306 protein-coding genes, 1 tRNA gene, 1 pseudogene and 1 riboswitch (1 of these 309 cut by a window edge) are annotated in these 350,899 nt (G+C 55.8%); of the genes and pseudogenes, 148 read left to right on the forward strand and 160 right to left on the reverse strand.

What is annotated here, in order from left to right:
* Together C3Z11_RS15165 and C3Z11_RS15170 are read left to right on the forward strand one after the other, a co-directional pair.
* A protein-coding gene (locus tag C3Z11_RS15165; RefSeq protein ID WP_106478784.1) for an FtsX-like permease family protein crosses the window boundary here: on the forward strand, window positions 1–1,816 show its 3' portion. 683 nt of this gene lie to the left of the window's left edge; 1,816 of the gene's 2,499 nt are visible here — the last part of the coding sequence; its start codon lies beyond the left edge, outside the window; the stop codon is at window positions 1,814–1,816.
* On the forward strand, window positions 1,813–2,904 hold the full coding sequence (locus C3Z11_RS15170; RefSeq protein WP_106478785.1) for a lipocalin-like domain-containing protein: 1,092 nt from the start codon (window positions 1,813–1,815) through the stop codon (window positions 2,902–2,904). Before C3Z11_RS15165 ends, C3Z11_RS15170 begins: the two co-directional genes overlap by 4 nt.
* Window positions 2,905–2,960: 56 nt before the next feature.
* Here the strand turns inward: C3Z11_RS15170 and C3Z11_RS17335 are convergent, their stop codons facing one another.
* From C3Z11_RS17335 to C3Z11_RS15185, 3 genes are all read right to left on the reverse strand, one after another.
* On the reverse strand, window positions 2,961–4,106 hold the full coding sequence (locus C3Z11_RS17335) for an NAD(P)-dependent oxidoreductase (RefSeq protein ID WP_106478786.1): 1,146 nt from the start codon (window positions 4,104–4,106) through the stop codon (window positions 2,961–2,963).
* Window positions 4,107–4,197: 91 nt separating this feature from the next.
* The gene (locus C3Z11_RS15180) at window positions 4,198–5,058 is read right to left on the reverse strand and encodes a pirin family protein (protein ID WP_106478787.1); all 861 of its coding nucleotides are present in this window, start codon (window positions 5,056–5,058) and stop codon (window positions 4,198–4,200) included.
* Window positions 5,059–5,124: 66 nt separating this feature from the next.
* On the reverse strand, window positions 5,125–6,033 hold the full coding sequence (locus tag C3Z11_RS15185) for a LysR family transcriptional regulator (RefSeq protein WP_106478788.1): 909 nt from the start codon (window positions 6,031–6,033) through the stop codon (window positions 5,125–5,127).
* Between the two features lie 121 nt (window positions 6,034–6,154).
* On the opposite strand from C3Z11_RS15185, the gene C3Z11_RS15190 reads away from it, so the two are divergent.
* Together C3Z11_RS15190 and thiC are read left to right on the forward strand one after the other, a co-directional pair.
* The gene (locus C3Z11_RS15190) at window positions 6,155–6,580 is read left to right on the forward strand and encodes a VOC family protein (RefSeq protein WP_106478789.1); all 426 of its coding nucleotides are present in this window, start codon (window positions 6,155–6,157) and stop codon (window positions 6,578–6,580) included.
* Window positions 6,581–6,676: 96 nt separating this feature from the next.
* A riboswitch (TPP riboswitch) is annotated at window positions 6,677–6,804 on the forward strand.
* Between the two features lie 88 nt (window positions 6,805–6,892).
* Window positions 6,893–8,794 (forward strand): phosphomethylpyrimidine synthase ThiC, encoded by a 1,902-nt coding sequence (gene thiC / locus C3Z11_RS15195; RefSeq protein ID WP_106478790.1) that lies wholly within the window; start codon window positions 6,893–6,895, stop codon window positions 8,792–8,794.
* A gap of 62 nt (window positions 8,795–8,856) precedes the next feature.
* Here the strand turns inward: thiC and C3Z11_RS15200 are convergent, their stop codons facing one another.
* From C3Z11_RS15200 to C3Z11_RS15220, 5 genes are all read right to left on the reverse strand, one after another.
* Window positions 8,857–9,255: a glutaredoxin family protein gene (locus C3Z11_RS15200; protein WP_106478791.1), complete on the reverse strand. Its 399-nt coding sequence runs from the start codon at window positions 9,253–9,255 to the stop codon at window positions 8,857–8,859.
* Between the two features lie 222 nt (window positions 9,256–9,477).
* Window positions 9,478–10,395, reverse strand: a complete 918-nt coding sequence (locus C3Z11_RS15205) for an MBL fold metallo-hydrolase (RefSeq protein WP_106478792.1) — start codon at window positions 10,393–10,395, stop codon at window positions 9,478–9,480.
* Window positions 10,396–10,645: 250 nt separating this feature from the next.
* Window positions 10,646–10,924 carry a peptidylprolyl isomerase gene (locus C3Z11_RS15210; RefSeq protein ID WP_106478793.1) on the reverse strand — a complete coding sequence of 93 codons (279 nt, stop codon included), beginning with the start codon at window positions 10,922–10,924 and terminating at the stop codon, window positions 10,646–10,648.
* Window positions 10,925–11,075: 151 nt separating this feature from the next.
* Window positions 11,076–11,261: a CsbD family protein gene (locus C3Z11_RS15215; RefSeq protein ID WP_106479074.1), complete on the reverse strand. Its 186-nt coding sequence runs from the start codon at window positions 11,259–11,261 to the stop codon at window positions 11,076–11,078.
* Window positions 11,262–11,417: 156 nt separating this feature from the next.
* Window positions 11,418–11,696, reverse strand: coding sequence for a peptidylprolyl isomerase (locus C3Z11_RS15220; protein WP_106478794.1), 279 nt, complete (start codon window positions 11,694–11,696; stop codon window positions 11,418–11,420).
* A gap of 314 nt (window positions 11,697–12,010) precedes the next feature.
* Between C3Z11_RS15220 and C3Z11_RS15225 the strand changes: the two genes are divergently transcribed.
* From C3Z11_RS15225 to C3Z11_RS15235, 3 genes are all read left to right on the forward strand, one after another.
* A complete protein-coding gene (locus tag C3Z11_RS15225) occupies window positions 12,011–12,967 on the forward strand; it encodes an AEC family transporter (RefSeq protein ID WP_106478795.1) in 957 nt (318 codons plus the stop codon).
* Between the two features lie 125 nt (window positions 12,968–13,092).
* Window positions 13,093–13,701 (forward strand): class I SAM-dependent methyltransferase, encoded by a 609-nt coding sequence (locus C3Z11_RS15230; protein WP_106478796.1) that lies wholly within the window; start codon window positions 13,093–13,095, stop codon window positions 13,699–13,701.
* Window positions 13,702–14,170: 469 nt separating this feature from the next.
* Complete coding sequence (locus tag C3Z11_RS15235) at window positions 14,171–14,512, forward strand: hypothetical protein (RefSeq protein WP_106478797.1); 342 nt, start codon at window positions 14,171–14,173, stop codon at window positions 14,510–14,512.
* Between the two features lie 103 nt (window positions 14,513–14,615).
* Here C3Z11_RS15235 and C3Z11_RS15240 read toward each other — a convergent pair whose 3' ends face one another.
* Complete coding sequence (locus tag C3Z11_RS15240; protein WP_106478798.1) at window positions 14,616–15,389, reverse strand: DeoR family transcriptional regulator; 774 nt, start codon at window positions 15,387–15,389, stop codon at window positions 14,616–14,618.
* 313 nt (window positions 15,390–15,702) lie between these two features.
* Between C3Z11_RS15240 and deoC the strand changes: the two genes are divergently transcribed.
* Genes deoC through cdd form a run of 5 tightly spaced genes read left to right on the forward strand, consistent with a single transcriptional unit; the run spans window position 15,703 to window position 20,256 of the window.
* Window positions 15,703–16,476: a deoxyribose-phosphate aldolase gene (gene deoC, locus C3Z11_RS15245; protein ID WP_106479075.1), complete on the forward strand. Its 774-nt coding sequence runs from the start codon at window positions 15,703–15,705 to the stop codon at window positions 16,474–16,476.
* Window positions 16,476–17,804, forward strand: coding sequence for a thymidine phosphorylase (gene deoA / locus C3Z11_RS15250; protein ID WP_106478799.1), 1,329 nt, complete (start codon window positions 16,476–16,478; stop codon window positions 17,802–17,804). Before deoC ends, deoA begins: the two co-directional genes overlap by 1 nt.
* Window positions 17,801–19,021, forward strand: a complete 1,221-nt coding sequence (locus C3Z11_RS15255; RefSeq protein ID WP_106478800.1) for a phosphopentomutase — start codon at window positions 17,801–17,803, stop codon at window positions 19,019–19,021. The genes deoA and C3Z11_RS15255 overlap by 4 nt, the downstream gene beginning before the upstream one ends.
* Window positions 19,022–19,081: 60 nt before the next feature.
* Entirely contained in the window at window positions 19,082–19,807 is a 726-nt protein-coding gene (gene deoD / locus C3Z11_RS15260) for a purine-nucleoside phosphorylase (protein WP_106478801.1), read from the forward strand.
* A 5-nt stretch (window positions 19,808–19,812) separates the two neighbouring features.
* Complete coding sequence (gene cdd, locus C3Z11_RS15265; RefSeq protein ID WP_262927434.1) at window positions 19,813–20,256, forward strand: cytidine deaminase; 444 nt, start codon at window positions 19,813–19,815, stop codon at window positions 20,254–20,256.
* 10 nt (window positions 20,257–20,266) lie between these two features.
* On the opposite strand, the gene C3Z11_RS15270 is transcribed toward cdd, so the two are convergent.
* The 3 genes from C3Z11_RS15270 to C3Z11_RS15280 form a co-directional block, all read right to left on the reverse strand.
* The gene (locus tag C3Z11_RS15270; protein WP_106478802.1) at window positions 20,267–20,584 is read right to left on the reverse strand and encodes a glutaredoxin family protein; all 318 of its coding nucleotides are present in this window, start codon (window positions 20,582–20,584) and stop codon (window positions 20,267–20,269) included.
* A gap of 159 nt (window positions 20,585–20,743) precedes the next feature.
* Entirely contained in the window at window positions 20,744–20,941 is a 198-nt protein-coding gene (locus tag C3Z11_RS15275) for a CsbD family protein (protein ID WP_106478803.1), read from the reverse strand.
* 155 nt (window positions 20,942–21,096) lie between these two features.
* Complete coding sequence (locus C3Z11_RS15280; RefSeq protein WP_106478804.1) at window positions 21,097–22,440, reverse strand: hypothetical protein; 1,344 nt, start codon at window positions 22,438–22,440, stop codon at window positions 21,097–21,099.
* Between the two features lie 329 nt (window positions 22,441–22,769).
* Here C3Z11_RS15280 and C3Z11_RS15285 point away from each other — a divergent pair, with 329 nt between their 5' ends.
* The 4 genes from C3Z11_RS15285 (at window position 22,770) to C3Z11_RS15300 (ending at window position 27,009) form a co-directional block, all read left to right on the forward strand.
* Window positions 22,770–23,735 carry a YihY/virulence factor BrkB family protein gene (locus tag C3Z11_RS15285; protein WP_106478805.1) on the forward strand — a complete coding sequence of 322 codons (966 nt, stop codon included), beginning with the start codon at window positions 22,770–22,772 and terminating at the stop codon, window positions 23,733–23,735.
* 91 nt (window positions 23,736–23,826) lie between these two features.
* Window positions 23,827–24,792 carry a YihY/virulence factor BrkB family protein gene (locus C3Z11_RS15290; RefSeq protein ID WP_106478806.1) on the forward strand — a complete coding sequence of 322 codons (966 nt, stop codon included), beginning with the start codon at window positions 23,827–23,829 and terminating at the stop codon, window positions 24,790–24,792.
* 263 nt (window positions 24,793–25,055) lie between these two features.
* Entirely contained in the window at window positions 25,056–26,000 is a 945-nt protein-coding gene (locus tag C3Z11_RS15295; protein WP_106478807.1) for an FRG domain-containing protein, read from the forward strand.
* 475 nt (window positions 26,001–26,475) lie between these two features.
* Window positions 26,476–27,009, forward strand: coding sequence for a PRC-barrel domain-containing protein (locus tag C3Z11_RS15300; protein WP_106478808.1), 534 nt, complete (start codon window positions 26,476–26,478; stop codon window positions 27,007–27,009).
* A gap of 189 nt (window positions 27,010–27,198) precedes the next feature.
* On the opposite strand, the gene C3Z11_RS15305 is transcribed toward C3Z11_RS15300, so the two are convergent.
* The 14 genes from C3Z11_RS15305 to C3Z11_RS15375 form a co-directional block, all read right to left on the reverse strand.
* Window positions 27,199–27,396 carry a hypothetical protein gene (locus C3Z11_RS15305; protein WP_106478809.1) on the reverse strand — a complete coding sequence of 66 codons (198 nt, stop codon included), beginning with the start codon at window positions 27,394–27,396 and terminating at the stop codon, window positions 27,199–27,201.
* A gap of 286 nt (window positions 27,397–27,682) precedes the next feature.
* Window positions 27,683–28,762, reverse strand: a complete 1,080-nt coding sequence (locus C3Z11_RS15310) for a type I phosphomannose isomerase catalytic subunit (protein WP_106478810.1) — start codon at window positions 28,760–28,762, stop codon at window positions 27,683–27,685.
* Between the two features lie 210 nt (window positions 28,763–28,972).
* Complete coding sequence (locus C3Z11_RS15315; protein WP_106478811.1) at window positions 28,973–29,872, reverse strand: sugar phosphate isomerase/epimerase family protein; 900 nt, start codon at window positions 29,870–29,872, stop codon at window positions 28,973–28,975.
* An 88-nt stretch (window positions 29,873–29,960) separates the two neighbouring features.
* Window positions 29,961–32,186: a 1,4-alpha-glucan branching protein GlgB gene (gene glgB / locus C3Z11_RS15320; RefSeq protein WP_106478812.1), complete on the reverse strand. Its 2,226-nt coding sequence runs from the start codon at window positions 32,184–32,186 to the stop codon at window positions 29,961–29,963.
* Entirely contained in the window at window positions 32,179–35,571 is a 3,393-nt protein-coding gene (gene treS, locus C3Z11_RS15325) for a maltose alpha-D-glucosyltransferase (RefSeq protein ID WP_262927435.1), read from the reverse strand. The genes glgB (C3Z11_RS15320) and treS overlap by 8 nt, the downstream gene beginning before the upstream one ends.
* Before the next feature lie 76 nt (window positions 35,572–35,647).
* Window positions 35,648–37,678, reverse strand: coding sequence for an alpha-1,4-glucan--maltose-1-phosphate maltosyltransferase (locus tag C3Z11_RS15330; protein ID WP_262927436.1), 2,031 nt, complete (start codon window positions 37,676–37,678; stop codon window positions 35,648–35,650).
* A gap of 76 nt (window positions 37,679–37,754) precedes the next feature.
* Entirely contained in the window at window positions 37,755–40,103 is a 2,349-nt protein-coding gene (gene glgX, locus C3Z11_RS15335) for a glycogen debranching protein GlgX (RefSeq protein WP_262927437.1), read from the reverse strand.
* Between the two features lie 198 nt (window positions 40,104–40,301).
* Window positions 40,302–40,898 carry a DUF2934 domain-containing protein gene (locus C3Z11_RS15340; RefSeq protein WP_106478813.1) on the reverse strand — a complete coding sequence of 199 codons (597 nt, stop codon included), beginning with the start codon at window positions 40,896–40,898 and terminating at the stop codon, window positions 40,302–40,304.
* A gap of 3 nt (window positions 40,899–40,901) precedes the next feature.
* The gene (gene treY, locus C3Z11_RS15345; RefSeq protein WP_106478814.1) at window positions 40,902–43,715 is read right to left on the reverse strand and encodes a malto-oligosyltrehalose synthase; all 2,814 of its coding nucleotides are present in this window, start codon (window positions 43,713–43,715) and stop codon (window positions 40,902–40,904) included.
* A 55-nt stretch (window positions 43,716–43,770) separates the two neighbouring features.
* Window positions 43,771–45,852 (reverse strand): 4-alpha-glucanotransferase, encoded by a 2,082-nt coding sequence (gene malQ / locus C3Z11_RS15350; protein ID WP_106478815.1) that lies wholly within the window; start codon window positions 45,850–45,852, stop codon window positions 43,771–43,773.
* Window positions 45,852–47,675, reverse strand: coding sequence for a malto-oligosyltrehalose trehalohydrolase (treZ, locus tag C3Z11_RS15355; protein WP_106478816.1), 1,824 nt, complete (start codon window positions 47,673–47,675; stop codon window positions 45,852–45,854). The genes malQ and treZ overlap by 1 nt, the downstream gene beginning before the upstream one ends.
* Window positions 47,672–49,903, reverse strand: a complete 2,232-nt coding sequence (gene glgB / locus C3Z11_RS15360) for a 1,4-alpha-glucan branching protein GlgB (RefSeq protein WP_394810217.1) — start codon at window positions 49,901–49,903, stop codon at window positions 47,672–47,674. The genes treZ and glgB (C3Z11_RS15360) overlap by 4 nt, the downstream gene beginning before the upstream one ends.
* Window positions 49,904–49,918: 15 nt before the next feature.
* The gene (gene glgA / locus C3Z11_RS15365) at window positions 49,919–51,514 is read right to left on the reverse strand and encodes a glycogen synthase GlgA (protein WP_262927438.1); all 1,596 of its coding nucleotides are present in this window, start codon (window positions 51,512–51,514) and stop codon (window positions 49,919–49,921) included.
* Window positions 51,515–52,679: 1,165 nt separating this feature from the next.
* Window positions 52,680–53,156: a fasciclin domain-containing protein gene (locus C3Z11_RS15375; protein ID WP_158701061.1), complete on the reverse strand. Its 477-nt coding sequence runs from the start codon at window positions 53,154–53,156 to the stop codon at window positions 52,680–52,682.
* A 251-nt stretch (window positions 53,157–53,407) separates the two neighbouring features.
* Between C3Z11_RS15375 and C3Z11_RS15380 the strand changes: the two genes are divergently transcribed.
* From C3Z11_RS15380 to C3Z11_RS15395, 4 genes are read left to right on the forward strand one after another with little or no spacing between them, the layout of a single operon-like run.
* Complete coding sequence (locus C3Z11_RS15380) at window positions 53,408–54,871, forward strand: circularly permuted type 2 ATP-grasp protein (RefSeq protein WP_106478819.1); 1,464 nt, start codon at window positions 53,408–53,410, stop codon at window positions 54,869–54,871.
* On the forward strand, window positions 54,871–55,815 hold the full coding sequence (locus C3Z11_RS15385; RefSeq protein WP_106478820.1) for an alpha-E domain-containing protein: 945 nt from the start codon (window positions 54,871–54,873) through the stop codon (window positions 55,813–55,815). Before C3Z11_RS15380 ends, C3Z11_RS15385 begins: the two co-directional genes overlap by 1 nt.
* Window positions 55,815–56,609 (forward strand): transglutaminase family protein, encoded by a 795-nt coding sequence (locus C3Z11_RS15390; RefSeq protein WP_106478821.1) that lies wholly within the window; start codon window positions 55,815–55,817, stop codon window positions 56,607–56,609. The genes C3Z11_RS15385 and C3Z11_RS15390 overlap by 1 nt, the downstream gene beginning before the upstream one ends.
* 54 nt (window positions 56,610–56,663) lie before the next feature.
* The gene (locus tag C3Z11_RS15395; RefSeq protein WP_106478822.1) at window positions 56,664–57,410 is read left to right on the forward strand and encodes a peptidase; all 747 of its coding nucleotides are present in this window, start codon (window positions 56,664–56,666) and stop codon (window positions 57,408–57,410) included.
* A gap of 64 nt (window positions 57,411–57,474) precedes the next feature.
* Here C3Z11_RS15395 and C3Z11_RS15400 read toward each other — a convergent pair whose 3' ends face one another.
* The 6 genes from C3Z11_RS15400 to C3Z11_RS15425 form a co-directional block, all read right to left on the reverse strand.
* Window positions 57,475–58,344 (reverse strand): metal ABC transporter permease, encoded by an 870-nt coding sequence (locus C3Z11_RS15400; RefSeq protein ID WP_262927440.1) that lies wholly within the window; start codon window positions 58,342–58,344, stop codon window positions 57,475–57,477.
* A complete protein-coding gene (locus tag C3Z11_RS15405) occupies window positions 58,341–59,195 on the reverse strand; it encodes a metal ABC transporter permease (protein ID WP_106478823.1) in 855 nt (284 codons plus the stop codon). The genes C3Z11_RS15400 and C3Z11_RS15405 overlap by 4 nt, the downstream gene beginning before the upstream one ends.
* Window positions 59,192–60,004: a metal ABC transporter ATP-binding protein gene (locus C3Z11_RS15410; protein ID WP_106478824.1), complete on the reverse strand. Its 813-nt coding sequence runs from the start codon at window positions 60,002–60,004 to the stop codon at window positions 59,192–59,194. The genes C3Z11_RS15405 and C3Z11_RS15410 overlap by 4 nt, the downstream gene beginning before the upstream one ends.
* A complete protein-coding gene (locus C3Z11_RS15415; RefSeq protein WP_317450684.1) occupies window positions 59,991–60,941 on the reverse strand; it encodes a metal ABC transporter substrate-binding protein in 951 nt (316 codons plus the stop codon). The genes C3Z11_RS15410 and C3Z11_RS15415 overlap by 14 nt, the downstream gene beginning before the upstream one ends.
* 282 nt (window positions 60,942–61,223) lie before the next feature.
* Window positions 61,224–61,751 (reverse strand): fasciclin domain-containing protein, encoded by a 528-nt coding sequence (locus tag C3Z11_RS15420; RefSeq protein ID WP_106478825.1) that lies wholly within the window; start codon window positions 61,749–61,751, stop codon window positions 61,224–61,226.
* Window positions 61,752–61,862: 111 nt separating this feature from the next.
* Window positions 61,863–62,999, reverse strand: a complete 1,137-nt coding sequence (locus C3Z11_RS15425; protein WP_106478826.1) for a GNAT family N-acetyltransferase — start codon at window positions 62,997–62,999, stop codon at window positions 61,863–61,865.
* A 122-nt stretch (window positions 63,000–63,121) separates the two neighbouring features.
* Here C3Z11_RS15425 and C3Z11_RS15430 point away from each other — a divergent pair, with 122 nt between their 5' ends.
* Entirely contained in the window at window positions 63,122–63,364 is a 243-nt protein-coding gene (locus tag C3Z11_RS15430; protein WP_106479084.1) for a DUF4190 domain-containing protein, read from the forward strand.
* Window positions 63,365–63,482: 118 nt separating this feature from the next.
* Window positions 63,483–64,649, forward strand: coding sequence for a nicotinate phosphoribosyltransferase (pncB, locus tag C3Z11_RS15435; protein WP_106478827.1), 1,167 nt, complete (start codon window positions 63,483–63,485; stop codon window positions 64,647–64,649).
* Window positions 64,650–64,740: 91 nt separating this feature from the next.
* On the opposite strand, the gene C3Z11_RS15440 is transcribed toward pncB, so the two are convergent.
* The 3 genes from C3Z11_RS15440 to gap form a co-directional block, all read right to left on the reverse strand.
* A complete protein-coding gene (locus C3Z11_RS15440; RefSeq protein ID WP_106478828.1) occupies window positions 64,741–65,559 on the reverse strand; it encodes a dienelactone hydrolase family protein in 819 nt (272 codons plus the stop codon).
* A 115-nt stretch (window positions 65,560–65,674) separates the two neighbouring features.
* Window positions 65,675–65,977, reverse strand: a complete 303-nt coding sequence (locus C3Z11_RS15445) for a hypothetical protein (protein ID WP_158701062.1) — start codon at window positions 65,975–65,977, stop codon at window positions 65,675–65,677.
* Between the two features lie 499 nt (window positions 65,978–66,476).
* Window positions 66,477–67,478: a type I glyceraldehyde-3-phosphate dehydrogenase gene (gene gap / locus C3Z11_RS15450; RefSeq protein WP_106478830.1), complete on the reverse strand. Its 1,002-nt coding sequence runs from the start codon at window positions 67,476–67,478 to the stop codon at window positions 66,477–66,479.
* Between the two features lie 184 nt (window positions 67,479–67,662).
* On the opposite strand from gap, the gene edd reads away from it, so the two are divergent.
* The 4 genes from edd to C3Z11_RS15470 are packed head-to-tail and all read left to right on the forward strand — an operon-like array spanning window position 67,663 to window position 72,205.
* Window positions 67,663–69,492 (forward strand): phosphogluconate dehydratase, encoded by a 1,830-nt coding sequence (edd, locus tag C3Z11_RS15455; RefSeq protein WP_262927441.1) that lies wholly within the window; start codon window positions 67,663–67,665, stop codon window positions 69,490–69,492.
* Between the two features lie 30 nt (window positions 69,493–69,522).
* Window positions 69,523–70,482, forward strand: a complete 960-nt coding sequence (gene glk, locus C3Z11_RS15460; RefSeq protein ID WP_106478832.1) for a glucokinase — start codon at window positions 69,523–69,525, stop codon at window positions 70,480–70,482.
* The gene (locus C3Z11_RS15465) at window positions 70,479–71,333 is read left to right on the forward strand and encodes a D-hexose-6-phosphate mutarotase (protein WP_106478833.1); all 855 of its coding nucleotides are present in this window, start codon (window positions 70,479–70,481) and stop codon (window positions 71,331–71,333) included. The genes glk and C3Z11_RS15465 overlap by 4 nt, the downstream gene beginning before the upstream one ends.
* A gap of 2 nt (window positions 71,334–71,335) precedes the next feature.
* Window positions 71,336–72,205, forward strand: coding sequence for an aldo/keto reductase (locus C3Z11_RS15470; protein WP_262927442.1), 870 nt, complete (start codon window positions 71,336–71,338; stop codon window positions 72,203–72,205).
* Between the two features lie 383 nt (window positions 72,206–72,588).
* On the opposite strand, the gene C3Z11_RS15475 is transcribed toward C3Z11_RS15470, so the two are convergent.
* From C3Z11_RS15475 to zwf, 3 genes are read right to left on the reverse strand one after another with little or no spacing between them, the layout of a single operon-like run.
* Window positions 72,589–73,251 carry a bifunctional 4-hydroxy-2-oxoglutarate aldolase/2-dehydro-3-deoxy-phosphogluconate aldolase gene (locus C3Z11_RS15475; RefSeq protein WP_106478834.1) on the reverse strand — a complete coding sequence of 221 codons (663 nt, stop codon included), beginning with the start codon at window positions 73,249–73,251 and terminating at the stop codon, window positions 72,589–72,591.
* Between the two features lie 46 nt (window positions 73,252–73,297).
* A complete protein-coding gene (gene pgl / locus C3Z11_RS15480; RefSeq protein WP_106478835.1) occupies window positions 73,298–73,987 on the reverse strand; it encodes a 6-phosphogluconolactonase in 690 nt (229 codons plus the stop codon).
* Window positions 73,974–75,455 (reverse strand): glucose-6-phosphate dehydrogenase, encoded by a 1,482-nt coding sequence (zwf, locus tag C3Z11_RS15485; RefSeq protein ID WP_106478836.1) that lies wholly within the window; start codon window positions 75,453–75,455, stop codon window positions 73,974–73,976. Before zwf ends, pgl begins: the two co-directional genes overlap by 14 nt.
* 213 nt (window positions 75,456–75,668) lie before the next feature.
* Here zwf and C3Z11_RS15490 point away from each other — a divergent pair, with 213 nt between their 5' ends.
* The 5 genes from C3Z11_RS15490 (at window position 75,669) to C3Z11_RS15510 (ending at window position 81,553) form a co-directional block, all read left to right on the forward strand.
* The gene (locus C3Z11_RS15490) at window positions 75,669–76,529 is read left to right on the forward strand and encodes a MurR/RpiR family transcriptional regulator (RefSeq protein ID WP_106478837.1); all 861 of its coding nucleotides are present in this window, start codon (window positions 75,669–75,671) and stop codon (window positions 76,527–76,529) included.
* 327 nt (window positions 76,530–76,856) lie between these two features.
* Entirely contained in the window at window positions 76,857–78,275 is a 1,419-nt protein-coding gene (locus tag C3Z11_RS15495; protein ID WP_106478838.1) for a sugar porter family MFS transporter, read from the forward strand.
* A gap of 223 nt (window positions 78,276–78,498) precedes the next feature.
* The gene (locus C3Z11_RS15500; protein WP_106478839.1) at window positions 78,499–79,350 is read left to right on the forward strand and encodes a putative selenate ABC transporter substrate-binding protein; all 852 of its coding nucleotides are present in this window, start codon (window positions 78,499–78,501) and stop codon (window positions 79,348–79,350) included.
* A 33-nt stretch (window positions 79,351–79,383) separates the two neighbouring features.
* A complete protein-coding gene (locus tag C3Z11_RS15505; protein WP_106478840.1) occupies window positions 79,384–80,043 on the forward strand; it encodes an ATP-binding cassette domain-containing protein in 660 nt (219 codons plus the stop codon).
* Window positions 80,021–81,553: a PhnE/PtxC family ABC transporter permease gene (locus tag C3Z11_RS15510; RefSeq protein ID WP_317450685.1), complete on the forward strand. Its 1,533-nt coding sequence runs from the start codon at window positions 80,021–80,023 to the stop codon at window positions 81,551–81,553. The genes C3Z11_RS15505 and C3Z11_RS15510 overlap by 23 nt, the downstream gene beginning before the upstream one ends.
* A 15-nt stretch (window positions 81,554–81,568) precedes the next feature.
* Here the strand turns inward: C3Z11_RS15510 and C3Z11_RS15515 are convergent, their stop codons facing one another.
* Window positions 81,569–83,215: a right-handed parallel beta-helix repeat-containing protein gene (locus C3Z11_RS15515; RefSeq protein WP_106478841.1), complete on the reverse strand. Its 1,647-nt coding sequence runs from the start codon at window positions 83,213–83,215 to the stop codon at window positions 81,569–81,571.
* A 199-nt stretch (window positions 83,216–83,414) separates the two neighbouring features.
* Here C3Z11_RS15515 and C3Z11_RS15520 point away from each other — a divergent pair, with 199 nt between their 5' ends.
* From C3Z11_RS15520 to C3Z11_RS15595, 16 genes are all read left to right on the forward strand, one after another.
* A complete protein-coding gene (locus C3Z11_RS15520; protein ID WP_158701063.1) occupies window positions 83,415–84,218 on the forward strand; it encodes a beta-ketoacyl synthase chain length factor in 804 nt (267 codons plus the stop codon).
* A gap of 93 nt (window positions 84,219–84,311) precedes the next feature.
* Entirely contained in the window at window positions 84,312–84,587 is a 276-nt protein-coding gene (locus tag C3Z11_RS15525) for a phosphopantetheine-binding protein (RefSeq protein ID WP_106478843.1), read from the forward strand.
* A 132-nt stretch (window positions 84,588–84,719) separates the two neighbouring features.
* On the forward strand, window positions 84,720–85,319 hold the full coding sequence (locus C3Z11_RS15530; RefSeq protein ID WP_262927443.1) for a COG4648 family protein: 600 nt from the start codon (window positions 84,720–84,722) through the stop codon (window positions 85,317–85,319).
* Between the two features lie 2 nt (window positions 85,320–85,321).
* The gene (locus C3Z11_RS15535) at window positions 85,322–87,055 is read left to right on the forward strand and encodes an AMP-binding protein (RefSeq protein ID WP_262927444.1); all 1,734 of its coding nucleotides are present in this window, start codon (window positions 85,322–85,324) and stop codon (window positions 87,053–87,055) included.
* The gene (locus C3Z11_RS15540; protein ID WP_106478845.1) at window positions 87,048–87,797 is read left to right on the forward strand and encodes a glycosyltransferase family 2 protein; all 750 of its coding nucleotides are present in this window, start codon (window positions 87,048–87,050) and stop codon (window positions 87,795–87,797) included. The genes C3Z11_RS15535 and C3Z11_RS15540 overlap by 8 nt, the downstream gene beginning before the upstream one ends.
* Window positions 87,794–88,780: an LpxL/LpxP family acyltransferase gene (locus C3Z11_RS15545; protein WP_158701064.1), complete on the forward strand. Its 987-nt coding sequence runs from the start codon at window positions 87,794–87,796 to the stop codon at window positions 88,778–88,780. Before C3Z11_RS15540 ends, C3Z11_RS15545 begins: the two co-directional genes overlap by 4 nt.
* Entirely contained in the window at window positions 88,773–89,237 is a 465-nt protein-coding gene (locus tag C3Z11_RS15550) for an acyl-CoA thioesterase (protein ID WP_106478846.1), read from the forward strand. The genes C3Z11_RS15545 and C3Z11_RS15550 overlap by 8 nt, the downstream gene beginning before the upstream one ends.
* On the forward strand, window positions 89,234–89,818 hold the full coding sequence (locus C3Z11_RS15555; RefSeq protein ID WP_106478847.1) for an outer membrane lipoprotein carrier protein LolA: 585 nt from the start codon (window positions 89,234–89,236) through the stop codon (window positions 89,816–89,818). Before C3Z11_RS15550 ends, C3Z11_RS15555 begins: the two co-directional genes overlap by 4 nt.
* The gene (locus C3Z11_RS15560; RefSeq protein WP_262927445.1) at window positions 89,808–92,132 is read left to right on the forward strand and encodes an MMPL family transporter; all 2,325 of its coding nucleotides are present in this window, start codon (window positions 89,808–89,810) and stop codon (window positions 92,130–92,132) included. The genes C3Z11_RS15555 and C3Z11_RS15560 overlap by 11 nt, the downstream gene beginning before the upstream one ends.
* 9 nt (window positions 92,133–92,141) lie before the next feature.
* Window positions 92,142–93,413 (forward strand): NAD(P)/FAD-dependent oxidoreductase, encoded by a 1,272-nt coding sequence (locus C3Z11_RS15565; protein ID WP_262927446.1) that lies wholly within the window; start codon window positions 92,142–92,144, stop codon window positions 93,411–93,413.
* Window positions 93,414–93,450: 37 nt separating this feature from the next.
* Window positions 93,451–94,023, forward strand: coding sequence for a DUF3261 domain-containing protein (locus C3Z11_RS15570; protein ID WP_106478849.1), 573 nt, complete (start codon window positions 93,451–93,453; stop codon window positions 94,021–94,023).
* Window positions 94,024–94,033: 10 nt separating this feature from the next.
* The gene (locus C3Z11_RS15575) at window positions 94,034–95,209 is read left to right on the forward strand and encodes a beta-ketoacyl-ACP synthase (RefSeq protein WP_106478850.1); all 1,176 of its coding nucleotides are present in this window, start codon (window positions 94,034–94,036) and stop codon (window positions 95,207–95,209) included.
* The gene (locus C3Z11_RS15580; protein WP_106478851.1) at window positions 95,206–95,658 is read left to right on the forward strand and encodes an ApeP family dehydratase; all 453 of its coding nucleotides are present in this window, start codon (window positions 95,206–95,208) and stop codon (window positions 95,656–95,658) included. The genes C3Z11_RS15575 and C3Z11_RS15580 overlap by 4 nt, the downstream gene beginning before the upstream one ends.
* On the forward strand, window positions 95,655–96,380 hold the full coding sequence (gene fabG, locus C3Z11_RS15585; RefSeq protein WP_106478852.1) for a 3-oxoacyl-ACP reductase FabG: 726 nt from the start codon (window positions 95,655–95,657) through the stop codon (window positions 96,378–96,380). Before C3Z11_RS15580 ends, fabG begins: the two co-directional genes overlap by 4 nt.
* 300 nt (window positions 96,381–96,680) lie before the next feature.
* Window positions 96,681–97,133, forward strand: coding sequence for an excinuclease ATPase subunit (locus C3Z11_RS15590; RefSeq protein WP_262927447.1), 453 nt, complete (start codon window positions 96,681–96,683; stop codon window positions 97,131–97,133).
* Window positions 97,134–97,346: 213 nt separating this feature from the next.
* Window positions 97,347–98,588: a dicarboxylate/amino acid:cation symporter gene (locus tag C3Z11_RS15595; RefSeq protein ID WP_106478853.1), complete on the forward strand. Its 1,242-nt coding sequence runs from the start codon at window positions 97,347–97,349 to the stop codon at window positions 98,586–98,588.
* A gap of 95 nt (window positions 98,589–98,683) precedes the next feature.
* On the opposite strand, the gene C3Z11_RS15600 is transcribed toward C3Z11_RS15595, so the two are convergent.
* The 15 genes and pseudogenes from C3Z11_RS15600 to manD all read right to left on the reverse strand — a co-directional run bounded on the left by C3Z11_RS15600 (window position 98,684) and on the right by manD (window position 115,493).
* A complete protein-coding gene (locus C3Z11_RS15600) occupies window positions 98,684–99,538 on the reverse strand; it encodes a universal stress protein (RefSeq protein WP_106478854.1) in 855 nt (284 codons plus the stop codon).
* Window positions 99,539–99,553: 15 nt separating this feature from the next.
* Complete coding sequence (locus C3Z11_RS15605) at window positions 99,554–101,038, reverse strand: SulP family inorganic anion transporter (RefSeq protein WP_106478855.1); 1,485 nt, start codon at window positions 101,036–101,038, stop codon at window positions 99,554–99,556.
* A 444-nt stretch (window positions 101,039–101,482) separates the two neighbouring features.
* On the reverse strand, window positions 101,483–102,634 hold the full coding sequence (gene cfa / locus C3Z11_RS15610; RefSeq protein WP_106479090.1) for a cyclopropane fatty acyl phospholipid synthase: 1,152 nt from the start codon (window positions 102,632–102,634) through the stop codon (window positions 101,483–101,485).
* A gap of 205 nt (window positions 102,635–102,839) precedes the next feature.
* Window positions 102,840–103,685, reverse strand: a complete 846-nt coding sequence (locus C3Z11_RS15615) for a universal stress protein (protein ID WP_106478856.1) — start codon at window positions 103,683–103,685, stop codon at window positions 102,840–102,842.
* A 33-nt stretch (window positions 103,686–103,718) separates the two neighbouring features.
* Window positions 103,719–103,802, reverse strand: a pseudogene (locus C3Z11_RS17340) (sulfate transporter); the annotation flags it as partial.
* 239 nt (window positions 103,803–104,041) lie between these two features.
* Window positions 104,042–104,833, reverse strand: coding sequence for a slipin family protein (locus C3Z11_RS15620; RefSeq protein WP_106478857.1), 792 nt, complete (start codon window positions 104,831–104,833; stop codon window positions 104,042–104,044).
* Window positions 104,830–106,269: an NfeD family protein gene (locus tag C3Z11_RS15625; RefSeq protein WP_106478858.1), complete on the reverse strand. Its 1,440-nt coding sequence runs from the start codon at window positions 106,267–106,269 to the stop codon at window positions 104,830–104,832. Before C3Z11_RS15625 ends, C3Z11_RS15620 begins: the two co-directional genes overlap by 4 nt.
* Window positions 106,270–106,444: 175 nt before the next feature.
* Entirely contained in the window at window positions 106,445–107,623 is a 1,179-nt protein-coding gene (uxuA, locus tag C3Z11_RS15630; protein WP_106478859.1) for a mannonate dehydratase, read from the reverse strand.
* A gap of 34 nt (window positions 107,624–107,657) precedes the next feature.
* Complete coding sequence (locus C3Z11_RS15635) at window positions 107,658–109,172, reverse strand: mannitol dehydrogenase family protein (protein WP_106478860.1); 1,515 nt, start codon at window positions 109,170–109,172, stop codon at window positions 107,658–107,660.
* Entirely contained in the window at window positions 109,173–110,288 is a 1,116-nt protein-coding gene (locus C3Z11_RS15640; protein WP_106478861.1) for an Ldh family oxidoreductase, read from the reverse strand.
* 3 nt (window positions 110,289–110,291) lie between these two features.
* The gene (locus C3Z11_RS15645) at window positions 110,292–111,575 is read right to left on the reverse strand and encodes a TRAP transporter large permease (protein ID WP_106478862.1); all 1,284 of its coding nucleotides are present in this window, start codon (window positions 111,573–111,575) and stop codon (window positions 110,292–110,294) included.
* On the reverse strand, window positions 111,575–112,153 hold the full coding sequence (locus C3Z11_RS15650; protein ID WP_262927448.1) for a TRAP transporter small permease: 579 nt from the start codon (window positions 112,151–112,153) through the stop codon (window positions 111,575–111,577). Before C3Z11_RS15650 ends, C3Z11_RS15645 begins: the two co-directional genes overlap by 1 nt.
* A 53-nt stretch (window positions 112,154–112,206) precedes the next feature.
* Entirely contained in the window at window positions 112,207–113,175 is a 969-nt protein-coding gene (locus C3Z11_RS15655; protein ID WP_106478863.1) for a TRAP transporter substrate-binding protein, read from the reverse strand.
* A gap of 45 nt (window positions 113,176–113,220) precedes the next feature.
* On the reverse strand, window positions 113,221–114,243 hold the full coding sequence (locus C3Z11_RS15660) for a Zn-dependent oxidoreductase (RefSeq protein ID WP_106478864.1): 1,023 nt from the start codon (window positions 114,241–114,243) through the stop codon (window positions 113,221–113,223).
* Window positions 114,244–114,281: 38 nt separating this feature from the next.
* Window positions 114,282–115,493, reverse strand: coding sequence for a D-mannonate dehydratase ManD (gene manD / locus C3Z11_RS15665; RefSeq protein WP_106478865.1), 1,212 nt, complete (start codon window positions 115,491–115,493; stop codon window positions 114,282–114,284).
* A gap of 332 nt (window positions 115,494–115,825) precedes the next feature.
* Here manD and C3Z11_RS15670 point away from each other — a divergent pair, with 332 nt between their 5' ends.
* The 3 genes from C3Z11_RS15670 to kduD all read left to right on the forward strand — a co-directional run bounded on the left by C3Z11_RS15670 (window position 115,826) and on the right by kduD (window position 118,413).
* Entirely contained in the window at window positions 115,826–116,608 is a 783-nt protein-coding gene (locus C3Z11_RS15670) for an FCD domain-containing protein (RefSeq protein WP_106478866.1), read from the forward strand.
* A 178-nt stretch (window positions 116,609–116,786) separates the two neighbouring features.
* The gene (gene kduI, locus C3Z11_RS15675; RefSeq protein ID WP_106478867.1) at window positions 116,787–117,623 is read left to right on the forward strand and encodes a 5-dehydro-4-deoxy-D-glucuronate isomerase; all 837 of its coding nucleotides are present in this window, start codon (window positions 116,787–116,789) and stop codon (window positions 117,621–117,623) included.
* A 28-nt stretch (window positions 117,624–117,651) separates the two neighbouring features.
* Complete coding sequence (kduD, locus tag C3Z11_RS15680) at window positions 117,652–118,413, forward strand: 2-dehydro-3-deoxy-D-gluconate 5-dehydrogenase KduD (RefSeq protein ID WP_106478868.1); 762 nt, start codon at window positions 117,652–117,654, stop codon at window positions 118,411–118,413.
* Between the two features lie 70 nt (window positions 118,414–118,483).
* Here the strand turns inward: kduD and kdgR are convergent, their stop codons facing one another.
* Window positions 118,484–119,272 (reverse strand): DNA-binding transcriptional regulator KdgR, encoded by a 789-nt coding sequence (kdgR, locus tag C3Z11_RS15685; protein WP_106478869.1) that lies wholly within the window; start codon window positions 119,270–119,272, stop codon window positions 118,484–118,486.
* A 314-nt stretch (window positions 119,273–119,586) separates the two neighbouring features.
* Between kdgR and kdgT the strand changes: the two genes are divergently transcribed.
* On the forward strand, window positions 119,587–120,639 hold the full coding sequence (gene kdgT, locus C3Z11_RS15690) for a 2-keto-3-deoxygluconate transporter (RefSeq protein ID WP_106478870.1): 1,053 nt from the start codon (window positions 119,587–119,589) through the stop codon (window positions 120,637–120,639).
* 89 nt (window positions 120,640–120,728) lie between these two features.
* Window positions 120,729–121,079 carry a cupin domain-containing protein gene (locus tag C3Z11_RS15695; RefSeq protein WP_106478871.1) on the forward strand — a complete coding sequence of 117 codons (351 nt, stop codon included), beginning with the start codon at window positions 120,729–120,731 and terminating at the stop codon, window positions 121,077–121,079.
* 43 nt (window positions 121,080–121,122) lie between these two features.
* Here the strand turns inward: C3Z11_RS15695 and C3Z11_RS15700 are convergent, their stop codons facing one another.
* Window positions 121,123–122,064, reverse strand: coding sequence for a 2-dehydro-3-deoxygluconokinase (locus C3Z11_RS15700; RefSeq protein ID WP_262927449.1), 942 nt, complete (start codon window positions 122,062–122,064; stop codon window positions 121,123–121,125).
* Window positions 122,065–122,338: 274 nt separating this feature from the next.
* On the opposite strand from C3Z11_RS15700, the gene C3Z11_RS15710 reads away from it, so the two are divergent.
* Window positions 122,339–123,001, forward strand: coding sequence for an HAD family hydrolase (locus C3Z11_RS15710; RefSeq protein ID WP_106478874.1), 663 nt, complete (start codon window positions 122,339–122,341; stop codon window positions 122,999–123,001).
* Between the two features lie 136 nt (window positions 123,002–123,137).
* On the forward strand, window positions 123,138–123,890 hold the full coding sequence (locus C3Z11_RS15715) for a DUF2076 domain-containing protein (protein ID WP_106478875.1): 753 nt from the start codon (window positions 123,138–123,140) through the stop codon (window positions 123,888–123,890).
* Window positions 123,891–123,969: 79 nt separating this feature from the next.
* Here the strand turns inward: C3Z11_RS15715 and C3Z11_RS15720 are convergent, their stop codons facing one another.
* From C3Z11_RS15720 to C3Z11_RS15730, 3 genes are all read right to left on the reverse strand, one after another.
* Window positions 123,970–126,219: a molybdopterin-dependent oxidoreductase gene (locus C3Z11_RS15720; protein WP_106478876.1), complete on the reverse strand. Its 2,250-nt coding sequence runs from the start codon at window positions 126,217–126,219 to the stop codon at window positions 123,970–123,972.
* Between the two features lie 194 nt (window positions 126,220–126,413).
* The gene (locus C3Z11_RS15725) at window positions 126,414–126,722 is read right to left on the reverse strand and encodes a hypothetical protein (protein ID WP_106478877.1); all 309 of its coding nucleotides are present in this window, start codon (window positions 126,720–126,722) and stop codon (window positions 126,414–126,416) included.
* A 276-nt stretch (window positions 126,723–126,998) separates the two neighbouring features.
* On the reverse strand, window positions 126,999–127,466 hold the full coding sequence (locus tag C3Z11_RS15730; RefSeq protein ID WP_158701065.1) for a copper resistance protein NlpE N-terminal domain-containing protein: 468 nt from the start codon (window positions 127,464–127,466) through the stop codon (window positions 126,999–127,001).
* A 391-nt stretch (window positions 127,467–127,857) separates the two neighbouring features.
* On the opposite strand from C3Z11_RS15730, the gene C3Z11_RS15735 reads away from it, so the two are divergent.
* From C3Z11_RS15735 to C3Z11_RS15745, 3 genes are all read left to right on the forward strand, one after another.
* The gene (locus C3Z11_RS15735; RefSeq protein ID WP_106478879.1) at window positions 127,858–128,946 is read left to right on the forward strand and encodes a glycosyltransferase family 4 protein; all 1,089 of its coding nucleotides are present in this window, start codon (window positions 127,858–127,860) and stop codon (window positions 128,944–128,946) included.
* Between the two features lie 11 nt (window positions 128,947–128,957).
* A complete protein-coding gene (locus C3Z11_RS15740) occupies window positions 128,958–131,120 on the forward strand; it encodes an amylo-alpha-1,6-glucosidase (protein WP_106478880.1) in 2,163 nt (720 codons plus the stop codon).
* Between the two features lie 117 nt (window positions 131,121–131,237).
* Window positions 131,238–132,194 (forward strand): D-2-hydroxyacid dehydrogenase family protein, encoded by a 957-nt coding sequence (locus C3Z11_RS15745; protein ID WP_106478881.1) that lies wholly within the window; start codon window positions 131,238–131,240, stop codon window positions 132,192–132,194.
* A gap of 23 nt (window positions 132,195–132,217) precedes the next feature.
* Here C3Z11_RS15745 and C3Z11_RS15750 read toward each other — a convergent pair whose 3' ends face one another.
* Window positions 132,218–132,625: a GFA family protein gene (locus C3Z11_RS15750; RefSeq protein ID WP_106478882.1), complete on the reverse strand. Its 408-nt coding sequence runs from the start codon at window positions 132,623–132,625 to the stop codon at window positions 132,218–132,220.
* Between the two features lie 171 nt (window positions 132,626–132,796).
* Between C3Z11_RS15750 and C3Z11_RS15755 the strand changes: the two genes are divergently transcribed.
* Window positions 132,797–133,195 carry an MAPEG family protein gene (locus tag C3Z11_RS15755; protein ID WP_106478883.1) on the forward strand — a complete coding sequence of 133 codons (399 nt, stop codon included), beginning with the start codon at window positions 132,797–132,799 and terminating at the stop codon, window positions 133,193–133,195.
* 24 nt (window positions 133,196–133,219) lie between these two features.
* Here the strand turns inward: C3Z11_RS15755 and C3Z11_RS15760 are convergent, their stop codons facing one another.
* Window positions 133,220–134,116 (reverse strand): LysR family transcriptional regulator, encoded by an 897-nt coding sequence (locus C3Z11_RS15760; RefSeq protein ID WP_106478884.1) that lies wholly within the window; start codon window positions 134,114–134,116, stop codon window positions 133,220–133,222.
* Between the two features lie 113 nt (window positions 134,117–134,229).
* On the opposite strand from C3Z11_RS15760, the gene C3Z11_RS15765 reads away from it, so the two are divergent.
* The gene (locus C3Z11_RS15765) at window positions 134,230–135,072 is read left to right on the forward strand and encodes an SDR family oxidoreductase (protein WP_106478885.1); all 843 of its coding nucleotides are present in this window, start codon (window positions 134,230–134,232) and stop codon (window positions 135,070–135,072) included.
* A 235-nt stretch (window positions 135,073–135,307) separates the two neighbouring features.
* Here the strand turns inward: C3Z11_RS15765 and C3Z11_RS15770 are convergent, their stop codons facing one another.
* Window positions 135,308–136,054, reverse strand: coding sequence for an SDR family oxidoreductase (locus tag C3Z11_RS15770; protein WP_106478886.1), 747 nt, complete (start codon window positions 136,052–136,054; stop codon window positions 135,308–135,310).
* 138 nt (window positions 136,055–136,192) lie between these two features.
* Entirely contained in the window at window positions 136,193–137,089 is an 897-nt protein-coding gene (locus tag C3Z11_RS15775) for a LysR family transcriptional regulator (RefSeq protein ID WP_106478887.1), read from the reverse strand.
* 152 nt (window positions 137,090–137,241) lie between these two features.
* On the opposite strand from C3Z11_RS15775, the gene C3Z11_RS15780 reads away from it, so the two are divergent.
* Both C3Z11_RS15780 and C3Z11_RS15785 read left to right on the forward strand, forming a co-directional pair.
* The gene (locus C3Z11_RS15780) at window positions 137,242–137,505 is read left to right on the forward strand and encodes a hypothetical protein (protein WP_106478888.1); all 264 of its coding nucleotides are present in this window, start codon (window positions 137,242–137,244) and stop codon (window positions 137,503–137,505) included.
* A 49-nt stretch (window positions 137,506–137,554) separates the two neighbouring features.
* Window positions 137,555–138,652: an Lnb N-terminal periplasmic domain-containing protein gene (locus C3Z11_RS15785; protein ID WP_106478889.1), complete on the forward strand. Its 1,098-nt coding sequence runs from the start codon at window positions 137,555–137,557 to the stop codon at window positions 138,650–138,652.
* Between the two features lie 52 nt (window positions 138,653–138,704).
* Here C3Z11_RS15785 and C3Z11_RS15790 read toward each other — a convergent pair whose 3' ends face one another.
* On the reverse strand, window positions 138,705–139,916 hold the full coding sequence (locus tag C3Z11_RS15790; RefSeq protein ID WP_106478890.1) for a zinc-dependent alcohol dehydrogenase: 1,212 nt from the start codon (window positions 139,914–139,916) through the stop codon (window positions 138,705–138,707).
* 347 nt (window positions 139,917–140,263) lie between these two features.
* Between C3Z11_RS15790 and coaA the strand changes: the two genes are divergently transcribed.
* Complete coding sequence (coaA, locus tag C3Z11_RS15795) at window positions 140,264–141,211, forward strand: type I pantothenate kinase (RefSeq protein ID WP_106478891.1); 948 nt, start codon at window positions 140,264–140,266, stop codon at window positions 141,209–141,211.
* Between the two features lie 30 nt (window positions 141,212–141,241).
* On the opposite strand, the gene C3Z11_RS15800 is transcribed toward coaA, so the two are convergent.
* The 3 genes from C3Z11_RS15800 to C3Z11_RS15810 all read right to left on the reverse strand — a co-directional run bounded on the left by C3Z11_RS15800 (window position 141,242) and on the right by C3Z11_RS15810 (window position 143,605).
* Complete coding sequence (locus C3Z11_RS15800; protein WP_106478892.1) at window positions 141,242–141,814, reverse strand: cysteine hydrolase family protein; 573 nt, start codon at window positions 141,812–141,814, stop codon at window positions 141,242–141,244.
* Window positions 141,815–141,861: 47 nt separating this feature from the next.
* A complete protein-coding gene (locus C3Z11_RS15805; RefSeq protein ID WP_106478893.1) occupies window positions 141,862–142,860 on the reverse strand; it encodes an aldo/keto reductase in 999 nt (332 codons plus the stop codon).
* A gap of 85 nt (window positions 142,861–142,945) precedes the next feature.
* Window positions 142,946–143,605 (reverse strand): carboxylesterase family protein, encoded by a 660-nt coding sequence (locus C3Z11_RS15810; protein ID WP_106478894.1) that lies wholly within the window; start codon window positions 143,603–143,605, stop codon window positions 142,946–142,948.
* 244 nt (window positions 143,606–143,849) lie between these two features.
* On the opposite strand from C3Z11_RS15810, the gene C3Z11_RS15815 reads away from it, so the two are divergent.
* A complete protein-coding gene (locus C3Z11_RS15815) occupies window positions 143,850–145,151 on the forward strand; it encodes a sensor domain-containing diguanylate cyclase (protein WP_262927450.1) in 1,302 nt (433 codons plus the stop codon).
* A gap of 147 nt (window positions 145,152–145,298) precedes the next feature.
* Window positions 145,299–146,312: an isocitrate dehydrogenase gene (locus tag C3Z11_RS15820; RefSeq protein WP_106478895.1), complete on the forward strand. Its 1,014-nt coding sequence runs from the start codon at window positions 145,299–145,301 to the stop codon at window positions 146,310–146,312.
* Between the two features lie 16 nt (window positions 146,313–146,328).
* On the opposite strand, the gene C3Z11_RS15825 is transcribed toward C3Z11_RS15820, so the two are convergent.
* Window positions 146,329–147,276 carry a cyclodeaminase gene (locus C3Z11_RS15825; protein WP_106478896.1) on the reverse strand — a complete coding sequence of 316 codons (948 nt, stop codon included), beginning with the start codon at window positions 147,274–147,276 and terminating at the stop codon, window positions 146,329–146,331.
* A gap of 39 nt (window positions 147,277–147,315) precedes the next feature.
* Window positions 147,316–148,308: a hydroxyectoine utilization dehydratase EutB gene (eutB, locus tag C3Z11_RS15830; RefSeq protein ID WP_106478897.1), complete on the reverse strand. Its 993-nt coding sequence runs from the start codon at window positions 148,306–148,308 to the stop codon at window positions 147,316–147,318.
* Here eutB and C3Z11_RS16935 point away from each other — a divergent pair.
* Window positions 148,307–148,465, forward strand: coding sequence for a hypothetical protein (locus tag C3Z11_RS16935; protein ID WP_158701066.1), 159 nt, complete (start codon window positions 148,307–148,309; stop codon window positions 148,463–148,465). The genes eutB and C3Z11_RS16935 overlap by 2 nt on opposite strands.
* On the opposite strand, the gene C3Z11_RS15835 is transcribed toward C3Z11_RS16935, so the two are convergent.
* Window positions 148,426–149,892, reverse strand: a complete 1,467-nt coding sequence (locus C3Z11_RS15835; RefSeq protein ID WP_106478898.1) for an NAD-dependent succinate-semialdehyde dehydrogenase — start codon at window positions 149,890–149,892, stop codon at window positions 148,426–148,428. The genes C3Z11_RS16935 and C3Z11_RS15835 overlap by 40 nt on opposite strands.
* A gap of 240 nt (window positions 149,893–150,132) precedes the next feature.
* Between C3Z11_RS15835 and C3Z11_RS15840 the strand changes: the two genes are divergently transcribed.
* The gene (locus tag C3Z11_RS15840) at window positions 150,133–151,380 is read left to right on the forward strand and encodes a lactonase family protein (protein ID WP_106478899.1); all 1,248 of its coding nucleotides are present in this window, start codon (window positions 150,133–150,135) and stop codon (window positions 151,378–151,380) included.
* 31 nt (window positions 151,381–151,411) lie between these two features.
* Here the strand turns inward: C3Z11_RS15840 and C3Z11_RS15845 are convergent, their stop codons facing one another.
* The gene (locus C3Z11_RS15845; protein WP_262927451.1) at window positions 151,412–151,981 is read right to left on the reverse strand and encodes a cupin domain-containing protein; all 570 of its coding nucleotides are present in this window, start codon (window positions 151,979–151,981) and stop codon (window positions 151,412–151,414) included.
* Between the two features lie 365 nt (window positions 151,982–152,346).
* On the opposite strand from C3Z11_RS15845, the gene C3Z11_RS15850 reads away from it, so the two are divergent.
* The 6 genes from C3Z11_RS15850 to C3Z11_RS15875 all read left to right on the forward strand — a co-directional run bounded on the left by C3Z11_RS15850 (window position 152,347) and on the right by C3Z11_RS15875 (window position 159,798).
* The gene (locus C3Z11_RS15850; RefSeq protein ID WP_262927452.1) at window positions 152,347–153,447 is read left to right on the forward strand and encodes an arabinose ABC transporter substrate-binding protein; all 1,101 of its coding nucleotides are present in this window, start codon (window positions 152,347–152,349) and stop codon (window positions 153,445–153,447) included.
* Window positions 153,448–153,459: 12 nt separating this feature from the next.
* The gene (gene araG / locus C3Z11_RS15855) at window positions 153,460–154,953 is read left to right on the forward strand and encodes an L-arabinose ABC transporter ATP-binding protein AraG (RefSeq protein WP_106478900.1); all 1,494 of its coding nucleotides are present in this window, start codon (window positions 153,460–153,462) and stop codon (window positions 154,951–154,953) included.
* 58 nt (window positions 154,954–155,011) lie between these two features.
* On the forward strand, window positions 155,012–156,052 hold the full coding sequence (araH, locus tag C3Z11_RS15860; protein ID WP_106478901.1) for an L-arabinose ABC transporter permease AraH: 1,041 nt from the start codon (window positions 155,012–155,014) through the stop codon (window positions 156,050–156,052).
* Window positions 156,053–156,091: 39 nt separating this feature from the next.
* Window positions 156,092–157,828: an IlvD/Edd family dehydratase gene (locus tag C3Z11_RS15865; protein ID WP_106478902.1), complete on the forward strand. Its 1,737-nt coding sequence runs from the start codon at window positions 156,092–156,094 to the stop codon at window positions 157,826–157,828.
* A 92-nt stretch (window positions 157,829–157,920) separates the two neighbouring features.
* Complete coding sequence (gene araD1 / locus C3Z11_RS15870) at window positions 157,921–158,919, forward strand: AraD1 family protein (protein ID WP_106478903.1); 999 nt, start codon at window positions 157,921–157,923, stop codon at window positions 158,917–158,919.
* Between the two features lie 129 nt (window positions 158,920–159,048).
* Window positions 159,049–159,798: a FadR/GntR family transcriptional regulator gene (locus C3Z11_RS15875; protein WP_106479095.1), complete on the forward strand. Its 750-nt coding sequence runs from the start codon at window positions 159,049–159,051 to the stop codon at window positions 159,796–159,798.
* 196 nt (window positions 159,799–159,994) lie between these two features.
* On the opposite strand, the gene C3Z11_RS15880 is transcribed toward C3Z11_RS15875, so the two are convergent.
* The 12 genes from C3Z11_RS15880 to pilM all read right to left on the reverse strand — a co-directional run bounded on the left by C3Z11_RS15880 (window position 159,995) and on the right by pilM (window position 178,382).
* Complete coding sequence (locus C3Z11_RS15880) at window positions 159,995–161,293, reverse strand: solute carrier family 23 protein (protein ID WP_106479096.1); 1,299 nt, start codon at window positions 161,291–161,293, stop codon at window positions 159,995–159,997.
* 253 nt (window positions 161,294–161,546) lie between these two features.
* Complete coding sequence (locus tag C3Z11_RS15885) at window positions 161,547–162,509, reverse strand: acyltransferase family protein (protein WP_106478904.1); 963 nt, start codon at window positions 162,507–162,509, stop codon at window positions 161,547–161,549.
* A 376-nt stretch (window positions 162,510–162,885) separates the two neighbouring features.
* Entirely contained in the window at window positions 162,886–164,580 is a 1,695-nt protein-coding gene (locus C3Z11_RS15890) for a 6-pyruvoyl-tetrahydropterin synthase-related protein (RefSeq protein WP_106478905.1), read from the reverse strand.
* A 722-nt stretch (window positions 164,581–165,302) separates the two neighbouring features.
* Window positions 165,303–166,736: an FAD-dependent oxidoreductase gene (locus tag C3Z11_RS15895; RefSeq protein ID WP_106479097.1), complete on the reverse strand. Its 1,434-nt coding sequence runs from the start codon at window positions 166,734–166,736 to the stop codon at window positions 165,303–165,305.
* Window positions 166,737–166,746: 10 nt separating this feature from the next.
* Window positions 166,747–171,201: a glutamate synthase large subunit gene (gene gltB, locus C3Z11_RS15900; RefSeq protein ID WP_106478906.1), complete on the reverse strand. Its 4,455-nt coding sequence runs from the start codon at window positions 171,199–171,201 to the stop codon at window positions 166,747–166,749.
* A gap of 522 nt (window positions 171,202–171,723) precedes the next feature.
* Window positions 171,724–172,809: a 3-dehydroquinate synthase gene (gene aroB / locus C3Z11_RS15905; protein ID WP_106478907.1), complete on the reverse strand. Its 1,086-nt coding sequence runs from the start codon at window positions 172,807–172,809 to the stop codon at window positions 171,724–171,726.
* 3 nt (window positions 172,810–172,812) lie between these two features.
* On the reverse strand, window positions 172,813–173,355 hold the full coding sequence (aroK, locus tag C3Z11_RS15910; RefSeq protein WP_106478908.1) for a shikimate kinase AroK: 543 nt from the start codon (window positions 173,353–173,355) through the stop codon (window positions 172,813–172,815).
* Window positions 173,355–175,412, reverse strand: coding sequence for a type IV pilus secretin PilQ (gene pilQ, locus C3Z11_RS15915; protein WP_106478909.1), 2,058 nt, complete (start codon window positions 175,410–175,412; stop codon window positions 173,355–173,357). Before pilQ ends, aroK begins: the two co-directional genes overlap by 1 nt.
* A 63-nt stretch (window positions 175,413–175,475) precedes the next feature.
* Complete coding sequence (locus C3Z11_RS15920; protein ID WP_106478910.1) at window positions 175,476–176,045, reverse strand: pilus assembly protein PilP; 570 nt, start codon at window positions 176,043–176,045, stop codon at window positions 175,476–175,478.
* Window positions 176,042–176,728, reverse strand: a complete 687-nt coding sequence (gene pilO / locus C3Z11_RS15925) for a type IV pilus inner membrane component PilO (RefSeq protein WP_106478911.1) — start codon at window positions 176,726–176,728, stop codon at window positions 176,042–176,044. Before pilO ends, C3Z11_RS15920 begins: the two co-directional genes overlap by 4 nt.
* On the reverse strand, window positions 176,725–177,327 hold the full coding sequence (locus C3Z11_RS15930) for a PilN domain-containing protein (RefSeq protein WP_262927453.1): 603 nt from the start codon (window positions 177,325–177,327) through the stop codon (window positions 176,725–176,727). The genes pilO and C3Z11_RS15930 overlap by 4 nt, the downstream gene beginning before the upstream one ends.
* The gene (gene pilM, locus C3Z11_RS15935) at window positions 177,324–178,382 is read right to left on the reverse strand and encodes a type IV pilus assembly protein PilM (protein WP_106478912.1); all 1,059 of its coding nucleotides are present in this window, start codon (window positions 178,380–178,382) and stop codon (window positions 177,324–177,326) included. Before pilM ends, C3Z11_RS15930 begins: the two co-directional genes overlap by 4 nt.
* Window positions 178,383–178,560: 178 nt before the next feature.
* Here pilM and C3Z11_RS15940 point away from each other — a divergent pair, with 178 nt between their 5' ends.
* From C3Z11_RS15940 to C3Z11_RS15950, 3 genes are all read left to right on the forward strand, one after another.
* Window positions 178,561–181,083, forward strand: a complete 2,523-nt coding sequence (locus C3Z11_RS15940; protein ID WP_106478913.1) for a penicillin-binding protein 1A — start codon at window positions 178,561–178,563, stop codon at window positions 181,081–181,083.
* 80 nt (window positions 181,084–181,163) lie between these two features.
* Complete coding sequence (locus tag C3Z11_RS15945) at window positions 181,164–181,958, forward strand: DUF481 domain-containing protein (protein ID WP_262927454.1); 795 nt, start codon at window positions 181,164–181,166, stop codon at window positions 181,956–181,958.
* A 181-nt stretch (window positions 181,959–182,139) separates the two neighbouring features.
* Window positions 182,140–182,913, forward strand: a complete 774-nt coding sequence (locus tag C3Z11_RS15950) for a DUF481 domain-containing protein (protein ID WP_158701067.1) — start codon at window positions 182,140–182,142, stop codon at window positions 182,911–182,913.
* A 93-nt stretch (window positions 182,914–183,006) separates the two neighbouring features.
* Here the strand turns inward: C3Z11_RS15950 and C3Z11_RS15955 are convergent, their stop codons facing one another.
* Window positions 183,007–184,281 (reverse strand): malic enzyme-like NAD(P)-binding protein, encoded by a 1,275-nt coding sequence (locus C3Z11_RS15955; RefSeq protein WP_106478915.1) that lies wholly within the window; start codon window positions 184,279–184,281, stop codon window positions 183,007–183,009.
* 256 nt (window positions 184,282–184,537) lie between these two features.
* The gene (rpmE, locus tag C3Z11_RS15960; protein ID WP_106478916.1) at window positions 184,538–184,750 is read right to left on the reverse strand and encodes a 50S ribosomal protein L31; all 213 of its coding nucleotides are present in this window, start codon (window positions 184,748–184,750) and stop codon (window positions 184,538–184,540) included.
* Between the two features lie 130 nt (window positions 184,751–184,880).
* On the opposite strand from rpmE, the gene C3Z11_RS15965 reads away from it, so the two are divergent.
* The 13 genes from C3Z11_RS15965 (at window position 184,881) to tatC (ending at window position 197,830) form a co-directional block, all read left to right on the forward strand.
* Window positions 184,881–187,151: a primosomal protein N' gene (locus C3Z11_RS15965; RefSeq protein WP_394810219.1), complete on the forward strand. Its 2,271-nt coding sequence runs from the start codon at window positions 184,881–184,883 to the stop codon at window positions 187,149–187,151.
* A gap of 239 nt (window positions 187,152–187,390) precedes the next feature.
* Complete coding sequence (argS, locus tag C3Z11_RS15970) at window positions 187,391–189,076, forward strand: arginine--tRNA ligase (RefSeq protein WP_106479100.1); 1,686 nt, start codon at window positions 187,391–187,393, stop codon at window positions 189,074–189,076.
* Window positions 189,077–189,865: an SPOR domain-containing protein gene (locus C3Z11_RS15975; protein ID WP_106478917.1), complete on the forward strand. Its 789-nt coding sequence runs from the start codon at window positions 189,077–189,079 to the stop codon at window positions 189,863–189,865.
* A 320-nt stretch (window positions 189,866–190,185) separates the two neighbouring features.
* Window positions 190,186–190,707 carry an ATP-dependent protease subunit HslV gene (gene hslV / locus C3Z11_RS15980; protein WP_106478918.1) on the forward strand — a complete coding sequence of 174 codons (522 nt, stop codon included), beginning with the start codon at window positions 190,186–190,188 and terminating at the stop codon, window positions 190,705–190,707.
* A 4-nt stretch (window positions 190,708–190,711) separates the two neighbouring features.
* Window positions 190,712–192,037: an ATP-dependent protease ATPase subunit HslU gene (hslU, locus tag C3Z11_RS15985; RefSeq protein ID WP_106478919.1), complete on the forward strand. Its 1,326-nt coding sequence runs from the start codon at window positions 190,712–190,714 to the stop codon at window positions 192,035–192,037.
* Window positions 192,038–192,192: 155 nt separating this feature from the next.
* Complete coding sequence (locus tag C3Z11_RS15990) at window positions 192,193–192,576, forward strand: gamma-butyrobetaine hydroxylase-like domain-containing protein (RefSeq protein ID WP_106478920.1); 384 nt, start codon at window positions 192,193–192,195, stop codon at window positions 192,574–192,576.
* Between the two features lie 171 nt (window positions 192,577–192,747).
* The gene (ubiE, locus tag C3Z11_RS15995; protein WP_106478921.1) at window positions 192,748–193,494 is read left to right on the forward strand and encodes a bifunctional demethylmenaquinone methyltransferase/2-methoxy-6-polyprenyl-1,4-benzoquinol methylase UbiE; all 747 of its coding nucleotides are present in this window, start codon (window positions 192,748–192,750) and stop codon (window positions 193,492–193,494) included.
* Window positions 193,495–194,133 carry a ubiquinone biosynthesis accessory factor UbiJ gene (locus tag C3Z11_RS16000; RefSeq protein ID WP_106478922.1) on the forward strand — a complete coding sequence of 213 codons (639 nt, stop codon included), beginning with the start codon at window positions 193,495–193,497 and terminating at the stop codon, window positions 194,131–194,133. It abuts the gene before it with no gap.
* A gap of 14 nt (window positions 194,134–194,147) precedes the next feature.
* Window positions 194,148–195,758, forward strand: coding sequence for a ubiquinone biosynthesis regulatory protein kinase UbiB (gene ubiB / locus C3Z11_RS16005; protein WP_106479101.1), 1,611 nt, complete (start codon window positions 194,148–194,150; stop codon window positions 195,756–195,758).
* Between the two features lie 125 nt (window positions 195,759–195,883).
* The gene (locus tag C3Z11_RS16010) at window positions 195,884–196,222 is read left to right on the forward strand and encodes a phosphoribosyl-ATP diphosphatase (RefSeq protein ID WP_106478923.1); all 339 of its coding nucleotides are present in this window, start codon (window positions 195,884–195,886) and stop codon (window positions 196,220–196,222) included.
* A gap of 59 nt (window positions 196,223–196,281) precedes the next feature.
* The gene (gene tatA, locus C3Z11_RS16015; RefSeq protein ID WP_106478924.1) at window positions 196,282–196,542 is read left to right on the forward strand and encodes a Sec-independent protein translocase subunit TatA; all 261 of its coding nucleotides are present in this window, start codon (window positions 196,282–196,284) and stop codon (window positions 196,540–196,542) included.
* 8 nt (window positions 196,543–196,550) lie between these two features.
* The gene (gene tatB, locus C3Z11_RS16020) at window positions 196,551–197,057 is read left to right on the forward strand and encodes a Sec-independent protein translocase protein TatB (protein ID WP_106478925.1); all 507 of its coding nucleotides are present in this window, start codon (window positions 196,551–196,553) and stop codon (window positions 197,055–197,057) included.
* Window positions 197,054–197,830, forward strand: coding sequence for a twin-arginine translocase subunit TatC (tatC, locus tag C3Z11_RS16025; protein WP_106478926.1), 777 nt, complete (start codon window positions 197,054–197,056; stop codon window positions 197,828–197,830). The genes tatB and tatC overlap by 4 nt, the downstream gene beginning before the upstream one ends.
* A gap of 9 nt (window positions 197,831–197,839) precedes the next feature.
* Here the strand turns inward: tatC and elbB are convergent, their stop codons facing one another.
* Entirely contained in the window at window positions 197,840–198,502 is a 663-nt protein-coding gene (gene elbB / locus C3Z11_RS16030) for an isoprenoid biosynthesis glyoxalase ElbB (RefSeq protein ID WP_106478927.1), read from the reverse strand.
* A gap of 262 nt (window positions 198,503–198,764) precedes the next feature.
* On the opposite strand from elbB, the gene hemB reads away from it, so the two are divergent.
* Window positions 198,765–199,778, forward strand: coding sequence for a porphobilinogen synthase (hemB, locus tag C3Z11_RS16035; RefSeq protein WP_106478928.1), 1,014 nt, complete (start codon window positions 198,765–198,767; stop codon window positions 199,776–199,778).
* Between the two features lie 176 nt (window positions 199,779–199,954).
* Window positions 199,955–202,234, forward strand: coding sequence for a polyphosphate kinase 1 (ppk1, locus tag C3Z11_RS16040; RefSeq protein WP_106478929.1), 2,280 nt, complete (start codon window positions 199,955–199,957; stop codon window positions 202,232–202,234).
* A 92-nt stretch (window positions 202,235–202,326) separates the two neighbouring features.
* Here the strand turns inward: ppk1 and C3Z11_RS16045 are convergent, their stop codons facing one another.
* The 5 genes from C3Z11_RS16045 to ubiD form a co-directional block, all read right to left on the reverse strand.
* Complete coding sequence (locus tag C3Z11_RS16045; RefSeq protein WP_106478930.1) at window positions 202,327–204,471, reverse strand: PhoX family protein; 2,145 nt, start codon at window positions 204,469–204,471, stop codon at window positions 202,327–202,329.
* A 145-nt stretch (window positions 204,472–204,616) separates the two neighbouring features.
* Complete coding sequence (locus C3Z11_RS16050; protein ID WP_106478931.1) at window positions 204,617–205,672, reverse strand: 3-deoxy-7-phosphoheptulonate synthase; 1,056 nt, start codon at window positions 205,670–205,672, stop codon at window positions 204,617–204,619.
* Window positions 205,673–206,474: 802 nt separating this feature from the next.
* The gene (gene folM, locus C3Z11_RS16055) at window positions 206,475–207,188 is read right to left on the reverse strand and encodes a dihydromonapterin reductase (RefSeq protein ID WP_106478932.1); all 714 of its coding nucleotides are present in this window, start codon (window positions 207,186–207,188) and stop codon (window positions 206,475–206,477) included.
* Entirely contained in the window at window positions 207,185–207,928 is a 744-nt protein-coding gene (locus C3Z11_RS16060) for an FAD-binding oxidoreductase (protein WP_106478933.1), read from the reverse strand. The genes folM and C3Z11_RS16060 overlap by 4 nt, the downstream gene beginning before the upstream one ends.
* Before the next feature lie 58 nt (window positions 207,929–207,986).
* Entirely contained in the window at window positions 207,987–209,477 is a 1,491-nt protein-coding gene (gene ubiD / locus C3Z11_RS16065; RefSeq protein WP_106478934.1) for a 4-hydroxy-3-polyprenylbenzoate decarboxylase, read from the reverse strand.
* Window positions 209,478–209,610: 133 nt separating this feature from the next.
* Between ubiD and C3Z11_RS16070 the strand changes: the two genes are divergently transcribed.
* Window positions 209,611–211,362, forward strand: coding sequence for an alkaline phosphatase D family protein (locus C3Z11_RS16070; protein ID WP_106478935.1), 1,752 nt, complete (start codon window positions 209,611–209,613; stop codon window positions 211,360–211,362).
* A gap of 80 nt (window positions 211,363–211,442) precedes the next feature.
* On the opposite strand, the gene rho is transcribed toward C3Z11_RS16070, so the two are convergent.
* Window positions 211,443–212,702, reverse strand: a complete 1,260-nt coding sequence (gene rho, locus C3Z11_RS16075) for a transcription termination factor Rho (protein WP_106478936.1) — start codon at window positions 212,700–212,702, stop codon at window positions 211,443–211,445.
* Between the two features lie 402 nt (window positions 212,703–213,104).
* Complete coding sequence (gene trxA / locus C3Z11_RS16080; protein ID WP_106478937.1) at window positions 213,105–213,431, reverse strand: thioredoxin; 327 nt, start codon at window positions 213,429–213,431, stop codon at window positions 213,105–213,107.
* 144 nt (window positions 213,432–213,575) lie between these two features.
* Between trxA and C3Z11_RS16085 the strand changes: the two genes are divergently transcribed.
* A complete protein-coding gene (locus tag C3Z11_RS16085; RefSeq protein ID WP_106478938.1) occupies window positions 213,576–215,081 on the forward strand; it encodes a Ppx/GppA phosphatase family protein in 1,506 nt (501 codons plus the stop codon).
* Here C3Z11_RS16085 and tilS read toward each other — a convergent pair.
* From tilS to rpsB, 18 genes are all read right to left on the reverse strand, one after another.
* Window positions 215,064–216,368 (reverse strand): tRNA lysidine(34) synthetase TilS, encoded by a 1,305-nt coding sequence (gene tilS / locus C3Z11_RS16090; RefSeq protein WP_106478939.1) that lies wholly within the window; start codon window positions 216,366–216,368, stop codon window positions 215,064–215,066. The two genes, C3Z11_RS16085 and tilS, sit on opposite strands and share 18 nt — an antisense overlap.
* 168 nt (window positions 216,369–216,536) lie before the next feature.
* Window positions 216,537–217,487: an acetyl-CoA carboxylase carboxyl transferase subunit alpha gene (gene accA, locus C3Z11_RS16095; RefSeq protein WP_106478940.1), complete on the reverse strand. Its 951-nt coding sequence runs from the start codon at window positions 217,485–217,487 to the stop codon at window positions 216,537–216,539.
* A 188-nt stretch (window positions 217,488–217,675) separates the two neighbouring features.
* Window positions 217,676–221,188, reverse strand: a complete 3,513-nt coding sequence (gene dnaE, locus C3Z11_RS16100; protein ID WP_106478941.1) for a DNA polymerase III subunit alpha — start codon at window positions 221,186–221,188, stop codon at window positions 217,676–217,678.
* Between the two features lie 48 nt (window positions 221,189–221,236).
* Window positions 221,237–221,842, reverse strand: coding sequence for a ribonuclease HII (gene rnhB, locus C3Z11_RS16105; RefSeq protein WP_106478942.1), 606 nt, complete (start codon window positions 221,840–221,842; stop codon window positions 221,237–221,239).
* Complete coding sequence (lpxB, locus tag C3Z11_RS16110) at window positions 221,839–222,984, reverse strand: lipid-A-disaccharide synthase (RefSeq protein ID WP_106478943.1); 1,146 nt, start codon at window positions 222,982–222,984, stop codon at window positions 221,839–221,841. Before lpxB ends, rnhB begins: the two co-directional genes overlap by 4 nt.
* Before the next feature lie 10 nt (window positions 222,985–222,994).
* Window positions 222,995–223,762 carry an acyl-ACP--UDP-N-acetylglucosamine O-acyltransferase gene (gene lpxA, locus C3Z11_RS16115; RefSeq protein ID WP_106478944.1) on the reverse strand — a complete coding sequence of 256 codons (768 nt, stop codon included), beginning with the start codon at window positions 223,760–223,762 and terminating at the stop codon, window positions 222,995–222,997.
* Window positions 223,759–224,202, reverse strand: coding sequence for a 3-hydroxyacyl-ACP dehydratase FabZ (gene fabZ / locus C3Z11_RS16120; RefSeq protein ID WP_106478945.1), 444 nt, complete (start codon window positions 224,200–224,202; stop codon window positions 223,759–223,761). Before fabZ ends, lpxA begins: the two co-directional genes overlap by 4 nt.
* Before the next feature lie 105 nt (window positions 224,203–224,307).
* Window positions 224,308–225,369 carry a UDP-3-O-(3-hydroxymyristoyl)glucosamine N-acyltransferase gene (gene lpxD / locus C3Z11_RS16125; RefSeq protein ID WP_106478946.1) on the reverse strand — a complete coding sequence of 354 codons (1,062 nt, stop codon included), beginning with the start codon at window positions 225,367–225,369 and terminating at the stop codon, window positions 224,308–224,310.
* A gap of 24 nt (window positions 225,370–225,393) precedes the next feature.
* Complete coding sequence (locus C3Z11_RS16130) at window positions 225,394–225,900, reverse strand: OmpH family outer membrane protein (RefSeq protein WP_106478947.1); 507 nt, start codon at window positions 225,898–225,900, stop codon at window positions 225,394–225,396.
* A gap of 32 nt (window positions 225,901–225,932) precedes the next feature.
* A complete protein-coding gene (gene bamA / locus C3Z11_RS16135) occupies window positions 225,933–228,269 on the reverse strand; it encodes an outer membrane protein assembly factor BamA (RefSeq protein ID WP_262927456.1) in 2,337 nt (778 codons plus the stop codon).
* A gap of 352 nt (window positions 228,270–228,621) precedes the next feature.
* Entirely contained in the window at window positions 228,622–229,974 is a 1,353-nt protein-coding gene (gene rseP, locus C3Z11_RS16140) for a sigma E protease regulator RseP (protein ID WP_106478948.1), read from the reverse strand.
* A gap of 15 nt (window positions 229,975–229,989) precedes the next feature.
* Window positions 229,990–231,171, reverse strand: coding sequence for a 1-deoxy-D-xylulose-5-phosphate reductoisomerase (gene ispC, locus C3Z11_RS16145; RefSeq protein ID WP_106478949.1), 1,182 nt, complete (start codon window positions 231,169–231,171; stop codon window positions 229,990–229,992).
* Window positions 231,172–231,181: 10 nt separating this feature from the next.
* The gene (locus tag C3Z11_RS16150) at window positions 231,182–231,979 is read right to left on the reverse strand and encodes a phosphatidate cytidylyltransferase (protein WP_106478950.1); all 798 of its coding nucleotides are present in this window, start codon (window positions 231,977–231,979) and stop codon (window positions 231,182–231,184) included.
* A complete protein-coding gene (gene uppS / locus C3Z11_RS16155; protein WP_106478951.1) occupies window positions 231,972–232,715 on the reverse strand; it encodes a polyprenyl diphosphate synthase in 744 nt (247 codons plus the stop codon). The genes C3Z11_RS16150 and uppS overlap by 8 nt, the downstream gene beginning before the upstream one ends.
* A gap of 45 nt (window positions 232,716–232,760) precedes the next feature.
* Window positions 232,761–233,318, reverse strand: coding sequence for a ribosome recycling factor (frr, locus tag C3Z11_RS16160; protein ID WP_106478952.1), 558 nt, complete (start codon window positions 233,316–233,318; stop codon window positions 232,761–232,763).
* A 4-nt stretch (window positions 233,319–233,322) separates the two neighbouring features.
* Window positions 233,323–234,057 carry a UMP kinase gene (gene pyrH, locus C3Z11_RS16165; RefSeq protein ID WP_106478953.1) on the reverse strand — a complete coding sequence of 245 codons (735 nt, stop codon included), beginning with the start codon at window positions 234,055–234,057 and terminating at the stop codon, window positions 233,323–233,325.
* Between the two features lie 220 nt (window positions 234,058–234,277).
* Entirely contained in the window at window positions 234,278–235,147 is an 870-nt protein-coding gene (tsf, locus tag C3Z11_RS16170) for a translation elongation factor Ts (protein WP_106478954.1), read from the reverse strand.
* 238 nt (window positions 235,148–235,385) lie between these two features.
* On the reverse strand, window positions 235,386–236,114 hold the full coding sequence (gene rpsB, locus C3Z11_RS16175) for a 30S ribosomal protein S2 (RefSeq protein ID WP_106478955.1): 729 nt from the start codon (window positions 236,112–236,114) through the stop codon (window positions 235,386–235,388).
* Window positions 236,115–236,428: 314 nt separating this feature from the next.
* Between rpsB and map the strand changes: the two genes are divergently transcribed.
* From map to C3Z11_RS16205, 6 genes are all read left to right on the forward strand, one after another.
* Window positions 236,429–237,217, forward strand: coding sequence for a type I methionyl aminopeptidase (gene map, locus C3Z11_RS16180; protein WP_106478956.1), 789 nt, complete (start codon window positions 236,429–236,431; stop codon window positions 237,215–237,217).
* 135 nt (window positions 237,218–237,352) lie between these two features.
* On the forward strand, window positions 237,353–240,040 hold the full coding sequence (locus C3Z11_RS16185) for a [protein-PII] uridylyltransferase (protein ID WP_106478957.1): 2,688 nt from the start codon (window positions 237,353–237,355) through the stop codon (window positions 240,038–240,040).
* Window positions 240,041–240,120: 80 nt separating this feature from the next.
* Window positions 240,121–240,483, forward strand: coding sequence for an ArsC family reductase (locus C3Z11_RS16190; protein ID WP_106479103.1), 363 nt, complete (start codon window positions 240,121–240,123; stop codon window positions 240,481–240,483).
* Between the two features lie 51 nt (window positions 240,484–240,534).
* Entirely contained in the window at window positions 240,535–241,560 is a 1,026-nt protein-coding gene (gene dapD / locus C3Z11_RS16195; protein ID WP_106478958.1) for a 2,3,4,5-tetrahydropyridine-2,6-dicarboxylate N-succinyltransferase, read from the forward strand.
* A 58-nt stretch (window positions 241,561–241,618) separates the two neighbouring features.
* On the forward strand, window positions 241,619–242,761 hold the full coding sequence (dapE, locus tag C3Z11_RS16200; RefSeq protein WP_106478959.1) for a succinyl-diaminopimelate desuccinylase: 1,143 nt from the start codon (window positions 241,619–241,621) through the stop codon (window positions 242,759–242,761).
* Window positions 242,762–242,769: 8 nt separating this feature from the next.
* Window positions 242,770–243,159, forward strand: coding sequence for a hypothetical protein (locus C3Z11_RS16205; RefSeq protein WP_262927457.1), 390 nt, complete (start codon window positions 242,770–242,772; stop codon window positions 243,157–243,159).
* 98 nt (window positions 243,160–243,257) lie between these two features.
* Here C3Z11_RS16205 and C3Z11_RS17225 read toward each other — a convergent pair whose 3' ends face one another.
* Complete coding sequence (locus C3Z11_RS17225) at window positions 243,258–243,728, reverse strand: cold-shock protein (RefSeq protein WP_106478960.1); 471 nt, start codon at window positions 243,726–243,728, stop codon at window positions 243,258–243,260.
* Window positions 243,729–243,827: 99 nt separating this feature from the next.
* Here C3Z11_RS17225 and C3Z11_RS16215 point away from each other — a divergent pair, with 99 nt between their 5' ends.
* Complete coding sequence (locus C3Z11_RS16215) at window positions 243,828–244,106, forward strand: SlyX family protein (protein WP_262927458.1); 279 nt, start codon at window positions 243,828–243,830, stop codon at window positions 244,104–244,106.
* Between the two features lie 119 nt (window positions 244,107–244,225).
* Here C3Z11_RS16215 and trxB read toward each other — a convergent pair whose 3' ends face one another.
* Both trxB and C3Z11_RS16225 read right to left on the reverse strand, forming a co-directional pair.
* The gene (gene trxB, locus C3Z11_RS16220) at window positions 244,226–245,197 is read right to left on the reverse strand and encodes a thioredoxin-disulfide reductase (RefSeq protein ID WP_106478961.1); all 972 of its coding nucleotides are present in this window, start codon (window positions 245,195–245,197) and stop codon (window positions 244,226–244,228) included.
* Window positions 245,198–245,425: 228 nt separating this feature from the next.
* Entirely contained in the window at window positions 245,426–245,644 is a 219-nt protein-coding gene (locus tag C3Z11_RS16225) for a CPXCG motif-containing cysteine-rich protein (protein WP_106478962.1), read from the reverse strand.
* Window positions 245,645–245,868: 224 nt separating this feature from the next.
* Here C3Z11_RS16225 and acnA point away from each other — a divergent pair, with 224 nt between their 5' ends.
* A complete protein-coding gene (acnA, locus tag C3Z11_RS16230; RefSeq protein ID WP_106478963.1) occupies window positions 245,869–248,613 on the forward strand; it encodes an aconitate hydratase AcnA in 2,745 nt (914 codons plus the stop codon).
* A gap of 404 nt (window positions 248,614–249,017) precedes the next feature.
* On the opposite strand, the gene trpS is transcribed toward acnA, so the two are convergent.
* From trpS to radC, 6 genes are all read right to left on the reverse strand, one after another.
* Entirely contained in the window at window positions 249,018–250,031 is a 1,014-nt protein-coding gene (gene trpS, locus C3Z11_RS16235; protein WP_106478964.1) for a tryptophan--tRNA ligase, read from the reverse strand.
* Window positions 250,032–250,448: 417 nt separating this feature from the next.
* Window positions 250,449–251,639, reverse strand: coding sequence for a class I SAM-dependent rRNA methyltransferase (locus tag C3Z11_RS16240; protein WP_106478965.1), 1,191 nt, complete (start codon window positions 251,637–251,639; stop codon window positions 250,449–250,451).
* A 118-nt stretch (window positions 251,640–251,757) separates the two neighbouring features.
* Window positions 251,758–252,573, reverse strand: a complete 816-nt coding sequence (gene mutM / locus C3Z11_RS16245) for a bifunctional DNA-formamidopyrimidine glycosylase/DNA-(apurinic or apyrimidinic site) lyase (protein ID WP_106478966.1) — start codon at window positions 252,571–252,573, stop codon at window positions 251,758–251,760.
* 81 nt (window positions 252,574–252,654) lie between these two features.
* The gene (gene rpmG, locus C3Z11_RS16250) at window positions 252,655–252,810 is read right to left on the reverse strand and encodes a 50S ribosomal protein L33 (protein ID WP_027704854.1); all 156 of its coding nucleotides are present in this window, start codon (window positions 252,808–252,810) and stop codon (window positions 252,655–252,657) included.
* Between the two features lie 32 nt (window positions 252,811–252,842).
* Entirely contained in the window at window positions 252,843–253,079 is a 237-nt protein-coding gene (rpmB, locus tag C3Z11_RS16255; protein WP_106478967.1) for a 50S ribosomal protein L28, read from the reverse strand.
* Window positions 253,080–253,252: 173 nt separating this feature from the next.
* Complete coding sequence (radC, locus tag C3Z11_RS16260) at window positions 253,253–253,927, reverse strand: RadC family protein (protein WP_106478968.1); 675 nt, start codon at window positions 253,925–253,927, stop codon at window positions 253,253–253,255.
* 251 nt (window positions 253,928–254,178) lie between these two features.
* Between radC and C3Z11_RS16265 the strand changes: the two genes are divergently transcribed.
* Together C3Z11_RS16265 and C3Z11_RS16270 are read left to right on the forward strand one after the other, a co-directional pair.
* The gene (locus C3Z11_RS16265; RefSeq protein WP_106478969.1) at window positions 254,179–255,027 is read left to right on the forward strand and encodes an oxidoreductase; all 849 of its coding nucleotides are present in this window, start codon (window positions 254,179–254,181) and stop codon (window positions 255,025–255,027) included.
* Between the two features lie 41 nt (window positions 255,028–255,068).
* Entirely contained in the window at window positions 255,069–256,082 is a 1,014-nt protein-coding gene (locus tag C3Z11_RS16270; RefSeq protein ID WP_106478970.1) for a zinc-dependent alcohol dehydrogenase family protein, read from the forward strand.
* A gap of 74 nt (window positions 256,083–256,156) precedes the next feature.
* Here the strand turns inward: C3Z11_RS16270 and C3Z11_RS16275 are convergent, their stop codons facing one another.
* Window positions 256,157–257,026, reverse strand: a complete 870-nt coding sequence (locus C3Z11_RS16275; protein ID WP_262927459.1) for a 5'-nucleotidase, lipoprotein e(P4) family — start codon at window positions 257,024–257,026, stop codon at window positions 256,157–256,159.
* Between the two features lie 170 nt (window positions 257,027–257,196).
* On the opposite strand from C3Z11_RS16275, the gene coaBC reads away from it, so the two are divergent.
* The 5 genes from coaBC (at window position 257,197) to slmA (ending at window position 262,114) form a co-directional block, all read left to right on the forward strand.
* Window positions 257,197–258,546, forward strand: a complete 1,350-nt coding sequence (gene coaBC, locus C3Z11_RS16280; RefSeq protein ID WP_106478971.1) for a bifunctional phosphopantothenoylcysteine decarboxylase/phosphopantothenate--cysteine ligase CoaBC — start codon at window positions 257,197–257,199, stop codon at window positions 258,544–258,546.
* On the forward strand, window positions 258,512–258,970 hold the full coding sequence (dut, locus tag C3Z11_RS16285; RefSeq protein WP_106478972.1) for a dUTP diphosphatase: 459 nt from the start codon (window positions 258,512–258,514) through the stop codon (window positions 258,968–258,970). The genes coaBC and dut overlap by 35 nt, the downstream gene beginning before the upstream one ends.
* Before the next feature lie 53 nt (window positions 258,971–259,023).
* Complete coding sequence (locus C3Z11_RS16290) at window positions 259,024–260,406, forward strand: phosphomannomutase/phosphoglucomutase (protein ID WP_106478973.1); 1,383 nt, start codon at window positions 259,024–259,026, stop codon at window positions 260,404–260,406.
* 120 nt (window positions 260,407–260,526) lie between these two features.
* On the forward strand, window positions 260,527–261,432 hold the full coding sequence (argB, locus tag C3Z11_RS16295) for an acetylglutamate kinase (protein WP_106478974.1): 906 nt from the start codon (window positions 260,527–260,529) through the stop codon (window positions 261,430–261,432).
* Between the two features lie 64 nt (window positions 261,433–261,496).
* Window positions 261,497–262,114, forward strand: a complete 618-nt coding sequence (gene slmA, locus C3Z11_RS16300) for a nucleoid occlusion factor SlmA (RefSeq protein ID WP_106478975.1) — start codon at window positions 261,497–261,499, stop codon at window positions 262,112–262,114.
* Window positions 262,115–262,241: 127 nt separating this feature from the next.
* Here the strand turns inward: slmA and rpoH are convergent, their stop codons facing one another.
* The 4 genes from rpoH to ftsY form a co-directional block, all read right to left on the reverse strand.
* A complete protein-coding gene (rpoH, locus tag C3Z11_RS16305; protein ID WP_106478976.1) occupies window positions 262,242–263,102 on the reverse strand; it encodes an RNA polymerase sigma factor RpoH in 861 nt (286 codons plus the stop codon).
* Window positions 263,103–263,207: 105 nt separating this feature from the next.
* The gene (gene ftsX, locus C3Z11_RS16310; RefSeq protein WP_106478977.1) at window positions 263,208–264,257 is read right to left on the reverse strand and encodes a permease-like cell division protein FtsX; all 1,050 of its coding nucleotides are present in this window, start codon (window positions 264,255–264,257) and stop codon (window positions 263,208–263,210) included.
* Entirely contained in the window at window positions 264,254–264,922 is a 669-nt protein-coding gene (ftsE, locus tag C3Z11_RS16315) for a cell division ATP-binding protein FtsE (RefSeq protein ID WP_106478978.1), read from the reverse strand. The genes ftsX and ftsE overlap by 4 nt, the downstream gene beginning before the upstream one ends.
* 6 nt (window positions 264,923–264,928) lie before the next feature.
* Entirely contained in the window at window positions 264,929–266,455 is a 1,527-nt protein-coding gene (gene ftsY / locus C3Z11_RS16320) for a signal recognition particle-docking protein FtsY (protein ID WP_106478979.1), read from the reverse strand.
* A gap of 204 nt (window positions 266,456–266,659) precedes the next feature.
* On the opposite strand from ftsY, the gene rsmD reads away from it, so the two are divergent.
* A complete protein-coding gene (rsmD, locus tag C3Z11_RS16325) occupies window positions 266,660–267,340 on the forward strand; it encodes a 16S rRNA (guanine(966)-N(2))-methyltransferase RsmD (RefSeq protein ID WP_106478980.1) in 681 nt (226 codons plus the stop codon).
* 50 nt (window positions 267,341–267,390) lie between these two features.
* Window positions 267,391–267,585 carry a cell division protein ZapB gene (locus tag C3Z11_RS16330; protein WP_106478981.1) on the forward strand — a complete coding sequence of 65 codons (195 nt, stop codon included), beginning with the start codon at window positions 267,391–267,393 and terminating at the stop codon, window positions 267,583–267,585.
* A 9-nt stretch (window positions 267,586–267,594) separates the two neighbouring features.
* On the opposite strand, the gene rimI is transcribed toward C3Z11_RS16330, so the two are convergent.
* From rimI to prfB, 7 genes are all read right to left on the reverse strand, one after another.
* Window positions 267,595–268,047, reverse strand: coding sequence for a ribosomal protein S18-alanine N-acetyltransferase (gene rimI, locus C3Z11_RS16335; RefSeq protein ID WP_106478982.1), 453 nt, complete (start codon window positions 268,045–268,047; stop codon window positions 267,595–267,597).
* Window positions 268,037–268,915, reverse strand: coding sequence for a hypothetical protein (locus C3Z11_RS16340; RefSeq protein ID WP_106478983.1), 879 nt, complete (start codon window positions 268,913–268,915; stop codon window positions 268,037–268,039). Before C3Z11_RS16340 ends, rimI begins: the two co-directional genes overlap by 11 nt.
* Before the next feature lie 55 nt (window positions 268,916–268,970).
* The gene (locus C3Z11_RS16345) at window positions 268,971–269,282 is read right to left on the reverse strand and encodes a BolA family protein (RefSeq protein WP_106478984.1); all 312 of its coding nucleotides are present in this window, start codon (window positions 269,280–269,282) and stop codon (window positions 268,971–268,973) included.
* Between the two features lie 104 nt (window positions 269,283–269,386).
* Window positions 269,387–270,793 carry a DHA2 family efflux MFS transporter permease subunit gene (locus C3Z11_RS16350; RefSeq protein ID WP_106478985.1) on the reverse strand — a complete coding sequence of 469 codons (1,407 nt, stop codon included), beginning with the start codon at window positions 270,791–270,793 and terminating at the stop codon, window positions 269,387–269,389.
* 38 nt (window positions 270,794–270,831) lie between these two features.
* The gene (locus C3Z11_RS16355; protein ID WP_106478986.1) at window positions 270,832–271,221 is read right to left on the reverse strand and encodes a hypothetical protein; all 390 of its coding nucleotides are present in this window, start codon (window positions 271,219–271,221) and stop codon (window positions 270,832–270,834) included.
* A 248-nt stretch (window positions 271,222–271,469) separates the two neighbouring features.
* On the reverse strand, window positions 271,470–272,978 hold the full coding sequence (lysS, locus tag C3Z11_RS16360; protein ID WP_106478987.1) for a lysine--tRNA ligase: 1,509 nt from the start codon (window positions 272,976–272,978) through the stop codon (window positions 271,470–271,472).
* Window positions 272,979–273,168: 190 nt separating this feature from the next.
* A protein-coding gene (prfB, locus tag C3Z11_RS16365; RefSeq protein ID WP_106478988.1) for a peptide chain release factor 2 occupies window positions 273,169–274,267 on the reverse strand; the annotation gives its coding sequence in 2 pieces (ribosomal slippage) (window positions 273,169–274,191 and window positions 274,193–274,267; 1,098 coding nt in all).
* 312 nt (window positions 274,268–274,579) lie between these two features.
* On the opposite strand from prfB, the gene C3Z11_RS16375 reads away from it, so the two are divergent.
* The 17 genes from C3Z11_RS16375 (at window position 274,580) to C3Z11_RS16455 (ending at window position 300,045) form a co-directional block, all read left to right on the forward strand.
* Entirely contained in the window at window positions 274,580–276,184 is a 1,605-nt protein-coding gene (locus tag C3Z11_RS16375) for a peptide ABC transporter substrate-binding protein (RefSeq protein ID WP_262927461.1), read from the forward strand.
* A gap of 195 nt (window positions 276,185–276,379) precedes the next feature.
* Window positions 276,380–277,963, forward strand: coding sequence for a peptide ABC transporter substrate-binding protein (locus C3Z11_RS16380; RefSeq protein WP_106478990.1), 1,584 nt, complete (start codon window positions 276,380–276,382; stop codon window positions 277,961–277,963).
* A 76-nt stretch (window positions 277,964–278,039) separates the two neighbouring features.
* On the forward strand, window positions 278,040–279,059 hold the full coding sequence (locus tag C3Z11_RS16385) for a C40 family peptidase (protein ID WP_106478991.1): 1,020 nt from the start codon (window positions 278,040–278,042) through the stop codon (window positions 279,057–279,059).
* A complete protein-coding gene (locus C3Z11_RS16390) occupies window positions 279,056–280,639 on the forward strand; it encodes a peptide ABC transporter substrate-binding protein (protein WP_106478992.1) in 1,584 nt (527 codons plus the stop codon). Before C3Z11_RS16385 ends, C3Z11_RS16390 begins: the two co-directional genes overlap by 4 nt.
* Window positions 280,640–280,723: 84 nt before the next feature.
* Window positions 280,724–282,310, forward strand: a complete 1,587-nt coding sequence (locus C3Z11_RS16395) for a peptide ABC transporter substrate-binding protein (RefSeq protein WP_262927462.1) — start codon at window positions 280,724–280,726, stop codon at window positions 282,308–282,310.
* A gap of 41 nt (window positions 282,311–282,351) precedes the next feature.
* Window positions 282,352–283,278, forward strand: coding sequence for an oligopeptide ABC transporter permease OppB (gene oppB / locus C3Z11_RS16400; RefSeq protein ID WP_106478993.1), 927 nt, complete (start codon window positions 282,352–282,354; stop codon window positions 283,276–283,278).
* Window positions 283,279–283,287: 9 nt separating this feature from the next.
* On the forward strand, window positions 283,288–284,229 hold the full coding sequence (locus C3Z11_RS16405; protein ID WP_106478994.1) for an ABC transporter permease: 942 nt from the start codon (window positions 283,288–283,290) through the stop codon (window positions 284,227–284,229).
* A 12-nt stretch (window positions 284,230–284,241) separates the two neighbouring features.
* Entirely contained in the window at window positions 284,242–285,849 is a 1,608-nt protein-coding gene (locus C3Z11_RS16410; RefSeq protein ID WP_106478995.1) for an ABC transporter ATP-binding protein, read from the forward strand.
* Between the two features lie 69 nt (window positions 285,850–285,918).
* Window positions 285,919–287,829: an oligoendopeptidase F gene (pepF, locus tag C3Z11_RS16415; RefSeq protein WP_106478996.1), complete on the forward strand. Its 1,911-nt coding sequence runs from the start codon at window positions 285,919–285,921 to the stop codon at window positions 287,827–287,829.
* A 717-nt stretch (window positions 287,830–288,546) separates the two neighbouring features.
* A complete protein-coding gene (locus C3Z11_RS16420; RefSeq protein ID WP_106478997.1) occupies window positions 288,547–289,365 on the forward strand; it encodes an energy transducer TonB in 819 nt (272 codons plus the stop codon).
* A 45-nt stretch (window positions 289,366–289,410) separates the two neighbouring features.
* Window positions 289,411–290,127, forward strand: coding sequence for a MotA/TolQ/ExbB proton channel family protein (locus tag C3Z11_RS16425; protein WP_106478998.1), 717 nt, complete (start codon window positions 289,411–289,413; stop codon window positions 290,125–290,127).
* A gap of 41 nt (window positions 290,128–290,168) precedes the next feature.
* Entirely contained in the window at window positions 290,169–290,570 is a 402-nt protein-coding gene (locus C3Z11_RS16430; RefSeq protein WP_106478999.1) for an ExbD/TolR family protein, read from the forward strand.
* 141 nt (window positions 290,571–290,711) lie between these two features.
* Complete coding sequence (locus C3Z11_RS16435; protein ID WP_106479000.1) at window positions 290,712–293,588, forward strand: TonB-dependent receptor; 2,877 nt, start codon at window positions 290,712–290,714, stop codon at window positions 293,586–293,588.
* A 135-nt stretch (window positions 293,589–293,723) separates the two neighbouring features.
* A complete protein-coding gene (locus C3Z11_RS16440) occupies window positions 293,724–295,811 on the forward strand; it encodes a M13 family metallopeptidase (protein ID WP_106479001.1) in 2,088 nt (695 codons plus the stop codon).
* Window positions 295,812–296,045: 234 nt separating this feature from the next.
* Window positions 296,046–296,504: a MerR family transcriptional regulator gene (locus C3Z11_RS16445; RefSeq protein ID WP_106479109.1), complete on the forward strand. Its 459-nt coding sequence runs from the start codon at window positions 296,046–296,048 to the stop codon at window positions 296,502–296,504.
* 8 nt (window positions 296,505–296,512) lie between these two features.
* Window positions 296,513–299,464 (forward strand): heavy metal translocating P-type ATPase, encoded by a 2,952-nt coding sequence (locus C3Z11_RS16450; RefSeq protein WP_106479002.1) that lies wholly within the window; start codon window positions 296,513–296,515, stop codon window positions 299,462–299,464.
* Between the two features lie 164 nt (window positions 299,465–299,628).
* Window positions 299,629–300,045 (forward strand): VOC family protein, encoded by a 417-nt coding sequence (locus C3Z11_RS16455; protein WP_106479003.1) that lies wholly within the window; start codon window positions 299,629–299,631, stop codon window positions 300,043–300,045.
* A gap of 18 nt (window positions 300,046–300,063) precedes the next feature.
* On the opposite strand, the gene C3Z11_RS16460 is transcribed toward C3Z11_RS16455, so the two are convergent.
* The 12 genes from C3Z11_RS16460 to ffh all read right to left on the reverse strand — a co-directional run bounded on the left by C3Z11_RS16460 (window position 300,064) and on the right by ffh (window position 311,941).
* Complete coding sequence (locus tag C3Z11_RS16460) at window positions 300,064–300,672, reverse strand: YitT family protein (RefSeq protein WP_262927463.1); 609 nt, start codon at window positions 300,670–300,672, stop codon at window positions 300,064–300,066.
* A 151-nt stretch (window positions 300,673–300,823) separates the two neighbouring features.
* On the reverse strand, window positions 300,824–302,608 hold the full coding sequence (recJ, locus tag C3Z11_RS16465) for a single-stranded-DNA-specific exonuclease RecJ (RefSeq protein ID WP_262927464.1): 1,785 nt from the start codon (window positions 302,606–302,608) through the stop codon (window positions 300,824–300,826).
* Window positions 302,609–302,700: 92 nt separating this feature from the next.
* Window positions 302,701–303,321, reverse strand: coding sequence for a glutathione S-transferase family protein (locus C3Z11_RS16470; protein WP_106479006.1), 621 nt, complete (start codon window positions 303,319–303,321; stop codon window positions 302,701–302,703).
* Window positions 303,322–303,377: 56 nt separating this feature from the next.
* The gene (gene thrC / locus C3Z11_RS16475) at window positions 303,378–304,772 is read right to left on the reverse strand and encodes a threonine synthase (protein WP_106479007.1); all 1,395 of its coding nucleotides are present in this window, start codon (window positions 304,770–304,772) and stop codon (window positions 303,378–303,380) included.
* 46 nt (window positions 304,773–304,818) lie between these two features.
* Complete coding sequence (locus C3Z11_RS16480; RefSeq protein ID WP_106479110.1) at window positions 304,819–306,135, reverse strand: homoserine dehydrogenase; 1,317 nt, start codon at window positions 306,133–306,135, stop codon at window positions 304,819–304,821.
* A gap of 165 nt (window positions 306,136–306,300) precedes the next feature.
* Window positions 306,301–306,993, reverse strand: a complete 693-nt coding sequence (locus C3Z11_RS16485) for a DsbC family protein (protein WP_262927465.1) — start codon at window positions 306,991–306,993, stop codon at window positions 306,301–306,303.
* 106 nt (window positions 306,994–307,099) lie between these two features.
* Complete coding sequence (gene xerD, locus C3Z11_RS16490; RefSeq protein WP_262927466.1) at window positions 307,100–307,990, reverse strand: site-specific tyrosine recombinase XerD; 891 nt, start codon at window positions 307,988–307,990, stop codon at window positions 307,100–307,102.
* A 132-nt stretch (window positions 307,991–308,122) separates the two neighbouring features.
* On the reverse strand, window positions 308,123–308,479 hold the full coding sequence (gene rplS, locus C3Z11_RS16495) for a 50S ribosomal protein L19 (RefSeq protein WP_106479010.1): 357 nt from the start codon (window positions 308,477–308,479) through the stop codon (window positions 308,123–308,125).
* Window positions 308,480–308,579: 100 nt separating this feature from the next.
* Complete coding sequence (gene trmD, locus C3Z11_RS16500; RefSeq protein ID WP_106479011.1) at window positions 308,580–309,416, reverse strand: tRNA (guanosine(37)-N1)-methyltransferase TrmD; 837 nt, start codon at window positions 309,414–309,416, stop codon at window positions 308,580–308,582.
* A 61-nt stretch (window positions 309,417–309,477) separates the two neighbouring features.
* Window positions 309,478–310,026 carry a ribosome maturation factor RimM gene (gene rimM / locus C3Z11_RS16505; RefSeq protein ID WP_106479012.1) on the reverse strand — a complete coding sequence of 183 codons (549 nt, stop codon included), beginning with the start codon at window positions 310,024–310,026 and terminating at the stop codon, window positions 309,478–309,480.
* A gap of 32 nt (window positions 310,027–310,058) precedes the next feature.
* Complete coding sequence (gene rpsP, locus C3Z11_RS16510) at window positions 310,059–310,307, reverse strand: 30S ribosomal protein S16 (protein ID WP_106479013.1); 249 nt, start codon at window positions 310,305–310,307, stop codon at window positions 310,059–310,061.
* A gap of 206 nt (window positions 310,308–310,513) precedes the next feature.
* The gene (ffh, locus tag C3Z11_RS16515) at window positions 310,514–311,941 is read right to left on the reverse strand and encodes a signal recognition particle protein (protein ID WP_106479014.1); all 1,428 of its coding nucleotides are present in this window, start codon (window positions 311,939–311,941) and stop codon (window positions 310,514–310,516) included.
* Window positions 311,942–312,278: 337 nt separating this feature from the next.
* On the opposite strand from ffh, the gene C3Z11_RS16520 reads away from it, so the two are divergent.
* The 5 genes from C3Z11_RS16520 to C3Z11_RS16540 all read left to right on the forward strand — a co-directional run bounded on the left by C3Z11_RS16520 (window position 312,279) and on the right by C3Z11_RS16540 (window position 316,977).
* Window positions 312,279–313,082, forward strand: coding sequence for a cytochrome C assembly family protein (locus tag C3Z11_RS16520; RefSeq protein ID WP_106479015.1), 804 nt, complete (start codon window positions 312,279–312,281; stop codon window positions 313,080–313,082).
* A gap of 123 nt (window positions 313,083–313,205) precedes the next feature.
* Window positions 313,206–314,492 (forward strand): HlyC/CorC family transporter, encoded by a 1,287-nt coding sequence (locus tag C3Z11_RS16525; RefSeq protein WP_106479016.1) that lies wholly within the window; start codon window positions 313,206–313,208, stop codon window positions 314,490–314,492.
* 194 nt (window positions 314,493–314,686) lie between these two features.
* Window positions 314,687–314,980, forward strand: a complete 294-nt coding sequence (locus C3Z11_RS16530) for a PepSY domain-containing protein (RefSeq protein WP_158701068.1) — start codon at window positions 314,687–314,689, stop codon at window positions 314,978–314,980.
* Window positions 314,981–314,983: 3 nt separating this feature from the next.
* Complete coding sequence (locus C3Z11_RS16535; protein WP_106479018.1) at window positions 314,984–315,655, forward strand: response regulator transcription factor; 672 nt, start codon at window positions 314,984–314,986, stop codon at window positions 315,653–315,655.
* Window positions 315,656–315,708: 53 nt separating this feature from the next.
* Window positions 315,709–316,977 carry a sensor histidine kinase gene (locus C3Z11_RS16540; protein WP_158701069.1) on the forward strand — a complete coding sequence of 423 codons (1,269 nt, stop codon included), beginning with the start codon at window positions 315,709–315,711 and terminating at the stop codon, window positions 316,975–316,977.
* A 104-nt stretch (window positions 316,978–317,081) separates the two neighbouring features.
* Here C3Z11_RS16540 and C3Z11_RS16545 read toward each other — a convergent pair whose 3' ends face one another.
* Together C3Z11_RS16545 and C3Z11_RS16550 are read right to left on the reverse strand one after the other, a co-directional pair.
* Window positions 317,082–318,959: an MFS transporter gene (locus tag C3Z11_RS16545; RefSeq protein ID WP_106479020.1), complete on the reverse strand. Its 1,878-nt coding sequence runs from the start codon at window positions 318,957–318,959 to the stop codon at window positions 317,082–317,084.
* Window positions 318,960–318,970: 11 nt separating this feature from the next.
* Window positions 318,971–319,585 carry a TetR/AcrR family transcriptional regulator gene (locus C3Z11_RS16550; RefSeq protein ID WP_106479021.1) on the reverse strand — a complete coding sequence of 205 codons (615 nt, stop codon included), beginning with the start codon at window positions 319,583–319,585 and terminating at the stop codon, window positions 318,971–318,973.
* 165 nt (window positions 319,586–319,750) lie between these two features.
* On the opposite strand from C3Z11_RS16550, the gene C3Z11_RS16555 reads away from it, so the two are divergent.
* Window positions 319,751–320,455 carry an SOS response-associated peptidase gene (locus C3Z11_RS16555; protein ID WP_106479022.1) on the forward strand — a complete coding sequence of 235 codons (705 nt, stop codon included), beginning with the start codon at window positions 319,751–319,753 and terminating at the stop codon, window positions 320,453–320,455.
* A gap of 11 nt (window positions 320,456–320,466) precedes the next feature.
* A complete protein-coding gene (locus tag C3Z11_RS16560) occupies window positions 320,467–323,325 on the forward strand; it encodes an insulinase family protein (protein WP_106479023.1) in 2,859 nt (952 codons plus the stop codon).
* Between the two features lie 106 nt (window positions 323,326–323,431).
* Here C3Z11_RS16560 and sbcB read toward each other — a convergent pair whose 3' ends face one another.
* The 4 genes from sbcB to minC form a co-directional block, all read right to left on the reverse strand.
* The gene (gene sbcB / locus C3Z11_RS16565; protein WP_106479024.1) at window positions 323,432–324,889 is read right to left on the reverse strand and encodes an exodeoxyribonuclease I; all 1,458 of its coding nucleotides are present in this window, start codon (window positions 324,887–324,889) and stop codon (window positions 323,432–323,434) included.
* A gap of 149 nt (window positions 324,890–325,038) precedes the next feature.
* Window positions 325,039–325,293, reverse strand: coding sequence for a cell division topological specificity factor MinE (gene minE / locus C3Z11_RS16570; protein WP_106479025.1), 255 nt, complete (start codon window positions 325,291–325,293; stop codon window positions 325,039–325,041).
* Window positions 325,290–326,108, reverse strand: coding sequence for a septum site-determining protein MinD (minD, locus tag C3Z11_RS16575; protein WP_106479026.1), 819 nt, complete (start codon window positions 326,106–326,108; stop codon window positions 325,290–325,292). The genes minE and minD overlap by 4 nt, the downstream gene beginning before the upstream one ends.
* 38 nt (window positions 326,109–326,146) lie before the next feature.
* Entirely contained in the window at window positions 326,147–326,881 is a 735-nt protein-coding gene (gene minC / locus C3Z11_RS16580) for a septum site-determining protein MinC (protein WP_106479027.1), read from the reverse strand.
* 194 nt (window positions 326,882–327,075) lie between these two features.
* Here minC and C3Z11_RS16585 point away from each other — a divergent pair, with 194 nt between their 5' ends.
* Window positions 327,076–329,847 carry a DUF349 domain-containing protein gene (locus C3Z11_RS16585; RefSeq protein WP_106479028.1) on the forward strand — a complete coding sequence of 924 codons (2,772 nt, stop codon included), beginning with the start codon at window positions 327,076–327,078 and terminating at the stop codon, window positions 329,845–329,847.
* A gap of 64 nt (window positions 329,848–329,911) precedes the next feature.
* Window positions 329,912–329,988 (forward strand) — tRNA-Met (locus C3Z11_RS16590).
* Window positions 329,989–330,345: 357 nt separating this feature from the next.
* On the opposite strand, the gene C3Z11_RS16595 is transcribed toward C3Z11_RS16590, so the two are convergent.
* Window positions 330,346–331,206 carry a LysR substrate-binding domain-containing protein gene (locus C3Z11_RS16595; protein WP_106479029.1) on the reverse strand — a complete coding sequence of 287 codons (861 nt, stop codon included), beginning with the start codon at window positions 331,204–331,206 and terminating at the stop codon, window positions 330,346–330,348.
* A gap of 150 nt (window positions 331,207–331,356) precedes the next feature.
* Here C3Z11_RS16595 and C3Z11_RS16600 point away from each other — a divergent pair, with 150 nt between their 5' ends.
* The gene (locus C3Z11_RS16600) at window positions 331,357–332,355 is read left to right on the forward strand and encodes a bile acid:sodium symporter family protein (RefSeq protein ID WP_106479111.1); all 999 of its coding nucleotides are present in this window, start codon (window positions 331,357–331,359) and stop codon (window positions 332,353–332,355) included.
* Window positions 332,356–332,383: 28 nt separating this feature from the next.
* Here C3Z11_RS16600 and C3Z11_RS16605 read toward each other — a convergent pair whose 3' ends face one another.
* From C3Z11_RS16605 to C3Z11_RS16615, 3 genes are all read right to left on the reverse strand, one after another.
* Window positions 332,384–333,418: an oxidoreductase gene (locus tag C3Z11_RS16605; protein WP_106479030.1), complete on the reverse strand. Its 1,035-nt coding sequence runs from the start codon at window positions 333,416–333,418 to the stop codon at window positions 332,384–332,386.
* Window positions 333,419–333,439: 21 nt separating this feature from the next.
* Window positions 333,440–334,237 (reverse strand): DUF3750 domain-containing protein, encoded by a 798-nt coding sequence (locus C3Z11_RS16610; protein ID WP_262927467.1) that lies wholly within the window; start codon window positions 334,235–334,237, stop codon window positions 333,440–333,442.
* A gap of 147 nt (window positions 334,238–334,384) precedes the next feature.
* A complete protein-coding gene (locus tag C3Z11_RS16615) occupies window positions 334,385–335,119 on the reverse strand; it encodes an SDR family oxidoreductase (protein WP_106479031.1) in 735 nt (244 codons plus the stop codon).
* A gap of 259 nt (window positions 335,120–335,378) precedes the next feature.
* On the opposite strand from C3Z11_RS16615, the gene C3Z11_RS16620 reads away from it, so the two are divergent.
* A complete protein-coding gene (locus C3Z11_RS16620) occupies window positions 335,379–336,329 on the forward strand; it encodes a thioredoxin family protein (RefSeq protein WP_106479032.1) in 951 nt (316 codons plus the stop codon).
* A 102-nt stretch (window positions 336,330–336,431) separates the two neighbouring features.
* Here C3Z11_RS16620 and C3Z11_RS16625 read toward each other — a convergent pair whose 3' ends face one another.
* Window positions 336,432–337,610: a MalY/PatB family protein gene (locus C3Z11_RS16625; RefSeq protein WP_106479033.1), complete on the reverse strand. Its 1,179-nt coding sequence runs from the start codon at window positions 337,608–337,610 to the stop codon at window positions 336,432–336,434.
* A 41-nt stretch (window positions 337,611–337,651) separates the two neighbouring features.
* On the opposite strand from C3Z11_RS16625, the gene C3Z11_RS16630 reads away from it, so the two are divergent.
* Window positions 337,652–338,077 (forward strand): hypothetical protein, encoded by a 426-nt coding sequence (locus tag C3Z11_RS16630; protein ID WP_106479113.1) that lies wholly within the window; start codon window positions 337,652–337,654, stop codon window positions 338,075–338,077.
* Between the two features lie 23 nt (window positions 338,078–338,100).
* Here C3Z11_RS16630 and C3Z11_RS16635 read toward each other — a convergent pair whose 3' ends face one another.
* A complete protein-coding gene (locus tag C3Z11_RS16635; RefSeq protein ID WP_106479034.1) occupies window positions 338,101–338,442 on the reverse strand; it encodes a hypothetical protein in 342 nt (113 codons plus the stop codon).
* A 216-nt stretch (window positions 338,443–338,658) separates the two neighbouring features.
* Between C3Z11_RS16635 and ybaK the strand changes: the two genes are divergently transcribed.
* From ybaK to C3Z11_RS16660, 5 genes are all read left to right on the forward strand, one after another.
* Entirely contained in the window at window positions 338,659–339,129 is a 471-nt protein-coding gene (ybaK, locus tag C3Z11_RS16640; RefSeq protein WP_106479035.1) for a Cys-tRNA(Pro) deacylase, read from the forward strand.
* Between the two features lie 33 nt (window positions 339,130–339,162).
* Window positions 339,163–339,495: a hypothetical protein gene (locus tag C3Z11_RS16645; protein ID WP_106479036.1), complete on the forward strand. Its 333-nt coding sequence runs from the start codon at window positions 339,163–339,165 to the stop codon at window positions 339,493–339,495.
* Window positions 339,467–339,991, forward strand: coding sequence for a DUF501 domain-containing protein (locus C3Z11_RS16650; RefSeq protein WP_106479037.1), 525 nt, complete (start codon window positions 339,467–339,469; stop codon window positions 339,989–339,991). Before C3Z11_RS16645 ends, C3Z11_RS16650 begins: the two co-directional genes overlap by 29 nt.
* Window positions 339,992–340,107: 116 nt before the next feature.
* The gene (locus C3Z11_RS16655) at window positions 340,108–340,644 is read left to right on the forward strand and encodes an LOG family protein (protein WP_106479038.1); all 537 of its coding nucleotides are present in this window, start codon (window positions 340,108–340,110) and stop codon (window positions 340,642–340,644) included.
* A gap of 92 nt (window positions 340,645–340,736) precedes the next feature.
* Window positions 340,737–341,702, forward strand: coding sequence for an NAD(P)H-quinone oxidoreductase (locus C3Z11_RS16660; RefSeq protein WP_106479039.1), 966 nt, complete (start codon window positions 340,737–340,739; stop codon window positions 341,700–341,702).
* A 9-nt stretch (window positions 341,703–341,711) separates the two neighbouring features.
* Here C3Z11_RS16660 and C3Z11_RS16665 read toward each other — a convergent pair whose 3' ends face one another.
* Both C3Z11_RS16665 and C3Z11_RS16670 read right to left on the reverse strand, forming a co-directional pair.
* Entirely contained in the window at window positions 341,712–342,197 is a 486-nt protein-coding gene (locus tag C3Z11_RS16665) for a hypothetical protein (protein WP_106479040.1), read from the reverse strand.
* 143 nt (window positions 342,198–342,340) lie between these two features.
* Window positions 342,341–342,835: a tetratricopeptide repeat protein gene (locus tag C3Z11_RS16670; protein ID WP_262927468.1), complete on the reverse strand. Its 495-nt coding sequence runs from the start codon at window positions 342,833–342,835 to the stop codon at window positions 342,341–342,343.
* A gap of 289 nt (window positions 342,836–343,124) precedes the next feature.
* On the opposite strand from C3Z11_RS16670, the gene C3Z11_RS16675 reads away from it, so the two are divergent.
* From C3Z11_RS16675 to C3Z11_RS16690, 4 genes are all read left to right on the forward strand, one after another.
* Window positions 343,125–344,162 carry an NADP(H)-dependent aldo-keto reductase gene (locus tag C3Z11_RS16675; RefSeq protein ID WP_106479041.1) on the forward strand — a complete coding sequence of 346 codons (1,038 nt, stop codon included), beginning with the start codon at window positions 343,125–343,127 and terminating at the stop codon, window positions 344,160–344,162.
* Window positions 344,159–344,611, forward strand: coding sequence for a DMT family transporter (locus C3Z11_RS16680; RefSeq protein ID WP_106479042.1), 453 nt, complete (start codon window positions 344,159–344,161; stop codon window positions 344,609–344,611). The genes C3Z11_RS16675 and C3Z11_RS16680 overlap by 4 nt, the downstream gene beginning before the upstream one ends.
* A 102-nt stretch (window positions 344,612–344,713) precedes the next feature.
* The gene (gene yaaA, locus C3Z11_RS16685) at window positions 344,714–345,487 is read left to right on the forward strand and encodes a peroxide stress protein YaaA (RefSeq protein WP_106479043.1); all 774 of its coding nucleotides are present in this window, start codon (window positions 344,714–344,716) and stop codon (window positions 345,485–345,487) included.
* 77 nt (window positions 345,488–345,564) lie between these two features.
* Window positions 345,565–346,398 (forward strand): Tim44 domain-containing protein, encoded by an 834-nt coding sequence (locus C3Z11_RS16690; protein WP_106479044.1) that lies wholly within the window; start codon window positions 345,565–345,567, stop codon window positions 346,396–346,398.
* Between the two features lie 77 nt (window positions 346,399–346,475).
* Here C3Z11_RS16690 and C3Z11_RS16695 read toward each other — a convergent pair whose 3' ends face one another.
* The gene (locus C3Z11_RS16695) at window positions 346,476–346,841 is read right to left on the reverse strand and encodes a hypothetical protein (protein ID WP_106479045.1); all 366 of its coding nucleotides are present in this window, start codon (window positions 346,839–346,841) and stop codon (window positions 346,476–346,478) included.
* A 456-nt stretch (window positions 346,842–347,297) separates the two neighbouring features.
* Window positions 347,298–348,128: a posphoenolpyruvate synthetase regulatory kinase/phosphorylase PpsR gene (ppsR, locus tag C3Z11_RS16700; protein ID WP_106479046.1), complete on the reverse strand. Its 831-nt coding sequence runs from the start codon at window positions 348,126–348,128 to the stop codon at window positions 347,298–347,300.
* 157 nt (window positions 348,129–348,285) lie between these two features.
* Between ppsR and ppsA the strand changes: the two genes are divergently transcribed.
* Window positions 348,286–350,670 carry a phosphoenolpyruvate synthase gene (gene ppsA, locus C3Z11_RS16705; RefSeq protein WP_106479047.1) on the forward strand — a complete coding sequence of 795 codons (2,385 nt, stop codon included), beginning with the start codon at window positions 348,286–348,288 and terminating at the stop codon, window positions 350,668–350,670.
* The last annotated feature ends 229 nt before the right edge of the window (window positions 350,671–350,899 follow it).

Here is a 350,899-nt window from a genome sequence, read left to right on the forward strand (position 1 = left end):
ACCGATCTCACCGGGTCAGCTGTCGGAAAGTTTTCGCCTCAATCTGACTGCGATGGGCATGCTGGCGTTACTTGTGGGTCTGTTCATCGTTCATAGCGCACTGGGGCTGGCACTGGCTCAGCGCATGCCCACCTTCGCGATACTGCGTGCCCTCGGCGTGTCGCGGCGCGCGCTAGTCACGGCACTGGCTCTGGAACTGCTGACGCTCGGCCTGATCGGCGCCCTGCTCGGGCTGGCCGGCGGCGTTGTACTTGCCACCATCCTAATGCCTGGCGTCGCCGCGACGTTATCTTCACTCTACGACGAGCGCGTTGCCGGTGCGCTGACGCTCACGCCCAGTGGCATTGCCGCTGGGCTGGCTATGACCCTGGCGGGCACCGTTACCGCCGGACTGTCGCTGCTGCGGCGCGCGGCGCGGGTCAACGTACTTGCCCCCGCACATGCTGGCAGCGAGGCGCGTAGCGGCATGCGACAACGCCGACGGCTGGCAACCAGCGGCGGTGTTCTGTGGCTGATCGCGGGCGCGCTGTGGCTCTATCTGAGTCGCTTCGCCAGTGCCGATAGTGGCCACGGCTTGCTGCTGGGCTTTGTATTAATTGCTGCGCTGCTGCTCGGTGCCGCGCTATTGCTACCGGCGCTTCTCGATGCCGTACTCGTCACGCTGACGAGGTTATTACGTGGGCGCGCCGTGATCATTGAATGGGCGCTGGCCGATACGCGCCTGCAACTGCCTCGTCTGGGGCTGGCGCTAGCCGCGCTGCTGCTGGCATTGACCGCCAATCTCGGCGTATCGAGCATGGTGGGCGGTTTCCGGCTAACCTTCCTTGATTGGCTCGATCAGCGGCTTTCCGCCGAGCTTTACGTCCATCCCGGCAATGTCGATACGATTACCGTGACCGATTGGTTGCGCACCCAGCCTGAGGTCAACGGCGTGCTGACCATGCATCGGTCAGAGGCGCGCACCGCTGACGGGTTGCCGCTCGACCTGCGCGCCATCGACGTTTCCCCGCTGCGCCAGCGCTACTGGCCACTGCTTGAAAGCACTGATGCGCCGTGGCAGAACGTCAATGAAGGAGGCGCACTGATCAATGAACAGCTTGCTCATCGTCGTGGCCTCACCCCGGGCGACAGCGTCACGCTGAAGACGCCTTCTGGAACGCTCTCACTGCAGGTAGCCGGTATCTACGCCGATTACGGCAATCCCAGAGGAGAAGTGGCGCTTTCGCTTGCCACCTTTGCACATCACTGGTACACCAGCGGCGGGGAAAGTTCACTAGCGGTTTATGTTAACAGCGAGGCTGCAGCAGAGGTCTCCGCGCGTCTGCGTCAACACTTTGATCTCGATGACCAGGCGGTAATTGATCAGCAATCGATCAAGGGCGAGTCGCAGCGTATTTTCGAGCGCACCTTCGCGATCACCCGCGCACTCAATACGCTCACGTTGGCGGTTGCCGCGCTGGCACTGACCAGTGCACTGCTGGCGCTGGGGCGCTGGCGCCGTGCCCAGCTCGCGCCCTTGTGGGCAATGGGCCTGTCACGTGCCCGATTAGCGTGGATCAGCATTATTCAGGTCGTGACGTTGGCCACACTCACCGCGCTGCTGGCGCTGCCGCTGGGCGTGGCGCTGACCGAAGCTCTGGTCGGCATCATCAATGTCGAGGCGTTCGGCTGGCGCCTGCCGCTGCACATTTTCCCTGTCCAGATGGTCTGGGCGGTGCTCCTTGCCGCGCTGGTCGCCGGTGCCGGTGCAGGCATTGCCAGCCTGCGACTGTGGCGCACCCCACCACGGGTGTTGCTTGAGGAGTTCAGGTCATGAGCCGCACTCTGCTCGGACTGTTAGTACTCGCCACGCTAATGCTGAGTGGCTGCGGTGATGATGACGCGCCTGCCGCGGGCGGCCACGGCTACGCTGATCTTGGCAATGAAGCGGCCGGCTATGCCCAGGCCACGCCGGGGGCAACGCTTGCCTTTCCCGTCGATCACGGCACCCATCCCGACTATCGCATCGAGTGGTGGTACCTGACCGCCAATCTTGAAGACGACGCCGGCCATACCTATGGCCTGCAGTGGACACTGTTTCGTCAAGCCATGTCGCCGCCGGGAAGGGAACAGGACACGAAAGCGCCCTGGGCCAGCCGCCAACTGTGGATGGCCCACGCCGCCGTGACCACGCCCAACGGTCATCGCGCGAGCGAGCGCTTTGCCCGTGGCGGCAGCGGCCAGGCCGGCGTTACTGCCGCCCCCTTCGCCGCCTGGCTGGATGACTGGGAATTGAAAAGCACAGGCGAAGCTTTCACGCCGCTGACAGTCGCTGCCGCCACCGACGATTTTTCCTACCGTCTGGAGCTCACCGCTGACGGGCCGCTGGTACTGCAGGGCAACAACGGTTTCAGCCAGAAATCTGCCGACGGTCAGGGCTCCTATTATTACAGTCAGCCGTTTCTACATGCTTCCGGGACGCTGAACCTCGACGGCCAGCCGGTCGAGGTCCACGGTCAGGCCTGGCTCGACCGTGAATGGAGCAGCCAACTGCTCGGCGGCGATCAGGCCGGCTGGGACTGGTTCTCGCTGCATCTTGATGATGGCTACAAGCTGATGGCATTCCGCCTGCGCGGCAGCGACGCGTTCATTTCCGGCAGCTGGATTGCACCGGACGGCATGGTCACGCCACTCGCTGGCGACGACATCACACTAGAGCCGCTGGAACAGCGTGACGTGCAGGGCCATCGCCTGCCGCTGCGCTGGCGTTTGCAGCTAGCCCGGCCGGGGCGCGATATCACACTGGACGTAACCGCCACCATCGATGATCAATGGATGAATACGACTTTCGCCTACTGGGAAGGCGCGGTGCAGGTCAACGGCGACCATAAAGGGGTGGGCTATCTCGAAATGACCGGTTACTGAACGAACGCGACAGCTTGCCATGCGCCACATGAAAAGCCGCCGCGTTGAAGCACCGATTAATCGTCGCTTTTCTTGCGACTGCGCCGTCCCCCTTTTTCCTTTCTTGGCTCCTTGACCGGCTCCTCGCGAGTATCGACCTGCTCGGCGGTGTCATTGATGTCGTTCATGTCGGGCTTGTCACCAGCATCTCCCTTGCGGCCCTTGGCCGAGCGGCGCAGCCAGGAGGTACGCTCCGACTTTTCCATCTCATCACTTTCCACGGCTAGCTCAGCATCGCCGCTCTGCAATGTATTGCCAGCATTGGATGTCGACTCACCAGTGCCGCGCTTGTCGAGGTGGGCCTGACGCGCCGCCACCGTAGCAAGACCCGCCCAATCCTTGTCACCGTCGCCGTTGGCGATTGCGTCGAGCATGCGATCACGTACCACACCAGCCAGCGGTAGGGGCACCCGCTCGTCTCCGGCCGCACTCAGCGCCAGACCGACGTCCTTGTAGCCGAGGGTCATCTTGAACCCGGCCGGCTCGAACTTCTCCTCGGCAATCGCCTTGCCATAGCCCTGGTAAGCCGGCGAGGCAAATAGCGTGTTGGTAACGATGTCGAGAAAGTCGTGCGCCGAAACACCGTAGGCACGCGTCAGTGTCGAAGCCTCGGCCATTGCCTCGATCGCGCTCGCCAGCATGAAGTTGGCGCCGATCTTGACCACATTGGCGCGCTCGGGCGCCTCGCCGACCGGCCACACCTTCTGGCCCATCGCTTCAAGCAGCGGCTGCGCCTTGTCGAGCCAACGCTGCTCGCCAGCGGCGATGATGTTGAGCTTGCCGGCTGCGGCAACATCAGGACGGCCCAGCACCGGCGCGGCAACGTAGCCCAGCCCCATACGTGCATGTAGCTGTGCCATGGCGCGACCGAAGGCGACCGATACCGAAGCCATGTTGACGTGAACCGTTCCCTTCCTCATCGCGTCGATCACGCCACCATCAAGCAGCACCTTATGGGCAGTCGCATCTTCGGCCAGCATGCTGATCAGCACATCGACCTTGGCCGCATCCGAAGGTTTTTTCGCCTGGCGGGCACCGGCCTCGACCAGCGCCTTAACCGGTTCCTCGGAACGATTCCAGACGGTGACACTGAAGCCCGCCTTGACCAGATTGAGCGCCATGCCCTTGCCCATTGCGCCAAGACCGATAAATCCTACTTTCATGGAACGACTCTCCTTGTGTTACCCCAATACGTGACGACAGAATGCCTCTCTCACGGCGCATCAAGCGCCGCGGCATTTCAAGCGATACGCGCTACAGGCGCAGCCCACCAAATCTGCCGGCCTGATAGTCCTCGAATGCCTGCCTGATTTCCTCGCGGCTGTTCATCACAAACGGGCCGTGGGCCACCATCGGTTCTTCAAACGGTGCGGCATGGCCGTAGAGGATGACGGCGTCACTGACCGCCTGCACCAAGACGCTGTCAGCATCGTCGTTGAGCTCAATGAGATGATGCGGTGCCACCGACTCGCCGCCGACGCTGAGCTGGCCGCTCACCACATAGAGAAATACCGTGCGCCCCTGCGGCGCAGGTAGATTGACGTTACCTGACGGCGTAAAGCTAACAGTTGACATAAACGTATCCGTCAACGGCGCTATAGGTCCGTGCGTGCCATTCAGCTCCCCCGCAATCAACTTGACCATCACTCGCTCTTCATCGAGCGCAATGGCCGGAATCTGGTCAAACTGCAGCCCGGTGTAAGCCGGTTCGACCATCTTCAGCCTCGCCGGCAAGTTGACCCATAGCTGCAGAATTTCGAGCGGCCCGCCGTCGCGCTTGAACTGTTCGGGTGATATTTCGGCGTGAACCAGCCCGCGCCCAGCGGTCATCCACTGCACGCCGCCCGCCTCGATCACGCTGGTATGATCGCCGCTGTCGGCATGGGCCAGCGAGCCCTGGAGAATAAAGGTAACGGTTTCAAAGCCGCGATGCGGATGTGGCCCAAACGGCAGTCCTTGATTGTCAGGCGCGTAAACCTGTGGGCCGTGATGGCTGAGAAACAGGAACGGGTCGAGCTGGTCGAGGTTTGGCCCCGGCAGCGGCCGACGCGTGACGAGATCGCCGATATCGTCACGCTGGGCAGCGTGCTGCGTGCGCACGGTTCTGGTTTTCATAAAAGCTTCCGCGGTTAGCTATTGATGGATAACTCACGTCTTGTCATTACTGACAGCATAACCACGCTATTTTATCCCTGCGCAAAAATCGGCCGGCAGGTTTTCTCTAGGACCAGGCGCCGCATGCAGACACTCGGTCAGCAGAGAGACCGGCACCGTTGACGAGTAGCGGGCTTGGGTCACGATCATTAGCTCGCGGTAGAAGGTATGCGCGCCCAGCGAGAGCATGCGCACATCGTCGCTGCGTTCAGGCCACAGCCCGCCCAGCGGCACCAGCGCCACGCCGAGCCCGACCGCGACCATGCGCACGAGCGCCTCAATCTCATCGATTTCCAGCACCGGCGCCGGTGACAGACGCTGGCGCTCGAGAAATGCCGCCACCTGACGACCGCCGAAGGAGCCGCGCTCATATTGAATGAAGGGCTGCGTTTTCAACAACGTCAACGGATCGTCACCGTCAAGCTCAGCCGGTGTCACCAGCACGAAAGGCTCGCGTCGAAACACCTCGCCGCGCAGCGACTCCGGCAGCGCAAAGGGCGGCCGAATCATCAGGGCAAGATCGAGCTCGCCCCTATCGACGCGATCGAGCAGCTCCAGCGACACCCCCGGCACCAGCTGCACGGTGAGCGCGGGTGCGCGGGTACGTAACGCGCGCAGGACCGGCGGCAGCAGACCGCACTGCACACTGGCAATCGCACCCAAGCGCAGATGGCCACACACCGGAGTCTCCGTGACGCCCCCTTTCATCCGCTCGGCCAGTGCCAGCATTTCCTCGGCCATTGCCACAATACGTTGCCCGTCAGGTGCCAGTCGCAGCGCGCGCCCAGTACGTTCGAAAAGTGGCGTACCGAGTCGCGCTTCAAGCTGGCGTATTCTTGCGCTCACGGCCGACTGAGATAGCCCGATGCGTTCACCGGCAGCCGCGAACGTGCCGTGACGGACCACCGCCAGCAGAGTTTTCAACTCATCAAGCATCGCATGAATCCAAAAATATGGTTTTCTGAGGCCAATACTATCCGTTTTGCAGCCTTAAAAGTCGTATTCACAATAGCGATCACCCTATTACTTCATACGCTAATGCAATGAGGACTCCCCCATGGCGCTTTCTCCCTTCCACCTGGCCATTCCCGTTCACGATCTGCCTGCCGCCCGCCATTTCTATGGCGATACCTTTGGGCTGAGCGAAGGGCGCTCCAGCGATCAGTGGGTCGACTTCGACTTCTATGGTCATCAGTTGGTGATCCATGAGCATCCGCCTACGCCCTCGCAGCAATCTGCCCATACCAATCCGGTCGACGGTCACGACGTGCCAGTGCCACATTTCGGCATCGTCCTTGAGTGGGAGCAGTGGGAGGCGCTGGCCGAGCGGCTGCGCCAGCGCGATACTAAATTCGTGATCGAGCCTTACGTGCGCTTCCAGGGCCAGCCGGGTGAACAGGCTACCATGTTCCTGCTCGACCCCTGCGGCAATGCGCTGGAGTTCAAGGCCTTCAAGGACATCGGTCAGCTGTTTGCCAAATAAGCGCTGCAATTGCCGGCCCGACGCTTGACCCAATACCGCCCACCGGCTCAGACTGCGCGATAGATGGCTTGTTTTCGTAGTAAATCACGAGTCATCGCTTGCTTGACGGGGTGCCGGTGGAACCGGCTGAGATTGCTCATGTATTCGGTAGCACCGATACCAGGGCAGGTCCCGATGAACCTGATCCGGCTCGTACCGGCGTAGGGATCAAGCGAAGGCTCTGCCTGCTGTGCCTTTATTCCATTCTCAGGCTCCCTTCTCTCCTTACGCTGTGCGCCGGCATGACCTTGTCATTGCTCTGGAGCACATCACATGAACCACACGCTGACCTTTCTCGCCGAAAGCGCCCGAGTCGACGCGGCCGCTATCGCCCCGCTGCCCGCCTCATGCAAGATTTATGTCGAGGGCTCGCGCCCCGATATCCGCGTGCCGATGCGCGAGATCGCACTATCCCCCACCCAGACCCGCGACGGTGAGGAAGCCAACCCGCCGCTCACCGTCTACGATACCTCCGGCCCCTACACCGATCCGGCTGCACACATCGATATTCGCCGTGGCTTGCCCGAGTTGCGCCGCCCTTGGCTCGATGCACGTAGCGATACCGAATGGCTGGATGGCTTGAGTTCTGAATACGGCCAGCGCCGTGCTGCCGATCCACGCCTCGCTCAGCTGCGCTTCGAGCTGAAACGTACTCCGCGCCGTGCCAAGCCTGGACATAATGTCACCCATCTGCACTACGCCCGTCAGGGCATTATCACGCCGGAGATGGAGTTCATCGCCATTCGTGAAAACCAGCGCCGCCAAGCGTTGGGAACGGCGGAAGTCGAACGCATCCTCGCTCATCAGCATCCCGGCCATAGCTTCGGCGCCAACCTGCCTGGCGAAATCACGCCCGAGTTCGTGCGCCAAGAGGTCGCCGCCGGGCACGCGATCATTCCCGCCAACATCAATCATCCCGAACTCGAGCCGATGATCATCGGCCGCAATTTCCTGGTGAAGATCAACGGCAACCTCGGCAACTCGGCGGTGACATCCTCGATCGAAGAGGAGGTTGACAAGATGACCTGGGGCATCCGCTGGGGCGCGGACACGATCATGGATCTCTCCACCGGCCAGAATATCCATGAGACGCGCGAGTGGATCATCCGCAATTCGCCGGTGCCCATCGGTACAGTGCCGATCTACCAAGCGCTGGAAAAGGTAAACGGCGTCGCCGAAGATCTCACTTGGGAAATATTTCGTGACACCCTGATCGAGCAGGCCGAACAGGGGGTGGATTATTTCACCATTCACGCCGGCGTGCGGCTGCATCATGTACCGCTGACCGCCAAGCGCGTCACCGGCATCGTCTCGCGTGGCGGCTCGATCATGGCCAAGTGGTGTCTCGCCCATCATCAGGAGAGCTTCCTCTACACCCATTTCGAAGACATCTGCCAGATCATGAAGGCCTACGACGTCTCGTTTTCGCTCGGTGACGGGCTGCGCCCCGGCTCGATTGCCGACGCCAACGACGAGGCGCAGTTTGCCGAACTCAAAACGCTGGGTGAGCTGACTAAAATCGCCTGGCAGCATGACGTACAGGTGATGATTGAAGGGCCCGGCCACGTGCCGATGCATCTGATCAAGGAGAACATGGACAAGCAGCTTGAGTACTGCGATGAAGCGCCGTTTTATACCCTCGGGCCACTGGTTACCGACATCGCTCCGGGCTATGACCACATCACGTCCGGCATCGGTGCTGCGCAGATCGGCTGGTATGGCTGCGCGATGCTCTGCTACGTCACGCCCAAGGAGCATCTGGGGCTGCCCAACAAGGACGACGTCAAGATAGGCATCATCACCTACAAGATTGCCGCGCATGCGGCGGATCTCGCTAAAGGTCATCCCGGCGCTCAGCGCCGCGACAATGCACTATCCAAGGCGCGCTTCGAATTTCGTTGGGAGGATCAGTTCAACTTAGGCCTCGACCCGGACACGGCTCGCGCCTATCACGACGAGACGTTGCCCAAGGATTCGGCCAAGGTCGCGCACTTTTGCTCGATGTGCGGGCCGAAGTTCTGCTCGATGAAGATCACTCAGGAGGTGCGTGAGCGTTTCGGCACCGGCGCTGAATCGCATGGCCTGGAAACGCTGGATAGCGAAGCAAAGAAAGGCATGCAGGAGCAGGCCGAGCGCTTCAAGGAGGAAGGCAGCGCCTTGTACAAGGAGATATAGGCTCCGCCACCCACAAAAACGCCGGCACATTAGCCGGCGTTTTTGCAAGGGCTTCGAACCTGTCAGACCATGGCCTGGCCGAAGCGCTGATCGAGATAGCGATTGATCGCATCGGACTCATACATCCACTCCACTTTACCGCTGTCATCCGTGATCTGCAGACATGGCACCTTGACCCGACCGCCGCCCTGCTCCAGCTCGGTACGACGGGCCTGGTCATGCTGGGTATCGCGCAGCTCAATTGGCAGCGCCAGGCGATGCATCTCACGCCTCACCTTGATACAAAACGGACAGGTCTTGAACTGATAAAGCGCCAGCGAGCGACACTGGGCATCAACCTCGGCCTGGGCCTCGGGCGAGCGCTCAATACTCTCGGGTTTATTGAGTTTTTCGCTCAGTATCATTACGGGGGCGAGCACAAGGCGAACGGTTCTGAAGAAATAGCGAAACAGGAACTTCATGGGCGGCTCGGTTCGGTAATAAACGATAGTGAAAACACTTGATACGCCATGGCGACGTTTACAAGCAGCGTCGGGAGCTAACAGCATACGCGCTTGATGCCGCGCTGTCGGCCCGAGAGCTCAACGCTGCCTGAACGCACCGATAAGCCAACGCGTCTTCGAAGCATAAAAAAACCGCCGCGAGAAAGGTCGCGGCGGTTTTCCAGTTTCTGTCCTGCCTGGCTACTCAAAGACATCCAGATCATCAGCAAGTACGACATTGCCGTCATAGCGTGCCTTGACCTCGTCAAGCACCGATGTAACAGGCGCGCTGTAATGCAAGACGTGATACAGCACCAACAGCTGTGGCTGAGCATCATTTGCTAGATCGGCCAGCTCGTTGGTCAAGGTATGCGCATATTGATGGTACGCTTGCCAATCGCTCGAAAGCTTCTCCCAGCCGGTGTGACTGATAGCCTCATGAACAAGGATATCTGCGCCCTTGGCCTGCTTGCGCACCTCGTCATTTAACGAGGTATCTCCCGAGATGACGATGGTCTTGTCTGGCGTGGTGACTTTATAACCATACGCTTTATCCCAGTCGCCGTGTGTAACCGGAAAGGCCTCGACCCTCACCCCATTGTCTTCGAAAACCACACCGGGCGCGTCAAACTCTTGAACGATAGCCCGATGGGCATTTCTGTTAGTGACGGGGCTCTTGTCCTTGAGCCGTGTTTCAGTGTCATCGGCTAACATGGTGTAGACACCTTCACTCATCGCCTGCGTGCCAACAGGGCCAAAGACGTTGAGCTGATCGGCACGCCGCCACCAGTAGGTTCCCAACAGCTCCGGATAGTCGAGGATGTGGTCGCTGTGCAGGTGGGTAAAGAAGAGATACTTGATATGGGTCGGATAGAGCGGCTCGATCCCCAGGCGCTGCGCCGCCTGAATGGCTCTTTTATTAGCGCCCGCCCCCATGTCGAACACGTAGGCTTCGCCATCATGAACAACGGCGACACTTGCACCCGCGCGGTCGCTATCAGGCACTGGCGTGCCAGTCCCCAGCATAACGACCTTGGTCTCTGCATGGGCAGCCATTGGCAGGCTGGCCGCCAGGCCAAGCAGTGCAGCAAGGAAAAAGGGTGCTTTTTTGCTTTTCATCGTGCCACTCCATGTGTGTAAGCCCATGTGTGTAAGCACAGGCGTACGCAGCCATCCGCGCCTAAACGTTCATTTGGCGAATTTATGTTCGCTAAATAACAATCTGCTGTTTATTTTGCCAAGTGGCAATGCGACGAAAGCGGCACCAATATGAGTCTATGGTTCCCAGGAAAGATCACTTTTCTTGAGGGCATAAAAATACCGCCGCGAAATTCGCGGCGGTATTTTTATCTAATAGCCAGCCTGTCGATCAGGTGCGGCTGGTAATTTCCAACAGGTGATAGCCGAACTGGGTCTTCACCGGGCCGTGGACCTTGTTCAGATCTTCGTTGAACACGACCTCGTCGAATTCACGGACCATCTGGCCACGGCCGAAAGAGCCGAGATCTCCGCCCTGACGGCCGGACGGGCAGGTGGAATTCTGGCGTGCGACTTCAGCGAAATCCTTACCGCCTTCAATTTCGGCCTTGAGAGCTTCAGCTTTTTCCTTGCTATCTACCAGAATGTGGCGTGCAGTTGCCTGAGGCATGAGTCACCTTGCGTTATGGATTAAAAAGTAGCGCCGATTATACGCTGCATGAATAAGACAAAATAGATCAATCAGATATGCCCTTTAATGAAAAGGGAACCCGAAGGCTCCCTTTTGCTTGTTCATGTTTTGAATGCTTACCGCTTATGCCTCATTTTTTGAATCTGGCCGGCTCACGTGTTTCACCCGGCGTGCTTTTGGCGGCACCCTTTTCTTCGTCCTTGCGGCCCTTCTCTATCTCATCGGCGTCACCAGTCAGCTTGCCGGTGGCCTCTTGAATCTTGCCGCTTACCTTATCGAGCGCGCCTTCTGCTTTCTTCGACTTTGAATCTGCCATAACGATCACCTCGCTTGCGATAAGAAAACTGTAGTGCCAGACCAACACTGGCCATGAAACGGCGATTGACGCCCGATCATGAGTCTTATCTACAGCATAGACGTTATAAAAGTCGTTGCGAAGTCGTTCATGGCCGACCGGGTGACACGGATAACTTCAGGCGCGTTTGGTGATTTCCAGAAGATGATAACCGAACTGGGTTTTCACCGGGCCTTGCACCTTGTGAAGGTCTGCACTGAATACAATTTCATCAAACTCTCTGACCATCTGCCCACGGCCGAAGGAGCCCAGATTTCCGCCCTGGCGTCCGGAAGGACATGTTGAGTAGTGCCGAGCGGATTCAGCAAAATCCTTACCCGCTTCAATTTCAGCCTTGAGCGCTTCGGCCTTTTCCCTGGTGCTGACCAAGATATGACGTGCAGTTGCCTTCAGCATTGTGTAGTTACCTGATCGAAAGAATTAAATGCGCTGGCGCTGACTCTACGCGGCGACTGACGCAGCGACTGAATAGCCCGCGAGTCACGACATACCCGCTATAGGCGATTGGCAGCTCTGGTCTGGGGATAACGGCAATAGTGGCGTTGTGCTTTATCTTTTTTGTTCGCAAAATCGAGCGAGACATACCAAAAATGTAATAACTACATCGTGACCGAGAGACTAGCCCTGCGATAAGGGCCGGGCCATGTTCGGCTCTTCCTGTGCAGCGCGGGAAAGCCGGAGCAGACACTCGATCGCTAAGGAGCCAGGGAGTGCTTGGAATTCTTTCGATCACCGCGCCGATCTTCATACTGATCGCGCTGGGGTATCTAGCTGTCCTCGCCCGGATCGTGACAAAAGTACAGATACAAGGTCTCGGCGCTTTCGTAATCAACTTTGCGCTACCGGCACTGATCATCAAATCTCTCACCGAGCATCCGCTTACCGAAGTGCTCAATGCGCATTACCTGCTCGCCTACGGTCTAGGCTCGATGACGATCTACTGCCTGGCGGTGTGTTATGCGAAGTTCGTGCAACGCAAGCCACTCGACAAGAGCGCCCTCTATGCCCTGGGCATGTCGACGTCCAACAGCGGTTTCATTGGCTACCCGATCGCGGTCATGGTGGTCGGCTCACCGGCGGGCGTTGCGTTGGCGCTGTGCATGCTGGTCGAGAACATGATGATGATTCCAACAGGGCTGGCCCTGGCAGAAGCAGGTGCACAAAGCGGAGCATCGATTAAAAATGTGTTGCGCATGTCAGCGGCGCGCCTCATCCGTAATCCAATCATTCTTTCCATTGTTGCCGGCGCGGTACTTTCTCTGTCCAGCGCTGAACTCCCCGCGCCGCTGTTCAAGGCGATCGATATGCTGGCTACGGCTTCGGCACCTACGGCGCTATTCGTCATAGGAGGGAGCCTTTTCGGGATCAAGGTGCAGGGCATGGTCAGCGATGTCAGTCAGATTGTACTTGGCAAGCTGGTGCTTCACCCGGTTGCCGTCTGTCTTGCCTTCCTGATTTTTCCTGCAGTCGACCCCGCACTGAAAGTAGCCGCCATCGTCATTGCCAGTTCCCCGATGCTGAGCGTCTATCCCATTTTTGGGCAGCGTTTCAATCTCGAAGGGCTGTGCGCCGCAGCGCTCATGATGTCGGCAGTGGCCTCGTTTATCACTATCAGTACGCTGATCTGGATCATCGACAGGAGTACGCTGTTTGCCATAGGCGGATAGTGGCAAATGGTATCAATGCATTTTGTAAGCTCATTTGGCTATCTTGGGTGGGGAGTTCTTTTCCTCTCCGACCCGGTAGTCTAAGGTGAGTGAACAGATCATCCAGGCAGGAAGGAGCCGCTCGAATGGAAGCCAACAAATCTACAAAAGGCACGTCGCAACATTTACCGTCCATGTGTCAGCAAGTGTCGTTATTTGCTAGAAACTTTTTCAAGCATCCCAAGATGCTGGGCTCGATCATTCCCAGCTCCCCTTTTCTCGTCAAGAGCATGCTCGATCAAGTTAATTGGGAGCAGGCCAGGGTTCTGGTGGAATATGGCCCTGGGGTGGGTACCTTCACTCAAGAGATTCTGCGGCGGATGCATCCCGAGGCAACATTGATCGTGCTGGAAACAAACGAGGATTTCGTCGAATTCCTCAATCAGGCATTTACTGACCCGCGCATGGAGGTCATTCATGATTCAGCGGAAAACATCCAGAGCATACTGACACAGCGCGAACTCAGTGACGCCGATTATGTCATCTCCGGCATTCCCTTCAGCACGCTGCCTGGCGATATCAAGGAGAATATTCTGCGCGCCACGCAAAAGGCCCTAAAGGCAGACGGGGCGTTTCTGCTTTATCAATTCTCACCGACTATTCTGCCTGACTTGCATAGAACCTTTTCAAGCGTGGACCGTAGTTTCCAGCCGTTGAATCTCCTGCCGGCTCACTATTACTACTGCGCACCGTAGAGCCCGCATCCTGTGCTAGCCTGGCGTTATGGGATCATTTCACGCCTGAACGGGCATTCTTCTGGCATTCCATTACCTGCCCTCTTCGTCGTATAAGACCGCCAAGCCCTTTCAGGTGGCGGTCGCTAGCGTGGTATATCCACGCTAGTACTTGACCTTATCTCCTGCATTTCGCTGCTGAAACATCATTGTTGGTGCCTCATGAGCGCAGCTACCTGCCGCCCTGCATGAGTACTATGCCAAAGCGGCTATTCATCCTTTCGCCATACATAACGGCACAGCCTCGATTTACATTATTTGACATAGTTCGCCTCGAATCACCCGCTTAGTATTAATCACTCCAACTTAGTAAAGAACGCACTGGCCATCGATTCGATACCTGACAGCGCGTTTCATCGGTGTCTTGTGATTACTGATCTGCGGGCGAGAGTTAATTCGACGAATTGTAAAACGCGTAGGAGAGTGGGATATGCGCCCATCAGAACATCCAGAGCGGAATGACAAGCGCGCCTCTATCGTGTTGGTCGACGAGCAGGTGGCGCCGAAACATCTAGCAGTGCCAGCTTATGGCCGTGCAGGATATTCCGATCGTCTTGATTACATCGCCAAGGTCATTTTATTCAAGACAGGCAAGCGGCTACGCTGGGTACGGGATGGTCAGATCGTTTCGGAAAAGGTCGCTACCTTCGCCGATCTAAAACGCCGCGAGCAGCGTGTCGAATGGCGCCGCCGTCAGGAATATTACGAGCAGCATGGTCGTGCTCCCGGCCCGACCATTATAAAATTGAAGGGCCTGCGCGCAAAACGCTGATCCTTGCGATCGCCCGGATACGATATCCGATAGCCGCTGTCTGACACGGGCGCTCCTGCCAAAGCAGACAGCGGTGTCTTCTTTCATCAGCGAATGATTAGACTCACGCGAGCAGTATCTGCGGCCCTGCCGCCACACCCTGGTGGCTTTCTTGCAAAGCAAGCCCGGCCTCACCGTTGGTGATGATGATATCGAAACTGTCGAGGCTGGCGAAAAAAGCAGGGCGGATGACGTCCAACTTGCTGTCATCAATCACCAGAATACGCTGCATGGCACTTGCGATTGCAGCCTGCTTGGGCGCGACTTCATGAAAGTGAAAGCAACTGGCGCCTCTGCCCGCATGCAGGCCTGCCGCTGAGATAAAGGCCTTGTTAATGCCCAACCGTCTGATCGCTGCATCCATCTCGTCGCCGCCAAACGACATCGATGAACTGTAGTAAAGCCCCCCAAGCAATAGCAGGCGCACATTCGGCAACCGACTGACCGCATTACCGACATTCAATGCATAGGTCACCACCGTCAGCGTCATGTCACGATCGAGCGCCTCGATCAAAGGCATCAGTGTCGTGCCGCAATCGATAAACAGTGTATCGCCATCCTCGATCAGCGCCGCAGCACGCTGGCACAGGCACTGTTTGACTAGCGCATGGCTGCCCTGCTCTTCATCCAGATTGTAGACGGGACGATAGAGCGGATCTTCAGCCATGATCAGATGTCCGCCAAGAAACTTTACGCTGCCATCACTGGCGGCCACGTCACGGCGAATAGTCATTTCAGACACGTTACATAGCTTGGCAGCCTCCGTCAGCGGGAGCGTACCGCCACGACTTAGTGCCTCCTGCAAGCGCGCCAGACGTTGCCCACTACGAGCGTTCATGTGTCGTTACTCTCCTCGCTGACACCCTTAACATCAGTGCATTCTCATCGCACCTGGCGAAGTAAACCACCTTCTTAAGCATACGTATTTGGCATATAAGCCATGACTATCCGCGCAGGACTGTTAAACCGCAAACAAATAATGTTATATATTTCACAAAATATATAATTCTGGACACTACTATAACACTCGAGAAGAAACCTCATTTTAGTGCAGCTACGCCGAGCGTCTTTCTTCTGCTATTCACTGCATGCCCATGACTCACCGTCTGGTTGAAGCACCTGAACCTATTTCCATTCTCAATGGTGACACAATGACAATGTTACAGCAGGCCGCCGCCGAAGCCCTCACGCTGATGGATCTGACCACGCTCAACGCCGATGACACTGATGAGAGCGTCGCTGCGTTATGCCGCCAGGCGCAGACGCTAGTCGGTCACCCCGCCGCCGTGTGCATTTACCCGCAGTTCATCCCCGCGGCGCGTGAAGAGCTCAAACGGCTAGGCCTGCTCGGTCAGGTCAGAATCGCTACGGTGACCAACTTCCCCGCTGGCAGCGATGATATCGAACGCGCAGTGACGGAAACGCGTGACGCTGTGACTCAAGGCGCTGATGAAGTCGATGTCGTCTTTCCCTACCGCGCACTGATCTCCGGCGACGAAAGCGTAGGACAACGGCTGGTCGAGCAGTGCAAGGCTGCCTGTGGTGAGATCACGCTCAAGGTGATCATCGAAAGCGGTGAGCTCAAGGACGCCACACTGATCCGCCGCGCCAGCGAGCTGGCAATCGCCGGCGGTGCCGATTTCATCAAGACCTCAACCGGCAAGGTCGCGGTCAACGCTACGCTGGAAGCCGCCAAAATCATGCTCGAAGCGATCCGCGCCAGCGGCCGCGACGTCGGTTTCAAGGCCGCCGGCGGGGTGCGCACCGCTACCGAAGCCAAAGCCTATCTTGATCTGGCACGGCGCATCATGGGCGACAACTGGCCAACGCCGGCACACTTCCGTTTCGGCGCATCCAGTCTGCTCGGAGACCTGCTCAAGACACTGGACGTCGACGTTCAGGGGCCAGCCGGGAGTGGCTACTGATGCTACCGCAGGAGATCATTCGTCATAAGCGTGACGGGTTGGCGCTCAGCACCGAGGATATCCGTTTTTTTATCAACGGCATCGCCTCGGACACCATTGGCAATGAGCAGATCGGCGCCTTCGCCATGGCGGTCTATCTCAATGGCATGAATCACGCCGAACGCGTCGCGTTGACCACCGCTATCCGTGATTCCGGTGAAGTGATCGACTGGAGCGACATGAACCTCGCCGGGCCGGTACTCGACAAACACTCCACCGGTGGCGTGGGCGACGTGGTCTCGCTGGTACTGGGGCCTTGGGTGGCGGCCTGCGGTGCCCATGTGCCAATGGTTTCCGGCCGCGGACTAGGCCACACCGGCGGCACGCTGGATAAGCTCGAATCGATCCCTGGCTACAACATTTATCCTGATAACGACACGTTTCGGCGCCTGGTCAGAGACTGTGGAGTCGCCATCATTGGCCAGACTGCTCGGCTGGCTGCCGCCGATAAACGTCTTTATGCCGTACGCGACGTGACGGCAACAGTGGAGTCCATCCCGCTGATTGTCGCTTCGATTCTCGGCAAGAAGCTGGCCTGTGGCCTGCAAGGATTGGTAATGGACGTCAAGGTCGGCAGCGGTGCCTTCATGCCAACACCGGAAGCCTCACGCGAGCTAGCCCAGGCGATTGTCGATATCGCCAATGCTGCCGGCATGCCGACCGCAGCGCTTTTGACCGACATGAATCAAGTACTGGCGACCAGTGCCGGCAACGCGGTGGAAGTCGCCGAGGCGGTCGCACTGCTCAACGGTGAACTTCACGGCGGACGACTGCTGGAAGTCACGCGCGCGTTGGCCATTGAAATGCTGCTGCAGGGCGGGCTGGTCAACGACGCCGAGCAAGCCGGCCACCGACTCGACAAAGCGCTGAGCTCTGGCGCGGCGGCTGAGCGCTTCGAGCACATGATTGCCGGTCTCGGTGGCCCGCATGACTTCATCACTCGCAGTGATCACTACCTGCCCAAGGCACCTCTGGTTCGCCCGATACTTGCCAAGACAGAGGGCTATGTAAATCACATCGATATCCGAGCCCTCGGCATGAGCGTGGTTGAGTTAGGCGGTGGACGCATGACTGCAGGTGCAACCATCGATCACAGCGTAGGCTTGAGTCAGATTGTCTCACTGGGTGATTACATGGTACCGGGCCAGCCGCTGGCCATTATTCATGCACGTGATGAGGCCGAGTTCGCACGTGCGGCACACCGGGTCCAGACGGCCGTCACGTTGGGCGCAGCGCCGTCTATTCATCCCCTTATTCACGATGTGATTCGTCATCGGGAGGTGTCATGAAACGCGCTGTTGTCTTGATCCTCGACTCCTTCGGTATTGGTGGCGCACCGGATGCGGCACGCTTTGGCGACGAAGGTGCCGATACCCTCGGCCATATCGCTCGCGCCTGCGCAGATGGCAAAGCCAATCAGGACCGACAGGGCCTACTCACACTGCCAAACATGGCCCGCCTGGGGCTTTTTCATGCCCACCGCGATAGCAGCGGTGCATGGGCCGAAGGCATCGAGGTGCCCGTTGAGGGCGAGATCGTCGGCAGCTACGCCTGTGCCCGTGAAATATCTTCTGGCAAGGACACGCCTTCCGGGCATTGGGAAATTGCTGGCGTGCCGGTGCTGTTCGATTGGGGTTACTTCGCAGAAAAGGAAAACAGTTTTCCTGCGGATCTACTCGAGGCGCTGGTACGCGAGGCCGGGCTGCCAGGCTATCTCGGTAATTGCCACTCATCGGGCACGACGATCATCGAAGCGCTTGGTGAAGAACATGTCCGCAGTGGCAAGCCCATCTTCTATACCTCGGCCGACTCGGTATTCCAAATAGCTTGTCATGAAGAGCACTTCGGCCTCGGGCGGCTCTATACGCTGTGCGAACTCGCTCGCCGCCTGCTTGAACCCTACAACATTGGCCGGGTTATCGCGCGCCCCTTCGTTGGCAGTCACATTGGAGACTTCACACGTACCGCCAACCGTCGCGACTATGCTGTTGAGCCACCCTCTCCCACTGTGCTGCAAAAACTGGCCGAGCATGGCGGAGAAGTGGTATCGATCGGCAAGATCGCCGATATCTACGCGCACTGCGGCATTACTCGCAAGCTTAAAGCAAGTGGTCATGAAGCTCTGTTCGATGCCACTCTGAACGAGCTTGAGCGAGCCGGTGATAACACTCTGGTGATGACCAACTTCGTCGACTTCGACATGATTTACGGGCATCGCCGCGACGTGGCCGGGTATGCGGCGGCGCTTGAGGCCTTCGATCGCCGTCTACCCGAATTGCTGGCGCGCTTACAGCCGAATGATGTACTGATCATTACCGCCGATCATGGCTGCGATCCGACTTGGCGCGGCACTGATCATACCCGTGAACAGGTGCCGGTACTGGCGTTAGGGGGACCTCTCACCCCTGGCCCACTCGGTGCGCGCGAGAGCTACGCCGATATCGGCCAGTCGCTGGCGCGCTACTTCGGGCTGGACGCAATGGATTATGGCCGCGCCTTTCTATGACACCGTTCATCATCGTCGATTGACGTATAACGCTAACAACATCTTTCCACGAGGCTTTACATGGCAACTCCCCATATCCAGGCAGAACGCGGTGATTTTGCCGACACCGTACTGATGCCCGGCGACCCGCTCAGGGCACAATACATCGCCGAGACGTTTCTGACCGAGGTGCGTGAGGTCAACCGCGTGCGCAATATGCTGGGCTATACCGGCCTCTACAAGGGCCGGCGCATCTCAACGATGGGGACGGGGATGGGCATTCCCTCGACCTCGATTTACGCCAAGGAATTGATTACTGAGTACGATGTGAAATCGCTGGTCCGGGTTGGCTCCTGCGGTGCAGTGCGTGATGACGTCGGCCTGCGGGATATCGTGATCGGCATCGGTGCTTGCACCGATTCTAAAGTTAACCGCACGCGCTTCATGGATCACGATTTCGCCGCAATCGCCGATTTCACTCTGGCCAGCCATGCGGTTGCCGCTGCGCGGGCGAAGAATGTAGCCGTAAAGGTAGGCAATCTATTTTCCGCTGACCTTTTCTATTCACCGCAGAACGAGCTGTTTTCACGCATGAAGCAGTACGGCATTCTCGGCGTCGAGATGGAAGCCGCCGGCTTGTACGGCGTTGCGGCGGAATTCAATGCCCGGGCTCTGACAATCTGTACCGTGTCGGATCATATCCTGCGTGGCGAATCGCTCAGCGCACTGGAGCGGCAGACGAGCTTCAATGAAATGATGGAAGTGGCCCTCGATGCGGTCCTTCTCGACGATCATGACAAGGAGTAGTCCCGATGGCGCTTACTGAAGACACAGCCATGACCGTCTCACCCCAACTCAGGAGCCAGCTGCTTGCGGTGCGTGACAATGCTTACGCGCCGTATTCCGACCATCCGGTCGGTGCCGTGCTGGAGACAGCAGAAGGCCATGTTTATACCGGATGCAACGTGGAAATCGCCAATTACAAGGGGCTATGTGCAGAAGCCAGTGCCATTGCCGCAATGGCTTCGGCGGGAGACAGGCTGATCAGGACGATTTATGTCATCGGGCCCGGCGCGCATCTGTGCACGCCGTGTGGCGACTGTCGTCAACGTATCCGTGAGTTTGCCTCATTAAATACACAAATCCACGTGCTCAATGGCGACGGTCAGCTGCTTAAGTCCTACACCATGGATGAATTATTGCCGGACTCTTTTGGCCCCGAAAATATGGGCCGACCGTCAGCCATGAATCGATAAAAATCGATGCTCAATTACTAAAACGTTCACGCAGATAGCGGTTGATGTCGTCAGATTCATACATCCATTGCACCTTGCCATTATCATGGGTGATTTGCAGACATGGCACTGTAGTACGACCGCCGCCCTGCATAAGCGCTTGGCGATGTTCGGGGTTTTTCATTACGTCACGCATTTCGATGGGAAGTGCAAGGCGTTCGATCTCACCGCGCACCTTTCTGCAGAAAGGGCAACTATTGTATTGATAAAGCGCAAGATTCTGACACTGAAGGTCAATTTCGGACTGACGCTGTGATGAACGTTCGATAGGTGCCGGTTTGTTGAACATTTCGCTCTCCTGTACTCCTAGATTAAGACAATACCCGCAATATCGATTGTCACGAGATGTGATGAATTAAAACAGGGACCCATTGGGTCCCTGTTTTATATTGCCGTGTAATAGCTGATCAGATATGAACTACCAGTTACTACCCGGTCGTCAATCGACTTAACGGTTAGGATCAACCGCATCCTTGATGGTATCTTTCATGTCGCCCTTGGTCTTCTTGGCGTCACCCTTGGTATTCTGAGCCTTGCCTTTGGCTTCGGTATCTTGATCGTCAGTGGCCTTGCCTAAGGTTTCCTTAGCCTTGCCCGATGCCTTATCGATAAAGCCTTCAGATTTATCAGTCTTTGAATCTTTCATGGTCACCTCCAATGTGTACAGCGTATCGCGTTTCTTTTCACATTATCATCGAGTGAAATATTACTGAAACAGCGGCTGCGATCCATCACGCAGATACATTAAGCGTAGCAGCTATGCGCCAGAATGCCATGATCGGCAATGCAGCAACCCGATACTCAGCTTACCTCCTCGACATCGATGACCTTGGAGCGATTCATGACGATCTTCCAGCGCTGAATGACCGCCTGATCGTTCCCCTTCACCTCTTTAGTAACCAGATTGATCTGATAGCGTTTTTCTACCGCCTCCCGAGCTACCTGTTCATCTTTGAGCCGATAGACGTGACGGGATTCTTTGTCCATCAATTTGGAGAGGATATGCAGGTCGAGGTTCATCACTTCACGCGTCTCGTTGTATCCACTCATGAAGCGGGTCGGCGACATGCGCGAACTGCTGCGGTAATGCAAAATCACTTCTTCGCGATGTGTAAGGTTGCCTTTCCTGGCGGCTCGGATATCCTCGCCCAGCTTGTGAAAACGCGTGTAGTCCACCCATTCAAGCAGGCGTCCGACGGTCTCATCACTGTGTGCGTCGTAATACTGACGTCGCCACTTGGGCCGGCCCTTGCGCAGCCATCGCCATAATGTATTGCGTAAATCCTCTTTGAAGACTTCGCGCAAGGCATAAAGACCCGCCAGAACAAGCACGAAACGTAGCGTGAAATCACCCAGAGCATCACGCGCTTCAAGCATGATCATCGACACAACAATCATTACCACTGCGGTGGCTAATGCCTTTACTGCGCGCTGCTCACCGCCTCCCAGTTCTTTCGTTTTTTCTTTCAGCGTCACCGGCCACTCAATCAAGCGGCGTAGCAAACGCATCTTGTTGGACATTCGCGATGGATCATCTTCTGCGCGACTGGAGTTGTACTGCCTGTCGCCGCGATAGCCATGCTCCGTCTTGCAGATATCCAGTAACAGGGCCCTGATTGCCGTGTAGTGTTCATCGCGAGGCAAATGCGCCACCAGGGACAATAGCTGCTGCTCGGTGAGCCATGACAGGTAGTTATCAATATTGGCGTAGTATTTGAGCCGGCTGTCATCATCAGGCACATTTCGTCGCATCCGGCTGAGAATTCCTTGCGTATGCTGGACAAGTTCCTCGACCTGCTCGCAGGTCGTGCTCTCCTTGTCATCGAGCAGTTGACGAGTCGACTGCTCCAGCGCAACAACGTACTGATAAGCATATAAGCTCAAGCTAAGTCGGTAGCGCTCGGAAGATAACTTGCCACGGTCAGCCAGGCGGCTATGGATCAGGGGGAGATTACGCGTATTACTGTAATAGGTACGCTTGAGATGAATGGCGTTGTGATAGAACGCTTCTTCCGATACGACGTGAGTATTGAGATCGAGCTCGCCCGGCACGAAAAGATAGAGATCCAGTGTGTGATAGGTCTCCTCCCGCAGTACTCGCGTTATCTTGACCGTAAATCCTTCCTTTTTTTCTACACTGATCACGCGTCGGCTGCCCTGCTAGGAAAGTGACTATGCTTGAAGCTTATATCACAGCGTTTACGAATTTAAGCCGAGAGACAGACGGTACACTCAGCCGCACTCGCGCCTTTGTTTCATCAGTAGCCGATAGTGTTCCTACGCTCAGCCGTGTCCTATCTGCCATAGCCACCGCGCCTTCTGCGCAACCAAGCTAATTAAACTAAGCTTGTCGATAAACCAAGGTGGCGATGCTGGCGCTCCGTCATGTTTGCTTTCGCATAATGAGATGACCCATCAGCATAAAGTATGCTTAACATACTGGATAATTATCACAGCCTCGATTAAGGATGATCATGGCAACACAAACACAGCATGGAAATAATCGCGGCCGCGACGCTAAAAAACCCACTCAAATCCCCGCTGCGGGATGGCGAGACACGTTACTGCGTGTCAAAAACGAACTGGATGGTGATCATGTTTCACTGGTCGCGGCAGGCATTGCCTTTTATGGCCTTTTGGCGATATTCCCCGCCATCGCTGCGCTTATTTCACTGTGGGGATTACTGTTTGACCCCCAACAGGTCGAGCAGCAAATAGCAGCGCTAAGCGAAGTGCTTCCTCAGGAGGCTGCAGGCATCATCGAGGGGCAAGCACGCCAGGTGAGCGCCAACACTGGTACAGGCATGAGCCTGGCAGCGATTGGTGGGCTGCTGTTCACGATTTACAGTGCGTCCAAAGGGGTAAAAAGCTTTGTAGCGGGTCTGAACATCATTTACGACGAAGGGGAAAGCCGCGGCTTTATCAAGCGTACAGTGCTGGTGATGGCGCTAACGCTGGGCATGATCATCATCACAGTGCTTACGCTCGCCACGATTGCCATTCTTCCCATTGCGATCAGCTTCCTACCTTTGGGTGACACCATCAGTAGCCTACTGCTTTATGTACGCTGGCCTATTCTGTTACTTGTTGTCATGACGGCTATTTCAATCCTTTATCGCTACGCACCCAACCGCCGTGCAGCGCGCTGGGAGTGGGTCAGTGTGGGCTCCGTTGCCGCTACCATCCTATGGATTATTGGCTCGATCGGCTTTTCGATTTATGTACGCAACTTTGCAAGCTATAACGAGACCTATGGCTCGCTAGGCGCTGTGGTCATTCTTCTGATGTGGTTTTGGCTTTCCGCCTACATCGTCTTGCTGGGGGCTGAATTAAACAGCGAGATGGAGCGCCAAACCCGACAGGACACCACCGTAGAGCCGGAAAAACCGATGGGCAAACGTGGTGCTTATGCCGCTGATACAGTCGGTGATAAGCCCTAAAGTATTGAAATGGGAAACATGGCAATAGTTGTCACGATGGCATGGCATTACTTTAACTAACCTGCCATGCCATTCGCGTTGGGGAATGTTCATGGCAAGGCATGACAAGCAACACGATTACCGCGGTCGCCATGCTGAGCGGCCAACCGAAATCACAACGTCGGGGTGGCGTGATACATTTTTGCGGGTCAAGGAACAGCTCGACCGGGACCATGTCACGTTAATTGCCGCCGGCGTGGCTTTTTACGGGCTGCTCGCTATTTTCCCCGCCATTGCCGCGCTTATTTCACTGTGGGGGCTATTACTAGACCCTCAGCAGATCGAACAGCAGATTACTTCATTAGGCAGCATCCTGCCGCCGGAAGCGGCCAGTTTGCTTGAGCAGCAGGCACGCAAAGTAGTAAAAAACACGGGGTCAGGCATCAACTTAACGGCGATAGGCGGTATTTTATTTGCAGTCTTTAGCGCCTCTAGAGGCGTAAAAGGACTGATTGAAGGGATGAACGTCGTTTACGATGAGGATGAAAGCCGCAGCCTGATCAAGCGCACGCTGATGACACTGGCACTTACTTCCGGCCTTATCATCACGACTATTGTCACGCTTGCTGCGCTTATCTTCATACCTGCAGTGGCAGGACATCTACCGCTCGGTGACACGGTCAGCACGTTGATTCTCTATTCCCGCTGGCCCCTGTTAATTGTGTTGGCAATGCTTTCAATTGCCGTGCTCTATCGCTATGGCCCTCACCGAGCTAAACCGCGTTGGGAATGGGTCAGCATTGGTACGGTAAGTGCCACGCTGCTATGGATCCTCGGCTCAATCGGCTTTTCCCTTTACGTTCGAAACTTCTCTAGCTTCGACGAGATCTATGGCTCATTGGGAGCTGTTGTCATTCTTCTCATGTGGTTTTGGCTCTCTGCCTTCATTGTTCTTCTAGGGGGAGAGCTAAATAATGAAATGGAGCGGCAAACCAAACGGGATACTACAGAACGTCCCGAGCAATCAATAGGACATCGCAACGCTCACGCCGCCGATACAGTAGGTAAAAAGCCTTGATATTATCAAAATAACATTGTTGCGATCATTGCCGGTTGGGCCGTTATTCTCTGTTTTTTCTAAAGTCCATAATGCAACTATTACCATAACTTTCCCAGCCGGCTGTCTCAACTAATTTAATTTAATAACAAACACTTCATGTAGATTAACTACTCGGCCACCACTCGCTATAAGTTATGATTTATGGATCACATAAGCGCTATTATGAATAACAGATGCAGCAGGACATGTTTGGATTAATGTTTTCAAGGAAGACCGACTAAATGGACCAGCCAGACATACCAAAGAAAGTTAAAGAAATAAAATTTACTGACCCTAAAGAATTTATCCAGGCATTAATCTCTCCTCACAACCTAGGTCAGCAATTTTTATATCGTGGCCAAGGTGAAGCAGGCTGGACATTAAGACCGAGCATAGCCAGAGAACATACCATTAATTTAGCGGATACCTTTTTTAAGAAGAGGGAAACACCTGCCTCTCTCAAGATATCCTATTATGAATATTCATTGCTTAGAGATTATGCCATCAGCTGTGATACTGCTGGGCTAACTATCCCAGGCGACAGCCCGGAATTAAGAGAAATTCTCAAGATATATAGCCGTAAAAGTGACATCTGCTACGAAATAGCGTTTGAAGAAAACAATGAGGCCATCGTAAGTCCTCCCGATGACTGGTTCTCCGATCAAGTGCTGCCTCTGCTGGCCAAGGCACAGCATCATGGGCTACCGACTCGCTTATTAGACTGGACCATGCTACCCATCGTAGCCGTCTATTTTGCCGTATCCTCAGTGCTTAAATACTGGGGGAACTACGGAAAAACCACCGACACTCAACAATATAATGGCGATATGGGTGTGTGGAAACTCGATGCCAGACAACTGAATCAGGATACGTCGAGCTTTGTCGCTATTGCAGCACCTGGCGCAGCCAGTGTAAATATCGCGGCGCAGCGGGGCTGTTTTACTTACAGCAAGTCAGGGATTGATTCCCGTTTACATGATTTAGAAATAGACAATGATAAAGCCGCTGCAAGCTGCCTAGAGAAGTACACCATCCCTGCTATTCATGCCGAAGAAGTCTATTTCCTATGTACACAGTATGGCATCACGGGGGCCACGCTTTTTCCCGGCCCTGATGGCGCAGCAAGAGAGGCCGTTGAGAAAGCGAATGCTCGCTTATTTAAAACACGATATGATACTTATAACTGAGCAGTTAATGCTTAACCTTGCAATATTTATAGATGTTTATTCTGTTGATACCTAAAATAAATCTCTTTAATTTATGACTGCTTATTTCGTCAGCATTCCCAGACTCAAAAATGTTTTCAACGGATTCAACTCAACAATATACACAACTCACCCATCCTGATTTTATTGCCCTATCCGCAATTTATACTCATTTGATAATAAGCCTTGGCCAAGACATCAAATAATTTATTTATCTTCATCTGTATTTCACTGCGTTTTTACTCAAGACCACATTTTTTAAGATCAATAATAATGATGCTATCAGCCTATGCCGAACTAATAGCCACAGATAATGTCTTACACCATAGGCTCGAAAGAGAGCAATTGAAAAAATGTCGATATCTATTACTTTGACAAGTGAGACTGTATTAAACCATACGGTGCAGGATGTACCGTGATCTCGATGCCACTATTCACAGCAAGGAGCACATTTATCATGCGCCAATCATTTAATCGCTTACTGGGTACCGCTCTTTTATCCAGTGGCATTGCCTTGAGCACAGGCGCCTTTGCGGCAACGCAGGGCCTTTATTCCGCTGATGAGCTGATGGCTGCGCAGGTTTATGCCAAAGGCAATGATCAATCCATCGGCGAAGTCGAAGATATCCTGCTCGGTGATGATATGAGCGTACAGGCACTAGCGATTGATACTGGCAACCTGCTCGATATGGGTGAGAAGGAATATATTATCCAGAAGGGTAAGTTCACGGTACAAACCATTAACGGCGACAATCTCGATGACCTCGAGTATCGAGTAAATCTCGATATGAGTGCCCAACAGATAACTCAACAACCTGAGTACACCAACGACTGGTGGACCAAAACCAAGACCAATGCTTCTAAAATTTGGCAGAACACCAAACAGAATGCATCAAGCGCTTGGGAAGATACTAAATCTGCTACATCCAACTTGCTGGAAAATGCCAGTGATGCCATCGATAACAATACTGATCAGAGCCAGAATCAGTAAGTCTCCTTTCTGCGCCGTCTGTGTTCAGACGGCGCTACCACTACCCGACAGAAAAGTAGTTAGATAAAAGCAAAATGCTTACGAGGATATTTATCTAACACTATTTGCATCGTGTTACTTCGACCTTCCATAGAAAAGCAATACTGGCGCTCTCTTCTATAAAGATTGAACACATTGAAGATGAACACATCACATGCCTCTTAGCGACTCGAAACCGCCCAATGGCAACAGGCAACTAGCAGGATGCTCGAAGCACTGCATGTAGTTTTCGACGCTTTCAGTATCAGTATTGTGCTCTCTGCCAAGGTTCATCCCGAACACCAGCGCTCCCATGATCACCAGAATCGTAGCGAGGCTGAACCACAACGGTTTTTTAAAGGTTTGCATGACACGCCCTCCTTCGATCGCCCGTCTCGATGCACAAACCTAACCGCTAAAGCTATTGTCGTTATAGAGGGCCTACTTTACCGATCAGCATCGTGAATATCATTTTTGTACTTACTTTTACTTTAGCTGACCTTGGCTTAAACACCCGTAGACTTTGTGTCTAGCTAGCGCCTTGTCGAGAGAGCCAATATCTGGGTTCTCCCTGCGGCATCCAAGCAGAAACGGCGCTGCAGTTACGCAGCGCCGTTTCATATTCATGACATTGAACTCTGGTTTTAATGCAGCATTAGCGCTCGCTGCTGTATTTTGCTTCAACATCACCAAGACGGCGAATTTCTCGTTCGGAGTATCCCGCGCTCTTTAGCGGTTGCCAGATGTCCTGTTCAAGCTTCGGTACGTAATTGATGATGACCTCGCTTGCACCATGCAGCTCCACCTCACCTAGCGCCGCAGGCAAAAGCAGTGTTTCGGCCCGACCAAGCGTCTCTTCCCAACCGTGCCCACTGAGCGTGACGGGAGCACCGAGATTGGTCAGTAGCGTGGCGCGATCGATACGCCGGCGATAGCCTTCAACAATGCGCAGCCGCTCCAATGCAAAATAGGGCCCCGCGCAGCAGATACGTCGCTCGACGCCTTCAGACTCATGCAGTACCAGCCCAGGCTGCGGCCCGGATTGGAGATCAAGATTGATCTCTTCAAGCAGCGCATCAATGTTTTGTTCCCACTCCTGGCGACTCAGCTCGCTGCCATCTTCCATTTGCCATGGCATCGCCTGCTGCTGAATATCGGCGGTCTGCTGAATCTCACAAAGCAGCGTTCCCGGCCCAAAGGAGTGAAGGGTACCGGCAGGCACGTAAAACGTATCGCCGGCACGCACTTCATAGCGGTGCATCACTTCATCGTAGGCCTGACGCAACAGCGCATCGCGCAGCTGTGGCTTATCGACGCCCTGCTTCACGCCCAATAGCAGCGTCGCCTCCGGTGCAGCCCAGAGGATATGCCAGGATTCAGTCTTGCCATGAGGCCACTGCCCCGTTCGACGGGCCGTTTCGTCATCGGCATGAAGATGAACAGGCAACATGCCCGTCGCATCGATGAACTTGAATAACAGCGGAAAATGAGGGCCTTGCCAGCCGGGCTCGACCAGCTCGTTTGGGAACTGTTCGACCAGCTCATGTAACGAGCGCCCTTTGAAAGCGCCATTGAGAATCTCGGCGCTTTTGCCCTCCACGTCACTGACTTCCCAGCTTTCGGCCACTGGCTTGTCATCGGGCAGCCCCTTCTTGCCTAATTGCTCGGCGATGCGCTGTCCACCAAAGACATGATGGGCCAACGGCGTGCTTAATCGTAGCGGATACCATTCCATGGTCTCGGCTCCATAAAGATGAATATGGGAAAGTGCTGCTATCTGCGCCTGGAACCGGTTTCTAACCGAGGCGCATACCATCGAATCTACTTATATAAAAGTGGCAATCACGCCGTACAAGCGCAAGCAAAAGCGGACATAACTATCGCTATACGATAACCATCTTTACTTACTTAAAGATGGATAATCCTGAGCGGGCTTGCGCTTTCTTTAAAACGGGTTTGGCGTGTAGCTACCCCGGCAGCGCTTGAGGTGTCTTAGCGCTTCGACTTGCCCGGTCATTTCAAGTTCATCGCAGTAGACAGGATCATGCCAGCCTTCGATATCGATCGTACCGCGATAGCCATTCAGCCACAGCGCTTCGATGATGCGCCGCCAATCACTATCGCCAAGACCAGGAAAGCGGTGGAAGGCGAACGTCTCACGGCCGTGGATGCCATGGCTGCGGATCACATCCCAGTTAACCTGGGCATCCTTGCCATGCACGTGAAAGATTCTGGGTGTCCACTGTCTGAGTTGAGCGACCGGATCGATCAGGTAATAGCGCTGATGCGCCGGCTCCCATTCCAGCCCTAGATTGTCATCGGGCAGTTCATTGAACATCAGCTCCCACGCCGCCGGGTTATGGGCAATATTCCAGTCGCCGCGTTGCCAACTGCCATGCATCGGGCAATTCTCGAAAGCAATCCTCACGCTCTTGTCCGCAGCACGTCGAGCCAGCTCACCCCATATCTCACGAAAACGCGGCAGGCTTGCCTCAATCGGTTGGTTGCGTATGCGTCCTGTAAACGCGGCAATAGTATCTGTGCCGAACAAATGGGCATGATCAATCAACGCTTCCAGCCCGGCCAGGCTCTGGCGACTATCCTCCCCTGCTTCGAGCGGATTGCCATAAAGCCCCAACGCGCTGACACGCATGCCCGAGGTACCGATAGCCTCATGAAGCGTATCGGCCAGACGAGGCAGGTCAATACCGGCCAGCGTGGGGCTAAAAAATGGCTGAATGCTTTCGAAACCGTGGTCGATGAGTGAATGAATGTATCCCTCAAGGTCGTCCGTATCGGCCTTGACCATCGTGCCGATACGTAGATCGAGCGCCGGCGAGTTCATCTCCCCTCCCTGAACATGAATGCCCCGAACAGTTTCCTGTCCAGGGCAAGGATTAAGCGCCTACTAATGATCTTTCGCAGACAATGCCTCAGGATACGTCCGGCTTGAATACCATGAGTCCCAGAGGTGGCAAACGCAGGTCAAGCGAATGCGGCTGGCCATGACTCTCCTGCTCGTCAGCATTGACAGCTCCACTGTTGCCCACGTTGGAGCCTCCATAGCCCTCCGCATCGCTATTGAATATTTCTCGCCAGCAGCCACCGCTCGGCACACCGATTCGATAGTGGTCATGAACCATCGGCGTCATGTTGAGTACCACCAAGAGCGGCGTACGATCAGCACTCCAGCGCGTATAGGCAAATACGCTGTTGGTTGCATCATCTCCGATGACCCACTCAAAGCCAGCCGGCTGACAATCCTGCTCGTACAGCGCTGGCTCTGCCTGGTAAAGCCGGTTCAGATCACGTACCAGATGCTGCATGCCGCTATGCGATGACTCGGCCAGCAGAAACCAGTCAAGCTCGCGGTCATGGCTCCACTCGCGCCACTGCGCGAATTCACAGCCCATGAACAGAAGCTTCTTGCCGGGATGCGTCCACATGAATGATAGATAAGCGCGCAAGTTAGCGAACTTCTGCCAGTGATCGCCGGGCATCTTGTTGATCATCGAGCCCTTGCCATGCACTACTTCATCATGCGAGATCGGCAGCATGAACTTCTCGGAGAAGGCATACACCAGCCCGAAAGTCATGGTGTGATGGTTATAGCTGCGATAGATCGGATCGAGCGCGGCATAGGTAAGCGAATCATGCATCCAGCCCATGTTCCACTTATAGGCGAACCCCAACCCGCCTTCCGAGACCGGCTGGGTCACGCCCGGCCAAGCAGTCGACTCCTCGGCGATCACTACCGCACCCGGCGCAACCTCAGCGACAACCTCATTGAGGTGCTGCAGAAATTCGATCGCTTCCAGATTCTCCTGGCCGCCATATTTATTGGGAATCCACTCACCTTCGTTGCGCGAGTAGTTGCGATAGAGCATTGAGGCAACGGCATCGACGCGCAGCGAATCGATGTGAAAATGCTTGAGCCAATGCAGCGCCGAAGCGAGCATGAAGCCATGCACCTCATGACGGCCAAGATTGTAGATATAGGTGTTCCAGTCCTGATGGAACCCTTCATACGGATGCTCATACTCATACAGCGCCGTGCCATCAAAGCGCGCCAGTCCGTGCTCGTCGGTAGGAAAGTGCGCCGGTACCCAGTCGAGGATCACGCCAATTCCCGCGCGGTGACAAGCATCGACGAAGTAGGCGAATTCCAGCGGCGTGCCGAAGCGTCCACTCGGCGCGAACTGTGACAAGGGCTGATACCCCCACGAACCACCAAACGGGTGCTCCATGATCGGCAGCAGTTCGATATGGGTAAAGCCCATCTCCAGAATATAGGGAATGAGCGAGTCAGCCATATCGCGCCAGCTGTAAACTTCGCCGTCGTCACCGCCATGCTTGCGCCATGAAGCGGCGTGCAACTCATAGACCGAGATAGGCGCATTTTCAGCATGGCGCGCCGCACGCCCCGCCATCCATTCGTGATCCTGCCACTCAAATTCGGTTGGGTCAGCAATCACCGAGGCCGTCATCGGCGGCGCTTCAGTCGAGAGCGCTACCGGGTCAGCCTTCAACGGCAGAACGTTGCCTTGCGGCCCGAGGATCTCGTACTTATAGGACTCACCCGGCTTTAGACGTGGAATAAACAGCTCCCACACGCCCGTAGGCTGACGCAGACGCATCGGATAGCGCCGCCCGTCCCAACCGTTGAAGTTACCCACCACTGAAACGCGCCGCGCATTGGGTGCCCATACCGCAAACCGCACACCTTCTACGCCGTCGATAGTCATGACCTGCGCGCCAAGACAGCGGCCCAGATCGCGATGGTTACCTTCGCCAATCAAATAAAGATCAACATCACCGAGCAAAAGTCCGAAGGAGTAAGGGTCTTCAATTTCCTGCTCGCCCCACGGCCAGCGAATACGTAGCCGGTACGGTGCGGCATAGTCGAGCTTGCAAGCGAACAGGCCGGGAATCTGTACCCGTTCAAGTTGCCCCAGAACACGCCCGGAGTCACGATCCAGTACATCGGCCCCTATCGCATTGGGTAGGTAAGCACGGATAACCGTCCCCCCTTCAACCGGATGCGGGCCAAGCACGGAGAACGGATCCCCATGCGTACCATTAGCCAGCGATTCCGCTGCTCCGGGATGAATGTACAGGTCGCTATCGGGCTTGCGCATAGCCGTGTTCGAATCAGTCATGTTGGCCTCCAGCGGTAAGCTTGTCCGTAATGGTCGCTAATCCACGCAGCGGTACGCCCAGCCAGCTTGGGCGGTTGGCCGCTTCGTAGGCGACTTCATAGGCGGCCTTTTCAAGCGTGAACAGATCGAGTGCGGCAAGTTCGCCATCATCATGCTGCCAGCGATGCGCCAAGTCAGCCGTCGCACTGCGATAAGCATCAAGGAAAATATTGGTGACGTTAGCGCGATACTCGTCAACAATCTGATGACTTATCCGGTCGGTCTCTTCCGTCGCATCGGCACTTTTGGCATTGTCGAGCGCCATGGCCGCAGCATAATCGAACGAGCGCACCAGGCCGGCGACATCCTTGAGCGGACTGTGCTTGGCGCGGCGTTCGGCCAACGGTCTAGCCGGCTCGCCTTCGAAGTCGATCAGATAGGCATCATCATGCGAGACCAGCACCTGCCCAAGGTGAAGATCACCATGAATACGGGTGCACAGACTACCTGTGATGCGTGAGGCAAAGCCCTCTGCGCTCGCCAATAGCTCGTCATGCCGCAGCAGCAGCGCCTCGGCCAACGCCTGGTCTTCCTGTGAGGCACTTTCCTTATGGGTAGCGAGAATATCGAGCGCCTCCTCGATACGTGCACGCACCATGCCTGCCCAATGGGTAACCGTGTCGCCGTCGGCTACTTCCGGTGCGAACGCTGGATCATCGCTCGGTGCCGCCAGGGCGAGATGCATTTCACCGAGCCGTTGCCCGAGGATAGCGGCAAAGGCGTTGAGTGATTTCATCGCGCTATGCTCATTTTCCATGTCGGACATGCCGCCGGTACTGGCATCGCGAATTGCTCGCTCAAGCGTGTTGAGCGTCCACTGCCAAGCATCGCCCTGGTTGTCGACGTACCCTTGGGCGACCATCAACACATGCGGTGTGCCCTCTTCGTCGAAACGCGTAACTTCACCCAGCAAGGGCGCAATATTTTGAAAACCACGCTCGGTCAGATAGCGGCCGATTTCCGCCTCAGGATGAACACCCGCCTCTACCTTACGGATGATCTTGAGAACGACCTCATCACCGACAATCACTGAGCTGTTCGATTGCTCAGCACTCAAATAGCGCACCTCGTCATCGCGTGACAGCTCCAGCGCTTCCATCTTTGAGGTCGGAATAAAGCGGATTGCACCGCCGTCAATCGGTAGCGCGCAGGAAGTCTTCATCGACTCGATGATCAAAAACACGAACTCGCACACTGCAAAGGCATCGGTCAGGTGGCCCACCTGACGGCCGCGCCGCATGCGTGTCATTGAAAGCTGCTGCGCCAGCGCTGAGTGATTTTCCTCACCGATATAGCCCAGCGGCAGCACATAGCGCTCGACACCACGGGCGTTGTGTACTTCAACTTCACTTAACAGCATCGGCGCATGGGTTGCCGTAACGGGATCGCCCGCCAGACGTACCGCATAGGCCAGATGGGTGCGTGTGATCTTTTCATCCTTGGAGCCGAACCAGCGCCGCTTGGGCAAATAAAGCGGCAATGCTTCATTTTCAAGCAGGGCTCGTGAGGGCTCATTGAGAATCTCTTCGATTCTGCGCTTGATGACCAGCGTGACCATATCGGGCATGGGCTCCGGAGCTGGCGTGTGCCAGCTCGGCATATGGGCTTCGCTGGCGAGCATGAACCAGTAAAAACCATACGGAGGCAGGGTCAGCAGGTAAGTGAGCTGACCAATCGGCGGGAAGGTACTACCCCCGATCATTTCAACCGGTACCCGGCCGGCGTAGGCAGAAAGATCAAGCTCTACCGCCTGGGCCGAACGCGAAACGTTGGCCACACACATGATCGTTTCAAGTTCACCGGCTTCATTGGTGTACTCGCGCAGGTAAGCCAGAATGCGGCGATTGGTCGGGTAAAGTAGCTTCAGCGCACCACGGCCAAAGGCTTTTTGCTGTTTGCGCACCGTCAGCATGCGGCGCATCCAGTTAAGCTGCGAATGGGGATCGCGGGCCTGCGCCTCGACGTTGATGGTCTGGAAACCGTAGAGCGGGTCCATAATCGGCGGCAACACCAGGCTGGCTGGGTCGGCGCGCGAGAAACCACCGTTGCGGTCCATCGACCACTGCATCGGCGTACGCACCCCGTCACGATCGCCGAGGTGAATGTTATCGCCCATCCCGATTTCATCACCGTAATAAACCACCGGGGTGCCCGGCATCGACAACAGCAAACTGTTAAGCAACTCGACGCGCCGACGATCACGCTCCATCAGCGGCGCCAGACGGCGACGAATCCCTAAGTTGATGCGTGCGCGCTTATCGGAGGCGTAATGCTCCCAGAGATAGTCACGCTCCTTGTCGGTGACCATTTCCAGCGTCAGCTCATCGTGGTTGCGCAAAAATATCGCCCACTGGCAATCGGCAGGGATTTCCGGCGTCTGACGTAGAATATCGGTAATCGGGAAGCGGTCTTCCTGCGCCAGCGACATGTACATACGTGGCATCAGCGGGAAGTGAAAAGCCATCTGGCATTCATCACCATCGCCGAAATAGGGCCGCGTATCCTCCGGCCACTGATTGGCCTCGGCGAGCAGCATCCGGTCGGGATATTGTTCATCGATGACGGCGCGAATTTTCTTGAGCACCACGTGGGTTTCATCAAGGTTTTCGTTATTGGTGCCCTCGCGCTCGACCAGATAGGGAATCGCATCGAGACGCAGACCATCGACACCGAGATCCAGCCAGTAGCGCATCACATTCAGCACTTCTTCCAGCACGGCAGGATTGTCGAAGTTCAGGTCCGGCTGGTGCGAATAGAAGCGGTGCCAGAAGTACTGCCCAGCAACCGGATCCCAAGTCCAGTTCGATGTTTCGGTATCTAGAAAGATGATCCGCGTACCATCGTATTTCTGATCGGTGTCGGACCACACATAGAAATCACGTTCAGGCGAGCCGATCGGCGCGTTGCGCGCACGCTGGAACCATTCATGCTGGTCAGACGTATGGTTGATGACCAGCTCGGTAATTACCCTCAGCCCACGTTTATGCGCTTCGCTGAAAAAGCGCTGAGCATCTTCCATCGTGCCGTAGTCAGGGCTGACCCCGTAATATTCGGAAATATCGTATCCATCATCGCGTCGCGGCGAGGGATAAAACGGCAAGATCCAGATGGTATTGACGCCAAGACTGGAGATGTAATCGAGTTTCTCGATCAGGCCAGCAAAATCGCCGATACCGTCATTGTCGGCATCGAAATACGATTTCACATGGACTTGGTAAATGACTGCATCTTTGTACCACAACGGGTCTTCAATAAAGGCAGTCGGGGCATTCTCGCGTTCCAGGCTTCCATCAGCCTGTTCAGTTACAGTACCAGGCACTTTGCTGGTATCACCGGCATTCATCATTACGCTACCCTCCCAAATCGCTTCTCCAAGCGATTGATAGATTCATCGGATGTAGCAGTGGCGGTCTGTCTCCTTATTAGCTGACAGGAGACAAGCGCCATATACCGAACGGCTGCAGCGACGGTTCGATGCGCATCCATTGCGTTTTGCCGTGCCACACCCAGCGATGTCCGGTCATAAGATCTTCACCTTGCATATCGGCATCATCACCCAACCCGAACTCCCACAGGGGTAGCTCGAAATGGCCTTCCTGCGCGTGATGGGGGTCAAGACTGATCGCTACGAGAATAAAGTTTGCAAGGTCTGGCGTACGCTTGCCGAAATAGAGAATCCGATCGTTATCAACACTATAGAGCTTGAAACCCAGGTGTGTTTGCAGTGCCGGATTCTGACGCCTTATCCAGTTAAGCTGCGCAATTTCGGCATTGATATTGCCCGGCGCGGTGTAGTCACGCGGCTTGATCTCGTATTTTTCCGAGTCGAGATACTCTTCCTTATTGGGTACCGGCGCGGCCTCACACAGCTCGAAGCCTGAATACATGCCCCACAATCCTGAACCCATCGTCGCCAGTGCGGCGCGGATCAGAAAGCCGGGGCGTCCCGATGCCTGCAGGAAGTACGGATTGATGTCCGGCGTATTGACGAAGAAGTTCGGACGGTAACATTCGCGCAACGGCGACTCGTTCAACTGCGTCAGATACTCACCCAGCTCTTCCTTGGTATTGCGCCAAGTGAAGTAAGTGTAGCTCATGGTGAAGCCGACCTTGCCAAGGCGCGCCATAATAGCCGGGCGCGTAAAGGCTTCGGCAAAGAACATCACGTCGGGGTCACGCGAGCGAATATCGGCAATCAACCATTCCCAGAAAGGAAACGGCTTGGTATGTGGGTTGTCGACGCGGAAAATCTTGACGCCTTCATCGACCCAGCCCTGCACGACATCACGCAGCGCCACCCACAGTTCGGGGACGGCATCGTCGGTATAGAAGTCGACGTTGACGATATCCTCGTACTTTTTAGGCGGGTTTTCGGCATAGCGGATCGTGCCGTCCGGGCGCCAGTCAAACCAGCCCGGATGTTCCTTGAGCCAAGGGTGGTCCGGCGAGCACTGGATGGCAAAATCGAGTGCAATCTCCAACCCATGGTCATGTGCCGCCGCGACCAGGCGACGGAAATCTTCAAGTGAGCCTAGCTGGGGATGAATAGCATCGTGTCCCCCCTCGGGGCTACCAATCGCATAAGGGCTGCCCGGATCATCAGGACCAGGCGTGAGCGTATTGTTGCGTCCCTTGCGATGGGTAGTGCCAATCGGATGGATCGGGGGGAAATAGAGCACGTCAAAGCCCATGTCGCGGATCATCGGCAGACGCTTGTGCACATCATTGAACGTACCGTGACGCTGAGGGTCGTCAGTTTCCGAACGAGGGAACAGCTCATACCAGCTGGCGAACATGGCGCGTTCACGCTCAACATCAAGCGGAAATTCCTGCGCCGTACGTACGAGATGGCGGTACTCGTCGGCGGCATTCATCGCTTCCAGGGTGTCATGCCCCAGAAGAATGCCGACGCGAGCAGATTCATCATCGCTCTCCTTCAGTTGCTGAAGAATAGCCTCGAGTCGGTGTTTATTAGCCCCTTCGGCCCGCTCAATGGCACGCTCGACATGCAGACTTCCCTCTTCAAGCTCAAGCGAAATGGATATACCCGCGGCATGCTTCTTGGTCAGTTCGTTGCGATAGGTGCCGAAAATATCCCACCACGCCTCGATGGCAAAGACATGCGCCCCCACCTGCTGTGGCGTAAATTCCACCTCCCAGCGGTCCGTACCGAGCGGTTTGACCAGCGTCATCGGCTGACGATGTTCCTGCGCAGTATCACTCCCCACCGGCCGCCAGCACAATGCTGCGGCCAGCGTGTCATGACCGTCTGCAAAGATTACTGCGTTAACCGTCACGGGCTGATTGACGGTGGCCTTGGCGGCATACAATCCACTTTCGACTGTCGGCGTAACCGACTCGATGACGATTCGGGGCGATTGCGCCGCTTCCATGGCAGCGTGCTGGTCCGAAGCGGATGGTGATTGGGGATTAAAGCGCTGATCTAATTGCATTGTTCGTGCTCCTCGTGCGCTCAGTAGCGTCACAGAACAAGCCGCCGTATAACGGCCTGCCCTGTGGATGGAGAACTTACTCGTAGGAACTGTCTCGTATCAGCTCGAACAACAGCAAAGAGCGTCCTTCCACTTCATGCTCCATGCCGAAGCGAAACAGCCGGGACGAGGTTAGCTCAGGCTTGTTGGTATCGACCCGACACACCCATCCCGCTCCATAAGGCACTTCAGGCAGGGTAAACGGCAGTGCCTCATGATGTGCGTTGATGAACAAAAGCAGCGTACTGGAAGAGCCAAGGCGACGAATCCCGCTAGGCTGTGCGCGGCCGTCAAGCACGATTTCGATGGCGCGGGCATTAGGGTCTTCCCACTGATCGACATCCATTTCCACGGCTTCTGGCGTCAGCCATGTCACTTCCTTGACGCCCAGCTCCTCATTGTAGGCACCGGACAAGAAGCGGCTGCGTCGCAGCATCGGGTAGCTCTTGCGCATGGAGATCAGGCGGCGCGTAAATTCCAGCAGCGCTTGTCCTTCACCGCTGAAATTCCAATCTATCCAGCCAATTTCGTTATCTTGGCAATAAGCATTATTGTTCCCTCCTTGCGTACGGCCGAATTCATCGCCGGCCAGTAGCATGGGCGTACCCTGCGAGAACATCAGCGTGGACAGGAAATTGCGCATCTGACGCATGCGCAGCGCAGTGATTTCAGGATCGTCCGTTTCACCTTCTACCCCGTGATTCCAGGACAGATTGTCGGAGTGGCCGTCGTTGTTGTCTTCACCGTTGGCTTCGTTGTGCTTATCGTCGTAAGAGACCAGATCACGCAACGTGAAGCCATCATGAGCGGTAATGAAGTTCACGGAAGCATACGGCTTGCGTCCACGATGATTGAACAGATCGTTCGAGGCCGTAAAACGATTGGCCAATTCCGGCAGGAGACCTTCGTCACCTTTCCAGAAGGCTCTCATGTTGTCTCGAAAACGGTCGTTCCATTCCGCCCAGCCCGGCGGGAAGCCGCCCACCTGATACCCACCGGGGCCACAGTCCCACGGCTCGGCAATCAGCTTACACTGCGACAGCAGCGGGTCCTGACGGCAGGAGTCGAGAAAACCGCCGCCCTCGTCGAAACCGTGCGGCTCGCGACCGAGAATGGTCGCCAGATCGAAGCGGAAGCCATCAACACGCATTTCGCTTGCCCAGTAGCGCAGCGAATCGGTGACCATCTGCAACACACGCGGATGGGAGAGATTGACCGTGTTGCCAGTGCCGGTGTCATTGATGTAATAGCGCGGCTCTTCGGGCATCAAGCGATAATAGCTGGCGTTATCGATGCCTTTCAGTGATAGCGTTGGGCCGAGTTCATTGCCTTCAGCGGTGTGGTTGTAGACCACATCGAGAATAACCTCGAGTCCGGCTGCGTGCAGGCACGCCACCATCTGCTTGAACTCATTGACCGTCTCGGTCGCCATGTAATTGGGATGCGGCGCAAAGAAGGCTAGCGTGTTGTAGCCCCAGTAATTGTGCAGCCCCTTTTCCTGCAGATGACGATCGTCGGCAAAGGCATGAATTGGCATCAACTCAACCGAGGTCACGCCCAACGAGCGAATGTGCTCGACCACTTCGGGTATCGCAAGGCCCGAAAACGTGCCGCGCATCGGATCGGGCACCGAAGGGTGACGCATGGTGTAACCGCGCACATGGGTTTCGTAGAAGATCGTACGATCCCAAGGGACAAGAATTTCCTGTGAACGGCCCCAGGTGAAGGCAGGGTCGATCACACGGCACTTGGGCATGAAGGGCGCGCTGTCGCGCTCATCGAAGCTCAGATCACCGTCTTCATGGCCGATGGTGTAGCCATAGAGCGCATCGTCCCACTGGATTTTCCCGGCAATTTGCTTGGCATACGGGTCGATCAGTAACTTGTTGGGGTTGAAACGATGGCCCTGCTCAGGCTCATACGGGCCATATACGCGGTAACCGTAAAGCTGGCCAGGTCGGGCATCAGGCAAATAGCCGTGCCATACCTCATCGGTATATTCCGGCAGCTCTATGCGCTCAAGCTCGATCTCTCCCGTCTCGTCGAAAAGACACAGCTCAACCTTGGTCGCGTGAGCCGAAAACAGCGCAAAGTTGACCCCCAGCCCATCCCAGTTAGCTCCCAAGGGATAGGGCAGCCCTTCACGCACACGTGATTGCTGCTGAAATTTCGGCGGGTGATCAGCCATTTTGCTCTGACGCTTGGTGCCTTGGTTTTCCTTGCTGCTCTTCTGCTCCGACTTGCCTGCAGGTCGCTCCTTCTGGGACTTATCCGTGCTGGCTTGTGACCCTGATTCAGCAGCAGAAGATGCAGCGACATTACGCGCAGCGGGAACGTTCTTTTCCTCGTTACCATCTGTCGCGTCAGTATGCGTGTCATTATTCATAAGAACATCCATGTCTTCACTGCAGCGGAATGCCGTGATAACAACGTTCCGCCGGAAATTTGAAATAAGGCCTACACACCAGGACCTTTACCTACACCTACACAGTTTCATGTCAAACATGTCGGCTGGCGCGTGCTTAACTCGTAACCTAACTCACCATGCAGCATTCTTTACTGGTGCATCCTGGCATCAGCACGCTTATTCCTTAGGAGTACGCGTACGCGGTTTGGCTCCACCAGACTTGGTCGTCTTTTCGGCTTTCGGCTTGGCCGGCTTTTTGGCGGCAGTACTCTTGCCTGCCGCGCTTTTACTAGCTGTGCTTTTACTGGCTGTGCTCTTACCGGCTGTGCTTTTAGTGCTACGCTTGGCAGCTTGCTTTGGCTGCTCGATCAGTGTTTCTTCGGGCGGAGCAGCAGGCATCGGCTCATCTGTCAGTTGATCGCTTCCACTGCCGGTCACCGGTGGCTCCTGGTAAGGGGGCTCTTCTACCGGCGGCTCCGTCGGTGGTACTTCAGGCGGCGACACCGGTGGTTCCTCAACCGGGGGCTCTGTCGGTGGCGCTTCAGGCGGCGATACCGGGGGCTCCTCGACCGGAGGCTCAACGGGCGGCTGTTCAGGCGGAGTCATTGGCGGCTCTTCAGATGGCGGTTGTATCGGCGGCTCACTGGCCACACGCTCAGCCGCCACCATCTTGCACGCCATTTCCCAATGTCGTTCTGACTGCCCTTCCGGATACCCTTCAGATTCCCATATGCGATACGCCAGCTGGCGTATACGCAGTTCATCGTTGGCCATTAGTCATACCCTCGCCTCGTTCGAGGCATCGATGTTATCGGAGGCAAGTAAGGCAATGGGAAGCGACACGAGTATGTCTCCCACTGCCATCGAGTCCGGCGTACCCTTGAAGGAAACGCCGTCCAGCATGTTGGTCCAGCCAGCACTGGCAGGTAGATGAATGCGTGTATCTGCCCACTGGTCGGAGGAAATGCGCGGCAGAGTGGCTGACGTCATCAACGCAGCGGGCAGACGTGGTGCCACAACGACAACCGTACGGCCCTCCAGCTCACGAGCGAAGGCAACAACACGTTCAGCATACGCCCCCTCGACCATGAGCGGAGCGTAATCGCCTTTGGCAAAAAGCTCCGGCAACTGTTTGCGCAATGCTAGAGTGCGTGCGATCACCGCCTGCTTGATGCGTCCGTCATGCCAGCTTTCCAGTAGCTCGGCTGGTGTTGCAGTGTCGGCCAGCGCGGCACGACGAGCGTCAAAATCGACCGGGCGCCGATTATCAGGATCAACCAGACTGAAATCCCAGTACTCGCACCCCTGATAGAGATCGGGAACGCCGGGCGAGGTCATTTTAAGCAAAGTCTGGGCCAGGCCATTGACTGCCCCGGCCGGTGCAACGGCCTGTACCGCCGCGGCAATATCGTTGCGCAAATCCTGCGCTTCAGGCGATTCAAGCAGGGTAAAGATCATGTCACGGCATGCACGCTCATAGCCTTCATTGGGATGCCACCAGTGACTTTCGAGCTTCGCTTCGCGCAGCGCCTTTTTTTGCCAAGCAGCCAAACGCTCAGCGAATTCGTGCATGCCATCATGATCATCAACCGCGAGCCCCAGCGGCCAGGCGCCTACCATGATCTGATAGAGCATCATTTCATCGCCTGGCGTTGGCGCGACGCCATCTTCCAGCGCGGCACGAAATGACGTTGCCGTCGTCATCCAGCAGCGCACACGATCGGCAAACCATTCGGCATGTTCAGATAACACCGCCAGACGCGCCCTGACATCCTCGCCCCGCTTGTGATCATGAGTGGCCGTAGTGAGCAAATTGCGAGGAAAGTTTTCCAGGCGATTCTGATTCGCCGTATGAAACTCCGCACTCGATGCGCTGAAATGCTGCGGATCAAATCCCACATCGTTACGTGAGATCAGTACTGCGCTGCGATAGCCCGCCGTATCTTCGACGGCCTTGGCGGCAACGGGTGAAGTAAGCTGTTGAAACTTGGTAATCGCCTTGAGACGCAACTCACGTTCATGAGCGGCAAACTTCTGTGGCGCTTCCCCGCCCAGCCAGCGCTCCAGATAATCGAGTGCATTGCGCTCGACCGGATCAAGATTGGGCTTCGCTGCCTCCAGCGCCTGACGAAAGACGGCTTCGTCTACCTCCGGGCGGCCCTGCTCGTCAGCATAGGTACGATAAACGCCAAACTGAGCCACCAGTTCACGCAGTGCACGACGAATCATGCCGAGCGTGACGTCACGTGTTGCAGGCATACTACGCGCGACGGCTAACAGGCTACGCGCTGCGGATTCAAACTCACTGGCCAACGCAGTCTTGAGCATTAGCCGGCGCGCACGCTTGACCTCGACTAGAAAATCACCGGGGCGGCCAGAGAGCGATGTCCAGAGTTCACGCAGCGCGGCTTCACCATCGCCGTCATGCTGTAACGCCGAGACATCGTTCATGAATTCATAACCGGTCGTGCCGTCGATATTCCAATCGACGTGCATCGTCTCGCCTTCGGCCAGAATCTTTTCGGCAAAGATGGGGATGTGCTGCCCAGCCAACCCTTCAGGACGCCGTGTGCTTATATCATCGAGCCGTTGGCGCAGTCGCAGGCAATATCCCTTGGGGTCGGATAGCCCATCGATATGATCGATACGCAACCCATCAACCAGTCCCTCCTCGACAAGCCGGAATATCAGCGCATGACTGGCTTCGAATACGTCGGGTACTTCCACCCGGACGGCGCCCAACTCGGTAATATCAAAAAAGCGCCGCCAGTTGATGTCATCCGATGCTGTCCGCCACCACGCCAAGCGATAATGCTGACGCTCAAGTAACCCATGCAACTGCTCGAAGCCCGCATCGGTTGTGGCATCAAAGGCAAGCAATGCCCGCGACATCACATCGCGAAGCTGTGGCGAGGCGACTGCATCACGCAGCCACACATGCGCCTGATTGGCCGCCGAGTGAATGTTGCTTGGCCCACTATAGTGGGTGAGCGCCTCGAACACCTCGGCCGTTCCCTTGAGAGAACTCTCATCGGAATGACGAAGAATATCGCCGTAATGACGGGGGTCAATCGGGAAACGGTGCTCGAAATATTCAACAAAGAACTCGCCACGATCATAATCGCAGCATAATTTGACATCGCCCGAACGCAGCGCCTCATCGTAGGGCGTACCCAGAAACGGGGCCAGAAGCTTACCGTTCAAGGTGGGGTCGGGAGAGTTCCAGTCAATATCAAAATAGTGGGCATGCAGGCTTTCCTGCCCCCATTTCAGCACGTCCTGCCACCAAGGATTTTCCCGACCGCCCACGGCAAGATGGTTAGGCACGATATCGAGTATCAGGCCCATCCCTCGGGCACGCAGCGCCTCGACCAGACGCCGCAATCCACTCTCACCGCCCAGCTCCGGATTGATCCGTGTCGGATCAACGCCATCATAACCATGCGTTGAGCCTGACCGCGCCTTCAGCAGCGGAGAAGCATAGACATGGCTGATACCTAGCGCCTCAAAATAACCGACAAGGCCTACAGCATCATCAAGGGTGAAATCGTGATGGAACTGCAAGCGAGCGGTTGCACGTAGTCCTGTCATAACGGCTTGCTCATGTGGTGTCCTTACCTCATTACAGAAGCCAACCCCCTAAGTGTCACGGCGTATCGTCCAGCCGTGCACGATTCAGCACGTTAAGACGTGCCGATACATCGGGTTGGTCGAGTAGCGTCTCGGCCGTTCCTGGCCAGCGACGACGCCAATTAGGGTGTTCATTGATGGTGCCAGGTAGATTGGCTTGCTCCACCAGGCCAAGCGCATCCTCGACCGGCAAAATAGCCAGCATTGAGGGTGTCCTGCCAATATGGCGTGCAGCGGCTATAAGAACGTCATCGACATTCTCGGTCGCTGCGACATGTAAGAGTTCTGCTAACTGCTCACGCTCGTCCTGACGAGCCTGATACAGCGCTGCTTCGCTTTCATTCTCATCAATCATATCAAGCCGAGCGCGCCACGCGATGTCTCGGCCTGTCCACCAGCCAGCAACGGTAGGCAGATCATGGGTACTGGTCATGGCCATCGCTTCGGCTGCGTACTCTTCGGCCGGCGTGAACTCATCCTCTTCACGCTCGAACCACATCACCCGCATGCCGAGCACGCCACGTGCATCCAGCTTGTCACGAAAGCCAGGTTCAACGGTGCCCAGATCCTCACCGATAACAATCGCCCGATGGCGATGGGATTCCAGCGCCACCAACCTTAGCAGGTCATCGAGCGGATAACGCACATAGGCCCCTTCGGTGGCCTTGGCGCCATTGGGCACCAACCACAGCCGCGACAGGCCCATGGCGTGGTCGATTCTCATCCCGCCAGCGCCTTGAAAGCCTGCCCTCAGCATCTCGATAAAGGCACGGAAACCATGGCGCTTGAGGCCTTGCGGTGAAAACCCGGCCACACCCCACAACTGACCACGAGCATTGAAAGCGTCGGGCGGCGCACCCACTGACAGCTCGGACAACATCTCGCTTTTCCGACTCCAGGCTTGGCTACCGGCAGCATCTGCACCGACGGCAAGATCGTTGACCAGACCGACCGCCATGCCTGCCTCACGTGCGCCGCGCTGTGCCAGCTCAAGGCCACGAGCAATCAGCCACTGCAGAAAGGCATGAAACCCGACGTCGTAGGCGTGTTCAAGCGCGAACCGATTGACCTCTTCACTGCGGGGGTCCTGCAAAGCCTGCGGCCACTGGCGCCAGTCGGTCGTTCCTTGCACGGCACACAGCGTCTCGAAACGGCAGTGATCTTCCAGGGCTTCGCCGCCGTGATGTCGAAACTCGGCAAAATCGGCCATCGCCTCACTGTCGGACTGGCTGCCATTGGACCCGTAGAAATCTTCATAGAGGGCACGGAGCAACGTAAGCTTGTTGCGCGCCGCTTGTGGCCAGTCAATCAAATCAAGCGTTTCCAGCCGTTTCCGCTCATCGCCAAGCCCTAGCCGGGTAATCGCCTTATCGACCGCCGACTCCCCCAATATTTGCTCAGGTGCGGCGTGTAAACCATTGCGCCACAGGCGACTCGAGGGCGAATAAGGACTGAAGCGCTCGACATCGGATGTAAACATGGCATGAACAGGGCTGATCGTCAGGGCATGAGCACCGTGACGGGCGGCCGCACGAACAAATGTTTCCAAGGCTGCCGTATCGCCGATGCCACCATCACCAGGACGATGTAACGCATAAATCTGTGCGGCTAGTCCCCACACCCGCGCCGTGTCGCGCTCACGCTTATCACTCGTTAGCGCCTCGGCAATGGAAAAGCAGCGCTCTGGTGCAACAGCCAGGGTAAGCGTCGTCTCGGCAACCGTGAGCTGATGATAGCCAGGCGTGTCGATCGCCGGCAGTTTGCCATTCGTGTCAATATGCCCCTCAACACGACGGCCATCCTCGCGTATCAACGTAAAGGGCGTGCGTTGTTCCAGACGGCAAGGCAAGAGCAGAGGCACATTGATGTCAGCTGTCAGCAACGGCGGCAGATCAGCAATGCTGGCGGGCGCATTCAACCGCTCTAGGCGCGCTATGCTCTCCTCGATCTGTTCGTCCGTCGCAGCCGGATAGCCCAATGCATCGAGAACATCGCGCATGGCTTGCGGCGGCACGTGCTGATCGTCACCATTGGCGTCCTGCCAATCGATCATGATGCCGGCCATTTCGGCGAGCTGCGTCAGCCGATCGTCGCTCATCACACGGCTCCTTCAGATGCAGTGTCGTTCAGCCATGCTACTGCTCGGGCTGGCGGAAGTTCTTGATTGGCTAACGGGGTCGACTCATCGCTATCAAATAGCCGCCGCCCATTGGGCTCCGGCAATGAGACGGGCTGAGAGCCGATGTTAACCGCTATCGTCAATACGCTATCGTCACCCATCGTCCAGCAGGCAATGACCGCACCGTCCCCCAGCGCCTTGGCTTCACCGAAACTTGCCCCTTCCAGGCGAGGAACAATCTCTTCATGTCGCAGGGCCAACAACGTGCGGTAAAACGCCCGCCACTCCCCATGCTCTTCACTCTCGGCAAGGGTGAAGTCGGGCATTGAGGCGCTGAATGTTGACTCGGCATTGGGATCAGGAATCGCCTTGCGAGCTTCCTCATCGTTGAAGGCGGCGAAATCGGCGAATTCAGCGCGACGGCCTTCTCGCACGGCATCGGCCAGTTCAGGCTTGTGATCGGTAAAGAACAGAAACGGCTGCTTCGAGCCCCACTCGTCCCCCATGAAAATCATGGGAATCATCGGTGAGAGTAGCAGCAGTACCGTCGCCGCTCTCAGCGCATTGACATCGGCCAGTTGGGTGAGACGATCACCCATGGCGCGGTTGCCAATCTGATCGTGATTTTGAAGGAAAAGGATAAAGGCACTAGGGGGCAAGTGACCGCTAGGCTCGCCACGTGAGTGACCATGACGGGTATTCTGACCCTGAAAAATGAACCCTTCACTCAGACAGCGTACCAGCTTGTTGGTCGCATCTTCAAAGTAGTCGGAGTAATACGCCTCGTTCTCACCGGTGAGCAAAACGTGCAATACGTTATGGCCGTCATCGTTCCACTGAGCGTCATAGGCACTTTCAAGCAGCGTTGCCGAGTTGTGTTCGTTCTCAAGCATGAGATGAACCTGACGACCGGCTGATATCGTCTGATTGATTACCGCTGACATTTCAATCAGAAAATCCTGCTCGGTTATGGCATGCACGGCATCAAAGCGCAGCCCGTCGAAGCGATATTCCTTCAACCACATCAGCGCATTGTCGATGAAGAATGTGCGCACTTCAGGACGACGAAAATCGATTGCCGGGCCCCAAGGTGTGTTGATGTCTTCGCGGAAGAACCCCTTGGCATACTGAAAGAGATAGTTACCATCCGGCCCGAAGTGGTTATAAACGACATCGAGAAACACCATCATCTGATGTTCATGAGCGGCATCAATCAGCTCCTTGAGTTCCTCAGGCGACCCATAGGCTGACGCCACGGCATAGGGCAACACACCGTCATAGCCCCAGTTGCGCTGGCCAGGGAAATCATTGAGCGGCATCAGCTCAATGGCCGTAACCCCCAAGGCGGCAAGCTCTGGCAAACGCTCCATGACTCCCACAAAACCGCCCATTGCGCCGACATGCAGCTCATAAATGACGGTTTCATTCCAGGGACGTCCGCGCCAGTCAGGACACATCCATTCATAGTTATAGGGATCAACAACGACGCTATAGCCGTCGACATCCTCGGCCTGCATGCGTGCAGCCGGGTCCGGCACAGGCGTCTCGTCGTTAATCAGATAACGATAGCGTGCCCCCGCCAAACATGGGGTATCGAGCGTAAAATGACCATTATCGAGAGCATCCATCGGCACTGTGCCCTGGCCTTCGATCTCGACGCTGACCAACTCAGCATCCGGCGCCCATATTGAAAAATGCACCGTTTCTTCATCGATGATATTGGCACCGAAGGTGGTCTCGAATTCGAAATGCCAGGCGAGCGCACCTGACGAACTTGCATTATAAAGTGCCCGACGAGTCATGAAGGCCAATCTCCCTGGCGAAGATAAAGAGTCGAAAGCGGAGGCAGCGTCAGCGTAAGCGAGGCTGAGTAACCGTGTGAGGGCTCTTCCTGAGCCTGCACGCCGCTCGCATTACCTACATTAGAACCACCATAGAACACGCTATCGCTATTGAAAATCTCTCGCCACGTGCCCAGCCCCGGAACGCCGATGCGATAGTCATTGCGCGTTACCGGCGTTAAGTTCGTCACCGCGAGCATCGGTGCCGTGCCCTCGGCGCCCATCCGTATGAATGCGAATACACTATTGTTAGAATCATCGCCAACGACCCATTCAAACCCTGCAGGCTCAATGTCACGCGCATGTAGCGCCTGCTCAGCGACATAGATTCGATTAAGGTCGGCAACAGCACGCGAAATACCAATATGGCGCGGGTCTTCAAGTAGCTGCCAGTCCAGCTCGCTGTCATGATCCCACTCCTGCTGCTGGGCGATTTCGCCTCCCATGAATAACAGCTTCTTGCCCGGATGGGCCCACATGAAGGCCAAATAAGCACGCAGGTTGGCTAGTCGCTGCCAATCATCGCCCGGCATCTTGCTCAGTAGTGAGCCTTTGCCATGAACCACCTCATCATGAGACAGCGGCAAAATGAACCGTTCGGAAAAGGCATATACCATGCCGAAGGTCATGTCATGGTGGTGGTGACACCGATAGATAGGATCACGAGACATGTAATTGAGCGTGTCATGCATCCAGCCCATATTCCATTTAAAGGTAAACCCTAGCCCACCCACCGCCACTGGCGCGGTCACGCCGGGCCAGGCCGTGGATTCCTCGGCAATCATCATTGCCCCAGGGCAACGCTCGGCAACGATAGTGTTGAGCTCACGCAAGAACGCGACGACTTCCAGATTCTCGCGGCCACCATGCACATTAGGCAGCCATTCGCCATCCTTGCGGCTGTAGTCACGATAGAGCATCGAAGCAACCGCATCGACACGTAATCCATCGATATGAAAACGCTCCAGCCACTCAAGCGCACTGGCGACCAGAAAGCCGCGCACCTCATGACGGCCAACATTGTAAATCAGCGTATCCCAGTCCTGATGCACGCCCTCGCGCGGGTCGGCATACTCGTAGAGTGCCGTACCGTCGAACTGCGCCAATCCATGGGCATCGTTGGGGAAGTGCGCTGGCACCCAATCAACAATAATACCGATACCCGCTTCATGACAGGCATTGACGAAGCGTGCAAAAGCCTCAGGGGTTCCAAAGCGTGACGAGGGCGCGAACATGCCCAGGGGCTGGTACCCCCACGAACCGGAAAAAGGATGCTCACTGATCGGTAATAGCTCGATATGGGTGAAACCCAGATCGGCAACATAGGGGATCAGCTCGATGATCAATGCATCCCAATCGAGGAAATCGTCATTTTCATCACGCCGCCAGGACCCGACGTGCATTTCATAAATCGATAGCGGCGATACGGCAGCATCGAAGCCCGCCCGGCGTGTCATCCAGACATCATCAAACCAGCGCAGCGCGTCCGGCGCGGGTATGCGGGAAGCCGTTCCTGGCGCCAGTTCACTCTGACGAGCGACGGGGTCAGCCTTTTGGGGCAATAATTCACCGTGCTGGCCAATCAGCTCGTATTTGTAGTGCTCGCCAGCGCCGAGCCTGGGGATGAATAGCTCCCATACGCCAATGCCACCGCGTAAGCGCATCGGGTGACGCCGCCCATCCCAATTATTGAAGTCTCCCACTACCGACACACGCCGCGCATTAGGTGCCCACACGGCAAAGCGAACGCCCTTGACGCCTGCACAACTCATCACATGCGCGCCAAGCGCCTCTGCCAGCTTGAAATGACGCCCTTCACTGATCAGATGAAGATCAAGCTCGCCCAGCAAGGGGCCAAAGGCATAAGGATCTTCCGTTTCATGGATACCGCTGGGCCAGTGAACACGCAGCAGATAAGGCACCCGCTCCGAGATAGAGCCGCTGAAAACGCCTTCCGGATGCTCGCATGAAAGTTCGCCGAGCAAGCCCCCGCCGTTTCGTGCCACCACCTCGACATGCTGTGCCCCAGGCATGAATGTCCTGACCATGACACCAGAAGGCGAGTCATGCAGGCCCAACACGGCAAAAGGGTCAGGATGCGTGCCTTTCACCAAGGCTTCGCAGGCTCCTCCGTCCACTAGGCAATCGATAGGACGTGCTCCATCAGGCACATAGTTTTGTAGCATCATCGCATGCCCTCCGCATTAGCTGACGAGGGCCGTTCGCTCGCCGATTTCGCTTTCGTAAAGGCGCACGTAAGGAAGTACCGAACCGCGCCACTGATAATGAATGGCCATAGCTGTACGCCGCATGGCATAGAAAAGATCGGTTGCGCCGAACACGATAAAGGCACGGCGAATAGCGGTCATAAAGCTTTCCTGCGTCATCTCATCAAACAGAAATCCCGTCACGCCATCTTCGATGGTATCGGCCAACCCGCCGGTACGGTGAGCAATCGGCAACGAGCCAAAACGCTGAGCGTACATCTGGGAGAGCCCACAAGGTTCAAAGCGTGACGGCATCAATAGAAAATCGCTACCGGCATAAATGCAGCGCGCCTCATGTTCGCTGAAACCGATGCGTACACCGATCGCGCCGGGAAAGCGTGCCGCGAGATTAGTCAGTGCCGCTTCAACCTTTGGTTCACCCCGGCCAATCACCACAATCTGACCGCCAGCCCGTACAATCGATTCGGCAACACCTATCGTAAGATCAAGCCCCTTTTGATGTACTAGGCGGGAAACCACAGCAAACAGTGGGCCATGGCAGACAGCCAAACCGAAAGAGCGTCGCACAAATTCGGTATTGGCCCGCTTTCCACTCCAGTCATTGGTTGCGAAGGAGCGTGCCAGATGGGTATCGGTCCGAGGATCCCAGCTGTCATCAATGCCATTGGGAATGCCGGTCAGTTCTCCTCGCAGAGAACGCTCTAACAACAGGCCATCCAATCCGCAGCCGAACTCGGGCGTGGTAATTTCCCGGGCATAGGTCGCGCTTACGGTCGTGATGTGAGACGAGTAATAAACACCGGCCTTCATGAACGACAAATTGCCGTAAAATTCGACGCCCTCTGGTGAAAAAGCCGATTCAGGAATACCAAGCGACGCCATACGCTCCGGCGAAAACAACCCTTGATAGGCCAGGTTATGAATAGTGAAGATGCTAGGCGTATGTACTCCTCGCCAGTGCAGATAACCAGCGGCCAATGCCGAGGGCCAATCGTTGAGATGCAAAAGATCAGGGCGCCAGCTGTACTCCTCTTCGAGCCACTGAACGCCGGAAACCAGATCAGCCGCCGCCAGAGACAACCTGGCAAAACGAATATCGTTGTCTTCCCAATCGACACCGTAAGGATTCAGATAAGGCGTTCCATCGCGATAGAACAGTTCTGGACAAAGTATGATGTAGACGACAAGACCGTCAGGCAGCTCGATACGCCCCAAGTCACAGGCGGGGATGTCAGCAAGCGCAGGCAGATGGGCAACATGCTGGATGTCATAACAGGCTTCCACAACTTCACGATAGCCCGGGATGAGTACACGCACATCAGCATGTTCGGCCATAGCACGAGGCAGAGCCGCCGAAACATCACCAAGCCCTCCCACCTTGACAAAATCTGCCATCTCTGACGTTACGAACAGTATTTTACGAGCCTGCCCAAACGCTATATTGGCGGCATCGCGCATACGTCGCGGAGAGATTCCGACACGGCCAGGGGAGTTGTTGGAAAAAGGCTGCGCTGGCGATTTAGCCTCACTGCGACGCACTACTACATCATCTTTGAACGCTGAACGCCCCATGGTCGATCTCCGTATCTGAAACTGGTAACCGCATTGCCTGCGGCTGGAACGCCTTACGCGACACAGTAATGGACTGTGCCATTTATGTTTAACGCATTGTTTTTATTAAGGGCACTTTACAACTGGAACTCATTAACCATAGCCATTCCTAGCTTATCCTGCGTTAATGTCCAGTCATATAAGACAAATTTTATCTACGCTCCCTTTTTATAAAAATGCCATGGGTTAATCATTCTCACTCAGCCCAATGCTGAACTGTATCTATATGTAAACAATAAAATTGTCAAAGCACGGACAATAAAGCCTACAATACGCCTATCATATACAAGATGACGACCTTTAATTCACATATAGACTTTGCCGAGATGGGCGTCAAAAGAGGTTCTTAGAAGAAAACACTGTTTTAATATTTTGTTAATGTATTATTTTTGTAAGTTTAACTAGATTGTTACCTACAAAAAGCGCTTTAAACTGACATGGCTTTTCAAATACCGACTAGAGCTTGCCATGTGATTTCGCAACATTCTCATCTTGGTCATACCAAGCATCGCCTGCAGAATAATCATTAGCAGCACAAGGATCCGTTGGGCTAGCGCAAGAAAGTCAGCTCCAAGTTTGGTTGCGTCCCACTGACGCTTAAGCATCCTAGAGATTGTAGACTTTTTTAAAAGATTCCATGCGTGATATAGATCGTCACTACTGCCACTTTAATTATACTATTGCACCAGATTGTTAATGCAGTTTGAACATTTACTCACCGCGGAATGATATTTAGTACGCAGTTACTGATAGCATTAACTTCCAACTTTAATACCTTCTGATGATGCCAACCTTGCTTACGTTCTCATACTCGGGAATCAAAATAACTTGTGTTATCCAATAACTATATCTTCATTATTCAATATCATTTAATAACTACAAACTTGGCCCACCCATATTTAGACAAACGTTTAATTAAGCGACGCTAAATAAACGTAAGATTCAACCCAACAAAATCCACACTTTTTGATAGCAACAAACAAGTAGGCAAGCGACACCCTTTATTTAATTGATTGTAAATAGACCGAGACAAATATTAATACTTTTGTGAAGCACTGATTCTTAACTCGGTAGAAAGAATTATTTTTCACAACCGTGAAAGCTTAGGATAGTTTATGGGCATCAATTATTGACGTGGCATCAAAACGTGATTGATACCATAAAGCCGGCCATTAGACGCACTGATACCGTCATTCAGAATACGCGCATCATTGACCATTGTTTGCTCTTCCGAGCGTGTGAATTTCAATGCCTGCCCTTGCTCAGAAGTCACACTGATACGCTGCAAGGCTTTTTCAAGCGTGTAGTCGCCTTCTACAACATGTAAATCCAAAATATCATTCAGGCGATCCCGGCTAGCGGGTGAAAACAGCTTATCGCGGACCCCAGGTTCAAGTGCTTCAAATGCCTGATCGGTTGGCGCAAAAACGGTATAACTAGCATTATTTTCCTGCAGCAATTTATCAAGCCCCGTCGTTTTCGCAGCGGCTATAAAATGCGTGTAATGGCCATTCTTCTCCGCTACCGCAAACAAGTTGTCTTGAGTCTCATTGTCAGCTCTGACCAGACCTCCTGCCCACCCGCTACTCAGCAGGGTCATCATCACACTCAGGCTTAACCAACGCGTTAATCGAGTCATTTTCTCTCCTCTCTCTATTGCTATTGATTCGCTTTGGCCAATGTCAGTTCCCGAGCCATCTGGTAATTCTGCACAACCGCTTTGAGCGAGGCTGCACTATAGTCGTTATATGAACCTACTCATGCTGACTTAGCTACAGTCAAGCAAACAACAAATATTCAGGACTTGAAGCCTATGTTTCATTACATACGATGCGACGTGTAGGTGCCTGAGGCATGCTTCACCTAGCAGGAGGGTTTACCTTGAAAACAATACACAATGAAATGGTAACGACCGAAGGCCAATGTCGAGCTCACTACAGAACCTACCAGCGCTGGCTAGACGATACACCGGCTGAACTATTAAACCGCAAGCGCCGTGAAGCGGACCTGCTTTTTCACCGTGCAGGTATTACGTTCACTGTTTATGGTGACGATTCCGGTACTGAGCGATTAATTCCCTTTGATACCATCCCCCGCATCATACCCGCTAGTGAGTGGAGCATGCTGGAGGCGGGTTGTCGTCAGCGTGTACAAGCACTGAACGCCTTCCTGAACGATATTTACCATGATCAGCGCATTTTGACTGAAAATATCGTACCTGCTGATCAGGTGCTCACCAACCCGCAGTATCAGATGGCGATGCGTGGCGTGACACTGCCTCACGGAATCTACAGCCATATCAGCGGTATCGATCTGATTCGTGATGGTGACGGCAGCTACTACGTGCTTGAGGATAACCTGCGTATTCCTAGCGGCGTGTCCTACATGCTTGAAAACCGGCGCATGATGATGCGTCTATTTCCCGAACTTTTCGCGACTAACCATATTGCGCCGGTTGATCATTACCCAACACTACTGCTTGAGACCCTACGTTCGAGCACGCCTATCGATGCTCCCTGTGTCGTGGTACTCACTCCCGGACGCTATAACAGCGCCTACTTTGAACACGCCTTCCTAGCGCAGCAAATGGGCGTTGAGCTGGTCGAGGGGCAGGATCTTTATGTTCGCAACGGGCGTGTCTATATGCGCACAACGAGTGGCGACCAAATTGTCGATGTAATCTACCGGCGTGTCGATGAGGCCTTCATCGACCCCCTCGCGCTCGACCCCGATTCACTGCTAGGCGTGCCTGGGCTGATGTCGGTTTACCGTGAAGGCGGCGTAGTGCTGGCAAACGCATTGGGTACTGGTGTGGCCGACGATAAATCGATCTACCCCTACGTACCCGACATGATCCGTTTCTACCTTGATGAGACGCCCATCCTCAATAACGTGCCCACCTGGCAGTGCCGTGACCCGCTACAGCTCTCACATGTACTGGCCAATCTGGAGGACATGGTCGTCAAGGAAACTAACGGCTCTGGCGGCTATGGCATGCTTGTCGGGCCTATGGCTAGTAAAGAGCAGCTCGATACATTTCGTGCAAAACTCACCGCTCAGCCGAGCGCTTATATTGCTCAACCAACTTTGGCGCTGTCAGCATGCCCGACCTTTGTCGAGTCAGGTGTTGCACCTCGTCATATTGATCTGCGTCCCTATGTGCTATGCAGCCCCAACGGCATTCGTCTGGTACCGGGCGGGCTGACCCGCGTGGCGCTTACTGAAGGCTCGCTAGTGGTCAATTCTTCTCAGGGCGGCGGGACCAAGGATACCTGGGTATTGGAAGACGATACCCTTCCTCAGCAGGAGGGACCGTGATGCTAAGTCGTACTGCCTCGCATCTTTACTGGCTTGCCCGCTATATGGAGCGCGCCGACAACCTGGCCAGACTTCTGGATGTCAGCGCACGGTTAACCCTGCTGCCGCGCTCCGCCGCCCATGAAGGGTTAACGGCCATTCTCGGGGTTAGTGGCGCCTCATCCGCCTACTGGAGCACGCGCTCGACACTTAATGCCGATGCGCTGCTGAATTTCATGATTGGCGATGTCACCAATTCATCGAGTATTTATCACTGCCTGCAATCCGCACGTCAGAATGCCCATGCCGTCCGCGGTCATATTACCTCTGAAACTTGGGAAGCGATTAATACCACGTGGCTTGAGCTGCAAAACTGGACTGATTCAGGCGTCACCATGCGCAATGCGCCGGAATTTTTCGACTGGATCAAGCAACGCACGCATATCTACCGTGGAGCCCTGTACGGTACGGTGCTGCGTGATGACGGCTTTCGCTTCATGCGTATCGGTACCTGTCTGGAACTCGCCGACAACACGCTGCGCCTGCTCGACACCAAATATCAGATGATCGATCTGGCGCCCGACGCGCCCAAGGATGACGCCACGATACGTGCCGATTATCTATGGCAAACACTGCTGCAAGCGCTTGGCGCGCGCGAGGCCTATACGCAGATTTACAGCTATATCCTCGAGGCAAGTAATGTCATTGACTTGCTGGTGCTACGCGATGATGTACCGCGTTCACTGCTGGCCTGTCTGGACGAACTGGTACAAGCGCTCGCGGAACTTGAGGGCCCTAACGGCAAACCGGCCAAGCGTCTGGCCGGTGAGTTTTATTCACGGGTGCGTTACGGCGATCTTGACGAGATATTCACTCAAGGGCCACATACCTGGCTGACCGAAGCTATCGATGATGTTGCCACCCTCGCCAGCCGTGTACAGACCGCTTATCTGGAGGTGGCCTGATGAAGCTCAAGATCGAACACTCTACGCGTTATAACTACTCTCTGCCGCTGAGATCGAGCATCCAGTACTTGCGCCTGGTGCCCCGCAACGACGCCTCGCAGCACGTGATTGATTGGTGGCTATCCTTACCCGGCAATCCGCCACCACTGACCGATGGCTACGGTAACGTCATGCATGTCCTGACACTTGACCGGCCCCATCAACAGATTCTTGTCGAAGCGCGCGGTATCGTAGAACTCAACCCTAACCATGATGGACGTGTACATGACGATCTCGACCCACGCCCCTTCCTGCGCCCGACGTCTTTAACCACTGCTGACGAACCACTTATTGCTCTGACCGAGACGTATCTTAGTCAATCGCAGGATGTCACTGCGCTAGGAAAACTGCAGCAAGCCATTCTAGAAAAGATGCCTTACATTCCCGGCTCAACGGAAGTATGGCATAGCGCTCAGGAAGCATTTGCCCTGGGCTCTGGCGTCTGTCAGGACCATACGCATGTCATGCTGGCATGCGCGCGCTATAAAGGGCTTCCGGCCCGCTATGTCAGCGGCTATATTCATGTTGCCGACGAGGGGCATCTTGCTTCGCACGCTTGGGCAGAAATCTGGCTGGACGGTGCGTGGCAAACCTTTGACGTTACCAACCAGCTATTGCGGCCCAATCAACATATCAAGCTCGCGGTCGGCATGGATTACCTCGAAGCCTGCCCTATAAGAGGCATGCGAAGCGGTGGCGGCGAAGAAACCCTGCACGTACACGTGAATGTCAGGGCGAACTTCGATAGCCAATGACTGGCAACCATCACGCATCAGCGATTAACGCTCCGACGAGCAGGAAAGCGACCCATGACGTATTGCGTGGCAATGGCATTAAAAGACGGCATCGTCTGCATTTCCGATACACGGACCAACGCAGGTATCGATCAGATCGCCAGTGTTCGTAAACTAAGCGTGTACGGCACACCGGGTGAGCGTGCCATCATCATTCAGACAGCAGGGAACCTCTCTACATCACAGGCTGTGCTGACGCGGCTTGAGCAACAATTCGGCACCGAGTTCGAAACGATCCTCAATACGCCTAGCATGTTCGACGTTGCCAAACTGATCGGTGACACCATGCGTAATATTGTTGCCGATTACGACAATGGCCCTAGCATGCAGAATATCGACATGACGTCATCGTTTCTGGTTGCAGGGCAGATAGGCAAGGCGCCAACCGAGAGCTTCAATATTTATCCTCAGGGAAACTTTATTTCCGCCACGCCGGATACGCCCTATTTTCAGATTGGTGAAAGCAAATACGGCAAACCGGTGCTTGATCGTATACTTGCCTATGACACTTCACTCGGTGAAGCCCTGCGCTGTGGCCTGGTGTCGTTTGATTCAACGCTGCGCAGCAATCTATCGGTGGGCTTGCCGCTCGACATCGCCGTGTACCCAGCGGATAGCCTCGAACCGCCGTTGATCAGGCGCATCGACGAAGATGATGCTTATTTCCAGCAGCTACGTAGTAGCTGGTCGACTGGAATGAGGACCTTGATGGAAAGTATTGACCCTCCACCTTCCGATTATTGGCAACATCATTTGAAATGATTAACCGAAAGCCCGCCAAAGATGGCGGGCTTTCAATTCAGACGCTATCGATAAAGCACGACGCTTAATGGGATAAAGCCGCCACGCTGCGTCTTGACCTGAGCCGGGCAACCAGTACGCCTTTACTGGGAGAGCAGCAGAACGCCAGAATAAAGATCGCCGCCTGGACGAGGACGATACATCCTGCCGTTGTGCCGTTGATATAGAAGCTTATGAGTACGCCGGCATAGGTGGAAAACATCGCCGCGCCCACAGCAATAAGCATCATCACGGCAAAGCGCTCAGAGAGTAGAAATCCAATACATCCCGGCGTGACGAGCATCGCAACCACCAGAATAAGCCCCACTGCCTGAAGCGAGGCAACGGTTGTCAGCGCTAACAGGACCATCAACAGGAGATGCAACCAAGCTACGTTAAGGCCAATGATTCGCGCATGCTGGGCATCGAAGCAGTAAAGCTTGAGATCCTTGTATTGGAGCGCTAACAGAATCAGCGCGATGGCACCGGAAATAAGCAACTGCCGCAGCGCGCTCGCTTCGATACCCAGCAGGTTACCGAGCAGGACATGCATGAAGTGAATATCGCTGGGTACCGCCACGAGCAACATCAGTCCCAGCGCTAGAAAACCGGTAAAGGCGATACCGAGTACGGCATCTTTCTTGACCCGGCTATGGGCGCCTATGGCCCCAGCACTCAGCACACAGAGCAACGCGCTGACCAAAGCGCCTATAGCCATCGGTATACCGATGATATACGCCACGACGATCCCTGGCAGCACAGCGTGTGACACGGCATCCCCCACCAATGCCCAGCCCTTCATGACGATAAAACATGACAGCGTGGCACAGACGATACTGACGAATATTCCTACCAGCAGCGCCTTGAGCATAAAATCATGCTGCAGCGGTCCCCATAGCGGTTCAAGCAGCATCATGACGACGCCTCCTGCTGCCAGCGACGACGATGCGCTAACAGGCCATGTCGCGGCGCCAGCATGAATGCGATTAAAAATACCAGTGTCTGCAATACGACGATCAAACCGCCCACTGACGTATCAAAGAAGAAACTCAGATAAGCCCCGGTCATTGCCGTGAGGCCACCAACGAGCGGCGCAATCCAGAGCATATGTCCAAACCGGTCGGTAAGCAGATAAGCGGTGGCCCCTGGGGTAATCAGCATCGCAATGACCAAGATGGCACCCACCGTCTGCAGCGCAGCAACGGCAGTCAATGACATCATCGCCAACAGCAGTATGTTGAGATAGCGCACATTGAAACCGAGGGCGCGGGCATGTTGCTCATCGAAACAGTAAAGCAGCAGATCCTTCCAGCGCAGCGCAATAATAACGATACAGCCCCCAGCAATGGCTACCAGCTGCCAGGCATCGCCGGAGCTGATGCCCAGCAGATTACCAAACAGGATAGTCGTCAACGATATGGTGCTGGGATTGAGAGAAATCAGTAAGAAGCCGAGTGCAAAAAAAGCGGTAAAGACCACACCGATCACGGCATCACCCTTGAGTGCGGAGTTGCCACGCACCACACCGATGCCGAGCACTGCCAGCAGCCCGGAAACAAAAGCACCGAGTACAAAAGGCAGCCCTAACCAGTAAGCGATCGCCACCCCTGGCACTACCGCATGGGACAGGGCATCACCAAGCAATGACCACCCCTTGAGGATAATGAAGCATGACAGCAGCGCACAAACCACACCGACCGACCCTCCCACCCAGATGGAGCGCGCCATGAATCCGTAGCTGAATGGCATCAGAAGTGTGTCGATCACGGTAAGTGCTCCTGTACCGGTTCGCGCTCCTGTGCCAGCAAGTCAAGAGGGAACTGGCGCAATACGCCTCCGAAGGCTTGGGCCAGGTTAGCCGGTGTAAACACATGCTCGGTCTTGCCAAAGGCGATCAAATTGCGGTTGATCATTGCTACCGTATCGCAATATTCAGGCACAACGCTGAGGTTGTGCGTTACGACCAGAATGGTCATTCCCTCATCGCGAAGCTGCTTGAGTATGTCAATAATTGCATTTTCAGTGGTCGCATCGACGCCAGTGAATGGCTCATCGAGCACCATAATGCGGCTTTCCTGCGCCAGCGCACGCGCGAGAAACACGCGTTTTTTTTGGCCACCAGACAGTGCGCCAATCTGGCGCTTGGCCAAATCAGCAATCCCGACCCGCGCCAGACTTGTTTCCACGGCCACGCGATCCGCGCGGGCGGGAATACGCAAGAATCCCATCCGCCCCTGCCGCCCCATCATCACCACATCGTATACGGAGACGGGAAAGTCCCAGTCGATCTCTTCGACCTGAGGCACATAGGCCATGATATTGCGGCGCTGTGCATGACGGACAGCATGTTTAAAGATAGCTACGCGACCGCTGGCGGGCGGCAAAAATCCCATGATCGCTTTGCACAGCGTCGATTTGCCGCTGCCATTAATCCCCAATAATGCGCAGATACTGCTGCTTTCCAGCGTAAGGCTGACATTCTCAAGCGCCCATTGACCGCTGGCATAGCGCACTGACACCTTATCGACAACAATAGCAGGCCCGCTATCCGAAGGCCGTTCGTTATGGCGAGACATGGAAACCTCGCACTATCAGTTCTGCATTGTACTTGAGCATCTGCTCATAGGTGGGTGCCGGGCCATCTTCACGGGTCAATGAGTCGACATACAGTATCCCTGCGAAGCGAGCGCCACTTTCTGCACTAACCTGCTGCATGGCCTTGGGATTGACCGTACTTTCACAAAACGTGACCGGCACATCATATTTACGTGTCTGATCAATCACCTTGCGAATCTGCTGAGGCGTTCCCTCCTGTTCTGAATTGACCGCCCACAAATAGAGCTCCTTGAAGCCATAATGTTGTGCCAGATATGAAAAAGCGCCCTCACAGGTCACTAAAAAACGCTGCTGTTCAGGCACCTTGTTCAATTTTTCCTTGATTGGGAAATCAAGTGCCGCGAGCCGAGCGCTGTATGCTTGAGCATTTTCATCGTAGCTCTCGGCATTGGCGGGATCGATGGCGACTAGCGCCTGACGAATGTTTTCAACATAGATCGCCGCATTGGCCGGTGACATCCAGCTATGCGGATTGGGCTTGCCTTCATACGGCCCCTCATTCAGCCCTATCGGTGCAATCCCTTTAGTCAGCACGGCGACAGGGACATCATCGAGTCCCGAGTAGAACTTCTCGAACCAGCGCTCCAGCCCGAAACCGTTCCAGAGAATCAGATCCGCCTGGCGCGCCTTGAGAATATCCCGTGGGGTTGGCTCATATTCATGCACTTCAGCGCCGGGGGGAATGATCGATACCACATCTGCTTTGTCTCCGGCTACGTTTTGCGCCATATCCTCCAGCACGGAAAAAGTAGTCACAACAGTTTTACGCTCGGCCCTGCTATCGACGCTCTCCAGCAGAGCCGTAACTGCGACAAGCATCACAAGACAACGCATGAAGCAGCAGCGTCTCGATAGGTACTGGTGCCAATACTCGGCCTTTCCTGTTAGCGCGGCCATGCTATCTCCTCATTACCACGATGTTGACGCCTTCGCCTGGCTAAACATCTTTCGCATTGCGACGACAAGCAAATAGATTAACACCCATACATTTAGTTAACCTTGGTTGATTTTAACTGTAGCCTTTCGTGCACCGCTTGCCAACGGGTCGTGCTGAACGGAAGCTTAAGTGAAGGGGGAATAAATAAGGTTCGTCGCGCCAGGCCACAACCGGGCTGACAAAAAAGGCGACCGGATCAGGTCGCCTGCGTAAAGCGCGGAAGTTAGCATTCGAAGCGCGGATTACTCAAAGAAAGGCTCTATCACCTTGTCGATACCATGAATGATGCCATTGTTGGCCTTGATATCAGGCTCAACGATATTGGCATCATTGACCTTGATACCATCGCCTTTCTTGGTAATCGATATCTGCTGGTATAGGGCTTGAAGATGCTGGGTGTCGCTCATCTCATTGGTCGGTACAAGCCCGCCTACGATCTGATAATTCATGAATCGCTTCAGCGATTCATCAGGAAGATTGAACAACCGATCATGATCCTTCTGGGATAACTGTGAAAATGCCTCATCGGTCGGCATGAACACCGTGTAAGGCCCATCGGCATGCAGCTTGTCGGTCATACCCGCCTTTTCAAGCAGATTCAGAAATGTAGTATAGCGTCCCGACTGCTTCGCCACGGTCACGATGTCGGCGGAAGCACTCCCTCCGTCAGGGCCGCCCTGATCCGTCTCACCATACGCTGACCCCATGGCTAGCGTGAGCAACAATCCAAACGTGGCCAGATAGGAAAAAAAGGTTCGTATCGAAATCATGCTCTCTCCTTGAGCGCAGGCATGAGTGAAAAATTACCGAGCGTGTCCCATTGGACTCGACATCAGCCAACTTCTGTTAATGTAGTCTCGCTAGCGGCGAAACGCATAACTTCATGACTGGCGATGAAACGGCAACAGCGTGCGTGCAGCAACAAGATGCTCAGCCATTGCCGGCCGCTCCCGCCCAAGAAAGTCATCAACGGCGTCACGGAATCGGTCATCCGCCAGCCAGTGCAGAGAGCGCGTCAACACCGGTTCGAAGCCACGTGGAATCTTGTGCTCTCCTTGAGTCCCCGGATCAAAGCGCTTGAGACCACGTTCGAGGCAGTAGGCAATCCCTTGGTAATAGCAGGTTTCAAAGTGCAGGCAATCCGCTGCCACCTCACTTCCCCAGTAACGGCCATACAGGGTATCGATACCTTCAAAGCACAGCGCCGCAGCTACAGGCCTGTGACCTTCGCATGCCTGAATGAGCAGGAGCGCGTCCGGCATGCTTACCAGAAGACGTGCGAAAAATTCGAAATTGAGATAACCCTGTTGCCCACGCTCCAGGTAGGTGATCTGATAGCAGCGATAAAAGTGCTCCAGATCTTCCCGGTTGATCTCAGCGCCGCGCAGGCGCCGCATGCTCAGGCCCTGATCGGCGACCTTACGTCGCTCACGTTTAAGCTCCTTGCGCCGCTTTGAGGTAAAATGAGCGAGGAAGCCCTCGAAATCGCCATAATCGCGATCCTGCCAGTGATACTGGACGCCATGGCGCTCAAGCAGCTGCGGCCAGCTCTGTTTCCACGCGTTCGCCTCATCTGCGGTCGGGAAAAGAAGATGCCAGCTCTGCTCAGGCTGGCTGCGACAATACATGCTCACAGCAGCCATTGCTGTTAGTTGGTCGACGCCATCAGTCAGCGCCAGGCGTGGGCCATAAGCAGGCGTGAACGGAATGGCGGTCAGCCCCTTGGGATAATATTCCCCTCCGGCTCGCTCCCATGCATCGGCCCACTGCCAATCAAACACGTACTCGCCATAGGAATGCTCCTTACGATAGCGTGGCATTAACCCGACCAAGGTTCCCTTTTGCCAGAGCGTCAGATGACAGGGCTCCCATCCCGCTGCAGAAGATACACTGCCCGACGCTTCAAGCGCGTCGAGGAACTCATGACGGAGGAAGGGATAGTGCATACCGCTTACGGCATTCCATTTTTCACGCGCAATATTCGCTACCGCATCAAGCGTTTGAATCTCGAATGACATATCACTCTCGTTTAGGCTATGGCGTGAGGTTTCGCGCATTGCAGGCTTGTTTCCAAGAGTATCGATCTATGAATGAAGTCATACCCAAAAGGAATGAGCATCAAGACACCAAGCTCAACCTCATGGCTATCGTATCCTTCGCACTTGCCGTGCTGGGCTGTTTCGTGACACCCGCTGCGCTCGGTGGTGTCATCTGTGGTCATATTGCCCGTAGCCAACTAAAGCGATGCGATGACAAAGGTGCAAGCTGGGCGCTGGCTGGGCTTATACTAAGCTACACACTCATCGTGCTGGCGTTGGCCGGTATTTTGATATTTGGAGGTGCGGTTGCCGTCATGTTCAGTTTTATGGCATTGACGTCCTGAGCACGCACTAATCTCGTTTCAGTAAACAAAGCATAGCCTTTAAGTACGGATGGAGTCCCCTTAACGGCTACGCTATGCTGAACGCTCACGCATGCCAAGCATTCCATTCAGGGTCACTATGCTGCGCTCGATTCTTGATAACGACTTTTACAAGTTCACCATGCAAAACGCAGTGGTGAAGCTTTTCCCCAACGCCTATACCCGCTACGCCTTCATCAACCGTGGCAAGCATCGCTTTCCGCCAGGATTCGCGGTACGTCTGAGAGAAGCCGTCGATGCCATGGCAGGCCTGCAGCTGACTTCGGATGAGCGTTTGTTCCTCGAGGAAATGTGTCCTTATCTTGATCCGACCTACCATGATTTCCTACAGGGCTTTCGTTACAACCCGCTTGAGGTTCAGATCGAGCAAGACGGCGAAGATCTGAGCGTTACCATCGAGGGGCTCTGGTATCGCACGATCTTGTGGGAAGTACCACTGATGACCCTGATCAGCCAGATATGGTATGAGATGGCCGATGAAAAACGTGATGACGATGACACCGTTGTTGCAAGGACACGTCAGAAAATCGAGCACTACGGCCATCTAGGAGTACGCATTGCCGAATTCGGTACGCGGCGGCGACATTCATACGAGGTCCATGATCTCGTGGTCGGTGCGCTCAAGCGTTACGGAGGAAGTACTTTTACCGGTACCAGCAACGTACACATGGCACACCGCCATAACGTCAAGCCGTTGGGTACCCATGCGCACGAATGGTTCATGTTCCACGCCGCGCGGTTTGGCTTCAAGATGGCCAATACGCTTGCGCTCGAACACTGGGTTGAAGTTTACCGCGGTGATCTGGGCATCGCACTTTCGGATACGTTCACTACTCAGATATTTTTCGACAGCTTCGACAAGATGTTTGCCAAGCTATTCGACGGCATTCGGCATGACAGCGGAGATGCGATCGATTTCGCCAGGACAACGATTGAACACTATCAGCGCCTCGGTATCGACCCGCGCAGCAAGACGATCATTTTCTCCGATGCCCTTGATACCGAAAAGGTCGAGAACATCACACGCTTTTGTGAAGGCCGCATCGGTATGTCCTTCGGCATCGGTACCAATTTCACCAACGATGTTGGGCTGAAACCGATGAACATGGTGATCAAGATGACCGAAACCCGTCCTGAAGGCCGTCAATGGCTGCCCGTAGTTAAACTTTCCGATATTCGAGAAAAGAATACCGGCGACCCCGAAATGATTACGCTGGCACGACGCATCCTGTCATTGCCTAGCTGATCGTTGGGCACAAAAAACCGGTGCTGGATAACATCCAGCACCGGTTTTTTTTTACGTCTTTATCACTGCATTAGCGTGTAATGCGCGGCAATTACTTCTCTGCAAAGACTTTATTAAACACATTGAGCATAACCTGCCAGCTAGCCGCATCGGCGGCAGCATTATAGGCAAGCGGCAACTCGAACTGTTCTGCCTTGGCATTGACTAACGGATTAGTGAAAGCATGCTTGGCATGCGGATACTGCACGACCGTCACTTCCGTATTCACGGAGTCATAGGCATCGACCAGAGATTGCAGCGCCTCCTGCTTGACCATCTGATCATCCAAGCCGTTTTGAATCACAACGCGCCCATCGAAATGCTGCGGTGTTTCGACAACCTGAGCAGGGCTTCCATGGAAACTGACTACAGCCTTGAGAGGCATACCGGCTAGTGCCGCATTGAGTGCAACCCCACCGCCGAAACAATAACCGATGGCTGCAAGCCGCGTACCGTCAACGCCTTCCTGCTTGGTGAGCACATCGATCGCTGTTTCAAGATTACGCTGCGCTGCGGGCCAATCGCTCATGACGTCTGAGGAAAAAGTACCAGCATCGTCCGGATGATCGGCTATCTTTCCATTGCCATAAAGGTCAACAGCAAAAGCCACATAACCGAGTGCCGCTAGCTGCTCGGTACGTCGCTTGATGTATTCACTCTGCCCCCACCACTCGTGAAGGACCAAAATACCTGGACGCTTGCCTTCAGCAGAAACATCCTGCGCTAAATATCCCTGATACTGCTGACCATCGACACTATAGGTAATCGTTTCAGTCTGGACATCGGGGCCAACGCGACCCAGCGTTCCTTCGGCTCCGTAGGTATTGACACTGGCCATCAGCATACCGAGTCCAAATACAATACGTCTCATGAGTGCTCTCCATATAAAATGTAAAAGCAGTATAGCGCTTCACTGACACTATGGAGACAAGATGGCCTTGAACGTATGGCTACTCTGGCCATGGGACAACGCAAAGGAAAGAAACTCAGGCGCGGTGACGCCGCGTACCTCTTGCCACGTCATTAACCGGAGTTGTAGCAGTGACAGCCAGATTGCTGGCATCTTGTGCTTTATCGCTACGCGCATGGCATGCCTCGACCAGCGTCTGGAGCTGATCGCGCGTAATAGTGACGCGCTCAGCACGTGCCTGGCCTTCCCATACGACATCAATTACCGGATGCTCGCGGGTTTGATCAATGCCAACTACACGTCCACTCCGATCGCGTCGCGCATCTCTGATCGTCGATCCGAGAAGCTGATGAACGTTATGTACACATGGTCTTGGCACGTAATGTCGCATGATAGCGGGCCTTTATGGTCGTCTGGCTCTATAAGCCGAAGTGTAACACAGCCTCAAAAGCAAACCACCGCCTCTCTGTCAATCTTTTTTGTTTATTTGTAGCACTTATCCAGATACGAGGTTAACACTTTACCTACACACATAATTCTCAGGTAACTCATAAGCCAAAGGTAGGCCATACCGCCATACACAGCACATGATGGTGGTGTAGGCATGAACAAGACGCTTACCCTTGAATATACGCGTTCAAAGCGTAGCCGCTATTAATCGTCAACCAGTCTCAAATATGAATGCAGGTTCCCTTACAGAAACCATGACAAAAAAAAGCGCTTCGGACACATCCGAAACGCTTGGATAACGCCATTCTGGCACTTAATAACTAGCCAACGCTCCTGTCAGCCGTAGAGAAAGAGGCCAGCCATGCCTTGCCGTAGTGATCGAGAATCCGATACCAGGTGGCCAACCTCATAAACCATTACGCTACTAATTACAGAGTTTTTTGCATCGCCAACGCGGTATCGAGCATGCGGTTGGAGAAACCCCACTCGTTGTCATACCACGCCAGTACCTTCACCAGCCGGCCTTCAACACGTGTGTGGTTGGCATCAAACACAGAAGATTTGACGCTGTGATTGAAGTCAGCTGAAACCAACGGCTTGCTGTTAACTGCCATCACCTGGGAGTTAGCCGCTGCATCCATCATCAGCTGGTTGATCTCTTCCTTGGTAGTATCACGTGATGCTGTGAACGTTAGATCAGCAAGCGACACGTTGATAACCGGCACGCGAATGGCCATACCATCAAGTTTGCCTTTCAACTCGGGAATGACCTTGCCTACCGCTGATGCAGCACCCGTCTTGGTCGGGATCATCGAATGCGTGGCACTGCGCGCCCGGAACGGATCCTTGTGATAGACATCGATCAGGTTCTGGTCATTGGTATAGGCATGAACCGTGGTCATCAGACCCTGCTCGATACCAATGTTGTCGTTAAGCACTTTAACGACCGGCGCCAAGCAGTTGGTAGTGCAGGATGCGTTGGAAACAACCTTGTGCTCAGCGGTCAGAATATCTTCATTGACACCAAACACCACCATCGCATCAGCATCGCTGCTTGGGGCGGAAATCAATACGCGCTTGGCACCCGCTTCGAGATGCTTGGCCGCGCCGTCACGGCTGGTGAATATCCCGGTGCATTCCATCACCACATCAACGTTCATTTCACCCCATGGCAATTTGGTCGGATCACGCTCGGCGAACATCCGTACCTTGTCACCATCCACGGTCAGGTTCTCATCATCATGGCTGATGTCGAAGTTGAAGTGACCATGCGTGGTGTCATATTCGAGCAGGTGAGCATTTAATGCTGGGTCACCCAAGTCATTGATCGCTACGACTTCGATCCGATCACGATAATCGTTTTCGTATAGCGCCCGGAAAGTGTTACGGCCGATACGACCAAATCCATTGATAGCAACACGTAAGGCCATCGCTTCCTCCTCGTGCAAAATTTGGCTTTATTCGATAAATGCCAATAGACATAAAGCCGTGGTTTTGAAAGATTACTACGAAAAATAGACAATCTCGATCGATTTTTCGCGTAATCGAGTCCAACTTTTTGCTAAATTTACCAAAATTACAGCCAACATCTACCGTGATGAGATGAGGTACGCCATGAAAATGCACGATACCGTCACGCAAGTGACTGAGCGTATTCGGGAACGCAGCCATGACAGACGCGCCCGTTACGAAGAGCTGATGGAACGTCAACATTCTCGCGGCGTTCATCGCGGCACCTTGGCCTGCGGTAATTTAGCGCATGGCTTTGCTGCCTGCGGGCCTGCAGACAAGGATCGGTTGAAACTGACCAACAGCGCTAACGTCGGCATCGTCTCCTCCTACAACGACATGCTTTCGGCACATCAGCCTTTCAAGGACTTTCCTGAACTCATCAAGGAAACCGCACGCTCGATGGGTTCAACTGCCCAGTTCGCAGGCGGTGTTCCCGCCATGTGCGACGGCGTGACCCAAGGTCAGCCTGGCATGGAGCTGTCACTGTTCTCGCGCGATGTCATCGCCATGAGTACAGCCATCGCGCTCTCGCATAACATGTTCGATGCTGCCTTATATCTTGGTATCTGCGACAAGATCGTGCCAGGTTTGTTCATCGGTGCAGCACGTTTTGGCCATCTGCCGGCATTGTTCGTGCCGGGCGGACCGATGCCTTCAGGCCTCCCCAACAAGGAAAAATCGCGCATTCGCCAATTATTTGCCGAAGGCAAGGTGGGGCGTGATGAGCTGCTTCAGGCCGAATCCGATTCCTATCACAGCCCGGGCACCTGCACCTTCTACGGTACAGCCAACTCGAATCAGCTGATGATCGAAATGATGGGCCTTCACTTGCCGGGCGCTTCTTTCGTCAACCCCAACACGCCCCTGCGTGATGCCCTGACGCGCTATGCCACTGAACAAGCCATTCGCAATACCGAACAGAGCGGCAATTACCGTCCTTTCTATAAACAGATTACCGAAAAAGCGATCGTCAATGCGTTAGTGGGCCTGTTAGCCAGCGGGGGCTCCACTAACCACACGATGCACCTTGTGGCCATGGCCGCTGCGGCCGGCATCACACTGACCTGGGATGACTTTTCCGATCTTTCTTCCGTGGTTCCCAGCCTGACTCGCATCTATCCTAATGGTCAGGCGGATATCAACCACTTCCAGGCAGCTGGCGGTATGGCTTATCTGATCCGCACCCTGCTCGACGCAGGTTTGGTCCATGAAGATATCAATACCGTTTTTGGCCAAGGGCTTGCCGATTACACCAAAGAGCCGTTTCTTGAAGACGGAGAACTGATATGGCGCGACGGTCCTAGCGAAAGCTATGACAAAGATGTTTTGCGCCCAGCGTCAGAACCCTTCTCCGCGACCGGCGGCCTTGCCGTGGTATCAGGCAACCTGGGACGCGGTGTCATCAAGGTGTCGGCAGTCGAGCCTGAAAACCGCCTGGTCGAAGCGCCCGTGCGTATTTTTCATGATCAAAATGAGCTCAAGGGCGCCTTCGACGCCGGTGAGCTTAATCGTGATGTCATTACTGTCATTCGCTTCCAGGGCCCGCGTGCCAACGGTATGCCTGAGTTACATAAGCTGACACCCTATCTTGGAGTATTACAAGACCGTGGTTACAAAGTCGCACTCGTGACCGATGGTCGAATGTCGGGTGCTTCCGGTAAAGTACCGGCAGCCATACATATTACGCCGGAAGCCCTCGATGGCGGCCCACTGGCTAAATTGCGCGATGGTGATATTGTCCGCCTCGACCCCGATAATGGGGAGCTAACAGCACTCGTTGATAACGACGAGTGGGCACGCCGCGAAAATGCCAGCGCCGACCTCGATCATTTCCACCATGAAATGGGCCGAGAATTGTTTGTTGGGCTACGTAACATGGTGGGAGGCGCCGAAGAAGGCGCAAGTGCCTTCGGCACGTTCGGGGACATTTGAGCGGTGATGACCTTTAAGGAGAAAGGATAGATGACGCGACCCGCCCTGGTCGGTGACATTGGTGGTACCAACGCACGCTTTGCATTGGTAACGCCTGGTGAATTCAACCTGCACAATATCGAAGCATTGGCATGTGCCGATTATGCCAATCTTGATGAAGCCGTAGAGGCTTATCTCGAAAAGGTAGGTAGCGAGTCACCGAAGGAAGCGTGCCTGGCGTTCGCCTGTCCGGTGCATGATGATGAAGTGAAGATGACCAACAACCCTTGGCACTTCAGCAAGTCGGCGATGAAGAAGAAGCTTGGTCTGGATAATTTTAAGGCCATCAATGACTTTACTGCCATGGCGCTAGGCCTGCCACACATCAAACCCGATGATCTTGTTCAGATAGGCGAAGGGGGTAGCGAGTCCGGCCGTGCACGGCTGGTGATGGGACCAGGCACCGGCCTTGGACTGGCCGGCCTGGCGCCTAGTCAGCGTTTCTGGATTCCTCTGTCCGCTGAAGGCGGTCATGCCAGTTTTGCACCGACTGATGAGTTCGAGATGGAATTGCTGGCTTGGTTCCGCAAGCGTTACGGCCGTGTCTCGATTGAGCGTATGCTCTGTGGACAGGGACTGCTCGATCTTTGTACGGCCCACGCCGAATTTGCCGGAAAGTCTTCAGTCTGCAACACGCCCTCAGGGGTTAGTGAAGCTGCCCGCAACGGCGATGAAATTGCCACACAGGCCATGATGCGCTTTTGCAAGATCCTAGGCGATGTCACGGGAGATGTGACCCTGACGCTTGGTGCACGCGGCGGTGTCTATCTTTGTGGAGGGATCCTGCCAAAGATTCTAGACTTCCTGCAGGCAAGCGACTTCCGTAAGGCATTTGCCAACAAGGGCCGCATGGAAGCTTACAATGCGAGTATTGCCACCTGGGTTGTCACCGAGAAGTGGACCGGATTGCTGGGTGCTGCCGAAGCGTTGCATAACGAGGAGGTTTCATGAATGACGACGCACTGCGTCAGGCCCTTGCAGAAACGCAAGGGCGGCGCGACGTCGAATGGCATGGCCGGTCACTACTGGTTGTCAATGAAGATTGGGGCGAACTGGTAGTTTCACGGCATGGTGGGCATCTGCTGCATTTTGCGCCCAAAGGGCAGTCAGGCTGGTTATGGACAACCTCAACGCCCAAACCTGCGCCCGGCGCCATCCGTGGTGGTGTTCCAGTCTGCTGGCCATGGTTCGCCGAATCACCCGATGGTCAGGGACCCTTCCATGGCCCCGCTCGTACAGCAGACTGGCAGATTGATGCCGTTGACGATGAAACCGAAGGCGTTGAAGTCCATCTTTCACCTTGCCTGCGTCTTGATGAGCAGTTCACACCTCGACTGGTCATTTATGCCAATACAAAGCGCCTGAAAATTGAGTTGATCACCGAACATTGTGGTAAAACGCCGGCTAAACTGACCCAAGCGCTACATACTTATTTTGCCGTCGCCGATACTCACGCCTGCCGCATTGAAGGGCTGGCCGGGACACGCTACATAGACAAGCTCAAGGACAATAGCGAAAGCGAACAGCTCGGTGAGCTCGGCGTTCGCGGTGCACTTGATCGTATTTATCACTCCAGCCAGCCGTTGATTCTCGATGATGGTCAGCGTCGTTTGCGTATCGCTAAGCAGGGCAGTGATTCAAGCGTTATCTGGCATCCTGGCGCCGAAGCACCCAGCGATGTACTCGATAGCGAAAAGATGCAATTTCTCTGCGTTGAAGCAGCCTGCACGCGGCTTGACCCCGTGTGGCTCGCACCCGGCGCTCAACACGTCCTGGCCATGCAGGTTACTCTGGAGTCCTGAACGTGAGTGCATTTAAAGACGTTCCGTTTGTTATTGGCATGATGGGCCTGCAGCGCCATGATGAGCTACTTGCAACAAAAACATTTGCAGACTGGCTCGAGGCCCGTGTTGATGAGGGGCTTCACTGGTTCGATCATGCTGATGTCTACGCCAAGGGCGATAATGAACGTCGTTTCGGCGAAGCATTGAACTTACGTCCCGCACTCAAATCACGGATCAAAGTCATTACCAAGGCAGGATTGATCCCTGCCCAGCTCGATTCTTCTCGGTATCAGGTCAAGCATTACAATACCCATCCTGATTATCTGAACCATTCGATCGACAATGCTCTACGGCGCCTCAATGTCGATCATATCGATTACTTTCTGCTTCACCGTCCTGACCCGCTTATCGATGATGAAGCAACGGCTCGTGTTTTAGACGATGCCATAGAGGCAGGCAAGATCGGTGCCGCAGGGGTACATGGTTTTCTCCCTGCACAGTGGCGGCGTCTTCAGAATGCCATGCACCACCCTTTAGCCGCACATGAAATGGAATTATCCATCGCTAGAAGTCAGGCGCTATTCGATGGGCTTTGGGACGCAATGTGCCTCGATAGCCTGACCCTGCTGGCGCGCTCTCCCCTGTGTGGTGGCCGCCTGTTTGAAAATCAGTTGGGCCATTTGCTTAACGAGCTAGCACAGGAACACAATGCCAGTCCCGGCGGCATTGGCCTAGCTTGGTTACGCCGCATTCCCGGCCATCCTGTCCCGGTAGTGGGTACCCTGCGTGAGACGCGTCTCCAGGCTCTACGCAACGATGTCGAAGTCAACATTGATCGTTGCGCCTGGTTCGCGCTACTTGAAGCCGCTCGCGCCCATCGCGTGCTTTAAATGAGCCTACTTGCCAGCGTCTAGATACCCCCTCTCCATGCATTCAAGATGCTTGGCCGCGTACCTTGTTCACGCCCCAACTCGGTGCGCCAATTCCCCGCCGGGGATTAGCGCATCTTCCTGACGACACTCGACCTTACGTAACCTCTTCCTCAAGCTAAGGTAGCGATAGCCCGCGCACGTCTTGAACCTGAGCGATGAAGGGTGTTTAAAATCACTGAGGTCGTGCTACTGTTAAAGACGCCAAAAAAAGCCCGCCAGAAGGCGGGCGAAACAACAGCCTAGGCTGTCGAGAGAGAGGGTTGTCGAGCAAAACCATAGAGGCCAAGCCTCAAATAGCCGGAATAACACCGGCCACGACAATCTTTTTTAAGCGTCTATCATTAGCGCTTTAAGAACTGGGCGGTTTCCTGAGCCAGCTTTTTGATGCCGTCCCAGTCTTCATTTTCGATCATTTCCTTGGGCGTCACCCAAGAACCGCCAATACACATCACATTCCTCAACTTCAAATAATTACCCGCATTATCCAGCGTAATCCCACCCGTTGGGCAGAACTGAACATCGCGCAACGGCCCAGCAAAGGCTTTTAGTGCCGAGACGCCACCGCTGGATTCGGCCGGGAAGAATTTGAAGCGGCGATAGCCGTACTGCCAACCCTTGAGCAATTCAGTGACTGTCGCGATGCCTGGCAACAGCGGTACCGGGCTTTGCACGCCATATTCAAACAATTCGTCAGTGGTGCCTGGAGTGACGACAAAATCTACTCCGGCATCTTCTGCCTGCCTGTACTGAGCAGTGGTCAGTACTGTGCCGGCCCCGATGCTGGCCTCCGGAAGCGCGTCGCGCAGACGGTGCAATGCCTCAAGAGCACAGTCGGTACGTAGCGTCACTTCCAATACCGGTAAGCCACCTTCATACAGTGCACGGCAAAGAGGTACGGCATCTTCGATGCGATTGATCGTCAGTACCGGAATGACCTCAGTGCGCTGACAAATACTATCTATTTCGTTGGTACGGCTAGCAGGAAGTTGTTTATCGAGCGTCATGGCAGGTTCCTCAAAGCGCTGCAATTATCAGGACAAGTCATCATGATCAAGGTGCCCAATACAGCGCCAGTGCATCGTTTAAGAAAGCACGAATCGGCAATTCCGACACTTCATCACTGCCTAGCGCACGGGCAAAAACAGCGCGCTTGTCGGTTCCGGTAAAGTGCAGAAAATGCCGTTTGGCCATTGCCAGGCGATGCCGGCTTAACGTGATTCGCGGCTGAGGTACACTCGGCGCATGTGCAGCAAGCACGAGGGCATCGGTTGAGAGCCCTTCAGCAAGCTGATCACTGTCGGGAAAGAGCGATGCGGTATGGCCGTCGCCGCCCATACCCAGAATCAACGCACTTGCAGGCCAGGACAACGATTCCAAGCGAGCAGCGACCTCATCGACGCCCTCTTCAGGCGTTGATGCTTGTGTAGTCAACGAATGAAAGCTCGCCTTGGCAGCATTGCCTTGTAACAGATGCTCGCTGATTAGGCGGGCATTGCTATCCTTGTCCTCAAATGCCACCCAGCGCTCATCGGCCAAAGTGATATCGACCCGTGCCCAATCCAGTGGTGTCTGAGAAAGCGCCTTGAAAAACGGCACCGGCGTTGAACCACCGGAGACGATCAACAATGCCCGCTCCTGAACCTTGAGATCGGCATCAAGCGCGGCAGCCACTGCTTCGGCCAACCGCTCAGCCAGGTCGATCCGTGCGGCTTCGGATTCTTTCTGATTAATAGTCTTCATACCAGGACCGTCCATCTTGTGTGATCATGGCAATCGAGGAGACAGGCCCCCAGGAACCCGCCGGATAGCGCTTAGGTGGAATGCCACGTGACTCCCAGCCATCGATCAGTTTATCGACCCAGCGCCAGGAAGACTCAATCTCGTCACGACGCACAAATAGATACTGCTGTCCTTTCATCACCTCAAGAATAAGGCGCTCGTAGGCATCGGGGATGCGCGCCTGCGGGAACGCCTGATGGAAGTCGAGGTTCAACGGGCCGGTACGCAAACGCATCCCCGCATCAAGGCCACTGTCTTTGGTCAGCACCTGCAGATCGATACCTTCATCGGGCTGCAGCTTGATGATCAATTTATTGGTCGCCAGCAAGCGCTGATCGGGATCGAAAATGTAGTGGGGCTGCTGTCGGAAATGGATAACAATCTGCGATAGTTTCTCCGGCATACGCTTACCGGTACGCAAATAGAACGGCACCCCTGCCCAGCGCCAGTTGGCCACTTCCGTCTTGAAGGCGACGAATGTCTCGGTCTTGCTTTCGGTATTGGCGCCTTCTTCTTCAAGATAGCCTGGCACCTGCTTGCCACCGACCGAACCTGCGATGTACTGGCCACGCACAACATCAGTGGAAAGCCGCTCGCCTTCGATAGGACGCAATGCCTTTAACACCTTGACCTTCTCGTCGCGGATACTGTCAGAATCAAGGCTTGATGGCGGCTCCATAGCAATCATGCACAATAGCTGCATCAGATGGTTCTGGACCATGTCACGCAGTTGACCGGCCTGATCGAAATAGCCCCAGCGCCCTTCAATCCCCACCGTTTCGGCGACGGTGATCTCGACGTGGGAGATCTTGCCCTGATTCCACTGATTGCCAAAAAGAGGATTGGCAAAACGCAGCGCCAGCAGGTTCTGGACCGTTTCCTTGCCTAGATAATGATCGATACGGTAGATACGGCTTTCGTCAAAAACAGCTCCGATCGCATCGTTGATTTCGATAGAGCTCTTGAGGTCGTAACCGATCGGCTTTTCAACCACAACTCTCGATTGTTCATCGAGACAGCCTGCCGCCTGCAAATTATGGCAAATATCGCCATATATCCGTGCCGGCACCGAGAGGTAGATCGTCAAAGGGATATTACTTGCACGCCCCTTCCGCCACTCGCCGATCATGTTGTAACCTTCGAGCGTACTGAAATCGACCTCGGCGTAATGTAGCCGGTCGAGAAAACGCATCACGCTTTCTTCAGTACGCTCGTTTGCAGGCACGCGTGTTTCGAGCGCATCGCGTACGCGTGCGCGAAAAGCATCAATCTCGTACTCTTGACGAGCGAGCCCCAGAATACGGGTTTCACTGGCCAGCAGGCCTTCACGATCGAGCTGATACAACGCTGTATAGAGTTTCCGGAGAGCGAGATCACCAAGCGCTCCAAAAAGAGCCAGATCGACAGCGGGCGTCTGTTCGTCAATCATGCGGCGCTCCCTTCCGGTCTGGTTAATTTACTGACAACGGTAGCCATGAAGATGTTGTCCTCGCAACCTATTTTCGTAAATTTACCAACTAATTGACTATATCTGATAGTAAAAGTTGGCGCTCACTTGTCTGCACGTTAGGATTCCGACATGTTGTAGTTAATTCACCACATGTTAGTGGTTATCATTTTCTCACCCCATTACAGGATCAGCATGGTGGCACACGACCTGCTAGCCAAGATTCGTCAACGTCTTGACTCCCTTAACCGTTCTGAACGCAAGGTCGCTGACGTCATTTTAAACGATCCCGCCTCAGCGACGGGAATGAGTATTGCCACGCTCGCTCAGGCAGCATCGGTCAGCGAGCCTACCGTCAATCGCTTTTGTCGCAATTTCGAAGCCAAAGGCTACCCAGATTTCAAGATAAAACTCGCCCAAAGTCTGGCAGGCGGAACGCTTTACGTCAGCCGTAGCGTTGAAAGCGAAGATAACGCGGCCGCCTATTCCGACAAGATTTTCGGCGCGACAATCGCAGCGCTTGACGAAGCCCGGCGTGCCATCGATGCCAAACGCATCGAGCGTGCCGTGGACTATCTTTCTCAAGCCAAGCAGATCAGTTTTTTTGGCCTCGGCGCTTCGGCGCCTGTCGCTAGCGATGCACAGCATAAATTCTTTCGCTTCAATCTACCGGTTATGGCTTATGACGATGTGCTGATGATGCGTATGGTCGCAGCCGCTGCACATACGGGTGACGTCATTGTCTTCATTTCCTATACAGGACGTACCAAAGACATGGTCGAAATTGCCCGTATCGCCCGTGAAAACGGTGCAATTGTGCTGGGCATCACCTCCACTGACTCTCCGCTTTCTGACGAATGCAGTGAATGTCTCGGCATCGATTCGCCTGAAGATACCGAGATCTATATGCCAATGACCTCGCGGATGATTCATCTGGCCCTCATTGATGTTCTTGCAACGGGTGTCACGCTGCGGCGCGGCCTGGATTTCTTGCCCCATCTCAAGAAAATTAAGGATAGTTTGAAACCGACTAAGTTTCCCCCCCGCACTTCCTGAGCGTGCCAGTCATTTTATCGTGGCTCCCGGCGCTATCTTTGTAACGATAGCGCCCCTACTTCAAGATCACCATTCAAACCACAACGAGCGTAAACGGCATTAAGATTAAACTGTGTTAATGCTTATTTCCGAGTTAATTTTAGTTCGCCGCACAACCCGCCCAACACCATAGACTTTAGTCGTAAATCCTTCGTCTATAATTGCGTTTCATCACTGAGACGATACCTTTACCCTGCTAATTTTAAGCATGTATGACAATCAATGACGTGTCTGCAAGGAGTCAGCTGACACGATTCACTACGCGTTTCGATACAAGGAGATTTTTTCATGGCAGATAGCGCGTCCTCATCATTGATGAAGGAACAAACCGACAAAATTGTTCCCATGGTCTGGTTCAGTTGCGCACTGGCAGCGCTTGCTGGCCTGTTATTTGGCATGGACGTTGGGGTCATTTCCGGCGCTCAGGCAGGTATCGAGGCGACCTTCCAGATCAGTGAGCAAATGATGGGATGGATCGTCGGATCGATGATGCTGGGGGCTGCGATAGGTGCATTCGGCGCCGGTCAGATTTCACGTTTGTTAGGGCGCAAGAAATCTCTGTTGCTCAGTGCTGTGTTGTTCGTCGCAGGTAGCCTATTGGCCGCCTGGTCATGGAGTCCCGCTGTACTGATCGCGGCCCGTATCCTGCTCGGACTGGCAGTGGGCATTGCCTCTTTCACTGCACCGCTTTATCTTTCCGAGATCGCGCCTGAGCGCATTCGCGGCACTACCATTTCCATGTACCAGCTAATGGTCACGGTAGGAATTCTTGCCGCCTTTCTCTCCAATACAGCATTGAGTTATCTCGAAGGCGAAAGCTGGCGCTGGATGTTGGGCGTGATCGCGATACCCGCGGTGCTGCTGTTCGTCGGCGTTCTGATGATGCCAAACAGCCCGCGCTGGCTGGCCTCACAGGAACGTTACAACGAAGCCCGGCAAGTACTTAACAAGCTGCGGTCTGGAGAGCATGAAGTCGAAAATGAAATGGACGAAATTCAGGAAAGCATGAAGCTGGAACAACACACCAGCGGCTGGGCCATGTTCCGCAGCAATCCCAATTTCCGCCGATCAGTCACCCTCGGTGTCGCGCTTCAGCTAGTCCAGCAGTTCACCGGCATCAACGTGATCATGTACTACGCGCCGAAGATTTTTCAGTTGACTGGTTTTGAGGATACCGCCGCACAGCTATGGAGTACTGTCATCGTGGGATTGGTCAACGTTTTTGCCACCTTCATTGCCATTGGCTTCGTTGACCGCTGGGGCCGCAAGCCCATTCTTTATACCGGATTCGCCATCATGACCGTCAGCATGGCGGTGCTCGGCACGCTGCTGAATATTGGTACGACCACAGCGGCGTTGCAGTACACGGCAATGACAGCGCTACTGGTCTTCGTGGCCGGTTTTGCGATGTCGGCTGGCCCGCTGGTATGGACGCTGTGTGCCGAAATTCAACCGCTCAAGGGACGCGATTTCGGCATTACCTGCTCAACGGTAGCCAATTGGGTCGCCAACATGATCGTCGGTACCTATTTTTTGGTTATCATCAACAATGCCGGCGGTCCGATTACCTTCTGGTTACTAGCGGCCATCAATTTCCTGTTCGTTTTCTTTATCGCCGTCTTCGTTCCGGAAACCAAGGGAATTTCTCTTGAAAAGATCGAGAAGAACCTGATGAGTGGCAAATCGCTACGTAACATAGGCACCTAAGGTTCTGCCACGTCACATGAAAACCCGCCATGTACATGCATGGCGGTTTTTTTATGTTCTCTTTTGACATAACCAACCAAACTGAGCCTATTAATGCCATTTGCGTTATCAACCTCGCCGCATTTGCCTGCAGGACCCTGCATGCTACGGTAATAAACCGTGGTAACATTCTGCTTGTTAAACTTCGCCCCCCTTCCAAAACGCAGCCTGAGGAGTCTCCCCGATGCGTTGGCTATTTGCTCTTGCACTCACCGTGGCCAGTAGTACCGCACTTGCTGATACCTTCCGCTTCACCGCCATTCCCGACGAAGATGAGGCACGCCTGGTCGAGCGTTTCGACAAGGTAGCCGATTATCTTTCCGAGCAGACCGGGCTTGATGTTGAATATATCCCTGTCAAGTCTTACGCGGCGGCGGTCAGTGCCTTTCGCAACAATCAGGTGCAACTGGCCTGGTTCGGCGGGCTGACCGGTGTTCAAGCGCGCCAGCTGGTGCCAGGTTCCGAAGCAATAGCCCAGGGCAAGGAAGATGCTGCCTTCAAAACCTATTTCATCGCCAATACTGCAACGGGCATCGAGCCGAATGAAGACGCGCTGCCGGAGGCCATCAAGGACAAGTCGTTTACCTTTGGCGCCAAGACGTCTACTTCAGGCCGCCTGATGCCGGAGTACTACCTGCGCGAGCGCTTTGACGAAGCGCCGGAAAGTATATTTTCTCGCGTCGGCTTTTCCGATGACCATACGCGCACCATGGCACTGGTTCAGGCCGGCACCTACGATATTGGTGCGCTCAATTACACGGTCTGGGAGGCTGCCGTGAAGGATGGACGCGTCGATACGGACAAGGTCCAAGTGATCTGGTCAACGCCAACCTATCCAGATTATCAGTGGACGATTCGCGGCGACGTCGATCAACGCTACGGTGAAGACACCAAGGCAAAGGTACAAAAAGCCCTGCTTGGCATGACAGATCCAGACCTGCTGGAAAGCTTCCCGCGTGATGGCTTCATCAAGGCCAGCAATGACGACTACAGCCCTATTGAAAAAGTAGGCAAGGAGCTTGGGCTGCTGCGCTGAGTTCTGCCCATCTCTATATACGCCGATGTCGCGATGTCACTAATCGAGTTACACCATGTTGATCTGGGTCATGGCAGCCATATAGTGCTGCCTGATCTCTCGCTGACTATTCGCCGGGGCGAACGAGTTGCGCTGCTCGGCCGAAGTGGCGTCGGTAAATCGACGCTGCTCGAAATGTTGCGTCAGCAGCTTGCCAATCAGGTCGCCTGGTGCCCACAGGCCGACAGCCTGGTACCGACACTGTCGGCGTATCACAATATTTATATGGGGCGGCTTGAGCAATTTTCCCGCTGGCGCAATGTCATCAACCTGCTGCGCCCGTTCAAACAACCCTGGCAGGATATCAATGCGCTGGGCGCTGAACTTGGCCTTGAGGAAGTGATGCGCCGTCAGGTCGATCAGCTTTCTGGCGGACAACGCCAACGCGTTGCCATCGCACGCGCGCTGTATCAGAACAAACCCACTTTTGTGGGTGATGAACCCGTCGCCAGCGTTGACCCGCATCAAGGCGCACGTCTTATTGAACTGATTCATACCCGCCATGAGACGACCATCGTTGCGCTTCATCAACGTGAGCTGGCACTCGCCCACTTCGAACGCATTATCGGTCTCGACGCGGGGCGCATCGTGATCGACGCCCCCAGCCATACGCTTGATCCGGACACGCTCGATGCGCTTTATCAGACGGTATAACAGCGCTACTCCCCGGCTTATCGACAGTATTGTGGGTACAAATATCGGTGCTCGTCTGATGCGGGTCTCGCTCGGTCTGATTGTGCTCACGCTCATTGCCCTGCCGTTTGCTGATCTTGCCATCACTACGCGTGACCCATGGTCCGAACTCGGACGTATGTTCGTCGGTTTCATTACACCGAATATCCTGGCAACCGAATCGCCGCTGCATGCGGTATTGCTCACTGTGGCGTTTGCTTTCTGGGGAGTAGCACTCGGTATCTTGCTCGGCTTCCCACTTGCCCTACTGTTCATGCGTTCACGGCTAGTACGTGTCGGCTGCGCCTTTGTGCGCGCGATCCATGAGCTGTTCTGGGCATTGCTGTTTCTACAGGTGTTCGGTCTTTCGGCGATAACCGCGCTGGCAGCAATCGCCCTTCCTTATGCCGGTATTTTTGCCAAGGTGTATGCCGAGATTCTATTGCAGATAGATACCGCCCCTCAGCAGACATTGCCACAAGGCGTTGATCGGCTATCGCGTTTTCTTTATACCGAGCTGCCGCTCGCCTGGGCCAGACTGGCCAGCTATACCCGCTATCGCTTTGAATGCGCGCTGCGTGCCAGCGTTTTACTCGGCTTCGTGGGTTTGCCGACGCTCGGCTTTCATCTCGAAAGTGCGTTTCGACAGGGGCGCTATCATGAAGCGGGCGCGCTGTTATGGGCCTTTTATCTACTGATCGCGCTACTACCCTTCTGGGCGCATCGCCGTCTGGTGCCGCTCTGGCTGTTAGGAACGCTATTCTTGCTGGGACCATGGCCCACTGTTGATGGCGAACTATTGTGGCGTTTCTTGAGCGTCGATATCTGGCCACAGCCGTTGTTGGCAGGCGATTTCAAAGGACTGGCGCTCTGGTTCACGCAACTGCCGGACCTGCTACCCGCCATCGGCAATACGCTATTGCTCGGCCTCATGAGCACGGCGGGTTCATTAGTGGTTTGCCTATTACTGTGGCCGCTGGCAAGCCGACATTTTGGTCAGCGCGCTACCCGGTGGTTGGGCACAGGTGCGCTCATCGGCCTGCGTTCTACGCCGGAACTGCTGCTGGCTTTCATTTTTCTTTTGCTGGTCGGACCGTCGCTTCTGCCCGCATGGCTCGCGCTGTCTTTGCATAATGGCGCCTTGATTGCCTTTCTTGCCGCCCGCCATGCCGATCAGTTGAAATTTGGCATGCCAGGACTCAAGGGGGTCAATCTTTACGCTTACGAACTGATGCCGCGTATCTATCCGGGCATACTGGCGCTACTGTTCTACCGCGCTGAAGTCATCATTCGGGAAACGGCTCTTCTCGGTATGCTTGGCGTGGCAACCCTCGGCTTTCACATCGACTCCAGCTTCGCCTACCTGATGTTTGATCAGGCCGTGGCCTTACTGCTGATCACGGCACTGCTCAATATCGGTGTCGATGCGCTTTCGCGCCGTTTGCGTCCAGATGCGCTCGCGCCAACCATCGAACGCACCTGTGAAGGCTGAGACTGATGCCAGGCTTCAATAAGGATGAAATATTTGAATATTGAACGCGTCAGGTGTTTTTGGTTGATCCGAACCACGCGCCTTGAAATGAAACACGAAGCCCTTGTACGCCTTGTATTTCTGCGCGCCCGAGTAGGCCGGCAAGTAACTGATACCATCAAGATAAATACCACTATCGTCGACGGTCACGGTGACAATAGGTTCGCGGAACTCAAATTCCCCTTTGGTAAATGACAGCTCGACCTGCCCCTCTTCTCTTATTTCGTTGTGACTGAAAAACGCTGAGCCAGTAGCGTCCTTATCCTCTTTGCGCCATTTCACAAACTGTGGCACGCCGGTAAGTGCTTCGCGGACGTCCTTGGTTTCCTTGATCTTGACCGGCACCTTACCGACGATCCCCGGACGCGCCCGGTTGATCTGGTATTCGTCGTACAATAGCTTGTCGTCACTATCGGTCTTTGAGGCAAAACGCAGCTTGCCCTTCCATACGCCGTCTTTGGTGATCTCGGCATCGCTGTCGAACTCGATGTTGCCGTTGGCGCCGCTATGACGAAATACGATCGGATTGACGTGATTGCGCGCCTTGGCCTGGCTGCCCTGGATGACGAACGGCACATTGCCTGCCCAGTCATCGCTCTCGGCACGTAGCATCGAAGGCGTCATGCGCACCGCATTGCCCGTCGAGCGGCGAGCCACGACGTCAGAACTGGTCACCGAAACGCCGCCCATGTGGCCGGAATGCGTCTCGGAAGAAAACATGTCACGCCACCCGAACACGCACTTATTGGCACTGGCGAAGCAGTTCATGATCTGCTGTTTCATCGTCGTGCGTACGCAGGGCCAATTCTTATCGCCGCCGTTACGCCGCTCCCACCAGTTCCCGATGAAGTTGGAGTCATAGATCAGCTTGGCAAGAATCGCATCGCCTTTGATGTTCTCGAAGATATTGTCCTGAAACGTGGCGCCGTTCAGCGCGCCTTCAAAGATGATCGCGTTTTCGCAGTAGTTGAATTCATTACCGATAAAGCGTGCAGTAGTGGATTGACCGTTGTTTATGTCATGCACCATCACGCCGTAATGCGTGCCGACGAAGGCACAGCGGACAAGGTTGTAATTAACCATGATTTCGTCCACCTCGATGGCGATCTTGCCGTTCGAGAAGGAGACGTTTTCTATCACGGTGTTGTAACCACTGCTGTTGATGAACACGACATCTTTTTGATCGAGCGCGCTGAAGTTCAGGTCACGCACGACCGGGCCATGATTTTTGAACATGGCACCTTTCAATTCCGGACGGGGAACGAAGCGTGCATGTTCATCGCTTTTCCAGCGCTGGCGACCCGACCCGGTCAGATTCTTGCCACGCAGATCAACGGTGCGCCCAATCGCATAATCACCGGGAGGCACATGAATGGTGGTCACAATCTGTGAGCGCGCCATCTTGGTAAAGGCTGATGAGCTATCCTTCTTGCCGGTAGGGTCGGCGCCCCAGTACAAGGCATTTTCAAGCTGCAGCGATTTAAGCGCATCGCGTCCTCCCTCGCTCTGTGTCTCGGCAGCATGCGCAGAAGACGACAGCGCCCCGCCTAGCGTGGCCGCTGGCAGCATCAGCATTGAGCTGCGAATCAAGCGGCGGCGGAGCTCATCCTTGGGTTGGGTCATGGTATTTCCTTTTTCTCCAGCACTAAGGGCGCTACATAAACAATCAAACCGCATCGTAGCAGCGCCAGATATCAACTTTTCCCCACTATCATCAACGAGCATCATGGCGGCGTGCCGTGCCGTTTCGCCACTATTCGTTTCTCGCAGGTATTAAGTCTTTCGGGTATGAATGTTTGTTCTCGCGGGACGAACGCTTACAATGCGCCAATATCCTGACCGGCGAGCTTTCAAACGCGATATGCCTGTTCAACATCCGTTACCTTCGAGTCCGTCAGTATTTCTTAGAGATTGGCGCGCATGGCTTCCAGTTCCCGAAGACGCCTCTTCATTCGATGATAGTCGCATCATTGAAAGCGATACGCCGCAGGCCGCCAATGTCCCGGCCATGCTGAGGCGGCGACTGACACCGCTGGGTCGCGCGATCTGTGAAATGCTCGACATGATCAATGCTGGCAAGGACAATCTACCGATCATTCATGCCTCACAGCACGGTGATGGTCATCGTCCACTCGATATGCTCGACACCATTGCAGCGGGCGACGCCTTGTCGCCGACACGCTTTAGCCTGTCGGTACACAACGCCATCTTGGGTATTTATTCGATCGCGGCGGGGCATCACGCTAGCATGGCAGCACTTGCCGCAGGCGGTGAAGAATTCGAAGGCTTGCTGCATGAGACGCGGGGCTATTTCGCGGAAGGCATCGATGAAGTAGCTGTGGTGCTAAGCGACAGTCCCTTACCGGAACGTTACCGCGCCCAGGCGGTGTCCGCTACAGTGCCGTCGGCTATCGTGATGCGGCTATCTCGACATGAAGGCCTGCCCATCGTTGCCGAACCTGATCCCACCAGGGAGCAGGGTGCAACGCGCATCACACCGAGGCATTTGGTTGATTGGCTTTCAGGTGGCGAAGCACTACATACTCGACGCCCTGCGCTGCGCTGGACAATAACTTCCTGTGCCCATGCCACCGCAGCGGACACGGCGCAGCGCGATACTCGCTGACGGATATGTCTGTCTTCATTACAAGACACTTATTTTATTATTCGTGCATACGCTGATCTGGCGTGTTGCCAATGACCGCATTAAGGAAGTTACATGGCGAATACACCCCTGACGCCACTTGAGCATGAGCTCGCCACATTGATCATTGATACCCTCGAACTTGAGGATGTCACACCCAGCGACATCGCGCCAAAAGCACCGCTGTTTGGGGAAGGGCTGGGACTCGACTCGATCGATGCGCTCGAGCTCGGCCTCGCACTGCAAAAACGCTATGGGATCAAGCTTGATAACGATGCCGAAGACAATCGCGAGCACTTCGCCAGTCTAAGCAGCCTCGCCGCGCTGGTCGAAACGCGGCGCGTCAGTTGATTAGCCTCGATAGATCCGTCGTATGAGAGTCTTGGTTTTCAAATACTGCCTAACATCGGTGCTCATGCTCCGGTTAGCTGCCCCTTTTTTGCTGGCTCATAGCGAGCGCGTACGTTCCAGCATGAGGCGCCGATGAATCAGGCCAAGCAGCTGGCTACCCAGCAGCCTGACACGCATCGGGCTTCATTACCTCGCAGCGTTGGGCAGTGGATAATGGCCGTGCTGTTGCTGCTTTATCCCGTGGCGATCTGGTGGATGCTTCCCCGCTGGGGCAGTGGCCCGCTGCTTGCTATCGGGATAGTCATGCTTAGCTTGCGGGCATGGAAAAGTGGTCAGTGGCTCCTGCATGGGGTGATCGCACTGCCTCTCGTTGCTCTGGTGCTGCTTGGCGAACATGAACTGGGATTACGTTGCTATCCGGTCATCGTCAATCTGTCCATGCTGTGGTTGTTTGCTTCCAGCTTGCGCACCTCCATGCCACTTATCGAGCGCCTAGCCCGGCTCAAGGAACCTCAACTGCCTCCTGCCGGTGTACGTTATACACGCCGCGTTACGCAGGTATGGAGTCTGTTTTTTGCCTTGAATACGCTGGCTTCGCTGTGGACAGCGATTTACGCTGATCTGTCCACCTGGACACTCTATAACGGAATGATGACTTATGTGCTCACAGCCACTGTAATGGCGATCGAGTTTATCGTGCGCCAGTACGTACGCCGCCGGGCATCGACATGATAATGAACGCTCCCTCCGCGTCTGACGTTGAACTGCTGAACGCTCCCTGGCGATCTCAGGATCCGTCCCGCATCGTGGCCTATGCGCCTGATCGGGCATGTACGCTAAAAGCGCTTCATGCACGTATCGCAGCGTGGCAGACAGTGCCCTGTAACCCTGAGCAGCCTATCGCCCTGTTCGAGCCGAACCCTTGGGAGTTCACCTGCGCATTGCTCGCCTGTTGGCATCTTGGCTATCGACTATGGCTACCCGGCGACAATCGCCCGGAAACCGTGGAGAGGCTGACAGCGAAGGGAGCATTATTAATCGGCACCCTGCCCGGTGGCTGGCGGCCATTAGACAATGCCCCCCAATCAGTGCGGTGGGGAGAGCTCAATCAAGACGCTATCGCCGTCGAGCTCTTCACCTCAGGATCAAGCGGCGCACCGACCCGTATTGCCAAGACGTTTGCCCAGCTCGCCTCGGAAACAGACGTACTGGCACGTACCTGGCCACTGGCCGAGGGGGTCGTCATCAGTCAGGTCAGCCATCAGCACATTTATGGCCTGACCTCGGCCATTCTTCGAGCGCTTTGCGAACAACGCCCTTTTTCGCTTGCGACCTGTAGCTATCCGGAAACGCTGGCTCAGTATCTTGAGGCTATGCCAGTGAGTGCGCTTATCAGCTCGCCAGCACAGCTTGAACGCCTTCCGACGACACTGGGTGCCACTTCGTATCGTATCGCACAGATATATTCCTCTGGCGCGCCACTGGCGAAAAGCAGCGCAGAACATGCTGAACACCTGCTTAAAGCGTCCGTCATTGAACTCTATGGCAGCTCTGAAACCGGAGGCATCGGCTGGCGTCGCCAGCATCAGGCCAGCGATTGGACCGTCCTGGACGATGTGGAAATCAAGGTTGTAGATGACCTGCTGCAGCTACGCTCGCCACGTCTGGCCCAGCCAACCCAGTGGCTTATGCATGCTGATCGAGTGGCACTGCATGATTCACATCACTTCACCCTGCTGGGGCGCGCTGATCGAATTGCCAAGATCGGCGGCAAGCGCGTATCGCTTGAAGGCTTGGCACGTCATCTTGAACATCAGCCCAATGTCCTGCGTGCCCACTGCGTCGAGATAGATCATTCAGGCGGACGCATCGGCGCACTTGTTCAGCTCGATGCAGCACAGCTTCCCCATGATCACGCCACGCGACGCGCCTTGATCATGGCGCTGCGTGACCATCTAGGACAAGCCTTTGAGCCGGTTGTACTGCCGCGTTTCTGGCGTTTTGTTGAAGACTGGCCCGTCAATGCCCAGGGCAAACTGACACAAATGACTATTGCGCGTCTGTTTGCCGACCTTGACGATCGAAAGCGCCCGCGCTGGCTCGGCGAACGATTTAATACACCTGAGCAAGTCACTATCACGCTCGAAATTCCCGAGCGGCTGGCGCAACTCAATGGTCATTTCCCTGCACGCCCCATCGTACCGGGCGTTGTCATCGTGCAGTGGGCTTCTGCACTGGCAACCGAGTTATTCGGCTGCGACGCATGGCATACACTTGAGCGCATCAAGTTCCCCCTGCCGCTAGTACCCGGCGAGCGCACGATAATGACATTAATCCGCAGTAGTGCGACACGTATCGATTTCAAGCTCGAATCACGCCACGGCATCCATGCCAGCGGCCGCGGCTTGCATAACTCCTTGCCACTCCCCCAGGCCACCATGCCAAGAGGCGGTAACGCGCATGTTTAATGCCTGCATTATTATTCCGGTCTATGACCATGAAGGCGCCATCGAGGCAACCTGCACCAACGTGCGCCCTCTGGGATTGCCGATCATCCTTATCGATGATGGTAGCCACGAGCCCTGTGCTCAGCTGCTCGACCAGCTCAAGCAGCGTGAAAATCACTACCTGGTTCGGCTGACACGCAACTGTGGCAAGGGTGCAGCGGTACGCGCCGGTCTTGCCGAAGCCGAGCGGCTTGGCTTTACCCATGCCCTGCAGATCGATGCCGACGGCCAGCATGATGTCGCTGATCTGCCGCCCTTTCTGAAAAGTGCTCAGCAGTTCCCCGAAGCGATGACGATCGGCTATCCATGCTTTGACGAAAGCGTACCGCGTCATCGCTACTACTCTCGTTACATCACCCATGTGTGGGTCTGGATCAATACGCTGTCACTGACGATACGTGACAGCATGTGCGGGGTGCGGCTCTATCCGCTCGGCGCACTCAATCGTATGCTGCATCGCTATTCCTGCGGTAATCGCATGGAATTCGATACCGAGGTGCTGGTGCGTTGGTACTGGCGCGGCGGCAAGATCAACAATCTGCCGGTACATGTCCACTACCCGCTTGATGGGGTATCGCATTTCCGACTGTTCCGCGACAACGTATTGATGGCGCGCATGCACCTACGCTTGACCGTCGGCATGCTGTTGCGCGCCTACCGTTTGTACACCAGGCGCACTGCAGAAAGGCAGCACGGCTCATGAGTCAGCAGCATTGGTCAAACGTCAAGGAGTCGGGATCGGTGCTCGGCATGAAAATCATGCTGAGCATTTACCGTCGCTTCGGTGAGCTGCCCTTTCTGATCGCGCTCGCCCCGGTCAGCGTCTATTACTGGTGCCGCAATCCGCTTGCCCGGCGTGCTTCAAAGGAGTATCAACGCCGCTTCAGGGCCACCTACCCCGACAAGCCACTGCCACGCCTGACTACACTGCGCCACTTCATGGCGTTTGGTGTCACCATGCTCGACAAGGTACGTGCCCTGCACGGCGAAGTAGCGCTTTCCCAGATCGACAATCTCGACCGGGAAACGATGCGCGAAGCTATAGAATCCAAGCAGGGCGGCGTGATTTTAGTTACCCACATCGGTAATCATGAGATATGTCAGGCGCTGTCGTCATCACGTGACGATCTACGCCTGAGTCTTCTGATGCATACGCACCACGCACAGAAATTCAATGCCCTGTTGAAGGAAAGCCGCCGCCCCGGCGCAGTGGATATCATCGAAGTCACCGATATCGGCCCCGATACGGCGCAGCGTCTGAAAGAGCGCATCGATGGTGGAGGGTTTGTGGTCATTGCCGCCGATCGCGAGCCGATCGGCGAACAGGGCCGAGCACGCTCGCTCAACTTTCTCGGTGCTCCTGCAGCGTTTCCGGAAGGCGCCTTCTGGCTGACGCTGCTGTTGCGCTGCCCCGTCTATCTTCTGATCTGCGCCCGCGACGGCAAGACGTTCAATGTCCATTTCGAACCCCTTGGCGACAGCCGTGGGGTTAAACGACGCGAGCGCGACAGCTGGATTGGTGAACAGATGCAGCAGTTTGCCCAGCGTCTTGAGCACTATTGCACGCGCTATCCCCTGCAGTGGTTCAACTTCTATCCGTTCTGGAGCGAAGCGCCCGAACGGCAAAAAGCCCAGCAGTCGCCAGGCGTCTGCAGCAAGCAGCCCAGCGAGAATGCTCATGGATGACGATCAGTGCGGCACCATTGCTGAACCACGGCTGAGTCATTCTGACCAGAAGCCAAGCGTCGAGGTCGAACTCACTGTCGCGTTCCATGATGTCGATATGATGGAGATCGTCTGGCATGGCCACTATGCACGCTACTTTGAAGCGGCGCGCGATGCCCTGCTCGATCGTCTTGATTATAACTACGCGCAGATGCGTGCCTCCGGCTATAGCTGGCCTGTGGTCGATATGCGTCTACGCTATGCGCGTCCAGCCCGCTTCAAGCAGCGCTTACGGGTGCGTGCCACCCTGAGCGAATGGCAGCAGCGCATGAAAATTGTTTATGAGATTCGTGACGCCGAGAGCGGCGAACGCTTAACGCGCGGACATACCGTACAGGTTGCGGTCGAACTCACCAGCGGTGTGTTATGTTCGCGCTCACCCGCCGCTCTGATTGACCGTCTGGAGAAGCTCACATGATTTATTCGATGCTTATGGCGCTGCGCCTCCCTCTGTTACTCGCAATGCTGGTGCTGCCGCTTTCCGCTCAGGCGATGTCGCTCGATGAGCTTAATGCTCAGCTGTCACAAACCGCTAAGCTCTCGGGACGCTTCGTACAAGAGCGTTATCTCAAGGATCTCGATACGACGCTTGAAAGCCATGGCCGTTTCGATTACGTGCGCGGCAAAGAAGTGCACTGGCATCTGGAAAAGCCGGTCGAAGAGGAACTGACGCTCGACAAGCAAGGCATTCATCGCGATGGTCAGCCGATCGATGATGACCCTTCCGGTGTAGCACGCCTGATCCTGCAGCTGATGGACGGCAATCTGCAGGCACTGGATGATCGCTTTCGCATTTCGCTTGAAGGCGACAAGGACGCCTGGCAAGCGCTGCTGATCCCTCGCCAACCGGGACTTGCCAACTATATTGATGCCGTGCGTTTGTCCGGCGGTCGTCTGCTCGATCGCGTTCAGATGAACATGCACGATGGCGACCGGCTCACCGTCTTGCTTGATGCCGAATCTACCGCAGCAAAGGCCACCGATGCCGATGCGCCATAAACGCCTGCGCCTTGTGCTCGCCTGGAGCTGGGCGGCATTGCTTGTGGTCTGTACGGTATTTGGCATCAAGGCTTTTGAGGACGATACCCGCTTTGATACACGCGTCACTGCGCTGCTGCCCGAGACACGTCAGAACCCGCTGATCGATCGCGCTAACGACCAGCTCGGCAAGCTGTTTGCCGACCGCTTCGTGCTGCTGGTCGAAGCTGACGATTTACAGGGCGCAACCGCGGCCCTCGCCGAAGCGCTTGACCAATCAAGCGCAATCGAGTCACTGCGCTGGCGCCCCGATGACTTTATCAACGCCAATGTCTTCGATGTGCTCGGCCCCTATCGTTATCGTCTGATCGACGATGCCACACGAACGCACATCGAGTCCGGCGAGACGGCAACGCTGCGTGATGAAGCGCTGCGTCAGCTTTTTTCCCCTACCGGTATCAAGCCGGACCCGCTTCATGACCCGTTCGGCTTACTGCAGCACTGGCTGACACGCCAGATGCCGCAAATATTCAGTACGCACGATAATCTGGTCACGGTAGAGGCCGGCACAGCCCAGTCACATGATGAACGCCGCGCCGCCGTCATCATTGCGACGTTGGCGGGCAATCCCTACGACATGAAGGTACAACATGCGCTCAGCGAAACGCTGGACACGTTCAGCGCTGCGCATCCCGACGTCCGCCTGCTTCACTCCGGTCTTGTCTTTCACGCCACTGATGGCGCACGTCAGGCCAAGCGCGAGATCAGTACGCTGGGGCTGGGCGCGTTGATTGGCTTGATTGCGCTACTTTTGGTCGTCTTCCGCTCCCCGCTCACGCTGGCTACATTACTGCTACCGTTGGCCGGCGGTGGGTTGTTCGCCTTTGCGCTGACGTCTTTGTTGTTCGATAGCATTCATCTGCTGACCATCGCCTTCGGCACCAGTCTGATCGGCGTGGCCATCGACTATGCCATTCACTTGCAGTGCGCACGCGCCACGCAAGGTGAGCGCTTCAGCTTGAGGCACATGCTGCCGGGCCTGACACTAGGCTTGATCTCCAGCGTGCTGGCTTATCTTGCCCAGGCACTGACACCAATGCCGGGACTGACCCAAATGGCGTTGTTCGCTACCTTCGGGCTAATAGGCGCCTGGCTGACCGTCGTGCTTTGGTTGCCACTATGGCGCGTACGCCCTTCGCAAAGCGCTGATACTATTGCTAACCGATTGTGGCGACTGTTCGAGACGCTACGTGGCCGGTTGGGCGTAAAGAGTGCGCTTTTGCTTGCTGCCGTGGCACTGTTGACCATTTTCGTTGGCCTGAAAAGCGACGATAGCCTGCGCTTGATCAACACCTCCTCGCCGACACTGCTCAGCGAGGAAGGCGAAGTGCAATCACTGCTTGGGCGCGATACCGGCACGCTTTACCTATTAGTCACAGCTAGCAGCGCCGAGGCGTGGCTTGAAAAGGCCGAAAGATTAACGCCTCAGTTCGACACATTGATCAGCCAGGGGCATCTTGGCAGCTATGCCAGCCTGACCCAACAGGTTCCCTCGGCAACCCGTCAGGACGCCAACCTGCGAGACGTACGCACGCTCTACCGGCGTGAGCTGCCTATGCTCTATCAGCAAGCCGGGTTGCCCGAAGCGCTTGTCTCACGCGCCATGAACACGCTCGATGACGTACCCAGGCTTACGATTGATGCCTGGCTGGCAAGCCCGTTGGGGGAAAGCGATCGCCGGTTGTGGTTAGGCGATGACGAGCATGGCGGCGTTGCCGGTGTCATTGTCTTCAGTGGGGCTTTTGATGCCGAGGCCCGTCAGGCAATGACAACGCTGGATAGCGATTCGCCTGACATCGAATTCGTTGACCGTGTCGATAAGCTATCCACCATTCTCGGTGAGCTGCGCCGTGAAATCGCCGGCTGGGTTGCTCTGGCCCTTGCGGTTGTGACGCTTTTGCTGATAGTACGCTACCGACGCCGGACCTGGCGGGTTATTGCCCCGGCCGCCGGCGCTCTGCTTGTTGTCCTTGCCAGCTATGCCGTGAGCGGCGTCAGTCTCAACCTGTTCCATCAGCTTGCCCTGCTTTTGGTTTTGGGGATCGGGCTGGATGCGGGCATCTTCGCAACGGAGCACCCCGGCGCCCGTCATGCATGGCTCGCGATTACGCTCTCGACAATTTCCAGCCTGCTTGCGTTTGGCCTGCTTGCCTTCAGCGCCACGCAGGTATTACATCATATCGGCATGACCGCATTGATTGGCCTGCTCGCCGTGTGGCTGCTGGTGCCTCTGGTACAGCCACGTCTACCCGTGCACCTCGAACCTGACCATTGACCGCCTGCCATGGAACAACGCTACACCATGAATGAAGCATCACCGCCCGAGGAACACATCTCTACCGATGTGGCCATTATCGGTGCCGGGCCTGCCGGCGCCGTGGCCGCTAGCGTCCTGCTCCGTCACGGCTTGGCCGTGCAGGTTATCGAGCGCACCCATTTTCCGCGCTTCTCTATCGGTGAGAGCCTGCTTCCCCAATGCATGATCCATCTTGAAGAAGCCGGACTGCTTGAAGCCGTCCAGACCGGGCGCTACCAATCCAAAAATGGGGCTCGTTTTCAACGCGGCGATGAGATCGTCGATATCGATTTTCGCGACAAGTTCACCCCCGGTTGGGGCACGACGTTTCAGGTCGAGCGTGCCGATTTCGACCAGCGCCTGATCGCCGCAGCCGAGGCCTCTGGCGCCACGGTCCGCTTCGGTGAGACGGTGACCGCCTTTTACGCTGACCCGCTAGCTCCTGCACTTGATATTCTCCGCGAAGACGGCTCACGCTACCGCCTCAATGCGCGCTTCGTACTCGATGCCAGCGGTTACGCTCGCGTGCTGGCGCAGTTGGAAGGGCTCTGCCGCGATGCCCGCCTCGAATCGCGCATGGCGGTGTTTACCCACGTTGAGGATCACATTACCGACGATCATTATGACCGTGACAAGGTACTGATTGGCCTGCACCCTCGCCACGCCTCGGTATGGTCGTGGCTGATTCCGTTCTCAAACGGCCGCGCGTCGCTCGGTTTTGTCGGCGATAGCACCATTATCGAGGCCTGCGGCGACTCCCCGCAGGCAAGGCACGCTGCCCTGTTGAACGATGATCCTCAGCTGAGTGCCCTACTGCGCGATGCCCGGCCGTGCCGTGATATAGGCGTACTGAAAGGCTACAGCGCTGACGTGACGCACCTGCATGGCCCCGGTTATGCCTTGCTTGGTAACGCCGGCGAGTTCCTCGATCCCGTCTTCTCGTCAGGGGTGACCATCGCCATCCGTTCGGCCAGTCAAGCCGCCGGGTTGGTGGCGCGCCAGTTAAACGGTGAGACACCCGACTGGGCGACAGAATTCGAAGCGCCACTGCGTCGTGGCATCGATACCTTTCGCGCCTTTGTCGAGGCCTGGTATGACGGTCGCCTGCCAGCGATCATCTTCCACCCCAATCCACCGGAATATCTAAAACGCATGATCAGCGCCGTGCTGGCCGGCTACGCCTGGGATCTTGACAATCCTTTCGCCGCCGAGCCGCGTCGGCGACTCGACAGTCTGGCTGAGCTGTGCGCTCACTCATGATGCATTCACTACTGCTTATCGCTGCAAGGCGGACCTTATGACCTTACGCTTATCGTGGATGTGCTTGGCGGCGATGCTGATGCTTGGCGTCATCAGTCTTGGCGGCTGCGTTGGGCCCAGTATTGCGCCGACACCTAAGCTCACTCACCCTGAAGCCCCACAGACCCTGACCCGCCTGCTCAACTTCGAGCCGATCAAGGCTGAAAGCGAGCCACCACAGACGCTGCTGGCCGTGATCCGTCTTGCTGATGATCAGCTCCGCGTTGTCATCGCTATGCCCACCGGACAGCGCCTGCTGACCTTGGTGCATGATGATCAAGGTGCGCGTTTTACCCAGCAGCTGATGGACCCTCCCTTTCCTGCTGCATGGCTTGCAACGCGGCTCGAATGGGGGTTATGGCCCTATACTGCGCTCGCCACTGCCTGGCAAGGCAGCGAGTGGCGCATTGTCAGCTCAGCACCGTCGCAGGCCAATGCGCGTCAAACCCGTGGTGATCGCGATATCTACCACGGTGATACGCTGATGGCGCATCTCGACTACCGCGCTGATGGCAGCGTCCTGCTTATCGATCACGAAGGCGGCTACCGCCTGACCATTTCTCCGTTATGAGGCCAGCGTTATGACTCACGCCATAGGCTGTCGCCTTTCCGCCCCAGGTATCATCTGTAGCCTCGGCATACGCCATGAAGATGTCGTTGACGCACTGCGCAGCGGCCAGCGCGGGTTGAGCGTGACTGAAGCCTTCACCCCTGGCCGGCCGTTGCCGCTCGGTCAGGTTAACGTCACGCTCCCTTCAACCGAAGGCTGGCCCGAGGATCACAAGAGCCGCAACAATCAATTGATCGCGGCGACATTGGACGCGTTAGGTGATGCACTGCCTGCCACCCTCAAGCGTTTTGCCCCTGAGCGCATCGGCGTGGTCATGGGTACCAGCACCTCTGGCGTACTTGAAACAGAACGCGCCATTGCCCGTACTGGCCCCGGTAACGATTTTGATGATGAGTATCGCTACACCCGCCAGGAACTCGGTGCACCCGCGAAATTCATTGCCGAACGTCTCGCCCTCACCGGCCCGGCCTGGACGTTATCCACGGCATGCAGCTCCGGTGCACGCGCCTTGGCCGCAGCGCGCCGGCTATTGCTCTCCGGTCAATGCGATGCGGTGATTGCCGGTGGCGCTGATTCGCTCTGTGGGTTGACCGTTAATGGTTTCGCCTCGCTTGAAGCGGTCAGTGACGCGCCCTGCCAGCCGTGTTCCGCTAACCGGCGCGGCATCAATATCGGCGAAGCCGCCGCATTGTTCATCGTTACCCGTGAGCCCGGCGGTATTCAGCTGACGGGCTATGGCGAATCCTCCGATGCGCATCATATTTCAGCACCGGACCCGGAAGGACGCGGCGCGGCAAAGGCAATGCGCGACGCGCTATCGATGGCGAAGTTACCACCTGACGCTATCGGCTATCTCAACCTGCATGGCACTGCGACCGAGCATAACGATGTGATGGAAGCCCGCGCAGTGCACGCTGTCTTTACCGATTCACTACCCGCCAGCAGTTCAACCAAATCACTGACCGGCCATACGCTGGGCGCGGCCGGTGCGCTCGAAGCCGCATTTTGCTGGCTGGCGCTGGAGCACGGGTTCTTGCCGCGCCACGTCTTCGATGGCAACTATGACCCGGCGCTGCCCCCGCTGCCGCTGGTGAGCAAGCCCCATGACGGCGTAGTTCAGCGCGCGCTGTCGAACTCCTTCGCTTTTGGTGGCAACAACATTGCGCTGCTGCTGGAACGCACATGAGCTACCCACCCATTGCCTCTCTGGTGCCCCATCAAGGCCCGATGTGCCTGCTTGACGACGTGATCGCCTGCGATGCGCGGAGCCTCACAGCCCGGGTAATACCACGACGAGATAGCCTGCTGGTCGATCTCGCGCGTCCCGAAGCGGGTATACCCGTGTGGGCCGGGCTTGAATGGATGGCGCAGGCCGTTGCTGCCTGGGCGGGACTCAACTCGCCCGCGGACATACCACCGCGTATCGGTCTGCTACTCGGCACCAAGCACTACAGCGCCACATGTGAGCATTTGCCTTTTGACGTGCCGGTCGACGTGGTCATTACGCTCGATTTTCAAGCCGACAATGGTCTGGGAACGTTCCAGGGCCAGCTGACTTGCCGTGGTGAACGCCTCGCCGAGGCCACCCTCAATGTCTTTCAACCTTCCGACTCAGACGAGCTGTTTACCTCATGACCGAGACCATTCTGGTAACCGGCGCTAGCCGTGGGATAGGCCGCGCCATCGCGCTACGTCTCGCCCGTGATGGCTTTGATATTGTGGTGCACTGCCGTAGCCGTGTAACAGAAGCCAACGTCATAGCCGATGACATCCGTGCCCTGGGCCGACAAGCCCGCGTCGTAGCGTTTGATGTCAGCGCACGCAATACGGTTCGGGAAACGCTTGAGCGCGATGTCGCCGAGCATGGCGCCTATTACGGCGTGATACTCAATGCCGGGATGACCCGCGATGCGCCCTTTCCCGCATTGACCGACGAGCAGTGGGATGGCGTGATCGATGCCAATCTCAATGGTTTCTACAATGTCCTGCGCCCGCTGGTAATGGCGATGATTCAACGCCGCAAGCCCGGAAGGATCGTCACGCTCTCCTCCGCTGCCGGCATGATGGGCAACCGTGGTCAGGTCAACTACAGCGCAGCCAAGGGTGGCCTGATTGCCGCGACCAAGGCATTGGCACTGGAACTCGCCAAGCGTCGCATCACCGTCAACTGCGTAGCACCGGGCTGGATTGCCACCGACATGACAGACGATGCAGTCGATCAGCAGACGCTGGCCCAGGTGCCCATGCGGCGCGTGGGTGAACCGGAGGAAGTCGCCGGTGCCATCAGCTTTCTGTGCTCGGCTGATGCGGCCTACATCACGCGTCAGGTCATTGCCGTCAATGGCGGGCTTTATTAGCGTTTGCCACATCAAAATCATCGTGCGCTACAGCAACGCAGCTATCGATATCAAACGGTTAGCTCGCAGGCTCAGATATAAATAGGCGCTACGCAAAAACAGGCCGCCGCTCATTTGGCCCCTGTTAATTTCGCTTTGTTTACATCGCGTAAACGGCTACATTGGGCACCGCTCGGCATATACAGGCGAAGCGATTCTGTCTGGCCTTATGGGCAGGCCGATAGCAGATAGACAGATGCTCGGCTTGCCTGCCGAAACGTCGTTTTCAGAACATGAGTAAGCAACATGGAGGGTCCATCCATGCCATTAAAGAGTTACTTGGCCGCTACCGCTGTATGTGCAGCATTTATCTGCGCTGTGCCGGGCCAGGCGCAAGCACGCGATACCTTTTACATGATGCCTTACAAGGATGTGCTGGCGCTGCCCGATGCTCAGCAGAAGCTTGACCCTGCCATTCGGATGTATTTCGGCGATCAGGTTCATCCGGAAATCCAGACGCGGCGCGGCGGCTATTTTACTGAGCGCAAGACCAACTCCGTGACTAAATCGGATGAAGGCGCCTGCCGCTGGGTCGCACTTTCCGCGCTGATCGACTTGCAGGAGCGTGCGCGTCAGGTCGGTGCCAATGCGATCGTCAATATCGTCAGCTACTACGATAAGCGCGAGAATTCCGACAACAATCGCTATGAGTGTCATGCCGGCAATGTGGTCGCGGGCGTCACGCTCAAGGGCGACATGGTAACCATCAAGTAGGCTGAGAAGCCCGTTTGAATCGCAACAGAAACCGCCTTCGGGCGGTTTTTGCGTTGATGCTTCGGCACAGCGTTAGCCACCCAACGCAGCGCGTGCTGGCAATAATTGCATTCATTAGCAGCATACGATTTTTCTCTTACGGCATCATCCGCCATAATCCTTCGCCTTTGGATATGCCAAGACACAGCAATAACGCGAGGGCAAAGCGGGAAAATGACAAAGAATATAATGAGTAATACCGGCGTCCAGGTCGTGGTAGCCATGATCGTTGGTGCGCTGGTCGGCGTCTGGATGGGTGAACAGGCCGCCATCTTTGCCCCGCTGGGTGATTTATTTATCAACCTGATCAAGATGCTGGTCGTGCCGCTGATTGCAGTCTCCATCATTGCCGGCGCAGCAGGGCTCGGCAATAGCTCAGCAGCGGGCAGGGTCGGTCTGACAACGCTGCTCTTCTTTCTACTGACCTCTGCCCTGGCGGTGGCTCTGGCGATCGCGATGGGCGTGCTATTCAAGCCGGGCGTGGGCGTCGATCTGAGTGCTTCGCTGTCAAGTGAGTATGCCGACAAGGGCGACGTGCCGGGCGTATGGGACACTATTCTAGGCATGATCCCGACCAATATTTTCGATGCGCTGTCTCAGGCCAATATCCTGCAGATTCTGGTGTTCTGCATGTTTCTCGGCATCGCCCTGACCAAGATTGATAAACAGCGCACCGCGCCACTGATCAGCGGCCTGCATACACTGATGGATGCGTTCGTGTGGATGATCAAGGTGGTGATGTGGATCGCCCCGATCGGCGTATTCGGGCTGATGGCCAATGCGGTCGGCACCTTCGGCTTCCACGTGCTTGAACTGATCGCCAAGCTGGTCGTGGTCTATCTTGTGGCCCTTCTGATCTACGGTTTCATCGTTTACCCGCTGATCGTCAAGTTCGGCTCGGATGTCCCGGTGGGGCGCTTTCTACGCCTGATGAAGAAGCCTCAGGTGGTGGCTCTTTCCACGGCCTCATCCATGGCCACGCTGCCGGTCAACATGGAGGTGGCCGAGAAGGAACTGAAGCTCTCCAACGAAACCTGTTCATTCGTGTTGCCGTTGGGTGCCACCATCAACATGAGCGGCAACGCGATCTATTACGGCCTGGCAGCGGTGTTCTTCGCTCAGGTTTTCGACGTTCAACTGGGATTCGGTGCCTATGCGGCGATCGTCTTCACCGCTACCGTCGGCGCGATCGGCCAAGCGGGCGTACCCGGCCCTTCGTTTCTGGTGGTCGCAGTGCTACTCGCTGCCGGCATTCCCATCGAAGGATTGCCGCTTCTGATCGCTCTCGATCGTATCTTCGATATGACCCGCACCGCGCTTAACATTACTGGTGATGTGGCCTGTGCCGCCGTGGTCGATCGTGTCATTACGCGAGCGGCCAAACGCACGCACGCCGCAAGTGAAACCAGCGTCTGAGCGCCATCGTGTCATACAAGAAAGGCCCACCGTCAGGTGGGCCTTTTTGATATCGGACAGCGCAGTTGATGCGCTATCAGCGCAGCAACCGTTAGTCAGCGCAGCAGCAACAGCGGTATCTGAGTATTGCGGATCATTGCTGTGGTCGTGCTGCCGACTAGTAGATGACGAATACGCGAATGTCCGTAAGCGCCCATCACCATCAGATCAATGGCATTGTCTCGTGCATAGGATGCGAGAGTCTCTTCGACATCACCGGAGCGGATTACGCTGGTGACATCAATACCCGCCGTGCTCAATACGCCTTCAGCCCATGGCAAGCCTTTCTGGGCGGCTTCACTGTCCGCACCGATGGTGACCACATGGCAAGCCAGTCCGTTTAGCAATCCACCAGCAGCGAGCATTTCCACGCCGCGCCGTGTCGTTGCGCTGTTGTCGAAAGCGATCATGACCCGCTTGATGTCACGATAATCATCGATCGCCACCAGTACCGGCTTGTGCACGGCACGGATGACGCGCTCCAGATTGCTGCCCAAGTGCTCACTCGCCGTGGCGGCAGCTTCACCGCGCTTACCTAACACCAGCAGACGAATCTCATCTTCAAGTTCGGCAAGCGCCTCGACCAGCCCGCCATGGCGCTGGCGCACCTGAGGCGCATTACACCCTTTCTCCTCGGCGCGCTGCCTGACATCCTCCAGCATCAACTGGCCGTGCTGGCGCGCCAGCTTGCCATGCTGCTCGTCAAGCTGCGCCAGTTCTTCAAGCAGATGTTCACGGCTACCCAGGCCGATATTGCCGCTCAGGTCGGACTCCGGCCTTTCGACATGTTCGTCCAACGCATGCAGGAACGTCAGCGGTGCACCGAGTTTCAAACTTGCCCAAGCGGCATAGTCGCATACCGCCGTAGCAAAGCTTGAACCATCGATACATCCCATTACACGAGTCGTCATGGTGTCCCCCTTAGATCAGTGGCCGCCCATTAGTTTCTCGGCGTCGGGTTTATCGTGAACCGCGAAGCGATCAACCAGCGTTGCACTTGCTTCGTTAAGCCCGATGAGCTCAACATCGGTGCCCTCACGGCGGAACTTGATCACTACCTTGTCGAGTGCTTCGATGGCGGTGGTATCCCAGAAATGGGCATGGGTCAGGTCGATTCTGACCCGATCGACCGCTTCCTTGAAGTCAAACGCATCAACGAATTGAGTGGTAGACGAGAAGAAGACCTGACCGGTAACCGTGTATTCACGGGCGCCATCGGCGGCATCACTGGCGCCGACATGCAGCACGCGGCCGACCTTGTTGGCGAAGAACAGCGCCGACAGCAGCACGCCGACGAGCACGCCAATCGCCAGATTATCAGTAGCGACGACCACGGCAACGGTGGCGAGCATGACGATATTGGTGGTCAACGGCAGGCGCTTGAGATCACGTATCGAGCCCCAGTTGAAGGTACCGATCGAGACCATGATCATCACCGCGACCAGCGCCGCCATCGGAATCTGCGATACCCACGGGCCGAGAAACACCACCAGGATCAGCAGGCCAATACCGGCGACCATGGTCGACAGCCGCGTACGTCCGCCGGATTTCACGTTGATCACCGTCTGGCCGATCATGCCGCAGCCAGCCATACCGCCGAGGAAACCGGTAACGATATTGGCGCAGCCCTGACCACGGCATTCCTTGTTCTTGTCACTGCCGGTATCGGTTAGATCGTCGACGATGGTGGCGGTCATCATCGACTCAAGCAGGCCAACCATTGCCATGGTGATCGAGTACGGCAGGATGATCAGCAGCGTGTCGAGATTGAACGGAATATCAGGAATCAAAAAGACCGGTAGGCTGTCAGGCAGCTCGCCCATATCGCCAACCTTGTGGATATCGAGCCCCATCCACATGGAAAATGCGGTCAACACCACGATGCAGACCATCGGCGAGGGCACTGCCTTGCCGAGCTTGGGCAGATAGGGAAAGAGATAAATGATGCCAAGCCCCACCGCGGTCATCGCATAGACGTGCCAGGTGACATTGGTCAGCTCCGGCAGCTGTGCCATGAAAATCAAAATCGCCAGAGCGTTGACGAAACCGGTCACCACCGGGCGGGCAACGAAGCGCATCAGCGCCCCGAGCTTGAGATAACCCGCAGCGATCTGCAAAAGACCAGTCAGAATCGTCGCCGCGAACAGGTACTCAAGACCGTGATCACGTACCAGCGTCACCATTAACAGCGCCATCGCCCCGGTCGCGGCCGAAATCATCGCTGGGCGTCCGCCGGTCAGTGCGATCACTACCGCCATCGAAAACGACGCGTAGAGGCCAACCTTGGGATCGACGCCGGCAATGATCGAGAAGGCGATCGCCTCAGGAATCAATGCCAGCGCGACCACGAGTCCCGACAGCACGTCGTTTCTTATGTTGGAAAACCAGTTTTGTTTTATCGAGCCAATCATCATCCTATCCAGGTGGTTGTTGAAACAGGTGGTTATTGAACGTAGTAAAACCACGGCCAGAGTTGCGCGCCATATGCCATTTAATGAAATAACCAATCGCCATACGTCGGCTATCTCCGGCTGACGCTCGAAATCTCGGCGCGTTACCACGCACGCTATGAATAAACGTATTTAAACTATCGAACACTATCGGGAAAACGCGCCAGAAAGGCGCCATGATGCTGAAAACGCTCATGTTGAGCGCTTATCGCCTGGGGAAGGCGAACTTAGGGTGGAGTCAGGCTCCAGAGGGTCATGACAGGCGCTGAGAACATCAAATTAGCCAAACATCTAAGAAAAAAGAGTGCGTAGTTTAGCAGGCATAAACCGGACGTACACCCACGAAGCGGCCAAAGCCGGACGTCAGAACGCACGCTGACGTCCAGGCGACGCAAATAATGGCGTTCAATCAACCCGCTGGTAGCCGCCGAGCACGCCCTGCTTCGACAGTACCCACTGCCACAATTGGATATCGCGCGCACGAAACGAGGCGGCGCACGACAGCAGGTAATAGCGCCACATGCGATAGAAGCGCTCACCGAAGCGCTCCTTGAACTGTGGCCAGCTGCGCTCGAAGTTGGCGTGCCAGGCCATCAGCGTCTTGTCGTAATCAGCGCCGAAGTTATGTAGATCTTCAGTGATGAACAGCTCGCCTGCCGCATCGCCGATCTGCCCGATGGAAGGCAGGTCACCATTGGGAAAAATGTAGCGATCAATCCACGGATCGGGCGTGCTTTCACGTACTTTTTTACCAATGGTATGCAGCAGAAAAAGCCCGTCGTCGCGCAGGCAGCGATGCGCTACCTCCATATACGCACGATGGTTCTTGTGCCCGACGTGCTCAAACATGCCGATGCTGACGATCGCATCAAACGTTTCATTGAGCTCGCGATAGTCCTGCAGCCGGAACTCGACCGGCAGGCCGCGCTTCATCAGCGACTTGCCGTACTCCGCCTGCTCGCGGGAGATAGTCACGCCGACGCACTCAACGCCGTAGTGCTCAGCGGCGTAGGCCATGAAGCTGCCCCAGCCGCAGCCGATATCAAGAACCTTCATGCCCGGTTTGAGGTCCAACTTGCGGCAAATCAGATCGAGTTTGGCTTCCTGCGCCTCGTCCAGTGTCGTCGCATTTTTCCAGTAGCCGCAGGTATAGGTCATGCGCTTGTCGAGCATTGCGGCGTAGAAATCGTTGCCAAGATCATAGTGAGCTTCGCCGACTTGCCAGGCGCGCTTGATGCTCTGCAGATTGGTCAGCTTGGCACGCAGTGCGTGCAGGACCAGCTTGCTGGGTTTGACTTGCTCATACAGATTAGCCCTCAGCAGACGAAAAAAGAACTCATCAAGCTGATCGGCCTCCCACAGGCCATCCATATAGGCCTCACCCAAGCCCAAATTGCCCTCTGACAGTGCGCGATCCAGCACTTCCGTCGACTTGATGCGCATGTCCCAAGGTCGGCTGCCGTCGAGCTGGATATCGGCCTTGGCAAGCAGCTCGCCTGCGGTGTGGTAAAGGCTCGACGCCTTGGAAACGGACGCATCTTGCTCACTGAATGACATCTTCACCGGACTTCTCCTTCTTCCCTGATTGACGCGCTGTCTATGGGGTGATCGCGAGGTGACTAGTAATGTTGTCGTTAATCGAAAATAGCCTGTTACCTATAAATTAGTTCGTCTGCTCAGTAAAAATACCGCACAAGCGCGGGACTCGCCATAGTCATGTTCAGTTAGAGAAGTTTCGACTGTGCCACCGCAATGAAATCGCTCAGCGCATCAGCAGCACCGGCACGTCCGCCTTGCGCATCATCGCCGTAGTGGTACTGCCGACCAGCAGATGGCGAATACGTGAATGGCCATAGGCGCCCATCACGATCAGGTCAATGGCGTTGTCTTTCACGTACTTGTCGAGCGCCTCCTCCACATGGCCGGCACGGGTCGCCGTGGTCACGTCAAGCCCAGCGGCGCCCAGCACTTCGCGCGCCCACGGCAGGCCCTCACGAGCAGCCTCACTGTCGATACCAACGGTGACCAGATGGCACTCAAGGCCTTTGAGCAGCGGGCTTGCCGCAAGCGTCTCGATACCGCGCCGTGTGGTGGCGCTGTTGTCGAAGGCGATCATCGCCTGCTCGGGCGTGCGGAATTCCCCTGTCGTAATAAGAATATTGCGGTGCAATGCGCGCACGACACGCTCAAGGTTGCTGCCCAGATGCTCATCGTTGGATTCACCGCGCTTACCCAACACCAGCAGACGGATATCGCCTTCAAGTTCGGTTAGCGTCTCGACCAGTTCACCGTTGCGCTGACGACAATGAACATCAGCTACACCGTCGGCTCTAGCGCGATCCACCGCTGCATCCAACATCAACCGCCCCTGCTCCTGAGCGATCTTGGCGCGTTTCTCATCGAGCGTCGCCAGCTCCTCAAGCAGATGTTCGCGACTGCCGAGGCCGATGTTGCCGCTCAGATCGCTCTGGGTCGCACGTTCCTTGTCCAGCACATGGACGAAGGTCAGCGGCACATCAAGGCGTAGGCTCGCCCAGGCGGCGTAATCGCATACCGTAGGGGCAAAGACGGAACCGTCGATACAGGCCATTACGTGAGCTGTGGTCATACTGTGTCTCCTTTACCTCATAGTGATGACTGTTTAGTGGCCACTCATTATTTTTTCGACTTCTTCAGGTTTATCATCCACGGCGACACGATTGACAATTGTTGCACTCGCCTCGTTGAATCAGGTCGCTTCTCACCTTGTCAGCATTTTCTTGAAATCAAAGACGTTAATGAAGCGCTCCGCCGAGGTGACCAAAGTCCGACCGATGACTCGATACTCGCGGTAGATTCCGTCATTGTCCATACAAGAGCCGCTATCCAGATCAGATCAGCGTTGACATATAACGGCGCCATGAAAAAAGGCATGGCCAGTGCATGGCCATGCCCCAGTGAACCTTTAACTCCTCGCTCACACGATCACGGTGTGTCCTGCCTGCGCCCATCATCGGTGCCAGCGTCGCGCTTGGCCCTGAACTGCTGAAATATCTCGGTGATTTCCAGCGGCAGCGGGAAGATGATGGTCGAGGCGTTGCGGTTACTCATGTCACTCATCGTCTGCAGGTAACGCAGCTGCAGCGCAGCGGGATTGCGCGACATCATGTCAGCGGCCTCGACCAGTTTCTGTGATGCCTGCATTTCGCCTTCGGCGGCAATGATCTTGGCGCGCCGCTCACGCTCTGCCTCAGCCTGACGGGCAATCGCGCGAATCATGTTCTCATCGATATCGACCTGCTTGATCTCAACATTGGCAACCTTGATCCCCCACGCCTCGGTCTGAGCATCGATGATCTCCTGGATGTCGTCGTTGAGCTTGTCGCGCTCGGAAAGCATCTCGTCGAGATCATGCTTGCCGAGCACCGACCGTAGCGTGGTCTGGGCGATCTGGCTGGTTGCCATGCCGAAGTTCTCGATCTGGATAATCGCCCGTTCGGGATCGACAACGCGAAAATAGACCACGGCGTTGACTCGCACTGTAATGTTGTCACGTGAGATCACGTCCTGGCCCGGCACGTCGAGGGTAATGGTACGCAGATCGACGCGCTCCATTTTCTGAATGACCGGAATAACGATGATCAGCCCCGGGCCCTTGACGCCTTGAAAACGCCCGAGGAAGAACACCACGCCGCGCTGATACTCCGGTAGGATGCGAATCGATGCTGCGATCAGAATGATCACGATCAGGACAGGCACAAGGTAGGGAATAATCATGGACGTTCTCCCGAATCCGAAATGTGAGAAGGAGGCGATGCCTGCGGCTCGCCGGGTTCTACCTCGACACGCAAGCCATTCACGGCAATAACACGCAGAGGCTGACCTTTGTGAACGGCAACACTAGCGTGGGCATTCCAGCGTTCACCATGCAGCAGCACGTGACCGTTACCTTCAGCATTGAAGTCATCCCGCGCTACCGCCACCGCGCCGATCAGTTCTTCCTGCCCGCCTTGCGCCGGCTGGCGCCGCAGCTTGGCCAGACGCATTACCATCCACAGCAAAAAGCCACCGATGACCAGCGCCGTGCCGCCGATCAGCGGCAGCGACACCCACAGTCCAGTGCCATCCATCAGCAACACCGAGCCGACAACAAAGGCAGCCAGTCCACCGAAGCCGAGCACACCGACACCCGGTGCGAACGCCTCGGCAATAATCAGGGCGATGCCGACCAGTAACAGTGTCATTCCCGCCACGTTGACCGGCAGGATTTGAAACGCATAGAAGGACAACAGCAAACTGACCGCACCCAGCACGCCAGGCAGCAGCAGACCAGGGCTGAGCAGCTCAAATACCAGTCCTATCACGCCGGCCAGTAGCAGCAGATAAGCGATGTTGGGATCGGCAATAACCGATAAGAGCCGCGTGCGCCAGTCGGGGGCAAAGCGCTCGATGGCGATATCGGCAGTATCGAGCCGCCGCGGGCCGGAAGCGAGTGCCACCTCGTGCCCATCGATACGTGAAAATAGCGCATCAAGACTGGGTGCAACGATGTCGACCACGTTCTGCTGCTCAGCCTCGCTCGCGGTCAAGGTGACGGCTTCGCGAACGGCGCGTTCGGCCCAGTCGGCATTGCGTCCGCGCCGCTCGGCCAGGGAGCGAATATACGCCACCGCGTCTTCAAGCTGCTTGCGCTGTTCAGCGTTGGCTGGCACTGGAGAGTTGTCGTCGCTTTTTTCACCGCTTGGCGCGTCATCGTTATCGCCACCGATCAGTTGGATCGGTGTCGCCGCACCCAAATGGGTAGCTGGCGCCATCGCGGCAATATGACTGACATAGAGCAGATAGGTACCGGCGCTCGCCGCCCGTGCGCCCTCGGGGGCGACATAGATCACTACCGGTACAGCAGAATCGAGGATGGCTGCAATCATGTCGCGGGTTGATGCAAACAACCCGCCAGGCGTATCGAGTTCGAGCACGACCACTTCGGCATTCTCGGCCTCGGCACGTGCCAGTCCGCGCTGGAAATAATCCGCGCTTGCCGGACTGACGGCACCGTTAAGCTGCATGACCAGCGCAGAACGCCGAGACGAGTCAGCAATACCTGACTCAGCTGACTCAGCCGCCGCATACGCTGCCATGGAAGTACCCAACATGATCACGAGCAGCCAGCCAAGCGTAGGCAATAAGGTGAGAGCATGACGCTTCTGGTACATAGAATCCCCGTGCGTCGGTGATGCTTTTCTTCGATATTTATACTGTAGTTGAGCCCCGTCCGTTCATGGAGGATGAACATAAGAATCCACAAATAAAAAGGGGCACCCAGAAACAGGATGCCCCTTTGGCGATGACTTTAAGGCCCGCTATCTAAGACCCACTATCTAAGGCCCGCTAGGAGGTCAGCTGGCTCACCGCCAATTCCACGCCTCTGATTTCCGCCAGCCCTTTCAGGCGACCGATCATCGAATAACCCGGGTTGGTCGTCTTGTGCTGATCATCAAGCAGCTGATGACCATGATCAGGACGCAGCGGAATACACGGCCCGCCTTCAAGGTTACGGCGACGCTCTTCCTTTACCAGCGTCTGGATAACGCCGACCATGTCGACATTACCGGCGAGATGATGCGCCTCGTGGAAGCTGCGTGGCTCATCGGGTTCACGTGTCGTCGCGCGTAGATGAACGAAATATATCTTGTCGGCAAAACGCATCGCCATCTCGACCAGATCGTTGTCTTCACGCACGCCATAGGAACCGGTACAGAACGTCAGCCCATTGGCCGGACTCGGCACCGTATCGAGCAGCCACTGAACATCCGCAGCGGTCGAAACGATACGCGGCAAACCCAGTAGCGGGCGGGGTGGATCATCAGGATGCACCGCCATGCGCACGCCCACTTCTTCCGCTACCGGCACAACCGCACGCAGAAAATAGGTCATATTGTCACGCAGCTTGGCTTCGTCAATAGCAGCGTAATCAGCAAGAACTTCCAGAAACTGTTCAGGCGTGTAGTTCTGCTCTGAACCCGGCAGACCGGCAATGATATTGGACACCAGCTGAGCACGCCCCGCCTCGTCAAGCGATTCGGCGTACATCCGGGCGCGGGTGATCTCAAGATCGCTGTATTCTTCCAGCGAACCAGGCCGCATCAGGATGAACAAGTCGAAGGCGGCAAAGGCATCCTGATCGAAGCGTAGTGCCCAGCCACCGTCTGGCAGTGCAAAGGCGAGATCGGTACGCGTCCAATCAAGAATCGGCATGAAGTTGTAGCAAACGATATCGATCCCGCAGGCAGCAAGGTTTCTGAGCGTCTGCTGATAGTTGGCGATATGACGGTCGCGCTCACCCTTGCCCTGCTTGATATCCTCATGAACCGGTACGCTCTCAACCACTGACCAGGACAGCCCCGCCGCTTCGATCAACGCCTTGCGCTCACGGACCGCCTCCAGCGGCCAGACCTCGCCGTTGGGTATTTCGTGCAGGGCAGTGACAATGCCGGTTGCGCCGGTCTGCTTGATCTCCTTGAGCGTGATAGGGTCGTTAGGGCCGAACCAGCGCCAGGTATGCTCCATGCTGTTTACTCCAGGAACTGAGGACAATTTTTATTCATGACGCCGAAGAAGACACTGCCAGCACCTGACGCGCGTCATGATCAACCAACTCACGATAGGCGCTCATCACAGCCTGCGCAAAATCATCGCGCTCAGCCAGCCGTGCTGGAAAGATGTCACGCAGCGCCAAAAAGGCCATGACCAATGACTGCGCATCGTCACCATGAGCGGCATGCAGTTGTACGTAGATCTCACGCAACGGATCGCTGACGTCGAACGTCTCGCCATTGGCGTCGACGCCTTTCGTATAGCGTATCCAGGCGGCAATGCCCAGTGCGGTGCAGTCAATCGAACGCTCTTCACTCAGGCATTGTTCGGCCCCATGCAACAAGCGCTGCGGCAGCTTCTGCGAACCATCCATGGCGATCTGCTGCAAGCGATGCTTCAAACTATCATTGCCAAAGCGCGCCACGAGCTGCTCAGCGTAGCCGCCCACGTCGACGCCCACCGGCATGTCTAGCGTCGGTGCGGCTTCTTCCGTCATGTAGCGATGAATGAAGCCCGCCATGGCGGGGTCGGCGATCGCCTCGGCCACCGTCGCGAAGCCGGCCATGGTGCCAACATACGCAAGCAGCGAGTGGCTGCCGTTGAGCATCCTCAACTTCATCGTCTCGAATGGGCCCACATCATCGACCATCTCGACACCGACGTGCTCCCACTGCGGCCTGCCTTGAGGAAAATCATCCTCGACCACCCACTGCGAGAACGCCTCGCAAACTACCGCAGCGTCATCATCACAGCCCAGTTCACGCAATTGATCGAACGAGGCATCCGTCATTGCCGGCACAATGCGGTCAACCATGCTAGAGGGAAAGGCGACGTTGGCTTCAATCCACTCGGCCAACCCTTCGCCTTGCCCACCTTCATCCTGACGCGCGGCGAGCTGGACCACAGCGGCGCGGGTACGCCGACCGTTGTCCGGCATGTTGTCGCACGACAGCACCGCGAATGGCGGCAATCCCTGTTCACGGCGGCGGCGCAGAGCAGCGACGATCAGCCCCGGCGCGGTACGCGGCCGCTCAGGATTGGCGATATCGGCAGCAATCGAGGAATCGTCTTCTCTGAGCCGACCTTCAGCCGGGCTCAAATAATAGCCCTTCTCGGTCACGGTGAGGGTGACGATACGCGTCTCCGGTGCGGCCATGCGGTCAAGCAACACGTCAAGATCATCGCCCCATACGCCACTTTTGTCCTGACCAGTAAACAGCGCCTCCTGAATCACGTCGATCTCGCGCAGCGTGACATGCTCGCTATCGCCATATTCAGCGACATGATAGCGATAACCGGCCTCACGCAGCTGGTCGACCAAGGCACGGTTGGAGCGGATATTGGCACTGCACACGCCCCATCTGCCGGCATCAGAATCATTACTTGAATCATTGTCTGAATCATTAAGGCAGCGCTGTAAGTAAACCGCCTGATGAGCGCGATGAAAGGCCCCTAGTCCAAGATGGACAATGCCGATCGCTTCAGGCGTGGCGGCCGCCGAAACACGTGTAACCTCAACCATTCATTTCGCTCCTATCGCGGGCGGCAGCGCTACGCCGACGCGCGTGCCGATGTCATTTAGTTTTGCCGCCACCGCCTCTTCGATGATGACGCCATCCCGAGCCGCAGCCTCCTCCGCCTCAATTTCCTTGAGCCCAGCATAATAGACCCGCTCACGGTCTTCGGCGGGTGGGCAGTTGCGCAGATCGTTAAGCAGCTGATCCATATCACGGCGGAACTCGGCAGCGGGACGGAACATGTCGATGCGGAAGGCGGCGAAGAAATGCCCGACCCGGCCGGCGGCCTCGGCGTTGTCGCGCACGTGCTGGCCGAAGGCGTGACCGGCGAGCGCGCCGCACAGGATGTCGACCATCACCGCCAGCCCATAACCTTTATGACCGCCGAACATGGTGCCGGCACCGCCGAGCGGATGCAGCCCGCCGCCGGCGTAGCGGTTCATGCTGTCGAGCAGACTCGGTGCATCACTGGCATGGCGGCCCCTGGCATCGGCAGCCCACCCTTCCGGCAACGGCTTGCCCCGGCGGGCGTAGACCTCGATCTTGCCACGCGGCACCGCCGTGGTCGCCATGTCGAGCACGAAGGCGTGCTCCTTGTCAGCCGGGGCGGCAAAGGCGATCGGGTTGGTGCCAAACATGCAGCGCGTGCCATCGGTGGGTACGCCGAGCGCTGCGGTATTGGTCATCGCGATACCGATCATGTCGTGCTCAAGCGCCTGCATCGCATACCAGGCGGCGATGCCGAAATGGTTGGAGTCACGCACCGTGGCGAACCCTGCCCCGCCCGTGCGGGCCTTATCGAGTACGGACTTCATCGCAAGCTCACTGACCGGCACACCCATTGCCCCCCTGGCATCAAGGGCGATCGAGATCGGCGTTTCATGCATGACTTCCGGTACCGCATCGGCGACGATCGCGCCAGTTTCCAGCCCCGCCACGTAGCGCGCTAGCCGCGCCACGCCGTGGGAAGGGATGCCGCGTGCATCAGCGGCGACCAGCACCCGCCCGGACAACGTTGCGTCATCGCGCTCAAGGCCGTAGTGAACAAATACATCGCGGCAAAAATTGATCAACGCCTCACGCTCGAAGCGTGGATCATAGCTTTCATCAAAGATCGTCATCGCTCACTGCACCCCCATGATTAGATTGGGTAGCCATAGCGATATCGCCGGGATATAGGCCACAGCCAACAGCACCAGCAGGTTGCAAACCAGAAACGGCACAATCGCCCGCGCCACCTGCACCATCGGCAGCTCGCCGATGCCAGCGACAATGAACAGGCACACCCCTACCGGCGGCGTGGTCAGGCCGATGATCAGGTTGAGCACCGCCATGATGCCGAAGTGGACCGGGTCCATGCCGACCCCGGTCGCTACCGCAAGCAGCGCCGGGAAGAGGATGATCAGCGCCGCGATGGTTTCCATGAAGGTACCGACGAACAGCAGCAGCAGATTGAGGATCATGATCACTGCGTACTTGTTGTCGCTGATACCGAGAATACCATCGGCAATCATCTGCGGAATGCGCTCGCTGGTCAGGATCCAGCCGAACAGGTTAGCCAGCCCGACCAGGAGCATCAGCGCACCCGCCGTCAGCGCGGTATCGACCAGCAGCGTCGGCAGGTTGCGCCAGGTCAGCCCTTTGTAGATGAACATGCCGACCACGAAGGCATAAACGCTGGCGACGACCGACGCCTCGGTGGGGGTAAAGAAGCCGCCGATGATCCCGTAGAGGATGATGAAGGTCATCAACAATGCCCAGAAGGCGCTGCGCCCTTCCTTGATCAGCGCTTTCAGCGTGACACGCTTTTCCTTGGGGTAGTTGCGTTTCACGGCGAGGATATAAGCGGTGACCATCATCGCCAGCCCGAGTAACAACCCCGGTACTGCACCGGCGAGGAACATGCGCCCCACCGAGACGCCGGACAGCGAGCCAACGATGATCATCGGCACGCTGGGCGGAATGATCGGGCCAATCGTCGACGAAGCCGCCGTTACCGCTGCGGCGAACGGTTTATCGTAGCCGGCGCGGGCCATGCCGGGGATCATCACCGAGCCGATGCTTGCCGCGTCTGCTACCGCCGTGCCGGAAATACCGCCAAAGATCATCGAGCCACCGACGTTGGCCAGCCCCAACCCGCCGCGGATATGACCGACCAGCGCATTGGAGAAACGCACAATATGTTCAGTAATGTTGCCAACGTTCATCAGGTTGCCGGCAAGGATGAAACCGGGAATACATAGCAGTACGAAAGAATCGATGCCGCCATACATCTTCTGCGGCACGATGGTGAGCGGAATACCGGCCAACATCAGGTAGCTCAACGACGCAATGCCGAGCGAGAAGGCGATCGGAATGCCTACCACCAGCAGTACGAAGAACACGGCAAACAGCAGCAGCACTTCCATTACGCGTTCCTCCTGCGCAGCAGCACGATCAGTGCTTCAATTCCGCCTAGAGCGCTATACAACAGCACCAGCGCAAACAGCACTACTGTCGAAAAGAAGATGTAGATCATCGGTACATAGAGCGCTGGGGAGGTCTGGAACTGGCCGATCTGGGCGTATTTCCATGCCGAAGGCAGCACGATAGCCGCAAATACGCCCAGCGCCACGCACACCAGCAGTTGATAAGCGGCGCGGCCACGCGCCCCCAGACGATGCTGGTAAAGCTCAAGGCCGACATTGCGGTTACGCCTGAGTACCAGCCCTGATGAGATCGCCACCAGATAGATGAACAGGTAACGCGATAACTCTTCGGTCCAGACTGGCGAAGTTGGCAGCATGGTGCGTGACACTACCTGTAACAGCACCACGACGACGATCGCCAACAGCGCCACAGCGGCCAGAAAAGCGAACAGCCGATCGAGGCCATTGATCAGTTTACCGACCGCACCGCCCAATGGCGGTACGAGCATGACCGGCTCTATAGCCTCATGGGCACGCTGTTCGGGTATCGACGCGGCGGGTTGTTCGGAGGGTGACATAGCGATCTTCCATCCCTGAAATGGCCCGGAGCTCAAGCACCGGGCCGTTACGCTTAGAGGTTCTGGATCTTCTCGTAGAGCGCCTTCTGCTCAGGTGAGAGTGCGCTGACCACGGCTGGCGCCGCTTTTTCCTTGAACGCCTGCTGATCGACCTCAACGAAGGTCATGCCCTTATCCTTCAGGGCCTGCTCAAGACGCTGCTGATCTTTAACAAACAGCTCGGCCTCGTAGGATTGCGCTGTCTTGGCGGCGTCGCGCACTACCTGCTGAAGCTCATCGGGCATGCTGTCGAGCTTCTGCTTGCCGATCACCACATAAATCCAGCTTCTGACGTGGTCGGTCATATCGACATACTTCTGCACCTCGTTGAAGCTAGCGCTTTCAATCAGTGACAGCGGGTTTTCCTGCGCCTCGATGGTGCCCTGCTGCAGCGAGGTAAAGACTTCGCTGAACGCCATCGGCGTCGGCTTGGCGCCCAGCGCCTGCCACGTCTTGACGAATAACGGTACGTTGGGCACACGCAGCCGCAAACCGTTGAGGTCGTCAGGCGTCTTGATGGGCCGGTTGGAGGTCAGCTCGCGTGGACCGCGCTCGAACCAGGCCAACGGTACCAGTCCGGTCTTCTCGGTGATCTGCTGTTCGATTTCCTGACCGACCTCGCCTTCAACGGCCTTTTTCATCTGCTCGGAACTGTCGAAGGCGTAGGGCACGGCCATCAGTGCCGCCTTGGGCGCCCAGTTCTGCAAACTCTCACCGGTAATGGTCATGTCAGCGGTGCCGAGCTGAATGCTGTTGATCACATCCATCTCATTGCCAAGCTGCTCGCTGGGATAGACCTGCACCTCAATGCGGCCGTCGGAGTTCTGTTCAACCTCGTCCTTGAACTTGAGCGCAGCCTTGTGCCAGATGTTTTGCTCGTTGGCGAGATGGCCAAACTTGAGCGTGTAATCGGCAGCATTGGCCAGTGCAGCGGCACCGAGCGTTGAGCAGAGTACGGCGCCGGTCAGTAGCTGTTTGAACATGGCGTGAATCCCCTTTCGATTGTCGTAATGGCAACGGCCGGTGCCTCAGGCACCGACATCGATCAATACCTTGCGCACGCGTTCCGGGTGCTGCTCGATCAGCGTGATCGCTTCGCTCATCTCATCAAGCGGCATGCGATGGCTGACCAATGCTGTCGCATCGAGCCGCCCGGCGGCCATCAGCTCAAGCACCTGAGGGAATCTGCGGTTGTTAAGCCGTGAACCCACCAGCGTCAGCTCCTTCTTGATTACTTCAAGCTGCACCAGCTCGCTCGGCGCGCTGGCAAACCCCAGCAGGCCGATACGCCCAGCCGGTGACGCCATACGCACTATGGGCGGCAGCAGCTGCGGCAGACAGGCCGCGTCGGCAATCAATGGCATGCCCTCGCCGTCGGTCAGCTCACGTACGAACGCTTCGATATCCTGCTGTAAGCCATTGACGGTGCGCGTCGCGCCGAGATCGCGAGCGGTAATCAAGCGTTCATCGATAACATCAGTGACGGTGATGTCCTCAATGCCAAGCGCCCGCGCCATCTGCACAATCGTCAGCCCGATCACACCGGCGCCAAACACTAGCAGCCGGTCGCCGGGATGCGGCGCCATGCGTTCGAGTACATTGGCGGCGATGGTGTAGGGCTCGACCAGCGCGCCGGCATCGAGGCCAATCGATTCCGGTAACGGATTGAGGTTGGCGGCAGGTATGGCAACGTACTGCTCGAAGCCGCCGTCGCGGTGTACCCCAATCACCTGCAAGTTGGCGCAGACATTGGGCCGACCAATGCGGCACGGGTAGCAGTGCCCGCAGTTGATTACCGGATCGACACACACCCGCGCGCCGATTTCGACACCCTCGACGCCCTCGCCCAGCGCCTCGACCACGCCGGAGAACTCATGACCGGTGATGCGCGGATAGCGCACAAAGGCGTTATCGCCGTGGATAATATGCATGTCGGAACCGCAGATACCGGCATAGGCGACACGCACCAGCACCTCGCCTGGCGCAGCCTGCGGCCTATCGATCTTGGTGACGCTGTATTCATGCGGCGCACGAACTTGAAAAGCTTTCATTACCTGATCTCCTACCCGGCGATGCCGTGGCTTATCCGTTACCAATGCCAAAGTGTGCCGTCCTCGAGCCGGTTGACCGGCAGACTGGCACGCTTGTAGGGGTATTTCGCGGCGAGCTTCTCGTCGATGTCGACCCCGTGGCCCGGCGCCTCGCCCGGCGTGAAGTGGCCATCTTCGAAGCGGTAGGCGTGGGGGAAGACCTCTTCGGTCAGATCATCGTGGGGCATGTGTTCCTGAATGCCGAAGTTGGGCACCCAAGTATCGAAGTGCAGCGCCGCGCCCATACATACCGGAGAAAGATCAGTCGCACCGTGGAAGCCGGTACGAACGTGGTAGAGCCCAGCCAGATCAGCAATGCGGCGCATGTGGGTGATGCCGCCGGCGTGGGTCAGGGTGGCGCGGATGTAATCGATCCACTGGTTCTCGATCAGCGTCTTGCAGTCGAAGATCGAGTTGAACACCTCGCCCACCGCCAGCGGCGTGGTGGTGTGCTCACGCACCAGCTTGAAACCTTCCTGATTTTCAGCCGGTACGCAGTCTTCAAGCCAGAATAGCTTGAACGGTTCGACTTCCTTGCCAAGTCTGGCAGCCTCGATCGGCGTCAAACGGTGATGAGCGTCGTGGAGAATATGCAGATCGTCGCCGAAGCGTTCACGCACCGCAGCGAACAGCTTGGGCACATAGTTCAAGTATTTGGCGGTGTCCCAGACGTGTTCGGCGGGTAGATCAGCGTCGGCCGGTTCGTAGCGCTCGCCGGCCTTCTTGGCCACCCCATAGGTGGTGGCGATGCCGGGAATGCCGCACTGCACCCGCACCGCCCGATAACCCTGCTCGACGTGACGGGCGACTTCATCGAGACAGCCCTCGATGTCACGTCCGGTGGCATGGCCATAGACCATGATCCGCTCGCGGCTCTTGCCGCCGAGCAGTTGATAAAGGGGCATGCCGGCAAGCTTGGCCTTGATGTCCCACAGCGCCATATCGACTGCGCCTATCGCACTCATCGTCACCGGCCCGCGCCGCCAGTAGGCGCCGCGATAAAGGTAGTGCCAGATATCTTCGATACGCTGCGGATCGCGGCCGATCAGCGTCGGTGCGACGTGTTCCTCGAGATAGGCGACCACGGCCTGCTCGCGACCGTTGAGCGTCGCGTCGCCGATGCCGTAGACGCCTTCGTCCGTCTCAATCTTGAGCGTGACCAGATTGCGGCCCGGGCAGGTGACGATGACGCGCGCCTGGGTAATCTTCATGCCCACCTCTCCTTTAAAGAAAGCGATACGACGTTTCCAGAGCAAGTGCCAGAAACACCGTGATGCTGCCTTTGTAGAGGATCATGAGCATAATTGGTATGCCAATACACCAAAGTATAAGCCACCAAAGCGCCTTTAGGCATACCAATTAAGCCCTGCGCATCAGTGGCGGCGCGTGCTGCAGCCCAAGCTATAACTTTAGTAGAACCTGCTTTTATTCAAGATTTGTATCGAACCCTAGAATACGCCGGGTTCAGATTGGCAAGACAATCGACGATAAACTCGCTAAATTGGCATACCAGTTCATCACCATCCTTGCACAGGAAGCATCAATGGCTCAGCGTCAGTACCAACTCATCGCCGAGCGTATCAAGCGTGAGCTTACCGAAGCGCGTTATATCCCCGGCACCCGCCTGCCAACCGAACGCGACTATGCCGAACGCTTCGAGGTCAGCCGCACAGTCGTACGCGAAGCATTTATCATGTTAGAGATCGAAGGGCACGTTGAGGTCCGTAAGGGCTCAGGCACCTATCTGCTGGATGCCGGACAGCAGGATGATCCATCCACGCCGACCATGTCAGTCGTCAGCCAGGAAGATATCGGTCCGTTCGAGCTGCTCCACGCCCGCCAGGTGATAGAGAGCGCCATTGCCGCCAGTGCGGCACGGCTCGTTACTCGTCACGATATTCAGGCGTTGCAGGAGCTGCTTGAGCGTGAGCGCCTGAGTCTAGCGGCAGAGCACCAGACGACCGCGAAGGCGGAAGAATCGGATGCGGCCGACCGCGGCTTTCACCTGCTGATTGCCCGCGCCAGCCAGAACACGCTGTTGCACGACACCACCGCCCAGCTCTGGGATCAGCGCCACCGCAGCCCGATGTGGCAGCGCCTGCATGAGCGCATCAAGGATTTCTCTTACCGCCGCGACTGGCTTGAGGATCACGACGTCATCCTCGCCAGGCTAAAAAAGCGTGACGCTGACGGTGCTCACCAAGCGATGTGGAATCACCTTGAGCATGTAAAGCAGACGCTGTTCGCGCTCTCGGATACCGATGACCCCAACTTTGACGGCTATCTGTTTGTTACCCCTGAAGGTAGCGCCACGGCACGTTCCTGACGGAGTCATGGTTGCCAAGCGAGGAGCCGTGATGGCGGTTCCGCTTAGACAAAAGTCATAGCCTGACCGGAGGCTGACTGCTTGTCGCGCTCTACGTCGCATGCTAGCTTCTAAAAACAAAAAGCCATTTCACTTCTATGGAAATGGAGTTCTCTCCTCATTGTTTCGGAGCAACGGCATGGATATTCGTCAGTCAATTCCCAGTGATTACGCCAAGACCCTCGATACCGATGGGCTGCGCAAGCGTTTCCTAGTTGAAAGAATCTTCGAAGCCGACCAGCTGTGCCTGACCTACAGTCACGATGATCGCCTGTTCATCGGCGGCGCCATGCCGGTGCGTGAGCCGGTGGTGATTCCCACCTCGATGAAGCAGCAGACCGGCACCGACTACTTCCTCGAACGCCGTGAACTGGGCGCGATCAACATTGGGGGTTCAGGCGCGATTACCATCGACGGCGAACGCTACACGGTCGGCACTCACGAGGCATGCTACATCGGCTGTGGCAGTCGCGACGTACAGTTCGAAAGCGACAGCGCCGAGCAGCCTGCCAAGTTCTATATCAATTCCGCACCGGCCCATCACGCCTACCCGACCCGCACCATTACGCTCGATCAAGCCGTCAAGGAAACGTTGGGCGATGCCAAGACCAGCAATCGGCGCACCATCAACAAGTATCTGATTCCCGACGTGCTGCCGACCTGCCAACTGCTGATGGGCATGACCCGCCTGGAAGAAAACAGCCTGTGGAATACCATGCCGTGCCATACCCATGAGCGCCGTATGGAAGCATATCTCTACTTTGATATGGCCGACGACGCCGTAGTCTTTCACATGATGGGCGAGCCCACTGAGACCCGTCATCTCGTGATGCGCAACGAGCAGGTGGTGATTTCGCCGAGCTGGTCGGTACATACCGGCGTGGGCACCGGCAGCTACACCTTCATCTGGGGCATGGCCGGTGAGAACCAGACCTTCCCCGACATGGACATGATCGCCATGAAGACGCTGCGCTAAGACGCCCACCCATTTGCAGGAGCGAAGCATGAGCTATAACGCGTTCGAACTGAGCGGTAAGATCGCTATCGTGACCGGCTGCAATACCGGCCTTGGCCAGGGCATGGCGATGGCACTGGCCAGCGCCGGCTGCCATGTTGCCGGCGTCAACCGCAGCGCTGCCGACGCGACCCGCGAGCGCATTGAGGCACTGGGCGGACGCTTCATCGACATTCAGGCTGACCTGAGTTCGACAGCGCCGATTGCGGACATCGTGGCGCAGACGCTTGAGGCCTTCGGCCGCATCGACATTCTGGTCAATAACGCTGGCATCATCCGCCGCGAGGATGCGCTTGAGTTCAGCGAAGAGGACTGGGACGCGGTCATCGACACTAACCTCAAGACGACCTTCTTCCTTGCTCAAGCGGTGGCACGCCAATTTATCGCCCAGGGCGATGGCGGCAAGATCGTCAACATCGCCTCGCTGCTTTCGTTTCAAGGCGGCATCCGCGTGCCCTCCTACACCGCCTCGAAAAGCGGCGTGATGGGACTAACCAAGCTGCTCGCCAACGAATGGGCCAAGCACGGCATCAACGTCAATGCCATCGCCCCGGGTTATATGGAGACCAACAATACCGAGGCACTACGCAACGACCCGCAGCGCAGCGCCGAAATCCTTGGCCGCATTCCGGCCGGACGCTGGGGTGCACCGGAAGACCTCGCCGGGCCAGTGGTGTTTCTCGCCTCCTCCGCCTCCGACTATATCAACGGCCATACCCTGGCCGTCGACGGCGGCTGGCTGGCGCGCTAGCTTCTGGCAGGTACGCAACACACAGAAGGCGACTCGCAGGAGTCGCCTTCTTTACATGCACCTTCTGTATTTAGAACGGATAGTCGTGATACCCCAATCCGTCCGAAATCTGGCGCCCGGCCTGATGAAGCTGGGCGACATAGTCATCTTTCTTGTCCTGATCAAAACGCACCACCGGAAACGAGATGCTTAGCGCCGCAACCACCTTGCCGAAGCGGTCGAAGATCGGCGCGGCCAGACAGTGCACACCGACCTCGCCCTCCTCATCGTCCACGGCGTAACCCTGCTTGCGAATGGTCGGCAGCTGGTCGACCACCGCGTCAATGTTAGGCAGCGTATTGTCGGTAAACTGCGTGAACGTGACTTGCGCCAAGCGGCGACGCACTTCGGCTTCATCCTGCCAGGCCAGCAGCGCCTTGCCGAGCCCGGTATTGTAGAGTGGATTGCGCTTGCCGATGCGTGAATGCATGCACAGGTTGAAACGCGAGTCGTATTTGTGGATATAGACGACGCACTGTTCATTGTCATCGAGCATGCCGAGGTGAATCGCCTCATGGGTCGCCTCAGAGAGCTTTTTCATCTCCTTGTCAGCCAGCGCGATCAAGTCGACGTGCTCAAGCGTGCCCGCACCCAGCTCGAACAGCTTGAGCGTCAGGCCGTACTTCTCCGTTTCACCCTCTTGTCGCACATAGCCCAGCCCTTTCATCGTCTGTAGAAAACGATAGGCCGTACTTTTTGACATCAGCGTGCGCTGGGCGAGTTCGGCAAGACTCATCTCCTTCTGCTCGGCCAAGCCTTCAAGCACCGCAAACACCTTCATTACCGCCGCGACATTGTCGGGCTTCTGCGAGCTTTCCATGGTCGTGAGTACCTATCATTTCATAAAAAATGGAACATAAGTTTGATAATAGCGCAAAGCACCGACGACGATCATGTTCTCTAACGCGTTTTGTATGTCCACATCCTCTGTAGCCAATGAACACACCCGACCAAAGCACAATAAAAACGCCATTTCATTTTAAAAATTACCCGTATAGATTTATGGCACGGCGTTTCATTTTATTCAATGCAGCGCACCGCCCGGCCGGCCAAGCAGAATCCGTGAATGACCAATGCATCTTCTCCAGCGCTTTGCGCTGTGCAGGACAACCTCTTTCAGGAGAGTATGCGGCTATGCAGATCAAGAAGACGATAGACCGAATTCCCGGTGGCATGATGCTGATTCCGCTGTTTCTCGGCGCCCTCTGTCACACCTTCTTCGCCGATGCCGGTTCGTATTTCGGCTCGTTCACCAATGGCCTGATCACCGGCACGGTGCCTATTCTGGCGGTGTGGTTCTTCTGCATGGGCGCCGGCATTGACCTGCGCGCCACCGGCACAGTGCTGCGCAAATCGGGCGTGCTGGTGGTCACCAAGATCGCCGTGGCGTGGCTGGTGGCGATTATCGCCTCGCGCATGATTGCTGGCGGTCATATCGAGACCGGGTTGTTGGCGGGGCTTTCAGTGCTGGCACTGGTCGCCTCGATGGACATGACCAACGGCGGCCTCTACGCCTCGATCATGCAGCAGTACGGCAGCAAGGAGGAGGCTGGCGCCTTCGTGCTGATGTCGCTTGAATCGGGCCCACTGATGACGATGCTGATTCTCGGCGGCACCGGCGTGGCAGTGTTCGAACCACAGCTTTTTGTCGGCGCCGTACTGCCCTTCATCGCTGGCTTCGCACTCGGCAATCTTGATCCTGAACTACGCGAGATGTTTGGCAAGGCCACCCACACGCTGATCCCGTTTTTTGGTTTCGCGCTCGGCAACACGATCAATTTGCAGGTTATCGGTCAGACGGGGTTGCTGGGTATCGGGCTCGGTCTGGCGGTAATCGTGATCACCGGTATTCCGCTGATTCTGGCCGACAAGTTTCTTGGTGGCGGCAATGGCACGGCCGGCATCGCCGCTTCAAGCACCGCAGGTGCAGCCGTTGCCACACCGACGCTGATCGCTCAGATGCAGCCGGAATTTGCCCCAGTGGCGCCCGCAGCCACTGCGCTGGTCGCCACCTCTGTCATCGTGACGTCAATTGTGGTGCCGATTATTACCGCCATGTGGGCCAAGCGTCAGGCACACCATACCCCATCTAAAGGGGGCGCGCCGCTTGCTGCTCCTGCACCGGCAGCAGCGGGCATGACACTAGGACGATTGAAAACTACCCCGCCCGGCCGTGAGCGGCTCTAATCTTCTAAGCTAGAGAGCCACAGCCCGCCGCAGCGGGCTGTGGCTTTATGCGTTAACCAAGCCACACATCACCAGACGAGTAATTCATCATGCAGGAACACAAAAACTCCGCGCCCTTTTTTGATGATGGCAGTAGTCATTGGGAAGATCTTGGTGACGGTATCAGCCGCAAGATCCTTGGCTGGACCGACTCGCTAATGGGGGTGTGCGTGAAGTTCGACAAGGATGCCATCGGCGCGCCCCACAGCCACGACATACATGATCAGATCGCTTATGTCGTAAAAGGAAGATTCGAGATAGAGATCGACGGCCAGCGCCGCGAGTTAGGCCCGGGTGACGCCTTTACCGTGGTCAAGAATACGTGGCACGGTGCCCGGGCGCTGGAACAGGACAGCATGTTGATCGACATGTTCTCGCCCAAGCGAGATGACTTCCTGTAACGTCATTACAGCGGGAAAGCGAAAGCTGTCGCTGGATGCCCGCTCAATCGGGCATCTGCGGCATGGCATCCAGTGGCATGATCGCGCCACGGTGCTGGATTACGGTACTGGCCAGACGATGGCCCCAGCGTGCCGCCTGCTGCGGCGCTCCGCCCTGCAACCGACAGGCGAGATAGGCCGCACTGAATGAGTCACCCGCAGCGGTAGTATCGATGATTCGCTCGCTCGGCACGCGCTCGCCGGCCACTTCCTGCACACACTCCCCTTTCAACCGCACCAGACACGACTCGGCACCGCGCTTGACGACGATCTCCTCGATGCCGAACTGCTCGTAGGCAGCAAACAGCTCATCGCAGTCGGCAAAGCCGAATAACTGCTGATCATCGTCAAACGTCAGAATCGCCACGTCAACATACTGCAGCAACTCATGATAGTGGCTGCGTGCCTCATCGACGCTTGACCACAGCCGCGCGCGGAAGTTGTTGTCGAACACTACGCGCACATGGTTGTCACGTGCCTTGATCAAGGTCTCAATCAACCGCCGACGTCCCGTCTCGGTCAACACGGCCAGGCTGATACCGCTCAAGTAGATCATATTGACTGAGGCCAGCGTGGCAAGCATGTCCTCGGCGCCGGCACCATCGAACATGTAACGCGCCGCGGCGTCATTGCGCCAATAGAGGAAGTGACGCTCGCCATCGGGATCGGTCTGGATGAAATAAAGGCCCGGCAGCTTATTATCGAGGCGCTGGGTCAACGCGCTGCCGACACCTTCTTCATGCCAGCGCGCCAGCATTGCCTCGCTGAAGGCATCAGTGCCGACGCCGCTGACATACTGCACATCAATATCGCTATCCCGGGTTAGACGCGCCAGATAGGCTGCCGTGTTGAACGTATCGCCGCCGAACGTCTGGTTAATTTCCTGCTGCGGCTGGCCCTGCATCTCAATCATGCACTCTCCGATTAGTGCGATACGTCGACTCACGACTTTCTCCTCAACGATGGTGATGACTATGCAACGATGTGATGACTATGCTCAGTGATAAGCAGCGACTGGAAACGGTTCCTTGGCAGGCGGCAGTGATATCGTCATACGCGTCAGCCGTCATGCTTCAGTTCTGGCAGATGTCGCCCGTTGGCGAGTGTGGCATGCTGAACAGCATGTGGCTTCTCGACTTTAGCCCTATTGCCACAGCTTCTTGCCATAATTTCACACTGCTCTCTTTTATCCATTCACCGCTGATGAAACAAGGATGCTCATGGCCACTGATTTCTGTCTGATCTTTGACTGCGACGGTACGCTCGTCGACAGTGAACCACTCCTCGCCGAAGTGCTGGCTGAAACGTTGACTGAAGCGGGACTTCCCTTCGTGCCCAGCGATTACATGGATACCTATCGTGGCGTGGCTTACGCCCAGATCGTTGCTGCACTGGAGCAGAAGCATGGCGCGATGGATGAACGCTACCGCGACAGCGCCGAGCAGAAGATGCGTGCCCGGCTGCTCGATCGCATGCGCGGCGCATTACAGACGATTGAAGGCATCGAAGAGGCGCTCGACACTCTCGACAACCCGCGCTGCGTCGCCTCCAACGGGCCACTCGCCAAGATTCGCCTCTCAATGGAGACCACCGGGCTGGCTCGTCACTTCGGCGATAACCTTTTTTCCGCCTACGAAGTCGGTATCTTCAAACCCGATCCAGGTCTATATCTCTATACCGCCGAAACGATGGGGTATCCACCCGAACGCTGTATTGTCATCGACGATGCTGCTGTCGGTATCAAGGCCGGAATGGACGCCGGTATGCATGTCATTCATATCAACCGTTTCTCTAGCCGTGAGGCAACGCCCGAGGGCGCGCACCAAATTGATCATATGAATGAGCTGGCACGTCGAGTCATCCAGATCGAGCAGGGCCTATAACGACGTCCAGTAACTACGTCCAGATTTTCTGGCGGGGAATTCGCGCCGATAAACAGGGTCAAATAGGCTATTGTTCAAGACAATGTAGAACCTCATAGCTTATAGATAGACAGACATAGCCACTGCGGAGGGCACCATGGCGACGCAACAGTCTCAGGAAGAGCAACGTATCATCGATGGTCTGTTTTCACGTCTCAAGGAAGCAGAAGACAAGACCGGGGAGCGCGACGAAAATGCTGAAGCTCGCATCAGGGAGCACGTCTCCAATCAGCCTTCGGCGCCTTACTACATGGCGCAGACCATTCTGATTCAGGAAGCCGCGCTCAAGCAGCTCAATGCTCGCGTCGAGGAACTCGAAAGAAAGCAGACCGAGAGCGGGGACAACCGCTCCAGCGGGGGCTTCTTAGCCGGTATCTTCGGCGCTGGCGAGAGAAAACCGACAACGCAGCCCTCCTCTCAGAACCGCCGCGCGAATTACTCTGCGTCTCAACCGGGTTGGGGTTCACGCTCGGCCCAACCGGGCAGCTATGGCGCGTCTCAGGGTGGCATGGGAATGGCCTCACGCGGCGGCGGCTTTCTTGGTGGCGCCCTGCAAACAGCAGCGGGCGTCGCCGGTGGCCTGGTACTGGGCAATATGCTGATGGATATGTTCAGCGATCATCAGCCCGAGGAAATGGCGAGCGCCATCGAAGACAATCCCGCTGATACCGCCGCTGCCGATCAGCAAGATATCGATAACACCAGCGCTGATGCCGAAGCAGGCCCCGATAACGGCTACGACCAGAGCGCCGATTATGCCGACAGCGGCTACAGCGAAGATGACTTTTACGGCGGCGACTTCCGCGATGGTGGTGATTTCGATGATGGAGGCGGTTTCGACGAAGTCTGAGTCGCCCTGTCTTATGTACAAACGCCGGCGCTAAGGCTGGCGTTTTTTGTTATCAGCTAATGGCCCATTAACGCTGCTGTCAGCTCCCAGAATACCGTTCGATCTCAATCAGGCAGCTGTTAGCCGCAGGCCCTTGAGCAAGCTGCGAGGAACCGATATCCGATGTCAACACGTTAGGATTACCGCCCAGCTCCAGACTCATCGGATCGCTTGCATCCCTTGGCGTGTACCACGCACCTGTCGGCAACACGACCACGCCTGGCAACAAGGTGTCGGAAAGCACCGCGCCAGCCAGGCAGGCGCCGCGATCGTTGTAAAGTCGCACCGTGTCACCTGGGCCAATACCGCGCGTATTGGCGTCAATACGGTTCAGCACCACAGGTTCGCGCCCGTTTATTTTGTGCGCTGCACTTTCGCCTACCACATCAAGCTGACTATGCAGGCGATTGGCTGGCTGTGGCGTCAACAAATGCAAGGGATAGCGCTCTGCCCTCTCGGCACCCAGCCATTCTTCTGGCGCAAGCCATGCGGGTTGGGCCGGGCAGGTGGAATAGTTAAAACGAGCGATAGCTTCGGAGCGCAGCTCGATGCGTCCCGACGGCGTTTCAAGTGGAAAGCGCAGCGGATCACCAATGAACTTGGCTAACAGCACCTGGGAACGCGGTGCTTTAACACCCGCATCAAGCGTTGCCATGCCTTCAGCCCAGAACATCTTGAATTCCGGCAGTTCGGGATAGCGCGACCGATAGCCCGCATAAAGCCTTTCCAGCCATTCGGTTTCGCTCAGCCCTTCGTGAAAGGCTTCAGCTATACCAAGTGCCTCAGCAATCGCCAGGCAAATGTCATGATCGTTGCGCGCTTCAGCATACGGCGTGCATAGCTGGTGATTGGCGATGATTACCCGGTCATTGCTTGATGCGACGATATCATTGCGCTCGAACGGTAGCGTGGTCGGCAGCACGATATCAGCGTGATGCGCCGTGGCGGTCCATACCGGTTCATGGACAATGACCGTTTCAGGATTTTTCCACACGCGCCGCAGATGGTTGAGATCCTGATGGTGATGAAATGGGTTGCCACCCGCCCAGTAAATCAGGCGAATGTCAGGCAATTTCAAGCGCTGGCCGTCATAGTCAATATACTCGCCGGGGCGTGCCAGCATATCGGCCAGGCGCGCCACGGGAATAAACGTCTCGACCGGATTTTCTCCCTGCTTGACTCCCGGAGCATGCAGCTTTCGCACCGGCTGGCCAACCGAATTCATTGCGCCCAGACCGAAGGCAAAGCCACCGCCGGGCTTGCCGATCTGACCGGCCAATGCGGCCAGGGCAATCGCCATCCAATAAGGCTGTTCGCCAAACCGTGCACGCTGTAACGACCAGCTCATGTTGATCAGGCTGGTCGGCAACAGCAGCTGCTCAGCCAAAAGCTCAATGGTTGCCTCCGGGACGCCCGTGATGCGCGCTGCCCAGCGTGGAGACTTAGGCAGGTGATCGTCGTCTCCGCGGACATAGGCAACAAAATCTTCAACACCGCTGACGTAGCGTGACACAAATTCAGTATCAACCGTCCCGCGTGTTATCAACATGTGCGCCATCGCTAACATCAAGGCGCTATCGGTATTAGGGCGAATCGGTACGTGAATGACGTTGGGGCCAGGCGGTGCATCGCTGCCATCCGGGCTGACCACAATCAAGCGCATCCCCCTTGCCAGCGCCTGACTAACCCAATCGGCAACGCTGTGCTCGGCCAATCCGCCGGAGTCGCACTGGGCATTACTCAAACGAAAACCGCCAAAGGCAATCAAACAGTCGGTGCGCGTAGCGATGTGGTCCCAACTCGGCGCGCAGGCATTGGTGCCGGCATAGGAGGCGCCCAGTACATGAGGCAGAAGTACTGACGCAGCGCCATAGCTGTAGCTATTGCGCGACGCAGTAAAACCGCCGAGTAAGTTGAGTAGCCGCTTTAGCTGGCTCTGAGCGTGATGAAAACGCCCCGCGCTTGCCCAGCCGTAGGAGCCGGCGTAGATCGCCTCATTGCCCTGGGTCTTGCGCACGCGATCGAGTTCACTGGCAACATGAGCGATAGCCACATCCCATTCAACGGCAATGAACTCGTCTTCACCTCGCTTGGCACCGTGATCGCCTGCCAGCCAGCCACGGCGCACCATGGGTTGGGCAATACGCATGTCATGTTCGGCAAGCGTCAGGTAGTGCAACCCTAATGCCGCCGGAGCAGGATCGTGTCGGTAGGGTTTGAGCGTACAGCGGCCACTCGGCGCTTTCTCGACCTCGTAGGTGCCAAAGTGAGTGGCGAAATAGCGCGTCATTGTGCAGTTGACCCTGAAGAAATATTTGACGAATGAATATCGTGTAAACACACCGTTTACAAGTAGCTACTCGAGCATCTTCTGGATACAGCGTCAATTCTTTACCGCCTGCTTCTACTGATCGGCCCGCATGAAGCACAAAAAAGCGGCGCCTGGAAAAGCGCCGCTTCGGTGCCAATGCTCGAAAACGCCAGCTATGTTTTTGACAGTGCGATGCGCAGCCGGATGTTGCTGAACGGCACTCTACCCGCCAGCAGAGTGTGCTCTTCCGGTAGCGTCAACGTACTGAATTGCTGAATGACAGCAGTACGCCGCGCATCGCTCACAACAGCACTAGCCAATGGCAGAGCATCCGTCATGAAGATAACAACGTTTTCGCCTCGCTTTATTATGGTCTGCGTTGCAGGGTTGATATCGATCGGCTGAGAGGTATGCCCCATCGCGTTAAACACGAGAATCACCAGGGTCACTACCTCCCCCATCAGCTTGCCTAGAGATTGCATATCCCTACCCTCTGAGCGTTCTGATCATGTCGTGCGAATAGCGCTACGAATTGCCCTCCCTATCACTGTACACATACACAGGTTGCAGAGATAAAAACGCAGCAGCGAGGGTAAAAACGTGTATGAGCGTGTCGGACCCCATGCGCTCACACTAGGAAAGGACAAGAGGAGCAAAAGGGGAATAGAGAAGTAAAATTAACGGGACGCCATGGCAGGCAGCGCCCCAGCAGACCAAGGGAATATCAGGCAGGGAAATGCATAAGCGCTGCCTGGCTGTTAGCGGCTTTCAGCCACACGTGTCAGGTCATAGCTGCCATCTTCCTTGAGCACCTTGCGCTCGCAATCGAGTTTACGCAGTGTCTTTTCATCGATGCGCTGGAAGTTGGTGCACGCATTCTTGTCTTCAGGGTCGAGTTGATAGATTTCATGGGCATCCTTCTCACCACTTCCCGCCACCAGCGCCCAATTGCCTGAGCGATTGTTGATACGGACCCCGTCGGTATTGCCCTGATATGTTTCACTCATGACGTAGCCGTTCGGTTTGCCACGCTGATCGAGCTTGATCGTCAAATCCGTCTTGATTCCTTCACAATCCTTGCAGGGCAATACACCGCCGAAGCGTTCAAATGAAGTGGATTGCTCTTCCAGAGCAGTCTCATCTTCTTCGGATGAGCCGGAGCCACAGGCCGCAAGCAGAATACTTAAGCTCACCATGCCGGAAAGAAGCAGCATTCTCTTTTGCATGTTCATGTCCCGATGCAGCAGCGCGACGCCGCCATGACGTCAACGCTGCAATGATGTTCAGCCAGTAAAACTACCATCTCCTTAACGACGCCTCCAGCCACGGCTACCCTTCTTCCAAAACGCGTCACGCTGGCTATTCCTCACTTGCCATGAGTTCGTCGTTCTTGCGGACACATGTGCAAGTCGATCAAGCGAGTAACGCCTCATTGCGTTACGCTCTCTTGATATTTCATCGAGTGCCCTTATTGCTATAACACCCTCGGCAGGGCCCGCGATGCCCGTACCGACGGTGCGAGTGCGGCACTGAACGCTCCCCGTCTCGTTCGTTTCCGCACTCGCTTCATTCTGGAACCCATTTTTCCGTTTTTTGCTTGATCGGAGGAATATCAGGATGAGGATCGCTCAAGTCCCGCCGCTTACCGAAGCTATCCCGCCAAGACAGTATGGCGGCACTGAACGCGTGGTGTCCTATCTCACCGAGGAGCTGGTGCGTCAGGGGCACGAGGTGACCCTGTTTGCCAGCGGCGACTCGCAGACCTCGGCCGAACTGGTCGCCCTGCGTGAACGCGCTCTGCGCCATGATGACAGTGTCATCGACCCGATCTACCATCTGCTGGCTCAGATCGATGCCGTGCTCGAACGGGCCCATGAATTCGATGTGATTCATTTCCACAGCGACTACTACGCCCACTTCCTGCCGCTGCGTCATCTCGACGTGCCCCATCTCACCACGCTGCACGGTCGTCTCGACATTGCCGATGCCTACCCGCTGTTCGCCCGTTTCCCCCACGAGCCGCTGGTGTCAATCTCTAACCATCAGCGCCAGCCGCTCAAGGACGTCAACTGGCTCGATACCGTCTACCACGGCCTGCCTGAATCGCTCTATCACCTACATGAAAAGCCCGGCGACTACCTCGCTTTCATCGGTCGCTTCTCGCCGGAGAAGGCGCCGCACACCGCCATCGAGATCGCGCTGCGCGCCGGCCTGCCGATCAAGGTCGCGGCCAAGCCGACCGACAGTCAGACCGACGAGGACTATTTCAATACCAAGGTGAAGCCGCTGCTCTCGCATCCGCTGGTCGATTTCGTCGGCGAAATCGGCGAGAGCGAGAAGAACGACTTCCTCGGCAATGCTCGCGCGCTGCTGTTTCCGATCACTTGGCCGGAGCCGTTCGGGCTGGTGATGATCGAGGCGATGGCCTGCGGCACACCGGTGATCGCCTTCCGCCAGGGCTCGGTACCGGAAGTGATGGAGGAGGGCCGCTCCGGATTCGTCATCGACAGCGTCGAACAGGCCGTAGCGGCTCTCGAGAAGCTCGACACCTTCGACCGGCGCGCTTGCCGACGCTACTTCGAGACGCGCTTTTCGGCCACGGCAATGGCACACAACTACGTACGCTGCTACGAACGGCTGCTGGGCCTCGGCGACGGCCCGCACGGTGCCGATAACCGCGCGGCCCTGCGCCGGGCCGCCGCCTGAGGAGAACCATCATGGACGACATGATTCGCGTCAATGACCAGTGGTACGTCAACGCCAGCTCGTCGCGCGCCGATGGGCGCACCCGTGTACTCAAGCACGGCGAGGCGTTCGCCCTGTTCGATCGCCAGGGTGATATCCAGCCGGTCGGGCTCGGCGAACAGGGGCTCTATCACGAAGGCACGCGCTACCTGTCTCGGCTTGAGCTCGATGTCAATGACCAGCGACCTCTGCTGCTCAACTCGGCGGTCAGCCGCGACAATCAGCGCTTCACCGTCGATCTCACCCCCGCCGCCACGCCACAGATCGCCAAGGATAGCGTCCACCTGCGCCGCACCAAGGTGCTGTGGAACGGAGCGCTCCACGAGCGCATCAGCGCCATGAACTACGGCACAGGCCACGTGACGCTGCATCTCGGCCTCACCGTGGCCGGTGATTACGCTGATATCTTCGAGATTCGCGGCAAGTCACGCGCCCAGCGCGGTGAGCCGCTCACGCCGACGCGTAGCGAACATGAGCTGCGCCTCGGGTATCGCGGCCTCGATGACAAGACGCGCCATACCCGGCTGCGCTTCGACCGCGCTCCGCAGAGCCACCGCGGCAGCGACGAGGGACAGCGGCTGGTATTCGAGCTGTCGCTGGCACCGCACGAGACGCAGACGCTGACGCTGGCGATCGCCTGCGACGTCGACGACAGCCAGCGCGAGCTGCCCGACTTCGAGGCGGTAATCAAGGCAATCGAAGCGCGGCAGGCGCGTGAGCGTGCTCTGGTCGGTTCGCTCTACTCCGACAACGAGCAGTTCAACGAATGGGCCAACCGCTCCGCCGCCGACCTGCACATGCTGATCAGCGACACGCCCCACGGCCCCTACCCTTACGCCGGCGTGCCGTGGTTCAGCACTGCGTTCGGCCGCGACGGGCTGATCACTGCGCTGCAGACGCTGTGGCTCGCGCCCGAACTGTCCCGCGGCGTGCTCGGCTATCTTGCCGCTACCCAGTCAGCGGCCCGGAACGTCGAGAAGGACGCCACCCCCGGCAAGATCCTTCACGAGACCCGCGACGGCGAGATGGCACGGCTCGGTGAGGTACCGTTTCGCCACTACTACGGCAGCATCGATGCAACCCCCCTGTTCGTGGTGCTGGCCGAGGCCTACTACGACCGCACGGGCGATCGCGACTTCATCGAGCAGCTCTGGCCAGCGCTCGAGCAGGCACTCGAGTGGCTCGATCGCTACGGCGACATTGACGGTGACGGCTTCGTCGAATACGAGGCGAGCCGTCACGGCGGCTTGGTGCAGCAAGGTTGGAAGGATTCCGAGGATTCGGTTTTTCATGCCGACGGCAGCGCCGCCGAGGGGCCGATTGCACTGTGCGAGGTGCAAGGCTACGTCTACGCCGCCAAGCTCGGCGCCGCCCGGCTGGCCCACATGCTCGGACTTACGCCTCATGCCGACAGGCTGCAGCAGGACGCCGATCAGCTGCGTCAACGCTTCGATGAAGCGTTCTGGTGCGAGGAGCTGGGCAGCTATGCGCTAGCGCTGGACGGCGCCAAGCGTCCCTGCAAGGTGCTTGCGTCCAACGCCGGCCACGCGCTGTGGAGCGGCATCGCCCTGCCCGGGCGCGCCGCACAGTTGGCCGAGACGCTGCTCGACGACGCCAGCTTCAACGGCTTCGGCATCCGTACCCTGGCCGCCAACGAGAAACGCTTCAATCCGATGGCCTACCACAACGGCTCGATCTGGCCCCATGACAACGCCATCGTCGCCCAGGGCCTGGCCCGCTACGGCCACCACGCCGCAGCCGTCAAGGTGATGACCGGGCTGTTCGACGCCGCGCTGCACATGGAGGACTTCCGTCTGCCCGAGCTGTTTTGTGGCTTTCAGCGCGAACCCGGCCAGGGACCGACGCGCTACCCGGTTGCCTGCTCGCCCCAGGCGTGGGCAGCGGGAGCGGTGTTCCAGCTGCTGCAGGCCTGCCTCGGGCTGCACTTCTCAGCCGAGTCGCCGCGGCTGCGCTTCGATCACCCGCTGCTGCCAACGTGGATGAATACCCTCGAGATCCGCAACCTGCGCGTTGGCGACGCCGTGCTCGACCTGGCGCTGGCACGCCACGAGAACGACGTCAGCGTCAATGTCACGCGCAAGGTGGGCGACGTCCAGGTCAGCGTGCTGGTGTAAATGACAACGGACCCGGGCCAGTACGGCCCGGGTCCGTGCCGTTTCCCCCAAGGTCAGCCTCCCCTGCACCGCATTGTCTGCTATAACCGTCCTATACCTTCCCAACAAGGACGCACCATGACACTGCGTTGCGCTATCCTCGACGACTACCAGCACGTTGCACTTGCCATGGCTGACTGGTCGACACTCGAGCCACACATTGAAGTTGTCACCTTCCACGACCATATCAGCGACCAGAACACCCTCGTCGAAACGCTGGCCGAATTCGATATCATCGTCGCGATGCGCGAGCGTACGCTCTTCCCCGCCGCGCTGCTTGAACGCCTGCCGCGGCTCAAGCTGCTGATCACCAGCGGAATGCGCAACGCGGCCATCGATATCGAGGCCGCCCGCGCACGCGGCATCATCGTCTGCGGCACTGGTGGCAACTCCGAACCGCCGACCGAACTGAGCTGGGCGCTGATTCTCGGCCTGGCGCGGCACCTGCTCACCGAGAGCAATGCGATACACTCAGGCGGACCGTGGCAAAGTACGGTGGGGATCGGCCTGGCCGGCAAGCGCCTGGGCCTGCTCGGACTGGGCAAGATCGGCGCCAAGATGGCACGCATCGCTCAGGCCTTCGGCATGGAGGTAATAGCGTGGAGCGAACATTTGACCCGCGAGCGCTGCGACGAGCTCGGCGTCGAGCGGGCCGCATCAAAAGAAGCACTGCTCACGGCCAGCGACATCGTCTCGATTCATCTGGTACTCAGCGAACGCACCCACGGTCTGATCGGCACCCGCGAACTTGAGTTGATGAAGCCGCAGGCGCTGTTGATCAATACCTCGCGCGCCGCAATTGTCGATCAAAAGGCGCTGATCGAAGCGCTGCAGAACAGCCGCATTGCCGGTGCCGGTCTCGATGTCTTCGACGCCGAACCCTTGCCACTCGATCATCCGCTGCGCCGGCTGCCCAACGTGTTGGCCACGCCCCATATCGGCTATGTTGCCGACGTCAACTACCGCACCTACTTTCAGGAAGCGGTCGAGGATATCGAGGCATTTCTCAATGGCAAACCGGTGCGCACGCTGTAAGGCCTGGCGGTAACTCTCAGTGGTCAGGCCTCGTCGGGTATACGGTCGTGGCGAAACTCATGCGTCTCGTTGGCCAGCGCGTAGAAGCCAGGCTTGTCGGCCATGAAAATCTGCTCGGTGATCACCATCTCGCTCTGATCGTCAAAGCTGCCGGCAGTAAAGGCGTAACTGTCATCTTCCAGCCCATGGAAGAAGAGTTGGCTACCGCAGCGTTGACAGAAACCGCGCTCAGCAATCTCGGACGACCGGTAGACGCCCAGCATGGCGCGATTCTCAAACGTCGGTTTTCCCTCACAGATAATGGCAAACATCGGCCCACCCATCGCACGCCGACACATCGAGCAGTGACAGACACTGACCTCGCCGCCATGCACGATACTGAAACGCACCGCGCCGCAAAGGCAACCGCCAGCATGCTGCTGTGTAGTCATGAAACACTCCTGTCGTTATCGATTAACGTCATTTGCTGGAATAGCCGCGCTTATTATTGACCATATCGTTCCGCAGCGCTTGCAGACGCTCGTCTCAGAATGGCGAATCAGCGCCTGACAGCTACGCTGAACCCTATAACCCCGTTTCGGCTTACAACGTCAGGAGAGACAATGACTACGGAACTCACCCTACTCGGCTGGACTCTAGTGTTGGCCATCGTGCAGATTCTGCTGCCCGCCATGTTCCGTAATAAGGAAACGGGCGTTGCCTACAATACCGGTCCGCGTGATGAAGCCGGCCCGCCGATGGGCAAGATCACCGGTCGGCTATCCCGCGCCCAAAAGAATCTGTTCGAAACATTGCCGCTGTTCATTGGCGCGGTACTGATCGCCCACGTTGCCGGCCGCGAAGGGGAACTCACGCTGTGGGGCGCCTGGCTCTATTTCATCGCTCGTGTGGTTTACGTGCCGCTCTACGCCCTAGGCGTGCCCGTAGTGCGCTCGCTGGTATGGGCTATTTCCTTACTGGGATTGATCCTGACGCTGCTGGCGGTGCTGTGGCCGCTATGAACAATGGGTATTGCGCGTCCAATGTCAGCATGCCGTTTCCCTGACTACTTCGATGAACGCTCTAAGCCCCGCCGGCACATGCCGATGACCGGGATAATAGAGACATAGCCCGGGAATGCGCGGGCACCATTCGTCGAGTAGCGTCACCAGTTCATTACGCTCGAGCCAAGGTCGCAGCGCGACTTCCGAGACATAGGCAATCCCCAGACCCTGCGCGGCGGCTTCACACATCAGCAGCGGGTGGTCGAGCGTCAGCGTACCAGGAACACCTATCGTCAGTTCCTGACCATGCCGTGCGAACTCCCAACGATAGCGCTTGCCGCTGGGCAGACGCAGACGAATACAGGTATGTTCACGCAGATCGTCCGGTGTACGTGGCGCTCCTCGCCGGTCGAGATAGTCCGGCGCGGCCACGATGACAAAACGCGTCTCGCCGCCAAATGGCACTGCGATCATATCTTGAGGCACTGCCTCGGCCAGACGCACCCCGGCATCGAATCCCGCCTCGACGATATCCACCATTCGCCCGTCGGTGACCATATCCAGGGCCATCTCCGGATAGCGCTCGAGAAAGACTGGCACGGCCCGTTCGAGCAGCAACCGGGCGGCAATTTCATTGGCATTGAGGCGCAGCGTGCCGCTGGGACGGCCGCGGTAGTCGTCGACCGCCTCCAGCGCATGCTCGAACTCGCGCAGCACCGGCTGCATGCGCGCAATCAGGCGCTCGCCGGCCGCAGTGGGTAATACGCTGCGCGTAGTGCGGTGCAAGAGCCGCACGCCCAGTCCACGCTCGAGCGTGCGCATCTGGTGGCTGAGGGTCGAGGGTGATAGCCCCATCTCTTCGGCGGCACGACGAAAGCTGCGATAGGCGGCAATCTTGGTCAGTGCGGTTACATCATCAAGAGTTGGCCTGCGATTCATGGTGATTTTTCACCGATTCATGCGATGTTACCCCGATAGTAGCAGCAATCCGGTGGCGCCATGCTGTGGTCATTCCGCCGCCATGGGGCGGCGGCAAAGCAAGGAGCCAGATCATGACGACACCGACACCTCGAACTTGGCTGATCACCGGTACCTCGACCGGGCTCGGCCGCCTGATAACCGAACAGCTGCTGGCCCGCGGCGACCGCGTCGCCGCCACCCTGCGCAAGCCGGAGCAGCTCGATGAGCTGAAAGCGCAATACGGCAAGCAGCTGTGGATCGCCCGTCTCGATATCACCGATACCGACGCTCTCCCGGTCACCGTCGAGCGCGCCTTTGCCGAACTGGGCCGGATCGACGTGATCGTCAGCAATGCCGGCTACGGCCTGTTCGGCGCCGCCGAGGAACTGAGCCCCGCGCAGATCCGCCATCAGCTCGATACCAACGTGATCGGTTCGATCGAACTGATCCGCGCCGTCCTGCCGCATCTACGCACCCAGGGCGGCGGGCGCATCCTCCAGGTCTCATCCGAAGGCGGGCAGATTGCCTATCCCAATTTCAGCCTCTACCACGCCAGTAAATGGGCCATCGAGGGTTTCGTCGAATCAGTCGCACAGGAAGTGGCCCCGTTTGATATCGGGTTCACCCTGATCGAACCCGGCCCGACGTATACGAACTTCGCTTCAGGCCTGGTCCGCGCAACACCGATGGCCGTTTATGACAAAACCCCGGCTGGTGACGTACGCCGGGCCTTGGCAGCGGGCAATTTCGGTCTTTTCAGCGACGGCGCTAAGGTCGCCCAGGCCATAATCGAGAGCGTCGACGTCTTCCCGGCGCCAAAGCGGAGAGTCTATGGCAGTGGCGCATGGCGGCGCATTCACGACGCCTACCACGAGCGGCTGAACGCTCTGGAAGAACAAGAGGAGGTGGCACGGTCCACCGATATGGAGAAGTGATAGCGCGTTACTAGCAATTTGGCGACATCCGGGAAAGCCACCAGAAGGTGTGCTCGGCTGGCAGGCGTTTGCCGTGTAGCGCCCGGACCACTGTCGGTCCGGGCTTTTTTTGTCAGGCTGGTAAATAGATGCCTGTAATTACCACCTTCAGCGCTTGATCTTATCGGTCATAGACACCAATCGAGCACGCTTGCGGTGCGGGAATTTTATGCTTTCTTACTGCGAATGACCGGGTTCAGTGAGCACTAGCGGTAGGACGCACGATGATTTCACTAACGTCCACGTCCGCCGGCTGCTCGATGGCGAAGGCGATCGCGCGGGCAACCGCCTCGGGTGCAATCGCACCCTTGCGAAATTCCCGCATGGCTGCGCTGGCCGTTTCATCGGTAATGGTGTCCGCCAGCTCCGACTCAGTGACGCCAGGGCTGATCACCGTGACGCGGATATCGGCACCGACCTCCTGACGCAGCCCCTCTGAAATCGCTCCCACGGCGAACTTGGTCGCGCAGTAGACCGCGGCGGTAGGACTGACGCTGTGGCCACCGATCGACGAGATATTGATGAACTGGCCCGCACGCTGACGCTGCATGACTGGCAGAGCGGCGGCGATGCCGTGCAGCACGCCGCGGATATTGACGTCGATCATACGATTCCACTCGTCGAGCCTGAGCGCCTCGAGGGGCGACAACGGCATCACGCCGGCGTTATTGACGATCACGTCGATGCGGCCGAAGACTTCTTGGGCGAAGGTAACGAAGGTACGCATCTGCTCGATAGAAGTGACATCAAGCGCATGGTACGCCGCCGTGCCGCCCTCGCCACGAATATCCTCGACCAGTGCTTCGAGTCGCTCGCGGCGGCGCGCTCCTAGTACGACCTGCGCACCCCGAGTGGCGAGCAGGCGCGCCGTCGCTGCGCCGATGCCGCTGCTAGCGCCGGTGATCAGGACAACTTTATCGTGCAATTGTGGAACGGTAGTCATGATGTTCTCCTGCGATTCACGTTGTAGGTCATTGGGTGAGAGGAGAGTCTAAAGCGCGAAACGCTAGGGATAATCGACGCTGTGCTGCATATATTATTAAGTGCAGCGGACATAATCGGCATGACGTATCACGTCCCACTATACATAGCGCTGTTTGAAAAAATCGACGAAGGCGCGCAGCGAAGCGAGATGATGGCGCTGCTGCGGATAGCATAGGAAGAAGCCATCGAAAGGCGCGCACCACTCGTCAAGCAGCGGTACCAGCTTGCCGGCACGAATCAGCTCGGCCATCTGATCCTCAGCCCAGAAGGCGATGCCAATGCCGTTGACGGCGGCCTCCAGCGCTACGCGCTGATCGTTAACAATCAGCGGGCCGTGAACGGCGACCGAGAACCAGCTGTCATCCTTCTTGAACTCCCACTGATAGGGATGGAGCTGCCCCGGCCAGCGCCAGTTGATGCAGCGGTGCTGGTGAAGTTCCGAAGGCGTTCGGGGCTTACCATGGCGCGCGATATAATCGGGCGAAGCCACGGCGATCTGACGAAGCTGTGGCCCCAGCCGTACGCCAACCATGTCCTGTTCGAGCAGCTCACCCAGGCGAAGGGCAGCATCGTAGCCCTCGGCAACGATGTCGACTGTGCTATCGTCGATGGTAACGTCGAGCACGATATCGGGGTAAGCAGTCAGAAACGCCTCGAAGGCGGGCTCGAGAAAGACCTGCGAGGCCAGGCGAAAGGCGTGAATCTTCAATCGGCCACTTGGGCGCTCGCCGAGACTAGCAGCATCAGCAACCGCCGCCGTCACCTCCTCGAACACCGGCTGCAGCCGCTTGAACAGCCTTGCCCCGGCCGTGGTCAGACGCACACTACGTGTGGTGCGGTTGAACAGGCGTATATTCAACCGCGCCTCAAGACCGCGGATAGTCTGGCTGAGTGCCGACGGCGTGACCTGCAACGCTTCTGCGGCACGCACGAAGCTGCCCCGTTCAGCGACCGCCACGAAGGCCTGCAGCTCGGCGAACTCATTGCCGCGCATCGTGGCCTCCTGGTGCACGTAATCCTACCTGGGCGGGACGAGTCTTTTTCATCACTTCACCGTTAAGGCAGTCGTCTTGTTGGGCTGCATGGCGCTATCGTTTCATCGACTGCTCGATATCAATCGGATCATATGAGCCGATCGAGGGGCTGATGCGATCGCAAGCGATCACCTCGGCACGCAGCGGCCACATCCGAGAAGTAACACCTCCTCATGCTCACGCGGGCAGTCTCACCCGTCGTAATGCCTTTGTCGAGCAGCTTGCCGATAATGGTATGCTTTGGCTTACCGACGCTCCGAGGGTTTCCAAGGTTAGCGTATGGCGCTCTTCCGCCTTGAATCAAGCCTGCCTTAGCCATGTCGACCGCGCCCTGCTCAAGGTATTCGATGCCCATCAGGCGATGGTGATCGGTTAAGCTAACGGGTCGTGATGACGAAATTCGCCGCTGCCGACGAGCCACCGCCATGCCACATGCTTTGATCGACTGGACACTTCTTGTACTACACGCACTCGGACGCAGCCTGCTGGCGTTGATAGTTCTGCTGATCGCCTTATGGGGCGCGCTGGCGCTGTGGTTTCAGTTACCGACACCGCACGGGTTGACGGTTGCCGTCATTGCGCTGTGGACACTGCTTGCCAGCGCCAGCATCGTCTTGCTTCTTTTTTCCCGATTACGCGCTTACCGTTGGCGCACCGTGATTAGCTTCCTACTCGCCTTCGCCGCGCTGTGCCTTTGGTGGCAAACCATCGAGCCCTCCAATGAGCGCGACTGGGCGCCAGACGTGGCGCGCCAGCTCACCGCCGACATCGACGGAGATCAGGTTACGCTGCACAACGTGCGCAACTTCGAATGGCGCACGCCCACGGACTTCACGCCGCACTGGGAAACGCGCCGCTACGATCTTTCCGAGCTGAACTCGACCGACTTGATTGTCTCCTACTGGATGGGTCCGGCGATCGCCCATACGCTGGTCAGCTTCGGTTTTTCAGATGGTCGCCACCTGGTGTTCTCGGTCGAGATCCGCCGCGAGCAAGGTGAGTCCTTCTCCGCCCTCGGCGGCTTCTTCAAGCAGTTCGAGGTCAGCCTGATTGCCGCTGATGAACGCGATATCATCCGCACGCGCAGCAATGTGCGCGGCGAGGAGGTCTATCTCTACCGCGTCCAACTGCCCGAAGGCGCGGCGCGCGCGCTGTTTCTTTCCTATCTCGACGAGGCCCGTGAGCTTCACGACGAGCCGCGCTTCTACAATACGCTACTGACCAACTGCACCACGCTGGTATTCGATATGGTCAAGCATATCGTGCCGGGCCTGCCGCTCGACAGCCGCCTGATCATGTCTGGCTATCTGCCCGAATACATCTACGACCTCGGCGGCCTCGACAGCTCTCGCCCGTTTGAGGAATTACACTCACGTGGTCATATCAATGAACGTGCGCACGCCTCCGATCAGGACGGCCATGCGACGCCTGAATTTTCGACCATGATCCGCTGCGGCGTGCCCGCGCCGGACGGCAGTCTGATCGTGCCGGAGCGTGATATGAAAACTGGCCACGATCAATAAAAAAGGCATCCGGACCTGGGCCCGGATGCTTTTGACTTCGGTCAGCTAAGCGTCAGCCCTGCTGCGGTTCGAGCGCGACCTTGATCCAGCCCTCCTCACGGCGATCGAACGCCTTGTAGGCTTCGAGCACATCGGAGATCGGCGTGGCCTGGCTGAGAATCTTGGCGGGATCGATCCGCCCCATGACGGTCATGTCGACCAGTTTAGGGATGTACTTGCTGTGGTTGCAGTTACCCATCTTTAGCGTCAGGTTGCGATTCATCGCCATGCCGATTGGGAAGGCGCGGAAATCAGGCGGATAGACGCCGATGATCGACAGCGTGCCGGCCTTGGCCAAGCTCTGCACCGCCCACTGCAACGCCTGACTCGGCGCGTCGCCGGGATGCCAATTGTCACCGTCCGGGTTGGTATCCGGTGCGTTGGTGCGAGATTCCTGCTCTTCGGTCTCGATGTCACCCTTCTCGCCAGCGTCGTGATCGTGGGCATGCTGGGCATCGATACCCACCGCGTCGATGGCGCGATCCGGGCCGATACCGCCGGTCAGGCGCTGTAGTGTCTCAACCGGGTCCTCGCGGTCGAAGTTGATACACTCGGCACCCAGCTCACGCGCCTTGTCGAGGCGGTCCTGCTTGGAGTCGATGGCAAACACACGACCGGCGCCGAACAGCTTGGCGCTGACGATCGCGCACAGCCCGACCGGACCGCAGCCGAACACTGCAACGCTGTCGCCGTCCTTGATTTCGGCGATATCGGCACCGAAGTAGCCGGTCGGCAGGATGTCGGACATCACGATTGCCTGCTCGTCGCTGACCTCATCAGGCAGCTTGGTCAGCACGGTGGTGGCGAACGGAATACGCGCCTTCTCCGCTTGCAGACCATTGAAGGGTCCGGTCGGCGCCGGTCCGCCGAAGAAGGACGTGCCGGCCTGCTTGCCGTTGGGGTTGGCGACATCGCACTGGGCATAATAGCCGGCGCGACAGTAGGAGCAGGTGCCGCAGCCGATGGTCGAGGACACCACGACCCGATCGCCGATAGAGAGGTTACGTACATCATCACCCAGTTGCTCGACGATGCCGACCCCCTCGTGGCCAAGAATGGTACCTTCTTTCATCGGGGTGAAGGTGCCGCGAATGAAGTGCAGGTCGGTGCCACACAGTGCGGAGGTAGTGAGCCGAATGACCGCATCGGTCGGTTCCTGAATTTGCGGCTCGGGAACGTCATCGACGCGAATATCGCCAATGGCGTGAAAAACGACAGCTTTCATCATGCTCTCCTAATCCATTAAGTGAGGCAGTTGATTGAAGCGATACTTGATCGAAGCAGTACTTGATTGAAGCGGTACTGAAAGATTGCAGGCATGAAGCGTTGAAACTGACAGCGGCCCGCAGCATTCAACACATCACCCTGAGCCTAGTCATGATCAGTGCGGCATGCACGGCGAGTGCCCCTATCGCCTATTGTGTGGCCTGCGGTACATCAATCTCGTCAGTTACACTACCGTCATGGCATCATGTTGAGGCGACAGGAACCGTCGATAGGCTATAGTCTTCGTCTTTTTCTTCGCAGGGGCGGAATGCGTCCCGGTCGATATCACCGATTAGAGTGCGGCTTATGAAGAGTGACCCAGCGTTGAACAGCCCCTACATGCAGTTCGACCGTCTCCAGTGGGCGGCGTTGCGCAATGCCGTGCCGATGATGCTTGATGAGCACGACATCACCGAATTAAAGGGCATCAACGAGGATCTCTCGCTCGACGAAGTGGCCGAAATCTATTTACCTCTGGCGCGCCTGCTGAATTTTTACATTACATCCAACCTGCGTCGTCAGGCGGCGCTGGAGCAGTTCCTCGGCACTGCACGCCAGCGTATTCCCTACGTGATCGGTATTGCCGGTAGCGTAGCGGTCGGCAAGAGCACCACTGCCCGCGTGCTACAGGCGCTTTTGAGCCACTGGCCGGAGCATCGCAGCGTCGAGCTAGTCACCACAGACGGTTTTCTCCATCCCAACCGCGTGCTCGACGAACGCGGACTGATGAAGAAAAAGGGTTTCCCGCAGTCCTACGACATGCACAACCTGGTGCGCTTCGTTTCTGCCATCAAGTCAGGCGTCCCGCAGGTCACTGCACCGATCTATTCTCATCTGATCTACGATATCGTGCCCGACCGAGGCAAGGTCGTCGAACAGCCCGATATCCTGATTCTGGAAGGGCTCAACGTGCTGCAGAGCGGCATGGACTATCCCCACGATCCTCACCGCGTATTCGTGTCAGATTTCATCGATTTCTCGATCTACGTCGATGCGCCGGAAGAATTGCTGCTGCGCTGGTACATTGATCGCTTCATGAAGTTTCGCCGCGGCGTGTTCGCTGATCCGCATTCCTATTTCCACAAGTACGCCCATCTTTCGGAACCGGAAGCGATCGACACCGCACATCGTATCTGGCGTGAAATCAACGGTCGCAACCTTGAAGAGAACATCCTGCCGACGCGCGAGCGCGCCAGCCTGATCTTGACCAAGTCAACGGATCATGCCGTCAGCGAAGTGCGTCTGCGCAAGTGAAGCCGGCGTCGCCGGCTTCACTGCCTCACCTCACAGCGCCTTCAGTTCATCGAGGGTCATGACGGTAGTGACCGGCTGCAGCGTCCTGATCGAGGCCTCATGGTCTTCCGGCGTGGCGGCGGCGCAGGCCTGTTCGGCGATAATCACCTCGAAGTCGCGATCATGCGCCTCGCGCGCCGCGCTCTGCACCGCCATCATCGTACTCACCCCCGCCACCACTACGCGCGTGATGCCGCACGCGCGCAGTGCGGCGTCGAGGCGGGTGCCATAGAACGCGCTGACGCGCGGCTTGATGATCACCATGTCGGCCTTGTCGGCGGCGAGATCGGGATGAAACTCCATGCCGGCGCTGCCCATCTCAAGCACGCCGATCTCATGGGCCTTGCCAAACAGTTGTGAATGCTTGGGCTGGTCAACATAGCCCTGCTCGAAGCCGACCTTGACCAGCACGCTGAGCCAGCCCTTCTCGCGGGCAAGTTCGAGTAGCTGGTTGGCCTTGTCGATAACGCCGCGTTCGTTCACCTGTTCAGCCGCGGCCGCCATCTTGCCGGACGGATGGGTGATGTCGACGATGTAGTCGAGGCCGATAAATGCCGTAGTCATGCTCTCTCCCTATGATTGGAATTGCTGATGGTGATGATGCAGCCACGCTAGGCCGTGGTGCGTTCGCTGTCGAGATCCTTCAATTGCGCGGCAGGATAGCGCTCGCCGGCCACCGCATCGGCGGGCACGGCCTGTTCGATAGCGGCAAGATCGTCGGCGCCAAGTTCAAGTTCGAACGCCTTGAGTGACTCGCTCAAACGCTCGCGCTTGCGTGCGCCGATCAGCGGCACGATATCTTCGCCCTGCGCCATCACCCAGGCGATCGCGACCTGAGCGACGCTCGCCCCACGCGCGTCGGCAACCTTGCGCAAGGCCTCGACCAGAGTCAGGTTCTGCTCGACGTTGCCCTGCTGGAAACGCGGACTAATGGCACGGAAATCTCCCTGGGCGAGCTTGTCCAGCTGCCAGTGGCCGCTGAGCAGACCACGTGACAGCACGCCGTAGGCGGTAATGCCGATGCCGAGCTCGCGACAGGTCGGCAAAATCTCCGCCTCGATGCCGCGAGAGATCAGCGAGTATTCGATCTGCAGGTCACTGATCGGATGCACCGCCGCCGCGCGGCGGATCGTATCGGCGCCGACCTCGGACAGTCCGATATGGCGCACGTAGCCGGCCTTGACCAGATCGGCGATCGCTCCCACTGTCTCCTCGATAGGTACTTGGCTGTCGAGCCGCGCCGGACGGTAGATGTCGATATGGTCGACGCCGAGGCGCTGCAGCGAATAAGCGACAAAGTTCTTGATGGCTTCGGGGCGAGCATCGTAGCCCGACCAGCTACCATCGGGACCGCGCAGTGCACCAAACTTGACGCTGATCAGGGCGTTGTCACGCCGCCCCTTGAGCGCCTCGCCAAGCAGCATTTCGTTGTGGCCCATGCCGTAGAAATCACCGGTATCGAACAGGGTAATGCCGGCTTCCAGCGCGGCATGGATAGTGGCAATGCTCTCGTCTCGATCGGACGGCCCGTACATGCCGGACATGCCCATGCACCCCAGCCCCATAGCCGAAACCTCGGGTCCTTTCTTGCCCAGTGAGCGATAGTCCATGTTGCACTCTCCTGTCGTGAAGATTGAGTTTTGTTGGAAAGGCTGGCGTCTGTCATCAGGATTAAAACGACGCGACCGTTCAGGCCTATGAAGGATTGGACAGCCGCTGCGCCAGCAGCCAGCGATAGATGCGCTCATCGGCGTAGGCTCGCCGCGCCGAGCCGACATGGCTTTCACCTTGATCAAGATAGAGGCGATCCCCTAATTCGTTATCCTTCACCGGTTTCAAGCCAAGCGCACGCACGAAGCCTTGCTGGCGATAGCGCGCCGCCTCGCCGACCGAGAGCCACACCGGCCGCTGCGGGTCCTGACGCGGCACCCTAGTCGGGTCGACCGCCCACAGCGCGGCCCAGTGATCCGTTTGCGCAATGCCAAGATCGAACACGCCGTTGCCACCGAAACTGAAACCGCTCAGATAGCAGCTATGCGGATCTCCACCGTGCTGCGACCGCACCTGTATCACGAGATTCAAAACATCGTCAGCAAAGCGATGCCAGACGTCACCGGCTGAGGGAAGCTGCGGTGCAATGACAATAAACTCCTCACGTGCCAGAGATGACCTGCCCGGCCACAAGGGGCCGTGTCGAGTCAGCGCATCACGGATATCGAGCGGCGCAGCCTCGTCATAGCCGTGCAAAAAACATAGCAGTGGCCAGCCTGCCTCGGGTGCCGGTGCGGCGGGCACCGAGAGCAGATAACGCAGCGGTGAGGCCTCGATGAGCTGAATGTTGTCATCCGGGATCATGTCTTTTCGCCCCTTGTCGAACTGCCATTACCATCAGTCGCGCCGGACCATGCGCCTTGAGAAAGGTAGGCGTCCGCACACGAGCCTGCCACTGCCCGGTTCGCAACCACTCGCTGGCGGTGCGTCATTAAGAAAACCATACTTAAGCAAAGTCTGAATCGGTCGATAGCACTATTCGATAGAATATGGCGTGCTTGTACCGGGAGGCACTCCCCCAAATGAAATTGATCAGGTAATTCGCTCGATGACCTCCACCCCATGCAGTAGCGCTGAAGGCATGGAATTGCAGATGCGCACTCTGATCGATTCCATACAGGAATTCATCGTTCTGAAGGACGGCACGGGGCGCTGGCTGTTCGCCAACAAGGCCGTAATCGAGGCCCATGACCTGCATGCCATCGAGTACGTTGGCAAAACGGATCTTGACCTGGCGGAAGTGAAACCAGAGGCTAGAGAAATATTCGAATACAACACGCGAACCGATGAACAGGCCTGGCAGGAAGGCGCCGCGCTACGAATCGAAAAATCGTTCATGGGCCTCGATCAACGTATCAATACCTGGGAAGTCATCAAGACCCCTACATTCGACGAGGCGGGCAAGCGTCATCAGCTCCTGATCGTCAGTCGCAACATTACCGAGCGCAAGCTCATCGAGGAAGCGCTGCACGCCAGCGAGCAGAAATACCGTCTATTGGCTGAAAACACCTCCGACATTATCGGTATATCCGATCCGGACGGACGTCTTAGCTACCTCTCCCCAGCCTTCGAGCGACAGCTCGGCTACGCTCCGGCCGATTTCATCGACGCGTGCATTCTCACGCTGATCCATCCCGACGATCACGCTGCCATGCGTGCGGCATTTCAAGCTCTAGTCACCAAACAAGCCTTGCAGCGCAAGGTAGAATATCGCTGCCATCGTGCGCAGGGCGACTACCTGTGGCTTGAAGTCAACATGGCGAGCGTCTTCACGGCGCAGGGTAGACTTGGCTATGTCGTTTTCACCAGCCGCGACATTTCCGAACGCAAGCAGTACGACCAGTATTTACGTACCCTGGCGTATAACGACGCGTTAACGGGAATTGCCAATCGCAGATTACTGATGGATCGCCTGCAACAGGAAATCAAGCGTATAGCGCGAGAAGACAAAACGCTGGCAGTGCTCTATCTCGATCTTGATCATTTCAAGGCAATTAACGACACCCATGGACACGATATCGGCGATGAGCTGCTGCTGCGGCTCGCGGAACGTATCGAATCCGGCGCACGCAGTACCGATCTCTGTGCTCGCATCGGCGGTGACGAATTCGTCGTCGTGTTACCTGACGTCGATGAGGCCCAAGTCTTGACCATCGCCGAACGGCTCTATCACGCGTTGCAACAGCCTTGGTCATTAAGCTGCGGCATGTTACAGACTACCTCTTCAATTGGGGTTGCCCTCTATCACCCTGATGATTCAGCCCATACTCTGCTGCGCCATGCAGATGAAGCCCTCTACCAGGCCAAGCGTGCCGGTCGGGCACAAATCAAGCTCTTTACCCTCAGCTGACACCGATCGCCTCCCACACGCAACCGACCGAAGTGCCCTGAACTTACCGCTTCTACGCGTAGATAATGTCGTTGGTCATTATCCCTTATACTGACTAGCTTCAAAGACACGCAGCTGACGTGTCTGCCATGCAGAAAGGAGGAATTCATGAGCAAGACCATCGCGGTAATCCCGGGTGACGGCATCGGTCCCGAAATCATGAATGCCACGCTACGCGTGCTCGACGCACTCGACTGCGGCCTGAGCTACGACCACGTCGACGCCGGCATGATCGCCCTGGACAAGCACGGCGATTTGCTGCCAGCGGCCACGCTTGGGACGATCGCCAGACACAGCGTGGCGCTGAAGGGCCCGCTGACCACCCCGATCGGCGGCGGTTTCTCCTCGATCAACGTTCAGCTGCGTCGCCATTTCGATCTCTACGCCAACGTGCGCCCGGCGATCAGCTTCCCAGGCACCCGTTCGCGCTTCGATAACATCGACATCATCACCGTGCGCGAGAACACCGAAGGCGCCTATCTGGCCGAGGGCCAGACGCTGTCCGAGGATGGCGAGACTGCGCTATCGAGCATCCGTGTCACCCGTTCGGGCTCCGAGCGCATCGTCCGCTATGCCTTCGAGATGGCCCGCAGCAAGGGGCGCAAGAAAGTGACCGCAGTGCACAAGGCCAACATCATCAAGACCAGCTCCGGCCTGTTTCTCGATGTCGCCCGTGAGATCGCCAAGGAATATCCCGAGATTGAATTCCAGGAGATGATCGTCGACAACACCTGCATGCAGCTGGTGATGAATCCGTATCAGTTCGACGTAATCGTCACTACCAACCTGTTCGGCGACATTCTCTCCGACCTGTGCGCCGGTCTAGTCGGTGGCCTCGGCCTGGCACCGGGCGCCAACATCGGCAAGGATGCTTCGATCTTCGAAGCGGTGCACGGCTCAGCGCCCGACATCGCCGGCAAGAACATCGCCAACCCCTGCGCGCTACTACTGGCCGCCGCCGACATGCTTGATCATCTTGAGATGACGGAAAAAGGCACCCGCATTCGCCGCGCCATCCGTAGCGTGCTGGAGAACGCCCGCGAGCAGGTCACGCCAGACATGGGCGGCAGCGGCACGACCGAATCGTTCGCCGACGCCCTGGTGGCCGAAGTCAGCCGCTAGGCGATGTCACGGCCCGTCACTGTTGAAGGCGGGCAAGGGCAAACGCGGCGATGGCGGTATCCTGCACGCCGGTACCGGTCAGGTCACAGACCGTGATCTGATCGGGTGAGGTGCGCGGCGAACGGTCTGAAGTGAGGACATTGCCAAGCTCGTAGATGGCAAAAGGCGGCTCCTTACCGGCATAGACCTTGAGTTCACCGTTGCTTTCGCTCTGCCTACGGATGTCAGCGACAAATACATCTGCACGCTCCAGCACCGAGCTGTCCAGCTCGCGCTTGTCAAAGCTGTCCGAGCCCATCGCAGTGACATGCACCCCTGCCGGCAGATGGACGCCATCAAGCAGCGGCTGACGTGACGGTGTAGTGGTGACAATGATATCGGCATGCGCACAGGCCGCGCCGATCTCGTCGCAAACATTGACCGTCAAATCATACTTCTCGGCCATCCTGGTCGCGTACGCCTCGGCCTTGGCATGATCGCGTCCCCACACGCTGAGCGTATCGATCTCACGGACCAGCATGAGCGCGGCGACCTGCAGCTCGGCCTGTGCGCCGGTGCCGATCACGGTGACGCGGCTGGGGCCGGGATTGGCCAGACGCTCGGCGGCAATGGCCCCGGCCAGTGCAGTGCGGATCTCGGTCAGATATCCCTCATCATGCAATACCGCCTCGACCAGCCCGGTCTTGGCCGAGAACACTATCATCAGACCATTAAGACTCGGCAGGCCGCGCTTGGGATTGTCGAAAAAGCCGGGGCTGACCTTGATCGCGAAGTGGTCGCTGCCCTTGATGTGAGCGGTCTTGACGTCGACCTCGCCGTTAGATTCTTCAATCGCCATCGACAGGATCGGCGGCTGCACTACCTCGCCCCGCCCTAGTGCGCGGAAACCGACCTCAACGGCTTCCAGCGCCTGCTCATCGAGCGTGACGACGTCTTCAATCTGCTTGCGGTTGTAAAGCTTCATTGGTCTTCCCTGAATCGCTTGAACTGTCTTTCGGTACGGTCAGTGAGACGCTGTGTGCGCTACGCGCCATGCGTCCATGAAGGTCTCGCTCGATACGCCATTGCCCGAGACAATCAGCGCTACCGTCCTGCCACGGATATCGAGACAATGTTCCTCGAGGGCGGCGAGCCCGACCGCTGCGGCCCCTTCGACCACCATTTTCTCGTGGGCGAAAAAGTGCACCATGGCGCGAGCAATCGCCGCCTCGGATACAGCGTAGCTGTCATCCATCACTTCGCGTACCAGCGTGAAGGTGCAGCGGTTGTCGAGGCCGATACCACCGCCGAGCGAATCGGCAAAGGTCGTGACCTCCTCAACCTCGACCGGTTGGCCGGCCTCGAGGCTCATCCTCATCGCGGCGCCCTCCTGCATGCTCACGCCGGTGACGTGCACAGCGGGATTTATCACTTTAACTGCGCGACCAATGCCACCGAGCAGGCCACCGCCCGAGAGCCCGATCAGGACATGGTCGAGTTCGGGCAAGTCTTCCAGCAGTTCAAGGCCGATGGTGCCCTGGCCAGCGACGATCAAAGGATCGTCGAACGGCTCGATCAGCGTCATGCCCTCCTGAGCTACCAGCCGCCGCGCCTCGACGAAGGCCTCGTCCTGGGAATGGCCAATAATGCGCGTCTCGGCACCGAGGGCTTCGATCGCCTCGACCTTGTTATGCGGCACCAACGCCGACATGCAGATGATCGCGCGGACACCTGAACGGCTCGCGGCATAAGCCACGGCGCGGCCGTGGTTGCCAGTCGAAGCCGTAGTTACACCACGCTCAAGCTGCTCGGGTGTCAGCGCGGCGATCTTGTTGGTCGCACCGCGCAGCTTGAACGCCCCGGTCGGCTGCAGCGTTTCGAGCTTGAGATAGACCTCGGCTGCAAAGCGTGTCGACAGCATATGGGAGCGGATCAGCGGCGTGCGCGTCACCTGACCGGCGATGCGGCGCCGAGCGAGATAGATATCATGCAACGTGACGGGGAGATGATCGGGCATGGTCGAACCTGTAGCGGACAATAAGCGGGCGGCGTCGACGCAAAACGACAACGGGCAGGAGGAATATTGCCCACCCTGCCCGAATGCCGTTGGCGTAATCAAGGTTGATGTCGGCTATCAACTGCCGGACAAGGTCGGCATGTTACCCAGGCAGTAGTACTTGGTTTCGAGATACTCCTCCAACCCTTGGCGTGCTCCCTCACGGCCGAGCCCGGACTGCTTGACACCGCCAAAGGGAATCGGCGGGCCGGTCATCTTGACCGAGTTGACGCTCACCATGCCGTACTCAAGCCCGCGCAATAGCTTCCAGATGCGCCGCACGTCATAGGTGTAGACATAAGCCGCCAGACCATACTCGGTATCGTTGGCGGCCTCGATCACCGCATCGTAGTCGTCGAAGGCGCAGACAGCGGCGACTGGCGAAAACGTTTCTTCACGGAATACCCGCATCTCCGACGTGATGTCCGCCAGCAGCGTTGGCATAAAGAAGTTGGTGCCCGGTGCCATGCGTTGATCGCCAGCGATCAGCCGTGCCCCTTTGCTCAACGCATCGTCGACCATGGCATTGGCCATTTCCACCGCCCGGCCGTGGATCAGCGGGCCGATATCGACATCCATCATGCCATTGCCGACCTTGAGGTTCTTCATCCGTTCCGCGAAGCAGTCCAGAAAACGATCATAAAGCGAGCGGTGAACGAAGATGCGGTTGGCGGCGAGACAATCCTGACCGGCGGTCTGGAACTTGGCGTCGATCGCTGCTTTGGCGGCCTCGTCGGGGTCCATGTCCTCGCAGACAATAAATGGCGCGTTGCCACCGAGTTCTAACGCGACGCGCTTGACGCTGTCAGCGCTTTGCCTGAGCAGTAGCCGGCCGACACGGGTCGAGCCGGTGAATGAGACCGACTTGACCCGATCGTCGCCGCACAGCAACTCGGAGACCCGCTCCGGCTCGCCAGTGATGACATTGAACACTCCGGCGGGAATGCCGGCACGCTCAGCGAGTTCCGCCAGCGCCAAAGCCGAGAATGGCGTCTCGTTGGCCGGCTTGACCACCACGGTGCAACCGGCGGCGAGTGCGGCAGCGGCCTTGCGAGTGATCATCGCCAGCGGGAAATTCCACGGCGTGACCATCGCCGCCACGCCAATCGGCTCCTTGAGCGTGCCGAGCGCAGCGTTGGGAATGTGGCTGGGAATCGTCTCGCCGTAGGCGCGCCGGCCTTCTTCGGCGAACCATTGAATGAAGCTCGCACCATAGTCGACTTCGCCGCGAGCGTCCTTGAGCGGCTTGCCCTGTTCCAGCGTCATGATGTGGGCGAGGTCCTCGCGGTGCTCTTGCAGCAGATCGAACCATTTATGCAGCCGGGCGGCGCGGGCCTCGACGTTTAGCTGCCGCCACAGCGCAAAGGCGCGCTGGGCGACGTCGACAGCGTGCGTGATCTGATGGGCGGCGAGCAGCGGCACGTGGCCAAGCGTTTCGCCGCTGGCCGGATCAAAAACCGCCTGATCATCACCGCTTTCGCTATGGGTCCATTTGCCATCGATGTAGGCGAGTTGGCGGAACAGACGTGGATCGTTGAGCTTCATGCTGGTTCTCCCGGAAGGGCGTACCCTGGCTGACGGTGTGCTTGCAGTCAGCCTACGGCAGTGTCCGGGGCAATACTTTTTGAAACCGACCGTTCAGGCGTGCATTTTTTCTGCAATACATGGTACATCATGACACTTTTTTGGCCCATCGTAGGGCAGTCACGTTTGCCTTAATTAGCTATGGTGTAAAACACCTGTACATTTGTAATCCATCACAAAGCACATAACAGGGACTCGTTCATGAATGTATTGCTCTCACTGCCAACAAAACGCCCTCCTTCAACGTGGATGAAGGCACTGACCATAACGCTGGCACTGGCCTGCCCTGTTGCTATCGCCCAAGCGGACACGCAAGCGAGCACGCCGAATGACTCGCAGGCGAAAACCCTGCTGGTCGGTACCTACACTGACGGCTATCTCTATCTGCCCACCAATACACGGCGCGACCCCAGCCACAGCAAGGGGATCTACCGTATTGGCATGGATGCCGAGGGCAAACTGACCAGACACGCCGCGACGCCTGTGGTCAGCCCTTCATGGCTGGTCATCGACCCGCAAGGACATTACGTTTATGCCGTCAACGAAGCTACCGGGCATACCGAGGGACAGGTCAGCGCCTTGATGGTCGATCCGGACAGCGGTGAGCTTCATCTCATCAACCAGCAGCCCAGCCATGGCTGGCAGCCTACCCACGCCGCCCTTTCTCCCGACGGGCGCTACTTGCTCGTCGCCAACTATTCCGTTGATCCCGGCCATGCCGGCGTCTCGGTGTTCCCGATCAAGGAAAACGGCTCGCTGGGTGAGATGGTGCAAAACATTCCGCACTTGAAAGGGTCTGGTGGTGTGCCGGACCGCCAGGCGTCCGGCCACGCCCACTCGGTCACTTTCTCACCCGATGGCAAGAAGGTGTTCGTCGCTGATCTTGGCGCAGACAAGCTGTCTGCCTACCGCTATCAGCCCGATAGTGCTCAGCCGCTAAGTGCCGATGACGACGCAACGATCGAGTTCCCCAAGGGCAGCGGTCCGCGTCACATGCTGTTCGATGAAAGCGGTAAACATGCCTATTTGGTCACTGAAATGGGCGCTCATGTGTATATGTATGATTACCGGCAGGGACGGCTCGAACAGCGTCAAGCGTTGGCCTTGACCGACAAGCAGGACCCCAAGGCCAAGGCTGGCAGCGGTCTGGGCCTGTCACCGGACGGTCAGTTTCTTTACGCCGGTAATCGTGGCACCACTAACGAGCTGGTGGCCTACCGGGTCAATGCAGACGATGGCACGCTGAGCGAAGTGGGTCATTACTCCAGCCAGGGCAAGGAACCGCGCGCCTTCAGAGTAGGCGCAGACTTCATTCTGGTGGCCAACCAGTTCAGCGATCAGGTCGTCGAATTCAAACGCGATGCACAAAGCGGCGCCCTGACGCCAACAGGAGAAGTGCTGGATATTGAAAGTCCGTCAGACGTCAAGGCGCTGCAAACGACAGAGTAATTAGCGTTCGTTTTTTGATCGGCCTATGGGTTCAGCGAACATGCCATAGGCCGATCAAGGCACCCCCCTCTCCTCCTACCGGGTCACGCGAGGGCATCGGTACCTGAGCAATACGCTTGGTGGCGGCGTCATGTTCGGTGGCGTCACGGCAAATATCCCATTGCTGCTGATCAGGCGGATAACCGGCCACGAGTTGGAAGTCATCGCTCGCGTCAAGGCAGCAGTGTCCGGTACCGGCAGGGAGAATAATCACATCGCCGGCCTTCACTTCAACGTCCTGACCTGCTTCACCGCCCAATCTGAGTCGCGCCCAGCCGCTGAATATTCCCAGCACTTCATGGGCAACCGAATGATAGTGATGATAATCAAATACGTTGCCGCGCCACTGCGCTGGCCAGGCGTTGATATCGAATAACGTTTCAAGGTGCTCAGCCAGATCGCCACGGCCTGGCGTGATCGAGCGATAAAGCACTACCGGCAGAGGGCTATTGGGAATCGTGCCGTCATCGTCAAACGTATATGTTTCAGGCGTGACCACGTTGCCCGCATCATCGATAAGCCCCAGCTCGGCCAGATAATCTTCGATCATTTGTCCCGTCATGCCTTGCTCCTGTGCGTTAAATAACTCCAGGGCTGTCAGCCAGACAGCATTACGTCCTTCAGGCTAGTACAGCAGCCTCCTGTCAGGGCAATCCTTCGCAAGGTTCGTGACGATAACTGTTGCGACAATAACGTAAGACCTCTCCTTCCCCTCCATTTATGCCCCATTAACAAGCCTCAAAACAGTCATACTATTTTGGTCTATACACGCCTTTAGGCGTATTCATCCACCTATATCACAGTGATAACCTTTATATAGTCATACTAATTAAAGGTTATTTGCCTCACCCGATTGTAGGGCCAGCGAATTTCTACCCAACGACACAATAAGACCCGTGCACGGGTCACTCAATCAGGAGAATGCCAATGATCCCCCTGTCACTTCTCGGCCGAGGACACTCCAATGGTCTATTGCAACGGCTCTCTTCACTGCGGCCAGCGCTCTCAGCACAGCGCTCCGCACGTGCACGAGTATCGCTCGTTGCTAGCCTGGGCCATCTGACGCTCTGTGCAGGGCTGCTACTCGGCGCCAATGCCGTGCAGGCTGCCGATGCCGACGAGGTCAAGATTGGCTTCATTGTCAAAAAGCCCGAGCAGGCCTGGTTCATCAACGAACAGAGTGCCGCCACCGAGCTGGGTGAGCAGGAAGGATTCGAAGTGGTCCGTCTGGCAGGCGAAGACGGTCAGAAGGTATTGAGCGCGATCGATAATCTCCATTCTCAAGGTGCACAAGGCTTCGTGATCTGTCCGCCCGATGTGCGTCTTGGGCCAGCGATCATGAACCGCGCCAAGCAGTACAACATGAAGGTGGTTACGGTTGACGACCAGTTCATCGGCAGCGATGGCAAGCCACTGGCTGATGTTCCGCACCTGGGCATGTCGAGCTACAAGATCGGACAGCAGGTTGGTCAAGCCATTGCCGAGGAGGCCAAGCGCCGCGGCTGGAATCTCGAAGAAGTGGCGGCACTGCGCATCAGCAACAATGAGCTGCCCACCGCCAAGGCACGCACTGATGGCGCAACCGAGGTGCTTTTGCAAGCCGGGCTCCCCGAAGCCAATGTTTTTGACTCCCCACAACAGAATACCGATACCGGCAGTGGCTTTGCCGCAGCAACGCCGGTGCTGTCGAAAAACAGCGCCTTTGAGCATTGGGTGATCTACGCCATCAATGAAGAGAGCGTACTGGGCGGCGTACGTGCCAGTGAACAGTACGGCCTCAACGCTGATCAGGTGATCGGTGTCGGCGTTAATGGCTCCGGTGCGGCCTTTGCCGAATTTTCACGTGACAAGCCGACCGGTTTCTACGGCACCGTAGCCGTCAGCTCAACCGCGCATGGCCGTGAATCAGCACAGAATCTTTATCAGTGGATTACCACCGACACTAAACCGCCAGCCAATACTGAAACATCCGGCAAGCTGATGACTCGCGACAACTGGCAGCAGGTTCGCCAGGAACTCGGACTGTAACGGAGCCCGACCATGGATAACGCCTATCTGCGTGTAGAAGGCATTACCGTTGAATTTCCCGGGGTATGCGCGCTCGACAACATCAGCTTTAGCGCCAATACCGGTGAGGTTCATGCCCTGATGGGAGAGAACGGGGCCGGAAAATCAACGCTGCTCAAGGTCTTGAGTGGCGTCAATCGTCCCAGCAGCGGCGCGCTGTGGATCAACGATGAACGCCACGTATTTACCAATGCTCGCCAGGCACTGGCTCAGGGCGTGGCCATCATCTATCAAGAGCTGACCCTGGCCCCCAATCTCTCGGTGGCCGAGAACCTGATGCTCGGCCAGCTTCCCGCCCATGCCGGCTTCATTGATCGTCGCGCCCTGCAGTTACGGGCGATGCAGATCCTCAAGGAACTCGGCGAGGAAAACATGAATCCCGCGACCAAGGTGCGGGAGCTGTCGATTGGCCAACAACAGATGATCGAAATCGGCCGTGCGCTGCTGCGTAATGCGCGCATCATCGCGTTTGACGAGCCGACCAGCAGCCTTTCCATACAGGAAATCCGTCACCTCAAGCGCATCGTCAAACGTCTGCGCGATGAGGGCCGCGTGGTGCTCTACGTCACCCACCGCATGGAAGAAGTATTCGAGATGTGTGATGCCGTGACGGTGTTCCGCGACGGCCAGCACATCTGTACCCATACCACGATGGAAGGTCTCGATCAGGATACGCTGGTCAGCGAGATGGTGGGACGGCGCATCGAGGATGTCTATGGTTACCGCCTCCGCCCACAGGGCGAGGTGCTGCTTGATGTCGACGCACTGGCAGGCCCGGGCGTACGCGCCCCGGTCAGTTTCAATGTACGCCGTGGTGAAGTCTTCGGTCTGTTCGGACTGGTCGGTGCCGGCCGCAGCGAGCTGATGCGCCTAGTATGCGGCGCAGACAAGCCTGCCACCGGTACCGTGCGCCTTGATGGCAAGGTACAACACTTTGCCAGCCCCGGTGAAGCGATCCGTGCCGGCATTGCCATGTGCCCCGAAGATCGCAAGTCGCAGGGCATCTTTCCGGTTGCCAGCGTCGCCGACAATCTCAACATCAGCTGTCGGCGCTTCTTCAAACGGTTCGGCTTTCTACGCAACCCGTCACGCGAAGTCAGCAATGCCAACGACTACATCAAGCAATTAAGTATCAAGACCCCCCATCACCGCACGCCGATCAGCTCTCTTTCCGGCGGCAATCAGCAGAAGGTCATTATTGCCCGCTGGCTCTCGGAAGAGATCGAGGTGTTTGTGATGGATGAACCGACCCGCGGTATCGACGTCGGCGCACGCCGTGACATCTATACCCTGCTCTATGACCTCACCGAACACGGCAAGAGCGTGGTAGTGATCTCCAGCGATCTGGCGGAGATCAGCTCGATCTGCGATCGCATCGGGGTAATGCGCGACGGTCAGCTGGTCGACATCGTCAACCGCGACGAGGCCACGCCGGAGCGCTTGCTGGGGCTGGCGCTACCGGCCTGATTAACGCCTTTTCACTTGAGTCATTGATACAGCGAATATCTATAAAGAGAACACTGCCATGTCTGCTCAAAAATCTACTGATTCGGCTTTGCTTACCGATACCTCCTGCGGGTCGACGAGCAATGACGGCGAAGCGAGCACTTCCGAGCGTCGTCGTGGCCTGCCCAAGGCGTTGCGCACCTTGCTCGACACTTCCGGTCTTATTGCCGTCTTTGTCCTGTTATTCGCCGCACTGTCACTATTCGTACCCGACTTTCTCACAGGTCGTAATATCGTCGGCCTGCTGCTGTCAGTAACGCTGATCGGCACCATCGCCACCACTATGATGATGGTGCTGGCGCTCGGCGAAGTCGATCTATCGGTGGCCTCGATCGTCGCCTTTGCCGGCGTCGTCGCCGCGATGGTGACCTCCTCGACCGGCAGCGTTGCCATCGGCGTACTGGTGGGTGTGGTGGCCGCAGGCGCAGTCGGCGCGTTCAACGGTCTGGTGGTGGCACGCTTTGGCGTCAATTCGCTGATTGCCACGCTCGCTGCCATGGAGTTTATACGCGGGCTAGCCTACATCACGTCCGGCGGCGATGCAGTGATGATTACCGAACCCGGCTTCTTCGATCTCGGCAGCGCCTCATTTCTGGGTCTGACCCTGCCGGTATGGGTCATGTTGGCCAGCTTCGTCATCTTCGGTGTACTGCTCAACCAAACCGCCTTCGGTCGCAACGTGCTGGCTACCGGTGGTAATGCCGAGGCCTCGCGCCTCGCTGGCGTCAACGTCCGCCGTCTCAAGATCATCGTCTTCACGCTGCAGGGTGTCGTTGCCGGCATCGCTGGCATCCTGCTCACCTCGCGCATGGGACTGGGCGACCCTAACACCTCAATGGGGCTCGAACTGGCCGTCATCTCGGCCTGTGTACTGGGCGGTGTGTCGCTGTCAGGCGGGGTCGCTTCGATCACCGGCGTAGTCATCGGCGTACTGATCATGGGCTGCGTGCAGAACGCCATGGGCCTGCTCAACGTGCCCACGTTCTATCAGTACCTGGTTCGCGGCGGCATTTTACTGCTGGCCGTGCTGTTCGACCGCTGGAAACAGTCACGGCGCTAACCTGCCATCGCCTCTTATTTTTGCTACAGGAGTAGTTCAATGACCACCTCCAGACGCCCGCTGCGCAGTGCCGCCTGGTTCGGCACCGCCGACAAGAACGGCTTCATGTACCGCAGCTGGATGAAGAACCAGGGCATCGCACCGCATCAGTTCAACGGCAAGCCGATCATCGGCATCTGCAATACCTGGTCGGAGCTGACACCATGCAACGCGCACTTTCGTCAGATCGCCGAGCACGTCAAGCGTGGGGTGATCGAGGCTGGCGGCTTCCCGGTCGAGTTCCCTGTGTTTTCCAATGGCGAATCGAACCTGCGCCCTACCGCGATGTTTACTCGCAACCTGGCGAGCATTGACGTCGAGGAGTCAATTCGTGGCAATCCAATTGATGCAGTGGTGCTACTCACTGGCTGCGACAAGACCACGCCTGCACTGCTGATGGGCGCAGCGAGCTGCGACGTGCCGGCGATTGTTGTGACCGGCGGGCCGATGCTCAACGGCAAGCACAAGGGCCGTGACATCGGCTCGGGCACGGCAGTGTGGCAGTTCCACGAAGACGTCAAGGCCGGCAAGATGAGCTACGACGAATTCTTCTCCGCCGAGGCCGACATGTCACGCTCGGCGGGGACCTGCAACACCATGGGCACCGCCTCAACCATGGCCTGCATGGCCGAATCGCTCGGCACATCGCTCCCTCATAACGCGGCGATTCCAGCGGTCGATTCGCGCCGCTATGTTCTTGCCCACATGTCCGGTATGCGCATCGTCGAGATGGTCGAAGAGGACCTGCGCCTTTCGAAGATTCTTACCCGCGAGGCGTTCGAAAACGCGATCCGCGTCAACGCAGCGATCGGCGGCTCGACCAACGCGGTTATTCACTTGAAAGCGATTGCTGGGCGAATCGGCGTCGATCTTGAGCTCGATGACTGGACCAGAATCGGTCGTCATACACCAACATTGGTCGACCTGATGCCGTCCGGGCGCTACCTGATGGAAGACTTCTTCTATGCCGGCGGTCTGCCCGGCGTGATCCGTCGCCTCGGTGAAGCCAATCTGCTGCCCCACCCCGAAGCGTTAACCGCCAACGGCAAGGCGATTTTCGATAACTGCCGCGAGTCCCCGATCTATAACGACGAGGTCATCCGCACGCTGGAAAATCCGCTGGTCGACGACGGGGGTATCTGCATTCTGCGCGGTAACCTTGCTCCTAGAGGCGCGGTGCTCAAGCCATCAGCCGCTACTCCCGAGTTGATGAAGCATCGCGGCCGTGCCGTGGTGTTCGAGAACCTTGATCACTACAAGGAGCGCATTGTCGATCCTGATCTCGATATCAACGCCGACTCGGTAATGGTACTCAAGAACTGTGGCCCCAAGGGATATCCGGGCATGGCCGAGGTCGGCAACATGGGGCTCCCTCCCAAGCTGCTCGCTCAGGGCGTTACCGACATGGTACGTATTTCCGATGCGCGCATGAGCGGCACCGCCTACGGCACGGTGGTACTCCACGTCACACCGGAAGCCGGTGACGGCGGCCCACTCGGGGCGGTACGCGATGGCGACTGGATCGAGCTCGACTGCAACGCCGGTCGGCTGCATCTCGATATCAGTGACGATGAACTCAACGACCGCCTTACCACGCTGGCAAACAAAACCATTGCCAAGACACACAGCGGTTACCGTCAGTTGTATATCGAACATGTCATGCAGGCCGACGAAGGCTGTGACTTTGACTTTCTGGTCGGCTGCCGCGGTGCCGAAGTGCCGCCGCATTCACATTGATGTCACGACCGTTATTAACGCCGTGCTCACGCCGCGATGCCCTGCACGGCAATCGTGCAGCGCCGAAAGATAAACCGATGAGGGAATAGGGCATGTTACTGATTCAATTCAAGGACGATACAGGAGAATGTCGTGTGGGCTGTCTCGACGATGATGGCCAAGGGGGCCGTCTGGTTGACGCCGTCTCGACATACGAACTGGCACAAATCGCCATTTCTCGCGCAACGACGCTGGAGGCTGAAGTACTCGAACGGCTCACTTCCAAGCGCTTCGATTATCACTCCCTTGTCGATGCCAACCGGCTTCTGCCTCCGCTCGACCATCCCGATTCCGCCCACTGTCTCGCAACCGGTACAGGCCTGACCCATCTTGGCAGTGCCGACACTCGCGATGCGATGCATCAGGCCAATGCCCAGCAAGCTGAAGAACATCTCACCGACAGCATGAAGATGTTCCGCATGGGTCTGGAAGGCGGCAAACCTGAAGGCGATAACGTAGGTGTGCAGCCGGAATGGTTCTACAAAGGCGACGGCTCAATTGTACGTGCCAGCGGCGAAACGCTGGAAATGCCCGATTTCGCTCTCGATGGCGGTGAAGAACCCGAACTGGCCGGTCTTTATGTGATCGGTCCCAACGGCACGTCGTACCGAGTGGGCTACTGCCTCGCCAACGAATTTTCTGACCATGTGACCGAGCGCCAAAACTATCTGTGGCTCGCCCACTCGAAGCTACGCATGTGCGGGCTCGGCCCGGCACTGCGTACCGGCGCCCTGCCTGAACATGTCGAAGGCGTATCGAGGATTCGTGACAGCCAGGGTGCAGTCCGCTGGGAAAAACCGTTCGTCAGTGGCGAAGCCAACATGTCTCACAGTATCCACAACCTTGAGCATCACCACTTCAAATATGAGTTATTTCGCCGCCCCGGTGATGTGCATATCCATTTCTTCGGCACAGCCACCCTGAGTGTCGCTGACAACATCGAAGTGGCCCCAGGTGAGACCTTTGAAATCGAGTCGGCACTGTTCGGCCCACCCTTGCGCAATACGTTAAGAAAAGTTGAAGCGGCTTCGCACCGCGTCGTCGCGCTGTAATATTTCCTGGCGCCTTCGCTTATCGGTTCCGGAACAGGGTATGAACCAGAGTCACCTGCGGCACTATGATAGACTTTGGTTTACATGCCCTGTTCTCATACCCGTTATTTCAACGCGAATCTGTTAGCCATGGATTATCAGTCCCCCCGACAACGCAAGAGCCTGCATGCCCGGATCGTTCAGGAACTGGGCATGAAAATCGTCACGGGTGAGTTTTCTCCCGGTGAGAAGCTTCCCCACGAATCCCAGCTACTCAAGGAGTATGACGTCAGCCGCTCGGCACTGCGTGAGGCAACCCGAGTACTGGTCGCCAAGGGCCTGGTGTATTCAAAGCCTCGGGTAGGTGCGGTGGTACGCCCGCGCAGCGAGTGGCACCTGCTCGACCCCGATGTACTGTTCTGGCTGGTCAGTTCGACACCGGAAGCTGACTTTTTTGCCGAGCTTTTTAGCGTGCGCTGTATTATCGAACCGGCTGCTGCAGCCATGGCCGCGACCTGTGCCAGCGCTGAAGATATAGCCGGTATCGAGGACGCCTATCAGCGCATGGAAGCAGCACGCTCACGCGATGAACTGCTACAGCCCGATCTCGATTTCCATCGCCGTATCGCTGAAGCAACGAATAACGATATGCTGACGTATCTCTGCAACATGCTGTCCCAGGCGCTGCGTGAATCAATCAAGCTATCTAGCCGACGCCCCGACACACAAACCCTTTCATTGCCCCGCCACAAGGCGATCCTTACGGCGTTGCAAAATCGCGATGCTCTCGGCGCACGTCAGGCCACGCTGGTACAGCTAGAAGGCGCCAGGATGGATATCGAAGAGGTTCTAGGGCACAGCGCTTCGCTGCCCGCCGATCTGTTGAGCTGGGTGCACTAGCTGCGTGGCAAAGATCACTCACTTTATGCCTAGCGCTTTTTGCATCACGGCAAAAACCGTGAAGCCGCCATCAGTAGCCGCCGAGCCGTCATGTTAACCACACCTAGCCCCTTTCACCTGCACCACTTAAGCCCGAAAAGCATCATCAAATAAAAAAGCCCCGCTATGAGCAGGGCTGGTGTGATCACTTTAGCCGTTAAAGGGTAACGCGCTTGCGTCCACGCCGTAACACGGCGTGCAAAATGATGGCACCAAAGGTAGCGGTGCCAATCCCACCAAGAGTGAAATCGCCGATCTTGAGTGCAAAATCACCTGCGCCCAGCACCAGTGTGACAGCGACGACAATCAAATTGGCGTTATCGCCGAGATCGACCTTGTTCTGCACCCAGATGCGCGCTCCGGCAACGGCAATCAGGCCGAATACCACGATCGAAGCGCCGCCCATTACCGGCCCCGGAATGGTCTGGATCATGGCACCGAACTTAGGCGAAAAACCGAGCATGATCGCCATCAGTGCAGCGGCAACGAAAATCAGTGTGGAATAGACTTTTGTCACCGCCATCACGCCGATATTCTCGGCATAGGTAGTTACACCAGTACCACCAGCAGCGCCAGAGACGATGGTCGCTATGCCATCCCCAACGAAGGCACGGCCGATATAAGGATCAAGATTACGCCCGGTCATCGCCCCGACTGCCTTAACATGACCGAGGTTTTCAGCGACCAGGATCACTGCCACCGGTGCAATCAACGCAATCGCATGAGCATGAAATTCAGGCGCTGTGAAATGGGGCACGCCAAACCAGGCGGCATCAGCGATGATCGAAAAATCTATCGGCGTACCGAAGCCCAAGCCATTAGTAACAATGGCGTAGATAGCATAGGCCGCCAGCAGGCCAACCAGAATCAGCAAACGTTGTACCAAACCTCGAGTGAATACTGCAGCGGCACCGATACAGACGATAGTCACGAGTGCCATCCAGCTGTCGAAGCTTGAATCGGATACTCCGCTTACTGCCACCGGTGCCAGATTCAAGCCGATCATCATCACGATCGCGCCTGTTACCACCGGCGGCATCAAGGTTTCGATCCAACGTGTCCCGATGCACATCACTACGAAGCCAACTATGGCGTAAATCACGCCACAGGCAATAATGCCTCCTAATGCCACGCCAATGTTGGCATTGGCACCCTGCCCACTGTAGCCAGTAGCCGCGATCACCAGACCGATAAATGCAAAGCTCGACCCCAAATAGCTCGGGACGCGGCCACCAACGATAAAGAAGAACAGCAGCGTGCCAATCCCAGACATGAAAATGGCGAGATTAGGGTCGAACCCCATCAGCAAGGGAGCCAGAACGGTCGAACCAAACATCGCTACCGTATGCTGCACACCCATGATCGTCGTCTGGCCTAACGATAGACGCCCATCGGGGGCGACTACCCCACCACTGCCCTGCGTTTTTTGCCATCGTGGGAACCAGCGCTCCGCCATATCGATCTCCAGAAAAGGGCTAAACATAAAGAGCAGGCATTCTAGCGCCTTGAATGGCATTAAAGCAGGGGTAAATCCGCCACCCTGATCATGGAAACACTTCAATAATCACTAATTAAATAATGGGTAAACAAGTGCGTTTCCAACAATGTCAGGTTAGAAGCCAGAAAAGCAGGTCAAGCGACTTTAATAGCCTTGCACTTTAACTTTTAACCTTACGACAATTTATTTTATCAATTCCAGCAACAATTATTCATAATATGAACTTGAGCTTTTTATTTATCTTTATTAAGAAAAACGAAGCTATCAAAGAAACCCCGATCACTAAAAACGTCAGGGACGTGCCACTGAGGTCTGTATGTCCGGAAAAAATCTTAAGAAAGAAAAGGTGTATCACGTATATTCCAGTAGAGTAATAGGAGATATTTTTACTATATCCTTGCATGTTAATTTTCATAAATAATACAAACAGCGCTGGACAGATAATTATTAATGACAAGAAGTTATCAAACCCACCTTCTCGAGCAGGTTCTATATAATTAATATATGACTCGGAAAGCAAGGCCATAAGCCCAAGCACACTGAGCACCGCAGTTAACCCAATTGACACTTTCTTATGAAGATTGAATCTATTTATAAGAAAGCCGAAGCAGAAAAATGGAAAAGAGAAAAATAAGAAACTCCTATGAACCCAGTCTAAATTAAACAGCTTGTCTAAAATAGATCCATTGAAAACATGATAATTACCAGCATATTGAATAGCCACGCCAATCATAAAAGTTAGCAACATAAGCAACGACAGCGTAACTACGCTCACCTTAAGCTTTTCAATCAACGCTAGCAGTATTGCCGCCCCGATCATTCCTGATATATACCACAGATGCCAGTATCCAACGATTATTGTATGAAAAAGTTTTGCGATACTTATAAAGTTGAATTCGGGAATACTGAACCATGCGTAAGAATAAAAAAGCATCCAAAAGCAGTAAAGGTAAATTACCCGCTTCATCCAAGACAAGGTCTTTCCATTAACTAAAAACTGATAAAAATAAAAACCATTGATGATTAGAAAAATAGGTACCGCGATTCTAAAAACCCCTTGAACTGTAAGATACTCTGCCAAAGGATCTACGCCATCTAAAAAATCAGCATGTATTCCCACCACCATAAAAGCCAAGAAGAGCTTTAAAACATCTAAAGTAATATTTCTACTCAATGCAGGCACCTACGGAATTAATGTACAAGCTAAATAGTCTTATCTAAAGCAGGCGATAGACTAAGCTTTCTAGCGCATTAGAACGTGCAATACATTATTGATCACACAAAACAAAGTATTACAGTAAAATAATGCAGCCAACTGTTAAATCGTGGGCACCATATAACTTTTTAACTAGTCAGCATCACTTAATTAACAAAAAAATACACTTATGCGTATTTAATTTACGTTAATGCAAGTGTACTTTCATAACGATGGAAGTTATGCCCAAAATGGCTATAACAAAGTGCTATTTATTGAACTATAAAAAGCCGACCCCTTTCAGATGGCCGGCTTCTGGCTCTCAATCTTTCCTTAGTAATGTAATAATGAGTAATTACGGAACAAATTTAGGTCGATAATGCCGCTCATAGGCGTAAGGCCATAATACTATCAATGTCATTATCAGCATTAATGCACCTGCTATGATGCTGGCTATACCAATCCACGGGTTACGAGCAGGCGTCTGAAAGAATACTTTGACTTCATGTTGACCTGCACTCACATCGAACGTTATCAGACCTGCCTCATTTTTACCGACGACGCTACGCTGCCCATCTATATAAATATTCCAGAATGGAAAATAATAATGGCGTAACGTAACCGTACAAGGTACTGGAGCATCTACCAGGAGGCTTTTACGCTCTGCCTCCCATGTCCTGACTTGGACATGACAATTGGACGGACTAGCCATAGCCCGATGCGGATACTGTTTATTCTGTTCTTTAATAAAATCATCCGCATTCATTTCCCCGGTATCTTTGAGCAGGTACTTTGCCGTTGCAGGAGTGAGGTACTCTGTCGTGCCGGGATGAGCACTAGGTAATTTAGCCACTCCGGTAACGGGGTAGACAGTCAACTGGTCTCCTCTCACCGCTGCTTTTCCACTGATCATACCAGCACCGGCAAATGTCACTGCAAAAAACGCCAGCCAGAAAGAATACACTAGATAGCGCCGCTTTCCTTGCATGACAAGCACAGCCATCAAGGACACCAGCACGGCGAGAAATACAGTAAACCTGAAGTTAAAGCCGATAATCTTGAACATCGGCAACAATTCCCAAATAAATCTAGTTCCCGGCAGTTGCAGGATAAAAAAGATTGCGCCTACGACTAGCATTAATTTCCAATATTTATTGGCACGCACTACATCTTTATTTTTCATCAAAAAATAGATGGCGATGACTAGGCAAACTGCCGTATAGGAAAATAACAATATATGAATTAAGTTTCCCGAAGAGAATGTAGTCAGGTCGTCTAAAGAAAGACTAAGTGTTGGGTTATATGAGTAAAAAAGATAGTCGACTGAGGCAATTTCTTTAGAAGCTAAAAAGGCAGGCATCAAATACCATAATGAAAACACGATGGCTATCAACTGAGATAATCCATAGCCAAAGAGGGGCAATATACTTCTATTACGCCAAGTGACAACAATAGAAACTGCCCCTAATAAATAGGCAGTTGCAATCGCCATGGGGATATTGGTGATCCACAACATACCGAGCAATAAAGCCAAGTAAAAAAAATAGACGCGCTTTGCATCTACCATCAGCTTAAAGAAATTATATAGCAACAGCGGCATAAGGCTGTTTGCTAGAACTTCAGCCGCAGAAAAACGTGTGAAGATACAGAAAATGATGTAGTAACTAGTTAAATAGAGAAGCGCCACTTTTATTTGATCACGCCGACTGACAAACAGACTGCTTAGTACGTACATCGAAAGCCCGGAAATAAGCAGACAGAGCCAGAAATAGGCCAGGCCAATCAAATTAGCGGGAAGAATCAACCCTATGACACCACCTAACAAGAACGATAGAGGTGGATAAAAATAAAATCGCGGTGACCCTAACCCATAGTTGGCTCCAGAGTCCCATGCCGGGAAGATATCACCGTGACGAAACGATTCGCTGTATCCCATCCATGAAGAGTAATGAAATAGTGAATCGCTGCCCCCATAGCCAAACACTAAAAAGATGATCAATGGCAAACATGCAAATAGTGCGATGACTGACACTTCGTTTTTGTTAGCCATATATACCTCTTAGCTATTATTTATATAAATCTAAAAAGAACCAAGACCTCATGCATAATATTAATAACTGGAGATAGCGTTAGCCTGTGTTCAGGCAGAGCAAAAACTCGCCAAACATCTCTGATCAAGCAATTTAGCTTTACCTTTAAAGATTATAACTTTGCCAAGACCAATCTACTCCATAGTTAATAACTCATTCTCTCCTCTCTTATAAAAAATACTATGCAGAACCGCCTAGACACATAAAAGTATACTTATTTACCACTCAAGCCATTAAATTAAATATGGAAAACTCATATATTTATTTATGATGAATAAACAATATGAAAACTATAGTATTAGCAATACTCATATAACCGCGCTTGTTTAAAATAACAAAAAAATAATGCTGCCATTTATTCTTAATACTTCAACTAACATTCAACACCTTGCAGTTGTTAAATAGCATGAATTTTTTAGGTACGTTAATACACTATCGGCTCAGATAATGATTAGCCCGCTGACAGCTTAAGAACTTAATTCCATATGGGAATGTTATATTGGTCAGCCAAGCGTATTACTCAACCAAGAATTTTATGTGATGTGTCCCAAGCAATAGCTTTATATGGTTAATGATTCAGGCAGTTGAGTTTTATAAACCAACCGAAAGACTGGTATTCCTGCTGATATAAAAAAGCCCCGATCCATGATCGGGGCTTTTTCAGAGTGATCTACCGTTTTTATTAGACGCCTAAATAATCAAGTATCCCTTCGGCAGCCTTGCGACCTTCATAGACAGCGGTGACGACCAAGTCAGAGCCGCGGACCATATCGCCGCCTGCAAAGATCTTTTCATTTGACGTCTGGAATGCAAACTTATCCTTTACCAACTGACCTTGCTCTTTCGCCAGGACACGGCCGCGCTCATCAATCTCAATATTGTGCGTCTCGAACCAGGCGATTTCGCTAGGCTGGAAGCCAAAGGCAATGATCACTGCATCGGCAGGAACGATCTCCTCGGAGCCTGGCACCACTTCGGCACGACGACGCCCTTTCTCGTCCGGTTCGCCCATACGGGTGCGCACCAGCTTGATGCCCTCAACCTTATCTTCGCCGACAATCGCCACCGGCTGGCGATTAAACAGGAACTCGACGCCCTCCTCACGTGCATTGGCCACCTCACGCTTGGAGCCTGGCATGTTGGCTTCATCACGGCGGTAGGCGCAGGTTACGCTGGCAGCGCCCTGACGGATGGAAGTACGGTTGCAATCCATCGCCGTATCCCCCCCCCCAAGCACCACCACACGCTGACCTTTCAGTGACACATAATCGGCAGGATCGGCCGTGTAGCCCAAATTATGGTTAACATTGGCAATCAGGAAGTCGAGCGCCTTGTGTACACCCGGCAACTGCTCACCGGGGAAGCCGCCTTCCATGTACTTGTAGGTACCCATGCCCATGAAGACGGCATCATATTCATCCAGTAACTGCTGAATTTCGATATCACGCCCGATCTCGGTGTTGAGCCGGAACTCGATCCCCATCTCTTCAAATACCGCACGGCGGCGCTTGACCACGCTCTTCTCAAGCTTGAACTCGGGAATACCGAAAGTGATCAGCCCGCCAATCTCTGGGTAACGATCAAAGACGACCGGCTTGACGCCGTTGCGCACCAGGATATCGGCACAACCGAGTCCGGCTGGCCCAGCACCGATGACGGCCACACGCTTATCTGTCCATTCCACCTTGGACATGTCGGGACGCCAACCCATTGCGAAAGCGGTCTCGGAGATGAACTTCTCGATCGAGCCAATGGTGATTGCGCCAAAACCATCATTGAGCGTACAAGCACCCTCACACAGACGATCCTGCGGGCAGACGCGGCCACATACTTCGGGCAGCGTGTTGGTGCGATGCGATAGCTCAGCCGCCGCGAGGATATTGCCCTCGCTGACCAACTTCATCCAATTAGGGATGTAATTGTGAACCGGGCATTTCCATTCGCAGTACGGGTTACCGCAATCCAGACAGCGCAGCGCCTGACTTGCCGCTTCCTGCGGACGGAACGGGTCGTAAATTTCAACGAACTCGTTGACGCGCCGCTTGATGTCTTTTTTAGGCCGATCATGACGGGCCACTTCAAGAAACTGAAAATCACTGGGAACACGATTAGACATAATAATCTCCTCACTCAGGCCGGCGGCGGGACTCGGCAAGCAGCCCATTCAGGCTTGCTGCCTTGGGCTTCACCAGCCAGAAGTGGCGGATGAAGTCAGAGAAGTTGCTCACTATCTCCTGCCCCCATGCGGAATCAGTCTCAGCCACATATTCCTGAAGCACTTCTCTCAGGTGACGCCGATAGGCCTCCATGGCCTCAGTATTGATACGATGAATATCGACCATTTCATGATTATAACGATCAACAAAGTTACGATCCTGGTCGAGCACATAAGCAAAACCGCCGGTCATACCCGCACCGAAATTGACGCCCGTATCGCCGAGCACGCAGACCAGGCCACCCGTCATATATTCACAGCAGTGATCACCAGCGCCTTCGATGACGGCGTGAGCCCCGGAGTTGCGCACTGCAAAACGCTCGCCCGCCAGGCCTGCGGCAAACAGCTTACCGCCGGTTGCGCCATACAGGCAGGTATTGCCGATGATCGAGGTCTCGTTGCTCTTGAAACGGCTTTCCTTGGGCGGCGTGATCACCAACTTGCCACCGTTCATGCCTTTACCAACGTAATCGTTAGCATCACCTTCAAGATAAAGATTCAGGCCGCGTACGTTCCAGACCCCAAAGCTCTGGCCCGCCACGCCCGTCAGGCGCAACGTTACTGGCGCGTCTTCAAGCCCTGATTCACCGTAAAGCTTGGCTACCACACCAGAGACACGCGCCGGCACGGAACGGTCACAGTTGCTTACGCGGAAAGAGAACTCACCGCCCTTCTTGTTCTCGATGGTATCGCGCAGCGCCTCGAGAATCTCTTCGTTCTTGGTCGCCAGATCGTGCGGCATGTTGCGCTTGACCTGACAGAAGCGCGGCGCATCTTCAGGTATCCAATCATTGACCAACAACGAATCGAGCACCATGTTCTGCTGTGAACGCGTCTGTCCTTCAATCTTCTCAAGCAGATCGGTGCGGCCGATCAGGTCAGTCAACTGGCGCACGCCAAGCATCGCCATGATCTCGCGTACTTCTTCAGCAACGAAGCGGAAGTAGTTCTTGACCATGTCTACAGTGCCGCGGAAATGCTCATCACGCAGGCCCTGATGTTGGGTCGCCACACCAGTTGCGCAGTTATTCAGATGGCAAATGCGCAGGTAGATGCAGCCTAGCGACACCATCGGCGCCGTACCGAAGCCGAAACTTTCAGCACCGAGAATCGCTGCCTTGACGACATCGAGACCGGTCTTGAGGCCACCATCAGTCTGCAGCCGGATCTTGTCACGCAGGCCATTGATGCGCAGTGCCTGATGAACCTCGGGCAGTCCCAGTTCCCAAGGAGAACCGGCATGCTTGATTGAGGTCAGCGGACTCGCTGCCGTACCGCCGTCATAGCCCGCGACAGTAATCAAGTCGGCGTAAGCCTTGGCTACACCGGAGGCAATGGTACCGATGCCCGGCTCAGAGACTAGCTTGACCGAAATCAGCGCTTCTTCATTGACCTGCTTCAGGTCGAAGATCAGCTGCGCGAGATCCTCGATCGAATAGATGTCGTGATGCGGAGGCGGTGAAATCAGCGTCACCCCGGGTACGGCGTAGCGTAGCCGCGCAATAAGCTCATTAACCTTGCCGCCCGGCAACTGACCGCCCTCGCCCGGCTTGGCGCCCTGGGCAACCTTGATCTGCAGCACCTCGGCACTGGCCAGATAAGCGGGCGTGACGCCGAAACGTCCAGAGGCAATCTGCTTGATCTTAGAGGAGCGGATCGTGCCGTAGCGTGCCGGGTCTTCACCCCCTTCACCGGAATTCGAGCGACCACCGGACTCATTCATTGCCTGGGCTAGCGCCTCGTGTGCTTCCGGCGATAGCGCACCCAACGACATGCCAGCGCTGTCGAAGCGCGGCAACAACTGCTCGATCGGCTCGACTTCACTAATATCGATCGGCTCCTGACCAGGCTTGAGTCTCAGCAGGTCGCGGATCGTTGCCACCGGACGTTCATTGACCAGCCGCGCGAACTCCTTCCACTTCTGATAGTCGCCCTGCTGCACGGCCGCTTGCAACGCCCTGATCACATCAGGGTTGAAAGCATGATATTCATAGCCATAGACGTACTTGTACAGGCCGCCCTGACGCAGCGCCTTGCGTGGAATCCACGCCTCGCGTGCCAAAAATTCCTGTTGAAGCTGCAGCTCGGCGAAGCCGGAACCATTGACACGCGAAGCCATGCCGGGGAAACACAGTGTCATGACGTCTTCGGCCAGCCCCACCGCCTCGAACAGCTGCGCGCCACGATAGGAAGCGATCTGCGAGATGCCCATCTTGGACAGGATCTTGAGCAGCCCCTTCTGCATCCCCTTGCGATAGTTCTCACGCGATTCAGCTGGATCGCCAGTCAGATCGCCGCTGCGGTGCATGTCCGCCATGACCTGATAGGCCAGGTACGGATAAACCGCCGTGGCGCCAACGCCGAAAAGCACCGCAAGCTGATGCGAATCCCGGGCAAAACCGGTCTCGACGATCAAATTGACGCAGGGACGCAACCCCTTGTTGCCTAGATAATGATGTACTGCGCCGACGGCCAGTGCCGGGTGAATCGGCAGCTCACCTTTCTCCAGTTCAGCATCAGACAACACCAGCACGACCTTGCCACGCTTAGCGGCATCCTCGGCACGCTGACACAGCGCTACGATCGCCTGCTTGAGCCCAAGAGTGTCGGGATCATAAGCCAGCGACAGGATCTCACTTGAAAAGGCCGGATCCTCGTGGGTCGTCAGCGCAGTGAACTTGCGCGGTGACAGTACCGGCGTGGTCAGGATCAGGCGATGAGCATGTTCAGGCGTTGCTTCGAACACGTTACGCTCAGCGCCGAGACAGGTTTCCAACGACATCACGATCGCTTCGCGCAGCGGATCGATCGGCGGATTGGTAACCTGGGCAAACTTCTGGCGGAAATAATCGCTAAGCATCCGCGGTTGGCTGGAGAGCACCGCCATAGGCGTGTCATCTCCCATCGAGCCGACCGCTTCCTGTCCGCTCTCAGCCAGGACACGCAATATCTGGTCACGCTCTTCATTGGTGACCATGAACATCTTTTGATAAACCGACAGCTGATCGGCATCCATCGGCTGGAAACGCGCCAGCTCGGTCAGCGATGATTCCAGATAATTGGCATTTTCGTTCAGCCAGCGCTTGTAGGGATATGCGGATTTCAGCCGCTCGTCGATATCGGAGGTGTGCAGTACCTCGCCGGTATGAGTATCGACAGACAAAATCTGCCCCGGGCCGATGCGGCCCTTGGCGATAACGTTCTCGGGTGAATAGTTCCACACGCCGATTTCCGAGGCGACTGTAATGTAACCGTTGTCGGTGATGACCCAGCGCGCCGGACGCAGTCCGTTACGGTCAAGCATGCACACGGCGTGACGACCATCAGTCACCACGATGCCCGCCGGGCCGTCCCAGGCTTCCATGTGCATGGAATTGTATTCATAGAAGGCGCGTAGATCACCATCCATGGTTTCGACATTCTGCCAGGCCGGCGGCACCATCAGGCGCACGGCGCGGTAAAGCTCCATACCACCGGTCAGCAGGATTTCAAGCATGTTGTCCATGCTCGAAGAATCGGAGCCTTCGGTATTAACGACCTGATCGAGTTCGGTAATCTCGGGCAGCAGCTCGGAAACGAAGTTTTCCTTACGCGCGTTGGCCCAGTTGCGATTGGCCTCGATGGTGTTGATCTCGCCGTTATGGGCGAGGAAGCGAAACGGCTGTGCCAGCGGCCAGCGCGGCGCAGTATTGGTCGAAAAGCGCTGATGGTAAACGCCAATCGAGATTTCCATACGCTCGTCGCCGAAGTCGAGATAAAACGTCGGCAGATCTTCCGGCATCATCAATCCTTTATAGGAGATGACCTTGGATGACAGCGAGCTGACGTAGAAATCCTCTTCGTTTGCGAGCTTCTGCTCAGCGAAACGGCGCGCCATGAACAGATCGACGTTAAAATGCTTTTCGTCGCGTCGCTCGGCATGCGGCTCGACAAAAATCTGTCGGATACGCGGCTGGCACGCTTGAGCAATGGGTCCGCATACGCTCGAATCATGGGGTACGGTACGCCAGCCGCGCACCTGCAAGCCGCGCTCGGCAAGCTCGCCTTCAAGAACTTCGCGGGCATGGGCTTCACGAACATCATCATTGGGCAAGAAGATGCTGCCAACGGCATATTGTTCACCCAGCTCGACACTCAATTCTTCACTTGCCACGGCGCGCATAAAGGCATCGGGCATGGATATCAGGAGTCCGCAGCCATCGCCGGTCTTACCGTCAGAGTTGATGCCGCCGCGATGGGTCATGCAGGTCAATGCTTCGATGGCTGTACGCACCAGGTCATGGCTCGCCTGCCCTTCCATATGCGCAATCAAGCCAAAGCCACAGTTGTCACGGAATTCGCCGGGCCGGTGAAGACCTCTCTTCATGGCGTGCCTCACAGAGTGTTGTATCCAGGATAGATATACGGTATTTTAAAAAGTTATTTTTTAATTATTGGTTATTTTTTAATGCAAAAACGGCGGCCCTGTTAGGGCGCGGAGAGCTGCCGAGCATATCGGCATCGATATAACAGCGCAAACAATCCTTATCTGGCAGAGTGCAAAAAAAGCTGCAAAAACGCGCCTTTAGCTTCACAAAAAGCTAAAAATGCCTATAGCTCAAAGGGTTAGATGCAAACCCCACCTATCAGAAACTTAATTAGACTTTAGTCTAATAACCAGTCTTTGAAGTCATGCCGATTCGGTATAAGCCATGCCAATATCAAGCATAGCGACCTTCGATCACCCCGAAACGCACTTCGCGCCACTGCACCCGGCCCTCGTTCTAATGCATAGCCGTTATAGCTATTTTTGGTTTATAGCGAAGAAACAGGTGTGGCAGGAACAAAAAAGCCCCGCTTCAGCGAGGCTCTTTGGATGAGCATTTCCAATAAAACACTCTCTGTTATATCAAGTGCGCGGGAAGGAATTTATCACCTCGGTCAGCGTAGCCTTATCCACCTTGTCGGTAACGCAGGCCTCGCCAAGCGCTTTCAGCAGCACCAGGCGCAGTCGTCCATCCAGCACTTTCTTGTCACGTCCCATCAGTTCGAGGAAACGCGCCGCGTCCATATCGCCAGGCGCATGGAGCGGTAAGCCGGCGGCCTCGATCACTCGTGCGATACGTGCCAGCGCCTTTTCATCGATCCAGCCTAGGGACCGAGATAACGTTGCGGCCATCATCATTCCAGCGCCCACTGCTTCGCCGTGCAGCCAAACACCATAACCTTGTGCCGTCTCGATCGCATGGCCAAAGGTATGTCCAAGATTGAGCAGCGCACGTACGCCCTGCTCGGTCTCGTCTTCGGCGACGACGTCGGCCTTGATGGCGCAACTTTTGAGAATCGCCTCAGTCAGCATTTGATCATCGAGTTCGCGTAGGCGAACCATGTTCGCTTCGAGCCAACTCAGAAACGCCTCATCTCGGATCAGTCCGTACTTGATCACCTCAGCCAGACCGGACGACAGTTCACGGGCAGGTAGCGTGGTCAGCGTAGAGGTATCGATCAGCACCACCTTGGGCTGCCAGAACGCTCCCAACATGTTCTTGCCACGAGGATGATTAACCCCGGTCTTGCCTCCGACCGAAGAATCCACCTGGGAAAGCAGGGTCGTTGGAATCTGAACGAACGCCACGCCGCGCTGATAGCACGCCGCCGCGAAACCGGCCATGTCACCGATGACACCGCCGCCCAGCGCAATAACTGTACAACGGCGATTAAAGTTAGCTGCCAGAAGCGCATCCCATATACGCTCAACCGAAGCGAGCGTCTTGGTATGCTCACCATCAGGCAGAATCACTTCCTGGACATCAAATTCGCTGAGTAATCGCTTGATGCGTGCCAAATACAGTGGCGCGACGGTTTCGTTGGTCACAATCATGACCTGACAACCCGCGATATGAGGGGTTAACAATTCACCGTGATCAAGCAGGTCAGGCCCTACATGTATCGGATAGCTACGTTCGAGAAGATCAACCTTAAGCGTCTGGAGCATGGCTCAAGCATCCTGTCTTAACGGGTGGGCCAGTTGTCTGGCACGGCGCTTGATTTCATTGACAACGGCACGAGGGCTGCGACGATCAGTATGAACGATCAGATCGGCCGTACCACGATAAAGCGGCTCGCGAATGGCAAAGAGTTCACGCAGTTTGGCTGCAGGATCGTCGCATTGCAGCAGCGGCCGGTTACGATCACGTGAAGTGCGCCGAAGCTGCTGCTCGACGGTGGTGCATAAAAAAACGACCGTGCCACGCTCACGCAGATATTGTCGGCTTGCCTCATTGGTCACTGCACCGCCACCCGTGGCTAGCACAATACCATGCTTGCGGGACAGTTCACCGATTACCTGCGCTTCGCGCAGACGAAATCCCGCCTCTCCTTCAACATCGAAGATCCATGGAATATTGCATCCACAGCGCCGCTCGATCTCATGATCGCTGTCGAAGAATTCACGATGTAGTTCGGCCGCCAGAAGGCGGCCGATCGTACTTTTACCGGTCCCCATGGGACCGATAAGAAAAAGATTGGGTAGTGATTGCATCAGCGAACCGCCAGCCCGTCCTCTATGATCTTCGGAGTAATGAATACCAACAATTCTACCTTTTCATTCGACTCTTCGGTATAGCGGAACAACTGTCCCAGCATCGGAAGGTCACCTAAAAAAGGCGTTTTATATAGATTACGCAACTGCTCGGTAGACAGGATACCCCCAAGCACTACTGTTTCGCCATTGTTGACGAGCACCTGAGTCTGAATTTCATTGGTATCGATCGCCGGCGCACCGTCGTAATCGGTACTAGATACATCATCATTATTGACGATTAAATCCATGATGATGCGGTTGTCGGGGGTGATCTGTGGCGTGACCTGAAGCGACAGCACCGCCTCCTTGAACTCGACGTTGGTCGCTCCGGAAGAGGTCGATTCCTGGTAGGGAATCTCCTGGCCCTGCTTGATCACTGCCTTTTGCTGATTGGCGGTAATCACCTTGGGCTGGGAAATCGTCTGGCTCTTGCCTTCACTCTCCAGCGCGTTCAACTCAAGGTCAAGCAGCACATCGCCAGACAAGTAACCGAAACTGAAGGTAGTGGTCGGGCTAGTATCGCTGCCAAGGTCCACCACCAGACCGCCGGTTGAACTAACGCCAGTGGAAGCCCCAGACAGATTGATGCCGCTACCCGGTACGCTGGCCTTCGATGCTCCCCAGCGAATGCCCATCGTATTAGTGACGCTCTGACGAGCAATGACGATGCGCGCCTCGATCTGAACCTGGCGAATAGGGACGTCGAGATGATCCAACGTACGGCGCACCTGTTCGATCTGCTCGCGAGTATCCTGAATCAGCAATGTGTTGGTGCGGGCATCGACCATGACGCGGCCACGTTCGGATAGCAGGCCCAATCCTGCGTCACCACGCAGCAGCGTGGCCATATCCGCCGCCTTGGCATAGCGCACCTGAATGTAATCCGTGGTCAATTGAGCCGTCTGTTCCAGACTCTGATCCGCTTGAACAGCCTGCTGTGCCATTGCCGCCAGTTCACCGCTGGGGGCCACCAACAGCACGTTGCCTGTGCGCAGGCTTGCCAAACCACGCGTTCGCAATACCAGCTCAAGCGCCTGATCCCACGGCACATTCTGAAGGTTCAGCGTCACGCCGCCGGACACGTTGTCGCTGACGACCAGATTCAGCCCGCCCTCTTCAGCGAGAATCGACAGGACTGTGCGCACTTCGATATTTTGAAAATTGAGCGTGATCTTCTTGCCGCTATACGGAAACTGCGACTGCTGCGCTGCGGCCTGGGGTGAGTTGAGCGGCGGCACTTCAATGGTCAGCTCACGCTCGACCTGAGTAACCAGCGGCGCGCCGGCATTTTGTGTAGCGAGCATCAAGCGCACACCGTCAGCGCTTTCACTGGGCGTAACGCGCTGCACCGGTGTGGCAAAATCACTAACATCAAGAATCTGACGCCACTGCTGTGGCAGCGTCACGCCCGGCAATACCACGTTGATACCACCACGCACTGTTTCAATGTCGGGGGCGATATTGGCACGACTGAGCGTCACCACAAGGCGCCCGGCCCCATTGGCACCGGTCCGAAAATCGAGCAACTCGACGCGCGCGCCAGCTGAATCCGGTGCTACTGTCTCGCTTCGCTCAGATCCCTTCATGCGCTCCATGAACGAAGCAGACCCTGCCGAGGCTGTAGCGCCTACCTGAACGTAAAGCATGTTGCCATCGCGACGAGTCGTGTACGCCTGTGGTTCGAGCAGACTGATGACAAGACGAAGCCGCGCATCATCTCCCATCACATTGAGCTCATCGATACCGTTGCGGCCCACTGGGTAGCGGCGCTGCGTCAGACGGCTTGTTGCTTGTGCGAAATCCAGCACCAGACGCCGTGGCGAGCTTAGCATGTAGCTTTTCGGCTCAGGCGCAGGCCCGTCGAAACGTAGGCCGAACGTGACCTGGTCGGCTCTCGCCGCATCGACTGAAACGGTAGTCAACGCAGGCGCAGCCTCTGCGGCGGCGATGGACAATGTATTCCAGGCGATGACGACAAGCGTCACCATGAACAAACGTCGATACAAGGCTTTCATCGTAATATCTCTTGGCGTGTCCTACTCATACGGGCATTTGAAGCTGTGCTTGTATCGTGTCTCTCACGGCGCATTAGCCTCACCCATCGTCAATTCACGTGGCTGCTCCTGCCATCCTCCCGAGCCATCGGCTACCAACTCGACGATAGCCAAGCGATTATTTTCAATCGCCACGACACGGCCAGCGTGCTCTCCCAGATGCTGGCCAACGTGCAAACGCTGTACGCTGCCATCCGGCGTCTGGATTAGGGCCACGGCTCGGCCATTGGAAAAAAGCGTACCGGCGAAGCGCAGTGCATCGAGCGCGTAAGCTTCAAGAGGGTCTTTGCTGCGCTGTGCATCAGGTTTGGCTCCCGCCTCTTCTGTTGCCGGCAACATATCCGATACAGATGCCCATGGCGTAAAAGGGCCGCGTAGATCAGCATGGCTGTACGCCGCCGCCTGATAGCTCGGCTGCTCAGGTAACGCATCAACATGGCCCTGAGGCCGATCACGCAGAGCATCCAGCTGGGTATCCAGCCCCTCTATATCGGGACGCGCACACCCAGTCACCAACAAAGCCGTGGATAGCGCAAAACATAACGTCCTGAGCATTGCCACCCGCCTTTTTGGCGCCAGCTTCACGATATTCATGGCTGGCCTCCCTTCCGTTTGGGCGTAGGCTTGTCGGTAGACTCGGGTGGATCAGTGTCGTAACGGTACGTTTTGGCCACCATGGTTAGCGTCAGATCGCTACTGCTTTTGCTTGCACCTTTTGCCTCGGTACGCGGTGTCAGCGTGAAGTCATGGAGCGTGACGATGCGCGGCAACCCTGCTACGCCAGAAACAAATGCCGCGATGCGGTGGTAGTCGCCTACCACCTGGATATTGAAGGGCTGCTCAGTGTAAAAATCATGCACAACCGGTGCAGCGAGGCGAACAAAGTCGATGCCTAGCCGATGGGCACGCGCGGTATCGCTAATATCGTCAAGTAATGCAGGCACTTCAGCATCGGTGGGCAGCATGCTGACCAGCCGGGCCATATGGTGATCGAGCATGTCCATCTGCTCTTTCAACAATGCCAGATTGGCCGCTTGAAAAGACTTCATGCCGAATTGCGTCATCAACGCCTGTTCTTTGGCCCGGGATTGTTCAAGCGCCTGCTCACGTGGCGAGACGACATACCACTGTGCTGCGAAGAACACGCCGACCACTATCAATACGCAGCACAGCACTTTCAAAAGAAGGGGCCAGTTTCCGGCTTCCTTGATGTCGAGGCTGGCAACATCCAGCTCACGTAAATGTTTCCACTCGGTCTGCCAGCGCAACTTGTTCATTGCCCGGCCTCCTGAGCACTAGCATTATCGGCGCCTTCAACCGAAGCCACCTGCTCGGGCACGGTGAGGTTGAAACGTCTGACACTGTCGCCACCTTCACTTGACTTCACATCAAGTAGCAGCGGTTCGCCAAACACCCGAGACATGGCAAGGGCGCGCATCTGATCTGACACCTGGCGGTTAGTACGTGACACGCCGCTGATATCAAGCTGAGCATCATGACGTACCACACGGTCGTAGTAGGTACCGTCAACCAAAGTGGCTGTGAGCTGGTCGAAGAGTTCAACCGTTTGGGGACGGCTAAACTGTAATTGGCGGATGAGATCGATCTGTTTTTGCAGCTGTTCACGCCGGACCTGGAGATCCTTGACCACTTGAATATCATGCTCAAGCGCTACGATCCGCTGCTCGATATGCTCTATTCGTTCCTGTTCGGCATCGAGCTGCCCCTGTACCCATTGTGCCTTGAGCCAGCCAAAGGCGACGGCCAGCAGCACGCAGCACGCTATCACGCCATAAAATTGCCGGGTACGGCGTTCACGCGCCTGCTCCCGCCATGGCAGCAAGTTAATTTCAATGCCTTTCATTGGCGCAGTCATGACATTGACCTCATGGCTAGACCACACGCTGTCAACATTGCCGGGGCGTCACGGTTCAGCGCTTCAAGCTCGATGCGAGCGTTGAGCCGCATATGCATAAAAGGATTGGCACTGACGACTTCAAGCCCGCTCTCTTCCGCGAGCCGAGCCTGCAAACCAGTAATGACGCTCGACCCACCCGCCAGCATAATACGGTCAATGTCATGTGACCCAGCCGTGGTGTAATACAGCTGCAGTGATCGCATCACCTGCTGAACCAGGGCTTCCCGAAAGGGGTGCAATAGACGCGCTTCGTAATCAGGTAAATTGTTAAGTTTCTTGGCCAGCCCCGCCTCGTCGAGTGTCAGTCGATAGGTCTGACGAATTTCGTCGGTTAACTGACGTCCTCCCATGACACTGTCGCGACTGTGCACGATGCGTCCACCAGAAATCACATGGAACGCCGTCATGCTGGCGCCGACATCCACTACTGCCTGAGCCCGCTCCTGTCGCGCCTGGCCATCGGCACGTAACAACTCCCGATACGCACGCTCCATGGCAAAGGTTTCAACGTCGACAGCCGCCGGAACAAGCCCGGCCTGCGTCAACGCATCCGTCAGCAATTGGACATCCTGCAGCCGGCACGCCACCAGCAGGACATCCTGCTGATCGGCATAACGTGGATTAACGCCCAGACGCTGAAAGTCGAAGGTCACTTCATTGAACGGAAACGGGATATGCTTGTCTGAATCAAGCGCAATTCGCGCCTCGATCTCCTCATCGGAATAGGAATAGGGCAAGGAAATCGTTTTGGTAATGACCGCTGTTGCCGGCAACGCCACTACGGCGCGGCGCGATTTGGGACGGGCTTTTTCGACAGCACGCGTCAATGCCGTCACGACTTCATCCATATCGCGAATACGCCGTTCGACCACTGCATTTTCCTGCAATGGTCGAACCGCATAGCTTTCGACACGAAACTGCTCGCCCTGACGTACCAGTTCGAGCAGCTTGACGGTCGCTGAAGTAATGTCGACACCGATCAGGCCGGTGCTTGACGTTTTTAAGCCAAACAAGGTCCGTTCCTTTGGTATATGTTACAAGACGTATAATTTAATCGCCGTGCGCCGCTCAAGATGGCACCATCGCTTTAACGCTAGTCGGTCATTGGCTGGCTACTTATAATGCTCAGGCTAAGGACGGCCTTGCCCATCGCAGCACCACCGCCACCTCAATTGACGGATTGCGTTTTACATGAAGTTCATCAAACGTCTCGTTTTTCATCTTTTCTGGCTATTGGTTTCATTAACGGCAGGCGGCGTCCTAGCTGTAATCGGCGCAGCGCTTTACTTTGCGCCCAGCCTGCCGGACGTGCATCAATTGCAGAATTATCAGCTGCAGGTTCCGCTGCGTGTGTTCACGCGCGATGAGAAGCTGCTCGGCGAGTTTGGCGAGCAACGCCGACAAATCGTCGATTACGATGAGATCCCGCAGGATTTCGTCCATGCCCTGCTGGCCGCCGAGGATTCGAACTTCTTTCATCACTTCGGCATCGATCCCAAGGGGCTGGCGCGTGCCTTCGTGCAGCTTGGCACGTCAGGTGATATCCAATCGGGCGGTAGCACGATCACCATGCAGGTGGCGCGCAATTACTTGCTGACGCTCGACCGCACCTTTACGCGCAAGATTCGTGAGATATTGCTGTCGCTGCAGATGGAGCAGATTCTCACCAAGCAGCAGATTCTTGAGCTGTACGTCAATAAGATTTATCTCGGCCAGGGCGCCTATGGGATAGGCTCCGCCGCCGAAACTTATTTCGACAAGCCGCTTTCCGAACTGACCCTGCCGGAAATGGCAACGATTGCCGGATTGCCCAAGGCACCGTCGAGCCTGAATCCGATCGCCAACCCCGAGCGCTCGCTGATTCGCCGTAACTGGATTTTGCTGCGCATGCGCCAGCTCGGTTATATCGATGACGCCACGTATCAAAGCGCGGTTCAGGCACCGGTCGAGGTGCAACGTCACCACAGCGCACCTGACGTCTATGCCCCTTATGTTGCAGAAATGGCGCGCCGCTACGCGATCGAGCATTTTGGCGACAAAGCCTATACCGATGGTTATCGCATCTACACCACCATCGACAGCAAGATGCAAAACGAGGCTCGCGATGCGCTGGTGAGCGGATTGATTGACTACGATACTCGCCATGGCTGGCGCGGCGCGGAGCAGCGCGATATCCCCAGCAGCCTTGCCGAAGCGCAGGATCAAGCTGACCGTAAAGGACTTGAGGAAGAATTGTCCGAATCGCCTGAAGTGGCCGAAACGGCACGCCAGGCAGCAGAGCGCAGCAAGACGAACATCGCGGGCGTTGAAGGCGATGTCAGTAACTGGCAGCGCGTACTAGACCGCACGCCTACCTTTGGGCCACTCGAACCGGCCATTGTCATCGATACCGATGGCAAGCAGATGCGCGTATTGCGCCAAGACAGCGTAGAGACCATCGACTGGAACGGGCTGTCCTGGGCACGTGAATACAAGGGACCCAAGTGGCGCGGTAGTGCACCGACGTCGGCAGCTCAGATCGCCAAGCGTGGCGATCTGGTTCGCATTGTGAATACTGAAAAAGGCTGGCGTCTATCTCAGGTGCCCAACGTTGAAGGCGCGATCGTTGCGCTCGATCCACAGACGGGTGCGTTGCGTGCGCTGCAAGGCGGCTTCAGTTTTGCCCAGAGCAAATTCAATCGTGCCACTCAGGCACGTCGTCAACCAGGCTCTAATTTCAAGCCCTTTATTTATCTCGCCGCGTTGGAAAATGGCATGACGCCCGCCACTATCGTTAACGATGCTCCTATCGTTCAACAAGGTTCTGGCTCTCAGGATGATTGGCGTCCCGAGAATTCCGAGCGTTCCTTTAATGGTCCAACGCGTCTGCGTGTCGGCCTGTACAAGTCACTCAATCTGGTGACGATCCGTACGCTACAGTCGGTCGGTCTTGACCAGACTATCGCGCTGCTTGCCCGCATGGGATTCGATGAAAAACAGCTGCCACACGGGCTGTCGTTGGCGCTGGGTTCGGCCAGCCTCTCACCGCTGGAGATTGCCCGTGGCTATGCCGAAATCGCCAATGGCGGCTTCCGTATCCAGCCCTGGTATATCGAGCGCATCACACAGGGTGATGAAGATGAGAATGTGCTGCATGAACCCAATCCACCTGCAGCGTGCCGCGAATGTGACCCTATGGACAGCACGGTCGATATCGATGGCAAGACGTACCCCATTGCCGAACGTATTGCGAGTCCTGAGGCCATTTATCTGCTGCGTGACATGATGCGTGATGTCATCGAAAAAGGAACGGGGCGTGCAGCGCTCGCGCTCAATCGTGACGATATCGTGGGCAAGACCGGCACGACCAACGACCAGCGTGATGCCTGGTTCTCAGGCTTTAATAGCGACCTTGCAACATCGGTCTGGGTGGGCAAGGATTCCAACGAAAGCATCGCCGAATACGGCTCTCAAGCCGCGTTGCCGATCTGGATGGACTTCATGGGCTCAGCACTAAAAGGAACCCCATCCGCCATACCGCCGCAGCCTGATGATATCGTTTCGGTCCGTATCGACCCGGACACCGGCAAACGTCTGCACGACGAAGATGGCGGTGGTATCGTTGAGCTGTTCCGCAAGGATATGCTGCCGCCCTACCAAGAACGTGCAATCAAACCCGAACTTGAGTCGGAGAGCGGCTCTGAAGGCACGGGCACTTACGACGCCATCTTCTGATGGCATGATGCCAGCAAGGCGATCCATCCGGATCGCCTTGTCTACATGACATAACGAAATGCCATGACAGGTCCTTTTGCATGACAGCTTTTCCACTTTGCCTGGGGAAACTATTTCTCAGGTTATCTCGGTTATCTGCAGGGCTGACGCTGGGCATCATGCTGGTCCCTCACCAGGCAAGTGCTGCCAGTGATAATCTTTTCTATGCGCCTCCAGCCGCGGCGGAAGACAGCCCCTCCTTTTCAGGACAGGCCGAACTCGGCTATACCAGCCTCTCCGGTAACAGCAATAGCGAAACACTACTCGCCAAAGGAACGGCTGCCTGGTTTCGTGGCCCCTGGACACATACGCTGCGCGCCCAGACCACCCGGGTAGAAGACAACAACGAAGTCAGTACCGAGCAGTATCTGTTAGGGGCACGTGAACGTTATTCACTGCAGGGACCACACTACCTGTTTGGCTTGGCACGTATAGAGAAAGACAGGTTTTCCGGCTTCGACAATCAATTTACGACGATTATTGGCTATGGTCGCCAGCTTCTTGACGGTCCCGATCATTCGCTGTCCATTGAAGGCGGACCCGGCTATCGCCGCGATGACTATGAAACGGGCGGCAGTGAAGATCTGGCGGTAGGTTATGCTGCTGCAGATTATCAATACAGAATTTCAGACACGGCGCGCTTCGTGCAACAGCTATCGATCGAAGCCACTCAAAACGAAGTGACCAACCGCTCCTATAGCGCAGTTACCGTTGCGCTGACGTCACAGCTTGCCCTTAAGTTTTCCCATGAAATCAGAAGCAACACAAATCCGCCCGACGAGGCGTCGGTTCATACCGACCGCACTACTGCCGCCTCGATTCTTTACAACTTCTGACGCTTGGCAGCACATGGGCGCACTGTAGCCATGCATGTGCATTCATTGTGCACTGACGTTATCTGCACCATTTAGTCTTAGTTATAAACAATTAGACAAAGTGGCTAGTGTCCAGCGAAATGCACGCTACGCCTCGTGGCGGTGCATTTCGTCGTTGCATGACATTGAACTCGAGAATTTCATGGTTACACCATTTCATCACATGCGCCTTTTATCCTTGACCCTGTCAGGGCTCGGGCTTGCCGTACTTCCCCTTGCAGCACATGCTGAGCTTGAAGATTTTTCCACCCTCGATAATCCGGCCTATCAGACAAAAAGCTTCGATGGCAATGCGGAACTTGGCTACACCAAGATTTCCGGCAACAGCGATAGCGAAACGCTTTTAGCAAAAACCACCATGACCTGGTATCACAATGTGTGGTCCTATAGCCTGCATGCAGCGGCTAATAGCGCTAGTAGCGATAATGAAACATCCGCTGAAGAATACTTGCTGGCCGGGCGCACACGTTACAACCTCTCGCGTCTGAATTATTTATTCGGCCTTGCCCGCTGGGATAAGGATCGTTTCTCCGGCTACGATTCGCAGACTACCCTTGCAGCAGGTTATGGACGTCAGCTACTGGTCGGTCCACCTCACTCACTATCGGTAGAATTTGGTCCTGGCGTACGTCATGACGAGTTAAGTGATGGTGGCAATGAAAATCACGGGCTAGCCTACGGCGGTCTTGATTATGCCTGGCAGGTTTCTGACACCGCCCTCTTTTCACAAGGACTGGCAACAGAGATCACCGGCGAAAACATTATTGGCCGCTCGGATACGGCGCTGAAGGTCGCGATAAACGATACTCTGTCGCTAAAGCTGTCCTATGAAGTCGAGTTCAATGACAGCCCACCCGCCGATGCCAGCAGCCAGACCGACACCACGACAGCCGTTTCGGTGGTCTACAATATGTAATGTTGCAGGCAGTTAGTTTCTATCTGGCAATAGCAACAATGCCCGCCTAATTGGCGGGCATTGTTGTTTCTACGGTTGGCCTATCAGGACGCGTCAGGCATCGCCGTAAACATTATCCACGCTTTTAAGCGGATAGTGCTGGGGATAGCCTTTTGATGCGACACCGCTATCGATAGCGGCTTGCGCCACCGCGCTCGAGACGCGATCAAGCAGCCGTGAGTCGAGAGGCGTAGGGATGATATATCCGCGGCCAAATTCGAGCGTATCGATGTCATAAGCGTCAAGAACCTCCTGACTAACCGGCTCACGCGCCAGATCCTTGAGAGCATGCACGGCGGCAACTTTCATTTCCTCGTTGATCTCTGAGGCACGTACATCAAGCGCACCGCGGAAGATAAACGGGAACCCCAGCACATTGTTGACCTGGTTAGGGTAGTCAGAACGCCCTGTCGCCATGATGACGTCATCACGCGCGGCATGCGCATCATCAGGATGAATCTCGGGGTCAGGATTAGAGCAGGCGAAGACCACAGGGTCCTTGGCCATCTTTTTAAGCTGTTCAGGCTTGAGCAGGTTCGGGCCGGAAAGCCCAATAAACACATCAGCGCCATCAATGGCGTCGTCCAGCGTGCGATGCTGCGTTTCATTGGCAAACATCGCCTTGTAGGGATTCAAATCGCTGCGGCCAGCATGGATCACCCCTTTGCTATCGAGCATAGCGATGTTTTCGCTTTTTGCGCCACATGCAATAAGAAGCTTCATGCAGGCCACCGCCGCCGCACCGGCGCCGAGGCAGACAATACGTGCCTCATCGATTGTTTTATCCGCGATATCGAGGGCATTGAGAAGCCCGGCCGCCGTTACGATGGCAGTACCGTGTTGATCATCGTGGAAGACCGGAATATTGCAGCGCTCTTTTAGCGCCTGCTCGATCTCAAAGCATTCCGGCGCCTTGATATCTTCAAGATTGATGCCGCCCCAGGTATCGGCAATCCGCGCTACGGTATCGATAAAGGCCTGAGGGCTCTCGGCATTAAGCTCGATATCAACGGCATTGATGCCGGCAAAGCGCTTGAAGAGTACCCCTTTGCCTTCCATGACCGGCTTGCTTGCCAGCGCGCCCAGATTACCCAAGCCGAGAATTGCCGAACCATCGGAAATCACAGCGACAAGATTGCCTTTGCCGGTATAGCGATAAGCGTTCTCGGCATCCTTGGCAATCTCACGTACGGGCTCAGCCACACCCGGGCTATAGGCCAGCGCCAGATGCTTTGCTGTCGTGGTCGGTTTGGTCACTTCAATGGAGAGCTTGCCGGGAATCGGCTTGGCATGATAATCCAACGCCGCCTGTCTTTTTTCGTCTGACATTCTTTGTTATCCATTCGTATTTTTTAAAAGCAATCCGAATAGAGTATCCAAAAATCTTCTCTTCAACAACCGGACAAAATCCGCGTCATGCCGGGCTTTCAGCGCAACCATTCATCCATTAACAATGCATTATAGCCAACCCTTTCAACTATAATAATTTACTTATTATTGCTATAATCAGCCAACAAAAAGCCCGCCATACAGGCGGGCTTTATTCGCTTTTTTAACTTAAAAAAGCAAGATGTTCGTGCGGCTATTAGCGCTTGATCGCAGCACCGAAACGCTTGTTGAAGCGCTCAACGCGACCACCGGTAGACGCCTGCTTCTGCTTGCCAGTATAAAACGGATGGCAGTTGGAGCAGACATCCAGCGCAAGGCTTTCGTTAGAGGTAGAGCCTACCTGAAACGTTGCGCCGCATGAGCAGGTAGCGGTCACTTTCTGATACTGCGGATGAATAGCATTTTGCATGATAGATACTCATTTATAGGTACGCCGCCACCTGATCGCTTGCCAGGCACCGCGTACGGATTGGAAGATAAGCAGTTTTCCCCAACCGGGAAAGGCGGCGCATTCTAGCAGAGCCGTTCACGGAGGCCAATTGCCCGAACCACATTTTAAATCATTACCGCAATCGTCACGGGCAACAGTTGTTCAGTCTGGGATACTAAGCGTTGCGGTTCCCTCGCCCCTGCGACGTTGCTTCGACTACCTGCCGGGTCCACTTACACCCGCTAGCGGCTGGTGTGCGGGGTTACGCGTACGCGTTCCTTTCGGACGTCGTAACGTCGTCGGTATTATTGTCGCCATCAAGGCAGAAAGTGACCTGCCCCGTGACAAGCTCAAACCGATCGAGGCATTGATTGATCAAGCGCCACTACCCGAGGATTGGTTGTGGCTATGCCATTTTACCGCCCGCTATTATCAACATTCGCTGGGCGATACCTTCGCCAATGCGATGCCCGTACTACTGCGCCACGGCAGACCGCTTGAAGCACGCACTCGCGAGCGCTGGGCACTCACTGCCAAGGGGCGCGCTGCCCCACCTGAAACGTTGGGTCGCGCCAGACGCCAGGCCGAATTGCTAGCCATTCTTGCCCAACACTCTCACGGCTTGGTCAACTCAGCGATTCTTGCCCAAGGCTTTAGCCGTGCCCAGCTCGACGGTCTACGCAGTAAAGGATTGATCGAATGTCATGAGGAGCTATTAGCTGCGCCGCTACGCGACCATGCTGAAGTGCTGGCCGAACCCGCCCTATCGCTTAACCGTGAACAGGGCGATGCGTTAGCCGCGTTACATGAGGGACTAGAGCGTTTCGACCCGGTCCTGCTCCATGGAGTTACCGGCAGTGGCAAAACTGAAGTGTATTTACAACTGATCGAGGCAGTGCTCGACAAGGGCCGCCAGGCCCTGATTCTGGTACCGGAAATCGGCCTGACGCCTCAGACACTGGAGCGCTTCAAGCACCGCTTCAACGTGCCTGTCGTTGCGCTGCATTCAGGCCTGAACGACGCCGAACGGCTCGACGCCTGGGAAGCCGCGCGGGCGGGCCGAGCCCGCATCATCATCGGTACCCGCTCGGCCATCTTCACGCCACTGGCCAAACCTGGGGTCATCATCGTCGATGAAGAACACGACACCTCATTCAAGCAACATGAAGGACTCCGCTATCACGCACGCGACTTGGCTGTAGTACGGGCCAATCATCATGGCATCCCCATTGTTCTAGGCAGCGCCACACCTTCGTTCGAGACGCTCCGTCATGCCGAAGTCGGTCACTACCGCCACCTGCGCCTGACGCAGCGCGCCGGACACGGCACGCCTGCTCGCCTTGAACTGGTAGATCTGCGTGGACGACGCCTGCACGGGGGCCTCGGCCCTCAGGCGCAGGAAGCGATCGCGCAACAGCTCGGCGCCGGTCGTCAGGTACTGGTTTTCATCAATCGTCGCGGCTTTGCCCCTACATTGACATGCCATGCCTGCGGCTGGCTCTCCGAATGCCGTAACTGTGATGCACGCATGACCCTGCACCGCCAACCACCGGAGTTGATCTGCCATCATTGCGAGCGCCACAGTCCGCTTCCCGATGCCTGCCCCAACTGTGGCAGTGGTGACCTGCGCCCTCAGGGGAACGGCACTGAACGTACCGAGGAATCCCTTACCGAAGCCTTTCCCAAGACACCGGTATTGCGTGTCGATCGAGACAGTACCCGACGCAAGCATGCGCTTGAGCAGACCTTGGCGATTATAAAGCGTGGTGAGCCGTGCATTCTGGTCGGCACCCAGATGCTGGCCAAGGGCCATCATTTTCCCCACGTTACGCTAGTTGTCGTGGTAAATGCCGACGGTGGGCTTTACAGCTCGGATTTTCGTGCCATGGAGCACAGCGCGCAGCTACTGACTCAAGTTGCCGGGCGTGCAGGTCGCGAGGCCTATCCTGGTCGCGTGCTGGTGCAGACGCTGCATCCTGATGATCCTCATCTCAATCTACTGGCCGAACAGGGCTATGATGCCCTTGCCGCGCACTTGCTTGAGGAGCGCCGCATCGCTTCACTGCCGCCTTTTCGTCACCTGGTACTGCTGCGCGCCGAGAGTGCGCAAATGGAAGAAGTGAATGCCTTGCTCAGTGACACCGCCACCGCGCTACGCCACTGGTTGCGAGAACACACGCTAGAGGTTGACTGTATGGGGCCGGTTCCCGCTCCCATGGAGCGTCGCCAGAACCGCTATCACGCTCAGCTCATCCTGTGCGCAGCCAAACGCAGCGTTTTACATGAAGCCGCTGCCTGGCTAGCGCAGCGCCTGGAAAACATGCCTCAGGCCCGGCGCATCCGTTGGTCGATCGATGTCGATCCCCAAGAATTGAATTGAACATTGAATTGAATAATACCGCTTACGATGCGATCGCGTTTTGACACACCACGCCGTTAGACGATAATGGCGAGCTCATGACATGACACCCGCTTGATGTGGCACACTGCTTCGAACGCCTTTTTTGCAAGGCACGGCCTGCAAATATCAAGCAACTGAACATTTTAAATCCAAGTTTATTCAAGCGACGATTTCCCCTGATCGAAGCGCGATCGTCGCCACCGGATGCCAAGCCCAGCATGAAAGACACTATCATCGAGTTACTGCATAGCGCCCTCGACACGCTCAAGACAGAAGGTATCGTGCCTGGCGATGTCGCGCCCGCGATCAAGGTCGACGCGACCAAGGACAAGGCTCACGGCGATTACGCGGCCAATCTGGCGCTGATGCTCGCCAAACCGGCCGGCAAACCGCCACGTGAAATCGCCGCACGGCTGATCGATGCCCTGCCGAAAAGCGACGCGGTGGCGAAAGTGGAAATTGCTGGCCCCGGGTTTATCAATTTCTTTGCCAGTACGGCCGCCGCGGCAGAAATCATTACCCGCGTGCTGAATGATGGTGATGCGTTTGGACGCAACGATCACGGTCAGGGCGAGAAGGTTCAGGTGGAGTTCGTATCCGCCAATCCCACCGGCCCGCTACATGTAGGTCACGGTCGCGGCGCGGCAGTAGGTGACTGCATTAGCCGCTTGTTGGAAGCGACCGGATACAACGTGACGCGCGAATTTTACTACAACGATGCTGGCGTCCAGATCGCCAATCTGGCCCTTTCCGTAGCCGCACGCGTCAAGGGACTTGAGCCCAGCGATCCGGCTTGGCCGGCAGACGGCTATAAGGGTGATTATATTGCCGATGTCGCGCAGGCCTACATGCATGGCGAAACCGTCACTGCCGATGACCGTGAAGTGACCGCTTCCGCCGACCCCGACGATCATGATGCGATTCGTGATTTTGCCGTAGCCTATCTGCGCCGTGAGCAGGATCTCGATCTCAAGGCGTTCGGCGTCGCTTTTGATGTTTATTTCCTTGAATCCTCGCTCTATACCGATGGCAAGGTTGAAGCGACCGTCAAGCGTCTAGTGGAGAAAGGCCATACCTACGAGTCCGATGGCGCCCTATGGTTAAAGACGACCGACTTCGGTGATGACAAGGACCGTGTAATGCGCAAGCGTGACGGCCATTACACCTACTTCCTCCCGGATGTCGCCTATCACTTCGACAAGTGGCAACGTGGATTCACCACCGTTATCGATGAACAGGGCGCAGACCATCACTCTACCGTAACACGCGTGCGCGCCGGCCTGCAGGCACTCGATGCCGGTATCCCTCAAGGCTGGCCGGACTACGTGCTGCACCAGATGGTTACCGTCATGCGCGGCGGTGAAGAAGTGAAGCTATCAAAGCGTGCCGGCAGCTATGTGACGCTTCGGGATCTGATCGATGAGGTTGGTCGCGACGCGACGCGTTATTTCCTCGCGGCACGGCGTGCCGACTCGCAGCTGACCTTTGATATCGACCTGGCCCGCTCACAGTCCAACGACAATCCGGTTTATTACATTCAGTATGCCCACGCTCGCGTCTGCAGCGTCCTGCGCAAGGCCGACAGCGAAGACAAAGCGTTTGATCACGCCTTGGCCCAAGCCAATCTGGCCAAGCTGAGTGATGAGCGCGAAAAGAATCTGCTCAATCGCCTCGCGGCCTATCCCGAAACTGTCGAACGCGCCGCCAAAAGCCGTGAGCCGCAGCAGGTTGCGCAGTATCTGCAGGACCTCGCCGCTGAGTTCCACTCGTATTACAACGCGGTCAAGGTCATGGTCGATGACGCTGAAATACGTAACCCACGCCTTGCCCTTGGCTTGGCGGTCCGTCAGGTCATACGCAACGGTCTTGATCTGCTCGGTGTCAGCGCCCCAGAGGAGATGTAAATGGCACGCCGTCCTGCCAATTCGAGCCAGCGCCCTGCCAAGAAAGGCGCCACGAACAAGCGGTCGTCATCACGCAATTCGAGCGGCGGCTTCCACGTCCCGGGGTGGCTGTGGGCCATTATCGGCATCATTGCCGGTTTTGCGCTGGCACAGTACTTACGCGAAGAGCCAACACAGCCTGACCAGGTGGCAGCGGTAGTGGCTAAACCGTCACGCAATACCGTCAGCAGTCAGCCATCGGGCAACGACAACGGGCAGGATGGGCAAAAAAATGCCGAGGGTAGCGCGCAGCAGCAGCAAAGCGCCGCTCCAGAAGCGCAAATGCCGACATTTGAGTTCTACACCCTACTGCCGGAATCGGAAGTCATCGCGCCGACGGTTGATGCCTATCATTCGACTCCGCGCCCCGGCACCGAAGCAGCGATTGCGGCGCAGAACGCCAAAGCCGTCGCGCAGCACAGCAATACCGCGCCCGCCAAAAGCACGACGAAAGCTCCTGCTGCCGAACAGAAAAGTTCGCCGCCGCAGGCAGATACCTCAGGCGGCAAGCTGCCAAGCTATGTATTGCAGGCAGCGTCATTCAAAGCCAGTGGAGACGCCAGCAAGCTTGCCGGCAAACTCAAGGATCTCGGCATGCTCGCCAAGGTCACCGAAGTCAAAACGGCCGATGGCTCTACCTGGTATCGCGTTCAGGTCGGCCCTTATCAGGACACGCGTGAGCTTTCACGGGCGCGCGACTTGATGGAAACCCAGGGCATCGAGCCGCTGCTCATCCGTCAGAAAGGGTAGAAATTCTTACACCTCGTGCCAGAATGATGCCGACCCACAGTCGGCATCATTTCATTTATTACCACGCTGAGTTGTAGCACCAGCCTCTTCCGTAAGCCTTGTTTCGTTTCGTCATTCACTTGTATTTCTGTGCCTATCGGAGCAATTGACGTGTCATAACGTCATGCGCTCTCAGGCATTGCCTGCCTTGCCTTGATTTCAGGTGTCATCGCCCGCATTTTCTTTTCCAAGTTTCCAGCAGCGAAGCGGACGAAGGCGTTATTCGTCCGATGCGTCAAAGTCACCGGGTGCATGCAGCACCTTTTACTGGAGTGGATTGAATGACCACGATCGTATCCGTGCGTCGCGGAGAGCAGGTTGCCCTCGCCGGCGATGGTCAGGTATCGCTTGGCAATACGGTAATGAAGGGCAATGCCAGCAAGGTACGGCGTTTTCATCGCGGTCAGGTACTGGCCGGTTTTGCCGGCGGTACGGCCGATGCCTTTACCCTGTTTGAACATTTCGAGGCCCAGCTTGAAAAATATCAGGGCCATCTCACCAAAGCGGCTGTAGAACTAGCCAAGGAATGGCGTACCGACCGTGCACTGCGCCGCCTTGAGGCCATGCTTGCCGTTGCCGACAAGAATACCTCACTGATCATTACCGGCACCGGCGATGTCCTTGAGCCCGAACACGGCATCATTACCATCGGCTCCGGCGGGCACTATGCCAATGCGGCTGCCCGCGCCCTGCTTGAAAATACCGAGCTGTCGGCCCGTGACATCACTGAAAAGAGTCTGAATATCGCCGCTGATATCTGCGTATTCACCAACCACAACATCACGCTCGAAGCGTTGGATTGATCCTATGTCTCAGATGACTCCCCGCGAAATCGTTCACGCGCTCGATCAATATATTGTCGGCCAGGCCGACGCTAAACGGGCCGTGGCTATCGCACTTCGCAATCGCTGGCGTCGGATGCAACTCGACGAGAGCCTGCGTGCTGAAGTAACACCCAAGAATATTTTGATGATCGGGCCGACCGGTGTCGGTAAAACCGAAATTGCTCGCCGCCTGGCCAAGCTGGCGGGTGCACCATTCATCAAGATTGAAGCGACTAAATTCACCGAAGTCGGCTATGTGGGCCGCGATGTCGAGTCGATTATTCGCGATTTGGTCGAATCGGCCATGAAGCTGGTCCGTGAACAGGCCAAGGAACAGGTGCAGAGCAAGGCCGCAGATGCCGCCGAAGAGCGCATCCTCGACGCTCTGCTTCCTCCCGCACGCGGCAGTGAATACGACAGTGGCGCCAACCGCGATAGTGCCACGCGTCAAACCTTCCGCAAGAAGTTGCGCGAAGGCCAGCTTGATGACAAGGAAATCGACATCGAGGTGACGCCCGCCAGCCAGGGGATCGACATCATGACCCCGCCAGGCATGGAGGAGATGACCAGCCAGCTGCAAAGCCTGTTTTCCAACATGGGCAAGCAGAAGAAAGAATTGCGTCGCCTCAGTGTCAAGGAAGCACTCAAGATTGTGCGTGAGGAAGAAGCTTCCAAGCTGGTCAATGATGATGACCTCAAGCATCGCGCTATCGAAGCGGTAGAGCAAAACGGCATCGTTTTCATCGATGAAATCGATAAGGTCGCCAAGCGCAGTGAAACCAGTGGCACCGATGTGTCACGTGAAGGGGTTCAGCGTGACCTGCTGCCTTTGATCGAGGGTTCGACCGTCTCGACCAAATACGGCATGGTGCATACTGATCACATTCTTTTCATCGCCTCGGGCGCCTTCCATCTGGCCAAGCCGTCGGATCTGATCCCTGAGCTGCAAGGTCGTCTGCCGATCCGCGTAGAGCTTTCTGCTCTGACACCGGAAGATTTCAAGCGCATTCTGACCGAGCCTTCCGCTGCCTTGACGCGTCAGTACCAGGCCCTACTGGCGGCTGAAGGGTTGGAGATCGAGTTTACCGATGAGGGTATTGAACGCATCGCCGAGATCGCCTTCCAGGTTAATGAAGGCACGGAAAATATCGGTGCGCGGCGTCTGCATACCGTTATGGAGCGTCTGCTAGAAGAAGCGCTCTATGCCGGTGGTGACATGGAAGGCCCAGTGAAGATCGATGCCGACTACGTCAATGCCCGGCTGGGCGAACTGGCCCGTGACGAAGATCTATCGCACTACATCCTGTAAGCCGTATCCCTAACGGATATAGCAGCTTACGATAGGCAAGAACGGCGCTTTGCAAAGCGCCGTTCTTGTTTACAATGCTTTTTACATGCCGTGTTGTACTGCCTTGCCGCCTATAGGCAGTGCATTACCGGAGGATTACATCGTTGGAGGCCAATATGAGCGCGCCGATTCCTGAGAATGTGCACTACCATAAGCGTGACCGTGAGCTCGAACTGGTCTATGCCGATGGCGAACGTTATCGCCTGTCCGCCGAGCTGTTACGCGTCTATTCTCCCTCTGCCGAAGTACGGGGCCATAGTCCCGAGCAGGCCACCCTGCAGATGGGTAAAAAGTTTGTGGGCCTTATCGATATTACCCCGACCGGCAACTATGCTCTAAAGCTGCACTTCGACGACGGTCATGATAGCGGGTTATACACCTACGAATACCTTTATGACCTCGCCTGCCACCGCGAAGCTTGGTGGGCCGATTATCTGCGGCAGATGGAAGATGCCGGCGCTTCACGCGAGCCGCTGGGCATTCCCGTCAAACAGCTATGATGCTTGTCTGCTGATACGGCGAAGCGCGCAGACAAAGCCGCACGCGAGCGCTACAATGCCTTTCGCGCAGGAACGCATCAACATCGATTGAGAGAGCGCCTCGCGCGACGCCGTTGAAAACGGACGGGTAACCCATTCAGGTGATAAAGCAGGCAAGGGGAAGAGAAGAGCATGGAGAAGCGCACCACTCATTTCGGCTATCAGGAAGTCCCCGTTGATGAAAAGGCCGGGCGCGTTGCCGACGTCTTCCATTCCGTTGCCGCTCGCTATGATGTGATGAATGATTTGATGTCGATGGGCATTCATCGCTACTGGAAGTACATCACGCTTGAACGCTCAGGCGTCCGCCGTGGCCACAAGGTACTGGACATTGCCGGCGGCACGGGCGATCTGACCGCAAAGTTCGCCTCACGCGTAGGCAAAACCGGGCGCGTAGTACTGGCCGATATCAACGCCTCGATGCTTAACGTTGGCCGTGACAAGCTGATCGATCATGGTGTGGGTGGCAATGTCGAATACGTTCAGGCCAACGCCGAAAGCCTGCCGTTTCCCGACAACACCTTCGATTGCATCACCATTGCCTTTGGTCTGCGCAATGTCACCGACAAGGACATGGCACTGCGCTCAATGGCCCGTGTACTAAAGCCAGGCGGCCGCCTGCTTGTGCTGGAATTTTCCAAGCCCATCAATCCTGTGCTGTCGACCGTGTATGATCAGTATTCATTTCATGTGCTGCCGCGGATGGGCAAATGGGTCGCTAATGACGCCGAGTCATATCGCTATCTAGCCGAGTCGATTCGTATGCATCCTGATCAAAATACCCTCAAGGGCATGATGGAAGCGGCAGGTCTGGAACGTGTCGAATACACCAACATGACGGGTGGCGTCGTCGCCCTGCATCGTGGAATTAAATTCTAGATGTCGTTGTTTACCCCCGTTCTACTTTCCTGCGTCGAGCAGGTGATTAATCGCCTGCTTGCTCGTGATCCGGCAGCACCCTCCCGGCTGGCTCAGCTAGCGGGTCATCGTTTACTGTTGCGCCTGGAAGGCCCACCTTTCGAAGCTCTGATTGTTTTTCATCATGGCGGCGTAGCCTTGTCACGTCTTCCAGGCGCCAGTGACAACGATGCTGATGTAGTGGTCGAAGTCGATGCCGATACGCTGGGTTCAGTACTGGGCGGCGCCAACATCGAAACGTTGATGTTTGAAGGTAAGCTGGCCGTTCGCGGTCGTATTTCCATTCTTGTTGAGGCCCGTGACTTGTTCATGGATCTCGACATCGATTGGGAAGGCGCCCTGGCAGAATGGTTTGGTGACATACCGGCGCATACCCTGGCGACGGGACTTCGTCATGTCGGTCGCTTCGGCGTTCGCTCGCTGCGCGAGTTCGAACAGGATTTATGTGAGTACGCCCTTGAAGAAGGGCGTCTGCTCGCTGGTCGCACGCAGTTGGAAATTGCCCGGGAACATCTGACCGAGCTGGAAATTGCCGCCGACCGACTCGAGGCGCGATTGGCACGCTTGAATCGACAGCTTGAGCACAAGGAGCACTCGTGAAGCTTTGGCGTCTCATGCGTATTGGCTGGACAATAGCGCGTTACCGTCTCGATTCACTGGTACCGGTTGAGCGTCTTCCCGCACTGGCGCGCCTAGTAATGCGCCTTTCACCGCTTCACTTGTTTCCCAAGGGCCCACGCTCTAGAGGCGAGCGCCTGCGTCTAGCGCTTGAGTCACTCGGCCCGATCTTCATCAAGTTCGGCCAGATGTTGTCAACACGACGCGATCTGATGCCACCCGATATCGCCATCGAGTTGCGCCGTTTGCAGGATCAGGTGCCACCATTTCCTAGCGATGTCGCCCGCGCCACGGTCGAGGCGGAACTCGGCGCTGATGTCGATAAACTGTTCGAGATGTTCGAAACCGACCCGCTTGCCTCGGCGTCAATTGCGCAGGTTCATGCCGCGCGGCTACATTCCGGCGAAGAAGTTGTGGTCAAGATTATCCGGCCAGGAATTGACCGGATCATGCGCAGTGATATCCAACTGCTGTACATGTTTGCAAGATTGTTGCTGCTGATATGGCCAGAAGCCAAGCGCCTTCGCCCTATCGAGGTGGTGACCGATTACCAGGCCACGCTCTTTGATGAACTCGATCTTCAAAAGGAAGCCGCCAACACCTCGCAACTCAAGCGAAACTTCAAGAACTCGCCGCTGCTGTATGTGCCTACCATCTACTGGCCGCTAACGCGTAAACGCGTCATGGTACAGGAGCGTATCTCCGGGATTCCGGTTGCCGATATCGAATCATTGGTTGAGCACGGCGTCGATCTTAAAAAGCTGGCCGAGCGCGGCGTGGAAATTTTCTTCACTCAGGTATTTCGTGATAATTTTTTCCACGCTGACATGCACCCAGGCAACATCTTCGTCTCGCCTGAGCATCCCAACGACCCACGCTACATTGCCATTGACTGCGGCATTGTGGGCAGCCTGACACGAGAAGATCAGGACTATCTCGCGCGCAATATTCTCGCCTTCTTCCGGCAGGATTATTATGAAGTTGCCATGCTGCATATCGAATCGGGCTGGGTCGGAGAAAAGACCCGAGCCAACGAATTTGCTGCCGCGATTCGTGCCGTATGTGAGCCCATTCTGGAAAAGCCACTGAAGGATATCTCCTTCGGCCAAGTGCTTATGGGTCTGTTTCAGACGGCCCAGCGCTTCAATATGGAAGTGCAACCTCAGCTCGTGCTACTGCAGAAAACACTGCTCAATATCGAAGGCCTGGGACGTACGCTGTATCCCGACCTTGACCTATGGCATACGGCGCGGCCCTATCTTGAGCGCTGGATGAAAGAGCGCTCCGGGCCGGTTGGCTTCTGGAAATCACTTAAGCAACAAGCGCCCGATCTTGCTCACCGCATGCCGGAATTACCTGTGCTCGCTCATCAGGCGCTGGCACAGGTCGAAATCGATCGTAAGCGCCGTCATGAACAGAGTGAGACACTTGTCGCGGTGCAGAGCACACTAAATGATTTGCGTAAAAGCACCCGACGGCTACGCATCGGTCTTGTCATTGTCACCCTTGCGCTGGCCTGGGGGCCTCTGTACGGCTGGGCAGTGCAGCAGCACTGGAGTGTTCTGGTTGCCGCCGCCATCGGCATAGGGCTAGTTATATGGCGTTAGGGCTATGGCGCAAGCAAAGCACCTCGGCGTACACTAGGCCTATCGATACATCCTCCACGCTGAGGATAGCCTCATTCATCATGCACCTTTGAACGCTTGATAGCGTGCCAGGACAGTAAACTTTCATGAGCGATACTCTGCAACAACTCGCTGACGTACTGGCGACACGTAGGCATGGCGATCCCGACAGCTCCTATGTAGCCAGTCTGCATCAGCGCGGTTTGAACAAGATTCTCGAGAAGGTCGGTGAAGAAGCGACAGAAACGATTCTTGCCGCCAAGGACGCTCAGAGCGGTGCTCATGATGAACGCCAGGCTCTGGTTGCAGAGACAGCGGACCTTTGGTTTCACTCAATGGTTATGCTGTCCCATCTCGATATTGACCATCATGATGTGCTGGATGAGTTGGCACGGCGCTTCGGCATGTCGGGCCTGGAAGAAAAAGCTTCGCGCACATTGTCATGATATTGTCATGACATACGCGTCTCATCTACCCATCTCTTTTTAGCTCACGGAGAGTGACCATGTTAGGTGGCATTAGTATCTGGCAGCTTCTGATTGTACTCGGCATCATTATCCTGATCTTCGGCACCAAGAAGATCCGTAACTTGGGCAGCGATCTTGGCGGTGCCGTCAAAGGCTTTAAACAGGCCATCGACGATGATGACAAGAAAGGCGATAACACCCAGGCACGTCAGGTCGGCAAGGATGAAAGTGGCGAAACCTTCGAGGCCCGCGCCGAGAAGCGTGACACCGTTACCGACAAAGACGACACCAGGAAGTAACCTCTGCAATGTTCGATGTCAGCTTTTCCGAACTGCTGGTCATCGGTGTGATCGCCTTGATCGTGCTCGGCCCTGAACGACTACCTACCGCAGCCCGGACAGCCGGGCTATGGCTGGGTAAGATCAAGCGCACTGTGGCTAATGTTCAGCAGGAAATCACTTCTCAGCTCGAGGCGGAAGAGCTGCGTCGCAAATTGAGTGAGCAGCAGAAGCGGCTTGATGACGGACTGTCACGCGCACGCGACGAAGTGGAAAGTCTTGGGGAACGGCCTCAAAAGCCACGCTCGACAGAAGACGTGAAAAAGACCTCTTCAACGTCCGTTGCTTCTCCCTCCGTTCCCATTGCTTCGACGGCAAAGAACGAAGACACAAGCGAAGTTAACGCTGAAGAGCCGCCCATGCCGAGCATTGACTATCCGCCCTCGCCCGAGGGAGATGCACTTGATGACTACAATGCGCCCCCCGTGAAAACGTCTTATTCGGACAATGCCGACAAGGACACCCAGGCAAGATGAGCGACACGCAGGATCCCAGCGAAAAGCAACCGCAGACACCGCTGCTTGAGCACTTGATCGAGCTCCGCTCCCGTTTACTGCGTGCGGTTGTCGTCGTAGTCGTCGTTTTTGCAGCGCTCTATGCGTTTTCTAACCAGATTTACTCCTTTGTCGCTCAACCGCTGATGGAGTTGCTGCCGCCCGGCTCGCAAATGATCGCGACCGAAGTGACATCTCCATTTCTGGCACCTTTCAAGCTCACGTTGTTTGTCGCGCTGTTTGCCGCGATTCCCTTCGTGCTCTATCAGGCCTGGGCCTTCATTGCGCCAGGGCTTTATGCCCATGAAAAGAAGCTCGCCCTCCCCTTGCTGGCTTCGAGTATCCTGCTGTTTTATGGGGGGGCCGCCTTTGCCTATTACGTGGTGTTTCCCCTGTTGTTTCAGTTCTTCACCACGGCAGGACCAGCCGGCGTACAGGTAATGACTGATATCAATGCTTACCTGTCGTTTGTATTGAAGCTGTTTCTCGCATTTGGTGTCGCTTTCGAAATTCCGATCGCAACATTTTTGTTGATCCTGACCGGCGCGACCACGGTGAAGGATTTATCATCCAAACGCGGCTATGTGATCATTGGCTGTTTTATCGTCGGCATGATGCTGACCCCGCCAGATGTCATCTCACAGAGCTTGCTGGCAGTTCCCATGTGGCTGTTGTTCGAAGTGGGCATCCTGTTCGGACGCTTGGTCAAGCATCAGCGCGGCGGACGCGACGACGACAACGCCGCCGCGCCCTGAGCGGCGAGGTCAGCTCGCCATCATTTCATCGATCTTATCGACCAGCTTGAAAATGCCGAATGCTGCTTCACTGATGCGTCCGGCCAGCATATAAGCGGGTGTAGTAACTACCTTATGTTCACGGTCGATAACCACTTCACTCACAGTACAGCTCTTGTGCAATCCGCCCATGGCACTGACTGCACCGGAAATACTTGCATCTTGCCCGATGGTGACAGGGATTCCAGCATCGATCATGTGCGGCACCATGACCGGGGCGATGCACATCAGACCAATTGGTTTCTTGTCTGCATAAAAGCCTTGAACCTTCTCGACTAATGTATCAAGGATGGTCATTTCAGCTCCCTTGAGCGCGAAATCGCAAAGATTCTTTGCCGCACCGAAGCCTCCAGGCAGGATAACAGCAGAGAACTGCTCGGGGTCGAGGGTATCAAGTGCATCGATTTCGCCACGGGCCAGACGTGCCGATTCCACCAGTACATTGCGTGTTTCACCTTCGGCAACGTCGCCTGTCAGGTGATTGATCACATGATGTTGGTCGATATCAGGCGCGAAGCAGCGATAAGCAATATTGAGCTGATCGAGACGTAGCAGGGTCAATGTAGTCTCGTAGATCTCTGCACCGTCCTGAAAACCACACCCGGACAGAATGACCGCTACTTTTTTTTTCATGGGTAATCCTTGATAAACACGCGTAAAACAACATTAGATAGGCTAAAAAAGCCTAAGGTTTATATCGTTGCTGAATATTAATACCAATGCCCCGATAGCCGCATCACATACCAGCAGCACAACATGTAGGCTCAGCACTTTTTTATCAGAGCAATTTTACAGACGCGACAAACCAACACATTTCATAGCGACAACAGTTGCTATATTATGGATGAATAGTTAGCAGCCTTGGTATTTAATCCCTAGGAAGTGGAGTCATTCCGTGTCCTTTTTAACCTCACGCCAGTTTCCTGATACACGTCTGCGCCGTATGCGTAAGGATGATTTTTCCAGACGAATGATGCGGGAATCGACGCTGACCGTCGATGATCTCATCCTGCCGGTCTTTGTACATGAAGGCGAAAATCGTCGTGAAGCCGTTCCCTCCATGCCGGGTGTCGAGCGTTTATCGATCGACCTGCTGGTGAAGGAAGCGGGTGAGCTGGTAGCCCTCGGCATTCCGGCTATCGCTCTGTTTCCCGTCATTGATGCTTCGCTCAAGACAGAATTCGCTGAGGAGGCCTACAACGCTTCCGGACTGGTTCAGCGTACCGTTCGTGCGGTAAAGGAAGCCTACCCCGAGCTAGGGATCATTACCGATGTGGCGCTCGATCCTTATACTGTCCATGGCCAGGACGGCATTCTCGACGAGCATGGGTATGTTCTTAACGATCGTACCGTTGAAACGCTGATCAAGCAGGCATTATCGCATGCCGAGGCCGGCGCTGATTTCCTCGCGCCATCAGACATGATGGACGGCCGTATCAAGGCTATCCGTGACGTGCTCGAAGGCGAACAGCTGCACAACACAAAGATTATGGCCTATTCCGCCAAGTACGCCTCACGCTATTACGGCCCATTTCGTGACGCGGTAGGCTCAACAGCCAATCTGGGCAAGGCGGATAAGTCTACCTATCAGATGGATCCGGCCAATAGCGAAGAAGCGCTTCATGAAGTGTCGATGGACATCGCCGAAGGTGCAGATGCCGTGATGATAAAGCCTGGCATGCCCTATCTCGACGTACTTTACCGCGTCAAGCAGGAACTGCGCGTGCCCACTTTCGTCTATCAGGTCAGTGGCGAGTATGCGATGCATATGGCTGCCTTTCAGAATGGCTGGCTTGATGAGGACAGTATCGTTCTTGAGTCTCTGGCCTGCTTCAAGCGTGCCGGCGCTGATGGCATCCTCACCTACTTTGCCAAGCGTGCTGCACAAATGCTTACCGCTAAGCGTTAAGCCACTGCATAAAAGAACGCCCCATTGTTAATGGGGCGTTTTTTTATGCACGCGCCCGGCATACCGGACTATGCTGATTGGGCTTTATTATTTCCATAAACACCGTTTGTCACAGTACCGTCAAACTTAAGCCGTAACGTATATCGCCAAATGTAGAATCAACGGTGAGGATGGCAATGGACAGCAAGGATACGAATACGCAGGATAATCAACATGCTCATACCGACAAAAAAAAGGATAGCGATTCGGACATTGCCCCACACGAAGAGGCTGTTACTGATAACGTTGATGACGTCAACGAGACCTCCAGCAGCGACAATGCTGCACTACGCGTAAACCGTACCCGCACGGGGATTCGCGCTAAACCAACGCCTTCTCCTGAAACTGACCTGGAAGCGCCCAGTCTCTACTTTAACCGTGAGCTTTCGACGCTGCAGTTTCACATTCGGGTACTTGAACAGGCCTTGGACCCCTCCCATCCGCTGCTCAACCGGCTGATGTTTCTCTTAATTTTCTCATCCAATCTCGACGAGTTCTTCGAGATCCGCGTTGCCGGGCTTAAACACCGCATTGCTCTTCATCATGAAGAAGGTGGGATTGACGGGCTACGTCCCTCTCAGCTCTTCAATGAAATATCCCGCCTCGTTCATGAGCAGATTGAGCGGCAGTATCGAGTACTCAATGAAGTATTAATTCCCGAACTTGCCCAGCAAGGCATTCATTTCCTGCGCCGCGATCAATGGACCAAAGATCAGCGCAAGTGGGCTCATACCTATTTCGAAGAAGAAATCATGCCGGTTATCAGCCCGATCGGGCTCGATCCTTCGCATCCGTTTCCACGTCTTGTTAACAAGAGCTTGAACTTTATCGTCGAACTGGAAGGCAAGGATGTCTTTGGACGAGAGGGAGGCCTGGCGATTTTACCCGCCCCGCGCTCGCTGCCACGGCTGATCCGCTTGCCGGATTCTGTCGGCCGACCAGGGTGCGATGAGTTTGTTTTTCTGTCCTCCCTGATACATGCCCATGCTGAGGAACTCTTTCCGGGCATGACAATTAAAGGATGCTATCAATTTCGTCTTACACGGAATGCCGATCTGTCTGTAGACACTGAGGACGTTTCCGACCTTGCCTCAGCGCTCAAGGGTGAACTTTTGGCCCGGCGTTACGGCGATGGCGTTCGTCTTGAAATCGTGAGCAATTGCCCCCCCCATCTCAGCGATTTCCTGTTGAGTCAATTTAAACTCGACAAGCAAGATCTCTATTTTGTTGATGGGCCGGTCAATTTGAGCCGCTTGATGCCCATGATTGGTGACTCAGGCCGCACTGATCTTCTTTACCAGCCATTCATGCCTGGTCTTCCCAAGGCGCTGCGCAGCGGTCACGATAGCCTTTTTGATGTTATCCGACAGGGCGACATTCTGCTCCATCACCCCTTCCAGTCGTTCTCTTCAGTTGAAAACTTACTGACCGAAGCCGCCCGAGACGCAAACGTACTGGCCATCAAGCAGACGCTTTACCGCACCGGCGCGGATTCCGGCGTGGTTCATGCCTTGGTTGAGGCTGCACGTAACGGTAAGGAAGTCACAGTGGTCATCGAGTTGCGAGCACGATTTGATGAAGCGGATAACCTGCAACTCGCCTCACGTCTGCAAGAAGCGGGAGCCAATGTCATCTATGGCGTCATGGCGTACAAAACGCATGCCAAGTTATTGCACATCGTACGCCGGGAGTCGGGACTAATCCGTCATTACGCTCATCTTGGCACTGGTAACTACCATGCCAAGACGGCCAAGCTTTATACCGACTACAGCCTTTTTACGGCGAATGAGACGCTATGCGAAGATGTCTACCAAGTCTTTCAGCAGCTTTCCGGCATGGGGCAGTTACGGAAAACAGAATACTTGCTGCATGCGCCGTTTACGCTACATGACCGGCTCATGATGATGATTGAACGAGAACTCGACCATGCCAAGCACGGACGTAAAGGACATATCATCATCAAGTGCAACTCGCTGACCGAACCCAAGCTAATTCGCGCGCTCTATCGCGCGTCTCAAGCGGGTGTACGCTGCGATCTGATCATTCGCGGCATGTGCTGTCTACGCCCGGGCGTGCCCGGAGTATCCGATAATATCCATGTCCGTTCGATTGTCGCTCGCTTTCTGGAACACACTCGCGTTTTTTACTTCCGCAATGGCGGCAAAAATGAAGCCTGGTGTGCCAGCGCTGATTTCATGGAACGCAACATGTTCCACCGCGTCGAAACCTGCTTTCCGATTCTTGAGAAGAAACTTGCTCAGCGCATCCGCAAGGATCTCGACACCTACCTGCTCGACAACTGCCAAAGCTGGGAGCTGACAAGCGACGGCCGTTACGAAAAGCGCGTGCCCAGCGAAGGCGAGCCGGCAATTAGCGCGCAAGAAACGCTGCTCTATGCTTACGCCGCTCAAACCTGAAGTTTTCTCCGCTTAACAGTCCTTGCACCTAACGAATGAAGCCCTTTCCAAATGGAAAGGGCTTCATGATGTTAACGCATGAACCTGAGCAATCAGATACCGATCTGCCCACCATCGCGCTTCTGAATAACTACCGTCGAGGCACGAGGACGCACCTTGCCGGTAGGCGCTTGCGTAGCATCATCGCTGTTCTCGGCCGGCCAGTTACCTGGGTGCTGCAGATTAATGAACAGCGCCGTCTTGTCTGGCGTGGCGAAGATACCGGTAACCTCACACTCGTTGGGACCGACCGCGAAGCGCTTGAGCTGGCTCTGACCCTCAGGGCCTACCACCGAGCCGTTTTCACTTCCACTCAATGCCGCAGGCACTACCGCCAGCACTTGATCGTTGGTCTGCTCTGCGACGGCATTTTTGCGCCCACCGTCGAGGCCATTATCGGTCTCGATCCACAAGATGCCCTGACCATTATCCCGAGCATCAAACCATAGCCCGTCGGGGCTAGCGAACTGATTGTCAGCAGTCAGTCCGGAGAGATTGACATCTTTCCCTTCAGACGCCGCGCTGCCGAACACGAAGATAGTCCAATCAAAGCGATTGTGTTGACCATTGTGCTCGCGCCAGCGAATAACGTGGCCATAGGTATTGTTGGCACGCGGATTGGCAGCATTGGTAGGTGCTGTGGCATAGCCAGCCCCCAATGCCTCGATATCATCACCGCCCTCGGTATAGGTCGCTGCGCTATCTTCCTCGCTGCGCTTGCTATTGTTGGTCAGCGACATGTACACCTCGCCAGAGTGCGGATCGACGGTACCCCACTCCGGGCGATCCATCGGCGTTGCTCCCATCAGATCAGCAGCGTCACAGGTATTAATGATGATACCCGCCTGATCGCCGAAGACGTCGCCCAAGGTACGGTCCTGGCCAGGAATCTTCGTATCGGTGCTGAGCGGTAGCCATTCGCCGCTGCCATCGGCATTGAACTTGGCCGCATAGAGCGTGCCTTCGTTCATGTACTTGGCACCAATGTCGAGACGGCTGCGCCCGTCGCCGGGGCGGTTAGCATCAGCCGGGTCCCACAGCGCGCGCGAGACAAACTTGTAGATATATTCGTTGCGGGAATCATGGCCAGTGTAGAAAACGACCGGCTCGCCGGCGACAACCTTACCCGGCCAGCAGCCCTCGTGACGGAAGCGGCCCAGCGCGGTGCGCTTGACCGCACGGCTGTCCGGATTATAAGGATCAATCTCAACGACGTAGCCGAAGGTACGCGCTTCGTTGCGATAGTCCTGGCGCGCATCGCTACCGCGTGGAGTATTGTCGAAGCGAGCAAATTCACCGTTTTTACCGCCCTCGGCAGTTTCCCAACCGTAGCGGCCACGGTCGGTTGGCATACCAAGGCGTTTCTGATCGGCAGCCAATTCGGCAGTGTTGATAAATACTTCCGGCCAATTCTCTTCGCAGGTCAGATAAGTACCCCAGGGCGTGTAACCACACGCGCAATTATTGTTAGTGCCGCGGGTTTCAGTGCCGTCTTGCGAATAAGCTGTCACTACATGGGCCGAACCGCGTACCGGGCCAGCGATATCCATCGGCGACGCGCTAGTAAAACGACGGTTATGGCGATCACCGCGGACAGCTTCCCATTTGCCATCGGTGGTGCGACGGATACGCACCACTGCCACGCCGTGAGCATTGATCTCGGTGCGCACCTCATCGCCAGGTCGTGCTTCAGAGTCGGCATTGGTCGGCCCACCCTTGGGCGCCCACAGCGCACTTTGATCGATATACTCGTGGTTGACCACTAGCAGGAAATCACGCGACTCATCGGTATCGGCAAGCGGAAAGTGGTACATCCCGTCATGGTGCATGCCCATCGCGTTAGCTTGATAGTCCGGCGTCATCTTGAGATCAGCCGACCAGTCACGATCACCACTTAACGCCATGCCCCAAGGCACCAGTACTTGAGCGGTATAGCCCTCGGGCACGACTACCGCATCGGTCATCGAGCCAGGAACAGATGAAAAACCCAGCGTTAGTGGCGAAGTCCCAGATACGGTGGCGGCGTTGGCCTTGCGGATCGCGTCCCCAAGACCAAAGCCACCAAATACAGTGGCCGCTGCCAAGCCGAGTCCACCCTGCATGACGCGACGTCGTGACAAATACTTGTCCAGAATGGAATCAAATGGCTCGTTACCGCTACGGTTATTAATACGCGGGTCTTCGATTTCTTTACTCATGATCGCTCTCATCAAGATCAATTCGTCATTCATGGACCGCGGCAATGCCGTGCTGCTGAGATGACTATAAGACGACTTGATGACAACTTGGTTAAAGCTCCGCTGCGTACAGCTACGCTCGGGGCTCTTGCCCCGAGCATTCAGTTCAGCGCAGCCGTTCGGCAGCGCGCTCCAGCAGATGCGCCGTGGTATCCCACCCCAGGCAGGCATCGGTCACGGAGACGCCGTAGCGCATGTGCTCATTAATTGACTGACGCCCTTCGAAAAGATGACTTTCGATCATGACGCCAGTCAGCGCGGTCTCACCCGCCAGACGCTGCTCAAGCACATCGAATAGCACTTCGGGCTGACGACGCGGGTCCTTGTTGCTATTGGCATGGCTGCAGTCGACCATGATGCTCGGCACGATGCCGGACTTCTCAAGTTGCAAACGCGCATGGGTGACATACTCATGCGTAAAGTTGGGGCCTTGATGACCGCCACGCAGCACGAGATGAGTATGTGCATTTCCTTCCGTCTCGATTAGTGCTGGACGGCCATGCTCGTCCATGCCGAAATGACGATGGCCACTCGCCGCCGACTCGATAGCTTGCAGCACTACATCGATGCCGCCATCCGTACCATTCTTGAAACCTGCCGGTGCCTTCAGACCGCTGATTAATTCGCGGTGGATCTGCGATTCAGTAGTACGTGCACCAATCGCCGCCCAGGCGATGAGATCGTCAAAATAATTCGCCGCCATCGGCTGCAGTAGCTCGGTAGCAACAGGCAGGCCGAGCTCCGCGACATCATGCATCAGCTTGCGAGCGATGCGTAGCCCTGTCGCCATATCGTCGCTACCATCAAGGTACGGATCATAGGCGAGCCCCTTCCAGCCGACCGTCGTGCGCGGTTTTTCGACATAAACGCGCATCACCAGTAGTAGCCGATCAGAGACGTTGTCCGCCAGTTGCTTGAGACGCTCGGCATAGTCAAGCGCCGCAGCCGAATCATGGATTGAGCAGGGCCCAACAACAACGATCAGTCGGTCGTCACGACCATCGAGAATAGCGCGAATCTCCTCACGCTGAGTCTCGATACGCGAGGCTAAGATGCTGGAGAGCGGCAGGCTTTGCTTGAGTTCAAACGGCGTCGGCAAGATACGCGCACGGGAAACGACGTTGGTACGGATGAGAGAAGAAGGAGCGCTTATGCTATTCATGGATAACTTCCTGACTAAGCGCTGACGGCCGTGATCAAGCGGCTGTCAGCGAATCAAACTTCGTGTTCGTTGCGATGACTGGCCACCAGAACCTACCCGACCGGAGGCGGCACACTGAGCCGGTCGGCTAACGCTAAATCGCCAGGTTGGGTAAACGTAGGTACGGTAAGCATATAAAGTGATCATTTCCATTCCCTTAGTCGTTAAAGTCGCATTTGTTGAACGCGTCCTGCTGAAACGCAAAACCCCCGGTCGGGCTGCCGACCAGGGGTTTCATGAAAGGAGGCAGCCCGTCTAGAGGGGCACGCCTTGATGAAGCTCAGGCGTGCCTTTCACTAAACCAATACCAATAGCCGTAATACGCACGCGCCACATCGTCATTGCCATGAGTGGCAACTAACGAAACAGGCTTTAAAGCGTATGTCATGACCATGTAAGGGCTCCTGTATATTGCCCTTAATCTACCTAGGCTGAAAAATTTCGCAAGTATCATTTAGCCATGATATGCGAAGTCGGCTTGCAACAGTCATATACACAGTGCCTATAACCAGAATGCCAAAGGCCTCAAATGAGGCCTTTGGCATTGCTAGAGCTGATTAATATACGACTCAGGAAAAGAAACTGGTCCAGACAAGGATAGTAGGCACTGCACTGAGAGACGCCAATATAACCAAGCCCGCTATCAAACCGATAAACCCAACTCGCTCACTGCGTTGAAGCGCATGCGTTGTATCCATATCGCCTCCTGTTTATTGTTTGTTAACCGTTATGGTTATGTACCTGTATCGACTACTTTAACAGTTCACTTCACATGACGGCCGCCGTCAACAGGTAATGTAACACCTGTGACGAAAGGATTATCGAGCAGATAACGCACACTCTGCCAGATGACAGCAGGTCCAGGTGTTGTAGCCATGATCGACTTGTCACGCAAATAGTCTGCATAGGCGTCGTCATCATCCTCATTTAGCATGATGGACGCCGGTGCAATGGCATTGACCTTGATAGACGGGCCATAAAGCGCAGCGAAGGAGCGCGTCAGATTATCAAGCCCGGCCTTGGTCGCTGCATAAGCCACATGATTACGTGAACCTTTCTGCGCCGCATAGTCGGTAATATGAATGATGTCACGCATCGGTTCTTGGCAAGCTTCGAGCAGCTCACGACAGCGCATATTGATCATATAAGGTGCCTGCATATGGATGCGAAACAGCGCCTCAAATGCCTGGCCAGTCTCATCATTATCAATATCAGCGCGCCACTGTGAGGCATTATGGATAATCGCCCGTAGCCGTGGCGTCGCCTCGCCAAGATGATCAATGAACGCTGCGATTCCGGTATCCGTGGAAAAATCGGCCTGAATGGCCTGAATGCCCTGCTTGCGTAACGCCTCGACAGCCTCGCGCTCGCGGCGATAGGTAATGATGACCGGATGTCCATCATCGTGCAGCCGTTCGGCGCAGTAGCGCCCGAGGCGCTGAGCGCCGCCGGTAATCAGAATCGGGGCCTGGCTCATGACTGCCCTCGTGCTGATGGCGGTGTGTCACGCGGTGCGTAACTGAACACATCAGAGAAAACACGCTCCGTTAACGGCTCAATTGCCTCAAGCGTATCGACAACGGCATAGACCATGCCCGGCGAGCCGGAAATAAAGATGCTGGCATCACGCGTACTGGAAACACGTTCGCTTAAGGCGTGGTCGATGCGTGCCACCACGCCGTCGAAGCTATGCTCACCCGGCTGCTCAATGACCGGATAGAAGCTGAACTGAGGATAACGTTCGGCCCAGTGACGCGGCAGGCTCTCAAGATAAAGGTCCTCTCGCTGACGCCCTGCCCACCATAGCTCAATGACGCGACTCGGATCATGTGCCAATGCTGCCTCAATGATGGCTTTCATTTGAGCGAAACCTGTCCCGGCGGCAATCAACAGGAGCGGACGCGGATCGTCGAGTTCGAATACACACTCACCGCTGGCCAAGCGAATATCAAGGGTCTGACCGGCGCGCAGCATTTCGAACAGACGCAATGAACTCTCGCTCGTCGCTACATACTGGATATGCAACTCAAGCGTTCCGGCGCTATCAGGCGCATTGGCGATCGAAAAAGGTACCCACGCATCATCGATACGCACTTCAAGATACTGACCCGGCGCGTGCATTACCTCATCCGGTTCGCCACGCAAAAATACCCGGTAGATTTCCGGGCTCAAGGTTTCCAGTGTCTCGATCAGACAGGTCAGCGTCCTGGCCGTCATCGCATCCTCTTTAACATCGTGAGCCTCATCAGCGCTTGCAGATCAATCCTGCCGAAACTCAGCGCTCAGGAAACTCTGTTTTGGCAAAAATGGCGAACTCATCCCAACGTGCCGAGACGCGCGCTTTGATATCGTCATCCATGGCAATCGGTACGCCCCACTCACGATCAGTCTCACCTGGCCATTTAGACGTCGCATCCAACCCCATCTTAGAGCCGAGGCCACTGACGGGAGAGGCAAAATCGAGATAATCGATCGGCGTGTTTTCAACCAGTACAGTATCACGCGCCGGATCCATCCGCGTGGTCATCGCCCAGATCACATCCTTCCAATCACGTGCATCGATATCATCATCAGCGACAATCACGAACTTGGTGTACATGAACTGGCGCAGAAAACTCCACACGCCCATCATTACGCGCTTGGCATGGCCCGGGTATTGTTTTTTCATCGTCACTACCGCAAGACGGTAAGAGCACCCTTCTGGCGGCAGATAGAAGTCGACAATTTCTGGAAACTGCTTGCGCAGGATCGGCACGAATACCTCATTGAGTGCTACGCCAAGCACCGCTGGCTCGTCAGGTGGACGACCAGTATAGGTAGAATGATAGATCGGATTGCGCCGATGCGTGATGCGCTCGACGGTGAAGACCGGAAAGGTATCGACTTCGTTGTAATACCCCGTGTGGTCACCGAACGGTCCTTCCGGCGCCGTATCATCAGGATAGATGAATCCTTCAAGAATAATTTCAGCAGATGCCGGCACTTCAAGGTCGGCATGCTTGCAGGCTGCCAGTTCTGTCTTTGAGCCACGGAGCAATCCGGCAAAGGCATACTCAGAGAGCGTATCGGGGACCGGCGTCACCGCGCCGAGAATCGTTGCCGGATCAGCCCCAAGCGCTACCGCAACCGGGAACGGCTCGCCAGGATGGGCCTTTTGCCATTCAAGAAAATCGAGCGCCCCCCCGCGATGCGATAACCAGCGCATGATCAGACGATTCTTGCCGATTTTCTGCTGCCGATAGATGCCAAGATTCTGCCGGCTCTTGTGCGGTCCTTTGGTGACTACCAGCGGCCAGGTCACCAATGGCGCAGCGTCACCTGGCCAACAGTGCTGAATAGGGATGCGATCTAGATCGACGTCCTCGCCTTCCAGCACAACGTCCTGGCAGGGCGCTTTCCTGATCCGCTTGGGCCCCATGCTCATCACTTGCTTGAAAATCGGCATCTTGTCCCAGGCATCGCGAAAACCCTTGGGCGGCTCAGGCTCCTTGAGAAAGGCAAGCAGCTCGCCGACCTCACGCAGCGCTGCAACCGAATCCTGCCCCATGCCCAACGCAACACGTTTTGGTGTGCCGAACAGGTTGGCCAGCACAGGCATGGTATGGCCTTTAACGTTTTCAAACAGCAGCGCTGGGCCTTCGGAGCGCAGCACGCGATCACAGATTTCAGTAATTTCCAGGTAAGGGTCGACCTCGGCGGTAATGCGCTTAAGCTCGCCCATCGACTCCAGGGCCGCCACGAATTCACGCAAGTCATTATATTTCATGTGGCTTTTCCTGTCTGTTTGAATGGCTTCAGAGTATCACCCAACGCGTTGGATGAATGCTGCCACACGGTCACGTCGACGTCATGAACCAGCCCTATCATCGCCATCCTCTAACTCACTCAAGTTCCCGACCATGCCCAAACTGACTCGACGCGAATTTCTCAAAGTATCCGCACTAACGGCAGGTGCGCTGTCCGTCTCCTTCGGTCTGACCGGCTGTAGCGACAGCGATGACAACGATACGAAGGACGGCAATACCCTTGCGGTGAAATTCCAGCACGGTGTCGCTAGTGGCGACCCGCTCAGCGACAGCGTAATACTATGGACGCGTATCACACCACTTGATGAAGGCGGTGATATCGATGTCGTGTGGGAGGTAGCCCGTGATGCCGCATTCACTGATCTGACTCATGACGGGCAAATGACTGCTAGTGCCGTCCACGACTATACCGTCAAGATCGACGTACGCAACCTGTTACCGGACACCCGCTACTATTATCGGTTCCGCGCTGCTGGAGTGGTTTCGCCGACAGGGATCACTGCGACGCTACCGCTGACCACTGAACAGGTCCGGCTGGCGGTGGTCAGCTGCTCAAACTATCCGGCGGGCTACTTCCATGCCTATGCCGCAATTGCCGACCTGGCCGACAGCCAGAACCTTGCCGCCGTCGTCCACCTTGGCGATTATCTTTATGAGTATGGCATGGGAGAGTACGCGACCGGCGATGCCGATACACTGGGTCGCGCCCTGGCTGAGGATAACGATACGGAACTGTTGTCACTGGACGATTACCGCAAGCGCTATGCCCTCTATCATAGCGATGCTGATCTGCAAGCGTTGCATGCCCTTCTACCCTGGATCGTCGTATGGGATGACCATGAAGTGACCAACGACACGTGGGAAAGTGGCGCAGAGAATCACAACGATGGAGAAGGCGACTTCACAGCCCGCAAGGTACAGGCATTACAGGCCTATTTTGAGTGGCTGCCGATCCGTCCGGCCAGCGAAGGTAATGAGGCGATCGTTTATCGAAGCTTCCGGTTCGGTGATCTGGTGGCGTTGCAGATGCTCGATACCCGACTCATCGCACGTGATCAACAGCTCGATTACACCAACTACATCAGCAGCGACGGCCAGCTCGACGCTGCCTCACTCACCAGTGACCTGGCCGACCCGACGCGCGAATTGCTCGGCGAAACGCAACGCTTGTGGCTAGAAGCAGCAGTCGCCGAAACGCAATCGCTGCGCTGGCAAGTGCTCGGCCAACAAGTCTTGATGGCCCGCATGACTTTACCTGCAGAGTTGCTGTTTCAATTGCAGAAGGTCTATGCCGGGGACGCTGACGCCGATTCACTGCAATTGTTGGTCAACGAGTATGTCGAACTCAAACAGCGCCAGACGCAGGGGGACACTCTCAGCGCCAGCGAACAGTCACGCATTGATACCGTGCTGCCCTATAACTTGGACGCTTGGGATGGTTATGCCGCGGCACGGGAGCGCACACTGGCGGTCTTCCAGCAGGCCGGCGCTAACCTCGTGGTGCTCGCTGGCGATACCCATAACGCCTGGGCATCACTGTTGACCCGTCAGGATGGTACAGCGGTCGGTGTCGAATTCGCCGTAAGCTCGGTCAGCTCGCCCGGAATGGAAAGCTATCTCGGCGACATCAATGTCGATACCCTGGCTCAAGCACTGACGGTGCTGATCGACGACCTGCGCTACGCCAACCTCTCGCAACGGGGCTTCCTGATCGTCGATTTCACTAGCGACGAAGCACGCGCTGCCTGGTACTTCATCGATACCGTCAAATCTCGGAACTATACCGTCATTGAAGGGCCGACCTGGCGCACACTGGCCGGTAACGCAAGTCTCGAGGCGGTATAACGATAAGCTCATTCCCGCTGCGCTGAACGCACGAAGGGCGGCTTTTTATGCCGCCCCTCGTTTTTAGCCTGACCGGCAGGTCAACGCCTTTTCATGGCCTCGAAGAACTCAAGATTGGTCTTGGTATCCTTAAGGCGGTCGATGAGGAACTCGGTCGCAGCGACATCTTCCATCGGATTGAGCAGCTTACGCAGAATCCACATGCGCTGCATTTCATCCTCGCTGCACAACAGATCTTCACGACGCGTACCGGAACGACGAATATTCATCGCCGGGAAGACGCGCTTCTCGGCCAGCTTACGGTCAAGGTGGGCTTCCATGTTACCGGTGCCCTTGAACTCCTCGAAGATAACCTCATCCATCTTGGAGCCAGTATCGACCAGCGCTGTGGCAAGAATAGTGAGACTGCCGCCTTCCTCGATGTTACGTGCCGCACCAAAGAAGCGCTTGGGCTTTTCAAGTGCATGTGCATCGACACCACCCGTTAACACCTTGCCAGACGACGGCACGACGGTGTTATAGGCACGCGCCAGGCGGGTGATGGAATCGAGCAGAATCACCACGTCCTTCTTATGTTCGACCAGACGCTTGGCCTTCTCGATGACCATTTCAGCGACCTGGACGTGCCGTGCCGGTGGCTCATCGAAGGTCGACGCAACCACCTCACCACGTACCGTGCGCGACATCTCGGTCACTTCTTCCGGACGCTCATCGATCAGCAACACAATCATGTGGCATTCGGGATTGTTGCGAGTGATCGAATTGGCGATATTCTGCAACATCAGTGTCTTACCCGCCTTGGGGGGCGAGACGATCAGGCCACGCTGGCCCTTACCGATAGGCGACGTCAGATCGATGATGCGCGAGGTTAGGTCTTCGGTTGAACCGTTGCCAATTTCCATATGCAGGCGTTCCTGCGGAAACAGCGGCGTGAGGTTTTCAAACAGAATCTTGTGCTTGGCGTTCTCGGGCTTGTCGAAGTTGATCTGATTGACCTTCAACAGCGCGAAATAACGTTCGCCCTCTTTCGGCGGGCGAATCTTACCGGAAATAGAGTCGCCCTTGCGCAGGTTGAAACGGCGAATCTGGGAAGGCGAAACGTAGATATCATCGGGACCGGCGAGGTAAGAGCTATCGGCACTGCGCAGAAAACCGAAACCATCCTGGAGAATTTCCAGGACGCCATCTCCATAAATGTCTTCGCCGCTTTTGGCGTGTTTTTTGAGTATCGCGAAGATAATGTCCTGCTTCCGCGAACGAGCCAGATTATCGATGCCCATTTCCTGGGCCATCTCTAACAATTCGGGAACAGTTTTTTGCTTAAGTTCGGTAAGATTCATCGGCTTTGTTCAGAAAATCGCTCGTGTCAGCATGGCAACAGGGAAAGCAGCTAGGACAGGAGGCGGTGGTCATGTGCCGCCCGGTGCGTTCAGAGCCCGGAGGTCGTTCCACTCGACAGACATGCTCGGCAAACGAATGTCAGAAAGAACATTCAGGACGAGACTGGCATCGAGGGGGGTACTGATCTTTATATCGCCTGGTCTTTATCTTCTTATCAAAAACCAAAAGTTAAAGACAAAAAGAACGTGCGGGCTGGCTGACGACTTGGGGTACCGCTGCTGGGCGGCCGAAAAGCATTGGAACAGGCGAACATCTCGATGGTAGTCAAGGGCGCTCGCCAACGCAAGCCCTTACCATGAAAATGTTATGACACACCGTATCATGCTATTTGGAAAACCAATCTAAAGATTGTCATCAAGAAAACTGCTTAATTGCGCCTTGGGCAAGGCGCCCACCCTGGTCGCTTCTACGCTTCCGTCAACAAATAACGTCAGTGTCGGTACACCACGAACACCATAACGGGCAGCCAAATCAGCATATTGATCGACATCAACCTTACATATCTTGATACGCCCTTCGTATTCGTTGGCGATTTCTTCAAGCACGGGAGAAAGCATGGTACATGGACCGCACCAGCTCGCCCAAAATTCTACTAGCGTGGGACCAGCATGTTCTATAACTTCGCGCTCGAAGCTCTGCTCATCGAGTGCAACGATAGGAGCATTCATCTTCTACCTCTGTATTTATACATGGTCAGCTAACGCAACCAAAAGATAACACTTCCAGCATAGCAGAGGAATTGACAACTTCCCCGGACAGCCGCAACCTTGGCTTAATGGAAAATATTAGCACTGCGCTAAGGGAATTGGCTCATGCACGATCACCAAACTGGTGACGCCTTACGCCGCTTGGCGGCAATCGATTTAGGCTCTAACAGCTTCCACCTTTTAATTGCACATCATGTCGATGGTCAATTTCACGTCATTGAAAAGCGCAGTGAAAAGGTCCAGTTAGCTGCGGGGCTTGACGATAATAATTGCCTGACCGATACCAGCATGGAACGTGCGCTTGCCTGTCTCTCGCAATTTGCTGTCTTTTTGAAAGGTATCGACTCGTGCAATATCCGAATTGTTGGCACCAATGCGCTGCGCAACGCAGCCAACAGTGAGACATTCGTTGCCCGGTCTGAAGCTGTCTTAGGCCAACCGATCGAAATTATTGCCGGACGTGAAGAAGCACGCTTGATCTATCTTGGCGCTGCTCATGCGCTTGCCGATGTGCATGGTAAGCGCTTGATTGTCGATATCGGTGGCGGCTCAACCGAGCTGATCATTGGCGAACATTTCGACCCACTCGCGCTCGAAAGTCTTGAAATGGGCTGCGTGACCTATACCAAGCGCTTTTTTAAAGATGATCTCATTACTGAGCAGCACATGCGTGCTGCTGAACGCGAGGCGCTTTCTGAACTTGCCAATATACGCAAAAACTATCTTGCGCTCGGCTGGGATGATCCCGTTGGCACATCAGGCACTATAAAGGCTGCTGCGCTTGTTCTTGGTGCACTTCAGCTTGGTGATGGCACCGGCATTACACGCAAGGGCTTAATGGCGCTGCGAGCGCGACTGATTGAATGCGGTCGTCTCGACAAGGTAGCGATGGATGGTCTCAAAGAGGATCGTGCGCGCGTCTTTCCTGCTGGCATAGCCATTTTATCCGCTGTGTTCGAGGCCCTTGAGCTCGATGTCATTCGCTATGCCAACGGGGCATTGCGTGACGGTGTTCTCTATGACCTGATTGGACGCAACACGCCGCAGGATTCGCGCCAACACAGCGTTGAAACCCTGGCCAAGCGCTTTGATATTGACACGCACCATGCCCACAACGTTGCCACGTGTGCGCTTGAATTATTCGATCAGGTTAGAGATAAATGGCAGCTTGATGATGAGTCACGCCTGTTCCTGAATTGGGCAGCGCGGCTGCATGAAGTCGGCTTAGCCATATCCCATAGCCGCTTTCATAAACACGGTGGATACTTGATCGAGAATACCGACTTGGCCGGGTTCTCTCGCCCCGAACAGAGCGCTCTCGCCTTTCTGGTCCGTGCCCATCGGCGCAAGTTTCCACTTAAGGAAGCCGGAGTTCTCACACAGAACTATCGCCAGCGCTGCATCAAAATTGCACGTTTACTGCGTCTTGCCGTAGTGCTCAATCATGCTCGACATGACCAGCCGGTTGAAGGCTTTACGCTCGACAGTAAAGGTGAAGAGCTCACGCTGAAGTTACCGGAGCAAGCCACGACGCCACTACTGATTGATGATCTGACGCGCGAGTGCGTCTATCAGCAGGAGGCGGGGTTTACTCTAAAAATAGTCACTTGACGATGTTTTTCGTTCACCATGACGTTTAAGAGATGCCTGCCATCCATCTGCCGTCAGCGTAAACGTCTCGCCTAGCACGGCAACCAGTTCCTTGCCGTGCCAGGCCAACACCAGCTGTCGTCTCTCCCAGGGAGGCACAGTATTATCCTGTAGAAGCGTCTTAAGCCGTCGGCTCATCCCTCCCCTCCGCAGACGCTCACCCCCTCGACGGGACATTACCCGTACAGTCTCGTACGCACCATCATCACGGTTTAACTGGTAGTACAATGTATGGCCTGGCGTGCGTAGCGGTGAAAAACCATCCCAGTCTTCCATCCAGTCAGCCGGTAATGGTATTCGCGGAACATGAAAGAGAAGCGTGCCGCGCCAAACATGCCCCTCCCCGCCCGGCCAGATAACATGCGCCTCGCTGTCATGACGCACACCAATCCTTGCGATCAACGTTTGCAACTGACGCTCAGCCGGCAAAGGCAAGCCTAGACATACCAGGCAGTGACGAATCAGTAAGCGTTGACGCGCTTCGGAGCGCTCAAGTAATGCCGCACAGGATAATCGCGCTGGGTTACCGCCCATCTGCTCAAGATCCAGCGCGGCAAACTCCGCAAGCAGCACATCAGCGTCACGGGCATGTCGAGCGGTGGCCGCCAACCGTACAACAGAGGCTGGCCAACGCTCATCAAGCACCGGCATCACACGATGACGGATATAATTACGGTCAAAATTCACATCATCATTGGTTGGATCTTCTACCCAGGATAAAGCATGTTGCCTGGCATAACGACGCAACTCATCGCGTCCTGCTTCCAGCAGTGGCCTCACCAGACGTCCCTCACCCAAGGTACGCGACGCTGGCATTGCGCCAAGGCCGGTTACGCCGGCACCGCGTAGCATGCGCAGCAGCAATGTTTCGGCCTGGTCGTCACGATGATGAGCCAGCCACAGCACATCATTGCGTCCGACATGCGATAAAAATATGTTATACCGTGCTTCGCGCGCCAGCGCTTCAAGACTGCCCCCTTGCGAGGCATCAAGCGCGACATATTCCAGTATCAGTGGAACATCAAGTGACGCACATAACGCTTGGCAGTGCTGAGCAAACGTATCGGCTGCAGCCTGAAGGCCATGATGAACATGTAACGCACGGAGATTGAAAGCATGTCGCTTACGTGCCTGGACAGCGAGATAAAGCAAACAAACGCTATCGCACCCGCCAGAAAGCGCAACCCATACCGTACCCTGCGGTGGCTTTTCCTTTAGGGCATCATCGATATATGCTGACAAATCCATCCATGAACCTCAGTCGTGTCCAGAAGAGACCAGAAACACAAAAGGCTGGGCTTAATCAGTAAAGAAAGGGCTAACCACGCAGTAACGGTTCAAAACAAATCGATGCGGCCAACACCATAGTCAGCCACATCGACTTTTTGATACTACTTGATACAGGCAAATACTGCTTCAGGGTGCGCCGTAGCTCATCAATCGCGCATAGCGACGTTCGAGCAACGCCTCAGTATTTAACCCATCAAGACGCTCAAGGCTCGCCAACAGTGCATTCTTGACACGCTCTCCCGTTTGAACGGGATGGCGATGCGCACCACCGAGTGGCTCATTGATCAATGTATCAACGAAACCCAACTCTTGAAGACGTGACGCCGTGATTCCCATCGCCTGCGCGGCATCGGGAGCTTTATCGGCGCTTTTCCAAAGAATCGAGGCACAACCCTCCGGCGAAATAACCGAATAGGTCGAGAACTGCAGCATCTGCAATTCATCACACACCCCGATTGCCAAGGCACCACCGGAGCCGCCCTCACCAATGACCGTGGCGATGATAGGTGTCTTTAGGCGTGACATGACCGCAAGATTGTAGGCGATCGCCTCACTCTGACCGCGCTCTTCAGCGTCAATACCTGGATAAGCACCGGGCGTATCGATGAAGGTCAATATCGGCATTTTAAAGCGCTCAGCCGTCTCCATCAGACGGCACGCCTTACGGTAGCCTTCGGGGCGCGGCATACCGAAATTGCGTCGCACTTTATCCTTGACGTTACGCCCCTTCTGATGCCCGATGATCATTACCGGACGGTCATCAAGACGCGCGGTACCGCCAACGATGGCAGCATCATCAGCGAAGTTACGGTCGCCGTGCATCTCATCAAACTCGGTAAATAGCTCATCGATGTAATCAAGCGTATAGGGACGCTGGGGATGACGAGAAAGCTGCGATACCTGCCAAGGCGTCAGATCCCGGAATATCTGTTCAGTCAGCTTGCGGCTTTTTTCCTCAAGCTTGGTGATCTCATCGCTGATGCTGATCTTGCTGTCGTTTCCAACCAGACGCAATTCTTCGATCTTGGCCTGTAGCTCAGCGATCGGCTGTTCAAAGTCCAAATAGTTCGGATTCATAAGGCTCTTTTGTCGTCGCGGGCAACCTGAATGTGTGCGGTCAGGCTGCGACCTGAACCATAATACCCATACCATGAACGACTCGTTATGAGCGAATCGGCACGGCCGGGCGCAAATATGCCATTATCTCATGGTATTTAAGCGGTGCAAGCAGCAGTCCTACTTTCACTGCCGCTATTCGTTAAGTTTTACTGACGATAGCACAGCCGGACATTTTCCTGCCCTTCGACTTCCGTCAGAGCAATCAGTAACTCATCGCATGGTGAAACCTTCCACTCGGCCCCCAGCTCGAAACAACCACTGGCCAAGGCATTACGATATTTAAGCCGTATCGGTAACCCTTCCTGATCCAGATGCTTGCTCAAGCTATCACGCAGCGAGGACGAAAAACGGCCATTGAGCCGTGCACCGTCGACACAAAGCTCGACCGCTTCGCCAAAGCGCGCCCGTGCCGCCGCCATGGGCGTGACTTCCTTGGCGCGCAGGCGCAAGCCACCGGAGTAGTCGTCACTTGAGACTTCTCCTTCGAGAATCAAGACCTGATCGGAAGCGATTTGCCCACGTACCTGGTCGTAAAGCTCACCGAACAGCGACGCCTCGATGCGGCCGGTACGATCATCAAGCGTCACGAAAGCGATCGTTTCGCCGCGTTTGGACTTCATGGTGCGCATCGCCACAACCAATCCTGCGACGCGCTGCGGCTCCCTTGACGGCTTGAGATCGACGATGCGCGTGGCAACGAAACGCTTGAGCTCAGCCTCATACTCATCAATCGGGTGGCCCGTCAGGTAAAGCCCCAGCGTATCTTTTTCACCCGAGAGGCGTTCACGATCAGTCCAGTTGCGCATGCGGCGATAGTCAGCATAACGATCGCCTTCCTCTTTATCTTCTTCAGAGGCGAAAGCCTCACCGAACATATCTACCATGCCCAAGCTGGCATTAGCATGACTCTGCGATGCGGCCTTGAGCGCATCTTCAAGCGCTGCCATCAACACGGCACGGGATGGCCCGAGGTGATCCAGCGCCCCTGAGCGTATCAGCGCCTCCAAGGTCCGCTTATTCATACGCTTGCCATCAACACGGCGACAGAAGTCAAAAAGATCCTTGAACGGTCCATCAGCCTGACGCGCCTCGACGATGGCACCGATCGGCCCCTCCCCGACACCACGGATCGCCCCCAGCCCATAGACGACCTGACCGTCTTCGTTAACGCTGAATTTATAGGCACCAATATTGACGTCGGGCGGCGTGACCGTCAGCCCCATCCGTCGGCACTCCTCAATCAACGGCACCACCTTGTCGATGTTCTGCATCTCGGTGGAAATAACCGCCGCCATGAAGGGCGCCGGATAGTGCGCTTTAAGCCATGCCGTCTGATAAGAGACCAAGCCGTAGGCTGCCGAGTGCGACTTGTTGAAACCGTAGCCGGCGAACTTCTCGACCAGATCGAAGATATTGCCCGCCAAGTCCTTATCAATACCGTTTGCGGCGCACCCTTCCATGAAGCCAGAACGCTGCTTGGCCATCTCCTCAGGTTTTTTCTTACCCATGGCGCGACGCAGCATATCAGCCTGACCAAGGCTATAGCCGGCGAGCACCTGAGCAATCTGCATGACCTGTTCCTGATACAGGATGATGCCGTAGGTAGGCTCAAGCACCGGTTTCAGCCACTCATGCTGATAATCGGGGTGTGGATAAGACAGTTCGGCACGACCATGCTTACGGTTGATAAAATCATCAACCATCCCCGACTGAAGTGGACCGGGACGGAACAGAGCCACCAAGGCGATCATATCTTCGAGCGAGTCGGGCTGCAGCCGTTTAATCAGCTCTTTCATGCCGCGTGATTCAAGCTGGAATACGGCTGTAGTCTCAGCCTTCTTCAGCATATCGAAGGTTTTGCTGTCTTTAAGCGGAATTGCCGCAATATCGAGCGGCGCTTCACCTTCGCGAGCGCGAATCACATCGACCATTTCCAGCGCCCAATCGATGATCGTCAGCGTGCGCAGGCCCAAAAAGTCGAACTTGACCAGCCCGGCCTCTTCAACATCGTTCTTATCAAACTGAACGACCAGGCCGTTACCCTCTTCGTCACATAAAAGCGGCGAGAAGTCGGTCAATTTGGTCGGCGCAATAACCACACCACCGGCATGCTTGCCGGTGCCGCGTGTGATGCCTTCAAGCTTGAGCGCCATCTCCCAGATTTCCTGGGCTTCTTCATCGTTTTCTACAAATTCTTTAAGCGCCGGTTCTTGTTCGACCGCCTTGGCCAGCGTCATCCCGACTTCGAACGGGATCAGTTTGGAGAGCTTGTCACCCAAGGAATAAGGCTTGCCCTGGGCACGAGCCACATCACGCACAACTGCCTTGGCCGCCATGGTGCCAAAGGTAACAATCTGCGACACGGCTTCACGACCGTAGCGCTCGGCGACGTAGTCGATAACGCTATCGCGCTTTTCCATGCAGAAGTCGACGTCGAAGTCGGGCATGGAAACACGCTCGGGATTGAGGAAGCGTTCAAACAGTAGATCGTATTCAAGCGGATCAAGGTCAGTGATTTCGAGCGCATAGGCGACCAGCGAGCCCGCACCTGAACCACGTCCCGGTCCGACCGGCACGTCGTTTTTCTTCCCCCACTGGATGAAGTCCATGACGATCAGGAAGTAGCCGGGAAAGCCCATCTGAATGATGATATCGAGCTCAAAGTCGAGCCGCTTGCGGTATTCCGGCTCATGCTCGGCGCGGTCTCGATCAGCGTAGATCGCCTGGGGCCTGTCAAATAGCTGATAGAGACGCTTGTCGAGTCCTTCATGGGAAACCTTGCGAAAGAACTCGTCCATGGTCATGCCTTCCGGCACCGGAAATTCCGGCAGGAAGTACTCGCCCATGCGCACATCGACACTGCATCGCGCCGCAATCATCACCGTGTTCTCGATTGCCTCGGGAATATCGGCAAATAGCTCGGCCATCTCTTCGGGGGACTTAAAATACTGCTCTTCTGAATAGCGCTTGACACGCCTGGGATCGTCAAGCGCCTTACCCTCACCGATAGCCACACGAGTTTCATGCGCCCAGTAGTCGTCGCGGGTCAGGAAACGAACGTCATTGGTGGCGACCACCGGCGTATCGGTCTCCATCGCCAGCTCGACGCTGAGATGAACGCACTCCTCGTCGTACTGGCGTCCAGTACGCTGCAGTTCGAGGTAGAAGCGGTCAGGGAAGAAGCGCTGCCATTCGGCCAGCAGTTCACGCGCCGTATCAACGTGATCAATCAATAGAAAACGACCGACTTCCCCTTCACGAGCACCCGACAGGACAATCAGCCCTTCATTCTGCGCAAATATCCACTCTTTATGCAGAATGGCACGCCCGTGATGCTGGCCTTCCTGCCAGCCGCGCGAAATCAGTTCGATAAGATGACGATAGCCGTCATTATTCATCGCCAGCAGTGTCAGACGATAGGGATGGCTCTCATCGAAGGGATTATGTAGCCACACATCGGCGCCGATAACCGGTTTGAGCCCAGCGCCTTGCGCGCCTTTGTACATCTTGACCAAGCCAAACAGGTTGGCCTCGTCAGTTAACGCTAACGCGGGCATGTCCGCTTCGGCGGCCGCCTTGATTAACGGTTTAAGGCGAACCAATCCATCGACAAGTGAATATTCGCTGTGTACGCGCAGATGTACGAATGGCGTCGTCATGGAACACTCGATAAGTTATTGACGAGATGCAAACACCTCGAAAGAAATTCAGAACAGCTCAAACTGGCGTTTGACTGGTGCAAAGGAACGGCGATGTTCAGGCAAAGGCCCAAAACGTTCCAGCGCCGCAAGATGCTCACGCGTGGGATAGCCTTTGTGCCGGGCAAACCCATAATCAGGATGACGCGCATCAAGCGCCACCATTTGTGCATCGCGCATGACCTTGGCCACAATCGACGCTGCGGCAATAGCGGCATGCCGGGCATCGCCTTTTACCACAGCCTGTCCGGGCAAATGATGCCCCGGTAGCCGATTACCGTCTACCAGCAAATACTCGGCACAAGGGGTCAGGGCGTCAATGGCACGGCACATGGCGAGATGCGTAGCATGAAAAATATTCAATTCATCAATTTCTGCCGGACTTGCCTCCGCTACGGCAAACGCGAGCGCCTTATCGCGGATCTCCCGATCAAGCCTCTCACGCTTTTGCGCCGAGAGCGCCTTGGAGTCGGTTAACCCCGCGATAGGCCGGTCTGGATCCAGAATTACCGCCGCCGCAACCACGGCGCCCACCAGCGGTCCACGTCCGACTTCATCGACCCCGGCCAATAAACTACCGTCATAAGCAATGTCCAACGGCGGAAACACGCTCATGGCATGGCCTGCCGCGAGGATGAGCGTCCCAATGCCAACACCGCATCGGCTGCACGCGCGCTGGCATTGCGTTGAAGATCGACATGCATGGCGCGAAAGCGCTGCGTCAACTCCGTATTAGCCGTCTCATCGGTAAGCAATGGCAACAGTGCCGCACCAATGGATTCAGGCGTGGCCTGATCCTGAATCAATTCAGGCACCAGCGTTTCGCGTGCAATCAGATTGGGCAGCGATATCCACTGTGTCTTGACCATACGCTTGGCAATCGTGTGGGTCATCGGCGCCATCTTGTAAGCGACCACCATGGGGCGATGGCAAAGCATCGCTTCAAGTGCGGCCGTCCCCGAAGCGAGCAAGACGGCATCGGCAGCTGTCATCGCTTCCCAGGAGCGACTATCGAGCAGATGCACATTAAGCGTGCTGGCGCCCAGCGTTTCCAGCTCACTGCGTCGCATCGGCGTAGCTGCAGGGATGACCACTTCGAGGTCAGGTAGTTCCTGGCGCAGCCATTTGATGGTGTCGATAAAGGTAGGGCCAAGATAGCGAATCTCGTTGCCACGCGACCCCGGCAACACAGCCAGCAACTTAGCGTCTGCAGCGATACCGAGCGCTTCTCTTGCGGCACGCCGATCATTATCAAGCGGCAACTCATCAGCCAGCGGATGACCGACGAACGTTACCGGTACCTTATGCTGTTCATAAAATCCTGCCTCAAAGGGCAGAAATGTCAGCATCTGGTCGACCGCTTCACGGATGGTCTTGACCCGCCCTTGCCGCCACGCCCACACGGAAGGACTGACATAATGCGCCGTTTTCATGCCCGTATTGCGCAGCTGACGTTCGAGGCCCAAATTGAAATCGGGCGCATCAATGCCCACCATGACATCGGAATGCCATTCAAGCGCCGCACGGCGCAGGTGGCGACGCACGCCAATTAAACGCGGCAAATGCTTGAGAACTTCGACAAGTCCCATCACCGATAACGTTTCAAGCGGATACAACACATCCAGCCCTTCCGCCATCATTCGCGGGCCACCGATACCACGGAATTCAACGGTGCCATGACGCGCTTTCATTTCACGCATCAAGCCACTACCAAGGATATCGCCAGAGAGCTCGCCAGCCACAAGAAAGACACGCATGATCAAAATCCTAGCGCGTGATACCTCGTGACGAGGCTCTCAATGAATCGACAAAGACCTGAACTTCCGGTGCAAGTGTCTGGCTCTCGAGTTGCTCGAGTACCTGGGCCAGCGTTTGTCGGCTTCTAAATACGCGCTTATAGGCGTCACGCAATGCGCTGATGGCTTCACTATCAAAACCACGCCGCTTAAGGCCTTCGGCATTGATCCCGTGGGTCTTGGCTGGATTGCCGCTAACCATGACATACGCGGCAATATCCTTGGTGATGATTGATCCACCACCGCACATGGCATGCGCACCGACATGACAGAATTGATGAACAGCGCAAAGACCACCAAGAATGGCGTAATCGCCAATCGTGACGTGCCCACCCAATGTCGCCTGGTTGGCCATGATGCAGTTATTGCCAATCACGCAGTCATGAGCCACATGTGCATAGGCCATGAAGAGGTTATTGCTGCCAATAGCCGTGAGTCCACGGTCCTGAACAGTGCCGCGATGAACGGTAACGCCTTCACGAAAGATATTGTTGTCGCCAATGACAAGTCGAGTCGGCTCGCCGTTGTACTTCTTGTCCTGACAATCCTCGCCAATCGAGGCAAACTGAAAGATGCGGTTACCCGCACCCATCGTGGTGGGTCCCTTAATCAACGTGTGGGGGCCGACTATGCAGTCCGGACCGATTTCGACATCGGGTCCTATGACACTGAACGCCCCGACTTCGACGCCGTCGGCAAGCCGTGCGTTTGGGTCGATGATGGCGGTTGAATGAATCAAGCGATCTTCCTCTCGGCACAGATCACGTCAGCCTCACAAACGAGTTCACCGTCCACGTGAGCGCGGCAAGCGAATTTCCATATACCACGACGTGCCTTGAGCATACGCGCCTCCAGACACAGTCGATCGCCTGGAAATACCGGACGCTTAAAGCGCACGTTATCACTACCCACGTAATAATAGATGTAGCCATCGGCGGGACGCTTGTCGACCGTCTTGAAGCCGAGGATACCGGCGGCCTGCGCCAATGCCTCGATGATCATCACGCCCGGCATGATCGGATGCCCAGGAAAGTGCCCGCTGAAGAACTGTTCGTTAATGCTGAGGTTCTTGTATGCCTTGATACTTTCGCCTTCCTGAATCTCAGTAACACGATCAACTAACAGAAAAGGATAGCGGTGCGGGAGATACTCTTGTATCTCGTTAATGTCCATTACCATGGGTATTAAAACCTTTAGAATAACGAAATGCCTGCCTCAGGGCAGGCATATAACAGGCGACAACGGGCGGGCATTATACTCGCACCGCAGAATACGCAAAGCCGCTTATTCGCCCTGCGCGTCGTTTTTATCACCTCGACCTAGCTTCTCAAGGCGTGTCAGACGCTTGGCCATATCATCGAGCTGCTTGTAACGTACCGCATTCTTGCGCCAGAGCTTGTTAGGCATCGAGCCTGTTCCTGACGAATAAACGCCGGGCACCTCAATGGAGTTGGTGACTAGGCTCATGCCTGTTACTTGAACACCGTCACAGATCTCCAGATGGCCAGCCAATCCTACGCCGCCACCGAGCAGACATTGACGGCCTACATGGGTCGATCCTGCGATGCCGACACATCCTGCCAGTGCGCTGTGATCACCAATATGTACATTATGAGCGATCTGCACCTGACTATCGATTTTAACGTCATTGCCGATGACAGTATCGCCCAGCGCACCGCGATCAATACTGGTACAACTGCCCACCTCGACGTCATCGCCGATCACGACACCACCGATCTGTGCGATCTTGTGCCACTGGCTACCGTCATGTGCAAAACCGAATCCGTCGCCGCCAATCACAGCCCCGCTATGGATAATGGCACGCTTGCCAATAACGACCCCATAATAGAGCGTGACATTGGCATGTAGCAGAGATCGCGCACCGATTTCACAGTCGGGCCCTACGCTGCAACCGGGTCCGATAATGACATCATCACCAAGCGTGACATTAGCGCCTATGACAGCACCGGGCCCGATCGAGACGCGCTCACCAATGCTCACGCTCTCATCGACGACAGCTGTAGCATCGATACCGGGCACCGAGCCTACCGGTGACAGATCAAAAAAATGCGACAAATGAGCATAACCGAGATATGGGTTTTCCAAAGTCAGCACATGCATAGAACAGTGCTCAGCATAGGATGGATGCAGCAGAACTGCCGCGGCCCGTGTAGTACCTAGGTACTTTAGGTAAGCGCGGTTAGCCAGAAAGGCAATGTCATCTGGGCCAGCATCGGTAAGCGTGGCGAGGCCGCTAACACGACGCTCGCCATCCCCGATCAAGCCAGCGCCCAATGCGCTGGCCAGCTCAGACAGTGTATATGTGTGCTTGGCGTTCGTATTCATTGGTCAGGGTGCAGGCGCTACCCTTCAGTTGTTCGAATTGAAAGCATTCGTGACCTCTTGGGTGAGATCGAGCGAATCTTTAGAATAGATAACACTATTGCGGTCGACGAGCACTTGTACATTATGGCGCTTAACAACCTGTTCAATCGCATTGTCGAGTTTAGGTTTGGCTGTTTTCAGGAACTGCTGCTCCTTCTGCTGGCGTGCCTGCTCGAGCTCAGCACGTTGCTGCTGAAACTGAGTGCCTTTCTGACGCAGCTGTTTAACCAGATTCTGACGCTCGGAATCTGACATTACATCGCCATTTTTCTGCAGCTTTTCCTGCAGTTGCTGCACTTCCTGACCGAGCGATTGAACCTGCTGCTGTTTGCTACCCAACTGATTCTTGAGTTCATTCATCGATTGCTTAGCTGCGTTGGTTTGCAGTAACGCCTGCTGCCAATCGAGCACGGCGATATCATCAGCCAACGCCGGCATGGCCATGCTTCCCATTATACCTGATAGACATAAGGCCAATGTCAACTTACGCATCTACTTCTCCTAATATCGTGCTGTACAGCAGGTCAGAATGTTTGCCCAAGCGAGAACTGGAAGAACTGCGTATCGTCTTCACTCTTTTCGTTCAAGGGCTGGGCAACGCTGAAGGTCAGCGGCCCAACGGGCGTCAGCCACGATAGTCCAATGCCGACGGAATAGCGCAATTCGCCAAGATCGATACCGGAGCTGCACTGTGACGTGTTACCCGCCTCGACCGGCAGACAATCGGTCAGATAAGTATTACCCGTGTCGAGGAAGAACGAACTTTGCAGCTGACGACGATCCTCGACGAACGGGAACGGGAAGATCAATTCGGCAGACCCTTCGATCAGCACATTACCGCCTAGCGTGTCGTCGTCACCGTCATTACGTTCAGTCGTTCTCTGCCCCAATGTATTACTGCTAAAGCCGCGCACCGAGCCGAGACCACCCGCGTAGAAATTCTCGTAGAACGGATAGATATCCTGGTCACCGTAAGTATTGGCATAACCGAGTTCAGTACGGAACTTGAGCGACCACTCAGGGTTGAGTTCGAACAGCTTCTGGCCGCGGTAGCGCAGTTTGTAGTACTCGGCATCACTACCCGGACCGGACGCTTCGATGGAAGCGCGCTGATAGCTGCCGTCAGTCGGCATGATGCCACGATTCAAATTATTGCGTGTCCAGCTAGCAGTCAGCTTATAACTATCGAACTCATCCCCTTCATCATTGATGAATTGAACGATTTCCGACGGCGTGTCGTCATAGGAATCAAGCGTCAGCCGCTCGATACCGACGCCGAAGTTGAGCCGCGACAATTCGCTGATAGGGTAGCCAAAATTGATTCCACCACCGATCGCATCGGTCGAATAGGTCGAGATGTCGGAATCTTCGTAATCAGTCTCGCGGTAATAAAGGTCATAACCGCGTGAGATGCCGTTAAGCGTCCAGTAGGGATCGGTGAAGCTGAACTTCAGGTTAGTGTAGTAATCGCTCTTCTGCGCCCCGACATCGACCCGGTTACCGGTTCCCAGGAAGTTACTTTGCGACAGCGATGCACCATAGATGATGCCCTCGGACTGAGCGAAACCGACACTCGCCGAGATGCTACCCGAGGGTTGCTCTTCGACATTATAAGTAACATCGAGCTGGTCGGGCTGATCAGGAACAGGGCGCGTCTCTACGTCGACCTGCTTGAAGAAACCTAGACGCTGCAAGCGCTGCTGGGACTGTTTGATGTCATCAGTTGATGCTGGAGCCCCTTCGAGCTGGACCATCTCGCGCCGCAGCACTTCGTCGGCAGTAGTGGTATTGCCCTTGAATTCGATCCGCCTGACATAAGCGCGCCGGCCGGGGTTAACCATGAAAGTAATATCAACCGTATCATCGGTATCGGATACTTGCGGTACGCTATCGACTTTGGCAAAGGCAAAACCTTCTGCGCCAAGGGCTTGACGCAACGCCTCAGACGATGCCGTCAATGCGGACTGTGAGAAGGTATCACCGGAGTGCGCCGTGACCAAGTCACGTGCTTTTGTTTCATCCATCTGTAGATCGCCGGAGAAACGCACGTTACCGATCTGGTAGCGCTTACCCTCGTCGACGTTGATGGTCACGAAGATATCCGATTTGCTGGGACTAATAGCGACTTGGGTGGACGCAATATTGAAATTAACGTAACCGCGATCAAGATAATAGGAACGCAGGCGTTCAAGATCGCCGGTCAACTTCTCGCGTGAATACTGATCGCTAGAAAACCAACCCAGGAACCAGCCCGGTTTGTCTTCAAGCTCGAACAGACCGCGGAGCGTATCGTCATCGAACGCCTGGTTGCCGACAATATTGATTTGCTTGATCTTGGCGACAGCACCTTCATTGATATCAACATCAACTTGCACACGATTGCGGTCAAGCTTCTCAACCGAGGTATTGATCTGGGCACTGTAACGTCCCTGAGCCTGGTAGACACGCTCAAGCTCACGCTGCATTTCGTCCAGTGTCGAGCGTTGCAATACCTGCCCTTCGGCAAGGCCGGCATCACTTAAACCTTTACGTAAATCGTCCTTGGAAATCTTGGAATTCCCTTTGATCTCGATCTTGGAAATCGAAGGACGTTCAACAACATTGACGACAAGCACGTCGCCATCCCGTCCGAGCCGGACATCATCGAAAAGCCCCGTCTTGAACAAGGCTTTACCGGCTTCGGCCAATGAATCGTCATCAATCTTGTCATGGGCGGAAATGGGTAAGGCGTTAAAGACGGTGCCCGCCGATACCCGTTGCAAGCCTTCCACACGGATGTCCGATACTTCAAAAGAGACAGCGAACGCCGCTTGGGAACTACCCAGCAACCAAACTACCAGTCCAATGGTTCTAATCTTCATGCCGTCATTTCGCTTTTACTGAATTCCGCCCGCAATGTGAGCCACCGTTCATCCTGTTCTGTGCGTCGAGTCGTCCTGCATGCCATGATGACAAGCCGAGATACAAGACTTACATCGCTCTCGGCTCCCCTAATGACAGTGTACTCTTTTCGGAGTACATCCAAGGCAGACGACACCACAAACGACGACACATTCCCGCACGGAACGTTTGCAAAAATGTTCTCGTCATCTCGCACACCATTCACACCGGACTACTCAGCGGCTCCTTTCGTGAACAGGCACCTTATACATAACGCAGCCTATCTGACAAGCATTCGCCACTAACGCAGCATTAAAAGGGAGAACAATGGCGTCACAGGCGCATCAGGTCAAAATAAAACGCCATTAACATCAAGGTTCCCACCAACGCCACACCAATGCGCAACCCCGCTGCTTGGGTACGCTCCGACAAAGGCCGACCGCGTACTACTTCCACGAAGTAATACAGCAAATGGCCTCCGTCCAGAACCGGGACGGGCAATAGATTCAGCACACCCAAGCTGATCGACAAGTAAGCCAAAAAGCCTATGAAGGTTTCAAAACCTGAACGCGCCGAATCACCAGCCACCCGTGCGATAGTGATCGGTCCGGACAGGTTGGAAGGCGAGATCAAGCCGATCAACATCTTGCGGATCGAGTCGAATGTCAAAAGCGTCATCTCGCCTGTCTTATGCGCGGCCTGCCCTATGGCCTCAAGCGGGCCATAGCGAAGCTCTCGCAGGTATTTTTCCGGCCAGTGACCCGGCTCAGCCGCCGCGCCGATGTAACCAATCGTCTGCCCATTTTCGAGATTACGACTATCAGGCGTAAGCGATAGCTGCCGGCGCTGGCCGTCTCGTTCAATCGTCAGCGTCAGAGCAACGTCGGGATGCTCACGTATTTGTTCGACAAAGGTGGCCCATTGATCGAGGGGATGATCATTAACGGCGATAATGCGATCCCCCTTCTGCAGGCCTGCAGTTGCGGCGCGCCCTTCATCGATCACTTCACCGATAACAGGAGCTGTCTCAGGTTGCCACGGCGTGATGCCCAACGTGGCCAATGGCTGAGGTGGGTCCTGCCGAGCCATGAAGTCTCTGACAGCAACGCGGTGACGCTCCACTCCTTGTCCCTGCTCGTCACGTACCGTCACATCCAACTGACTTGCGCCGATCGCGGCGACAAGTTTCAAATTGACCTCACTCCATGAGGGTGTCTTCTCATCATTGACCGCTACAATTTCCTGACCCGGCTCAAGCCCGCTGCGCGCAGCAGGCGAATCGGGAGAAACCTGACCGATGACAGGCGCCACCGTCGAAGCCCCATAAATGAACATCACCCAGTAAGCGACAAGCGCAAGCAGGAAGTTAGCAATCGGACCGGCACTGACGATCGCGATTCGTTTCCATACGCTCTGACGATTGAAGGCCTGCTCCAGCTGCTCTGGCGGAACATCGCCTTCACGCTCGTCGAGCATCTTGACGTAGCCACCCAGAGGAATAGCGGCTAAGGCGTACTCGGTGCCATGACGATCGGTGCGTGACCAAAATGGTTTACCGAACCCTACGGAAAAGCGCAAAACCTTGACGCCACAGCGACGCGCCACCCAAAAGTGTCCAAACTCATGAATAGTAACCAAGAGTCCGAGCACCACGATGACGGCAAGAATATTCTGGAGTGCGCTCATGTCAGGCCACCTCTCCTAGCTAAAACGAGACCGTAACAGACGCCTGGCTTCATCACGCGCACGACGATCATATTCCAGTACGCTATCAAGATCAGTAATGGGCTGGAGAGGCTGCGAAATTAAAACCGCTTCGACCAGCTCAGGGATAGACACAAAGGCCAGTTGATCTTCGAGAAAGGCCTGTACGGCAATTTCGTTAGCCGCATTCAATACCGCTGGCGCTGAGTCGCCTGCATTCATCGCCTCACGCGCCAAGCGCAGACAAGGGAAACGACGCTCATCAGGCGCTTCGAAGTCAAGCCGACCGATGGCAAACAGGTCGAGCATCTCGACCCCGGCATCGATCCGTTCCGGCCAAGCCAGGCCGAACGCAATCGGTGTACGCATATCAGGGTTACCCAGCTGAGCCAGCACAGAACCATCGTTATACGCAGCCATTGAATGGATGACGCTCTGCGGATGAATGACAATCTGAATCTTGTCCGGCGTTGTATCGAACAGCCAGCATGCCTCGATCAGCTCAAGCCCCTTGTTCATCATCGATGCTGAATCAACGGAAATCTTACGCCCCATCGACCAATTCGGATGAGCACAAGCCTGGTCAGGCGTCACATCTTTCAGTCGCTCGGCCGGCCAGTCACGAAAAGGTCCGCCCGAAGCGGTCAAGAGAAGCTGGGAAACACCTTGTCGAGCGAGACCTTCACGATGCTGATGTGGTAGACACTGAAAGATGGCATTATGTTCCGAGTCGATCGGCAGCAATAATGCACCTGACTGCTCGACCTCTTTCATGAACAGAGCCCCTGAGGTTACCAGGGCCTCCTTGTTGGCCAGTAGAACACGCTTGCCAGCACGTACCGCAGCAAGTGTAGGGACTAGTCCTGCAGCACCGACAATAGCTGCCATGACGATATCCACTTCACCAGCATTTGCCACATCAACCAGCGCTTGTTCACCTGAAAGCACTTCAGTCGGCAAACCATGCTCAGCAAGTGCATTACGCAGCCAAGCTGCATCCAGTTCGCTACCAATGACCGCAATGGCCGGGCGATGCTTTATACACTGTTCACGCAATGCTTCTCGGCGTGAAAAGGCGGTAAGAGCAAAGACACAGTAGCGATCGGGATGGCGCGCAATGACATCGAGCGTACTCGTCCCAATCGATCCGGTTGCCCCCAAAATAGTGACAGACTGCATGTGTATAAGATTATCCAATCCAAGGGGCAAGCAAGGCAAACAAAGGAATGGCTGCGGTCAGGCTGTCGATGCGGTCAAGCAGACCACCATGGCCGGGAAGTAAACGTCCCGAATCTTTGAGACCACGATGACGTTTCAGCATGCTTTCAAGTAAGTCTCCAAGTACCGAGGAGAGCGTGACCACTTCTGAAATCAGCACCAGCAGCAGCGTTTGGAAAAGGCTGAGCTCTTGCCATAGAGCCATCAGCAAGGCCAGCACTAGGCTGCCCGCCATCTCACCATAAACACCTGCCCAGGATTTTCCTGGACTAACACGCGGCGCCAGCTTTCGCTTTCCGAAAGCTCGTCCGGCAAAATAAGCACTGATATCTGCGCCCCAGACCAGAATGAGCACATATAACAACCAGACCGGGGCCTCGCGCAGCAGTAAAAAACCGACCCAGCATGGCAGCAAGACCCAGATACCAATAACAAACCGCACCCATACGCTTTCCCACTGCCCGACATGCTGTGGATAGTGAACAACCCAATAAAGACTGAGTAGCCAGCCCAGCAGAGCAATCCACAATGGCCACGTATGGTAAGCAATCCCAGATGACCAGGCCAACGCCATCAGGGCTATAAGCAGCAAAACGAACAGGCTTTTATCTTTGGGATGCTCTGCACCCGCGAGATTGGACCATTCCCACCCGGAGGCCGCGACGACAATGCCAACAAAACAGGCAAACCAGCCACCATGTAGCGTGAACAATAACACCAGTGCTAAAGGAGCAATCACCAGTGCGGTCAATACGCGTTGCTTAAGCACCCTGGACCTCAACCTGTTCGTCTGTCATGCCAAAACGGCGCTTGCGCTGACTGAACGCTTCCAGCGCCTCATCAAACGCCTCAACTCCGAAATCAGGCCAGTACAACGGAGAAAAGTAAAGCTCGGCATAGGCCATCCGCCACAGCAGAAAGTTGCTGATCCGCTGCTCGCCACTGGTACGAATACATAAATCGACATCAGGCACATCGTCGATACGCATTTCGCTATCGAAACGTGCCTCATCAATATCGGCAGCAGCTAATTGCCCTCTTTCAACACGTTCGGCAAGGCGTTTAGCGGCCTGTGCAATATCCCACCGGCCACCATAGTTCACGGCAATAATTAAATGCAGCCCACTATTATCGCGAGTGAGCGCTTCCGCTTTCCCAATCGCCTTTTGCAAGGAATTTGGCAGCCGCTCTCGTTCGCCGATAATACTCAAGCGAATGCCATTTCTATGTAGGCGATTAATTTCACGTCGGAGAGCGATGATGAACAGCTCCATCAAGGCGCTCACTTCCTGCGAAGGCCGTTTCCAGTTTTCACTGGAGAAGGCAAACAGAGTAACCGCCTCAAGCTTTCGCTCGGCAGCACGCTGAATGACCGCGCGTACGGATTCAACACCCGCATGATGGCCACGTATACCCGATAACCCCCGAGCTTTCGCCCAGCGGTTGTTTCCATCCATGATAATGGCCACATGGCGTGGCGCTCTAGACGCATATGATGACGTCATGAATACTCACATCAGCTACGGGCGGCGGACCGCCCGCCGCCGTTATTAGACCTGCATCAGGTCGTGTTCTTTTTGCTCCAGCAACTGATCGATCTCGGCAATATACTTATCCGTCAGTTTCTGGATATCGTCTTGTGCCTGATGCTCTTCATCCTCAGAGATCTCTTTGCTCTTGAGAAGCCCCTTGGCATCGTTATTGGCATCCCGGCGAATATTGCGCACCGCAACGCGTGCCTGCTCGGCCTCGCTTCTCGCCTGCTTTATGTAGGTTTTGCGCGTTTCTTCGGTCAGAGGCGGCATTGGCACACGAATCACGCTGCCTGCCGTCGACGGATTAAGGCCAAGATCAGCTTTCATGATCGCCTTTTCCACCTTAGGCACCATCGCCTTTTCCCAAGGCACTACCGCCAGTGTGCGCGCATCTTCTACATTCACATTAGCCACTTGGCTAATCGGCATTTCCGAACCGTAGTACTCCACCCGCACCGCATCGAGGATGCTGGGGTGCGCTCGGCCTGTACGGATTTTATGAAACGCGGTCTGAAGCGATTCAACGCTTTTGGACATGCGCGTTTCAGTATCCTTCTTGATATCGTTGATCACGAGATTAACCCTTGTCTATCAGCGTGCCTTCTTTTCCACCCATGACCAGATTCAATAACGCACCCGGCTTGGTCATATCAAATACGCGTACGGGCATGCCATGGTCACGCACTAGGCAGATAGCAGTCAAATCCATCACGCCCAGCTTCTGGTCGAGGACCTCATCGTAATGCAGACGCTCGTATTTTACCGCATCCGAATGCAGCACCGGATCCTTATCATAGACACCATCGACCTTGGTCGCCTTGATGACCACATCGCCATCAATCTCGATACCACGTAGGCAGGCAGCAGAGTCGGTAGTAAAGAATGGATTACCTGTTCCCGCCGAGAAAATAACGACATCGCCTGACGTGAGATAGCGGATCGCCGTGCGTCGATCGTAATGCTCGACAACACCACTCATGGGAATGGCCGACATGACACGCGAGCGAATATTGGAACGCTCAAGCGCATCACGCATCGCCAGCGCATTCATTACCGTCGCCAGCATCCCCATATGATCACCCGTGACACGCTCCATTCCGGCAGCATGCAACGCAGCACCACGGAACAGGTTACCGCCACCTATCACGATACCCACCTGGACACCGATACCTACCAACTGGCCAATCTCCAGCGCCATGCGATCAAGAACCTTGGGATCGATACCGAACTCATGTTCGCCCGTCAAGGCTTCTCCGGACAACTTGAGCAGGATGCGCTTGTACTTGGCGCTACGATCGGTATTGGGGGGCATGGACACTCTCCTAGAGCTAGCTGGGTCTAAAAATGGCTGAACCGCCGACGGGGTTCTGATGTTGCTTGTCATCTGAGCACTGGCAGACAACGCTGGAACCGGATACGCAATGGCGTGCGCAAGCGCACGCCATTGATACGTTAACGTTCACGAAAACAAGCTCAAACAAGGAAGACTTTCCTGTCGCTTATTTTAGTAAACATGCAGTCACATCGCCCTGTTAGCTGCGGCGTGCCTGTTCCATAACTTCCTTGGCGAAATCAACTTCTTCCTTCTCGATGCCTTCACCGACTTCAAAACGTAGAAAGCTTAACACTTCGCCACCAGCAGTCTTTGCATATTCGGCGACGCTGGTATTCGGGTCTTTGACGAAAGGCTGGTTTACCAGACTATTCTCGGCCAGATACTTCTTAAGACGACCCTGTACCATTTTCTCGGCGATTTCAGCAGGCTTACCCGCCATATCCGGCTGAGCCAGGATAATTGCCTTTTCCTTGTCGAGAATTTCCTGAGGCATGTCTTCAGGACGCGCAACCGCTGGATTGATCGCCGCGACATGCATCGCTATGTCACGCGCGACATCTGCATTGCCACCCTTCAGCACGGTGATAGTGCCGATGCGGTCACCATGGACGTAAGCACCTACGATGCCATCCTGAGGCGCTTCTACGACAGCGGCACGGCGTACGCTGATATTTTCGCCAATCTTCTGCACCAGTTGCACACGCGCTTCTTCGAGCTCGCCTTCCATGACCACAGCAATATCCTCATTTTTAGTATCGAGGATTTTGTTGGCCACTTCATTGGCGAAGTTCTTGAAATTCTCGTCCCGTGCAACAAAGTCAGTTTCAGAGTTGACTTCAAGCATGACGGCAACACGGCCATCTTCGGAAACACGGGCCAGGATCGCACCTTCAGCGGCAACACGGCCAGCTTTCTTGGCGGACTTCAGACCGGCATTCTTGCGCAGATCGTCGATAGCTTGCTCGATGTCACCGTTAGCCTCGGTCAGAGCTTTCTTGCACTCCATCATACCGAGCCCGGTACGTTCACGGAGTTCTTTGACCAGAGATGCGCTGATAGCTGCCATATCTAGAACCTCTGTTGATCGTCTGTTTCGTTCCATGCCACGTTCAGTCTTCATCTGTCTCATACAGACTAAAGAACGGATACGCGCGCTATGGAATGCATTGTAACTTGAGAAGCATCGTGGTGAACGACGTCATTTTGATGACATCTGCCACGTGTTCAAAAAAGGGGGCCTAGGCCCCCTTTTGACTCTTACCGGAAACGGCATACTACCGATTCAGATAGAGCCATGACTTGGCTTACTCGGAAGCTTCAGTCGTTTCTTCGACTTCGACGAAGTCATCCGCACGGCCTTCTTTAGCCTTGCCACATGCATTGGCGATTGCCTGCACGTAGATCTGGATGGCACGAATGGAGTCATCGTTACCCGGGATGACATAATCCACGCCATCGGGGTTGGAGTTACTATCTACAACGCCAATGACAGGAATGCCCAGCTTGTTGGCTTCGTTGATAGCAATACGTTCGTGATCGACGTCGATAACGAACATCGCATCGGGCAGGCCGCCCATGCTCTTGATACCACCAATGGAACGCTCAAGCTTTTCCTGCTCACGCGTGGCCATCAGAACTTCTTTCTTGGTCAACTTCTCGAAAGTACCATCTTCATGCATGGCTTCGAGTTCACGCAGACGCTTGATGGACTGACGAATGGTCTTGTAGTTCGTCAGCATGCCACCGAGCCAACGGTGATTGACAAACGGCTGACCAACGCGGTTTGCTTCTTCGGCAATGATCTTGCTCGCTGCACGCTTGGTGCCGACGAACATGATCTTGTTGTTGTTTTCAGCCATTTTCTCAACAATGGAAACGGCTTCATTCAACGCCGGCAGAGTGTGCTCGAGGTTGATGATATGAATCTTATTGCGGGCGCCGAAAATGTACTTGCTCATTTTCGGGTTCCAGTATTTGGTCTGGTGGCCGAAGTGGGCACCTGCCTTGAGCAGGTCACGCATATTAACTGACATTGATGACTCTCCTGAGTATCGGGTTACGCCTCCACGCACCCCATGGATCCGACCGCTCGCGCGGCACCCGGGACCATGTGTCGGTACGTGTGTGTCGTTGGATGTGCACTTTTGCTACCTATCGGTCACCCTTGCTTCTGCCCTTCGCCCTAGATCAGGGTAGATGTTCAAGAAGCAAGCACACGATTGCAGTAAAGCGCGCGGCTTTATACCATACATCGCTTTAAAGATGAAGCAGCCTCCGCCATGTGATCATCAGCCTACGCTTCTCTCATACTGCGCGGATGGCTATCACGTTCCTAATCCGGGTCCCCATGAATATTCCCATCAATACTCCTGAAGATATCGAAAAGCTCCGCATCGCAGGGCGCTTGGCCGCGAACGTACTGGAAATGATCGGGCCCCACGTCAAGGCTGGTGTCAGCACCGGCGAGCTCGACCGTCTCTGTCACGATTATATTGTCAACGAACAGGGCGCCATTCCGGCCTCGCTCAACTACCACGGCTTCCCGAAGTCGATCTGCACCTCGATCAACCACGTCGTCTGCCACGGTATTCCCGATTTCAACAAGAAGCTCAAGAAAGGCGATATCATAAATATCGACCTGGCCGTAATAAAGGATGGCTACTATGGCGACACCAGCAAGATGTTCGTCATCGGCGAAACCATCCAGGGCGAGCGCCTGTCGCGTGTCACTCAGGAGTGTCTGTACGAGGCGATGAAAATCATGCGTCCCGGCACTATGCTCTCCGATATCGGCCGTGTCATTCAGCATCACGCCCAGGCCCACGGCTACAGCGTGGTACGCGATTTCTGCGGTCACGGCCTCGGCAAGAATTACCATGAAGAACCTCAGGTGCTGCATTATGACGGTTATGATAAAAAAACCGATGCTGAGCTGCTCGAAGGCATGTGCCTGACAGTCGAGCCGATGATCAATACGGGCGACTATCGCACCAAGGTCCTCAGAGACGGCTGGACCGCTGTCACTCGGGACAGAGGGCTTTCGGCCCAGTGGGAACACACGCTGATCATCACTGCAACGGGCATTGAAGTTACGACAGCAAGAGCCGAGGAAGACTTGTCCTTTTTAACGCAGTAACTCTGTAAATATGCAGCAATGGGCACGATGACATGGAACGGTCGCCAGCAGGCATAGGATATGCCTTACCCATGAGCTAGACGAATAAATGTCTAGTTTGGCAACACTCTCAATGTCCAGCCGAGAACCGCGTCGATGTTATTGCACCACTACCGCTTTGTGCCCGACGACACCTTGTTCGACGTTAAGGCATTTCGCCGCGAGTTGGCCGAGTCGCGGTCACAGATCCCGCTTTTTAAGCGGGCGCTCGCTACCGTCAGCCAACGACTTGACGACCGTTTCAAGGCAGGCGTGGATATTCGCGATCTGATTCACGGTCGTGCCTGGTGCCTGGATCAGCTGCTCAGCGTTGCATGGGAGCGGCTGGCCTGGCCTGATGATGGCATTGCCCTGCTTGCCGTCGGCGGTTATGGCCGTGGCGAGTTGCATCCGCACTCCGATATCGATCTGTTGATGCTGTTAGAGAAGGATGATGACTATCCTTATCGTGAGTCGCTGACGGCTTTCATTACTTTCCTGTGGGATATCGGTCTTGAGATCGGCCATAGCGTACGCTCGTTGAACGATTGCGTACGTGAATCACATGATGATGTCACGATTATCACCAATCTTCTGGAAACTCGCACGCTTGCCGGCCCCGAACGGCTACGCGACACCATGCGGGCATTAACCGCTCCGGACCAAATGTGGCCAAGCGATACCTTCTTCGAGGCCAAGTGGCAGGAACAGATCACTCGTCATTACAAGTTTAATAACTCGGAATACCATCTCGAGCCCAACCTCAAGAGCTCGCCGGGTGGGTTACGTGATATTCAGATGATTGGCTGGGTCGGCAAGCGTCATTTCGGCGCACGCATGATTGAGGAAATGGTAGCGCGCGGTTTCATGACCGACAGCGAGCTGCGCATCGTCAGCCAAGGCCGTGCCTTCCTATGGCAGGTGCGTTACGCGCTGCATATGCTGACCGGGCGCGCCGAAGACCGTCTGCTGTTTGATCAGCAGCGCGCCATTGCTGAATTGTTCGGCTACCAGGATACGCTGGAGCGATTAGCTGTAGAGCATTTCATGCGTCGTTACTATCGCACGGTCACCACACTGGCCGAACTGAGCGATATGCTGCTGCAGCATTTCGATGAGCGTATCCTGCGTGCCGAAGAAATTCCCGAAATCAAGCCTCTCAACAAGCGCTTCGAGATCCACGGCGGATATATCCAGGCACGCCACCCTAATGTTTTTAAGCGCCGGCCTTCGGCACTGCTCGAACTATTCCTGCTGATGGCACAACATCCGGAAATAGAAGGCGTACGCGCCGAGACGATTCGTCTGATCCGTGATCATCGCCACCTGATCGATGAAACGTTTCGCCATGACTTGCGCAATCAAAGCTTGTTCATGGAGCTGTTGCGCAGTGGGGGCAATGTCGCTCTACAGCTTCAGCTAATGGCCCGCTACGGCGTACTCGGCAAGTACCTTCCCGAGTTCGGTCGTGCCGTTGGCCTCATGCAGCACGACCTGTTCCATCTCTATACCGTCGATGCGCATACATTGAGACTGCTTGAAGGCCTGCAATCCTTTCGTACTCTGAAAGGGCGTGAGGCTTTCCCTATCTGCGCTCAACTGATGCCGCAATTGCCCAAGCTTGAGCTGTTGTGGATCGCCGGGCTCTACCACGATATTGGCAAGGGACGTGGCGGCGATCACTCTCTGCTGGGCGCTGCCGATGCAGAAATCTTCTGTCAACGCCACGGACTATCACGACGTGATACTCATCTGGTGTACTGGTTAATCGAGCACCACCTGCTGATGTCGACAGTCGCCCAAAAGCGCGATATCGCCGACCCGGAGGTGATTGGTGAATTCGCTGAGGCTGTACGTGACGAAGTTCATCTCGATTATCTTTATATCCTCACCGTCGCCGACATCAATGCTACCAACTCCTCACTGTGGAACGGCTGGCGTGCCTCGCTGCTGCGCCAGCTGTATTCCGAGACACGACGCGCTCTGCGACGCGGTCTGGAAAACCCATTCGACAAGAGCGAATGGATTAATGAAACCCGTGAAGAAGCCCGTGCTCTGCTGAGCGGCATGGGAGAGGATCTCGCTGCGACCGATGCGCTATGGCATACCCTTGGCGATGACTATTTTCTGCAATATTCGCCCAGCGAAATTGTCTGGCACACCCAGGGTGTCCTCGCGGCGGGCACCGAGACCATGCCTCTGATCTTGATCAGTGCCCCCACCGCCGACATGACCGAAGGTGGCACAAAGGTCTTCATTCACACCCGCTCGGTCAATAATCTATTTGCGGCGACAGCGGCTGCGCTGGAGCAGTTGGGCCTGTCTATCCATGATGCACGCATCGCCACCTCCAGCAATGACTGGTCGCTCAACACGTTCATTTTGCTCGATGACCAAGGTGAGCCGATTCGTGACCCGGCAAGGGTGAATGAAATCCACACCCATCTGGTAGAAGAGCTTGACGATCCTGATGATTACCCGCGCATCGTCAAGCGTCATACGTCACGCCAGCTCAAGCATTTTCGCGTACCCACCCGCGTCACGCTCAGCCACGATGAAGCCAATGAGCGCACCGTACTCGAGCTTATCGCGGCTGACCGTCCTGGCCTGCTGGCACGTGTGGGTCGCATCTTCATGGAATTCGACATTTCACTTTCAGGGGCAAAGATCGCCACGCTGGGTGAACGCGTCGAGGATATTTTCTTTATTACCGGTCCCGATGGCAGCGCACTGACCGATAGCGTCATGCAGGCGAATCTGCGTCAGCGACTATGCGAGGTACTCAATGCCGAAGTCGGCGTTTGAGCACCGCGCCTGGCTTGCCTATAATCGAGCGCTTTGCGCCACTGAAAGCATCGAACCTCGGCATACTGCATTGGATTCTCATGATAACGCTTTACGGACTTAAGAACTGTGACACCTGTCGCAAGGCACGGCGGGCGCTTGCATCACACAATGTGGATATTCACTTTGTCGATCTGCGCGCTGAAGGTATCGACGATCAACAGCTTGACCGTTTTCTTCACGAAGCAGGCTGGCAGCGCCTACTGAACAAACAGAGCACCACCTGGCGCAGTCTGGACGATAGCGACAAGCAGAACATTGACGAAGCCAAGGCAAGACAGCTGTTGCGTAATCACCCGACGCTGATCAAGCGCCCGTTGCTTGATAGCGGTGAAAGCCTTGTGGTCGGGTTCGATGCTGACCGCTATGACGCCTTGGCAGAAGCGGCCAAGACATCGCATTAAATACGCGTGCCATCTGGCGCTATTTCAGAATTGAATCAAAGAGGATTTTTCATGCAAAGTTTTGCGCTAGGTATCGGCTCTCAGAACAGCCAGGGCGACTGGCTTGAAGTGTACTACCCTGCCCCCCTAATAAACCCTGATGCAGCACTGATCGATGCCGCTCGCCAAGCCTTGGGCGCGCCGGAGGGCACTACTGCCACCAGCTTCCTGCCCGAACACTGTGACACCCTCGCCCATGCGCTACAACAGGCAGGAAATACTGAGCAGGCTGAACTCACCGCTACGTTAAAAGCCAGCCAGCGCCCCCTTGTCGCCATGTTCATCGATGCTGACCAGGCGCCACAGAGCGTGCCTGAAGTCTATTTGAAGCTCCACCTGCTTTCTCACCGTCTGGTCAAGCCACATGGTGTCACATTGGACGGTATGTTCGGCCTTCTCAAAAATATCGCCTGGACCAGTGAAGGCCCAATCGATATCGAAGAGCTACCGGCTCGTCGTCTCAAGGCCCGTCTGGAGGGTCGTGCATTATCCGTCGACTGCGTCGACAAGTTCCCTAAGATGACAGATTACGTCGTGCCCAAGGGCGTACGCATCGCCGATACCGCCCGCGTGCGGTTGGGCGCCTATCTAGGTGAAGGCACCACCGTCATGCACGAAGGGTTCTGCAACTTCAATGCCGGCACCGAAGGGCCCGGAATGGTCGAAGGACGCATTTCTGCTGGCGTCATGCTCGGCAAGGGCTCCGATCTAGGCGGCGGTGCTTCGACCATGGGCACCCTCTCCGGCGGTGGCAACATTGTCATCGGCACTGGCGAGAACTGCCTGATTGGCGCCAACGCTGGCATCGGTATCCCGCTGGGTGATCGTTGCACCGTCGAAGCTGGGCTTTATATCACCGCCGGTGCCAAGGTTGCTGTCCTAGATGATCACGGCGACGTTGTAACTACCGTTGCCGCACGTGACCTGGCCGGTCAGAGCGACTTGCAGTTCATTCGCCACTCCATCACTGGACGTCTTGAGTGCCGCACCAACAAGAGTGCCATCGCACTTAACGAAGCGCTCCACGCGCATAATTGATCCTTGAACACCGCCGGACAGCCGGCGGTGCGTCACATGCACTTGACCGGAATCGCCAATGGCACAACCGTTGACTGACACGCTTTCCCTGGCCTTTGATCTTCTCTCTCGCCCTTCGGTAACACCGGATGATGCCGGCTGCCAAGCGGTCATGCGCAGCCGTCTTGAGCAACTGGGCTTTACAATCGAGGCTATGGATGAAGGCGGCGTGACCAATTTCTGGGCAACGCATGGGGACGAGGCGCCCACTTTGATGTTTGCCGGTCATACCGATGTGGTACCCACCGGGCCGGAGAGTAGTTGGGATACACCTCCTTTTAGGCCAAACATTGATACGGACGGTTATCTTCGCGCACGCGGCGCTGCCGATATGAAGGGTAGCCTGGCGGCAATGGTAACGGCAGTGGAGCGTTTCATTGCCTCCCATCCTTCGCATGGCGGCCGCATCGCCTTTCTGATTACCAGTGATGAGGAAGGCCCGGCCATTCATGGTACGCGTGCCGTTGTCGAGCATCTGAAAGCACGTGGCGAACGCGTCGAATACTGCATCGTAGGGGAACCCTCTTCCAGCGAGCGGGCGGGTGACACCATCAAGAATGGACGGCGCGGCTCTCTCGGCGGTGTACTCAAGGTTCGCGGCATCCAAGGGCATGTGGCTTACCCGCATCTAGTGCGCAATCCAATCCACCAGGCAGCGCCAGCGTTAGCCGTGCTGGCTGCAGAAGTCTGGGATAGCGGCAATGCGTTTTTCCCCGCCACGAGCTTTCAGATCTCGAATCTTAATGCGGGCACAGGTGCAACCAATGTTGTTCCCGGCGAGCTGGAGGCGGTTTTCAATTTCCGCTTTTCTACCGAGGTCACGGCAGATGAGCTAAAAGCCCGCACCGAAGCACTGCTGGATAGTTTCGAACTCGATTATGACCTGGAGTGGACGCTATTTGGTGAGCCTTTTCTGACTCAAGAGGGCAAGCTGCTTGATAATATTGTCGCTAGCGTCGAAGAGACATTGGGATATCGACCGAGCCTATCGACTGCTGGTGGAACATCCGATGGTCGATTCATCGCCACGCTAGGGACACAGGTTGTCGAGTTAGGCCCTGTTAATGCCACGATCCACAAGGTGAATGAGCGTGTACGGGCCGAGGACCTTGATGCGTTAAGCGCGGTCTATGAGGCTATCCTTCAACGTCTGCTGCCATGAGTCCAATAATGGAACGCTACCCCGATATCGAAATCTATCTGGTCTGTGGCAACATCGAACGCTTGCAGCAATGGCTCGGTGCTGCACTCGATAGTCCAGTCATCTTCAAGCGTGCTGGCAAAGGAAAATGGCGTAGCGAAACGCAGCTCGACAGTAAGCCTGTGGCTATATTGTTCATGGAAAGTGCCGTCGACGGTTTCGACAGTCTTTGGTTTGACAGTGCAGCCACCCCCTGGGCGAGAGATGTCGACTGCGCTCGCGCTGCCAACCGTTTTCTAGGGGTGGAAGTACGTTGCTCATTGGGCAGCTGGCAACCCGGCGATGATCCGGATCGCTTTTTCAAGATAAGCCCTGACGGCACCGAAGAAGTCATTGACTGGCCCGATTCAGGACAGTGATGTTACCAATGGCTGTATGCATGCACCGTATAAAAGGAAGCCCCGCATAATGCGGGGCTTCGCTCTACATCTAGAGACATTTAGAAAGAAAGACAGGATCAGGTGATCACGGTAACATCTTCTGCTTGTAAGCCCCGATCATTTTGCACCGCGTAGAAACGCACACGCTGACCTTCTGCCAAGGTACGATGGCCTTTACCACGAATGGCACGAAAATGAACAAAAACATCTTCGCCTCCCCCTTCATTGGTAATAAAGCCATAACCTTTATTAACATTGAACCATTTGACGACGCCGATCTCACGATCGTCGCTTTCAACATCTTCGACCAGTTCAGACGATTGGGGCGTCTGCTTTAATGCGACCAGGGTTGCTATTTCCAGTACCACAAATACAACGATTGCAGCCAGTACATAGGCAAGCACCGCACCGTCAGAAGCTAAAGATTGACGCATCTCAGCGGTAAACTCACTGCCGCTCAACATGACAATCAATCCGATCAACAGCGGCGTAACTGCCGCCAACGCCAGATTAATCACACTGCAACGTAACAAGGGTTTTTGACTCATACAGGTAACTTTTCTCTATATTTATCTGATTAATACGGTCCTTCGATGAGCAACAATTTTGGCCCACAACACCGGACCCAATATGACGGAGTGCAAGTAATGAACGGCACTGTCCGACCCGAGAATTCTAACATGTACATTGACAAAACGCTTGCCCAGGTGTTAGAGCGACTCGAAACGCTAGAAACACAATTAGCATATCAGGAACATTGGCTCGATAGCCTTAATGAAACGATCACACAGCAGCATAAGGCGCTTGAACGGCTGGAGCGGCTAAACGAGTTGATGCAACAGAAGATAAGAGAACAACGAGATAGTCTATCACAGCAGGACGATGTTCAATGGCACCCGCAAGATGATGTGCCACCGCATTATTGAAAGCGTCAGTCGTTGCTGACATTACGACTGACTAAGAGCCAGCATACAAACGGGGAGCACAGGCTCCCCGTTGTTTTCTTCTCACATCACGTTACGTTATTGGCAACGAGGGGTATCGCTTACCAATGCGGCACTGTGGGATCAAGGTCATCGAGATAGCGCTCGGCATCGAGTGCCGCCATGCAACCACTTCCCGCCGATGTGATCGCCTGACGATAGATATGATCAGCCACATCACCGGCAGCAAACACACCAGGCACGCTGGTCGCGGTAACGTTGCCCTCAAGCCCCGACTTGACCGTGATATAGCCATCTTTCATATCTAGCTGACCAGCGAATATCTCTGTATTCGGCTTGTGTCCAATAGCGACGAACAGACCAGTAGCGGCTATATCTTTGGTACTACCGTCGAGCGTTGACTTGATTCGCACGCCAGTCACTCCAGAAGCGTCACCCAGTACTTCATCAATGGCCTGGTTCCATTCGATCGCCATGTTGCCGTTCTCCACCTTATCGAACAGCTTCTTCTGCATGATCTTTTCGGCACGCAGTGAGTCACGACGGTGGACAAGCGTCACTTTGGAGGCGATGTTCGAGAGGTAAAGCGCCTCCTCGACGGCCGTATTGCCCCCGCCTACTACGACCACTTCCTGATTGCGATAAAAGAAGCCATCACAGGTGGCACAGGCAGATACACCCTGCCCCTTGAAGCTTTCTTCGGATGGCAAGCCGAGATAAAGCGCACTGGCGCCGGTAGCAATAATCAAGGCATCACAAGTATAGCTCCGGCTACCCCCTTTGAGAGTAAACGGACGCTGACGCAGCTCAACTTCCTCGATGTGATCAAGCACGATTTCAGTCTCGAAACGTTCAGCATGACGGCGCATACGCTCCATCAATTCCGGGCCTTGAACGCCAGCATCATCGCCAGGCCAGTTGTCGACTTCGGTCGTTGTTGTCAGCTGACCACCCATCTCCATGCCAGTAATCAATAGCGGCCTCAAGTTGGCACGCGCAGCATAAACGGCAGCAGAATAGCCGGCCGGACCGGAGCCCAGAATGATCAAGGGTTGGTGACGTACATCGCTCATGAAAAATTATCCTGCTTGGAAAAAATACTTCAGAAAAGATACCCGATGATCTGAGACATGACGTTCTGAAGAGCCATACTCCAGGCGGCGCTCAACGAACCAGCCGAGAAAACATCTACAGATAATATCCGATCAACAAAAACTCAACGCTATTGTACAGAATGCACGTTTAACCTTGGATACCCATTTGAGTACGTTCATCCTGGACACATGGATGTTTTATTAACGCTATGACATGTCCATGTCAGCATCGTCATCACGATTTAAACGAACGTTTTCGAGTTCACCGTCAAGAGACACCGAGACCGTGACAACGATCGGACAACAGCACCACCGACAATCTTCATAAGTTACATGATCGCCTTGGCTGGCATCGATCAGCAAGGTGAAGCCACTTCCGCAGTAAGGGCATGACGCCTGCCACTCATCAAGCATTTGCTCTTGCATGGCGCTTTTCTCCTCAGGGATGAAAATGGCCGTAAGCTCCACAGCATACCGGCAAAAAATATCTACACCAAAAGTCTAATGCGGCAGTTCAACCAAGCGCTTCTTGAAAACTCCGCCTACTATAACCATGTAATGTATGAAATAACGCTACAGTTTTAGCGTAGTATCGCCTGACAAATCGATACACGTGATGGTGACCACACTGACTAGAGAGGAGGAGGCAAATGAGCTCCGATGACTCGCAAGGAACCCTCTCCGAGCTTTCCGTAGGGGATAAGAAGTATCAGTACTACAGCCTGAACAAGGCCGCCGAGATCTATGGCAATATTGATCGCCTGCCTTTTACACTCAAGGTGCTGCTAGAGAACCAGCTGCGCTTTCAGGACGGCGTAACGGCGACCGAAGATGATATTCGCGCCTTGATCGACTGGCAGAAGGAAGGTCGCTCAACACGTGAAATCGGTTATCGCCCTGCTCGCGTGCTTATGCAGGACTTCACCGGCGTACCGGCCGTGGTTGATCTTGCTGCCATGCGCGACGCTGTTGAAAAACTCGGTGCCAAGCCTAACAAAATCAACCCGCTCTCTCCTGTCGATCTTGTTATTGACCATTCGGTAACCGTGGACCATTTCGGTAATGCCCTGTCCTTCGGGGAAAATGTCGATATCGAAATGGAACGTAACAAAGAGCGTTATGAGTTTTTACGCTGGGGACAAGATGCATTCGACAATTTCAGTGTCGTGCCACCGGGTACGGGTATCTGTCACCAGGTTAACCTTGAGTATCTAGGCCAAGCCGTCTGGACCAAGGAAGAGCAAGGCAAGACCTACGCCTTCCCTGATACGCTAGTCGGTACAGATTCTCATACCACCATGATTAACGGTCTGGGCGTACTGGGCTGGGGTGTGGGCGGTATTGAAGCCGAAGCAGCCATGCTGGGCCAGCCAGTATCGATGCTGATTCCCGAAGTGGTTGGCTTCAAGCTGACCGGTAAACTTCCGGAAGGCATTACGGCTACCGATCTGGTGTTGACCGTTACTCAGATGCTGCGCCAGAAAGGTGTAGTAGGTAAATTCGTCGAGTTTTACGGCGATGGTTTGAAAGATCTGCCGTTAGCCGACCGTGCCACCATTGCCAACATGGCCCCTGAATATGGTGCAACGTGCGGCTTCTTCCCGCTTGACGATGAAACGCTCGCCTACATGAAGCTGACCGGCCGTAGCCAACAGCAGATTGAGCTCGTCAAAGCGTATGCCAAGGAACAAGGGTTGTGGCGTGAACCGGGGCATGAACCGATTTTCTCTGCGGCGCTGCATCTCGATATGTCTACTGTCGAAGCCAGTATGGCAGGCCCAAAACGGCCACAGGACCGTGTTGCGCTGACCGACATGAAGGCTACCTTCGAGAAACTGCTGGAGAACCAGATCGGCAGTATTCCTGCCACCTCTGAAGATCAGGCTGATCCGGACCGTACCCAGGTAGCGCCTGAAACGGACAACCGCTACAACGAATCTGAAGATGTTGATTTCGACAATTCGTTGAATAAAGGCTTCAAGCTTGAGCATGGCGCAGCGGTTATCGCAGCGATTACCTCCTGTACCAACACCTCAAACCCCAGCGTCATGATGGCAGCAGGGCTTGTGGCCAAGAAGGCTGTTGAAAAAGGGCTCAAGACCAAGCCGTGGGTCAAGACTTCACTGGCCCCTGGCTCCAAAGTTGTCACCGACTATCTGGCGACAGCCGGTTTCCAGGACTCACTCGACAAGCTGGGCTTCAATCTCGTGGGCTACGGGTGCACTACCTGTATCGGTAACTCAGGACCTTTACCCGAAGAAGTGGAAAAGGCGATTCAGGACAATGATCTGACAGTAGGTGCTGTGCTGTCGGGTAACCGTAACTTTGAAGGTCGTATTCACCCCCTGGTCAAGACCAACTGGCTAGCGTCTCCGCCCTTGGTCGTGGCTTATGCGCTTGCCGGCAACATGCGTGTCGACTTGACCACAGAGCCGCTGGGCAAAGGGAGCGATGGTCAGCCTGTTTATCTAAAGGATATCTGGCCGACACAGAAGGAGATTGCTGAAGCGGTCGAGCGCGTCAAGACGGACATGTACCGTAAGGAATATGCCGAGGTTTTTGAAGGTGATGAAATCTGGCAGTCCCTCGACGTACCGCCCACTGAAGTCTATCAGTGGTCTGCCGACTCGACCTACATTCAGCATCCGCCGTTCTTTGAAGGCATGGGGCGCGAGCCTGATCCCATCAAGGACGTCAAGAATGCTCGTGTACTCGCCATGTTGGGCGACTCGGTCACCACCGACCACATTTCGCCAGCGGGCTCAATCAAGCCGGACAGCCCTGCCGGACGCTATCTACAAGAGCATGGTGTCAAGATACAAGACTTCAACTCTTACGGTTCGCGTCGAGGCAACCACGAAGTAATGATGCGTGGCACATTCGCTAACGTACGCATTCGCAACGAGATGCTGGAAAATGTCGAGGGTGGTTATACCCGACATGTGGTTTCTGGCGAACAGATGTCGATTTACGACGCGGCGATGAAATATGCCGAAGATGACACCCCTCTCGTTGTGATCGCCGGCAAGGAATATGGCACGGGCTCATCGCGTGACTGGGCGGCCAAGGGAACGCGCCTGTTAGGTGTGCGCGCCGTTTTGGCTGAATCCTATGAGCGTATTCACCGTTCGAATCTGATCGGTATGGGTGTTTTACCGCTGCAGTTCCCTGAAGGCCAAGATCGTAAATCTCTGGGCCTGACCGGCAACGAGCAGATTAGCATCGAAGGTCTTGGCGATATCGAGCCCGGGGGTCAGATCAAGGTAAGCATCACCTTTGAAGATGGAAGTGAAAAAAGCGTCGAGGCTCTCTGCCGTATCGATACCGTCAACGAAATGGAATACTACCGTCACGGTGGCATTCTCCATTACGTGCTGCGCAGTATGCTTGACTGATATTAGGGAAACTTCTACCCGTATTTTTCCCGCTAAAAGCAAACGCCCCGCCGATTTTGGCGGGGCGTTTGTGTCTGGAAACAGCTTATCGGTCAATCAAAATTCATGAAGGCTAACGAATAGAAGCATTAAGCCATAAAAAAAGCCCGCTCATAAGAACGGGCCATATCGACGTAAGCCATAATATGGCCTGATACTCGACAAATCAGGCCAAAAGGCCAAGGCTATCAAAACACTTAGCAGCCTACATTTTAACATCTCAAATATAGAATGCTTATGTTTTTTGCAACGAAAGTGTCATTTGCTGAATCTTTTTGTCAAAAAAGCGCATCAAGCACATAAAATCGCCTGTATCGCACTACATCTCAGGTAGATACTTCGGTCAGTAGATTTCTTTAATATTCTCAGATGAAACGGCCAAGACCGACGGCATGGCGCAGCTCATCCATAAACGGTGTGGCTACTTCACGTGCACGCTCGGCGCCTTTTTTCAGCACCGCTTCGATATGGCCAGGATCTTCAAGTAAAGCGGTGTACTTCTCGCGAGGTTCGCGCAAATGCTCGTTGAGGTACTCGAACAATACGTTCTTGGCATCTCCCCAACCGATGCCTTCTGCGTAGCGCTGACGCATCTCTGCAGCCTCCGCTTCATTCGCAAACGCCGAGAATATCTGAAACAACGTACAGCTGTCAGGATCCTTAGGCTCGCCAGGCTCAAGAGAGTTGGTCTTGATCTTACGGACCAGCTTCAAAAGCTTCTTCTCGGCAACGAATAGAGGAATAGTATTTCCGTAGCTCTTTGACATCTTGCGGCCATCAAGGCCATTGAGCACTTGAACACGCTCTCCGACTACCGCCTCGGGCAAGGTAAAGAATTCTTTCTTATAGATGTGATTGAAGCGTCCCGCCATATCACGCGCCATCTCGATATGCTGGATCTGATCACGCCCAACCGGTACCCGATTGGCATTGAACATCAGGATATCTGCAGCCATGAGCACAGGATAACTGTAGAGCCCCATGGTCACGCCACGATCAGGGTCCGGACCACCGCTTTCCTCGTTTTCGGCAACCGATGCCTTGTAGGCATGGGCACGATTCATGAGCCCCTTGGCGCAAACGCACGACAACAGCCACTGCAGCTCAGGGATTTCATGGATATCGGACTGACGGTAGAAGATCGCATTGTCAGTATCCAATCCCAATGCCAGCCACGTGGCGGCAATCTCAAGACGTGATTGCTGAATCAGTTTTGGATCCTGCGCCTTGATCAGCGCGTGCAGATCAGCAAGGAAGTAAAACGATTGAACACTAGGGTCCTGGCTCGCTTCGATAGCTGGCCGAATGGCACCCACATAGTTGCCCAGGTGCGGCGTGCCGGTCGTGGTAATACCGGTAAGAACTCGCGTTTTATTCATCGACTCAAGTCGCTAAATGAAAGGTGGACCGAAAGCGGCTGCTCGATACAAAACCGTGCGAGCAACCAAAGAGTGGTGCTCATCTTACACTGCAAGCCAAGGGAGTGGCGATTTGACATGAGCCTGCGTGACTATAGGCACATCTATAACTACACGAGGTAACGAGGAGAAGGAGTTATCAAGACGGGAGAGCGCAACCACGCCAAGACTGCAGGGACGCAGGCTAAAAACGTGACACTCGCCCGCATAGCCATATTGCCAGCAGGCATCGAATATGCCGGCATGCTCGTTCAGGCTACGCACATAACCTATCAGCAGGCTGTCAGGATGGCGAAACACACAACGAACATGGCGGCGACCTATCTCACTGCAGAGAGAAGAGAGGAAGCTACGCAGAGGAGCGCTACAGTCATCTCTTCAGTCTCTGAATACGCGTACACCAAGCGCCTTGAGGTAGGACGTTTCAGGAATAGCGGGATGAATCGGATGATCCGGCCCTTGGTGCCCTTCGTAAATCACCTGGGCATGACGATCCTGATGACGCGCCGCACCGCGCACGATATCAATGAGGCGATCGGCCCCCAGATGCATGGAGCACGATGCCGATACCAATAGTCCATCCCGGCCCAGCAATCGCATCGCTTCTCGGTTGAGGCGTGCGTAGGCGCGCTCCCCATTGGGGATATCCTTACGCTTGCGAATGAACGCTGGCGGGTCGAGCACAATGATATCGAATTGCTCGTTGGCAACCTTCAGCGCGGCCAGCGCTTCAAAGGCATCCGATTCATAGGTCGTTACCCGCTCGGCGACACCGTTCAATACGGCATTGCGCTCTACGGCCTCAAGTGCAGCGGCTGAACTGTCGACGCATACCACTTCGCTTGCGCCATGTGCAGCAGCCTGTACTCCCCAGCCACCGATATAGCTGAATACATCGAGGACTCGCTTGCCCTCGACCAGTTTATTCAGCCAGGCGCGATTGACGCGATGATCGAAGAACCAGCCGGTTTTCTGGCCTGAAATCACCGATGTCTCGAAGCGGACGCCATTCTCCTCCAGCACCACCGGCCCGGAAAGCTCACCTTTGATGACTTCGACTGACGTATCAAGCTGCTCAAGGCGACGCCCTGCCGTATCGTTGCGCAACACGATCGCACGTGGCGAAAGTACTTTCTCCAACGCGTCGAAGATATCGTCGCGAGCATGTTCCATACCCAGCGTATTGAGCTGAACCACGGCAACATCATCAAAGCGGTCAATGACCAGCCCCGGCAGCAGATCGCCCTCGCCGTGAATGAGGCGATAATAGGGCTTGTCGAACATGCGCTTGCGTAGCGCCAGCGCCTGGTTGAAGCGATGCACCAGCAGCGAACGATCAAGTCCAACGGCAGGATCCCGCGACACGATACGGGCGCAGATAAGTGAATTGGGATTGACATAGGCCACGCCCAGTGGCTTGCCGCCCGCCGCCTCGACGATAACCTGACAGCCGGGTTCCAGCGTTTTCAGCGGCGTCTCGGCAATATCAATCTCATTGGAATAGAGCCATAAATGGCCCGCCTTGAGGCGGCGGTCGGCATCTTTTTTCAAGCGCAAGCGATGGATCACGAAGCATTCCTGATCGGTAGAATAAACAATAAACGTAAGTTACTAAGGCAATACCGGCTAGTCTACCAGTTCCTTGGCGCACCATGCTTGACAGTAATAACGGCGTAACATTGCATTTTCATTGCTGGCAGATCGCACAAAACACACTCGCCCGCTGCCCCAGCGTTACGCTGCGCAACTCGGCGCCACAGGTATGGCACGGCTGTCCGCTGCGGCCATAGACATTCAATTGTTGCGCGAAATATCCCGGCTCACCGTGGCCGCTAACGAAATCCCTGAGCGTCGTGCCACCCTGCTTGATAGCGGCTGCCAGTACCGTCTTGATCGCCTCGGCCAAAAGCACATAACGCTCTTTACTGACACTGCCAGCTTCACAACGCGGGTCGATTCCCGCCATGAACAATGATTCGGCAGCATAGATATTACCGACACCAACCACTACTGCGTTATCCATCACGAATGTCTTGACCGCCACACGCTTGCCTCGTGAGCGTGTATAGAGATGCTCGCCGTTGAAATCGTCCGACAAGGGCTCTGGGCCGAGCCTGGCCAGACGTCGGTCTGCATAGGGGTCGCCGGTGATGAAATCGAGAATACCGAAGCGACGAGGGTCGTGGTAGCGCAGTACCCAACCGGAATTCATGACGAGATCAACATGATCGTGTTTTTTGGGTGTAGTGCCCAGTTCGACAAGACGCAAGCTGCCCGACATACCAAGATGCCAAAGCAAATGACCGCCAGCGACAGGTAGAAGTAGATATTTCGCTCGACGCTGTAGCGGACCAATACGCTCACCAACAATGCGATCAACGAGATTATCGGGAATCGGTGTACGCAATCGCGGGTTGCGCACGATCGCTTCCGTGACGGTATATGATTCGACAAAGGGGGCAATACCGCGCCGGGTGGTTTCGACTTCAGGCAACTCGGGCATGACGTGCTTTCCCTCTCTTTGATGCTGAACGCAAAAAACCCGGCGTTAACCGGGTTTTAGAATCTGCTGCAAAAACGAATGTTACTTGATTTTCGCTTCGCGGTAGATCACGTGCTTACGGACAACCGGGTCATACTTCTTGAACTCCAACTTGTCAGGCGTATTACGCTTGTTTTTGTTGGTAGTGTAGAAATGGCCGGTGCCTGCTGAAGAAACCAGTTTAATCTTGTCGCGCATGTGGATGCTCTCCCAGAATGTACGCTTAAGGCTTAGACGCGAATGCCGCGAGCACGAATATCGCTGAGAACCTGCTCGATGCCGTTCTTGTCGATAATGCGCATGCCCTTGGAAGAGACACGCAGTTTGACAAAACGCTTTTCGGACTCGACCCAGAAGCGATGGGTGTGCAGATTCGGAATGAACCGGCGACGAGTCTTGCGCTGGGAGTGAGAAACATTGTTTCCAGTCACCGGACGCTTGCCGGTAACCTGACATACCTGGGACATGGAAGCCTCCAACAGTGAGGTATATAAAAATATGTTGTCGGACAAGCCAGGGTCGGGCAAACCGGGAAGTGGCAGGCGTCCGCCTCTGCTCTGCCCCGCCTGTACTTAAGATGCAAAAACCAAAGGCCGTACGTTATACCAGAGAGCCCTTCTCACGGCAAGTTAATTCGCCTTTATAACCAGCCACGCTCGGCAAAAGAAACGACTTCACCATCGCCAACTACAAAATGATCGAGCACACGAATATCAAAAAGACCTAGCGCCTCGTTAAGGCGATGTGTAATACGCCGGTCAGCATCACTGGGCTCCGCCATACCGGAGGGATGGTTATGGGCAAAAATGACCGCGCCCGCATTGAGCGTCAGAGCCCGCTTGGCGACTTCACGTGGATAAACGGAGGCTGAATCAAGCGTACCGGTAAATAGCTTCTCGAAACGTAGCACCCGATGTTGAGTATCGAGAAAGAGCGCTGCAAACACCTCATGAGAGAGATCACGCAGATGGGCCGAAAGAAAACGCTTGACCACAAGCGGCGAGGTCAGCGCCTCACCGCGTGACAGCAGAGTTTCAAGATGACGCTTTGACAGCTCAAGTGATGCCTGGAGCTGGACGTATTTTGCCGTACCCAACCCATGCTCCTGACAAAAGCGCTCGCAATTTGCATCAAGCAATGGACGCAGCCCACCGAAGGCACTCAGCAAATCACGAGCCAGATCGACCGCAGAACGCCCCCGCACCCCTACGCGCAGAAAGATAGCCAACAGCTCGGCATCGGAAAGGGCTTGAGGCCCAAGGGTCAAAAGCTTTTCCCGTGGCCGCTCGCCTTCCGGCCAATCGCTGATTCCCATGTTATTCGCCTATGCTTGAATCATTTCTTGAGGGCGCTGACGCCTCGCCTGGAACATCTCTACGTCGCGGGTGACAGACAGTGTTTTAACGGCACCCACCGTCATAAATTGACCACGGCATTAAACAGAGGGGAGGTTCTTAACCATCGCATGCGTCATATTGCTATAGGCTTGCTACACTGAATAGCACGCTAACTTTTGTAGCAGCAACGTGCAGCCAGTTCTGACTACGTTCCGAAGAGGACCGCATCATGACGTTAGAAGCACCTTCTGTCTGGTTCATTACCGGATGCTCTTCAGGCTTTGGACGCGAGCTTGCCAAAGCCGTACTCGCCAATGGTGATCACGTCGTTGTGACGGCACGTGATCCACGCAAGATCGAGGATCTGGTTGAAGATGTCGGCGAACGTGGCATTGCCGTACCACTGGACGTTACCGATGAATCGCAGGTCAAGGCGGCTGTCGAGCGTGCTGAACAGCATTTCGGGCACATCGATGTACTGGTCAACAATGCGGGCTATGGCTACACCGCAGCAATCGAAGAAGGTGAAGACGAGCAGATCAAAGCACTGTTTGAGACCAACGTGTTTGGCCTGGCACGCATGACACGTGCAGTCTTGCCCGGCATGCGGCAACGCGGCAGCGGTCGCATTGTTAACATCTCATCGGCGGGCGGCATCGTTGGCAACGCGGGTACCGGCTACTATGCCTCAAGCAAATTTGCGGTGGAGGGTCTTTCCGATGCGCTGGCCAAGGAGGTCGAACCATTGGGTATCCAGGTGATTCTGATTGAACCTGGCCCTTTTCGCACCGATTGGCCAGGACGCTCCCTGCATCGCTCAAACATCGAGATCGAGGCTTACGAACCCACTGCCGGCCAGCGTGCGCGAAGCATCATGGACAATGCGCCCAACTGGCCGGGTGACCCAGTACGCGCCGCTGCCGCCATCATCAAGGCAACTTGCGCCGAACAGCCCCCTCACCGTCTGGTGCTCGGCAAGGTCGGCCTCGATCTTGTCCGAGCCAAACTTGACGCTATGAAGACCGATTTCGATGCCTGGGAAGATGTGACGCTCAGCGCCGATTTTCCCAGCGCCTGATATAACACCATTTGTTGAAAGCTCACTGAAAGGAATCTCTCATGCGTTACTACGCACTACCCAAAGCCGAAGGCATCGATGACCTCACCCTCACCGAAGGCGACAAGCCACGACCCAAGCGCGGTCAGGTGCTGGTCAAGATGAAGGCCGCCTCGCTCAACTATCGCGACTACATGGTAGTGATGGGTAAGTACGGACGCGGCGGGGTCGATCCCAACCTGATTCCACTCTCCGACGGTGCCGGTGAAGTGGTTGAGGTCGGCGAGGACGTTACACGGCTCAAGGCTGGCGACCGGGTTGCCGGTATCTTCATGCAAAGCTGGCTGGGCGGTGAAGTCGAGGCTAGTCATGCTGCCTCCGCCATGGGCGGCGCGATCAATGGTGTGCTAACGGAATATAGAGTGTTCGACCAGGATGGACTGGTTCCTCTGCCCGAACATCTCTCCTTCGAGGAAGGGGCATCGCTGCCCTGCGCTGCAGTAACCGCCTGGAATGCGCTGTATGCTGGCAAGACGCCGCTGAAATCCGGCGACAACGTGTTGCTATTGGGCACCGGTGGCGTCTCGGTATTCGCACTGCAATTCGCCCGCGCTGCGGGTGCACGCGTCATTCAGACCTCATCAAGCGATGATAAGCTCGAACGTGTCAAAGCGCTGGGAGCCAACGATACGGTCAACTACAAGCAGTATCCCGACTGGGAACAGGAAGTGAAGCGCCTTACCGACGGGCGTGGTGTTGATTACGTCGTCGAAGTGGGTGGCGCGGGCACGCTGCCTCGCTCGATTGCCTCAACCCGTACCGGTGGAGCCGTCAGCCTGATCGGCGTACTCACCGGCGGCGAGATCGATCCGACACTGGTCATGCGCAGCAGCGTCACGCTGCGTGGCATCTATGTCGGTTCGCGTGAAATGTTCGAAACGATGAATCGGGCGATCGACTTCCATGGCATCAAGCCGGTCATCGACAAGGTCTTCGCCTTCGAGGATGCAAAAGAAGCGTATCGTCACCTTGAAAGCCAGCGGCACCTGGGCAAGGTTGTCATTCGTATCGACTAATCCCTGCTGAGTGGTACACGGCCCCGTCAATCACGATAGTGGATGACGAGGCCGCATTGACTCAGGTTTTCCCGTTACAAGTTGGCCGGTTGCCAAGGCATTAGCGCTGCCTTGCGGCGCTGGTCTTTTTCGCCTGGTGATAGGCTGTAGTCACCTTCGTAGAGCGCCCCTTCCCAACCGCCATAGGCAGGATTGGGCAACATGATGAAGCGCTCACCGAACAGAGCTTGCTGCTCCTTGACATGCTGCTGGCGTGTCGTAGCCTCCGGGGCATCATATCCGCTGTCGAAATCAGCAAGGTTATCTCCCATATAGAGCACCACATTATGATCCTGCAGTACCTGATCGCGACGCGGCTGCTTGTCCGAAGTATCAGTGCGCATCATTACGTGACGCGTATCGACATAGGGAAAGCCGAGCTGTGCTAAATTCTGCATCGTTGGTGCCAGTTCCGCCTGCTTGCGGTTAGTGATGTAGAACACCTCAACGCCGTGCCGTTGGGCATAGTTCAAAAACGACGTAGCGCCAGGCAGCGCCTTGGCCTGCGCATCATTGACCCACTGCCCCCACAGCGCACTGCTGTACTCGGCATCGTGACCGACGAGATAAGCCTCAAAGGCGGAATTGTCGATCACCGTTTCATCGCAGTCGACCACTACGGCCAGCGGCTTGTCGCCCTGCTTACGATCTTTCATTGCCTGATCAAGCCGCAGCTTGGCCATATTAAAAGCCTGATAGCTTAGTGCCTGGTATTCGGCGGCACTCTGCATCCACAGTGTCGACATGACCAACTGTTCATTCAGTTCGCGAGCAGTGTAAGCCTGCTCCCGCTGCCCGCCGTGGCTGGCACAGGCAGTAACAGTCGCAGCGATCACCACACCCAACAACGACTTCGCCGTCTTTTGTGGCCAGCCACCCTGCACGTTCATTTGCATCATTGTCATTTTCATCCTTGTTTAAAATGTTGTTGTGGTTATGACCTGAAACCACAGCCGTACCGCACATGTTTGCATATGAACATGTACTTGAGAGCGCGTGTAACGAGCGGTGGCGCTACGCAAATCTATCCTCGAATGATAAGGTAAACACCATTATTCATATTGCGGAGACATTCATGTCCCGACTCGCCGGCAAGCACGTACTGCTGGGGATCAGCGCAGGGATAGCGGCTTACAAGAGCGCATCGCTTGCCCGACTGCTCAAGAAGGCTGGCGCCGAGGTACGAGTGGTCATGACCGAAGGGGCGCAAGCCTTCATTACCCCGCTCACATTGCAGGCGTTGACCGGCGAGGCGGTACGTACTTCGCTGCTCGACCCGGAAGCAGAAGCCGGCATGGGCCATATCGAGCTGGCAAAATGGGCTGATCTGATTCTGATAGCCCCGGCAACTGCGGATGTGATGGCACGTCTTGCTCATGGTCATGCCAATGATTTACTGACTACCCTGTGCCTGGCAACCCAAGCGCAGTGCGTGCTAGTACCGGCCATGAACCAGGCTATGTGGCGCCACCCGGCGACTCAGGCCAACGCACGACGGCTGGCCGAATATGGCTGGCAACAGCTCGGCCCCGACGCTGGCGAACAAGCCTGCGGCGATGTCGGCAGCGGGCGAATGCTTGAACCCGAGGCAATCATCGCGGCGCTGAGCGACGAACCTGCGCCTGCGGACCTGACGCCCTCCCATGATGTCAGCGGCAGGATTGAAAACGATGAAGTCGGTTTGCACGCCGGCCGCCCGGCGCTTGGGCTTCGCATTACCATTACCGCTGGTCCGACTCGCGAACCGATCGACCCGGTGCGCTATTTGAGTAACCACAGTTCCGGCAAGATGGGCTTTGCCTTGGCCCAGGCCGCCGCTGAACTCGGCGCTGCCGTCGAGCTGATTGCAGGGCCGGTGATGCTTGAAACACCGCCAGGCGTGACGCGCACCAACGTCGAGAGCGCCCATGACATGTTCGAGGCGGCACAGCGCCTTGCCGAGCGAACCGATATCTTCATCGGCTGCGCCGCTGTCGCCGATTACCGTACCGAGACTATCGCTGAACACAAATTAAAAAAGAGCGCCGAACACGATCACCTGACGCTGACATTGGTAAAAAATCCCGACATCATTGCCGCTATCGCTGCCCGTGAACAGCCACCCTTCGTGGTCGGCTTCGCGGCCGAAACACGTGATCTCGAACGTTACGCGGCGAGCAAGTTAACAAGCAAACGCCTCGACATGATCGTTGCCAATGATGTTTCCAATCCCAGTGTCGGTTTCGGCAGCGACAATAATGCCGTAACGCTTTACTGGCATGAAGCCAAGCAATTACAGCACTACAGTTTTACGGCACGGCCCAAACTGACGCTGGCATATGACGTGCTACAGCATGTTATCAGCCACTACCGGACACGCCGTGCCATCACGTCCGACCACAGGAATTCAGATGTCTCGACCCCGGATCAAAGTCAAGATCCTTGATGATCGCGTGCACGCCTATCCGCTGCCGCATTATGCTACTGCCGGAAGTGCAGGCATGGACCTGCGCGCCCTGCTCGATGAGCCGCTTTCGCTCGCGCCAGGCGACTGCGAACTGGTCCGTACCGGTCTCGCGGTATATATCGAAGATCCTGCCTATGCGGGGATGATTCTTCCACGCTCGGGCCTCGGTCATAAACGCGGCATCGTGCTGGGCAATCTGGTCGGCTTGATCGACTCCGATTACCAGGGCGAGCTGATGATCTCGGTCTGGAACCGCGGTCGTGAACACGTCACGCTGGAGCCGGGAGAGCGCATCGCCCAGTACGTGCTGGTGCCAGTCATGCAAGCCGAATTCGACATTGTCGATGATTTTGTAGCAAGCCGTCGGGGAAGTGGCGGTTTCGGTCACTCGGGTCAACATTGATCCGCAGATCGATATCAAGTTCAATCACCACCATTAATGGTAAGGACGAACCCATGAGTAAAGTACCTTCTTCAATCTTTCGCGCCTACGATATCCGCGGCGTGGTTGACAAGGACCTGACCGTCGAACGTGTACGCCTGATCGGTCGTGCCATCGGCAGCGAAGCCGCCAAGCGCGGTGAAACCGGCATAATCGTTGCTCGCGACGGTCGTAAATCAGGCCCTGACATGGCCGGTGCGTTGATCGAAGGGCTACGCGCCGCTGGCCGTGATGTCATTGATGTCGGCATGGTGCCTACACCGGTGCTGTATTTCGCTGCCAATACCATTGACGGCGTCACCTCTGGCGTCGCCGTAACCGGCAGCCATAACCCGCCCGACTACAATGGTTTCAAGATCATGATCGGCGGCGCCACGCTATCTGGCGATGACATTACCGACCTGCACCGCCGCATCGAAGAAGATGACTTTACCAGCGGCGAAGGCAGCTATCGCGAGCAGGACGTACGCCAAGCGTATCTTGAGCGCATTCTTGGCGACATCAAGCTGGCTCGTCCGATCAAGGCAGTAGTCGACTGCGGTAACGGCGTCACCGGCGAGCTCGGCCCCCAACTGATCGAACGTCTTGGTGCCGAGATCACCACCCTGTTTGACGATATCGACGGCAACTTCCCCAACCACCACCCTGACCCGGGCAAGGTAGAAAACCTTCAGGATCTGATTGCCAAGGTCAAGGAAACGGGTGCCGATGTCGGCCTGGCATTCGATGGCGACGGTGACCGCGTTGGCGTAGTCACGCCCAAGGGTGAAGTGATCTACCCTGACCGCCTGATGATGGCGTTCGCCGAAGATCTGCTCAAGCGCCAGCCGGGCGCTCGCATCATCTTTGACGTCAAGTGCACCGGCAATCTGGCCAAGGTCATTGAGAGGGCGGGCGGTGAGCCCGAAATGTGGCGCACCGGTCACTCGCTAATCAAGGGCCGCATGAAGGAAACCGGCGCGGCGCTGGCTGGTGAAATGAGTGGACACATCTTCTTCAAGGAGCGCTGGTACGGCTTCGATGATGGCCTCTATGCCGCCGCACGGATGCTCGAAATCCTGGCCGGTCAGGGCGAGGATGCCGATACCTACTTCTCACGCTTCCCGCAGGATCTGGGCACTGCCGAGATCAACGTCGAAGTCACTGACGAGAACAAGTTCGACATCGTCAAGCGTCTGGCGACCGAAACTGACTTCGGTGAGAACGGCACCAAAACCACCCTTGACGGTATTCGTGTCGACTATCCTGACAGCTGGGGTCTGTGCCGCGCCTCGAATACCACGCCGATGCTGGTATTCCGCTTCGAGGGCAAATCCGAGGAAGCGCTCGAAGGGGTCAAGACGCGCTTCCGTGATGCACTCAAGAAGGTCGCACCGGATTCTGCGCCGACATTCTAATCGCACTGCAAAGTAAGCGTTCTTATAAAAAGAGCATCTTGCTATGATCAACAAGGCCGCCCAAGGGCGGCCTTGTTGCGTTTGTCTCCAAACATCTCTGGAATATCAAGGAAGCTCGCCATGAACCAGCAGGAACGTGATCCGCGCCAGGTCGTGGAAATTCTGTCCGAAGCGCTACCCTACATTCAGCGTTTCTCAGGCAAGACGGTCGTCATCAAGTACGGCGGTAATGCCATGACCGAAGACACGCTGACCGACTCTTTCGCCCGTGATGTGGTGCTACTCAAGGAAGTCGGCCTCAATCCTGTCGTTGTGCATGGCGGCGGGCCGCAGATCGGTGAGTTGCTCAAGCGCCTCAATATCGAATCACGCTTTGTCGACGGCATGCGCGTGACCGACGCTGAGACGATGGATGTGGTTGAAATGGTGCTGGGCGGGCTGGTCAACAAAAGCATTGTCAATCAGATCAATCAGGCCGGCGGCAAGGCGATCGGCTTGACCGGCAAGGACAATGCCCAAATCCGTGCCCGTCAGCTCAAGGTCGAGCGCAAGACACCCGAGATGACCGTGCCCGAGATCATCGACATCGGCCATGTCGGCGATGTTGCACACGTCTCGACCGATCTGATCGAAATGCTGTCTCAGGCTGATTATATCCCGGTCATCGCCCCGATCGGTGTCGACGAGCACGGCCATTCCTACAATATCAATGCCGATCTGGTAGCCGGCAAGGTTGCTGAGGCACTCAAAGCCGAGAAGTTGATGCTGCTCACCAACGTGGCGGGGCTGATGAACGCCGAAGGCGAGGTTATGACGGGCCTTTCGACCGAAGCGGTCGATCGCTTGATTGAGGATGGCGTGATCTATGGTGGCATGCTGCCCAAGATTCGCTGTGCCCTCGGCGCGGTGAAAGGCGGCGTCAACAGCGCTGTTATCGTCGATGGACGCGTTCCCCACGCGACACTGCTTGAGATCTTCACTAACGCGGGCGTCGGCACGTTGATTACCGATAAGGCTTCGCAATGAACGCATTGCCTAGCGCTGAGACTCTCTCTACGATGGAGAACTCAATAAGCCAATAACGACGCTCATGACGCAGGTAACGAAAAACTCATCGCGCCGCGATCAGATTCTCCAGACGCTGGCGCGCATGCTTGAGGAGGATGGGGATAGCAGAATCACTACGGCAGCACTGGCTAAACAGGTCGGTGTTTCGGAAGCCGCTCTCTATCGCCACTTCCCCAGCAAGGCCAAAATGTTCGAAGCATTGATCGAATTCATCGAAGCGACGCTCTTTGAGCGTATTCGGCTGATTCTCGATGAAACGGATGAAGCTGAACCGCGCTGTCGGCACATATTGACGCTGCTCCTAGGCTTTGCCGAGCGCAACCCAGGGCTGTGCCGTTTACTGATCGGCGATGCGCTGCAGGATGAGACAGCCAAATTGCGTGCCCGGATGACCCAGCTGTTCGAGCGTTTCGAGACACAGCTGAAGCAGGTGCTACGTGAAGCACAGGCTAAAGAAGGGTTACGTCTACCGATCACCGTCACTGCTGGGGCCAACCTGATGCTGGCCACAGCCGAGGGGCGCATCATCCAGTTCGTACGCAGCGGTTACCGTCGCCGTCCTACCGAACATTGGCAGGATCAATGGACTATTCTGGCTAACCAGTTGTTAACAACGAACATGACCCGTATCGCCAGTTAACGAAAGCCATATAGCCGTTATCGACTACTTCTGACTCAAAACAAAAGAAACCCGATGCCAGACCGGTCACCGGGTTTCATATAACACATTATCTTAACTTACCATTAGCGTATCGAAGCCAATCACCTCAGGCAGCTTCGCCCATATAGGTCTTGAGCTTCTTCATTGCATTTTTCTCAAGCTGTCGGATACGTTCAGCAGATACACCGTAGATATCGGCAAGCTCGTGCAACGTTGATTTTTGCTCAGCCAACCAGCGGTGCTGAAGAATAGCCCGTGAGCGCTCATCAAGCTGCGCCAGGGCGCTTGTAAGCCGACGCGATGAATCCTCTTCCCAATCAGACTCTTCAAGCTGTGACGCGGGGTCAAAGCGCGAATCTTCCAGATAATGGACTGGCGCCTGATAGCTTTGCTCTTCATCGTCGTTGGGTGCCGCGTCAAAACCGGCATCGTGCGCGGAAAGACGCCCTTCCATATCCCGGACAACCGAAGCCTTGACGTCAAGATCCTTGGCAATCGCCTCGACCTCGTCATTGTTCAGCCACGATAGCCGCTTCTTGGCGCTACGCAGATTGAAGAACAATTTGCGCTGAGCCTTGGTTGTCGCAATTTTGACGATACGCCAGTTACGCAGGACGAATTCGTGAATCTCGGCCTTGATCCAGTGCACAGCAAACGAGACAAGCCGCACGCCTTGCGTGGGATCGAAACGCTTGACCGCCTTCATCAACCCAACGTTACCTTCCTGAATCAGATCGGCCTGCGGTAGTCCATATCCCGAATAACTGCGCGCGATATGCACTACAAAGCGTAAATGAGAGAGAACGAGGCGACGGGCTGCCTCAAGATCGCTCTGCTCATGAAGACGCGTAGCTAAATCGCGCTCTTCATCGGCAGTCAATACCGGAATACGGTTGACTGCCTGAATATAGCCGTTGAGGTCGTGCCCCGGGGAAAGATGACCTATAGGCTGAAGACTGGTGCTCATATGTGCAAATGTCTCCATGTGGCCTTGTAAAAACGCATGTCAGACCTTATGACATAAAACATGCGAGTAAGTTCCCTAATAACAGAGTAGGTATACAGGCAGGCATCAGCGCGGCTTGATCTCTGCAAGGTGCCGCCCCACAGCTAGCCACGCGCCTAACCAGCTTAGCAGAGTACTACAAATCAGCAATAAAACCGACCCTTCGAAGCCAAGTCCCGGCAAAAGATAGTGCGAACCATAGCTACGCGCTACTGCATCAATCGGCGCTGACAACCAACTACGGCCAATCGTCAGCAGCATCAGAGCGAGGACGCCACCTCCAAGGCCAAACCAAGCGCCACTGTACAGAAATGGCCTACGCACAAAAGCATGCGTAGCCCCGATCAAGGTAACCACCTCGATCTCCTCGCGCCGGCTCTCTACCGCCAGACGAATAGTATTGCCTACCACCAGGAGTACGCCTAGCCCAAACAAGCCAGCAAAGGCCAAAACCACACGCTGCCCCAGCTCACCAAGTTGGCGCAACCGCTCAAGCCAAGCCGTATCAAGACGAGCCTCATCAACACCGGGCAGCGCGCCCAACTGCACGGCAAGCTGCTGTGCCGCCTCAGGGTCACGTTGAACCGGTACTACTACGATGCTGGCGGGTAGTGGATTATCCTGCAGCATCGACAGAGCGTCATCAAGCCCCAGACTGTGCTGAAACTCATCGAGCCCCTCGGCTGCTGTAATAAATTGCGTCGAGGCGACCGTATCCAGCTGGCGCACCCGATCAGCGACATCCATGGCTTGGGATTCAGACAACGCAGGATCAAGATAGAGCGTCATTTGTGCCGTATCATCGAGTCTACTGTCGATCAATTGGGCACTTCCCAACGCCAGCCATAGCGCAGCCGGCAATACCAAGGCAATGGCAATGGCAAGCATGGTCAACAGGCTGCTGAGCGGACGCTTGAGCAAGCGTCTTGCACTTTCTCCCGCTACCTGACGATGATGACGCACCCAGGCACGCCAGCGGCTATCGAATGAAATCTGATAATTGCGTGCGCCCTGACGGCTTGATACCCGCTCGCTACGCCCATCTTGGCGCCCGTTTCGACGAGGGTTATTCAAGCGAGAACTCTCTGCCTGGCGCCGAGGCGCTTCACGCCTCATGCGGCCTCCTCGTCGGCCACCAGCCTTCCCTCACGCAGCCGCAACACGCGGTGACGCAAGCGTGCGATCAGCGCTAAGTCGTGGCTGGCGATCAATACGGTGGTACCGATACGGTTGAAGTCCTCGAACAGGCGCATGATATCGGCGGAAAGCTGCGGGTCGAGATTACCCGTGGGCTCGTCAGCGAGCAGCAATGCCGGCTTGTTGACCACGGCACGGGCAATACCCACGCGCTGCTGCTCACCACCGGAAAGCTCAATGGGTAACGCACGTTCGCGATGCAAAAGCCCTACCTTGTCGAGCGCGGCACGCACACGTCGTGAGGCTTCGGCCGGCAACATTCCTTGAATGATCAAGGGTAGCGCTACGTTGTCATAGACGCTGCGGTCGAACAGCAACTGGTGGTTTTGGAAAACAACACCGATCTGGCGACGATAGAATGGCACCTGACTGGCATGCAGCGCATTCAAATCGTGGCCTGCCACGATGATACGCCCACGTGAGGGGCGCTCCAGACAGGTCAACAACTTCAATACCGAGCTTTTTCCCGCGCCAGAGTGACCCGTCATAAAGACCATCTCGCCTCGCCCGATACGAAAACTGATACCCGCCAGCGCTTCAAAACGTCCGCCGTAGCGTTTACCTACGTGTTCGAACGCAATCATGAATAACTACTCATTGTCCTGCGCAAAGAGAGCCTGCACGAAATCGTCAGCATCGAACGGCCTTAAATCATCGAGCGTTTCACCCACACCGATATACCGGATAGGGATATCGAGCTGCTTGGCCAAGGCAAAGATGATGCCGCCCTTGGCCGTGCCGTCCAGTTTTGTCAGTGTAATGCCAGTGACCGGTACGGCTTCATTGAATGTCTGGGCCTGACTAATCGCGTTCTGTCCCGTCCCGGCATCAAGCACCAGCATGACCTCATGGGGCGCCGTTGCGTCCAGCTTGGCCATCACACGCTGAACTTTTTTCAGCTCCTCCATCAGATGGCCCTTGTTATGCAGCCGCCCTGCCGTATCAGCGATCAAAATATCAACGCCACGCGCCTTGGCCGCCGATACCGCGTCATAAATGACAGAGGCACTATCTGCCCCTGTATGCTGGGCGATGACCGGCACCTTGTTACGCTCGCCCCACACCTTGAGCTGCTCAACCGCGGCGGCGCGGAAGGTGTCACCCGCCGCCATCATGACGCTGTAGCCCTGATGCTGGAAACGTTTGGCCATCTTGCCAATCGTCGTCGTCTTGCCTACGCCGTTAACACCCACTGTCAGAATCACGAAGGGCCCTTGGCCTTTGGGCGGCAGCTTCAGGTCCTTGGCGACCGGCGTGAGCATGGTCGTTAATTCCTGCTGAAGCGCGCGATAAAGCGCCTGCGCATTATCGACTTCACGCCGTGAAATTCGCGCGGTCAGGTTATCGATGATCTCCGTGGTAGCCTCGATACCCACATCAGCCATCAGCAGACGTGTTTCGAGCTCTTCCATCAGCTCGTCATCGATTTCCTTGTGCCCCAGGAAAAGCGTCGCCAAGCCACCGGTCAGGTTGGCCCGTGTTTTGCCCAGCCCATCACGAATACGCGCAAACCAGCCCTTCTTAGGCGCATCCTCGGCTTCAGTCGGAGCAGCTTGAGGCGTCGGCATAGGTGGCGTTTCTTGCTCAACACGCTTGGCAGCTCGCCGATCCTCTTCACGCTTTGCTGAAGTCACGTCATCATCGATGACGCTAGTCGCTCCGGGAATCGGGCGACTGACCGGCACATCGGCACGAGACTCGGGCTCGGGAGAATGTAACGTCACGTCCTCGCGTTCTGAGGTGGCCGCTGGCTCCTCGCTATGAGCGATTTCGGCTGCCGTCGCGGGATCATCGGCGGGTATCCGCGGCGCTTCTTGTCCTACCTCATCCTCAGCGTTCTCGTCCCGCTCGGCATGTGCCTTCGCGGTCTCATCAAAGCCAAGGCTGGGTTCGCCACCCTGCGCTGGATGACGTCTATTATCCTGCGGCTGGCGGGCTTGCTCCGGCTCGCCCATATCGAGAAGTTCGTCTTCCTGCTCCTCTACAGCAGTGGCTTCTTCTTCGAGTGCAGTCTCCTGCAGCTGCTCCTGCTGACGAGCCTCTTCTTCCTGCTGCCGCTTGAGCTCTTCTTCGCGCTGCTTCTGATCTTGCTTCTTGCGTTTGAAAAAACCGAACATGGCGTCGTTTCTGTCAAAGAGTCGTCAAAAAATCGAGCGGTGACATTGTCGATTTCTCTCTAGGTAAAGAAAGAGAGAAACGCTACCGCACGCTGGTCTTGTCGTCATGGATGATCCTTTCTTACCCATGCACGACATCTGATGAATACAGACTATGTCTCATCCTACCACTCCCACCAAGGGTCAGGGTACAATCCTGCGACCATGAACCGTAGACACTCTTCATCTCGCCCCTCATCGTCTCGATCTCGCGCTCAAGTAAATGCCGCGCGCGGACGATTGCGTCTGATTGGTGGCCGCTTCAAGCGCCGTCTCCTTCCGGTACTTGATAGTCCTGGGCTGCGCCCTACGCCTGATCGCGTACGTGAGACCCTGTTCAACTGGCTTGCCTTCGATGTTGCCGGTCAGCGCGTACTGGATCTTTATGCCGGCAGCGGTGCCTTAGGACTAGAAGCACTTTCCCGGGGTGCCGCTCATGCTATTTTTGTCGAACAGCAACGGGCCGTTGCCCAGCAGCTTCGCGACAATCTCGCCACGCTAGGCTTGACTACCCATATGCCCAGCGCCTCATCCGATACGCAGGAGGCCGAAGCCACCCTAGTCGAGCAGGACGCGCTGGACTATCTCGATGTGCCAGCGCGTTATCCTTTCGACGTTGTCTTTCTCGACCCGCCTTTTCATAAAGGGCTGGCTGAAAAGAGCTGTGCGCGCCTCGAAGCCAATGGCTGGTTGGCCCCAGAGGCGATGATTTATGTTGAGGTTGAATCAAGCTTAATGCTAGAAGTCCCTGATACTTGGCAGCTCCATCGCCAGACGCGTGCCGGTGAAAGCCACGCTTATCTCTACCGCCGCTTGCCTCTTGCCCAGCTCTCGCCTGGCGCGTAGTCTGGCGAGCGCAAGCGTGCCCCAGTGTAAAGACGAACCAGGAGAACTACATGAGTCTCGAACTTTTCGATCAACTCGAAAGCAAGGTCCATAACGCCGTCGAAACCATCGAGATGATGCGAATGGAATTGGATGAGCTGCGCCAGGAAAACGAGCATTTGAAAAACGAACGTCAACAGTGGGAAAGCCGTCTGAATGGCGTTCTTGCCCGCTTCAAGGAACTGGACGAAAACCCGTCATCCTGACCTGCTTCGTCATACAAGACGCAATGACATCAACAACGCGTCTTCACGCTTACCGTCGGCGAGAGGATAGTAATCTCGTCGACGGCCGTCGCGAATGAATCCCGCCTGCTCATAAAGCGCGACCGCCTCCGCATTGCCTGAACGCACCTCTAGGAGCACGCGCTCTTTGCTTTCATTTCTCGCTTGAGCAATACAGTGATCAAGTAAACGGCGCCCCATGCCTTTACGACGCTGCGCTGGCGATACAGCGATCATTTCAAGCTCCCCGTCGAAGGGCTGTAGGGCTAGCACGGCAAACCCCACAAGTTCGTCATCCTCACGGATTCCCCACACTTGATAACTGGCCGCTTGCGACAGAGCGCTTTCAAAATGCGCTGCCGGCCATGAATGATGGGGCTGAGCAATCCGATCAAGCGCCGTGAGCGCCTCGACATCTACCAGTGTCAGCCGCTCAATTCTCATCGTCACCCAACCACCAAACACGCCAGCGGGCAAGCTCAGGCCAGAGTGCGCGCTTGTGCTCAGCACTGTTGCCAAGCTCACCCAACGTGGGGCCATGCCAGCAAGGCAAATTCAGCAGGCAGGCATGCTGTCTCTTGAGCTCGCCACTAAAATCGAGAACACGTTCAAGCTCATCACCAAGGTTGCCAAAGCTCAATACCCGCTCAGGACACCACCCCCGGCTACGTCGCCCTTCAATGAACGCCAGAAACCCCTGGCGTGCATCATCAAGTGCGTCTCCTACCGGCAGGTTCTCCATCATTGGCCACTTGAACATGGAAAATTCCGGCGTTACTCCAAGGCGAATCCCTGCTGTATCAATCAATCGTGTCAACAGGGTAAATTCCTGCTGAGTAGGCGGGGCAGGTTGCGGTAGCAACAATAACCAACGCCCATCAAGCGCTGCGACCTGAAGCGTAAAGCGCAACGCTTCACCACGCCGACTAGGTGCTTGTTCCAGAGGTGGCGGCTCTGGATCAGACGTGCTCTCAGCTAATCCAGCATTTTTAGCAGACACGGGCGTTGGTGCTTCAACAGCGGGCATCACCTGCTCTTCCAGCAGGGCACGTGCTGAACGTACCGGAGAGGTAGTACTTTCCTGACGAATAACCGTCTTCGAGCGATCAGCAGCACGATGCCCCATCTCGCCGGAATCAGCCTGGCTATCGAGCAAAGCATGAAGGCGTGCCTGTGGCGGCGCCTTTGGCTCGTCCAGCTCAGGCCACTCGCACTGAGGCGTTGGAGCAGCATTGGGCAACCGATAGCGTGACGTCCAGGCTGACAGCCCCATCGCTTCGAGATATTGCAGTCGCTGTGGCTCGCTTACCATGATACTTCCTTATCCCTTCGAGCACAGATTAACGACTCAGCGTGCCTTAAGTAGATCAGGCTTGTCCCCCGCCACGGCAGTTGGGCGAAGCGGGGCTCATGTTGCCTCTTGCCTCCCATTCATGCGGCGTATAGAGATGCAAGGCGAGCGCATGCACCGGGCCAGCCAGCTCTTCAGAGAGCAAGCCATAAACCTGCTGATGTCGCTTGACTGGCATTAAGCCCTCGAAACGATCAGAGACGATCATCACCTTGAAATGCGTTTCAGAATTGGGCGGCACATGGTGCATATGGCTTTCGTTATCCACCTTTAAAACGGTCGGTTTCAGAGCCTGCAGCTTTTCTTCTATCTGGGTCTGGATGCTCATCAAGACTACCTCCTGCACGGCAAAAGAGCAGAGCAAATTTGTTTTTAAGTACGTCATGCAAATAACACGCTGGCGCCGGACAATATCTCAGGCGGTGTTAAGCGTCACACGACTGGTTCGCGTGATTTGAAAAGAACAATTCGAGAGGCACTTAACAGGCAAGCCGTTACAGCGGCGAAACCACCAATCCATAATGCGATATCGGCAGGCACTTCATGTTCACTGGCACTCACTACTCCAGCAAGCACCAAAGCGACCAAGGCAGCACCGATTGACTGTCCAAACGTTCGCACGCTTGCCATCACGCCGGAAGCACTACCGCTGCGCTCCGGTGGCAAGCTTCCCAGCAACTCACGATTATTCGGCGACTGGAAAAAACCAAAGCCCAATCCGCACAGCGCGGTACGCCAAACAATATCGATGACTGACGGGGATTCACTCAGCAAGGCCAGCGACACGATCCCCGCACTTAGCAGCGCCAATCCGATAGTTGATAGAATCGGAGGCCGGATACGATCAGCAAGCCGCCCGGCGTTAGGGGCTGCAATCATGATCGCGAGTGGCCACGGGGTAAATAGCAATGCCGACTCAAGCGGCGTGTAGTCCTGTACGCTCTGGAACAGAAACGGCAGGCTGATAAAGGTCATGCCTTGAGCAACAAAAGAAAACAGCGAGGTTATCGCCGCCATCGAAAAGCGCGGCTCGCTGAAAATGACCAAGGGTAGCAAGGGGTTGCTGTAGCGACGCTGGCGAATAATGAAAGCAACAGCGGCGGCAATACTGAGGACAAGCAGTCCGATGATGCGCCACATCTCGTGAGTATGTGACAGCGCATCGACCATGATCACGAAAGCGCCCAGCGCAAGTGCCGACAGTATGGCGCCCGGCACATCGAAAGCACGCTGATTGCCATGTTCAAAAGGCAATGCCTTTATCGCGACGAAGAACAATACTGCCCCGGCCGGAATATTAATGATAAATAGCCATGGCCAACTGGCGACAGCCAGAATCAGTCCACCAATAGCCGGTCCAGCCGCCACGCCCAAGGCCACGGTCAACGCAGAAAGTCCCAGCGCGCGCCCTAACAGACGGGCCGGGAAGATAAGCCGATATAGTGATGGCCCGATACTCATCATGGCCGCCGCCCCCAACCCCTGTATGGCTCGGCACCCCACCAGCCATGCAATCGAAGGCGACAGAGCACAGCCAAGCGATGCCAGAGTAAAGAAGAACAGCCCACCAATGTAGAGCCGATAACGCCCGATACGGTATCCGAGCGCAGCAAAAGCAAGAATCGAAGCAGCGCCTACCAGTTGGTAGACATTGATGACCCAAACAGATACGGAAGAGGAAACATTAAGCTGGTCAGCGATGGTAGGTAGCGCAATATTGACGATATTGGTATCCAGTACCGCCATAAGCGTTCCCACCATAAGCACCAGCATGGCAAGAGCACGCTGTTTGGGGGGAAGGCCATCATCATCAGGGCGCCAGGAAAACAGTTGACTCACGTAAGTCTCATTCTCATTTAGGCATGGCGTCCGCTATCTTAATCCTCTTCATTGTCGAGGAGAAGGTCATCCTCTTCTATCACCGAACTTTCAAGCGGGGTGTCATCGTCGAGATCAACGCTTAAATAGCTGAACTCCACGAGCAGGAAACGCTCAAACAGTTCCCAGTCGAGGGCATCAGGCCACATGCGGTAATCTTCTTCCCAGGCACTGAGCTCATTTTCGAGAATGTCGAGATAGCGTTCACGCACATAGGTATGAAGGGCTTCCTCTGTATCCATCTCGGGGATGAGATAGACAGTACTCTCCTGATCGACATCGCTGAGGGTCAGGTCATCGCCTTCTTCGGTCGGTTCGAGTAGGTTGATCCAATCGACGAACGCCTGTGTAGGCTTGACGCTCAGTGCAGAGCGGTTCACCAGTTTCATCGCACACTCCTCGGTGGTCATCTCGACACGAATGGACCTCGACATAATCAAGGTCGCGGCGCTCATTATGGTCATACCTAGCGTAGCTGTCCAAACAAAAGACGCACCACCCGAACACACCGGCGAGAAAAGCCTAAAGCCTGAGACCAGGCAGAGCGTAAAGCGAGAAAGGTACCTGAATAAAAATCATTCATCAGGCCTTCCATCATCACATGCTCAGCCTGGCCGGGCCTGATCAACGCCTTGTATTATTCCGCCACGGGTCGCATCGCCGGGAACAACAGTACGTCACGAATCGACGGGCTATCGGTCAGCAGCATCACCAGACGGTCAATACCGATACCTTCGCCTGCCGTGGGCGGCATCCCGTATTCCAGCGCACGCACATAGTCGGCGTCAAAATACATTGCCTCAACATCGCCGGCGTCTTTCTCAGCTACCTGCGCCTGGAAGCGTTCAGCCTGATCTTCAGCGTCGTTCAACTCAGAGAAGCCATTGGCGATTTCACGCCCGCCGACGAAGAATTCAAAACGATCCGTCACGAACGGGTTGGCATCGTTGCGCCGCGCCAGCGGGCTAACCTCAGCCGGATATTCGGTAATGAACGTCGGACGATCGAGGCGGTGTTCAGCGACATGCTCGAAAATCTCGGTCTGCAATTTACCGAGCCCCCAGCCTGACTTGATCTGAAGACCCAAGCGCTCGGCAATGGCTCGTGCACTCTCCAGCGTATCGAGTTCTGCCGATTCGATGCCATCACCATATTTCAGGATCGACTCACGCATCGTCAGACGATCGAAGGGCTGAGCCAGATCGTATTCGGTACCCTGATAGTTGATCGTCGTTGTTCCCAGCACCTTCTGGGCGGCAAAACGGATCAACTGTTCAGTCAAATCGATCAGATCACGATAGTCGGCATAGGCCCAGTAGAACTCAAGCATGGTGAACTCTGGGTTATGGCGTGTCGATAATCCTTCGTTGCGGAAGTTACGGTTGATTTCGAACACGCGCTCGAAGCCGCCGACCACCAGACGCTTGAGATACAGCTCAGGCGCAATACGTAGATACATGTCGATATCGAGCGCATTATGGTGGGTAATGAACGGCCGTGCCGTTGCCCCGCCAGGAATCGGCTGCAACATCGGCGTCTCGACTTCCATGAAGTCACGCTCGGTGAAGAACTGACGGATCGCTGCGATCACACCCGCCCGCACTTTAAAGGTGTCGCGCACTTCCGGATTCATGATCAAATCGACGTAGCGCTGACGATAGCGGCTTTCCTGGTCGGTCAAGCCATGAAACTTGTCAGGCAGCGGCCGCAGGCTCTTGGTCAGGAGCTTGGCCTCGACCATCATCACGTAAAGATCGCCCTTGCCGGATTTATGCACCGGGCCTTGCGCAGCGACGATGTCGCCAATGTCCCAGCCCTTGACGTCCTCAAGTACCTCTTCCGCCAGCCCTTTCTTGTCGACATAGAGCTGAATCTGGGCAGAAACGTCCTGGATAACGATAAAAGGCCCGCGCTTACGCATGATGCGCCCGGCCACAGACGCCTGGCGACCGAGCGCTTCCAGTGCCTCTTTGTCTTTATCACCTAGCTCAGCGATCAGCTCCGCTGCCAGACTGTCGCGGCGAAAATCGTTGGGAAAAGCACTGGTGCCGTTGGCGGCCGCACGCTCACGGCGTGCCGTCAGTTTGGTACGACGCTCAGCGATCAAATGATTCTCATCGTGCTGAGGTTGGTCTTGGTTGGCCATTATTTTGCCTAATAAGTGATAAACGCTGTCTGGTGTCGTCGCGCCCTGCTTGAAGGCGCGCCATGAGCAATGCCAAGGCTAATCATGTAGAGGGCACGCCAGCACTGCTGCCGCAGAGGCCCATAAATATGCCAGTCCCCTCCATGACAATGCCTCGGCAAGCGCACTAGTCGGGCGCTTCTGCCCTGACTCAAAGGCCCTGCTTGAGGCTGGCTTCTATAAACTGATCCAGATCCCCGTCGAGCACCTTTTCGCAGTTACTGGACTGTACGCCGGTGCGCAAGTCCTTGATGCGCTGATCGTCAAGTACATAGGAGCGAATCTGGCTGCCCCAGCCGATATCGGACTTGCTGTCCTCGGCCTGCTGTTTGGCGGCATTACGCTTTTGCATTTCCAGCTCGTAGAGCTTCGCCTTGAGCTGCTTCATGGCAAAGTCACGGTTGGCATGCTGGCTGCGCTGGGTCTGACACGACACCACTACACCGGTCGGTTCGTGGGTGATACGCACCGCTGAATCAGTGGTGTTGACGTGCTGCCCCCCCGCGCCGGAGGAGCGATAGGTATCGGTACGCAGATCGGCCGGGTTGATATCGACTTCAAAGCTGTCGTCAACTTCCGGCGATAAAAAGACCGAAGCAAACGAGGTATGACGACGGCCACCGGAATCAAACGGGCTCTTGCGCACTAAGCGATGCACACCTGTCTCGGTACGTAGCCAGCCAAAAGCATATTCGCCTTGCACATGAATCGTTGCCGACTTGATCCCCGCCACTTCACCGGCGCTCAGTTCAACGATCTCGGTCTTGAAACCGTGGTGCTCGGCCCAGCGCAAATACATGCGCAGCAGCATGTTGCCCCAGTCCTGCGCCTCGGTACCGCCGGAGCCAGCCTGAATATCGAGATAGGCATTGTTGGCGTCCATCTCGCCGGAAAACATGCGCCGGAACTCAAGCTTTTCAAGACGCTCTTCGAGGCGGGCAAGATCACGATTGATCTCTTCCACCGTCGCCTCGTCGTCTTCCATTACTGCAAGTTCAAGCAGCTCGGCATTGTCATTGACGCCACTTTCCAGCGTATTGATGGTGTCGACTACATCTTCAAGCTGAGCGCGTTCGCGGCCCAGCTTCTGCGCGTACTCGGGGTCGTTCCAGACATTGGGATTTTCGAGTTCGCGGTTAACTTCTTCTAGCCGATCTTTCTTCTCGGCATAGTCAAAGATACCCCCTCAGGACATCTGTCCGTGCAGACAGGTCCTTGATGAGGTTGTTGATCGGATTGATTTCTTGCATGAAGCTCTCGATTGGTTACCGGGTCACTTGGGCAGCCGCATCTTTTGTTGCAATGCCTTGCGTCGGGATGACAAGCACTGACGGCAAGCGTGACGATGCGTCTGGCGAGAGAAACGATTCGGTACGGAAAAGACCGTCTATTGTAGCCAACGGCTGTCAGGTCGTCATCCTGCGTCGCGACTCAGCGGGCACTAAATACGATTTAGACTGGCACAACACGAGGCGTAGTAACCACAATAGGCAGAACACGACACAATGCGTCGATGGGCTCCCCACTGATCGACGCCTCGCCACGTATACTATGGCGAAGCCATGACTAACAACAGCCGCCGCAGGGTAAAGATGATGATTCGATACCGCTCTTGGGTTACCGCACTTGCATTGTCAGCAGGACTCACCGCCACCCCGCTTTACGCAGCAACGCTCAAGGTAGGTATCAGCGGCGAGCCTGCCTCGCTAAGTCCCGCCAAGATCGTCGGCGGCGTGTGGGAAGAGGACATACTGCGCGATATCTTTGAAGGCCCGATCGCCATCAATGCCGAGGGCAAGATCATTCCTGGCATGGCCGAGTCCTGGGATATCTCTGATGATGGCAAGGTTTACACGTTTCATCTGCGTGACGCTAAATGGTCAGACGGTACGCCTGTCACTGCCGACGACTTCGTCTTCGCTTACCGCTATCAGGTTGACCCCAAGAACGCCTCCAACTATGCCCACCGCCTCTATCCGGTAGTGAACGCTGAAGCGATCAACGCGGGCAAGCAGCCGCTCGACAGCCTTGGCGTCAAATCCCTTGATGACGGCAAGACATTGCAGATCACGCTGACCGAGCCGACCGTCTATTTCCTCAAGACGTTGGTTCTGCCGTTCGCCTACCCTATGCCGCGGCACGTCGTCGAACAATACGGCGATGACTGGAGCGACCCCGCTCATATCGTCGTCAATGGTGCGTTCAAGCCAACCACGTGGGTGCCCAACACCGAACTCGACACCATCAAGAATCCTGATTTTCATGCGGCCGATCAGGTGTCCCTTGACGGCGTGACCTACTATCCGCTGGAAGATAAAAATGCCGGCATTCAGCGCTTTCGCGCTGGCGGTCTCGACGTGCTGCGTGACTATCCCGCCGCCCAGTATCCATGGCTGAAAGAGCACCTTGCCGAGGCGACGCATATTGCGCCGTCCCTTGGCAGCTATTACTACGTTTTCAACCTGCGTGATGGCGAGCCTACCGCTGACAAGCGTGTGCGTCAGGCATTGAGCTTGGCCATTCGTCGTGACGTGATCGCCAATCAGCTGCTCAAGGGCGCGGTCGAACCATCTCACGCCCTGGTTCCGACCGGCACCGATCATTACACGCCGCAGTCGCAGCCTGGCCTTGATGCCTCAATGAAAAAGCGCATGCAACAGGCGCGCGCCCTGATGCAGGAGGCCGGTTATGGTCCCGATAACCCGCTCAAGCTAACGCTGCGCTTCAACTCCGGCGATGAGCATCAACGCATCGCTGTTGCCGTCGCGGCCATGTGGAAGCCTCTCGGCGTTGATGTCACGCTGCGCAATACCGAAGCCAGCGTGCACTATGCCGATCTGATGGAAGGGGATTTTCAAGTCGCCCGTGCCGCGTGGATCTCAAGCTACGATGATGCCCAGAACTTCCTGCAGCTGCTGTCCGCCGAAACCAACAATTACGGCGACTACGATAACGCCAAGTACAAGCAGCTAATGGAACAGTCCAATCGCGAACTCAACGCGGACAAGCGCGAAGCACTGATGGAACAGGCCGAACAGCTGGGCCTCAGTGACTATCCGCTGGCACCGATCTACACCTATGCCTCCCGCAATCTGGTCAATCCTGAACTCAGTGGATGGGAAGACAACGCCCTGGACATGCACGCCTCGCGCTGGGTCAGCTTCTAGCGCTCAGGCCAAATACGCCCTGCCAGGGCCCGTCATGGCAGGGCTATTCATTATTTGCATGACCTATTTAAAATTTAAAATGGACACATCACCCTCTCTGGAGTGATGGTTCGCTATTATCTCGCTCTGACACACAACGTCGACGCGATATCAACAAACAGACACGATCTATAATAACAAGCAGGATGAATATTCATGCTCCGTAATCCCCGCTTAGTCCTCGGCGCACTCGCGCTCTCCTCCAGCCTGTTCGCGGCTCCACTGTATGCACAAACGCTCAACATCGGCGTTATGGGTGAACTGGCATCCTTCGATATTTCTCAGGTTTCCGGCGGCACGTGGGAATCCGATGTGCTCATGGATGTTTATGAAGGGCTAGTCAAGGAGGACGCCGAAAGCAACGAAGTGCCCGGCATGGCAGCGTCCTGGGATGTTTCTGAAGATGGTACCGAATATACGTTTCATCTACGCGATGATGCCAAGTGGTCCGACGGTGAGCCGGTAACCGCTGAAGATTTCGTATTCGGCTGGCAGCATCTGCTCGATCCCAAGAGCGCGTCGAAATACGCCTATCTGCTCTACCCGGTCAAGAACGCCGAGGCGGTCAATACCGGCAAGCAGCCGCTGGACGCACTAGGTATCAAGGCGGTTGACGACAAGACGTTAAAAGTCACGCTCAATCAGCCAACGCCCTACTTCATTCAGCTGCTCAGCCACTACACTACCTACCCCGTGCCCGAGCATGTTGTCGACAAGTACGGCAAGGATTGGGTGAGCATGGACCATATCGTCACCAACGGTGCCTTTAAACCGGTCGAGTGGGTCTCTCAATCGCGGATCACGGCGGTCAAGAACCCTCAGTATTACGATGCCGATCAGGTCGCTCTCGACAAGATCAACTATTACACCACCGAGGATCGCAATGCTGGCATTTCCCGCTTTCGAGCCGGTGAGTTTGATGTCCTGCGCGAATATCCTTCCGACCGCTACCAGTGGCTGAAGGACAACCTGCCTGACGCGACACACATGAGTCCGTTCCTGGGTACTTACTACTACGTACTCAATCAGCGTGAAGGGCATCCAACAGCTGATGCACGCGTACGCGAAGCCCTGAATCTGGCGGTGCGCCGTAATGTGCTCTCCAAGCAGATCATGGCCAGTACATTCCTGCCTGGCTACTCTCTCGTGCCGCCTGGCACCAATCATTACCAAACTCAGGCCATGGATATTAAAGGCCAGCCTATCGATGAGCGCATGAAGCAGGCCAAGCAGTTGATGAAAGAAGCCGGTTACGGTCCCGATCATCCGCTGACGCTCAAGCTGCGCTACAACACCGCTGATGAGCACAAGAAGATCGCCGTCGCACTGGCCGCAATGTGGAAGCCGCTCGGTGTCAACGTGCAGATGACCAATGCCGAGGCAACCGTCCACTATCAGACGATCGCTGAAGGCGACTTTGATGTCGCCCGGGCGGGTTGGGTTGCCGATTATAACGATGCAGAGAACTTTCTCACCCTGTTGCATACCGGCGTAGGCAATAACTACGGCGCCTACTCCAATCCCGACTACGACAAGCTGCTGGATCAAGCTGCCACTACGCTCGACCTCGACAAGCGCGAACAGCTGCTCGAGCAGGCAGAGAGCATGGCGATGAACGACTATGCGCTTGTCCCGCTGCTCTACTACGTCACTCGCAACCTGGTGAACCCCAAGCTTGAAGGCTGGCAGGACAACGTCGAGGATGATCACCCCTCACGCTGGGTCAGCATCAAGCAATAAGCTACGGGCTCACTTCATACCTCTGAACTAGCCTTGAGATAGCGGCAAATGCCGCTGTCTCAAGGGAGGTTGCGCCATGGATTCGTCCTCTACTCATCTCGTCAACGTTGCGGTAGCCGGCGTCTGGGCCAGCCCGGATGCGCCGCGTGCGCTCGACCGGCCAGTGCTCGCTGCACCCGTAAAGATGCGTGAATGGCTTGATGCGATGGATGACACCGCACGGCGCGAACTTTGCACGCATAAATTGATCGACACTCAGGCTCTGCTGGGCGAATACGTTCGTGTGCTCGATGAGCACGATGGTTGGTGCCGCATCGTCGTCCCTGAGCAACACTCCTCGAAGGATAGGCGTGGCTATCCCGGCTGGATGCGCAGCGCTCAGCTCATACCCGTGGCCCGTGGTAAGGGGGACGCGCATGGCTGTCAACATTGGGCAATGGTAATGACACCATACGCCACGTTGCGCAGCGCTGCCGGAGAGTTCGAGGCACTCACCACAAGCTTCCTGACTCGTTTGCCTCTGCTAGATGAACTCAACGATGAATGCGAGGTGATGACACCGCTGGGACGCGGGCTGATCAGCCGTGACGCCGTCGAGTTCGATGCCGGCTCACCACGCCAACGTTCAGCCACTGAGATTATTGCCATGGGCGAGGCCTTCCTCGGCCTGCCTTATTTATGGTCAGGGCGCAGCGCCTTCGGCTTCGACTGTTCGGGCTTCGTCCATGCCCTGTTCAAGGCCGCAGGCTACCTGATTCCTCGTGATGCCATTGACCAGGCCGAGCAAGGCCAACCGGTCGCACTTGACGCACTTGCCGTGGGGGATCTGCTGTTCTTTGAGCGGCCCCAGCATGATGGAAGGCTGCGCATCGAGCACGTCGGGCTTTATTGTGGTGACGGGCAAATGTTGCATTCTCCGACCAGTGGGCAGAGCATCGAATACTGTCGTCTGGCCGGTAGTCAATACGCGGATGAGTTGTGCGCGGCGAGACGCTACACCACGCCGCCCCAAGCCCCCCAGGCCATAGCGAGCCGGACGACGGATCATGCCGATACTGGCGTAGTAATGTCCCCACTCTCGGATCATCAAAAATGAACAACATCCGTAGCCTGGCCAGTGGCCTTGTGTTAACCGTCTCACTGTTTGCCACACCGCTTTATGCTGACACGTTGAACATTGGCATCTACGGCGAGCCTTCTTCATTAGACGCCGCACGGGTCAACGGCGCCGTGTATGACAACGACGTGCTCGGCGATCTGTTCGAAGGGTTGGTCACGCTCGCGCCCGATGGCCGCTATCTGCCCGGCGTGGCGAGTGAATGGGCATCGTCTGAAGATGGTCTGAGCTGGACCTTCACCCTGCGCGACGACGCCAAGTGGTCCGACGGCCAACCGGTCGTCGCTGAAGACTTCGTGCTCGCCTTCCGTCGCGTGCTCAATCCTAAAAATGCTTCGGTCTACGCCAATCTGCTTTACCCGCTCAAGAATGCTGCCGCAATCAACAAGGGCGAGGCCGATCTCAGCACGCTTGGCGTAAGCGCCAAGGACGATCACACCCTGGTGCTGACGCTTGAAGGCAACACACCCTACCTGCCAACCCTGATGGCGCACATCATCGCCGCGCCGGTGCCCAGCCATCTGGTCAAGCAGTACGGTAATGACTGGACCGAGCTCGACCACATCGTCACCAACGGCGCGTTTATGCCCAAGCGCTGGATCTCCCACGACCATATCGAGACCGTCAAGAACCCCTACTTCCATGATGCCGACAAGGTTACCCTCGACGGCGTCAACTACTACCTTACCGAGGATCTCAGCACCGGCCTGTCACGTTTTCGCGCCGGCGAACTCGATGTGATGCGCGACTTCGATGCCCAGCGCTATCCGTGGCTCAAGGATCATCTCGGTGACGCCGTCCATTTGCATAACCAGCTCGCGACCTATTACTACGCGCTCAACCAGCGCGAAGGCCATCCCACCGCGGATAAACGCGTGCGCGAGGCACTCAATCTGGCACTGCGTCGCGACGTGATCGTCGACAAGATACTGCAGGGTGCAGTTGCGCCTACCAACGCACTGGTTCCGACCGGCACCAGCCACTACGAGGCGCAGACCATGCCGGGGCTCGACACCACCGTCGAGGAACGCATGAAAAAGGCTCGCGAGCTCCTCAAGGAGGCCGGTTACGGTCCCGACCATCCGCTAACCCTCAAGCTGCGCTACAACACCCGCGATGATCATCGCCGCATCGCGGTCGCGGCAGCGGCAATGTGGAAGCCCCTTGGCATCAACATCGAGCAGGTCAATGCCGAGGCCAACGTTCATTATGCCGAGATGGCACGTGGCAACGATTTCGATATCGGCCGTGCCAGCTGGGTGGCCGACTTCGACGATGCCAGCAACTTCCTCGGTATTCTGCAGAGCGACAACGTCAAGAATTACGGCGGCTACCATAGCGAAGCATTCGATCGGCTAATGGCCGAGGCCAGCGCCGCCACCCATGATGGTCAGCGCCAGCAGCTGCTGGAACAGGCCGAACAACAGGCGTTGGGGGATTACGCCTTAGCACCGGTCTACTCCGATGCGGCGCGTAATCTGGTCAATCCCGGGCTCTCGGGCTGGGAAGACAATGCCATCAACCGGCACCTGTCACGCTGGGTGACGCTACTGCACTGATCTGAGTTGTTTTATCGGTACGTCTATAACAACAATACCGGCGCCAGGCCCCTTCCCCTGGCGCTCAGGCAAGGAAAACCAACGATGAAATTGAATCGTCTATTCAGCAGTACCCTTTTATCGCTTGCCCTTGGCGCGACCATGTTAAGCACTGCCCAGGCCGCCACGCTCAGGATCAATAATGCCGCCGAGCCCGGCTCTCTCGATCCTCACAAGGGAAGAAACATGTGGGACTCGCGCATCCAGCGCGAACTGTTCGATCGTCTGGTGGACTACGGTCCCGATGGCCGTCTGGTGCCCGGATTGGCCTCCTCGTGGGATATCTCGGAAGATGGCATGACCTACACCTTCCATCTGCGCGATGCCCAGTGGTCGGACGGCACGCCGATCACTGCCCATGACGCCGCCTTCTCGCTGCATCGCCTGCTGCGCCCCGAGATCGCTAACCAGAACGCCAATCTCTACTACGCCATCGTCAATGCCCCGGCAGTCAATGCTGGCCGAGCTGCACCCGAGACGCTCGGCGTGCATGTGCTCGACGACAGGACACTCGAAATTACGTTGAACCAGCCAACGGCTTACTTTCTCCAGTCAATGGCAATGTCCGAGGCCGCACCGCTCCCCGAACATTATCTCAAGGCGCAGGGTGACAATTGGATCAAGCCCGACCAGACCGTGGTTAGCGGTCCGTTCCGGCTGACACAATGGCAACCACAAGCCCAGGTCGTGCTGGAGAAGAACCCGCGCTTCTATGATGCAGACGCAGTCAAACTCGATGAGGTCATCTTCTACCCCATCGATGACGATAACGGTGCCCTCAATCGGTTTCGTGCCGGCAGTATCGATATCTCCTACTCAGGTGTCGCCTCGGCCCGCTATGAGTGGGTCAAGGAGAACCTGCCCGATGCGTTGAGAAGCGGTCCGCTGGTAGGCGAATATTTCTACATGTTCAGTCTGCGCGACGGTACGCCACTGGCCGACAAGCGGATTCGCGAGGCGCTCAACCTGGCCACCCGCCGTGAAGTCATCACGGAACAGATTCTCGGCATGGGCCAGCAGCCGTCCTACTGGCTGGTCCCGCGTGTCACCAGCGGCGGTGCCAAGGGCAAGATGGCCTTCGCCGATGAGGATATGACCGCCCGCATGACACGCGCCCGCCAGCTGATGAAGGACGCCGGCTACGGTCCGGGCAACCCGTTGACCCTGACGCTGCGTTACAACACCAGCGAGGATCACAAGAAGATTGCCGTCGCGCTGGCTGCGATGTGGAAACCGTTGGGCGTCAACGTCCAAATGCTCAACTCTGAAGCGGCGGTTCACTACGCTGCTATCGATCAAGGCGATTTTGAAATCGCCCGCTATGGCATGATCGCGACCGTCAACGACCCCTTCGATTTTCTCGGTGCCTATACCACGGACGGTTCTGCAGGCAATAGTACCGGCTACCATAACGCCGACTATGACGCACTGATCGAACGCAGCACGCATGAGCTCGACCCCGACAAGCGCGCCGCGCTCATAACTCAGGCACAGCAACTGTTACTTGACGACTATGCCCTGCTTCCCCTTTACGATTACGTCACGAACTATTTGGTTTCGCCCAAGGTAAAGGGCTGGCAGAGCACGCCCATGGACGTTCACCCCCTTCGCTATATCAGTATCGAGGAGTAACCCTTGCCCTACCGTCATTTTAAGCACCGAGGCAGCAGCACATGCTGAGCTATACGTTAAAGCGCCTTGCGCTGGCGATTCCGACCTTACTGATCGTCATCACCATCTCCTTTTTCCTGATGCGGGTCGCACCGGGCGGCCCGTTTGATGGCGAACGTCAACTACCGCCCGAGATCGAGGCCAACCTCAAGGCGGCCTACCATCTCGACGAACCGTTACCGATGCAGTACCTGCGCTACATGGGCAACCTGTTACAAGGCGATTTTGGCCCCTCGTTCAAGTACAAGGATTTCTCGGTAACCGAGCTGATTGTCCAAGGCTTTCCGGTCAGTCTGGAGCTGGGTTTCTGGGCGATTTTGCTGGCGCTGGCCATTGGCTTGCCGCTGGGGGTGATCGCGGCACTTAAGCGCAATTCCAGTATCGATTATCTGGTCATGAGCATCGCCCTGGGCGGGATCGCCGTGCCCAACTTCGTCATTGCACCGCTGCTCGCCCTGGTATTTGGCGTGCTGCTTGCCTGGCTGCCGGCCGGTGGCTGGAACGGCGGGGCCTGGCAGAACATGCTGCTGCCGGTCATTGCGCTATCCATCCAGCAAATTGCCTACATCGCCAGAATGATGCGCGCATCGATGATTGAAATTCTCAGCAGCCACTTCATCCGCACCGCACGTGCCAAAGGGCTTTCCGAAAGTGAAGTCATCTGGCGGCATGCGATGCGCCCGGCGATGCTGCCGGTAGTGTCCTACCTGGGTCCGGCGATTGCCGGCATCATCACCGGCTCGGTCGTCATTGAACAGATTTTCGGCATCCCGGGGATTGGACGCTACTTCGTTCAGGGTGCCCTGAATCGTGACTACACGCTGGTCATGGGCACGGTCGTGTTCTATGGCGCCTTGATTGTGCTGCTGAACCTGATTGTCGACCTGCTCTACTCCGTACTTGATCCACAAATTCGCTATGACGACTGACAGGCTGCCATGACTACTGACACTACACCTTACAGCAGCGACGAGCGGTCAACGGGCCTCCCCGCAGGCGGGCCCAATCCTCCCGCTGCCCCTGATGTCAAACCCGGCGATAGCCTGGGCCGCGAGGCCTGGCGCCGGCTAAAACAGAACAAGGCAGCGATGGCCAGCCTCGTCATTCTGATCGTGATGGCCATTATCTGTGTCGCCGGCCCCTGGTTCATGCCCTGGGATCTCGACGAAGTCGACTGGGAAGCCTTCATGGCTGAACCATCGCTCTCCAGCGGCCATCTGCTGGGCACCGACGCCAACGGCCGCGACCTGTTGACCCGCACGCTCTATGGCGGGCGCGTATCGCTGTCGGTGGCGCTGGTTGCCACCGTTGTTTCACTGGTCATCGGCGTGCTTTACGGCGCAATTTCCGGCTACGTCGGTGGACGCGTCGATAACGCCATGATGCGCTTCGTCGACATCATGTATTCGCTGCCGTTCATGTTTCTGGTCATTCTTTTGATGGTCGTGTTCGGGCGTAACATCTTTCTGATCTACGCTGCAATCGGCGCAGTAGAGTGGCTCGACATGGCACGTATCGTCCGTGGTCAGACCCTGGGCCTGAAGCGGCGTGAATTCATCGAGGCCGCGCACGCCCTGGGCGTCAAGGGCAGCACCATCGTCACTCGCCATCTGATTCCCAACGCGCTTGGCCCCGTCATTGTCTACGTCACGCTGACCGTGCCCAAGGTCATCCTGCTTGAAAGCTTTCTGTCATTTCTGGGGCTCGGTGTGCAGGAACCGCTGACCAGCTGGGGCGTGCTGATCTCGGAAGGCAAGGACATGATGGAGACTGCGCCGTGGATGCTGCTAGTGCCGTCGCTGTTCCTCGCGGTAACGCTGTTCTGTCTCAACTTCCTCGGCGACGGGCTGCGCGATGCCCTCGATCCGAAAACACGCTAAGGAGCCTGAGCAATGAGCAAGGCGTTACTCGAAATCGACAACCTCTGCGTTGATTTTCAGGTGCCCTCCGGCACGGTGTCGGCGGTCAGGGGGGTCAGTTTCACTATTCATGAAGGCGAGACGCTGGCGCTGGTCGGTGAATCGGGCTCGGGCAAGTCAGTCACCTCGACCGCGACGATGCGTTTGCTGCCGGAACTGGCCAAGGTCACAGGCGCCATCCGCTTCGACGGCGAGGATCTGCTCAAGGTCACGCCCAAGCGGATGCGGCGCATCCGTGGCAACGATATCTCAATGATCTTCCAGGAGCCGATGACCTCGCTAAACCCGCTCCACCGGATTGGTCGGCAGATCGCCGAAGTGCTGGGCAAGCATCGCGGCCTGAAAGGGAGTGCCGCGCGCAGCAAGGTGATCGAGCTGTTGAATCAGGTCGGCATCCCTGAGCCTGAGCGGCGCATCGACAGCTACCCGCACGAGCTTTCCGGTGGCCAGCGCCAGCGGGTAATGATCGCCATCGCGCTGGCCTGCGAGCCCAAGCTTTTAATTGCCGATGAACCGACTACCGCGCTCGACGTTACCGTTCAGGCACAGATTCTTGAACTCCTGAAGGATCTGCAGCAGCGCTATGGCATGGCGATTCTGTTCATCACCCACGACCTGACGCTGGTCAAGCATTTCGCCGACCGCGTCTGCGTGATGCGCTACGGCGAAGTTGTCGAAACCGGTGAAACGCAGGCGCTGTTCACGTCGCCTCAGCACGACTACACCAAGATGCTGATTGACGCCGAGCCGCAAGGCACCAAGGCAATGGGTGACGCGAACGCGCCTGTACTGCTCGAAGCCAGGGACGTTCACGTCCGTTTTGCCCTCAAGAAACGGCTATTTGGCAAGAGCGAGTACTTCGAGGCGGTGCGCGGTATCGACCTGACCGTACGACGCGGCCAGACCATCGGCATCGTCGGTGAATCGGGCTCAGGCAAATCGACCTTTGGCCGCGCCCTGCTGCGTCTGCTCGACAGCTCCGGCGATATCACGTTTGAGCAGGTCGATATCACCCAACTCGACAAGAATGGCATGCGTCCGCTGCGCTCAAAAATGCAGGTCGTGTTCCAGGACCCGTTCGGCTCGCTGTCGCCGCGCCTGACCGTTGGCGAGATCATTAGTGAAGGATTGAAAGTCCATCATCCGGAGTTCACCCGGCGCGACCGTGATGCCCGCGTCGCCGAGGCGCTTGCAGAAGTCTCTCTCGATCCCGCCATGCGCAATCGCTATCCGCATGAATTTTCCGGTGGCCAGCGCCAGCGCATCGCGATTGCCCGCGCCCTGGTATTGAAACCCGAGTTCTTGCTGCTCGATGAGCCGACCTCGGCGCTTGACCGCTCGGTACAGGTCACGGTCATCGAACTGCTGCGCAATCTGCAGCGCAAGTATGATCTCACCTACCTGTTCATCAGCCACGATCTATCCGTGGTGCGCGCCCTGGCCGATACCGTGCTGGTCATGAAGGAAGGCCAGGTAGTCGAGCGCGGCATCGCCGCGGAGATATTTGCTGCCCCCAAGGAACCTTATACCCGAGCATTGATGAAGGCTGCGTTTTTGACCAGTCCTGTAAGTGCAGCATGACGTTTGCTTTAAGAGTGTTGATTTAAAAAGTGTTTAACTGAACCAACCGCGATCAAGAGACATAACAATATGAATAACGAGTTAATTCGCGTGTCCCGTTTCCGGCCGGGGCTCTCACGGACCGGCTTACTGCTCGGACTCATGCTTTCTGGCGTGCAGTTCGGGCTCTCATCTCATGCACTTGCTGAGGTGCAGACCAGTGGCGAAAAAGTCGCTCCAAACTGGCAGCTAGCCGATCTTTACGCCACGCCTGAGGCTTGGCAGCAGGCCTACAAACAGATCAATCAGCGCATTGCCGAACTTGATCGCTTCAAGGGTAAATTGACGGATAGCCCCGAAGCCTTGGCAGAAGCGCTAACCTCAATCAAGACAGTCGAAAAGGATGCCGTCCGGCTCAGTACCTATGCCAGTCTGCAGGCCGATGAAGATCTACGCGTTGCCAAGAATCAGGAGCGTGACAACAAGGCAACGCAGCTGATGGCACATTACGGTGCAGCCATCGGTTATGTGCGACCGGAACTGATCCACATGGATCAGGATACGCTGGCCAAGTGGGCGGATCGCCCCGTGCTGGCTGTGCATAAACGGTTTCTTGAAGACGTTATACGCGCCGCGCCGCACACGCTCCCCGCTGAAACTGAATCGGCCCTCGCCGCACTATCGCCGGTAACCACTACCGGTACGACATATTCCCTGCTGGCCAATTCGGATATCGCCTGGCCGACAATTGAGATCGACGGCAAGAAAGAAACGCTGAGTCAGTCAGGCTATGCCAAGTGGCGTAACTCACCGGACCGAGAGCTTCGGAAAACGGTCTTCGATATCTTCTGGCCCACCTGGAAACAGTACGAAACCACGTTTGGCTCGTTACTCGGCAATGAAGTTCAAAGTCATGTGATCGAAGCACGCCTGCGTCACTATGACAGTGCGCTGGCGTCTGCCTTAGCGGCAAATGATATTCCTACCAGCGTCTATCATCAGCTTATCGAATCCACCAATCGTCACCTGCCTGAGCTGCACCGTTATCTGAAACTGCGTCAGCGTATGCTGGGCGTCGATCATCTGCACTATTACGATATCTACCCGCCACTGGTAAAAAGCGACCGCACGTTTTCTATCGAAGAGGCTCGTACGCTGACGCGAACCGCCACTCAGCCGTTAGGCCACCATTATTCCCAACTGCTCGACAAGGCCACGAACTCACCGTGGACCAGCGTCTATCCCAGTGAAGGCAAGCGTTCAGGCGCGTACATGAGCGGCTCGGCCTATGACGTTCATCCCTATGTGCTGCTGAACTATAACGGCGATTACGATGATGTCTCCACCTATGCCCATGAATGGGGACATGGCATTCATTCCATGCTGGCTAGCGAATCTCAGCCGTATGAAACCGCCGATTATTCCATTTTCACTGCAGAAGTGGCTTCAACAACCAATGAGGATCTTTTGATCGACTACATGCTAAAACATGCCAAAAATGATCAAGAGAAGCTGTTCTATATTGGTCAGGCGCTTGAGTCGATTCGTGGCACCTTCTTTCGACAGACGCAATTCGCCGAGTTCGAGCTTGCCATTCATGAAGCAGCCGAAAAGGGTACACCCCTTTCAGGTGAGCGCATGACCCAACTATATGGCGATATTCTCAAGAAATATTACGGCGTCGATCAGGGCATTACCGATATCGATCCCAGCTATTTCATTGAGTGGGCCTATATTCCTCATTTCTATTACAACTTTTATGTTTATCAGTATGCGACATCGATTACGGCAGCCCATTATTTTGCCGACCATGTAATCCATGGTGGAGAGCAGGCGAGAGACAATTATCTTAATGTGCTTTCGCAAGGAGGAGCGGAGAGTGGCTATGACCTGTTGAAAAATGCCGGTGTCGATTTAGCCACAGCCAAACCTTACGATGATCTGATGGATCACATGAATGCACTCATGGATCAGGCTGAAGCGATTCTGGACAAGTCATGAGAATATAACGTTCCAAACATTTCCTATGCTTCGCTCTCCACTGCCGCCCTCGGGCGGCATTTTTATCTCTGATGTATTTAAGTTTTCGTAGCGGCAAGATGTTTCGATAAGTATTCCCGACGGCTCCTTTTTTATTTGTACACAAAATGTGCAAGCACTGTCTTGACTCTTTATTTTTGCACCCAAATGTATCGCCACCCAAAATCACCACGGCGGCTTGGCCTTCATGGCAATGAAATCCCACCCATAAACAACTTAAATTCGACACTCACGCGTATCTTTAAGATGCCAAACCTTCAAATAAGAATAACGATCATTCATGCGGTATGAAAACCGTCAATGCTATAGACAATAAACTGTCTATTCAGCCTAACTTATCGTTATTTTTTTAGCTCTAAAAAATATAATAGATAAGTTTTTAATTCATTTAATTTCCAGACTATAAGAAACTAAATAGCACATCGATATCGCCATTCTAAATTTAAATAGATTTCTATTTTTCATTTAAAAAATGCATAGATTTATGACGACTTTTACTCACCATTGCTGCCGCCTCCCTTCATAGAAACAAAATCATTTGGCGTATTTAGAACGTACAACAAGTGGCATGTTTGTTGCTAAATAATAGTTGCTCGTCATGAAAAATCTTTTGGGCAATGTCTCGAATAGCCCGCGTGACGAAGATCATAAAAAAAGCGTTACAACAAAAGAGACAATATGAACGATAACGCCAAGGGAATTTCAGATACACCGACCCGGTTGCCGGCACATCGTCGCACGATTTCCGGCTTTGAGATCTCGACGCTGATTGTCGTGTCAGCACTATTGCACGGGCTTTTGTGGTGGTACTGGCACAACACGCCGGACGTCATGGCCGAAGCCATGCCTACGCAAGCGTCTGAAGCTTCAGAGGTGATGGTGACGCTCACCAGCGCACCACCGCCCGCGCCAGAACCGCCTCCTCCTCCGCCGATACCAGAGGTCAAGCAGACTCAGGTAGTAGATGAACATGCAGTCAAGCCGCCCGAAGAGAAGGTGGTCGAAAAAGAGCCACCGCCTAAACCTGAGCCCAAGCCGGAACCCAAACCCGAGCCGAAGCCAAAACCCAAGCCTGAACCTAAGCCTGAGCCCAAACCGGCTCCCAAGCCGACGCCAGCACCAAAGCCCAGCCGGCCCGCGCCGCAGCCGACCAAACAGGCCCCGTCGTCTCAGCAGCGGGCAAGCAGCGCCAAGGCGGCACCGTCCAACAAGGTAACCCCGGCCGTTTCCGGGATGCAGAGCCTGGGCAATCCACCGCCGAGCTACCCATCGCTTGCGCTAAGGCGTGGCTATGAGGGCAATGTCACGCTGCAGATTCTTGTATTGCCTGATGGCAGTGCGGGTCAGGTCCAGGTCACCAAGTCGAGCGGTCATCGTGAACTCGATGAGGCTGCGGTTGAAACCGTACGTAAATGGCGTTTCAAACCGGCCATGCGCGGGAGCACGCCGATCAAGGGATATGCCATCCAGACCATCGCCTTCAAGCTACCGCGCTGATGGCAATAGAGCTAACAACAACATTGATTTGCAAGGAGACTCGTCATGGTAAGCAATAACATCACCGCTCTGATTGTTCCCGGAGTGCTCTGGGCCTTGGTTCTGTTCTCAGTGGTTACCTGGGGCATATTGCTGATCAAAGGTTTGCAGTTCACCCGTAATAAAGTGGAAAACAAGCGTTTCCAGCGCGCCTTCTGGGAAGCGAAAAGTCTGGAAGAAGGCGAATCCGTAAGCGATGGTCGCCCTGGCTCAATGGCCGCCATCGCCCGTGCCGGATTTGATGTCGTAACCGGCCGGGACATTTCACCGCGCAATCAGGATCTCGCCCAGAAAATAAACCGCTCCGACCGGCTGGAGCGCAGCCTTCGTCAGCAGATTCAGCGTGAGCGCCGGTCACTGGAAGGTGGGCTGGCCATCTTGGCCAGTATCGGTAGCACCTCGCCGTTCATCGGCCTGTTCGGCACTGTCTGGGGCATCATGGAAGCCTTGATGACCATTGGCGAAACCGGTGAAGCGGGTTTGGACACGGTCGCCGGCCCCATTGGTCACGCCTTGATTGCCACAGGTGTCGGTATCGCTGTCGCCGTGCCGGCGGTGCTGGTTTACAACTACTTCACTCGTCGCCTCAAGCTCACCGTCTCGCTGATGGACGATTTTGCCCACGACTTCTATAGCCTGGCCCAGCAGAGCGCTTTCCAAAGCAAGCTGCCCGTTAATGACAGCAGAGAGATGCCCGCCCATCAGCAGCCGGTTGGCGTCTGATATCGAGATATCCACCTCACGGTGATCCAGGAGAGATGCAGATGGCCTTTTCAAATCATGACGATGATGAAGTGCTCAGCGAAATGAACGTGACCCCGCTGGTCGACGTCATGCTGGTATTGCTGGTGGTCTTCATTGTCACCGCACCACTGATGACCAACGCGGTACACGTCAACCTGCCCAAGACCGGCGCCGTAGCGCCTCCGGACCAGAAGGAACCGATGGTCGTCAGTGTTGATGCTGATGGCCATTACTACATCGGCAAGCAGGAGTTCTCCTTGGAAGTGATGGAACAACAGCTGAAGGATGCCCACGATGCCGATCCCAACCAGGCCGTACAGCTACAGGCCGATGAAGACGTCAATTATGGACAGGTCGCCAAGGCGATGGCGGCGCTGGAAAGATCAGGAATTCAAAAAGTTGCCGTACTGACCACGCCCTAATCAACCAACACCACAAGTGGCTACACAACAGAGGAGACACATCACGACAAAGGCATAAGCGGTACACAAACGACAACAAGAAATGACGCAACAAAAGCAATAACGAAGATAACAACGACAACTTCAAGGAACAGTACAACAATGACAACTTCAACCCCAAAAGGGGCCGGCCGTTCATCGTGCTGGCCGCGTCCCGATGCATCCATCATCGACGCAGCGCCCACAAGGCGCCCTGATTGGCGAAAGGCTTCTTTCGCGCCAACCTGCCTGTTGATGCTGACATTCGCCCCGTTGGCAAACGCCCAATCCAGTGCCGATGATGACTACATCGCGCCTGCCGCTCAGAGCAGTGACGACATCGCGCCTGCCGCGGAAGAGATCGCACCTGCCGGCGGGATTGCCGCGCCTGCCGAACCTGCCGCAGCAGCTTCACCCGCAGACGCCGTCGTCGCTTCACCAGCGCCGGACTCTCCCACGATCAACCTCAAGCGTGTCGAGGTTACCGGTTCAGCAATTGCCCGCACCGATGCCGAAACGGCCGTTCCGGTCACCATCATCCAGGCCGATGAACTCAAGCAGCAGGGTATTACCTCGACCGAGGAACTGGTCAGTCAGCTAACCTCCAACGATACCAGCGCAGGTCCCGGGCTGGGCACGGGTTCAGCCATTACCGGCGGCGCCTCGTTTGCCAACATGCGGGGTATTGGCTCCAACAAGACCCTGGTGCTGCTCAACGGGCGCCGCCTTGCCAATAATGCGCTTAATGGCGGTGCCGTCGATCTGAACATGATTCCCTTCGGCGCGATCGAGCGGGTCGAAGTGCTGCGTGATGGCGCCTCTGCCATCTATGGCACCGATGCCATCGGCGGGGTTATCAACTTCATCACCAAAAAGGATCTCGACGGCGGCGATATCGAGTTCGGTTATGAAACGCCCACCCATAGTGGTGGCGGAGACAATGGCGATATCAGCGCGACCTGGGGCAAGGGCAACCTGGAGGAAGATGGCTTCAATTTCATGGGCTCGCTGACCTACCGCAAGCAGAACGACCTGGATGCCACCGATCGTAAAAGCATTACCGAAGCCTATGATCCGGCTAACGGCGTCAACTCAACCTCCTCGTTCTCTTATCCTGCCAACTATTACCAAGGCAGCCTGGCCAGTAATCCACTCGCTTCGAGCGGCTGTGATAGTGAGGGCCTGATCGACACCGGCAACGGTACTTGTTCCTACAACTACGTTCGCAATGGCCAGGTCGTTCAGGAGACCGAGAAGACCTCGCTGTATACGCGAGCCAGCGTCAAACTGGCAGAAGATCACACCGCCTCACTGTCCTACATGTGGGCGCGCAGCAAGAACATCGCCGTCAGTGCCCCCTCACCCACCTCAGCATATCCCCAGATTCAGCCGGGCACGCCGTTCTTTCCCGGCAACGGCATCGTCCCTGACACGGTCGGCATCGATCCTACTCAACCGGTTACGGTACGCTGGCGCGGATTACCGGCCGGCAATCGTGTGACCTACAACACCAACGACTCCAAACGGCTGGTGCTGGATTTCACCGGGGATTTTTCCGGCTTCAACTATGATACCGCCGTGTCCTACAACCAGAGCACGACCGATATCGATTACCGCAGCGGCTATCTCGACGACAGCGTGCTGGAAGACGCCTTCAACAGTGGGCTGATCAACCCCTTCTCGACCGACCCTCTCACGGAAGAAGGCTTGGCCGCGCTTGAAGCCGCCGAAGTTACCGGCACAGTATGGAAGGCGGAAGGTCAGGTTTACGCCTGGGACGGCAAGCTTAGTCGTGAAATCGGCGACTGGTTCGGCGCGGGATCATCCGCCATTGCGGTGGGGGCCGAGGCCCGCCATGAGCGTCTTACCCTGGATACCGACGCCGATATTGCTGCACGCGCCACCAGCGGCGGCCTGTCACCGGATGCCGCGGTCAGCGCGGACCGTGACGTCAAGGGCGTCTATAGCGAAATCAACGTGCCGATTATCGAAGGACTCGAGGTTACCGGCGCGGTGCGTTATGACGACTATAGCGACGTTGGCGACACGACCAATCCTAAAATTTCATTCCGCTATCAGCCGATTCGTCAGTTCCTGGTCCGCGGCTCCTACAGCGAGGGCTTCCGCGCCCCGACGCTTTACGAGCTTTACGATCCCGCCGCACAGACCTACTCGCCCGGCGGCCTCAGCGACCCCGTACTGTGCCCAGGGGGCACACCTGCCAATGGCGGCGTCGCCAGCCGCGATTGTAATACCCAGTTCCTGAGTGAAAATAGCGGTAATGAGGATCTGGAGCCGGAAGAAGCCAAGAACTGGACACTCGGCTTTGTGTTCCAGCCGATGGACAACTTCTCGGCCGGCCTCGATTTCTGGTGGATCGAAATCGACAACATGATCAGCGCTCTGCCGGAATCTTATATCCTCGATCACGCCGATCAATACGCCGATTACATCGTGCGCGCCGATGACGGCAGCATCGACTATATCCGCTCGCCCAATACTAACATCGGCAAGACCAAGACCAACGGTGTCGATGTCTCGGCCAACTACCGGCTGCCAACCAGCATCGGGCTCTTCTCACTCGGCTTTACCGGCACCTATGTCGATCGCTACGACTACCAGCAGACGCCCGATGCCAGCTATACCAGCAACGTCGGCCACTATCGGGAGGGCCAAGGCGTTATCTTTCGCTGGAAGCATCGCGTAACGATGAGCTGGGCCGATGGCCCCTGGGCGGCCGGTCTCGTCAATCACTACCAGAGCGGCTACGACGACTACGATACTGAAACTCACAGTGAGGTTGCTTCCTACACCACCTGGGATGTGTTGGGCTCCTATCAATTCCTCAAGGGACCGCGCATCACGTTGGGCATGAAAAACATGTTCGACCGTGATCCGCCCTTCTCCAACCAGGCCGAAGTCGGGCAGAGCGGCTATGACGCACGCTATGCTGATGCCCTGGGCCGTACTATCTACGCTCGTCTGAATTACACCTTTTAACCACACTCTCCTTGCTCCCCCGCGTCTGGCGCTAGCCGACAGCGGGGGCTTTTTATCCTTTCAGGCAGTGATACATTGAGACTGTATACGTGTGATGCTTATCATCGACTGACCATTACCAGGAATCTTTGCAACATGACTTCGCTTCTTCGGCTGATCGTCTGTACCGCCGTGGCAAGTACGATTGCCGCTCCACCGCTGTATGCCGATGCCACATCAAGCACGACAACCTCTTCAGCATCAGCCGCCAGCTCAACCGGCCAGGCGCAGCTCGGCGCCTGGGGCGTTGAATTAAACGCACGAGACACCGCCATCAACCCTGGCGATGATTTCTACCATTACGTTAACGGCCACTGGCTGGCCACGACCCCTATTCCCGCTGACAAGAGCAACTATGGGGCCTTCACTGAGCTTGCCGATCAGGCAGAGCAGCAGGTCCATGACATACTTGAGCAGCTCGCGGGGGCGCCCACGCCGCTGGACAGCCCGCAACGTCGCATCGGCGATCTTTACAGCGCCTGGATGGACAAAGGCGCCATCGAAGCCGCTGGCCTTGCGCCGATACAGCCCGATTTGCGCCTCATCGACCAGCTCAATGATAAGGCCGGCGTAGCCCGTCTGATGGGTCAGCCCGGCCTGGGTATTGGCGGTATCGCTGAGCCCTACATCGATATTGATGTCAAGGACACTGATAGCTACGTCACCTATCTCGGTCAAGCCGCATTGGGATTGCCCACGCGTGATTACTATCTGAGCGACGACCCGCGCTTTCAGAACATCCGCAAAGCGTACCGTGCCTATATCGCCCGGCTACTCAAGGCCGCTCATGCTTCAAATCCTCAGGCCAGCGCCGATCAGATCCTTGCCCTTGAAACACGCATGGCACAGGTGCAGTGGGCCCCTGCCAAGCAGCGTAACCGCTCGCTGACCTACAACCCCACCACGCCGGCCGAACTGGCCACCTATGCGCCGGGCTTCCCTTGGCAAGCCTACCTGGAAGCCAGCGGCCTGCTCACCCAGTCCAAGCTGGTATTGCAGGAAAACGATGCGATCAAGGCGCTGGCACAGATTTTTGCCGATACGCCGTTGAGCGTCTGGAAGCGTTATCTGACGTTCTCGCTGCTTAATGCCAACGCCGACTATCTTCCCCAGCAATTCGATCAGGCTCATTTTGACTTCTACGGCAAGACGCTTTCCGGTCAGCCTGAACAGCGCGCACGCTGGAAGCGCGGCGTTGCGTTGCTCGACGCCTATCTGGGGCAAGCCGTGGGTAAGCTTTATGTGATGCTGCATTTCTCGCCCGATGCCAAGGCGCAGATGCAAGCCCTGGTGGATAACCTCAAGGCGGCCTATCGTGACCGCATCGAAAACAGCGTGACGTGGATGAGCCCAGAGACCAAGCAGGCCGCGCTGGCCAAGCTTGATGCTTTCAATGCCAAGATCGCTTATCCCGATAAGTGGGAAACCTATGACGGGATGCGCCTGACGCCTGATCACCTTTACGCTGATATCAAGGCCGCGCGCGCCTGGCACTGGCAGGACGATCTCGACAAGCTCGGCAGCCCCATCGACCGTGATGAATGGTTCATGACGCCACAGACTGTCAATGCCTACTACGAACCCACGCGCAACGAAATAGTATTTCCCGCCGCGATTTTGCAGCCGCCCTTCTTCGACCCGAACGCTGACCCGGCCGTCAACTACGGTGGCATCGGCGCCGTCATCGGCCATGAAATGAGCCACGGCTTTGATGATCAGGGACGAAAGTCAGACGGCCATGGCATGTTGCGTGACTGGTGGACACCAAAGGACATCGAGAACTTCACTGCCCTGACCGATCGGTTGGGGGCGCAGTATGCCCAGTACGAACCCGTGCCGGGTTACCATCTCGATCCGCAACTGACGATGGGTGAAAACATCGGTGATCTGGGTGGCCTCAATATCGCTTATGCTGCTTATCATCGCTCACTAAATGGCCAGCCTGCGCCGGTGCTTGATGGTTTCACGGGCGATCAGCGCTTTTTCATGGCCTGGGCGCAAGTCTGGCGTCGGCTGTTCCGTGAAGAGGCCATGGTCAACCGGGTCAAGACTGACCCGCACTCACCGTCAGAATTTCGTGCCAATGGCGTAGTGCGCAACATGGACGCCTGGTACAAGGCCTTTTATATCAAGCCAGGCGATGCGCTTTATCTCCCACCAGAGGAGCGCGTTACCATCTGGTAATGAGGGTTAAAAACCAACACAAGGTTTGGAACTGCAATTACAAAGCACTGCTCGCTTCATCGTGACAGGAGACTCGTCGCAGGAAGTTAATACCTACGGCCTCCATGGAGCCCCGGCTTTTCTAGTCCGGGGCATTTTTATGCCCCTAAAAAGCCTCTATAAGCGATGGGTTTGACCTAGGTGTTACACAACGGTTCTATAATAACACTATCACGACACCATGGGATGACCGTCATGAAAGTCAGCGAACTCGCCAAGATCGCCGACGTTACCAGTGAAACGGTACGTCACTATACCCGTTTGGGGCTTATTTCAGCCTCGCGTGATCCCAACAACGGCTATCAGCTTTACGACGACAATGCCCTGCGTCGGCTGCGCTTCATTCAACGTGCCCGCACCCTGGGGTTCAGCTTAAAAGAGATTTGCAACATCCTCGCCCACTCAGATCACGGTGACTCACCTTGTCCGCTGGTGCGCGATCTGCTGGCCACGCGCTTACCCGAGATTCGCCGACAAATCGCTGAGCTGGAAAGCCTTGCCACGCGTATGGAGCAGGCACTCGACGCCTGGTCCGATATGCCCGACGGCGCACCGGATGGTCATACCATCTGTCAGCTCATCGAACATTGGAATACGCCCAGTGCTTGCTGTTCGAACGACAGTAAGGCACCGGCACTTACCCCCAGCAAGTGAGGCCCGCCATGAGCGAACAAACGACCTGGCATCTCGCGCTTGAAGGACTGTCCTGTAACGGCTGCGTCAATAAAACCCGGCGCGCACTCAATGCCCTCGATGACAATGCCGCCATCGAACTCGACACCCAGCATGCGGATGTCACCACCACGCATAGTCTCGATGAGGTGATCGCTGCAGTGCGCAGCGCAGGCTTCGAGGCTACGCCGATCAATGATGAGTCACTTTATTTCATTACTCAGGGCGTCAGTTGCCAGGGCTGCGTGCGCAAGATTCGCCGTCAGATCGAGGCGATGGATGCAGCCGCGGATGTCAGCGCTGAGCCCAAACATCAATGGCTCGCCGTGACCACGCAGCTCTCGCCGCAGGCGGTGCGCGACGCCATCAAAGAGGCCGGTTTCAGTGCGGAAAGCGCGCCGTTTACTACACGTGAACGCAAGGTGTCGGACATTACCTGTCAGCACTGTGTGGCCAGCATCCGCGACGCCATACAGGCCTACGACCCTCAGGCCCGCATTGAGGGCGATCCCGAGGCCAAACGCATCACAGTCACCAGCCATCTACCCGATTCGCTGCTCGATGCCATGCTGATTGAGGCGGGCTACCCACCGTCAGAAGCTAATGCAGCACCCACCGCGCCCCCACCGGCCGCTGAAGACACAGATGTGACTGAACGGCCGGCCGAGCCCACCCCACTGCCTGCGGCCGGTTCGGGATCGGCACGTATCGAGCTGGCGCTATCAGGCATTACCTGCGCCGGTTGCGTCAATACCATTCAGCAGACGCTGAACGGCGTCGAGGGCGTCAAGCGCGCCGAGGTCAACTTTGCCAGTCGTACCGCTCAGGTCAGCGGCGATGTCACGGCAGATACGTTGGTTCGCGCGGTCGAAGCGGTCGGCTATGGCGCTGAAGTAATCGAAAGCGTTGATCGCGGCGAGCAGCAGCGTGAAGCCAATGAAGCGCATGAGTACCGCACCAAGCTGCGCAACACCTGGCTGGCACTGGTGCCCGGGCTGCTGTTGATGGCGCTGATGTTCTTTCATCACCCCGTCTTGGCCGGTGCAGAGCGCTGGGCCTGGGTCGGCGTGGGCATCGCCACGCTGGGCGTGCTTATCGTTGCCGGGCGCAGCTTCTTTGTCAGCGCCGCCAAGGCCTTTCGCCATCACCAAGCCAACATGGACTTATTGATCGCGATTGGCAGCGGCACTGCCTGGCTCTACTCGATGGCGGTTGGCCTGTGGCCCGAGCTGTTCCCTGCGGCGGCACGCGCGCTTTATTTCGAAGCCTCGCTGATGATTGTCGGCCTGATCAGTTTCGGTCAGGCGCTGGAAGTGCGCGCACGCGGGCGCACTTCACAGGCGCTCAAGCGGCTGCTGGACCTGCGGCCCAAGACCGCCCGCGTAATCCGTGACGGTCAGGAAGTTGATATCTCAATTGATGATGTCGTCAAGGACGAGCAACTGCGCGTACGCCCCGGTGAACGCGTGCCGGTCGATGGTGATATTGAAAGTGGCGAGAGCTTTGTCGATGAATCCATGCTGACCGGCGAACCCGCACCGGTCGCCAAGCGCTCAGGGGATGCGCTCGCCGCCGGCACCTTCAATGGCCGTGGGTCGCTGGTTTATCGTGCTACCCGCGTGGGCGGAGAAACCCGTCTGGCACGCATTATCGATCAGGTCCGTGAAGCGCAGAACTCACGTCCGCCGATCAGTCAACTGGCCGATCGCGTCTCGGCGATCTTCGTGCCAACGGTAATGATTCTTGCCGTTGTCGCCGCGCTGATCTGGTTCAACCTCGGCCCAGAGCCACGCGTCACGCATATGCTGGTCGCCCTGACGACTGTGTTGATCATCGCCTGCCCCTGCGCACTGGGACTCGCCACACCGATCTCTACCATGATTGGCGTTGGCCGTGCTGCCGAGTACGGCGTGCTGATCAGAAACGGCGATGCGCTGCAGACCGCAAGCCGCCTGACCACACTGGTCGTTGACAAGACCGGTACGCTGACCGAGGGAAAACCACAAGTGACTGACAGCCGTCTGTTTGGCAACAATGCCAAGCATGTGCTTGGTCAACTGCTCGCTCTCGAACAAGGTTCGGAACATCCTCTTGCCGCTGCGCTCAGTGAACATGCACGTACTCATGGCGCACAGCCTGAAGCCATTAGTGCATTCGAAGCCGTTAGCGGGCGTGGCGTGACCGCTAAAAATGCGCATGGCGAAGCATTGGCCTTGGGTAATGCTGCACTGATGCAACAACAGGGTGTGGATATCTCAACGGCCCGGGAGACAGCGGCAGGCTTTGAACAGCAGGCCCGCAGCGTGGTGTATTTTGCCATTGGCGGGACACTGAGCGGCGTGTTTGCTATTGCCGACCCACTGCGCAGCGATACTGTCGCTGCCGTTCGCCGCCTGCATGAGGCCGGCCTCAAGATCGTGATGTTGACCGGTGACGCCGAGGCAACCGCTGCGGCTATCGCCCGCGAAGCGGGTATCGACGACTACGCTTCCGGGCTGATGCCTGAAGACAAGCACACGAGGATCAAGGCGCTGCAGGCACGTGGCGAAGTCGTCGGCATGGCCGGTGACGGCATCAATGATGCGCCAGCGCTGGCCCAGGCTGACGTCGGCTTCGCGATCGGCGCCGGTACCGACGTGGCGATCGAGTCGGCCGGTGTCGCGCTGATGCGCAATTCGCTACACGGCGTCGTGGATGCCATCGAGATCAGTCTGGCGACGTTAACCAACATCAAGCAGAACCTTTGGGGCGCCTTCGGCTACAACGCACTCGGCATCCCCATCGCCGCCGGCATTCTCTACCCTGCAACAGGGATGCTGCTGTCGCCGGTAATTGCTGCGCTGGCGATGTCGCTTTCCTCTGTCACCGTGGTGACCAACGCCAGCCGTTTACGTTTGTTCACCCCGTCGCGGGCCGCTCATGAAAAGCAGGAGGCCGCATGACCTTGATCATCAATCTGGTGGGTATCGCTCTGATTGTCGCCATCGCACTGTGGTTCTGGGGCATGAAGAAGTAACGATGCCAAGAAGACAAAAACGCCCGCGCCAGCCAATAGCGCGGGCGTTTCTTTGCTAGGGTAAACGTACACCCGCCACGAGGAATTGCCATGCCTGCCTTACATGGCGTACTGGAAACCGCGCTTTACACCAACGACATGCCTCGCGCCCGCACCTTTTTCGAAGAGGTGATGGGGCTTGAGCCCTTTACCGCCGACACGCGTTTCACTGCTTATGCTTGCGGGGCGACGGTACTGTTACTGTTCCTGCGGGGCCAGACGCTGGAAACGGTACAGCTACCCAATGGCATGGGCACTATCCCGCCTCACGACGGCACTGGTGCCCAGCATATTGCCCTGGCGATCAGCCACGATCAGCTTGAGACATGGGAAAAACACCTTGAGGCCTATAGTATTGTCATCGAAGGACGTACTCACTGGCCGAAAGGCGGCGAGAGCCTTTATTTCCGTGATCCTGATGGCCATCTGCTTGAGTTGGCGACACCGGGCATCTGGCCCAACCACTAGGCCCTGTCTGTAAAGAGCCTAGCTTTCGCCTCGGTACCGATCCGGGCGGTGATTAACCGCCACAATCAGATTCAGGATCACGGCGCCGACTACGGAAAGCACTACCTTATCCGGCGGTAGCACAAAAAATGCGACGACCATCAGCGCAATATCGATGGTCAACTGGACGTGTCCGGCACGAAACAGCTTACGATCTTGCAGGTAGAGCGCGAGGATATTGATGCCGCCGAGGCTGCCGCGATGACGAAACAGCGCCAGGATACCCAGCCCGATCAGACTGCCGCCGATCAGCGCGCCATAAAGCGGGTTGAGATGTTCGACCACCAGAAGCTTCGGCATCCACCACGACAGCCATGACAGCAGTGAAATCGCGATGAAGGTTTTAAGCGTAAACGCCCAACCCATGCGCCGTAGCGCCAGCCAGTAAAAGGGAAGATTAATGACAAAGAATACCGGCCCGAACGGCCAGCCGGTGATATAGGTGGTCAGCAGCGCCATACCTGCCGTACTGCCAATCAGAAGCTGTGCATCGCTGTAAAGCTCGATCCCGAGCGCGGTGAGGCCGACACCCAGCATCACTGCCAAAGCGTCCTCCCACGGACGGTGGTGTAAAGCAGGATATTCCATCATGACATCCTTTATTGTTATGCCACGTGGATGGTGGCGTATACGCAAAGCCGCTGCTTGTGGCTGCGGCTCTCTCTGCGAAGCGTAATCGGATGGTCATGAAGTGTCGAGCAAGGGTGTGTCGAATCAGGAAATACGCCAACATTGCGCTCTAGCGAGGGCCGACAGCTTCGGCATGTTCAATCATCAACTGCAAGGACTCTCGTCCTCTCCAACGGTTGCGCGATAACTTATAAGCACAGCGGATCTCGTCGCCTAGCGCAAACGGTACCGGCTCACCGGGCGTGACGGCACGAAACCAGATCGCCCGCAGCGTACGCAGTCCTGTTGCCAGATCGAGCATCAAATGATTGCCTTCACTGCCTACCAAGCGCGCCTGATCGATGAAGAAGTCACCTTCGAACAGCGGCGCCTCAAATTCACGCCCAAAGGGCGCCAGTGCGTCAAGTTCACTGAGCGTAGCCAGCTCAAGCTGCTGGCTTGATAGCTCACCGTCGGTATAGATCAGCGGGTAGAGTTCCCGTTCGCCAAGCTGCTCATCGATGGCGTGTTCAAGCGCAGCCATAAACGCATCAAGCTGATCATGCGGTACGCCAATACCAGCTGCACCGCTGTGGCCACCGAAGCGTGGCAGTGCCTCAGGCGCCAACTCGTGAGCGCGCTGTAGTGCATCGCGCAGATGAACGCCCTCTACCGACCGGCCAGAACCGGTTAACATGCCGGGCGCAGCGGCCGGGGTGAGCACAAATGCGGGTCGGCCATAAGCTTGAACAAGACGCGAGGCGACGATGCCCTGTACGCCGGGATGACCTTCCTCAAGATAAACTGCCAGTACACGTGCGCCTTCGGCAAGCCGGGGCTGGACCCGCGCCTTGGCGGTTTCCGCCATGTCGGCCTCGATCACCTTGCGCGACTGATTATCCTGATCAAGCACCTCAAGATAACGCCGAGCCTGAGCGTCGCTACGGGCCAGCATGAAGTGCAGCGCCGCATAGGGATCATCGAGACGTGAACGGGCATTGATCCGTGGCCCCATCTGGAAGGCCAGCGTTTCTGCATCAAACGGCGTACTGTCCGCGCCCAGCCGCTCGGCCATCGCCCGCCAGCACGGCTCGTCCATGCGATTGATCAGCGTCAGCCCGAGCGTCACCACGGCACGGTTGATCGCGCTGTCGCCCAGTGACACGCAGTCGGCGACGGTACCCAACGCAACATAGGAAAGCCATGGCGAAAGCTTGGGCGTCTTGGCCGTCAGCGTACCGTTTTTAATCAGCACGCTACGCGTCAGCGACATTACCAGCCACGACACCATGCAGCCGGCGATGGTCGCATCAGGGTAGCCACAGTCGGAACGCGAGGGATTGACCACCGCGTAGGCCGACGGCGGTGGCCCATCGATAGGCAACGCGTGATGGTCGGTAACGACCACATCGATACCCGCCTCTTTCAATAGCGCCAGGCGTAGCTCATCGGACGAGCCACAGTCGGCACTGATCACCAGGCTCGGACGCGGCTCAAGCGCCAGGGTGCGCTCGACCAGTGGCAGGCTGATGCCGTAGCCATCGTGAATACGATGACCGATCAGGCTATGAACCTTGTATTCCGGAACGCCAAACAGCTCAGTCAGGGTGCGCAGGATAATGACATGGGAAGTAATGCCATCGACGTCGTAGTCAGTAAGCACGCCGATATGCTCGCCGGCGGCGACCGCACGGGCGATGCGCTCAGCCGCCCGCGCACCGTCGCACAGCAGCTCGGGATGATCGATATAACGCAGGCTCGGCTTGATCAATGCATCGAGCGGTGCCTTGGGTGAACTCAGGCGCCCAGCCAGTATGCGGGCCTGCAACTCGGTCAAGCCGGCATCGAGAGCCTCACGATACAGCCCCGCATGGCGCGGTCGCGGCGTGATACGTTTGTGCAACAAATTGTTCAAACGAGAGCGCTCGGTGTCCACACTGAATCCCGCAACTAAAAGCGTTCATAGCTGAGTCAGCCATGAACGCAGGGTGTTATACGAAGAGAACGTCAGGTCAGCGGCGTCATGACACGGCGTTGAAACGCCGGCCGCGTGGTCAGGCGCTGATACCAGGCATCGAAGTGGGTGAGCTCGGGCCGTTCTATCACCATTTCAAACCAGGCGTAGGCAAAGCACCCCAGCGGAATATCACCCATGCCGAACGTATCACCGGAAAGAAATGGCTGATGTGCCAAGGTACTATCAGCATGTGCAAGAAGCTCACCGCAAGTGGCGAGCCCTTTTTCCATCGCCTGAGTATCACGCTGGTTTTCTGGCATGCGCACAACATTCCAGAACACATCCTTGAATGGCGCGGCCAGCGTCGAGGTAGTCCAATCCATCCATTTATCCGCATCAGCGCGCTGTTTAGCATCCGTGGCGTATAGTGTCCCCGTACCGTACTGCGCAGCCAGATAACGCACGATGGCATTAGATTCCCACAACACAAGCTCGCCGTCCTGCAGGCAGGGAATCAGACCGTTGGGGTTCATCGCCCGATAAGCCTGCTCATTAACGAGCCCGAACGCACCGCCCGCATCGACCTGCTCGAACTCAAGCCCCAACTCGTCGGCGCACCACAGCACTTTTTTGACGTTGGTTGAATTGGTTCTGCCCCAGATCCTCATCATGAGTGATCACCTTTATTAAATCGCCATCACATATGTGATCTGCACCACGCCTCTATCTAGCTGGCGTGACGATGACTGGCAACGAAGGCCTGAACGTCACGCAGTTTGGCAGGCAACACATCATAGCGTTCTTCACGTGTCATTAGATCGCTCATCGATGGCGGTAACGTCACCTCGTCGAAACCGGCCTTGACCACCGCATCACTGAACTTGGCGGGGTGTGCAGTAGCCAGCGTGATCATGGGGGTAGTGGCATCGCTTCTCGCCCGCTCGGCAGCGCGGTAGCCGGTGGCAGTGTGCGGGTCGAGCAGCTCACCGGTACGCTCGAACGCCTCACGGATTACCTCAAGAATCGTCTCATCGTCAACGCTATGGCTAGCAAACCGCTCTCGCAACTTGGTCAGCGGAGCCTCGGCCAGCGCCGCCGGTTCCTGCTGGAAGCGCTCAAGTAGTTCGCGCACCGCATCGCTGTCGCGGTCGTAAGCATCAAACAGTAAACGTTCGAAATTCGAGGAGACGACAATATCCATCGACGGTGCCAACGTCGCCTCAAGATCGCGCTTAGAGAAATCGTTGTCGCTGATGGTGCGGTGGAGAATATCGTTGGCGTTGGTGGCGATCACGAACTGCTTGACCGGCAACCCCATCTGCCGCGCCATATAGCCAGCAAACAGATTGCCGAAGTTGGCGGAAGGCACGGTAAAGCTGACCTCGCGCTGCGGCGCACCGACGGCGAGCGCAGAGGTAAAGTAGTAGACGATCTGGGCCATGATTCGTGCCCAGTTGATCGAGTTGACCGCGACCAGACGGGTATCGTTCAAAAATGCCTGATCGGCGAAGCTGCCCTTGACGATCGCCTGGGCATCGTCGAAGTTACCTTCGATCGCGATGTTATGAACGTTGTTGGCCAGCACCGTCGTCATCTGGCGGCGCTGCACCTCGGAGACACGGTTGTACGGATGCAGAATGAAAATATCGAGGTTATCACAGTGGCGACAGCCCTCGATCGCCGCCGAGCCGGTATCACCTGAAGTCGCCCCCATGATTACCGCTTTCTCGTCACGCTTTTTAAGGAAATGATCAAGCAAGCGACCAAGCAGCTGCAGCGCGACGTCCTTGAACGCCAGCGTCGGGCCGTGGAACAGCTCAAGGAGATAGTGATTGTGGGCGAGTTGCTTTACCGGTACTACGGCGTCGTGTTTGAAGGTCGCATAGGTGTCGTCAATCAGCTGACGGAAGGTGGCATCATCAATCTCGCCACCAACGAACGGCTTCATCACCCGAAAGGCGATCTCGGTATAAGGCAGACCAGCCATGGCCGCAATCTCATCTTTTGAGAACTGCGGTACGGTTTCAGGGACATAGAGCCCGCCGTCACTGGCCAATCCGGTCAATACGACGTCTTCAAAATTCAGCGCAGGCGCCTGCCCGCGAGTACTGATATAGCGCATGGCGTTCTCTCTAGCGACACTGCGCTCCGGCAGCGTCTACCCCAGGTTAGGCGTTGTCGTCGAGGTTCTCGACTCTGATCCGTGTGACTGGCCCGGCGATATCGGCCAGTGATTCGAGCTGGCGAATCGCTTCGTTCATATTGGCTTCACGCGTGCGGTGAGTCAGCAAAATAATGGGTACCAGCTCACCTTCAGTGGCTTCTTTCTGAATCAGCGCCTCGATGCTGATGTCCTGCTCGGCAAGAATCGTTGCCACACGTGCCAGCACGCCCGGGCGGTCTACCGCCAGCAGCCGCAGGTAGTAGGCGGTAACGATATTCTCCATCGGCAGAATCGGACGACTGGTGTCACCTTCGACAATGCCGCTGAACGCCAGATAGGGGGTGCGGTAGTTATGTTCAGTGGCGATGTCACGCGCCACGTCAAGCAGATCAGCCACTACCGCAGAGGCAGTCGGCTCGGCGCCGGCACCCGCTCCGTAGTAAAGCGTCGGGCCGACTGCATCACCCATAACTTCGATAGCATTTTTCACACCATGGACGTTGGCCAGCAGACGATCCTTGGGAATAAGCGTGGGATGAACGCGAAGCTCAATACCGGCATCAGTGCGCCGTGAGATACCCAGATGCTTGATCATGTAGCCGAGGTTGTCAGCATGCTCGACATCTTCGGCGGTAATCCTCGAGATACCTTCCGTATAGGCTTTCTCGAACTGAAGCGGCACGCCGTAAGCGATCGAGGCGAGGATGGTCAACTTATGGGCAGCGTCGATGCCTTCCACATCAAAGGTGGGATCGGCTTCGGCATAACCTAAGGCTTGTGCCTCGGCGAGTACATCCTCGAAGGTGCGGCCTTCGTCACGCATGTGGGTGAGAATATAGTTGCCGGTGCCGTTGATGATGCCGGCCAGCCATTGGATACGGTTGGCGCCGAGACCTTCACGCAGCGATTTAATCACCGGGATACCACCGGCCACGGCAGCTTCAAAGGCAACGATCACGCCCTTTTCAGCGGCGGCCTTGAATATCTCGTTGCCGTGCACGGCAATTAACGCCTTGTTGGCGGTGACGACGTGCTTGCCGTGACTGATCGCCTCAAGCACTAGCGCACGGGCCACATCATAGCCACCGATCAGCTCGACGATGACATCGACATCGGGATTGCGCGCCACTTCAAAAACGTCGCGGGTCACCTTGATACCGGTAAGATCGCACGCCGGACTGTCGCGCCGTGCGCCGACCTGTTCGATCACAATCGGCCGCCCCGCGCGTCGTGCAATTTCATCAGCGTTGCGTGTCAGCACGTTAAACGTGCCGCCGCCGACCGTACCTAACCCACAGATCCCTACTCTCACCGGTTCCAAGTTAACACCTCTCTGTTCCAGCACTATCCAGCGTGTCGTCATGCATCGTTATATCAGTCGTGACCGACTGTTTTGCCACCGTTCGCAACCGACGCTCAGTGTAACGCCAATGAGGACGACGATGAATGTATCGTTGCCCTCAAGCATTGGGATTTAAAACATCAATCAGATACCGAGCATCGACATCAGACGTTCAACCGGCAGATATCCTGGCACGATCTGTCCATCGGGAAAGACCAGCGCTGGGGTGCCCTGCACGCCAAGCCGCTTACCGAGTTCGTACTGTTGGTTGACCGGGTTGTCGCAACTTGCCTTCGCTTTTAAATCCTTGCCCTTCATTGCCGCCGTCATCGCTTCTGTCCGGTTGGCGCTGCACCACACCTGCGCAAGCTGATGGGCTCCCTTGGAGTTTTCGCCAGCACGCGGGAAAGCCAGATAACGTACTTCCACACCGCGTTTGTTGAGCTCAGGCACGTCTTCATGCAGCTTGTGGCAATAAGGACACGTCGTGTCGGTAAACACCGTCAGGGTTGCCTTGACCTTACCTGCCGGCTTAAAAATGACCATATCCTGCTCGGGAATAGCATCGATCGCAGCCTTGCGGTCATTGTTCTGCGCCTGCTCGGTCAGATTGACCAGCCGCCCATTGTCATTCTGGTACAAATCCCCGACCAGCAGATAGCCACCGTTTTTGTCGGTATAAAATGTTTCCCCGGAGGTCAGCTGTACCTCAAACATATCATCAAGCGGCGTGGGGCTGATCGCCTTTACCGGCATCTTCTGCCCGTTGACGACAAGTTTATCCTTAAGACCTGCCGGCACATCTTCGGCGGCAAATACAGACGCGGAGGTGGTCAAGGCTAAAGTGCCAAATGCACACGCAAGCAAAAACCGAGGTAGGGAAAAGGCTATCCGAATACTGGCAGCTGTCATAGGTTCTTCAATCCTGGGTGAATAGATACCATCAACCACGTGGATGGTGCTGTGCGTGTATCGCCTCCAGGCGCGCCTGGGCAACATGGGTATATATCTGCGTCGTCGATAAATCGCTGTGCCCGAGCAGCTCCTGTACAACACGTAAATGAGCACCATGATTCAGTAGATGAGTCGCAAACGCGTGACGCAGGGTATGCGGCGACAATGGCTTATCGATGCCTGCCGCCAGAGCATGATGCTTCAGGCGGTGCCAAAATGTCTGACGCGTCATAAAGCCATTACCACGGCCGGGAAACAAGGGGGGGCGAGTGATATCGCTCATCAAGCTGCCACGCGCTTCCCGCATGTAACGTTCCAGCCAGTCATGTGCCTCTTCGCCGAGCGGGACTAGCCTCTCCTTATCGCCTTTACCAATCACCCGCACCAGCCCCTGGCGCAAATTCAGACTATCCATACGCAGCCCGACCAGTTCAGAAACACGCAGGCCACAGGCGTAAAGTACCTCCAGCATGGCCCGGTCACGTAGACCCAAGGCATTCGCGGTATCTGGCGCTTCAAGCAGTCGGTCGACATCACCTTCATCAAGCGTGTCAGGCAGGTTAACCCGCACCTTCGGCATCGACACCTCGGCGAGCGGATCGGCAACAATCAGTTCGTTGAGCATTGCCCAACGATAAAATCGCCGCAGCGACGAGAGTAAGCGCGCGTCAGAGCGTGCGTGATAGCCTGCGCTACGCCGCGCGACAAGTAGCGCTGCAAATGAAGTCTTGGCCGGCCCCAGCAGCCGCTCATCATCCTTATTCAGATGAGCCGACCAGTGGCGCAGGTCACTGCGATAGGCGGCAAGCGTATGCTGACTTGCACCACGCTCCAGCCATAGCGCATCGAGAAATGCATCGACCAGCTCGTTATCATCCATGGCCATGACTCACGATCCACACATTAGCTCTACCGTTTAAAACAATAACCCCGCAGCCACTTGCGTAGCGCGGGGTCGATGACCAGGGCAGTACAGAGCTGCCCTAGCGGCAAACCGAACGGAGCGTTCGATTTAAGACAGCTTTTCCTTGATACGTGCAGACTTACCGCTACGCTCACGGAGATAGTAAAGCTTGGCCTGACGAACATCACCGCGACGTTTAACATCGATGGAAGCGACCAGCGGGCTGTAAGTCTGGAAAGTACGCTCAACGCCAACACCATGAGAAATCTTACGCACGGTGAAAGCGGAGTTCAGTCCACGGTTACGCTTACCGATCACCACGCCTTCAAATGCCTGAAGACGTTCACGGGTGCCTTCAACAACCTTTACCTGAACAACTACGGTGTCACCGGGGCCGAAGCTCGGGACTTCCTTGTTCATCTGTTCGTTTTCGATCGCCTGGATCACATTATTCTTGCTGCTCATCGTTCTTTCCTCGATTGAAGCCGTTTTACTGGCTCTGATCCCGACGTTCGAAAACGTGGGAATCGACAATGGGTGACGCGTTGCGCGCTGGCATTTCGTATCAATGCGAGTCGCTTCGCACCTCCGTCGTCTGAGCGACGACGTGTTCGTTGACACCGCGTCCGTGCTCTTGCACAAACTGATCAAGCAACAGCTGCTGCTCGACATTCAGTGTCATTTTTTCCAGTAGATCAGGGCGACGCAGCCAGGTACGTCCCAACGACTGCTTGAGACGCCAACGGCGAATCGCTTCATGGTTGCCACTCAATAACACCTCTGGCACGCAACGACCGTCGATTACTTCGGGGCGAGTATAATGTGGACAATCCAGCAATCCCGCCGCAAAGGAATCCTCTACCGCTGAATCCTGGTGACCAAGCACCCCCGGCACCAAGCGTGACAGTGCATCAAGCAACACCATCGCCGGCAATTCACCGCCACTCAAGACGTAATCACCGACTGACCATTCTTCATCAATTTCCGCTTCCACTACACGTTCATCAATACCCTCGTAGCGTCCAGCCACCAAGATAAGATGCTTACGCGCAGCCAATTCACGAACACCCGCCTGATCGAGCGGTCGTCCCTGCGGAGACAAATATATAACGTGAGCGCGTTCCTTCTCGGTCTCATCATCGTCTGGTAGCGTCGATGCTGCCTGTTCCGCGCCTTCACGAGCCGCCTGAATAGCATGCCGAAGAGTATCTACTTTCATCAGCATACCTGGGCCACCCCCATAGGGGCGATCATCAACCGTGCGATGTTTGTCTGTGGCATAGTCTCTCGGGTTCCAGAACGCAACGTCCAGAAGCCCCTGCTTGACTGCGCGCCCCGTCACACCGTAACGAGTCACTGCATCAAACATCTCAGGAAAAAGAGAGACAACACCAATCCACACGGCAGTCAGATACTCGCATTATCTTTAGACGCTACATTTACCACTATGCGCGTCAAGGCAATCAGAACTCCGGGTCCCAGTTCACCGTCATGATACCGGTGTCCAGATTGACATCATGAATCACCTCACCCGGCAAGAATGGCAGTAGTCGTTCTTTCTGGTCGAGACTTGCATCATCGCCCTTGACCACGAGCACATCGTTAGCGCCGGTTTCAAACAGGTAACCCACATGCCCCAGGCGTATACCGTCAAGGGTCACAACCTTGAGCCCTTCCAGCTGATACCAATAGTATTCATCGCGTCCGAGTGTCGGCAGCTCACGGGTAGCCAGATAGATCGTGCCACCCGCCAGACTCTCGGCGGCCTCGCGTGAATCGATATCCTTGAACTGCGCCACCAGGCCCTTGCCTTGACGCCGTCCTTGAACCAGCTGCAGCGGGAATCGCTTCCCTTGCAGCTCGATCAACCATTCGGAGTATTCGAGAATACCGTCCATCGGGCTGGTATAGGAATACACCTTAAGCCAGCCTTTGACACCGTAAGGGCTCGTCAGCTTGCCCATTACCACATAATCGCCAGCAGGACGATCGGAGGCATGCGTCTCGGACATAACTGTCACTCCGGCTTGGCTAATCGCTGCCATTAAGCCTGCTTGCGTGCTTCTTTGACCAGCTCGGCAACGCGATCAGATACCTGTGCGCCTTGCTGCTGCCAGTAAGTGACACGTTCCAGATCAACGCGCAGACGCTCTTCCTGACCGCGCGCGATCGGATTGAAAAAGCCAACACGCTCGATGAAACGACCATCGCGAGAAACGCGAGAATCGGTCACAGTGAGGTGATAAAAGGGACGCTTCTTGGCGCCACCACGTGCCAGACGAATGGTAACCATTGCGTTAACAGTCCTTCAGTTGAAGTTGCGCAATGCGACGACTCGACCGAATGCCTGTCATCGCAGAGATGAAATGCCACATAATCTGTCGCAAGCGCCCCTCCCAAAATGGACGGGCCGCTTCGAAGACGCGACATTCTACGGGAATTTTAAACCATTGGGAACCATCTCTTGACAGCCCCCAATTGATGTCATGATAAAGGCGCTCAGCGTCTCGGCAAACCGCCCCCACCGAAACCGCCTGGGCCACCGCCCATGCCGCCCATTCCTCCGGGGCCACCAGGCCCGCCGCCGCCCATCATACTGCTCATGCCGCGCATCATTTTCTGCATGCCGCCTTTTTTACCCATCTTCTTCATCATCTTCTGCATTTGCTTGTGCTGCTTGAGCAGACGATTGAGTTCAGGAATCTGAGTACCGGAGCCGGCACAGATACGACGCTTGCGCGAACCGTTAATGAGCTCAGGCTTGTGGCGCTCCTTGGGCGTCATCGAATTGATCATCGCCTCAAGCTTGCCAAACTCCTTTTCCGCCCCCTGGCCGCGTGCCACATCGGCCATCTGCCCCATACCCGGCAGTTTCTCAAGCAGACTCCCCATGCCGCCCATGTTCTTGAGCTGCTGGAGCTGATCGCGAAAATCCTCGAGATCGAAACTCTCGCCCTTCTTGAGCTTCTTGGTGAGCTGGTCGGCCTTGCTGCGGTCAACCTTGCGCTCGGCCTCCTCGATCAGACTGAGCACATCGCCCATGCCAAGAATGCGTGAGGCAACCCGATCGGGATAAAACGGCTCCAGGGCATCGGTCTTCTCACCCATACCCATGAACTTGATCGGCTTACCCGTGATATGACGTACCGACAATGCTGCGCCGCCACGGGCATCGCCATCGGCCTTGGTGAGAATCACCCCGGTTAGTGGCAAGGCCTCATGAAACGCCTTGGCCGTATTGGCAGCGTCCTGGCCGGTCATGGCATCGACGACGAACAACGTCTCCTGCGGCTCGATCGCCTTATGCAGGGCGCGAATCTCGTCCATCATGTCTTGGTCGACATGCAAGCGGCCAGCGGTATCGACTAGCACCACATCGTGGAACTGGATACGTGCGTGCTTGATTGCCGCCTCGGCAATGGCGACTGGCTTTTGATCACTCGACGAGGGAAAGAAATCGACCTCGACTTCCTTTGCAAGAGTTTCAAGCTGATCGATCGCTGCCGGACGATAGATATCGGCAGAGACTACCAGTACCTTTTTCTTGTGACGTTCACGCAGAAAGCGCGCCAACTTGGCAACAGAGGTCGTCTTGCCCGCGCCCTGCAGGCCTGCCATCAAAATGATGGAGGGCTTCTGCTTCAACTCGAGCGGGACATTGCCCTCGCCCATGATCGCCTCAAGCTCTTGCTGAACTATCTTGACGAACTGCTGGCCCGGCGACAGGCTCTTCGATACTTCCTGACCGACGGCGCGCTCACGCACGCGCTCGATAAAGGCTTTGACAACCGGCAGCGCCACGTCGGCCTCGAGCAGTGCCCGACGGACTTCACGCAGCGTCTCCTGAATATTTTCGTCGGTAAGCCTAGCCTGTCCGGTAATCGACTTGAGCGTCCGCGACAGGCGATCGGTTAAACTTTCAAACATGGGCCTCTCCGGCTGGATGCAGCGCTGACCTGATACCGTGCCAGACAATCAAACGCCAGGCACCCCTCGATTTAGCGCTTATATATGCACAATGCTCACACATGCGTTTATGGTAAGGATTATACGCGTTTGAAGGCTCGTCCTCCATGCATGCCACGTTTGCAGTGCCTTTATTACTGTTGATCATTTGCCCCTAACCGGCGCATCGTGCCGACAGAAACGACTTCATGACATCGAATGTGCTATCAGAGGCGAAGCAGATGCGGCCGTTCAACGCATTCGTTATAGTGATAATCTGTTATTAATACCTCTCTTTATCATTCAGGAATCAATCGCGATGCAGGCGTTGTTGCTCGCTTTTCTTGCCATCATGTTTTATCTCGGTGCCGGCACCTGGCAAGGGTTTGCCCTGGCACGGCGCGTCCAAGTGCATCCACAACTGGTACGTGGCCTTGGCGCAGTCGCGGTTGTCGCACATGCGGCGGTGGTCTACAACACACTCCATGCTGCTCAAGGCTTGCGACTGGGCATATTTGAAAGTGCCTCGCTGATCTGCTGGCTGATCGCCGTTCTGCTCATTGCCGTCAGTTTCGTAAAGCCAGTGCTTTCAGCTGCAGCGGCACTCTTTCCACTTGCCGCTCTGTCAGTGCTAGGGGTGATGGGGTTGCCTAGCAACATGACCGAGTCACACATTTCGCCCGGCGTGGTCGTGCACATCCTGACGTCAGTCTTGGCCTACTCCCTGCTCGCCATTGCATCGGTTCAGGCTATTTTACTGGCGTTTCAGAATCAGGCGCTGAAGCGCCACCATACCCGTGGCATCGTTCAGGTTTTGCCACCATTGACGACCATGGAGCGATTGCTGTTTGAGCTGATTACCGTGGGCATGGTGTTACTTACGGCCTCGATCATCAGTGGCGCGCTATTTATTCATGATATGTTTGCCCAACACCTGGCTCACAAAACGGTTTTGTCGCTGCTCGCCTGGATCATTTTCGGCGTACTACTATGGGGAAGGCACTACCGTGGCTGGCGCGGCTCAATAGCCGTACGCTGGACGCTGGGCGGAATAATTGTTCTCTTTTTTGCTTACTTCGGCAGCAAGTTTGTACTTGAATTCATCTATCATCGTGAATGGTAAGTTTCGACAAGAATGCAGCAGATGACACGCTGCCTGTTCTACACTTTGGGCCAATGCTCACTTGACACCTCATTCACGAGTCCCTAAAAAGCGATTCTGACCGACAATCAAGGATCTTAAACTTTGAGCGACGACACCCCGTTGGGGCTGATGTTCGGCTTACTAATAGTACTCGTTATTTGTTCCGCATTCTTTTCCAGCTCGGAAACGGGGATGATGTCGATAAACCGTTATCGACTCGCTCACCGCGCCAATGCAGGAGAGCGTGGCGCCAAGCGCGTGATGAAGCTGCTGTCCCGCCCCGATCGCCTGCTTGGTGTCATCCTGATCGGCAATAATCTGGTCAATAACCTGGCCGCCTCGATTGCAACACTTGTGGCGATCCATTTCTTTGGTGACGTTTCCGGGCCTGCTGTTGCCACTGCTGTGCTTACCATTGTGGTGCTGATCTTCGGCGAGGTAATGCCCAAAACCTTCGCAGCCGTAAAACCAGACAAGATCGCTTTTCCCGCCTCCTATGTTCTTGCCCCGATGCTCAAGATTCTACACCCGCTGGTGTGGGCAGTTAATGGTATTGCCAATACCCTGCTACGCCTGGTGGGTATCAAGAACATCGAAGGCGGCGCGGCCAATCTGACGCGCGATGAGCTACGCACCGTGGTACATGAAGCAGGCACGATGATTCCGCGCCGTCACCAGGCGATGCTGATTTCGATACTTGATCTCGAGAACGTTACCGTCAATGACATCATGGTGCCGCGTCACGAGATCGTCGGGCTCGATCTGGAGCAGGATATTGATACCCTGCTGGCCCAGATCCGCTCCAGTCAGCACACGCGTATTCCGGTTTACAAAGGGGATATCAACAACATTATCGGTATCCTGCATCTGCGTAATGCGGCCCGCGTCATGTCCAAACCGGAAATCACCAAGTCCTCGATCATTCAGGAAGCCCGCGAGCCCTATTTCATCCCTGAATCGACACCGCTGCATACTCAGCTATTGAACTTTCAGCAGCAAAAACGCCGCATAGGCATCGTTGTCGATGAGTACGGCGACGTACAGGGGTTGGCCACGCTGGAAGATATTCTTGAAGAAATTGTCGGTGAATTCACCACCGACGTTGCCGGCACCCATCAGGAAATCCATGTTCAGGATGATGGCAGCTACATCATCGAAGGCACGGCTAACATTCGTGAGATCAACAAAGTGCTCGGTTGGCAGTTACCGACCAGCGGGCCGAAGACACTGAACGGATTAATCCTTGAACACCTCGAATCTTTCCCTGATGCAGCTACTTGTCTGCAAGTCGGTTCAATACGCATTGAAATTATCAGCATCAAGGATAATCTGATCACCTCGGCACGCTGCTGGCAAGCAATCAGACGTGCATGGTCGAACGACGGGTAAGCGCTATTTTGACGGTATGGACGGCGGTGCACGCGTTCTTCAGACCGACCTAAGCGAAGGTAATTAGGCTATGGGCGTTTACCGACTCCAAAGACAGGCAACCGATGACGCTCGCTTCTCTTCTCGTAATGCATCTTGCATACGCCCGAGCATGGCAATCCAACAATGCCATGCCTCGATACTGTTTATGCATCATGTTTACACCCTTATTGCTTGTCGCCGATATTACCGCCGCATTTCCCGCCAAGGCCGATCTCACTCAAGACGATGTATTACGTCTTACTGAATCAGGTAATATTCTACCGTTTCCCGCTATCCTCGAGAGTGCGCGCCACTATCAGGAAGGCAAGCTGCTCGAGGCAGCACTTGAGAACGAGAATAACCGCTATATTTACGAGGTCGATCTGCTCGACCATGATGGCAAGATATGGGAGTTGAAATTCGATGCCGTCACCGGTGAGTTTCTCTCCAAGGATAAGGATAAGTGATCCATGCGGCTTTTGCTGATCGAGGATAATGTTCCCCTCGCTGATGAACTAAGTGCCCTGTTCACCCAACATGGCTATGCCGTAGATTGGTGTACCGATGGGCGTGATGCAGCTACTATGGCCATGAATGAACCCTTTGATGTCATCGTGCTTGATCTTGGTCTACCAGGCCGACCGGGCATTTCGGTATTAGAAGAGTGGCGTGAAAAAGGACTCGATACTCCAGTATTGATCCTGACAGCACGCTCAAGCTGGAGTGAGCGGATTACCGGGCTGCGTGCCGGCGCCGATGACTATCTGCCCAAGCCTTTCCATCCTGATGAGCTGCTGCTGCGTCTGCAGGCTCTGGTACGGCGTCGTCATGGTCAGCGTCCCTCGCCGACGCTCTCGATTGCGGGCATTATCCTGGATGAAAACAGCCAGTCCGCCTGGAGCGAGACCAACGATACGCCTATCAACCTGACCCGCGCTGAATTCGCCATTCTGCGCTATTTGATGCTGCACCCCGATCATGTCATTTCCAAGGATCGGCTGCTTGATCATCTCTATGACAGCGAACACGACCGCAACCCTAATGTCGTCGAGGTTCACATCAATCACCTACGTCAGAAACTCGGACGTGGCATCATCGTGACCCAGCGCGGCCAGGGATATCGCTTTGGTGGTAGTACGTGACATCTTTGACACGCCGCCTTGATTTAGGGCTGCTACTGTCGGGGATGTTAATCATGTTACTGCTCGCACAAGGCAGCGTTGTGCTGTTTGACTACGCGAGTCGCGATTATCTCGCCGAACGGCTGCAGGAAGATGCCGAGAGTCTTGTCGCGGCCCCGATTCGGGAAGAAGGCGAGATGCGTCTTGATCCGCTGCGCCTGCGCGCCTCCTTCAACCGGGTCTACTCCGGGCACTATTTCATCATCGACGTTGACGACGAATTCCATCTGCGCTCCCGTTCGCTGTGGGATCATCGCCTTGATCCCGGCAATGGTCTGTCTGATCAACTGCAACGTGGTCCCCAAGGACAGTCACTGCTGGTCTGGACAGGGCATTACACACGTGGCGGACACGACTTCGTCATCACCACGGCCCTTGATTACACGCCGATCACTGAACGCCTGTCCTGGCTGCGCTGGTGCATTTGGGCGCTTGGGGGCACGCTTGCCGTAATGCTGGTGCTGGTTCAGCGGCGCGTCATCCGTCTTGGCTTGCGTCCACTCGAAAAGCTGCGCAAGGAGCTGGCCCAACTTCACGAGGGACAGCGCATGACGCTGGAAACCCGCGTTCCTGATGAAATCGCTCCTGTAGTGGAAGAACTCAACCATCAGCTCAGCCGGATTGAGCAAGTGTTGAATCGTTCGCGCGACGGTATTGCCAACTTGGGCCATGCCCTCAAGACACCGCTTGCGGTCCTTGAAACCCTACTGGTGAGACGTGAGCTCAATAATATTCCCGAGTTTCGTGACGCGCTGCGCACCCGACTCGATGAAATCCATCGTCTGGTCGAGAGGGAGCTGCAGCGGGCACGTCTCGATACCTGTGAAGTGTCACCAGCGGCTCGTTTTCGCCCTGATTCCGATCTGCCTCCGCTGCTGGACACGCTGCGTGAAATCCATGGTCCTGCTATAAATTTTACCACCAGTGTTGAACTTAATACGCCGCTCCCCTGGGATCGTGATGAACTGCTTGAAGTCCTTGGCAACCTGCTCGACAACGCTGGCAAATGGGCAAAAAGCCAGGCGCGATTGACCCTGCTTCATGAACAGAGCCAACTGATCATGCGTGTCGATGACGATGGCCCCGGCATAGCCCCTCAGCATCGCGAAGACGTACTGCACCGCGGCACTCGCCTGGATGAACAGGTTGCCGGTCACGGTCTGGGATTGGGTATCGTCGAGCAGATCGTCACCCACCACAAAGGTCGGCTTCGTCTTGATGAGAGTCCGTTCGGTGGGCTAGCCGTCATTGTTGAAATGCCCTGGCCTTCAACAGGTGAGTAACCCATCGCTCGCTGCTTGACGCGACGAGAAAAAGCGAATCGCTAAAACACGAAGGGGGTGCCGTGGCACACCCTTTCGTCATCTGGCTGCTACGCCTGGAACGCTTACGTCAACACCTTCTCGCTTGATCCTTCTATATGGGCCTTCAGTTCCCGGACGCGCAATTCAAGCGTTTCACGCGTGGCCTGCTCAGGCGATAGAGGCACGCCGAATGTCAAACTGACCTTGGCTCTGAGGCGCTTAGGCCAGCGTGAGAAAGGCTTTCCATCGCGCCGCGACGTCCACGAGCCCCAAAGTCCGGACAGCGCTGCAGGCACGACGGGGACAGGGTTGCGCTGCAATACCATCTCTATTCCACGGCGAAACTCATTCACTTCACCATCACGGGTCAACCGCCCCTCTGGAAAGATCATGACGACTTCACCGTTTTCAAGCGCTTGGCCGACCTGATCGAGCGCACGACGCATCCCCACCGGATCCCGCCGTTCGGAATTGACAGGAATGGCACCCGCCATGCGAAAGAACCAGTTCATCCACGGCGAATCATAGATTGGCTTATCCATAAGAAAGCGCAACGGCCGAGAGCATGCACCCCCCAGTACCAGCGCATCCATGAAGCTGACATGATTGCAGACCACAAGCGCGGCTCCCTCGTCTGGAATATTACGGCGCCCAGAGAGGCGAAGGCGATACCAGCAGTGAATCAACAAAAATATGATGATACGCATCAAAGGGCGCGGCTGACGCACCGCCATGCCGACCGCAATCATCAAGGCAATGACAGATAGGGTAACGAAGAAGGCTGTCAACGAAACGGAAAATAACCCGAGCATGACTATGCCAAACAGCGCGGCCACGATCATGAACAGGGAATTGAGTAGATTGTTGGCTGCGATCATTCGCGCCCGTTGCTGTTCGTGACTGCGTAGCTGGACCAGTGTGTAGAGCGGCACAATGTAGATGCCCCCGCCTACACCTATAACGACCAGATCCGCCAGCATCCACCATAGATGCGCCATATTCAGCAATTCCATGATGCTCAGCTGCGACGCGGCCAATGGTGAATGGTGGGCAAAATCCAGCCCGCCAATGGCAATCAACAGCGCGCCAATAGGGATCAGACCAATTTCAAGTCGGCCGGCAGAAAGCCGCGCACAGATGAACGAACCAATACCGATGCCAAGGGCGAAGGCGGCAAGTAAAAGGCTAAAGGCTTCCTCGCCACCGCTTACAACATCGCGGGTCCAGATCGGCAGTTGGGTAAGATAGCAGGCCCCCAGGAACCAGAAGGCACTGATGCCAAGCAAAGCGGGAAAGATCTGCTTTGCTCGCCACGCATCACGCATGACAAGCCAGGTTTCCGATAGCGGTCGCCATGAGATTCGATCATGTTGGGTCGCGGGCGCGGACGGCACGAAATAACTCGCGGTTAGGCCACACACGGCGATACCCACCAAGGTGATGCCGATAAGCGTGTAGCCTACACTACCTTTCATTGAAGCCAGCATGGCGGCCAACAATGTTCCCAGCAGAATGGCCAGAAAGGTGCCCATTTCGACCCAGGCATTAGCCATCACCAACTCATTGCGGGCGAGATGCTGCGGCAAGATCGCATACTTTACCGGCCCGAATAGCGCCGATTGCGTGCCCATCATGAACAGTAATGCAAGCAACAGCCCATAGGCTTGCCACCATAGCGCCAGCGCCGCCACACTCATGGTCGCGAGCTCGAGCCACTTGAGACGACAGATCAGCTGACGCTTGTCCATATTATCAGCCAGCGTCCCGCCTAGGGCAGAGAAGAGCAGAAAAGGGAGAATGAACAAGCCTGCAGCGAGGTTATTGATCGTTCCCGCATCCCAGCCCCTGTCTGGTACGGCAACAAAAGTGATCAGCAGCAGCAGTACATTCTTGTAAACATTATCATTGAAGGCGCCAAAGGCCTGCGTCCAGAAGAAGGGAGCGAATCGGCGGCTTCTCATCAGCCATGCTCTCACACCCTTCCCCCCAGATGCCGCAACCCTGCCAAGGTCGTGCGCAGCAGTTGATCCAGCAGTTCGGTAACTTCCAGAGGCTGACCCTGCCAGTAACCCAGACGCTCGTTCAAGCCCAGGTGAACCAGGCCATGTACACTGCCCCACAGCGTGCGCGCCATGCGGCTGGCGTCAAGCTCGCTGAGCGTGGGCTGAATTTCCTTTAGTGTCGCCTCGACGCGAATGAACAACCCCTCGATCATCGAATTCTGTCGCTGGTCGAGCTCCCCCTCCTGCGCGAGGGGATAATCAAATAATAGCTGCCACCGATAAGGATACTGGTGGGCAAAGTGCCAATAGGCATGGGCGAGGGCTGCAAGACGTTCATCGGGTGACTCAAGCGCCATCTCCTCGATACTACCGCGAAGCCCTTCGAGGGTCTGCAGGTTGACGTACTGGAGAAGATTGCCGAAGCTGCCGTAAAGTTTCAAAAGCGTGCTCGGTGCACAGCCAACTTCACGAGCAATCGAGCGTAACGATAGCGAGTGAACCGGGTGCTCTTTCAGCCAGTCGTCACACGCTGTCATTACACGGGCATGCAATTCTTCCGGCACATGCTGTCGTGGACGGGCCATCAGTATCCTCGAATAATTGTATTATGGTCGAACAGCGTTTTTGTACAGCATATCGAGCCCCGTTCCAAACGCAAGCGTTGCGCTCTAAAACTAAGGTGATGCCATATCTTTAATCTAACGCTTACCCAATGTCTTGTTTCATAAGATGATCCTCAGGAATTTATCATGGCTGGCCGTTTGCATATTGCTCCGTTCGACCTTCACGCCTTGCTGCCAGAGCTCGATGCAGAAGCTGGCTTGATTACAAGCCCTAACCTCGCGCCGCGTCATCGTCTCGCTATCATTCGTCATGAGGCCGGCCACTCTCGTCTCGCCCATGCCTTTTGGGGACTGACACCGAGCTGGCTCAAGGTACTTGATCACGCCCCTCACTGCGCCCGTGCCGAGTCACTCAATGAGCGGCGCATGTTTCGTGAAGCTTTTGTCGAACAGCGGGCACTGATTCCTGTTAGCGGTGTCTATATCTGGAAGACTCAGCCACGCATGAAGCAACCCTTTCTGGTGACACGCAGTGACCGTACGCCCTTACTGCTGGCAGGTATCTGGACGCGTTATCGCCTCGACACTACCAAAGACAGTACAGGTGCATTTGACTCGACAGCATTGATCACTGTGGAGGCCAATACCCTGTTGGCACCACTCACCGATCGTTTCCCGGCGGTGATCGATGCGCAGCATGCCGAGCGGTGGCTTGCGCCAACCACCTCACTGGAAGAAGCCCAGGCAATGCTGAGTACTACACCGCTGGACCTGCTTGGCGCATTCCCGGTATCGAAACGCGTCGACAATCCTGCCTGTCAGGAATGGTCCTGTGCCCATCCGACAGGCCTGATGCAGACCATTCAATCGGCCGCTCAGCAGGACACATAATAGGAGAACCCATGTCATCCCGTTTTTTGCTGCGCCCATTTAGCGGGCTGCTGGCCAGCGCCACGCTGTTTTCCAGCGTGCTTGGCCTTGCACCCGTCAATGCTTACGCTAATTCCGTCCCGTCCCACAGCCATGACAGCAGTGAGCAACGAGTGATCAAAAGTCCAAATGATCCGCGCGACTATCGCGCCCTTACACTCGACAACGGCCTTGAGGTCATTCTTGTCAGTGATCCCAAGGCCGATAAGGCCGCAGCATCGATGAATATCGATGTCGGAAGCGCCTTTGACCCTGAAGATGTCCCAGGACTTGCGCACTTTCTTGAACACATGCTGTTTTTAGGCACTGAGCGTTTTCCGGAACCAGGCGGCTATCAGGACTTTATCAGTCAGCATGGCGGCGATCACAATGCCTTTACCGCATCGACCGATACCAATTACTTCTTTGATATCGATCCCGAGGCACTGCCACAAGCGTTGGATCGTTTCAGTCAGTTCTTCATTGCCCCCCTATTTAATGCCGATTATGTCGATCGAGAGCGGCATGCCGTTCACTCCGAGTACCAGGCACGCATTCGTGATGATGCACGGCGCGTCAACGACGCTATCAATCAGGTACTCAACCCCGATCACCCTTTTCATCGCTTCAGCGTCGGCAGCCTTGACACACTCAAGGACGGCGACGTACCGCTACGCCAGCGGCTGATAGATTTTTATCACCAACATTACGATGCCAACATGATGCACCTGGCAGTGACAGGGCCACAGTCGTTGGATGAGCTTGAGACCCTGGTTCGCCAACGCTTTGCAGCAGTTCCGAACCGGCACCTCACCAAACCGACGATTGATGTGGCAATGGCCACTGATGCCGAGTTGCCGGCCCGCCTCGACGTGAAATCGCTGCGCGAGGAACGCCAGGCCACCTTTTATTTTCCGATTCCTGACCCAGAGCAGGATTATCGCATCAAGCCTGCTTCCTACTTGGCTAACCTGCTCGGCCATGAAGGCAAGGGCAGCTTGCTGGCGCAACTGCGCAATGCCGGATGGGCCGATGGGCTGTCTGCCGGTACCGCTGATGCCGATGGCGAGCATGCCTTGTTTGCCGTTGATATCGACCTGACGCCTGAAGGAGCCAAACACCTCGGCGAGATTCAAGCCAGCTTGTTCGCTTACCTTGAACTCGTGCGTGACCATGGTATTGCCAAGTGGCGCTACGACGAGCAGGCGAGTCTTGATGCGCAGCAGTTCCGCTTCCAGCAGAGCACCGACCCGACTCAGCTCGTCATGCAGCTGACGTCTAATATGGCGCGCTATCCGCTTGAGGATGTCCGCTTTGCCCCGTACCGCATGGATCAGTTCGATAAAGCACTGATTCGTCGTTATCTCAGTGCATTGACGCCTGACAATCTGCTGCGTGTTTATAGCGGCCCCAGTGTGCAGGGTGGAAGAACCTCGCCGTGGTTTGCCGCGCCTTACCATGCCGAGCATATTGATCAATGGCCACAAGCCACAGCTCTCGGTGGGTTGGCCCTGCCTGATGCGAACCCCTTCATCGCCAATGATTTTCAGGTACTCGATCTTGATGATAAGGCACCACAGCGTCTTGTCGATGAGCAGGGATTCGATCTCTGGTATCGCCCCGATAGCCACTTCGGCGTACCACGTGTCGAGTGGCGCTTCAGTCTGCAGAATCCTCATGCGGGAGATGACGTCCACCAGCTTGTGCTGACCGAGCTACTGGCCGGTTGGCTGGGTGACAGTTTGAATGCGCGTCTCTATCCCGCGCGTCTGGCGGGGCAACAGGTGAGCGCCTACGCCCACGGGCGAGGCATGACGCTTGCCTTTTCAGGCTGGCGAGATCGTCAACCCCTGGTGATCAGAGAGGTGATCGATCAGCTCAAACAGGGTGACATCGACCGAGAAACATTCGAGCGCATCAAGCTCAATCTCAAGCAGCAGTGGCTAAACCAGCGCCAGGCAGCCCTCTATGAACAAATGAATTACACGCTGGTCAACACCCTGATCAGGCCACAGTGGCTGACCGAACAGCAGCTTGATGCCATAGACGATCTCAGCGTCGATGATCTGCGTGCGTTCCGCCGTCAGTGGCTTGGCAACCTGCATCTACAGGCCATGGCCGTAGGCAATCTGACCGCCGCACAGGCCCAGGAAGGAGGCAACATCATTGCTGACGCGCTCAACCCTAAGGTTGCTCTGTCCGCTATCCCCGATCTGGATGTACTGCGCGTCACTGACGAGCTGCCTGCCCTCCGGCCAGTGACCGAGCGTAACGATGCCGGTGCGCTGCGCTATTTGCAGGGCAGTGATCGCTCGCTTGATGAACAAGCCCGGCTCGCCGTGATTGGACAGTTGATTCAGGCCCCGTTCTACACACAATTGCGCACTGAAGAGCAGCTTGGCTACGTGGTTTATGCACGCTACCAGCCCCTGATGGACGCACCTGGACTCGGCATGCTGATCCAGTCGCCGAGCCAGAGCAGCGAGACCCTGTTCATGCGCATGGAAGCGTTCCTGGACCAGTTCGATAATGAAATTGATCAACTTGACGAAAAAACGCTCGCGCCTTATCGCAACGCCGTGCGTGAATCAATACTGGAACGTGATAAGCGTCTCGACCAGATGACTGATCGCCTGTGGCGAGAACTTGCTGCCGACCGGACCAGTTTTGACCGTCAGGAGCGCTTGGCCAAGCGCGTCGATGCGCTTGATGCCGACGATATCAAGCGGGCATGGCATGACTTGCGCAAGGCACCGGAGCTCGATATCGCAGCCGACCCGGACGTACCGGCCAACACCGACCAGCGTCAGTGGGGCGAGGAACTTTCGCCATTACCCAAGGGTGACGAGTAGCTCGCGTAAATAGCATTTAACGCTGCATACAAGACGCCCCCGGCCTTGGCCGGGGGCGTCTTTTTTAGCGCACTGACATCACGCCCGCGAAGATACGGACAATAAACTATTCAAATGCCTGCGCTGGCATCATTGCTTCCACGTACATGACCAGCTCTTCGAGAATTTGCCGCTGCCGGTCGTCCAGTGCCACCTGGTTCAGACGCTCAATCTCACGGGCAAAGCCTTGCAGCGTCAGCGAAGAGGTCTGAGAGGAATTGATCCGCTCCCAGCGGTATTCATCCCACTGGTGCCGCTCCTCACTGGAGAGCGTGTCGGGATAACTGCGCGCCCGATAGCGAAACAGCATATCTTCCAGACGAGAATCCTGAAATGCCGGTCTGAGTTCCGCCAGTGCATCAGGCTCAGCCTGACGTACCTCGGCCATGGCCCGCTTGTCAGCCGATGAGAAGAACCCTCCCGAATAGAGCATCATATCGGGGTCGGCCACGCCGGCTGGCGGCTCGGTCGCAAAGGCCTCAGCGGCCTTGACGGCAACATCACTGCGCGCCGCCAGCATTTGCCAGTGCCGCTCAGCCTGCGCCCGATCAAGGGATAACCGCTCGGCCGCCCGCTCGTCCACGGCTTTGATGGGCAGTAGCACGGGGCTGCGATTGATGTGTAATATTTTGAGCGGAATGCGTGTTTCGCCCTCACTCAACTCATCGGTACTGGCGAATACTCGCGCCCGAATCGCCTCGGCATCAAGCTCGAACAGCGGCGTCGGATCGACGGAAAGATCGTAGACAATAATACCGTTGGGATTTTTGGGGTGTTTGGCCAACGGTACGATCAATGCACTACAGCCACGCGCTGCCGGGTAACGGCGTGAAATATGCAGCATCGGCTTACGCGCGGCAATATCAAGCAGCCCGAGCACAACATGCTTGTCGCGCAGGCTCAACAGATAATCAAAAAGCTTCGTATTCTTCGCTCGCAGCAGCCGTGCCATGGCAATAGTGGCACGTACATCGGATAGGGCATCGTGGGCCCCGGCATGTTCGATGCCATTGGCCGCAGTGAGATGTTCGAGCTTGAAGCTTGGCACGCCGGGTTTCTGATCACCGTCGCGCAGCGGCCACTCAATACCATCAGGGCGCAGCGCATAGAACGTGCGCACAGCATCAATCAAGTCCCAGCGCGAGTTACCGTTCTGCCATTCACGGCCATAAGGGTCGAGAAAGTTACGATAAAAAAGATGGCGCGACACCTCATCATCGAAACGCAGCGTGTTATAGCCCAGCGAGCACGTATTCGATACGCACATCATTTCATGGATAGCGCCGGCGAACTCGGCCTCAGGTATCCCTCGTCGTGACGCGAGCTGAGGAGTGATGCCGGTCAGCAGGCACGCTTGCGGATGGGGGAGATAATCATCGGCCTGGCGGCAATAGATAACCTGCGGCTCACCAATTTCGTTGAACGCCTCATCCGTACGGATCGCAGCGAACTGGGAAGGCCGGTCACGGCGCGGATCGGCACCGAACGTTTCGTAATCATGAAAAAGAAAGCTGGGCTGTTCCAAAAGTGGTCATCCCGTTTATCGGCAATATCAACAAGGTAGATGGCAAACGCCATAGCTAGCGTGAAAACGCCAAGAGAACGTCTGAAACGTGCAGGGACGGTAGTCACTCCACCGTCGCGTGGCGCGTTCGAGCCTGAGCCCGAACGCTATTACCCGCGATTGGGCAGGGTTACATTCAATTCAAGCACAGAGCAGTCATCTTCGCTGTCGAGCGAGATGCTGATCGCATCCTGCTCTACCTCGACATAACGTCTGATCACCTCCAGCAACTCTCGCTCAAGCATAGGCATGTAGTCCGGCTGACCTCGTTGGCCGCGTTGGTGCGCCACGATGATCTGTAGGCGCTCCTTGGCAACTGAGGCGGACTTCTTGCGCTCCCGTTTGAGGAAATCGAGTAGTTTCACCGGCGCCCTCCTCCGAACATACGGCTCAGGAAGCCTTTTTTCTGGGCCTCGTGGAAACGCAATGGCACATCTTCACCCAGCAGTCGTGAAACAGTATCAACATAAGCCTGACCGGCATCGCTCTGCTGATCATGGGTGACCGGCACACCCTGGTTGGAGGCGCGCAGCACCGCTTCGGACTCGGGAATCAGACCAATCAGGTTGATCGCCAGAATTTCCTGGATGTCCTGTAGGTTTAGCATATCGCCGCTATCCACGCGCATCGGATCGTAGCGCGTGATCAAAAGATGCTCCTTGATAGGTTCCTGGTTCTTTTCGGCACGGCGCGTCTTGGACGACAGCAGTCCCAGTATCCGGTCGGAGTCGCGCACGGACGAGACTTCTGGGTTGGTCACTACAACAGCTTCATCGGCGAAGTGCATGGCAAGCTGTGCTCCACGCTCGATCCCGGCCGGTGAATCACAGATGATGTAATCAAACTCCTCAGACAGCGAGCCGAGTACGCGCTCGACGCCCTCTTCCGTGAGCGCATCCTTATCACGTGTTTGCGACGCAGGAAGGATATGGAGGTTATCGACACGCTTGTCGCGAATCATTGCCTGATTGAGTCCCGCTTCTCCCTGAATCACGTTGATCAGGTCATATACCACGCGACGCTCACAGCCCATGATCAAGTCGAGGTTACGCAACCCCACATCGAAATCGATGACAACGGTCTTGTTGCCTCGCAGCGCCAAACCCGTTGCGATCGCTGCCGCACTGGTGGTCTTGCCGACCCCGCCCTTCCCGGAGGTCACTACGATGATCTTGGCCAAAGTTCGTATCCTGTTTTAATGCAGTTGTTAAATACCGCTCAACCGAGCGTTTCAATATTCAGTTGGTCTTCCAGCAGGCGGACCTGTACAGCACGCCCCAAAAGCGTCGGATCAATGTCCTCAAGACGCTTGTAATTACCGGCTACCGAGAGCAACTCACCATGCAATTCATGGCAGAAAATTCCTGCTTCACGATCCCCATGAATACCGGCGAGCGCTCGTCCGCGCAGTGGCCCATAGACATGCACGCTGCCAGCAGCGAGAATCTCTGCACCAGCGTTGACCGCCCCGATGACCACCAGGTCACCTTCGGAAGCGCTGACCTGCTGCCCGGAGCGTACGGTGCCACGGTATATACGCCCACCGCTCGCGGCGCTAAGCGGTGCCTCGTTCAGTACCGCCTCTGCAGTCGCATCGTCAGATGACGAGTTGACGGCTTGAGGGCGATTTTCCTGGGTCGGAAACCAGCCAAGCCCCAGCGCCCAAGCTGACTGTTTGATACTATCGCCACCGCCACGCACTGCGACCGGTAGTAATTTATGGGCGCGGCAAACGGCGCACAATCTTTCGAGGGCCAGATGAGGCTCATCAAGCTTTTCTACACTGAGCACTACCGGTGTATGCTGAAAGAACGCCGGGGACTGGCTCAATTTACTCGAGAGCTGAGCACGCACCCGTTCGGGGTCTGCGCTGGTAAGCTCCATGACCGTCATTGGCAGCATACCGCCTTTGAAAGTGAAAGCGGTGCTCGCTCTGTCCACGTTGAGACTCATGACCGGCTCCACGTCGGCTGATGTTTTGGCACTTGAAGGGGTAACGCTATAGTGAGCCCCCCCTAAACGCAATTGATGATAAGCGCTGTCCTTGCAGATGTCAGGTGTCTTCATGCACCGATACGTAACCTTTCTCGTCATGCAAGGACATGATTAGATACTCTTTGCCGTCTGTTCGTGTATCGGAAGCCTAAATGCCTGGATTTTTGCAACGTTTCTTCGCGCCACGCTGGCGCCACCCCGATGCTCACGTGCGCCGTGAAGCAGTCGGACGTCTCGATCCCCAACGTGATCGCGATACTCTCCTCGTTCTGCTCGACGATAACGATGAGCATGTCCGTCGTACCGCACTTGAGCGGCTGGACGATCCCAACCAACTGGTAGAGCGCAGTCCTTTCGAGAAAGCGGAGCTCAATGCGCTTCTGGTAAGGCATGTTACGGGAGAGCACGAATCCTCCCTACCGCTTGAAGAACGGCAAATGCTGCTGGAAAAGATCGCAGCGCCTGCATTGTTAAACGACATTGCGCTGCGTGCTGACAATCAACAGCTACGGTTAAGCGCGCTAGCCCGTCTCGACGATGAAGCTGTACTGGTTGATCAGGCGTGTCGCAACTCGATTGCAGCCGTGCGGCACGCCGCCGCTGCGCGTGTTGAAAGCGACGAAGGTCTTGAGCGGTTGGCGCGCGAATCGCGTCGTGATCGCAATATTGCCCGTCAAGCGCGCAATCGGATTAATCAACGCCGAGCCGCCACGCGCGATCTCGAAACGCGTCAGGCTCGCCGTGAGGAGCTTTTGGAGTCTCTTGAGCGACATGGGGCTCATAGCTGGGAGCCGCTTTATGATGCACGTTATCGTCACTTGGTACGTGAATGGGAGTTGAACGCATCAGGCGCCGATGCCGAACAAGAGCGTCGCTTCCATCTCGCTGATCAGCGTTGTCGCGTTACTATTCATGAACATGAAGCACACCACCGCGCCGCCGAAGCCGAAGCGCTCGCCCAGGCTCAAGCACAGACTAAGCGCCAAGAGATCATTGATGCACTGGAGAGTACGCTCGCACATCTCCAACAGCCCCCCGCGCCCAGCAGGCAGGATATCGATAGCATGGTGGCGCAGCGCCGTCTGCAGAGTGAACGCTGGCGTGTGCTTTCAGATGAGCGCTCTCCCCAAGTACAGGTTCAGGAACGCTATGAACAGTTACTGAGCGAGCTTGATGCCATCGGCAGCGCCTGGCAGCGCCTGGAGGATCACAAGGCCGCCTTGGAGCAGGCGCTGGATGCCGGCGATAAAGCTCCTCTTGATGTACTTGCCCGTGAAATAGACTGGCCAACCGCGCTGCCACGGCCGCAGCTTCTTGATGAACTCTATCGAGCATGTCAGTCCAATGCTGCCGAACGTGCTGCAGATGTTGTGGCTTCCAGAGCGCAGGAGGAACGCTTTGCCGCTGATCTAGAACGGCTCGAAGCGCTGCTGGAAAGCGGTGAGCTACGCGCCGCAACCCGCCTGCTCGATACCATCAAGCAGCGTGACACCCATCTTGACCCGAAGGCCCGCGAGCGGTTTTCCGCTACCGTCAAGCGACTCACTGCCCAGACCGCTGAACTCAGGGATTGGCGCGGCTTCGTCGCGGCGCCCAAGCGTGAACAGCTCTGCACGGCCATGGAAGCACTCATTGATGAGCCTTTAACCGACATGGAGCGTGACCGCCGCCATCGTCAGCTTGTCAGCGAATGGAAAGCACTCGGCGATGCCGCGGCGACACGTCAGCTATCGAGCCGCTTTCGCGAGGCCTCCGATAAGGTAAAAGCCTCGCTGAGGCATTATTTTGAAGAACGCATTCATCAACGAAACGAGAATCTTGCCCATCGTGAAGCGCTTTGCGCGCAGCTCGAAGCATTACTGGCGGCACCCGATGCTGGGGCGGACCCGGATGCCTTACGTCAGATACGCAATCGCTCACGTGAGGAGTGGCAGCGCTATACACCGGTGCCGAGGGAGCAAGCGGAAGCCGTCAGACAGCGTTTCGCTCAGTCAATGCGTGGCCTGCAGGCCCTGATTGATGACCGCGCCCGCGCCTTGGCGGATGCCAAGCGTGACCTGATCGAACAGGTTCAGGCATTGGCCGATGAAACAGGAGACGCCGAAGCACGTGCAGAACAGGCCAAGGCGCTACAGCAACAGTGGCGCGCACTGGGGCGTGCACCAAAGGGTGAAGAGCAAGCGTTGTGGAAAACGTTTCGTCATGCTTGCGATACTGTCTTTGCGGCCCGTGACCATCAGCGCAACAAGCGCAAGGCACAGCAGGATGAGCGGTTCGATGCCATGCAAGCATTAATCGACCGACTCGACGCTTGGCAACCTGCCAGCATTGAAGAAAGACATATACTCGACGAAGCAGAAGCCGAGGTTATTAGGCTGGCACCACTGCCCGCCGGGCGTCGTACCGAGGGCATGCAGCGTCGCTGGAATGGCATTATTCGTGCTCGTCATCAAACACTTGAACAGCTTGCCCGTGATGTGCTGATCTCGCGCTGGCATGCCTGGCGCCCACTGCTTGATGCTCATGTCGATGCTGATACGCGCGCGCTAGCCGGTGAAGCAGTTGCTGATATCGAGACCGAGATAGCCCTCGATAAGGATGCCCTCAAGGCGCATCAACAACGTAACCGGATGCGTCGAACATCAACCAAGGAGGCAGGTGCTGACCGGCTTTCTCATTTACGTGTCCACCTGGCTGTACTTGCCGATGCCCCTATTGCCCCAGAAGATGAGCCGCGTCGACTCGATGTTCAAGTCGCCCGTCTCAATGACAGCATGGGCACCACGTTGACACGCCAGCAAGAACTTGAACAGGTACAGCTACATGTGTTGGCTACCGGCCCTATCAGTGCCGACACATGGCGTATAGAGGCCCCCTTGCTGGATGAGTTCATGGAGATAATGCGTGGACGCCAATGGGAATAATCAAGCTAAATGCTTTATCCCATTGACATTAAATCAAAAGCGAGTAGTATGCACAGCACGTCGATGCGGGGTGGAGCAGCCTGGTAGCTCGTCGGGCTCATAACCCGAAGGTCGTCGGTTCAAATCCGGCCCCCGCTACCAAATTAAGAAAACCGATACCGAAAGGTGTCGGTTTTTTTATAGCTATTATTCAGCCGCGTTTGAGCATGCTAGCGTAGCGGGCTCATAGCACGTCGTCGGTTCCCTCTTGTTTCGAACCAGCGGTCCCCGCTACCAAATTAAAAAAACCGATACCGAAAGGTGTCGGTTTTTTTGTATCTATTATTCAGCAGCGTTTGAGTACGTTACTGCAACGGGCTCATGGCAGGTCGTCGGTTCCCTCTTGTTTCGAATCAGCGGCCCCCGCTACCAAATTAAGAAAACCGATACCGAAAGGTGTCGGTTTTGGCAGTTGTTTGAAAACCGTACGATACCGCTAGAAAACGCCGTCCAGTATCATCAATCTGGCTGCAGACGCCTGTCATTGTGACGTATTGCCATTGCCAACTCATCGGCAATGCCGCCTAGCGCAGGGCCTCTTCCCGTAAGTACGAATTCCACTTCTTCGAGTTCGGGTAAATCGGCGTGAGTGCTGATATCCACCAGACCGCGTGACATCAGGCTGCGCGGTTGCACCATGATACCAAGCCCCGCCAAGGCGGCGGCATGCAGCCCGCTCAGACTGGCGCAGGTACATACGATTCGCCATGAGTGGCCACCCCGGGTGAGTGCATCAAGTGCAGCTTCACGGGTAATGCTGGGGCGTGGATAAAGAATCAACGGTACCGCTTTACCCACTTCGATAGGTGCATCGGCGCGGGCTGCCCACACCAGGCGATCACGACGTAACACCTGACCTCGATGAGGATCATCCAGACGGCGTTTGGCCAGGACCAGATCGAGTTCACCTGCATCCAATTGTTCGTAAAGCTGCCCACTCAACGCGACGTTCAATTCAAGATCGACAGCAGGATGACGGCGGGTAAATTCACCCAATACTTCTGGCAAACGTGTAGAGACAAAATCCTCCGATGCGCCAAAACGCAGCCGACCACGCAGCTCGCTACCCTTGAGATGGCGCCGCGCCTGTTCCTGAGTTTCAAGGATGGTACGCGCAAAACCCAGTAGCGCCTCACCGGATGAGGTCAGCGTGACCGTATGGGTATCGCGCACAAAAAGCCGCTGCCCGGCCACGTCTTCAAGACGGCGGACATGCTGACTAACTGTCGACTGGCCCAAGCCAAGCTGAACCGCAGATGCCGTAAAGCTGCGTGTTTGTGCCACCGTTACGAAGGTCTGCAGCCATACCGGATTGAACATATGACACTTGTCTCTTGATGTTACCTATGTGATTTATCATGAAATGTGATAGCAGTCATCACTGAAAGCACGATTCAAAATAACCGGCCCGCTCGCTATGATGCAGCCACCGTTCATGCATTACCGATGAAAAAGGACAAGACCTTGAGCATGCTGAGCCGGCTTAACATCGACAAGTTCCTGCTGTATTTGATTGCCACCGTTATCGTGGCATCCCTGTTACCTGCCAGCGGCGAGTTCGCCGAGGCATTTTCAGTAGCCACTACCATTGCTATCGCCCTGCTGTTCTTTCTGCACGGTGCACGGCTTTCACCCAAGACCGTACTGGAAGGCATTACCCACTGGCGGCTGCATCTGGTTATCTTCGCCAGCACCTTTGTGCTGTTTCCTCTGCTGGGACTGATCATAGGGTTGATCTCGCCAGAACTACTCTCGCCAGCGCTTTACATGGGCGTTCTGTTTTTGTGTGTATTGCCGTCTACCGTGCAGTCGTCGATTGCCTTCACCTCGATTGCCGGCGGCAACATTCCGGCGGCAATCTGTTCGGCTTCGGCATCCAATATCCTTGGCATGTTCCTGACGCCGGTATTGGTCGGCCTGTTGCTGACGACACAAGGCAGCAGTAACGGCGCTTCACTAGATGCCGTTACTTCGATCCTGCTCCAACTACTTGCTCCTTTCCTGCTCGGCCAGCTATTACAGCCGTGGATTGGTGGCTGGGTACGTGCCCATAAGAAGCATTTGTCGTTAGTCGATCGCGGTTCAATCCTGATGGTGGTCTATCTTGCCTTCAGCGAAGCGGTCATTTCCGGCCTGTGGGGCAAGTTAAGCGTGACGGGTCTGATCACCATGGTCATCGTCGACTGTATCCTGCTCGCCGTCGTCCTGATCATTACGACTTATGCCAGTCGACTTCTGAAGTTTTCGAAGGAAGATGAAATTACCGTGGTGTTTTGCGGCTCCAAGAAGACCTTGGCAAGCGGGATTCCCATGGCGAATGTACTTTTCTCGCCACAGGATGTCGGCAGCATCGTATTGCCGCTGATGTTATTTCATCAGATTCAACTATTCGTCTGTGCGGTATTGGCAAGACGCTATGCCAATCAGCGCCTCTCCGAAGCATCTACTACTGCGCAACAAGGCGCGTAATGCTACGCCTTGTTGCGATCAGTTCCGCCTAGAGCAGGATTTCGCGGCGCTCCTCGGTGCTGCGAATCGCTGCCTCAAGTAGCTCCGTCGTGGCCAACGCCTCCTCGGGGGGGACTGGATTAGGGCCGTCACCATTGATAGCGTCTTTCAACGCGCGGTAATAGCTTGGATAAGCCCCGCGCTCGTTTGCAATCTGGTGGCGCTCAATCTCCTCGCCATGGCGGATCACGACTTCACCACGCTGGGGATCGATGCCCCAGTAGTCATGACCCGGCCGATCACCGGCGCGAAGTGCAGGCTCCTGAGTATCGAGGCCATATTTGACAAAGCTCGCCTTGGTGCCATGCAGCAAGAAGCGCGGCGCTTCCCAGCTCGCCAGCGTACTGCCATGCAAGATGACACGATGCGTTTCATAACGCAGTAATACATGGAAGTAGTCACTGGCCCTGCCCCCGCTGCGCTGGATAGCAAAATCGGCCAAGACGCCCTGCGGTCGTCCAAACAGATGAAGCGCCTGATCAACAGTGTGCGAGCCCAGGTTGAACCAGTTGCCGGTACCCGGCGCATCCGTTTCGCCCCAACGGTCCTGCACCTGGGGGCGATAGCGGCTATAGTGCGATTCAAACTGAGCCAGCTCTCCTAATTCGCCACTTGCCAAGACCTTCTTCACGGTTAAAAAGTCGGCATCCCAGCGACGATTCTGAAAAGCGGAGACTACCGTACCCGCCTGTTCCGCTGCAGCGATCAGCTTCTTTGCATCAGCCACATTGAGCGCGAACGGCTTATCGATCACGACATGTTTGCCACGCTCAAGCGCCTGGAGAGCGATAGCGGCATGGGTATCGTTGGGTGTCGCCACCACAACCAGTCCAATCGATGTGTCATCAAGTACCTGCTCAAATGACAGTACCCGCACATCGGGATAGTCAGCCTTGATCTCATCATGCCGGCTCGACACAACCGCATCGAGCACAAGCCCCTCGGTATGCACGATCAACGGCGCATGGAAGACCTTGCCAGCCAACCCATACCCGACGATTGCCACCTTGATCGGACCCGCCATATTCATCTCCTGAAGCGATTTCTAGTGATCGGTTGCATCCCGATTGTCCTCGACGAGCGGTTTCCTGGCGATACGACCAATGCCCGGCAGCTTGATCGCCCAATCGAGAGGATCGAGACCGAACACCAAGCCTAGCACGTTGATCTCAATGCCTTCTTCACGGGCGACCATGATGCCCAGCAGGCCAAAGAGCGAAAACTGATAACCGCTGTTACTGGGTGCTGGTGCAAAAAAACGCCCCCACCAATGCGTATTGTCGACGAGATAATCCTTGCCTAGGGCAATTGAGGGCAACTCCACATTAAGCTCCGGTGCCTGACGCACCATCCACGCCACGAAGGAATTACTGTTGGCACCCGGCCAGATACGATACGTCTGGGGATAAGGATAATTGCTTGCCGCCAATTGCAGGCGGGGAATAGCCGCAGCAGCCTTGTCACCGCGAATCTCGGCCAGCAGGTGCGGAGGATTGCCGAACCAGGCGCGATCCGGTGCATTGGCATGAATACTGACCGTGGGCCGCCGCCAGCCCATCACTTCATAAATGGTGTAATGACGCGCATCCTGCGACTTGATCGCAATCCAGGTATGCGCTGCAAACGCGCCTCGCCACGAAAAAGCGCGTGCGCCGTAGACCTGAACGATAGCTTCCCGCGTGGTGGCCGGATCGGGGGCATTCCCGGCCCGCTCGCGGCTGGCCGTCGCCCAATCGGCGGCGGTATCAACGCCACCCCACAATATCATGTATGCCGGGCCTGCCAGCAGCAGCGCAACGAAGGCAATCAGACCTACGGCCGCCTTGAGTAACATCATCAGCATTATCGTTAGCTATCCTCCCGCGTTGCCTGCGCAAGCTACCTGCGAACGTTTTCAGCACCTTCACTACTTTTAGCGATACCAAACGAACGCGTCCGGTATCACATGATACCGGACGCAGCGAAAACACTTAGCGGTTCAATACAATGATTAAGGTGAAACCTGCTTGGTCGGCATTATCAGAAGCTCTTGCGGATTAACATGCCCAGGCTGAGCGAAAGCATAGACCAAGGCATTGGCGATATCTTCGGCATGCAGCGCTTCGACGTCATCACGGCGCTTTTTCATCGCATCTTCGGTGACGTTGTGGCCCCAGTTGGTATAGACCGCGCCTGGCTCGATCAGCGAAACACGAATTCCTTCACCGCCAATCTCTTTCCTGAGCGTATCGTGGAAGCCCACCACGGCGAACTTGGTAGCGCAGTATACCGACCAGCCGGGCACGCCGTAGCGTCCGCCCACGCTTGAAACGGTATTGATCATCGCTCCCTCGCGGCCACGCATCAGTGGAATCGCCTCCTGAGTGCAATAGAGTACGCCGTAGAGATTAGCGTCGATGGTCTTCTTCCACTCGTCGCGCTTGCTATCCTCGAAGGGACCGTTATAGCCCACTCCAGCATTGTTGAAGAGAAGATCGAGCCCGCCGAAACGTTTTTTGACTTCGTTAAACAGCGCCGCCACTTCATCTTCGTTGCCCACATCGGTAGGTATGGCTATCGCACGCTCACCGATCTCGCTGGCCAATGCCTCGATACGCTCGCGATTACGCGCCACTAGCACTACGTTGACGCCCTCAGCGGACAATGCTTTTGCCGTTGCTTCACCGATGCCGCTTGATGCGCCGGTTACTACGGCTACCTTGTCGGTCAAATCCCGGAATTGCATATCGTCTCCTTGATGCTTGTGTCATGGCGATAAACGGTCACGGTTGCCGATGACCGCTAAACTATCCAAGGATAGCGGCATTTTCTAAGCATGCTAATTATATTGACGCCTATCCTGTGACCTGAGTGCCTTTACTCGATGCGCTATCCTCCTACTGATAGCCCACTGGTGCTGATGGCGGTTGAATTTCCGCCCGCCAGCCATCATAACGAGGGAAACTACATCCATTTTCTTCACCTGCTTTTAGGGCCTTGCCAACATGCCAATCGTCGATCCCAGAACCGGTACCCCAATGGGGCAGAATGAACCCGCCAAACCCGGCGCCAAGCTGCCTGGCCCATCGAAAGGGCAAACCGATGAGAGCCAATATATTGTCGAAGTGGATGTTTCCAACTTCCAGCAGGTCGTGCTGGAAGGTTCAATGCAAGTACCGGTATTGCTCGACAGTTGGGCACCCTGGTGCGAGCCTTGCAAGAGCTTGATGCCGGTACTCGAGAAGCTGGCGCGTGAGTATCAGGGCGCCTTTGTTCTTGCCAAGCTCAATATCGAAGATAACCAGCAAATCGCAGCGCAGCTGGGCATCCGCTCGGTACCTGACGTCAAGATCATCATTCAGGGTCAGTTGTACGATCAGTTTCAGGGCGCTTTACCAGAAGGCCAGATTCGTGAATGGCTGGGACAATATATTGATGCACCAGCAGCCTCGGGAGAAAACATCGAGGAGCAGGCGCAAGCCGCGCTAGAAAGCGGCGACACGGCCACAGCCAAGACACTTTATCAGCAGTTGCTGGCTGAAAATCCTGAGCACTATGACTATCACATTGAGCTCGCCGGTGTACTTGCCGCCGAAGAGGATAGCGCCCAGGCGACCGAGATCCTCGATGCCCTGCCGCCCGAGCACCGCGACTCGCCCAAGGCCAAGGGCGTTCGGGCACGTATGGAATTTGCTGCCGAGGCCTGGAGCCACGAACAGATTACCGCTCTGGGCGAACGTGATGACAGTGAAGCCCGCTATCAGCGTGCGCTGCGTGCCGTCGCTGACGGTCGCTATGATGAAGGGCTGGAAGGCTTGCTCGATGTCATGAAGCGCGACCGCAGCTATGGCGAGGACGCAGCACGCAAGACGCTGCTGCGTGCATTCGATGTGCTAGGCAATGACCATCCGTTAACGGTGACTTATCGCCGCAAACTGTTCACGTTACTCTACTAAGTAATCTTTTCACGTAGACACATTGACCATCGTGCATCTGCAGACTAAAAAAGGCCGGCCCCGATTGTGGGGCCGTTTTTCACGTACGTCATGCAGGCATGTTTAGGGCGGCGAACCGGCGTTCAGCACGCGGTCCATGCGTTCCAAGGCAGCTTCTAGGCGACTCGACTCGGTACCAAAGTTGAGCCTCACAAAACCGGGCCAGCCAAAATCGGCACCGTCGGACAGCGCAACACGTGCCTGCTCAAGCAATAGCTGTTGGGGCGAGACATCTGGGTTAGCCTTGGCCATATCCGTTTCACGCAGATCGAGCCAGGCGAGATAGGTCGCCTCAGGCGGCGCAAATACCACGCCTGGCCAGCGCGCGACGAAGCGCTCAATCATGGTGACGTTGTCACGCAGTTGCGCCAGCAGCGCTTGCCGCCACGGCTCTCCGCCGCTATATGCCGCTTCGGAAGCGGCCAACCCAAGCACGTTGTCCGACGGCATCAGCCCAAGCGTTGCCTTCTTGAAACGCGCCCGCAGCTTAGCATCGGGGATCACCGCGCAGGCGCTGGTCAACCCGGCGACATTAAACGTCTTGGACGGTGCCCACAGCGTGATGGTACGCGCCGCTAATCGCGGCTCACGCTGGATGAGTGGCCGGTGAGGTCGTTGATGATCCAAAATGAGATCGCAGTGCAACTCATCGGAACACACCCATAGATCATGGCGTTCGATAATATCAGCCAAGTGCTTTAATTCTTCGTCATCGAAGACACGCCCGGTAGGATTATGCGGGTGGCACCATAATAAGAGCCGCGTCCCAGGCGTAATGGCCGCCTCGATGGCATCGAAGTCGAGCCGCCAGCAGGGATCATCCTCCGTGGGAGGACGCATTGCAGCGCGCTGTGTTTTACGCCCCGTATTCTCGGCAACATGCAAAAATGGTGGATAGATTGGCGTGATGGTCAGTACGCCCTCGCCCGGCTCGGTCAAGGCCATGCTTGCTACATGCAACGCTGGCACCACACCGGGCACCCATTGCTGCCAGTCGGGTTCGATGTCGAGCGCATAATGCTCATGACTCCAGTGACATAGCGTCTCACGCAAAGACGTTGGCGCATGTCCATAACCAAAGACAGGATGAGCGATGCGTGCCGCCAAGGCCTCCTGGATAACCTGCGGTACAGCGAAGTCCATATCGGCTACCCAAAGCGGCAGCACATCCTCATCATAACGATGCCATTTGGTCGAGGGGTAATGACGCCGGTCCAGCGTCGTGGTGAAATCAAATGTCATGAGCGTATCCCTACGTGACCGTAAAAGAAGAGGTATTGAAGATGCCTGAAAGTCATTTTTATTCCAAGGCAATGGCAGGCATGCCTGCCCTAGTAGGGCAATGGCTAATGCTTGGCGAGGCAACACCCGACCAATTGGCAGTCATCCTGGCCGATACCGCGCGTGTAACCCAGCTCGGCCAGCCTGAAGCCGATCCCAACGGCGAAACGTTGACCGCCTGGAGTCGTGGCCACCAGCCGCCTCAATGGGCGAGCAAGGCAGCACTGTTTCTGCTAGCGCAGATGCCGCAGCATCCTTCGCCGCGTAGCCAGGAAGAAACTGCCGCCTGGGCCTATACCTGGCTGCGTCTGCGTGATTTCAGTGATATTGAATCGGCGCGCGATGCTCTCCCTTTTCATCTGCGCGAACCGCTTGATGAAGCGCTATCCGAGGCATGGATGGATATGCGGGCGCAGCGACTCATTTGAATGCCCCTATCTCCTGTCGATAGTCAGCGCCGCCTCCCCCGATGTGATTTGGGCTTGAAGCCAGCCGGCTTGTCGCTCAGCCAGGCAACAAACGCCTGGACATCGGGATGTGCCAGCAATGCCTCACGAGTAGCGTACTGCTCAGCCAGCGTCCGCTCATCGAATAGGCGGTGAATATGTGAATGACAAGGCCGGCAAAGCCACAGAATTGAACTCACCATCTCCTCACGCGAATAGCGCTTACGCATACGCTTTTTGCCATGCAGCGTACGCGGGATGAGGTGGTGCCGGGTCAACGGCACGTCTTCTCTGCCGCATAATTCACAGGCATCGGGAGCCGGAGGCGGTGCAAGCGAGCCTGGCATACCGCTACTCCTTGCACGCAGAATAAAAAGAAACGTTTAACATCATCGCCATTCATCGTTCACTTCGTCACGATTTTAGTCGGCGGTTATCAAGGGGCCAAGAATGCCATCTATATAACCCGTACAGGCCGTACCGATGCCGACAGCGCAACCAAGCTTGCTTACCGCACAAGCATGCTTTATCAGTATTTAACTGGACCAAAAAAAGAACACACCATGACACCTGCCATTCGCCTTCTTGAGAAAAGGCACACTCCTCATCGTGTACTGGAATATACCCATGCCGCCACGGTTACCGCTTACGGTGACGAAGCAGCGCGGGCGCTGGGACAGCCACCTGAACACATATTCAAAACACTGCTGGCCGCACTTGATGATGGCCGCCACGTTGTAGCGATGGTGCCTGTGGCCACAACGCTTGACCTGAAAGCACTGGCACGCGCAGCCGGTGTGCGCAAAGCGACAATGGCCAAGCCAGAGGACGCCGAACGGCTTACGGGTTATGTCGTGGGCGGCATCAGTCCGTTGGGGCAACGTAAGCGACTGCCAAGCTTTCTCGATATCAGCGCCATGAACCTTGATGAACTATTTATCAGCGCCGGGCGTCGAGGGCTCGAAATCGCCCTGGCGCCCAAGGCGCTGGTGGAACTACTCGATACACGTATCGCTGATATTGCCCGACACTGAGCATACGCTGACGCAGGGCCTCCGGGAGGCGAGATGAACATCCGCTACGATTTATGGCTTGATCCTGACAATACAACGCGTCACCGCCAGGTTGAAGCGGCACTCGAACGCTATTTTATTGACCGGTTTGCCGATTATCCCCATATCCGTTTGCCCGAATCACAAACCTACGACTATGATGCGCCGTTTAATCGCCTGTATGCCTCGCTACTGGCTCGGGCAAGTGATTACTGTGAGCGTGTCTGGAATTACCTGCCCAGCCCCATCCAGCTTAATCAGGCCTTCTTTCGCGCCGTCTCGCGATCAAACAAATTCATAACGGAACATACCCCTTCAGATGGTGATTCAAACCGATCAAGCTCCTGATACACGTCAGCTCGCGATCATTACCGAGCAGCTTGGCCGCGCTCCACGTGGCATTCAGGCCGTTACGGCGACTGATGGTGAAGGCACGCCGTTGGTCCTGCGCATGGACTCACTCATTGATGGCAAACCCTTCCCAACGCTGTATTGGTTATCCAGCGATCGCCTAAAAATCGAGCTCTCTCACCTTGAGGCCGCCGGTGTCATCAAGACATTGGAAGCGATACTCAAGGAAGACCCTGACTTCATGGCCGCCTATCGCAAAAGCCATGAAGATTACGTGGCTCGCCGCTGGCAATCGATGAGCAAAGCCGTCCAGCAGGAGGCCGCTGCGCGTGGGTATGACCACTTGCTGCGTGAGCGTGGCGTCGGTGGGATCAGCAATTGGGCACAGGTACGTTGCCTGCACACGCAGTATGCTCATCATTTATGTGGCACTAATGTCATTGGCCAGTGGATCGATGAGTACTATCCCGAAGTAGCAGCCTCTCTGCCCTGAGACCTTGCACCAATCCTGACTTGTTCTCGTACACATTAGGCTAATCGACATGTTTGCCATCCCGCCGATGCTCGCTACCCGCTAGAATAATTATTTTGCGTTGGGAGCAAGTGACGATGAGAAGTGTATGTGTATATCTGGGCTCTCGAAATGGCCATGATCCGCAATGGCAGCAATTGGCTCAGGCCATCGGCGGGAGTATTGGTCAACGAGGTTGGCGGCTAGTTTATGGCGGGGGGCGGGCCGGACTTATGGGCATCTGTGCCGATGCGGCGCTAGACGCGGGAGGAGAAGTGATCGGGGTGATTCCCCAACAGCTTGTCGATCGAGAAGTGGCTCACTCCGGCCTTACCGAGCTGATCAAGGTGCCTGACATGCATACCCGCAAAGCACGCATGGCAGCTCTGTCAGACGCCTTCGTTACGCTACCCGGCGGTATTGGTACGCTGGAAGAATTTTTTGAGACGTGGACATGGCAGTATCTTGGTCTGCATGACAAGCCCAACGCGCTACTCAATCATGCCGGATTCTTCGATCCGCTCCTGACATTTCTCGACAACGCTGTCGAGGCTGGCTTTCTCACCGCGTCAACGCGCGCACGTTTAGTAACCGCCACGGAGCCCGAACAACTGTTGGATGCGCTCTGGCCATAGCGACAAGCTGAATATTTGCGTCATATGCCCTACCCTTCTGGCCAAGGATCGTGAATACCAAGGGCCAAATTCTTTCAAGGAGCTATAACACCATGCATGCTATCGCTGTAGAGGGTGACCATCTGGTTTGGCGTGAACATCCTGCACTGCCCATTAGTGCAGGAGAGGTGCGAATCGAGGTAGCCTGGGCCGGCATAAACCGCGCTGACCTGCTTCAACGCGCAGGAAACTATCCCCCCCCCAAGGGCGCTTCCGAAATCCTCGGCCTTGAAGTCAGCGGCATCGTGACTGAAGTCGGCCCTAACGTCGAGCGCTTCGAGATTGGCGATCGCGTGTGTGCACTGCTTTCCGGTGGTGGCTATGCCGAAGAGGTGGTGGTCTCCGAGGCTCAAGTTCTCAAAATCCCTGAAAACCTGACGCTTCAAGACGCGGCGGCGTTACCGGAAGTCTTTGCTACCGCGTGGCTGAATTTGTTCATGGAGGGCAATCTTCGTGAAGGCGAGCGTGTACTCTTGCATGCAGGCGCCAGCGGGGTGGGCACAGCCGCGATTCAGCTCTGCAAGGCATTCGGCCATCCCTGCTTTGTCACGGTAGGCAATCAGGACAAGATCAACGCGTGTCGTGAGCTGGGCGCCGATAGCGGCTGGAACCGCCACGATGGCAGCTTTGTCGATGCCGTCAACGAATGGGGCGGCGCTGACGTTATTCTCGATCCGGTTGGCGGCGATTATCTGCTGCAGAATCAGCAGGTCCTTAATCTGGAAGGACGCATCGTGCTGATAGGCGTGATGGGCGGCGCTAAAACGGATATTGACCTGGGCCGCATGCTGGCGAAACGTCAACGCCTGGTAGGGTCAACGCTGCGTTCACGCTCGCCGGCCAGTAAGGGCAGCGTGATGGATGCGCTTCATGCCCATGTTTGGCCTCTGCTGAACGATGGCCGCATCAAGCCGTTGATTGATCGCACATGGCCAGTTGAGGAAGCCGAATCGGCAATGGAGCATCTTGAGGGTAATTCCAGTATTGGCAAGGTACTGCTGCGCGTCTCAGGTGCCTAAGTACCACGGCTAACCACGCGTATGAATGAGCGTCATCTGCAATAAACGAACGTCTTCTCCGGCGCGATGGCGCCGGATACCTTCCTGTTCAATGATGGCCTGCTTGGTTTCACTCCAGACGACAAGCTGCTGCTCGTTTAATAAACGGCGCAAGCTCTCCAACCTAAAGCGCGGCAGCATATCGGCGTGATAAAACAATAAAGACAACCACGTATTGTCATATCCCCAGCTATCACTATAGGCAAGCCCTTCATCCGCCAGCTCATCGTTGAGCCAGCGTGCTACTTCAATAACAGGCAGGCCTTCCCGCTGCAGCCGGTCACGCGAAATGCCGTGTAGCAGTTCTGCTTTTGGATCCCAGTGGACCCATTCATCGACAGGCTGGACAAGAAACGCACATGTGCTGCCATCCGCCCGCGCCAATCCGACTTCGATGGGATAACTTCCCCGCCCGAATCCAGACGCTTCGACATCAAGTATGATTGGCAGCTTCACAAGGCGCCCTGACCTCCTGATGATGAACTCATGCACAACCAAGCCATGATGCCCACAGCGTAGCGATTATGCTTATTGAAGGCGAATATATCGGCCATAATCACTAACGCTGAACAAGAGAAAGAATAAATGGGGCTGGATTATTAATAACGCGCTGTGGCAGGTACACGAATGGATGAGGCAGCACTGCTTTCGGCATCGACATAGCTATCCCATCCCGCAGCACGTCCTTCATCAACGGGTAAGCCCAACTCACCTTTACGGTAAGCTTTAGCAAGCCGCTGCGCCGCCAGTAAATGACCGGCTTCGGCTGCTCGGGCATACCATGTCACGGCACGATCATCGCGACGCATGTACTGTGCACAGCCATGCTCATAGATCATGCCAGCCTGATATTGCGCTTGCGTATCGCCGGCTTCAGCCGCGCGCACTACACAGCGGGCACCGACGGCTTTATCCTGAGGCGAGGCACCGCGCTGAAACAGAAGATGCCCGTAACGTGACAACGCATCGATATGACCAGCATTGGCGCAGCGCCGAAACAGACGCATGGTCAAACGATGCTTGCGAGGTGAATGCGCCAGCCAGGTAGAGTTCAACAAGCTCTTGGCCAAGCGATATTCGAACTGGATGAACATTGATGCAGCCTGCATATTGGCAACCAATCTTAGTCACTGCGTGATCTTCGATGCCATCCTGACATTCGCATGGAATATGGCACCTATATAATCAACTGAGATGTCCATCAGCGTAGCAGTCTTTACAGACATGCATGAAAGAAGGTCATCCCAGCATACCGCGCGCTCACCGAGGCGACGGGTGCGCAATATACGCCTCGACCATTCTTGACTCAACCCTCATTTGCCGCTTTTTCGCCCCCCGTCTAACATGGGCGTTTATCTCTTGCCCGATTGTCCTGGAGGACCCATGGAAAGACGCTTACTCGGCGACAGTGATATTGCTGTTAGCCGCCTATGTTTAGGCACGATGACCTTTGGTGAACAAAATAGCGAATCCGAAGCCCATGCCCAGCTCGACCGGGCCCTGGAAGCCGATATCAACTTTATCGATACGGCTGAAATGTATCCCGTGCCCCCAAAGGCTGAAACGCAAGGACTCACGGAAAGCTATATCGGCAGCTGGCTAAAAAAACGGGGAAAGCGTGACGATCTCGTCATTGCTAGCAAGGTCGCTGGTCCAGGGCGAAACATGGACTATTTGCGCGGAGGTCCAAGACTTGACCGGGATAATATTCATCAAGCTTTAGACGCTAGCCTGAAACGTCTGAACACCGACTATCTCGATCTTTATCAACTGCATTGGCCAGATCGCCAGGCAAATTTCTTTGGCAAGCTTGGCTATACGCCTGCAGACGATGAAAATGCCACCCCGCTGGAAGAAACCCTGAGTGCGCTCAAGGAGCTTGTCGATGCCGGTAAAGTCCGGACGATAGGACTTTCCAACGAAACCCCCTGGGGTGTGATGACATGTCTACGACTTGCCGAAACGCTAGGACTGCCAAAAGTCGTCAGCATTCAAAATCCGTACAATCTTCTCAACCGCAGCTATGAAATTGGCTTGGCAGAAGTCAGTCATCGGGAAAATGTCGGTCTGCTGGCTTACTCGCCGTTAGCCTTTGGCGTGCTTTCAGGCAAGTATCTTGGTGGTCTTCAGCCTAAAGGTGCACGCCTAACCCTGTTTGAGCGTTTTCAGCGCTACACCTCGACACTGGCTGAAGAAGCCACCTGGGCTTATGTCGATATTGCGCGTCGCTTCGAACTCGACCCAGCACAGATGGCACTTGCCTACGTCAATTCACGCCCCTTCCTGACCAGCAATATTATTGGCGCGACAACGCTTGAACAGTTGGACAGTAATATTGCCAGTGATGCACTGGTGTTGAGCGAAGAAATCCTGGAGGCGATCGAAAGCGTCCATCAGCGTCTTCCCAACCCCAGCCCATGACACTTATAGAAGGGCTTCTGCTCATTCTCGCGGTCTGTGCCGGCATTTTGATGCCGGTGCAGGCTGGCGTTAATTCAACACTTGCCCAGTACGCAGGAAGTTCGATCTGGGCTTCGCTGATCTCGTTCTGCGTGGGTTCGTTGGCATTACTGATCGTGTTCGTCTGTATGAGACTTCCCTGGCCAGAAGTGTCTTCCCTTCGTGAAGCGCCTGCCTGGAGCTGGATAGGCGGTGCAATGGGCGCATTTTTTGTGGCCTGTTCCGTTATGCTAGCGCCGCGGCTCGGCGCCGGTACGATGATGGCTACGTTTCTCGCCGGACAGCTTACTGCCTCAATAGTGCTCGACCACATCGGCTGGGCCACGTTCCCTCAGCACAGCTTGTCATGGGGTAGAATAGCTGGCGTGATATTGTTGTTTGCCGGCGTTTATCTCATCCGCCGTTACTAAGCTGCAGATAGCCTTTTCACTAGCTTAAGATAAGACTCACTTACGTCTGCCCTAGCACGGCGAGTGGTATAATTAACTGTCGATGATTTAAGGAAAAAATCCATGCTGAGCGTGATCTCTCCAGCCAAGACGCTGGATTTCGATACGCCGCCAACAACGGACATACATACTCAGCCTGATTACCTCGATCAGAGCCAGCAGTTGATCGAGATTTTGCGCCAGTATTCCCCGCAGGCGTTAGCCGAATTGATGAGCCTGAGCGATAAACTTGCCGGCTTGAACGCGGCTCGTTTTAAACAGTGGCAGCCATCGTTCGATTTAGATAACGCCAAACAGGCCGTACAAGCATTTCAGGGTGATGTATATGTAGGGCTGGAAGCAGATAAGTGGAACCAAGAGGAGTTACAGTGGTCTCAACAGCATCTGCGTATCTTGTCTGGGCTTTATGGCTTGCTGCGTCCTCTGGACCTGATTCAGCCCTATCGGCTCGAAATGGGAACGCGGTTGCCCAACACAGCTGGCAGTGACCTTTATGCTTTCTGGAAGAAAACCCTAACCGAGGCTGTCAAACAGGCAGTCGAAGAAAGTGGCTCTCCCGTGCTGGTCAATTTGGCGTCCAATGAATACTTCAAGGTTATCGATGCCAAGCGCTTCCCTCATCGTATCGTTACCCCTGTGTTCAAGGATGCAAAGAACGGGCAGTACAAGATCGTTAGTTTTTATGCCAAGAAAGCGCGCGGCTGGATGAGTGCCTGGATGATCAGAGAACGCTTGGAGCGCCCTGAAGGCCTGAAAGAATTCGATGTGAACGGCTACCGTTTCAATGCCGCGATGTCGGAAGGCGATACGTGGGTATTTACCCGCGAAGAACAATAACAGCGCTGCTTCTTTGCATGTAGAAGAAGTTACCTAAATGAAGTTCAAGAGTGCGTTACGTTAAGGGAGAAACACCTATGCGTCATCTTCTGATCACGCTACTGGTAGGACTGATGAGCTTCGGCTTAGCCGTCGACCATGCCGAAGCCAAACGTTTTGGCGGAGGTAAAAGCTTCGGTAGCTATTCCCGGTCGGCAAGTCCTAGTCAGAGCGCAACAAATCGTGCAACGACACCACCGCGGCAGGCCACCCAACCCAACCGTTCCGGTGCCTCACGCTTTCTCGGTCCTCTGGCCGGGATCATGGCAGGTGGTTTACTAGCCTCCTTGTTGTTCGGCGGTGCATTTGACGGTATTCGTTTCATGGATATCTTGTTGATTGCACTCGTTGCATTCATTGCTTTCAAGTTTCTGCGTCGCCGCCGCGAAGCTACTGCAGGAGCCCATGATGGCCAACATCATGATGCCCGCAATGAGCAGCGCAATCACAACCAGATGTTCGAAGCTAACCGCAGCAGTGTTTCCGGCGGCACAGCGGTAGGTAGTACGCCTAGTTGGTTCGACAAGGAACGCTTTTTGAGCGGTTCCAAGGAACACTTCATGGAGCTGCAGCGCGCCTGGGACAATAATGACCTGAGCCGTATTCAGGAATACGTTACGCCCGAGCTTTATAACTTGCTACGCAAGGAGCGTGCCCAGCAGCCGGCTAATAACCAGACCGAAATCGTCAGGCTATTTGCGGAACTCGGTAATATTCAGGAAATAGGTCAGCAAGCCGAGGCCACCGTGCTATTTCATGGCATCCTCAAGGAAGAAGGCCAGGAAACTGAGTTCAATGAAACCTGGCATCTAACCCGTGAGCTGAAAGATAACGCCCCTTGGTACATACAGGGTATTGAGCAAAATAGTTAATTTGTTTACTTAGAAATGAAGAAAGCCGGCATTAGCCGGCTTTCTTTGCGTTAAAGCATAACCTTTTAAGAGATGCTTTACTGGTTAGGATTCGTGTTGGCAGTATTAGCCACGTCATCAGCCTCATCGCCCATGTTGCTCATGGTGTCCTGAGTCTGATTGCCCATATTTTCTGTCTTGTTCTGAGTCGCATTACCCAAGTCTTCGGCTTGATCCTGAGTGGCGTTGCCCAGATTCTCGGTCTTGTTCTGAGTGGCGTTGCCCAGATCTTCAGCCTTCTCCTGAGCGGCATTGCCTAGATCCTGAGCTTTCTCTTGAGTCTGCTCAGCGGCATTGTCGATCTTTTCACCAGCCTGTTCAGCAGGACCTTCACCACCATTATCACAACCTGCCAAAGCAACGGTGAATACTGTCGCCAGTGCAACTCCCATGAACTTCTTCATTAAACACTCTCCCTTGTGTCAAAGTTTGTTACGTGTAATCAGCCTTGCCATAAAAATGACATGCTATCAGTATCAGGTTATTTCAACCCATATTATTCATAATACAGGTCGATCAACGACACCCCTCCACTATAGCGGATTATTCGCTATCCTTTCGAGCCTCCTTACAGAAAGACACCATAATCTTTAACCTGCTCACTACAGTGCTGAGCCTTTATCAAAGATTAGCCCCCCATTTTCATCGTCTCTCACACAGATATTAGCAATTATATTTTATAGCCCATTATAAATATGCTATTAAATATTAGCCAGCCGAGCATTGGACATAATCAAACCTTCTGGCCATTGAAGAAAAAATAATAATTGAATCATAAGTGTTGATATGTCAAAAGGAAGAAGAACCAAAACGTTTATCAATTAATTAAATTGAATACACTTTATCCACGAGGAGAAATATCAATATATATTCCTATTCAATCCCATAGCATCAATCAAACGCGTAGAGATTTCCTCTACTGAATAGTTAGTAGTATCCAAGTAGGATATATTATTTCTCTTGTATAAATGTTCCACTTCGCCAACCTCCAATCGACATTGATGGAGTGAGGCATAAGTGCTTTTACTTCTTCTTTCATTTCTAATCATTGACAACCTTTCTGGAGAAATCGTCAAGCCGAAAAGTTTTTGCTTGTAGTGTGCAAGTTCTTTAGGCAAGTGAAGGTTATCCAGGTCATCGGCAATAAAAGGATAATTAGCCACAAGGATACCGAACTGCATCGCCAAATACAGGCTAGTGGGAGTTTTACCACACCGGGAAACACCTAATAAAATGACTTGCGCCTGATCAAGATTACGTAGTGAAACGCCATCATCATGAGCTAGCGCATAATCAACGGCGGCAATGCGAGCATTATATTTGGCAATATTACCTTCATTAAGTCCGTAGGTACGGTGTCTAGTCGGAGTCGGTGGCACTCCCAATTCTTCCTGTAATGGCGCCACTAATGAGTCTATAACATCGTGACAAAACCCTTGGCTTTGTAAAATTATATTTTTTATATCGGGACACACAATCGAATAAAACACAATTGGCCGCTGCTTATTATATATATAAGAGTCATCTATTCTTCTTTTTATTTCATTAGCTCGGGCAGTATCTTCGACAAAAGGATAAGTTTGCTGACCAAAAATAACGGGGAACTGTGACAATACAGCATGCCCCAGCACTTCCATGGTTATTGCAGTCCCATCAGATATATAAAATACATCTCTCTTTTCTTTATCCATGACAAGCGCACCTATCAAACATAATTTACAGTATATACAAGTAAAAAACTTATGCTACCCTGCGCTAATTAAAATAGTTAAGCGCATAAATTTAATGTAATTAAATTACGTACTCGTCAATAAATAACAGCCTTTATAAAGTTAGAGAGAGAACGCCATGACAAATACTAAACATAACGTACAAAATATTGCCTGGTATGACCAAGTAGGTATGCAGGACGTTGAAATAGTGGGTGGAAAGAACGCCTCTCTTGGTGAGATGATTACTAATCTTACGGACATGGGGGTTTCAGTTCCCAATGGCTTTGCAACAACCGCAGGGGCATTCAGACAGTTTCTTGAACAAAGCGGTTTGAATCAGCGCATTTACCAATTATTGGATGAAACGGATATTGATGATGTTCAAAGCCTAGCCAAGGCTGGTCAACAGATACGGACATGGATCATCGACACACCCTTTCCGGCGAGCCTCGAGACAGATATCCGCACAGCCTATGATCAACTCTCTGAGGGCGAAGTAGACGCTTCCTACGCAGTACGTTCTTCGGCAACCGCCGAAGATATGCCAGATGCCTCTTTTGCTGGCCAGCAAGAAACCTTCCTGAATGTTCAGGGGTTAGAGGCCATCATGACTGCGATCAAGCACGTTTACGCCTCACTATTTAATGACCGTGCTATTTCCTACCGTGTTCATCAAGGATATGACCACCAAAACGTCGCGCTCTCTGCGGGCATCCAGCGTATGGTTCGCTCTGACCTAGCGACTTCAGGCGTTATGTTTACTATTGATACCGAGTCTGGATTCGATCAAGTCGTCTTCATTACTGCCGCCTATGGCTTAGGTGAGATGGTAGTACAAGGCGCCGTCAATCCTGATGAGTTCTACGTACACAAGCCAACTTTGGAAAAAGGTCACCCTGCGGTCATACGCCGCTCTATCGGGTCCAAACAGGTAAGGATGGTGTACACCGCTAGCCAATCACACGGCAAGCAGGTTAAGGTCGAAGACGTGCCGGAGGAAGACACTCTACGTTTTTGTCTCAGTGACGAGGAGGTCGAAGCGCTGGCAAAACAGGCCGTTCTGATCGAGAAACATTATGGACGTCCCATGGATATTGAATGGGCTAAGGATGGCCATAATGGCAAATTATTCATTGTGCAGGCACGTCCTGAAACTGTGCGCTCCAGAAAACAGGTCATGGAACGCTATCAGCTAAGTAAACGTGGCAACCTACTTACTGAAGGCCGTGCCATCGGCCACCGTATTGGGGCGGGCTCAGTCAAGATTATTGATGACATCAGCGAAATGCACCGGATAGAGAAAGGTGACGTTCTTGTGACTGACATGACCGATCCCGACTGGGAACCGGTCATGAAAAAGGCCTCGGCCATCGTCACTAACCGTGGGGGGCGTACCTGCCATGCCGCGATTATTGCTCGGGAGTTAGGCATCCCTGCTGTAGTCGGCTGTGGTGATGCAACAGATAGGCTTCTGAATACGCCTCAAGTGACTGTGTCATGCGCGGAAGGAGATACAGGCTACATCTATGATGGTTTGATTAATTATGAGGTGCAAAGCGCCCAAGTTGACGACCTTCCTGAGCTTCCTGTAAAGATCATGATGAATGTCGGTAATCCCGATCGCGCTTTCGATTTTGCTGGCTTGCCAAATGAGGGCGTTGGGCTGGCCCGTCTGGAATTTATTATCAATCGCATGATTGGTATACACCCTAAGGCACTATTGGAATTCGATCAGCAAACACCTCAATTACAGGCAGAGATTCGTAAGTTAACCATTGCCTATGGTGACCCGGTCGAATTTTATATCGCTCGCCTGGCCGAAGGTATTGCGACATTAGGGGCAGCATTCTGGCCTAAACGCGTCATTGTTCGTCTCTCTGATTTCAAATCCAACGAGTATGCCAACTTGCTGGGCGGTGAACGTTATGAGCCTCACGAAGAGAACCCTATGCTTGGCTTCCGCGGCGCCGGGCGCTATGTATCCCCTTCGTTCAAAGACTGCTTTGCGTTGGAATGCGAGGCTGTAAAGCGTGTTCGAAATAAAATGGGACTCACCAATATAGAGATCATGATTCCCTTTGTGCGCACCCTTGAAGAAGCCAAACAGGTCATCGATACCTTGGAGGAGCAAGGACTAAAACGTGGCGAGAATGGTCTCAAAGTCATCATGATGTGTGAGTTGCCTTCCAATGCGTTGCTAGCCGATCAATTCCTCGAATATTTTGATGGCTTTTCGATTGGCTCCAACGATATGACACAGCTTACCCTAGGCCTCGACCGCGATTCAGGTACCGTCTCGTCCATGTTTGATGAACGCGACCCCGCCGTGAAGAAACTCCTTAGCCTAGCTATCAGCGCAGCAAAGCGTCAGGGCAAGTACGTAGGGATTTGCGGTCAAGGGCCTTCTGATCATGAGGATTTTGCCGCATGGCTGATGGAACAGGGCATTGATAGTCTGTCCCTCAACCCAGACACAGTCGTGACTACATGGATAGCGCTTTCCAAAATGGATCAGCACTAAAAATGAACCAAAAAAAGCCTGCCGCTGTGGCAGGCTTTTTTTATGTGGGCGTGTTCGGGAGTCGGGCTGCGGCGGGCAACGCCGTCAGGCGGGGCCGGGGGGCGGGCTGCGGCGGGCAACGCCGTCAGGCGGGGCCGGGGGGCGGGCAGGATCAAGATCCTACGTGGCGAGCATAAAAAACCCCGCACCGTAAGGTGCGGGGTTGGGTATAGATGCCTGACGATGACCT

It is taken from the genome of Phytohalomonas tamaricis (genome assembly GCF_003012345.1).
GTDB classification, from domain to species: domain Bacteria; phylum Pseudomonadota; class Gammaproteobacteria; order Pseudomonadales; family Halomonadaceae; genus Phytohalomonas; species Phytohalomonas tamaricis.

What these genes read in the sequence shown, in the direction of transcription:
- C3Z11_RS15170 (WP_106478785.1), top strand. Translation starts at nt 1,813, where the DNA reads ATGAGCCGCACTCTGCTCGGACTGTTAGTACTCGCCACGCTAATGCTG.
- C3Z11_RS17335 (WP_106478786.1), bottom strand. Translation starts at nt 4,106, where the DNA reads ATGAAAGTAGGATTTATCGGTCTTGGCGCAATGGGCAAGGGCATGGCG.
- C3Z11_RS15180 (WP_106478787.1), bottom strand. Translation starts at nt 5,058, where the DNA reads ATGAAAACCAGAACCGTGCGCACGCAGCACGCTGCCCAGCGTGACGAT.
- C3Z11_RS15185 (WP_106478788.1), bottom strand. Translation starts at nt 6,033, where the DNA reads ATGCTTGATGAGTTGAAAACTCTGCTGGCGGTGGTCCGTCACGGCACG.
- C3Z11_RS15190 (WP_106478789.1), top strand. Translation starts at nt 6,155, where the DNA reads ATGGCGCTTTCTCCCTTCCACCTGGCCATTCCCGTTCACGATCTGCCT.
- thiC (WP_106478790.1), top strand. Translation starts at nt 6,893, where the DNA reads ATGAACCACACGCTGACCTTTCTCGCCGAAAGCGCCCGAGTCGACGCG.
- C3Z11_RS15200 (WP_106478791.1), bottom strand. Translation starts at nt 9,255, where the DNA reads ATGAAGTTCCTGTTTCGCTATTTCTTCAGAACCGTTCGCCTTGTGCTC.
- C3Z11_RS15205 (WP_106478792.1), bottom strand. Translation starts at nt 10,395, where the DNA reads ATGAAAAGCAAAAAAGCACCCTTTTTCCTTGCTGCACTGCTTGGCCTG.
- C3Z11_RS15210 (WP_106478793.1), bottom strand. Translation starts at nt 10,924, where the DNA reads ATGCCTCAGGCAACTGCACGCCACATTCTGGTAGATAGCAAGGAAAAA.
- C3Z11_RS15215 (WP_106479074.1), bottom strand. Translation starts at nt 11,261, where the DNA reads ATGGCAGATTCAAAGTCGAAGAAAGCAGAAGGCGCGCTCGATAAGGTA.
- C3Z11_RS15220 (WP_106478794.1), bottom strand. Translation starts at nt 11,696, where the DNA reads ATGCTGAAGGCAACTGCACGTCATATCTTGGTCAGCACCAGGGAAAAG.
- C3Z11_RS15230 (WP_106478796.1), top strand. Translation starts at nt 13,093, where the DNA reads ATGGAAGCCAACAAATCTACAAAAGGCACGTCGCAACATTTACCGTCC.
- C3Z11_RS15235 (WP_106478797.1), top strand. Translation starts at nt 14,171, where the DNA reads ATGCGCCCATCAGAACATCCAGAGCGGAATGACAAGCGCGCCTCTATC.
- C3Z11_RS15240 (WP_106478798.1), bottom strand. Translation starts at nt 15,389, where the DNA reads ATGAACGCTCGTAGTGGGCAACGTCTGGCGCGCTTGCAGGAGGCACTA.
- deoC (WP_106479075.1), top strand. Translation starts at nt 15,703, where the DNA reads ATGACAATGTTACAGCAGGCCGCCGCCGAAGCCCTCACGCTGATGGAT.
- deoA (WP_106478799.1), top strand. Translation starts at nt 16,476, where the DNA reads ATGCTACCGCAGGAGATCATTCGTCATAAGCGTGACGGGTTGGCGCTC.
- C3Z11_RS15255 (WP_106478800.1), top strand. Translation starts at nt 17,801, where the DNA reads ATGAAACGCGCTGTTGTCTTGATCCTCGACTCCTTCGGTATTGGTGGC.
- deoD (WP_106478801.1), top strand. Translation starts at nt 19,082, where the DNA reads ATGGCAACTCCCCATATCCAGGCAGAACGCGGTGATTTTGCCGACACC.
- cdd (WP_262927434.1), top strand. Translation starts at nt 19,813, where the DNA reads ATGGCGCTTACTGAAGACACAGCCATGACCGTCTCACCCCAACTCAGG.
- C3Z11_RS15270 (WP_106478802.1), bottom strand. Translation starts at nt 20,584, where the DNA reads ATGTTCAACAAACCGGCACCTATCGAACGTTCATCACAGCGTCAGTCC.
- C3Z11_RS15275 (WP_106478803.1), bottom strand. Translation starts at nt 20,941, where the DNA reads ATGAAAGATTCAAAGACTGATAAATCTGAAGGCTTTATCGATAAGGCA.
- C3Z11_RS15285 (WP_106478805.1), top strand. Translation starts at nt 22,770, where the DNA reads ATGGCAACACAAACACAGCATGGAAATAATCGCGGCCGCGACGCTAAA.
- C3Z11_RS15290 (WP_106478806.1), top strand. Translation starts at nt 23,827, where the DNA reads ATGGCAAGGCATGACAAGCAACACGATTACCGCGGTCGCCATGCTGAG.
- C3Z11_RS15295 (WP_106478807.1), top strand. Translation starts at nt 25,056, where the DNA reads ATGGACCAGCCAGACATACCAAAGAAAGTTAAAGAAATAAAATTTACT.
- C3Z11_RS15300 (WP_106478808.1), top strand. Translation starts at nt 26,476, where the DNA reads ATGCGCCAATCATTTAATCGCTTACTGGGTACCGCTCTTTTATCCAGT.
- C3Z11_RS15305 (WP_106478809.1), bottom strand. Translation starts at nt 27,396, where the DNA reads ATGCAAACCTTTAAAAAACCGTTGTGGTTCAGCCTCGCTACGATTCTG.
- C3Z11_RS15310 (WP_106478810.1), bottom strand. Translation starts at nt 28,762, where the DNA reads ATGGAATGGTATCCGCTACGATTAAGCACGCCGTTGGCCCATCATGTC.
- C3Z11_RS15315 (WP_106478811.1), bottom strand. Translation starts at nt 29,872, where the DNA reads ATGAACTCGCCGGCGCTCGATCTACGTATCGGCACGATGGTCAAGGCC.
- glgB (WP_106478812.1), bottom strand. Translation starts at nt 32,186, where the DNA reads ATGACTGATTCGAACACGGCTATGCGCAAGCCCGATAGCGACCTGTAC.
- treS (WP_262927435.1), bottom strand. Translation starts at nt 35,571, where the DNA reads ATGATGAATGCCGGTGATACCAGCAAAGTGCCTGGTACTGTAACTGAA.
- C3Z11_RS15330 (WP_262927436.1), bottom strand. Translation starts at nt 37,678, where the DNA reads ATGCAATTAGATCAGCGCTTTAATCCCCAATCACCATCCGCTTCGGAC.
- glgX (WP_262927437.1), bottom strand. Translation starts at nt 40,103, where the DNA reads ATGAATAATGACACGCATACTGACGCGACAGATGGTAACGAGGAAAAG.
- C3Z11_RS15340 (WP_106478813.1), bottom strand. Translation starts at nt 40,898, where the DNA reads ATGGCCAACGATGAACTGCGTATACGCCAGCTGGCGTATCGCATATGG.
- treY (WP_106478814.1), bottom strand. Translation starts at nt 43,715, where the DNA reads ATGACAGGACTACGTGCAACCGCTCGCTTGCAGTTCCATCACGATTTC.
- malQ (WP_106478815.1), bottom strand. Translation starts at nt 45,852, where the DNA reads ATGAGCGACGATCGGCTGACGCAGCTCGCCGAAATGGCCGGCATCATG.
- treZ (WP_106478816.1), bottom strand. Translation starts at nt 47,675, where the DNA reads ATGACTCGTCGGGCACTTTATAATGCAAGTTCGTCAGGTGCGCTCGCC.
- glgB (WP_394810217.1), bottom strand. Translation starts at nt 49,903, where the DNA reads ATGATGCTACAAAACTATGTGCCTGATGGAGCACGTCCTATCGATTGC.
- glgA (WP_262927438.1), bottom strand. Translation starts at nt 51,514, where the DNA reads ATGGGGCGTTCAGCGTTCAAAGATGATGTAGTAGTGCGTCGCAGTGAG.
- C3Z11_RS15375 (WP_158701061.1), bottom strand. Translation starts at nt 53,156, where the DNA reads ATGATGACCCTGCTGAGTAGCGGGTGGGCAGGAGGTCTGGTCAGAGCT.
- C3Z11_RS15380 (WP_106478819.1), top strand. Translation starts at nt 53,408, where the DNA reads ATGCTTCACCTAGCAGGAGGGTTTACCTTGAAAACAATACACAATGAA.
- C3Z11_RS15385 (WP_106478820.1), top strand. Translation starts at nt 54,871, where the DNA reads ATGCTAAGTCGTACTGCCTCGCATCTTTACTGGCTTGCCCGCTATATG.
- C3Z11_RS15390 (WP_106478821.1), top strand. Translation starts at nt 55,815, where the DNA reads ATGAAGCTCAAGATCGAACACTCTACGCGTTATAACTACTCTCTGCCG.
- C3Z11_RS15395 (WP_106478822.1), top strand. Translation starts at nt 56,664, where the DNA reads ATGACGTATTGCGTGGCAATGGCATTAAAAGACGGCATCGTCTGCATT.
- C3Z11_RS15400 (WP_262927440.1), bottom strand. Translation starts at nt 58,344, where the DNA reads ATGATGCTGCTTGAACCGCTATGGGGACCGCTGCAGCATGATTTTATG.
- C3Z11_RS15410 (WP_106478824.1), bottom strand. Translation starts at nt 60,004, where the DNA reads ATGTCTCGCCATAACGAACGGCCTTCGGATAGCGGGCCTGCTATTGTT.
- C3Z11_RS15415 (WP_317450684.1), bottom strand. Translation starts at nt 60,941, where the DNA reads ATGGCCGCGCTAACAGGAAAGGCCGAGTATTGGCACCAGTACCTATCG.
- C3Z11_RS15420 (WP_106478825.1), bottom strand. Translation starts at nt 61,751, where the DNA reads ATGATTTCGATACGAACCTTTTTTTCCTATCTGGCCACGTTTGGATTG.
- C3Z11_RS15425 (WP_106478826.1), bottom strand. Translation starts at nt 62,999, where the DNA reads ATGTCATTCGAGATTCAAACGCTTGATGCGGTAGCGAATATTGCGCGT.
- C3Z11_RS15430 (WP_106479084.1), top strand. Translation starts at nt 63,122, where the DNA reads ATGGCTATCGTATCCTTCGCACTTGCCGTGCTGGGCTGTTTCGTGACA.
- pncB (WP_106478827.1), top strand. Translation starts at nt 63,483, where the DNA reads ATGCTGCGCTCGATTCTTGATAACGACTTTTACAAGTTCACCATGCAA.
- C3Z11_RS15440 (WP_106478828.1), bottom strand. Translation starts at nt 65,559, where the DNA reads ATGAGACGTATTGTATTTGGACTCGGTATGCTGATGGCCAGTGTCAAT.
- gap (WP_106478830.1), bottom strand. Translation starts at nt 67,478, where the DNA reads ATGGCCTTACGTGTTGCTATCAATGGATTTGGTCGTATCGGCCGTAAC.
- edd (WP_262927441.1), top strand. Translation starts at nt 67,663, where the DNA reads ATGAAAATGCACGATACCGTCACGCAAGTGACTGAGCGTATTCGGGAA.
- glk (WP_106478832.1), top strand. Translation starts at nt 69,523, where the DNA reads ATGACGCGACCCGCCCTGGTCGGTGACATTGGTGGTACCAACGCACGC.
- C3Z11_RS15465 (WP_106478833.1), top strand. Translation starts at nt 70,479, where the DNA reads ATGAATGACGACGCACTGCGTCAGGCCCTTGCAGAAACGCAAGGGCGG.
- C3Z11_RS15475 (WP_106478834.1), bottom strand. Translation starts at nt 73,251, where the DNA reads ATGACGCTCGATAAACAACTTCCTGCTAGCCGTACCAACGAAATAGAT.
- pgl (WP_106478835.1), bottom strand. Translation starts at nt 73,987, where the DNA reads ATGAAGACTATTAATCAGAAAGAATCCGAAGCCGCACGGATCGACCTG.
- zwf (WP_106478836.1), bottom strand. Translation starts at nt 75,455, where the DNA reads ATGATTGACGAACAGACGCCCGCTGTCGATCTGGCTCTTTTTGGAGCG.
- C3Z11_RS15490 (WP_106478837.1), top strand. Translation starts at nt 75,669, where the DNA reads ATGGTGGCACACGACCTGCTAGCCAAGATTCGTCAACGTCTTGACTCC.
- C3Z11_RS15495 (WP_106478838.1), top strand. Translation starts at nt 76,857, where the DNA reads ATGGCAGATAGCGCGTCCTCATCATTGATGAAGGAACAAACCGACAAA.
- C3Z11_RS15500 (WP_106478839.1), top strand. Translation starts at nt 78,499, where the DNA reads ATGCGTTGGCTATTTGCTCTTGCACTCACCGTGGCCAGTAGTACCGCA.
- C3Z11_RS15505 (WP_106478840.1), top strand. Translation starts at nt 79,384, where the DNA reads ATGTCACTAATCGAGTTACACCATGTTGATCTGGGTCATGGCAGCCAT.
- C3Z11_RS15510 (WP_317450685.1), top strand. Translation starts at nt 80,021, where the DNA reads ATGCGCTTTATCAGACGGTATAACAGCGCTACTCCCCGGCTTATCGAC.
- C3Z11_RS15515 (WP_106478841.1), bottom strand. Translation starts at nt 83,215, where the DNA reads ATGACCCAACCCAAGGATGAGCTCCGCCGCCGCTTGATTCGCAGCTCA.
- C3Z11_RS15520 (WP_158701063.1), top strand. Translation starts at nt 83,415, where the DNA reads ATGCGCCAATATCCTGACCGGCGAGCTTTCAAACGCGATATGCCTGTT.
- C3Z11_RS15525 (WP_106478843.1), top strand. Translation starts at nt 84,312, where the DNA reads ATGGCGAATACACCCCTGACGCCACTTGAGCATGAGCTCGCCACATTG.
- C3Z11_RS15530 (WP_262927443.1), top strand. Translation starts at nt 84,720, where the DNA reads ATGAATCAGGCCAAGCAGCTGGCTACCCAGCAGCCTGACACGCATCGG.
- C3Z11_RS15535 (WP_262927444.1), top strand. Translation starts at nt 85,322, where the DNA reads ATGAACGCTCCCTCCGCGTCTGACGTTGAACTGCTGAACGCTCCCTGG.
- C3Z11_RS15540 (WP_106478845.1), top strand. Translation starts at nt 87,048, where the DNA reads ATGTTTAATGCCTGCATTATTATTCCGGTCTATGACCATGAAGGCGCC.
- C3Z11_RS15545 (WP_158701064.1), top strand. Translation starts at nt 87,794, where the DNA reads ATGAGTCAGCAGCATTGGTCAAACGTCAAGGAGTCGGGATCGGTGCTC.
- C3Z11_RS15550 (WP_106478846.1), top strand. Translation starts at nt 88,773, where the DNA reads ATGGATGACGATCAGTGCGGCACCATTGCTGAACCACGGCTGAGTCAT.
- C3Z11_RS15555 (WP_106478847.1), top strand. Translation starts at nt 89,234, where the DNA reads ATGATTTATTCGATGCTTATGGCGCTGCGCCTCCCTCTGTTACTCGCA.
- C3Z11_RS15560 (WP_262927445.1), top strand. Translation starts at nt 89,808, where the DNA reads ATGCGCCATAAACGCCTGCGCCTTGTGCTCGCCTGGAGCTGGGCGGCA.
- C3Z11_RS15565 (WP_262927446.1), top strand. Translation starts at nt 92,142, where the DNA reads ATGGAACAACGCTACACCATGAATGAAGCATCACCGCCCGAGGAACAC.
- C3Z11_RS15570 (WP_106478849.1), top strand. Translation starts at nt 93,451, where the DNA reads ATGACCTTACGCTTATCGTGGATGTGCTTGGCGGCGATGCTGATGCTT.
- C3Z11_RS15575 (WP_106478850.1), top strand. Translation starts at nt 94,034, where the DNA reads ATGACTCACGCCATAGGCTGTCGCCTTTCCGCCCCAGGTATCATCTGT.
- C3Z11_RS15580 (WP_106478851.1), top strand. Translation starts at nt 95,206, where the DNA reads ATGAGCTACCCACCCATTGCCTCTCTGGTGCCCCATCAAGGCCCGATG.
- fabG (WP_106478852.1), top strand. Translation starts at nt 95,655, where the DNA reads ATGACCGAGACCATTCTGGTAACCGGCGCTAGCCGTGGGATAGGCCGC.
- C3Z11_RS15590 (WP_262927447.1), top strand. Translation starts at nt 96,681, where the DNA reads ATGCCATTAAAGAGTTACTTGGCCGCTACCGCTGTATGTGCAGCATTT.
- C3Z11_RS15595 (WP_106478853.1), top strand. Translation starts at nt 97,347, where the DNA reads ATGACAAAGAATATAATGAGTAATACCGGCGTCCAGGTCGTGGTAGCC.
- C3Z11_RS15600 (WP_106478854.1), bottom strand. Translation starts at nt 99,538, where the DNA reads ATGACGACTCGTGTAATGGGATGTATCGATGGTTCAAGCTTTGCTACG.
- C3Z11_RS15605 (WP_106478855.1), bottom strand. Translation starts at nt 101,038, where the DNA reads ATGATTGGCTCGATAAAACAAAACTGGTTTTCCAACATAAGAAACGAC.
- cfa (WP_106479090.1), bottom strand. Translation starts at nt 102,634, where the DNA reads ATGTCATTCAGTGAGCAAGATGCGTCCGTTTCCAAGGCGTCGAGCCTT.
- C3Z11_RS15615 (WP_106478856.1), bottom strand. Translation starts at nt 103,685, where the DNA reads ATGACCACAGCTCACGTAATGGCCTGTATCGACGGTTCCGTCTTTGCC.
- C3Z11_RS15620 (WP_106478857.1), bottom strand. Translation starts at nt 104,833, where the DNA reads ATGATTATTCCCTACCTTGTGCCTGTCCTGATCGTGATCATTCTGATC.
- C3Z11_RS15625 (WP_106478858.1), bottom strand. Translation starts at nt 106,269, where the DNA reads ATGTACCAGAAGCGTCATGCTCTCACCTTATTGCCTACGCTTGGCTGG.
- uxuA (WP_106478859.1), bottom strand. Translation starts at nt 107,623, where the DNA reads ATGGAGCATACCTGGCGCTGGTTCGGCCCTAACGACCCTATCACGCTC.
- C3Z11_RS15635 (WP_106478860.1), bottom strand. Translation starts at nt 109,172, where the DNA reads ATGGTTGAGGTTACACGTGTTTCGGCGGCCGCCACGCCTGAAGCGATC.
- C3Z11_RS15640 (WP_106478861.1), bottom strand. Translation starts at nt 110,288, where the DNA reads ATGACGATCTTTGATGAAAGCTATGATCCACGCTTCGAGCGTGAGGCG.
- C3Z11_RS15645 (WP_106478862.1), bottom strand. Translation starts at nt 111,575, where the DNA reads ATGGAAGTGCTGCTGCTGTTTGCCGTGTTCTTCGTACTGCTGGTGGTA.
- C3Z11_RS15650 (WP_262927448.1), bottom strand. Translation starts at nt 112,153, where the DNA reads ATGTCACCCTCCGAACAACCCGCCGCGTCGATACCCGAACAGCGTGCC.
- C3Z11_RS15655 (WP_106478863.1), bottom strand. Translation starts at nt 113,175, where the DNA reads ATGTTCAAACAGCTACTGACCGGCGCCGTACTCTGCTCAACGCTCGGT.
- C3Z11_RS15660 (WP_106478864.1), bottom strand. Translation starts at nt 114,243, where the DNA reads ATGAAAGCTTTTCAAGTTCGTGCGCCGCATGAATACAGCGTCACCAAG.
- manD (WP_106478865.1), bottom strand. Translation starts at nt 115,493, where the DNA reads ATGAAGATTACCCAGGCGCGCGTCATCGTCACCTGCCCGGGCCGCAAT.
- C3Z11_RS15670 (WP_106478866.1), top strand. Translation starts at nt 115,826, where the DNA reads ATGGCTCAGCGTCAGTACCAACTCATCGCCGAGCGTATCAAGCGTGAG.
- kduI (WP_106478867.1), top strand. Translation starts at nt 116,787, where the DNA reads ATGGATATTCGTCAGTCAATTCCCAGTGATTACGCCAAGACCCTCGAT.
- kduD (WP_106478868.1), top strand. Translation starts at nt 117,652, where the DNA reads ATGAGCTATAACGCGTTCGAACTGAGCGGTAAGATCGCTATCGTGACC.
- kdgR (WP_106478869.1), bottom strand. Translation starts at nt 119,272, where the DNA reads ATGGAAAGCTCGCAGAAGCCCGACAATGTCGCGGCGGTAATGAAGGTG.
- kdgT (WP_106478870.1), top strand. Translation starts at nt 119,587, where the DNA reads ATGCAGATCAAGAAGACGATAGACCGAATTCCCGGTGGCATGATGCTG.
- C3Z11_RS15695 (WP_106478871.1), top strand. Translation starts at nt 120,729, where the DNA reads ATGCAGGAACACAAAAACTCCGCGCCCTTTTTTGATGATGGCAGTAGT.
- C3Z11_RS15710 (WP_106478874.1), top strand. Translation starts at nt 122,339, where the DNA reads ATGGCCACTGATTTCTGTCTGATCTTTGACTGCGACGGTACGCTCGTC.
- C3Z11_RS15715 (WP_106478875.1), top strand. Translation starts at nt 123,138, where the DNA reads ATGGCGACGCAACAGTCTCAGGAAGAGCAACGTATCATCGATGGTCTG.
- C3Z11_RS15720 (WP_106478876.1), bottom strand. Translation starts at nt 126,219, where the DNA reads ATGACGCGCTATTTCGCCACTCACTTTGGCACCTACGAGGTCGAGAAA.
- C3Z11_RS15725 (WP_106478877.1), bottom strand. Translation starts at nt 126,722, where the DNA reads ATGCAATCTCTAGGCAAGCTGATGGGGGAGGTAGTGACCCTGGTGATT.
- C3Z11_RS15730 (WP_158701065.1), bottom strand. Translation starts at nt 127,466, where the DNA reads ATGCAAAAGAGAATGCTGCTTCTTTCCGGCATGGTGAGCTTAAGTATT.
- C3Z11_RS15735 (WP_106478879.1), top strand. Translation starts at nt 127,858, where the DNA reads ATGAGGATCGCTCAAGTCCCGCCGCTTACCGAAGCTATCCCGCCAAGA.
- C3Z11_RS15740 (WP_106478880.1), top strand. Translation starts at nt 128,958, where the DNA reads ATGGACGACATGATTCGCGTCAATGACCAGTGGTACGTCAACGCCAGC.
- C3Z11_RS15745 (WP_106478881.1), top strand. Translation starts at nt 131,238, where the DNA reads ATGACACTGCGTTGCGCTATCCTCGACGACTACCAGCACGTTGCACTT.
- C3Z11_RS15750 (WP_106478882.1), bottom strand. Translation starts at nt 132,625, where the DNA reads ATGACTACACAGCAGCATGCTGGCGGTTGCCTTTGCGGCGCGGTGCGT.
- C3Z11_RS15755 (WP_106478883.1), top strand. Translation starts at nt 132,797, where the DNA reads ATGACTACGGAACTCACCCTACTCGGCTGGACTCTAGTGTTGGCCATC.
- C3Z11_RS15760 (WP_106478884.1), bottom strand. Translation starts at nt 134,116, where the DNA reads ATGAATCGCAGGCCAACTCTTGATGATGTAACCGCACTGACCAAGATT.
- C3Z11_RS15765 (WP_106478885.1), top strand. Translation starts at nt 134,230, where the DNA reads ATGACGACACCGACACCTCGAACTTGGCTGATCACCGGTACCTCGACC.
- C3Z11_RS15770 (WP_106478886.1), bottom strand. Translation starts at nt 136,054, where the DNA reads ATGACTACCGTTCCACAATTGCACGATAAAGTTGTCCTGATCACCGGC.
- C3Z11_RS15775 (WP_106478887.1), bottom strand. Translation starts at nt 137,089, where the DNA reads ATGCGCGGCAATGAGTTCGCCGAGCTGCAGGCCTTCGTGGCGGTCGCT.
- C3Z11_RS15780 (WP_106478888.1), top strand. Translation starts at nt 137,242, where the DNA reads ATGCGATCGCAAGCGATCACCTCGGCACGCAGCGGCCACATCCGAGAA.
- C3Z11_RS15785 (WP_106478889.1), top strand. Translation starts at nt 137,555, where the DNA reads ATGCCACATGCTTTGATCGACTGGACACTTCTTGTACTACACGCACTC.
- C3Z11_RS15790 (WP_106478890.1), bottom strand. Translation starts at nt 139,916, where the DNA reads ATGAAAGCTGTCGTTTTTCACGCCATTGGCGATATTCGCGTCGATGAC.
- coaA (WP_106478891.1), top strand. Translation starts at nt 140,264, where the DNA reads ATGAAGAGTGACCCAGCGTTGAACAGCCCCTACATGCAGTTCGACCGT.
- C3Z11_RS15800 (WP_106478892.1), bottom strand. Translation starts at nt 141,814, where the DNA reads ATGACTACGGCATTTATCGGCCTCGACTACATCGTCGACATCACCCAT.
- C3Z11_RS15805 (WP_106478893.1), bottom strand. Translation starts at nt 142,860, where the DNA reads ATGGACTATCGCTCACTGGGCAAGAAAGGACCCGAGGTTTCGGCTATG.
- C3Z11_RS15810 (WP_106478894.1), bottom strand. Translation starts at nt 143,605, where the DNA reads ATGATCCCGGATGACAACATTCAGCTCATCGAGGCCTCACCGCTGCGT.
- C3Z11_RS15815 (WP_262927450.1), top strand. Translation starts at nt 143,850, where the DNA reads ATGACCTCCACCCCATGCAGTAGCGCTGAAGGCATGGAATTGCAGATG.
- C3Z11_RS15820 (WP_106478895.1), top strand. Translation starts at nt 145,299, where the DNA reads ATGAGCAAGACCATCGCGGTAATCCCGGGTGACGGCATCGGTCCCGAA.
- C3Z11_RS15825 (WP_106478896.1), bottom strand. Translation starts at nt 147,276, where the DNA reads ATGAAGCTTTACAACCGCAAGCAGATTGAAGACGTCGTCACGCTCGAT.
- C3Z11_RS16935 (WP_158701066.1), top strand. Translation starts at nt 148,307, where the DNA reads ATGGTCGAACCTGTAGCGGACAATAAGCGGGCGGCGTCGACGCAAAAC.
- eutB (WP_106478897.1), bottom strand. Translation starts at nt 148,308, where the DNA reads ATGCCCGATCATCTCCCCGTCACGTTGCATGATATCTATCTCGCTCGG.
- C3Z11_RS15835 (WP_106478898.1), bottom strand. Translation starts at nt 149,892, where the DNA reads ATGAAGCTCAACGATCCACGTCTGTTCCGCCAACTCGCCTACATCGAT.
- C3Z11_RS15840 (WP_106478899.1), top strand. Translation starts at nt 150,133, where the DNA reads ATGAATGTATTGCTCTCACTGCCAACAAAACGCCCTCCTTCAACGTGG.
- C3Z11_RS15845 (WP_262927451.1), bottom strand. Translation starts at nt 151,981, where the DNA reads ATGACGGGACAAATGATCGAAGATTATCTGGCCGAGCTGGGGCTTATC.
- C3Z11_RS15850 (WP_262927452.1), top strand. Translation starts at nt 152,347, where the DNA reads ATGATCCCCCTGTCACTTCTCGGCCGAGGACACTCCAATGGTCTATTG.
- araG (WP_106478900.1), top strand. Translation starts at nt 153,460, where the DNA reads ATGGATAACGCCTATCTGCGTGTAGAAGGCATTACCGTTGAATTTCCC.
- araH (WP_106478901.1), top strand. Translation starts at nt 155,012, where the DNA reads ATGTCTGCTCAAAAATCTACTGATTCGGCTTTGCTTACCGATACCTCC.
- C3Z11_RS15865 (WP_106478902.1), top strand. Translation starts at nt 156,092, where the DNA reads ATGACCACCTCCAGACGCCCGCTGCGCAGTGCCGCCTGGTTCGGCACC.
- araD1 (WP_106478903.1), top strand. Translation starts at nt 157,921, where the DNA reads ATGTTACTGATTCAATTCAAGGACGATACAGGAGAATGTCGTGTGGGC.
- C3Z11_RS15875 (WP_106479095.1), top strand. Translation starts at nt 159,049, where the DNA reads ATGGATTATCAGTCCCCCCGACAACGCAAGAGCCTGCATGCCCGGATC.
- C3Z11_RS15880 (WP_106479096.1), bottom strand. Translation starts at nt 161,293, where the DNA reads ATGGCGGAGCGCTGGTTCCCACGATGGCAAAAAACGCAGGGCAGTGGT.
- C3Z11_RS15890 (WP_106478905.1), bottom strand. Translation starts at nt 164,580, where the DNA reads ATGGCTAACAAAAACGAAGTGTCAGTCATCGCACTATTTGCATGTTTG.
- C3Z11_RS15895 (WP_106479097.1), bottom strand. Translation starts at nt 166,736, where the DNA reads ATGTCTAATCGTGTTCCCAGTGATTTTCAGTTTCTTGAAGTGGCCCGT.
- gltB (WP_106478906.1), bottom strand. Translation starts at nt 171,201, where the DNA reads ATGAAGAGAGGTCTTCACCGGCCCGGCGAATTCCGTGACAACTGTGGC.
- aroB (WP_106478907.1), bottom strand. Translation starts at nt 172,809, where the DNA reads ATGCTCCAGACGCTTAAGGTTGATCTTCTCGAACGTAGCTATCCGATA.
- aroK (WP_106478908.1), bottom strand. Translation starts at nt 173,355, where the DNA reads ATGCAATCACTACCCAATCTTTTTCTTATCGGTCCCATGGGGACCGGT.
- pilQ (WP_106478909.1), bottom strand. Translation starts at nt 175,412, where the DNA reads ATGAAAGCCTTGTATCGACGTTTGTTCATGGTGACGCTTGTCGTCATC.
- C3Z11_RS15920 (WP_106478910.1), bottom strand. Translation starts at nt 176,045, where the DNA reads ATGAATATCGTGAAGCTGGCGCCAAAAAGGCGGGTGGCAATGCTCAGG.
- pilO (WP_106478911.1), bottom strand. Translation starts at nt 176,728, where the DNA reads ATGAACAAGTTGCGCTGGCAGACCGAGTGGAAACATTTACGTGAGCTG.
- C3Z11_RS15930 (WP_262927453.1), bottom strand. Translation starts at nt 177,327, where the DNA reads ATGACTGCGCCAATGAAAGGCATTGAAATTAACTTGCTGCCATGGCGG.
- C3Z11_RS15940 (WP_106478913.1), top strand. Translation starts at nt 178,561, where the DNA reads ATGAAGTTCATCAAACGTCTCGTTTTTCATCTTTTCTGGCTATTGGTT.
- C3Z11_RS15945 (WP_262927454.1), top strand. Translation starts at nt 181,164, where the DNA reads ATGACAGCTTTTCCACTTTGCCTGGGGAAACTATTTCTCAGGTTATCT.
- C3Z11_RS15950 (WP_158701067.1), top strand. Translation starts at nt 182,140, where the DNA reads ATGGTTACACCATTTCATCACATGCGCCTTTTATCCTTGACCCTGTCA.
- C3Z11_RS15955 (WP_106478915.1), bottom strand. Translation starts at nt 184,281, where the DNA reads ATGTCAGACGAAAAAAGACAGGCGGCGTTGGATTATCATGCCAAGCCG.
- rpmE (WP_106478916.1), bottom strand. Translation starts at nt 184,750, where the DNA reads ATGCAAAATGCTATTCATCCGCAGTATCAGAAAGTGACCGCTACCTGC.
- argS (WP_106479100.1), top strand. Translation starts at nt 187,391, where the DNA reads ATGAAAGACACTATCATCGAGTTACTGCATAGCGCCCTCGACACGCTC.
- C3Z11_RS15975 (WP_106478917.1), top strand. Translation starts at nt 189,077, where the DNA reads ATGGCACGCCGTCCTGCCAATTCGAGCCAGCGCCCTGCCAAGAAAGGC.
- hslV (WP_106478918.1), top strand. Translation starts at nt 190,186, where the DNA reads ATGACCACGATCGTATCCGTGCGTCGCGGAGAGCAGGTTGCCCTCGCC.
- hslU (WP_106478919.1), top strand. Translation starts at nt 190,712, where the DNA reads ATGTCTCAGATGACTCCCCGCGAAATCGTTCACGCGCTCGATCAATAT.
- C3Z11_RS15990 (WP_106478920.1), top strand. Translation starts at nt 192,193, where the DNA reads ATGAGCGCGCCGATTCCTGAGAATGTGCACTACCATAAGCGTGACCGT.
- ubiE (WP_106478921.1), top strand. Translation starts at nt 192,748, where the DNA reads ATGGAGAAGCGCACCACTCATTTCGGCTATCAGGAAGTCCCCGTTGAT.
- C3Z11_RS16000 (WP_106478922.1), top strand. Translation starts at nt 193,495, where the DNA reads ATGTCGTTGTTTACCCCCGTTCTACTTTCCTGCGTCGAGCAGGTGATT.
- ubiB (WP_106479101.1), top strand. Translation starts at nt 194,148, where the DNA reads ATGCGTATTGGCTGGACAATAGCGCGTTACCGTCTCGATTCACTGGTA.
- C3Z11_RS16010 (WP_106478923.1), top strand. Translation starts at nt 195,884, where the DNA reads ATGAGCGATACTCTGCAACAACTCGCTGACGTACTGGCGACACGTAGG.
- tatA (WP_106478924.1), top strand. Translation starts at nt 196,282, where the DNA reads ATGTTAGGTGGCATTAGTATCTGGCAGCTTCTGATTGTACTCGGCATC.
- tatB (WP_106478925.1), top strand. Translation starts at nt 196,551, where the DNA reads ATGTTCGATGTCAGCTTTTCCGAACTGCTGGTCATCGGTGTGATCGCC.
- tatC (WP_106478926.1), top strand. Translation starts at nt 197,054, where the DNA reads ATGAGCGACACGCAGGATCCCAGCGAAAAGCAACCGCAGACACCGCTG.
- elbB (WP_106478927.1), bottom strand. Translation starts at nt 198,502, where the DNA reads ATGAAAAAAAAAGTAGCGGTCATTCTGTCCGGGTGTGGTTTTCAGGAC.
- ppk1 (WP_106478929.1), top strand. Translation starts at nt 199,955, where the DNA reads ATGGACAGCAAGGATACGAATACGCAGGATAATCAACATGCTCATACC.
- C3Z11_RS16045 (WP_106478930.1), bottom strand. Translation starts at nt 204,471, where the DNA reads ATGAGTAAAGAAATCGAAGACCCGCGTATTAATAACCGTAGCGGTAAC.
- C3Z11_RS16050 (WP_106478931.1), bottom strand. Translation starts at nt 205,672, where the DNA reads ATGAATAGCATAAGCGCTCCTTCTTCTCTCATCCGTACCAACGTCGTT.
- folM (WP_106478932.1), bottom strand. Translation starts at nt 207,188, where the DNA reads ATGAGCCAGGCCCCGATTCTGATTACCGGCGGCGCTCAGCGCCTCGGG.
- C3Z11_RS16060 (WP_106478933.1), bottom strand. Translation starts at nt 207,928, where the DNA reads ATGACGGCCAGGACGCTGACCTGTCTGATCGAGACACTGGAAACCTTG.
- ubiD (WP_106478934.1), bottom strand. Translation starts at nt 209,477, where the DNA reads ATGAAATATAATGACTTGCGTGAATTCGTGGCGGCCCTGGAGTCGATG.
- C3Z11_RS16070 (WP_106478935.1), top strand. Translation starts at nt 209,611, where the DNA reads ATGCCCAAACTGACTCGACGCGAATTTCTCAAAGTATCCGCACTAACG.
- rho (WP_106478936.1), bottom strand. Translation starts at nt 212,702, where the DNA reads ATGAATCTTACCGAACTTAAGCAAAAAACTGTTCCCGAATTGTTAGAG.
- trxA (WP_106478937.1), bottom strand. Translation starts at nt 213,431, where the DNA reads ATGAATGCTCCTATCGTTGCACTCGATGAGCAGAGCTTCGAGCGCGAA.
- C3Z11_RS16085 (WP_106478938.1), top strand. Translation starts at nt 213,576, where the DNA reads ATGCACGATCACCAAACTGGTGACGCCTTACGCCGCTTGGCGGCAATC.
- tilS (WP_106478939.1), bottom strand. Translation starts at nt 216,368, where the DNA reads ATGGATTTGTCAGCATATATCGATGATGCCCTAAAGGAAAAGCCACCG.
- accA (WP_106478940.1), bottom strand. Translation starts at nt 217,487, where the DNA reads ATGAATCCGAACTATTTGGACTTTGAACAGCCGATCGCTGAGCTACAG.
- dnaE (WP_106478941.1), bottom strand. Translation starts at nt 221,188, where the DNA reads ATGACGACGCCATTCGTACATCTGCGCGTACACAGCGAATATTCACTT.
- rnhB (WP_106478942.1), bottom strand. Translation starts at nt 221,842, where the DNA reads ATGAGCGTGTTTCCGCCGTTGGACATTGCTTATGACGGTAGTTTATTG.
- lpxB (WP_106478943.1), bottom strand. Translation starts at nt 222,984, where the DNA reads ATGCGTGTCTTTCTTGTGGCTGGCGAGCTCTCTGGCGATATCCTTGGT.
- fabZ (WP_106478945.1), bottom strand. Translation starts at nt 224,202, where the DNA reads ATGGTAATGGACATTAACGAGATACAAGAGTATCTCCCGCACCGCTAT.
- lpxD (WP_106478946.1), bottom strand. Translation starts at nt 225,369, where the DNA reads ATGAATACGAACGCCAAGCACACATATACACTGTCTGAGCTGGCCAGC.
- C3Z11_RS16130 (WP_106478947.1), bottom strand. Translation starts at nt 225,900, where the DNA reads ATGCGTAAGTTGACATTGGCCTTATGTCTATCAGGTATAATGGGAAGC.
- bamA (WP_262927456.1), bottom strand. Translation starts at nt 228,269, where the DNA reads ATGAAGATTAGAACCATTGGACTGGTAGTTTGGTTGCTGGGTAGTTCC.
- rseP (WP_106478948.1), bottom strand. Translation starts at nt 229,974, where the DNA reads ATGAGCGCACTCCAGAATATTCTTGCCGTCATCGTGGTGCTCGGACTC.
- ispC (WP_106478949.1), bottom strand. Translation starts at nt 231,171, where the DNA reads ATGCAGTCTGTCACTATTTTGGGGGCAACCGGATCGATTGGGACGAGT.
- uppS (WP_106478951.1), bottom strand. Translation starts at nt 232,715, where the DNA reads ATGACGTCATCATATGCGTCTAGAGCGCCACGCCATGTGGCCATTATC.
- pyrH (WP_106478953.1), bottom strand. Translation starts at nt 234,057, where the DNA reads ATGCCCCCCAATACCGATCGTAGCGCCAAGTACAAGCGCATCCTGCTC.
- tsf (WP_106478954.1), bottom strand. Translation starts at nt 235,147, where the DNA reads ATGGCAGCTATCAGCGCATCTCTGGTCAAAGAACTCCGTGAACGTACC.
- rpsB (WP_106478955.1), bottom strand. Translation starts at nt 236,114, where the DNA reads ATGTCAGTTAATATGCGTGACCTGCTCAAGGCAGGTGCCCACTTCGGC.
- map (WP_106478956.1), top strand. Translation starts at nt 236,429, where the DNA reads ATGAATATTCCCATCAATACTCCTGAAGATATCGAAAAGCTCCGCATC.
- C3Z11_RS16185 (WP_106478957.1), top strand. Translation starts at nt 237,353, where the DNA reads ATGTTATTGCACCACTACCGCTTTGTGCCCGACGACACCTTGTTCGAC.
- C3Z11_RS16190 (WP_106479103.1), top strand. Translation starts at nt 240,121, where the DNA reads ATGATAACGCTTTACGGACTTAAGAACTGTGACACCTGTCGCAAGGCA.
- dapD (WP_106478958.1), top strand. Translation starts at nt 240,535, where the DNA reads ATGCAAAGTTTTGCGCTAGGTATCGGCTCTCAGAACAGCCAGGGCGAC.
- dapE (WP_106478959.1), top strand. Translation starts at nt 241,619, where the DNA reads ATGGCACAACCGTTGACTGACACGCTTTCCCTGGCCTTTGATCTTCTC.
- C3Z11_RS16205 (WP_262927457.1), top strand. Translation starts at nt 242,770, where the DNA reads ATGGAACGCTACCCCGATATCGAAATCTATCTGGTCTGTGGCAACATC.
- C3Z11_RS17225 (WP_106478960.1), bottom strand. Translation starts at nt 243,728, where the DNA reads ATGAGTCAAAAACCCTTGTTACGTTGCAGTGTGATTAATCTGGCGTTG.
- C3Z11_RS16215 (WP_262927458.1), top strand. Translation starts at nt 243,828, where the DNA reads ATGAACGGCACTGTCCGACCCGAGAATTCTAACATGTACATTGACAAA.
- trxB (WP_106478961.1), bottom strand. Translation starts at nt 245,197, where the DNA reads ATGAGCGATGTACGTCACCAACCCTTGATCATTCTGGGCTCCGGTCCG.
- C3Z11_RS16225 (WP_106478962.1), bottom strand. Translation starts at nt 245,644, where the DNA reads ATGCAAGAGCAAATGCTTGATGAGTGGCAGGCGTCATGCCCTTACTGC.
- acnA (WP_106478963.1), top strand. Translation starts at nt 245,869, where the DNA reads ATGAGCTCCGATGACTCGCAAGGAACCCTCTCCGAGCTTTCCGTAGGG.
- trpS (WP_106478964.1), bottom strand. Translation starts at nt 250,031, where the DNA reads ATGAATAAAACGCGAGTTCTTACCGGTATTACCACGACCGGCACGCCG.
- mutM (WP_106478966.1), bottom strand. Translation starts at nt 252,573, where the DNA reads ATGCCCGAGTTGCCTGAAGTCGAAACCACCCGGCGCGGTATTGCCCCC.
- rpmG (WP_027704854.1), bottom strand. Translation starts at nt 252,810, where the DNA reads ATGCGCGACAAGATTAAACTGGTTTCTTCAGCAGGCACCGGCCATTTC.
- rpmB (WP_106478967.1), bottom strand. Translation starts at nt 253,079, where the DNA reads ATGTCCCAGGTATGTCAGGTTACCGGCAAGCGTCCGGTGACTGGAAAC.
- radC (WP_106478968.1), bottom strand. Translation starts at nt 253,927, where the DNA reads ATGGGAATCAGCGATTGGCCGGAAGGCGAGCGGCCACGGGAAAAGCTT.
- C3Z11_RS16265 (WP_106478969.1), top strand. Translation starts at nt 254,179, where the DNA reads ATGACGTTAGAAGCACCTTCTGTCTGGTTCATTACCGGATGCTCTTCA.
- C3Z11_RS16270 (WP_106478970.1), top strand. Translation starts at nt 255,069, where the DNA reads ATGCGTTACTACGCACTACCCAAAGCCGAAGGCATCGATGACCTCACC.
- C3Z11_RS16275 (WP_262927459.1), bottom strand. Translation starts at nt 257,026, where the DNA reads ATGACAATGATGCAAATGAACGTGCAGGGTGGCTGGCCACAAAAGACG.
- coaBC (WP_106478971.1), top strand. Translation starts at nt 257,197, where the DNA reads ATGTCCCGACTCGCCGGCAAGCACGTACTGCTGGGGATCAGCGCAGGG.
- dut (WP_106478972.1), top strand. Translation starts at nt 258,512, where the DNA reads ATGTCTCGACCCCGGATCAAAGTCAAGATCCTTGATGATCGCGTGCAC.
- C3Z11_RS16290 (WP_106478973.1), top strand. Translation starts at nt 259,024, where the DNA reads ATGAGTAAAGTACCTTCTTCAATCTTTCGCGCCTACGATATCCGCGGC.
- argB (WP_106478974.1), top strand. Translation starts at nt 260,527, where the DNA reads ATGAACCAGCAGGAACGTGATCCGCGCCAGGTCGTGGAAATTCTGTCC.
- slmA (WP_106478975.1), top strand. Translation starts at nt 261,497, where the DNA reads ATGACGCAGGTAACGAAAAACTCATCGCGCCGCGATCAGATTCTCCAG.
- rpoH (WP_106478976.1), bottom strand. Translation starts at nt 263,102, where the DNA reads ATGAGCACCAGTCTTCAGCCTATAGGTCATCTTTCCCCGGGGCACGAC.
- ftsX (WP_106478977.1), bottom strand. Translation starts at nt 264,257, where the DNA reads ATGAGGCGTGAAGCGCCTCGGCGCCAGGCAGAGAGTTCTCGCTTGAAT.
- ftsE (WP_106478978.1), bottom strand. Translation starts at nt 264,922, where the DNA reads ATGATTGCGTTCGAACACGTAGGTAAACGCTACGGCGGACGTTTTGAA.
- ftsY (WP_106478979.1), bottom strand. Translation starts at nt 266,455, where the DNA reads ATGTTCGGTTTTTTCAAACGCAAGAAGCAAGATCAGAAGCAGCGCGAA.
- rsmD (WP_106478980.1), top strand. Translation starts at nt 266,660, where the DNA reads ATGAACCGTAGACACTCTTCATCTCGCCCCTCATCGTCTCGATCTCGC.
- C3Z11_RS16330 (WP_106478981.1), top strand. Translation starts at nt 267,391, where the DNA reads ATGAGTCTCGAACTTTTCGATCAACTCGAAAGCAAGGTCCATAACGCC.
- rimI (WP_106478982.1), bottom strand. Translation starts at nt 268,047, where the DNA reads ATGAGAATTGAGCGGCTGACACTGGTAGATGTCGAGGCGCTCACGGCG.
- C3Z11_RS16340 (WP_106478983.1), bottom strand. Translation starts at nt 268,915, where the DNA reads ATGGTAAGCGAGCCACAGCGACTGCAATATCTCGAAGCGATGGGGCTG.
- C3Z11_RS16345 (WP_106478984.1), bottom strand. Translation starts at nt 269,282, where the DNA reads ATGAGCATCCAGACCCAGATAGAAGAAAAGCTGCAGGCTCTGAAACCG.
- C3Z11_RS16355 (WP_106478986.1), bottom strand. Translation starts at nt 271,221, where the DNA reads ATGAAACTGGTGAACCGCTCTGCACTGAGCGTCAAGCCTACACAGGCG.
- lysS (WP_106478987.1), bottom strand. Translation starts at nt 272,978, where the DNA reads ATGGCCAACCAAGACCAACCTCAGCACGATGAGAATCATTTGATCGCT.
- C3Z11_RS16375 (WP_262927461.1), top strand. Translation starts at nt 274,580, where the DNA reads ATGACTAACAACAGCCGCCGCAGGGTAAAGATGATGATTCGATACCGC.
- C3Z11_RS16380 (WP_106478990.1), top strand. Translation starts at nt 276,380, where the DNA reads ATGCTCCGTAATCCCCGCTTAGTCCTCGGCGCACTCGCGCTCTCCTCC.
- C3Z11_RS16385 (WP_106478991.1), top strand. Translation starts at nt 278,040, where the DNA reads ATGGATTCGTCCTCTACTCATCTCGTCAACGTTGCGGTAGCCGGCGTC.
- C3Z11_RS16390 (WP_106478992.1), top strand. Translation starts at nt 279,056, where the DNA reads ATGAACAACATCCGTAGCCTGGCCAGTGGCCTTGTGTTAACCGTCTCA.
- C3Z11_RS16395 (WP_262927462.1), top strand. Translation starts at nt 280,724, where the DNA reads ATGAAATTGAATCGTCTATTCAGCAGTACCCTTTTATCGCTTGCCCTT.
- oppB (WP_106478993.1), top strand. Translation starts at nt 282,352, where the DNA reads ATGCTGAGCTATACGTTAAAGCGCCTTGCGCTGGCGATTCCGACCTTA.
- C3Z11_RS16405 (WP_106478994.1), top strand. Translation starts at nt 283,288, where the DNA reads ATGACTACTGACACTACACCTTACAGCAGCGACGAGCGGTCAACGGGC.
- C3Z11_RS16410 (WP_106478995.1), top strand. Translation starts at nt 284,242, where the DNA reads ATGAGCAAGGCGTTACTCGAAATCGACAACCTCTGCGTTGATTTTCAG.
- pepF (WP_106478996.1), top strand. Translation starts at nt 285,919, where the DNA reads ATGAATAACGAGTTAATTCGCGTGTCCCGTTTCCGGCCGGGGCTCTCA.
- C3Z11_RS16420 (WP_106478997.1), top strand. Translation starts at nt 288,547, where the DNA reads ATGAACGATAACGCCAAGGGAATTTCAGATACACCGACCCGGTTGCCG.
- C3Z11_RS16425 (WP_106478998.1), top strand. Translation starts at nt 289,411, where the DNA reads ATGGTAAGCAATAACATCACCGCTCTGATTGTTCCCGGAGTGCTCTGG.
- C3Z11_RS16430 (WP_106478999.1), top strand. Translation starts at nt 290,169, where the DNA reads ATGGCCTTTTCAAATCATGACGATGATGAAGTGCTCAGCGAAATGAAC.
- C3Z11_RS16435 (WP_106479000.1), top strand. Translation starts at nt 290,712, where the DNA reads ATGACAACTTCAACCCCAAAAGGGGCCGGCCGTTCATCGTGCTGGCCG.
- C3Z11_RS16440 (WP_106479001.1), top strand. Translation starts at nt 293,724, where the DNA reads ATGACTTCGCTTCTTCGGCTGATCGTCTGTACCGCCGTGGCAAGTACG.
- C3Z11_RS16445 (WP_106479109.1), top strand. Translation starts at nt 296,046, where the DNA reads ATGAAAGTCAGCGAACTCGCCAAGATCGCCGACGTTACCAGTGAAACG.
- C3Z11_RS16450 (WP_106479002.1), top strand. Translation starts at nt 296,513, where the DNA reads ATGAGCGAACAAACGACCTGGCATCTCGCGCTTGAAGGACTGTCCTGT.
- C3Z11_RS16455 (WP_106479003.1), top strand. Translation starts at nt 299,629, where the DNA reads ATGCCTGCCTTACATGGCGTACTGGAAACCGCGCTTTACACCAACGAC.
- C3Z11_RS16460 (WP_262927463.1), bottom strand. Translation starts at nt 300,672, where the DNA reads ATGGAATATCCTGCTTTACACCACCGTCCGTGGGAGGACGCTTTGGCA.
- C3Z11_RS16470 (WP_106479006.1), bottom strand. Translation starts at nt 303,321, where the DNA reads ATGATGAGGATCTGGGGCAGAACCAATTCAACCAACGTCAAAAAAGTG.
- thrC (WP_106479007.1), bottom strand. Translation starts at nt 304,772, where the DNA reads ATGCGCTATATCAGTACTCGCGGGCAGGCGCCTGCGCTGAATTTTGAA.
- xerD (WP_262927466.1), bottom strand. Translation starts at nt 307,990, where the DNA reads ATGGATGATAACGAGCTGGTCGATGCATTTCTCGATGCGCTATGGCTG.
- rplS (WP_106479010.1), bottom strand. Translation starts at nt 308,479, where the DNA reads ATGAGCAGCAAGAATAATGTGATCCAGGCGATCGAAAACGAACAGATG.
- rimM (WP_106479012.1), bottom strand. Translation starts at nt 310,026, where the DNA reads ATGTCCGAGACGCATGCCTCCGATCGTCCTGCTGGCGATTATGTGGTA.
- rpsP (WP_106479013.1), bottom strand. Translation starts at nt 310,307, where the DNA reads ATGGTTACCATTCGTCTGGCACGTGGTGGCGCCAAGAAGCGTCCCTTT.
- ffh (WP_106479014.1), bottom strand. Translation starts at nt 311,941, where the DNA reads ATGTTTGAAAGTTTAACCGATCGCCTGTCGCGGACGCTCAAGTCGATT.
- C3Z11_RS16520 (WP_106479015.1), top strand. Translation starts at nt 312,279, where the DNA reads ATGCAGGCGTTGTTGCTCGCTTTTCTTGCCATCATGTTTTATCTCGGT.
- C3Z11_RS16530 (WP_158701068.1), top strand. Translation starts at nt 314,687, where the DNA reads ATGTTTACACCCTTATTGCTTGTCGCCGATATTACCGCCGCATTTCCC.
- C3Z11_RS16535 (WP_106479018.1), top strand. Translation starts at nt 314,984, where the DNA reads ATGCGGCTTTTGCTGATCGAGGATAATGTTCCCCTCGCTGATGAACTA.
- C3Z11_RS16540 (WP_158701069.1), top strand. Translation starts at nt 315,709, where the DNA reads ATGTTACTGCTCGCACAAGGCAGCGTTGTGCTGTTTGACTACGCGAGT.
- C3Z11_RS16545 (WP_106479020.1), bottom strand. Translation starts at nt 318,959, where the DNA reads ATGAGAAGCCGCCGATTCGCTCCCTTCTTCTGGACGCAGGCCTTTGGC.
- C3Z11_RS16550 (WP_106479021.1), bottom strand. Translation starts at nt 319,585, where the DNA reads ATGGCCCGTCCACGACAGCATGTGCCGGAAGAATTGCATGCCCGTGTA.
- C3Z11_RS16555 (WP_106479022.1), top strand. Translation starts at nt 319,751, where the DNA reads ATGGCTGGCCGTTTGCATATTGCTCCGTTCGACCTTCACGCCTTGCTG.
- C3Z11_RS16560 (WP_106479023.1), top strand. Translation starts at nt 320,467, where the DNA reads ATGTCATCCCGTTTTTTGCTGCGCCCATTTAGCGGGCTGCTGGCCAGC.
- minC (WP_106479027.1), bottom strand. Translation starts at nt 326,881, where the DNA reads ATGAGTCTCAACGTGGACAGAGCGAGCACCGCTTTCACTTTCAAAGGC.
- C3Z11_RS16585 (WP_106479028.1), top strand. Translation starts at nt 327,076, where the DNA reads ATGCCTGGATTTTTGCAACGTTTCTTCGCGCCACGCTGGCGCCACCCC.
- C3Z11_RS16595 (WP_106479029.1), bottom strand. Translation starts at nt 331,206, where the DNA reads ATGTTCAATCCGGTATGGCTGCAGACCTTCGTAACGGTGGCACAAACA.
- C3Z11_RS16600 (WP_106479111.1), top strand. Translation starts at nt 331,357, where the DNA reads ATGCTGAGCCGGCTTAACATCGACAAGTTCCTGCTGTATTTGATTGCC.
- C3Z11_RS16605 (WP_106479030.1), bottom strand. Translation starts at nt 333,418, where the DNA reads ATGGCGGGTCCGATCAAGGTGGCAATCGTCGGGTATGGGTTGGCTGGC.
- C3Z11_RS16610 (WP_262927467.1), bottom strand. Translation starts at nt 334,237, where the DNA reads ATGCTGATGATGTTACTCAAGGCGGCCGTAGGTCTGATTGCCTTCGTT.
- C3Z11_RS16615 (WP_106479031.1), bottom strand. Translation starts at nt 335,119, where the DNA reads ATGCAATTCCGGGATTTGACCGACAAGGTAGCCGTAGTAACCGGCGCA.
- C3Z11_RS16620 (WP_106479032.1), top strand. Translation starts at nt 335,379, where the DNA reads ATGCCAATCGTCGATCCCAGAACCGGTACCCCAATGGGGCAGAATGAA.
- C3Z11_RS16625 (WP_106479033.1), bottom strand. Translation starts at nt 337,610, where the DNA reads ATGACATTTGATTTCACCACGACGCTGGACCGGCGTCATTACCCCTCG.
- C3Z11_RS16630 (WP_106479113.1), top strand. Translation starts at nt 337,652, where the DNA reads ATGCCTGAAAGTCATTTTTATTCCAAGGCAATGGCAGGCATGCCTGCC.
- C3Z11_RS16635 (WP_106479034.1), bottom strand. Translation starts at nt 338,442, where the DNA reads ATGCCAGGCTCGCTTGCACCGCCTCCGGCTCCCGATGCCTGTGAATTA.
- ybaK (WP_106479035.1), top strand. Translation starts at nt 338,659, where the DNA reads ATGACACCTGCCATTCGCCTTCTTGAGAAAAGGCACACTCCTCATCGT.
- C3Z11_RS16645 (WP_106479036.1), top strand. Translation starts at nt 339,163, where the DNA reads ATGAACATCCGCTACGATTTATGGCTTGATCCTGACAATACAACGCGT.
- C3Z11_RS16650 (WP_106479037.1), top strand. Translation starts at nt 339,467, where the DNA reads ATGGTGATTCAAACCGATCAAGCTCCTGATACACGTCAGCTCGCGATC.
- C3Z11_RS16655 (WP_106479038.1), top strand. Translation starts at nt 340,108, where the DNA reads ATGAGAAGTGTATGTGTATATCTGGGCTCTCGAAATGGCCATGATCCG.
- C3Z11_RS16660 (WP_106479039.1), top strand. Translation starts at nt 340,737, where the DNA reads ATGCATGCTATCGCTGTAGAGGGTGACCATCTGGTTTGGCGTGAACAT.
- C3Z11_RS16670 (WP_262927468.1), bottom strand. Translation starts at nt 342,835, where the DNA reads ATGTTCATCCAGTTCGAATATCGCTTGGCCAAGAGCTTGTTGAACTCT.
- C3Z11_RS16675 (WP_106479041.1), top strand. Translation starts at nt 343,125, where the DNA reads ATGGAAAGACGCTTACTCGGCGACAGTGATATTGCTGTTAGCCGCCTA.
- C3Z11_RS16680 (WP_106479042.1), top strand. Translation starts at nt 344,159, where the DNA reads ATGACACTTATAGAAGGGCTTCTGCTCATTCTCGCGGTCTGTGCCGGC.
- yaaA (WP_106479043.1), top strand. Translation starts at nt 344,714, where the DNA reads ATGCTGAGCGTGATCTCTCCAGCCAAGACGCTGGATTTCGATACGCCG.
- C3Z11_RS16690 (WP_106479044.1), top strand. Translation starts at nt 345,565, where the DNA reads ATGCGTCATCTTCTGATCACGCTACTGGTAGGACTGATGAGCTTCGGC.
- C3Z11_RS16695 (WP_106479045.1), bottom strand. Translation starts at nt 346,841, where the DNA reads ATGAAGAAGTTCATGGGAGTTGCACTGGCGACAGTATTCACCGTTGCT.
- ppsR (WP_106479046.1), bottom strand. Translation starts at nt 348,128, where the DNA reads ATGGATAAAGAAAAGAGAGATGTATTTTATATATCTGATGGGACTGCA.
- ppsA (WP_106479047.1), top strand. Translation starts at nt 348,286, where the DNA reads ATGACAAATACTAAACATAACGTACAAAATATTGCCTGGTATGACCAA.